General features: G+C 62.6%; 403 protein-coding genes, 1 tRNA gene, 3 pseudogenes and 1 riboswitch (2 of these 408 cut by a window edge). Of the genes and pseudogenes, 218 read left to right on the top strand and 189 right to left on the bottom strand.

The genetic code is table 11. The features are described from left to right. Positions 1-458, top strand: the end of a protein-coding gene (locus FHR27_RS03765; protein ID WP_257026805.1) for a TonB-dependent siderophore receptor. The gene continues 1,918 nt to the left of window position 1, outside the view; only the last 458 of its 2,376 coding nucleotides appear in the window; its start codon lies off the left edge, out of view; the stop codon is at positions 456-458. A gap of 7 nt (positions 459-465) precedes the next feature. Here FHR27_RS03765 and FHR27_RS03760 read toward each other — a convergent pair whose 3' ends face one another. Genes FHR27_RS03760 through FHR27_RS03750 form a run of 3 tightly spaced genes read right to left on the bottom strand, consistent with a single transcriptional unit; the run spans position 466 to position 3,190 of the window. Then, positions 466-1,329 carry a rhomboid family intramembrane serine protease gene (locus tag FHR27_RS03760; RefSeq protein ID WP_042552835.1) on the bottom strand — a complete coding sequence of 288 codons (864 nt, stop codon included), beginning with the start codon at positions 1,327-1,329 and terminating at the stop codon, positions 466-468. Further along, positions 1,326-2,300 carry a metallophosphoesterase gene (locus tag FHR27_RS03755; RefSeq protein ID WP_042552834.1) on the bottom strand — a complete coding sequence of 325 codons (975 nt, stop codon included), beginning with the start codon at positions 2,298-2,300 and terminating at the stop codon, positions 1,326-1,328. The genes FHR27_RS03760 and FHR27_RS03755 overlap by 4 nt, the downstream gene beginning before the upstream one ends. Continuing rightward, a complete protein-coding gene (locus FHR27_RS03750) occupies positions 2,300-3,190 on the bottom strand; it encodes an NAD(+) kinase (RefSeq protein WP_042552833.1) in 891 nt (296 codons plus the stop codon). The genes FHR27_RS03755 and FHR27_RS03750 overlap by 1 nt, the downstream gene beginning before the upstream one ends. A gap of 244 nt (positions 3,191-3,434) precedes the next feature. Between FHR27_RS03750 and FHR27_RS03745 the strand changes: the two genes are divergently transcribed. Beyond that, on the top strand, positions 3,435-4,367 hold the full coding sequence (locus tag FHR27_RS03745) for a DUF1853 family protein (RefSeq protein ID WP_042552832.1): 933 nt from the start codon (positions 3,435-3,437) through the stop codon (positions 4,365-4,367). Positions 4,368-4,371: 4 nt separating this feature from the next. On the opposite strand, the gene FHR27_RS03740 is transcribed toward FHR27_RS03745, so the two are convergent. The 3 genes from FHR27_RS03740 to FHR27_RS03730 all read right to left on the bottom strand — a co-directional run bounded on the left by FHR27_RS03740 (position 4,372) and on the right by FHR27_RS03730 (position 8,871). Then, complete coding sequence (locus FHR27_RS03740) at positions 4,372-5,307, bottom strand: 1-aminocyclopropane-1-carboxylate deaminase/D-cysteine desulfhydrase (protein ID WP_179537822.1); 936 nt, start codon at positions 5,305-5,307, stop codon at positions 4,372-4,374. A 54-nt stretch (positions 5,308-5,361) separates the two neighbouring features. Next, the gene (locus FHR27_RS03735; RefSeq protein WP_179537821.1) at positions 5,362-6,648 is read right to left on the bottom strand and encodes a chromosome partitioning protein ParA; all 1,287 of its coding nucleotides are present in this window, start codon (positions 6,646-6,648) and stop codon (positions 5,362-5,364) included. 186 nt (positions 6,649-6,834) lie between these two features. After that, positions 6,835-8,871 carry an oxidoreductase gene (locus FHR27_RS03730; protein ID WP_373565112.1) on the bottom strand — a complete coding sequence of 679 codons (2,037 nt, stop codon included), beginning with the start codon at positions 8,869-8,871 and terminating at the stop codon, positions 6,835-6,837. Between the two features lie 195 nt (positions 8,872-9,066). Here FHR27_RS03730 and FHR27_RS03725 point away from each other — a divergent pair, with 195 nt between their 5' ends. The 9 genes from FHR27_RS03725 (at position 9,067) to FHR27_RS03685 (ending at position 16,450) form a co-directional block, all read left to right on the top strand. Continuing rightward, the gene (locus tag FHR27_RS03725) at positions 9,067-10,128 is read left to right on the top strand and encodes an AraC family transcriptional regulator (protein WP_042552828.1); all 1,062 of its coding nucleotides are present in this window, start codon (positions 9,067-9,069) and stop codon (positions 10,126-10,128) included. A 199-nt stretch (positions 10,129-10,327) separates the two neighbouring features. Next, a complete protein-coding gene (locus FHR27_RS03720; protein WP_042552827.1) occupies positions 10,328-11,515 on the top strand; it encodes a PepSY-associated TM helix domain-containing protein in 1,188 nt (395 codons plus the stop codon). Further along, positions 11,512-12,054: a hypothetical protein gene (locus FHR27_RS03715; protein WP_042552826.1), complete on the top strand. Its 543-nt coding sequence runs from the start codon at positions 11,512-11,514 to the stop codon at positions 12,052-12,054. Before FHR27_RS03720 ends, FHR27_RS03715 begins: the two co-directional genes overlap by 4 nt. After that, the gene (locus tag FHR27_RS03710; RefSeq protein WP_042552825.1) at positions 12,054-12,380 is read left to right on the top strand and encodes a hypothetical protein; all 327 of its coding nucleotides are present in this window, start codon (positions 12,054-12,056) and stop codon (positions 12,378-12,380) included. The genes FHR27_RS03715 and FHR27_RS03710 overlap by 1 nt, the downstream gene beginning before the upstream one ends. Beyond that, on the top strand, positions 12,377-12,943 hold the full coding sequence (locus FHR27_RS03705) for a DUF6162 family protein (RefSeq protein ID WP_179537819.1): 567 nt from the start codon (positions 12,377-12,379) through the stop codon (positions 12,941-12,943). The genes FHR27_RS03710 and FHR27_RS03705 overlap by 4 nt, the downstream gene beginning before the upstream one ends. A gap of 36 nt (positions 12,944-12,979) precedes the next feature. Next, positions 12,980-13,915, top strand: a complete 936-nt coding sequence (locus FHR27_RS03700; protein ID WP_042552823.1) for a metal ABC transporter substrate-binding protein — start codon at positions 12,980-12,982, stop codon at positions 13,913-13,915. Further along, positions 13,912-14,667: a metal ABC transporter ATP-binding protein gene (locus tag FHR27_RS03695; protein WP_179537818.1), complete on the top strand. Its 756-nt coding sequence runs from the start codon at positions 13,912-13,914 to the stop codon at positions 14,665-14,667. Before FHR27_RS03700 ends, FHR27_RS03695 begins: the two co-directional genes overlap by 4 nt. Beyond that, positions 14,667-15,566: a metal ABC transporter permease gene (locus FHR27_RS03690; RefSeq protein WP_042552896.1), complete on the top strand. Its 900-nt coding sequence runs from the start codon at positions 14,667-14,669 to the stop codon at positions 15,564-15,566. The genes FHR27_RS03695 and FHR27_RS03690 overlap by 1 nt, the downstream gene beginning before the upstream one ends. Continuing rightward, positions 15,563-16,450 (top strand): metal ABC transporter solute-binding protein, Zn/Mn family, encoded by an 888-nt coding sequence (locus tag FHR27_RS03685; RefSeq protein ID WP_179537816.1) that lies wholly within the window; start codon positions 15,563-15,565, stop codon positions 16,448-16,450. Before FHR27_RS03690 ends, FHR27_RS03685 begins: the two co-directional genes overlap by 4 nt. 303 nt (positions 16,451-16,753) lie before the next feature. Here FHR27_RS03685 and epsC read toward each other — a convergent pair whose 3' ends face one another. Together epsC and FHR27_RS03675 are read right to left on the bottom strand one after the other, a co-directional pair. After that, complete coding sequence (epsC, locus tag FHR27_RS03680) at positions 16,754-17,716, bottom strand: serine O-acetyltransferase EpsC (protein ID WP_179537815.1); 963 nt, start codon at positions 17,714-17,716, stop codon at positions 16,754-16,756. Between the two features lie 409 nt (positions 17,717-18,125). Further along, positions 18,126-19,124 carry an SMP-30/gluconolactonase/LRE family protein gene (locus FHR27_RS03675; protein ID WP_082045734.1) on the bottom strand — a complete coding sequence of 333 codons (999 nt, stop codon included), beginning with the start codon at positions 19,122-19,124 and terminating at the stop codon, positions 18,126-18,128. A 347-nt stretch (positions 19,125-19,471) separates the two neighbouring features. On the opposite strand from FHR27_RS03675, the gene FHR27_RS03670 reads away from it, so the two are divergent. The 3 genes from FHR27_RS03670 (at position 19,472) to FHR27_RS03660 (ending at position 23,244) form a co-directional block, all read left to right on the top strand. Continuing rightward, positions 19,472-20,374: a LysR family transcriptional regulator gene (locus FHR27_RS03670; protein ID WP_179537814.1), complete on the top strand. Its 903-nt coding sequence runs from the start codon at positions 19,472-19,474 to the stop codon at positions 20,372-20,374. A 186-nt stretch (positions 20,375-20,560) separates the two neighbouring features. Further along, positions 20,561-21,988, top strand: a complete 1,428-nt coding sequence (locus FHR27_RS03665) for an LLM class flavin-dependent oxidoreductase (protein ID WP_042552818.1) — start codon at positions 20,561-20,563, stop codon at positions 21,986-21,988. A 17-nt stretch (positions 21,989-22,005) separates the two neighbouring features. Next, on the top strand, positions 22,006-23,244 hold the full coding sequence (locus FHR27_RS03660; RefSeq protein ID WP_042552817.1) for an acyl-CoA dehydrogenase family protein: 1,239 nt from the start codon (positions 22,006-22,008) through the stop codon (positions 23,242-23,244). A gap of 11 nt (positions 23,245-23,255) precedes the next feature. Here FHR27_RS03660 and treS read toward each other — a convergent pair whose 3' ends face one another. From treS to FHR27_RS03645, 3 genes are all read right to left on the bottom strand, one after another. Further along, on the bottom strand, positions 23,256-25,316 hold the full coding sequence (treS, locus tag FHR27_RS03655; protein ID WP_373565139.1) for a maltose alpha-D-glucosyltransferase: 2,061 nt from the start codon (positions 25,314-25,316) through the stop codon (positions 23,256-23,258). 288 nt (positions 25,317-25,604) lie between these two features. After that, complete coding sequence (locus tag FHR27_RS03650) at positions 25,605-25,979, bottom strand: c-type cytochrome (RefSeq protein ID WP_179537812.1); 375 nt, start codon at positions 25,977-25,979, stop codon at positions 25,605-25,607. Positions 25,980-26,341: 362 nt separating this feature from the next. After that, entirely contained in the window at positions 26,342-27,229 is an 888-nt protein-coding gene (locus tag FHR27_RS03645) for an NAD(P)/FAD-dependent oxidoreductase (RefSeq protein ID WP_179537811.1), read from the bottom strand. 135 nt (positions 27,230-27,364) lie between these two features. Between FHR27_RS03645 and FHR27_RS03640 the strand changes: the two genes are divergently transcribed. Further along, positions 27,365-27,814, top strand: a complete 450-nt coding sequence (locus FHR27_RS03640) for an Rrf2 family transcriptional regulator (RefSeq protein ID WP_042552813.1) — start codon at positions 27,365-27,367, stop codon at positions 27,812-27,814. A 111-nt stretch (positions 27,815-27,925) separates the two neighbouring features. Here the strand turns inward: FHR27_RS03640 and FHR27_RS03635 are convergent, their stop codons facing one another. Both FHR27_RS03635 and FHR27_RS03630 read right to left on the bottom strand, forming a co-directional pair. Continuing rightward, positions 27,926-28,327: a hypothetical protein gene (locus FHR27_RS03635; protein WP_179537810.1), complete on the bottom strand. Its 402-nt coding sequence runs from the start codon at positions 28,325-28,327 to the stop codon at positions 27,926-27,928. Positions 28,328-28,397: 70 nt separating this feature from the next. Continuing rightward, complete coding sequence (locus FHR27_RS03630; RefSeq protein WP_042552812.1) at positions 28,398-30,035, bottom strand: methyl-accepting chemotaxis protein; 1,638 nt, start codon at positions 30,033-30,035, stop codon at positions 28,398-28,400. A 333-nt stretch (positions 30,036-30,368) separates the two neighbouring features. Between FHR27_RS03630 and pgm the strand changes: the two genes are divergently transcribed. Then, entirely contained in the window at positions 30,369-32,033 is a 1,665-nt protein-coding gene (pgm, locus tag FHR27_RS03625) for a phosphoglucomutase (alpha-D-glucose-1,6-bisphosphate-dependent) (RefSeq protein ID WP_179537809.1), read from the top strand. Positions 32,034-32,150: 117 nt separating this feature from the next. Here pgm and FHR27_RS03620 read toward each other — a convergent pair whose 3' ends face one another. Next, positions 32,151-32,501, bottom strand: a complete 351-nt coding sequence (locus FHR27_RS03620; protein WP_052493755.1) for a hypothetical protein — start codon at positions 32,499-32,501, stop codon at positions 32,151-32,153. A gap of 246 nt (positions 32,502-32,747) precedes the next feature. On the opposite strand from FHR27_RS03620, the gene FHR27_RS03615 reads away from it, so the two are divergent. Genes FHR27_RS03615 through FHR27_RS03605 form a run of 3 tightly spaced genes read left to right on the top strand, consistent with a single transcriptional unit; the run spans position 32,748 to position 34,128 of the window. Continuing rightward, the gene (locus FHR27_RS03615) at positions 32,748-33,305 is read left to right on the top strand and encodes a cysteine hydrolase family protein (protein WP_179537808.1); all 558 of its coding nucleotides are present in this window, start codon (positions 32,748-32,750) and stop codon (positions 33,303-33,305) included. Positions 33,306-33,361: 56 nt separating this feature from the next. Beyond that, entirely contained in the window at positions 33,362-33,706 is a 345-nt protein-coding gene (locus FHR27_RS03610; RefSeq protein WP_179537807.1) for a hypothetical protein, read from the top strand. Positions 33,707-33,741: 35 nt separating this feature from the next. After that, positions 33,742-34,128, top strand: a complete 387-nt coding sequence (locus FHR27_RS03605; RefSeq protein WP_179537806.1) for a hypothetical protein — start codon at positions 33,742-33,744, stop codon at positions 34,126-34,128. A 42-nt stretch (positions 34,129-34,170) separates the two neighbouring features. Here the strand turns inward: FHR27_RS03605 and FHR27_RS03600 are convergent, their stop codons facing one another. Both FHR27_RS03600 and FHR27_RS03595 read right to left on the bottom strand, forming a co-directional pair. After that, positions 34,171-35,445 (bottom strand): glucarate dehydratase family protein, encoded by a 1,275-nt coding sequence (locus tag FHR27_RS03600; protein ID WP_179537805.1) that lies wholly within the window; start codon positions 35,443-35,445, stop codon positions 34,171-34,173. Between the two features lie 61 nt (positions 35,446-35,506). Further along, positions 35,507-36,862, bottom strand: a complete 1,356-nt coding sequence (locus tag FHR27_RS03595) for an MFS transporter (protein ID WP_042552808.1) — start codon at positions 36,860-36,862, stop codon at positions 35,507-35,509. Between the two features lie 107 nt (positions 36,863-36,969). Here FHR27_RS03595 and FHR27_RS03590 point away from each other — a divergent pair, with 107 nt between their 5' ends. Then, positions 36,970-37,875 (top strand): LysR substrate-binding domain-containing protein, encoded by a 906-nt coding sequence (locus FHR27_RS03590; RefSeq protein WP_042552807.1) that lies wholly within the window; start codon positions 36,970-36,972, stop codon positions 37,873-37,875. A gap of 81 nt (positions 37,876-37,956) precedes the next feature. Here the strand turns inward: FHR27_RS03590 and FHR27_RS03585 are convergent, their stop codons facing one another. Continuing rightward, positions 37,957-38,382 carry a VOC family protein gene (locus tag FHR27_RS03585; protein ID WP_042552806.1) on the bottom strand — a complete coding sequence of 142 codons (426 nt, stop codon included), beginning with the start codon at positions 38,380-38,382 and terminating at the stop codon, positions 37,957-37,959. Between the two features lie 113 nt (positions 38,383-38,495). Here FHR27_RS03585 and FHR27_RS03580 point away from each other — a divergent pair, with 113 nt between their 5' ends. Further along, on the top strand, positions 38,496-39,368 hold the full coding sequence (locus FHR27_RS03580) for a LysR family transcriptional regulator (RefSeq protein WP_179540020.1): 873 nt from the start codon (positions 38,496-38,498) through the stop codon (positions 39,366-39,368). Positions 39,369-39,453: 85 nt separating this feature from the next. Here FHR27_RS03580 and FHR27_RS03575 read toward each other — a convergent pair whose 3' ends face one another. Continuing rightward, positions 39,454-40,122 carry a TIGR04211 family SH3 domain-containing protein gene (locus FHR27_RS03575; protein ID WP_179537804.1) on the bottom strand — a complete coding sequence of 223 codons (669 nt, stop codon included), beginning with the start codon at positions 40,120-40,122 and terminating at the stop codon, positions 39,454-39,456. Between the two features lie 301 nt (positions 40,123-40,423). Between FHR27_RS03575 and FHR27_RS03570 the strand changes: the two genes are divergently transcribed. The 3 genes from FHR27_RS03570 (at position 40,424) to FHR27_RS03560 (ending at position 43,872) form a co-directional block, all read left to right on the top strand. After that, entirely contained in the window at positions 40,424-41,452 is a 1,029-nt protein-coding gene (locus tag FHR27_RS03570) for a LacI family DNA-binding transcriptional regulator (protein WP_179537803.1), read from the top strand. 227 nt (positions 41,453-41,679) lie between these two features. Next, on the top strand, positions 41,680-42,663 hold the full coding sequence (locus tag FHR27_RS03565) for a 2-hydroxyacid dehydrogenase (protein WP_179537802.1): 984 nt from the start codon (positions 41,680-41,682) through the stop codon (positions 42,661-42,663). Positions 42,664-42,672: 9 nt separating this feature from the next. Beyond that, positions 42,673-43,872, top strand: a complete 1,200-nt coding sequence (locus FHR27_RS03560; protein WP_179537801.1) for a mandelate racemase/muconate lactonizing enzyme family protein — start codon at positions 42,673-42,675, stop codon at positions 43,870-43,872. An 8-nt stretch (positions 43,873-43,880) separates the two neighbouring features. Here the strand turns inward: FHR27_RS03560 and FHR27_RS03555 are convergent, their stop codons facing one another. The 16 genes from FHR27_RS03555 to FHR27_RS03480 form a co-directional block, all read right to left on the bottom strand. Then, on the bottom strand, positions 43,881-45,095 hold the full coding sequence (locus FHR27_RS03555; protein ID WP_179537800.1) for an MFS transporter: 1,215 nt from the start codon (positions 45,093-45,095) through the stop codon (positions 43,881-43,883). A 158-nt stretch (positions 45,096-45,253) separates the two neighbouring features. After that, positions 45,254-45,769: a GNAT family N-acetyltransferase gene (locus FHR27_RS03550; protein ID WP_042552799.1), complete on the bottom strand. Its 516-nt coding sequence runs from the start codon at positions 45,767-45,769 to the stop codon at positions 45,254-45,256. Between the two features lie 122 nt (positions 45,770-45,891). Beyond that, positions 45,892-46,884: an ABC transporter permease gene (locus tag FHR27_RS03545; RefSeq protein ID WP_042552798.1), complete on the bottom strand. Its 993-nt coding sequence runs from the start codon at positions 46,882-46,884 to the stop codon at positions 45,892-45,894. Between the two features lies 1 nt (position 46,885). Beyond that, complete coding sequence (locus FHR27_RS03540) at positions 46,886-47,878, bottom strand: ABC transporter permease (protein WP_179537799.1); 993 nt, start codon at positions 47,876-47,878, stop codon at positions 46,886-46,888. After that, positions 47,862-49,430, bottom strand: coding sequence for a sugar ABC transporter ATP-binding protein (locus FHR27_RS03535; protein WP_179537798.1), 1,569 nt, complete (start codon positions 49,428-49,430; stop codon positions 47,862-47,864). The genes FHR27_RS03540 and FHR27_RS03535 overlap by 17 nt, the downstream gene beginning before the upstream one ends. Positions 49,431-49,461: 31 nt before the next feature. Next, entirely contained in the window at positions 49,462-50,448 is a 987-nt protein-coding gene (locus tag FHR27_RS03530; RefSeq protein ID WP_042552795.1) for a sugar ABC transporter substrate-binding protein, read from the bottom strand. 47 nt (positions 50,449-50,495) lie between these two features. Then, positions 50,496-50,855 carry a hypothetical protein gene (locus FHR27_RS03525; RefSeq protein ID WP_042552794.1) on the bottom strand — a complete coding sequence of 120 codons (360 nt, stop codon included), beginning with the start codon at positions 50,853-50,855 and terminating at the stop codon, positions 50,496-50,498. A 10-nt stretch (positions 50,856-50,865) separates the two neighbouring features. Further along, positions 50,866-52,098, bottom strand: coding sequence for an SfnB family sulfur acquisition oxidoreductase (locus FHR27_RS03520; RefSeq protein WP_042552793.1), 1,233 nt, complete (start codon positions 52,096-52,098; stop codon positions 50,866-50,868). A 198-nt stretch (positions 52,099-52,296) separates the two neighbouring features. Beyond that, the gene (locus tag FHR27_RS03515; protein WP_179537797.1) at positions 52,297-53,073 is read right to left on the bottom strand and encodes an ABC transporter ATP-binding protein; all 777 of its coding nucleotides are present in this window, start codon (positions 53,071-53,073) and stop codon (positions 52,297-52,299) included. A 73-nt stretch (positions 53,074-53,146) separates the two neighbouring features. Then, positions 53,147-54,481 (bottom strand): ABC transporter substrate-binding protein, encoded by a 1,335-nt coding sequence (locus FHR27_RS03510; RefSeq protein WP_179537796.1) that lies wholly within the window; start codon positions 54,479-54,481, stop codon positions 53,147-53,149. A 77-nt stretch (positions 54,482-54,558) separates the two neighbouring features. Then, complete coding sequence (locus tag FHR27_RS03505; protein ID WP_179537795.1) at positions 54,559-55,899, bottom strand: ABC transporter substrate-binding protein; 1,341 nt, start codon at positions 55,897-55,899, stop codon at positions 54,559-54,561. Between the two features lie 80 nt (positions 55,900-55,979). Further along, positions 55,980-57,044, bottom strand: coding sequence for a branched-chain amino acid ABC transporter permease (locus FHR27_RS03500; protein ID WP_042552789.1), 1,065 nt, complete (start codon positions 57,042-57,044; stop codon positions 55,980-55,982). Positions 57,045-57,048: 4 nt separating this feature from the next. Then, entirely contained in the window at positions 57,049-57,930 is an 882-nt protein-coding gene (locus FHR27_RS03495) for a branched-chain amino acid ABC transporter permease (protein WP_042552788.1), read from the bottom strand. Further along, complete coding sequence (locus FHR27_RS03490; protein WP_179537794.1) at positions 57,930-58,709, bottom strand: ABC transporter ATP-binding protein; 780 nt, start codon at positions 58,707-58,709, stop codon at positions 57,930-57,932. Before FHR27_RS03490 ends, FHR27_RS03495 begins: the two co-directional genes overlap by 1 nt. After that, positions 58,706-59,665, bottom strand: coding sequence for an AMP-binding protein (locus FHR27_RS03485; protein WP_042552786.1), 960 nt, complete (start codon positions 59,663-59,665; stop codon positions 58,706-58,708). Before FHR27_RS03485 ends, FHR27_RS03490 begins: the two co-directional genes overlap by 4 nt. A gap of 16 nt (positions 59,666-59,681) precedes the next feature. Further along, positions 59,682-61,085, bottom strand: coding sequence for an LLM class flavin-dependent oxidoreductase (locus FHR27_RS03480; RefSeq protein WP_042552785.1), 1,404 nt, complete (start codon positions 61,083-61,085; stop codon positions 59,682-59,684). 350 nt (positions 61,086-61,435) lie between these two features. Between FHR27_RS03480 and minC the strand changes: the two genes are divergently transcribed. The 5 genes from minC (at position 61,436) to FHR27_RS03455 (ending at position 64,850) form a co-directional block, all read left to right on the top strand. Beyond that, complete coding sequence (gene minC, locus FHR27_RS03475) at positions 61,436-62,167, top strand: septum site-determining protein MinC (RefSeq protein ID WP_179537793.1); 732 nt, start codon at positions 61,436-61,438, stop codon at positions 62,165-62,167. Positions 62,168-62,390: 223 nt separating this feature from the next. Further along, positions 62,391-63,206: a septum site-determining protein MinD gene (minD, locus tag FHR27_RS03470; protein WP_042552783.1), complete on the top strand. Its 816-nt coding sequence runs from the start codon at positions 62,391-62,393 to the stop codon at positions 63,204-63,206. Next, entirely contained in the window at positions 63,203-63,457 is a 255-nt protein-coding gene (gene minE, locus FHR27_RS03465) for a cell division topological specificity factor MinE (RefSeq protein ID WP_042552782.1), read from the top strand. Before minD ends, minE begins: the two co-directional genes overlap by 4 nt. Before the next feature lie 185 nt (positions 63,458-63,642). Continuing rightward, positions 63,643-64,278 carry an RluA family pseudouridine synthase gene (locus FHR27_RS03460; RefSeq protein WP_042552781.1) on the top strand — a complete coding sequence of 212 codons (636 nt, stop codon included), beginning with the start codon at positions 63,643-63,645 and terminating at the stop codon, positions 64,276-64,278. Then, positions 64,278-64,850: a class I SAM-dependent methyltransferase gene (locus FHR27_RS03455; protein WP_179537792.1), complete on the top strand. Its 573-nt coding sequence runs from the start codon at positions 64,278-64,280 to the stop codon at positions 64,848-64,850. Before FHR27_RS03460 ends, FHR27_RS03455 begins: the two co-directional genes overlap by 1 nt. Before the next feature lie 80 nt (positions 64,851-64,930). Here FHR27_RS03455 and FHR27_RS03450 read toward each other — a convergent pair whose 3' ends face one another. The 3 genes from FHR27_RS03450 to FHR27_RS03440 are packed head-to-tail and all read right to left on the bottom strand — an operon-like array spanning position 64,931 to position 69,135. Next, a complete protein-coding gene (locus tag FHR27_RS03450; RefSeq protein WP_042552779.1) occupies positions 64,931-65,830 on the bottom strand; it encodes a TauD/TfdA dioxygenase family protein in 900 nt (299 codons plus the stop codon). A gap of 54 nt (positions 65,831-65,884) precedes the next feature. Next, positions 65,885-66,784 (bottom strand): TauD/TfdA dioxygenase family protein, encoded by a 900-nt coding sequence (locus FHR27_RS03445; RefSeq protein WP_179537791.1) that lies wholly within the window; start codon positions 66,782-66,784, stop codon positions 65,885-65,887. Between the two features lie 20 nt (positions 66,785-66,804). Then, positions 66,805-69,135 (bottom strand): TonB-dependent receptor, encoded by a 2,331-nt coding sequence (locus tag FHR27_RS03440; RefSeq protein ID WP_179540019.1) that lies wholly within the window; start codon positions 69,133-69,135, stop codon positions 66,805-66,807. Positions 69,136-69,510: 375 nt separating this feature from the next. On the opposite strand from FHR27_RS03440, the gene FHR27_RS03435 reads away from it, so the two are divergent. Continuing rightward, the gene (locus FHR27_RS03435; protein WP_179537790.1) at positions 69,511-70,434 is read left to right on the top strand and encodes a LysR family transcriptional regulator; all 924 of its coding nucleotides are present in this window, start codon (positions 69,511-69,513) and stop codon (positions 70,432-70,434) included. 73 nt (positions 70,435-70,507) lie between these two features. On the opposite strand, the gene FHR27_RS03430 is transcribed toward FHR27_RS03435, so the two are convergent. Then, entirely contained in the window at positions 70,508-71,566 is a 1,059-nt protein-coding gene (locus tag FHR27_RS03430) for an ABC transporter substrate-binding protein (protein WP_179537789.1), read from the bottom strand. A gap of 381 nt (positions 71,567-71,947) precedes the next feature. Here FHR27_RS03430 and FHR27_RS03425 point away from each other — a divergent pair, with 381 nt between their 5' ends. The 13 genes from FHR27_RS03425 (at position 71,948) to FHR27_RS03365 (ending at position 89,045) form a co-directional block, all read left to right on the top strand. Further along, on the top strand, positions 71,948-74,098 hold the full coding sequence (locus FHR27_RS03425) for a TonB-dependent siderophore receptor (protein ID WP_179537788.1): 2,151 nt from the start codon (positions 71,948-71,950) through the stop codon (positions 74,096-74,098). A 198-nt stretch (positions 74,099-74,296) separates the two neighbouring features. Next, positions 74,297-75,130 (top strand): 5'-nucleotidase, lipoprotein e(P4) family, encoded by an 834-nt coding sequence (locus FHR27_RS03420; RefSeq protein ID WP_179537787.1) that lies wholly within the window; start codon positions 74,297-74,299, stop codon positions 75,128-75,130. 546 nt (positions 75,131-75,676) lie between these two features. Further along, positions 75,677-75,850, top strand: a complete 174-nt coding sequence (locus tag FHR27_RS03415) for a hypothetical protein (protein ID WP_156152666.1) — start codon at positions 75,677-75,679, stop codon at positions 75,848-75,850. 26 nt (positions 75,851-75,876) lie between these two features. Next, positions 75,877-78,792 (top strand): ribonucleoside-diphosphate reductase subunit alpha, encoded by a 2,916-nt coding sequence (locus tag FHR27_RS03410; protein WP_042552773.1) that lies wholly within the window; start codon positions 75,877-75,879, stop codon positions 78,790-78,792. Between the two features lie 316 nt (positions 78,793-79,108). Beyond that, on the top strand, positions 79,109-80,362 hold the full coding sequence (locus FHR27_RS03405; RefSeq protein ID WP_042552772.1) for a ribonucleotide-diphosphate reductase subunit beta: 1,254 nt from the start codon (positions 79,109-79,111) through the stop codon (positions 80,360-80,362). Positions 80,363-80,470: 108 nt separating this feature from the next. Then, positions 80,471-81,448 carry an SIR2 family protein gene (locus FHR27_RS03400; RefSeq protein WP_179537786.1) on the top strand — a complete coding sequence of 326 codons (978 nt, stop codon included), beginning with the start codon at positions 80,471-80,473 and terminating at the stop codon, positions 81,446-81,448. A 146-nt stretch (positions 81,449-81,594) separates the two neighbouring features. Further along, the gene (locus FHR27_RS03395) at positions 81,595-83,355 is read left to right on the top strand and encodes a hypothetical protein (RefSeq protein ID WP_179537785.1); all 1,761 of its coding nucleotides are present in this window, start codon (positions 81,595-81,597) and stop codon (positions 83,353-83,355) included. A gap of 286 nt (positions 83,356-83,641) precedes the next feature. Beyond that, positions 83,642-85,042 (top strand): AAA family ATPase, encoded by a 1,401-nt coding sequence (locus FHR27_RS03390; RefSeq protein WP_218878443.1) that lies wholly within the window; start codon positions 83,642-83,644, stop codon positions 85,040-85,042. Further along, positions 85,029-85,658 (top strand): HNH endonuclease, encoded by a 630-nt coding sequence (locus FHR27_RS03385; RefSeq protein ID WP_179537784.1) that lies wholly within the window; start codon positions 85,029-85,031, stop codon positions 85,656-85,658. The genes FHR27_RS03390 and FHR27_RS03385 overlap by 14 nt, the downstream gene beginning before the upstream one ends. An 897-nt stretch (positions 85,659-86,555) precedes the next feature. Next, complete coding sequence (locus FHR27_RS03380; protein ID WP_179537783.1) at positions 86,556-87,020, top strand: BRO-N domain-containing protein; 465 nt, start codon at positions 86,556-86,558, stop codon at positions 87,018-87,020. 219 nt (positions 87,021-87,239) lie between these two features. After that, positions 87,240-87,617, top strand: a complete 378-nt coding sequence (locus FHR27_RS03375; RefSeq protein WP_179537782.1) for a PAAR domain-containing protein — start codon at positions 87,240-87,242, stop codon at positions 87,615-87,617. Positions 87,618-87,921: 304 nt separating this feature from the next. Then, positions 87,922-88,356 carry a hypothetical protein gene (locus tag FHR27_RS03370; protein ID WP_179537781.1) on the top strand — a complete coding sequence of 145 codons (435 nt, stop codon included), beginning with the start codon at positions 87,922-87,924 and terminating at the stop codon, positions 88,354-88,356. A gap of 164 nt (positions 88,357-88,520) precedes the next feature. Next, positions 88,521-89,045 carry an REP-associated tyrosine transposase gene (locus FHR27_RS03365; RefSeq protein WP_179537780.1) on the top strand — a complete coding sequence of 175 codons (525 nt, stop codon included), beginning with the start codon at positions 88,521-88,523 and terminating at the stop codon, positions 89,043-89,045. A gap of 119 nt (positions 89,046-89,164) precedes the next feature. Here FHR27_RS03365 and FHR27_RS03360 read toward each other — a convergent pair whose 3' ends face one another. Beyond that, the gene (locus FHR27_RS03360) at positions 89,165-89,350 is read right to left on the bottom strand and encodes a DUF1289 domain-containing protein (RefSeq protein ID WP_042552770.1); all 186 of its coding nucleotides are present in this window, start codon (positions 89,348-89,350) and stop codon (positions 89,165-89,167) included. Then, positions 89,334-89,669 carry a hypothetical protein gene (locus FHR27_RS03355; RefSeq protein ID WP_179540017.1) on the bottom strand — a complete coding sequence of 112 codons (336 nt, stop codon included), beginning with the start codon at positions 89,667-89,669 and terminating at the stop codon, positions 89,334-89,336. Before FHR27_RS03355 ends, FHR27_RS03360 begins: the two co-directional genes overlap by 17 nt. 150 nt (positions 89,670-89,819) lie before the next feature. On the opposite strand from FHR27_RS03355, the gene FHR27_RS03350 reads away from it, so the two are divergent. After that, entirely contained in the window at positions 89,820-90,512 is a 693-nt protein-coding gene (locus FHR27_RS03350) for a GNAT family N-acetyltransferase (RefSeq protein WP_179537779.1), read from the top strand. A 178-nt stretch (positions 90,513-90,690) separates the two neighbouring features. Next, positions 90,691-91,209 (top strand): hypothetical protein, encoded by a 519-nt coding sequence (locus FHR27_RS03345; protein WP_179537778.1) that lies wholly within the window; start codon positions 90,691-90,693, stop codon positions 91,207-91,209. A gap of 47 nt (positions 91,210-91,256) precedes the next feature. Here FHR27_RS03345 and FHR27_RS03340 read toward each other — a convergent pair whose 3' ends face one another. After that, the gene (locus FHR27_RS03340; RefSeq protein WP_179537777.1) at positions 91,257-93,356 is read right to left on the bottom strand and encodes a TonB-dependent receptor; all 2,100 of its coding nucleotides are present in this window, start codon (positions 93,354-93,356) and stop codon (positions 91,257-91,259) included. Positions 93,357-93,606: 250 nt separating this feature from the next. Here FHR27_RS03340 and FHR27_RS03335 point away from each other — a divergent pair, with 250 nt between their 5' ends. Then, positions 93,607-94,635 (top strand): hypothetical protein, encoded by a 1,029-nt coding sequence (locus FHR27_RS03335; protein ID WP_179537776.1) that lies wholly within the window; start codon positions 93,607-93,609, stop codon positions 94,633-94,635. A 135-nt stretch (positions 94,636-94,770) separates the two neighbouring features. Here FHR27_RS03335 and FHR27_RS03330 read toward each other — a convergent pair whose 3' ends face one another. Then, complete coding sequence (locus FHR27_RS03330; RefSeq protein WP_179537775.1) at positions 94,771-95,514, bottom strand: class I SAM-dependent DNA methyltransferase; 744 nt, start codon at positions 95,512-95,514, stop codon at positions 94,771-94,773. Positions 95,515-95,673: 159 nt separating this feature from the next. On the opposite strand from FHR27_RS03330, the gene FHR27_RS03325 reads away from it, so the two are divergent. From FHR27_RS03325 to FHR27_RS03315, 3 genes are all read left to right on the top strand, one after another. Beyond that, positions 95,674-96,207 (top strand): REP-associated tyrosine transposase, encoded by a 534-nt coding sequence (locus FHR27_RS03325; RefSeq protein WP_042552763.1) that lies wholly within the window; start codon positions 95,674-95,676, stop codon positions 96,205-96,207. 238 nt (positions 96,208-96,445) lie between these two features. Further along, positions 96,446-97,108 carry an ion channel gene (locus tag FHR27_RS03320; RefSeq protein ID WP_042552762.1) on the top strand — a complete coding sequence of 221 codons (663 nt, stop codon included), beginning with the start codon at positions 96,446-96,448 and terminating at the stop codon, positions 97,106-97,108. A 261-nt stretch (positions 97,109-97,369) separates the two neighbouring features. Next, positions 97,370-98,545, top strand: coding sequence for a GGDEF domain-containing protein (locus FHR27_RS03315; protein ID WP_042552761.1), 1,176 nt, complete (start codon positions 97,370-97,372; stop codon positions 98,543-98,545). 26 nt (positions 98,546-98,571) lie between these two features. On the opposite strand, the gene FHR27_RS03310 is transcribed toward FHR27_RS03315, so the two are convergent. Both FHR27_RS03310 and FHR27_RS03305 read right to left on the bottom strand, forming a co-directional pair. Further along, entirely contained in the window at positions 98,572-99,369 is a 798-nt protein-coding gene (locus FHR27_RS03310; RefSeq protein WP_179537774.1) for an SDR family NAD(P)-dependent oxidoreductase, read from the bottom strand. Between the two features lie 202 nt (positions 99,370-99,571). Continuing rightward, positions 99,572-100,234 (bottom strand): DUF2076 domain-containing protein, encoded by a 663-nt coding sequence (locus FHR27_RS03305; RefSeq protein WP_179537773.1) that lies wholly within the window; start codon positions 100,232-100,234, stop codon positions 99,572-99,574. A gap of 233 nt (positions 100,235-100,467) precedes the next feature. Between FHR27_RS03305 and FHR27_RS03300 the strand changes: the two genes are divergently transcribed. The 4 genes from FHR27_RS03300 (at position 100,468) to FHR27_RS03285 (ending at position 103,803) form a co-directional block, all read left to right on the top strand. Beyond that, on the top strand, positions 100,468-100,815 hold the full coding sequence (locus FHR27_RS03300; RefSeq protein WP_042552888.1) for a cupin domain-containing protein: 348 nt from the start codon (positions 100,468-100,470) through the stop codon (positions 100,813-100,815). Positions 100,816-100,954: 139 nt separating this feature from the next. Beyond that, on the top strand, positions 100,955-101,677 hold the full coding sequence (locus FHR27_RS03295) for a hypothetical protein (protein WP_156152665.1): 723 nt from the start codon (positions 100,955-100,957) through the stop codon (positions 101,675-101,677). A gap of 119 nt (positions 101,678-101,796) precedes the next feature. Next, entirely contained in the window at positions 101,797-102,849 is a 1,053-nt protein-coding gene (locus tag FHR27_RS03290; protein ID WP_179537772.1) for a GGDEF domain-containing protein, read from the top strand. A 132-nt stretch (positions 102,850-102,981) separates the two neighbouring features. Then, positions 102,982-103,803 (top strand): HDOD domain-containing protein, encoded by an 822-nt coding sequence (locus FHR27_RS03285; RefSeq protein WP_042552756.1) that lies wholly within the window; start codon positions 102,982-102,984, stop codon positions 103,801-103,803. Between the two features lie 794 nt (positions 103,804-104,597). Here FHR27_RS03285 and FHR27_RS03280 read toward each other — a convergent pair. The 4 genes from FHR27_RS03280 to FHR27_RS03270 form a co-directional block, all read right to left on the bottom strand. Further along, the gene (locus tag FHR27_RS03280) at positions 104,598-105,404 is read right to left on the bottom strand and encodes an IS3 family transposase (protein WP_264650106.1); all 807 of its coding nucleotides are present in this window, start codon (positions 105,402-105,404) and stop codon (positions 104,598-104,600) included. Between the two features lie 26 nt (positions 105,405-105,430). Next, positions 105,431-105,733: a transposase gene (locus tag FHR27_RS26805; RefSeq protein ID WP_257026799.1), complete on the bottom strand. Its 303-nt coding sequence runs from the start codon at positions 105,731-105,733 to the stop codon at positions 105,431-105,433. A gap of 1,070 nt (positions 105,734-106,803) precedes the next feature. Next, positions 106,804-107,445: a UPF0149 family protein gene (locus FHR27_RS03275; RefSeq protein ID WP_179537771.1), complete on the bottom strand. Its 642-nt coding sequence runs from the start codon at positions 107,443-107,445 to the stop codon at positions 106,804-106,806. 81 nt (positions 107,446-107,526) lie between these two features. After that, a complete protein-coding gene (locus FHR27_RS03270; protein ID WP_197076963.1) occupies positions 107,527-108,408 on the bottom strand; it encodes a LysR family transcriptional regulator in 882 nt (293 codons plus the stop codon). A gap of 187 nt (positions 108,409-108,595) precedes the next feature. Here FHR27_RS03270 and FHR27_RS03265 point away from each other — a divergent pair, with 187 nt between their 5' ends. Both FHR27_RS03265 and FHR27_RS03260 read left to right on the top strand, forming a co-directional pair. Beyond that, positions 108,596-109,579: an MBL fold metallo-hydrolase gene (locus tag FHR27_RS03265; RefSeq protein ID WP_179537770.1), complete on the top strand. Its 984-nt coding sequence runs from the start codon at positions 108,596-108,598 to the stop codon at positions 109,577-109,579. A 190-nt stretch (positions 109,580-109,769) separates the two neighbouring features. Then, positions 109,770-111,773, top strand: coding sequence for a peptidase U32 family protein (locus tag FHR27_RS03260; RefSeq protein ID WP_179537769.1), 2,004 nt, complete (start codon positions 109,770-109,772; stop codon positions 111,771-111,773). Between the two features lie 19 nt (positions 111,774-111,792). Here FHR27_RS03260 and FHR27_RS03255 read toward each other — a convergent pair whose 3' ends face one another. Further along, positions 111,793-112,692, bottom strand: coding sequence for a DMT family transporter (locus tag FHR27_RS03255; RefSeq protein WP_179537768.1), 900 nt, complete (start codon positions 112,690-112,692; stop codon positions 111,793-111,795). Positions 112,693-112,823: 131 nt separating this feature from the next. Between FHR27_RS03255 and FHR27_RS03250 the strand changes: the two genes are divergently transcribed. Next, complete coding sequence (locus FHR27_RS03250; RefSeq protein ID WP_042552749.1) at positions 112,824-113,261, top strand: Lrp/AsnC family transcriptional regulator; 438 nt, start codon at positions 112,824-112,826, stop codon at positions 113,259-113,261. Between the two features lie 55 nt (positions 113,262-113,316). Here FHR27_RS03250 and FHR27_RS27415 read toward each other — a convergent pair whose 3' ends face one another. Beyond that, entirely contained in the window at positions 113,317-114,630 is a 1,314-nt protein-coding gene (locus tag FHR27_RS27415; RefSeq protein WP_042552748.1) for a methyl-accepting chemotaxis protein, read from the bottom strand. Between the two features lie 296 nt (positions 114,631-114,926). Here FHR27_RS27415 and FHR27_RS03235 point away from each other — a divergent pair, with 296 nt between their 5' ends. Then, a complete protein-coding gene (locus FHR27_RS03235) occupies positions 114,927-115,352 on the top strand; it encodes a thiol-disulfide oxidoreductase DCC family protein (RefSeq protein ID WP_042552747.1) in 426 nt (141 codons plus the stop codon). Next, the gene (locus FHR27_RS03230) at positions 115,345-115,701 is read left to right on the top strand and encodes a DoxX-like family protein (protein ID WP_042552746.1); all 357 of its coding nucleotides are present in this window, start codon (positions 115,345-115,347) and stop codon (positions 115,699-115,701) included. Before FHR27_RS03235 ends, FHR27_RS03230 begins: the two co-directional genes overlap by 8 nt. 6 nt (positions 115,702-115,707) lie before the next feature. Here FHR27_RS03230 and FHR27_RS03225 read toward each other — a convergent pair whose 3' ends face one another. The 3 genes from FHR27_RS03225 to FHR27_RS03215 all read right to left on the bottom strand — a co-directional run bounded on the left by FHR27_RS03225 (position 115,708) and on the right by FHR27_RS03215 (position 119,017). Further along, positions 115,708-116,292 (bottom strand): eCIS core domain-containing protein, encoded by a 585-nt coding sequence (locus FHR27_RS03225; RefSeq protein ID WP_042552745.1) that lies wholly within the window; start codon positions 116,290-116,292, stop codon positions 115,708-115,710. 286 nt (positions 116,293-116,578) lie between these two features. Beyond that, a complete protein-coding gene (gene hglS / locus FHR27_RS03220) occupies positions 116,579-117,976 on the bottom strand; it encodes a 2-oxoadipate dioxygenase/decarboxylase HglS (protein WP_179537766.1) in 1,398 nt (465 codons plus the stop codon). Positions 117,977-118,108: 132 nt separating this feature from the next. Then, on the bottom strand, positions 118,109-119,017 hold the full coding sequence (locus FHR27_RS03215) for a LysR substrate-binding domain-containing protein (RefSeq protein WP_042552887.1): 909 nt from the start codon (positions 119,015-119,017) through the stop codon (positions 118,109-118,111). 197 nt (positions 119,018-119,214) lie between these two features. Here FHR27_RS03215 and amaB point away from each other — a divergent pair, with 197 nt between their 5' ends. The 3 genes from amaB (at position 119,215) to FHR27_RS03200 (ending at position 122,807) form a co-directional block, all read left to right on the top strand. Then, positions 119,215-120,705 carry an L-piperidine-6-carboxylate dehydrogenase gene (gene amaB / locus FHR27_RS03210; protein WP_179537765.1) on the top strand — a complete coding sequence of 497 codons (1,491 nt, stop codon included), beginning with the start codon at positions 119,215-119,217 and terminating at the stop codon, positions 120,703-120,705. A 13-nt stretch (positions 120,706-120,718) separates the two neighbouring features. After that, positions 120,719-122,005: an L-pipecolate oxidase gene (gene amaA, locus FHR27_RS03205; RefSeq protein WP_179537764.1), complete on the top strand. Its 1,287-nt coding sequence runs from the start codon at positions 120,719-120,721 to the stop codon at positions 122,003-122,005. Positions 122,006-122,261: 256 nt separating this feature from the next. Beyond that, entirely contained in the window at positions 122,262-122,807 is a 546-nt protein-coding gene (locus FHR27_RS03200) for a GNAT family N-acetyltransferase (RefSeq protein ID WP_042552741.1), read from the top strand. Between the two features lie 16 nt (positions 122,808-122,823). Here FHR27_RS03200 and FHR27_RS03195 read toward each other — a convergent pair whose 3' ends face one another. Continuing rightward, positions 122,824-124,014, bottom strand: coding sequence for a sugar transporter (locus tag FHR27_RS03195; protein WP_042552740.1), 1,191 nt, complete (start codon positions 124,012-124,014; stop codon positions 122,824-122,826). Between the two features lie 455 nt (positions 124,015-124,469). Next, positions 124,470-125,186 carry a UTRA domain-containing protein gene (locus tag FHR27_RS03190; protein WP_042552739.1) on the bottom strand — a complete coding sequence of 239 codons (717 nt, stop codon included), beginning with the start codon at positions 125,184-125,186 and terminating at the stop codon, positions 124,470-124,472. A 314-nt stretch (positions 125,187-125,500) separates the two neighbouring features. On the opposite strand from FHR27_RS03190, the gene FHR27_RS03185 reads away from it, so the two are divergent. The 6 genes from FHR27_RS03185 (at position 125,501) to FHR27_RS03160 (ending at position 131,162) form a co-directional block, all read left to right on the top strand. After that, positions 125,501-126,559, top strand: coding sequence for an ABC transporter substrate-binding protein (locus tag FHR27_RS03185; protein WP_179537763.1), 1,059 nt, complete (start codon positions 125,501-125,503; stop codon positions 126,557-126,559). A 121-nt stretch (positions 126,560-126,680) separates the two neighbouring features. Continuing rightward, complete coding sequence (locus FHR27_RS03180; protein ID WP_042552737.1) at positions 126,681-127,487, top strand: alkaline phosphatase family protein; 807 nt, start codon at positions 126,681-126,683, stop codon at positions 127,485-127,487. Then, complete coding sequence (locus FHR27_RS03175) at positions 127,484-128,332, top strand: ABC transporter permease (protein WP_179537762.1); 849 nt, start codon at positions 127,484-127,486, stop codon at positions 128,330-128,332. Before FHR27_RS03180 ends, FHR27_RS03175 begins: the two co-directional genes overlap by 4 nt. A gap of 139 nt (positions 128,333-128,471) precedes the next feature. Continuing rightward, the gene (locus FHR27_RS03170; protein ID WP_042552735.1) at positions 128,472-129,260 is read left to right on the top strand and encodes an ABC transporter permease; all 789 of its coding nucleotides are present in this window, start codon (positions 128,472-128,474) and stop codon (positions 129,258-129,260) included. Further along, positions 129,257-130,243, top strand: a complete 987-nt coding sequence (locus FHR27_RS03165; protein WP_179537761.1) for an ABC transporter ATP-binding protein — start codon at positions 129,257-129,259, stop codon at positions 130,241-130,243. The genes FHR27_RS03170 and FHR27_RS03165 overlap by 4 nt, the downstream gene beginning before the upstream one ends. Positions 130,244-130,508: 265 nt before the next feature. Beyond that, positions 130,509-131,162, top strand: a complete 654-nt coding sequence (locus tag FHR27_RS03160; RefSeq protein ID WP_042552733.1) for an HAD family hydrolase — start codon at positions 130,509-130,511, stop codon at positions 131,160-131,162. A 228-nt stretch (positions 131,163-131,390) separates the two neighbouring features. Here the strand turns inward: FHR27_RS03160 and rbsD are convergent, their stop codons facing one another. The 6 genes from rbsD to FHR27_RS03130 are packed head-to-tail and all read right to left on the bottom strand — an operon-like array spanning position 131,391 to position 137,248. Continuing rightward, a complete protein-coding gene (gene rbsD, locus FHR27_RS03155; protein WP_042552732.1) occupies positions 131,391-131,795 on the bottom strand; it encodes a D-ribose pyranase in 405 nt (134 codons plus the stop codon). After that, a complete protein-coding gene (rbsK, locus tag FHR27_RS03150) occupies positions 131,792-132,700 on the bottom strand; it encodes a ribokinase (protein ID WP_042552731.1) in 909 nt (302 codons plus the stop codon). Before rbsK ends, rbsD begins: the two co-directional genes overlap by 4 nt. 44 nt (positions 132,701-132,744) lie before the next feature. Then, positions 132,745-133,743: a LacI family DNA-binding transcriptional regulator gene (locus FHR27_RS03145; RefSeq protein WP_042552730.1), complete on the bottom strand. Its 999-nt coding sequence runs from the start codon at positions 133,741-133,743 to the stop codon at positions 132,745-132,747. 6 nt (positions 133,744-133,749) lie between these two features. Continuing rightward, the gene (locus tag FHR27_RS03140) at positions 133,750-134,730 is read right to left on the bottom strand and encodes an ABC transporter permease (protein WP_042552729.1); all 981 of its coding nucleotides are present in this window, start codon (positions 134,728-134,730) and stop codon (positions 133,750-133,752) included. Next, on the bottom strand, positions 134,727-136,295 hold the full coding sequence (locus tag FHR27_RS03135; RefSeq protein ID WP_444964373.1) for a sugar ABC transporter ATP-binding protein: 1,569 nt from the start codon (positions 136,293-136,295) through the stop codon (positions 134,727-134,729). Before FHR27_RS03135 ends, FHR27_RS03140 begins: the two co-directional genes overlap by 4 nt. Next, entirely contained in the window at positions 136,292-137,248 is a 957-nt protein-coding gene (locus FHR27_RS03130; RefSeq protein WP_042552728.1) for a sugar ABC transporter substrate-binding protein, read from the bottom strand. Before FHR27_RS03130 ends, FHR27_RS03135 begins: the two co-directional genes overlap by 4 nt. Positions 137,249-137,501: 253 nt before the next feature. Here FHR27_RS03130 and FHR27_RS03125 point away from each other — a divergent pair, with 253 nt between their 5' ends. Both FHR27_RS03125 and FHR27_RS03120 read left to right on the top strand, forming a co-directional pair. Beyond that, positions 137,502-137,804 carry a hypothetical protein gene (locus tag FHR27_RS03125; RefSeq protein WP_179537760.1) on the top strand — a complete coding sequence of 101 codons (303 nt, stop codon included), beginning with the start codon at positions 137,502-137,504 and terminating at the stop codon, positions 137,802-137,804. 202 nt (positions 137,805-138,006) lie between these two features. Then, positions 138,007-138,258 (top strand): hypothetical protein, encoded by a 252-nt coding sequence (locus FHR27_RS03120; protein WP_179537759.1) that lies wholly within the window; start codon positions 138,007-138,009, stop codon positions 138,256-138,258. 18 nt (positions 138,259-138,276) lie between these two features. Here FHR27_RS03120 and FHR27_RS03115 read toward each other — a convergent pair whose 3' ends face one another. The 3 genes from FHR27_RS03115 to FHR27_RS03105 form a co-directional block, all read right to left on the bottom strand. Beyond that, positions 138,277-138,678, bottom strand: a complete 402-nt coding sequence (locus FHR27_RS03115) for a hypothetical protein (RefSeq protein WP_179537758.1) — start codon at positions 138,676-138,678, stop codon at positions 138,277-138,279. After that, a complete protein-coding gene (pdxY, locus tag FHR27_RS03110; protein ID WP_179537757.1) occupies positions 138,675-139,553 on the bottom strand; it encodes a pyridoxal kinase PdxY in 879 nt (292 codons plus the stop codon). Before pdxY ends, FHR27_RS03115 begins: the two co-directional genes overlap by 4 nt. A 130-nt stretch (positions 139,554-139,683) precedes the next feature. Continuing rightward, positions 139,684-140,082, bottom strand: a complete 399-nt coding sequence (locus FHR27_RS03105; RefSeq protein WP_179537756.1) for a nuclear transport factor 2 family protein — start codon at positions 140,080-140,082, stop codon at positions 139,684-139,686. Positions 140,083-140,269: 187 nt separating this feature from the next. On the opposite strand from FHR27_RS03105, the gene FHR27_RS03100 reads away from it, so the two are divergent. The 7 genes from FHR27_RS03100 (at position 140,270) to FHR27_RS03070 (ending at position 148,875) form a co-directional block, all read left to right on the top strand. Next, the gene (locus FHR27_RS03100; RefSeq protein WP_179537755.1) at positions 140,270-141,454 is read left to right on the top strand and encodes an ABC transporter substrate-binding protein; all 1,185 of its coding nucleotides are present in this window, start codon (positions 140,270-140,272) and stop codon (positions 141,452-141,454) included. 47 nt (positions 141,455-141,501) lie between these two features. Further along, on the top strand, positions 141,502-142,371 hold the full coding sequence (locus FHR27_RS03095) for a branched-chain amino acid ABC transporter permease (protein ID WP_179537754.1): 870 nt from the start codon (positions 141,502-141,504) through the stop codon (positions 142,369-142,371). Then, a complete protein-coding gene (locus FHR27_RS03090) occupies positions 142,368-144,863 on the top strand; it encodes a branched-chain amino acid ABC transporter ATP-binding protein/permease (RefSeq protein ID WP_179537753.1) in 2,496 nt (831 codons plus the stop codon). Before FHR27_RS03095 ends, FHR27_RS03090 begins: the two co-directional genes overlap by 4 nt. Continuing rightward, the gene (locus FHR27_RS03085) at positions 144,860-146,077 is read left to right on the top strand and encodes an amidohydrolase family protein (protein WP_179537752.1); all 1,218 of its coding nucleotides are present in this window, start codon (positions 144,860-144,862) and stop codon (positions 146,075-146,077) included. The genes FHR27_RS03090 and FHR27_RS03085 overlap by 4 nt, the downstream gene beginning before the upstream one ends. Before the next feature lie 181 nt (positions 146,078-146,258). Further along, complete coding sequence (locus FHR27_RS03080; protein ID WP_179537751.1) at positions 146,259-147,281, top strand: ABC transporter substrate-binding protein; 1,023 nt, start codon at positions 146,259-146,261, stop codon at positions 147,279-147,281. An 11-nt stretch (positions 147,282-147,292) separates the two neighbouring features. Continuing rightward, complete coding sequence (locus FHR27_RS03075) at positions 147,293-148,057, top strand: ABC transporter permease (protein ID WP_042552718.1); 765 nt, start codon at positions 147,293-147,295, stop codon at positions 148,055-148,057. Beyond that, positions 148,054-148,875: an ABC transporter ATP-binding protein gene (locus tag FHR27_RS03070; protein WP_179537750.1), complete on the top strand. Its 822-nt coding sequence runs from the start codon at positions 148,054-148,056 to the stop codon at positions 148,873-148,875. Before FHR27_RS03075 ends, FHR27_RS03070 begins: the two co-directional genes overlap by 4 nt. Before the next feature lie 70 nt (positions 148,876-148,945). On the opposite strand, the gene FHR27_RS03065 is transcribed toward FHR27_RS03070, so the two are convergent. Further along, the gene (locus tag FHR27_RS03065) at positions 148,946-149,641 is read right to left on the bottom strand and encodes a GntR family transcriptional regulator (RefSeq protein WP_179537749.1); all 696 of its coding nucleotides are present in this window, start codon (positions 149,639-149,641) and stop codon (positions 148,946-148,948) included. Positions 149,642-150,056: 415 nt separating this feature from the next. Between FHR27_RS03065 and FHR27_RS03060 the strand changes: the two genes are divergently transcribed. From FHR27_RS03060 to FHR27_RS03050, 3 genes are read left to right on the top strand one after another with little or no spacing between them, the layout of a single operon-like run. After that, positions 150,057-150,539: a L,D-transpeptidase family protein gene (locus FHR27_RS03060; protein ID WP_042552715.1), complete on the top strand. Its 483-nt coding sequence runs from the start codon at positions 150,057-150,059 to the stop codon at positions 150,537-150,539. Between the two features lie 24 nt (positions 150,540-150,563). After that, positions 150,564-151,880, top strand: a complete 1,317-nt coding sequence (locus FHR27_RS03055) for a PQQ-binding-like beta-propeller repeat protein (protein WP_179537748.1) — start codon at positions 150,564-150,566, stop codon at positions 151,878-151,880. A 47-nt stretch (positions 151,881-151,927) separates the two neighbouring features. Continuing rightward, complete coding sequence (locus FHR27_RS03050) at positions 151,928-152,446, top strand: O-acetyl-ADP-ribose deacetylase (RefSeq protein WP_179537747.1); 519 nt, start codon at positions 151,928-151,930, stop codon at positions 152,444-152,446. A 14-nt stretch (positions 152,447-152,460) separates the two neighbouring features. Here FHR27_RS03050 and FHR27_RS03045 read toward each other — a convergent pair whose 3' ends face one another. Next, on the bottom strand, positions 152,461-153,663 hold the full coding sequence (locus FHR27_RS03045) for an MFS transporter (RefSeq protein WP_179537746.1): 1,203 nt from the start codon (positions 153,661-153,663) through the stop codon (positions 152,461-152,463). Between the two features lie 168 nt (positions 153,664-153,831). On the opposite strand from FHR27_RS03045, the gene FHR27_RS03040 reads away from it, so the two are divergent. Next, positions 153,832-154,722, top strand: a complete 891-nt coding sequence (locus tag FHR27_RS03040) for a LysR family transcriptional regulator (protein ID WP_042552711.1) — start codon at positions 153,832-153,834, stop codon at positions 154,720-154,722. A 561-nt stretch (positions 154,723-155,283) separates the two neighbouring features. Here FHR27_RS03040 and FHR27_RS03035 read toward each other — a convergent pair. Then, positions 155,284-155,826, bottom strand: a complete 543-nt coding sequence (locus FHR27_RS03035) for a GNAT family N-acetyltransferase (RefSeq protein WP_179537745.1) — start codon at positions 155,824-155,826, stop codon at positions 155,284-155,286. A gap of 105 nt (positions 155,827-155,931) precedes the next feature. On the opposite strand from FHR27_RS03035, the gene FHR27_RS03030 reads away from it, so the two are divergent. Genes FHR27_RS03030 through zapE form a run of 3 tightly spaced genes read left to right on the top strand, consistent with a single transcriptional unit; the run spans position 155,932 to position 157,624 of the window. Next, positions 155,932-156,306 carry a hypothetical protein gene (locus tag FHR27_RS03030; protein WP_179537744.1) on the top strand — a complete coding sequence of 125 codons (375 nt, stop codon included), beginning with the start codon at positions 155,932-155,934 and terminating at the stop codon, positions 156,304-156,306. After that, positions 156,303-156,500 (top strand): helix-turn-helix transcriptional regulator, encoded by a 198-nt coding sequence (locus FHR27_RS03025; RefSeq protein WP_179537743.1) that lies wholly within the window; start codon positions 156,303-156,305, stop codon positions 156,498-156,500. Before FHR27_RS03030 ends, FHR27_RS03025 begins: the two co-directional genes overlap by 4 nt. Positions 156,501-156,502: 2 nt before the next feature. Next, complete coding sequence (gene zapE, locus FHR27_RS03020; RefSeq protein ID WP_179537742.1) at positions 156,503-157,624, top strand: cell division protein ZapE; 1,122 nt, start codon at positions 156,503-156,505, stop codon at positions 157,622-157,624. Between the two features lie 125 nt (positions 157,625-157,749). Here the strand turns inward: zapE and FHR27_RS03015 are convergent, their stop codons facing one another. The 3 genes from FHR27_RS03015 to FHR27_RS03005 all read right to left on the bottom strand — a co-directional run bounded on the left by FHR27_RS03015 (position 157,750) and on the right by FHR27_RS03005 (position 160,234). Next, a complete protein-coding gene (locus FHR27_RS03015) occupies positions 157,750-158,937 on the bottom strand; it encodes a patatin-like phospholipase family protein (protein WP_179537741.1) in 1,188 nt (395 codons plus the stop codon). Positions 158,938-158,961: 24 nt separating this feature from the next. Further along, entirely contained in the window at positions 158,962-159,882 is a 921-nt protein-coding gene (locus FHR27_RS03010) for a lipid A biosynthesis lauroyl acyltransferase (RefSeq protein ID WP_179537740.1), read from the bottom strand. Between the two features lie 70 nt (positions 159,883-159,952). Further along, complete coding sequence (locus FHR27_RS03005; protein WP_179537739.1) at positions 159,953-160,234, bottom strand: DUF2218 domain-containing protein; 282 nt, start codon at positions 160,232-160,234, stop codon at positions 159,953-159,955. Positions 160,235-160,418: 184 nt separating this feature from the next. Between FHR27_RS03005 and FHR27_RS03000 the strand changes: the two genes are divergently transcribed. Next, the gene (locus FHR27_RS03000) at positions 160,419-161,600 is read left to right on the top strand and encodes an acetyl-CoA C-acetyltransferase (protein ID WP_179537738.1); all 1,182 of its coding nucleotides are present in this window, start codon (positions 160,419-160,421) and stop codon (positions 161,598-161,600) included. 83 nt (positions 161,601-161,683) lie between these two features. Beyond that, complete coding sequence (locus FHR27_RS02995; RefSeq protein ID WP_179537737.1) at positions 161,684-161,977, top strand: hypothetical protein; 294 nt, start codon at positions 161,684-161,686, stop codon at positions 161,975-161,977. A gap of 47 nt (positions 161,978-162,024) precedes the next feature. On the opposite strand, the gene FHR27_RS02990 is transcribed toward FHR27_RS02995, so the two are convergent. Next, positions 162,025-162,630: a TetR/AcrR family transcriptional regulator gene (locus FHR27_RS02990; protein WP_179537736.1), complete on the bottom strand. Its 606-nt coding sequence runs from the start codon at positions 162,628-162,630 to the stop codon at positions 162,025-162,027. A 109-nt stretch (positions 162,631-162,739) separates the two neighbouring features. On the opposite strand from FHR27_RS02990, the gene FHR27_RS02985 reads away from it, so the two are divergent. Then, positions 162,740-163,942 (top strand): MFS transporter, encoded by a 1,203-nt coding sequence (locus FHR27_RS02985; protein WP_179537735.1) that lies wholly within the window; start codon positions 162,740-162,742, stop codon positions 163,940-163,942. Positions 163,943-163,975: 33 nt separating this feature from the next. Then, the gene (bdcA, locus tag FHR27_RS02980) at positions 163,976-164,689 is read left to right on the top strand and encodes an SDR family oxidoreductase (protein WP_179537734.1); all 714 of its coding nucleotides are present in this window, start codon (positions 163,976-163,978) and stop codon (positions 164,687-164,689) included. A gap of 43 nt (positions 164,690-164,732) precedes the next feature. Here the strand turns inward: bdcA and FHR27_RS02975 are convergent, their stop codons facing one another. From FHR27_RS02975 to FHR27_RS02905, 15 genes are all read right to left on the bottom strand, one after another. Beyond that, the gene (locus FHR27_RS02975; protein WP_179537733.1) at positions 164,733-165,164 is read right to left on the bottom strand and encodes a YkvA family protein; all 432 of its coding nucleotides are present in this window, start codon (positions 165,162-165,164) and stop codon (positions 164,733-164,735) included. 345 nt (positions 165,165-165,509) lie between these two features. Next, entirely contained in the window at positions 165,510-166,247 is a 738-nt protein-coding gene (locus FHR27_RS02970) for an FKBP-type peptidyl-prolyl cis-trans isomerase (protein ID WP_179537732.1), read from the bottom strand. A gap of 260 nt (positions 166,248-166,507) precedes the next feature. Beyond that, entirely contained in the window at positions 166,508-167,410 is a 903-nt protein-coding gene (locus tag FHR27_RS02965) for a hydroxymethylglutaryl-CoA lyase (protein WP_179537731.1), read from the bottom strand. After that, a complete protein-coding gene (locus tag FHR27_RS02960; RefSeq protein WP_179537730.1) occupies positions 167,407-169,314 on the bottom strand; it encodes an acetyl/propionyl/methylcrotonyl-CoA carboxylase subunit alpha in 1,908 nt (635 codons plus the stop codon). The genes FHR27_RS02965 and FHR27_RS02960 overlap by 4 nt, the downstream gene beginning before the upstream one ends. Further along, positions 169,311-170,108, bottom strand: a complete 798-nt coding sequence (locus FHR27_RS02955; protein ID WP_179537729.1) for a gamma-carboxygeranoyl-CoA hydratase — start codon at positions 170,106-170,108, stop codon at positions 169,311-169,313. The genes FHR27_RS02960 and FHR27_RS02955 overlap by 4 nt, the downstream gene beginning before the upstream one ends. A gap of 19 nt (positions 170,109-170,127) precedes the next feature. Further along, positions 170,128-171,735: a carboxyl transferase domain-containing protein gene (locus tag FHR27_RS02950; RefSeq protein ID WP_042552693.1), complete on the bottom strand. Its 1,608-nt coding sequence runs from the start codon at positions 171,733-171,735 to the stop codon at positions 170,128-170,130. A gap of 34 nt (positions 171,736-171,769) precedes the next feature. Beyond that, on the bottom strand, positions 171,770-172,948 hold the full coding sequence (locus FHR27_RS02945) for an isovaleryl-CoA dehydrogenase (RefSeq protein WP_197076967.1): 1,179 nt from the start codon (positions 172,946-172,948) through the stop codon (positions 171,770-171,772). Between the two features lie 64 nt (positions 172,949-173,012). Continuing rightward, positions 173,013-173,399: a MerR family transcriptional regulator gene (locus tag FHR27_RS02940; protein WP_042552691.1), complete on the bottom strand. Its 387-nt coding sequence runs from the start codon at positions 173,397-173,399 to the stop codon at positions 173,013-173,015. A gap of 137 nt (positions 173,400-173,536) precedes the next feature. Then, positions 173,537-173,974: a phosphotransferase system, HPr-related protein gene (locus FHR27_RS02935; protein ID WP_179537728.1), complete on the bottom strand. Its 438-nt coding sequence runs from the start codon at positions 173,972-173,974 to the stop codon at positions 173,537-173,539. An 83-nt stretch (positions 173,975-174,057) separates the two neighbouring features. Further along, entirely contained in the window at positions 174,058-174,384 is a 327-nt protein-coding gene (locus FHR27_RS02930) for a thioredoxin family protein (protein WP_042552689.1), read from the bottom strand. 70 nt (positions 174,385-174,454) lie between these two features. Continuing rightward, on the bottom strand, positions 174,455-174,766 hold the full coding sequence (locus FHR27_RS02925; RefSeq protein WP_042552688.1) for a YgaP-like transmembrane domain: 312 nt from the start codon (positions 174,764-174,766) through the stop codon (positions 174,455-174,457). 88 nt (positions 174,767-174,854) lie between these two features. Next, positions 174,855-176,018: a DUF1624 domain-containing protein gene (locus FHR27_RS02920; protein ID WP_179537727.1), complete on the bottom strand. Its 1,164-nt coding sequence runs from the start codon at positions 176,016-176,018 to the stop codon at positions 174,855-174,857. A 172-nt stretch (positions 176,019-176,190) separates the two neighbouring features. Continuing rightward, a complete protein-coding gene (locus FHR27_RS02915; protein WP_179537726.1) occupies positions 176,191-177,495 on the bottom strand; it encodes a CitMHS family transporter in 1,305 nt (434 codons plus the stop codon). Positions 177,496-177,644: 149 nt separating this feature from the next. Continuing rightward, positions 177,645-178,730 carry a 4-oxalomesaconate tautomerase gene (locus tag FHR27_RS02910; RefSeq protein ID WP_179537725.1) on the bottom strand — a complete coding sequence of 362 codons (1,086 nt, stop codon included), beginning with the start codon at positions 178,728-178,730 and terminating at the stop codon, positions 177,645-177,647. A 168-nt stretch (positions 178,731-178,898) separates the two neighbouring features. Beyond that, positions 178,899-179,819: a LysR family transcriptional regulator gene (locus tag FHR27_RS02905; RefSeq protein WP_042552684.1), complete on the bottom strand. Its 921-nt coding sequence runs from the start codon at positions 179,817-179,819 to the stop codon at positions 178,899-178,901. Between the two features lie 222 nt (positions 179,820-180,041). Here FHR27_RS02905 and FHR27_RS02900 point away from each other — a divergent pair, with 222 nt between their 5' ends. The 8 genes from FHR27_RS02900 to rfbC all read left to right on the top strand — a co-directional run bounded on the left by FHR27_RS02900 (position 180,042) and on the right by rfbC (position 188,857). Beyond that, on the top strand, positions 180,042-181,124 hold the full coding sequence (locus FHR27_RS02900) for a 4-oxalomesaconate tautomerase (protein WP_179537724.1): 1,083 nt from the start codon (positions 180,042-180,044) through the stop codon (positions 181,122-181,124). A gap of 29 nt (positions 181,125-181,153) precedes the next feature. Then, the gene (locus FHR27_RS02895; protein WP_179537723.1) at positions 181,154-182,413 is read left to right on the top strand and encodes an OprD family porin; all 1,260 of its coding nucleotides are present in this window, start codon (positions 181,154-181,156) and stop codon (positions 182,411-182,413) included. Between the two features lie 50 nt (positions 182,414-182,463). Then, a complete protein-coding gene (locus tag FHR27_RS02890) occupies positions 182,464-183,444 on the top strand; it encodes a Bug family tripartite tricarboxylate transporter substrate binding protein (RefSeq protein ID WP_179537722.1) in 981 nt (326 codons plus the stop codon). A gap of 322 nt (positions 183,445-183,766) precedes the next feature. Further along, the gene (locus tag FHR27_RS02885) at positions 183,767-184,741 is read left to right on the top strand and encodes a D-2-hydroxyacid dehydrogenase family protein (protein WP_179537721.1); all 975 of its coding nucleotides are present in this window, start codon (positions 183,767-183,769) and stop codon (positions 184,739-184,741) included. A 299-nt stretch (positions 184,742-185,040) separates the two neighbouring features. After that, complete coding sequence (locus FHR27_RS02880; RefSeq protein ID WP_179537720.1) at positions 185,041-186,087, top strand: NAD-dependent epimerase/dehydratase family protein; 1,047 nt, start codon at positions 185,041-185,043, stop codon at positions 186,085-186,087. A gap of 73 nt (positions 186,088-186,160) precedes the next feature. Then, positions 186,161-186,937 (top strand): glucose-1-phosphate cytidylyltransferase, encoded by a 777-nt coding sequence (gene rfbF, locus FHR27_RS02875; protein ID WP_179537719.1) that lies wholly within the window; start codon positions 186,161-186,163, stop codon positions 186,935-186,937. Positions 186,938-186,950: 13 nt separating this feature from the next. Further along, positions 186,951-188,312: an NAD(P)H-dependent oxidoreductase gene (locus tag FHR27_RS02870; RefSeq protein WP_179537718.1), complete on the top strand. Its 1,362-nt coding sequence runs from the start codon at positions 186,951-186,953 to the stop codon at positions 188,310-188,312. Then, positions 188,309-188,857, top strand: a complete 549-nt coding sequence (gene rfbC, locus FHR27_RS02865) for a dTDP-4-dehydrorhamnose 3,5-epimerase (protein ID WP_042556828.1) — start codon at positions 188,309-188,311, stop codon at positions 188,855-188,857. The genes FHR27_RS02870 and rfbC overlap by 4 nt, the downstream gene beginning before the upstream one ends. Here the strand turns inward: rfbC and FHR27_RS02860 are convergent. Continuing rightward, positions 188,851-189,891: a glycosyltransferase family 2 protein gene (locus tag FHR27_RS02860; protein WP_042556829.1), complete on the bottom strand. Its 1,041-nt coding sequence runs from the start codon at positions 189,889-189,891 to the stop codon at positions 188,851-188,853. The two genes, rfbC and FHR27_RS02860, sit on opposite strands and share 7 nt — an antisense overlap. Before the next feature lie 409 nt (positions 189,892-190,300). Here FHR27_RS02860 and rfaH point away from each other — a divergent pair, with 409 nt between their 5' ends. The 17 genes from rfaH to FHR27_RS02775 all read left to right on the top strand — a co-directional run bounded on the left by rfaH (position 190,301) and on the right by FHR27_RS02775 (position 209,723). After that, entirely contained in the window at positions 190,301-190,813 is a 513-nt protein-coding gene (gene rfaH, locus FHR27_RS02855; RefSeq protein ID WP_179537717.1) for a transcription/translation regulatory transformer protein RfaH, read from the top strand. A gap of 415 nt (positions 190,814-191,228) precedes the next feature. Next, positions 191,229-192,389 (top strand): outer membrane beta-barrel protein, encoded by a 1,161-nt coding sequence (locus FHR27_RS02850; RefSeq protein WP_042556831.1) that lies wholly within the window; start codon positions 191,229-191,231, stop codon positions 192,387-192,389. Positions 192,390-192,522: 133 nt separating this feature from the next. Beyond that, positions 192,523-193,062 carry a polysaccharide biosynthesis/export family protein gene (locus FHR27_RS02845; RefSeq protein ID WP_042556832.1) on the top strand — a complete coding sequence of 180 codons (540 nt, stop codon included), beginning with the start codon at positions 192,523-192,525 and terminating at the stop codon, positions 193,060-193,062. Between the two features lie 2 nt (positions 193,063-193,064). Beyond that, positions 193,065-195,296: a GumC family protein gene (locus FHR27_RS02840; protein ID WP_042556833.1), complete on the top strand. Its 2,232-nt coding sequence runs from the start codon at positions 193,065-193,067 to the stop codon at positions 195,294-195,296. Between the two features lie 42 nt (positions 195,297-195,338). Further along, positions 195,339-196,064, top strand: coding sequence for a tyrosine-protein phosphatase (locus tag FHR27_RS02835; protein WP_042556834.1), 726 nt, complete (start codon positions 195,339-195,341; stop codon positions 196,062-196,064). Between the two features lie 246 nt (positions 196,065-196,310). Beyond that, positions 196,311-197,702, top strand: coding sequence for an undecaprenyl-phosphate glucose phosphotransferase (locus tag FHR27_RS02830; RefSeq protein WP_042556835.1), 1,392 nt, complete (start codon positions 196,311-196,313; stop codon positions 197,700-197,702). A 56-nt stretch (positions 197,703-197,758) separates the two neighbouring features. Next, positions 197,759-199,105 (top strand): UDP-glucose dehydrogenase family protein, encoded by a 1,347-nt coding sequence (locus FHR27_RS02825; RefSeq protein WP_042556836.1) that lies wholly within the window; start codon positions 197,759-197,761, stop codon positions 199,103-199,105. A gap of 70 nt (positions 199,106-199,175) precedes the next feature. Next, positions 199,176-200,489 (top strand): lipopolysaccharide biosynthesis protein, encoded by a 1,314-nt coding sequence (locus FHR27_RS02820; protein ID WP_231570256.1) that lies wholly within the window; start codon positions 199,176-199,178, stop codon positions 200,487-200,489. Positions 200,490-200,519: 30 nt separating this feature from the next. Next, positions 200,520-201,674 (top strand): glycosyl transferase family 2, encoded by a 1,155-nt coding sequence (locus tag FHR27_RS02815; RefSeq protein ID WP_042556837.1) that lies wholly within the window; start codon positions 200,520-200,522, stop codon positions 201,672-201,674. A 60-nt stretch (positions 201,675-201,734) separates the two neighbouring features. After that, entirely contained in the window at positions 201,735-202,859 is a 1,125-nt protein-coding gene (gmd, locus tag FHR27_RS02810) for a GDP-mannose 4,6-dehydratase (RefSeq protein WP_042556838.1), read from the top strand. A gap of 2 nt (positions 202,860-202,861) precedes the next feature. Beyond that, positions 202,862-203,839, top strand: a complete 978-nt coding sequence (gene fcl / locus FHR27_RS02805) for a GDP-L-fucose synthase (RefSeq protein WP_179537716.1) — start codon at positions 202,862-202,864, stop codon at positions 203,837-203,839. After that, positions 203,839-204,300 (top strand): GDP-mannose mannosyl hydrolase, encoded by a 462-nt coding sequence (locus FHR27_RS02800; RefSeq protein ID WP_042556840.1) that lies wholly within the window; start codon positions 203,839-203,841, stop codon positions 204,298-204,300. The genes fcl and FHR27_RS02800 overlap by 1 nt, the downstream gene beginning before the upstream one ends. A gap of 69 nt (positions 204,301-204,369) precedes the next feature. Then, a complete protein-coding gene (locus FHR27_RS02795) occupies positions 204,370-205,653 on the top strand; it encodes a hypothetical protein (RefSeq protein WP_042556841.1) in 1,284 nt (427 codons plus the stop codon). Continuing rightward, positions 205,616-206,380, top strand: a complete 765-nt coding sequence (locus FHR27_RS02790; RefSeq protein ID WP_042556842.1) for a glycosyltransferase — start codon at positions 205,616-205,618, stop codon at positions 206,378-206,380. Before FHR27_RS02795 ends, FHR27_RS02790 begins: the two co-directional genes overlap by 38 nt. Positions 206,381-206,442: 62 nt before the next feature. Then, entirely contained in the window at positions 206,443-207,195 is a 753-nt protein-coding gene (locus FHR27_RS02785) for a WecB/TagA/CpsF family glycosyltransferase (RefSeq protein WP_042556854.1), read from the top strand. Beyond that, the gene (locus FHR27_RS02780) at positions 207,192-208,622 is read left to right on the top strand and encodes a mannose-1-phosphate guanylyltransferase/mannose-6-phosphate isomerase (RefSeq protein WP_042556843.1); all 1,431 of its coding nucleotides are present in this window, start codon (positions 207,192-207,194) and stop codon (positions 208,620-208,622) included. The genes FHR27_RS02785 and FHR27_RS02780 overlap by 4 nt, the downstream gene beginning before the upstream one ends. 303 nt (positions 208,623-208,925) lie before the next feature. Continuing rightward, positions 208,926-209,723 (top strand): WecB/TagA/CpsF family glycosyltransferase, encoded by a 798-nt coding sequence (locus FHR27_RS02775; RefSeq protein WP_042556844.1) that lies wholly within the window; start codon positions 208,926-208,928, stop codon positions 209,721-209,723. 125 nt (positions 209,724-209,848) lie between these two features. Here the strand turns inward: FHR27_RS02775 and FHR27_RS02770 are convergent, their stop codons facing one another. From FHR27_RS02770 to FHR27_RS02740, 7 genes are all read right to left on the bottom strand, one after another. Beyond that, the gene (locus tag FHR27_RS02770) at positions 209,849-211,042 is read right to left on the bottom strand and encodes a polysaccharide pyruvyl transferase family protein (protein ID WP_042556845.1); all 1,194 of its coding nucleotides are present in this window, start codon (positions 211,040-211,042) and stop codon (positions 209,849-209,851) included. Position 211,043: 1 nt separating this feature from the next. Then, complete coding sequence (locus FHR27_RS02765) at positions 211,044-212,360, bottom strand: flippase (protein WP_042556846.1); 1,317 nt, start codon at positions 212,358-212,360, stop codon at positions 211,044-211,046. Beyond that, positions 212,357-213,463 carry a nitroreductase family protein gene (locus FHR27_RS02760; RefSeq protein ID WP_179537715.1) on the bottom strand — a complete coding sequence of 369 codons (1,107 nt, stop codon included), beginning with the start codon at positions 213,461-213,463 and terminating at the stop codon, positions 212,357-212,359. The genes FHR27_RS02765 and FHR27_RS02760 overlap by 4 nt, the downstream gene beginning before the upstream one ends. 498 nt (positions 213,464-213,961) lie before the next feature. After that, the gene (locus FHR27_RS02755) at positions 213,962-215,464 is read right to left on the bottom strand and encodes an ATP-binding protein (protein WP_179537714.1); all 1,503 of its coding nucleotides are present in this window, start codon (positions 215,462-215,464) and stop codon (positions 213,962-213,964) included. 329 nt (positions 215,465-215,793) lie between these two features. Then, positions 215,794-216,156, bottom strand: a complete 363-nt coding sequence (locus FHR27_RS02750; RefSeq protein ID WP_042556847.1) for a response regulator — start codon at positions 216,154-216,156, stop codon at positions 215,794-215,796. Positions 216,157-216,171: 15 nt separating this feature from the next. Beyond that, positions 216,172-217,614, bottom strand: a complete 1,443-nt coding sequence (locus FHR27_RS02745; RefSeq protein ID WP_042556848.1) for an ATPase domain-containing protein — start codon at positions 217,612-217,614, stop codon at positions 216,172-216,174. Positions 217,615-217,722: 108 nt separating this feature from the next. Next, on the bottom strand, positions 217,723-218,883 hold the full coding sequence (locus FHR27_RS02740) for a two-component system sensor histidine kinase NtrB (RefSeq protein WP_179540014.1): 1,161 nt from the start codon (positions 218,881-218,883) through the stop codon (positions 217,723-217,725). Positions 218,884-219,035: 152 nt separating this feature from the next. Between FHR27_RS02740 and FHR27_RS02735 the strand changes: the two genes are divergently transcribed. The 3 genes from FHR27_RS02735 to FHR27_RS02725 all read left to right on the top strand — a co-directional run bounded on the left by FHR27_RS02735 (position 219,036) and on the right by FHR27_RS02725 (position 223,723). Then, positions 219,036-220,676 (top strand): VRR-NUC domain-containing protein, encoded by a 1,641-nt coding sequence (locus tag FHR27_RS02735; RefSeq protein WP_179537713.1) that lies wholly within the window; start codon positions 219,036-219,038, stop codon positions 220,674-220,676. After that, on the top strand, positions 220,673-223,042 hold the full coding sequence (locus tag FHR27_RS02730; protein ID WP_257026797.1) for an ATP-dependent DNA helicase: 2,370 nt from the start codon (positions 220,673-220,675) through the stop codon (positions 223,040-223,042). Before FHR27_RS02735 ends, FHR27_RS02730 begins: the two co-directional genes overlap by 4 nt. A 162-nt stretch (positions 223,043-223,204) precedes the next feature. Further along, positions 223,205-223,723: a hypothetical protein gene (locus FHR27_RS02725; protein ID WP_179537712.1), complete on the top strand. Its 519-nt coding sequence runs from the start codon at positions 223,205-223,207 to the stop codon at positions 223,721-223,723. Here FHR27_RS02725 and FHR27_RS02720 read toward each other — a convergent pair whose 3' ends face one another. Further along, positions 223,724-224,854, bottom strand: coding sequence for a M14 family metallopeptidase (locus tag FHR27_RS02720; protein WP_042556852.1), 1,131 nt, complete (start codon positions 224,852-224,854; stop codon positions 223,724-223,726). 139 nt (positions 224,855-224,993) lie between these two features. Between FHR27_RS02720 and FHR27_RS02715 the strand changes: the two genes are divergently transcribed. After that, on the top strand, positions 224,994-225,392 hold the full coding sequence (locus tag FHR27_RS02715; protein ID WP_179537711.1) for a hypothetical protein: 399 nt from the start codon (positions 224,994-224,996) through the stop codon (positions 225,390-225,392). Positions 225,393-225,936: 544 nt separating this feature from the next. Here FHR27_RS02715 and ahpF read toward each other — a convergent pair. Together ahpF and ahpC are read right to left on the bottom strand one after the other, a co-directional pair. Next, positions 225,937-227,490, bottom strand: a complete 1,554-nt coding sequence (gene ahpF / locus FHR27_RS02710; RefSeq protein WP_042552239.1) for an alkyl hydroperoxide reductase subunit F — start codon at positions 227,488-227,490, stop codon at positions 225,937-225,939. A 245-nt stretch (positions 227,491-227,735) separates the two neighbouring features. Then, positions 227,736-228,299, bottom strand: coding sequence for an alkyl hydroperoxide reductase subunit C (ahpC, locus tag FHR27_RS02705; protein WP_042552238.1), 564 nt, complete (start codon positions 228,297-228,299; stop codon positions 227,736-227,738). A gap of 181 nt (positions 228,300-228,480) precedes the next feature. On the opposite strand from ahpC, the gene FHR27_RS02700 reads away from it, so the two are divergent. Together FHR27_RS02700 and FHR27_RS02695 are read left to right on the top strand one after the other, a co-directional pair. Next, the gene (locus FHR27_RS02700) at positions 228,481-229,281 is read left to right on the top strand and encodes a substrate-binding periplasmic protein (RefSeq protein ID WP_257026795.1); all 801 of its coding nucleotides are present in this window, start codon (positions 228,481-228,483) and stop codon (positions 229,279-229,281) included. A gap of 89 nt (positions 229,282-229,370) precedes the next feature. After that, positions 229,371-230,567, top strand: coding sequence for an MFS transporter (locus FHR27_RS02695; protein WP_179537710.1), 1,197 nt, complete (start codon positions 229,371-229,373; stop codon positions 230,565-230,567). Here FHR27_RS02695 and FHR27_RS02690 read toward each other — a convergent pair. The 3 genes from FHR27_RS02690 to FHR27_RS02680 all read right to left on the bottom strand — a co-directional run bounded on the left by FHR27_RS02690 (position 230,564) and on the right by FHR27_RS02680 (position 233,232). Beyond that, positions 230,564-231,862: an FAD-dependent oxidoreductase gene (locus tag FHR27_RS02690; RefSeq protein ID WP_179537709.1), complete on the bottom strand. Its 1,299-nt coding sequence runs from the start codon at positions 231,860-231,862 to the stop codon at positions 230,564-230,566. The genes FHR27_RS02695 and FHR27_RS02690 overlap by 4 nt on opposite strands. A 34-nt stretch (positions 231,863-231,896) precedes the next feature. Then, positions 231,897-232,325, bottom strand: a complete 429-nt coding sequence (locus tag FHR27_RS02685) for a 3-isopropylmalate dehydratase (RefSeq protein WP_179537708.1) — start codon at positions 232,323-232,325, stop codon at positions 231,897-231,899. 106 nt (positions 232,326-232,431) lie between these two features. After that, positions 232,432-233,232: an AraC family transcriptional regulator gene (locus FHR27_RS02680; RefSeq protein ID WP_042552234.1), complete on the bottom strand. Its 801-nt coding sequence runs from the start codon at positions 233,230-233,232 to the stop codon at positions 232,432-232,434. Between the two features lie 99 nt (positions 233,233-233,331). Between FHR27_RS02680 and FHR27_RS02675 the strand changes: the two genes are divergently transcribed. Next, positions 233,332-234,261: a DMT family transporter gene (locus tag FHR27_RS02675; protein ID WP_042552233.1), complete on the top strand. Its 930-nt coding sequence runs from the start codon at positions 233,332-233,334 to the stop codon at positions 234,259-234,261. A 206-nt stretch (positions 234,262-234,467) separates the two neighbouring features. On the opposite strand, the gene FHR27_RS02670 is transcribed toward FHR27_RS02675, so the two are convergent. Next, positions 234,468-234,908: an HIT family protein gene (locus FHR27_RS02670; RefSeq protein ID WP_042552232.1), complete on the bottom strand. Its 441-nt coding sequence runs from the start codon at positions 234,906-234,908 to the stop codon at positions 234,468-234,470. 73 nt (positions 234,909-234,981) lie between these two features. Beyond that, on the bottom strand, positions 234,982-236,265 hold the full coding sequence (locus FHR27_RS02665) for an MFS transporter (RefSeq protein WP_042552231.1): 1,284 nt from the start codon (positions 236,263-236,265) through the stop codon (positions 234,982-234,984). A gap of 245 nt (positions 236,266-236,510) precedes the next feature. Here FHR27_RS02665 and FHR27_RS02660 point away from each other — a divergent pair, with 245 nt between their 5' ends. From FHR27_RS02660 to FHR27_RS27410, 10 genes are all read left to right on the top strand, one after another. After that, positions 236,511-237,308 (top strand): undecaprenyl-diphosphate phosphatase, encoded by a 798-nt coding sequence (locus FHR27_RS02660; protein ID WP_042552230.1) that lies wholly within the window; start codon positions 236,511-236,513, stop codon positions 237,306-237,308. Between the two features lie 188 nt (positions 237,309-237,496). Then, the gene (locus tag FHR27_RS02655; protein WP_179537707.1) at positions 237,497-238,504 is read left to right on the top strand and encodes an AraC family transcriptional regulator; all 1,008 of its coding nucleotides are present in this window, start codon (positions 237,497-237,499) and stop codon (positions 238,502-238,504) included. 128 nt (positions 238,505-238,632) lie between these two features. Next, positions 238,633-239,661, top strand: a complete 1,029-nt coding sequence (locus FHR27_RS02650; protein WP_179537706.1) for a histone deacetylase family protein — start codon at positions 238,633-238,635, stop codon at positions 239,659-239,661. Positions 239,662-239,701: 40 nt separating this feature from the next. Then, positions 239,702-240,802 (top strand): polyamine ABC transporter substrate-binding protein, encoded by a 1,101-nt coding sequence (locus FHR27_RS02645; RefSeq protein WP_042552227.1) that lies wholly within the window; start codon positions 239,702-239,704, stop codon positions 240,800-240,802. Between the two features lie 381 nt (positions 240,803-241,183). After that, complete coding sequence (locus FHR27_RS02640; RefSeq protein ID WP_306456065.1) at positions 241,184-242,089, top strand: metal ABC transporter substrate-binding protein; 906 nt, start codon at positions 241,184-241,186, stop codon at positions 242,087-242,089. Further along, positions 242,089-242,973 (top strand): manganese/iron ABC transporter ATP-binding protein, encoded by an 885-nt coding sequence (locus FHR27_RS02635; protein ID WP_042552225.1) that lies wholly within the window; start codon positions 242,089-242,091, stop codon positions 242,971-242,973. Before FHR27_RS02640 ends, FHR27_RS02635 begins: the two co-directional genes overlap by 1 nt. Continuing rightward, positions 242,973-243,827 carry a metal ABC transporter permease gene (locus FHR27_RS02630; RefSeq protein WP_179537704.1) on the top strand — a complete coding sequence of 285 codons (855 nt, stop codon included), beginning with the start codon at positions 242,973-242,975 and terminating at the stop codon, positions 243,825-243,827. The genes FHR27_RS02635 and FHR27_RS02630 overlap by 1 nt, the downstream gene beginning before the upstream one ends. Positions 243,828-243,829: 2 nt before the next feature. Further along, positions 243,830-244,660, top strand: coding sequence for a metal ABC transporter permease (locus tag FHR27_RS02625; RefSeq protein WP_179537703.1), 831 nt, complete (start codon positions 243,830-243,832; stop codon positions 244,658-244,660). Between the two features lie 36 nt (positions 244,661-244,696). Next, a complete protein-coding gene (locus FHR27_RS02620) occupies positions 244,697-245,464 on the top strand; it encodes a hypothetical protein (RefSeq protein WP_156152646.1) in 768 nt (255 codons plus the stop codon). Positions 245,465-245,660: 196 nt separating this feature from the next. Continuing rightward, positions 245,661-247,604: a methyl-accepting chemotaxis protein gene (locus FHR27_RS27410; protein WP_042552222.1), complete on the top strand. Its 1,944-nt coding sequence runs from the start codon at positions 245,661-245,663 to the stop codon at positions 247,602-247,604. 72 nt (positions 247,605-247,676) lie between these two features. Here FHR27_RS27410 and FHR27_RS02610 read toward each other — a convergent pair whose 3' ends face one another. Further along, complete coding sequence (locus FHR27_RS02610) at positions 247,677-248,075, bottom strand: DUF1090 domain-containing protein (RefSeq protein WP_042552221.1); 399 nt, start codon at positions 248,073-248,075, stop codon at positions 247,677-247,679. Positions 248,076-248,347: 272 nt separating this feature from the next. Between FHR27_RS02610 and FHR27_RS02605 the strand changes: the two genes are divergently transcribed. Continuing rightward, positions 248,348-249,454: a Gfo/Idh/MocA family protein gene (locus FHR27_RS02605; RefSeq protein WP_042552220.1), complete on the top strand. Its 1,107-nt coding sequence runs from the start codon at positions 248,348-248,350 to the stop codon at positions 249,452-249,454. A gap of 67 nt (positions 249,455-249,521) precedes the next feature. Here the strand turns inward: FHR27_RS02605 and fabV are convergent, their stop codons facing one another. Beyond that, entirely contained in the window at positions 249,522-250,730 is a 1,209-nt protein-coding gene (gene fabV / locus FHR27_RS02600) for an enoyl-ACP reductase FabV (RefSeq protein ID WP_042552219.1), read from the bottom strand. Positions 250,731-251,017: 287 nt separating this feature from the next. Here fabV and FHR27_RS02595 point away from each other — a divergent pair, with 287 nt between their 5' ends. The 4 genes from FHR27_RS02595 (at position 251,018) to FHR27_RS02580 (ending at position 253,975) form a co-directional block, all read left to right on the top strand. Next, positions 251,018-252,463 carry a SulP family inorganic anion transporter gene (locus FHR27_RS02595; protein ID WP_042552218.1) on the top strand — a complete coding sequence of 482 codons (1,446 nt, stop codon included), beginning with the start codon at positions 251,018-251,020 and terminating at the stop codon, positions 252,461-252,463. Positions 252,464-252,530: 67 nt separating this feature from the next. Next, positions 252,531-252,878 (top strand): hypothetical protein, encoded by a 348-nt coding sequence (locus FHR27_RS02590; RefSeq protein WP_179537702.1) that lies wholly within the window; start codon positions 252,531-252,533, stop codon positions 252,876-252,878. A gap of 128 nt (positions 252,879-253,006) precedes the next feature. Then, positions 253,007-253,261, top strand: coding sequence for a hypothetical protein (locus FHR27_RS02585; protein ID WP_042552216.1), 255 nt, complete (start codon positions 253,007-253,009; stop codon positions 253,259-253,261). A gap of 57 nt (positions 253,262-253,318) precedes the next feature. After that, entirely contained in the window at positions 253,319-253,975 is a 657-nt protein-coding gene (locus FHR27_RS02580; RefSeq protein ID WP_179537701.1) for a hypothetical protein, read from the top strand. 519 nt (positions 253,976-254,494) lie between these two features. Here the strand turns inward: FHR27_RS02580 and FHR27_RS02575 are convergent. Then, positions 254,495-254,875 (bottom strand): winged helix-turn-helix transcriptional regulator, encoded by a 381-nt coding sequence (locus FHR27_RS02575; RefSeq protein WP_042552215.1) that lies wholly within the window; start codon positions 254,873-254,875, stop codon positions 254,495-254,497. Positions 254,876-254,960: 85 nt separating this feature from the next. Between FHR27_RS02575 and FHR27_RS02570 the strand changes: the two genes are divergently transcribed. From FHR27_RS02570 to FHR27_RS02560, 5 genes are all read left to right on the top strand, one after another. Further along, on the top strand, positions 254,961-256,022 hold the full coding sequence (locus FHR27_RS02570; RefSeq protein WP_179537700.1) for an SDR family oxidoreductase: 1,062 nt from the start codon (positions 254,961-254,963) through the stop codon (positions 256,020-256,022). A 130-nt stretch (positions 256,023-256,152) separates the two neighbouring features. After that, positions 256,153-256,281 carry a hypothetical protein gene (locus tag FHR27_RS26800; protein ID WP_257026794.1) on the top strand — a complete coding sequence of 43 codons (129 nt, stop codon included), beginning with the start codon at positions 256,153-256,155 and terminating at the stop codon, positions 256,279-256,281. 130 nt (positions 256,282-256,411) lie between these two features. Continuing rightward, positions 256,412-256,540: a hypothetical protein gene (locus FHR27_RS26795; RefSeq protein ID WP_257026793.1), complete on the top strand. Its 129-nt coding sequence runs from the start codon at positions 256,412-256,414 to the stop codon at positions 256,538-256,540. A gap of 212 nt (positions 256,541-256,752) precedes the next feature. Further along, entirely contained in the window at positions 256,753-257,211 is a 459-nt protein-coding gene (locus FHR27_RS02565) for a GNAT family N-acetyltransferase (protein WP_042552213.1), read from the top strand. Between the two features lie 283 nt (positions 257,212-257,494). Continuing rightward, complete coding sequence (locus FHR27_RS02560) at positions 257,495-258,961, top strand: alanine/glycine:cation symporter family protein (RefSeq protein WP_179537699.1); 1,467 nt, start codon at positions 257,495-257,497, stop codon at positions 258,959-258,961. 99 nt (positions 258,962-259,060) lie between these two features. Here the strand turns inward: FHR27_RS02560 and FHR27_RS02555 are convergent, their stop codons facing one another. Both FHR27_RS02555 and FHR27_RS02550 read right to left on the bottom strand, forming a co-directional pair. After that, the gene (locus FHR27_RS02555; RefSeq protein ID WP_257026792.1) at positions 259,061-259,585 is read right to left on the bottom strand and encodes a LysE family translocator; all 525 of its coding nucleotides are present in this window, start codon (positions 259,583-259,585) and stop codon (positions 259,061-259,063) included. A 182-nt stretch (positions 259,586-259,767) separates the two neighbouring features. Continuing rightward, a complete protein-coding gene (locus tag FHR27_RS02550) occupies positions 259,768-261,576 on the bottom strand; it encodes a sensor domain-containing phosphodiesterase (RefSeq protein ID WP_042552210.1) in 1,809 nt (602 codons plus the stop codon). A gap of 263 nt (positions 261,577-261,839) precedes the next feature. Between FHR27_RS02550 and FHR27_RS02545 the strand changes: the two genes are divergently transcribed. The 6 genes from FHR27_RS02545 to FHR27_RS02520 all read left to right on the top strand — a co-directional run bounded on the left by FHR27_RS02545 (position 261,840) and on the right by FHR27_RS02520 (position 267,845). Continuing rightward, the gene (locus FHR27_RS02545; protein WP_042552209.1) at positions 261,840-262,625 is read left to right on the top strand and encodes a substrate-binding periplasmic protein; all 786 of its coding nucleotides are present in this window, start codon (positions 261,840-261,842) and stop codon (positions 262,623-262,625) included. Positions 262,626-262,812: 187 nt separating this feature from the next. Beyond that, entirely contained in the window at positions 262,813-265,356 is a 2,544-nt protein-coding gene (locus FHR27_RS02540) for a PAS domain-containing protein (protein WP_179537698.1), read from the top strand. Between the two features lie 519 nt (positions 265,357-265,875). Then, complete coding sequence (locus FHR27_RS02535; RefSeq protein WP_042552207.1) at positions 265,876-266,052, top strand: general stress protein; 177 nt, start codon at positions 265,876-265,878, stop codon at positions 266,050-266,052. A gap of 209 nt (positions 266,053-266,261) precedes the next feature. Further along, positions 266,262-266,483 carry a hypothetical protein gene (locus tag FHR27_RS02530; RefSeq protein WP_179537697.1) on the top strand — a complete coding sequence of 74 codons (222 nt, stop codon included), beginning with the start codon at positions 266,262-266,264 and terminating at the stop codon, positions 266,481-266,483. Positions 266,484-266,764: 281 nt separating this feature from the next. Next, on the top strand, positions 266,765-267,166 hold the full coding sequence (locus FHR27_RS02525; RefSeq protein WP_179537696.1) for a DoxX family protein: 402 nt from the start codon (positions 266,765-266,767) through the stop codon (positions 267,164-267,166). Positions 267,167-267,458: 292 nt separating this feature from the next. Continuing rightward, the gene (locus FHR27_RS02520) at positions 267,459-267,845 is read left to right on the top strand and encodes an NUDIX hydrolase (protein ID WP_042552204.1); all 387 of its coding nucleotides are present in this window, start codon (positions 267,459-267,461) and stop codon (positions 267,843-267,845) included. A 30-nt stretch (positions 267,846-267,875) separates the two neighbouring features. Here the strand turns inward: FHR27_RS02520 and FHR27_RS02515 are convergent, their stop codons facing one another. The 5 genes from FHR27_RS02515 to FHR27_RS02495 all read right to left on the bottom strand — a co-directional run bounded on the left by FHR27_RS02515 (position 267,876) and on the right by FHR27_RS02495 (position 274,162). Beyond that, complete coding sequence (locus FHR27_RS02515; RefSeq protein ID WP_179537695.1) at positions 267,876-268,802, bottom strand: DMT family transporter; 927 nt, start codon at positions 268,800-268,802, stop codon at positions 267,876-267,878. A gap of 6 nt (positions 268,803-268,808) precedes the next feature. Then, the gene (locus FHR27_RS02510; RefSeq protein ID WP_042552202.1) at positions 268,809-269,624 is read right to left on the bottom strand and encodes an alpha/beta fold hydrolase; all 816 of its coding nucleotides are present in this window, start codon (positions 269,622-269,624) and stop codon (positions 268,809-268,811) included. 92 nt (positions 269,625-269,716) lie between these two features. Beyond that, entirely contained in the window at positions 269,717-270,604 is an 888-nt protein-coding gene (locus tag FHR27_RS02505) for a LysR family transcriptional regulator (RefSeq protein ID WP_179537694.1), read from the bottom strand. 75 nt (positions 270,605-270,679) lie between these two features. Next, on the bottom strand, positions 270,680-273,142 hold the full coding sequence (locus FHR27_RS02500; protein WP_179537693.1) for a PAS domain-containing hybrid sensor histidine kinase/response regulator: 2,463 nt from the start codon (positions 273,140-273,142) through the stop codon (positions 270,680-270,682). 129 nt (positions 273,143-273,271) lie between these two features. Then, the gene (locus tag FHR27_RS02495) at positions 273,272-274,162 is read right to left on the bottom strand and encodes a LysR family transcriptional regulator (protein WP_179537692.1); all 891 of its coding nucleotides are present in this window, start codon (positions 274,160-274,162) and stop codon (positions 273,272-273,274) included. 107 nt (positions 274,163-274,269) lie between these two features. Between FHR27_RS02495 and FHR27_RS02490 the strand changes: the two genes are divergently transcribed. Beyond that, positions 274,270-275,190, top strand: a complete 921-nt coding sequence (locus tag FHR27_RS02490) for an NAD(P)-dependent oxidoreductase (RefSeq protein WP_179537691.1) — start codon at positions 274,270-274,272, stop codon at positions 275,188-275,190. Positions 275,191-275,214: 24 nt separating this feature from the next. Continuing rightward, positions 275,215-276,000, top strand: a complete 786-nt coding sequence (locus tag FHR27_RS02485; protein WP_179537690.1) for a 2-keto-4-pentenoate hydratase — start codon at positions 275,215-275,217, stop codon at positions 275,998-276,000. A gap of 37 nt (positions 276,001-276,037) precedes the next feature. Here FHR27_RS02485 and FHR27_RS02480 read toward each other — a convergent pair whose 3' ends face one another. The 6 genes from FHR27_RS02480 to FHR27_RS02455 are packed head-to-tail and all read right to left on the bottom strand — an operon-like array spanning position 276,038 to position 281,465. After that, positions 276,038-277,981 carry a response regulator gene (locus FHR27_RS02480; RefSeq protein ID WP_179537689.1) on the bottom strand — a complete coding sequence of 648 codons (1,944 nt, stop codon included), beginning with the start codon at positions 277,979-277,981 and terminating at the stop codon, positions 276,038-276,040. After that, a complete protein-coding gene (locus tag FHR27_RS02475; RefSeq protein WP_042552196.1) occupies positions 277,971-278,846 on the bottom strand; it encodes a sensor histidine kinase in 876 nt (291 codons plus the stop codon). Before FHR27_RS02475 ends, FHR27_RS02480 begins: the two co-directional genes overlap by 11 nt. Further along, on the bottom strand, positions 278,839-279,849 hold the full coding sequence (locus tag FHR27_RS02470) for an ATP-binding protein (protein WP_179540012.1): 1,011 nt from the start codon (positions 279,847-279,849) through the stop codon (positions 278,839-278,841). The genes FHR27_RS02475 and FHR27_RS02470 overlap by 8 nt, the downstream gene beginning before the upstream one ends. Continuing rightward, positions 279,846-280,250 carry an anti-sigma regulatory factor gene (locus FHR27_RS02465; RefSeq protein WP_042552195.1) on the bottom strand — a complete coding sequence of 135 codons (405 nt, stop codon included), beginning with the start codon at positions 280,248-280,250 and terminating at the stop codon, positions 279,846-279,848. Before FHR27_RS02465 ends, FHR27_RS02470 begins: the two co-directional genes overlap by 4 nt. Beyond that, positions 280,247-280,609 (bottom strand): STAS domain-containing protein, encoded by a 363-nt coding sequence (locus FHR27_RS02460; RefSeq protein ID WP_042552194.1) that lies wholly within the window; start codon positions 280,607-280,609, stop codon positions 280,247-280,249. Before FHR27_RS02460 ends, FHR27_RS02465 begins: the two co-directional genes overlap by 4 nt. 4 nt (positions 280,610-280,613) lie before the next feature. Next, positions 280,614-281,465: an STAS domain-containing protein gene (locus tag FHR27_RS02455; protein WP_179537688.1), complete on the bottom strand. Its 852-nt coding sequence runs from the start codon at positions 281,463-281,465 to the stop codon at positions 280,614-280,616. A 344-nt stretch (positions 281,466-281,809) separates the two neighbouring features. Between FHR27_RS02455 and FHR27_RS27405 the strand changes: the two genes are divergently transcribed. Next, a complete protein-coding gene (locus tag FHR27_RS27405) occupies positions 281,810-283,456 on the top strand; it encodes a methyl-accepting chemotaxis protein (protein WP_042552192.1) in 1,647 nt (548 codons plus the stop codon). A 49-nt stretch (positions 283,457-283,505) separates the two neighbouring features. Here the strand turns inward: FHR27_RS27405 and FHR27_RS02445 are convergent, their stop codons facing one another. The 3 genes from FHR27_RS02445 to FHR27_RS02435 form a co-directional block, all read right to left on the bottom strand. Then, positions 283,506-284,177, bottom strand: coding sequence for a cytochrome c oxidase assembly protein (locus FHR27_RS02445; protein ID WP_179537687.1), 672 nt, complete (start codon positions 284,175-284,177; stop codon positions 283,506-283,508). Continuing rightward, positions 284,178-284,777 carry an SCO family protein gene (locus tag FHR27_RS02440; RefSeq protein ID WP_179537686.1) on the bottom strand — a complete coding sequence of 200 codons (600 nt, stop codon included), beginning with the start codon at positions 284,775-284,777 and terminating at the stop codon, positions 284,178-284,180. A gap of 118 nt (positions 284,778-284,895) precedes the next feature. After that, positions 284,896-285,444 carry a RipA family octameric membrane protein gene (locus tag FHR27_RS02435; RefSeq protein WP_156152644.1) on the bottom strand — a complete coding sequence of 183 codons (549 nt, stop codon included), beginning with the start codon at positions 285,442-285,444 and terminating at the stop codon, positions 284,896-284,898. A 312-nt stretch (positions 285,445-285,756) separates the two neighbouring features. Here FHR27_RS02435 and estP point away from each other — a divergent pair, with 312 nt between their 5' ends. Beyond that, positions 285,757-287,601 carry an esterase EstP gene (estP, locus tag FHR27_RS02430; protein ID WP_179537685.1) on the top strand — a complete coding sequence of 615 codons (1,845 nt, stop codon included), beginning with the start codon at positions 285,757-285,759 and terminating at the stop codon, positions 287,599-287,601. A 132-nt stretch (positions 287,602-287,733) separates the two neighbouring features. On the opposite strand, the gene FHR27_RS02425 is transcribed toward estP, so the two are convergent. The 5 genes from FHR27_RS02425 to FHR27_RS02405 all read right to left on the bottom strand — a co-directional run bounded on the left by FHR27_RS02425 (position 287,734) and on the right by FHR27_RS02405 (position 293,960). After that, the gene (locus FHR27_RS02425; protein WP_042552187.1) at positions 287,734-288,900 is read right to left on the bottom strand and encodes a zinc-dependent alcohol dehydrogenase; all 1,167 of its coding nucleotides are present in this window, start codon (positions 288,898-288,900) and stop codon (positions 287,734-287,736) included. 108 nt (positions 288,901-289,008) lie between these two features. Further along, positions 289,009-290,031, bottom strand: coding sequence for a FecCD family ABC transporter permease (locus tag FHR27_RS02420; RefSeq protein ID WP_179537684.1), 1,023 nt, complete (start codon positions 290,029-290,031; stop codon positions 289,009-289,011). Next, the gene (locus FHR27_RS02415) at positions 290,031-290,993 is read right to left on the bottom strand and encodes an ABC transporter substrate-binding protein (RefSeq protein WP_179537683.1); all 963 of its coding nucleotides are present in this window, start codon (positions 290,991-290,993) and stop codon (positions 290,031-290,033) included. Before FHR27_RS02415 ends, FHR27_RS02420 begins: the two co-directional genes overlap by 1 nt. Then, positions 290,990-291,772 (bottom strand): ABC transporter ATP-binding protein, encoded by a 783-nt coding sequence (locus tag FHR27_RS02410; RefSeq protein WP_042552184.1) that lies wholly within the window; start codon positions 291,770-291,772, stop codon positions 290,990-290,992. Before FHR27_RS02410 ends, FHR27_RS02415 begins: the two co-directional genes overlap by 4 nt. A gap of 49 nt (positions 291,773-291,821) precedes the next feature. Beyond that, positions 291,822-293,960, bottom strand: coding sequence for a TonB-dependent receptor (locus tag FHR27_RS02405; RefSeq protein ID WP_179537682.1), 2,139 nt, complete (start codon positions 293,958-293,960; stop codon positions 291,822-291,824). 110 nt (positions 293,961-294,070) lie between these two features. Further along, positions 294,071-294,275: riboswitch (cobalamin riboswitch) on the bottom strand. Positions 294,276-294,389: 114 nt separating this feature from the next. On the opposite strand from FHR27_RS02405, the gene FHR27_RS02400 reads away from it, so the two are divergent. The 3 genes from FHR27_RS02400 to FHR27_RS02390 all read left to right on the top strand — a co-directional run bounded on the left by FHR27_RS02400 (position 294,390) and on the right by FHR27_RS02390 (position 299,083). Then, entirely contained in the window at positions 294,390-295,433 is a 1,044-nt protein-coding gene (locus FHR27_RS02400; protein ID WP_179537681.1) for a LacI family DNA-binding transcriptional regulator, read from the top strand. Between the two features lie 293 nt (positions 295,434-295,726). Then, positions 295,727-296,887, top strand: a complete 1,161-nt coding sequence (locus FHR27_RS02395; RefSeq protein WP_042552182.1) for an L-talarate/galactarate dehydratase — start codon at positions 295,727-295,729, stop codon at positions 296,885-296,887. A gap of 396 nt (positions 296,888-297,283) precedes the next feature. Further along, positions 297,284-299,083: a methyl-accepting chemotaxis protein gene (locus FHR27_RS02390; RefSeq protein ID WP_042552181.1), complete on the top strand. Its 1,800-nt coding sequence runs from the start codon at positions 297,284-297,286 to the stop codon at positions 299,081-299,083. A gap of 5 nt (positions 299,084-299,088) precedes the next feature. Here FHR27_RS02390 and FHR27_RS02385 read toward each other — a convergent pair whose 3' ends face one another. Together FHR27_RS02385 and FHR27_RS02380 are read right to left on the bottom strand one after the other, a co-directional pair. Continuing rightward, the gene (locus FHR27_RS02385; RefSeq protein WP_042552180.1) at positions 299,089-299,355 is read right to left on the bottom strand and encodes a DUF1652 domain-containing protein; all 267 of its coding nucleotides are present in this window, start codon (positions 299,353-299,355) and stop codon (positions 299,089-299,091) included. A 71-nt stretch (positions 299,356-299,426) separates the two neighbouring features. Next, positions 299,427-299,777, bottom strand: coding sequence for a hypothetical protein (locus tag FHR27_RS02380; protein ID WP_042552179.1), 351 nt, complete (start codon positions 299,775-299,777; stop codon positions 299,427-299,429). Between the two features lie 461 nt (positions 299,778-300,238). Here FHR27_RS02380 and FHR27_RS02375 point away from each other — a divergent pair, with 461 nt between their 5' ends. Further along, a complete protein-coding gene (locus FHR27_RS02375) occupies positions 300,239-300,463 on the top strand; it encodes a PLD nuclease N-terminal domain-containing protein (RefSeq protein WP_082045704.1) in 225 nt (74 codons plus the stop codon). Positions 300,464-300,556: 93 nt separating this feature from the next. Continuing rightward, the gene (locus FHR27_RS02370; RefSeq protein WP_082045702.1) at positions 300,557-300,823 is read left to right on the top strand and encodes a DUF1652 domain-containing protein; all 267 of its coding nucleotides are present in this window, start codon (positions 300,557-300,559) and stop codon (positions 300,821-300,823) included. Here FHR27_RS02370 and FHR27_RS02365 read toward each other — a convergent pair. Continuing rightward, a complete protein-coding gene (locus FHR27_RS02365) occupies positions 300,817-301,272 on the bottom strand; it encodes a hypothetical protein (protein ID WP_042552176.1) in 456 nt (151 codons plus the stop codon). The two genes, FHR27_RS02370 and FHR27_RS02365, sit on opposite strands and share 7 nt — an antisense overlap. A gap of 196 nt (positions 301,273-301,468) precedes the next feature. Between FHR27_RS02365 and FHR27_RS02360 the strand changes: the two genes are divergently transcribed. Beyond that, entirely contained in the window at positions 301,469-301,693 is a 225-nt protein-coding gene (locus FHR27_RS02360) for a hypothetical protein (protein WP_042552175.1), read from the top strand. Between the two features lie 89 nt (positions 301,694-301,782). On the opposite strand, the gene FHR27_RS02355 is transcribed toward FHR27_RS02360, so the two are convergent. Then, the gene (locus tag FHR27_RS02355; protein WP_179537680.1) at positions 301,783-304,140 is read right to left on the bottom strand and encodes an FdhF/YdeP family oxidoreductase; all 2,358 of its coding nucleotides are present in this window, start codon (positions 304,138-304,140) and stop codon (positions 301,783-301,785) included. A 208-nt stretch (positions 304,141-304,348) separates the two neighbouring features. Then, positions 304,349-304,981, bottom strand: a complete 633-nt coding sequence (gene ycaC / locus FHR27_RS02350; protein ID WP_042552173.1) for an isochorismate family cysteine hydrolase YcaC — start codon at positions 304,979-304,981, stop codon at positions 304,349-304,351. Between the two features lie 160 nt (positions 304,982-305,141). Here ycaC and FHR27_RS02345 point away from each other — a divergent pair, with 160 nt between their 5' ends. Continuing rightward, positions 305,142-306,047, top strand: coding sequence for a LysR substrate-binding domain-containing protein (locus tag FHR27_RS02345; protein ID WP_179537679.1), 906 nt, complete (start codon positions 305,142-305,144; stop codon positions 306,045-306,047). A gap of 60 nt (positions 306,048-306,107) precedes the next feature. On the opposite strand, the gene FHR27_RS02340 is transcribed toward FHR27_RS02345, so the two are convergent. The 6 genes from FHR27_RS02340 to FHR27_RS02315 all read right to left on the bottom strand — a co-directional run bounded on the left by FHR27_RS02340 (position 306,108) and on the right by FHR27_RS02315 (position 313,621). After that, complete coding sequence (locus FHR27_RS02340; protein ID WP_179537678.1) at positions 306,108-306,467, bottom strand: hypothetical protein; 360 nt, start codon at positions 306,465-306,467, stop codon at positions 306,108-306,110. Then, a complete protein-coding gene (locus FHR27_RS02335) occupies positions 306,454-306,927 on the bottom strand; it encodes a hypothetical protein (RefSeq protein ID WP_042552170.1) in 474 nt (157 codons plus the stop codon). Before FHR27_RS02335 ends, FHR27_RS02340 begins: the two co-directional genes overlap by 14 nt. 310 nt (positions 306,928-307,237) lie before the next feature. Further along, positions 307,238-308,116 carry a serine hydrolase domain-containing protein gene (locus FHR27_RS02330; protein WP_179537677.1) on the bottom strand — a complete coding sequence of 293 codons (879 nt, stop codon included), beginning with the start codon at positions 308,114-308,116 and terminating at the stop codon, positions 307,238-307,240. A 179-nt stretch (positions 308,117-308,295) separates the two neighbouring features. Next, the gene (hrpA, locus tag FHR27_RS02325) at positions 308,296-312,342 is read right to left on the bottom strand and encodes an ATP-dependent RNA helicase HrpA (protein ID WP_179537676.1); all 4,047 of its coding nucleotides are present in this window, start codon (positions 312,340-312,342) and stop codon (positions 308,296-308,298) included. Between the two features lie 324 nt (positions 312,343-312,666). Further along, positions 312,667-313,053 (bottom strand): hypothetical protein, encoded by a 387-nt coding sequence (locus tag FHR27_RS02320; protein WP_042552167.1) that lies wholly within the window; start codon positions 313,051-313,053, stop codon positions 312,667-312,669. 118 nt (positions 313,054-313,171) lie between these two features. Next, complete coding sequence (locus tag FHR27_RS02315) at positions 313,172-313,621, bottom strand: hypothetical protein (protein ID WP_156152642.1); 450 nt, start codon at positions 313,619-313,621, stop codon at positions 313,172-313,174. Between the two features lie 716 nt (positions 313,622-314,337). Between FHR27_RS02315 and FHR27_RS02310 the strand changes: the two genes are divergently transcribed. Continuing rightward, positions 314,338-314,613, top strand: a complete 276-nt coding sequence (locus FHR27_RS02310) for a hypothetical protein (RefSeq protein ID WP_218878440.1) — start codon at positions 314,338-314,340, stop codon at positions 314,611-314,613. A gap of 304 nt (positions 314,614-314,917) precedes the next feature. Here the strand turns inward: FHR27_RS02310 and FHR27_RS02305 are convergent, their stop codons facing one another. Beyond that, a complete protein-coding gene (locus FHR27_RS02305; RefSeq protein ID WP_179537675.1) occupies positions 314,918-316,084 on the bottom strand; it encodes an MFS transporter in 1,167 nt (388 codons plus the stop codon). A gap of 94 nt (positions 316,085-316,178) precedes the next feature. On the opposite strand from FHR27_RS02305, the gene FHR27_RS02300 reads away from it, so the two are divergent. Continuing rightward, positions 316,179-317,072 carry a LysR family transcriptional regulator gene (locus FHR27_RS02300; RefSeq protein ID WP_042552165.1) on the top strand — a complete coding sequence of 298 codons (894 nt, stop codon included), beginning with the start codon at positions 316,179-316,181 and terminating at the stop codon, positions 317,070-317,072. 950 nt (positions 317,073-318,022) lie between these two features. Here the strand turns inward: FHR27_RS02300 and FHR27_RS02295 are convergent. Further along, positions 318,023-318,319: a hypothetical protein gene (locus tag FHR27_RS02295; RefSeq protein WP_179537674.1), complete on the bottom strand. Its 297-nt coding sequence runs from the start codon at positions 318,317-318,319 to the stop codon at positions 318,023-318,025. A gap of 14 nt (positions 318,320-318,333) precedes the next feature. Continuing rightward, complete coding sequence (locus FHR27_RS02290) at positions 318,334-318,831, bottom strand: MarR family winged helix-turn-helix transcriptional regulator (protein WP_042552163.1); 498 nt, start codon at positions 318,829-318,831, stop codon at positions 318,334-318,336. Positions 318,832-318,914: 83 nt separating this feature from the next. Here FHR27_RS02290 and FHR27_RS02285 point away from each other — a divergent pair, with 83 nt between their 5' ends. Together FHR27_RS02285 and FHR27_RS02280 are read left to right on the top strand one after the other, a co-directional pair. Continuing rightward, positions 318,915-319,817: a DMT family transporter gene (locus FHR27_RS02285; protein WP_179537673.1), complete on the top strand. Its 903-nt coding sequence runs from the start codon at positions 318,915-318,917 to the stop codon at positions 319,815-319,817. After that, on the top strand, positions 319,814-320,980 hold the full coding sequence (locus FHR27_RS02280) for a cyanate transporter (protein ID WP_179537672.1): 1,167 nt from the start codon (positions 319,814-319,816) through the stop codon (positions 320,978-320,980). The genes FHR27_RS02285 and FHR27_RS02280 overlap by 4 nt, the downstream gene beginning before the upstream one ends. 5 nt (positions 320,981-320,985) lie before the next feature. Here the strand turns inward: FHR27_RS02280 and mnmH are convergent, their stop codons facing one another. Both mnmH and selD read right to left on the bottom strand, forming a co-directional pair. After that, positions 320,986-322,080: a tRNA 2-selenouridine(34) synthase MnmH gene (mnmH, locus tag FHR27_RS02275; RefSeq protein ID WP_042552160.1), complete on the bottom strand. Its 1,095-nt coding sequence runs from the start codon at positions 322,078-322,080 to the stop codon at positions 320,986-320,988. Then, complete coding sequence (selD, locus tag FHR27_RS02270; protein WP_179537671.1) at positions 322,080-323,114, bottom strand: selenide, water dikinase SelD; 1,035 nt, start codon at positions 323,112-323,114, stop codon at positions 322,080-322,082. Before selD ends, mnmH begins: the two co-directional genes overlap by 1 nt. Positions 323,115-323,313: 199 nt before the next feature. On the opposite strand from selD, the gene FHR27_RS02265 reads away from it, so the two are divergent. The 6 genes from FHR27_RS02265 to uvsE all read left to right on the top strand — a co-directional run bounded on the left by FHR27_RS02265 (position 323,314) and on the right by uvsE (position 329,137). Further along, on the top strand, positions 323,314-324,618 hold the full coding sequence (locus FHR27_RS02265) for an Nramp family divalent metal transporter (RefSeq protein ID WP_042552159.1): 1,305 nt from the start codon (positions 323,314-323,316) through the stop codon (positions 324,616-324,618). Between the two features lie 189 nt (positions 324,619-324,807). Beyond that, entirely contained in the window at positions 324,808-325,659 is an 852-nt protein-coding gene (locus tag FHR27_RS02260; protein ID WP_179537670.1) for a putative selenate ABC transporter substrate-binding protein, read from the top strand. Continuing rightward, the gene (locus FHR27_RS02255; protein ID WP_042552157.1) at positions 325,656-326,459 is read left to right on the top strand and encodes a phosphonate ABC transporter ATP-binding protein; all 804 of its coding nucleotides are present in this window, start codon (positions 325,656-325,658) and stop codon (positions 326,457-326,459) included. The genes FHR27_RS02260 and FHR27_RS02255 overlap by 4 nt, the downstream gene beginning before the upstream one ends. Beyond that, complete coding sequence (locus FHR27_RS02250; protein ID WP_042552156.1) at positions 326,453-327,280, top strand: PhnE/PtxC family ABC transporter permease; 828 nt, start codon at positions 326,453-326,455, stop codon at positions 327,278-327,280. The genes FHR27_RS02255 and FHR27_RS02250 overlap by 7 nt, the downstream gene beginning before the upstream one ends. Next, the gene (gene phnE, locus FHR27_RS02245) at positions 327,277-328,044 is read left to right on the top strand and encodes a phosphonate ABC transporter, permease protein PhnE (RefSeq protein WP_042552155.1); all 768 of its coding nucleotides are present in this window, start codon (positions 327,277-327,279) and stop codon (positions 328,042-328,044) included. Before FHR27_RS02250 ends, phnE begins: the two co-directional genes overlap by 4 nt. Positions 328,045-328,111: 67 nt before the next feature. Further along, entirely contained in the window at positions 328,112-329,137 is a 1,026-nt protein-coding gene (gene uvsE / locus FHR27_RS02240; protein WP_042552154.1) for a UV DNA damage repair endonuclease UvsE, read from the top strand. Between the two features lie 159 nt (positions 329,138-329,296). Here uvsE and fadD1 read toward each other — a convergent pair whose 3' ends face one another. Continuing rightward, entirely contained in the window at positions 329,297-330,985 is a 1,689-nt protein-coding gene (gene fadD1 / locus FHR27_RS02235; RefSeq protein WP_179537669.1) for a long-chain-fatty-acid--CoA ligase FadD1, read from the bottom strand. A 412-nt stretch (positions 330,986-331,397) separates the two neighbouring features. Beyond that, complete coding sequence (fadD2, locus tag FHR27_RS02230) at positions 331,398-333,086, bottom strand: long-chain-fatty-acid--CoA ligase FadD2 (RefSeq protein WP_179537668.1); 1,689 nt, start codon at positions 333,084-333,086, stop codon at positions 331,398-331,400. Between the two features lie 146 nt (positions 333,087-333,232). Here fadD2 and FHR27_RS02225 point away from each other — a divergent pair, with 146 nt between their 5' ends. The 6 genes from FHR27_RS02225 to codA all read left to right on the top strand — a co-directional run bounded on the left by FHR27_RS02225 (position 333,233) and on the right by codA (position 339,391). Then, positions 333,233-334,195: an alpha/beta hydrolase gene (locus FHR27_RS02225; protein ID WP_042552151.1), complete on the top strand. Its 963-nt coding sequence runs from the start codon at positions 333,233-333,235 to the stop codon at positions 334,193-334,195. Further along, complete coding sequence (locus FHR27_RS02220) at positions 334,192-334,662, top strand: MaoC family dehydratase (RefSeq protein ID WP_179537667.1); 471 nt, start codon at positions 334,192-334,194, stop codon at positions 334,660-334,662. Before FHR27_RS02225 ends, FHR27_RS02220 begins: the two co-directional genes overlap by 4 nt. 228 nt (positions 334,663-334,890) lie before the next feature. Continuing rightward, positions 334,891-335,397, top strand: a complete 507-nt coding sequence (locus FHR27_RS02215) for a DUF1993 domain-containing protein (RefSeq protein WP_042552149.1) — start codon at positions 334,891-334,893, stop codon at positions 335,395-335,397. A gap of 252 nt (positions 335,398-335,649) precedes the next feature. Beyond that, positions 335,650-336,921 carry a cytosine permease gene (gene codB, locus FHR27_RS02210; protein ID WP_179537666.1) on the top strand — a complete coding sequence of 424 codons (1,272 nt, stop codon included), beginning with the start codon at positions 335,650-335,652 and terminating at the stop codon, positions 336,919-336,921. After that, entirely contained in the window at positions 336,918-338,159 is a 1,242-nt protein-coding gene (locus FHR27_RS02205) for a PucR family transcriptional regulator (RefSeq protein WP_179537665.1), read from the top strand. The genes codB and FHR27_RS02205 overlap by 4 nt, the downstream gene beginning before the upstream one ends. Beyond that, positions 338,156-339,391: a cytosine deaminase gene (gene codA / locus FHR27_RS02200; protein ID WP_179537664.1), complete on the top strand. Its 1,236-nt coding sequence runs from the start codon at positions 338,156-338,158 to the stop codon at positions 339,389-339,391. The genes FHR27_RS02205 and codA overlap by 4 nt, the downstream gene beginning before the upstream one ends. 679 nt (positions 339,392-340,070) lie before the next feature. Here codA and FHR27_RS02195 read toward each other — a convergent pair. The 7 genes from FHR27_RS02195 to FHR27_RS02170 all read right to left on the bottom strand — a co-directional run bounded on the left by FHR27_RS02195 (position 340,071) and on the right by FHR27_RS02170 (position 344,742). Next, positions 340,071-340,922 (bottom strand): efflux RND transporter periplasmic adaptor subunit, encoded by an 852-nt coding sequence (locus FHR27_RS02195; RefSeq protein WP_042552145.1) that lies wholly within the window; start codon positions 340,920-340,922, stop codon positions 340,071-340,073. Between the two features lie 11 nt (positions 340,923-340,933). Next, positions 340,934-341,137: a DUF1656 domain-containing protein gene (locus FHR27_RS02190; protein WP_042552144.1), complete on the bottom strand. Its 204-nt coding sequence runs from the start codon at positions 341,135-341,137 to the stop codon at positions 340,934-340,936. Continuing rightward, positions 341,124-343,109, bottom strand: coding sequence for an FUSC family protein (locus tag FHR27_RS02185; protein WP_179537663.1), 1,986 nt, complete (start codon positions 343,107-343,109; stop codon positions 341,124-341,126). Before FHR27_RS02185 ends, FHR27_RS02190 begins: the two co-directional genes overlap by 14 nt. A gap of 222 nt (positions 343,110-343,331) precedes the next feature. Then, the gene (gene ccoM / locus FHR27_RS27080; protein WP_042552142.1) at positions 343,332-343,448 is read right to left on the bottom strand and encodes a cytochrome c oxidase subunit CcoM; all 117 of its coding nucleotides are present in this window, start codon (positions 343,446-343,448) and stop codon (positions 343,332-343,334) included. A gap of 216 nt (positions 343,449-343,664) precedes the next feature. Further along, positions 343,665-343,826: a hypothetical protein gene (locus tag FHR27_RS02180; protein ID WP_179537662.1), complete on the bottom strand. Its 162-nt coding sequence runs from the start codon at positions 343,824-343,826 to the stop codon at positions 343,665-343,667. After that, complete coding sequence (locus FHR27_RS02175) at positions 343,823-344,449, bottom strand: alpha-ketoglutarate-dependent dioxygenase AlkB family protein (RefSeq protein WP_257026791.1); 627 nt, start codon at positions 344,447-344,449, stop codon at positions 343,823-343,825. Before FHR27_RS02175 ends, FHR27_RS02180 begins: the two co-directional genes overlap by 4 nt. Next, positions 344,446-344,742: a hypothetical protein gene (locus tag FHR27_RS02170; protein ID WP_042552141.1), complete on the bottom strand. Its 297-nt coding sequence runs from the start codon at positions 344,740-344,742 to the stop codon at positions 344,446-344,448. The genes FHR27_RS02175 and FHR27_RS02170 overlap by 4 nt, the downstream gene beginning before the upstream one ends. 175 nt (positions 344,743-344,917) lie before the next feature. On the opposite strand from FHR27_RS02170, the gene rapA reads away from it, so the two are divergent. Beyond that, the gene (gene rapA, locus FHR27_RS02165; RefSeq protein ID WP_179537661.1) at positions 344,918-347,761 is read left to right on the top strand and encodes an RNA polymerase-associated protein RapA; all 2,844 of its coding nucleotides are present in this window, start codon (positions 344,918-344,920) and stop codon (positions 347,759-347,761) included. Positions 347,762-348,155: 394 nt separating this feature from the next. On the opposite strand, the gene FHR27_RS02160 is transcribed toward rapA, so the two are convergent. Further along, positions 348,156-348,977 (bottom strand): aldo/keto reductase, encoded by an 822-nt coding sequence (locus FHR27_RS02160; RefSeq protein WP_179540010.1) that lies wholly within the window; start codon positions 348,975-348,977, stop codon positions 348,156-348,158. A gap of 200 nt (positions 348,978-349,177) precedes the next feature. Between FHR27_RS02160 and FHR27_RS02155 the strand changes: the two genes are divergently transcribed. Beyond that, on the top strand, positions 349,178-352,288 hold the full coding sequence (locus FHR27_RS02155) for a transglycosylase domain-containing protein (protein ID WP_179537660.1): 3,111 nt from the start codon (positions 349,178-349,180) through the stop codon (positions 352,286-352,288). A 1,121-nt stretch (positions 352,289-353,409) separates the two neighbouring features. Here the strand turns inward: FHR27_RS02155 and FHR27_RS02150 are convergent. From FHR27_RS02150 to FHR27_RS02120, 7 genes are all read right to left on the bottom strand, one after another. Further along, positions 353,410-353,874, bottom strand: a complete 465-nt coding sequence (locus FHR27_RS02150; RefSeq protein WP_179537659.1) for a nuclear transport factor 2 family protein — start codon at positions 353,872-353,874, stop codon at positions 353,410-353,412. Between the two features lie 68 nt (positions 353,875-353,942). Then, positions 353,943-356,009 carry a 2Fe-2S iron-sulfur cluster-binding protein gene (locus FHR27_RS02145; RefSeq protein ID WP_179537658.1) on the bottom strand — a complete coding sequence of 689 codons (2,067 nt, stop codon included), beginning with the start codon at positions 356,007-356,009 and terminating at the stop codon, positions 353,943-353,945. Positions 356,010-356,047: 38 nt separating this feature from the next. Continuing rightward, the gene (locus FHR27_RS02140) at positions 356,048-356,665 is read right to left on the bottom strand and encodes a glutathione S-transferase family protein (protein WP_042552135.1); all 618 of its coding nucleotides are present in this window, start codon (positions 356,663-356,665) and stop codon (positions 356,048-356,050) included. 161 nt (positions 356,666-356,826) lie between these two features. After that, the gene (locus FHR27_RS02135) at positions 356,827-357,156 is read right to left on the bottom strand and encodes an AzlD domain-containing protein (RefSeq protein WP_179537657.1); all 330 of its coding nucleotides are present in this window, start codon (positions 357,154-357,156) and stop codon (positions 356,827-356,829) included. Continuing rightward, positions 357,156-357,866, bottom strand: coding sequence for an AzlC family ABC transporter permease (locus FHR27_RS02130; protein ID WP_179537656.1), 711 nt, complete (start codon positions 357,864-357,866; stop codon positions 357,156-357,158). The genes FHR27_RS02135 and FHR27_RS02130 overlap by 1 nt, the downstream gene beginning before the upstream one ends. A gap of 226 nt (positions 357,867-358,092) precedes the next feature. Further along, positions 358,093-358,923 (bottom strand): AraC family transcriptional regulator, encoded by an 831-nt coding sequence (locus FHR27_RS02125; protein WP_179537655.1) that lies wholly within the window; start codon positions 358,921-358,923, stop codon positions 358,093-358,095. Positions 358,924-358,929: 6 nt separating this feature from the next. Further along, positions 358,930-359,499 carry a GNAT family N-acetyltransferase gene (locus FHR27_RS02120; RefSeq protein WP_042552131.1) on the bottom strand — a complete coding sequence of 190 codons (570 nt, stop codon included), beginning with the start codon at positions 359,497-359,499 and terminating at the stop codon, positions 358,930-358,932. Positions 359,500-359,746: 247 nt separating this feature from the next. Here FHR27_RS02120 and FHR27_RS02115 point away from each other — a divergent pair, with 247 nt between their 5' ends. Together FHR27_RS02115 and FHR27_RS02110 are read left to right on the top strand one after the other, a co-directional pair. Continuing rightward, positions 359,747-363,223, top strand: coding sequence for a hybrid sensor histidine kinase/response regulator (locus FHR27_RS02115; protein ID WP_042552130.1), 3,477 nt, complete (start codon positions 359,747-359,749; stop codon positions 363,221-363,223). 1,414 nt (positions 363,224-364,637) lie between these two features. Continuing rightward, positions 364,638-364,979: an FKBP-type peptidyl-prolyl cis-trans isomerase gene (locus tag FHR27_RS02110; protein ID WP_042552128.1), complete on the top strand. Its 342-nt coding sequence runs from the start codon at positions 364,638-364,640 to the stop codon at positions 364,977-364,979. 26 nt (positions 364,980-365,005) lie between these two features. Here FHR27_RS02110 and FHR27_RS02105 read toward each other — a convergent pair whose 3' ends face one another. The 3 genes from FHR27_RS02105 to FHR27_RS02095 form a co-directional block, all read right to left on the bottom strand. Further along, complete coding sequence (locus FHR27_RS02105; protein WP_179537654.1) at positions 365,006-366,799, bottom strand: glycosyl hydrolase family 28 protein; 1,794 nt, start codon at positions 366,797-366,799, stop codon at positions 365,006-365,008. Between the two features lie 225 nt (positions 366,800-367,024). Then, on the bottom strand, positions 367,025-368,512 hold the full coding sequence (gene rmuC, locus FHR27_RS02100; protein ID WP_042552126.1) for a DNA recombination protein RmuC: 1,488 nt from the start codon (positions 368,510-368,512) through the stop codon (positions 367,025-367,027). A gap of 57 nt (positions 368,513-368,569) precedes the next feature. Then, positions 368,570-368,968, bottom strand: a complete 399-nt coding sequence (locus FHR27_RS02095; protein WP_179537653.1) for a tetratricopeptide repeat protein — start codon at positions 368,966-368,968, stop codon at positions 368,570-368,572. A gap of 528 nt (positions 368,969-369,496) precedes the next feature. Between FHR27_RS02095 and FHR27_RS02090 the strand changes: the two genes are divergently transcribed. The 5 genes and pseudogenes from FHR27_RS02090 to FHR27_RS02070 all read left to right on the top strand — a co-directional run. Then, the gene (locus FHR27_RS02090; protein WP_179537652.1) at positions 369,497-372,097 is read left to right on the top strand and encodes a YdbH domain-containing protein; all 2,601 of its coding nucleotides are present in this window, start codon (positions 369,497-369,499) and stop codon (positions 372,095-372,097) included. A 14-nt stretch (positions 372,098-372,111) separates the two neighbouring features. After that, on the top strand, positions 372,112-372,303 hold the full coding sequence (locus FHR27_RS02085; RefSeq protein WP_042553186.1) for a YnbE family lipoprotein: 192 nt from the start codon (positions 372,112-372,114) through the stop codon (positions 372,301-372,303). Between the two features lie 10 nt (positions 372,304-372,313). Beyond that, entirely contained in the window at positions 372,314-372,658 is a 345-nt protein-coding gene (locus FHR27_RS02080) for a YdbL family protein (RefSeq protein ID WP_042553185.1), read from the top strand. A 149-nt stretch (positions 372,659-372,807) separates the two neighbouring features. Continuing rightward, entirely contained in the window at positions 372,808-373,041 is a 234-nt protein-coding gene (locus FHR27_RS02075; RefSeq protein WP_179537651.1) for a zinc ribbon domain-containing protein, read from the top strand. A gap of 264 nt (positions 373,042-373,305) precedes the next feature. Continuing rightward, positions 373,306-373,544 (top strand): annotated as a pseudogene (locus tag FHR27_RS02070) (transposase); the annotation flags it as partial. 60 nt (positions 373,545-373,604) lie between these two features. Here the strand turns inward: FHR27_RS02070 and FHR27_RS02065 are convergent. The 6 genes and pseudogenes from FHR27_RS02065 to FHR27_RS02040 form a co-directional block, all read right to left on the bottom strand. Continuing rightward, on the bottom strand, positions 373,605-374,189 hold the full coding sequence (locus tag FHR27_RS02065; RefSeq protein WP_179537650.1) for a hypothetical protein: 585 nt from the start codon (positions 374,187-374,189) through the stop codon (positions 373,605-373,607). A 137-nt stretch (positions 374,190-374,326) separates the two neighbouring features. After that, the gene (locus FHR27_RS02060) at positions 374,327-374,779 is read right to left on the bottom strand and encodes a contact-dependent growth inhibition system immunity protein (RefSeq protein ID WP_179537649.1); all 453 of its coding nucleotides are present in this window, start codon (positions 374,777-374,779) and stop codon (positions 374,327-374,329) included. Further along, positions 374,776-377,244: pseudogene (locus tag FHR27_RS02055) on the bottom strand (hemagglutinin repeat-containing protein); the annotation flags it as partial. The pseudogene FHR27_RS02055 and the gene FHR27_RS02060, both read right to left, overlap by 4 nt. 270 nt (positions 377,245-377,514) lie before the next feature. Continuing rightward, entirely contained in the window at positions 377,515-378,129 is a 615-nt protein-coding gene (locus FHR27_RS02050) for a GAD-like domain-containing protein (protein ID WP_179537647.1), read from the bottom strand. Continuing rightward, a complete protein-coding gene (locus FHR27_RS02045) occupies positions 378,126-391,004 on the bottom strand; it encodes a hemagglutinin repeat-containing protein (protein ID WP_179537646.1) in 12,879 nt (4,292 codons plus the stop codon). Before FHR27_RS02045 ends, FHR27_RS02050 begins: the two co-directional genes overlap by 4 nt. Positions 391,005-391,040: 36 nt before the next feature. Then, positions 391,041-392,738 carry a ShlB/FhaC/HecB family hemolysin secretion/activation protein gene (locus FHR27_RS02040; protein WP_373565111.1) on the bottom strand — a complete coding sequence of 566 codons (1,698 nt, stop codon included), beginning with the start codon at positions 392,736-392,738 and terminating at the stop codon, positions 391,041-391,043. A gap of 326 nt (positions 392,739-393,064) precedes the next feature. Between FHR27_RS02040 and FHR27_RS02035 the strand changes: the two genes are divergently transcribed. After that, positions 393,065-393,691: a LysE family translocator gene (locus FHR27_RS02035; RefSeq protein WP_179537645.1), complete on the top strand. Its 627-nt coding sequence runs from the start codon at positions 393,065-393,067 to the stop codon at positions 393,689-393,691. A 60-nt stretch (positions 393,692-393,751) separates the two neighbouring features. Here the strand turns inward: FHR27_RS02035 and FHR27_RS27400 are convergent, their stop codons facing one another. From FHR27_RS27400 to FHR27_RS02020, 3 genes are all read right to left on the bottom strand, one after another. After that, entirely contained in the window at positions 393,752-395,374 is a 1,623-nt protein-coding gene (locus FHR27_RS27400; protein ID WP_042552115.1) for a methyl-accepting chemotaxis protein, read from the bottom strand. Between the two features lie 208 nt (positions 395,375-395,582). Then, positions 395,583-396,134, bottom strand: a complete 552-nt coding sequence (locus FHR27_RS02025) for a DUF4124 domain-containing protein (RefSeq protein WP_179537644.1) — start codon at positions 396,132-396,134, stop codon at positions 395,583-395,585. A 240-nt stretch (positions 396,135-396,374) separates the two neighbouring features. Beyond that, positions 396,375-396,677 (bottom strand): DNA-binding protein, encoded by a 303-nt coding sequence (locus tag FHR27_RS02020; protein WP_257026789.1) that lies wholly within the window; start codon positions 396,675-396,677, stop codon positions 396,375-396,377. Between the two features lie 90 nt (positions 396,678-396,767). Here FHR27_RS02020 and FHR27_RS02015 point away from each other — a divergent pair, with 90 nt between their 5' ends. From FHR27_RS02015 to FHR27_RS27395, 7 genes are all read left to right on the top strand, one after another. Then, positions 396,768-396,983 (top strand): hypothetical protein, encoded by a 216-nt coding sequence (locus FHR27_RS02015; protein ID WP_042552109.1) that lies wholly within the window; start codon positions 396,768-396,770, stop codon positions 396,981-396,983. Between the two features lie 104 nt (positions 396,984-397,087). Next, a complete protein-coding gene (locus tag FHR27_RS02010; RefSeq protein WP_156152640.1) occupies positions 397,088-397,291 on the top strand; it encodes a hypothetical protein in 204 nt (67 codons plus the stop codon). Beyond that, complete coding sequence (locus FHR27_RS02005; RefSeq protein ID WP_179537643.1) at positions 397,275-397,469, top strand: hypothetical protein; 195 nt, start codon at positions 397,275-397,277, stop codon at positions 397,467-397,469. The genes FHR27_RS02010 and FHR27_RS02005 overlap by 17 nt, the downstream gene beginning before the upstream one ends. 262 nt (positions 397,470-397,731) lie before the next feature. After that, positions 397,732-397,992: a hypothetical protein gene (locus tag FHR27_RS02000; RefSeq protein WP_179537642.1), complete on the top strand. Its 261-nt coding sequence runs from the start codon at positions 397,732-397,734 to the stop codon at positions 397,990-397,992. Positions 397,993-398,177: 185 nt separating this feature from the next. Continuing rightward, positions 398,178-399,044, top strand: coding sequence for a hypothetical protein (locus tag FHR27_RS01995; RefSeq protein ID WP_042552106.1), 867 nt, complete (start codon positions 398,178-398,180; stop codon positions 399,042-399,044). Positions 399,045-399,046: 2 nt separating this feature from the next. Continuing rightward, on the top strand, positions 399,047-400,054 hold the full coding sequence (locus tag FHR27_RS01990; protein ID WP_179537641.1) for a GGDEF domain-containing protein: 1,008 nt from the start codon (positions 399,047-399,049) through the stop codon (positions 400,052-400,054). A 222-nt stretch (positions 400,055-400,276) separates the two neighbouring features. Beyond that, positions 400,277-401,584, top strand: coding sequence for a PAS domain-containing methyl-accepting chemotaxis protein (locus tag FHR27_RS27395; protein ID WP_179537640.1), 1,308 nt, complete (start codon positions 400,277-400,279; stop codon positions 401,582-401,584). Positions 401,585-401,721: 137 nt separating this feature from the next. Here FHR27_RS27395 and FHR27_RS01980 read toward each other — a convergent pair whose 3' ends face one another. Continuing rightward, the gene (locus FHR27_RS01980) at positions 401,722-402,252 is read right to left on the bottom strand and encodes a hypothetical protein (protein WP_179537639.1); all 531 of its coding nucleotides are present in this window, start codon (positions 402,250-402,252) and stop codon (positions 401,722-401,724) included. Positions 402,253-402,552: 300 nt separating this feature from the next. On the opposite strand from FHR27_RS01980, the gene FHR27_RS01975 reads away from it, so the two are divergent. Continuing rightward, on the top strand, positions 402,553-403,020 hold the full coding sequence (locus FHR27_RS01975; protein WP_179537638.1) for a hypothetical protein: 468 nt from the start codon (positions 402,553-402,555) through the stop codon (positions 403,018-403,020). A 53-nt stretch (positions 403,021-403,073) separates the two neighbouring features. On the opposite strand, the gene FHR27_RS01970 is transcribed toward FHR27_RS01975, so the two are convergent. After that, entirely contained in the window at positions 403,074-403,349 is a 276-nt protein-coding gene (locus FHR27_RS01970; protein ID WP_179537637.1) for a hypothetical protein, read from the bottom strand. A 124-nt stretch (positions 403,350-403,473) separates the two neighbouring features. Between FHR27_RS01970 and FHR27_RS01965 the strand changes: the two genes are divergently transcribed. The 4 genes from FHR27_RS01965 (at position 403,474) to FHR27_RS01950 (ending at position 408,504) form a co-directional block, all read left to right on the top strand. After that, positions 403,474-404,190: a hypothetical protein gene (locus FHR27_RS01965; RefSeq protein WP_179537636.1), complete on the top strand. Its 717-nt coding sequence runs from the start codon at positions 403,474-403,476 to the stop codon at positions 404,188-404,190. A 546-nt stretch (positions 404,191-404,736) separates the two neighbouring features. Then, positions 404,737-407,283 carry an HWE histidine kinase domain-containing protein gene (locus tag FHR27_RS01960; protein WP_179537635.1) on the top strand — a complete coding sequence of 849 codons (2,547 nt, stop codon included), beginning with the start codon at positions 404,737-404,739 and terminating at the stop codon, positions 407,281-407,283. A gap of 141 nt (positions 407,284-407,424) precedes the next feature. Then, positions 407,425-407,910, top strand: a complete 486-nt coding sequence (locus FHR27_RS01955) for a hypothetical protein (RefSeq protein ID WP_179537634.1) — start codon at positions 407,425-407,427, stop codon at positions 407,908-407,910. A gap of 150 nt (positions 407,911-408,060) precedes the next feature. Further along, positions 408,061-408,504: an EF-hand domain-containing protein gene (locus FHR27_RS01950; RefSeq protein ID WP_179537633.1), complete on the top strand. Its 444-nt coding sequence runs from the start codon at positions 408,061-408,063 to the stop codon at positions 408,502-408,504. 68 nt (positions 408,505-408,572) lie between these two features. Here FHR27_RS01950 and FHR27_RS01945 read toward each other — a convergent pair whose 3' ends face one another. Continuing rightward, positions 408,573-408,968 carry a winged helix-turn-helix transcriptional regulator gene (locus FHR27_RS01945; protein ID WP_042552121.1) on the bottom strand — a complete coding sequence of 132 codons (396 nt, stop codon included), beginning with the start codon at positions 408,966-408,968 and terminating at the stop codon, positions 408,573-408,575. 94 nt (positions 408,969-409,062) lie between these two features. Here FHR27_RS01945 and FHR27_RS01940 point away from each other — a divergent pair, with 94 nt between their 5' ends. Beyond that, a complete protein-coding gene (locus FHR27_RS01940; RefSeq protein ID WP_179537632.1) occupies positions 409,063-409,983 on the top strand; it encodes an aromatic alcohol reductase in 921 nt (306 codons plus the stop codon). Between the two features lie 127 nt (positions 409,984-410,110). Here the strand turns inward: FHR27_RS01940 and FHR27_RS01935 are convergent, their stop codons facing one another. Then, on the bottom strand, positions 410,111-410,728 hold the full coding sequence (locus FHR27_RS01935) for a nitroreductase family protein (RefSeq protein WP_179537631.1): 618 nt from the start codon (positions 410,726-410,728) through the stop codon (positions 410,111-410,113). An 85-nt stretch (positions 410,729-410,813) separates the two neighbouring features. Then, positions 410,814-411,602, bottom strand: a complete 789-nt coding sequence (locus FHR27_RS01930) for an SDR family NAD(P)-dependent oxidoreductase (RefSeq protein WP_179537630.1) — start codon at positions 411,600-411,602, stop codon at positions 410,814-410,816. Positions 411,603-411,743: 141 nt separating this feature from the next. On the opposite strand from FHR27_RS01930, the gene FHR27_RS01925 reads away from it, so the two are divergent. Further along, complete coding sequence (locus FHR27_RS01925) at positions 411,744-412,628, top strand: LysR family transcriptional regulator (RefSeq protein WP_179537629.1); 885 nt, start codon at positions 411,744-411,746, stop codon at positions 412,626-412,628. 77 nt (positions 412,629-412,705) lie between these two features. On the opposite strand, the gene FHR27_RS27390 is transcribed toward FHR27_RS01925, so the two are convergent. Next, on the bottom strand, positions 412,706-414,730 hold the full coding sequence (locus FHR27_RS27390; protein ID WP_179537628.1) for a methyl-accepting chemotaxis protein: 2,025 nt from the start codon (positions 414,728-414,730) through the stop codon (positions 412,706-412,708). 599 nt (positions 414,731-415,329) lie between these two features. On the opposite strand from FHR27_RS27390, the gene yghU reads away from it, so the two are divergent. Beyond that, entirely contained in the window at positions 415,330-416,175 is an 846-nt protein-coding gene (gene yghU / locus FHR27_RS01915) for a glutathione-dependent disulfide-bond oxidoreductase (RefSeq protein ID WP_179537627.1), read from the top strand. A 33-nt stretch (positions 416,176-416,208) separates the two neighbouring features. Here yghU and FHR27_RS01910 read toward each other — a convergent pair whose 3' ends face one another. Continuing rightward, a complete protein-coding gene (locus FHR27_RS01910) occupies positions 416,209-419,871 on the bottom strand; it encodes a transporter substrate-binding domain-containing protein (RefSeq protein ID WP_179537626.1) in 3,663 nt (1,220 codons plus the stop codon). Further along, complete coding sequence (locus tag FHR27_RS01905) at positions 419,868-420,494, bottom strand: response regulator transcription factor (RefSeq protein WP_179537625.1); 627 nt, start codon at positions 420,492-420,494, stop codon at positions 419,868-419,870. Before FHR27_RS01905 ends, FHR27_RS01910 begins: the two co-directional genes overlap by 4 nt. 218 nt (positions 420,495-420,712) lie before the next feature. Here FHR27_RS01905 and FHR27_RS01900 point away from each other — a divergent pair, with 218 nt between their 5' ends. The 10 genes from FHR27_RS01900 (at position 420,713) to FHR27_RS01855 (ending at position 432,975) form a co-directional block, all read left to right on the top strand. Then, positions 420,713-421,909: an EAL domain-containing response regulator gene (locus tag FHR27_RS01900; protein WP_042552087.1), complete on the top strand. Its 1,197-nt coding sequence runs from the start codon at positions 420,713-420,715 to the stop codon at positions 421,907-421,909. 441 nt (positions 421,910-422,350) lie between these two features. After that, entirely contained in the window at positions 422,351-423,088 is a 738-nt protein-coding gene (locus tag FHR27_RS01895; RefSeq protein WP_179537624.1) for a molecular chaperone, read from the top strand. Positions 423,089-423,132: 44 nt separating this feature from the next. Beyond that, positions 423,133-423,636, top strand: coding sequence for a CS1 type fimbrial major subunit (locus FHR27_RS01890; protein WP_179537623.1), 504 nt, complete (start codon positions 423,133-423,135; stop codon positions 423,634-423,636). 91 nt (positions 423,637-423,727) lie between these two features. Then, complete coding sequence (locus FHR27_RS01885) at positions 423,728-426,253, top strand: TcfC E-set like domain-containing protein (RefSeq protein WP_179537622.1); 2,526 nt, start codon at positions 423,728-423,730, stop codon at positions 426,251-426,253. Between the two features lie 50 nt (positions 426,254-426,303). Further along, positions 426,304-427,497 carry a hypothetical protein gene (locus tag FHR27_RS01880; RefSeq protein ID WP_197076946.1) on the top strand — a complete coding sequence of 398 codons (1,194 nt, stop codon included), beginning with the start codon at positions 426,304-426,306 and terminating at the stop codon, positions 427,495-427,497. 448 nt (positions 427,498-427,945) lie between these two features. Next, the gene (locus tag FHR27_RS01875) at positions 427,946-428,926 is read left to right on the top strand and encodes a Bug family tripartite tricarboxylate transporter substrate binding protein (protein ID WP_042552084.1); all 981 of its coding nucleotides are present in this window, start codon (positions 427,946-427,948) and stop codon (positions 428,924-428,926) included. Between the two features lie 118 nt (positions 428,927-429,044). Continuing rightward, entirely contained in the window at positions 429,045-429,503 is a 459-nt protein-coding gene (locus FHR27_RS01870; RefSeq protein ID WP_179537620.1) for a tripartite tricarboxylate transporter TctB family protein, read from the top strand. A gap of 3 nt (positions 429,504-429,506) precedes the next feature. Then, a complete protein-coding gene (locus FHR27_RS01865; protein WP_179537619.1) occupies positions 429,507-431,021 on the top strand; it encodes a tripartite tricarboxylate transporter permease in 1,515 nt (504 codons plus the stop codon). 585 nt (positions 431,022-431,606) lie between these two features. Next, positions 431,607-432,668 (top strand): serine hydrolase domain-containing protein, encoded by a 1,062-nt coding sequence (locus FHR27_RS01860; RefSeq protein WP_179537618.1) that lies wholly within the window; start codon positions 431,607-431,609, stop codon positions 432,666-432,668. 139 nt (positions 432,669-432,807) lie between these two features. After that, positions 432,808-432,975: a hypothetical protein gene (locus tag FHR27_RS01855; protein WP_257026787.1), complete on the top strand. Its 168-nt coding sequence runs from the start codon at positions 432,808-432,810 to the stop codon at positions 432,973-432,975. A 278-nt stretch (positions 432,976-433,253) separates the two neighbouring features. Here FHR27_RS01855 and FHR27_RS01850 read toward each other — a convergent pair. Continuing rightward, positions 433,254-433,343, bottom strand: a tRNA-Ser gene (locus tag FHR27_RS01850). Between the two features lie 292 nt (positions 433,344-433,635). Here FHR27_RS01850 and imuA point away from each other — a divergent pair. Genes imuA through FHR27_RS01835 form a run of 3 tightly spaced genes read left to right on the top strand, consistent with a single transcriptional unit; the run spans position 433,636 to position 438,747 of the window. Continuing rightward, positions 433,636-434,256 carry a translesion DNA synthesis-associated protein ImuA gene (gene imuA / locus FHR27_RS01845; protein WP_179537617.1) on the top strand — a complete coding sequence of 207 codons (621 nt, stop codon included), beginning with the start codon at positions 433,636-433,638 and terminating at the stop codon, positions 434,254-434,256. 1 nt (position 434,257) lies between these two features. Further along, positions 434,258-435,670: a Y-family DNA polymerase gene (locus tag FHR27_RS01840; RefSeq protein ID WP_179537616.1), complete on the top strand. Its 1,413-nt coding sequence runs from the start codon at positions 434,258-434,260 to the stop codon at positions 435,668-435,670. Beyond that, positions 435,667-438,747: an error-prone DNA polymerase gene (locus FHR27_RS01835; protein ID WP_179537615.1), complete on the top strand. Its 3,081-nt coding sequence runs from the start codon at positions 435,667-435,669 to the stop codon at positions 438,745-438,747. Before FHR27_RS01840 ends, FHR27_RS01835 begins: the two co-directional genes overlap by 4 nt. A 626-nt stretch (positions 438,748-439,373) precedes the next feature. Here the strand turns inward: FHR27_RS01835 and FHR27_RS01830 are convergent. From FHR27_RS01830 to FHR27_RS01805, 6 genes are all read right to left on the bottom strand, one after another. Continuing rightward, positions 439,374-439,829 (bottom strand): GNAT family N-acetyltransferase, encoded by a 456-nt coding sequence (locus FHR27_RS01830; protein ID WP_179537614.1) that lies wholly within the window; start codon positions 439,827-439,829, stop codon positions 439,374-439,376. An 83-nt stretch (positions 439,830-439,912) separates the two neighbouring features. After that, a complete protein-coding gene (locus FHR27_RS01825) occupies positions 439,913-440,341 on the bottom strand; it encodes a group I truncated hemoglobin (protein ID WP_179537613.1) in 429 nt (142 codons plus the stop codon). A 2-nt stretch (positions 440,342-440,343) separates the two neighbouring features. After that, positions 440,344-441,204 carry a DUF3034 family protein gene (locus FHR27_RS01820; protein WP_179537612.1) on the bottom strand — a complete coding sequence of 287 codons (861 nt, stop codon included), beginning with the start codon at positions 441,202-441,204 and terminating at the stop codon, positions 440,344-440,346. Positions 441,205-441,206: 2 nt separating this feature from the next. Beyond that, positions 441,207-443,513 (bottom strand): bifunctional diguanylate cyclase/phosphodiesterase, encoded by a 2,307-nt coding sequence (locus FHR27_RS01815; RefSeq protein WP_179537611.1) that lies wholly within the window; start codon positions 443,511-443,513, stop codon positions 441,207-441,209. Then, on the bottom strand, positions 443,500-444,180 hold the full coding sequence (locus FHR27_RS01810; RefSeq protein WP_179537610.1) for a methylamine utilization protein: 681 nt from the start codon (positions 444,178-444,180) through the stop codon (positions 443,500-443,502). Before FHR27_RS01810 ends, FHR27_RS01815 begins: the two co-directional genes overlap by 14 nt. A gap of 190 nt (positions 444,181-444,370) precedes the next feature. Then, positions 444,371-445,123, bottom strand: coding sequence for an AraC family transcriptional regulator (locus FHR27_RS01805; RefSeq protein ID WP_042555008.1), 753 nt, complete (start codon positions 445,121-445,123; stop codon positions 444,371-444,373). A 214-nt stretch (positions 445,124-445,337) separates the two neighbouring features. Here FHR27_RS01805 and lon point away from each other — a divergent pair, with 214 nt between their 5' ends. The 4 genes and pseudogenes from lon to mdoH all read left to right on the top strand — a co-directional run. Then, positions 445,338-447,725 carry an endopeptidase La gene (gene lon / locus FHR27_RS01800; protein WP_179537609.1) on the top strand — a complete coding sequence of 796 codons (2,388 nt, stop codon included), beginning with the start codon at positions 445,338-445,340 and terminating at the stop codon, positions 447,723-447,725. 1,867 nt (positions 447,726-449,592) lie between these two features. After that, positions 449,593-450,849, top strand: a complete 1,257-nt coding sequence (locus tag FHR27_RS01795; protein ID WP_179537608.1) for an acyltransferase family protein — start codon at positions 449,593-449,595, stop codon at positions 450,847-450,849. A gap of 277 nt (positions 450,850-451,126) precedes the next feature. Beyond that, positions 451,127-452,671 carry a glucan biosynthesis protein G gene (locus FHR27_RS01790; protein ID WP_042556488.1) on the top strand — a complete coding sequence of 515 codons (1,545 nt, stop codon included), beginning with the start codon at positions 451,127-451,129 and terminating at the stop codon, positions 452,669-452,671. After that, positions 452,668-455,163 (top strand): annotated as a pseudogene (gene mdoH / locus FHR27_RS01785) (glucans biosynthesis glucosyltransferase MdoH); the annotation flags it as partial. The gene FHR27_RS01790 and the pseudogene mdoH, both read left to right, overlap by 4 nt. A gap of 70 nt (positions 455,164-455,233) precedes the next feature. On the opposite strand, the gene FHR27_RS01780 reads toward mdoH, so the two are convergent. From FHR27_RS01780 to FHR27_RS01770, 3 genes are all read right to left on the bottom strand, one after another. After that, a complete protein-coding gene (locus tag FHR27_RS01780; protein WP_179537606.1) occupies positions 455,234-456,025 on the bottom strand; it encodes a hydroxypyruvate isomerase family protein in 792 nt (263 codons plus the stop codon). Between the two features lie 118 nt (positions 456,026-456,143). Further along, the gene (locus FHR27_RS01775; protein ID WP_179537605.1) at positions 456,144-456,512 is read right to left on the bottom strand and encodes a DUF5064 family protein; all 369 of its coding nucleotides are present in this window, start codon (positions 456,510-456,512) and stop codon (positions 456,144-456,146) included. Positions 456,513-456,717: 205 nt separating this feature from the next. Further along, positions 456,718-457,023 carry a DUF2288 domain-containing protein gene (locus FHR27_RS01770; protein WP_042556479.1) on the bottom strand — a complete coding sequence of 102 codons (306 nt, stop codon included), beginning with the start codon at positions 457,021-457,023 and terminating at the stop codon, positions 456,718-456,720. 295 nt (positions 457,024-457,318) lie between these two features. On the opposite strand from FHR27_RS01770, the gene FHR27_RS01765 reads away from it, so the two are divergent. From FHR27_RS01765 to livG, 4 genes are all read left to right on the top strand, one after another. Then, complete coding sequence (locus FHR27_RS01765) at positions 457,319-458,440, top strand: branched-chain amino acid ABC transporter substrate-binding protein (RefSeq protein ID WP_042556480.1); 1,122 nt, start codon at positions 457,319-457,321, stop codon at positions 458,438-458,440. Positions 458,441-458,558: 118 nt separating this feature from the next. Further along, entirely contained in the window at positions 458,559-459,482 is a 924-nt protein-coding gene (gene livH, locus FHR27_RS01760; protein ID WP_042556481.1) for a high-affinity branched-chain amino acid ABC transporter permease LivH, read from the top strand. Further along, entirely contained in the window at positions 459,479-460,738 is a 1,260-nt protein-coding gene (locus tag FHR27_RS01755) for a high-affinity branched-chain amino acid ABC transporter permease LivM (protein WP_042556482.1), read from the top strand. Before livH ends, FHR27_RS01755 begins: the two co-directional genes overlap by 4 nt. After that, positions 460,735-461,373, top strand: partial view of a high-affinity branched-chain amino acid ABC transporter ATP-binding protein LivG gene (gene livG, locus FHR27_RS01750; RefSeq protein WP_042556483.1) — the 5' portion only. The gene runs 129 nt beyond the window's last position; only the first 639 of its 768 coding nucleotides appear in the window; its start codon is at positions 460,735-460,737; its stop codon lies beyond the right edge, outside the window. The genes FHR27_RS01755 and livG overlap by 4 nt, the downstream gene beginning before the upstream one ends.

The raw sequence follows: 461,373 nt of genomic DNA, 5'->3' as shown, positions 1-461,373 counted from the left end.
TCGTGCAATACGGGAAAACCCGCTCCAAAGGCCTGGAACTGGAGGCCAAGACAGAGGCGAGCGACAACCTCAGCCTCACCGCCTCCTACGCCTATACCGACTCCCACGTGATCCAGGACAGCAGCGCCAGCAATGTCGGCAAACGCATCGAAGGCGTGCCTTACCACAGTGCCAGTCTGTGGGCGAGCTATCGCCTGAGCGCCCTCGGTCTGCCGCAGCTACGACTCGCAGCTGGCGCACGCTATACCGGCACCACACGCACCACACCAACGGTCTATGAAGGCAAGATCCCCGCTTACACGCTGTTCGATGCGCTGATCAGCTATGAAATCGACGACCACTGGGAAGTGGCCGCCAAGGCCCAGAACCTGGGCAACGAGAAGTACCTGTTCTGCAACACGACCTGTCGTTATGGCGATGAACGCAGCCTGATCGGCTCGCTAAGCTATCGCTGGTAAGCGCACATCAGCGGCGTCGCCGGGCCAGCAGACCGCCAATCAGCCCGGTGACGCACCCCGCGACCAGCCCACCGACATGGGCGGCATTGGCGATGGCGCCGAACTGCAGCAGCTCGAATACACCGGTCATGCAGATCAGCAGCCAGATCAGCATGCTCACCAGCACGCCCCGTGGCAGCTTGTAAGCCGCATTCGGGGCCAGCCACTGGAACAGCCAGCAGTGCCCGAGCAGACCATAAAGCACGCCTGACAACCCGCCGAACAGCGCCGGGCCGCCATACAGGTATTGCGCGACGTTGGCTGCCAGGCCGAACCACAGGGTCAGGAGCAGCAGCATGAGCGCGCCCTGGCGTGCCTCGATACGTCGGCCCAGCTCCCAGTACCACAAACTGTTCATGGCCAGGTGCAGCACGCCGAAATGCAGCAGCATCGGCGTGAACACACGCCACCACTGGCCGCTGTCGACGACCTGGGCGAAGGAAGCGAAGTAGATGTACTGACCTTCGATCTGGAAGTCGACGAAGCTCAGCCAGCGCACGACATCGTAATCTTCACCGCCCCAGGTCAGCAGCGCGACCAGCAAGGTCAGGGCCAGCACGACCAACGTCAGCGGGCTGCGCCGGGCCTGATCGAGAAAGCCAGGTAGCTTGCGCGCTGGCTGAACCTGCACGGGTTGCACACTGGGATCGCCCTGGGGCACTCGGGCGTATAGCTCGCGCACCTGACTGGCGATATGTTCATCGGGTACCCAGAGCACCTGCTCATTGGACTGCTCGGCGACCCGGTGGGCGACACCCAGGTTGCGCAACAGGGTGATGAAAGGTGTCAGGTCCTCATCGAGCGGTGCACGCAAGGCGATCACCGGGCTCATCGCGGCGCCTCCGGTTTCTCGACATCGACCCAGACGAACTTGCGCGGGTCCAGACGGGTTTCCTGATCAAGGCGGTAGGCCACCAGCTTGCCGTACATCACGGCGCTGTAATCCAGGCAGGCCAGGTTCGGGCGGATCGGTTCAGGGGTGCCGCTGCGCCAGTAATGGCCGACGAACAGCAAGGGTTGATCGGGCCCGTACTTGAGCAACTCGGTCTTCTGCAGCTCGCTGAGCGGCATCTGCGCGACCAGATCCGGCAAGGCATCGGGCTGGAACTGCACATCGCCGTATGTCTGCGGGTTGTCTTCCCAGAACTTGGTGCGGAAGAACGAGCGGGTGAAGCCGTCACCACTGGTCATGGTCAAGCCGTCGGGCAGGCGCATGTCGGTGCCGCGCAGCAGCCGATCGAGCACGGTGCAGGCATAGCTGCCAGGCACGGCAGAGGCCTGCAGAAAATGCTCATCGATACAGCCATCCGGAAACTGCCGGCGCAGCGGTGCGATCATGCCCTCGTCCCAGCAGGCGTGCACCACGCGAAAATGACCGGCATCGAGAAACAGCGGCAGCTCGTAGAACCAGGCCAGCACATCGCGCCACTCGTCAGGGTATGGCTCGAACTGCTTGAGGGTTTCGCCGATCAGCCGCCCGTGCCGCGGGGTACGCTCACGCACGTAGTCGCGGCCGCTGCCCGGCAGTGCCGGCGTCATCCAGCCAAGGGCGTTGAACTCGTGATTGCCCATGATGCACAGCGCCTCACCGGCCCGCACCATGTCGTGCACCAGGTGCACGGCCTCGCGAATGCGCGGGCCTCGATCGATCAGGTCGCCGAGGAACACCGCCATACGTTGCGGATGGCGCCAGACCCCGTTCTGACGGCGATAACCCAGGCGCTCGAGCAGGTGCACCAGAGTATTGGCGCAGCCATGGATATCACCGATCAGGTCGTAGCCGCGAGACGGGTCGAGCTGCATCAGTCGCCTCCGCCGCCGAGTCGGCTACCCCATCCCAGCTTGGTTCGGCAGATCTCGTAGTAGTTGTGATCCAGCGGGTGGATCAAGCACAGCTTCTGGGACTTCTTGCGTACCGTGATGGTGTCGCCGGGCGCGCAGGTGAAGTGGTTCTGGCCGTCACAGGACACCTGCGGGTAGAGCTGCAGATCCTTGGAGACGACGATCTTCAGCTCACTGTTGCCATCCACCACGATCGGCCGGCTGGACAGCGTGTGCGGGTACATCGGCACGATGACGATGGCGTCCAGCTTGGGGTGCATGATCGGCCCACCAGCCGACAGGGCGTAGGCAGTGGAGCCGGTCGGCGTGGCGACGATCAGACCATCGGCCTTCTGGCTGCAGACGAACTGGCCGTCGATGTAGAGCTCGAACTCGATCATCCGGTTGGACTTGCCCGGGTGCAGCACCACGTCGTTGAGCGCGTCGCCCTGGCCGATCGCCTCGGAATGACGGCGCACTTCGGTTTCGAGCAGAAAGCGGTTCTCGGTGAGGTAGTTGCCTTCCAGCACCTCGGCGACCTTGGACTCCAGTTCATCCGGGCGGATATCGGTGAGAAACCCCAGATTGCCGCGGTTGATGCCGAGCACCGGCACCTTGTGCCGGGCCAGGGCGCGGCCTGCGCCGAGCATGCTGCCGTCGCCACCGACCACGATCACCAGGTCGCAGAACTCGCCCAGGTGCTTGCGGGCGGATGTCTGCAGACCATGGCCAGGCAGAACCTCGGCGATGGTGTCCTCGAGAATCACGTGCAGCTGGCGCTCGAGCAAGAACTTCTTCAGGCGGCGAATGGTGTCGAGCACCTGGGTACTGCCCAGGCGACCGATGATGCCGATATTACGAAACTGCTCCATGGGGCTCCTGCGACGCTCTGGTTCTGATGGCCCGATTATGGGTGAAACACTGCCTCAGGGCACCTCAAAAAACCACCTGCGCTGCCATCGCCCTGTCAAGAACTGGCTCAAACTGCTCACTCACCGCTCCTAAGCTGCGCTTTTTCGCCTGTTTTTGCCTTGCGCTGACCGCCTCGTCCAATTTTTCGAGATGCCCTGCAACAGCCCCCCGCACCGATCGGGGAAAAGTCCCTATGCTGCACAGATGAACGCCTTCGACACCCTCGCCGATCTCCCCCAGCGCCTGAATCAGCCAGCGGTGCGCGACCTGGCCTGGACGCTGCTTTCTGCGCCCCTGCTGGCCCACCCACACCCGACGCAGCGTCATCCGCTGACGGATGGCAAATGGGCTGCCGAGCCGGGCCTGCTGGCGGACTGGCTGCTGCGCCAGGATGAAGAGCCTGCTGCGCTGCAGACCTGGTTGTCGCGTAGCTCGGTACGCCGCCTGGGCCTCTATTACGAGCGCCTGTGGCAGTTCGCCCTGGAGGCCGCCCCAGGCATCGAGGTACTGGCCGCCAACCTGCCGATTCGCCAGCAAGGCCACACCCTGGGCGAGCTGGATCTGCTGCTGCGCGATGCCAGCGGCGTGCATCATCTGGAACTGGCCATCAAGCTGTATCTGGGCAAGGCGTCGCAACAAAGAGCGCAATGGATCGGCCCCGGCAGCCATGATCGTCTGGATATCAAGCTCGAGCATCTCGCCAGCCATCAACTGCCACTCTCGGCTCAGCCCGTGGCACGCCCTGCTCTGGATGCGCTGACCAGCGAGCCCATCGAGGCGGCCATGTGGATCGGCGGGTACCTGTTCTACCCCCATGGCCACCCCTGCCCTGCACCACCAGACGCTCACCCGCAGCACCTGCGCGGCAAGTGGCTGCACCGGCGCGACTGGCAGGCCTTCCAGGTGGAGGATGCAGCGGCCTGTTGGCAGCCGCTGCCGCGCCACGCCTGGCTGGCCCCGGCCAGGCTGCCGGTGCAGGAAGGCTGGTCGTTCGCTCGCCTGCAAAACTGGCTTGGCGAGCTGCCCACGGATGCCGAAGCGCAGTTGCTGGTGGATCTGCGCCCCGGCGTCGACGGCCACCTGCACGAGCACCAACGCCTGTTTCTGGTCGCCGATGATTGGCCACGGCTGGCTTAGCTGATCATGGCGCCGGGATCAGGGCGGCGCGGCGCCCCTGCAACCCACCGGTATGCACGAAGATCAGCCGCGTGCCGGCCTCGATCTCGCCACCTTCGATGGCCTCACGCAGGCTCATCAGCGCCTTGGCGGTATACAGGGGTTCGAGAGGCAGACCGCTCTGCGCCTCGCACTGCGCCATGAAATCCAGCAAGTCGGCATCCTGCCGCGCGAAACCGCCTCGGCAGGCAGCGAACAGCCGATAGCCCGCATCGGCCATCCCGGCCTGCGCCAGCAGGGCCTGCACCTGCGCCGGCACGCCATGATCGCGGGGCACTGCCAGTGCACCATGCACGACCCGCTGCGCGCCCTCTCCAATCACCAGCCCGGCCAGGGTGGTGCCAGTGCCCGCAGCCAGCCACCAGCCGTGATAATCGGGCCAACCCAGCGCTGGCAACTGCGCAGCCACCAGCGCGGGCAACTGCGCACAGCCCATGGCACCCGGCAAACCGCCGCCGCCCTCGGGCACCGCGCAAAAGCCGGGATAACGCGCATGCCAGTCCAGCCAGAAATCCGCACGGTGTCGATCACGGTAACCGCCGTAGCCCAACCAGTGCAGCTGCATGCCGAAGCGCTGCAGATCCACGACGGTTGGCGTGCTCTGTGGCTGCCCCCGCAGCAGGCCGACGGTGGCGAAGGAGAAACGCTGGCCAGCGGCGGCCAGTGCATGCAGATGATTGGAGTGCGCACCACCCAGGCTGATGATGCCGCGTGCGCCCTGCCTGGCAGCGGCGTGCAGATGTGGCCGGAGCTTGAACCACTTGTTGCCGCTGATCAGCGGGTCGATCAGATCCAGCCGCAATACCGCCAGCTCGACCCCTGCCAACCAGTCGAACGACAGGCGCTGCAGCGGCGCATGGGGGCGCCAGGCGCTGACGGCCGTTAGGGAAAGTGACGCCATGAACGCACGCGAGAGGCCTGGTGAAAGGGCCTGCGATTGTATCCCAGATCGGCCTCAGCCCACTGTGCGCAGGCGGGCCGCCTTGTGCGCCATGCAGCAGTTGGAGTCGCCAACCACGAAACGCCCCGGCGTCTCGATGCGCTCCACGGCAACGTCGCAACGCTGGCCATCGGCATGCAGGCCTTCGCAACGCGGGCGCTGATAGTGCTCCAGCCACTGGCGGTACAAGGCTTCGGAAACGAAGCATTTGCTCGCGGCATAGGCCAGCGGACTGGCCAGATAACGTTCGACATCCTGCAACGGTACGGTGACGTGACCGGCGCCCGGGTGAAACACCACGAACACCACACCCTGCCCGGCCAGACGTTCCAGCACCTGATGGGCGCCACGCTGCGATGCATCGGCTTCACGGCGCCGGGCCTGCTCCTCAGCGCTGGCCTGGGTCGCGAGTATCCGCGCACGCAGCTCGTCGTCGAACTGTTCGCGGAGAATGTCACGCTCGGTACGTGCATGACGCTCGGCGCCACGCAGGCGGACCGCCATTTCGTCGCGCTCGCTCTGCTGAATGGCCAACTGTTCGGTGAGCTGCGACTTGAGACTGTGATTCAGCGTTTCCTGCTGCCGCACGGCCTGGCGCAGCGCCTGAATCTGCCCCTGCAGATCGGTAACCCGGGCCTCGGCCTGAGCCGCGACACGCGCCATCTCCGCCTGATGCTCCTGGCCGAGACTGGCGAGCCGCTCACGCTGCTGCTTGACCAGTTGCGCGGCCTTCTGCCGATAGTCATGGGACAGCCGCTCGGCCAGTTTTTCGGCCAGATCCCGGGATGGATCCACGGCGTACCATTGATCCTCGGAAGCCACCTGCAAGCGCTCGGGCGCTACGCTATTGGCTTCTTCTTCCTGAAGTACGATGCCCAGGCTGTTGAGCTTGACGGTGTCACGCAGCAAGGCCAGATCATTCTTGCCGGTGACCAGACTGGGATCCCACAGGTGCATCTGGTGCCAGGAAACCGGGCACTGGCTGCGGCAGGCCAGGCGAATGGGCCCGGCACCCAGGTCAGGGCCACGGCCAGCGCGCTCGGCCAGTTGCTGCAAGGGAATGTTCCAGCCGCTGTCGGGCGCGCCGCTTTCGTCGAAATCCAGATAGAAGAACACTGCGGAGCGAATCTGCAGGCGCGCATTGACCACCACGTAGGTGACACGAACCTGCTGATCGGCGAACACCGGCATCTTCACCAGGCCATCGAGCAACGTCTCGAACTCGGTGTAGAACATCTGCTTACCGATGCTGCCGTCTTCAGCGAAGAACATCACGGCCTCGACCAGTTGCGGCTTGCTCATCGATGCTCTCCAGACGAATGAGGGTTCTCGGTTCCATGTCGGCTGCAACGCCAGAGCGGCAGCCAGACAAGTCTAGGCGAGAACACCGGAACCACTGTGTGAACCGGTTGGCAGTCATTCAGCTGCGGGACGAATGGCAACCCAGAACCGTGAAGTGTTCGGTAGAACCTGCCGAAAAGTGGCGTCTCAGAGCGCCGCGGCCAGACGCGAGCCCTGATCGATGGCGCGCTTGGCATCCAGCTCGGCCGCCACATCCGCACCGCCGACCAGGTGCACCGCCTGCCCGGCAGCCACGAGCTCATCCTGCAGTTCGCGCAACGGATCCTGACCGGCGCAGAGAATCACCGTATCCACCGGCAACAGCTGCGGTTCGCCATCGGCGATGCGGATGTGCAGCCCCTCATCGTCGATCTTCAGGTACTCGACGGCATTGAGCATCTGCACCCGCTTGTTCTTCAACCCGGCACGGTGGATCCAGCCGGTGGTCTTGCCGAGGCCGTCACCGACCTTGCTCTTCTTGCGCTGCAGCAGAAATACCTGACGCGCCGCGGGCTCGATCTCGGCCTGAACACCGGCGACGCCACCACGGGCACGCAGGGCCGGGTCGATGCCCCATTCCTTCCAGAACGCCTCACGATCCAGGCTGGTGGCGACGCCCGCGTGGGTGATGAACTCGCTGACGTCGAAGCCGATGCCGCCGGCGCCGATCACCGCGACCGTCTGGCCGACCGGCTGACGTTGCAGGATGGCGTCCAGATAGCTGATCACCTTGGCGTGCCCGATGCCGTCGATCGCCGGAGTACGCGGCACGATACCGGTGGCAAGGATGACCTCGTCGAAGCCAGCAGCCAGCAGGTCCCCCGCGCTGACCCGGGTATTGAGGCGCAGATCGACGCCTGTGGTTTCCAGCTTGCGTTTGAAGTAGCGCAGGGTTTCAAAGAACTCCTCCTTGCCGGGCACTCGCTTGGCGACGTTGAACTGGCCACCGATTTCCCCCGCCGCATCGAACAGGGTGACGCGATGGCCACGCTCGGCAGCCACCGTGGCGGCAGCCAGGCCGGCAGGGCCGGCACCGACCACGGCAATGGTTTTCACCGCTGCGCTCGGCAGGTAGTTCAGCTCGGTTTCGTGACAGGCGCGCGGGTTGACCAGGCAACTGGTCAGCTTGCCACCGAAGGTGTGGTCGAGGCACGCCTGGTTGCAGCCGATGCAGGTATTGATTTCGTCGCCCCGGCCAGCGGCCGCCTTGTTGACGAACTCCGGGTCGGCGAGAAACGGCCGGGCCATGGACACCATGTCCGCATCGCCCTCGGCCAGCACCCGCTCCGCCACTTCCGGGGTGTTGATGCGGTTGGTGGTGATCAGCGGAATGCTCACCTCGCCACGCAGCTTGGCAGTGACCTTGGTGAACGCCGCCCGCGGCACCTTGGTGGCGATGGTGGGAATGCGCGCTTCGTGCCAGCCGATGCCGGTGTTTATCAGGGTCGCCCCTGCCGCCTCGATGGCCTTGGCGAGCACGACCACTTCCTGCCAGTCGCTGCCGCCCTCCACCAGGTCGAGCATCGACAGTCGATAGATGATGATGAAGTCGCTGCCGACCGCTTCGCGCACCCGGCGCACGATCTCCACGGGCAGGCGCATGCGATTCTCGAAACGACCGCCCCAGCGGTCGGTACGCTGGTTGGTGTGGGAGGCGAGGAACTGATTGATGAAGTACCCCTCCGAGCCCATGATCTCGACACCGTCGTAACCGGCCTGGCGCGCCAGCAGCGCACAGCTGACGAAATCGGCGATCTGCTTCTCGATGCCCTCTTCATCCAGCTCGCGGGGCTTGAATGGGTTGATCGGCGCCTGAATGGCGCTCGGCGCAACCTGCTTGGGGCTGTAGGCGTAACGACCGGCGTGGAGAATCTGCATGCAGATCAGGCCGTCGGCGGCATGCACCGCTGCGGTGACGATACGATGCTTGTCGGCTTCTTCCGGGGTGCTCAGCTTGGCCGCGCCCGCGTAGACCCCGCCCTCCTCGTTCGGCGCGATGCCGCCGGTGACCATCAGCCCGACGCCACCGCGAGCCCGCTCGGCGAAATAGGCCGCCATGCGCTCGAAGCCGCCTGGCTTCTCCTCCAGCCCGGTGTGCATGGAGCCCATCAGGGTGCGATTCTTCAGGGTGACGAAACCCAGATCCAGCGGAGCGAGCAAATGCGGGTAAGCGGTCATGGTCATGGATCCATCGGCGGTGATCACGGGATGCCGCAGCCTTCGTGGGCAGCGGTCTGTATGGGACAGACGATAGTGAAGCCATGACCCCGCCTCAATGATCATAAATGACAACTTACTGATCCTGAATGACAGTGAGGCTGGCGAGGTATCGCCGGCCGGGATACCCTACCTGCCCGTCCATCAGTATCGACAGAGCCCATGAACCCCGCACGTATTCGCCTGGGCGATCTCTCCGTCGGCTTTCTCTACAGCCTGGCCGACGCCGTGCGCCACCTCGGGCATGAGCCACACCCCTTGCTGGAACACTATGGTTTCGATGCCCCGCGCCTGGCCGAGCCACAGGCCAGGCTGTCGATTCCGCGCTACATGCACCTGGGGCACAGCGCCATCGAACTGACCGGCGAGCCGGCGCTGGGCCTGCTGATGGGCCGTTTCGCCCGTCTGCAGCAATTGGGCCTCGCCGGTATCACCGCCGCCCAGGCACCCACGGTGCGTGAGGCGGCGCGCACGCTGACCCGCTTCGAACTGCTGTATGCCTCCAACTACCGTGGTCGCTCGAGCCTCCAGGAAGACAGCCAGGGCGCCTGGCTGCGCTTTCACTCGATAGGCCCTTACAACGCCTACAACCGTTTCGTGGTCGATTCGGTACTGGCTGGCTGGCTGCAGCAGTTGGGCACGCTCGTGGGAACCGAATTGCAGGCCGAGGCGCTGCATCTGGAATGCTCGCCGCCTGCCTACGCCGAACGCTACGAATGCGAAGTTCGCTGCCTGCCCACCTTCGATGCTGCCTTCAATGGCCTGCGCCTCGACCAGCCGACCCTGAACCTGCGCAACCCCCAGCACTGCCCCGGCACCTGGCAGGAACTGCTGCAACTCTGTGAGCAGCAACTGCAGCGCCTGACCCGCACCCACAGCCTGCGTGAGCGGGTCAGCCAACTGCTCGGCCCGCGTCTGCATGGCCGCGAACCGGACATGGACGACATCGCCCGGCAGTTGCAGCTGCCGAGCTGGACCCTGCGCCGGCGCCTGGCCGAGGAAGGCACGCGGTTCAGCAGCATCGTCAATGAAACCCGCCGGGATCTGGCCACCGCCTACGTACGCGATACCGAACTGACGTTCGGAGAGATCGCCTACCTGCTCGGATTCGCCTCGGCGGAAGCCTTTCAGCGCGCCTTCAAACGCTGGCTGCAGCAGACGCCCGGCGAGCTGCGTCGCACCCATCGGCTGGGCATGGCCAAACTGTCTGAATCTTTGAAATAATTATTTTCATTTGCGCCTGCGGGTTTTACGCTTCTCATCCGTCTTAATAGGTAACCGACCCACAAAGCGCGCGATAATCACGCCCGCCACGGATTTCCACCCTCGCAGGCCGCAAGGCAGGCGGGGTTTCGTTCGTTAATAAAGAGCCCGCTCGCCGAGCCGCCCGGCGTTCGAGGCCTCCCAACAAGACTGATATTCAATGTCCAAGAAGTCGCGCTCCAAAATCTGGTTCCTGGTCCACAGCTGGCTCGCTCTGCCCATCTGGTTCTTCGTGCTGATCGTCTGCGTCACCGGCACCCTGGCAGTGGTCAGTCAGGAGATCGTCTGGCTGGCCAACCCTGACGTGCGCGCCACCAAACCGTCGGACGACGCCGAGCTGCTGACCTTCGGAGAGGTACTGGCGGCCATCAACAAGGCCGAGCCGCAGACCATCGTGCAGACCATCAGCCGGCCGGACGAATCCCATTTCGCCCTCACCGCCCGGGTGGCCTACCCGGATGGCAGCACGCCGACGCTGTACGTCAACCCGTACACCGGGGACATCCAGGGCGTCAGCCCGCAGTTCGATTTCCGCCAGTTCACCCGCGCCCTGCACGGCTGGTGGCTGGTGCCGTTCACCAATGGGTTCAGTTGGGGCTGGTACCTGGTGTCGATGATGGGCATCCCCATGCTGCTGTCACTGATCACCGGCCTGGTGGTCTACAAGAAATTCTGGAAAGGCTTCTTCAAGCCACGCCTGCGTTTCAACCAGGGCGCGCGGATCTTCTGGGGCGACTTCCACCGCCTGAGTGGTATCTGGTCGATCTGGTTCATCGCCGTGGTGTCGATCACCGGCATCTGGTTCCTGATCCAGGCGATCCTGTTCGATAACCAGATTTCCATCTCGACCGAAGGTGTGCCTGCCATCGTGGCGCGCGAAGACGTGCCGATCGTCCGGCCCGGCGAGCCGATTCCGATGATCGGCGTGGACGAAGCCGCGCGCATCGCCATCAGCAAGGTGCCGAGCCTGGACGTCAGTTTCACGCGGCTGCCGAGCAATGCCTACGATCATATTTCCGTCAGCGGGCGCGGCTGGTATCCGCTGATGTTCCAGAGCGCATCGATCAACCCCTATACCGGTGAAGTGGCGCAACAGCGCCTGCTGGAAGATCGCTCCAAACTGGAGTTCGTCACCGAATCCATGCGTCCGCTGCACACCGGTGACTTCGGCGGCATCTGGGTCAAGATGATCTGGTTCTTCTTCGGCCTGGTGCTCAGCATGATGGTGCTCAGCGGCCTGCTGATCTGGACCAAACGTACCGCACAGGCCACCGCCAAGGTGATCAAGCGGCCGGCCCGCAGCCGCGCCGCCGATACCGCCAGCGACAACACGGAGGTCAAGGCATGAGCAAGGCCGTCGCCGCACGCCCCGCCTCACCATTGAGCCGCCTCTGGTACAAGTGGCGCTTCCACATCAACATTCTGCTGGTGATCATTCCGCTGGCCTTCATGCCCAAGTACTTCGCCGATGTCGCGCTGTTCACCGGCACCAGCGGCCTGGGCGAACGCATGATCGGTGACGTGGCGGTCGGCCCCTGGTCGATCCGCCTGGCCGAATTTCGTGCGGGCCCTCCGGAGCTCGATGGCCCGGCCGGTTACATGAAATCCTTCAATGGCGCGCTGTGTGCCGAATGCGCCAGCCAGGTCAAGGCCACCTACCTGCGCATCGGCAAGCCACGCAGCCTGCGTGCAGCCGGTGGCATCTTCTTCGGCACCGCCCACCGCATGGGTGCCACCGTGCCGCTGCCGGCTCGCACCAAGCCCGATGCCGAACTGTGGATCACCATGGAGGGCTGGGACGGTTCCGTACACCAGGCCGCCGTGCCCCTCGAGCAGGCATCCCCGTCCACCGTCGCCTGGCTGAAGAAACAACAAGGAGGCAAGTAATGATCAATTCCAAATCCCTGCGTCTGGCCGCAGGCATCGCCCTGCTGTCGCTCAGCGGTGCTGCCCTGGCGCACAATCCGATGTGCCAGTGCGAAGACATCGACGCCGAACACATCCGCTGCACCGGTGGTTTTTCCGACGGCAGCGGTGCAGCCGGCGTGACCCTCGACGTGATCGGCTATGACGAAAGCATTCTGGTGCCCGGCAAGCTGGCCGAAGACTCGACCATCACCTTCAAGCGCCCCGAAGGCGAGTTCTACGTGCTGTTCGATGCGGGCCCCGGCCATATCGTGGAAATCGACCACACGGAAATCGAGGCCCCATGACGGTTCAGGTCGTACGCCCCGCCGGTGCCGGTCACGAAACCCTCTACGTACTGCTGCTGTGCCTGGCCATCCTGCTGGCGGCCGGCTCGGTCGTGGCCTGGCATGGCGAGACGGAAAGCGAAACCAGCATCGAGAGCCATCAGATCGATGCGCGTCGTGACCTCACCGCCGCTGAACAGGGCATCTACGCTGACCTGCGCGTGGCCTCCGACGAGATCCGCATCCGCCGTGACGAAGAGCAGACGCTGCTCAGCCCCGCTGAGCTGGCAGACGAAGGCTTTCCGCCGTTCGGAGCCGATGCCAGCGCGACCAGCCGTGGCAGCCACCAGTGGCAATTGCTGCCCGCTGACCAGGCTGCCTATTTCGGTGCCAGCCAGGCACTGGACGTGGCCGGCTCGATGCTCATGCTGATCGACGCCGAGCATGAACAGGCCGACGTCTGGCTCAACCGCAACAGCGCCAGCGCGCCTTCCAGTCTGGACGCGCAAAGCCTGATCACTGCCGGCTGGCAGCAGATCGCCTCCCAGTACGACGCAGGTGTGACCCGGCAACATCGCCACTGATCACCTCCGATCCACCCGACAGAAGACCGCCCGCCAATGCCCATTTTCCGTCTGTTTCGCGCACGTCCCCTGCTGTCACGCCTGGCCATCGGCCTGTTCGCCCTGCTGTTCATCGGCGCCGCCAGTGCCGCCGACGCCAAGCGCCTGCGTATCGGCATTACCCTGCACCCCTATTACAGCTACGTGAGCAACATCGTCGGCGACAAGGCCGAGGTGGTGCCGCTGATTCCGGCCGGCTTCAACCCCCATGCCTACGAGCCGCGCTCGGAAGACATCAAGCGCATCGGCTCGCTGGACGTGGTAGTGCTCAACGGCGTCGGCCATGACGACTTCGCCGACCGCATGATCGCCGCCAGCGAGAAGCCGGATATCGAAGTCATCGAAGCCAACGCCAACGTACCGCTGCTGGCCGCGACCGGCATCGCCGCACGGGGCGCCGGCAAGGTGGTCAACCCGCACACCTTCCTGTCGATCAGCGCCTCCATCGCGCAGATCAACAATATCGCCCGGGAACTGGGCAAGCTCGATCCGGCCAACGCCAAGACCTACACGCAAAACGCCCGCGCCTACGGCAAACGCCTGCGCAAGCTGCGTGCCGACGCCCTCGCCCAACTGACCGAGGCGCCGAACGCCGATCTGCGCGTAGCCACCGTGCACGCGGCCTACGACTATCTGCTGCGTGAATTCGGCCTGGAAGTCACTGCGGTGGTAGAACCGGCCCACGGCATCGAGCCGAGCCCCAGCCAGTTGAAGAAGACCATCGACCAGTTGCGTGAACTGGACGTCAAAGTGATCTTCTCCGAGCTGGACTTCCCGTCCACCTATGTCGACACCATTCAGCGCGAGTCGGGCGTCAAGCTCTATCCGCTGTCGCACATTTCCTACGGCGAATACAGCGCCGAGAAGTACGAAAAGGAAATGACCAGCAACATGAACACCGTGGTACGTGCCATTCAGGAAGCCGGCAAATGAGCGTGGCGGAAAACCTGAGCGTGACGGCCATTGGCCCGACCATCGATTTTCAGCAGGTCAGCCTGGTGCTGGGCCGCACGCAGATCCTCGAGAATGTCAGTTTCCAGGTCAAACCGGGCAGCGTGCATGCCCTGGTTGGCCCCAACGGCGGCGGCAAGAGCTCGCTGATCAAGACCCTGCTCGGCCAGATGCCCCACCAGGGCACGCTCAGCCTGCAGTGGCCCGACGCCGTCGGCACCATCGGCTACGTGCCCCAGGCGCTGGAGTTCGACCGTGGCCTGCCGATGACCGTGGACGATTTCATGGCTGCCATGTGCCAGCGTCGCCCGGCCTTCCTCGGCCTGTCGAAGCACTACACCGGAGCCATCGATGACGCCCTGGCCCGCGTCGGCATGCTGGAAAAGCGCAAGCGGCGCATGGGCGCGCTGTCCGGTGGTGAACGTCAGCGCGTGCTGCTCGCCCAGGGGCTGATCCCCACACCGCAGTTGCTGGTCCTCGACGAGCCGATGTCGGCACTGGACGAAGCCGGCATCCAGGTTTTCGAACGCCTGCTCGGTGACTGGCGTCGCGCCGGCATCAGCGTGCTGTGGATCGAGCACGATCTGGAAGCGGTCAAGCGCCTGGCCGACCGCGTCACCGGCCTCAGCCGCCGCGTGCTGTTCGATGCACCACCTGCCGAAGCCCTGACCCCGGAGCGCCTGCTCAGCCTGTTCTCCACCCATGCACGTGCCGCGGGGACCTCGCAACCATGATCGACTACGAACAGTTCCGCCTGATGATTCAGGGCTGGGCGTCCTCCGGTTATCTGCCCGAAGCGCTGGCTTACGGTTTCGTCATCAATGCGCTGCTCGCCGGTTTGCTGATCGGCCCGGTATTGGGCGGCCTCGGCACCCTGGTGGTGGTCAAGCGTTTCGCCTTCTTTTCCGAAGCGGTCGGCCACGCGGCACTCACCGGCGTGGCCATCGGCATCCTGCTCGGCGAACCCTACACCGGCCCTTACGGTGCCCTGTTCGGCTACGCCCTGCTGTTCGGCATCCTGCTCAACTACCTGCGCAATCGCACCGGCCTGGCCCCGGATACGCTGATCGGCGTGTTCCTCTCCGTCTCCCTGGCCATGGGCGCCAGCCTGCTGCTGATTCTCGCCGGGCGCATCAACGTGCACATTCTCGAGAACGTGCTGTTCGGTTCGGTGCTGACGGTAAACGGTACCGACCTGCTGGTCCTGCTGGTGGTCGGCGCGCTGGTGATGGGCCTGGCCCTGCCGCTGTACAACCGCATCATGCTCGCCAGCTTCAACCCGCAGCTGGCGGCCGTGCGCGGCGTGGCCGTGAAGAGCCTGGATTATCTGTTCGTGATCCTGGTGACGCTGATCACCGTGGCCGCGGTCAAGGTCATCGGCGCGATTCTGGTCGGTGCCCTGCTGGTGATTCCAGCCGCAGCGGCGCGTCTGCTCAGCCAGTCGCTGAAAGGCTTCTTCTGGCTGTCGGTGCTGATCGCCACCATCAGCACCCTGGTCGGCATTCTCATGCCCATCGTGCTGGATCTGCCGATCCCCTCCGGTGCCGCGATCATTCTGGTCGCCGGTTTCACCTTCGCCCTCGCCGCCATCGCGCGCGGCGTCGTACCAAGCCTGAAAGGGAACCTGGGATGACCCATAGACTTCACCAACTCGGCCTCGCCCTGCTCCTCAGCCTGCCCGGCCTCGCCCTGGCCAAGGACGTCAGCGTTCTGGTCTCGCAACCCGTCACCTTCGGCCTCGCCACCGATCTGCTGGAAGGCACCGCGGTGCGCATCGAACGCGCCGCACCGGCCAACCTGCCGGCCAGTCGTCAGGTGTCGTACTTCGCCGGCCGTGGCGCCACCAACCTGCAAAAGGTCGCGGCCGACGCCGATGCGGCCATCGCCCTGCGCTCGTTGTGGTCGGAAGACCCGCTCTACCCCATGGCCCGCCGCAGCAATATCCGCATCGTCGAAATCGATGCAGCACGGCCAGTGGACGGCGCCCTGCCGGGCATCGCCACCCAGGCCGAGAGCGCTGGCGAAAACGACCTGGCCAGCTACCCATGGCTGGCGATCAACAACATGGGCCGCATGGCCGACGTGATGGCCGCCGATCTGGTGCGCCTGGCACCGGATGCCAAGGGCAAGGTCGAGCAGAACCTGGCGACGCTCAAGCAGCGTCTGCTCAAACTCAATGCCCACAGCGAAGCCGAACTGGCCAAGGCCGACAACCTGTCGGTCTACAGCCTGAGCAGTCGTCTGGATTATCTGGTCAGCGGCCTCAACCTGGATCTGGTCAGCAGCGACAGCCGTGATGACCGTGACTGGGATGCAGAATCACTGAAAGCGCTGACCAGCGCCCTGAAGGAAGACGATGTGGCGCTGGTACTGCACCATCGCAAGCCGTCGCAGCCGGTGGCGGACGCGGTCAAGGCCGCCGGCATTCCCCTGCTGGTGCTGGAGACCGAAAGCGATGATCCGCTGGCCGAGCTGGAAGGCAATGTCGGTAGCCTGGTGAAGGCCCTGACGCAGTAAGCATGGCGATGCGTACCGGCCGTTGACGAAAAGGCCCGATGCATAGGCATCGGGCCTTTTCTTTTGATTCTGGCTCGTGGGCTGAACGGATTGCCGTTCGAGTCTCCACGGCGCCCGGACCGGGCGGTTACAGCTCGGTCGCGTCTTCGGCGAACTCGGGTACGTCCTGTTCCAGGGCACGGGACTCGAGCAGCTCTTCCTGATAATCGTCCATCTCTCTTCTCCTTTCCTTTCTCTTTGGTCTCGCACCGAGTCTACGAAGTTTCGGTGACTATCCTGTGACACGGATCAAGCCATCGCAGTTCAGCATTCACGTTGCTGAGCGCTGGCCTGAGATACATTACTCCCTGGCTCGACACTGCGGGTGAGCCAGACGTTACCGCCGATTACCGAGCCCTTGCCGATGGTGATACGGCCAAGAATGGTGGCACCGGCATAGATCACCACATCGTCTTCGACGATCGGGTGGCGCGGCTGCCCCTTGTGCAGCAAGCCGCTCTCGTCGCTGGTGAAACGCTTGGCGCCGAGGGTCACGGCCTGATAGATGCGCACGTTGTCGCCGATGATCGCCGTTTCGCCGATCACCACGCCGGTGCCGTGATCGATGAAGAAGCCGTGGCCGATCTGTGCGCCAGGGTGGATGTCGATACCGGTGGCACCGTGGGCGGTCTCGGCACCGATGCGCGCCAGCAGCGGCAGGCCGGCGCGGTAAAGATGGTGAGCCAGACGGTGATAGATCACGGCCAGCACGCCGGGGTAGCAGAGCAGCACCTCGTCGACGCTGCGCGCCGCCGGATCGCCGCTGTAGGCCGCGACCACATCGCGATCGAGCAGGCGGCGCAGCGCCGGCAGTGCCGCAGCGAACTCGCGGACGATATGCACGGCCCGAGCCTCCACGCTGCCGACCTCGTCGCCACGCTGGCGGGCGTCGTAACGCAGCTCGAGGCGTACCTGGGCCAACAGGCTGTTCAAGGCGTGATCCAGGGTATGCCCGACGTAGTAGTCCTCGCTCTCTTCGCGCAGATCCGCCGGCCCCAGACGCATGGGGAACAGCACGCCACACAGCTCGGTGAGAATCGCTGCCACGGCCTGCCGCGAAGGCAGCTCACGGCCACCCTGCTCCGGGTCGCGGCCTGCCCGGTTGCGCCAGTCGGCGCGGGCCGAACGCAGGCCCTCGACGATCTGCTCCAGCTCCCAGTTGGTCGAGCGACTCTGCTTCTCTGTATCGGCCCCACCGGCAACGGCGGTGGCGAACGTGCTGTTCATGGAATTCCTCGGGTAAAAAGAGCGGCGCAAGAGGCTCACTCGGTTATTCGTTCAAGCGGTATAGCGGCGCCCGACAGCACCTCGAAGGTTCGAAGGCACAGCCCCGGCATGCGTGCCCCGACGATAGGGCGGCAGTGCCATGGGCTCCAAATATCCATTGATTCTTTCGATATGCGAAAAACACATATACGGACTCGCCGACGCCAGCCATGGAAAAGTCAGGCCCGTGGCTATTGCGACAACGCGGGAGCATTGCTGTTTTGGGAAAAACGCGGCGCAGCGGGTTGCGAGCGAGCCTGACCGGCTGGCCGAGTCACCTCGGCCACTGGCGACGGGGCCGGCAGACATGGCTGCCGGCCCCACAGGCATTCACCGCATCAGGGCGGGAAAGCGAAGGGAAACACGCAGATCAACGACCCGCGCCGCCGACCTTGGAGGCGATACGCAGCACCTGATTGGCGGCGGTGATGTACAACCAGTGCTGATCGTCCGTGCTGCAGAACGTCAGGTTGCCCGTGTCGCTGGAGGCCACACGGATCATGCCAAGCCTTTCACCCTGAGGGGAAAACACCTGCAGCCCCTCCTTGCTGCTGCTCCAGACGTTGCCGTTCTCGTCCACCTTGATGCCATCGGGAATCCCCGGCGAGATTTCCGCGAAGACACGAGCACCGCTCAAGGCATTGTCCTTCACGTCGTAGACGACGATATGGTGAGCGAGGGATTCGTCGTTGAAGTCATGGGCCTGCTGGGAATCGGCTATATACAGACGATCGCCGTCGGGTGAGAACGCCAGGCCATTGGGTGCATGCACCTCAGGCGTGGCCATGCGCGTCAGGCTGTTGGTCAGCGGGTCATAACGGTAGACGTACTCGCCATCCTGCTCCTGAGTCCCGCCATAGCCTTCCTTCTCGTTGAACAGTCCGAAGGTGGGGTCACTGAACCAGATACCGCCATCGGCCGCGACCACCACATCGTTGGGGCTGTTCAGGCGTTTGCCCTGATACCTGTCGACCAGTACCCGCCAGCGGCCACCCGCCTCGCGGCGTACGATCGCGCGCTGGCCGTGGGATGCCGCGATGACCCGGCCGTCATGATCGAGTGCGTGGCCGTTCTGGAAGTCGGACTTGGCCAGCCATGTCTGTACGTCCTGCCCTTCTTTCCAGCTCATCACGCTGTTCCGTTTCACATCGCTCCAGATCAACCGACCATCGGCCAGGCAAACCGGCCCCTCCGCCCACACGGCATCGGTGGTGATCGACTCGACACGCGGATTCGCTGCAATCAGCTCATTGAAGCTCGGGCTGTCGGCGATGAGTTCGACACGTGGATCCTGCTCGGGGGCGGCCGTGCAGCCGATCAGTGGGCCGAGCAACAGAGCCAGGGTCGAGCAGCGTGTCAGTCTTGCCATGTCCTTCATGGTTTCTCCTTTGAATGTGCGGTAAAGGCGCGGATTGGGCGCAGGCATCATGCATACGACTGCGGCGGGGGGCGAGTGTCACCCCTCTGCTCTGCCAAGTTTCTGGTCACGGAGCAGACATCTCGCCAGAGGTGTCGGAAGGGATCGCTCGAGGGTTGCGAGGGGGAATGGCGCTTGCCAGACGAGTGATGCCGCCACTGACCGCTCATGGCCAGCGCCCGCTGCCTGACAGCCCTTGTCCCGGTGCGGGAGCCCTGCGCGAGGGCGAGTCTAGGCAAGGCGTGGCGATATGTAACATACTTATTTCATTAACTTGCGATACGAAATAGATATCACCCATGATCGATCTGCGTCAGTTCCGCCAGTACGTCGCCGTCGCCGAAACCCTCAACTTCCGCAGTGCCGCCGAGCGCTTGAACATGGCGCAGCCACCGTTGAGCACGGCGATCCGCCGCCTGGAAGAAGAGCTGGGGGTCACCCTGCTGGAGCGCGACAACCGGGTCTCGCGGCTGACCGCGGCGGGCGAGGTGTTTCTCCTCGAAGCGCGACGTACGCTGGAACAGGCCGATCGCGCCTGCGCAGCCGCGCGGCTGGCAGCTGCCGGGCTGAGTGGTTCGCTACGTCTGAGTTTCGTCGACAGCACCGTGAACGGCCTGTTGCCGCGGTTGCTGCGGGACTTCAAGGTACGCCACCCGCAGGTCGACCTGCATTTGCAGGAAGCCACACCGCCCGAGCAAATGGAGGCGCTCAGGCAGGATCGCACCGACATCGGCATCCTCGTGTTGCCGATCGCCGACGCCGGGGACATCCAACTGGAACCGCTGCTGAGCGATCGCATGGTGGCGGTCCTGCCCGCCGAGCACCGCCTGGCCAGGCGCAAACGCCTGGCCCTTGCGGAACTCGCCGACGAACCCTGGGTGCTGTTCGCTCACCATCACGGGCCGGGCATGCACGCGCGGATCCTGCTGGCCTGCGCCCAGGCCGGCTTCGTGCCCCGGGTGGTGCAACAGCCGCGGCAGATGCAGACCACGGCCGGGCTGGTCGCAGGCCAGGTGGGGGTCGCCCTGATGCCTCGGCTTTACGCCAACAGGCACCACGGTGGCCTGGTGCAGTGCGAGATCAGCGGCCCGGGCAGCCCGATCCCCTACGAACTGGCCATCGCCTATCGGCAGCTGTCGCCCAGCGCTCGGGCTCTGCGCGATCTGGCCTTGCAGATCGTACGAAGCGATAGCGACGACTGATCGGCACCAGCAGCAACGACTGTTCGCTGGGACTCATTTGCCTGACAAAGTGTTGCCTGACCAACATTCGCGGCCATCCAAGACACGCTGAAGCCGCTATCGCGCGGGGTTCTGCGCCCCGGCACAAAGTCTGCAAACACCTCTGGGACCCGCCATCCGGCACTCAATCAGGGGAGTCAGACGACTATGCCATCTCGCATCATTCTCAATGCATTCGACATGACCTGCGTCAGTCACCAGGCCGCTGGCACATGGCGACATCCACAGAGCCAGGCATGGCGCTACAACGACCTGGACTACTGGGTCGACCTGGCCAAACTGCTCGAACGCGGGTACTTCGATTCACTGTTCATCGCCGATGTGGTGGGCGTCTACGACATCTACCGGGGCTCGGTGGAAACCTCGCTGATCGATGCCGATCAGGTGCCGGTCAACGACCCGTTCTTTCAGGTACCAGCCATGGCAGCCGCGACCAGGCATCTCGGTTTCGGCGTGACCTCGGCACTCACCTACGAGCTGCCCTACGCCCTGGCGCGCAAATTCTCGACCCTCGATCACCTGACCAAGGGCCGGGTGGCCTGGAACGTGGTGACCTCCTACCTGAACAGCGCGGCGGTCAACCTGGGCCTCAAGCAGCAGATCTCCCATGACGAGCGCTACGACATCGCCGATGAGTTCCTCGATGTCACCTACAAGCTCTGGGAGGGCTCCTGGGACGAGGGCGCGGTGCTGCGCGATCGCGAGCGAGGGATCTTCACCGACCCGAGCAAGGTGCATCCCATCGGCCACAAGGGCAAATACTTCGAGGTGCCGGGTATCCACCTCTCGGAACCCTCGCCACAGCGCACTCCGGTGATCTTCCAGGCCGGCGCCTCCAGCCGCGGCCGGGCCTTCGCCGCCAAGCATGCCGAAGGGGTCTTCATCAGCCCGGCCACGGTCGAGCAGGCTCGCGAGGTGGCCGACGACATCCGCGACCGCGCCGAACAGGCGGGCCGTTCGCGGGACGCCCTGAAGATCTTCGCCCTGCTCACGGTGATCACCGCAGAAAGCGATGCCGCCGCCGAAGCCAAGTACCAGGACTACCTGAGTTATGCCAATGGCGAGGGCATGCTGTCCTTCTATGGTGGCTGGACCGGGGTCGACTTCTCCGAATACGACCCGGATCAACCGCTGGAGGCCATCGACAACGACAGCATTCGCTCGGTGCTCGAATTGCTCGCCACCGCCGACCCGAACCGCAAATGGACACCGCGCGACATCGTCGAACACCGCAGCATCGGCGGCCTCGGCCCGGTGCTGATCGGCGGCCCTCAACGGGTAGCCGATGAGCTCGAACGCTGGGTCGATGTCGGTGGCATCGACGGCTTCAACCTCGCCTATGCCATCACGCCCGGCACCTTCGAAGACTTCATCGAGTTCATCGTCCCCGAACTGCAACGCCGCGGCCGGGTGCGCAGCGCCTACGGCGCCAGCACCCTGCGTGAAAACCTGCTCGACAGCGATTCGCCCCATGCCGCAGCGGACCATCCGGCGGCCCGCTATCGCGGCGCATTCAGCGAGGGTGCCAACACCACCGACCACACCAAGCCCTCTCCTTTCGCCACGCTGACCTGACCCAGAGGAATCCCACCATGACCAGCCTCCAGCCCGTCAAACCGCTGCCCCAGGAAACCGACTACGAACAACTCGCGCAGCGCTTCCGGCCGATCTTCGCGCGTATCGCCGAAGGTGCCGTGGAACGTGAGCGCAATCGCAGCCTGCCCCATGAACAGATCCGCTGGCTCAAGGCTGCCGGTTTCGGCGCCGTTCGCGTGGCACAGGAACATGGCGGTGGCGGTGCCTCGCTGCCACAGCTGTTCCAGTTGCTGATCGAGCTGGCGGCGGCCGACTCGAACATTCCCCAGGCGCTGCGCGGTCATTTCGCCTTCGTCGAGGACCGTCTCAATGCCCACGCCAGCTCGCCACAGGACACCTGGTTTCAACGCTTCGTGGCTGGCGACCTGGTGGGATGCGCCTGGACGGAAATCGGTGCCGTGAAGATCGGCGAAGTGCTCACACGGGTCTCCCGCCAGGGCGACAAATGGGTGGTCAACGGCACCAAGTACTACAGCACCGGCAGCATCTTTTCCGACTGGATCGACCTCTTCGCCCAACGTGACGATAGCGGAGCGGATGTGATCGCAGCCATCCGCACTCAGCAGCCTGGGGTGACCCTGAGCGACGACTGGGATGGTTTCGGTCAGCGCACCACGGGCAGCGGCACGACGGTGTTCGACAACGCCGTGGTCGAGGAACAGAACATCATCGACTTCGCCACCCGTTTCAAATACCAGACCGCCTTCTACCAGTTGGTACTCAATGCAGTGCTGGTCGGCTCGGGGCGCGCTGCGGTCAACGACTTCGCCAGGCAGGTCGGCCAGCGCACGCGCATCTACAGCCACGGCAACGGCCCCTCGGCCGATCAGGACCCGCAGATCCAGCAGGTGGTCGGCAAGGCTTCGGCCCAGGTGTACAGCGCCGAAGCCGCGACACTGCGGGCAGCGCATGCCGCGCAACGCGCTTACCTGGCACGTCTGAATGGAGACCTGCAGCAGGAGCGCGACGCCAATATCGACGCCGAACTGGAGTCGGCCCAGGCCCAGGTGGCGGTCGCGGAGCTGGTGCTCGACGCCACCAGCAAGCTGTTCAACGCCCTCGGCGCCTCGGCGACCAGCCTCACCCGGCAACTCGACCGCCACTGGCGCAACGCCCGCACCGCGGCCTCGCACAACCCGCTGATCTACAAGGAGCGGATCATCGGCGACTGGGAAATCAACGGCACCGAGCCCCCTTACGTCTGGCAGATCGGTGGCGGTGCCAAGCAGGCCTGAGCCTGCCCACCTCAGATGCCGTGGGCCATGCTCACCACCCGCAGTGCCAGGCCTTCATAGGGCGCCAGCTCGATGTGCAGCTCGCCCTCGGCGTTCAGGTCACCGACCAGGCGTTCGTGGATGATGTCCACCACGGGCCCTGGCTCGACATCGGTCAGGGTCACTACCTCGGTCAGTGGCTCGGCACCGAAATTCAGGGCCGTGACCTGGGTACCACGCCCGGCCGGCAACTCGTGGACCATGATCAGCAGGGCCGGATGACTGGTGAGTGGCACCGCGACCTGCTTGCTGGAAGCCACGCCGTAGGAGCGACGCGCTGCGAACATGCGCCGTGCTTGGGAAGCGAACGACTCGGGGTCCTTCAACTGCTCGCTCAGGCTGCCATAGAGGTTGCGCGCCTTGGGCAGGCCCTCGGCAGACAGCAGCGCTTGCGGGTCGAGATCGACCAAGTCGTAGCCGCCGCGGTTGATCCAGCGGGTGTCGCCGTCAGCGATCAGTTCGCTGACCTGATCCACTTCCAGCGGCAAGGCCCCCACCAGGTCCCAGCCCGACAGGGCGACCACGCCCGGCTGCATGGCGTTGTACATCAGCAACAACAGGTGCACCTGGCGAATCTTCGCCACATCCGCTTCGCTGATGGCGTTCAGGTCACTGATACCCAGGGCCGCGGTAATGATGCTGACCGTGGTGCAGGCCACGCCATTGGTGACGAACTTGAGGTTGTAGGGTGCGTTGGCGCCGGCCAGGTGCTCGTACATTTCGGCGCGGATCTGCTCGCGCAATATGTTGCCCGGCAGGCTCTGCCCGCGGAACACGTAGGTGTCGTTGGCATGCAGGGTCCAGAAATGCACCAGCTCCAGGGTCAGTTCGTCATGGTTCTGCAGGGCATGGATCAGTGAGGCGGGGTCGATGCCGAAGTCGTGCATCTGGTGCAGCATCAGCCGCAGGAACTCCACGTCACCGGTAAGCAGGGCATGCTGATAGGCCGGCCGGGTGATGAAGTCATAGGACAGATCGGCACCGCCCTGGGACATCGCGGCGATGTCGTCCAGCGTCAGGTTCAGCTCCTGAAAACTGAAGGCACCGGCCTTGCGGATCATGCCGCCAAGCAACTGGTTACCGGTCTGCGACAGCGGATGGCTCTCCGACCACGCATTGCCCTGGCTGCGCCGCTCGACGCCGAGAAAGCCGTTGGCGTCCAGGCGCAACACCCGTGAACCGATCACGTCGATGGCATGCAGGGCTTCGCCAGTGACCAGTTGCTGGGCCGCGAAGGTGGGGTCCAGCCAGTTCAGCGACGGCTGACCTTCCTTGAAGTAATGCAGATACACCCAACGGCGCACCTTGCCATCCACCCCTTCCACTTCGGCGGTGGCACTCCAGTCGGTCTCCTTGACGCCTGGCTCGAAGAAGATCACCCGCTGCAGTTGCCCGACGATGTAGTGCTTGTCGCGCAAGGCGTCGACCACCGTCGGCGGCAGGTTCACCGCGTCACGGCCGGCCGGGACATCGGGCAGCATCGCCCAGTCGGCCTCCTGGATCTCGACCATGTGGAAGAGGCCCGGATAGTCGCCATAGGCCATTTCCGCCAGACGGAAATCAGCGCCCTTGCCGGTGTGCGAAGGGATGGAGTCATCGATGGTCACCGCATTGTGTGCGGCAGCCACGCGGCTGAGGTGAATGAGCTGCTCCTCGGTACCGTAGCGCGGATCGACCTGCAGGCTGATCCGGTCGAAATTGCCGTCCACGGTGGGCGTGTAGGTACGCCCGTGGAGGCCTCCGGAGCGGCGCATCGGCCCGGTATGGATGCCCTGCACGCCCAGTTCCGAGAGCGCGGCCCACAGGCGTTCGTCGCCCAGGGCCTGGAGAACGGAACCCTCAGGCGTGGTGATGATGGCGGCCGGGTAGACGGCGATCCACACCGAAGCCACCGCCGTGACGCTGCGCGGCCGCGCCAAAGCATAGGGATGCTGCCAGAGCCTGGGCTGGCCAGCGTATAGCCGGGCTCGCTGTTTCGCGGTGTGGAGCATGGACTGCTCGACCAGCCAATTCACCTGTTCTTCATCACGCATAGCCATCGCACATCCGGGTCGGGAAGAAGATCGCAGGCCGTTGCAGGCCGTGTGAAAACGTCGCGGGCGAAGGTCAGGCAAGGCAAAAACCGGCGAAAAGCGCAGTTCACGTGCTGCAAATGAGCATGTTGACTGGGCTGGCATTCCAGCTGGTTTTAACGCCGCATGACCGAGCGCAGTGGTTTTCAAACAGCCTGGTTGGCCTGCACTTCTGTTTCAGAGCCGGTGGGCTGGGCTTTGTTCAGTCTGAATGGCGAGATGGCCGGGCCGGCGAGGATTGCAGCAGCCTCATTGCGCCGGCTGGGTTTGCAGATAAAGCAGCAGGCTGTCGATCTTGTCCTGATCGCCGATGCCCCAGAAGCGCATCTTGTTGCCGGGCACCACCGCCTCGGAGTCCTTGATGAAGGCACTCAGGGTCTCGGGGCTCCAGACCACGGCGGAGTCCTTCATGGCTGGCGAATAGCGGTAGTCGGTTGTGGAGCCCGCGGTTCGCCCAATGATGCCATTGAGCTGCGGGCCGAACGCGGCTCGGGCTCCCTGCCCGACCTTGTGGCAATTGCCACAATTGCGCTTGAACAGCGCATCCCCCGTGGCCACGTCTGCCTCGGCGTGAGCCAGGCCCGCAGCCAACAGCGTCAGCAGTAGCAGCAACGGGCGGATCATTGGCTCACCTGCACGGGCAGCCAGGCACGAGGGGTATCAGGGAAAGCCAATAGTGGCGTTGTCGGCAAAAGGCTCATCGATGACCTGCATGGAAAGGAACGACGCAGCTGGCAGCGTCACGGGCGCTAGCAGAGCGGTACCACTCTACCCTGCGACATAACCGATTGCATTGATCTGCGCCTGGTTGTCGAACACCCTCACGACGCTCTCTAAAACCCTCCGCCATCCGTTCGTGAGTACCTCTTGCCGCTGATCGGAGCCTGGGGACCGAGGATGGTGGCCTTGCCGTGCAAGCGCCACGCCCATGGAGTTCGCGCTGAGGGCGACTCGTGGCCTGACCCGGGGGCACAGCGTGGCGGCTATCAGCGGAACATCAGCGAAGCGTGCGCGCCGGTACCCGCTCGCGCACCAGAGCCTACCGCCAGGGCCACCGAGCCCGCAGGCAGAGCTGCATCGCCGCAGGCGAACACGCCGGGAACGCTGGTTTCCTGGATCTCCGACACCTGTATGTAGGAGCCGGTGTGCCCGGCCGTGAGCTGACAGCCAAGCTGGTCGACCAGCGTGCTGTCCAGATGCGTGCGGGTCAGGGTGAACAGACCATCCAGCGCGACCTCGCGGCCGTCCCCCAGGTGCACGTTCGCCCGCTCGCCACTGATCGCCCGCACCGGCTCAGGCTCCACGACCACACCGCGATTGGCCAACTGACCCCATTGCTCGGCACTGGGCACGAAAGCCCCGTTGGTGAACAGCGTGGTGTGGCCCCAGTCCGGCAGCATCAGGGCATGGTGCATGGACAGCTCGGAAGCGGCCAGCACGCCGATACGCCCTTGATCCAGCTCGTAGCCGTGGCAATACGGGCAATGAAAGATGCTTCGCCCCCAGCGTTCGACAAGACCAGGGATGGTTGGCAGCTCATCACGCACGCCGCCCGCGAGAATCAGGCGACGAGCAGGCAAGCGTGCGCCGCTTCGCACCCCGACCACGAAGCCTTCGCCTTCGCGCTGCACGCTGGTGGCACTGTCAGTCAGCCAGTCGGCTGTCGGGTAATCCATGAACTCGGCACGACCATCGGCGGCGATCTCCGCCGGTGGCCGACCGTCCTGCCCGAGAAAACCGTGGGAATGTTCGGCAAAGCGATTGCGTCGCTTGCCAGCGTCGATCACCAATACGCGGCGACGCGCCCTTACCAGTTGCAGGCCGGCGGACAATCCCGCGTAACTACCTCCGACGATGATCACGTCATGGCTCATGAATTAACTCCCGTGTGTCGACCTCGGCTCTCCCGCGGCCATCACGAAACATCATGAGTTACATGAAGGATTCGGGTCAATACTCGTAACATGGTTCATTACGTAACGGGCCACCGCCCCGGCCAGGAGAATTCAATGAGGAACGACACCCGACTCTCGCGCATGCTGCACGTGTTGATCCATATGGATCGCCACCAGCAGCGCACCACGTCGGAAACCATCGCCAGGATGCTCGAGACCAATCCCGTGGTGGTACGTCGCACCATGGGTCTGCTGCGCGAAAAGGGTTACGTGACCTCGGACAAGGGCCACAACGGTGGCTGGGCACTGGCCAAGCCGCTGCAGCAGATCACCCTGCTGGACATCCACCAGGCGCTGGGAGCGCAGTCGATCTTCAGCATCGGCCTGGCCACCGACCACCCTCAATGCCTGGTCGAGCAGGCGGTCAACGATGCCCTCAGCCAAGCCTTCGACGAGGCCCAGGCGTTGCTGCTGCAGCGCCTGGGCGCGATCAGCGTGGCCGATCTCGCCAATGACTTCGAACACCGCTACCAGTCGTTGCCGGCATCCCGGAAAACGCTATGAGCACAGGGAGTTGATCACGGGATGGGTCAGTCGCCCGTTTGGCGGTCGCGATCACCTTCTGCCTCGCGAGGCTTCTCGCAGTAACGGCTCGAGCTGAAACGTCAACAGCCCCTACAGATCGCGAAACAGGTCGTGGGCGTTGAGCAGTGCGTAGGCGATTTCCGGGCGCCGCTCCAGAGCCCGGCGGATGGCCGCAGGAATGGCCTGACGGGTCTTGCGGCACAGACCCGGGAAGGTCGTTACCTCGATGGCGATACCGCGCATGCTGCGTACTTCGTTGAAGCCCGGGGCAACGTCAACGCGAATGCCCAGCTGCTCGAACATGCGCTGCTGCATGCGCTGGAGGTCTTCCAGGCTGGCGAGATTCTCCAGGCGCTCGAGCAGACGCTTTTCCTCAGCCCTGGTCAGCATCAGGATGCGCTGGTCGCCACTGGTGGTTTCCAGCAGTCGTTCACGCTCGCAGTCGCAAGCGCCAGGCGGACAGGGATGGCGGATTGGCGTCGATAGGCTCATGGCCTGCATCATAGCCAGGCTGGCGGCTCATTGGCCATGGCCCCCGAGCCGCCATCCCGAACCTGCCGGATCAGGCGCTCAGCCTGAAACGTCCGACCAGCGTATTCAACCCCTGAGCCAGTCGCGCCAGTTCGTTGCACGCCGCGGATGTCTGATCGGCGCCCGAAGCGCTCTGGATCGACAGGTCGCGGATGCTCACCAGGTTACGGTCGACTTCACGAGCCACATGGGCCTGCTGCTCCGAAGCGGTGGCGATCTGCAGGTTGCGCTCGTTGATCATGCCGATGGCATCGACGATCTGCCCCAGGGCGTTGCGCGCCTCATCGGCGACCTGCAGGGTGTTGGTCGCCTCCTGGCTGCTGTTGCGCATGGCCAGCACGGCCTTTTCGGTGCCGGCCTGGATCGCGGCGATCATCTGTTCGATTTCCTGGGTGGAGGCCGAGGTGCGATGAGCCAGGCCGCGGACCTCGTCCGCCACCACGGCGAAACCACGGCCATGGTCACCGGCTCGGGCGGCCTCGATGGCTGCGTTGAGCGCCAGCAGGTTGGTTTGCTCGGCGACGTTACGAATCACGTCGAGCACCTTGCTGATATCGCGCGCCTGGTTGGCAAGCCCCTGGACCTGATCGGACGCCTCCACCACGTTGCCCGACAGCTGCCGGATCGCCGCCACGGTGCGCGCCACATGCTGGTTGCCGGCATTCGCCGAGAGCGTCGAATCACGCGCCGCGTCGGAAGCACCACTGGCATTGCGCGACACCTCCTCTACCGCCGCACTCATCTGCGTCACGGCAGTGGCGGCCTGGTCGATCTCGGCGTTCTGATTCTGCAGGCCACGGGTGCTCTCCTCGGTCACCGAGGCCATTTCCTCGGCGGCCGCAGCCAGTTGCGTGGAGGACTCACTGATCTGGCGAATGGCATCGTTGAGGTTCTTGCGCATGGTCGCCTGGGCGGCCAGCAGACGCCCTGCCTCGTCCTTGCCACTGACCTGCACGGAACGGGTCAGGTCACCGGAGGCGATGGTCTCGGCACTCAGCAGCGCTTCATTGATCGGTGCGGCGATGGAACGTGTCAGCAGGGTCGCCAGCAACACCGTCAGCAGCACGGCGATGGAGATGGTTACCAGCACCCCGGTGCGGCCATGATCGTAGGTCTTGCTGGCGGTGATCCCGGCCTGCTTGGCACCCTGCATGTTATAGGCGGTCAGCTCGTCGAGCCGTTGCTGCAGCGCGGTGCCGTCATTGCGCACCTGGCCGTTGGCCAGGTCCAGGGCCTGGGGCACCTGCTTCTGATGCAGCAGGTCGATGATCTGCTGCTGACCGGTCAGATAGGTTTGCGTGCTGGTGCGCACATTGTCGAAAAGGCTTCGTTCGGCAGGGCTCGAGACCAGTTTTTCACCATACTGCTGCAGGGCCTGCTGCAGAGCGGTGCGATAGTTCTGCGCAGCACTTTCGTCGATCGACTTCTGCCCGGCGCTCTCGCCAACGGCAAGCAGCCGCAGGGTTTCCAGGCGAATGTTGAGCAGATCCTTCTGCATCTCGCCGGTGGCCTGAATGCTCACCATCCAGTTGGCTTCGATGTCCTGCTCGGCCTCGTACAGGTCACCCAGTTTGAACAGCGAGAACGCCCCCAGCACGACGACCAGCAAGGTAATGAGGGCGAAACAGAAAGCGGCACGGGGGGCGATATTGAAATCACGAAGGTTCATGGCGGCACCGAATGACTAGAGCGTATTAACCAACCACTCCCTGTCGGCCCAGCGGGACACGCCACCCATTTTTTGGAGGGGCGCAACTAGACAATAGCAAAGTGACAGTATTGCGCTCATGAACAATATCTATTGCCGACAGACGGAACGTTCAGGGTGCGCAAGCCCCTCGAACGCCATGCCAGCGAAGGCACTGGCGCTTTATTCTGCAGTCTTTATCATCCGCGACCACGAGTATGGGGAACTCCAGGCCACCGCTGCGGTGTCGAACCCCCGAGTCCGATGTCCGGTGCGCTGCCACCTGGCCCCTCCATCCCATCAAAGGAACGATTGATGAGCATCCACAGCAATGCGGGACGCCTTCCCGACGAGCACAGCCTGGCCAATCTGCCGCGCCTGGTATCACGCTACTACAGCGAACGTCCGGACCCGAGCGACCCCGCACAGCAGGTGGCGTTCGGCACCTCCGGCCACCGCGGCTCTTCCCTGAAGAACAGCTTCAACGAATGGCACATCCTCGCCGTGACCCAGGCGATCTGCGATTACCGTCGCGGCCAGGGCATCGACGGCCCGCTGTTCATCGGCATGGACACCCATGCGCTGTCCGAGCCGGCGTTCGTCTCGGCACTGGAAGTCCTGGCCGCCAACCGCATCGAAACCCGTATCGATGCCGGCTGCAGCGAAACCGCTGGCGAACCCGGTTACACGCCGACCCCGGCGATCTCCAAGGCGATCCTCGACTACAATCGCGGGCGCAGCAGCGGCCTGGCCGACGGTATCGTCATCACCCCGTCGCACAACCCGCCTGCCGACGGTGGCTTCAAGTACAACGCGACCAACGGGGGCCCGGCTGACACCGGCGTCACCAAGTGGATTCAAGAGCGTGCCAACGAACTGCTCGTGGCTGGCCTCAAGGGCGTACAGCGCATCGACTACGCCAGCGCTCTGAAAGCACCGACCACCCAGCGTTACGACTTCATCGAGCATTACGTCGGCGATCTCGAGCAGGTACTCGATCTGCAGGCGATTCGCGGCTCAGGTCTGAAGTTCGCGGTCGATCCGCTGGGCGGCGCAGGCGTGCACTACTGGACACGCATCGCGGAACGCTACGGCCTGCCGCTCGAGGTGCTATCGACGCGCATCGATCCGACCTTCCGCTTCATGCGCGTCGACTGGGACGGCAAGATCCGCATGGATTGCAGCTCGCCCCATGCCATGGCCGGCCTGATCGAGAACAAGGACCGATTCGACGTGTCCTTCGCCTGCGACACCGACCACGACCGCCACGGCATCGTCGCCCGCTCGGTGGGTCTGCTCAACCCCAATCACTACTTGGCCGTGGCCATCGAATACCTGTTCACCCACCGTCCGCAGTGGGCTGCCCAGGCGGCCATCGGCAAGACCCTGGTGTCTTCCTCGATGATCGACCGGGTCGCCAAGGGCATCGACCGCGAAGTGGTCGAGGTGCCGGTGGGCTTCAAGTGGTTCGTCGATGGGCTGATCGAGGGCCGCTTCGGCTTTGGTGGTGAAGAGTCCGCGGGGGCTTCGTTCCTGCGCAAGGACGGCAGCGCCTGGTCCACCGACAAGGACGGCATCATCCTCGGCCTGCTGGCAGCGGAGATCACCGCGGTAACGGGCAAGGACCCTGGCGAGCGCTATCAGGCGCTGACCGAGCGTTTCGGCGCCCCCGTCTACCAGCGCATCGACGCCCCCGCCGACCGCGAACAGAAGGCTCGCCTCGGCAAACTGTCCGCCTCTCAGGTGACCGCCAGCGAGCTGGCTGGCCAGCCGATCACCGCGATTCTCACCGAGGCACCGGGCAACGGCGCGGCCATCGGTGGGCTGAAGGTGGTCACCGACAACGGCTGGTTCGCCGCTCGCCCCTCCGGTACCGAAGACGTTTACAAGATCTACGCCGAAAGCTTCGAGGGCGATGCCCATCTGCAACGCATTCAGGAAGAAGCCAAGGCATTGGTAGACAGCGTGCTGGCCGGCTGAGCGGCTGCGGCCGGCGCCCTATCCGGGGCGCTGGCTGCTTGTCGCAGCACTTCACACGCCCCGTTGCAGACGTGAAAAACCCCGCCTAAGCGGGGTTCGGGTGGTCACACTCTGCAGTTATGCAGTGGCGCGATAGCCGCCGTCGCGAGTACGACGAGCCCACATCATCTTGGCTGCAGTCGGGTTGATCGGCGCGCCGGTGAAGGTCGGCAGGGTACGGTCGATCCACTGAGCGCCCTGCCCCTTCCAGTTGATCTCGCCGCTGATCAGCTTGCTGTCGCGCATGATTTCATGCAGCAGCGCCTGCACGCGGGTTTCGCAGAATACGGTCTGGCGATCGATCGCCTTCACGAACACCACTTCATCGTCCTTGCGCAACGTCATCAGCAACATCCCATCGGGGCGCTTCTTGAAATCGACTACATGGTCCGGGAGATTTTCGATCAGCTGCTGGATGGCGTATTGCATGGCTCGTACCCTCTATGTGGTGTTTCTTTATGAGAGGGATATTGCAGAGTGCATGCCAGCTTCTGATAAAAAATAAGCTATTGATTTATAACGACTATTTTTATTTAAAAAGTAATTGAACTATGCATCCTGCACGGTGACCATGTTTCTGTCGTGCAAGATGCAATATCGGGATCATTGGTCCATACGCTATAGATGAGCCATCTGCGCAAAAGTGCCCAAACGCCCGAAAGCGAGGTTTCACCCATGCCGCTACCGGCTCTGATCATCATCGATATGCAACGCGGCATGCTCGAGGCGGCCGCCGGCCAGCGCAACAATCCCGAAGCGCCGGCGCGCGTGGCAGAACTTCTGCTGGCCTGGCGAGAGGCGCACGCGCCAATCGTGCACGTTCGCCACATATCCAGGTCCCCCGGCTCACCCTTCGCGCCTGGGCAATTTGGCGTCGAGTTTCAGCCTGCGTTGCATCCTTTACCTGGCGAGCACGTGGTCGAGAAGAACGTGCCGGATGCCTTTATCAATTCGGGATTGGAGCGCTGGCTGCGGGTGAGGGATATCAGGTCGCCGGTGATCGTCGGTGTCAGCACCAACAACTCCGTGGAAGCAAGCGCACGCACGGCGGGTAATCTGGGTTTCAGCACCTACGTGGTGGCCGATGGCTGCTTTACCTTTGCCAAGACCGACTATAACGGTGTGCTGCGCAGCGCCGATGACGTGCATGCCATGGCGCTGGCCAACCTGCACGGCGAATACGCGCAGGTGATCAGTTGCCGTGAAGCGCGAGAGCTGCTCATCGAGCCCTGACACCGAAACGCACCGTGCAATACCCCCCGACTGCAGAGCACCCACAAGGACCGATCATGCTCAAGACAACCCGTACGACCCTGCTATTCACTTCCGTGTTTGTCACCACCATCCTGCCTGCTCAGGAGCTGCCGCGCCCGTCACCGGAGCAAGCGACCCAGGCAATTCTGGAGATGATGCAACTTGTTGATGAGCTCGGCGGGCAGGCCAGCGTAAAGCTGGGTACCTGCATCCCCGCAGTCGAGGCCGAACACGAGGGGCAGATCGCCTGCACCGTAGCAGTGGTAATGGGCGCCGGCAGCAGTGAGACACAGGCGGATTTTTACCGCCAGGGACAGAAATGGGTCGCACAACCCAGCGTCTCCCAGGACGAACTGCCGTTCCCGGATCCTGCCCTTTGAAACCTACAGTCATTTCATTGATAGCGGGGTTGGCCATGTCGGCATCTGCAGCGGAACACGTTCAAGAGGGCCAGGTCTGGCACTACCAGACGCGAGCAGGGGAAGAGTCTTCGCAGCTTTATATCGTGCAGATCGATCGGCACGAGAAGCTCGGGCCGATCTACCACATTGCCCTAGACGGCCTGAAACTCAGGAATCCAAATATTGAAGGTGGCCTGCAGACCGACCTGCCTCACCTTCCCATTGGCGAGGCCGCATTGCAGAGCAGCGTGACCCAGCTGATCAGCTCGGGCGCACCCATGCCTGATGTTTCCGAGGGTTACGGGCACTGGAAAGCCGCGTTCGACGCGGGCGAAGGCGGCATTTTCACCATCCCGGTCGGGCAGGCCGTGGGCTACATAGAAGAAATCGTGAATCAGTAGCAGAGCCGCATGGCTTCATTGCAGAAGCCATGCGCCGTCACGTCAGAAGCGCGGCTTGAGCGCTTTCCAGCTCGGGTCGTACTTCTGCATCTGGGTCACGTCGTTACGTGAACGAATGTCGCAGGTCAGGTACTGGTCATTGAGCTTGGCCAGTTGATCGTAATCCAGCTCGACGCCCAGGCCGGGTGTGCGGGTGACCTTCACGCAGCCATCGGCGATCGGCAGCTTGCCGCCCTTGATCACTTCCTCATCCGGCTCCTGCCAGGGGTAATGGGTATCGCAGGCGTAGGACAGGTTCGGAACGGCGGCGGCCACGTGGGTCATGGCCATCAGGCTGATCCCCAGGTGCGAGTTGGAGTGCATGGACACGCCCAGACCGAAGGTGTCGCACATGCGCGCGAGGATCTGCGTATCACGCAGGCCGCCCCAATAGTGGTGATCGGCGAGCACGATCTGCACGCTGTTCAGCGCCACGCTGCGGCGGAACTCGTCGAAATCGGTGACCACCATGTTGGTCGCCAGGGGAATGCCGGTGCGCTTGTGCACCTCGGCCATGCCTTCCAGTCCGGGGCACGGGTCTTCGTAATACTGCAGGTCATCGCCCATCAGCTCGGCCATGCGCAGTGAGGTTTCCACCGACCAGTTGCCGTTGGGGTCGATACGCAGTGGCGTGCCGGGGAACGCCTGACGCAGCGCCTTGATGCAAGCGACCTCGTGTTCCGGGCCGAGCAAGGTACCCGCCTTGAGCTTGATGCTCTTGAAGCCGTTCTCCTCGATCATGGTGCGTGCCTGGGCAACGATCTGCTCGGGGCTGATGCCCTCCCCCCAGCGGTCCGGCTTGTAGGGCGAACCCACATGCTCGGCGTACTTGAGGAACAGGTAGGCGCTGAACGGCACCTCGTCGCGCACCGCGCCACCCAGCAGATCGACCAGAGGCATGCCCAAAGAACGGGCCTGCAAATCGAGAAAGGCCACTTCGAAGGCCGAATAGGCGTTCGCCACCTGCTTGCTCGGGTGCGAGCCAGGGGCCAGTTCGGCGCCAGCAGTGCCTGGCTTCAAAGCGGCGACAGTTTTCACCACACGGGCACGCAAGCCGTTGAGGTCGAACGGATCGAGCCCGACCAGCGACTCCTGCATGGCCTGCAACACGCTGAGCACCGGCGCATCGCCATAGCTTTCACCGAGACCGATGTAGCCGTTGTCGCTTTCCACTTCGATGATCGAACGCAGGGCATAGGGTTCATGGATACCGCTGGCGTTGAGCAGCGGTGCGTCACGGAACGCAATCGGCGTTACGCGTACGTGTTTGATCCTCATGATTGGAACTCCTTGAATCTTGCAGGATTACTGCGCCGGTCGGGCCGACGCAGGCGTTGTCTCAGGCTGGCGACGCCGCCGGTTTGGGGCTCACACCGTTGCCGCTGCCTTTGGCGCTTTTGCTGGTCTTGGTCATGAACACCAGGATGCCGGCGATCAGCGAAACCACGGCCAGACCGATCAGGCCGCCTTCGATGGAGCCGGTGTGCTCTTCGAGGTAACCGAAGGTGGCCGGGGCCACGAAGCCGCCCAGGCTGCCCACCGAGTTGATCAGGGCGATCACCGCTGCAGCGATACGCGCATCCAGGTAGGCCTGGGGAATCGGCCAGAACAGTGAAGACGCCGCCTTGAAGCCAATGGCCGCGAAGCAGATGGCGATGAAGGAGAAGATCGGCCCGCCGGTGGTGGACATGAACAGCCCGAACGCGGCGATCACGAAAGCGGCCGAGGCCCATGCCTGCTGCCATTTGTAGCGCGCAGCCAGGCTGGCGAAGGCGTACATGGCGGCCACCGAGATGATCCACGGCACCGAGTTGAACAGGCCAACCTGCATATCATCCAGCCCGCCCATGGAGCGGATGATGCTCGGCAGCCAGAAGGTGCAGCCGTAAATGGTCAGCGAGATCGAGAAGTACAGGAAGCAGAACAGCATGATCTGCGGGTCGCGCAGCAGCTTGAACACCGAGTGCTTGACCGCGCCGGTCTCCCCTGCTGCCAATTGGCGCTGGCGCTGCTCTTCATCGATGCAGTCGGTCAGCGCCTGGCTTTCCTCACGGGTCAGCCATTTGGCGTCCTTGGGCAGCGAATCCAGCCAGAACCACACGAAACCGCACAGCACGACCGAGAACATGCCCTCGATGAAGAACATCCACTGCCAGCCCTTCATGCCCAGACCATCGATCTGCAAGAGCAGGCCGGACAGCGGGCCGGAGATGATCGACGCGATGGCCGAGCCACTGAGGAAGATGGCCATGGCCTTGCCACGCTCACCGGCGGGCAGCCATTTGGTGAAGTAATACACCACGCCCGGGAAGAAGCCGGCCTCGGCGACGCCGAGCAGGAAGCGCAGGATGTAGAACCAGGTTTCGTTGGGCACGAAAGCCATCGCGGTGGCGACGATGCCCCAGGTGAACATGATGCGGGTCAGCCACACCTTGGCACCGTAGCGCTGCAGGAGCATGTTCGACGGCACTTCGAACAGCGCGTAGCCGATGAAGAACAGGCCGGCACCCAGGCCGTAGGCCGCGGCACCGATACCCAGATCGGTTTCCAGGTGGCTGCGGACGAAGCCGATGTTCACCCGGTCGATGTAGTTGACGATGAACATGACCACGAACAGCGGCAAGACGTGGCGTTTCACTTTCGAGACCGCGCGGGCGACAACCTGCGGGTCGGCTGAACTCTGGACGTTATTCAATTGGGGCGACTCCCGATCATTGTTTTTGTGGGATACGCCGATCATGTACGCGGGCATTGATCCCGTCTAATCTAGATTGGTATTGGATTGATACCCGGATTAAATCAATGTTCGAGCTCGCTCAACTGCGCTGCTTCACCACCGTCGCCACCGAACTCAACTTTCGCCGTGCCGCCGAACGGCTGAACATGACCCAGCCACCGCTGAGCCGGCAGATCCAGTTGCTCGAGCACAGCCTCGGGGTCGAGCTGTTTACCCGCAGCACGCGCAGCGTCGCGCTCACCGCCGCTGGCCGGGCGTTTTTCATCGAAGCCCAGCATCTCCTCGAACGTGCCCATCAGGCTGCCGCCTCGGCACGGCGCTTCGCGGCAGGCGATATCGGTTCGGTGAGCATCAGTTTCGTCGGCAGCGCGGTGTACGAATTCCTGCCCAAGGTGATCGCCGAGGCGCGGCTCAATCAACCCCAGGTGAAGATCTCCCTGAGCGAGATGAATACCCACCAGCAGCACGAAGCCCTACGCACCCGCCGTATCGACCTGGGTATCGTGCGCCAGCCATTGCTGCAACCAGGTTACGAAAACGAGTGCCTGGTGCGTGAGCCGTTCGTGCTGGCCATCCCGAGTCAGCATCCATTGGCCAACACGGCCCGCGTCAGGGTCGAGGACCTCGATGGTGCCCCGTTTCTGATGTATTCCCATGCCGCCTATCCACCCTTCAACGAACTGCTCACCGGCATGTTCCGCTCGGCCGGAGTGGCTCCGGAATACGTGCAGTGGCTGGGGTCGTCGCTGACCATTCTGGCGCTGGTCAACGCCGGCATGGGCCTGGCCCTGGTGCCGCGCTGCGCCACCAACGTGGTGTTCAAGGACGTGACCTTTCGCGAGATCGACCTGGGCGACGGCATTCAGAGCGAGCTGCACCTGACCTGGCGCAGCAACAACGACAACCCGGCCTGCATGATGCTGCTGGAAGCCATTCGGGCGGCGGTGGCTGCCGAGATGAACGGAGGCTGAGCGCTTTCTTGAGCCTGCGGTTGCGCCAAGCGCAGCCCGGGCCACGGACCCGGGCTGCGCTTGGTGGCCAGCTCTGGATGCTTACTTGGCGAACAGCAGACTCATGTCCTTGAACGCCTTGAACTCCAGCGCGTTGCCGCACGGGTCGAAGAGGAACATGGTGGCCTGCTCGCCGACCTGGCCCTTGAAGCGTACGTAGGGTTCGATCACGAACTGGGTTTCGCGGGCACGCAGACGGTCCGCCAGCGCTTCCCACTCCTCCCAGCCGAGGATGATGCCGAAGTGCGGGACCGGTACGTTGTGACCGTCCACGGCGTTGGTGTGCGCGGACTCCTGGGACGCGGTCTTGGGGTGCTCGTGGATCACCAACTGGTGGCCGTAGAAATCGAAGTCCACCCAATGATCCGAAGAGCGGCCTTCTGGCAGCCCGAACACGTCGCCGTAAAAGGTGCGTGCGGCGGGCAGGTCATAAACGGGAATAGCGAGGTGAAAAGGGGAAAGGCTCACGGTTGGTCATCCTCTGGCATGTTTTTCTGGTGACCATGTTGACGCTTGCCGCTGTGCCTGGAAAGCGGATATCTTTTGATTCGAGCTCAAATAATTTCGATCAATGGACCGATATGCTGCGCGAATTGAAAACCTTTTTGACTGTCGTTCGTTGCGGTACTTTCGCTGCAGCGGGCAAGCAGGTGGGCCTTACCCAATCGGCGGTCAGCGCGCAGATCAAGAACCTGGAGGACGCGGTCGGGCTGTCGCTCTTCGATCGCACCGGGCGCACCGCCACACTCAATCAGGCAGGCGCCCGTGCCGTGCCATTGGCGGAAAAGATCCTGGAACAGTTCAGCCTGATGGGCACCCCCGAGCGGATCGAGGATTACCGTGGCGAGCTGCGCATCGGCGCCATCAGCACCGTGCAGTCGTGCCGGATGCCGGCGATTCTGTTGAAGTTGCGCGACAAGGCCCCCGGCATCGAAGCCAAGCTGGTTCCTGGAGTTTCGCTGGATCTGCTCAACCAGGTAGACAGCGGCGAAATCGATCTGGCCATCATCATCCGCCCGCCGTTCCAACTGCCCAAGGAGCTTGAGCTGGAGCTGGTCGAAAGCGAACAGTTCGTGCTGATCGCCCCCTTGGGGACGACGATCAAGGACCCACTGAAGATGCTGACCGAGCATGCTTTCGTCCGCTACGACCGCAGTTCCTTCGGCGGCAGGCTGGTCACCCAGTTCATCCGCAAGCACAGGATCCAGCCCCGTCAGGTGCTGGAGCTGGATGAGCTGGACGCGATCGTGAAAATGGTCGAAAGCGGCCTGGGCATCTCACTCATTCCGCGGGCGGGCCTGTGGGTCGAGAACCCGGCGAAGGTGCAGATCGTTCCCCTCGAAGACAAGGCGTTCCACCGGGATCTGGTGCTGATTTCCCGCTATGGTTCCCGGCAATCCCCAGCCCAGAAACTGTTCCGGGCGTGTGTCTTGGGCCTGACCGACGGCAGCTAGCCCGACCTGCTTCGGCGTCGGCCGCCGCACAACGCAGCGGCATCGAGGCCTTCGACTCACGCCGCAACCTGTCGTCAGGCCGCCATCACACCCACTGATCGTTGCGCTTGCGACGAACCCGGAACATGGTCGGCAGGATCAGGCCAGCCAGCAGGCCGGCACCGGCGATGCTGCCGCCGTAGATCATGTAGCGCATCAGCACTTCCTTCTGCTCGCTGCCCAGCTGAGCCTGGGCTTCACGCAGCTCCGAACGCGCCTGACTCAACTCGATATCCAGCGCGCTGCGGCTGGCCTCGAGCTCGTCGATCAGGGTCTTGCGCGAATCCAGGGTCTCCTGCATGCCTTGCACGCGGGTTTTCCAGGTGTCGTTGATGCCTTCGAGCTCGGTGCTCAACTCGGTCACCTTCTGCTCGAGCGCCGGCAGCCGCTCGGCCTGGCCGGGCACCTCTTGCAGGTCACGGTTGGCGATCCATACGGCATCGCCGTTCTCGCCGCGAACCTGGCTGTAATCGCCCTGGGTGCGCAGCAGTTGCACACGCATGCCGGAACTCAGGGTGCCGACAATGCGGTAGCCATCGGTCGGGCCACTGCGCACGTAGGTGTTCAGACTGTCGCTGACCCAGCGCACGTCATCGCTGGTCTGTTGTGCGTGGGCCGGTGCCGCGATCAGCAGCAGACCGGACAGCAGTGAAGCCCCGAGCACGCGAAGTGGCGGCAGGGAAAAGGATGCGGAAAACGGGCGGGCTAGGGACATAAAAACGATCTTCACTCGGCGGTGGAACACAATGCGACGCAGCGCGCTAACGTCGGCCAGATGAATTGTTGTGGGGCTCGGCAGGGTCGCGTAACTGGCGCAACGCCATGCCTCTCGCCCGGTTTGGCCGACTGCTGAAAGACCGCGGTGAATCGGGCAGGTTCCTCAACACCCGGTAGATCGGCCAACGCAGTAGGCTCGGCATGCGCTGCCGGTTGCCGGGGCTGGCAAAAGGCAATCACGGCATGACCAGGGCGCGCTGGCACTGTTAGGATGCCCCCTCAATCGACGTGGAAGTGTTATGGCGGTCAAGGGAGCAGGAAACAGTGGCAGGTCGACGCAAGGGGTAACCCTGATCGATGTGGCCAAGGCAGCGGGTGTGGCGCCGATGACCGTGTCACGGGCACTCAACAACCCCGATCACGTCAAGAAGGCGACCTTGCTCAAGGTGCGCAAAGCCATCGAGGACACCGGTTACGTGCGCAATCTGGTGGCCGGCGCCCTGGCCAGCAATCGCAGCCATCTGGTCGCAGTGATCGTCCCCATCCTCACCAACCCGATCTTCTCCGACACCTTCCAGGCCATCGCCGACCGCCTGAGCCAATCCGGCTATCAGGTGCTGCTGGGTATGTCCGGCTACCAACCCGATCAGGAGCAGGAACTGCTCGAAGTGATCCTCAGTCGCCGGCCGGACGGCATCATCCTCACCGGTACCCTGCACACCGAAGCCAGCCGCCGCCGACTGCGCGCCGTGGGGGTTCCCGTGGTGGAAACCTGGGACCTGACCAGCGACCCCATCGACATGCTGGTGGGCTTCTGCCATGAAGATATCGGCCGCGATGTAGCCCGCCATCTGCTGGGCAAGGGCTACGCCGACTTTGCCACCCTGGGGGTCAACGATCCACGTGGCCAACGACGGCTCAATGCCTTCGTCGAAGAGCTGCAGGCCAATGGCATACACGAGGTGACGGGCGAACGCATCGAGGGCGTACCGACGCTGGAGCATGGCCGCAGCGGTCTGCGCAAACTGCTCGCCAACCCGGCACGGCCGCTGGTGGTGGTCTGCAGCTCGGACACCCTCGCCCACGGCGTGCTGACCGAAGCGCTGGCACAGGGCATCCGTGTGCCCGATGAAGTGGCGGTGATGGGGTTTGGCGACATGAACTTCGCTGCCCATACCCACCCCGCGCTGTCGACCGTGAAGATCGATGGCAAGGTCATGGGCGATGCCGCCGCCAGCGCCCTGCTCGATCGCTTGCTGGGTAACGGTGATGAGATCGTGCAGCGCGATATCGGCTATCGACTGATAGACCGGCAAAGCACTCGCTAACTCGACGCATCCCTGCAAACCCTCGTTGCAGAGGGCTTGCCGCCCGTTGAAGCCTGGCTAACGGAGAAAATCCACTTGTCAGCCTCGTCCGTCATGCACTACGGTGATTCGCAAAATGGTTGCGCTACCATAAAATCGATCAGGCGCATCCACGAACGAGAACCGTCATTCGCGAGCGTCCAGATGGACGCTCGCACAGGCATGACCGCGATACAGGAGAAGCACGCATGAAGATCGTCATGGTCGGCGAAGCCGCCATCCACCGCGATGAAATCGCCGCCGAACTGGGCTTCGAGGCCGACTACCTGGCCTTGCCGCGGGAAGCTCACGAATCGCCGGAGTGGGACGAGCAGATCGACGGTGCCGATGTGCTCGTCGCCATGCGCTTCAAACGCCCGAACAAGGCCGAAGTACCGCGCTTTCGCCTGCTCCATGTCCCAGGTGCGGGCCTGGATGGCATCGATTTTTCGCTGATGCCCGAAGGCAGTGTGGCCTGCAACGTGTTCGAGCATGAAATCCCCATGGCCGAATATGCCCTGGCGAGCATGCTCGAACATGAAGTGGGCCTGGCCGCCGCCCGTGCCAGCTTCGACAGCGAGCGTTTCGCATCCGCCTACCTGGGCCGCAAGCCACGCGGCGAGCTGTATGGCAAAACCGTCCTGATCGTTGGTTTCGGGCGCATCGGCCAGGCCGTGGCGGTACGTGCCCAGGCCTTCGGGCTGAAGGTCATCGCCCTCTCCTCCCGCGCCCTCAACGGCCAGTTGAAGGGCCCGTGCCATGAGGCGTACACACCATCGCAGATCAACGAAATCCTGCCCCGCGCCGACTACGTGGTGTTGTCGTGCCCGCTCGATGATGAAACCCGGGGCTCGTTCGGCGCAGATCAGTTCCAGGCCATGAAAGACCACGCCGTGCTGATCAATATCGCTCGCGCTGCGGTGGTCGACGAAGACGCGCTCTATCAGGCCCTGCTCGACAGGCAGATCGCCAAGGCGTTTCTCGATGTCTGGTACGCCTATCCGGCAGGCAGCAGCGACAGCGTGGCGCCGGCCCGACACCGCTTCGAGGAGCTGCCCAACGCCTTCTGCACGCCGCACATCTCCGGCTGGACCCATGGCCTGTTCGAACGCCGCTACGCCTTCATCGCCGCCAATATCAGGCGTCTGAAAAGTGGCGAGAAGCTGCATAACGTCGTCTACGGCGAGGCTTGAGGACAGTTCATGAAAATTACCAGAATCGACACCACCCGCCTGAAGAGCCTGCCCAACCTGATCTGGGTCGAGGTGCATACCGACGAAGGCCAGGTCGGTCTCGGCGAGACCTTTCGCGGCTCGGAGGCCGTGGAGGCCTACATCCACTCGATCTCCGCCGGCATGCTGCTGGGCAAGGACCCGTTGCAGATCGAACGGCACAGCAAGACCCTGCTGCGCGGCTACCTCGGTTTCAATGGTTCCGGCGTGGAAACCCGCGCGGCCTCGGCGCTGGATATCGCCCTCTGGGATATCTTCGGCCAGGCGGTGAACCAGCCCATCTACCAGCTGCTCGGCGGTCTCGCCCACGACAGCATGCGGGCCTACAACACCTGCGCCGGTGGCAATTTCAACACCGGCGGCGAACAGCGCCGCACCATCGCCAAGGGCGAGACCAGGGTCAGTGAACGCTACGACGACCAGGTCGCCTTCATCGAATGCCCCGACGAGCTGGCCCAGAGCCTGATCGAAGACGGCTTCAGCGCCATGAAGATCTGGCCCTTCGATGCCTTCGCCATGGCCAGCGGCGGCCAGTACATCAGCTCGGCGGATATCAGGAAGGGCCTCGAACCTTTCGAAAAAATCCGCAAGGCAGTCGGTGACCGCATCGAGCTGATGTGCGAATTCCACTCGTTGTGGAACACCACCACGGCGCTAGCCATCGCCCGTGAACTGAAGGACTACAACATCTTCTGGTCCGAAGACCCTATCAAGATGGACTCCGTGCAGGGCCTCGCCGATTACCGTCGCCTCAGTGGCCTGCCGGTGTGCGGCAGCGAAACCCTGGCGACGCGCAGTTCGTTCCGCGACCTGCTGGCCGCCGATGCGCTGGACTACGTGATGCTGGATCTGTCCTGGTGCGGCGGCATCAGCGAAGCCAAGAAAGTCGCCGCCCTGGCCGAGGCCTACCAGAAACCCATCGCCCCCCACGACTGCACCGGGCCCGTGGTGCTGATGGCCTCGCTGCACCTGGGGCTGTCCAGCCCCAACGCGATCTTCCAGGAAGTGGTGCGCGCCTACCTGGCCGGTTTCTATCAGGACCTGGTGACCACCCTGCCCGTCGTGCAGAACGGCTTCATCCTGCCGCCGACCGGCGCCGGCCTGGGCACCGCACTGAACCCGCGCCTGCATGATCGGGCGGACTGCTTGGTACGTACCTCGCAGCTCTGAGCATCCCGTTACTTGCCGGACAGCACCCGCTGCTCCGGCTCAACCTGGCGCCCATTGCACAGCGCCACCAGCAGCGCCAGGGCCGGGAACGCGCCACCGATCAGCGCGGCGCCCTGCCAGCCGAAGCTTTCGTAGATGGGGCTGGCGATCGCCGAACCCGTGGCGCCACCAATGAAGATGCTGGTCATGTACAGCGCATTGAGCCGCGCCCGGCTGTTCTGCTCCAGGGCATACACCTCGCGCTGGCCCAGCACCATGTTCAGTTGCACGGCGAAATCCAGCAGCACGGCACACAGCACCAGGCCGATCACTCCGGCCAGCGGGCTGGCCAGAGTCAGCGCGAAAGACAGCGGCGCGAGCGTCAAGGCCACCAGGGTTGCACGACGGGTATGGCCGGCATCGGCCAGGCGACCCGCGAGCGGCGCGGCGATCGCCCCGATGGCGCCGACCAGCGCGAACAGCGCCACCTGGCTCTGGCTGAAGCCGTAATGGCGCACCAGTTCGAGGGGAGCCAGCGTCCAGAACAGGCTGAACGAAGCGAACATCAGGCCCTGATACAACGCCCGCTGACGCAGCGTCGAATAGCGCCGCAACAGGCCGAACAGCGACAGCAGCAGTTGACCGTAATGGCCATGGTTGTCCGGCGCATGACGGGGAATGGTGGTGGCGATCACCACCACGATGCCCAGCATCATCGCTGCCGCGCAAAAGTACACAGCACGCCAGCCGAAGTATTCGGCGATCAGGCTGGCGACCGGGCGCGCCAGCAGAATACCCAGCAGCAGCCCGGCCATGATGTTGCCCACCACGCGACCACGGGTGGCCTCAGGCGCCAGATGGGCAGCCAGGGGAATCAGCATCTGCACCGACACCGAACTCAGGCCGACCAGCAGCGACAGGCCGAGAAACAGGCCCGGCGATGACGACAAGCCAGCGGCCAGCAGGCAGACCATCGCGGCCAGGGTGGTCAGCAGCATCAGCCGGCGGTTCTCCAGCAGGTCGGCCAGCGGCACCAGAAACAGCAGGCCTACCGCGTAACCGACCTGGGTCAGGGAAACGATCAGGCTGGCCTTGTGCATCGACAGGCCCACCGAGGGAGCGATCAGTTCGATGATCGGCTGGGCGTAATAGAGATTGGCGACGATGGCGCCGCAACAGAAGGCGAACAGCAGCACCAGCGCGGGCGGCAGGCTGTGGTGTTCGCGTGAAGTGGATGCGTTCATGGTTACCTCGGGGGTGAATCGGCGTGCACCGCGCGAATCGTCGGCCTATGGAACAGATGGGATGCCCGGCAATGCCATGGCCTCGGGCCGATGACATCGGATCACGCACCGGCAAGGCGACGCTCGCCCATCGAACAAGCTCGCGACGGGCGGTGACTCTAGCTCAACGCGGGCAATACACATTGCATATGCGTCGTCTGCCAGAGCGGATCTGCTTCCACATCCACCACAGCGAAGCCCTGCCGCTCCCAGAAGCGGATAGCCCCCGGCAGGAAGGGATGGGTATGCAGATAAAGTACCTGCACGCCGGCGGCAGCGGCGTGCTCGCGCAGCCGCTCGTACAGCGCCTTGGCCAGACCGCAACGGCGCAAGTGCGGAGCCACGAACAGACGCACGATTTCCACGGTCCGGCGCCCGACATAATCGAGCTGCGCGAAACGATGGTCATAGGGCAGATAGCCAATGGCTGCGACCACTTCGCCCGCACTGCGCGCCAGCCAGAAACGACCGTCCTGCCCATTCAGGTAGACCCGCTCGAAGTGCTGCAGATCTGCCGGCAGCACCCTTGCATCGAGCATGGGAAAGATTTCCGCGCGGGCGGCCATGACGAAATCGATTACCGCGCCAATGTCGTGCGGACCGACTTCGGCGATCTCCAACGGTGATACCTGCATGGGGTTCCTTCAACGGCTCAGGCAACATCTTCCAGCTTCGCAGCCGGCAAAGCCGCCCCGAATGGGCGGGCAACATAGCCCGCTCGGCGTGACCACGCAACGGTCACCCGCCGCGGGTCACCTCAGCGCGCCTGAACCAGGCGGCGGCTGATGAAGCTGAACACCAGCACCAGCAGAATCAGCGCACCGGTCGCGACCTGCTGCCAGTAGAAATTCCAGCCAATCAGCAACAGGCCATTGGCCGTGACGTTGAGGAACAGAACCCCCAGCAGCGTGCCAGCGATATTCGCCCGCCCCCGGCGGTTCAGCGTGGTTCCGATGAACACCGCGCCAATGGCATTCATCAGAAAGGCATTGCCGGACATCGGTACGTAGGCGTTCACCGACATCGTCAGCACGATGCCAGCCACCGCACTGGCGAATGCACTGGCGATGAACACCAGCGCAGCGACGCGCGACAGGCACAGCCCCGAGTAGCGAGCGACCAGAGGCTGAGTACCCAACGCCAGAACCTCACGACCAAAGCGCCCGCGCGCCAGCAGCACGCCATACACCAGGGCCAGCAACGCCACCAGGAGCAGCGGCAAGGGAATCCCCAGCAAGGGATCGACGAGAGCACCAGGTCGCACGGCGGCCGCCAGGTAAATCGGTTGTCCGCCCTCCGACAGCAGTTGCTGCACGCTGGTGCCGATGAACAACGTGCCCAGCGTGGCCAGAAACGGGGAAATGCCCAGCCCCGCGATCAGTCCGGCATTGAACAGGCCGGTAAGGCTGCCGGCCAGCAGTGCCCCCAGCACCGCGACGCTGAATCCGTGACCGGCATTGAGCAGAACCACGAAGGCCAGTGCCGAAAAATCCAGCGCCGTGCCCACCGACAGATCGATGCCCCCGGCCGCGATGGCATAGGTCATGCCCACCGCGACGATGGCCAGCAACACGAAGTTGTTCAGCAGCAGGCTGGTCAGATTGCCCGAACTGAGGAAGCCCGGCGCCTTCACGGCAAAGAACGTCAGCACCGCCAGGAAGGCTATCGGCAACAACAGGCGCACCAGCAATGCGACCAACGACGGAGCGCCACGCCCCAGGCGCTCGCCCCTGACAATCGAATCGCTCATCTCAGGCCTCCCGACCGCGCAGCAGGCTGGATGCCGCGACCACCGCCAGGATCAGCACGCCCTGCACGCCATTGACCCAGAAACTGGAAATATTCAATAGCTGGAAGCCGTTGATCAGGCAGCCCACCAACAGCGTGGCCAACAGGGTTCCGGAGATGCTCGGCTGCAGCCGGCGCGAGAAGATCACGCCCAGAAACGCAATGGCGACCACCGGTAGCAGCATGTCTGCGGAGCCGGTGGTACTGCCACTGAACCAGGCCGAGGAACAGAACGCCGCCAGGCTGCCGCACAGGCCGCTGATCAGATAGCTGCCGAGCACATAGCGGGGGACCGCGATCCCTGCAGCGGTGGCTGCCTCCGGGTACTCCCCCACCGCATAAAGCCGCAGACCGAAGGGCGTGTACTGCACCAGCACCAGCAGGATCGCCGCCACCACCGTCAACACCCAGGCCAGCGCCGGAACGCCCAGCGGCTCGGCAAAGCTCAACCAGTCGAGCAGCGCGGATTCGGTCGGCAACACGGTGTTCTCTGTAAGCACCAGCTCCAGCCCGGCGATCAGGTTCATGCTCGCCAGCGTCGCCAGCAAGGCAGGCAAGCGCAGCCCTACCACCAGGGCACCGTTGAGCAGGCCGATGGCCAGCCCGCAGGCCAGCGTCAACGCAACGGCGCTCGCAGCACCATAGCCCGCATTGTTGAGGGTCGCGTAGACCGCTGCGCAGAGGCCGAGGTTGGCCGCCAGGGATAGGTCCAGCCCACCGGATACGACATTGGAACCACCGCCGATGACCACCACCGTGAGGCCGAAGGCAAGAATGCCGAGAATCGCCGACTGGGTGAGGACGTTGAGCAGGTTGCCCAGCGACAGAAAGTTCGGCGCGCTGATGGCAAGCCCCAGCAGAATGGCGGCGAACGCCAACGATGCGCCGCTGCGCAACAGGCTGACAGCGAAGCGTCGCGGCAGCGCGGGTGTCGAGACGTCAGATAGCGATGGCATGGGGCGACAATTCCTGTACGGGCTCGGTGATGCGCTCGGCGCCGGTGGCCACGGCGAGCAGGCGGTCGCTGTCGGCTTCACCGGCAGCGAAGGTCGCGGCGAGCGCGCCGCGGTGCATGACGTGAATGCGGTCGCACAGCCCCAGCAGCTCGGGAAGATCGGACGACAGGATCAATACCCCGGCGCCCTCGCTCACCAGTTCGCCGATAAGCCGGTAGATCTCCACCTTGGCACCGATGTCGATGCCCACGCTGGGCTCGTCGAGCAGATAGAGGCTGGACTGGCGTGCGAACCACTTGGCCAGCGCCACCTTCTGCTGATTGCCACCACTTAGCTGGCGCAGCGCGCTCTGCGTGCCAGCGGCCTTGATCCGCAGGCGGCCGATCAGCGCCTCGCTGGTCCGACGCTCGACACGCCGACGCAGCAGCCCGAACCAACTGAAGCGGCCCAGGCTGGCCAGGGTGATGTTCTCCTGCACGCTCAGGTCCAGCGCGATGCCTTGCCTGCGACGCTCCTCGGGCAGCAGGGCGATACCGTTGCGCACGGCCTGGGAAGTACCGTGCAGACGCTGCACACGGCCATCGATGCGTACCTCGCCGCGCTCAGGGGGCAGCAGACCGAACAGGCCCCTGAGCAGCTCCTTGGCCCCGGAGCCGACCAGGCCGGTAAGGCCGACGATCTCGCCGCGGCGTACCTGCAGGTCGATGTCCTTGTAAGCTGCGCCACGACCAAGCCCGCGTACTTCCAGCAATGCCTTGCCCGGCGTGGTGCACGCTTTGGGATAGAGCTCGCCGACCTCGCGATTGACCATCAGCCGGGCGATGCTGTCGGGCGTGGCGCTGCGTGGATCGACCTCGGCCACGTCACGGCCATTGCGCAACACCGTGACCCGGTCGCACAGCGCCTCGATTTCCTGCAGATAGTGAGAGATGTAGATGATCGTAAGCCCCTCGCGGCGCAGCCGTTCGACGATGCGCAGCAACCGTTCCACCTCGCGCTGCACCAGGGCGACGCTCGGTTCGTCGAACACCAGCACACGCGGTTTGCTGATCAGCGCCCGGGTAATCTGCACCAGTTGCTGCTCGGCATTGCCCAGCTCGCCGATCAGTGCGCTACCGGGGAGACGCAGGTCGAAATAATGGCGCAGCAGACGCTCGGCTTCATGCTGCTGCGCGCGGCGGTCGAGCAGTGGCCCGCGGCGCAGCTCCTGGCCGAAGAACAGCGCCTCGCCGACGCTGAAGCTAGCGGGTAGCAGGCGTTCCTGATGGATGAACTGCACACCCAGGCGCTCGACCTGACGAGGGCTGAAATGGCTGTAAACCTGGCCATTGACGAGCAGGCTGCCCGCATCGGGTCGATGGATGCCAGCCAGGACCTTGATCAGGGTCGACTTGCCAGCGCCATTCTCCCCGACCAGCCCGTGCACGGTGCCACTGGCCACGCGCAGACTGGCACCATCGAGGGCGCGGGTTGCGCCGAACTGCTTGACGATGCCCCGCAGCTCCAGAGCGATGTCACCTTCAGGCTGCGGACGGGGTTCGAGCGCGCTCATCAAAGCCCTCCCACACGGCAAAGGAGCCGGCTCACTGATCGCCCCGCAGTTGCCGCACCTGATCGAGGTTGGCGTGGGTCGTCAGCAGCGTCGGCACATGGGTTTCCTTGGGCAGGTCACGCTGCCCGGCCAGGTAACGCGCCACGTTCTGCACCGCCGTCCTGCCGATCAGCTCCGGCTGCTGCGCGACCACTGCGCCGACCGGCGAAGCGTCGCGAGCGAGCAGTTCCAGCACTTCGGGCGTGCCGTCGACGCCGTAAGTCTTGATTTCCGTGCGTCCGGCGTCGATCAGTGCCTGGCTGGCGCCAAGCTGAGGGATATCCCAGGCCGACCAGATCGCGGCGATTTCGCCCTTCGGGTACTTGTTGAGCAAGGCGGCTATCTGCGCACGGGCGTCCTGCACGGTATTGGGGATCACATCGCGCAACTCGGGCTGCAGGATCTTCAGGTTCGGGTGGGCGGCCAGCACCTTCTGCAGCTCGTCATAACGGATGGCGCATACCGGGACGCCATAGAAGCCATTGAACACCAGGATATTGCCCTTGCCACCTGCGTCGCTGGCCAGCTGCTCGGCCAGGACCCGGCCACTGGTGACATTGTCCGACGTGGTGTTGTTGATACTGTGCTGCGACGGCGCATCGATGGTGAACAGCGGTATGCCAGCCTTGCTGATGCGCTTGAGCCAGGGGTCGATCACGCTGAGGGTACCGAGGGTCTGGATCACCGCGTCGGGCTTCTGGGTGACCACGGTCTGCAGCTGGGTCACTAGATTCTTGTCGTTGCGCCCTGCATCCAGGGTAATCGGCGTCCCCCCCAGGCGCTTGATCTCATCGACCTGCGCCTGGAACGCCTTGACGTCGAAATAGTGACTGGTGCCGGTCATGCTGATGGCGATGCGTTTGCCAGCCAGCGAGGGCACATCAGCGGTTTGCGCGTAGGCTGCCTGCGCCAGCACAGCCGCCAGCGGCAGGATCAGGGTCAGCGCACGTCTGGCGCGCTGCAGTAGGGTCGTGTTCATGTCGGTCCTTGTGTTCGCCAGCGGCGGCCGCAGCCGCCGCGAAGGGATCATTCAAACGAAGTGCCGTTGAGGTAGTGATCGCCGAGCTGCCGACGTTGCTGGTGCAGCGGCGCCTCATCGTCTGCCACCGTGGGCCGTGGCAAGGTCTGCCCGCTCAGTTCCACCTGCAGGTCACTGGCCAGACGGGCCGCCTCGGCTGCCGCCAGACGCGCCTCGACCCGGGCGGATGCCGAGCGCCCGGCACGTGCCAGCAACGCATCGGCGGCGTCGATATGGATCTGCACCTGGCCGACGCTGGCGATTACCAGAGCATCATCCGTGCGAGCGTCCGCGCGCAGCTGTTCGACCAGTGCGCTGAGTGCGTTACGGGCGAAAACCAGATCACCCAGTGTGTGTGAGTCGGACATGGGCGTTTCCTCAGTTCCAGGAGTGACGTTGTGGCTTGATGCCGTTGAGGCGCAGGTTGCCGACCAGGTGATACTTCCAGCGCACCGGATCATGCAGCGTGTGGGTTCGCGCGTTGCGCCAGAAACGATCCAGCCCCTGGCTGGAGGAAACCGAACGCGTACCGCCCAGTTCGAACAGCCTGCTGGAGGCTGCCAGGGCGATTTCGGTGGACAGCACCTTGGCCTGACCGACCACCAGAGATGCCTCGGCCACGCTGTCCTCGCTGGGCTCGGCGACGGCGTGGTCCACCGCCCTGGCTGACTTCTGCAAAATCGCCTCGGCGGCACTCAGGCGCCAGGCCAGGTCGCCGATCAGCGCCTGGCTCAGCGGGTCCTGCCAGCCATGTTGCAGGCCGCTGTCGACCCAGGGCCTTGCCTGCCTGGCGACCTTCAGCAGTTCGGCGAAGGCGCCCCGGGCGATACCGGTGTCCACCGCAGCCTGGATGATCTGCGACACGGGGCCATCGGCGGTAGGTTGGTCGTAGGCCTTCCAGGCCGGGATCACTTCGCTGCGGGGTACGCGGACCTTGTCGAGCAGCACCTGGCCACTGGCGGTACTGCGCTGGCCGAAGCCGTCCCAACTGTCGATCACGCTCAGCCCCTCGGCATCGCGGGGCAGGAAGGCGATGAAGGGCCGATTGTCTTCATCCACCCCGACCGCTGGCACGATATGGGCGAACAGCGCACCGGTGCAGTAGGCCTTTTCTCCTTCGATCACCACACTGTCGCCCTCGAAGCGCACCTGGGTTTCGAACGCGGTGACGTTCTTGCTCCTGGCTTCGGAGAAGGCGTTACCGAAGCGATAGCCCTGCAGGACCTTGGCGAAGAAGCGTTGTTTCTGTTCTTCGCTGGCGGTGAGCGACAGGTTGTTGATCACCCCGAAGTGGTTCTGCGGCAACTGGCCAAGGGACGCGTCAGCCGCTGAAATCAACGCGATCACCTCGACCAGCGTGGCGTAGGACACGCCGGCACCGCCGTAGGCCCTGGGCACCGTGATCGCCCACAGGCCACTCTGGGAAAACCGATCGAGCTCCGCCCAGGGCAGGCGACGATCGCGATCACGCGCTGCGGCTTCGACGGCGAATGCCTCGGCCAGCTCCCGCGCGACCTCGATGGCTTCGGCATCGCTGCGGATTAGGTGGGCCGCCCGCTCTGGCGCCGAACGGGCCTGCGGGGGGAACGGAGAAAGCGTGGTCTGGCTCATGCTGCTCACCTCTTGCAATCGGGTTGCAGGAGGCTTTGCATAGCGCGTACCAGAAAATAATATTCAGCGAATTCAAAAGGTTAAGCTAAAAACCGCGACTTCTTGATTCGCCGCACCCTGACAATCTGTAGAAGCACTGTTGGCCAACCAACAGTGTCATCCCGGTCGGCTGCCCCGTAACCACCGGCTTGCACAGGGTCAGCCCGCCTTGCCGCCCAGATAAAAATGCTGAAGGTCATCGCGGCTGGCCAACTGCTCGGCATTGCCCTCACCCACCACACGACCGTTTTCCAGGATGTACCCGTAGCTGGCATGGCGCAGGGCGACGTTGATGTTCTGCTCGGCGACCAGAAAGCTGACGCCTTCGCGGGCATTGAGCTGGCTGACGATCTCGAAGATCTCCTCGACGATGATCGGCGCCAGCCCCATGGAAGGTTCATCGAGCAGCACCAGACTGGGTCTGGTCATCAATGCCCGGCCGATGGCGAGCATCTGCTGCTCGCCCCCCGACGTGAGCCCGGCCTGGGTCTTGCGCTTGGTCTTCAGGCGCGGAAACCAGGCATAGATGCGCTCCAGCTCCGCCTCCAGCTCCCTGCGTCCGGGGTTACGCAGAAAGCCGCCGGTACGCAGGTTGTCCTCGATGCTCAGGTGAGCGAAGACATGGCGCCCTTCGAGCACATGAACCACACCTTGGCGGGCCAGCAGATTGGCCGCGATGCCGGCGGTGCTGCCACCACGCAAACGGATGTTGCCGCGGCTGACCCGCGCCCGGTCGGCCTGGACCAGCCCGGAGATGGCCTTGAGCGTGGTGCTCTTGCCGGCCCCATTGGCCCCGAGCAATGCGACGATACCGCCCTGCTCGACACGCAGCGACACCCCATCGACGGCGAGGATGGCGCCGTCATAGATCACTTCGATATCGTCGACGACGAGCAATTCGCTCGACTGCACGACGGGTCCACGTGCCTGGTTCATTGCCATTCCCCCGAGGCGCCGCAGCGCCTCCCTGTGATCAGGTTTCGCTGGCCGGGCGCCAGCTGCGCGAACCTCATTGCTGCGCCGTGCAGTCACGTGCGGTGACCTTCTTCTCCTGCGCGTATTCGGCCGCCTTGGCATCGATCAGCGGGCGCAGGATCTGACGGTCTGCCTGTACCCAGTCGGTCAGCAGGTTCCATTGCTTGCCATCCCACTGCTGTACCTTGGCCGCACCTCCCCCTTCATGGTCGCTGCACGACAGCTTGAGCGGCTGCATCAGACCGAGAAAGCCGATCTCCTTGAGCCGCGCATCATCGAGGTCGAGGTGCTCCAGCCCCCAGCGACCTTCCTCGCCATTGAGCGGGCGCTTGCCGAACCTGGTCTGGCCGGTACGGATCGCTTCCACGGCGATGGCGGCATTCACCAGACCGGAGTTGTAGTACACGCTGCCGAAGCTCTTCGGATCCTTGAGATCGCTCTTGCCCTTGTCGAGGATGTGCTCCTTGATCCGCTGATGGATGTCGAACGTCGCACCGCCCGGATACGGGGTCAGCGCCAGATAGCCCTTGCCGGCTTCGCCCGCCGGCAAGACGTCTTCGTTGGAGCTGGCCCAGATGTCACCGACGATGCGCTCGACCGGAAAGCCGAAGCGCGCGGCAGTCTTGATCGCCACCGGTGTGGATACGCCCCAGGTGCGCAGGAATACCCAGTCCGGCTTGAGCTGACGCACCTGCCGCCACTGCGAAGCCTGCTCGTTACCCGGGTCGGCAACCGGAATCTGGATGTTCTCGAACCCGTACTTTTCCGCCAGCAGCTTGAGCGGCCCCTGGGTCTCCCGGCCATAGGCCGAGTCGTGGTAGACGGTCGCGATCTTCTTGCCCCTGAGCTTGTCCAGCCCACCCTCGCGCTCGGCGACGTAATTGATGAACGCCGACGCCTCGCTGTAGAAGGTCAGCATCACCGGGAAGTTGTAGGGGAACACGCGGCCATCGGTGGCCTCGGTACGGCCGTAGCCGAGCGTGATCAGCGGAATCCTGTCGGCTTCGGCCTTGTCGGCCAGGGCATAGGCCGCTGGTGCACCATTGGGCTGGTAGACCGCCACGGGAGCACCGTTGAGACCATTCTTGAAGCGCTCGTAGCATTCGATGCCCTTCTCCGCCGTCCACTCGGTCTCGCACTCCTGCCAGACCAGCTTGACGCCGTTTATGCCACCTTCCACCTCGTTGATGTAGCGCAGGTAATCGATCATTCCGGCCCACACCGGAATACCGCTCGAGGCGTAGGCACCCACCCGGTAGGTAGCCAGCGGGAAGAACTGCTCATCGGGCGCGGCCTGCGCGGGCACCGCCAGATGAACGCCGAGAATCAGCAGGGCCGAGGCCAGGGTACGCTGCAAGGAATGCTGCATGGGATTCACTTCCGTGGACGAAATTTGGGGGTTCGCCCTGTCCCGTTTTCGGGTCGAGGAACTCGCTTGTCGATGGATCACTGTTCGCTGCTGCAGTCCCGCGGGGTGATGCCCTTCTCCTGGGCATACGCGGCCGACTTGGCCTCGATCAGCGGGCGCAGGGTGTCGCGATCGGCCTGTAGCCAGTCGGTCACCAGCACCCACTTGTCACCGTCCCATTGCTGCACGCGCGCCGCACCACCGCCTTCATGGTCGGAGCAGGACAGTTTCAGGGGAGGTAGCAGCCCTTCGAAGCCGATGGCTTTCAGGCGTGCCGCGTCGATATCCAGGTGCTCGAAGGCCCAGCGCCCCTCTTCGCCATTGAGCGGGCGGTTGCCGAACTTCTTCTGCCCGGTGCGCAGTGCCTCCACGGCGATGGCCGCGTTGATCAGGCCAATGTTGTAATACACCTTGCCGAAGTAGCGCTGATCCTTGAGATCGCTCTTGCCGGTATCGAGGATGTGCTTGCTGAGGCGCTTGTGGATCTCGAACTGGTCGCCGCCGGGGAATGGCGCAAGGGCCTGATAGCCCTTGGCGGCCGGCCCGGCAGGAATCACGTCGGCCTCGGAACCGGCCCATACGTCACCGATGATGCGCTCGACCGGAATGCCGAAACGCGCGGCGGTCTTGATCCCTACCGGGGTAGACACGCCCCAGGTGCGCAGGAACACCCAGTCCGGCTTGATCTGCCTCACCTGACGCCATTGCGCGGACTGCTCGTTGCCAGGATCGGCGACCGGAATCTGAATGTTCTCGAAGCCATACTTCTCGGCCAGCAGTTTCATCGGCGCCTGGGTTTCCCGGCCATAGGCGGAGTCGTGATAGACGGTGGCGATCTTCTTGCCCTTGAGCTTGTCCAGCCCGCCCTCGCGCTCGGCGATGTAGTTGATACCCACCGACGCCTGGCCGTAGTAGTTGAGCAACAGCGGGAAGGCATAGGGGAACACCCGCCCGTCGGTGGACTCCGTGCGCCCGCCGCCGCCGTCGATGAGCGGAATGCGGTCAGCCGCGGCCTTTTCCATCAGGGCATAGGAGCCAGGCGTGCTGTGGGTGAAGAAGAACGCCGTCGGCGCACCATCGAGGCCGCCCTTGTAACGCTCGTAGCACTCGACGATCCGGTCCACGCTCCACTCGGTCTCGCACTCCTGCCAGACCAGCTTGACGCCATTGACGCCACCTTCCACCTCGTTGATGTACCGGAAGTAGTCGATCTCGCCAGCCCACCAGGGAATGCCGCTGGAGGCATAGGCGCCGACCCGGTAGGTGGCCATGGGGATGAACTGTTCGTCGGCGGCCGCCTGAGCCAGCGTCGGCAGCCAGGCCTGGGCAGCCAGGGCGAAGGCAGCGCCCAGCAACGTGCGGTGCAGAGGTTTGCGCATGGTGCTCACTTTTCTTTTCTCGATAGTGGTGTCGGTTGCCCCTCCCGTGATCGGGTCAAGGTGTTGGCGATAAGACGGTTTCAGAAACGCAGCGGCCAGGTCCTGAGGCGCTCGCCGAGATTGCTCAGCAGGCGCACCAGGCCTTCAGGCTCCTTGATCAGGAACCAGATGATCAGTGCGCCGAAAAGAATCTTCTGCAGGTTCTGCAACTGCCCGGCATCGACGTGGCCGCCGAACAACCATTGCCCGGTGTGGCTGAGCAGGATCGGGGTCAGGCTGATGAACGCCGCACCGATGAAGTTGCCCGCGATGCTGCCCATGCCACCGATGATGATGATGAACAGCAGCTGGAACGAGCGGTTGATATCGAAACTGCCGGCACTCGCGGTCCCCAGGTAGGCGAATGCCCAGAGTGCACCGGCGATGCCCAGGTAGAAGGAGCTGACGGCGAAAGCCAGACGCTTGTAGCGATTCACCGGAATACCGATCACCGAAGCGGCGGTGTCCATGTCGCGGATGGCCATCCAGTTACGTCCCACCTGGCTGCGCACCAGATTCACCGCCACCCAGGTCAGCAACACCACGCAGCTCAGGGTCAGCAGATAGCGACCGACCGGTGAGCCGAGGCTGTAGCCGAACAGCTCCAGGCGCGGTGCGCTGATGGTTCCCGAGGAGGCATAGTTGTAGAACCATGGGAACTTGGCGAACACCCACTCGATGAAGAACTGCGCAGCCAGCGTGGTGACCATCAGGTAAAAACCCTTGATCCGCGAACTGGGGATACCGAACACCAGCCCCACCACGCCGGCGATCAGGCCACCGCCCATCAGCGCCAGGGGCAACGGAATTCCCGGCACCCGCAGCAGCAGCCCGTAAGTGGCGAAGGCCCCCACGGCCATGAAGCCGGCCGCCCCTACCGAGGTCTGTCCGGTATAGCCGGTCAGCAGGTTCAGCCCCAGCCCGGCCAGTGACAGCACCAGAAAGGGAATCAGGATCGCGTTGAGCCAGTAGTCGCTGCCAGTCAGCGGTACGCCGATGAAGGCCAGCGCCAGCAGTGCCGTCAGAGCCAGCGGCCAGCGCCGTCGGGTCAGCGCCAGAGGTGCGTTGTCATAGGTCGCGGCCAGGGGGGAAGTGGTCAGGGTCATGGCATCAGACTCGTTCGATGGCGCGGTCGCCGAACAGGCCCGCAGGACGGATGTAGAGGAAGACCAGCGCGAGGAAATAGGCGAACCACGGTGTGATGCCACCACCGATCAACGGGCCGATGTAGGCCTCGGCGAGGTTCTCCGCGGCACCGACGATCAGCCCGCCGACGATGGCGCCACCAATCGAGGTGAAGCCGCCGATGATCAGCACCGGCAGTGCCTTGAGCACCACCAGCGACAGCGAGAACTGCACGCCCTGTCGAGCGCCCCAGAGCAGCCCGGCAACCAGCCCCACCACGCCGGCGACGGCCCAGACGATCTGCCAGATGCGGTTCAGGTTGATGCCGACCGACAATGCCGCACGGGTGTCATCGGCCACCGCACGCAGGGCGATGCCGATGCGGGTCTTGTTGAACAGCAGGGCCAGTACCGCGACCAGCGCCACGGATACCCCGGCAGCGATCAGGTCGAACTGACTGATCATGATCTCGCCGAGGAACAGCGGCACATCCTCGATCCCCAGATCCAGCGCCCGCACCTGGGCGCCCATCAGCCCCTGGGCCAGCCCCTCGATCACGAACGACAGGCCCAGCGTCGCCATGAACAGCGTGATCTGCGAGCGATTGACCAACGGCCGCAGCACCAGCCGCTCGATCAGCAGCGCGGCGATGATCATCACGACCACCGTGAGCGCCAGTGCCACGATGAAGGGCAGGCCCTGATCGTGCAGGCTGACGAAGGTCAGCGCGGCGAACAGCAGCATGGCGCCCTGGGCGAAGTTGAACACGCCACTGGCCTTGTAGATCAGCACGAAGCCGATGGCCACCAGGGAGTACATGGTGCCGGCCAGCAGCCCGCCGATCAGGGTTTCCAGAAAGAAGCTCATCAGTGGGTCACTCCCAGGTATGCCGCGATCACCTCCGGGTTGGCCTGCACCTCGGCCGGCGTGCCGTCGCCGACCTTGCGGCCGTAGTCCAGCACCACCACATGGCTGGACAAGCCCATGACCACCTTGATGTCGTGTTCGATGAGAATCACCGTGGTGCCCAGGTCACGATTGATGTCGGCGATGAAGCGACTCATTTCCTGTTTCTCCTGCGCATTCATCCCGGCCATGGGCTCGTCGAGCAGCAACAGGGTGGGCTGGGCGATCAATGCCCGGCCGAGCTCGACACGCTTCTGCAAGCCGTAAGCCAGGCTGCCTACAGCGACATCACGCCAGGGCTGCAGCTCGAGAAACTCGAGAATGCTTTCCGCCCGCTGGTCGAACTCGCGAGCTTCGCGACGCGCTCGGGGCAGCGTCAGGGCCTGCTCGAGGAAAAAGCTGCGCTGGAAACGCGACAGGCCGGTCAGCAGGTTGTCGCGCACACTCATCTTCTTGAACAGCGCGTTGTTCTGAAAGGTGCGGCCAATGCCCAGTCGCGCAGCGCCGAGCGGCTGGATACGCCCCAGGCGCTCGGCGTTGAACAGCAGTTCTCCGGCGTCCGCCCGATAGACTCCATTGAGAATGTTCAGCAGTGAGCTCTTGCCGGCCCCATTGGGGCCGATCAGCGCGCAGATCTCGCCACGCCGTACGCGGAACGACAGATCTGAGATCGCCTTGACCCCCAGGAATGACAGGGAGACATTGCGTACATCGAGAATGGCCGAGCAAGTGCTGCTCATGCGGCACGCTCCAGGTATTCACGGATCCACAGCGCAGCCGGGGCATCGTTGGGCAACCCCGGGGCACCCTGAACGATGCGTTGCAAGCGCTGAAAGCCAAGCAACTGGCGCACACGTGTCTTGATCCAGCGCCGCACACCACGGCGTGGATCGTGCAGCGTCCAGTCGCACAGGCGCCGGCGCCAGCTGCCGACGGGCGCCAGGCGAGCCTCGATCTCCACGGCCAGGGTCCGCAGACGTGGCGGCGACAGCAACAGGGTCTGCGGGGCGATCTCGCGACGATCCCGGGCTGCCGACTCGCTGCTCTCCGGGAAGGCCAGCCCCTGCCCGCCTTGCAGCCAGTGCAGTAGCAACAGATGCAGCCCGTCGCCCCACTCGCTGCCCTCGTCACACCACAGTGCCGCTTCGCGGTCTGCCTGGCGCCAGCTCAAACGGTCCTGCGAGGGTTGGCCTTCGATCAGTTCTGCCAGCGCCACCACCTGCAAGACGCCTTTGCTCACGCTCACCGGCTGAGCGCAGAACAGCATCAGTGGACGGCGCTCGTCGGCCAGGGCTTCGAGCCAGGCAGCCGCCTGATCACGCCGTTGCACGAAGGCGAAACCCGCCCTGCCCGCCAGCAACTGACGACGCAGCGTCTCGCCACGGCTGTATCGGGAAATCAGCTGGACATGCCCGCCGAGCCTCTTCGCCGCCAGGGCCAGTAACAGCAGGGTCGGCTCATAAGCGCCGCTGAGCGCCAGCCGTGATCCCGCCGTGAAGCCCTGCTGAGTCAGCAACGCCGCCTTGCGCTCCACCTCACGTGACACATCGATCCAGCGCCAGGCCTTCCATTGGCCTCGGCGTCGATGACGCAGGGCGATGCCCAGCGGCTGCTGCGCCGCCCAGCGCTGCACCAGGGCAAGTGCCTCGTCGGGCACCTGATCGACAGGCACGGGGTTCAGTTGGTGTACGCTCATGTGCACTCCTCGCCGATCAGGCCGATGCCGCCTTGGCGGTACGCGCAGACAGCGCCTGCAGGTCCCGATAGGCAGCGGCCGGGTGGCTTTCCGGCAGGCGCGGCCCCTCGCCGAAGAGTTTTTCCCGCAGGGTGCCCGGCGCGTACTCGGTCTTGTAGACGCCACGCTTCTGCAGCTCCGGGACCAGCCACTCGACCACATCGCTGAACGTCTCGTGGGCCAGCGCATAGGCGAAGTTGAAACCGTCCACGTCGGTTTCCTCGACCCAGGCTTGCAGTTCATCGGCCACGGTTTGCGCACTGCCGACGATGAGAGGCCCGAAACCGCCGATTCCGACCCAGTCGGCCAGTTCCTGTACCGTCCACTGCTTGCCCGGGTCCGCGGTGGAGAACGTCTCCACCGCGGACTGGATGGCGTTGGTATGAATATGCTTGAGCACCTGATCGGGTCGGTACTGGGCGAAGTCGATTCCGGTCCAGCCCGAGATCAGCGCCAGGGCACCCTCGTAGCTGCTGTAGCTCTTGAGCTCCTGCCATTTGGCTTTGGCCTTGGCGTCGGTCTCGTCGACGATCACCGTCTGCAGGTTGAAGATCAGCACCTTGCGCGGATCACGTCCGGCTTCCGCAGCGCGGCGACGAATATCGGCCACGGTCTTCTTCAGCGTCACCTTGGACGGCGCCGCGACGAACACGCACTCGGCATGGCCCGCCGCGAACGCCTTGCCGCGGTTCGACGCCCCAGCCTGATAGAGCAGCGGCGTGCGCTGTGGCGAGGGCTCGCACAGATGAATGCCAGGCACCTGAAAATGCTTGCCGTGGTGGCCGATCTCATGAATCTTGCTCGGGTCGCTGAAAATGCCGCGTGCCCGGTCCCGCACCACGGCATCCTCCTCCCAGCTGCCTTCGAACAGTTTGTAGAGCACCTCCAGGTACTCCTCGGCATAGTCGTAACGCGCATCGTGGTCGCTCAGGGCCTTCTGCCCGAGATTGCGCGCCCCGCTGTCCAGATAGGAAGTGACGATGTTCCAGCCGATGCGCCCCTTGGTCAGATGATCGAGAGTCGACAGACGTCGGGCGAACGGGTACGGATGTTCGAAGGTCAACGAGGCGGTGAGACCGAAGCCCAGGTGCTCGGTGACCAGCGCCATTGGCGTGATCAGCGCCAGCGGGTCGTTGACCGGCACCTGGGTGGCCTGACGAATGGCGGCGTCGCCGTTGCCACCCAATACGTCATAGATGCCGATCACGTCGGCGATGAAGATGCCATCGAATTTGCCGCGCTCCAGCAGCTTGGCCAGATCGGTCCAGTAGGACAGATCCTTGTACTGCCAGGCGCGATCGCGAGGGTGAGCCCACAGCCCGGGCGACTGGTGACCGACACAGTTCATTTCGAACGCATTCAAACGAATTTCTCGTGGCATGGATCCTCCGGTACGCAGTGATTCGCGGCGCCTCGGCGCAGCCTCTACAACCTCTGAATCACAAACCATGCCATTCGATAAACCGTTACCAATCAATGACTTGAAACACCATCGAGCGATCGCCCCTGTACCGCGCCATGCAGGCTGCTGATCAGCTGTTCGTTGGAGAACAGTTGCACCGCCCTGCCCTGCGAGCCCTTGGCGCGGTACCCTGCAAGCGTGGGAACAGCGCTGCACGACCCTGGGCTCAGGCCGCACCGGTGGCGACACCCGAGGCTTTTTACGCTTGAGCCCGGCAGCCGTTCTCGTTATAAGTCCCGCTACTTTTCCAAGGCCGTATCAGGCAGACCATGAGCCAAGCTGATCTCCTCGACCAAGACCCCGTGTTCCAGCTCAAAGGCAGCATGCTGGCCATCACCGTGATGGAACTGGCGCACAACGACCTCGCACGCCTCGACCTGCAACTGGCGGAAAAAGTCGCCCAGGCCCCGAACTTCTTCAGCAATACCCCGCTGGTGCTGGCTCTCGACAAATTGCCCAGGGATGAAGGCACTCTCGATCTCGGCGAACTGATGGCCCTGTGCCGCAAGCACGGCCTGCGCACACTGGCCGTGCGCGCCAGCCGCGAAGAGGACATCGCCGCCGCCAATGCGCTGGATCTGCCCGTGCTGCCACCCTCCGGCGCCCGCGAGCGGGTCATCGACCCTGCACCCAAGCCCGTCGAGCCGCCCAAGCCTGTCGAGCCGGAAGTCAAGCCGACCCGCGTGGTCACCACACCGGTGCGCGGCGGCCAGCAGATCTATGCCCAGGGCTGCGATCTGGTAGTGCTGGCCCCGGTCAGTGCCGGCGCGGAACTTCTCGCAGATGGCAACATCCATGTTTACGCCCCGATGCGCGGCCGGGCTCTGGCCGGGGTCAAGGGCAATCGTCAGGCGCGGATTTTCTGTCAGCAGATGGGTGCCGAACTGCTCTCCATCGCCGGCCAGTACAAGGTCGCCGAGGACCTACGCCGTGACCCGAACTGGGGGCGTGCAGTACAGGTCGGCCTGTCGGGGGATGTGTTGAACATAACCCGTCTTTAACGGATACTGCCGCCACTTTTAACGGACACAAAGGGCACCTGGAAGCCTTCAGGCGGACTGTCAAAACAATCACCAGCACATGGCCATTTGGCATCGTTCGGCGCCCGAAGCAGACCGCTTTTCCTGCCGACCGAGCCGCACCAGAGCCCGCTACCGATTTTTTCGACAGACCGCCAGTCGCTGGCAGGTTCCTGCTTTTTATTCATTTTTGGGGTGAATCACCTTGGCCAAGATCCTCGTAGTCACATCCGGCAAAGGTGGCGTCGGTAAAACCACCACCAGCGCTGCCATCGGTACCGGCCTCGCCCTGCGCGGCCACAAGACCGTCATCGTCGACTTCGACGTCGGCCTGCGTAACCTCGACCTGATCATGGGCTGCGAACGCCGCGTGGTGTATGACTTCGTCAACGTCGTCAATGGCGAAGCCACCCTCACCCAGGCCCTGATCAAGGACAAGCGCCTCGAGAACCTCTACGTGCTGGCCGCCAGCCAGACCCGTGACAAGGACGCCCTGACTCAGGAAGGCGTCGAGAAGGTCATCAACGAACTGCGCGAAAACTTCGAATACGTGGTCTGCGACTCGCCGGCCGGTATCGAGAAAGGCGCTCACCTGGCCATGTACTTCGCTGACGAAGCCATCGTGGTGACCAACCCGGAAGTGTCCTCGGTACGTGACTCCGACCGCATGCTGGGCCTGCTGGCCAGCAAATCCCGTCGCGCCGAACAGGGCGGTGACCCGATCAAGGAACACCTGCTGCTGACCCGCTACAACCCGGAGCGCGTGACCCGTGGGGAAATGCTCGGCGTGGAAGACGTCGAGGAAATCCTCGCCATCCGCCTGCTCGGCGTGATTCCGGAGTCCCAGGCCGTGCTCAAGGCGTCCAACCAGGGCGTGCCGGTCATTCTCGATGACCAGAGCGATGCCGGCCAGGCTTACAGCGATGCCGTGGATCGTCTGCTCGGCAAGGAAGTGGCACACCGTTTCCTTGATGTGAAGAAGCAGGGCTTCCTGCAACGTCTATTTGGAGGTCGCGAATGAATATTTTTGACTTCTTGCGTTCGCGCAAGAAGGAAGCCACTGCCTCCATCGCCAAAGAGCGCCTGCAGATCATCGTTGCCCACGAACGTGGCCAGCGCACTCAACCGGACTACCTGCCTGCCCTGCAGCAGGAACTGGTCGAAGTGATCCGCAAGTACGTTGCCATCGACTCCGATCAGGTTCAGGTCGCACTGGAAAATCAGGGCAGCTGTTCGATTCTGGAGTTGAACATCACCCTCCCTGATCGTTGATCCGCATACCGTAGGGTGGGTTAGCAGCGCCTGGTAGTGATCGTCACTTCACAACCAGAGTCAGTGCGCTGCGTAACCCACCAAGCGATGCCGGAGACGGCATCGCCCGTATGCGTTAAACAGCTTCACGAATGGCGGCCTCGATGGCCGCTTTTCGTTTTTACCGCCCAACCGAAAGAACGCCCATGCCGCTCAGCCAAATCGAAATCGTCCATCAGGATGCTGCTCTGCTGGTGATCAACAAGCCCACCCTGCTGCTCTCGGTGCCCGGCCGCGCCGAAGACAACAAGGATTGCCTGGTCACCCGCCTGCAGGAAAACGGCTACCCCGAAGCGCGCATCGTGCACCGCCTCGACTGGGAAACCTCCGGCCTGATCGTCCTCGCCCGAGATGCCGACAGCCACCGCGAGCTGTCCCGACAGTTCCACGACCGCGAAACGGAAAAAGCCTACACCGCCCTCTGCTGGGGCTCGCCGGACGGCGAAAGCGGCAGCATCGACCTGCCACTGCGCTACGACCCGCCGACCAAGCCGCGCCACGTGGTCGACCACGAACAGGGTAAGCACGCCCTGACCTTCTGGCGCGTACTCGAGCGCCATGCCGAGCACAGCCGCGTCGAACTGACTCCGATCACCGGCCGCTCACATCAGTTGCGCGTACACATGCTGTCCATCGGTCATCCGCTGCTCGGTGACGGTCTCTACGCCCACGAGCAGGCCCTGGCCGCCTACCCGCGCCTGTGCCTGCACGCCAGCATGCTCAGCCTGACCCACCCGCAGAGCGGCGAACGCCTGCGCTTCGAGTGCCCGGCGCCGTTCTGATGAACGCCCGACGCTTCTACGAAAACACCCGCAATACGCCAGCGCTGCCATCGCTGCTCCTGGCCCTGGATCACTGGCGCGATGCTCCCGGCCAAGCCATCGACCTGGGCTGCGGCGCTGGCCGCGACACGCTGGAGCTGCTGCGTCGCGGCTGGCAGGTACAGGCCATCGACGCAGAACCGCTGGCATTCGAGCACCTGAACGCGCTGGTGCCACCGGAACATCAGGCCGCGCTGCAGACCCGCTGCAGTACATTCCAGAGCGTCGAGCTGATGCCAGCCGAGCTGATCAACGCCAGCTTCTCACTGCCTTTTTGCCCACCGGGAGCGTTCCCCGAACTGTGGCAGCGTATCGAGCGAGCCCTCGAGCCAGGTGGCCTGTTCGCTGGCCACTTCTTCGGTGAGCGCGACGACTGGGCAACGGACGGCCTGACTATCCATACCCGCCACGAAGTCGAAGACCTGTTCACAGGCTGGCAGATCATCGACCTGCAGGAAATCGACCGCCAGGGCCAGACCGCCGTCGGCAGCAGCAAGCACTGGCACCTGTTCGCGGTGGTGGCCAGGCGCTGATTGCGCTCGTAAATCCGCTCCTGGGCATCACTGTGCTCGACGCCAGATTACGCCTGACGTCCCGGGCAACGTGCCGCCATTCAGAACGGTCGGCTTCCCGCCAGGCTGATGCGTTGCAGGCGCCTGCGCTGCTCGGCAGGGAATGCGTTGCGTGCATGCAGGGTGGCCTGGTTGTCCCAATAGACGATATCGCCCACGCTCCAGCGATGGCTGTAAGACAGTTCAGGCCTGGCCAGGTGCTCGCGCAGTCGCGCGATCAGTGCCTGGCCACGCTCGGGTGCCACGCCAACCAGCTCCACCTCCGTACGCGCGCCGAGATAGAGCAGGCGCTTGCCGCTCTCGGGGTGGGTGCGCACCAGGGGGTGCTCGGTGCCCTGGATCGGTTCGATGTCCGGCGTGCGGTAGGCAATCGAACCCATGCGGCCATAGTCACCGTTGCGAATGCGCACGAATGGGTTGTAGTTGATGAGCCGTAACCCCTCGATCTCGGCCTTGGTCTGCTCGTCCAGCGTGCTGTAGGCCAGGGCCAGGTTGGTCCATACCGTTTCTCCGCCGTGCTGCGGCACCTCCTGGGCATACAGCAACGAGCCGCTCGAGGGCGTGGGCGTCCAGTGATGATCCGAGTGGGCCGACAGCTCGCTATGGCCGAGTTCGCCGTCGTCGGTGTTGGCCACCTTGACGATATCCGGCGCCTTGCCGTCCGCGCCCGACGACAGCACCAGAAAGTCAGGATGGGGCTGGAATACCGAACCGAACCAGGAAGTGAAACGCAGGAACTGCGCCTCATCGAGTTGCTGGTCGCGGAAGATCAGAATGTGGTGGTCACGTAGCGCCTGCTTGAGTTGCAGGATCTGCGCCGGGCTCGGTGACTGCCGTGCATCGAGGCCATGGACGATCGCGCCCAGCGGAGCCTGCTGGGGCTCGATGCGAAAGTCATCATGGCTCGCTGTCTGCTGCAGCGGGTGGGCGGTCTGGGTCATGGTGGTGCGCCTCGTGAAGATGGGTTGCCCTGCCACCTCGGTGGCAGGCGCGGATCAGGATTTGCTGATGGTTCTGCTGCGCTGGCCACTGATGCTCACCGGCACGTCACCGGCCAGCGTTACGCGGCGCACCACGCGAGGCTGGTCACCGTAGTCGTTGACGGCATAGTGCTGGGTCGCGCGGTTGTCCCAGATGGCGACGTCACCCGCGCGCCAGCGCCAGCGAACGGTGTTTTCCAGGCGTGTCACGTAGCCCTGAAACACCTCGAACAGACGCTGCGAATCGCTCTGCGAGAGCCCCTTGATCCGCTTGACGAAATGGCCGAGCAGCAAGCTGCGCTCACCGCTTTCAGGGTGCACGCGTACCAGCGGGTGCTCGGTCTCGTAGACCGTGGAGGCGAAGACCTTGCGGTACTGCTCCAGGCGCACCGGGTCGGCATCCGGGCGTTTCGCCGCATAGTCGAAATCGTTGCTGTGCACTGCCCACAGCGTGTCGGCCAGCGCGCGCAGCGCCTCGGGAAGATCCTCGTAGGCGGCACTGGTATTGGCCCATACGGTATCGCCACCGGCAGCCGGCACTACCACCGCGCGCAGGATCGAAGCCTTGGGGTAGGCATCGACGAAGGTCACATCGGTGTGCCAGGTGTTGGCTCTGGTGCCGTGGGCGCTATCGAGTTCCAGCAGGTAGCGGCTGCCGTCACGCACCGGCACGGTGGGATGGGCGACAGGTTCGCCGATGCGCTTGGCGAACGCTTCCTGCTCGGCGTCATCCAGCGCCTGATCGCGGAAGAACAGCACCTTGTGGCGCAGCAACGCCCGTTCGATGGCCGCCACGCTGGCTTCGTCGAGGTTCGCGGACAACTGCACTCCACGCACTTCGGCACCGATGCGGCCAGCGACGGGAAACAGATCCAGCTCTGCAGGCGGGGTTGATACGGCGACAGCTTGAGTCATGACGTGCTCCTTGAGGGCGCTTAGAAGTCGTAACGCAGGGTCAGGCCTGCCGTACGTGGCTGGCCAACCGACGCGGTGTAGGAACCGTTGGTGAAGGCGAATGCGGTGAGGTAGTAGTCCTGATCCGTGACGTTGCGCATCCACAGCGAGGTATCGAGTTCGCCGTCGCCCAGGTCGACACGCACCCCAGCGGAGAGATTGAGCAGGCCGTAACCGTCGATCTTCGACAGATCGGAGTTGTCCAGGGTGCCTTCGGCCTCGGAGCGGTAGGCGTAACCGGCGGTCACGTATGGCCGCAGGCCGCTGTCCAGTTGCCAGAGATACTCACCATTGAGGTTGCCGATCCAGCGCGAAGCGCCAACCACCCGTTCGCCGGTGAGGTCGCAGACCGCTGCAGCGTTGACCGTGCTGACTTCGCCTGGGCAGGGCGCATTCTTGAAGCTCAGGTAGGTGACGTCGTTGAACGAACCGTTAAAGTTCAGGGTAAGCCCCCGAATTGGCCGATAGCTGGTTTCCAATTCCAGACCACGCGAGCGCACACTGCCGGCGTTGGCCATTACCGAGGTGGCCGTCAGCGAGCCCGGCGGCGTGGTCAGCGTGGTGGCCTGGTAGCCATGAATGCCCGTCCAGAACAGGTTGGCATTGAACTGCAGGCGGCCGCCGAGCAGCGTGCTCTTGAAGCCAAGTTCGGCATCGTTGGCGCGTTCCGGCCCGACCACCAGGGAATCACTGCCAAGGCCCGCCTGGGGTGCGACCAGATTGACCCCGCCGGATTTTTCACCATGGGCCAGCGAGGCATAAGCGAGCAGGTTGTCGCTGGCCCGGTAGCTGAGGCTGATCAGGCCAGACGGCGCCGCGTTGTGCAGGCCGAACTCACCGGTATCCAGCCCGCCCATCTGGCGCTGGCGAATGGCATCCACGGCCGGCGCCAGGTTGGCGCCGCCCTGCGGGTCGAAGCGGTGCAGGCGCGCTTGCTTCTCTTCGTAGGTACCGCGAACACCGATGGTCAGGTCCAGACGCTCGGTCAGGTGCCAGTTGCCCTGAGCGAACAGCGCGAAGCTGTCGGTGACGATCTTGCCGTTGGTCTGCGTGGTGACATCGTTGAACACCCCACGATTGACGCCCGTCAGGAACAGGTCGGCCTGCGGACCGTAACGTTGCACCGTCTTGTTGCCCAGGTTCTGGCGGAACATATAGGCGCCAAGCACGTAGTCGAAGCGTTCGCCAGTCGGCGAGGCCAATCGGATTTCCTGGGAGAACTGCCGGTCATGCACCTCCACCCCGCCATGGCGAACCGCGGATTGATCGGTGAGGTCGGTGTCGTTGAGCGGGCTGAAATGCCAGTAGCGGTAGCCGCTGATGGAGGTCAGCGTATAGCCGCCGTCGAGCTGCCAGTTGGCCTCCAGCGAGGTGCCGCCCTGCCAGACGTTGACCGCCTGCTCGGAATCGATATTCACCTCGCGCTTCTTGATGTCGTACTGCGGGTTGGCGCCGATCAGCGCAGCGCGCTCGCGGAAACGGTCGGACACCCCGTACAGCGCCCACACGCCATTGGTGGATTTTTCCTGGTTGTAATCGGTGATCCAGCGCAGGCTGAAATCCTCGTTCGGCTCGAACAGCAGCTGTCCGCGCAGGCCTTCCCGCTCGCCCCCCAGAAAGGTGCGGCTGTCATGCTGGTTGTCGATGTAGCCGTCTTCTCGAGTTCGGTAGAACGACAGACGCCCGGCCAGGGTATCGGTGAGGCCACCGGAGACGCTGCCCTTGCCCTGGAAGTAGCCGCGCTCGCCACCCGAGATTTCGAAGCTGCGCTCCGGCGTGAACGTCGGTTTGCGGGTCGTGATGTTGATCACTCCCGCCGTGGTGTTCTTGCCGAACAGCGTACCCTGCGGCCCGCGCAGCAACTCCAGTTGCTCGACGTCGAGCAGGTCGAACACCGCCATGCCGGGGCGCCCCAGGTAGATGTTGTCCAGATAGATGCCGGCGCTGCCCTCGAGCCCGTCACTGGCCGGGTTGTTGCCGATGCCGCGTACCGCGACGCTGGACTGGCGGGCGTGGATGTAGGCGACGTTGACGCTGGGCAGTACCTGCTGCAGTTCCTGCACGCGATAGACCTTCTGCGACTCCAGCATGGCGCCGCTGAGCGTGGTGATCGGCGTGGGTACGTCCTGAGCGTCCTCTTCGCGACGGCGCGCCGTGACCGTCACCTTCTGCAGGGCGGCATCATCTTGCGCAACGCTGGCTTGCGCCGCGGCGCTCTGCGCATGCAGCGAGCCGCTGGCGGCCAACCCGGCCACGGCCAGAAACAGAGTCAGGGCGTAATCGGCAGAGGCGATGCGTGGCACGATGGCCATGCGCCCGGCAAGGCGGCGCCGGATGAAGGGAGGGGTCGAACTCATCAATCGTGATCCTTGATCATGGTGCGCGGAAAGCAGGCCGCACGAAGCCGTGCCACATGAATACGTGGCCCTATGGAAAGGCAGGTTCTAAGGGAGGTGACGGGTGAACCCGATCAACCAGGGCGACAACGCCACGCAGGGGCCGGGCTCGAGGCCGAGACATCGACATTCATGGGCAGATCCTTGCACTCGCTCAGCAGGCTAATATTCAATCTAGTTCTATTTAAATAATAAAATTGCGTTTGACGGAATAAGAGTCTGCATTTAAAACCACCGGCCATGGCACTCGCAAATGCCTAAAACCTATTTTTCAAATGCCGGGAATGCATCATGGATCTGCGCCAGCTTCGCTACTTCATCGCCCTGACAGAGCACCGCAGTTTCGTTCGCGCAGCGGAAGCCATGAGCATCACGCAACCGGCCTTCAGCCGCAGCATTCAAGGGCTGGAACACGAGTTCGGCTGCCAGCTGGTGGATCGCGGCAGCAAGGATTTAAGGCCCACGCCCGAGGGGCAGGTGGTGCTGCAGCATGCTCTCTCCCTGGTGCAGGGCGCGAGCAACCTCGCCAATGAAGTTAGCCAGATGAGCAAGCTCGATGCCGGTGAGCTGCACTTCGGCTCGGGCCCAGTGCCTGCGGCAAAACTGGTGCCGGACAGCCTGATGCAGTTCATGGCTCGCTATCCGGGCATTCGCCCGCGGCTACTGGTCAATAACTGGGAAAGCCTGGGGCGCAGCCTGAGCCGCAACGAGATCGAATTCTTCATCGCCGACATCCGCCCGTTTCACGCCGATCCGAACTTCCAGGCCTACGCCCTCACACCTCGCCCGACGGTGTTCTTCTGCCGGGCCACGCACCCGCTGGTAGCCAAGGAAAGCCTGTCGACCAACGACCTGTTCGAGTACCCGCTGGCAGCCGTGCGCATCCCCATGGGCACGCGCAAGGCCTTGGCCAACCTGAGCGGCAAGGCCAGCTTCGAACAGCACATCGAGTGTGAGCATTTCCCGCTGCTGGAGCAGATAGTGCGCAACACCGACGCCATTGGCGTCGGCCCGCTGGAGGCGCTGCACGAGAGCCTGGCGCGCGGCGAGCTGGTGCGCCTGGCGTTGCGCAACCTGCCACAGAGCATGACGCTGCAAGCTCATTGCGGCATCGTCACACGTACGGGGTACCGACTCTCGCCGGCGGCACGGGCAATGATCGACCTGATCAAACAGTGCGATCAGGACCTGGCCGCAGCGGCAGCAGCGGCCTGAGCGTCAGAGCAGCAGAAGGAACGCCTGCAAGCCGCCCTTCAGGCTGAGCAACGGACGGACGAGAGGATGGCGTTCAGCGACGGGCGGCGACCGCAGGTGCCGCGTTCAGCGCCGTGTCCAGGAAGCGTGGGTCGGCCCACTCGGCGACCTTGAAACCCTTGCGGATCAGACGCTGCTCGACAGCCAGATCGACCCCGGCCTGCAACCTGGCCAGGAATTCGGCATCCAGGCGCGGGTCGAACATCCGCTGCACGTCGCTGGCGTCGAGATCGCTCTGCAGCAGGGTGCGCGGGTAACCGGACAAATCGGCGACCAGCTCCACGTAAGCCTGCTTGTTGGCCTCATCACGCAGCCATCGCACCGCCTGCTGCTGGGCCTCAATCAGGCGCTGGACGACTTCAGGGTGGCGATCGACGAAGCCACCGGCGCCTACCAGCATCGCCTGTACACTGCCGGCACCGCCCAGATCGTCGGTGCTCAAAGGCAGCTCGGCCAGGCCACGCTGCTGCAGAGAGATCAGATTGGCGCCGCCCCAGGTGGCGTCGATCTGCTTGGCCGCCAAGGCGGCCGACGACGCATTGCCGTCCAGGTTGATCACCTGCAGGTCACGCTCGCGCAGGCCCTGACTGGCCAGTGCCTGAGCGAAGGACAACTGGTAGGCCGTACCCCGGAAGATCGCCACTCGTTTGCCGCGCAGATCAGCCAGGCTCTTCACCGCAGAACCAGGCACCACGCCCAGATACAGACGAATATCGCGGGCGGTCGCACTCAGTAGTCGGGTATCGAGCCCACTGGCCTTGCCAACGATGGATGCCATGTCGCCCAGATACGCTAGATCCACCTGGCCGTTGGCCAGCGCCTCGTTGACCACTGGCCCGGCGCCCTTGAAGAAACTCCACTGTATGGAAATGCCATCCGCCGCGAACTCTTTCTCCAGAACCTGCTGACTGCGCAGCACATCGACGATGCCACCGCCACCGTGCTTGCCACTGGCGCTGAGATCCGGAACGGCGATGCGGATCTCCTTGAGCGGCGGTTCCGCCAGCACGGCCGTGCAGGCAGTCAGAGCCAGCAGCCCGGTAAATAGGGACGCAAGTACCCTGCGCAAACCAGTATCGAACCTGTGTTTCATGTAATGACGCTCCTGAACCATCGAGACCGCGACCGCCCGAGGCCACGGCTACAGCCATGAAGGCACAGGCTCCTATGCTTGCTTAAATAATAAAAAAGCAGCCGTTATGAACATTGGGAAATAAGCCACCAACGATGGGCCATCCGCCGCAGATACCTTGCACGCATAAAAAATATGATGCGAAGGCATTGGCCAACGCCTTGGCATCCATGTGCAATGGCCGGCTAACTCCCCTCGCCCGTCCTTTCGCTTCTCGAACGTGGCAAGTGCTCGGCCGATAAGCGACAATGCCGCCCCGCCAAGCGATGGCCGCCCTGTGCCGACAAAAATCGCCCGCGTACCGGATAGCCAATCGCCGACCTCCGCACCCAAGGAACTTGCATGGCCCTGCCTCGCCCGCGTTTTGCCCCGACCCTGCTCGCCATTGCGCTGAGCCCGACGCTGTCATGGGCTGCCGACTCGGTGGTCGCCCTCGACGCCACCACCATCGAAGATCAGGCCGGTGACAGCTATCAAGCACGCGGCGCCACGGTCGGAGGCTTCACGGAGACGCCGCTGCTCGATACCCCCGCATCGGTTTCGGTGGTCACCCGGCAGTTGCTCGACGACCAGCAGGCGCGCCTGCTCAGCGATGTGCTGAAGAACGATGCGTCGGTGGGCGAAGCCTATGCCCCGATCGGTTACTACGAGAACTTCGTGGTGCGCGGTTTCTCGCTGAATGCCGCCAACAGCTACCGGGTCAATGGTCGCAGCGTGGTCGGCGAACAGAACGTGGCACTGGAGAACAAGCAGCAGGTCGAGTTGCTCAAGGGGTTGTCCGGCCTGCAGAGCGGCGTGGTCGAGCCCGGCGGGCTGGTCAACTACGTGACCAAGCGTACCGAGCAAGTGCGCTCGCTGAGCGTGGCCAGCAATCAGGATGGCGAGCGCTATATCGCCGCCGACCTCGGTCACTGGTTTGGCAACGAGCAGGAGCTGGGCCTGCGCCTCAACCTGGCCCACGAGGACATTCGCTCCTTCGTCGAGCATGCCGACGGCAAGCGCGACTTCATCTCCCTGGCGCTGGACTGGAACCTGTCGCCCAACGCCACGCTGCAACTCGACGCCGAATACCAGACCCGCGAGCAGCGCTCGGTCGCCGGGTATCAATTGCTTGGCGGCACTCAGGTGCCGAGCGGCGTCGACCCGGATAAACGCCTGGGCCATCAGAGCTGGTCGAAGCCGGTAGGTATCGACTCACTGAACCTGGGCGGGCGTTTCGAATATCGCTTCGACGACAACTGGAAAGCCGCCATCGATGCCTCGCGCAGCCAGGTGGTGATCGACGACTACAGCAGCTTTCCATATGGCTGCAGCCCGGACTCCGGGTGCAACGACTGGCTTGCACACTTCAGCCCGGAAGGCGGCTACGACATCTACGACTACCGCAGCCCGGACGACACCCGCCGCCATGACGAACTGCAGGCCACGCTATCGGGCGCCTTCACTACGGGCACGATCGGCCACGAACTGACCGTAGGCAGCAGTGCACTGCGTCGCACGGTGGATCGTCGCAGTTCGGTAAACGTGCCAATCGGCACCGGCAACATCAATGAAGACGTTGCCGACTTCGCCCCGACCGACGTCCCGCTCAACCCCAAGAATCGCCGACTCGACAGCCGCCAGTACGGCCTGTTCTTCAGCGACCGCATCAGCTTCGACGAGCACTGGCAGGTGCTGCTCGGCGGGCGTCAGGTGCGTCTGGACGAAGAAGCCTTCACCAGCAGCGGCATCAGTGACCGCCGCACCCGGCGCAGCGAATTGCTGCCCAATGCCGCGCTGCTCTACAAGCCGCAGGCCGACACCACCTTGTATGTGAGCTACAGCAAGGGCCTGTCCCTGGGCGGCGAAGCGCCGTGGTTCACCACCAACGATGGCGAAATTCTCGCGCCGACCATTTCCCGCCAGCTGGAAGCAGGCTTCAAACGTGACTGGCAGGGCCTGAGCCTGGGCGCAGCGCTGTTCCGTATCGACCAGGCGCTGCAATACAGCCGCCCCAACGACGATGGCACCCTGACCTACGTGCAGCAGGGCAAGCAGCGCAATATCGGCCTGGAGCTCTCCGCCAGCGGACAGGCCGCCCGCGATCTGCAACTGTCGGCCAGCGCTGCGGTGATTCGCGCCCGAGCGATCGACAGCGGCACCGAAGCCTATGAAGGCCATCAGGCGGTCAACGTACCGCGCGTGCGCGCCAGCCTGTCGGCCGATTACCGGATCCCCGGCGTCCAGGGCCTGTCGCTGCTCGGCGGCCTGCAGTACAGCGGCAGCAAGTACGCCAACCCGAGCGGCACGGTGAAGGTCGCCGACTACACGGTATTCAACCTCGGCAGCCGTTACACCACGCGTATAGAAGGCTATGAAACGGTATTGCGCCTGACCGTCGACAACCTGTTCGACAAACGCTACTGGCGCGACACCGGCGCCTACCAGGGCGATGGCTACCTGTTCCCGGGCGACCCACGCACCGCACGCCTGTCCGCCACCGTGAGTTTCTGACGCAACGTTTAACCTGTGGGAATGGGCCATGCCCGTGATTTCGCGGGCGTGGCCCGCTCCCACAATGAACCGCTGAGAGCCGTAGGGTGGGCTTCAGCCCACCAATATGGCGCGCAACGCGCAAATGTGGCCGTCCGCTACCGACGTTTTGCGGCCGTTTCATCTGAACCAGTGTCGGAAACACAAGGAGCATCCCAAATGCGTGGCACGCCATCGTTATTGACCTTCTGCTTGCTGGCAAGCCTGCTGACTGGCTGCCAGCAAACACCCAAACCGCATGATCAGCTCGACGCGGTACTGTGGACGCAAACCTCCATCGAGCACGAGCTGCTCTATCGCCAGGTCTACGCCGCCGCGACCCGTCAGTTGCAACCTGCGCTGGCCGATCCGCACTGGGATGCCCTGGCACAACCGCCGCGCAACCTGGCGGGCCTGCCGCCCGCGCTGATCGTCGATATCGACGAAACGCTGCTCGACAACACGCCCGTGAATGCCAAGTCGGTAGTCGATGGCGGCCCTTATGACTACGCCGAATGGTATCGCTGGGTGGCCAAGGCCGAAGCCCGCGCCCTGCCCGGCTCGGTAGCCTTCCTGCAGGCGGCTGCCAAGCTTGGCATCAGCGCCTATTACCTGACCAATCGCGAGCCCGGCCAGGAAGCCGACACCCTGCGCAACTTGCGCCAGGCGGGTTTCCCCATCGCGGACGAAGGGCAAATCCTCACTGCGGGAACCGCCATCGGCGGTTGCCAGAGCGCCGGGTCGGACAAGACCTGTCGCCGCCAGTGGGTCGGCGAGCGCGCTCGGGTTCTGCTGCTGGTAGGCGACAGCTACGGCGACTTCATCGCCGCGCCCAATCGCCTGGGCGAACAACGCCAGAGCGTAGCGCCCTATCAGGCCTGGTTCGGCCAGCGCTGGTTCCTGTTGCCCAACCCAACCTATGGCGGCTGGTACACCGCACCCTATGGAGATCGCGATGAACTGCCGGACGCGCAGAAACGCGCCCTGAAACACAGGGCGCTGATCCTGCCCTGAAAGCGATCGGATCCATGCATACCGTCGGTGGGGCGCGTGCCGAGGGCGAGCTGCGGCGCATTTGCATATTGCAGGCCAACGTTCACGAATAAACCCTACATATTGTGTTTATGTGACGAAGTGAATTTCCCTCGCCGGCCCCGGAAAAAAAACTGCCTGCGGCAATCGGGCCGCCAACTCTGCCATCGCCAGTATTCATGGGCTTTTGCGCCACTTACCCCGCATTAACCCACAGATTTATCCACAGGTCTTAGGGGTTGCCTTAGCTCCCCCATCGCACTATCTTGTATCCCCAGCTCGCCAAACACCTACATGTTGGGTTTTTGGCCAAAATGGACCCAAGCATAGATGCCCTGAAAAAGTCCATGCCCAGAGTCGTTTCGGTGCACTGAACGGTCACCGGCCATCGCACTCCGGCAAGCAGATACACAGCGTCACCGAACGACCCAGGTCGGTCGGCCCATACAGAACACCGCTCGCCACGCTTGCACCGGCAACACTACATCTAGTGACCGCGCGCAGCAGGAAGCACAGGTTAAGCCAGGGATGAAGCGTTCCGGCATCGAAACAGTACCGACTGCCGCTGTGCATGAAGCCAGCCAGTCCATCAACGCCTTTTTGCAACACCCTGCTGCCAGCCTTGTGCAGGCCTCAGGCTTTGTCGATTGGAATGAAAGCCAGGTACCACGTAACGATCAGCGGCAGAACGCTCACCTCTGAAAATTTCATTGATCATGGAGACCTTCATGCATACCGACACCACCCGCGAGAACCCTCAGGCCCAGGCGCCTCAGGGTGAAGACGCCAACCAGGCACTGGCTGCGACCGCACCAGGCCAACTGCGTGTGATCAAGCGTAACGGCACCGTCGTGCCGTACACCGGTGACAAGATCACCGTCGCCATCACCAAGGCGTTTCTCGCAGTGGAAGGTGGCAATGCCGCCGCCTCCTCGCGTATCCATGACACCGTTGCCCGTCTGACCGAGCAGGTCACCGCGACCTTCAAGCGTCGCATGCCGTCGGGCGGCACCATCCACATCGAAGAGATCCAGGATCAGGTCGAACTGGCCCTGATGCGTTCCGGCGAACAGAAAGTCGCCCGTGATTACGTGATCTACCGCGAAGGCCAGGCCAACAAGCGCAAGACCACCGACGCCGCCGATGGCATCGCTCAGCCGCACCCGAGCATCCGCGTGACCCTGGCTGACGGCAGCCTGGCACCGCTGGACATGGGTCGCCTCAACACCATCGTCACCGAAGCCTGTGAAGGCCTGCTGGAAGTCGACGGCGCGCTGATCCAGAAGGAAACCCTGAAGAACCTGTACGACGGCGTTGCCCAGAAAGATGTCAACACCGCCCTGGTGATGACCTCCCGCACCCTGGTCGAGCGTGAGCCGAACTACAGCTACGTCACCGCCCGCCTGCTGATGGACAACATCCGCGCCGAAGGCCTGAGCTTCCTCAACGTCGCCGCCAGCGCCACTCACCACGAGATGGCCGAGCTGTACGCCAAGGCCCTGCCCGCCTACGTCGAAGCTGGCGTCGAGTTCGAACTGCTCGATCCGAAACTGAAAACCTACGACCTGGAAAAACTGGGCAAGGCGATCAACCACGAGCGTGACCAGCAGTTCACCTACCTGGGCCTGCAGACCCTGTACGACCGTTACTTCATCCACAAGGACGGCATCCGTTTCGAACTGCCCCAGGTGTTCTTCATGCGCGTGGCCATGGGCCTGGCCATCGAAGAGCCGAAGAACCGCGAAGACCGCGCAATCGAGTTCTACAACCTGCTGTCGTCGTTCGACTACATGGCCTCCACGCCGACCCTGTTCAACGCCGGTACCCTGCGCCCGCAGCTGTCCAGCTGCTACCTGACCACCGTGCCTGACGACCTGGGCGGCATCTACGACGCCATCCGCGACAACGCCCTGCTGAGCAAATTCGCCGGCGGCCTGGGCAACGACTGGACTCCGGTTCGCTCGCTGGGCGCCTACATCAAGGGCACCAACGGCAAATCCCAGGGCGTCGTGCCGTTCCTCAAAGTGGTCAACGACACCGCCGTGGCGGTCAACCAGGGCGGCAAGCGCAAAGGCGCCGTGTGTGCCTACCTGGAAACCTGGCACATGGACATCGAAGAGTTCATCGAGCTGCGCAAGAACACCGGTGATGACCGTCGCCGTACCCACGACATGAACACCGCCAACTGGATCCCGGATCTGTTCATGAAGCGCGTCTTCGACGACGGCCAGTGGACCCTGTTCTCGCCAAGCGAAGTGCCGGATCTGCACGACCTGACCGGCAAGGCCTTCGAAGAGCGCTACGAGTACTACGAAGCCCTGACCGAGTACCCGGGCAAGATCAAACTGTTCAAGACCATCCAGGCCAAAGACCTGTGGCGCAAGATGCTCTCGATGCTGTTCGAGACCGGCCACCCGTGGCTGACCTTCAAGGACCCATGCAACCTGCGCAGCCCGCAGCAGCACGTGGGCGTGGTACACAGCTCCAACCTGTGCACCGAGATCACCCTGAACACCAACAAGGACGAGATCGCCGTCTGCAACCTGGGCTCGATCAACCTGCCGAACCACATCACTGACGGCAAGCTGGATACCGCCAAGCTGGCGCGCACCGTGAAGACCGCCGTGCGCATGCTCGATAACGTCATCGACATCAACTACTACTCGGTGCCGCAAGCGCGCAACTCCAACTTCAAGCACCGTCCGGTCGGTCTCGGCATCATGGGCTTCCAGGACGCGCTGTACCTGCAGCACATCCCGTACGGCTCCGACGCCGCCGTCGACTTCGCCGACAAGTCCATGGAAGCGGTCAGCTACTACGCCATCCAGGCTTCCTGTGACCTGGCCGACGAGCGTGGCGCCTACGAAACCTTCCAGGGTTCGCTGTGGAGCAAGGGCGTTCTGCCGCTGGATTCCCAGCAGATCCTCATCGAGGCCCGTGGCCAGAAGTACATCGACGTCGACCTGAACGAAACCCTGGACTGGGCACCGGTGCGTGCTCGCGTGCAGAAAGGCATTCGTAACTCGAACATCATGGCCATCGCGCCGACCGCGACCATCGCCAACATCACCGGCGTGTCGCAGTCCATCGAGCCGACCTACCAGAACCTGTACGTGAAATCGAACCTGTCGGGCGAATTCACCGTGATCAACCCCTACCTGGTTCGCGACCTCAAGGCGCGCGGCCTTTGGGACTCGGTCATGATCAACGACCTCAAGTACTACGACGGCTCTGTGCAGCAGATCGAGCGCATCCCGCAAGAACTGAAAGACCTGTACGCCACCGCCTTCGAAGTCGACACCAAGTGGATCGTCGATGCCGCCAGCCGTCGCCAGAAGTGGATCGACCAGGCGCAATCGCTGAACCTGTACATCGCTGGCGCCTCGGGCAAGAAGCTCGACGTGACCTACCGCATGGCCTGGTACCGTGGTCTGAAAACCACCTACTACCTCCGTGCCCTGGCCGCGACCAGCACCGAGAAATCGACCATCAACACCGGCAAGCTCAACGCCGTGTCCAGTGGTGGCGACCAGGGCCTCAGCGCAGCACCTGCTGCCGCGCCGGCCACCCAGGCCTCCCCTGGCCCGGCTCCGGTTCCGAAGGCGTGCGCCATCGACGAGCCGGATTGCGAAGCCTGCCAGTAAGAGTTTGTTCACGGCCTTGCGAGCTAGAGCGATACAAGGCAAAAACAAGCGAGGAAGCGGAGTTTACGAGTAGTAAATGAGCAGTCCGAGCTTGTTTTTAACGCAGTAGCGCCGACGCGCAACAGGTCGTGGACGGACTCTTAAAGGTACCCGCCGGGTTGCAGCCTTCACTGCAACCCGGCACCGATAACGCGAAGCCAGGCGCAGCCCTGGCAATAATCAGCCGTAGCGCTCTGCGTGCACCGCGAGCCACCGACGATTAGCCACTATCCACACAGGCCGGCTCTCACGCCGACCCTCTAGCAGGAGCCAACCCATGCTGAGCTGGGATGAATTCGACAAGGAAGACGGCGCTGAAGCTGCCGCTCCGAAACAGACCGCCGCACAAGCCAGTGCCGACATGAGCCTGGAAAGGCTCAACCAGGTCGGCGACGCCGCCGCCCTCGAAGCCCGTGCCATCGACGCCAATGACTCCGACGCCATCGCCCGTGCCAAGAAAGCCCTGAACGACCTCGACATCCAGGAAGGCCTGGACGAGCTCGAAGGCACCTCCGCACGCGTGGAAGTCGGCGACAAGCAGATGATCAACGCCCGTGCTGACCTCAACCAGCTCGTACCTTTCAAGTACGACTGGGCCTGGCAGAAGTATCTGGATGGTTGCGCCAACCACTGGATGCCGCAGGAAGTGAACATGAACGCCGACATCGCCCTGTGGAAATCCACAGACGGTCTCAGCGAAGACGAGCGCCGCATCGTCATGCGCAACCTCGGCTTCTTCTCCACCGCCGACAGCCTGGTTGCCAACAACCTGGTACTGGCCGTGTACCGCCTGATCACCAACCCCGAGTGCCGCCAGTACATCCTGCGCCAGGCCTTCGAGGAAGCGATCCACACCCACGCCTACCAGTACTGCATCGAATCGCTGGGCATGGATGAAGGCGAGATCTTCAACATGTACCACGAGATCCCGAGCGTCGCGAAGAAAGCCTCCTGGGGCCTCAAGTACACCCGCTCGATCTCCGATCCCAAGTTCGAAACCGGCACCCCGGAAACCGATCGCCAGTTCCTCAAGAACCTGATCGCCTACTACTGCGTACTGGAAGGCATCTTCTTCTACTGCGGCTTCACCCAGATCCTCTCCATGGGCCGCCGCAACAAGATGACCGGCACCGCCGAGCAGTTCCAGTACATCCTGCGCGACGAATCCATGCACCTGAACTTCGGTATCGACGTGATCAACCAGATCAAGATCGAGAACCCGAGCCTGTGGGACGCGCAGATGAAAGACGAAGCGACCCAGATGATTCTGCAGGGCGCCCAGCTGGAAATCGAATACGCCCGCGACACCATGCCCCGCGGCGTGCTCGGCATGAACGCCGCGATGATGGAGGACTACCTCAAATTCATCGCCAACCGCCGCCTGACCCAGATCGGCCTGAAAGAAGAATACCCAGGCGCCAGCAACCCGTTTCCCTGGATGAGCGAGATCATGGACCTGAAGAAGGAGAAAAACTTCTTCGAGACCCGCGTGATCGAGTATCAGACGGGTGGGGCGTTGAGCTGGGATTGATGTCAGTTTGAAATCACGTTAGATTCACCCAACACCTGCCATGGATGTTGGGGTTGAAGCTTAATAAAAAGCCCCGCCTAGTGCGGGGCTTTTTTATTAGAGTAAAAAATGAATATTCCTTTCGACCTTAAAGAATCAATCCAAAACAATACACTCGTATTATTTATTGGCTCGGGATTTTCTACTAGCGCAGGACTTCCAACTTGGTCGGCGCTGGTAAAGAAATTCCTCAACGATAATAAAGAAAGAATACCAAACGCACACATTTATGATCAAAGCTTAGATGCCCGTATTCTCTCTCCACTTGAAGTACTAGAAAAACTTAAAGAAAGTTATAAAAAACAAATATATGAGAGCTTTGAAAAAGAACTCAGCAAAAACATAAATAGCGACACACACAAAAAGCTCTCAAAAATATCAAGCAGAATAATCACCACCAACTATGACAAGCTAATCGAGCACCATTCAGAAAAAATTGAAGTCATCGACAATAGCAGCAACTACAACCTATCAAAAATAGACTCACAACATGAATTCATTTTAAAAATACATGGCGATGTATCTCGCATCGATAGCTGTGTCGTATTCAAAGAAGACTATGAACAACTATATTCAGGAAATACTTTAGGAAAATTTCAACTGGAGAAAATATTTTCATCCTTCAGCTGCCTTTTTATTGGATTCAGCTTTAACGATCCATATGTAGAAGAATTATTCAAAAAAATATCCAAACTATATTCAGGATTTGGACATCCACATTTCTGGGCAACAACGTCAGAGCAAGAGTTCGACGGAATAAACAAGATAAAGCTTACAAACCATAAGGAGCTAGACAATTTAATAGAAAAGTTACTTGAGATAAAACATGAGCCTCAGCCATCTAAGAACCCAGCCGCAGAAATTGCAACAGAATATACGACCGAAAACACAGCTGATAGCCTTGAGCTTAAAAGTGAGGGGACAGATATACCGCCAAATATAGATTACTGGGTTGGACGTGACTCGGAACTTCGATCACTTGCAATTGATGATAGTTTCAAGGTCTTTTTATCACAGGCATCGGAGGAGAAGGTAAATCATCTCTAGCGGCATATTATAGCGAGCAGAATAGAAGCTCTGGAAAATACGAACTTATTGACTGGAGAGACTTCAAAGAACAAGAGCACAATTTTGACCTAAAAATTATAAACATAATAGAAAGAATCACCAACAACAGCATCCCTCATGAAAGCTTGCTCGGACTCGAAACAGACACATTAATAAATATTTTTTTTAGAGAACTAAAAAACAAGAGCTGCCTATTTGTCTTTGACAATGTCGACTCTTATATAGACCTTGAAAAATTTAGCCCAATAGGACACATTGGAAAACTTGTAGAACTTGCACTAAAGAACCGACACAACTCAAAATTCATATTTACTTGCCGGCCTTTCATTCATTATGCGGGCGTTGACTTCCTACAACTAAGGCTGTCTGGCTTATCAAAAGAAGATGTTTTGAAGCTATTTACCTCTTCCAAACTACCAATAAATGGAGCGCGTGTAGAGGAGATTGCAGAAAGAGCACATAAATTCACTGACGGCCATGCACTCTGGATATCTTTAATGCTAGCCCAAGCTAAGAGGGGGCTTCGCGAAGTTGAGGAGTTCTTAGCCAAGATTGAAAAAAAACAGATTACCGCACCATCTGAAAGCTCTTTTTTATCAGAGCGAATACTTAGAGAAATTTGGGATAGCCTTAATGGCAAACAAAAGATACTACTACGAACACTAGCTGAAGCGGTAACTTCCGAAACAGAAGAGGAGATATCAAAAATTGTAGGTAGCGAACTAAATTACAACCAATTTTCCAAATCATTGAGAACACTGAAAGACCTCCACCTAATCGTAGTAAAAGGCGAAGAATCTTACCTAGAGCTACACCCACTCGTAAAAGAATTTATCAAAACAAACTTCCCGTCGCACGAACAAAAGAAGTATATTTCTTTATTTATTAGCTACTATGATCGGGTCATCGTTCTGCTAAAACCGAGACTCAATCAAATTTTGAGCCTTAGTGAGTTCAAGTCATGGTCAAATAAAATTGAGCTACAAATAAACAATAAAGAATATAACGACGCAATAGCCCTATTACTCGAAATACACGATTCAATTATTAGATCAGGGTACATAGAGGAATTCGTACGACTATCGTGCTTGCTACTAGGAGGCTTACAATGGCACAAAAGAAGCACAAGCCAAATCAAAAATCTTCCTAGATTCACAAATGAATCCATCACATCAATTATTGATTATGGCGATTACAACTCGGCAACCGAGTATTTAGAAAAATACAAATCAACTATTGCGGGGAAGAACAGCGAATATATACTATACCTTTCTCTCTACACACACTTGCATTGGTATAACGAAAAGATTAGCGACTCAATAAAATATGGAGAAGAAGCACAGCACTTAGTATTAAGCAGCGGTGATAACGACATTTGGTCCGCAAAACATCGACTGCACCTTGCCTATAGGGATTCAAAAACACCAAAAAACCTTGATTTATCTTTAAGCTTTTTCCTATCAGGATATGAGCTCGATGAAATCGTATCTCCAAATAAGTTCAACGTTGAGATCCCATATACCTTATATGGCAACGTAGGTAGATGCCTTCAGTACCTAGAAAAGACTGAAGACGCTTTAAACTGTTACGCTAAATCAGCAGAACTAATGTTAAAAGATAATGGCGCTGACGAAGAACTTAATAGAGGATATGCATTTAGCTGGATAGCGGACGCTTTGAAAAATTCTGGCAATGACGACCACTTATATTTTCTTCTATATGCCCATCAAAGCTGGAAGAAAGTAGCGCCGCCCCTAGCCAATAGGATAGAAGAAACAATAAATTCACTTCCTAAAACGCCAACTATCACATCAATACAATCAACAAGCAGCTGGGGTATAGAGCGATACTGTATAGACTGGTGTAAGAAAAGAATTAGTTATTGACCGCCTTTCGGTTGATCCCACGCGGATCGCGGGGCAATCATCTATTACAGCAAGGGGGATGGGTAACGCGAAGCTTACCCACCAGAGGAAAAAGGTGACTGATTTATTTTCTCCATAGCACTTTCCCACTGGCTTCCCCTTACAGCGTGTCACTTGTGTTGCGCACAGCGCACCATTCACGGCCAGTACTATTTAGTTCAACACTAACATCCAATAATGTCCGTAGGAAATTTCGCTGCGCTGAGGGAGTTGTATTTTGTTTAGATTGATACATGTCCTTAAACCCATGAATCAAGAGTTTTTTGCACCTTCGACAGGAGGCACAACACCTTTCAAGAGCGTGATTGTCGGCGGGAACGCTACAGGAAAAACTCGCTTTATCGTGTCGTTGATTGAATCATTCCGCTTGCTCTCTGAGGCGAGGAGCCAACACGGAAAATTCAGTACCGTTAAGAAAAAAGGGGCCATTACTGACCAACTGCAGTTCAAATACTACATCAACGGTGATTTAGTCGAGTGCATCGCTGGTGACTTCGGCGTAGGTTTCACCATCGATGGGGAGGAAGCCTCTGCATTTGATCTACCGTTACCGTCGCGAGTCTTGGCCATCAGCTCCACCGTCAATGATAAATTTCCCTTTGCTGACTCGGACGAGGACGACTTTTATCGATACTGTGGTGTACGCGAAACGTCCAACGCGTCTTGGACTGCAACGCTTTCACGTCGCACAATCGAGAACCTCCTCAACATCCCACTGCGACACCACCACCACTCGCTTGCGGAACTATTTAAATACTTAGGCATTTCGCCCACAATTGAAGTGACCTTTAATGTAAACAACCTTAAAGAATTTCACGAGCTAGTGGCGGATCCTGGCCTCTTGGTTTTGGCAGTCCATAGCTACTCAAGCAAAAGTTCCAGACTACAAGTTCAAATGTTTCGCAACTTCAGCTATGAAGATGCTGCCCGAGCATGTAGTGGCTTAACCAACAAGATGTTTTCCGGTCGTAAAAATAGCATCACAATAGACCTCAATGACACCCTAGCCGACCACAGCGAACTTTACTTCGGAATTAACGTATTTCGCCGCATTGGGATGATTTCAGATGTCGACCTGAACATACAGAAGCTTCATACAAAAAGATCTTTCGGATTCGGCCACTCCAGCTCCGGGGAAGCCCAACTGCTCTACACATTTTCCAGCCTTATCCGACATGCAAAACCCAACTGCCTAATTTTTATTGATGAGCCAGAACTTAGCCTGCACCCGAGTTGGCAAATAAAGTATGTAGCACTGCTGAAACGCGCACTAGGCTCATTTCCTGGCAGTCATGTAATCATCGCCACGCACTCACACTTCATCATATCAGATCTTGAACAGGAAACCAGTTCACTTCACGTATTCGAAAGCAAAGACGAACAGCTATGCGTCAAAAACATTGAGTACTCAACATACGCTTGGAGTGCCGACCACATTCTGTATGATGTTTTTGATGTAAGATCCGTGGGAAACCTAGCATTCGAAAGCGACCTTGCCGAAGCATTGAGATTAATTTCAAGCGAGCCTAAAGACCACAACCGACTGATACAATTAAAGAAAAAGTTTGAACGCTTAGTATTTAACGAATCAGACCCCCTTCATAGGGTCATCAAGAACATTGCGGAGCTGGTCGATGCCAATCAGTGAATGGTATTTAAACATCACAGAATTGCCAGTATTCGAAAAGTCGACGGTTGACTACCTTAATGGATTGAAGCCACATAAGGCTAGGCAATGGGACTTGCAGACCAATCAAATGAAAGCCTATAAAGCCAGCCTCATTGAGCAGCTACTAAAAATTCAGAGCAGTAGATGTGTATACTGTGGTACAGGGTTGATGCGACAGCTCGTAGACCGAGAGCATTTCGCGCACAAGGATCAAAAAGGTGGCTGGCCAGAGTTCATGTTCATCACCGAGAACCTTTTTGCAGCTTGTGGCTACTGCAACCGAATGTTAAAAGGCACCAAACCGATGATAAAGCACTACAATAAAAACTACAGCGATTGTGAATTTCATCTAATCCACCCTTATTTCGATATACCCTCAAAAGAGATCGCCTTTGTTACACGCGGCGGTAGCGATGCTATTTTTGTAGAGAAAATAACCCAAAAAGGAGAAGAAACGATTGCATTTTTCGAGCTGGCCTCCACTATCGCTACTGCCAAGCGTGCAGGGTACATAACTGAAATGGCTATTTATAATCAGTTATCGGCAGACAATGCCGCTGAAGTTAAAGAAATCTCATACTACAAGCCCACCTAGGGATGATCTGAAATAGGCCGTCATTTCTGGTCGATTTGATCGTCCCACGCTCTTCGTGGGAATGTATCCCCGGACACTCCAGCGTCCAAGCTGCCGATTTGCAAGCTATAGGCAACGCAGAATGTAGTGGTCTACTAACCCCGGACACCGGAAAAAGGGGACATATTTATTTTCTCCGTCGCCCTCTTCTACCGTTTTCGTCCTTACGGCGAGTCACTTTCTCTTTGCTCGCGCAAAAGAGAAAGTAACCAAAGAGAAAGCGCGCCCGGCATCCGGGTTTCGCTATGCTCAACTCCCCTCGCTCCGGTGCTGTTCCGAGGATCGTCGCTAAGGGGCATCCATGCCAAACGACCCTCTCCACAGCACCTCCACTCGGCCCACTGACGGGATTCGGAGACCGAGTCGCCTAGTCTGAACGATGCAGGTAAATCAAAAGCAAGTAGCCCGGACACCCCACAATGGTGGATGAAAAGAGCGTCATCCACCCTACGCGAGGCGGGAATCGTGGCGTAGGGTGGACAACGCGAAGCTTGTCCACCGTTCAGGACGACCAAATCCAGCGGGAAGCCCGGGCGCACTCTGCAATGGTGGATAAAAAATCCATCCCCTACGCGGCGCCCGCACGAGCCGTTGTCCTTGACCGGTTCCGTCCACATCCCTACCCTACTAAGCGGCGCCTAAGAAACGCTTTTCACACAGCGGCCCGCCCGCATCCGACATTCGCGGCTTTTTTGTGCCTACGGCCTGCCCGTGCGCACAAGAAAAACACCTCTGATATGTCGGGAGTGGGCTAATACAAGACCCGAAAGGGGAATACGTCCGGCCCTCTGTGTGGGGTTTCTTAACTCCCGGCACCCAGCCCTAAGAAAGCTGATCAATCACACAGAGGTAATGGATATGCCTACCCACACTCCAAGCTCCAACACCCGACCGGAGACTACCGGCGAAATCCTGATTCCCCAGACCTTCACCCGCCATCGCCGACAACTGCGTGCGCTGCTGATCGAGCAGCAGTGCTGGTTCTGCGCTCGCGATCTTGGCCGGCTGATCGGCCAGCCTCATCTGGAGGAGCGCGCCACGCGCACGCTCGACGCGGACCAGTTGCTTGATGTGGTGGTGCTCAACGCCCATGGCCAACCGGAGGCTGCTCGGCTGGTCAGCGAATCCGGCGTCTATGCTGCACTGATCCACTATTACCATCCGGAGAACCGCTGCATCCGCCGCTGGATCACCGCCGATTTGGTGCCGACCCTGCGCGATGGCCAGCATGACGATGAGCGCCGCCCACGACGCGAAAACCGACGGGGATTATCGCTGCTGCATTGGCACGGCGATGTCTGGATGCCCTATCGGCCTGGCTAGCAAGCAGCCCGCACACCACTAATAAAGGTGGATGAAAAAGCGTCATCCACCCTACACACTGAACGCAGAGCGTCTCCAACGACGTTCCCACGCAGAGCGCGGGCACGATTAACAACTGTGATTAAGTGCGCATTGCGGCCGAATCAAGCTCATGTGCGCAAGACATTGCGCATAGATTAGAAGGTAAGATCAGGAGCAGCTATATATGGAGATTCAATCATGAGCGGGAAACCGGCAGCTCGCCAATCAGATCCTACGTCTTGCCCTATTCAGGGCCATGGCACCATCCCTGTTACAACAGGCTCACCTAACGTACTTTTCGATGGCTTACCTGCTGCCAGGATGGGAGATACCACTGCATGTGGCGGTTCAATCGCCGGAGCGGTTTCCAGTACGGTATTCATTAACGGAATGTCTGCTGCAACCGTGGGAAGCACTAGCAATCATGGCGGCGTTATCGTTGCTGGATCGGGCTCTATTCTCATAGGCGACACAGTAGTTCCGGCTACATTCGACTCTCCAACGGCTCTAGGCTCCCTCACATCAATGATGAAGGTGGTCAGCGCTGTAATTCCGGTATCACTCATGAGTGAGTAACCTGACCGTACCCTCTCTAAATCTTCCGCAGTCAGTTGTCCCCGCAAATCCGCTGAGTATCGCCAAAACCATCTTAGAAAACTTTAAGAACAAACAGGTTTCAAGCCGTGTTTTTAATGACCCAGCCAACCCTATCGGCACCCTGTCTGACCCATTCGAGAAGAGCAAGATAATCGATCAGTTGCAGGCCAGAGTGGCGGAGGCTCATGGTCAACAGCCCACATCCACTAGTACAGTATCGGCCTATCCAAATTAGCAAGAGACAAGTCTATGTGGCCCCGTAGCCTTCTTCTACGCACTGCTAATGGATCGCCCGGATCTGTATAAGCAGTCAATTACCGAGCTATGGGAAACAGGAGAAACAACTATCGGGCAGTTGCGCATAAAACCTAGCCACGGTTGCCGCAACCCCACCAATCTCAGTCGCAACGCCGAAGGTGATCGTATTTCCGCTATTGACTGGATATCACTGGCAAGCCTGCGAGGCAGTGAAAACGCCCTCTTTGCCTATGATTCTCCTAGCGATCAGGTAGCGGGAATCGCCATGCCAAGCAAATTGAAATCTTGGTTTTCTCAGGCAGGGGCAACGGTTCTGTTCGATAACATCCAATATCGATGGCATATCAACCGACAGCAACTGTTGGAGCTGATGAGTCATTTGATCGTTCCCACGCTTCGCGTGGGAATGCAGCCCTCGACGCTCTGCGTCGACAACCAGCAAACTCGACACTTCAGCTAATCCCTAGCTAGGATCAGAAGGCAGCAAGTAGCCCGGAAACCCCGCAATGGTGGATGAAAAGAGCGTCATCCACCCTACGCGAGGCGGAAATCGGGGCGTAGGGTGGACAACGCGAAGCTTGTCCACCATGGTTCAGGCAACACACTGCTCAAGGATGAGCCGCCATGCCCGATTACCGCCGCGCCCGTGTTCCCGGCGCCACTTACTTCTTTACCGTCAACCTACGCGACCGCACCAGCGATCTACTGATCCGAGAGATCGACCTGCTGCGTGAGACCGTGCGGGCCACACGCTCGCGACATCCGTTCCATATCGATGCCTGGGTTGTACTGCCCGAGCATATGCATTGCCTATGGACGTTGCCGCCTGGAGACGCCAACTTCGCCTTGCGCTGGAAAGTAATCAAATTCGCCTTCGCCAAGCGCTTGCCGATCACCGAAACACTTAAAGCCAACCAGAAACGTCGGGGCGAGCGCGGTATCTGGCAACGGCGTTACTGGGAGCACTTGATTCGTGATGAGCTGGATTACCAGCGACACTTCGACTACATCCACGTCAATCCGATAAAACATGGACATGTCGAACACCTGTTGGATTGGCCCTATTCAAGCTTCCATAGAGCAGTGGCAATGGGCGTTTATCCCAAAGACTGGTGTGCCGAAGTGGATGGTGGCGATTACGGCGAGTAAGTAACCCGGACAACACCCATGGTGGATGAAAAGAGCGTCATCCACCCTACGCACTGCACGCGGAGCGTCCCCAACGACGTGCCCACGCAGAGCGTGGGAGCGAGCATTCTCCGCCCGCTTTATTTGCCTTTCTTCTTGGCAATCGCCTTCATCCGCGTCGCCGCCTTCTGCACGGTGGCCATTTTCTCGGGGCGTTTCATGCCGCGCCATTTACGGATTTCTTCTCGGGTGCGGCCGCAGCTCACGCACATTTCACTGTTGAGCTGGCACAGCGACACGCAGGGATTTTCAATGTCCTTGGCCACGTTTGCCCCTTGCCGGCTGCTCGACCGAAAACGTCACGTGGTCGGCGGTGCGTGTCACGCTGATACCTACCTCCTCGAAAGCAGCCAGGGTCAGCGCCAGCATTCTCGCCTTGTCCGCACAGGCGAGTGCCTTTGCCTTGTTGGCCTCGGTATCGAACATCCACGTCACGCTCAGGCTCTGCGGAAAGCGCTCGTAGTCCACGTCATGGGTGAGCCACTGGAAGCCGACGATCTCGCTCTTTGCCGTTTCGCAGGCATCTGTCAGCGTGCGAATCAGCTCGCGCTCGATGCCTGCATATTTTCGTTTCGAGGCTGCCATAAGGCCCTTCTGGGTTGGTGTTCGTTGCGGCGCCATGTTACCCGAGGTACGCGCCATGAGATGAACAGCTCGTACCCTCTCCCTTACACAACGTCAGCGGCCACACGCGTTACAATGCCGCCCGCCGTTTTATAAAGAGCCTGCCTGTCGATGTTCACCCTTACCCACCTCAATGCCACGCCGCCCGAGTCCCTCAAAGCCCAGGTGCTGCAGATGGTGGTGGACTATTTCAGTGACATCAGCCCGGTGCCGCTGACGCCCAGCAACCCGCTCTATCAGCTGTATCAATACGTGATCGGCTACGAAGTGCATCTGTACCTGCAGGCCATGGACGGCGAGGCGCACAGCCCCACGCAATTGCTGCTGGCCCTGGATGATCAGGATCCTGCCGTGGTGCTGGGTTTCGCGCTGTACCTGCCCAGCCAGGACGACGCCGAAGCCTGCACCCTCGCCTATATGGCCGTAGCGGCCAGCCATCGCCGGCGCGGTGTTGCCCGCGCCATGTTGCAACGCATCATCGAGCGCCATCCGCATATGGAGCTGGCCTGCGTGGCCGGCAAGGTGCCGACCTTCGAGGCCATGGGCTTTCAGGTGCTGGCCGCACAAGGGCCGCAGGTGCTGATGAACACCCGCGACCAGCGCTCCGATGGCCTGGTGGCGGTGCAGGATCTGGCGCCGGTGTTTCAGTCCACCGAGGTGCGGCAGATCCACGCCTACTTGCTCAAACAAAACGGCAAGAAGGCCATGAGCGAAGCCGAGAAACAGCGCGACTATCACCTGGATCAGCTGACCCATCAGGCTCGTCAGCTGGTTGCCGAAAAGCTCACTCCGACCATTCATTGATCGCGCAGCCAGGCAGATACCGATTTGCGTGACGGATCACGCAGCCCATCTGGCAGATGCCATACCCTGCCGTGATGGCCGGCTACCATTTGCAGGGCGCCGGCGCTGAGCCTTTCAACGCGTAGCGCCCGTGCCCCGAAACGGCCTGTAGTCAGACCTCTGGAAGAGAATGACGCTTATGGACATCCGCTTTCTGACCTTCCCCGATTTTCACAACGTGTACTTCTACCGCTCCATCACCCTGGCCATTCTTCTGGTAATCGGTGGCGTGGTGCTGTTCAAGGCGCCAGCCACGCGGCTGCCTGAACTACTGCTGGTCAGCGGTTGTTTGTTGCTGATGGGATGGCGGTTTGCGCTGGAATGGTGGCGGTTGAACAAGGCCGGGGCGGCCTCCATTCATAACGACGAGCTGATCGTCTCCAGCGAAAGTGGCCACCGGCAGATTCCGCTGAGCAGCGTGCGCTCTGTGACTTCGAAACACAGCCTGTTCATGGTACGGCGCTATCGCTCGTGGTCTGAGCACCTGGCGTTCGTGGAGTTCACGCTGCACAACGGCGAGCGCTTTTACACACTGGCGGAAAGTGCGGTGTTCGAATCACCAGCGGCCAAGCACAGCCTGGCAGCGATACAGGCCGCCGTGCTGGCTGCCAAGGTAAAAAGCGCAGCGGCTGAAAGCGCTGTGGCATCGGCGAAGTAGCCAACGCCACAGAGAGTGGAGCATGCCGGGCGACATGCTGCGAGGCTTCAGAAACTGTAGGTGCCTGTGACCACCAGGTTGCGCGGCTCGCCGACGCGGATCTGCCCGGCGCTGGTGGCGGAGCTGTAGTAGGTGCGGTCGGTGAGGTTGTTCAGCGCGGCGCGCAGGTCCCAGTCCTTTTGGCGCAAGCCAACCAGGGCATCCCAGCGGCCGTAGCCGGGCAGCACCGTGGTGTTCTGGTTATCGGCAAAGCGACTGCCCACCAGGGTCAGGCCGGTTTCGGCGTACCAGCCCTGCTCCGGCTTCCAGGTCAGGAACAGGCTGCCGTTGCGTTTGGCAACATTGCTGACGCGGTTGCCTGCCAAGCCGTTGTTGTCCTTGACGATGGTGGCGTCCTGCAGGCCGATGCCGCCGCGGACGTACCAGTTGCCCGCCAGTTGGCCAGTGGCAGTGAGTTCGATGCCACGCGAACGCTGCAGGCCGCTGAGGATGAACAGCCCCGGATTGTTCGGGTCGCTGGTACGGCGGTTGTAGAGTTCCAGCTCGTAGACCGCGAAGGTGGTGCTCAGGCGGTCGCCGAGCCAGTCGCTCTTCACGCCGATTTCCTTCTGGCGGGTCTGCTCCGGATCCAGGTCATTGGTATTGCCCGTGGCGTTCGGGGTGATGCCGATCTGCCCGCCGCCGACCGGCGAGTAGCTCTTGCTCCACGAGGCGTAGAAGGAGTGATCCTGCAGCGGCGTCCAGACCAGGCCGACGCGCGGGCTGATGCTGTTGTCGTCGCGGCCATCCGGGATATCGGTCAGCTTGTTGGTGGTATCCACCTCGAAGCGGTCATAGCGCAGGCCTGCCAGCAGTTGCCATTGATCGTTCAGGCGCAGTTGATCCTGCACGTAGATGGCGCGACTTTCGACTTCGGTGTGGTTGTTGCTCGAGGCCGTCATGGGGCCGGTGTGGCTCTGGTTGCGGTCCGGGTTGTAGAGGTCCAGCGTCGGCACTGCCTGGCCGCCCCGGTTGACAGCGAGCGAGGTGTAAAGCTTCGGATCGCGCCGTTGGCTGCCGATCTCGACGCCAGTCAACAAGCGGTGTTCGAGGCCAAAGGTGTCGACGGTGCCTTCGGCTTCCAGGTTGTTGAAGATATTGCGGGTGCGCAGATCCTGTTGAAAGCGCGTACGACTCACCCGGTTGGTGACGGCATTGGCGCCAGTGAGGTAGGTATTGTCGAAGTCGCTGTCGAGCTTGAACACGCTCAGGGTCTGGCGCAGTTGCCAGCTGTCGTTCAGCTCGTAGGTGAGTTTGGAGCGCAGCGATTGGGCCTTGTCGTCGATGTAATCGCGGTCATCGCCGTAGGTGGTCTCGCGCTTCACATCGGCCGGGCGGCCGTTCACGCCAGGAATACCACGATCCGGGGTACGGTCGAAGCGGCTGTACTCGTACTGCGCCAGCCAGTTGAGCTGGGGCGTCAGCTGCCAGCTGATGGACGGCGCGAACAGTTGGCGGTGGCTGGAAACGTCGTCGCGAAAGCTGTTGGCGTCCTGATTGCCCATGTTCAGGCGCAGGCTGATGTTCTCGGTCGCATCCGCACTCAGGTCAGCGTACAGGCTGCGCATGTCTTCGCTGCCGCCCTGGGCCTCGATGCTGGAACGGCGCCCGGCTTCAGGCACCTTGCTGACACGGTTGACGATGCCGCCCTGGCTGCCGCGCCCGTAGAGCACCGCAGCCGGGCCCTTGAGCACATCGATGCGCTCGATGTTGTGCAGGTCGCGCACGTACTGGCTGTCATCACGCACACCATCGAGATAAAAGTCGTTGCTGGCCTCGAAGCCACGAATACGCAGCCCGTCGAAGCGTGTATCCGCCCCGCTGCTGACGTTGGGAATGCCGCTGAGGGCGGTACCCAGGTCGTTGGTGCCGTAATCGAGCACATTGGCGGTTTTCACTGAGTCGATGGCTTGCGGAACATAACGAATCGGCGTCGTGGTGCGCGTCGCAGTGCTGACTTCTTTGACGCGGGGGCTATCGGCTTGCGCGTCGACATCCGCGTTGACCGACGTTTCCGGCAGCACGGTTGGAGCCGCGTGGGTGAAGCCGGCGGTGAAAAGGAAGGAAAAGCCAAGCGCAACAGAGTTGAGACGCGGAAAGGCAGGCATGAAGGAGGCGCATCCAAGAAGGGAAAGTTATTTTTGGGGCGCGAATGATAATGCTTAATATTTACTTACGAAATAGCGTCGCATTCATATTTACATACGGCGCTCGCAGATTTTCCTGCCCGCCTGCCAAGGGATGACGGATAACGGGAAACACACCTAGAAATACATTCCAAACTTTCTCGTTGCGGCCCTAGTCATCTGGAGTACGAGCGATTGGCTCGTACTGCCATTGAATTAAAGGGCTGCCATCATGATTCGCGACGATCGTAGTGCTCCAAACGGCTACACCAATCCTGTCTACCACGACACTGCCGCAGTAGCGCCGCTGCTCAAACGTATTTCCTGGAGTGCGGTTCTGGCCGGCGTAGTGCTGGCCATGATGGTTTCCCTGCTGCTCAGCGTGCTCGGCACGGCCATCGGCAGCGCCAGCATCGACCCGCTGCAGGAAGCCGACCCGGTATCGGGCGTGGGTACCGGCGCCGCCATCTGGGTGGTCGTCAGCTCGGTGATTTCCCTGTTCATCGGTGGTTGGGCCGCTGGCCGCCTCGCACAGCGCGAAGGTGCCTTCCATGGCTTGCTGGTGTGGGCGAGCGTTTCGCTGATCACCGTTTACCTGGTCTCCAGCGCGGTGACTGGCGTGGTACGTGGCGGCCTCAACCTGGCCGGCAGCGGTGTATCTGCACTGGGCAGCGGTATCGCTCAGGTGGCGCCAGCATTGGGCGGCAAGATCCAGGACGAGCTACGCGAGCAAGGTATCGACTTCAACCTGGACGATATCCAGGGTGAACTCGAACAGGCCATGCGCCAGACCGGCAAGCCCGAGCTGAACCCGGACAACCTCGATCAGCAAGCTCAGGCCACCCAGGAGGATGCCCAGCAGACTGCCCAGCGCAGCGCTGAAAACCCGCAACAGGCAACCGAGCAACTGGGTGGCCTGCTGGACCGCATCAAGGCCAAGGGCGACCAGGCCTGGGACGCTGCCGACCGTGAAGCGCTGGTCAATCTGATCAAGGCGCGTGGCAACAAGACCGACGCCGAGGCCAACCAGATCGTCGACCAGGCCCAGGCCAGTTATCGCGAGGCATATGCCAAGTATCAGGAACTCAAAGCCCAGGCCGAGCAGAAAGCCCGTGAAGCGGCTGAAGTGGCGGCCAAGCGTGTATCCCAAGGCGCCTGGATTTTGCTCATCACCCTGGTGATCTCGGGCCTGGTCGCTGCAGGTGCCGGGGTGCTGGGTCGTCGTACTCAGCCGCCAGCCAAGGTAGTCGCTGCCGTCTGAGCCGCTTGCCGTAACGGCTGAATACTGGCTGATAAACATGCCCGCACTGGCCTCAGGCCACGCGGGCATTTTTGTTTGAGGCAACGAACTGCCCAGGCGCCGGGTGATCGACCCTTGCAGGTTACCGGCTGTTGGTCAGCGTTTCACGCAGGCGAACAGTGCGTTACCGGAGGCCTGATCCCAGGGCAGGATCTTTTCGTAGTCATGCTCGAGCACGTGTACCTCGAAGTAGGGCTCAAGGAGCGCCTGCAACTCGGCGAACGTCACCGCGACCATGGGATGTTCGTCGTGCCAGATCAGGTGCTCATGCGCGGTGGTCTTTTCGATGCTCAGCCTCAACGACTGCTTCTCGCCCTCACCGGCGTAATGCCAACCCGAGCTGAAGGTGAACAGGCCTTCGTCGTCGTTGACGCTGTGTGCCGCGAACAGGCTGTTGTCGATTTTGCTCTTGTCGACGACGTTGAAGCAGAATAGCCCGTTTGGCTGGAGCGCGGCATGCACGCTGGCGATGCAGGCCTGGAGCCTGTCGATGCCACCGCTGTAGTGAATGGAGTAGAGAAAGCAGGTAATCAGATCGAGCCGCTCATTGACCCTGAAGTCGCACATGTCCTGCACGGCGAACTGCGCCTCGGGGCAACGCGCGGCGGCTTTGTCCAGCATGGGCTGGTTGATGTCGAGCCCGCTGCTGCGATAGCCGGCATCGAGAAAGTGGCGAACATGGGGCCCGGTGCCGCAGGCCAGATCGAGGTGCCGATTGCCCCCGTTGCCGAACAGCTGCTGCAGCCGCTGAATGCAGTGGCTTTGCGCCTTGTAGTCGATGTCGGCGCACATCAGATCGTAATGATCGGACAGGTCGGTATAGAGGGCGTTGGCGGACATGGCGACCTGATGATGTGCGAGGGCTTTGCGCGGTGGCGCATCATAGCCGAAGTACCGCTGCGCGCTCGCCTCTATCGATGGGCGCGGCGCAGACTGGATAAGGCCGCCTCCATCTACCATGCTGTAGTGAACGAACACCACGCTCAAGGATGAGCCGCCATGTCGCTCTATCGCCGTGCCCGCGTTGCCGGGGCTTCGTATTTCCTTACCCTCACCCTGCTCGACCGCCGCAGTGATCTGCTGACCCGGCATATCGATCTGCTGCGGGAAACGGTACGGGCCACCAAGGACCGCCACCCCTTCCATATCGACGCCTGGGTCGTGCTGCCCGAGCACATGCATTGCGTCTGGACGCTACCCGAAGGCGACAGCGAGGTCGCCCTGCGCTGGAAGGCCATCAGGTTCGCTTTCTCGCAAGGCCTGGACAAGACCGAACCGCGCCGCCTGCACCAGTTGATCCGCGGCGAGCGTGGCCTCTGGCAACGGCGCTATTGGCGGCAACGGATCGCCGATGACCTCGACTACCAGCGCCACCTCGACTACATCCACTTCGACCCCGTCAGGCATGGCTACGTGAGCCAGGCACGGGAGTGGCCGTATTCGAGTTTTCATCGCGCGGTGCGCGATGGCCTTTACCCGGCCGACTGGACAGGTAGTGGATGCACCGATGATGAGCAGAACTGGGGAGAGTGATCGGCTCGAATGGTCGCGCTCTGCCCCTAGCCCGGTGTTCGAGGTGCCGCAGCGATGCGGCTGCGCGACCGCGCTGACGGGCGATGCGAAGCGTCTCAGCAGGCTTACCTACCCGGCGTGCAGGTAAGCTCCCGAATACCTTGAACGGCAGCATACGCCGGGCTCGCGATCCATTAGACTGCCCGGCAAAATAGCCCCGTGCCCTCCCTCCCGCACCCCCTCGCTCCGGTTCAATTCAATGCCCAAGGCCCACACGTACCTGATCCGCTACCCTTCTGCCAGCCTGCTGTTCGTGCAATTGCTGGGCATCGTGCTCTACCCCTTCATGGAGCGGCTGTCGGAAGGCCGTGCCATCGTGGGTGCCTTTGGCATCATCGTGCTGGCGATGTCGTTGCGCATGGTGCGCAGCAGCCCGACCATCCAGTGGATCGCGTTCACGCAAGCCGCCTGCATCCTGGCCCTGACCGTAGCCGTGGAGTTCGAATACAACACCGCGCTGGCGATTCTGCTCGCGGCCCTGGAGTCGAGCTTCTACTTCTATGCCGCTGGCGGCCTGATCGCCTACATGATGGAGGATCAGCGAGCGAGCACCGATGAGCTGTTCGCGGTCGGCGCCACCTTCACCCTGCTGGCCTGGGCCTTCGCCCACGCCTTTTCCGTGTGCCAGTTGCTCAGCCCTGGCAGTTTCACGGCGGCGATCAACCCGGAAGCGGAACGCACCTGGGTGGAGCTGCTGTTCCTGAGCTTCACCACCCTGTCGGGGGTCGGCCTGAGCGATATCCTGCCGTTGAGGCCATTCGCCCGGGCGCTGGTGATGCTCGAGCAGTTCGCGGGGGTCATGTACATCGGTCTGGTGGTGACCCGTCTGGTCAGCCTGACGGTACGGCCCAAGCCGCAATGAGCGAGCCCACCAGTGGAAAACGCCATGCAGTCTGCCAGACTGCATGAAGCCGGGCAGGCAGCGCGATCAAGTGGCAGAGAGACAAGGCTGAGAGAAGCCTGCCATCCATCCGTTTCTTTACGTTGCCCTGCCTGAAATCGACAACCGAACGCTTACAATCGCGACCGCAAAACCGTAGCCCTGTGCACGATCTGCAACGGCTCAAGCCCCCGCGATGCCCCCAACACTTCCACCCTACAAACAGGCAGGCCCGACCAGAACATGGCGTTCGATCCCTTAACCATGTTGACGATCACCATCGCCCTCGCCCTGGCGGCGGCGCTGTATCTGGCGATCGAGTGGCAGACCGTTCGTGAACCCTCCCTGCTCTTCTGGAGCGCCGGTTTCGCCCTGATCAGCGTGGGCTCGACCCTGGCCCTGTTGCGCAGCAGTGGCCTGCTGCTGGTGGGTATCTGGTTCGCCAACGGGCTGCTGATCACCGCACACTGGCTGTTTCTGGTGGGCGTGGCGCGTTTTACCGAAACGCGCCTGTCCCGGGCCTGGTACCTGATGGTGGTGGTCTGGTTCGCCATGCTGCTCCTGCCGGAGGGCCCGCTGTGGTCGAAGGTGATGCTGCTGGTCAACTCGCTGCTGGTCGCGCTGACGGCGCTCTGGGCCAGTTGGCTGCTAAGGCCTCAGGGCAAATCGCTGGGTGCCGGTGCCGCGCAGTTGCGCTATGTGCTGCTGGGCCACGGCCTGTTCTACGTCGCCAAGACCATACCGGTGCTGGTGCCGGGCACGCTGATCGATCTGGCGGCCTTCCGTGGCGAGATCATTCAGATTTCGCTGGTCGAAGGCGTGATGGCGCTCATGCTGATCGCCCTGTCGATGACCGGGACGGTACGTTACCGTCGCGAGAAACGCATCGAGCGGCTGGCCGCGCGCGACCCGCTGACCGCCATGTACAACCGCCGCGCCCTGGAAGCACGAGCGCCCAGGCTGCTCAACGAGGTATCGCCCAGGAGCCCCGGCGCGCTGCTGCTGATCGATATCGACAACTTCAAGCTGGTCAACGACCTGCACGGGCATAGTGCGGGCGACCGCCTGCTGGTGGCACTGGGCGAGATGATTCGTCTGGTGCTGCCCGAGGGGTCACTGGCAGCCCGTCTGGGGGGCGACGAATTCGTGATTCTGCTGCGCGATGCGTCCCACGAACGCATCGTCAGCCTGGGCGACGGGCTGCGCGAGCGCTTCCATGGCGTAGCCGCGCAAACCTTCGCCACCCCTGAAGCGGTAACCCTGAGCATCGGCGCCAGCCTGTTCGATCAACCGCCGGCCAGCCTGGCGGCGCTGATCGAACAGGGGGACGTGGCGCTCTATCAATCCAAACGCGGCGGGCGCAACAGCATTCGCCTGGTGGACCGCACCCTGCTGGGCAGCCCTGCTTCGGCCACCTGAGCCGCAGAACGCGGGTACGTCCGGGCTCAGTTCTGCACGGCCTGGACGGAGCCGCCATCGACCCGCAGGTTGCTGCCATTGATGAACGACCCCCGCTCGGATACCAGCAAGGCAATGGCTGCCGCCACTTCGTCAGCCTGACCGCGGCGTTTCTGGACGATACCGGGGCGTTCCTCCTCGAGAAAGCTCGCCACGGCCTCGTCGAAGGAAACGCCCTGCTCCTCGGCCCGCTGCCGCATCATGCCATCGGTCATGTTGGTTTCGATGAAGGCTGGGGCCACGGTATTGCACAACACGCCGTGGGCCGCTTCCTTGTAGGACAGGTTCTTGATGAAGGCGCCGAGTGCGGCCTTGGATACGTTATAGACGGCTTCCTCCCAGTAGGGCTGCACGGCATTCTCCGAGGTGATGCACACCAGCCGCCCCCAACCGCGCGAGCGCATCGCCGGAACGGTGGCCCGTGCGACGCGCACGGCGGAGAAGAAATCGGTGGCCCAGGCCTCCTCGTAGTCGCTGTCGGGCAGCGCCAGTGGGTCGCCCTTGGCGCCGGTGACCCCGGCGGCATGCACCACGATATCGATTTGCCCAAAGCGTGCTTCGCCAGCCTTTACCAGCGCGTCGACCTCTTGCTGACGGGTCATGTCGGCAGCGACCCTCAGCACTTCACCGGGTAGGTCGGCGCAGGCCTTGTCCAGGGCGGCCTGATCCTTGTCGGTCAGCAGCAGGTGTACGCCTTCCTCGACAAGCAGTTTCGCCGTCGCCAGGCCGATGCCCCCGGCAGCGCCGCTGATGAGCGCAACGCGCCCCTTGATGTGCAAATCCATAGAGACCTCATTGACGTGCGAAAGATGGTGGGCGCAGCCGCCTGGTCACCATCGAGCCTGCGCTCGGTGGTACTGCGCTGGCGGCTGAACGCGCTCGCCCAATCGTGAGCAACCTGTCGATGGACTCGACCCGCACGTGCAAGATTCACAGTAAATGACGACTTGCGCCCGGCGCCCGTTGCACCGGGGCTGCCTGGATTGCCTAACTGAAGGTGTCGCCGTCGTCGAAGAAATCCGAGCTGTCGAAGGCATCGGTGTCGATGTCCTCGGTACCCGCGTAAGGGGCCTCGCCCAGATCGCTGGCGAAACTGTCCTGGGCAGGTAGGTCCTCGCGGATGACCTCGACGATCTCCTGCGGCTGGTCGTGGTGGAACATGCTGGTCAGCAGATCCGCCACCATCACCCCGCCCGCCACGCCCGCGGCCGTCTGCAAGGCGCCACGCATGAAGCCACCACCCTGGGCCACCGCTGCGCCTGCCTGTGCACTGGCAGGCGGTACGGCGGATGCTGCAGCGCTCTGAGAGAATCGGGTTTCACCCCAGCCAGCGGGACGCTGGGCAGGCTGCGGCGTGGAACTTTGCTGGCTGCCGCCGAACAGGCCGGCGAGAAAGCCGCCGTTGCCCGAGCGCTGTCGTTGTTGCTCGGTGGCTTGGGCCTCGAGTTCACGAACGCGCTGATCCAGGCGTTTGATCGCGGCTTCCTGAATCAGAATCGCCTGGGCCATGTAATAGGCAGCAGCAGGCTGGCGGGCCAGATGTGTCTTGATCTGCGCTTCGGCCTCGGTATCGCGCAATCCCCCCTGGTGCTCGGCCTCCTGCAAGCGGGAAAACAGGCCATCGATCAGGGTTTGCTCTTCGGAATTCATGGGCGCCTCGATTGAGCGATGAAGGGTAAGACATCCCTGTGCGGCTTGCTGATGCGGCGCCTGGCGCCACCTCTCAATGAGAGATAGGACTGAAAGGGAAAATTACAAGTTCCGGGCCGGCGGCAGTAAAGATGCCTATAGCGCGGATGGGCACAGCGGTGTCGAGCCTGGACAATTGGCCGCTGCCGCACGGCTCTATGCTGGGTGACCTCTACCGCCACCAGGAGCCACTCATGGCCAACCAACCGATCACCGTACTGCGCGATACCCAACCGATGCCCGTCGTCGATGCCTGCAAATGGGAACGCATCGAAGGCGAACCGCATACCGTCAACCTCAACGCCTACACCTCCGATGACGGCAGCAAGATCATGGGTACCTGGATCTGCACACCCGGCAAATGGCGGGTGGACTACGTGAAGTGGGAGTACTGCCACTTCCAGGAAGGCTACTGCATCATCACCCCGGACGGCATGGCGCCGATCCACCTCAGGGCCGGGGATATCTTCGTGGTCGAGCCCGGCATGAAAGGCACCTGGGAGGTGGTAGAGACGGTGCGCAAGTATTTCGTGTTTGCCTGAAAACGGTGCCCTGAGCGATGCCACACAACGCTCGATCTGTACATACGCTGGTATCTCGGCATGCGATCAGGGCCGCGTCGAATCCTCGCGCGCAACCATGGTCGTACGCCTTACATCAAGGTTTCGTCATCAGGTTCACATGCACAACTCTTCATTGGCTTGCCTCCTTGCGCTGGGCATTTCCCTGTTCAGCCTCACCAGCGCGGCGGCAACTACCAGAGCCGAGGCCTTTTACGAACAGGGGATGGAGGCGCTGAACCAGCTGCAACGCTCGATCAACGAACAGAGCGGTGACACCGAGGAGCTCGACCGCCACCTCGATGACTTCGGCACCAATATCGATCGCGCTGCGCAGCTCGGCCACCCGGCTGCCAGGCTGTTTCAGGCGCAGGAGCGCCTGAAGAGGCGGTCACAGGATCCCCTCGTGGCACTGGAGGACCGACGCCAGGGCTGCGCTTCGCTGGATGCCTTGGCCAGAACGGGCTTCGTGGCCGCAGCCGTGCTGAACGCTCAGGCGTGCGACACCGCCTACAAGCGTTTCGAGTTCAACAGCCCTGAACATCTGGCAGTGATCGATGCTGTCGAGCGGTCACTGTTGCAGGAAGATCCCGCCATGGCCTATTACCCGCTGCCGATGAGAGCCAGCCAGTGCTTCGCCGTCGATCCGGCTCAGGTCAATACGTTGAGTCATGAGCAGTTTCGCGCCGAGGCCGAATACATCCTCGGCAACAGCCGGGCTCCGGAAAGCCGTGAGGCCATCGAACGCAACCTCGAATGGCTGGAGGCGGCCTTCGAGCATGGCTGCACGGCCTCGCTGGATATGCGTCCCGTGCTGCGCCAGCAGTTGGCGAAGCACCCCTAGTGGCACGATGCCTTCTTCGTGCAAAATCGTCTGCAATCTGCTGCGTGAGCTGGCAAGGGCTGCAATAGTCAGAACGCGCCGCTACGCTTGTTACCCATGATCGTCTGCAGAACTCATAGATGCCCAAACCGCTCGACCACAGTGACCAAACGCGACGCGTCATGCTCAAGGCACTGCTGTGGGTAACGATGTGCTTCGGCGTGCTGTTCTCGATTTTCAACGCAACCCGTGGGCTATGGCTGCTGGCAGGCATGGAGCTGGCCTACACGCTGGTGTCGTTGTACATGCTGCTGATCATCGACCGCACCCAGCGCCTGCGAGCATTGACCATCATCTATCTGGTCCCGTTTCTGACGGTGATGATGTTCACCCTGGCCAACCCGCATACGTCGGTGGGCATCTTCGCCTGGATCCAGACCATCCCCATCATTCTCTACCTGCTGCTCGGCCTGCGCCTGGGGCTGATAGGTTCGCTGGTGTTCGTGAGCCTGGGGCTGTACCTGTACACCCTGCATTACGCCGACAAGGACCCGATGGACAATATGGGCTTCCTGCTCGACATCGGCCTGGCAACGCTTGCCATCACCATCTTTTCCCACACTTACGAACAGACCCGGGCAATCACCGAGAGGCGGCTGATCGAGCTGATCAGCACCGATAACCTCACCGGCCTGGCCAACCGCTCGAAACTCGCCGAAGTGTTTCATCGCGAGCGCAACCATGCCCATCGCAACCACACCCCGCTGGCTCTGGTGTACCTGGACATCGACCACTTCAAGCAGATCAATGACCGCTTCGGCCACGAGGCCGGTGATCAGGCGCTCCAGCACTTCGCCGCCGTGCTATCGCAGCGGCTGCGCGCCACCGACCTGCTCTGCCGCCTGGGCGGCGAAGAGTTCGCGGCGCTGTTACCCAATACCAGTGCACAGCAGGCTGCGGTGATTGCCGAAGAACTGCGTGAACGCCTGGCCAGCACCCCGATGGAACTCAATGACGCGCCTTTGCAGATGACCCTCAGCGCCGGCGTAGCCAGCCTCGGTGCGGATGGCGACCGCCTGGACGAACTGATGAACGCAGCGGATCGGCGCACCTATGCGGCGAAGCGTGCGGGGCGAAATCAGGTGGTTGCCGATGAGCTGCAAGTTTGCGCCGGACACCAGGCTACGTCTTGAAAACACGTGCGTTTTTCAGCCTGTGCGGCCCCGCCCTGTTGCGAAAAAGGCGGATCTGCGCCTGGCAGCGGCCGCTAGCGCGACTATGCTGAAACTCCATATCGTCCCCCGGAATCTGCCCAGGAGCATCATATGGATATCACCAGTCTCTTCGCCGAACTGCACAGCCTGCCCAGCGTTCCCAAGGTCGCCCAGGATCTGATCCAGCAATTCGACAACCCCGCCACCAGCCTGGAAAGCGTGGCGCGCAATATCGAGCGTGACCCGGTGATCGCCGCCAAGGTGCTGCGCCTGGCCAACTCGGCGCGCTTTCGTGGCTCGCGGGAGGCCAACAGCGTGGAAGATGCGGCCATGCGCCTGGGCTTCAACACGCTGCGCACCCTGGTGCTGGCTTCGGCCATGACCGGCGCCTTCAAGGTCGACACGGGATTCGACCTGAAGAGTTTCTGGATCCGCAGCTTCCGCGTCGCCAGCATCGCCCGCACGCTGGCCAAGCAGCTCAAGCTCGACGCCGATGCGGCCTTCACCTGCGGGATGATGCACAACATCGGCGAGCTGCTGATCCAGAGCGGTGCGCCGGACTTCGCCCGCCGCCTGAACCGTCACCCGCACCGCGAAGCCGCTGCCCAGGCTGCCGAGGAAACGTTGCAACTGGGCTTCGGCTACCCGGAAGTCGGCGCCGAGCTGGCACGCCGCTGGCAGTTGCCGGCCCTGATCCAGAACGCCATCGCCTACCAGGGCAAACCCGCCCAGGCACCGGACGGCAGCCAGTACGCGCGCCTGGTCGCGCAGGCCATTCACGTCGAGGAAAGCCTCGAAGCCCACGGCCTGACGGACGAAGCCCGCCAGGATCTGGAAGGCCCGCTGTTCGAAGAGGTGGATCTGGGCAAGCTGTTCGACGCCTTGCCAGCCGTACTGGAAGCCGACAAGGCGTTCGGAGAGCTGCTCGCGTAGGCGCGCATTTGCGGGCAATACGATCGCGGCCATATCGCAACACATCGCCGCATCCGCGTTGCCCGTGTAGGAGCCCGCTTGCGGGCGATACGTTAGTGACAATCCAGCAGAATCGGCAGTGACGCCACCATTCGCCGGCAAGCCGGCTCCTACGGTCCGGTACCCCGATAACATCGCCGCATCCGCGCTGCCAGTGTAGGAGCCCGCTTGCGGGCGATGCGTTAGTGACCATCCAGCAGAATCGGCAGTGACGCCACCATTCGCCGCGGGGTCGCGGTTCCTACGAAGCCCAGTGGGTTATCAACTCGGCAGGAGCCCCGACCTCGGGGCGAATCGATTGCGGCCGTCAGGCAAACTGCCGGTTCGCTTACCAATCGCCGGCAAGCCGGCTCCTACGGTCCGGTATCCCGATAACATCGCCGCATCCGCGCTGCCCGTGTAGGAGCCCGCTTGCGGGCGATGCGTTAGTGGCCATCTATCAGAATCGGCAGTGACGCCGCCATTAGCCGGCAAGCCGGCTCCTACGGTCGGGTACCCCGATAACATCGCCGCATCCGCGTTGCCCGTGTAGGAGCCCGCTTGCGGGCGATGCGTGGGTGGCCATCCAGCAGAATCGGCAGTGACGCCGCCATTCGCCGCGGGGTCGCGGTTCCTACGAAGCCCAGTGGGTTATCAACTCGGCAGGAGCCCCGACCTCGGGGCGAATCGATTGCGGCCGTCAGGCAAACTGCCGGTTCGCTTACCAATCGCCGGCAAGCTGAACTGGTCAAGTAATTCTGGACACCGTTTATGGTTTAGGCCGCCAGCTTCTCTGCAGCCACGGGTGATCGGTAGCCGTTATAACTGTGAGGCCTGATGGTGTTGTAGCGCGTGATGTAAATCTGCACATCCACCCGGGCCTCATGCTCTGTTTCATAACCTCCATCGGGCACCCATTCCGACTTCAGGCTGCCAAAGAAACGTTCCATTGGAGCATTGTCCCAACACTCGCCTTTGCGACTCATGCTCTGCTGAAGACCATGCCGGCTCAGCTCATCCCTGAATCGATGGCTGGTGTACTGGCAGCCTTGATCGGAGTGGAACAGCACATTTGTCGGGTGCCCCCGCAGTTCAATGGCCATTCGCAACGCCTCGCAGGCTAACGCCGCATCCGAAATCAACGAGAACGACCAGCCCACGACACGCCGGGCAAACAGGTCTAGAACCACCGCCATGTAAAGCCACCGTTTCCCAATCTTGATGTAGGTGACATCCCCACACCACACCGTGTCAGGAGTCTTTACATCGAACCGGCGCTTGAGGACATGCGGTGCCGTTAACGCCTCTACTCCTGAGGACTTGTACTTGTGCCGGCGACGTTGCCGACTGGCGATACCGGCTTCAAGCATCAGTCCACTCGCCTTGAAACGGCCCACCCGGTGGCCGTCGGCCTGCAGCAACTTGGCCAACGTGCGAGCACCAGCCGATCCTCTCGTGGCTCGGTGATGCCTGACCAGCTTGGCCTTGAGCTGCTCGCGCTCAGGGCAAGGTCGGCCTTTGCGTTGACGCCAGTTGTAAAAGCCGCTGCGACTGACGGCCAGTACACGGCAACATTCATTGATGTCGTACTGCTCGCCCAGCTTTTCGATTAACGCGAAGGTTCCTTGGCGTCCGCAAGCAGGAGAGCACTGGCCTTTTTTAGGATTTCGATGTCCCGGTCTTTTTGCTTGAGCAAGGCATGTAACCGCTGAATTTCTCGCTGATCAGAGGTTATCGCCTTGGCTCCAACCGGCGTGATGCCTTCACGCTCCTGGCGCAACTGACTGACCCAGCGGCGAAGTGCGGTGGGCCCGATATCCAGATTGGCGCAGACCTGGGGCACTGATTGCCCTTCGTCCAGCACCATGCTGGCCGCCTTGATCTTGAAATCGTTCGAGTAGGAGTTACGCATAACAAAACACCCCCTGTTGTGGACGCCATCATAGCGCCCGATTGAGGTGTCCAGATTTATTAAGCCAGTTCAAGCCGGCTCCTACGGTCGGGTACCCCGATAACATCGCCGCATCCGCGTTGCCCGTGTAGGAGCCCGCTTGCGGGCGATGCGTGGGTGGCCATCCAGCAGAATCGGCAGTGACGCCGCCATTCGCCGCGGGGTCGCGGTTCCTACGAAGCCCAGTGGGTTATCAACTCGGCAGGAGCCCCGACCTCGGGGCGAATCGATTGCGGCCGTCAGGCAAACTGCCGGTTCGCTTACCAATCGCCGGCAAGCCGGCTCCTACGGTCGGGTACCTCGATAACATCGCCGCATCCGCGTTGCCCGTGTAGGAGCCCGCTTGCGGGCGATGCGTGGGTGGCCATCCAGCAGAATCGGCAGTGACGCCGCCATTCGCCGCCGGGTCGCGGTTCCTACGAGGCCGAGTGAGTCATCAACCCGGTAGGAGCCCGGCCCCCGGGGCGAATCGATTGCAGCCATTCGGCAAACTGCCGGTTTGCTTACCAATCGCCGGCAAGCCGGCTCCTACGGTCGGGTACCCCGATAACATCGCCGCATCCGCGCTGCCCGTGTAGGAGCCCGCTTGCGGGCGATGCGTTAGTGGTCATCCAGCAGAATCGGCAGTGACGCCGCCATTCGCCGCGGGGTCGCGGTTCCTACGAGGCCCAGTGGATCATCAACTCGGTAGGAGCCCCGCCCCCGGGGCGAATCGATTGCGGCCGTCAGGCAATCTGCCGGTTCGCTTACCAATCGCCGGCAAGCCGGCTCCTACGGTCCGGTACCCCGATAACATCGCCGCATCCGCGCTGCCCGTGTAGGAGCCCGCTTGCGGGCGATGCGTTAGTGGTCATCCAGCAGAATCGACAGTGACGCCGCCATTCGCCGCGGGGTCGCGGCTCCTGGGTCATCAACTCGGTAGGAGCCCCGCCCCCGGGGCGAATCGATTGCGGCCATTCGGCAAACTGCCGGTTTGCTTACCAATCGCCGGCAAGCCGGCGCCTATGCAGATGATGCCCGGGGCGAGCTCACTACATGCAGCATTGCTTGTATTTCTTGCCGCTGCCGCAGGTGCATGGGTCGTTACGGCCAACCTTGGTTTCGTCCCGACGTACCGGCAGCAACGGTTCGAGATGTTCCTGCCAGTAGGCGTAGATCGCCACCGCAGCTGGTTCGAGGGTGGCGACGGAGGCATCGTACTCATAGTCTGACATGGCATTGAGCGCTTCCGAGCCGCTCTCTGCACCGTGCAGAATGATTACCGCCAACGAGGCTTCCAGCGCCTCGGGCAACCCGTCATCCAGCCAACCGGCAGTATTCGCGCCATGCAGGTAACCCGCACACCACTCAGAAACGATGAGCTTTTCACCCTTGCCGTTGTTGTCGGCCAGGAAGATCGCCTCGTAATCGTCCGGCTCTTCGCCAAGCATGTAAGCCGCTTCGCTCATCAGTTCGATGGCCAGCTTCCTGAAGGTTTCCGCCTCCTTGTCGCTTGGCCAGCGGGGCAGTTTGTCGGCCCAGATGGCCGGATACCAGACACCCGGGTCGATCTGCCGCGGCCCGGAGACGATCCCGGCAAAGAAACCATCCAGCTCGCTGGCGGACAGAACGGAATCATCGTTGCCGTACTTGAGCAGCAACTGGTCGAGCTTTTCGAGCCCCTTGTTATCCATCGAAAACGCTCCCCGGCAAAAAAGGCCGCTAATGTCCCACAGTTAGCCATCGCCCAAAAGCCTTGCCGGCAATTGTGCCGATCAATGCCCTGCCGTGATGGCTTCGATGAAGCGCTCACGCAGCCAGATCGACCCCGGATCATGGTGCGCCCTCGGGTGCCAGGCCATCGAAAACTGGAACTGAGGAATATCGAATGGCAGGTCGACCACTTCGAGCAGGGAATCGTAACGAGCCAGCAAGCGGCTTGGCATGGTTGCCACCTGATCACTGTGCGCCAGTACCAAGGCGACCTGGTTGTAGCTGGGCACGGCCATGGCGACGTGGCGTACACGCCCCAGATCCGCTAGAACATCGTCGATGGCGGTATGAAAATGCGCCCGTTGCGACACGATCACATGCTGCAGCTGGCAGTACTCAGCCAGGGTCGGCACCACCTTGCCACGCGGGTGGCCAATGCGCTGGGCCATCAGGAAGTGATCGCTCTTGAGGAAGCGAATCTTCAATACATCCGGAATCCTGGCCGCATCACCGAGAAACAGATCGACTTCACCGCGCGCCATGCGCTCGACCAAACCTTCTTCGCTCGCCGGTATCGAGGCAATGCGCAGTCCCGGGTTTTGCAACGCTGCGGCCTGAGCCATTACCGAGAGCCCGGCGATGGTGAATACGTTGTCGTTGGCAGCGATGACGAAGGTTCGCCGCGAGGTTGCGGGGACGAACTCGCTGTCGCTCACCACCGCCTCACGCAGGCCTGCCAGCGCCTGGCCAAGCGGCCCGCGCAGCTCCAGCGCTCGCGGGGTCGGCACCATACCGCGCCCGTTGCTGGATGGCATCAGCAGTGCATCGCCGAACAACATACGCAGCCGCGAAAGCTGCCCGGACAGGGTCGACTGGCTGATATTCAGACGCCGGGCGGCGCGGGTGACATTCTGCTCTTCCAGCAGCACGTCAAGCGAGATCAACAGGGGAAGCTCAGAGCGTCTGATATCCAAATCACCAATACCTCGTATGGAATCTGCCCACTCACACCCCTGAGCCTGGCGGCGTTAGCTTAGCAGCACCAGAGAAAACAACCTATATTGGCTTACAGGCATCCTTAATACCGATACCTGATCGAGCCCGAGCGAACCAATCGACAACGGAGCATTCATGTCTCGCACGCCCCTCGCCCTCCTCCTCAGCGCCCTGACCCTTGCCACTGCCGGCGCGCTCCCCGCCCATGCTGCACAACCGGCGCTGGCAGCGAGCGCAACAACCGAGCAGGCCACCCAGGCCGGTTACTACCGCTTCAATGTCGGTGAGCTGCAGGTCACGGCACTGAGCGACGGTTCGGTTCCGGTGGACAGCCATGCGCTGCTCAAGGGACTGTCCACCGAGCAGATCGACAAACTGCTCGCGCGCGGCTTCCAGACCAATCCGGTGGAAACCTCGATCAACGCCTTTCTGATCGACACTGGCAAGCGTCTGGTGCTCGTCGATACTGGCGCAGGCACTCTTTTCGGCGCCCACACCGGCGGCAAGCTGCTAGGCAGCCTCTCGCGGATCGGCGTGAAGCCGGAGCAGATCGATGACATTCTCATCACCCACCTGCACAGCGACCACAGCGGTGGCCTAGTTCAGGGCGGGCAGATCGTGTTCCCCAATGCCGTGGTGCATGTGGCCAAGAGCGATATCGACTATTTCCTGGCCGCCGACCGCCAAAACGGCGTACCCGGTTATGACAAGTCCTACTTCAAGATCGCCAGCGACAGCATCTCGCCCTACCTGGCATCGGGTCAGGTGAAAACCTTCGAGGGCAGCAGTGAAGTGCTGCCAGGAATCACCACGATCCCGGCTCCAGGCCATACGCCTGGGCACAGCAACTTCCGCCTGAAGAATGGGGAAGACAGCATCACCTTTATCGGCGACCTGGTGCATGTCTATGCCGTGCAGATGCCCAACCCTAAGGTCACCATCGATTTCGACCTCGACCAACCGAGTGCCTCCGCCCAGCGCAAGAACCGCTTCGATGCCTTCGTCGCACAGCGCGAGCGCATTGCCGCTGCTCACCTGCCTTATCCCGGCATCGGCCATCTACGCCAGGACGGCCAGGGCTATGCCTTCGTACCGGTGGATTATCGTTTCCGGCCATAGTGCTCCTAGCTTTCCAGGGCAGGACGGCACCTGAACGACTTGCGAGGGCGGCAGAGTTGTGCAGGCTCGGCGCCTGCTGGCAGGGCTGGCCGCCGGCTACAGGCAACCAACCGGCGGCTCGGGGTGCCCTCCGCCCCGCAGGCCGGTACAATGCGCACCTCGACCGTGCTCAGCCCTATAAAGAAAAAACATGTCCTTGCCCAAGAACCACCTGGAACTGCTCAGCCCTGCCCGTGATGTCAGCATCGCCCGCGAGGCCATCCTGCATGGCGCCGACGCCATCTACATCGGCGGCCCGAGCTTCGGCGCGCGGCACAACGCGTGCAACGAGGTCAGCGATATCGCCGGGCTCGTGGAGTTCGCCCGCCGCTATCACGCCCGGGTGTTCACCACCATCAACACCATCCTGCATGACGATGAGCTGGAGCCAGCACGCACGCTGATCCACCAGCTCTACGACGCGGGCGTGGATGCATTGATCGTGCAGGACCTGGGCGTGCTGGATCTGGACATTCCGCCGATCGAGCTGCACGCCAGCACGCAGACGGACATCCGTACCCTGGGCAGGGCCAAGTTCCTCGATCAGGCCGGTTTCTCGCAACTGGTCCTGGCCCGCGAGCTGAACCTGCAGGAAATCCGCGCCATCGCCGATGAAACCGATGCAGCCATCGAATTCTTCATCCATGGCGCGCTGTGCGTGGCCTTCTCCGGGCAGTGCAACATTTCCCACGCCCAGAACGGCCGCAGCGCCAACCGCGGCGACTGCTCCCAGGCCTGTCGCCTGCCCTACACCCTGAAGGACGATCAGGGTCGCGTGGTAGCCTTCGAGAAGCATCTGCTGTCGATGAAGGACAACAACCAGAGCGCCAACCTGCGCGCGCTGGTCGAAGCTGGCGTGCGTTCGTTCAAGATCGAAGGCCGCTACAAGGACATGGGCTACGTGAAGAACATCACTGCCTACTACCGCCAGCGTCTCGACGACATCCTCGAAGACCGCCCGGATCTCGCCCGTGCCTCGAGCGGCCGCACGGCGCATTTCTTCCTGCCCGACCCGGACAAGACCTTCCACCGCGGCAGCACCGACTACTTCGTCACCGACCGCAAGGTCGATATCGGCGCCTTCGATTCGCCGACCTTCACCGGGCTTTCCGTTGGCCACGTCGAGAAAGTGAACAAGCGCGACCTGATCGCCGTTACCTTTGAACCGCTGTCCAACGGTGACGGCCTCAATGTGCTGGTCAAACGCGAAGTGGTGGGCTTTCGCACCAATATTGCCGAGTTGAAAGAAGAGTTCGAAGAAGACGGCGAGAAGCGCTGGCGCTATCGCGTCGAGCCCAACGAGATGCCGGCGGGCATGTTCCGCCTGCGCCCCAACCATCCACTGAGCCGTAACCTCGACCACAACTGGCAGCAGGCACTGCTCAAGACCTCCGCAGAGCGCCGCATCGGTATCCAGTGGAAAGCAGAACTGCGCGAAGAACGCCTGACCCTGACCGCAACCAGCGAGGAAGGCCTGAGCGCCTCTGCCAGCCTGGACGGCCCGTTTGGTGCGGCCAACAAACCGGAGCAGGCCCTCGAAGGGCTGCGTGATCTGCTCACCCAACTGGGCACCACCATCTACCATGCCCAAGGCGTCGAACTGGATGCGCCCCAGGCGTTCTTCGTACCGAACTCGCAGCTCAAGAGCCTGCGCCGCGAGGCCATCGACGCGCTGACCGAAGCCCGCATCGCCGCCCACCCGCGGGGCGGGCGCAAGGCCGAAAGCACACCGCCTCCGGTTTACCCGGAGTCGCACCTGTCGTTCCTGGCCAACGTCTACAACCACAAGGCTCGCGAGTTCTACCATCGCCACGGCGTGCAGTTGATCGACGCAGCCTACGAGGCCCACGAGGAACTGGGTGAAGTGCCGGTGATGATCACCAAGCACTGCCTGCGCTTCTCCTTCAACCTGTGCCCGAAACAGGCCAAGGGCGTCACCGGCGTGAAGACCAAGGTCGCACCGATGCAACTGGTACACGGCGATGAAGTGCTGACCCTGAAATTCGACTGCAAGCCTTGCGAGATGCACGTGATAGGCAAGATGAAGGGCCATATCCTCGACCTGCCACTACCCGGCAGCGCCGCGGCTCAGGTGGTCGGCCACATCACCCCGGAAGACCTGATGAAGACCGCACGCCAGCGCGGACCGCACTGAGCGAGGTGAGGCGTCGGCTCTATTGGCCGACGCGGCGCCATCCCTCAATGCGCAGCCCCCACCCCTGCTGCATACCCGCGGCGGCCAGCAGGATCGCCGCGACACCCAGCCACTGCAGCATGCTCAGTCGATGGTCGAACGCGATCCAGTCGACGGCGATCGCGGCGACCGGGTAGATGAAGGACAGCGCACCGGTCAACGCCGTGGGCAGTTTCTGAATGGCACCGTACAGCAGCACGTACATGCCGCCCGTGTGCACCACACCCAGGGTGATCAGAATCGACCAGACCTGCTCACCATGCGCAAGGCTGGAAAGGTCGACCAGCGGCGCCAGCACCAGTACGCCGACGCTGACCTGAATCAACGCGATCAGATGCGGCGGTACGCCCGTCAGCTTCTTGATGATCAACGCTGCAATCGCATAGAGAAACGCTGCGCCAAGCGCCAGGCCGATGCCCAGCAGATAGTCGCCGCCCCCCTGCTCCTGGCTGCCATGGGCACCGACGATGGCGAGCATGCCCAGGAAAGACACCGACAACCATGCCAACTTCTGCAGGGTGAGTTTCTCACCGAGAAAGATCGCCGCCAGGCCGACCAGCATGAAGGGCTGTACGTTGTACACCGCGGTGCCGATGGCGATCGAGGCGCGCGAATAGGAGGCGAACAGCAGGAGCCAGTTGCCGACGATGGCCAGGCCACTGGCAACCGCCAGCAACAGGGTGACGCGGGTCAGCAGGCCGGGGCGCAGCAAGCCCATGCAGGCGCAGACCAGCAGCAAGGTCACGGCGGCGAACACGCAGCGCCAGAACACCACGTCGATCACCGGCAGGCCAGACAGCATGACCAGCCAGCCGATGGTGCCGGAAATGAGCATGGCAGCAATCATTTCCAGCGAGCCTCGATTCACTTGCTTGTCCATCAGGGAGCTCCTTTTGCAGTGCGCAAAGTATGGCAAGCGCACCGGGTGCCACTCCATGGCGAAAGAAAGGCAGAAACCCCATCCAGCCTTTACTATCATGGCACTTAGAGAAAAAAGCCTAAGGTTCGACCATGACCGACGAAATCGACCATCTGCTGATCGTTGCGCTGACCGAAGACTCCCGGCGCTCGCTCAAGGCCCTGGCACAGATCAGCGGCCTGTCATCGCCAAGCGTTGCCGAGCGCCTGCGCAAGCTCGAAGAACGAGGCGTACTGAAGGGCTATGGTGTGGATATCGATCCCCGTGCCTTTGGTTACCAGCTACAGGCAATCGTGCGGATCCGCCCGCTGCCGGGGCAGTTGCATGAGGTGGAGCGGCAGATCGAGGCGACCCCGCAGTTCACCGAATGCGACAAGGTCACCGGGGAAGACTGCTTCATCGCAAAGCTTCACGTTCGCTCGATGGAGCAGTTGGACGAGATACTCGACCGCATCAACATCCATGCGGTGACCAACACCGCCATCGTCAAGAAGACCACGGTGAAGCGTCGCCTGCCGCCGATGTCGTGATAGCCATCGGCGGCACAGCGGCCGTCTTTCTCCAGCGCACTCCCTGGTTGACGGGCTACTTCAACTGGCTGGCGAAACGTTCGACCGCAGCCAGCACCTGCTTGGCGCCCTGGCGGATTTCGACGATCACGTCACCGGCCTCGTTGGCAAGCTCCAGACCCGCTTCGGCCTGGGTGCGGCTGCTGGCCATGTCACGCACGGCGGCATCCACCAGTTTCTGGTTTTCCTGAACCACGCCGACGATTTCCTCGGTGGCGTTGCTGGTGCGGCTGGCCAACTGCCGAACTTCATCGGCGACCACGGCGAAACCACGGCCCTGCTCACCGGCCCGCGCTGCCTCGATAGCGGCATTGAGCGCCAGCAGGTTGGTCTGCTGGGCGATGCTGCCGATGGTCTGCACCATGGTGCTGATCAGCACTGACTGCTTGCCCAGCGCTTCGATACCCTGGGACGCGGAGGTCATCTGCTCGGAAATCCGCTGCATGGTCTGCACCGTGTCGGTGACCACCTGGGCGCCGCGCTGGGCGGTGGTGTCGGTCTGCTGGGAAATTCCGTAGGCGATACCGGCGGCGTCGTTGACCTCTTCCTCACGATTCACCTGGTCGGTGATCACCGTGGCGAACTTGACCACCTTGTAGAGCTTGTCCTGGGTGTCGTGTACCGGGTTGTAGGTCGCCTCCAGCCAGACCACCCGGCCGTGGCTGTCGATGCGTTTGAAACGGCCAGCGACGAACTCGCCACGGTTGAGGCGCTCCCAGAACTGCTTGTACTGCGGAGTATGGGTTTCCTGAGGATCGCAGAACAGGCTGTGGTGCTTGCCCTTGATACGCTCCAGGCCATACCCCATGGCCTGCAGGAACTGATCGTTGGCGGTCAGCACGTTGCCACCGAGGTCGAACTCGATCACTGCGGTGGAGCGCAGCAAGGCGTTGATGAAATCCTCGTTCTCACGTGCCCGGTTCATGCTCTCGGTAATTTCCGAGCCGAAACACTGGACCCGTCGTACCACGCCGCTCTCGTCCAGCACCGGTTGCCAGCAGGCCTGAATCCACACCAGCGCGCCATCGGCACGCAGAAAACGGTAGCGATCACTTACCGATTTGCCGGTTCGCACCGCCTCGCGCAGGTTCTTGAAGCACGGCAAGGCCTTCACGTAGGCCGGCACGATATCGGTCATCGGCCGACCGCCCAGTTGTTCGGCGCTGTAGCCGACGAAACGGGTGAAGTTGGCGTTGCAATCGATGATTCGATACTCGGGATCGACCGTCAGCATGATCATCTCGGTCTGGATACCCTGATAAAGCTGCCGCAGCAATGACAGTTCGGCATCCTTGGTCTGCAATTCTTTTTTCAAGCGACTACCGAACATGCTCTTTCTCCATAAGCAATAAGCAATCTTGTCGAAGGTCATCGGCCGCTCGGGCATTTAATTGAGCGAACTTGGTAAACGACGCGAGCGCGTGCTGCGCCTGCCATCAAGCATAGAGGCCAGGTGCGCGGCCATGATGATTTCGAAGCAAATAATGACGCGCTGCCAGCCGGCGCAGAACGGGGGACGAATTGACATGTTTTTTTCCGCCGCAGGTGCCACGCGCCCATCAATACCTCGGTCACCGAGGCCGCGGTTGCGCTACTCTGGGCACATCATCGACACGGAGCTTACGCATGGCTTACCCACCCTATTTGCAGGCCGGTGATCGGGTCGTGCTGTTCGATGGCGTATGCAAATTGTGCAATGGCTGGAGTCGCTTCCTGATCCGCCATGACCGTGCAGGCAAGCTCAAGCTGTGCAGCGTGCAATCCCCGCAAGGCCAGGCGATCCTGGCCTGGTTCGGCATGCCGCTGGACCATTTCGACACGCTGCTCTATGTCGAGGGTGATCGGGCGTTGAAGCGCAGCGACGCCATTCTGGCGATCCTTCGGCAGTTGCCGGCTCCATGGCGCTGGGCGACGGTGCTAGGTGTCATACCGCGGAGCGTGCGCGACTGGGCTTACGATCCCATCGCTCGTAATCGCTACCGCCTGTTCGGGCGTCACGATCATTGCCAGATGCCCCGTCCCGAAGACCGCGAGCGCTTCCTGCATGACTGATGCCTTGTTGGCGCGCCTGACCCTGGGGGTGATCTTCATCTACCACGGCCTGGTACCGAAGCTGCTGTTTCTCAGCCCCACCGAACTGCGCATGCTCGACGCCCATGGCCTGCCTCACGCCGTGGCTGCGCTGGCAGGAGTCGCCGAGATCCTGCTGGGGCTGGCGATCCTGCTACTGCGTCGCCAGCGCTGGCCGCTGTGGTTGGCTCTGGCAGCGCTGATCCTGTTGCTGGTGGATGTGGCGATCTTCGTTCCGGCGCTGCTGGCGGATGCGTTCAACCCGGTGACCGTCAACCTGGCGGCCAGCGTGTTGTGCGTGATAGCACTGCGAGCCAAGCGCGCCGAGTAGGCGCGACTAGTTGCCGCCCCGCTCGCGCAACAGACGTGCAATTTCCGCCTGACGCCGATAGGCGGGTGCCTCGACCGCATTGAAATCGCGACTGTAGCGCGCGGCGAAGCCGGCGGTGCCCCACTCCCGATACTGCTGCACATGCAGCAGCTCGTGGGCCCACAGCGCGGCGTCCTGCCCGGCCATCTGCGCATCGCGAAACACGATGATATCGATCAGGGTGACGGCCTTGATGTCGGGGTTCTGCATCACGTTGCGCGCGGCGCTCAGCTCATCGAGGTCGCCTACCTTGTAGCGCACGGCGTCGAGCAATTCGGCGGCATAGAACGGCAGCAACTGGCGACGGATTTCAGCCGGAATCGGCAACGTGCCCTGGCGCGCCGCCGATTCGCGCGAGCGCAGGATCCAGCTTTCCAGTGCAGCCGCACTGATCTGCCCCGCTTGTTCCTGCATGGGACCCAGCACGCCGTTCGGGTCGGGTACGCAGATGCAACCGCCCAGGCAGACCTGGGTTTCACCGGGTGCACAGGCCAGCGCGGGGGATACCTGGAAAACCGCTAGAAGGACGAACGCCAGACCGCGTTTGAACATGGATCGCTCTCGATTACGCAAAGAGGCGACCTTGGCGTCAGCGGCGCAGAATGTCCAGCCTCTTGGAGACTGTTCCCAATCTCCATTCCGGGCGTTATCTACTTTGACTGCGACGTGGCGAAAGCGGACGGCCGACCGCCACTTGTGGTAACAGGCCATGCCCGTGATTTCGCGGGCATGGACTGGGCGTCCCCGCCCGCTCCCACAGGTACTGCATCGATGGCCGCTTTTGCCTTGTAGTTACCCGTACGCATGCCCAGAAAGATCGTGAACAGGCTCTTAGGTGTCAGCTCAGTGAGTCCAGGCCCAAAGCCTTGACGCAAGCCTGTAGCGAGCGACGCTGGGTGTCGGCGTACAGACTCAGTTCGTCCTGCACGCTGGCGCCCAGGGCTGCCTGGAAGTCCGCCTGGTTCGAGTCGACGGTGTAGTCGGTCTGCGCGCCTTCCCCGAGGTTGGACTGAAAGATCCCCGCCGCGCTGACCGGCAGAAAGTCTTCGTAAACCAGCGGCTCGAAGCGCACATGACCAGCTTCGATCAGGGCATCCAGTTGCTGCGGGCGATCCGCCAGCTGCGCCGCGGCGATACCTGCGGGCGTGGCGAAGTAGCGGAAGTAGGCCAGGCCATCGCGGCGCATGGCCTCATGATCGTCAGGGAAGGCCTGGAAGTGTTCGGCCATCAGCGCGTCGTAGCGCTCGGCATTGGCTTCGCTCGGCGTTTCGCCCAGGGCCTCGCGGGCGCTGTCGAGCAGGCGGTCGTAGAGTTCGCGACCTTTGGGCGTCAGTGCCGCGCCGCGCTGTTCGATCTCGCCGAAACGGGCGGTATGGCTACCCTGCGGGCCATCCTGGCCGACGAAGGCCACCGCCTCCTGCAGCGCCTTGAAGCTGGTCTGGCGCAGCAGGATCGGACAGTTGCGCCGCGGCGGCCCTTCGATCACCGCCTTGGCAGTGATGCCGTGGCGCGGCATGCCAGCCTGAATCGCGTCGATATCCAGGGTGCGCGGTGTCAGGTGATTGATGTGTGGCCCCTTGAACGCCACCACATCGGCGATCAGACGATGCTGGTCATGCAACCGCCGATACTGCTCGGCACTGACCGTCGCCTGGGTGTGCCAGCGGAACGTCTCCAGTGCCTCGCCGACGAACTCGTCCGCCTCGCCAGCCAGCAGGCCGCCAGCGGCCTCGCACTGCTCGATCAGCTCGATGGCACGCGGGGTGAAGATGCGTCGCCTGGCCAGCAATTCGGCGGCCATGCCGCGCAATCCGGCATCTTCGATCAGCTCCAGACGCAGCAGCGAAGTGAACACCCGGAACGGGCTGGCCTGCAGCGACGCTTCATGGGTGGCGCGAAACGCCGTCGAGTGCACCGGCACCCCTGCCGGGGCCAGGTCGTAATAGCCCACCGGCTGCATGCCCATCACCGCGAACAACCGGCGAATGGTCGACAGTTCATCGGCGGTGCCGAGGCGAATGGCACCGTGGCGCTCCACGTCCAACCGCTCGATCTCGCCGGTAACGCGCAGATGCTCGGCAACCTCGGGCTGGCCCTGCATGACCTGCGCATTGGTCTGCGCCACCAGCTCCAGTAGCTTGCCGTAGAGCGGTACTTCGCTCCGGTACAGATCGGACATGGCACGGGAAAACTGCGCACGGATACTGTCCGGGCTGACGAACGCGGAGGTGTGCATGGTGAGTGGTTTCTCCCTCGAATCAGAGCCGGCGGCCGGCTGCCACCTGATCAGGATTCTGCGCAGCCCGCCCCAGCCTGGCAACCGACATCTCGTCAGCTTTTCATTCCGTCAGGGAATGCTGCACCACGATCATCGGCGCTTGGCGCTTTCCACCCCGGCCCTGTCCAGCACCCACTCGACCAGCGCCCGGACCTTCGGCAACTCCAGCGACTGCTCGGCGCAGGCGATGTAGTGCGCACCGTCGCTGACCTTCAGGTGCTGCCAGGGGATCACCAGCTTGCCTTCGGCCAGCTCGTCCTCGACCAGAAAACGCGGTACCAGAGCCACCCCACAACCGTCCTGGGCAGCGCGTATGCACATATAGAAGGTGTCGAAACGCGGGCCGTGGTAGCTGTACTCGGTATCGATGCCCTGCTCGTCGAACCACTGGTGCCAGGCCTCCGGCCGTGAAGCGCATTGCAGCAATACCAGAGAGGTCAGGTCCCCGGCGCTGGTGAACGCTGCGGTTGGCAGGATCGACGGCGCGCAGACCGCGATCACGTCCTCGCCGAACAGCTCGGTGCATACCGCGCCGGGCCAGGTGCCGTTGCCGTAGAAGAACGCCACGTCGGCCTTGGCCTGGACCAGATCGAAGGGCTCCAGCTCATTGCGGATATCCAGATGAATGTTCGGGTGCGCCCTGGAAAACCCCTTGAGGTTGGGGATCAGCCAGCGCACCCCGAAGGTGGGCTGGGTGGATACCCGCAGCACCTCGGTCTCGCCGCCGTAGGAAAGGATGTAGCGGCTGGAGATATCGACCTGGGTGAGGATCTTGTCGACCTCGGCCAGGTACAGCTCGCCCGCGGGGGTCAGTTGCAGGCGCCGGCGAATGCGATGGAAGAGCAGATGCTGGAGCATCTCCTCGAGTTGCGCGACCTGCTTGCTGACCGCGCTCTGGGTCAGGTGCAGCTCCTCGGCGGCACGGGTGAAGCTCATGTGCCGGGCTGCCGACTCGAAACACTGCAGGGCGGCCATGGTGGGAAGCAGGCGTTTGGACATGAACACTCCGAGAGCTCGTGCAGCGATGGTTCATTCTCCGAGGGAATGATGTGGTGCGTAAAGGTCGTTTGTTCGAAAAAAACATTCGGGTCGATACTGCGTGAAGTCACTGCAAACGACGCCCCTATTCAGAGCCTGCCGATGATCGGGCACCCAGCACGCCAGATCGTCACCAGGCTGCAACGCAGGAGAGAACGATGGTTGGTCAACTGCTAGAACGCCTCGGTGTACAACCACACACCTTTCAGGGCGGCGAACATGCCGTTTACACGCCGATCGACGGCAGCCAGATCGCCGGCGTACGCCTGGAAAGCGCCGAAGCGGTGCGCGCCAAGATCGCCACCGGCCACCAGGCGTTTCTGGCCTGGCGTGACGTGCCAGCCCCCCGGCGTGGCGAGCTGGTGCGCATCTTCGGCGAGGTGCTGCGCGAGCATAAGGCCGAGCTGGGCGAGCTGGTGTCCATCGAGGCCGGCAAGATCACCCAGGAAGGCCTTGGCGAAGTGCAGGAGATGATCGACATCTGCGACTTCGCCGTCGGCCTGTCGCGCCAGCTGTACGGCCTGACCATCGCCTCCGAACGTCCCGGCCACCATATGCGTGAAACCTGGCACCCACTGGGTGTGGTCGGGGTGATCAGCGCCTTCAATTTCCCGGTCGCGGTCTGGGCCTGGAATACCACCCTGGCGCTGGTAGCCGGTAATGCGGTGATCTGGAAGCCCTCGGAAAAGACTCCGCTGACTGCCCTCGCCTCCCAGGCGCTGTTCGACAAGGCGCTGAAGCGGTTCGGCGACGCGCCGCAAGGCCTGGCACAGTTGATCATCGGCGACCGTGAGGCGGGCGAGGCGCTGGTCGACGATGCTCGCGTGCCACTGATCAGCGCCACCGGCAGCACGCGCATGGGCCGCGAGGTCGGGCCGCGAGTGGCAGCGCGCTTCGGTCGCAGCATCCTCGAACTGGGCGGCAACAACGCGATGATCCTGGCGCCCAGCGCCGATCTCGACCTCGCCGTGCGCGGCATTCTGTTCAGCGCCGTCGGCACCGCCGGGCAGCGCTGCACCACGCTGCGTCGTCTGATCGCCCACCGCTCGATCAAGGACGAGGTGGTCACCCGCCTCAAGGCGGCCTACGGCAAGGTGCGCATCGGCGACCCGCGCCAGGACAATCTGGTCGGCCCGCTGATGGACAAACAGGCCTTCGACGCCATGCAGAGCGCACTGGCCCGCGCCCGCGACGAAGGCGGCACGGTATTCGGCGGCGAGCGCCAGTTGCAGGATCGTTACCCGGATGCCTACTACGTCAGCCCGGCCATCGTCGAGATGCCCGGCCAGACCGACGTCGTACGCCATGAAACCTTCGCGCCCATCCTCTACGTGCTGAGCTACGACGAGTTCGAGGATGCCCTGCACCTGAACAATGACGTGCCCCAGGGCCTGTCGTCGTGCATCTTCACCCTCGACGTGCGCGAAGCCGAGCGCTTCCAGAGTGCTTCGGGCAGCGACTGCGGCATCGCCAACGTGAATATCGGCACCAGCGGTGCGGAAATCGGCGGCGCCTTCGGTGGCGAAAAGGAAACCGGTGGCGGTCGCGAATCCGGCTCCGACGCCTGGAAGGCCTACATGCGCCGGCAGACCAACACCGTCAATTACTCGCGCCAGCTACCCCTGGCCCAGGGCATCGTTTTCGACTGAGCGAGGTCGCGCCATGCGTCAATTGCAGCATGCCTGTCTGTGGGAAACGCTCACGCCGCGCGAATCATTGTCCGGGCCGCTGAATGGCGATGCGCAGGCAGATGTCTGCATCATCGGCGCCGGCATCACCGGGCTGTCGGCCGCCTTGCACCTGCTCGAACAGGGGCGCACGGTCTGCGTGCTCGACGCCCATGAAGTGGGCCACGGCGGCTCGGGGCGCAACGTCGGCCTGGTGAATGCCGGTACCTGGATCAAGCCCGATGATGTCGAGGCGACCCTGGGCCAGCGCCACGGCAGCCGCCTCAACGAGGTGCTCGGCCAGGCACCCGCTGCGGTGTTCGCGCAGATCCGGCGCCTCGGCATCGACTGCCAGGCACGCAACGACGGCACCCTGCACATGGCGCACAACGCCGCCGGCCTGGCCGACCTCAAGGATCGCGAAGCGCAGTGGCGGCGGCGCGGTGCCGATGTCGAACTGCTTACGGGAGCAGCCTGTGCCGACTACTGCGGCACCGACAGGATCACCGGCGCCCTGCTCGACCGCCGGGCCGGCACCATCAACCCCATGGCCTACACCATGGGCCTGGCCAGGGCGGTCATGCGCCTCGGCGGCCGCATCCACCAACACTCGCCGGTCAAGGCACTGACCCGCAGTGCTGATGCCTGGCAGGTGCGCAGCGGCCAGGGCGCGGTGAACGCACAGAAGGTGATCATCTCCACGGGCGCCTACACCGAGGGCGAATGGACGCAGCTGCAGCGTCACTACTTCCGCGGCTATTACTACCAGGTCGCCTCGGTACCGCTGCAGGGCGCCGCAGCCGATCAGGTGCTGCGCCACGGCCAGGGCTCCTGGGACACGCGCACGGTGCTCAGCAGCATCCGCCGCGACGCCGATGGCCGCCTGCTGCTGGGCAGCATGGGGCGCGCCAACAACAAGCCGGACTGGTTCATCCGCGGCTGGGCCGACCGCATCCAGCAGCACTACTTCCCGGAGTTGGGCAAGGTCGAGTGGCAACTGCACTGGACCGGCTGCATCGACTTCACCCCCGATCACCTGATGCGCCTGTTCGAGCCTGCTCACGGGCTGATCGCGGTCACCGGCTACAACGGCCGCGGCAACACCACGGGCACGGTGGTCGGCAAGGCCCTGGCCCAGTTCCTGTTGAGCGACGACAGCGCAGCGCTGCCCATCCCTTTCTCACCCATGCAGGCACTGCGCGGCGCAGAGCTGCGCAGCAGCATGTACGAGACCGGTTTCTCGCTGTATCACGCCGGCCAGTGCCTGAGGGTCATTCTCTGAGCCACCTCGAAGCGGCGGTCCAATAGCCCCATCATGGTCAGCCACCCTGCACGAGCTGGGCAGGCATTGCAGGCCTGAGGCCCAATCGCCGGCGAGCCGGCTCCTGCAGGATCCGGGTTATCGCCAGTGCGTAGGAGCTGGCTTGCCGGCGATGAGAACTTGCCGTGCCCAGGCGTTGCGGCGTGAAAAGCAGGCATGACAACCGCTGCATCCATCGGCACTATCATTGGCTCATCGACAGCAATGGAATGCCTGCATGCCCCTTCCCACCCTGAGCACCCCTCGCCTGCTTCTGCAGCCTCTGCAACTGGCGGACGCCGAGCAGATTCAGCCGCTGTTCGCCCACTGGGAAGTGGTGCGCTACCTCAATAGCCGCGTGCCATGGCCCTACCCGCCCGATGGCGCGTTGACCTACCTGCGTGACGTCGCCCTGCCTGCGATGGCCAGCGGCGGCGAATGGCACTGGACGTTGCGCCCGGTCAAGGATGCCGAGCGGGTGATCGGCGTCATCAGTCTGATGGATGCGCCAGACAACAACCGGGGGTTCTGGATCGCCCCGGCCTGGCAGCGCCAGGGCCTGATGAGCGAAGCCTGTGCGGCGGTCAATCGCTACTGGTTCGAGGTGTTGGAGCGGCCGCTGATGCGTGTGCCCAAGGCCGTGGCCAACAGGGCCTCGCAACGCCTTTCGGAACGCGAGGGGATGTGCCTGGTGGAAACCGGCGAGAGCGATTACGTCTCTGGCCGGCTGCCTTCGCAGATCTGGGAAATCAGCCGTGAAGAATGGCGGCGGCAACAGAGCTGATCTGCTGCCCAACAGGCTAGAGAGGTTGCGGCTTGAGCGGCCTGGAGAAGTGATAGGTGGTCACGCAGCACAGCAGCAAACCGCCGATACCGAGCATACCGCCAACGATACCGACATTGGCCACGCCCAGCTGGCTGCTCACCAGGCTGCCGAGCAAGGCGCCGCCGCCGATGCCGATATTGAAGATGCCGGAAAACAGCGCCATGGCCACATCGGTGGCGTCCGACGCCAGGTTCAGCACCTTGGCCTGCAGGGCCAGGCCGAAGCACATCATGGCGATGCCCCAGACCACGCTGAGGGTCGCCAGGTAGGCGTGCTCGCGGGCCACTGGCAGCAGGAACAGCATGCACAGGCTCAGCACGCTGATCGCCGCGATCACGAAACCGCGCGGGTAGCGTGCGCTGTAGCGGCTGAACAGGATGGAGCCGATGATGCCCGCACAGCCGAACAACAGCAGCAGCACGGTGATCATGTCGCCAGCGATGCCCGCAACCTCCAGGGCGAACGGCTCGATGTAGGTATACGCGGTGAAGTGGGCGGTGATCACCAGCGCGGTGAGCACGTACACGGTGACCAGTGCCGGGCGCTTGAACAGCACCGGCAGGCTGCGCAGCGAGCCGGAGTTCTGGCTGGGCAGCAGCGGCAGGTTCTTCATCAGGCACAGCACCACCACGCCCGCCACCACGGCGATCACGGTAAAGGTCGTGCGCCAGCCCAGCACCTCGCCGATCACGCGGCCCAGAGGAATGCCCAGCACCATGGCCAGCGCGCTACCGGTCGCCAGCAGGCCGAGGGCTTGCGCCTGCTTGCCTTCGGGTGCCACGCGGACCGCCAGGGACGCGGTAATCGCCCAGAACAGCGCGTGCGCCAGGGCGATCCCGATACGGCTGACCATCAGCACGCTGAAGCTCCAGGCGATGCCCGACAGGACGTGGCTGGCGATGAACAGCATGAACACGAAAGCCAGCAGCTTGCGCCGCTCGATATTACGCGTCAGCAGCATCAGCGGCAGCGACGCCAGAGCCACCACCCAGGCATAGATGGTCAGCATCAGGCCGACACTCGCGGTGGTCATGTCGAAGCTGTGGCCGATCTGGCTCAGCAAACCCACCGGCACGAATTCGGTGGTGTTGAAGATGAAGGCGCCCAGCGCCAGTGCAATCACGCTCAGCCAGCTACCGCTATGCGCCTGCTCGGGTGTGTTCATTCGGGTGATATCCGCCCTTGGGGAACGCTTCAGCTACAACGGCCTTTCGCCCGCGGCCCGAATGGCAGCGAGCGGCTGTAGGAAGAGAACGAAAAAATGGAGCCCCCATACACGACGAACACGCACACGGCAGCTCGCACTCCGGGGCGATGAACGCGGGGAGTGGCGGATGCGGAGAGCGGAAAATTATAGGTATGGGGATGGCCTGCGACGGCGATTCTACGCTCGGCCAGGCACCTCGACAATACGCTCGGGAAGGCGTTGTAAGGGCGGGCGATGGCTGCTCTTCAGAACGAGCATCGATTGCCGTTTACGAACGTGGAAAGAGGTAGTTTCAAGGCAGAAGCGGACATCGATGCAGTACCTGTGGGAACGGGCCATGCCCGTGATTTTTTCGCGGGCATGGCCCGCTCCCACAAGTAGAGGCCTACGAACGCGTCCTCCACTTACCAGCCCTAATCCGGCACTTCCACGCTGATATGAATCGCATCATGGCGCCAGTACTCGAGGTCGCAATCGATAAGGCGGCCGCGCTGGTCGCGGTTGACCCGGACGATGCGCAACGCCGGACTGCCGGGCGCTACCTTCAGCGCCGCGGCGGCGTCGGCATGCAGTGCGGTGGGCACCATGTCGAAACGTACCCGGCCGTAGTGCACGTCGTACTCGCTGGCATACAGCTCGGTCAGCGACCGGGTCAGGTCGTAGTCGAGGATGCCGGGAAAATAGTCGGGGTTCAGGTAATGCTCGACATACAGCACCAGACGCCCGTCGATGCGCCGCGCCCGGCGGATCTGGTAGACGCTGGACAGCCCGGACAAGCCCAGCAACTGGCAGACCTGCGAGTGGGCCGGCATCAACCGCGCACTCAATACTTCGGTGGCGGGCACCCTGCCCTGCTCGGCGACCATGGCATGAAAGTGGGTGCGCACCAGCGGATTGTAGGCGACCCGCGCTGGCGAGACGAACCAGCCGCGGCGCTCTTCGCGGTACACCACGCCCTGGGCTTCCAGTTGCCCCAGCGCCTCACGCAGGGTGATCCGGGTGGTGTCGAACAATTCGCTCAGGCGGCGCTCGGCCGGCAGTTTGGCACCGGCAGGCAGCAGGCCATGCTCGATCTGTTCCTGCAACGCCCGGCAAATGGTGGTGACGGCCCGTGGCGTATCGTCGCGCATCACGCTGATTCCTTTTGGACTAGACCAGCCCCATTACGGGGCAGGTAACAGCCATCGACTGGCTGCAATGCTCGCCTGCAAGCCTAGGCAAAGCGGATGACCGGCAGATGACAGGCTGCTTTCAAGCACGCCCCATGCCAGTGACAAGCCCGCCAATTCAAAGGCTTAACCTGGTCTACGCTTGCTGAGCGGGGCCTCGTCGCGAGCCCCGGATGTGCGCGGCGGCCATGCCGACACAAAACTGTCATTGGCACCGCCTACATTGGCTTGGGTCTTGCTGATCTAGACCAACCCTCAACGCAAAGGAGTTTCCAATGAAACAACTGCTACTGGCATCGCTGATGGGCAGCGCCATCGCTCTGGCCTCCCAGGCCATGGCCGCCGAGACGGATATAACTGCACTGGAACAGGCCGCACGCAAAGAAGGCGCCGTGAACAGCGTCGGCATGCCGGACAGTTGGGCCAACTGGAAGGACACCTGGCAGGACCTGAGCGACAAGTATGGCCTCAAGCACATGGACACCGACATGAGCTCGGCCCAGGAAATCGCCAAGTTCGCCGCCGAAAAAGACAACGCCAGCGCCGATATCGGTGACGTGGGCGCCGCCTTCGGCCCGATCGCCGTGCAGCAGGGCGTGACTCAGCCCTACAAACCGACCACCTGGAGCCAGATTCCTGAGTGGGCCAAGGACGCCGACGGCCACTGGATGCTCGCCTACACCGGCTCCATCGCCTTCATCATCAACAAGCAACTGGTCAAGGACGCCCCGAAAAGCTGGGCCGACCTGAAAACCGGCAAGTACCGCGTGGCCATCGGCGACGTCAGCGCCGCCGCCCAGGCCGTCAACGGCGTGCTGGCTGCGGCCATCGCCAACGGTGGCGACGAGAAGAACATCCAGCCGGGTCTGGACTACTTCGCCGAGATCGCCGAACAGGGGCGCCTGTCGCTGGCCAACCCGACCATCCAGACCCTGGAAAAAGGCGAAGTGGAAGTCGGCATCGTCTGGGACTTCAACGGCCTGAGCTACCGCGACCAGATCGACCCGAACCGCTTCGAAGTGCTGATTCCTTCCGATGGCTCGGTGATCTCCGGTTACACCACCATCATCAACAAGTACGCCAAGAACCCCAACGCCGCCAAGCTGGCCCGCGAGTACATCCTCAGCGACGCCGGGCAGATCAACCTGGCCAAGGGCAACGCCCGCCCGATCCGCGCCGAGCACCTGACCCTGCCGGCTGAAGTGCAGGCCAAGCTGCTGCCCAACGAGCAGTACGCCAAGGTCAAGCCGATCAAGGACACCGCCGCCTGGGAAACGACCTCGAAAACCCTGCCGCAGCTGTGGCAGGAAAACGTGATCATCAATATGGAGTAAGCGAGGCCGCAGCACGTAGGGTGGACCGGGGCGCGTAGCTGACGCTTTATCCGTCCACCATTTTGATATCCCAGTGGTGGTTGAAAGAAGCGTCATCCACCCTACTCCTCCAGGATTACCCATGCCGTCCAAGGTCATCCTCGTCATTCTCGACGGCCTCAATTACGAGGTCGCTCGGCATGCGCTCGGCCATCTGCAGGCGTATCGCGCCGCTGGCCGTGCTGCGCTGTACAAACTCGAGTGCGAGCTGCCTTCGCTGTCCAGGCCGCTCTACGAGTGCATTCTCACTGGCGTGACACCGATCGACAGCGGCATCGTGCACAACAACGTGGTGCGCCTGAGCCATCAACGCAGCGTGTTCCACTACGCCCGCGCCGCCGGGCTGAGCACTGCAGCTGCCGCCTATCACTGGATGAGCGAGCTGTACAACCGTGCGCCCTTCGTGGCGGCCCGTGACCGCCATACCCGTGATAGCGAGCTGCCGATCCAGCACGGACATTTCTATTACGTCGACCACTACCCGGACTCGCACCTGTTCGACGATGCCGAGAGCCTGCGCCTCGCGCATGCGCCGGACTTTCTGCTGGTGCACCCGATGAACATCGACGACGCCGGCCACAAGCACGGCCTCGACAGCAGCCAGTACCGCAACGCGGCGCGGGTCGCCGACATCCTGCTGGCCGGCTACCTGCAGACCTGGCTGGACGCAGGCTATCAGGTGCTGGTGACCGCCGACCACGGCATGAACGATGACCGCTCGCACAATGGTCTGCTGGCCGAGGAGCGTGAAGTGCCGCTGTTCGTGCTCGGCGATGCCTTCAGCCTCGACGAGACCGCGACCCCGACGCAACTGGAGCTTTGCGGCACCCTCTGCGAGCTGCTCGGCGTGCCCCATGACAAACCTTCGTGCCCGGAGTTGTTGAAATGAGCACCACCCGCAAACCACGGGGCAAATGGCTGGCACTGCTGTGCCTGCTGCCCTTCACGGTGTTCTTCATCGCCTTTCAGATCGCCCCGCTGGTATGGGTGGCGCTCAACAGCCTGAACACGCCGGATGGCTGGGGCCTGGGCAATTTCGAGAAGGCGTTTTCCTCGAAGTTCTACATGCAGGCGGTCAAGCACAGCCTGCAGATCGCTTTCTGGTCGAGCCTGTTCGGCATGCTCATCGCCATCATCGGCAGCTACTCGCTGCGCCAGGTGGATTCGAAACTGCGTGACTTCGTCATCGCCTTTTCCAACATGACCAGCAACTTCGCCGGGGTACCGCTGGCCTTCGCCTTCATCATCCTGCTCGGTTTCAACGGTGCGCTGACCCTGCTGCTGATCCAGGCCGGACTGATCGAGAGCTTCAACCTGTACTCGAAGAATGGCCTGATCGTGCTCTACACCTACTTCCAGATCCCCCTCGGCGTGCTGCTGCTCTACCCCGCCTTCGACGCCCTGCGCCAGGACTGGCGCGAGTCGGCAGCCCTGCTCGGCGCTGGTACCTGGGACTTCTGGCGGCATATCGGCCTGCCGGTGCTGACGCCGGCGCTGCTCGGCACTTTCGTGATTCTCCTGGCCAATGCCCTGGGTGCCTATGCCACGGTGTACTACCTGACCACCGGCAACTTCAACGTGCTGCCGATCCGCATCGCCGCGATGATTTCCGGGGACATTTCCCTCGATCCGAACATGGCCAGCGCCCTGGCGATGATCCTCGTCGGCCTGATGGCAGCGATAACCCTCGTCCACCAGTTGCTGCTGCGAAGGAGCTACCATGTCCCGCGCTAACAGGCCGCTTAAAAACGTAGGCGAGGCCGCCGATGCGAGGCAAAAACAGGCGAAAAAGCGGAGTTTACTAAAAGTAAATGAGCATTTTGAGCCTGGTTTTAACGAAGCAGCGGCAACGCAGGTAGTTTTTAAACCGCCTGTGAAAGTGCCTGCTGCCAGCCTCTACCACCGCGTGGTGGTCTGGGTGCTGTTCCTGATCCTGCTGCTGCCGCTGGCCGGCACCCTGCTCTACTCGCTGTCCACCAGCTGGTCGGCAACCATCCTGCCGGACGGCCTGACGTTCAAGTGGTACCTGGAGCTCTGGGGAGAGCCGCGCTTCCTCAAGGCGTTCGGCCAATCGCTGCTGGTCTGCTTCGGCGCCCTGGCACTCTCGGTGCTGTTGATCCTGCCACTGCTGTTCGTCGTGCACTACCACTTCCCCAAGCTCGATGCGCTGATGAACGTGCTGATCCTGCTGCCGTTCGCCGTGCCGCCGGTGGTTTCCGCCGTGGGCCTGCTGCAGCTCTACGGCTCCGGGCCGCTAGCGATGGTCGGTACGCCGTGGATCCTGATCGGCTGCTACTTCACCATCGCCCTGCCGTTCATGTACCGGGCCATCACCAACAACCTGCAGGCGATCAACCTGCGTGACCTGATGGACGCCGCCCATCTGCTCGGCGCCAGCACCTGGAAAGCCGCCTTTCTGGTGGTGCTGCCCAACCTGCGCAAAGGTTTGATGGTGTCGCTGTTCCTGTCCTTCAGCTTCCTGTTCGGTGAGTTCGTGTTCGCCAACCTGCTGGTCGGCACACGCTATGAAACCCTGCAGGTCTACCTCAACAACATGAAGAACAGCAGTGGCCACTTCAACAGCGCCCTGGTGATCTCCTACTTCTTTTTCGTCCTGGTGTTCACCTGGGCGGCCAATCGACTGAACAGGGACAAGGCATGAGCTTCCTGAGCATCCAGAACCTGCACAAAAGCTACGGCGGCACCTCGATCTTCAGCGACATCAACGCCGAGATCGAGCAAGGCGAATTCGTCACCCTGCTGGGCCCATCGGGCTGCGGCAAATCCACCCTGCTGCGCTGCATCGCCGGCCTCACCGAGGTCAACGGTGGCAAGATCCTGCTTGGCGGTGAAGACCTGGTGCCCCTGGCGCCACAGAAGCGCGGCATCGGCATGGTGTTCCAGAGCTACGCGCTGTTCCCCAACATGACCGCCGCGCAGAACGTCGCTTTCGGCCTGCGCATGCAGAAGATCGGCAAGGACGAATCCGCCGGGCGCGTGCAGGAAGCCCTGGCCATGGTCGAGCTTGGCGACTATGCCGACCGCTACCCGCATCAGCTCTCCGGTGGCCAGTGCCAGCGCGTCGCCCTGGCCCGCTCGCTGGTCACCCGCCCACGCCTGCTGCTGCTCGACGAGCCGCTGTCGGCGCTCGACGCACGCATCCGCAAACACCTGCGCGAGCAGATCCGCAGCATCCAGCAGGAGCTTGGTCTGACCACGATTTTCGTCACTCACGATCAGGAAGAGGCGCTGGTGATGAGCGACCGTATCTTCCTGATGAACGCCGGGCGCATCGTCCAGAGCGGCGACGCGGAAACCCTCTACACCGCTCCCGCCAACGCCTTCGCGGCCGGCTTCATCGGCAACTACAACCTGCTCGACGCGGCCACCGCCAGCCGCCTGCTCGGCTATCCGGTCAGCAGCCAGGTGGCCATCCGCCCGGAAGCCATCGTGCTCGGCCAGGGCACCATCGCAGCGCGGATTCGCAGTCACAGCCTGCTCGGTAATATCATTCGCTACCGGGTGGAAGCCGAAGGCGTGGAGCTGCTGGTCGACGTGCTCAATCGCAGCGCCGACGACCTGCATGCCGACGGCCATCCGGTCTCATTGGATATCGCGGCGAATGCCGTAAAAGAGGTGGGATAGGGTCTGTTCACCTTTCAGCACAAGCCGCGTTGCAGCGAGAACTTTCACCCGGTTAGGCGCAAGACGCAGGCAATGGCTGAACCAGCTTCACATCGTGTCACGACAGCGGGTGAAACTTCCCGCGCAACCCCTTGGGACGGGCCTATTTTTTCGCGATACTGCGTTTCTCGCTGACTCATTTGGCCCACCAAACTTCGCAGCTTGCGCCTTGCCTCGCAAAAGAATAGGCGCCGGCGCGGTCGTACTGAAAGGAAAACAGACCCTCATGGCCCTGGCAATTTTCGATCTCGACGAAACCCTGATCAATGGCGACTGTGCCAGCTTGTGGAGCGAGCACATGGCAACGCTCGGCTGGGTCGACGGAGAAAGCTTCATCGCGAAGGATCATCAGCTGATGGCGCTGTACGCCGAAGGCAAACTGGCGATGGAGGACTACATGACCTTCAGCCTGTCGCCGCTGGTGGGGCGCACGCCGGAAGAAGTCGCCTTCGTCGTCGAGCCCTTCGTGGAAGACGTGATCGAACCGATCTTCTTCAGCGACGCCACCCGCTGCCTGGCCAACCACCGCGCGGCCGGCGACCGCATCCTGATCATCTCCGCCTCGGCGCACTTTCTAGTCAGCGCCATCGCCGAACGGCTCAAGGTCGAGGAAGTGCTGGCCATCGACCTGCACGAGGAGTACGGCCACTACAGTGGCAAGACCGTGGGCGTGCTGACCTACCGTGAAGGCAAGGTCACCCGCCTGCATGCCTGGCTGGAAGAACACGGCGAAAGCCTGGAAGGCGCCTACTTCTACTCCGACTCACGCAACGACCTGCCGCTGTTGCAACGGGTCGACAAGCCCCACGCGGTGAACCCCGATCCGGCACTGCGCGAGCATGCCGAGCGCGAAGGCTGGCCGATCCTGAGCTGGTCTTGAAGTCGCTTGGAAGCTGCTCATGATCTTTCGAAGCAGCTTCCAGCCATCCCAGATGAATAGCCGCAATAAGGCGCTAGCGGACCTTCGATTTGGTGGGCTAAAGCCCACCCTACAGCCGCGCATCTAGCCGTAGGGTGGGCTTTAGCCCACCAATTGTCCCCCGACTACGAACGGCTGCTATCGCCTCGAAGTAGCCCCTGCAGCGTGTCAGAAAAGGCCGTGAGCAGCCTAGAACGTGACACCCGCGATCAGCGCAATGTTGCTGTAGGGCCGGCACTCACCCGTACGGATCTGCACCCGAGCCCTGGCACAGGCGACCTTGAGCTCGTCGTGGCTGACCAATTGGCGCTCGCCCAGCTCGCCTTGGGCGGTCAGAGACTCGATGGCCTCAAGCGCCAGTGGCGCCACGTCCAGGGTTTCCCGGGCCAGCAGATGGCCCTGCACCTGCATCTCGCTGAGCACCACCCGCAGGGTGGTGACGAAGTCCGGCACTCCGGCGGTCAGGGCCAGGTCGATGCACGGGGTGCCCGGCGGCACCGGCATGCCGGCATCGCCGATGACGATGATGTCGCCATGGCCGAGCCGGGCGATGGCGGCGGAAAGCGCAGCGTTGAGCAGGGGCGTCTTCTTCATGCAGGCAACTCGTGACGGTAAGGAATCGAGGGTTGTGCGCCGGGCCGGGTGACGGCCAGTGCAGCGGCTTGCTGGCCCAGGCCGATGGCCGCTTCCAGCGACTGCCCGGCAGCCAGGGCGGCGGCGAAACCACCGACGAAGGTATCGCCAGCGGCCGTGGTATCCACGGCCACCACCGGGGCCACGGCGAAATGCGCGTGCCGCTCGCCATCGGCGTAGAGCACGCCCTGGGCGCCCAGGGTGATCAGCACACGGCGAGCACCGGCCTGCAGCAGCCGTTGCGCAGCGTGCAGGGCCGACTCGGGCGAGTCCACCGGCAGGCCGGTGAGTGCCGCGGCCTCGCTTTCATTGGGGATCAGATAATCGGCCAGCCCGTACCAGTGGGCTGGCAGCGGCCCACTGGCGGGAGCCGGATTGAGGATCACCGTGCAGCCGGCCTCGCGGCCACGGATCATGGCCGCCTCGACGGTGGTTTGCGGCACTTCCAGTTGCACCACCAGCACCTGGGCGGCGGCGAGCAGCGCCGCCTGCGCATCGAGGTGAGCAGGCGTCAGGGCACCGTTGCCACCTGCGACGATGACAATGGCGTTCTGGCCCGCGTCATCCACCAGAATCGAGGCGATCCCCGTCGGCACGCCCTCGATCTCGCTGACCGCCGTGCAATCGATACCTTCCACGAGCAGCGCGGTACGCAAGCGTGCGCCGTAGGCATCGGCACCGACGCAGCCGATCATCGCCACCTGCGCGCCGAGGCGTGCCGCAGCGACCGCCTGGTTGGCGCCCTTGCCGCCCGCAGCCGTGGCGAAGTCATGCCCGGTCAGGGTTTCCCCACCACGCGGCAGGCGCGGCGCACGCACGATCAGGTCCATGTTCAAACTGCCCACTACCACCAGATTGCCTTGCATCTGTTCCCGCTCCTCAGGACGCCGCTGCGCCCACTGGATAATCTTCAGCCGCCAGCGACGGCGGTGGACTCGCGCACCATCAGGGTCGGTTCGAGCAGCCATTGTTCGGCATCGAGTTCCGGGGTACGCACCCGCTGCAGCAAGCGCTCGGCAGCGCGCTCGCCGAGCTGGCCGATGTGCTGGCCGACGGTGGTCAGGGCCGGATGCAAGTAGCGACTCACTTCGATGTCGTCGAACCCCACCAGTGACAGCTCCTGGGGCACCCGCACACCACGCTCCGCGGCAGCGCGCAGCACGCCGAGGGCGATCATGTCGTTACCGGCGAAAATTGCCGTCGGCCGTGTCTCACCGCTCAGCAGGCCAAGCGCCGTGGCGTGCCCCGCCGGGCTGGTGAAGGCGCAGTGGGTTGGCTCGGCAGCTGGCAAGCCTGCCTCGACCAGCGCCCGTTGATAGCCCGCCACCCGCAACTGCGCCACCTGGGTATCCACGGGCCCGGCGATGCAGGCGATGCGCCGATGGCCGAGTTCGAGCAGATGCCGGGTCGCCAGATAGCCGCCCTGCTCATGGTCGATCTGCAGGCGATCCGCACTGACCCCGTCCAGGGACCGGTCGACCAGCATCAACGGCAGCTTTACCGCTGCCAGGGCCTGGGCGAAGGCCGCGTCGCGGGTCACGGTGGCGACGATCAGGCCATCGATACGGCGCTCCAGCAACACCCGCAGGTAACGCAACTGCTTGGCACCGTCGTCATCGGAATTGCACAGGATCACGCTGTAGCCGTTGCGCTCGGCGTGATCCTCGATGCCCCGCGCCAACTCGGCGAAATAGGGGTTGCTGGCATTCGGTACCAGCAGCCCAAGGGTACCGGTGGCACGGACTCTCAGCGATCGTGCCACGCCACTGGGCACATAGCCCAGCTCGGCGATCGCCGCCTGCACCTTGTCGCGTGCGCTGTCGCTGACCGGGCGCGTGCCGTTCACCACGTGGGAAACCGTGGTGTAGGAAATACCGGCGCGTGCGGCGACGTCCTTGATGGTAGCCATGAACGATCAGGCCCTACGCTTGGCGCGATAGCTGCGGTAGGTGTCGAGGATCACCGCCACCACGATCACCGCACCGGTGATGATCCGTTTGGTTGGCTCGCTGGCGCCGATCTGCGCCAGCCCTGCGGCCAGTACGGAAATGATCAGCACACCGAAAAAGGTGCTGATCACCGAACCACGGCCGCCCATCAGGCTGGTGCCACCGATCACCACGGCTGCGATCACTTGCAGCTCCAGGCCGGAACCGGCATTCGGGTCGGCCGCCTCCAGGCGCGAAATCTGGAACAGTGCCGCCAGCCCGGCGAGCAGGCCCATCAGCGCGAACACCGAGACCTTGTAGGGTTTGGGGTTGATGCCGGCCAGGCGCACCGCCTCTTCGTTGGTGCCGATGGCCACCAGATAGCGGCCGAACACGCTGCGCGTCAGCAGCAGGTGCGCCGCGAGGATCACCAGCAGCGCGATGACGAACGACGGCGAGATACCTGCAGCGAACGGCGTCGACAGCCAGGCGTAGGCGTCGCCGATGTAAGCGGTGCGCGAGTCGGTGAGCTGGTAGGCCAGGCCGCGGGCCATTTCCAGCACGCCGAGAGAGACGATGAACGACGGAATGCCCCAGGCCACGGTGATGAGCCCGGTCACGCTGCCGGCCAGCGCCGCGCAGGCCATGCCCAGCAGCGCGGCGGGCACGATGCCCCAGCCGAAGCCGAGCGTCGCCACGCTGACCACGGCCGCCGCCAGCGCCAGTACCGAACCCACCGAGAGGTCGATGCCGCCGATGATCAGGATCAGCGTCATGCCCACCGCCAGCACCATCAGATCGGGGATCTGGTTGGCCAGGGTGGTGAAGGTGGCGTAGGAAAGAAAATGGCTGCTCAGCGAGGAAAACAGCACGATCATCGCCAGCAGCGCGCCAGCCAGACCCAGGTAGGTGCCCAGGCCCTGATGGGTACCACTGCGCTTGGTGGGCGTGGCGGATGGAGTGGTCATTGGCAAAGCTCCTGTAACGGGGGGGCGACCTCGCCGAGCATGGCTTCGCGGCTGCGGTAGCCGGCGAACGCGGCAGCCAGCAGGCGATCCTGACTCCAGTCATCGCGGTCGAACGTTTCGATGAGGCGGCCGGCAGACAGCACGCCGATACGGTCGCAGATCAGCATCAGCTCGCGCAGGTCACTGGACACCACCACGAGCGCCTTGCCCTGTCGCGCCAGTTCGCCGAGCAGGCCGTAGATCTCGAACTTGGCACCGACATCAATGCCGCGGGTTGGCTCGTCGAACAGCAGCACGCGACAGTCGCGCTCCAGCCAGCGGCCGATGACCACCTTCTGCTGGTTGCCACCGGACAGCTCGACCACGGCCTGATCGGGCCCGTTGCAACGGATGCGCATGGCATCGATTTGCCGCTGCGCCAGCGCCCGCTCGGCAGCCGGGCGCATCACGCCATGCCTGGAAACGGCCGGCATGTTGCCCAGCGCCAGGTTGGCGGCAATCGGCTGGCCGAGCAGCAGCCCTTCTCCCTTGCGGTCTTCGGTGATCAGCGCGATACCGTGACGCACCGCTTCGGCAGGCGAGCGGACACGCACCGGAGCCGGCGGGTTGCCTAGCGAAACCTGGCCGCTGTCGGCGCGGTCGGCACCATAGATCAGCCGCAGCAACTCGGTGCGGCCGGCACCGATCAAGCCGGAAATACCGTAGATCTCCCCTGCCCGCACGCTGAAGGAAACGTCGTCGACCTTGCCGCGGCGGCTGAGATTGGTCACCTGCAACAGCGGCGCGCCGATATGTCGTTCACCCAGGTCGATGGCTTCGCCGACCTCGCGGCCGACCATCAGGGTGACCAGTTCATCGCTGCTGTAACGGTCGATGGGTTCCACTGCCACCAGCTGACCGTCGCGCAGCACGGCGACGCGCTGCGCCACCTTCGCCAATTCTTCGAGGCGGTGAGAGATGTACACGATGGCCACACCCGCGGCGCGCAGACGCTGGATCTGCTCGAACAGCAGATCCACCTCGCGGGCGGTGAGCATCGCCGTCGGCTCGTCGAGGATCAGCACCCGGCAATCGCCGATCAGGTTGCGGGCGATCTCGACCATCTGCTGATGGCCGACGCCCAGCGCAGCTACCGGTGTATCCGGGTCCACCGCTTCCAGGCCGACCTGAGCCATGGCCTGACGCGCCATCTCGCGCAGGCGACCACGGGAAATCCAGCCGCCACGGCTGGGCAGATTGTCGAGAAACAGGTTCTCGGCCACGGTCAGGGTCGGCAGCAGATTGAGCTCCTGCAACACCATGCGCACGCCAAGGCGCTCGGCCTCGCGGCGACTGGCAGGCGCGTAGGGCTGGCCCAGGAAAGTCAGCGAGCCGGTAGTCGGCTGCTCCAACCCACAGAAAATCTTCGAAAGCGTGCTCTTGCCGGCGCCGTTCTCACCGGTCAGCGCCAGCACTTCACCGGCGCGCAACTCCAGCTCGACCCCACCCAGCACCGGCTGGGCGTAGGTCTTGCCGATATTGCTGGCGGCGAGAACAGTCTCGCCGGCCACTACCGCCGTGGTCACGGCTTGGTCACGAGTTCGACCGGGGTTTCGATCACACCGTCTTTGGCGTCGGTGGCTTCGCCCTTGACCAGCTTGAGCGCCGCCTCGATGCCGAACACCGCCTGGCGAGCGGCGAACTGATCGGCAGTGGCGAGCACGCGGCCATCCTTGAGCATCGGTTTGATGGCGTTGATGTTGTCGTAACCGACCACCTGCACCTGATCTTTCTTGCCGGCAGCGCGCACGGCGGATACCGCGCCGAGCGCCATGCTGTCGTTGCCGGCCAGCAGCGCCTTCAGATCCGGGTATTCGTTGAGCATGGCGGAGGCCACGGCGTTGCCACGGTCGATCTCCCAGTTGCCCGACTGCACGCCGACGATCTTCATGCCGGCTGCTTCCATCGCATCCTTGAAGCCCGCGGTACGTTGCTGAGCATTGGTGGTGGTGGAAACGCCTTCGATGATGCCGACCTCATCACCCGCCTTGAGTTTGTTCTGGGCCAGGTACTCACCGACCAGGCGTGCACCCTTGCGGTTGTCCGGGCCCACGAACGGCACGTCCAGGCCCTTGCTCTTCACCACCTCGGGGTCGAGTCGGTTATCGATATTGACGATCTTGATGCCAGCATCACTGGCCTTCTTGATCACCGGCACCAGGGCCTTGGAGTCGGCTGGCGCGATCACCAGCGCATCGACCTTGGCAACGATCATCTGCTCGACGATACGAATCTGCGCAGAGGTATCGGTCTCGTCCTTGATGCCGTTGGCGATCAACTCGAACTGGTCCGGGTGTTCTTTCTGATAGTCCTTGGCGCCGTCTTCCATGGTGCGGAAGAACTCGTTGGCGAGGGACTTCATGACCAGCGCGACCCGAGGCGTCTCACCTTCGGCGGCATGGGCAGTGGAGAAGCTGACGAGCGCGGCGGCACCGAGAGCGATGGCGGCGCAGAGACGGGCAGGACGGAAACCGGACATGGGCGAACTCCGTGGTTATTGTCATTTTTATAGGTACGCAAACGTTTGCGTGATGATGAAATTATGGAAAGACCCGCTTTTTGTCAAATATTCCACATGCCCATTCATCGTCCTCACTGCAGAAATATCATGACAAACGCGCCACTCGCCGGCAAAGCGCTGAGGTTTTCAGCGTTATCGAAATGATCTCGAGTATTGCACCAGCAAGACCGGGTGCTTCATGATCACCAGCGAACATTTCAAAGGAGCTCGAATGGACATCGGAGCCTGGTCCTACAAGGAAAAATTCTTATCGGCATTCTGGCTGGCCTGCGCAGGTGCCCTTCTAGTGAATCTGGTCCTCGCCGAAGCCGAAATGGACCTGGTAGATCGACTCCAGCATGCCAGTCTTCTAAGCCTGGCTCTTGGCGCGATGGCCAGCCCCAGATTCTTCCTGACGCCGTTGAAGACGCAATTTCGATTGCGCAGCGCGCCCTCGAAACCGCTCGTAGTGGGTCTGCTGGCGTTTTTCTTCTTCCAGTTGCTGGCAACCTTCTCGAGGCTGGCAGGTAGCTGAATTCGGTAAGAAGGCGCCACGAGGGACGATCGGTCGGACAATCCTTATCATCAGATTCGCTAGAAGTTCAGCACTGGTCTTATGGCCCCAGCAACGGCGGAGTGCGCAACCTGCGTCTCATCGACTGCAAAATGGTCGAGATAAGCATCGAGCGCCAACCCTGAGCCGATCATTCGACACACTCACTCCAAGGACGAAACCTGTGAAATACACTCTCTATCTGCTACCTGCGGCTCTTCTCTCTGGCTGCATGACGCTTTCCGGCGTCTACGAGCTGTCGCTGCAGGACAAGGACGGCAAGCCGCTGCGCCAGAACATGACCATGGTCGCCGAAGGCAGCGGCATCTACACGATGCGCAACGCGATGTGTTCGGCTCACCCCGGCGCCACCGTCATCATCAAGGATGTCGAGAGCGGCGCCGAGCTGAAAAGCGAAAGCCCCTACCGGTGCTGACGCGCCCGCCACGAGCGGTCATTCGATGCTGATGCGGTACTCCACTGCTCGTCGTTCCTGCTGATTGGGGAACGACGAGAACTTCACCGAGTCCTCACCCGCCTTGTCGCCCGCCAGATAGACGAAACGATCCACGCTCGCCACGTCACCCTCGACCTGATACTCGCGCTTGAAGCGGCCGAGTTTCGGCGTACTGCTGCCCAGTTTTTCTACCGGCATCCAGACTTCGCTGCGTGTCTTGCGGCCCTCTGCCGTCAGGTGATCGAGGATCACGCAGCGCTCGCCGGTCTTGACCCGCACCGGAATCACGTAGTTGCCATGGGCGTCATCGCGAAAGGCCGCTGCCGTGTCGACCTCGCAGGCGACCGTGATGCCGCTCGCCAGCATCACCCCCACCATGCAAAGGCAGCGCCGGATCATTTGACCACCACTTCAGTCGCCTGGTAACGCTGCTGCGGTTCGACGATCTGTTCCTGGGCAACCACCAGCGGCAGATCACGGGATCCCTCGGCGGTTTTCTGCACCAGGGCGTACAGCGTGGCAGTGGCCAGTTCCAGCGCCTGGGGCAGCGCATGCCCGGACAGCAGACGGGCCAGCAGCGTCGCCGAGAACACATCGCCCATGCCGTTGGGCAGCGGATGCAGCGCCAGGCGCGGGGTGCTCACCAGCCAGGCGCCTTGACCATTGACCGCCAGGGTACAGAGCTGGTCGGCTGGAATGTCCGGCGTGGCCAAACTGGTGATCACCACCACATCGGGCCCGCGACCGCGCAGTTGGCGTGCGGTGCGCACGGCCTCGTCGACGCTGTCGAGTTTGCTGCCGGTCAGCAGCTCGAACTCGAACTGGTTGGGGGTGATGATGTTGGCGCAGGGAATCGCCAGGTTGCGCAGAAAATCCGGGATCGCCGCGTTGACGAATACCCCTCGCCCAACATCGCCCATCACCGGATCGCAGAGGTAGCGCACGCCCGGGTTATCCCGGCGAATCTCGTCCACAGCTTCGAGGATCACCGCACCGATCGCCGCATCGCCCAGATAGCCGGAAAGCACCGCCGAGACCCGCGACAGCACGCCGCGATCACGCAGGCCTGCGAGCACGTCACGGATATGCTCGGCATCGAAGACCTGGCCGCGGAACTGCCCGTAGCCGGTGTGGTTGGAGAACTGCACCGTGTGTACCGGCAACACTTCGAAACCCAGGCGCTGCAACGGAAACACGGCGGCGTCGTTGCCGACATGGCCCAGGGCGACATGGGACTGGATCGAGAGAACCAAAGGGGGTGTGGAGGCGCTCATGGAAAATGGATTCCTGTGTCGGGGCGGCGCTAGCCAATGGCGGCATTATTCGCCAATTCCCCCTGAGGATTCCACGACCTGACGCGAAAGCGGTCGTGACAGGCCGGCATGTCGACCTGTCACTGCGCGGTCAGGCCTTGGCGATTTCCGGTGTCAGCAGCCACTCGGCGCTGTCGTTCCAGACGTCCATGCGGGTGATCTTGCCGTCGCGGACTTCGAAACGATCCAGATAGCGGTTACCGGAAAAACTGCTGCCGTCCGGCCACTCGCCATACAGCGTGCCGTTGGAATAGACGACGGTATGGTCGTCGCGCTCGGTCCAGTCGAACTGACCGAGGGCCTTTTTCACCCAGGCGTAGCGCGAGCCGTTGAATGCGGTGATGTCCTGGGGCGTAGGCATGTGGCGCCCGCCAGTGAAGGTGATGCGCACGTCGTCACTCATGTAGGTGGCTGCCTTGACCGGATCCGGAGCCATGGATGCCGCTAGAAAATCGCTAACAATCTGCACGGCCTCGTTGATTTCACTCATACCTGCTCTCCCAATTCGTTGATCGTGCCGAGGCACCGTTCGTGCCTGCATGTGGTGCGGCATGCACGCTATTCGTGCACGCTGGCGATGGCTATTCCGGGAAAACCGCGGAATGGCCAGTTTGCGCGTTATGGCACCAGGCTTGCTAGCAAATTATATACGAATGCTAGCAATCAGGAGAAAGCTCATGCGCAAACTGTTATCCCCACTCCGCCGCCTGTTGCCCTGCGCAGCGGCTGTTGCCAGCCTTGGCATGGTGCTGAGCGCCGCGGCGCACGCCGAGGAGCCGATCAAGGTCGGCCTGGTTGCCGCCTTGTCCGGGCAGTCGGCGAAGTCCGGCGAGGCGCTTACCCGCGGGCTCACCGTGGCCATCGATGAGATCAACGCCAAGGGCGGCATCCTCGGTCGCCCGGTGCAGCTGATCCGTCGTGACGATGAAAGCAACCCGGCCAAAGGCATGCTGGCCGCCCGCGAACTGGCGCAGCGGGAAAAAGTCAGCGTGCTGTTCGGTGGCCTCGATACACCGGTTTCCCTGGCCATCGTGCCACTGGCCAATCAGTTGAAAGTGCCGTTCATGGGCATCTGGGCCGCTGGCACCAAGATCACCGAGAACGGTGCCAAGGACAATTACGTATTCCGCGTGTCGGCGGTAGACGAGCTGGTCGACGAGGCGCTGGTCGAGCACGGCATCAAGAAGGGCATGAAGAAGCCCGGGATGATCCTGATCAACAATCCCTGGGGCGAATCCAATGAAATCGGCTTCAAGGATGCCCTGGCCAAACGAGGCATGGACTACGCCGGCATCGAACGCATCGAAGACAGTGATCTCGACGTGGTGCCGCAGCTCACCCGCCTGAAGAATGCCGGCACCGACACCCTGCTGATGGTCGGCAACGTCGGCCCCTCGGCCCAGGTGGTCAAGTCCCTCGATCGCATGGGCTGGGATGTGCCGGTGGTTTCCCACTGGGGCCCGGCAGGCGGCCGCTTCAGCGAACTGGCCGGCCCCAACGCCAGCCGCGTGCACTTCATCCAGACCTACGTGTTCACCGAGAACAACAGCGCCAAGGGCGACAGCGTGCTGGCTGCCCTCAAGCAGCGCTTCCCGGAGATCAAGAGCCTGGCTGACGTGACCCCGGCAGTGGGAATCGCCAACGCCTACGACGCCATGCACCTGGCCGCCGCCGCCATCGAGAAGGCCGGCGACACCCAGGGCACCAAGGTGCGCGATGGCTTCTATGCGATCGACAGCTACCAGGGGCTGATCAAGGACTACACCCAGCCCTTCACCCCGACCAAGCACGACGCCCTGGGGCCGGACGACTACGTCTTCACCCATTTCGTCGACGGCCGCATCGTTCCACTCGCCCCTTGAAGCCGTGAACGGACGGGCCCTGGCGGCCCGCCCGGAGGATTATCGTCATGATCACCGCCGCCATCATCACCGGGCTCGGACTGGGCAGCATGTATGCATTGCTGGCCTTGGGTTTCCATATCACCTACGTGGTTTCGCGTACGGTCAATTTCGCCCAGGGCAGCGCCATGATGGTTGGTGCCGTACTTGGCTACAGCTTCACCATCACCTGGGGCTGGCCACTGTGGCTGGCGGTTCCGGCGACCCTGACGCTGTGCGCCGTCTATGGGCTGATCATCGAGCGCTTTCTGGTGCGCCCCTTCCATTCGCGCGGCTCCGAAGCCTGGCTGATGGCGACGGTGGCAGCGGGCATCCTGGTCGACAACCTGGCCCTGTTCACCTTCGGCAAGGAGCCACGGCAGTTCACTTCGGCGCTGGCCAATCAGTACCTGGAGCTGTTCGGCAACAACGTCGGCGTGCTGCAACTGCTGATCCCCGTGGTAGGTGGCGGCATCGCCCTGGCGCTGTTTCTGGTGCGCCGCTACACGCGTCTGGGCAAGGTGCTGGAGGCCTGCGTACAGAATCCCAAGGCGGCGATGCTGATGGGTATTCGGGTCAATCGCGTGGTGGCCGTGGCCTTTGCCGTGTCGACCGTGTTCGCCGCCATAGCCGGCCTGTTGATCGCGCCGCTGTTCAGCGTGAATGCCGAGATGGGCATGTTGTTCGGCCTCAAGGCCTTCGCCGTGGCGATTCTTGGCGGTATCGCCAGCGCTGGCGGGGTATTCGCCGCCGGCCTGCTATTCGGTCTGGTAGAGGCGCTGGTGACCATCTATTTCGGTTCGGCCTTCACCCAGTTGTTCACCTTCGCCCTGGTCATTCTGGCCCTGGCGCTGCGCCCCAATGGCCTGTTCGGCAGCAAGACCCTGGTGAAAGTATGACCCTGAAGAATTCGCTGTTCGCCCCCGTTTCCCTCGCCCTGCTGACGCTGGCCTGCATCGCGGCGGCGCTGCTGCTCGACAGCTACTCGCTGCTGGTCTTCACCTTCTGCGCGCTGGCCGTGGTAGTTGGCGTGGGCCTGAACATCCTGATCGGCCTGAGCGGGCAGATCTCCTTCGGCCATATCGCCTTCTACGCCATCGGCGCCTACGTCTCGGCGCTGCTGACCATGGCCGGCCTGCCCCTGGGCCTGGCGATGATCGCCGCTGGCCTGGCCTGTGGCGCCATTGGCGCGCTGCTGGCGATCCCGGCTCTGCGCGTCAGCGGCCCGTACCTGGCGATGATCACCATTGCCTTTGCCCTGGTGGTGCACCACGGGCTGATCGAATGGCGCTCGCTGACCGGCGGAGCCAACGGCCTGATGGGCATCCCCATGCCGGAAATCGGCAGCCTCGACCCGAGCGTGAGCATGGCGCTGATCGCCACCGGCCTGATGATCGCCGCCCTGGCGCTGTTCCAGCGCCTGCGCCACAGCGGCTGGGGCATGGCCATGCGCGCGGTGAAATCCACCGAAATCGCTGCCCGCTCGCTCGGTTTCAACCCGGTGCAGACCAAGACCCTGGCCTTCGCCCTGTCCGCCCTGCTCACCGGCCTGGCCGGTTCGCTGGTGGCGCCACTGATGATGTTCATCAACCCGGCCTCCTTCCCCTTCTCGCAGTCGATCCTGTTCGTGCTGGCGGTGATCGTCGGCGGCAGCGGCACTCTGTTCGGCCCACTGCTCGGCGCCCTGTTGATCGTGCTGCTGCCGGAAATGCTTTCGGATTTCGCCGAATACCGCCTGCTGATCTTCTCCGTGCTGCTGCTCAGCGTGCTCTGGGCTGCACCACGGGGCCTGCTCGGCACCCTGGCCGGCCTGTGGCTGCGGCCCGCCCACCAAGCCGCCCCGGCGACCTTCGACCATGCGCAGTTGAGTGCGTTCTTCCAGCAAGACGTCGCCGCCCGCCAAGGCCTGCAGGTCAAGGACATCGGCATTCGCTTCGGCGGCGTCCAGGCGGCACGGAACGTCAGCCTGCAGGCTCCACCGGGCAGCATCACCAGCATCATCGGCCCCAATGGCGCGGGCAAGACCACGGTGCTGAACATGATCAGCGGCTTCTACGCACCGGACAGCGGCAGCATCGACCTGGGTCGCCCACTGGCGGGTCTGCCCGCCTGGAAAATCGCCCGTGCCGGCATCGCCCGCACCTACCAGACCACCCAGCTGTTCGGCGAGCTGTCGGTGCTGGAGAACCTGCTGGTGGCCATGCAACAGGGGCGCCTCGGTCTGCCCTTCAGTTGTGCCAGCGATACCCGACGCCAGCTGGCGCTGCAGTTGCTGACCCTGGTCGGCTACCAGGGCTCGGTGAACACCCCGGCCGATGACCTGGCCCACGTCGACCGGCGCCTGGTGGAAATCGCCCGCGCCCTGGCCACCCGGCCCAGCGTACTGCTGCTCGACGAGCCGGCAGCCGGGCTCAGCCGCAGCGACACCGACCGCCTGGCCAGCCTGTTCAGAACCCTCGCCGGGTTCGGCATCGCGGTCATTCTGGTCGAGCACGACATGGGGCTGGTGATGGCCGTGTCCGAACGTCTGCTGGTGCTCGACGCCGGCAAGCCCATCGCCTGGGGCGTACCGGATGAAGTGCGCAAGGACGAACGGGTCATCGCCGCCTATCTGGGCGGCACCAGCTACCAGGCCACGCCACGGGCCGAAGCCTGGGACGGCTCGCGCGATGCTCGTCTGTACATCAAGGATCTGATCATCGACTACGGCGCCGCGCCGGTGGTCGACAGGGTCAATATCGTGGTCAACCCTGGCGAGCTGATCGCCATTCTGGGCGCCAACGGCGCCGGCAAATCGAGCATCCTGCAGTGCCTGGCCGGGCTGCATAAAGCCAGTGGCGGCAGCATCCTGCTCGACAACGAGAGCATCGAACACGCCGATGCCAGCACCATCGCCGCCCGGGGCCTGGCCCTGGTGCCGGAGGGTCGGCAGGTGTTCGGCCAGCTCAGCGTGCGTGACAACCTGCTGCTCGGCGCTTACTCACGCAAGGAGGCCTTCGATGCCGACGCGGAAATAGAAGCCATCCTGCGCCGCTTCCCACGCCTGCGCGACCGTATCGACAGCCCAGCCGGCCTGCTCTCGGGCGGCGAACAGCAGATGGTGGCAGTGGGTCGCGGGCTGATGGCCAAACCGAAGATCCTGCTGCTCGACGAGCCTTCCCTGGGCCTGTCGCCGGCCATGATCGGCGAGCTGTACGACGCCCTGGCCGCCCTGCGCGACGAAGGCGTGACCCTGCTGCTGGTCGACCAGATGGCCAACCTCGCCCTGCAGGTGGCAGACCGCGCCTACGTGCTGGAGACCGGGCGCATCGTCAAATCCGGCAGTGCCGAAGCGTTGCGCGGCGACCCGGAACTGGAAGCGGCCTACCTCGGCGAAGGAGCCGCGGCATGACTGCGCTGACCATCATCAACGCCCGCCTCGGCGATGGCACCCAGGCGCTGCAGACCCTGTACGTGAAGGATGGCCGCTTCGTCAGTGCGCCCAGTGCCACCGCCGAGACCCTAGACCTGAATGGCAAGCTGCTACTCCCCGGCCTGGTGGAGACCCATATCCACCTGGACAAGGCCTGCATCATGCAGCGCTGCCAACTCAGCGAAGGCACCCTGGCCGAGGCCATCGCCCAGACCCGCTCGGCCAAGGCCGATTTCACCGAGGCGGACGTCTACCAGCGCGGCGCCCAGGTGCTCGACAAGGCCATCGCCCAAGGCACCACGCACATGCGCACCCACGTCGAGATCGACCCGCAGATCGGCCTGATCGGCTTCAACGCGGTGCGCCGCCTGCAGGCGGATTACGCCTGGGCCATCAGCCTGGAAATCTGCGTGTTCCCCCAGGAAGGCCTGCTCAACAACCCCGGTACCGAAGGCCTGCTGTGCGAGGCGCTGGCCCAGGGCGCCGAGGTGCTTGGCGGTTGCCCCTACACCGATGCCGACCCTGGCGCGCAGATTCGCCGGCTGTTCGAACTGGCGGTGGAGTTCGACCGTGACCTGGACTTCCATCTGGACTTCGACCTGAACCCCGAAGGCATGACCATCGGCGAGGTGATCCGCTGCACTCACCAGCACGGCTGGGCTGGCCGGGTGACCATCGGCCATGTGACCAAGCTGTCGGCATTGCCCAGGGACACTCTGCTGGCGGTTGCCGAATCCCTGGCCGAGGCCGGTGTGCAGGTCACCTGCCTGCCGAGTACCGACCTGTTCCTCACCGGCCGCGAGCACTTTCACAACCGGCCCCGGGGCCTGGCGCCCCTGCAGCACCTGCACGCCTGTGGCGTGACCTGCTCGCTATCGACCAACAACATCGGCAACCCTTTCACCCCCTACGGAGACGCGTCGCTGGTGCGTCAGGCCAACCTGTTCGCCAACGTCGCCCAACTGGCTACCGAGGCCGAGTTGCTGCGTTGCCTGAGCTGGGTGTCGAGTGAGTCGGCACGCCTGTTGCGCCTTCCCGACTATGGCCTGACGCCGGGCTGCCGCGCCGACTTCATCGTCTTCGATGCGCCCTCACCGGCCGCAGTGGTGGCCGAGATCAGCCCGCCGCTGATGGGCTACAAGGCCGGCCGCAAGACCTTCGAACGCGCACAACCACGCCTGCTCAGGCCGTGACAGCCCACATCACCGCAAGCGCCAACCTGGGGCCTGTTCATCGACGCTGCGCGGATATCGCCCCAGCCAATCGTCAAAGGAACATGTAACTAATTGAATTTTATAAATTTATAAACCTGGAACGGCACGTGCTTGCAGCTATGCACGCGCCACCTTGCCAATCCGAGAACAGGGAAAACCGATGAAAGACGTCAAACCTGAAAACCTTCCGCTCAATCTGGATCGTCGCCAATTGATGAAGTGGCTGGCCGTGACGGGGAGCGCCATGACGCTCGGCAGCCTGCTTCCCGCAGGCGCGTTTGCCGCCGATGACGAGGAAATCCGTATCGGCTATTGGCCCATCGTTGGCGGCCTGCCGCTGTATGTCGCCCTGGAGCAAGGTTTTTTCAAGGAAGCAGGGCTGAACGTCAAAGGCGTCAAGTTCTCCAGCCCTCAGCAAATCGTCGAGGGCATGATAACTGGCCGGATCCACGGCTGTGCGAACGGCACCGCGACCGGCGCCCTCGGTCTGGGGGCGATCACCATGCCGGGGCTGTTCAAGATCATCTGCTCCAACCCGTCGAACCATCGACTGGTTCTGGATGAGTTTCTGGTTCCGCTCAATAGCACTGCGCAGAGCATCAGCGATCTGCAAGGCAAGAAAATCGCCTGCGGTCCGGGCATCCAGAACGTCACCATGGCGAAGATCATTCTGGAAAAGAACGGCTTCAGCGATCCCTCGGTCATCGAACTGCCAGTCGGCCAGCACGCGCCAGCCCTGGCGGCCGGCCAGATCGACGGGGTCTATACCCTGGAGCCGACCGGCACCGTGGGGCGCATGAAGAACCTGTCGCGCACGCTGGAAACCGGCGTCATCTCCAAATACGTGCTCGGTAATGCCGACGCCCCCTGGTTCGGTGGCGCAGCCGCGCTGAACAGCAGCTTCATCGAGAGCAAGCCGCAACAGACCAAAGCCTTCATCGCCGCCTACCAGAAGGCCGTGGCGTTCATCGCCTCGCAGCCGGAGCAGGCACGCAAGAACATCGTCGGCTACACCAGCATCGAATCGGATCTGGTGAACGAGGTACCGCTGCCCGGCTTCGTCATGTATTCCGACCTGAAAGGCGACAACTTGCAGTGGTTCCAGAAGTTCTATGACGTGTTCACAGAGCGGAAAATCTTCAGCAAACCAATCGACGTGGCTGCGCTGATCTATCAGGGTTGAGGAGAATCGTCATGACGTCACACTGGTCTTCTCGCCTGCTGCCGCTGATCGGCCCACTGCTGCTGTTTCTGTTGTGGCAGCTTGCCGTCAGTGCTCAATGGCTGAATCCGGTTCTGCTACCCTCGCCGCTCGAGACCCTGGGCTTCATGTTCCAGTCGTTCGCCGAGCCATCCATGCGTACCGACATCGCCTCGACGCTGTACCGAACCCTGGCCGCGTTCGCTTTCGCGGCTGCGGTGGGGGTGCCGTTGGGAGTCATTCTGGGCAGTAGCGAAAAGGTCTACCGCAGCCTGGAATTTTTGATCGACTTCTTCCGCTCGACGCCCTCCTCGGCGCTGATCCCGTTGTTCATGTTGATTTTCGGCATCAGCGATGCGAACAAGATCGCTATCGCCGCATTCGCCGCCGTGCTGGTGATTCTGTTCAACAGCGCCTACGGCGTGATGAACGCCAAGAAAACCCGGCTGATGGCCGCCAAGGTAATGGGCATTTCGCGCTGGCACATCTTCAAGGACATCCTGCTGATGGAAAGCCTCGCGCAAACCTTCGTCGGCTTGCGTACCGGGGTGTCCATCGCCCTGGTGATCGTGATCGTCGCGGAAATGTTCATCGGCTCGGAAAACGGCCTGGGGCACCGGATCATCGATGCGCAACAGGTATTCAACATCAAAGACATGTACGCCTCGATCCTGATCACCGGCGCCCTCGGCTATCTGCTGAACCTGGCGTTCCTGCTGATCGAGAAAAAAACCGTCCACTGGAGTAGCCAGGCATGACGCACGCTCTTTCCCTCGCCCCAGCCCTCGACAAGCCACAGGTACCCGGTGCGGCACCGCGTGCCGACACCCATGTCACCATTCGCGGCCTGAGCAAAGCCTTTGCCGGCCAGCCGTTGTATACAGATCTGGATCTCGATCTGCCGCGCGGCAAGATCGTCTCGACCTTCGGGCCCAACGGCTGCGGCAAGTCGACACTGATGAACATGATCGCCGGGCTGATGCCGATGGATAAAGGCGAGATTCTGTTCGATGGCAAGACGCTCGCCCAGACCAAGATCGGCTACGTGTTCCAGAACTACCGCGATGCGCTCTTTCCGTGGATGAGTGCCCGCGCCAACATCGCCTACCCCTTGGTGCGTCAGGGCATGAGCAAGGCCGATGTGAACGCACGTGTCGATGAGCTGACGCGGATGTTCGATATCCGCTTCGATCTGAATCGTTATCCGTACGAGCTTTCAGGTGGCCAGCAACAGACCGTGTGCATCATGCGGGCGCTGGCGCCGCGCCCGGAAGTGATGTTCCTCGACGAGCCGTTTTCCGCGCTGGACTTCGAGATGACCTTGTTCATCCGCGACAAATTGCAGGAGGTGCAGTTGGCGACCGGGGTCACCATGCTGATCGTTTCTCACGACCTGGAAGACGCGGTATTTCTGGCCGATGAGATCCTGCTGCTGACCCGGCGCCCCACCCAGATTGCCGAAATCGTCCCATTCGATCTGCCCCGACCACGGGGCGCGGAGATCATGAGCCATCCGGAGTTCGTGCGGGTCAAGGCTCATACGCTGGAGGTGTTCAGGCGGGAAATGGCGCTCTGAGTCGCAACCCATCGCGCAACGGCGAAGGCGCCGATCTGCCGCATTCATGGCAGATTCATGAGGTGCCGCGTTACAGCCCTGCGAGGGCCTGACGCAGATTGACCTCGGGCTCGGCCTGATCGTCCAGATCCAGCTGGTCTTCGAGCTCGCCCAGGTGATCGAGCATCACCGCAGCTGCCCGCTCATGCTCGCCGTTCTCCAGGGCGGTGATGATTTGCTGATGCTCGTCCGATGCGCAGGACGGTACGTCATTGCGCTGGTAGAGCGCGACGATCAGCGAACTGCGCACCATCAGATTGGCGAGGATCTCGCTGAGCACCGAATTGCCGCTGATCTCGCCGAGCATCAGGTGAAACTCGCTCAGCTCGCGAACGATGGCGCGGCGGTCGGTAGCGCTGGTGGCCTTGCGCTCATTGCTCATGTGCGTGGCCACCCGCTGACGCTGCTTGTGCATGATCGCCGGCGTGATGCTTTCGACGATGGCGCGCTCGATGGCGCGCCGTGCAGCGAAGACTTCGCGGGCTTCCTTGGCGCTGGGTTGAGCGACCATCGCGCCGCGGTTCGGCTCGATGGTGACGACGCGCTGCAAGGCCAGGCGCTGCAGCGCCACCTGAACATGATTGCGGTTGGCCTGCAGGGTCTCGACGATCTGCGCTTCGATCAGGCGCGTCCCGGGCGGTAAGCGATGCTGGGCGATGGCCTTGAACAGGACATCGACGATGCGCTGCACTTCGGCTTGCTTGCTGGTTACGGTCTTCGCAGCCATCCTGTCCTCTGATCCAACCTCGACGAGCCCTGATGGCCCGTCGCGAGCGCTTCCACTGACGCATTATCCGCCAGCCACATGGGTGGGGTAAATACGCCATGGCGACCTGATTCGCTAGCGCTGTGCAAATTGCCACCGGCTTGTGAGAAAGACGGGTAACGCCTGGCCCGAATGGGCCGCTGGAGTGCTCAAGGCGTAATGTTGCTAGCGATAGGCGAACCCCATGCTAACAACAAGACCTGCAGTGCCAAGGCATCCGCCTGGAACGAATGCCTGCCGCTACGCTCTACCTTGGCGCGAACGCGATGCAGTTGGCGCCTTGCAGATTCCTGGCCAGCTAGACTGCTGACTGGATTGGCGCGCAAAGCCCTCCGGCAACGCGAGAATGACCCTCCCCCATTCACCACAGGCCCTCATGAAAGCTGTTCTGCTTCTCTGTCTGCTGCTGTGCGGCGGCACCGTTCTCGCTACGCCCAAGGCCGATGCCGTGCGCGTCGACAAGAGCGCACGCACCCTGCAACTGATCGCCGAGGGCAAGCCTTTCGCGACGTTCGATGTGGTATTCGGCGCCAATCCCGATGGCCACAAACAGCAGGAAGGCGATGAGCGCACCCCGGAAGGACGCTATACCCTGGATTACAAGAAAGCCGATTCGGGTTACTACAAGGCCATTCACGTGTCCTACCCAAACGCTGCGGACGTAGCCAACGCCCGCTCCCGGGGAGTGGACCCAGGTGGCCTGATCATGATCCACGGCCAACGCAACGGCTGGGGCTGGTGGTCATGGCTGACCCAGCGCTTCGACTGGACCAATGGCTGCATCGCCGTTGACGATGCCTCGATGGAAACCATCTGGCAGGCCGTCGAGCCCGGCACACCGATTGAAATTCTGCCCTGAGCTTGGCCGCCGAAGGAGCGCTTTATGACGACGCTAACTCCCCAACAGCAATGGCAAGCCGCCGTGCTCGACTATGCCCGACAGGTCAATCGCTATGTCGAACAGGGTCTCAGCCAAGGCTGGGACGGCCTGAAGGAACCGCAACTGGCAGCGACCGAGCACCTGCTGCCGGCCCTGCTGGAGGCGTTGCAGGCCGCCAACGAGACGAATGCGGATGACGCCAGCCACGCCAACTTCCGTACCGACTGGCCACCGGCCCATCTGCCACTGGTGCCCCTGCTGGATGCCCAGGCCCAGGCGATAAGCGCCCTCGCCCTGCTCGACGACGGCAGCCTTCTGGCCCGCGTCGGCAGCGCCTACGAGCGTGGACGCCTGGTGCATATTCACGGCAACCAGTGGCACGACGTGATCGGCATCGACTTTTTCGGACGCTGCCCGGCACGCCGTTATTTCGCCTTTGCCAGGGCATCGGGCATCAGCGTGCACGATGGCTGGGCCGGCCCGCAGGTCGCCCAGTTCGCCTGGCCCACGGGGCTGGAAGGCTTGCCTGAGGGTGCCGGACTCGAGGCGCTGGAACACCCTCCAACGCCGACCGCGCTGATTCCCTTTCCGGATGGTCAGCGTGTGCTGCTGGTCAGTTCGGATGGCATCTTCGTGCTCGCCAGTGAGGCAACCACGCGCCTGCTGCCGCGCCCGGCGGATATCTGCGACGACCTGCACAAAGGCACCCCCGCCGACGACATCGTTCTGGGGCTGTCCATGGAGCACGGCGCCGTATCAGCGGATGGCCGCTGGATCGCGGTGGGCGAGCAATGTGGCAGTCATCTGGTGTTCGACAGCGCCCTGCAGCAGGTCGCCGAAGTAGGCCCGGCAGGCGAGTATCCGCATTTCGCCCTGTTCAATCGCCGCAGTGACCGCCTGATACTCAATGCCTGCCATTTCTACAACGGCGCGACCCTGAGCGTCGCCGTGGCGGACCTGCCCGGCATGCAGACCGACTTCTACAGCGACGATGAACGCACCCCGGTCGTGCAGGACGGTGCGCGGGTGTACGCCGGTGTCTCCCGTGGCGATACCTTCATCGTCGGAGATGCCTACGGCTATCTGCGGGCCTTCGACGAACAGGGCAACGAGCGCTGGCAGCATTTCATCGGCTCGACCATCTGTGCCATGGATCTGTCGGACGACGGCAATACCCTGGCCGTGTCCAGCTATGCCGGTTTCGTCTGCCTGATCGATCTGGACGCCGGTCGCCCGGCCTGGCAGATCGGTACCGGCGAGCATCAGGAACGGCAGCGCTGGCTGTTCTGGAAAGGCCAGAGCAAACCGCTGCTCTGGTGAGCCACGCCCCGTCACCAACGTTCGAACCTCGATCAGGAGACCCGGCCATGCCCGCCACCCTCACCGCTCTGCAGGGCGACATCACCAGACTGGACGTGGATGCCATCGTCAACGCGGCCAACTCCTCGCTGCTCGGGGGCGGTGGCGTCGATGGGGCGATCCATCGCGCCGCTGGCAGCGAGCTGCTGCACGAGTGTCGGCTACTCGGTGGCTGCAAGACCGGTGAAGCCAAACTGACCAGGGGTTACCGCCTGCCCGCCCGCTTCATCATCCACACGGTCGGCCCGGTCTGGCGCTCCGGCAGTCAGGGCGAGGCGCAGTTGCTCGCGTCCTGCTACCGCAATGCCCTGCGCCTGGCCGCGCAGCAGCGACTGAGCAGCATCGCGTTCCCCAGCATCAGTACCGGCATATACGGCTACCCGATCGAGCAGGCGGCGCGGATCGCCGTCACCACGCTGCGGACCGAACTGGCCAGCCATCCAGATATCGCTCAGGTGGTGTTCTGCTGCTTTTCGGCCGGTGATCTGGCGGTGTATGAGCGGGCTCTTGCAGAGCCGAACGCCTGAGCATCCTCGTGGGCCTAACCGGCGCGAGCGAAGCCGTGCACTCGGGCCATGAAGATGACCAGCCATGCCAGCAATCCCAGACCCGCGGCGCCCCATGGCAGTGCTGCGGCGCCCAGGCTCTGCAGGAACAAGCCACCGCATAAGCCGCCCCCGGCAATGCCGAGGTTCCAGGCGGTCACGCACATCGATTGCGCGATATCGGCGTCCTTGCCCGCTGCGCGAATCGAGGCGGTCTGAAACAGCGTGGGTACACCGCCGAATGCCAGCCCCCAGGCGGCCACACCGGTATACACCAGCAACGCAGATGAACCGCTGACCGCCAGCATCACGCAAGCCAGCGCCAGCAAGGCCGCACTCGACAGGCTCAGCAAGCGCAACCAGCGGTCGATCAGCATGCCGGTCAGCCAGATGCCCAGCAGCGCTGCCAGACCGAACGCCAGCAGCACCCGATCGACTTCCGCGCGCATGCCGAGGGGAGCCAGGAATGCGGCGATATAGGTGTAGAACAGGTTGTGAGCCAGCACGTAGATGAGGATGGCGAGCAGTACCGGACGGACGCCGGGCAGGCGCAATACCCGCGCAATCGGCAGCGGACCGGCACTGCGCTGCCCGGCAAAGTCCGGCAGGATGATGCGCCCCCAGACCAGCAGAATCAGGGTCAGCAAGCTCATCAGCATGAAGGTGTAGCGCCAGCCGATCGCATTGCCGAGAAAGGTGCCTGCCGGTATGCCGAGCGATAGCGCCAGCGGCGTGCCGACCATGGCCACCGCGATGGCCCGCCCCTGAAGATGAGGCGCCACCATACGCGCCGCGTACCCGGCGACCAGCGCCCACAGCAGACCAGCGAACACCCCGGCGAAAAACCGCACCACCAGGGTCAGGGGGTAATGGCTGGACAGCGCAGTGACCAGATTGACTACGGCGAACCCGCCGATGGCGATCAGCAACAGCGGTCGCCGCCGCCAGCTACGCGTCAGCATCACCAGCGGTATGGCCGCCAGCAGTGAGCCGAGCGCGTAGAGCGTGACCATCTGCCCGACCATGGCCTGGCTGACGCCCAGGTCCGCGCTCAGTTGCGGTAACAGTCCTGCTGGCAATGCCTCGGTAAGGATGGTGATGAAGCCAGCGCCCGCCAGCACCAGCAAGCCGTTCAGCGGCAAACGCTCGCGCTCGTTGGCCACCTGGCTTGCAGGCAGCAGATGTTCGTCTGTGTACATGGAAAGCGCCTGTAGAAGGGCTTGGCGCAGCGGAAAGCGGCCAATCGACCCGAGCAGCAGGTTAGGCAGCGGCGTTCTCGAGAAAAACAGGCTAAGGTTCGCAACTTAGCGGACATTTCTGTCCTCAATCCAATGCCCTTGCAGTCTGGGCCCGTGATGGAGTCCCGGATGGACAACCTCAGCGGTATCGGCGTGTTCGTACAGGTGGCCAACACCCGCAGCTTCACCGAAAGCGGCCGCCTGCTTGGCATCTCCTCTTCGGCAGTCGGCAAGAGCATCGCGCGACTGGAGCAGCGGCTGGGCATCCGCCTGCTGCACCGCAGCACCCGCAGCATGACGCTGACCGCCGAGGGTCAGCGCTTTCTCGAGCGCTGCCGGCGCGTGCTGTGCGAGCTGGAAGCCGCGCAACTGGAGCTCAGCAGCGCCGCCCTGGGGCCCAGCGGGCGCCTGCGCATCAGCATGCCGCGTGTGGGTGAACTGGTGATGCCGGTGCTGATCGACTTCATGCAGCGCTATCCGCAGATCGAACTGGATATCGACCTCTCCAACCGCATGGTGGACGTCTTCGAGGAAGGCTTCGATGCGGTGATCCGCACCGGCCCCATGCAGGACTCGCGGCTGACCGCCCGGCAGCTCGGCAGCTTTGCCCAGCAACTGGTGGCCAGCCCGGATTATCTGCACAGCCACGGCACGCCCCAGCAACCGGCGGACCTGCTCGAACATGCCTGCCTGATGTACCGCTTCCACGCCAGCGGCAAGCTTGATCGCTGGCCGCTGCGCGGCGCCAATGCGGAGTTGGAAGGTGCGCTCAGGCAGCGGGTGATCTGCAACACCCTCGACAGCCTGCTGCGGGTTACCCGCTCAGGCCTGGGAATCGCCTGCTTGCCGGACTTCCTGATCGCCGAAGACATTGCCGCTGGCCGCCTGCGGCCGGTGCTCGCCGATCACATGGAGCATGGTGGCGCGTTCTGGATGCTCTGGCCCAACAGCAAATATGCGCTGCCCAAGCTGCGTGTGTTCATCGATCATATGAGCACCACGCTATTCAGCAAGCCCTGAACGTGGCGAGTGGGTGACTGAAACGGAGGCTCGTCATGGCCAGCGAATAGTGACCACTGGTGGGCTGAAGCCCACCCTACTCCCCAGAGGCATGAACCGTAAAATGGTTACCACTGGTGGGCTGAAGCCCACCCTACTCCCCAGAGGCATGAACCGTAAAATGGTGACCGCTGGTGGGCTGAAGCCCACCCTACTCCCCAGAGGCATGAACCGTAAAATGGTGACCGCTGGTGGGCTGAAGCCCACCCTACTCCCGGGGCATGAACCGTAAAATGGTGACCGCTGGTGGGCTGAAGCCCACCCTACTCCCGGGGCATGAACCGTAGAATGGTGACCGCTGGTGGGCTGAAGCCCACCCTACTCCCGGGGCATGAACCGTAGAATGGTGACCGCTGGTGGGCTGAAGCCCACCCTACTCCCGGGGCATGAACCGTAAAATGGTGACCGCTGGTGGGCTGAAGCCCACCCTACTCGGGGGCATGAACCGTAGGGTGGGCTTTAGCCCACCAAAACCATTTAACCCGACGGTGGCTGGACGTTCCAGGCATGCGGTTCGGAGCTTCAGCCCAGCAAAGGCTTCTTCAGTACAAGGCGCATTCTTTGCGGCTGATCGCGGTGCCCGGCCGGTAGCTGGCAGACCGGCAAGTCGTCGACCCAGACGAAGCCGTATAGCCGATAAAGGGCCAGGGCTGCCTGATTGGACTTGAACACGTTCAATTCGATGCAGCGCATGCCCTGCTCGCGGCAATGCTCGATGACCTTTTCCAGCAAGCGCCGGCCCAACCCCTGGCGTCGCCAGCTGGCATGCACCTGCATGCCAAGGATGCCTACGGTCGCATCGCCCTCGGGCCGGCAGTAGCTGTCCGGGTAGGCTTCGGCGGTAGCGACGATGCGTCCTGCATGCTCGATCACATAGACCGCCCAGCCGTTGTCGGCCGCCCGCTCCAGCGCACGGGCGATGACGGCTTTGGGCGGTGCCTGGGGGCGAGTCGAGTACAGCCCTTCCGCTGCCACCTGGCTGAACAGCTCATGAAAGGCGTCGAGGTCGTCCATGCGGATCTTGCGCGGCTGCATGCCTGGGTCATCCTGAAAATCGTCGCCCATGCTAATCCAGAGCGCATCCGCGTAACCAGAGCAATGTAAAGCTAACTTGACTAACGAAAGGTCTCCCTCTAATGTAAAGCACACTTTCCATAGAAGGGATGCGTCATGAGCCAGAACCGTTTTCTCGTCCACTTCGCCCTGGCAATGGTTGCCTATGTAATCGCGGTGATCGTCAGCAGCCTGTTGCTCGGCACGGTTGCGCACGGCGCGCTGCGTACCCTGTGCGCGCTGATTCCCATTGCCCCGCTGATCGCCGTCGCCATCACGGTGATTCGCCAGGTTCGTCAGCTCGATGAACTGGCCCGCGCCATCCATCTGGAAGCGTTGGCCATGGCCTTCGTGGGTACAGCCCTGATCACCTTCAGCTACGGCTTTCTGGAGACTGCCGGCTTCCCGCGCCTGTCGATGTTCTTCGTGTGGCCAGTACTGGCCTGCCTGTGGGCACTGGGTTCGGTGATCGCCTGGAGACGCTACCGGTGATCAACCATGTACGTGAACGGCGCACCGAACGAGGCTGGTCACAGGCTGACCTCGGCGCGCAACTGGGCGTCTCGCGGCAGACCATCAACGCCATCGAGACCGGCCGCTATGACCCCAGCCTGCCCCTCGCCTTCAAGATCGCCCGGCTGTTCGAGTCACGCATCGAAGACCTGTTCCAGGCAGCCGAGGAGTGAGCATGCCGACAGCGGAACACTCGCCCCTGCAGCGTTATCTGCATGCCGTCGAGCACCAGGGCTTCGCTGCCGACGCTGCCCAGTTGCAGGCCGCGCACCTGCTCCAGGCCTGCCATGAAGCCCTGCACGCAGCATCAGCGCGAACGCCACCAGGGGTCTATCTGTGGGGCCCGGTGGGGCGTGGCAAGACCTGGCTGATGGACAGTTTCTACCACTCGCTGCAGGTTCCAGCTCGGCGTCAGCACTTCCACCATTTCATGCGCTGGGTGCACCGGCGCCTGTTCGAATTGACGGGCACCGCCGAGCCCCTCGCGATGCTGGCTCGCGAGCTGGGTACGGAGATTCGTGTGCTGTGCTTCGATGAGCTGTTCGTCAGCGACATCGGCGACGCGATCCTGCTCGGTCGCCTGTTCGGCTCGCTGTTCGATGAAGGCGTGGTACTGGTTGCCACGTCCAACCAGCCACCGGATCAGTTGTACGCCGGTGGCCACAATCGCGAGCGCTTTCTCCCAGCGATAGCCGCGCTGCAAAGACACATGCAGGTGGTCGCCGTGGATGGCAACCAGGATCATCGTCAGCACCCAGGCCAGCACTGCCAGCGCTACTGGGTTCGCGAGCCGGGCCAGCCCAGCGCCCTGCCCGCGCTGTTCGATTCGCTGAGTGGCGGCGAAACCGCCAGCCACGAAGCGTTGGCCCTCAACCACCGATTGATTGGCGCACAACGTCACAGCGACAAGGTGCTGCATTGCAGCTTCGATCAACTTTGCGTGGAGCCTCTCTGCGCCCAGGATTTCATCCTGCTGTGCGACCGTTTCACGGCCATCCTGCTCGGAGACGTGCCGGCCCTCAGTGCGCAGCAACGCCCCTCGAAGATCGCCCGCGGCACCGAAGATGCCGCCGAGCGGGTGGTGGCCGGTGACCGTCATCTGCCCGCCCTGTCGATCCACGACAACGCCGTGCGGCGCTTCATCGCCCTGGTGGACGAGTGCTACGACCGCCGCGTGCCGCTGTATCTGGAAGCCGAAGTGGCGCTTGAAGCGCTGTACACCGAAGGCTATCTGTCCTTCGCCTTCCGCCGCACCCTGAGCCGGCTGCAGGAAATGCAGATGCAGCGCTTCGGGTGACCGCGGGTGCGCCAGATACTGACTTGGTAGGTTGCAGGCTGGGCCGGGCGGCGATCCGCCTTACCCCACCCGGTCGCTAGCTCCCAGGCCCCAGCATGGGAGTTCGGGCCAGGGTGCTCCGTGCCCTATCCCTGCGCGGCCGTTGGCTCGATGCCGAGGAAAGTACACAGCTCGGCCTTCTTGGCCATGGCGTCCTGGTAGCCCAGCTCGATCAGTTCGCTGCAGTAGCCGGGTTCGAACAGCAGGTAGCTCAGCACCCCACCACCGCCATCGCGGGTCGCGCCGGGGCCGCGCAGGAACAGGCGCAACGCGGCAGGCATTTCGCGGCGATGGCGGGCGGCGATCACGTCCAGGGGCTGACTGGGGGAGATCACCAGCACCTCGACCGGCGTCAGGCCATAGGTGCGGCTGCGCTGCTCGGCAGGCACCAGCCGGCCCAGCTGATTGAGGCGTGCCAGCAGCTCGATGTCGCTCTCGACGTTATCGATGAAGGTGCTGTTGAGCATGTGCCCGGCGATCTGCGCCAGGCTCGGCATGCTGCCGGCCGGCCGTGGAGCCGCGGCGCCGGCGCTGTTCTGATCGCCTACCGGATTGCCGCTCACCCCCACCACCAGCACCCGGGTGGCGCCAAGGTGCAGCGCCGGGCTGATCGGCGCCATCTGCCGCACGGCGCCATCACCGAAATACTCGCGGTTGATCTTCACGGGCTCGAAGATCAACGGAATGGCGGTACTAGCCAGCAGATGGGGCAGCGCCAGACGGGTCGGTACGCCGACACGACGATGGCGGAACCAGGGATCGATAGCCGCCCGCCCCTGATAGAAGGTCACCGCCTGGGCCGACTCGTAACCGAAGGCGGTGACGGCCACCGCACGCAATTGCCGATGACGTATCGCGGCCGCGATCCCCGAAAAATCCAGCTCGCGTTCGAGCAAACCGGCCAGCGGCGAACTGTCGAGCAGCGCCACCGGCACCTGCTTGCCGAGACCAAGCATGCTGTGGCCGACGAAACGGCTGGCCTGGCGCAGTACGCCGGGCCAGTCGCTACGGTATACCTGATCGGTGTGGAAGCTGCGCCATACGGTGCTCAGTCGACGCACCGCCTCGCGAAAATGCAGGGCTCCGCAGGCCAGGCTGACGGCATTGATGGCGCCGGCGGACGTACCGACGATCACCGGAAACGGGTTGCCCGATGAATCGGGCAGCAGATCGGCGATCGCCGACAGCACGCCGACCTGATAGGCCGCGCGGGCGCCACCGCCGGAAAGGATGAGGCCAGTGGTGGACGGTTCGCTGCGGGCATCCTGCGTCATCGGGTCGATTCCAATTCGAGGTTGTCAGTAGAGCTTGGGCTCGCCTGGTGGACGGGTCTTGAAACGGCGGTGCGCCCACAGATACTGCGCAGGACAGGTGGCGATGGCCTCCTCGACCCAGGCGTTGACGCGCAGGCAATCGGCCAACTCGGTCTCGCCGGGAAAGTCGGCGAGCGGCGGGTGAATGGTCAGGCGATAGCCCTGGCCATCGGGCAGGCGCTGCTGAGTGAACGGCAGCACGATGGCGCGTCCCAGGCGGGCGAACTTGGTGGTCGCGGTGACCGTCGCGGCCTGCACGCCGAACAGCGGCGCGAACAGGCTCTGCTTGGGGCCGTAATCCTGATCCGGCGCATACCAGATCGCCCGGCCGCCACGCAGCACCTTGATCATGGCGCGCACGTCTTCACGCTCGATGGCGGTGGCATCCAGGTTGTGACGCTCACGCCCGCGTCGCTGCACGAAGTCGAACAGCGGATTGCGATGCTCACGGTACATGCCGTCGATGGTATGCACCTGGCCCAGCAAGGCAGCGCCGATCTCCAGGGTGGTGAAATGTATCGCCATGAGGATCACGCCCTGCCCTTGGGCCTGGGCCTGCTGCAGGTGTTCGATGCCTTCGATGTGCGCCAGCCGCGCGAGCTTCTCCCGCGGCCACCACCAGCTCATGGCCATCTCGAAAAAGGCGATACCGGTGGAGGCGAAATTTTCCTTCAGCAGTCGCTCGCGCTCGGCGGCGGACATCTGTGGAAAGCACAGTTGCAGGTTACGCGTGGCGATACGCCGCCGGGAACCGGCCACCCGGTACATCAACCAGCCCAGGCCACGGCCCAGACGCAGCAAGGCGCCATAGGGCAGTTGCACGATCAGCCATAACAGCCCAAGCCCCAGCCACAACGGCCAGAAGCGTGGGTGAAGGAAGGAGCGACGAAATACGGGACGATCCATTGACGATCCTGAACAGCGTTCAAAGCCGCTTAGTCTAACAGCTCGCTCGGCGATGGTGCCCCACTGCCATTCAACGCCGCCAGCTGATCTGCAGCGTTTCTCCGGCGACCATGCGCTGCATGTGATCGGCCACCACGGGCTCCAGCTGCTCCAGCATGGCCGCGTCCGGTGCCTCGATGAGCACCTCCAGGCCGCCCTCCACCACCGTCAGGGTGCAACGCGCCGGGTCGAAGAAGATCTCGCCACGGGTTTCGTCGACGCTCACCTGAAACTTGTGGCTCCAGTGCCGACACAAACGGGTCACGCAGCGCACGGCATGTTCGGTGGTAACCGTCGCACGGGATTCGGGCATGGCAGGGCTCCTGATCGATAGGCTGTTGGCGAGGCGGGAAATCTAGCATGCCGCCTCGCTGCTCGGCATGCGGCATTGTTGATCCATACGATCGAAAAGCCTGGACTTGCATGCCGGTCGACCCGGCGTCAGGATCGTACCCAGCCAATAACAATACCCGCCCCGTCACGGCCAGGAGAACCCCATGCAAGATGTCGTCATCGTCGCCGCCACCCGTACCGCCATTGGCAGTTTCCAGGGGGCGCTGGCGGATGTTCCGGCCACCGAACTGGGCGCGGCGGTGATCCGTCGCCTGCTCGAGCAGACCGGTCTGGATGGCAATCAGGTCGATGAGGTGATCCTCGGCCACGTGCTCACCGCTGGCGCCGGGCAGAACACCGCCCGCCAGGCGGCCATCACTGCCGGCCTACCCCATGCCGTACCGGCCCTGACTCTCAACAAGGTCTGCGGCTCCGGCCTCAAGGCGCTGCATCTCGGTGCCCAGGCGATTCGCTGCGGCGATGCCGAAGTGATCATTGCCGGGGGCATGGAAAACATGAGCCTGGCGCCCTATGTGCTGCCCAAGGCACGCACCGGACTGCGCATGGGCCATGGCCAACTGATCGACAGCATGATCAGCGACGGCCTCTGGGATGCCTTCAACGATTACCACATGGGCATCACCGCCGAGAACCTGGTGGACAGCTACGCCATCAGCCGTGAGGCCCAGGATGCCTTCGCGGCAGCCTCCCAGCAGAAAGCCGTGGCAGCCATCGCGTCCGGGCGTTTCGCCGACGAGATCACGCCGATCCTGATTCCCCAGCGCAAGGGCGAGCCCATCGCCTTCGCCACCGACGAGCAGCCCCGCGCGGGCACCACGGCAGAAACCCTGGCCAAGCTGAAACCGGCCTTCAAGAAAGACGGCAGCGTCACCGCCGGCAATGCCTCGAGCCTCAACGACGGCGCAGCTGCGGTGCTGCTGATGAGCGCAAGCAAAGCGCAGAGTCTGGGGCTGCCGGTGCTGGCGCGAATAAAGGCGTACGCCAACGCCGGCGTCGACCCGGCGATCATGGGCATCGGCCCGGTATCGGCCACCCGCCGCAGCCTGGACAAGGCCGGCTGGTCTCTCGATCAGCTCGACCTGATCGAAGCCAACGAAGCCTTCGCCGCCCAGGCCCTGTCGGTCGGCCAGGAGTTGGGCTGGGATGCTGCAAAGGTCAACGTCAACGGCGGTGCCATCGCCCTCGGCCACCCGATCGGCGCTTCCGGTTGCCGCGTGCTGGTCACCCTGCTGCACGAGATGCTCAAGCGTGACGCCAGGAAAGGCCTGGCCACCCTGTGCATCGGCGGCGGTCAGGGCGTGGCGCTGCTGCTCGAGCGGGATTGAACGGCGAGGCCCGTCTACTGCCGGGCCTGCCATTTCGGGGCCAGTTCGCGATACGATCAGGCTCCATCCCAACGAAGCTCCCCATGAACGATCTCCCAACCCTCCACTATCTGTTCGCCGAATGCCGCAAAACCTGCCCGCAGCGCCCAGAAGTCACGGCCATCGTGCTCTTCGCCCTGCTCTGCGAGGATGACGACGTGGTGTACCTGGAAATCCGCTACACCGACTACGCCAGCGGCCAGTTCGAAGGTGATCACCTCTGGCTGTCGCTGGAGGAAGCGATGCATTCCGCCCTGGAGGATCACGGCATTGCAGAGGATGACTGGCGAGCGCTGTCGGCCCGAGAGATCGCCCGCATAGACCGCACCATCGAGTAGCGGCTCAGGTTGATGGCCGCTGCCGCAGGACGCGGCGAGGCCTGCGGCTAGCGGCGGCAGCCGTCCCACAGCTTCATGATCTGCCCGACTGCGGCATCCAGCGCCGCGTGCTCGATGCCGTCGCGGGCCAGGGTGGACAGCCCCAGCAGGAAGCTGTCGAACACCGACGTCAGTGCCTGTACGTCGGTATCGGCCGCCAGCTCACCTTCGCTGATTGCCCGCTCGATACAGGCACGTATTCCCTTGCGCGTGCGATCGCGGACTTCGCTCAGCACCGTGGTCCCCTGCTCCGGGGTGCAGACGCCGATCACCCCGAGGGCCACCATGCAGCCTCGCGGATGCCCCGTCTCGCATTGCATGCTGGCCGAGCGGCGCAGCGTCAGCTCGACGGCGTCGCGCGGCGAAAGGCCGCCATCGAAGAGGCTCTCGGTCACCCGACCGTGAGTGCTCATGTAGTGCTCCACGACCTCATCGAACAACGCCTCCTTGGAACCGAAGGCTGCATAGAAACTGGGTGCTGAGATTCCACCACCGATCCCGGCCTTGAGCTGGCTCAGGGATGTAGCCTGATAGCCATGCTCCCAGAACAGGTGCATCGCCTGAACGATTGCCGTATCGCGGTCGAATGTGCGTGGGCGTCCCATCTGTGCCATGTCCGTCCTCCCTCCTGATGACATAAATACTAGTCGATACAAAAGTCGTTGACCATGGCTCTGCGTCGCCTTACATTTGTACCAATCGATACATATATTAGACGCACCCATGACCGACTCCGCGAAAACCGATTCACTTCCCGTTTCAGCGCTACTGGCACTGGCGATGACGGGCTTCATCTGCATCCTCACCGAAACCCTGCCGGCTGGCCTGCTCCCGGAAATCAGCGCCGGGCTCGACGTTTCCCCCGCACTGGCAGGGCAACTGGTCACGCTCTATGCCCTGGGCTCGCTGCTGGCCGCGATCCCGCTGACCATCGCCACCCAGGGCTGGCGGCGGCGCAACGTCCTGCTGCTGTCGATAGTCGGTTTTCTGCTGTTCAACTCGATCACCGCCTGGTCGTCGAACTATGTCCTGACGCTGGTCGCCCGCTTCTTCGCCGGTATGGCGGCGGGTCTGGCGTGGAGCCTGATCGCCGGTTATGCCCGGCGCATGGTCGCTCCGCATCAGCAGGGCCGAGCCCTGGCGCTGGCCATGGTGGGCACCCCAATCGCCCTTTCCCTGGGCGTGCCGATCGGCACCTGGCTCGGCGGTATGGTGGGTTGGCGCACCGCCTTCGGGCTGATGTCCCTGCTCAGCGTCGGGCTGATCGTCTGGGTGCTCGCCAAGGTGCCGGACTACCCCGGGCAATCGCGAACCCAGCGCATTGCCTTGCGTTCGGTGCTACTGACGCCAGGCGTACGCCCCGTCCTCGCCGTGGTGCTGACCTGGATGCTCGCCCACAACATGCTCTACACCTACATCGCCCCCTTCGTCGCCCCCGCCGGGCTGGGCAATCAGATCGATGTCGTCCTGCTGACCTTTGGTGTCGCCGCCCTGGCGGGCATCTGGATTACCGGTCGCCTGGTCGATCGCCATCTGCGCCAGGCGGTGCTCACCAGCCTTGCCACCTTCGCCCTGGTCGCCCTGCTGTTCGGCCTGCACGCCGATTCGGTCGCCGTGCTGTACGCCGGTGTGTTCGTCTGGGGGCTGACCTTCGGGGGTGCGGCCACCCTGCTGCAAACGGCACTGGCAGACGCCGCCGGCCCTGGCGCCGACGTGGCGATGTCGATGAACGTGGTGATCTGGAACAGCGCCATCGCCGGTGCGGGGCTGACCGGCGGCGTGCTGCTCGGCCAGTTCGGCGTCGGCGCCTTCCCTTGGGTGATGCTGGCCCTGCTGCTGATCGCCCTGTGGATCGCTTCGGCGGCCAGCCGCCACGGTTTCCCGTCCGGGCAACGACGCAGCGACGTAATCGTCGCCGGACACTGATCACCCACCTTCGCCAATCAGGAGATAACCACCATGTCCCATTCAGATCGCAAATCCGTTCTGGTCCTCGGCGGCAGCCGCGGTATCGGTGCCGCCATCGTGCGCCGCTTCGCCAGCGATGGCGCGCAGGTAACCTTCACTTACGCCAACTCGGCGGCACCGGCACGGCAGTTGGCAGAAGAAACGAGTAGCCGCGCCGTGCAAGTGGACAGCGCTGATCGTGCCGCCCTGACTACCCTGATCGACAGCCTCGGCGCCATCGACGTGCTGGTGGTCAACGCCGGCGTGTTCGTCGCGGGTGACCCGCTGGGGCTGGATGCCGATAGCATCGACCAGCTCTTCACCATCAATATCAACGCGCCCTACCATGCAGCGGTCAGTGCGGCACGGCAGATGCCAGCCGGCGGCCGGATCATCCTGATCGGCTCGAACATCGCCGACCGCGCAGCGATGCCGGGCATGGCCGCCTATGGCGCCAGCAAGGCGGCATTGAGTGGCATGGTCAAGGGACTGGCAAGGGATTTCGGCGCGCGTGGCATCACCGTCAACGTCGTGCAACCAGGCCCGACCGATACCGAGATGAACCCGGCCGACGGCCCGCTGAACGAGCTGATGCACAGTTTCATGGCGATCAAGCGGCACGCCCGCAGCGCTGAGATCGCCAGCATGGTGGCCTGGCTGGCGGGTTCCGAAGCCGGGCTGGTGACCGGAACGGCGCTGACCATCGACGGTGGTTTCTCGGCCTGACGGTCACTGGCGCCATTCGGTGCCTGTTCGGGTGACTGCTCGCTCAGGTCACCCGCTCGGCCACCGGCAGCTTGGCGATGGCGTCGCGGGTTTCACGGTCCTGGGCATCGCGCCAGGTACGAAAGGCGTCCAGTTCGCTGCCCCAGGTTTTCATGACCCAGGCGAGCACGGCCAGATCGTCCACCAGGCCCAGGCCGGGAATGAAGTCCGGGATGGCGTCCAGCGGCGACACGAAGTACAGCAGGCCGGCCACGATGGCGAGCAGCGCCTGCGGGTTGATCGCCCGATAGCTGCCCCGCCACCAGGCCACGCACAGTTCCTGCAGCAGGCTCAGATCGCCTCTCAGCGAGGACAGGCTGCGGCCGCCACCGCTGCTCTTGCGTGTCACTGCCAGCAGCAATGCCGGCAAGCGACCGCGCTTCAGGAAACGCTGCGCGATGGGCAGGTAACGGGCAAAATTCCACGGTGCTTTCATGACCACTCCTCGTCAGCCCGCGTGTTCGCTGGGCTGTCTGTGGTTATCCACCATAGCTGTGGATAACCTTGTGAACAGTTATGGGATTAGCTTACCAAACGCCCTTGCCATGCGGCCTTGCCACAGATCGGACATTTTTTATCCAGCGGATAAAATCCTGCTAAATCAATTAGTTAAAAAAATCAAAAGATTTCGTAAAAAACCTGACCAAGTAAATAAGAACCTTTGTCGCAGTGTGCATAACCGTAACGCGGTGGTTGCATTCAGAGCGCTTTGCGGCTAGGCAAAAGCTCCAGAAACGACAACGCCCCGTAGAACGGGGCGTTGTTTCGAAACGAACAGCGCTTACTGAGCCGGAGCGGCCTCAGGTGCTGCTTGTTCCTGAGCGGCCTGATCCTTGATCGCGATCAGTTCCAGATCGAACACCAGTACCGAGTTGGCCGGAATGGCGGGGCTCGGGCTCTGGGCGCCGTAAGCGAGTTCGGCAGGGATGTACAGCTTGTACTTCTCGCCAACGTGCATCAGTTGCAGGCCTTCGACCCAACCCGGGATCACGCCGCCAACCGGCAGGTCGATCGGGGTGCCACGCTCGACGGAGCTGTCGAATACGGTGCCGTCGGTGAGCTTGCCTTCGTAGTGAACGGTGACCACGTCATCAGCCTTGGGCTGAGGGCCGTCGGCCTTCTTGACCACTTCATACTGCAGACCCGAGGCGGTAGTGGTGACGCCGTCACGCTTGCCGTTCTCTTCCAGGAACTTCTTGCCGGCCTGGGCCGCTTCTTCGTTGGCTTTGGTCATGCGCTCTTCGGCACGCTTTTGCAGCGACGAGAAGGCTTCGATCAGCTCTTCGTCTTTCAGGCGCTGCTCTTTCTTGCCGATGGCGTCCTCGATACCTTGAGCGACAGCATTCGGATCCAGATCGTCCATGCCTTCCTGAGCCAGGCTTTTGCCCATGTTCAGGCCGATACCGTAGGAAGCCTTCTGAGCCGGGGTTTCCAGTTTCACTTCGCTGGTTTGCGAATCACAACCGGCGAGCACCAGGCCCACCAGGGCGATCGCTGCTGCCAAACGATGCTGTTTCATGCTGATTCCTTGTCCGCTGCGCCCTAGGGCAATCGAGTGAAGGCGCGAGCTTAGGGGGTGTGGGTGTGTCAACGCAAGCCGCGTTGCTGTGAATTGTCCAGGCAGATCACGCATGCTCTGCGGGAAATGGCGAGATGAAGCAGAAAGCTGACCGGATCGCTCAGTTCGCCGCGCCGATTTGCCAAGGCAGCCGCGTAACTGACTAGCCGGTATGAGTTTTTTTGCACGAAGAAGTTCAGTGGTGACCGGGCGAGCGGGCATCACCGAAGCGCTGCCCGCGCTCTCGCCACCCGTGAAGCCGACTCGCGTCCCAGCACCTTGCTGATATGCGACCCGGCGTCGATCAAACGCGCCAGATCGACGCCGGTTTCGATGCCCAACCCCTGCAACAGGTAGAGCACGTCCTCACTGGCGACGTTACCGGTCGCGCCCCTGGCGTAAGGGCAGCCGCCCAGCCCGGCGACCGAACTGTCGAACACCGCGATGCCCTCCAGCAGGCTGGCGTAGATATTGGCCAGCGCCTGGCCGTAGGTATCGTGGTAGTGCCCGGCCAACCGCTCCCGTGGCACGTCACGGCCTACCACCTCGATCAGTTGCCGCACGCCGCCAGCGGTACCGACGCCGATGGTGTCGCCCAGGGAGATTTCATGGCAGCCCATGGCATGCAGCTCCCGGCAGACGGCGGCGACCTGATGGGGCGAGACAGCGCCGTCATAAGGACAGCCCAGCACGCAGGAGACGTAGCCGCGCACGCGGATACCGCGCTGCTGGGCCATCTCCAGCACCGGCTGAAAGCGCAACAGGCTGTCGGCGATCGAGCAGTTGATGTTGCGCTGCGAGAAGGATTCCGACGCGGCTGCGAACACGGCGACTTCCTTCACACCGGCATCGATTGCCGCCTGCAGCCCTTTCAGATTGGGAGTCAACGCCGCGTAAGTGACACCGGGGTGCCGCTCGATACCAGCAAACACCTCGGTGCTGCCGGCCATCTGCGGCACCCATTTGGGCGATACGAAACTGCCGACTTCTATGTAGGCCAGCCCGGCGGCACTCAGGTCATTCACCAGACGCACCTTGTCGGTCACGCGGATCGGCTGCTTCTCGTTCTGCAGACCGTCACGTGGGCCGACTTCCACCAGGCGCACGTAACGGGGCAGGCTCATGGCTGCGTCTCCAATTCGACCAGCACCGCGCCTTCGCCGATCAGCTCGCCCTCGGCGCAGTGGATCGCCTTGATCGTGCCCGCCTGCGGCGCCCGGATACTGTGTTCCATCTTCATGGCCTCCAGCACCACCAGTGCGGCACCGGCCTCCACCTGCTGCCCCGGCTCGACCAACACGCGAACGATGCTGCCGTTCATTGGCGCGGTGAGCCCACCTTGATGTGCGTTGCCCGCCCCGGCAGCGGCGATCGGGTCGAAGCGGCGCACGGCCAGCCACTCCACGCCCCAGCGCAGATAGAGGGTGTCGCCCTGGCGCACGACCTGCGACTGGCGTACCGCGCTGGCGGGGCGCGTCTGAAGCACCAGGCTGTGGCTGGCGTCGCCGCACACCAGCGCCATACTCACCTCAGCGGGCAAACCACTCCGCCAGGCACTGCGTGACGCCCAGGGCGAGTACGGATCGTCCTGCCGCTGCCGCTCGCCATCGGTGGCTAGGAATGCCGCGCCAGCCTGCAGCCAGAACGCCTCCGGCAGCTCCGTGACCGGTGGCAGCAGCTGCGCCTGGTGACGGTCGATGAAGCCGGTGTCCAGCTGTGCGGCAGCGAACGCCGGGTTGGCCAGAATTCGCTGCAGGAACGCCAGATTGGTCTTGAAACCGCCGACCACGGTCTCTCCCAGCATGGCCAGAAGGCGCTGACGGGCCTCCTCACGGTTCTCGCCCCAGGCGATCAGCTTGGCCAGCATCGGATCATAGAACGGCGACACGTCATCGCCCTGCTCCACCCCGCTGTCGACCCGACGCCCCGGCCCGGCTGCCGGCTCGCGGTACAGGTCGAGGTGGCCACTGGCGGGCAGGAAGCCGCCTTCAGGATCTTCGGCGTACAGACGCACTTCGATGGCATGACCGACGAGGGGCACCTGATCCTGACGAATCGGCAGCGGCTCACCGCGCGCCACGCGAACCTGCCAGGCCACCAGGTCGAGATTGGTGATCGCCTCGGTCACCGGGTGCTCGACCTGCAAACGGGTATTCATCTCCATGAAGAAGAACTCGCCCCGGGCATCGAGGAGAAACTCCACGGTTCCGGCGCCGACATAGCCGATGGCCTGGGCAGCGCGCACCGCGGACTCTCCCATCGCACGCCGCAGCTCCGGCGACAGGCCCGGCGCCGGGGCTTCTTCGACCACTTTCTGATGACGGCGCTGGATCGAACAGTCACGCTCGTTGAGGTACAGGCAGTTGCCGTGCTGATCGGCGAAGACCTGGATCTCCACGTGGCGCGGCTGCAACAGGTATTTCTCCACCAGCATGCGCCCGTCGCCGAACGCCGACTGCGCTTCACGCTGCGCCGACGCCAGGGCTTCAGCCAGTTGGCTTTCGCTCTCGACCACCTTCATGCCCTTGCCACCACCACCGGCAGTCGCCTTGAGCAGCACCGGATAACCGATCCCTGCGGCTGCGCTGCGGAAGGTTTGCAGATCCTGAGCCTCGCCGTGGTAACCCGGTACCAGCGGCACGCCGGCCGCCTCCATCAGCGCCTTGGCCGCGGACTTGCTGCCCATGGCATCGATGGCACTGGCGGGAGGACCGAGAAAGATCAGCCCGGCCGCCTCGAGTTTGCGGGCAAAGGTGGCGTTTTCGGAGAGGAATCCATAACCGGGATGAATGGCCTGGGCGCCGCTGGCCTGCGCAGCCTCGATGATCCTGTCCATCAGCAGGTAGCTGTCGCCTGGTTTGGCGCCGCCGAGATCGATGGCGATATCCGCCTCGCGCACGTGCCGGGCACTGCGGTCGATGGTGCTGTGGACAGCCACCGTGGTCAGTCCGAGGGCCTTGGCGGTGCGCATCACCCGGCAGGCGATCTCGCCGCGGTTGGCGATCAGAAGGGTATCGATGGTTTTCATGGCTGTGCCTGCCAGGCGGAGGGACGTTTCTGCAGAAAGGCAGCGAGGCCTTCCTGCCCTTCTTCGCTGACGCGAATACCGGCGATCACGCTTTCGGTACGCTGGCGCAGGGCGTCGCTGAGTACACCGCTACCGACGCCGTGCAGCAACGCCTTGCTCTCGCGCATGGCCTGCGGGCTGTTGAGCAGCAGATTGGCAATCCACTGCTCGACCTCGCCCTCCAGCTCGGCCGCGGGATAGCACTCGGCGAGCAGCCCCAGTTCCCGCGCTCGCTCACCACTGAAGCGCTCGGCACTGAGCGCGTAGCGTCGGGTGGCGCGCTCGCCGATGGCCTGTACCACGTAGGGGCTGATCACCGCGGGAACCAGGCCGATGCGCACCTCGGACAGGCTGAACGATGCCTCGCTGGCACCGATGGCGATGTCGCAGCAGGCCGTCAGCCCGACCGCACCGCCGAACGCGGCGCCCTGCACCACTGCCAATGTCGGGCACGGCAAGTGGTAGAGCAGGCTCATCAACTCGCCGAGTTGGTGGGCGTCTCGCAGGTTGCTGGCGTAGTCGAGCTGCGCCGAAGCCTGCATCCAGGCCAGATCGGCACCGGCGCAGAAGTGCCGCCCTTGGCCGCGCAGGACGAGAAACCGCAGGCTGTCGTCAGCCGCGACCTGGCGCAATGCCTGGATCAGCTCCTCGATCATCTCGGCGTTGAAGGCGTTGTGCTTGTCCGGGCGGTTCAGCCACAGGGTGGCGACCCCGCGCGGGTCGGTGTGCAATTGGAGGGTGCTGAAATCGGTCATCGGTATGTCCTCGGCCAGGCTACATGCGGAACACGCCGAAGCGTGTCGGCTCAATGGGCGCGTTGAGGCTGGCGGAAATCGCCAGGGCCAGCACCTCGCGGGTCTGTGCCGGGTCGATCACGCCATCGTCCCAGAGTCGCGCACTGGAATAGAAGGCGTGGGCCTGGCGCTCGTACTGCTCGACGATAGGCTGCTTGAGGCGCTGCTCGTCCTCGGCGGAAAACACCTGGCCGGCGCGCTGCGCCTGCTCGTGCTTGACCTGCACCAGCACCCCGGCAGCCTGCTGCGCGCCCATCACGCCAATGCGCGCGTTGGGCCACATCCACAGAAAGCGCGGATCGAAGGCTCGCCCGCACATGCCGTAGTTGCCCGCACCGAAGCTGCCGCCGATGATCACCGTGAACTTGGGCACACGGGCGCAGGCCACCGCGGTGACCAGCTTGGCGCCGTGCTTGGCGATACCGCCCTCTTCGTATTTCTTGCCGACCATGAAGCCGGTGATGTTCTGCAGGAACAGCAACGGGATGCCGCGCTGGCAGGCCAGCTCGATGAAGTGCGCGCCCTTCTGCGCGGCTTCCGCGAAGAGGATGCCGTTGTTGGCCAGGATGGCGACCGGATAACCATTGAGGTGCGCGAAACCGCAGACCAGAGTGGTACCGAACAGCGCCTTGAACTCGTCGAGCTGCGAGTCATCGACGATCCGCGCGATCACCTCCCGCACATCGAACGGCTGCTTGGAATCGGCGGGAATGATGCCGTACAGCTCATCGGCACAGTAACGCGGCGCGATGGGCTGGCGCGCCTGCACGTCACCGAGCTTGCGCCAGTTGAGGTTGGCGATGCAGCGGCGCGCCAGGGCCAAGGCGTGCCGGTCGTTTTCCGCATAGTGATCGGCCACGCCACTGGTCTTGCAGTGCACGTCGGCGCCACCAAGCTCCTCGGCGCTGACCACTTCGCCGGTGGCGGCCTTCACCAGCGGCGGGCCGGCGAGAAAGATGGTCGCCTGCTCGCGCACCATGATGGTCTCGTCGCTCATCGCCGGCACGTAGGCGCCGCCGGCGGTGCACGAGCCCATCACCACGGCGATCTGAGGGATGCCCTGGGCGCTCATGGTGGCCTGGTTGAAGAAGATCCGGCCGAAGTGCTCGCGATCGGGAAACACCTCGTCCTGACGCGGCAGGTTGGCACCACCGGAATCCACCAGGTAGATGCACGGCAGGCGGTTCTGACTGGCGATGGCCTGGGCGCGCAGGTGTTTCTTCACGGTCAGCGGATAATAACTACCGCCCTTCACCGTGGCGTCGTTGGCGATGATCATGCATTCGACGCCTTCGACACGGCCAATTCCGGCGATCACCCCGGCGGCGGCAACCTCTTCGTCGTAGACCTGATAAGCGGCGAGCTGACCGATTTCCAGAAACGGCGAGCCCGGATCGAGCAGCCAGTCGATGCGCTCGCGAGGCAGCAGCTTGCCGCGCGAGCGGTGCCGTTCCTGCGCCTTGGCACCTCCGCCTTCGCGGGTACGGGCGAGCACGCCGTGCAACTCATCGACCTGGGCCAGCATCGCTTCTCGGTTGACGGCGTACTCGGGGGAACGGGTGTTCAGTTTTGTACACACAATGGCCATGACATTGGCTCCGACTGGCAGCGTGGGACTCTGATCACGCCGTTTCGTTGAACAGCTCGCGACCGATCAGCATGCGGCGAATTTCACTGGTGCCGGCGCCGATCTCGTAGAGTTTGGCGTCGCGCCACAGACGCCCGACCGGATACTCGTTGATGTAGCCATTGCCGCCGAGAATCTGGATCGCCTCACCGGCCAGCCAGGTGGCTTTTTCCGCTGCATAGAGGATGACCCCGGCGCAGTCCTTGCGGACCTGACGCACATGGCCGCTGCCCAGGGCGTCGAGCTGCCGGCCGACCGCGTAGAGGTACGCGCGGCAGGCCTGCTGGGTGGTGTACATGTCGGCCAGCTTGCCCTGGATCAGCTGGAACTCGCCGATGCTCTGGCCGAACTGCTTGCGGTCGTGGATGTAGGGCACCACCACGTCCATCGCCGCCTGCATCAGCCCCAGCGGGCCGCCAGAAAGCACCGCACGCTCGTAATCCAGGCCGCTCATCAGCACTCGTGCGCCTTCACCGACGCCGCCCAGTACGTTCTCCTGCGCCACTTCGACATCCTGGAATACCAGCTCGCCGGTGTGCGAACCGCGCATGCCGAGCTTGTCGAGCTTCTGGGCGACGCTGAAGCCTGGCGCGCCCTTCTCGACGATGAACGCGGTCATGCCCTTGGCGCCCGCGCTCGAGTCGGTCTTTGCATAGACCACCAGCACGTCGCAATCCGGGCCGTTGGTGATCCACATCTTGGTGCCGTTGAGCAGGTAACGGTCGCCCTTGCGATCGGCGCGCATCTTCATCGACACCACGTCGGATCCGGCATTGGGCTCGCTCATGGCCAGTGCCCCAATGTGTTCACCACTGATCAGCCTCGGCAGAAAGCGGCGCTTCTGGGCCTCGCTGCCATTGCGGTTGATCTGGTTCACGCACAGGTTGGAATGGGCGCCATAGGACAGGCCGATACCGCCCGCTGCCCGGGAGATTTCCTCCATGGCGATCATGTGCGCCAGGTAGCCCATGCCGGCGCCACCGTATTCCTCGCTGACGGTCAGGCCGAGCAGGCCCATGTCCCCGAACTTGCGCCACAGGTCCATGGGGAACTGGTCACTGCGATCGGCTTCGGCAGCCCGTGGGGCGATTTCCTTGGCGGCAAAACCGGCGACCGCGTCGCGAAGCATGTCGATTTCCTCGCCGAGGAAGAAATTCAGACCTGGCAGCGTGATGCTCATGTAACGACTCTCCATTGTTGTAGTTGTTGGATGCGCTAAACGATGGGGCAGCGGCAGATCAAGAAGCGGCGGGCATCTCCTGCATGGCGGTCAGGCAGCGCTGTTCGGCGGTGTCCAGCTCACGTTGCATCTGCTGGATGTCGAGCAACTGGCGGGCGAGATGCTCGCGGCGCTCGGCGATCTTTTCCAGGAAATGGTCGAGCTGCTTGCGATTGCCGCCAGCGGGGTCATAGAGGTCGATCAATTCCTTGCACTCGGCGAGGGAAAAACCGATGCGCTTGCCACGCAGGATGAGCATCAGCGTCACCCGATCGCGGGCGCTGTAGATACGCTCCTGCCCCTTGCGCTCAGGCATGAGCATGCCCTGCTCTTCATAGAAACGAATGGTACGGGTGGTGACGCCGAGTTCGTGGGCCAGCTGGGAAATGCTGTAGGAATGACTCATGGTGCGAGCGACCTGCGCAGATTACCTTTACGTAAACGTAAGCCTGTAATCACACAGCTGTCAAATTGACGAGAAAGCCGCAGCGCATTGTGTGGGGTACGTGCATGGCCGTTGCGGCCATGCACGTCAACGAGGCATCAGGTGTTCGGCTTGCCGTCCCAAGGCTCGCCATCCAGCGGACGCTTTCTGGCCAGTTCGGCTTCGTCTAGCCCTGAACCGCCGCCGATATCGCCTTCGCCGACGACGCTCAGATCGCGGTCAGCGGGCTCGTCACCGCCACGCTCCCGCGGCGAGCGTGCGCCGGTATCGTCGATCAGGTTCTCGGGGCTCAGATCGTCGAGGCTGACACCGTCTTCATGACGGCCCTCTTTCAGCGTTTCACCGCCACTCTGCCCTGCGTCGCGCACGCGCTCATCCGGGTATTCGTGCTGCACCTCGTCCGCTGGACGGCGGTCGCCGATGCGCCCCTCGCGCTCATCCTTGCTATCGCTGAAATCCAGTTGCTCGATCGAGCCCATGCGATCCTCGGTATCGTCGATCTCACGAGGGGTGGCTGGCTGCTTGGGTGTGCTCATGACGTTCTCCAGTATGGGTCTGTTCGGTTGACTCGACCCCTACCGGGAAAATTCAGGGAAAGTGACGGGTTGCGGTGTGCAGTTCAGCCCTCCCCCACCAACTGTTCAAGGGCTTCTTCCAGCGGGCTGACGCTGGTGGGGCGAATCAGTCGGGTGACCTCCACGCCGTCGCGCAAGAACACCAGGGTCGGCCACAGCTTGACGTTGAAGGCGCGCCCCAGTGGTCGACCGCTGCCGTCCTCGATCTTCAGGTGGGTGACTTCGGGATAGTCCGGCATCACCTTGGCCAGCAACGGCTGCGCCGCCTGGCAATGGCCGCACCAGTCGGTGCCGAATTCGATGAGGGTCATACCAGGCTTGGCCCGTACTTCGGCGGCTGTCGGCGCCGTGCTGCTGTATTCGCTGCTCATGCTATATCTCCGCTCGTGAGCCAAACGCAACCGGCCCGCGCATGGCGGGCCGATTCGTGTTCTCAGCGTATCAGACGCCGTCAGTGACTTTCTTGACGACGGGCTTTACCCGCTCAGCGATTTCGCTTTCCAGCCGGGTGACGGTTTCTGCGATGCGATCCACGTCGGGGCGCATGGAACGGGCGTCTTCCACGAAGCCTTTGAGTCGGCAATGGCCGCTCAGGCCACGGGCAACCAGCAGGCCACCGAACGCTGCGCGAGCAAGGCCGAGTACACCGCCGCGCTTCAGGCCGCCACGGGCCATGGCGATACCACTGCCGATGGAAAGCGCACGCTCCCAACCCTGCACGTTACTGCCGCCTTGCTTATCGAATGTGGACATATCGCTAGCTCCAGTCTGTCTGTGATTCAGAACGGACAGGCCGCAAGTAGCCGATGTTCGACCACTCCGACAAGCGGATGAGCGGCATTCAGAGATAACGCAGCCAGGTCAGGTCGCGGCGACGGGCCTTGAGTGCCGCGAACCAGCGCACCGGAGGAAACAGCACCACGGCGAGCAGAATCGAGCAGAGCCACACCGGACCGATCGAGTCGAAACCGAAGTAATCGCCCTGGTTGGTGCCCCAGATGGCCACCGCCGCCAGGTACAGCAGCTTGAGCACGTAGAGGTGCAGCAGGTAGAAGAACATCGGCGCGCCACCGTAAACGGTCAGCACCTTCAGCCAGCGGTTGCCTTGGGCCCGCTCGAAGGCCAGCAACAGCAGCAGCCCCAGCCCCAGGGTCAGCGACAGGAAGGCCAGCGACGGTGGGTACTTGGTGATATTGAGAATGCTCATCAGGGTTTCCAGCCAGTTGCTGCCCATGATCCAGCTCTTCTCGCCGTAGCCGTTGCCTGCACGAACCACGATGAACACCAGCAGGGAAGCTAATCCCCAACCGAGCAACAGGCGCTGCCGGCCGGCGGCGTCTGCAGCACGGCCGAACCACGAACCAGCGGCATAACCCAGGGCGATCACGCCGATCCACGGCAACAGCGGATACGAGGTGCGCAGACGCAGGTTTTCGGAGACCTGCAGCCAGCCGCGATCATGCAGGATGGCCCATGGCACGTGCATCGCCGAATCGGCCGCGAAGTGCAGGTCATCGAGCAGGTTGTGACCGCATACCAGCACCAGCCCCAGCACGATCAGCACGCCGCGCGGCAGCCATACCAGCAGCGACAGTGCCAGCATGCTCAGGCCGATGGCCCAGATCACCTGCAGGTAGATCACCGTCGGCGGCACCTGAAAGGTCCAGGCGAAGTTGACCAGCGTGAATTCCAGTACGACCAGAAACAGCCCGCGCTTGAACAGGAAAGCGCTGACCGCGGCCCGGCCATTGGCCTTCTCGCCATACAGGAATGCCGACAGGCCGGTCAGGAAGATGAATACCGGCGCGCAGAGGTGAGCCAGGGTGCGACTGAAGAACAGAGAAGGCTCGGTACTGCTCACATCCATGGGGTCGAGTACCTGTCGGTGCAGGAAAAACGTCTCGCGCACATGGTCGAGCAGCATGAACAGGATGACGAGCCCGCGCAGGGCGTCGATGGAAGTAAGGCGTGAGGTAACGGGATGGGTGGTGGCGGCAGTGGTCATAGCATATCCAGGACAGGAAGCCGGGCAGACAGAGGGTCTACCGGGCACAGCGAATGGTTATGATATAACAAACCTTAACTACCAGCCCAGCCCCATCGTCCATACGAGCATCAACCCTCTCCCACCAGCAGCTGGCGGCTGGGAACACCCGTCCCAGCGCGCCTTCATGCACTCAGACCAGAAATGAAATGGCCCCGGTCAATACCGCCACCAGGGTGATTCCCAGCGACAGCAGCACGGCCCACTTCACCGTGGATTTCTGAAAGTCGCCGATGTCCTTGTCCACCATGCCGACCAGCAACAGGGTCGAAGCCACCAAGGGGCTCATCAGGTGAACCGGCTGCCCGAGGATCGAAGCGCGGGCGATTTCCACCGGGTCGATGCCATAGGCCGCTGCAGCCTTGGCGAGAATGGGTACCACACCGAAATAGTAGGCATCGTTCGACAGCACGAAGGTCAACGGCATGCTGGTAAATGCCACCACCAGCGGGAACAGGTGGCCCCAGGACGGCGGGATCATGTTGACGATGCTTTGCGCCAGGGCGTCGACCATCTTGGTGCCCGAGAAGATCCCCGCGAACACGCCGGCCGCGAAGACCAGCAGCACCACCGTCATGGCATTTCCCGAGTGGGAAAGTATCCGTTCCTTCTGAATGTCGAGCTGCGGGTAATTGATCATCAGGGCGACCACGAAACCGATCAAAAAAAGCACGGCGGCATGCGCGACGCCCATCACCAGCGCCGTCATCACGGCGATCACCAGAAACAGGTTCACCCAGACGAAGCGAGGACGCTTGTAGGGCTGGTCGCCGAGAATCTCCTCGATATAGCAGTTGCCGCCGCCGGTCTGCAGTTCGGTGTTGCCGATGCGGCTGCGCTCCTTGCGGCCAAGCACGTAGGCGATCAGCACCACGAAGGCAGCGCCGGCCACCATGGTCGGCAGCAAGGGAATGAAGTATTCGGAGGCATCGAGACCCAGTGCGGCGATGGCGCGCGTCGCCGGTCCGCCCCAGGGCGTCATGCCACTCATGATACTGAGCGACAGCATGGAAACCGTGGCGAGCACCATGGGGTTCATGCCGATGCGCCGGTACAGCGGCAACATCGCCGCGCAGGTGATCATGTAGGTGGTGGTGCCATCGCCGTCCAGGGCAACGGTCAGGGACAGCAGCGCCGTGCCCACGGCGATCTTCACGGGATCTCCGTTGACCTTGCGCAGGATCTTGCGAATCAGCGGATCGAACAGCCCCGTGTCGATCATCAGCCCGAAGAACAGGATCGCGAACAGCAGCAATGCCGCCGAGGGCGCGACCATCTTCAGGCCGTCGAGAATCATCTTGCCGGTCGAATCGCCGAAGCCTCCTGCGACGGCGAAAACGATCGGAATGAAGGTGAGCGCCACGATGGGCGACATGCGCTTCGACATGATCATGTAGGTGAACACGACCACCATCGCCAACCCGAGTAAAGCGAGCATAGAGTTCTCTCTTTTTGTTTTTGGAGACGAGCATCTCGTGGCGATCCGCGACAAGCGGATTTGCCCAAGTTACATGCTTCGTTTGCTGCAGTGACGGCTCTCTGCGTAGAACCTTTGCCAGGAGACCAGTGCCTCACTGGACGGCAATGTCACCCGGCCAGCAGGCGCTCCTCCGGAGCGTGCACCTCACCGGAAAACAGCCGCCTGGCGGTGCGTACCACGGACGCGCGAATGGTCTCGCCCTGCTCGCCCACGTAAGCCAGCGCCACCTCGATCGAACCGCTTGGATGTTCGATGCGTACCTGAGTCATGCGCTCTTCGCTGGCATCGAGACCGAGCATTTGCGCCGCCACGGTTCCCTGACTGACGCACGCGGTGGCCAGACCGATGGAGCCGGTGATGGCCAATGCGCGGTGGCAGTTGTGGGGCATGAAATACCTGACCTGAATCGTTCCGCCGGATGAGGCCGGTGCCAGCAGCACCGGTTTCGGAATGACTTTCTGGCTGACATCACCCAGCCCCATGGCCAGGCCCGCCTGCAGACGAATGGCGTCGAGCCGGGCGAGAAAGTCGAGGTCGGCATCGAGCTCGGCAGGTGACTCGCGGCCGGTCTTGCCCAGGCTGGCGGCATCGATCAGCACCATCGGCATGGCCATGTCGATGCAGGTGGTTTCGACGCCATCGAAGCGGTCGCGGGTATTGCCAGTGGGAAACAGCTTGCCGGTCTTGCTGCCGGCAGCATCCAGAAAGGTCAGCTCGATAGGCGCGGCGACACCTGGTACGCCATCGATGCGGGTCGCGCCCGCATAGGTGACTGCACCGCCCGGCGTCTGCACCTTGGAACTGACGAAAGTGCCGGTATTGAGATTCCTGATGCGCACCTCAGTGGTAGCGGGCCCCGCCTTGACCAGGCCCTGCTCGACCGCGAACGGCCCCACGGCGCAGAGCATGTTGCCGCAATTGGGCGCCGTGTCGACCCGCCGCTGGGAGACCATGACCTGCACGAACAGGTAGTCGACGTCTGCATCCGGGTGGCTGGACGGGCTGACGATGGCGACCTTGCTGGTCTGCGGGCTGCCACCGCCTATGCCGTCGATCTCCAGCTCATGCCCTGCGCCCATGACCGACAGCAGGACTTCATTTCTCTCCTCTACCGACTCAGGCAAGTCGCTGGCGAGAAAAACCGGGCCTTTGGAGGTGCCTCCGCGCATGAGCACACAGGGAATTCGCTGCATGATTCTTACTCTTGTACTGATCAATCAGGCCGATTGATGTCTTGAGCAAAAGAGTTACACGCACCGACAATTCCATCAAATGCAAAGATTTAAGCGATTGATGCGTTTGACGCATCATTAAGCATGGCATTTCCGGATGGCTGAAAAACGCAACATCGCCGTGTGAGGTTACGCCGGCTTGTCACCGCCCAACGCGGTATAGCCCGGCCACTGTCGCAGCAAGGTATCGACGAATTGCTCCGCAGCCGGCGACAGCGACGAGCCATGGCGCCGTACCAGGCCCAGGGTGCGGCTGATCACCGGGTCCACCAGGGGGCGCTGCACCAGCGTAGGGTGATCTTCGGCAGGCATCGCCAGGCTGGGCATGGCGGCGATGCCCAGGCCTGCCTCGACCATCCCCAGAGACGTGGACAGGTGCTGAACCTCGTAGAACCAGCTGGGCCGCCAGTCGAGGTGGGCCAGGCCATGGTCGAGCAGCACGCGGTTGCCGCTCAAGCGCCCCACGCCGATCAGGCGGTAATCACTCAATTCCCGCCACGCCACCTGAGGCTGCTCCGCCAGGGGATGGTCACGTCGACAGGCAAGCACGAAGGGCTCGTTGACCAGCGGGGTGAAATCGATCTCCGCGTTCTGCCCGCTGAGCATGTTGATGCCGAAATCCGCCTCGCCGCGCAGCACGGCTTCGAGGCCTTCATGGGCGCTCAGGTCGAGGATACGGATGCGAATTTTCGGGTACTGCCGATTGAACTCACGGATCACCGTGGGCAGAAAGTAGAACGCCGCAGTCGGAATGCACGCCAGAGTGACCTGCCCGGACTGACGCTCGGCCAGTTCACGGATGCCCAGAATCGAACGTTCGAAATCATCCAGCAAGCGCCGAGCCTTGGGCAGGAAGTCACGGCCCACGGCGGTCAGGCTGACCCGCCGCGTGGTGCGATCGAGCAGCTGGGTGCCCAAGCCCTCCTCCAGCTTCTGCATGCGTCGGGTGAGCGCCGGCTGGGACAGATGAATGGCGTTGGCCGCCTCGTGAAAATTGCCGAACTCAGCAATTTTGACGAAGGCACGAAGATCCTGAAGCTCGTAATTCATGCATAAAACCTATCAATGACGACTTTTATTATGGGAGGCAGATTAGTCCATTAATCAGAACGCGGCGACCACCCGTGAAAATGCCCCGTCCGAAGCCTCTAGCCAGCGCATTAATGCACTAAAAGCATTAGTTCTTGAAATATATGCAATTTACAAAACAAAACACACTCACCACCATTTAAGGAAAGCAACAATAAGCGAATTTATTGCACTGGAGACATCATGCAAGCCATTCCCTGCGTCCTGATGCGCGGCGGCACTTCTCGTGGTCCGGTTTTTCTGGCCAATCACCTGCCTTCAGATATTGCCCAACGAGACGAGCTGCTGCTCAAAGTCATGGGCTCGGGTCACGAGCTGGAGATAGACGGTATCGGCGGCGGCAATCCGCAGACCAGCAAGGTCGCCATCGTGAGCACCTCCCCTCACCCGGATGCCGATGTCGACTACCTGTTCGTGCAAGTCATGGTCGCCCAGCGCCGGGTCGACACGGCCCCCAACTGCGGCAACATGCTCTGCGCCGTCGGCCCATTCGCCATCGAACACGGCCTGGTCAACGCCTGCGCACCAGTGACCCGGGTACGCATTCGCAACCTCAACACCAACACGTTGATCGACTCGGAAGTGCAGACGCCCAAGGGCAAGGTTCGCTACGAGGGAGAAACCAGCATCGATGGTGTTCCCGGCAGCGCTGCGCCAATCAAGCTGACCTTTCTCGATGCCGCAGGGGCGAAGACCGGAACACTGTTGCCTACCGGCAATGTTCGCGACCGCTTCGACGGCGTCGACACCACCTGCATCGACATGGCCATGCCCATGGTCATCATGCACGCCGAAGCGCTGGGCAAGACAGGCCACGAGACAGCTGCACAACTGGACGCCGACAGCGCGTTGCTGGAGCGCCTGGAACGCATCCGCCTGCAGGCAGGAAAGGCCATGGGCCTCGGTGACGTCAGCCAGATGGTGATCCCCAAACCCGTGCTACTCGCCCCGCCACGCAACGGCGGCACGCTGTCGACCCGCTATTTCATGCCCCACAGCTGCCATCGATCCATCGCCGCTACCGGCGCCATCGGCCTGGCCAGTGCCTGTGCCCTGCCGGGAAGCGTCGCGTTCGACATTGCCCCGATAACCGGTGCGGCCCTGGTACGCCTGGAACATCCGGGCGGGCAGATAGAAGTATCACTCGAGCCTGGCGAAGACAGCCAGCCGCACCACATGCAGGCCTCCCTGATACGCACCGCGCGGCGCCTTTTCGCCGGCGATGTCTACGTGCCGCTGACGGCAAGAGGCACACAGAAAAACTGACGTCACCCGCGCCCCGAGAGAGAACAATAATGACAAGAAAGAATCTGCTCTATGTATCCCTCGCCCCCGCTTTCCTGACAGGCCTGCCGTTGGCGGTGGGCAACGCTCAGGCGGCCGGATTCATCGAAGACAGCAAGGCCAACCTGGAACTGTGCAACTTCTACCTCAATCGCGACTTTCGTGACGGCCCAGGGCAGAACAAGCGTGAGGAATGGGCCCAGGGTTTCATCCTCGACATGGAATCCGGCTACACCCCGGGCACCGTCGGTTTTGGCGTGGACGCCCTGGCCATGCTTGGCCTCAAGCTCGACTCATCCCCGGATCGCTCGGGTACCGACCTGCTGCCACGCAACGGCGATCGGCGCGCCGAGGACGACTACAGCAAGCTTGGCCTGACCGCCAAGGTGCGTTTCGCCGACAGCGTCCTCAAGGCAGGCACCCTGCTGCCGAAGATGCCGACCCTGCAGTTCAGCAACAGCCGCCTGCTGCCTCAGACCTTCGAGGGCTGGCAGCTGCAGAGCAAGGACATCGACCGACTGACGGCCTCGTTCGGCGAAATATCACGGGTGGTGCAGCGCGATGTCTCGGGCTCCAGCAAGCTGGCACTGAACAACAAGAACGGTCGCTTCGGCGCCAGCCCGAGCAGTGATCATCTGCGCTTCGCCAGCCTCGACTATGCCCTGACGCCGACCACTCAGGTGAGTTACCACCAGGGGGAGCTGAGGGACATCTACCGCCAGCACTTCCTCGGCCTGCAGCACACCCTGGCTCTGGGCCCGGGCAAGCTGAAAAGCGACCTGCGCTACTTCAACAACAGCGAGACAGGTCAGGCACGCGTCGGTGATATCGACAACCAGGTATTCAACGCCATGTTCACCTACAGCCTGGCTGGCCACGCGCTGGGCGTGGCCTACCAGCGCATGCATGGTGACGACGGCTTCGCCTATGTCGACGGCGCAACGCCTTACCTGACCAATTTTCTGCAGATCAACGACTTTGCCGGGCCCGATGAGCGCTCCTGGCAGGTTCGCTATGACTATGACTTCAGCAAAGTGGGCATCTCCGGCCTGACCTTCATGACGCGCTACGTGCGCGGTAACGGCATCGACCTGGCGAATGGCGACAGCGGCAGCGAGTGGGAACGCAACACCGACCTGGCCTATGAATTCGCCGAAGGACCGCTGAAGAACCTCAAAGTCACCTGGCGCAATGCCGCCTACCGCGCCAATTTCACCCGCGGCATGGATGAAAACCGCCTGATCGTGAGTTACGCCCTGCCGATCTGGTGAGACGGCGCCAGGTGAAAAACCTGCCAATAAATCCAATACAGGTAAACACCATGAAAGCTTTCAAGAACTGCCTTCTTCTCCCCCTCGCCGGTGCACTGCTGCTGACCACCCTGCAGGCCAGCGCCGACCAGCCGCACCGGCCAGAATGCATCGCGCCAAGCAAACCGGGCGGCGGCTTCGACCTCACCTGCAAGCTTGCCCAGGCGGGCCTGAAAGACAATGCCGTGCTCAAGGCGCCGATGCGCGTCACCTACATGCCAGGCGGTATCGGCGCGGTCGCCTACAACTCGGTGGCCGCCAATCGGCGTAACGAGCCAGGCACGCTGATCGCATTTTCCGGTGCTTCGCTGTTGAACCTGGCCTTGGGCAAGTACGGCCAGTTCGACGAAAACGCCGTGCAGTGGCTGACCACCATCGGTACCGATTACGGCACCCTGGCAGTGCGTGACGACTCGCCCTACAAGAACCTCGACGATGTCGTGCAGGCGCTCAAGAAAGACCCGAAGAGCGTCGTCGTAGGCGGTGGCGGCAGCATCGGCGGCCAGGGCTGGATGAAGATCGCGCTACTCGCCAAGGCAGCAGGCATCGACCCCAGCGAACTGCGCTATGCGGCCTTCGAAGGCGGCTCCGAGCACTACATGGCGCTGATGGGCAAACACGTCGATCTGGTCACCGGCAGCGCCAGCGAGATCGCCTCCCAGAAGGGCAACGACATCCGCACCCTGGCGGTATTCAGCGAAGAGCGTCTGCCCGGTGACCTGGCTTCCATTCCCACCGCCCGCGAACAGGGCTACGAGATCCAGTGGCCATTGATCCGCGGCTACTTCCTCGGCCCGGACGTTCCCGAAGAACACGTGCAATGGTGGCGCGAGGCCTTCGCCAAACTGGAGTCGTCCCCCGAGTTCGAGCGCTACATGGTCGACCGTGACGTACTGCCGATGTATGTCGCCGGTGCGGACCTGCAAGCCCTGGTACACAAGCAGGTGCAGCAGTACCGCGAGCTGGGCCGCGAATTCGGGCTGGTCGAATAACCTCCTTCCGGGGGGCGCCGTTAGGCTCTCCCCATGCCCCCAATGCAAGACCGTATCTTCGCGGGCGTCTGCTTGGTCTCGCCCCACCATTGGCGACCTGATGGAAAAGAACCTGCACCGCGCCCTGTCGCTCTCCAACGAAGACCTGAGCATCCTGTGGAACGGCTCGATCAGCCGGCCGTATGGGCACTGCTGGCATTGATGATAGCCTTGCCCAACTGGCGTATCTGGCGGGCTCGCCGCAGGGCAGCGGCCCAGAGCGTCGGCTGATACATTACCGAATCAGGCTCCCCATGGAGCCTGAACCGCCTGGGAGCCTGCCATGCATATCGTCATTCCGGATGACTACCAGAACGTCATCCTCACCCTCGATTGTTTCGCCACCTTGAAAGGCCATCAGGTCAGCATTTATCACGATGCCGTCGACGACATTCGACTGCTGGCCGAGCGCTTCGCCGATGCCGATGCACTGGTGCTGACCCGAGAGCGCACGCGCATCGACGACGCACTGCTCGCCCATTTACCGAAGCTCAAATTGATCAGCCAGACCGGCAAGGTATCCAGCCATATCGATGTGGATGCCTGTACCCGTCATGGTGTGGCGGTGATGGAGGGGCGCGGCTCACCCATCGCACCGGCCGAACTCACCTGGGCACTGATCATCAATGCCAGGCGGCAGTTGTTCCCGGCCATGCAGGGCATGTACGACGGGTTGTGGCAGGTCAACCTCGGGCAACGCCTGGCCGGGCAGACGCTGGGCATCTGGGGCTACGGCAAGATCGGCCAGCGCCTGGCCCGTTATGCCCAGGCGTTCGAGATGCCCGTAATGGTCTGGGGCAGCGATGCGTCGCGCCAGGCCGCGGTCGCCGATGGACACCGTGCGGCGCCATCACGGGAAGCGTTCTTCGCCGAATCCGACGTGTTGACCCTGCACCTGCGTCTCGCCGAGAGCACTCGGCATCTGGTCACCGCCAAAGATCTGTCACTCATGAAAACCAACGCATTGCTGGTCAATACCAGCCGAGCGGAACTGATCGCCCCCGGCGCCCTACTCGAGGCACTGAACCTTGGCAGGCCGGGCGCTGCAGCGCTGGATGTGTTCGAGCAGGAACCCATCTTCGACCCTGCGCACCCGCTTTTGAATCACCCTGCCGTGCTCTGCACGCCGCACCTCGGTTATGTGGAGCGAGCAGGTTACGAGCTGTATTTCGGCGATGCCTTCGCCAATGCCCGGGCGTTTTTCAACGGAGAAGAATGCGTACTGGCCAATCCCGAGGTACGACCGCCAAGGGAATGACAGAAATTCTTCAACATTGTGAAATACGCCACAAAGCCCGCGCCAGAGGGTTCAACGCGTCGATTCGCGCGGGCTCCAGCGGTGCTGGAATCGTTTCGAGCAGGAACTGACCGAGCCTTCTCGACCACAAAAACCTGACCATAAAAACAGAAAATAAATATTAATCATTAAAAATCAAACATTTATAGACACTAAAACCACTCATCAGATAAACGAGCATTTTTCTGACGCAGGAATACTATCAGCCGAACGATGGATACCGCCCCAACCCGTGGGCAGTCATTGCAAAGGAAGGCTCGATGAGAATTCTCGTACTGGGAAACATGGGCTATGTGGGCCCCGCAGTCATCCGCGAACTGACCACTCGCCATCCCTCAGCCATCGTGCATGGCTTCGATAACGCCTATTTCGCCCATTGCCTTACCCATGCTCAGGTACTGCCCGAGCAGCGCCTGGCGCAGCAGCTGTTCGGCGATGTGCGGGACCTCTCGCCGCAGATGCTGGAAGGCTACGATGCCGTGGTGCAGCTGGCGGCCGTTTCCAACGACCCCATGGGTGATCGTTTTGCCGGCGTGACCGAAACGATCAATCAGCACGCCACCGTCGCCATCGCCAAGGCAGCCGCACGTGCCGGGGTACGCAACTTCGTTTTCGCCTCCAGTTGCAGCGTGTACGGCGTGGCCCAGGGCAGCCCGCGCACGGAGAGCGATCCCGTCTCCCCCATGACCGCTTACGCCCGCTCCAAGATCGGCAGTGAAGACGCGCTCTCCGACATCGCTGGCGACATGGTTATCACCAGCCTGCGCTTCGCCACGGCCTGCGGCATGTCCGACCGACTGCGCCTGGACCTGGTACTCAATGACTTCGTCGCCGGCGCGCTCAGCGAAGGCCGTATCACGGTGCTCAGCGATGGCTCGCCATGGCGCCCGCTGATCGATGTCGCCGACATGGCGCGGGCCATCGACTGGGCCATCCAGCGCAACGCCGACAACGGCGGGCGCGTTTTGCGGGTGAATACCGGCAGTGACGAGCGCAACCATCAGGTCCGCGACCTCGCTGCAGCGGTAGCCAATGCCCTGCCCGGCACCGAGGTCAGCATCAATACCGAAGCCCCCGTCGACAGCCGCTCCTATCAGGTCGATTTCAGCCTGTTCGCCAGCCTTGCTCCCGCTCATCAGCCACAGATGACCTTATCGAAGTCGATCAGCGGGCTGGTAGAGGGCCTCAAGGGCATGAACTTCAGCGACAGCCAGTTCCGCACCTCGCCGCTCGTGCGCCTGCGGGTTCTGCAAGGCCATATCGCCAGTGGCCGCCTGAGCGAGGACCTGCGCTGGCAATCACGCTAGGCATAGCGGCCACATAGCCAGAGCACGCATGACTCATTGATACAGCGTCCATTCACCACGGGGGAACACCATCATGAAGGTTGCAATCTTTGCGGGTGGCTTCGGCACCCGCCTGAGCGAAGAGACGGCGATCCGTCCCAAGCCAATGGTCGAGATCGGTGGCCGACCGATCATCTGGCACATCATGAAGATGTACGCGCACCACGGCTTCAATGATTTCGTGGTACTCGGTGGCTACAAGGTCGATTACATCCGCGACTACTTCCTGAACTACCGCGCCCAACGCACCGATTACACCATCGATCTGAAGACCGGCAACATCGACTGGCTGGAGAGCGTCAGCGAAGACTGGCGCGTCACCGTGCTCGATACCGGCGCCGACTCGATGACCGGCGGGCGCCTCAAACGTGCCATGCCACTGCTGTGCAACGAGCCGTTCTGCCTGACCTACGGCGATGGCGTCAGCGATGTGAACATCGGCGAACTGGTCAAGACGCACAAGGCCTCCAAACGCTGGTGCACCCTTACCGCCGTGACCCAGCCCGGGCGTTACGGCGCACTGCGTCTGAACGAGGACCTCAATCGCGTCGAAGCCTTCCGCGAGAAAGGCGCTGCCGATGGCGGCCTGATCAACGGCGGCTTCTTCGTCTGCCAACCGGAAGTCTTCGAGCTGATCGACGACGACCAGACCACCTGGGAAAACGAACCCATGGATCGCCTGGTCGAGCGCGACATGCTTGGCAGCTACCACCATCAGGGCTACTGGCAGAGCATGGACTCGCTGCGCGACAAGATCACCCTGGAAACCGCCTGGGCCAGTGGCGCGCCGTGGAAACAGTGGAACGACTGAAGGAGCAGCATCGATGATCATCGTTGACACGGCCCTGGCCAAACGCGAAGCCGAAGGCCGCCCCATTCGCGTGGGCATGATCGGCGCCGGCTTCCAGGGCAGCGGCATCGCCCTGCAGATCCTCACGGCGACCACCGGCATGCGCCTGTGCGCCGTGGCCAATCGCACTGTCGGCGGTGCGGTCGGCGTGTACGACCAGGCCGGCATAGAGCCGCTGCAGTGCAACACGCAAGCCGAGCTGGAGCGAGCCATCGCCAGTGGCACACCAGCCGTCACCGAAGATGCTCTGGCCCTCGCTCGTGCCGAAGGATTGGATGCGATCATCGAAGTCACCGGCTCCATCGAATACGCAGCGGGCGCGGTGCTCGCCGCACTGCAAGCCGGCAAGCACGTGGTGCAAATGAACGCCGAGCTGGACGGCACCATCGGCCCGATCCTCAAGCACAAGGCCGACCAGGCTGGGGTCATCTACACCTTTTCCGATGGCGATCAGCCAGGCGTGCAGATGAATCTCTACCGCTTCGTGGCGGGGCTAGGCATCAAGCCGGTGCTGTGCGGCAACATCAAAGGCTTGCACGATCCGTATCGCAACCCGACCACGCAGCAGGAGTTCGCGCGTCGCTGGGGGCAAAAAGCGGCGATGGTCGCGTCTTTCGCCGATGGCACCAAGATTTCCTTCGAGCAGGCCATCGTGGCCAACGCCACCGGCATGCGCGTAGCTCGCCGCGGCATGCTCGGCCCGGACTTTTCCGGCGGCAATCCGGGCGCACCACTGGTGCCCATCGAGGACACCATTTGCGCGTTCGAAGCGCACTTGAATGCAAACGAACCCGGCCTGGTCGATTACGTCGTGGGCGCCCGCCCGGGCCCCGGCGTGTTCGTCATCGGTACGCTGGAAAATCCGCGGCAGCGCCATTACCTGGAGCTCTACAAGCTCGGCAAGGGCCCCTATTACAGCTTTTATACGCCTTACCACCTGTGCCACTTCGAGGTGCCCAACTCGGTCGCCCGCGCGGTGCTGTTCGGCGATCCGGTCCTGACGCCCAGTGGCGGGCCAAGCGTGGGGGTGATCACGGTGGCCAAGAAGGATCTGCGGCCAGGCGACAGCATTGACGACTTCGGCGGTTACGAGACCTACGGCATGGCCGAGAACATCGCCGCCATCCGCGATGAAAACCTGCTGCCCATCGGCCTGGCACTCGGCTGCACGCTGAAGCGCGCAGTGGCCAAGGACAGCGCGCTGACCTTCGACGACGTGCAATTTCCGAGCGGGCGACTCGTCGACCGCCTTTACGCCGAGCAGGAATGCCTGTTCGCAGCAGACGCCGCCAGCACTCGACGCTTTCGCGATTTTCTCGATCAGGAGCAGCCATGATCTTTCACAGCACGACACTCAACGACGCCTGGCTGATCGAACTGCAACCGCGCGGTGACGAACGCGGCTACTTTGCGCGAACCTTCTGTGCGGATGAGTTCGAGCGCCATGGACTGATCAGCCACTTCGTGCAACAGAACACCTCACGCTCGGCACGACGCGGCACCCTGCGCGGCCTGCACTATCAGGTGCAGCCCCATGGCGAAGCCAAGCTGGTGCGCTGCACCCGCGGCGTCATCGTCGACGTGATCGTCGATCTGCGCGAGCAGTCCTCGACCTATCTGCAGCACGAGGCGTTCGAGCTGAGCGCCGACAACCAACGGCAGCTTTACGTGCCGCCAGGCTTCGCTCACTCGTTCCAGACCCTGAGCGATGACGTTGAAGTCAGTTACCTGGTGTCGAGCGCTTATACGCCGACTGCCGAACGCGGTCTGCGCTACAACGACGAGCGCCTGAGCATCGATTGGCCACTGGCAGTGACCACCATTTCGGAAAAGGATGCGGCCTGGCCCCTGCTGGCCGACCGCACCGACCGCCTCTACTGAGCGGGCATCATCTCCGGCTGCAGGAAGCTGGAGGCCGGCTCGATATCCAGCGACATCACCGGTAACGTCATCTCGAATGCCGGAACCACGGCTCGGCGAATCTGCACCCGCAGGCTGTCCAGCGGTGCATCGGCGGACTCGACCCGCGGCGAGAACGCCAGGGCTTCCAGCAACCCCTGCAGAACGATGCGGGCTTTGTAGAATTCACCGCCGCGCAACAATCTGAACATTCCCCACAGCCGGTGGCTCAAGGTCGTCAGCAACCGGCGACGATTGGCGTACTTGCGGGTGATGAACAACTCGTTGCGCACGAAGTGGCGGTGATAGCGGATCCGCGCAGGGCTCTTCTCGGTGCGGATGTTGATCGCCCCACCACCCTCCTGGCGCAGATGCAGCACCTTGCTCGCGCCCACCAGATACCCCGGGGTATTACGAGTGACGCGCAAGGTGAACTCGGTGTCCTCGCCCCAGATGAACATCGAGGAAATCGGCACGCCGAACTCGGTCAGCGTGGCGCGAGGTACCAGAATCGACACGAAGGTCGCCCGGGAAACCGGCACCACGCCCAGATCCACGGTAGCAGGCCAGCACTCGTAATCGATCCGGTTGCGCCGCTGATCCAGCGACGGCGCATTGTTGACCAGCCCCTCCTGGGTGTAGGCACCCGACAACAGGAAGGTGCGCTTGATATTCCGTGCAGCCAGCGATTCATCCGCCTCGATCAGCCGCTGCAGGGCATCGGCACTGGGAATCACATCATCGTCCATCATCCAGATGAAATCGGCGCCACGCTGGTAAGCCATGCGGAACCCGGCATTGAAACCACCGGATGCTCCGACGTTATCCGACAGCACATACAACTCCAGACCGGGCAATGCCAGATCCAGCACCATTTGCTCCGTACCATCATTACTGGCGTTATCGATCACGATAACGCCATCACAGGGTCTTGTTTGCGCGTATACGGCATCCAGGCAACGCTCGAGCAAATCCTTGCGGTTATAAGTAAGAACCACTGCGTATATGTGCGTCATGATTCATCATCCTTAATCAGAGTTGATATCTATTGGCCACCATGGCTCCAATCTTTTTTTCTTCGGCTGATCCGTTATGCAGATGCGTTATCACCGGCTCCGTTCAGGGCATCCGACAACGCGTAACAGGCAAGACGAAACCATCAAAAAACAGGCGCCATAAAATCGATTGCAACTTACCGGGGAACTTTCCTTGATACGGGTAACACGCAACCAATATGCACCTTTCCGGCAACTAAAAATCAAAATGACAGCACAATTACGGCAGCCACTTGTCGGATTTTTCAGCTCATGAAATAACTCGCCACTCGTCGCGCAATTACACCTAATGAAGTGTGGAAGGCCTACTATCGACGCTCTGCCAGAACAGCGATTGATGGCACTTCGCAAGCATGGAAAGCTGAGGCCTATGAGCATCGACGTGAAGTTTTCGGAAGCCGCCTGGTACCTGATCCAGTGCAAGCCCCGACACGACGACAAGGCCTGGGAACACCTGAACAGACAGGGTTTCGAGTGCTTTTGCCCGCGCACCAGAACGCAGGCGACCAGGGCAGGCAAACGCGTCCAAATCACCCAACCACTCTTTCCCGGCTACCTGTTTCTGCATATGCAGGAACAGGGTAACTGGGCAGCTTTGCGCTCGACACGAGGCGTCAGCAGGGTCGTTGCCTTCTGCGGAGTTCCTTGCCGAATAGATGATTCAATTATCGAGCAATTGAAAGCGCGCAGCCTGCAGAGCGTGCAAGCGAAAGCACTGACTGCCGGAGACAGAGTGCATATAAACAGTGGTCCACTGGCCAATATGGATGCGATCTTCCTGGCCATGGACGGCGAACAGCGAGTGATGCTGCTGCTTCGCTTACTTAATCGAGAAAAGCGCGTAAAAGTCCCGCTCTCTCAACTTTCAATTTTACAGGCATGAATATTGCTCAACCTCTTAACATGCCTGTAACGCAAAACTTCTACTATCCGGGCTGAACCCAGAGCCTCAGCCACTGCAACCCATCCGACATCGCATCATTGCCCTCAAGAACGATGGCCTTGGGGCGGTAGCGTATTTTTCAGAACCGAGCACGCCGCCCCCGATTGCAGCACTGGCGGCAGGAGCGAACCATTAAAGCGCATGAAAAGTTCCGTGTTTTTTTATCGAGGCGCCTGTGATGAGTTTCACGGCCAACGGGGAACTTCTTCCCTGAGCCGACAACCAATGACTCATGAAAAATGGCCGCAAGTCAACGCGATAGATGACTGAACAGAGGCTGCCGGGCCATCGTCCCGCAGCGTCGTCACCCGGCCACTCCACTCAAGCGATCGACCCCGGGAAGGGATTTGGCACGATGAAACTCACCAAGATATTGACGGCTTCGCTAGCAGGTACGCTGTCTACGACCAGCTGGGCAACCGACCCGGCGAGCATCGACCTGGCTGGTTTCGAGTTCACGCCTACCCTCGACGTTACCGAGAGCTACGACGACAACTACCGCGGCCTGCGTGACGGCGCCGGTTCTTCCTGGATCACCAGCATCAACCCGAAGTTTCTGCTCAGCGCCGAGACGCGCAACAGCGGTTACCAGCTCGAATACGAATTCGACGACCAGACCTACCACTCTGACGATCGGGCCAGTCATACCGACCATCACCTGCGCTTTCGCAGCATTCTCGAATTCAACTCGCGCAATCGCCTGCGCTGGAACCTCGGCTATCACCGCGTCGAGGAGACCATCGACCTGGCGGATCCCGATGACAATGAAAACGACAAGTACGACCGCACCGTCGCTGGCGCCACCTACAGCTACGGTACGCTCAGCGGGTTGAACCAGCTGGACTTCGGCGTCAACCGCGAGGGTATCCGCTACCGCAACAGCGGCGAACTCAACGCCGACGAAGAACGCGACAGCACCATGTTCAACACCGTGTGGTACCACCGCCTCGGTGGCAGCACGCGATCGCTGGTCGAACTGCGCCACACCGATCATGACTACATCCGCAGCGGCAGCAACCGCGACAGTACCAATGACGCCGCACTGTTCGGCGCCACCTGGGAAGCCACCGCCAAGACCTCCGGCACCCTGCGCCTCGGTGCCGAACGCAAGAACTTCGACAGCAACACGCGTGAGGATTACACCAGCCCGATGTGGGAAGTCGGTGTGGCCTGGGAACCGCGCACCTACTCTGTCGTCAAACTCAACACACGTCGTGCCTTCGACGAAGGCGACGACGGTGCGAGCACGGTTCAGGACACCACCACCCGCCTGAGCTGGGAACACGAATGGTCGGCCTTCATCCGTACGGATCTTGACTACCGCTTCTCCGATCGCGACTACAAGGCGATCGAGCGCAAGGACGAGCGCACCAGTTACGGCCTGGGAGTCACCTACTCCCCGGATCGCTGGGTCGATGTATCACTGGGTTATCGCCACACCGAAAACGATTCGAGCGTGCGGGAGAAATCCTATGACCGGAACATCTATCAGCTGTCGTTGAGTTTGAGCCTCTAGCACCGGGGCCCTCCTCAACAGGGTGACGACCAACGTCACCAACCCTATCAACCTTTTCCCGTTCGCCTCTGCAGGCGAGCGGTGGCGCCCTTTTTTCCGCGCCACAGACGAATCAACCACAAGGAGTAAGCGGATGTCAGTCCACCATCTGTTCAAAGCCTTCTCGCTGCTGCTGATGCTCGCATTCGCAGCGACTGCCCAGGCCAATCCACAGTATCGGCTGAGCTCTGGCGACGTGATCAAGATCAGTGTCTTCGGCGAGCCGGATCTGTCGTTCGAGGAAATCCGCCTCAATGACGCAGGCACTTTCTCCTACCCCTTCCTGGGGTCGATCGAAGCCAGTGACAAGACTGCCGGCGACATCGAACGCATCATCACCGACAGATTGAAGGCCGACGGCTATCTGGTCGATCCCCGCGTCTCCGTGAGCGTGACCACCTACCGCGAGTTCTACATCAGCGGCGAAGTGAAGGCGCCCGGCGGCTATCCGTATCAACCCGGCCTGACCCTGGACCGCGCCATCGCGCTGGCCGGCGGCCTGACCGAACGCGCTTCCACCAAACGCATCACCATCGCGCGCGGTTCAGGCGAAGCCCGAGCTTCGGAAAAGGCCGCGCTCGACACCCTGGTCAAGCCGGGTGACACCATCACCATCGATCAAGGGTTCTTCTGAATATGAACAGTCCTGCACGAACGATCCGACAGTGGCAGCCATCGCCGTCGGAAGCAGATAGCGATTACATCGACCTGCGGCGTATCTGGAACGCCATCTGGATGCGCAAGTGGGCCATCGTGCTGTTCGTGGTCGTGATCACGCTGGTCACCGCCCTCGCCGTGTCCCGTATGACGCCCGTCTACAGAGCGGTATCGACGGTGATGATCGAGACCAAAGGCACCCAACTGGTGTCCTTTCAGCAGGTCTACGACACCACCGGCGCAGTGAACGAATACCTGCAAACCCAGCTCGGCCTGATCAAGAGCCGCGGCGTTGCAGAGAAAGTGGTTCGCGAACTCAACCTCACCGAGCACCCGGACTTCGACCCGCGCCAGCAGCCCAAGCCGCTGATCAACGTCGGTGGGTTCGTGCGTAGCGTGCAGGGCATGCTGTCGGTGACCGGGCTGGTCGATGAGCCCGAGCCGGCCACACCGATGACCGAAGCCGAGCTGCTGGATATCGTCACCAAGATGCTGATGGACCGCACCAGCATCTGGGTAGAAGGCAAGAGCCAACTGGTGAGCATTTCCGTCGAACTGCCGGACCGCCTGACCGCAGCGCAGATCGCCAACTCCCTGGCCAGCAACTACATCGATAGCCAGCTCGAAGCGCAGATGGAAATGTCGCTGTCCGCTACCACCTGGATGAACACTCGCCTGACCGAGCTGCGCAGCTCGCTGCAGGAAGCCGAGAACCGCCTGCAAGCCTATCGCGAGGCCGAAGGCCTGGTCGATGTGAACGGCGTGGCGACCATCAGCAACAACGAACTGTCGCTGACCGGTGACCGCATGATCGACGCCCGTCGCCAGCGCGCCGAAGCCGAAAGCCAGTTCCGTCAGGTCGAGTCCATGGGCTCCACCGACTGGCGCCGTCTGTCCAGCGTGCCTGCCGTGCTGGGCAACCCGCTGATCCAGCAATTCAAGGCGGAAGAAGCCCGCGCTCGCGCCAAGGTCGAAGAGCTGTCGCGCCGTTACGGCGAGCGCCACCCGGCCATGGCCGCTGCCAAGTCCGACCTCAGTGCTGCCTCGGCTAGCCTGCGTGCTCAGGTCGAGCAGGTCGTGGCGAGCATCGAGCGCAACTACCAGCTGGCTGTCGCCAACGAGAACTCCCTGAATGCCTCGTTCAACAAGAACAAGGAACAGATCCAGGACATCTCGCGCAAGGAGTTCAAGGTACGTGAGCTGACCCGCGACGTGGAAAGCAACCGCTCGCTGTACGAAACCTTCATGACCCGTCTGCGCGAAACCGCAGCCACTCAGGACGTCAATTCCAGCAACGCGCGGATCATCGATCAGGCCATCGCGCCCATTCAGGCCGCTGCGCCGAACAAGAAGTTGCTGATCGTCCTGGCTGCCGGCCTGGCGCTGATTTTCGGTATCGCCCTGGCGGTGATCCGCGACATCCTCAACAACACCTTCAAGAGCGCCGACGACGTCGAGAACAAGCTGAACCTGCCGGTGCTCGGCATCGTCCCGCTGATTTCCACCAACACCAAGTACACCGCAGCGCACCTCTTCGAGCATGGTGAGGACGCGCGCTTCTGCGAGTCGATCCGCACCATTCGCACCAGCCTGATGCTGGCCGATACCTCGCGCTCGCAGAAGGTTCTGGTGGTCACCTCCTCGTCGCCTGGCGAGGGCAAGAGCACCCTGGTGGCCAACATGGCATTCGCCCTCAGCCAGCTGCAACGCGTGCTGCTGATCGATGCCGACCTGCGCCGCCCGACCCTGGCCAAGAGCTTCGACTTCCCGGTCGGTACGCCTGGCCTGGCCAACCTGATCACCGGCAGCGCCAAGGTCGAAGACTGCATCCACAACATGGGCAACAACCTGGACATGCTGCCAGCCGGTGCGGTACCGCCGAACCCGCTGGAACTGCTGGCATCGCCACGTTTCGCCAAGTTCCTGGAAATGATCAAGGAGCGCTACGACCACATCATCATCGATTCGCCGCCAAGCCAGGCGGTCAGCGATGCCTCGCTGCTGTCGACCTTCGCCGACTCGGTCATCTACGTGATCAAGTCCGAGGCGACCTCGATCCCGCTGGCACAGCGTGGCGTGGGCCACCTGCTGCAGAGCGGTGCCTCGGTGATGGGTGTGGTACTCAACCAGGTGGACGTGGAAAAAGCGGCCCGCTCCGGCGATTACAGCGGCTACTACGACCACTACGGTTACAGCGACCGCAAGGCCTGATGCAACCATGAAAATCCAGCGCATGACAGCGGGAGGTATCTGATGATCGATCTGCATAACCACTTGCTGCCGGGCATCGACGACGGTCCGGCAGACCTGCCAACCGCGCTGGAAATGGCCCGCATGGCCGTGGCCAACGGCATCAGCCACATCGTCTGCACGCCGCACATCCATGCCGGCCGCTACGAGAACGACAGCGAGAGCATTCGCGCAGCCTGCAACAGCTTCAACGAGGCGCTGCAGGCGGCCGGTATCGACCTCAAGGTCGGCGCGGCCGCAGAAGTTCGTTTCTCTGGCGAGCTGATGACCCGCGTGAAGGACGGCAGCATTCCGTTTCTCGGTCAGTGGGAAGGCAAGAAGGCGCTGCTGCTGGAATTTCCTCACGGGGAAATGCCCTTCGGCGCCGAGCGGCTGACCCAATGGCTGCTGGAAAACGGCGTGGTACCGATCATCGCGCACCCGGAACGCAACAAGGCGCTGATGCACACGCCGAGCAAGCTCAAGCCCTTCATCGAGCAGGGCTGCCTGCTTCAGGTGACCGCCGCGTCTGCCGCTGGTCGCTTTGGTGAACGAGCAATGCACCTGGCTCACGAACTGCTGAGACATCGCGTGGTCAGCATTATGGCGACTGATGCTCACAACCTGGATCACCGCCCCCCCCAATTACAAGAAGGTCTCCTGCAAGCCGCCCGGATCCTGGGCGAGAGAGAGGCCGAACGTCTGGTCATCGACACGCCCTGGCGCATCGCACACCAGCATTTCGCTTAGTTGACTGCCTGATAACGCGTGCCTGTCGGTTCAGGCCGCTGGATTCGTATTTGTTGGAGGTTGGAAAACCATGCGTCGAGAACTCAGCAACAAGACGCACCGCAGCTACCGACTGGCGCGAAAGCGCGGTGAGGCAGTGGGTTCGCCCAGTGGCTCGTCATACGTATCGCATACGAACAGGTCGCCTCTCGTGTCGTTTCCGGGGGCATCACACTTCATCGAAGATTTGCACGAGGATCGCCGCAAATGATTTCCAAACGGATCAATCCTGCCGAAAACCGCAGGGGGCTGACGTTCTGGGGTCAATGGACCTGTGCCATTACTCTGGTCAGCATGCTGCTCTGCTATCTGGTCATCCAGCGTTATGGCGATGTGCCGACCGAGTACCGTCTGCTGATCGTACTCACGGTACTGGGTTCGGTGCCTGCCTATGGTCTGCTGCGCGTTTACCACAAACGCTTCAGCTACCTGACCGGTCTGGCGCATTTGCTGGCAGGGTGGCTGACCCTCCTCGCCGGCCTGCTGTTCGTCGCCTACTTCAGCCAGAGCCTGGAGCGTTTCTCCTTCGAAATCATGCGTGAGTGGGCGCTGCTTGGCTTCCTCGCCCAGGCGATCGCCTTCATACCGCTGCGCTATTTCGCCAGGCTTCATTCGGAAAAGCTGCGCAACGATCGCGTCTCGCTGATCATCGGTTCCGGTGAGAAAGCCCACGAACTGGCCGAGCGCCTGGCTGCCTCCAACCGCGTTCCGCTGATCGGCATGCTCGCGTCGAGCGACGATGCGCACACCCAGGACGGCCGCTTCCCGATTCTCGGCGCCCTGCATCAGCTGCGTGAAGTGACCGAGCAGCATGGCGTACGCCGGGTGTACATCGCCCTGACCCTGGATGAGATCTCGCACATCGAGAAGCTCTACATCGACCTGCTCGACATGAGCGTCGACGTTGTCTGGGTACCGGACTTCGGCAGCATGCCGCTGCTCAACCAGTCGATCTCGCAGATCGAACAGTTGCCAGCCATCTACCTCAACGAAAGCCCGATCAGTTCGCACCCTGCTGCCGTGTTCAGCAAGGAGCTGATGGATCGCACCCTGGCCTTCCTCGCCCTGGTCGCCCTGAGCCCGGTGTTCATTACCGCAGCCATCGCGGTGAAGCTGTCGTCCCCCGGCCCGGTGTTCTTCCTGCAACCGCGCCACGGCTGGAACGGTGGCGTGATCCTGGTGTGGAAATTCCGCTCCATGCGCATGCACGACGACCAGAAGGTCAAGCAGGCGACCCGTGAAGATCCACGCATCACGCCTGTCGGCCGCTTCCTGCGACGCACCTCGATCGACGAACTGCCGCAGCTGCTCAACGTGCTGCGCGGCGAGATGTCCCTGGTTGGTCCACGCCCCCACGCGGTGGCCCACAACAACTACTACAGCGACAAGATTCTTGCCTACATGGCCCGTCATCGCCTCAAGCCGGGTATCACCGGTCTGGCTCAGGTGACCGGTCATCGCGGTGAAACCGAAACCCTGGAAAAGATGCAGCAACGCGTGGAACAGGATCTGGCCTACATCAACAACTGGTCGCTGTGGCTGGACATCAAGATTCTGGTGAAGACGCCCTTCACCCTGTTCTCGCGCGACATTTATTGAACGATGCCCCTTTGGCGTCACGTAACGATTAACGCTCACTCAAGGAATTTTTATCCATGAATATCACTGTCGTTGGAACCGGCTACGTCGGCCTCGTCACCGGCGCCTGTATCGCCGAGATGGGCAACACGGTTGTCTGCGTGGATGTCGATCCGAAGAAGATCGAAAACCTCAAGCGCGGTGTGCTGCCGATCTACGAGCCGGGTCTGGAGACCGTCGTGGAAGAGAACTTCGAGGCCGGTCGCCTGCAGTTCACCACTGCCCTGCCGGAAGCGATGGAGCAGTCGGACATCATCTTCATCGCCGTCGGCACGCCGCCCGGTGAAGACGGTTCCGCCGACCTGCGATACGTGGTGGAGGTGGCCCGCCAGATCGGCAGCCTGATGACTCGCCACACCACCGTGATCAACAAATCCACGGTGCCGGTTGGCACCGCCGACCTGGTTCGCGCCGAGATCCTCGAACAGCTGGAACTGCGCGGCAAGGACATCAGTTTCGACGTGGTCTCCAACCCGGAATTCCTCAAGGAAGGTGCCGCAGTCGACGACTTCATGCACCCGGATCGGATCATCATCGGTACCGACAGCGAGCGTGCTCGCAAGGCCATGAGCGAGCTCTACGCCCCGTTCATCCGCAACAACCCGCGCATCAAGTTCATGGGCGTGCGGGACGCGGAAATGACCAAGTACGCGGCCAACGCCATGCTGGCCACCAAGATCTCGTTCATGAACGAAATCGCCGGCCTCTGCGACCGCCTCGACGTGGACATCGAGAACGTGCGCCTGGGCATCGGCTCGGACCAGCGTATCGGCTACCACTTCATCTACGCCGGCTGTGGCTACGGCGGTTCGTGCTTCCCGAAAGACGTCAAGGCGCTGATCAGCATCGCGCACCAGAACGATTTCGAACCCAAGGTGCTGCAAGCCGTGGAGGCACGCAACGAGCAGCAGAAGCAGTCGCTGTTCAACAAGCTGGCCGCGCACTTCGAGGGTGACATCAAGGGCCGCACCTTCGCTGTCTGGGGGCTGGCGTTCAAGCCGGGTACCGACGACATGCGCGAAGCGCCGAGCGTGGTGCTGATCAACAGCCTGATCAACGCCGGTGCCAAGGTCAAGGCATTCGACCCGATCGCCCGTGAAACCGCCGCGCGCGAGTTCCCCGAGCACTGGTTCAGCGAAGGTCGTCTGCAGATCGTCGACGGCCAGTACGAAGCCGCCATCGATGCCGATGCGCTGGTGCTGGTCACCGAGTGGAAGCCATTCCGCCGTCCTGACTTCAAGGCCCTCAAGAAGCTTCTCAAACAGCCGGTGATCATCGACGGTCGCAACCAGTACGACCTCGACCAGGTAGATCGCGAAGGCTTCGACTACTACGGCATCGGCCGCAAGCAAGTGAACGGCTGAGACCCTCCTGACAATGGACGTCATCGAACCTGAAGTCACAGCCCCCGCCGCCCTCTGGACCCGCTTGAGCGTGTCCGGCAGAGCGGCGCTGCGCAGCCCCGTGCTGCGCAATATCGCGACCGTCGCGTCTGGCACAGCCGGCGCGCAGGTCATCACCCTGGCCCTGATGCCGGTCATCACCCGGATCTACGGCCCGGAAACCTACGGGATACTCGGGGTATTCATGAGCCTGGCGTTCATGCTCATCCCCGTCGCTGCCCTCACCTATCCAGTCGCCATCGTGTTGCCCAAGCGCGATGCCGATGCCCGCGGCCTGATTCGATTGTCGCTGCTGATCGCCTGCGCCTTCGCAGCGCTCGCGGCTGCCGTCATCGCCCTGTTCGGCGAAAGACTGGCCGACCTGGCAGGCGTCACGCAGATCGCACCTTTTCTGATGCTGCTGCCGCTCGTCCTGCTGGCCGGTGCTGCGCTCGAAGTCACCCAGCAATGGCTGATTCGCCAGCAGCGCTATCGCCTCACCGCTGGCGTGGCCGTGCAGCAGGCCATCGCCCATAACGGTCTACGCATCGCTGTCGGCCTGCTGCATGCGAGTCCTGCGGCACTGCTGCTGAGCACCGCTGTCGGCCCGCTGCTGCATACCCTGATGCTCAACTGGGGGCTGCGCCGCAACCCTGGTGCAGTCGCCCAGAGCGAGGCTCCCGCAGTGCAACTGAGCACTCGCGAGCTGGCCTTGCAATACCATGATTTTCCGCTGTTTCGCGCACCGCAGATGCTCATCAACGCGGTGTCGCAGAACCTGCCGACACTGGTCCTCGCGGTGTTCTTCGGCCCGGTGGCAGCCGGCTTCTTCGCCCTCTGCAAACAGGCGCTGAACGTGCCAACGCAACTGGTCGGCAAGTCGGTGGCGGATGTCTATTACCCGCGCATCAGCACGGCAGTACAGGATCACCAGCCGATCGCCGGCATGCTCGCCAAGGCGACGGCGGCATTGGCGCTGGTAGGCCTGCTGCCCTTCGCCCTAGTGTTCTGTTTCGGCCCCCAATTGTTCGCCCTGGTATTCGGTGAGCAGTGGGCGGTGGCGGGTGAATATGCACGCTGGCTGGCCTTGGCCGAGTACATGATTTTCGTCAGCCGCCCCTGCACGGTCGCCGTCCCGGCACTCGCCCTGCAAGGCCGTTTCCTGATTTTCGAGGTGCTCAGCACCGTACTGCGCATCGCGGCCCTGATGGCAGGCGCCCTGTTTCTGGAACAGGCCGAACAGACCGTCATGGCCTTTACCGCGGCCAGCATCCTGATCTACCTGAGCCTGATCGCCAGCGTGCTGCTCGCCGCACGCCACTGGTACGGCAAGGCTGATCGGCAGACGCGCCGCGATCGCCCCTAAACACTTTCATCAGAGACTGGCTTCGATCCTATGACCGCACAATTGCCCACTATCGTCGTCATCGGCTACAACCGGCCGAAGAGCCTCAGTCGCCTGCTCGGCTCACTGATCAAGGCTCGCTATCCGCAAGGCGATGTTCGCCTGGTGATCAGCCTGGACAACTCCGGCAACCCGCAGCCACGTCAGGTCGCCGAAGCCTTCGACTGGCCGCACGGCGAGAAACGCATCATCGCCCATCCCGAGCGCCTCGGCCTACGCCAGCACGTGCTGAGCTGCGGCGACCTGACCGAACAGTACGGCGACGTGATCATTCTCGAAGACGATCTGTTCGTCTCGCCGTTCTTCTACGAGTACACCTCGCGGGCGCTGCAGGCCTATGCCGACGATGCCGGCGTGGCCGGTATCAGCCTGTACAGCGTGCAGTTCAACCAGACCGCCAACCTGCCCTTCACGCCGATCGACGACGGCGACTCTGACGTGCATTTCATTCAGATGGCCGCGTCTTGGGGGCAGGCCTGGTCACGTCGCCACTGGCAGAGCTTCCGCCAGTGGCTGGAAAGCCACGGCACCGACATCAGTCATATCGACGGCATCCCGGCGGATATCCGCGGCTGGCCCGAGTCCTCGTGGCTCAAGCTGTTCACCGCGTACATCATTTCCCGGGATCTGTATTTCGTGTACCCGTTCCGTTCGCTGAGCACCAACTTCGGCGATCCGGGTCAGCATTTCAACATCGCCTCGTCGCGCTTCCAGGTGCCGATCCAGCAACAGCCGATCGACTACCAGTTCGCAAAACGCGAAGAAAGCGTGTCGGTCTACGACGCCTTCTGCGAACTGCTGCCGGCCTGCGTAAAACGCCAGAACCCGGTGCTCGAGCCCTACGATTTCACGGTCAACCTGTATGGCTGCAAGACCTGCAAAAAGGGCCTGCAACTGACCCGTACCGAAGCCCGTGGGTTACACAATTTCAGCCTTTCCATGAAGCCCATGGAACTGAGCATCCTGCATAACATCGAAGGTGAGGGCCTAGCCCTGATCGACTCGGCCGACATAGACGGCGCCAGCCTGTCGCGGCCCAAAACGGAGTACGACATCTACCGTTTCTTTTACAAGTTTCCGTCGGTACGGATCATTCTTTTTGGCGTTATGGAACGCCTCCAGTTGCTGCTCAAGCGTACGTCCTAACGGACCGCGTTCAGCAACCGAACACAGACCCTCTATCAATTGAACATCGCAGGTATCGCAATGGAACAGAAAAAAGCGCTCATCACTGGTATCACGGGTCAAGACGGCTCCTACCTGGCCGAGTTCCTGCTCGAGAAGGGTTACCAGGTGCATGGCATCAAGCGTCGTGCCTCGTCGTTCAACACCCAGCGCGTGGACCACATCTACCAGGATCCGCACGTCGACAACCAGAACTTCATCCTGCACTACGGCGACCTCAACGACTCGTCCAACCTGACCCGCATCATTCAGGAAGTGCAGCCTGACGAGGTCTACAACCTCGGCGCGCAATCCCACGTCGCGGTGAGCTTCGAAGCACCGGAATACACCGCCGACGTCGACGCCATGGGTACCCTGCGCATCCTCGAAGCCATCCGCCTGCTGGGCCTGGAAAAGAAGACCCGTTTCTATCAGGCCTCGACCTCCGAGCTCTACGGCCTGGTGCAGGAAACCCCGCAGAAGGAAACCACTCCCTTCTACCCGCGTTCGCCCTACGCGGTCGCCAAGCTGTACGCCTACTGGATCACCGTCAACTACCGCGAAGCCTATGGCATGTACGCGTGCAACGGCATCCTCTTCAACCACGAGTCGCCACGTCGCGGCGAGACCTTCGTGACCCGCAAGATCACCCGCGGCATGGCCAACATCGCCCAGGGTCTCGAGCCTTGCCTGTACATGGGCAACATCGACTCGCTGCGTGACTGGGGCCATGCCAAGGACTACGTCCGCATGCAGTGGATGATGCTGCAACAGGATCAGCCAGACGACTTCGTGATCGCCACCGGCGTGCAGTACTCGGTACGTGAATTCATCACCTGGTCCGCTGCCGAGCTGGGCGTGCACCTGCGCTTCGAAGGCACGGGCGTGGACGAGCAAGGCATCGTCGAGCGCATCGAAGGCAACAACGCGCCGGCCCTGAAGGTTGGCGATGTAGTGGTACGCATCGACCCGCGCTACTTCCGCCCTGCCGAAGTGGAAACCCTGCTGGGCGACCCTACCAAGGCCAAGACCAAGCTGGGCTGGACGCCGGAAATCACCGTTCAGGAAATGTGCGCCGAGATGGTTCGTGAGGACCTCAAGGTCGCCAAGCGCCACGCGCTGCTGCGTGAGCACGGCCACGATCTGCCGGTATCCGTGGAGAACTGAGGATGACAGCGACTTCTCTCGATCAGCGCATTTTCGTCGCCGGCCATCGCGGGATGGTCGGTTCGGCGATCGTGCGTCACTTGCAGAGCCTGGGGCACCAGAACATCATCACGGCGCCCCGTGAAAGCGTGGACCTGGTCGACGCCGCCAGCGTGCAGCGCTTCTTCGCCGACCAGCGCATCGACCAGGTTTACCTGGCCGCTGCCAAGGTCGGCGGCATCCACGCCAACAACCAGTACCCGGCCGACTTCATCTATCAGAACCTGATGATCGAAGCCAACGTCATCAACGCCGCGCACAATGCCGGCGTGAACCGCCTGCTGTCGCTCGGCAGCTCGTGCATCTACCCCAAGCATGCCGAGCAGCCGATGCGTGAAGAAGCGCTGCTGACGGGCGTACTGGAGCCGACCAACGAGCCCTACGCGATCGCCAAGATCGCCGGGATCAAGCTGTGCGAAAGCTACAACCGCCAGCACGGTCGCGACTACCGCAGCGTGATGCCGACCAACCTGTACGGCCCTCACGACAACTACCACCCGGAAAACAGTCACGTCATCCCTGCCCTGCTGCGCCGCTTCCACGAAGCGACCCTGCGTGGCGACGATGAGGTGGTGATCTGGGGCAGCGGCACGCCGATGCGCGAGTTCCTGCATGTCGACGACATGGCGGCCGCCAGCGTGCACGTGATGAATCTGGATGACGCCACCTACCAGGCGCACACCCAGCCGATGCTCTCGCACATCAACGTCGGCACCGGGCAGGACTGCACCATCCGCGAGTTGGCCGAAACCATCGCTCGGGTCACCGAGTTCCAGGGTCGCCTGACGTTCGACAGCAGCAAGCCCGACGGTACGCCACGCAAGCTGATGGACGTATCGCGCCTGGCCAAGCTCGGCTGGACGGCGAGCATCAATCTGGAAACCGGCCTGCGTGACGCCTACCGCTGGTTCGTCGAACACATCGACGATGTGCGCAGTTGATGTTTCTGCCGACCGAGACCTTCAAGACCGTGGTCGCCAGCACTCCGCTGGTGTCCATCGATCTGCTGGTTCGCAATGCAGAGGGCGAGCTGCTGCTGGGCGAGCGTCTCAACCGCCCCGCCCAGGGCAGCTGGTTCGCTCCAGGTGGGCGCATTCTCAAGAATGAAACCCTGGATGCCGCTTTCGAACGCCTGACCCGGGAAGAACTGGGCCAGGCATTCGAGCGCGACCAGGGCAGGCTGCTCGGCGTCTACGAGCACTTTTACGACGACAGCGTGTTTGGCGAAACACCGGATACCCACTACGTGGTGATCGCCTACGCACTGGAGCTTGGCGCTCGGCAGAGCCTGCAACCGCCAAGCGTGCAACACGGTCGCTACCGCTGGTGGCCGATCGAGCAGATGCGCGATGAACCGCGCATCCACCGCAATACGCGGGACTACCTGCAGGCGTTGTACTAGACCTCTCGCAAGCCACTCAACGCGGCGTCGGCTTGCGAGCCACGACAATTTCGATATGGGAACGCGAGCTTGTTCAAGCAATTCCTGGCATACCGCAACCTGCTGCTGATCCTGTTTGTCCTGAACTCGGCCTGTTTCTTTCTGACCGACGACAAGAAGGCCGGCATCCCCTACCTGCGCGAGCTTTATCTGCTCGGCGTAGTAGGTAGCGCTGCGGCCCTGTTCCTGGTGTGGAAGCGCGTTTACCAGTCCAAGACCAGCCTGTGGATCATCTTCATGGGCCTGGTGCTGCCGGTCACCTCGGCGATCATGGCGGAACTCAACTTCGATCAGCCGTTCATCTATGGCCTGCTCGAAGAACGTCGCAGCTTCGCTTATCTGGTGTTCTTCCCGGCCCTGTTCCTGCTGATCAAGACCGCTCCGACGCAAAAGCACCTGGAGACCTTCTTTCTCTATTCGGGCCTGGCGTGCGCCTTCGTCGGCTACTGCTACTACTTCGGGATCATCCCGGAAAACGCCGGCGTGTCGTTCACCGTGGATGCCAAGGACGCCGGCGAAGTGCTGCTGCGCCCGAACCGCTTCCGTATCGGTTCGAGCTACGTGACCATCTGCGCCTTCATGCTCATGTACAGCATGAAAGAGCGTATCTCGCTGCTCAAGGTAGTCACCCTGCTGTTCTTCGCCTCGTACCTGTGGCTGGTGCTGCAGACCCGTCAGACCATGATCATCTGGTGCCTGGCTGGCCTGTGGATCTTCCGTGACCGCATCGACTCGCTGATCAAGCTCGGTCTGCTGGCGGCCACCATCCTGGTCGCGTCGTACTTCATCTTTCCGGAGTTCTACTACGAGCAGTTCGCCAAGTTCGAAGCCCTGCTCGACGAGGCCACCACCGGCCCCGGCGTGCGCGATACCACCACGGCGATCATCATCGGCGCGGTCGCCGACAACTGGTACATCGGCATGGGCTCGCTGTCACTGCAATGGAAAGGCGGCTTCGGAGCACTCTACAACCCGCACTTCTACCTGTCGGACGTGGGCATCTTCGGCGTGTACTACCGCTACGGATTCCTGACTCCGCTGATCGCCTTGATCTTCTATGCCGGCTACCTGCGCATCATGAAACGCTGCCCGCAAAAGGGCCCGCTGCTCAATGCCTTCCAGCTGGTGTTCTGGTTCCAGATGCTCAACATGTTCCTGTCCAACTCGCTGATGTACGGCGGTGATGTGCTGGGCATCGGCGCCGCCTGTTTCCTGTACTTCTCCCGCGCCTACGCGACGGAGAAATCCCCGACTCGAGAGCTCAGAGGCACACGCCATGACAAACTTCAGTATCGTGACCATCAACTGGAATAATCTGGAAGGCCTCAAACAGACCTACCAGAGTGTGGCTGCCCAGACCTATCGGAATTTCCGCTGGATCGTCGTTGACGGTGCCTCCAACGACGGTGGCGCCGAATGGCTGGCGACCATCGACGAGCCCTACGCCGAGATCACTTCGGAGCGCGACAAGGGCCTCTACGACGCCATGAACAAGGGCCTGATCAAGGGCTCGGCCACCGAGGGCTACACCCTGTTCCTGAACAGCGGTGATTCGTTCTACGACGAGAACGTGTTGCAGAAGGTTGCCGATGCGATCGAGCAGGCGCCCAGCAAGCCGCGTTACGTCTATGGCGACTACTACCTGCAGAACGCCGAAGGCCGCCTCACGCCACAGAACGCCAAGAAGATCGAGCACCTGGTACTGGGCATGCCGTCCAGCCACCAGGCGATGTATTTCGAGAATGAAAGGCTGCGCAACGTGCGCTTCCGTGAGGATTTCAAGCTCTCGGCGGACTACTGCATGATCGTCGAATTCCTGCAGGGCCAGGACCACAAGCGCGACGTGCTGAAGATCGCCTCGCCGCTGTGCATCTTCGACACCACCGGTGTTTCCACCAGCCGTCGCTTCGATGCATTGAAAGAAGATATGCGCATCCGTCGGGAGGTCATGAAACTATCGCCGCTGCACAGTATCTCTTTGTATGTCCTGCACTACGTTCACACTCATAGCAAGTTGTTGAAAGCGGCACTGGGCAAATGAATCACGAGCAACGACAACCGTTGCCCATCCGCAATTCGCGCAAGTGGCGCAAAGAGGTGTTGATGAAAGCCTTTGACATCGAGTTCTACGCTGGCTCCAAGGATCGCCTGGTCGAGGACTTGGTCGAGCACAGCACCGACAGGTACAGCTACGTCGTGACACCCAACGTGAATCACATCGTGCAGCTGGAAACCGACCACGACCTCAAACGCTCTTACGCGGTGGCCCGCCACCGCATCTGCGACAGCCGTGTATTGCTGCCCCTGCTGCGCATGCTCAGAGTTCCCGTGGAAGATGCCATTCCCGGCAGCACGCTCACCGAAGAGCTGATCGACATCGCCGAGCAGCGCGCCTGGAACGTCACCGTGATCGGTTGCGAGGATGAAGACATCCAGCATCTGCGAGCACGCTACCCACACATCACCTTTCACCATCACAACCCACCGATGGGTTTCATCAACAGCGAAGAAGCGATCCAGGCGTGCCTGTCCTTCGTCATCGAACACCCATCCAATCTGGTGGTGCTCTCGGTGGGCTGCCCGCGCCAGGAAATCCTCGCGCAGAAAATCTTCGAAACCGATCAGGCTGTCGGCATCGGTCTGTGCGTGGGTGCCTCGATCAACTTCCTGTCCGGAAGAATTCGTCGCGCTCCGCTGTGGATGCAACGCTACTCGCTGGAGTGGCTGCACCGCGCTTTCACCGAACCTCGTCGACTGGTAGGGCGCTACGCGCACGACGCGTTCCGCATCCTGCCGATCCTGCTCAGGGAATTCAAACTTAGGCAATCACTCTTCATGGGAGGAGCTCCACGATGATTCCTGTCATTCTTTCTGGTGGTAACGGCTCGCGCCTCTGGCCGCTTTCGCGCCAACTCAACCCCAAGCAGTTCCTGCCCATCGCCGACGATTCGTTGTCCATGCTGCAGGCGACCATTCGCCGTCTGGAAGGCTTGCAGGTCAGCCAGCCATGCCTGATCTGCAACGAGGAACATCGCTTCCTCGCCGCCGAACAGCTGCGCGCCCTGGGCATCGAGAACGCCAGCATCCTGCTCGAGCCGGTCGGTCGCAACACCGCGCCGGCGGTCGCCCTGGCGGCTATCAAGGCGCTGGAAAAGGAGCACGACCCGGTACTGCTGGTGCTGGCTGCCGACCATCTGATCAAGGATGTCAGCGCCTTCCACCGCGCCGTCGAAACCGCCCTGCCCTTCGCCCAGGCCGGCAAGCTGGTGACCTTCGGCATCGTGCCGACCCATGCGGAAACCGGCTACGGCTATGTGCAAAAGGGTGCATCGGCTGGTGAAGGTGGCTTCACCGTACAGAGCTTCGTGGAGAAGCCGGACAGCGAGACCGCCGAGCGCTACCTGGCTTCCGGCGAGCACTTCTGGAACAGCGGGATGTTCATGTTCCGTGCCAGCCGTTACCTAGAAGAGCTGCAGCGCTGGCAGCCGGAAATCCTCGACGCCTGCCGCCGTGCTACCGCGCAGAGCGAGCAGGACATGCACTTCGTGCGTATCGGCAAGGAGGCATTCGCCGCCTGCCCGGAAGACTCCATCGACTACGCCGTGATGGAACGAACCGAAGACGCGGTGATGGTGCCACTGGATGCCGGCTGGAGCGATATCGGCTCCTGGTCAGCGCTGTGGGACGTCAGCGACAAGGACGAACAGGGCAACGTGCACAAGGGCGACGTGCTCAGCCACGATAGCCACAACAACTACGTGCATGCCGACTATCGCCTGGTCACTACCGTGGGCGTCGAGAACCTGATCATCGTCGAAACCAAGGACACGATCATGGTCGCCCACAAGGACAAGGCCCAGGAGGTCAAACGTATCGTCGAGCAGCTCAAGCGCGACGAGCGTGGCGAGCATCTCAACAATCGTGAAGTGTATCGCCCGTGGGGCATGTACGACTCCATCGATCACGGTGCGCGCTATCAGGTCAAACGCATCACCGTGAAACCGGGCGCCAAGCTGTCGGTGCAGATGCACCACCACCGTGCCGAGCACTGGATCGTGGTCAGCGGCACCGCGCAGGTGACCAATGGTGACGAGACCTATATGGTCACCGAGAACCAGTCGACCTACATTCCCATCGGCCAGATTCACGCCCTGGAAAACCCGGGCATGATCCCGCTGGAACTGATCGAGGTGCAGTCGGGGACCTACCTCGGCGAGGACGACATCATCCGCTTCTCCGACAACTACGGTCGGGTGAAGGAACTCAAGGTTTCTGCAGCCTGATGGGCTTCCAGCGCCGCGCCGTTGCGGGCGGCGCTGGCTCATCGAAGATAGCAAGTTGTTGAAAAAGGTAAGCGCTGCAGCGACAACGCCGGTAGTTCTTTTCAGCCGCATGCAAGGGCCCGAGTCGAGCCCAGCAGGAGGTGTGATTCGCGACCTTTGGGATCACCAATCACGACTAACAGGGCGACGGATAGCTCCTTCATTTCGCTGAGAAAATGGATATTTACAAGAATAAGCAAAGCGCGAAGCCCACTTGAACAGATACCGGATAACTCCATCACTTTCCGACAACGAGGCTCGCCTGTGAAAACTTCACAACTGAAACTGCACGATCCTTTGATCCATAAACTGAAGTTGTTGGAAGAAGACGACGTGACTCCACTGCTCGACGAACTGAGCACGCCGAAGAAGCCAACGATCCTCGGCTTCCTCAATCAGCACGGCTACAACATCGTCCAGAACGATACGGAAGCACGCCGTCACTTCCTCAAGGTCAATTACCTGCTGCGCGACGGCATCGGTGTAAAACTGGCCTGCTCGCTCAATGGCCTGGCGCCAGGTGCCAACCTCAACGGCACCGATTTCATTCCCAGCCTGATCCGTCACCTGCTCGAGAGCGAACACAGTGACAGCTACCAGCTGTTCGCCATGGGCACCAGCGAGCCCTGGGTCAACCTGGGTGCCAGCGCGCTATTCGGCGACCGTACGTTTCACGCGATCGACGGCTTCCAGCCGACCGAGCGCTACCTCGAATTCGTGCGTGAGCACCTGCAGCCGGAAAAGATCCCCTTGATCGTCATGGGCATGGGCATGCCTCGCCAGGAAGAAGTCGCTGTGAGCCTGCAGCGTGACCTCGGCCGCCCTGCTCTGATGATCTGCGGTGGCGCGATTCTCGACTTCGCGGCGCAGCGCTTCAGTCGTGCGCCGGCGGTAGTTCGCAAGTTCGGTATGGAGTGGGCGTATCGCCTGCTGATGGAGCCGCGTCGCCTGTTCAGCCGTTACATCATCGGCATCCCGCGGTTCTTCTACTACATCATGCGTAATGGTATAGACCGCAAGGTAGCGGTTACCGAGCAAGGCGCCTACGACCGCAAGTCCTGACGCCCTCGCGTTAGAACGGAAAACGCCCCGACTGAGTGATCAGCCGGGGCGTTTTTCGTTGCAGCGCATCAACGTTCGGGGCTTAGGGTGCGGCCCGACGCAGAGCGGGCCGGCCCTTATCGATCCTAGCGCCCCGTGGCCACCGCCAGCGGTTTCTCGCTGCGCACGCCATGGCTCTGCGCGATCAAGGCGAACACCTCATCCCACATGGCCTGAGTGCGGGTCTTGAGTTCTGCGGAATGCGCGTGCAGACGAGTGGAGAGCGCCTGCATCTGAGCCGGATCAGTGAGGTAATCAAGGGCACTGGAAAGCTCCTCGTCGCTCAGGTTGATGTTCAGCACGCCTTCGGCAAACCCGTAGTCGGCGAACAGCATCTGGTACTTGTGGCTCCACCCCGTGGCCAGCGATGGCACACCTTGCGACAGCGAACTGACCAAACCGTGGAAACGGCTACCCAAGGTGCCGCGACAGGCGCCGAGAATGCCCTTGATCGCCAGCGGATCGGTCTCGCGCAGGATCGGCAGCCCACCCACGGCCTGCGACACCTGCTCGGCGACCCGGGCATCGCCCTCGCCTTCGTGAATCAGCAGGAACGGCTTGGCGCCGCGCTCGACCAGCATCTTGGTCGCGCGCTGCAGGAACGGCACATAGCCCTTGGCGACGCTGTCACCGGTCTTGTCGAGCATGCGGCAGTTGGGCACCACACAGACCTGATGAACGTCAGGATCGAAATAGGACGGTAGCGTGCCACTGATTAGATTGGTGAAATCGGGTGCTATCTTGATGTTGTCACGCTCGCCAACGACCTCGGTGAGGTAGTCGTAGGACACCTGTTCGCGGGCGAAAACCAGATCGCAGTTGTCGAGGAACGCCCTGACCGCATCCTTGCTCTTCTGATCGCGGAACGGGCCGAATGCCTGCGGCAGCAGAATCACCTTGCTGCCGTTCTTCTTCCAGCGCTTGCTGGAACGCGCCAGCTCTTCGGACAGGTCCGGGCCCCACTGATCGCTGTAGGCGAAGCCAGCGGCATCGAGCACCACGTTCACTTCCTTGTCGAGCACCACACCGTACTGCTCGCGAATACCGGCCGGCACCAGTGCCGCCAGGTCGCCGAAGGGGATGCCGGCGCGCCACAGCCAGGCTTTCTGATACAGGCCCAGGGATGCACGGTTGACGTAGGGATAAGGGCTCTTGGCACGGCCAGGCTCCATCACCACCTTGGCGCTGGGAAGGTTCTTCTGTACCTGCTGCAGGGCAGCGTGCAGCATCAGTGCAGCCCCCTTGTTGACGAAACCGGCTTTGCGAATCTCGACGTACATATCACGTTCTCCTGAATTCACGAATCAACTGGGGCACGCTAATGAACACGTGCAGGAAAATACTCTTGGTCATCATGATGAACAGCGGCCGTGTCTTGCGTGACAGCAGCAGGCTCACGTAACCGGCGATGGAATAGGAAATCAGCGTCGCCCAGGCCGAGCCGACGACACCATGGCTCTGGATGAGGAAGTAATTGAGCACGATGTTGCTCACGGCTCCCAGGCCCTGGGTGACCAGGGAAAAGATGAAGGCCTCTTCGATGATGATCCACTTGCTGAACAGCGCGCGCATGAACACGAAGGTCGCCGCGAAGATATGGATAGCCAGCACCGGACCGGCATCGGCGTACTGCTCGCCATAGAGCGTCAGGATGATCCAGTCGGAGAGAAAGAACACCACGACCGCCAGGCCGAACGCCATGAAGAACAACACATCCAGCGACACCTGCATGAAACGGTTGTAGCCCGCCGTATCGGTCTTGCTGAGGTCGATCATCTTCGGGAAGACCGACGCCATGAGGATGGTCGGAATCAGGTACCAGGCTTCCGACAGCCGCGAAGCCGCCGAATACACACCCACCGAGTACTCGCCGAGCATGTACTGCAGCATGATCTGATCGACCTTGAGGTAGATCACCGCCGACAGCGAACCGAGGAAGATCAGCAGGCTTTTCTTGAGCAGGGTCTTGCCCAGGGTCCAGGAAAAGTCGAAGCGGAACTCGCGCTTGAGCATCACCGCATAGCAGACCAGGATCGCCGAGGTGACCATCACCACCACCACGTGGGCCAGGGCGATATACACCAAACCGGCACCGGCGATGGCCAGGATCATCTTCAGGCCGTTGCCACCGAGCTGCCCGACGAAGCCGGCCACTGCTGCATACTTGGCCTGAACCCGCGCCTGGAACCAGTCGATGAGCATCTCGAACGGCGTGAAGAACAGCGCCAGAGCGGTGAACAGCAGCACCAGGAAATTCTGGTCGTTGCCGATCAGGTAGGTGCCCATCATGATCGCGAAGGCGATCACCGAGCAGCCCACCTTGATCACGAATACCGTCGAGAGAATCTGGTCTTCGTTATCCGGGTTGCTGCGCAGTTCCTTGACCACCAGGCCGGTCAACCCCAGGTGCACCACGATGCTGAGCAGCCCCAGCAGCGCGAGTGCGTAATTGAGGTAACCGAAATCTTCGGGCCCCAGGTAACGGGCCAGTACCACGGTGGTCGCCAGGCCGATGGCCAGCATCAAGAACTTCTCGGCCAGCATCCAGCCAGAGTTGAGGAGGTACTTCATGCCCTCCTGGACACGCGTGGCACTCATCGGCTGGACGTCTCCAGGTGCCCGTAGCTGCGGGCTTCATCCAGCGACAGCTTCTGCGAGTACGGCACCAGACCGGTGTCCGCCGCATAGCCCAGAGAGATGAACATGACGATGCGCTCGTCCGGGTCGAGCTTGAGCAGCTTGGCCGCCGCTTGCTCGCGCTCGGGAATGTCCGGCCAGTTGATCGAACAGGACGACACGCCCTGCGTCTCCAGCGCGAACATGAAGGACATCGCGGCCAGCGCGCCGTCGATGTAGATCACATGGCGATCACGCACGTGCGGGTAGGCACGCAGACGCCCCACCACGGCAACGATGGCCGGGAAGTTGTGATCGAAACCGGCAACGCCCATCGGCAGACGCGACGCCTGCGCCACGGAAGCGGCGTCATCGAAGATCAGGAAGCGGTACGGCTGACGGTTACAGGCACTCGGCGACTGCACGGCGACTTCCACGGCCTTGTCGATCACCTCGCGCGGAACCGGACGATCCTGATACCAGCGAACCGAGCGGCGCTTCATCGACAGTTGACGCATGGCGGTGTAATCGACGCTCGGCGTGCTCACGTCAGCGGCGAAAGGTACCCGCTCGGTATCGGGATTGCGCAAGCTGCCTGGCGAGCTGACCGGGCGCTCGAGGCGAGCGAATTTCTCGCGGGCCCGGTTGATCACCGGGTGTTCGCCGGTCACGGTGAAGTACTCGGCGAGCACATCGTGAGCCCAGCTGACTTCGTCGCGATCCACGTTGCCGTTGAGCGAGGCGATGTAGCTGTCCACGGTGTCGCCGATGTAGTCCAGGGCGAACACTTCGCGCCGGGGCTGCATGATCAGGCCCTTCTCGATACGGTGCACGGCACGGCGCAGGAAGTAGTTGACCGGCTCGGCACCGGATAGATTTTCCTCGTGCTGCAGGTGCCCGACCACCACGGCATACGCTTCACGATCGAACGCCGACGAGAAGAACGAATAGTGGAAGCGCCGCAGTGTGGCCGACCGTGAAAGCGCACGGATCCAGCCCATGGACAGTTTCTTCTGCAACCCTTTCAGGTTATCGATGCTGTCGCGGGGCAATACCTTCTTGAGGGATTCCTTCAACATTTTCATAGGCTGTGATTACCGTTCAATGGTTAATATCTCCCCCACAATCGCCATAGTGGTACGGCGACATTGAATTGATAGACGCAGGCAGTTATCAGCCCAACCGCAAGCGCCTGCACGCCACCAGAAGCCGATCATGGCTGGCGCATACAGCAAGCATCCCTACCCTGACGCAATCACCGGATCCCCTCTGCCCGCTCACCGGGAGCACGCAGGGAAAATGGCATTGGTACTGCAAACGGATCGACGTCCAGGCCAGCACTTCAAGAGGCTGGAGGTGGCGATATGGGCTACCGCCTTTTCGTTGTCAGGGTTTAGGACTACGGAGCAACGCTTTGATTCCGCGCGGCGATGCTTTCCTGGGAAAAAGTTGCCGAGAGGCCGCCAAGCCTGACAACAGAGCGGTCGAGACGGAGCCTGACAACCGGAAAGTGATGGGCGACAGGCGGCTTCGCCAAGGCAAAGCCGCCATCAACCTTTACGGCTGAAAGCACTGCACCGGGCCTAGCGCCTACCTGGCAAAAGGTCGTGCAGGGTTTCACTCAACTCACGTATGGAGAAGGGCTTGCCGATGGTTCTTACGCCCTGCCCCAGAATGGCCGATTCGGCATTCACCTCAGCGAAGATCAACAACACCGGCAAATCTGGCCGATAGCCGCGAGCGATATCCGCCAGCTCCGAGCCGGTCATCCCTGTGAGGCTTGCATCCGTGACCAACAGATCGAATGAGGCACCCGCGCTCAGCAGGTCGATGGCGGCCTGCGGCTCGGTGGCGTTGACGACTTCATGACCCATCTCGCCAAGCACTTCGCAAACCAGCAGACGCACCGCGGAGTCACTCTCGACCAGCAAAACCCGATGACCCACTTTGCGCACAGGCGCCACCACCGCCTGGTGGTCGACCGCCTCACAAGCGGGCAGAAACAGGCGCACCGTGGTACCAACACCTCGCTCACTGTGGATGGTCGCCTGGCCGCCGCTCTGCCGTGCGAAACCGTGCACCATGGAAAGACCGAGACCGCTGCCCTGGCCAACGGACTTGGTGGTGAAGAACGGATCGAAAACCTTCTCAAGCGTATCGCTGCTCATGCCGGAACCGGTATCCGAAAGCGCGATGACCAGATAGCGCCCTGGCGAAAGGTCAGGCAGCGCCGCCCTATCTCCCTCGGCCAGATCGACCAGTGAAGTATGCAACCTCAACTGCCCGCCACCGGGCATGGCGTCACGGGCGTTGACGGCAAGGTCGAGAATGGCATTTTCCAGCTGCCGGGCATCGGCCAGGACGCGAGCATCGGCGTGCTGATAGTCGCCCTGCAGCGAGATGCCGTCACTGACCGTACGCCGGATGAGTGACTCCAGCGAATCGATCAATGAACTCACCGCCACCGGTCGGGCATCCAGAGGCTGGCGAAGAGAAAAGGTCAGCAATCTCTGAGTCAGAGCGCTCGCTCGGTCCGCGGAAACGCTGGCAGCCTCGATGAAACGTTCGATCCCTTCCAGACGACCGCTCGCCACGCGGCGCTTCATGATGTCGAGCGCGCCGATGATACCGGTGAGCATGTTATTGAAATCATGGGCGATGCCACCGGTCAACGAGCCGACAGCGTCCATCTTCTGACTTTGCAGCAGGGCCAGCTCACCCGCGCTGCGATCGCCGTCCAGAAGCGCGCCACGCGCACGCTCGGTCAAAACGGACAGGCAACTGCAAAGCGAACGCGAGGTGAATGGGCGCTCCAGCAATACGGCACCATAACCATCGACCGCTGTTGGCTGCTGCGCAGGGTTGGCCGCTGCCAGTACGATGACGGGAGTGGACGATTGGAGGATTTGCTCTAACGCATGCCCCTGATCGCGGACCGCCTCTTCGGCGATCAATACGGCACTGATATCGCTGGCCAGGAATTCGCTCAGCCTCCCCAGACCAGGGCAGACCTCGAAGGTGAAGCCCAGAGGTGCGAGCAGTGGCAGCAACAGATCCGACTCATCACTGCAGATCAATATGCGCATGGGGACCATCCGCGGGCAACCAACGTGTGTCGCCGAGAGAAAACTTTTGCAGGTTCCATTCGCGCAAATCCACACGAGCCCACGTCGCGATCGGCGTTATCCAGCAGCGGCAGGAAAACGGCCAGACCGGCGCTCGGCTCCCGGGCGCCATTGGCAACCCGTACTACAACCTCATCCATGGATAACCGCTCTCGACGCAATGGACTGCCGCAGGCTCGACTCGAGAGCCACGGCGCATAACAGCCTTCGACACCGGTGCACGAGCCATGTTCCAGAAAGAGGGGCGTTATAAAAGCGAGGTGATCAGCGCAACTGGGGGGCGATATTGATCAGCTCGGGCCGATCAGTTCCTTGACCTTGGCGATGACCTGATTGATATCGAAGGGCTTGTCGAACACCGCAGCGAAGAGTTCCGGGCTGGCCCGTCCGACACTGCCCTGGGCGCCGCTCATGAGAATGATCGGCAGGTCGCCGGATGCGGGCCGCGCCCGAATTGCACGGGCGAATTCGAGGCCATCCATGATTGGCATCATGAAATCGGTAATGACCAGTTCGGGGCGTTCGCGGTCGAGCACCTCCAACCCCTTGCGGCCGTTGCTCGCCTTCACCACCATGTAGCCTTCGTCTTCCATGGCATAGCCGAGAATATCCGCAATCAGGTATTCATCGTCGACTATCAGGATGGTTGTCATAGTCAATAGGCTCGATCAGGCGTCTTGCGCCGGCACGGCGTTCCCCGACAAGGCGCCTGCCGCATTCTTGAATGCCTTGCTGAGTTCAATACCATGATCGCTGATGACCACTTCCAGGAGGGAGGAATCGTAATAGCTATCCCTCATCTTAAGTATGGAAAGCAGGCGCTTTAGTTCAGCCTCCTTTTCCACGAAACGCATGAGAACCAGATTGTCGACGATGCTCGACAGCTCCGGGGCCGGCGCATTGATCTCGGCAGCGAACAGATCGCGCATTTCCCACGTGGCGAAAACCGTGACGCCCATCGCGCGCAGTTGGCTCATCAGCGCGCTGAAGAACTCGACAAGACGCGCGCTGCTGGTAGCTACACGCGCCATACCGCCGAGGCTGTCGATATGCAGCCGCTTGATGCCTTTGTCTCTGACGGCGTTGATCACCCGCGCGCCAAGGCCGTCGAGCAATCCTTCGGTGGTTGGCTGCCACATGATATGCAGCGCACCGGACTCTTCCATGGCGCGCAGATCGATGCCCAGTGCCGCCGCTTTGAGGCGCAGCCGCTGTGGCGTCTCGTAGAAGCCGAAATGCAGGCCTGGGGCCTCGACAGTGGACTGAGCGAGGAAATTCATGCCCAGAGTGGTCTTGCCGACGCCGGCGGGGCCCATGATCAAGGTGACCGAGGATTCCGACAGGCCTCCACCGATCAGGCTGTCCAGGCTTGGAATGCCACTGGAAATCCGCGCCAACGTCGCGCTGTCGTCCTGACTCGGCTTGCTGTACAGGCTCTCCAGGCGCGGGTGGATCACCAGGCCATCGTCGGTGATCTCGCACTCGTGCAGCCCAGACAGCGCACCGCTGCCTCGGGTCTTGCGCAAGTGAATGCGGCGTACCGAGCGTGCCCCGAACAGCTCTTCGCCCAGTTCGATCACGCCATCGACCATGGTGTGCTCCGGGCTACCGTCATCAAGGCGAGAACTGGTCAGAAACAGCACGGTGCAACCGGCGAAAGCCGCGTGCCCCTGCAACTCGGAAATGAATTTCTTGGTGTCGATCTGATTTTCCGCCTTGGAGCGGGCATTGAGCAGACCATCGACGATCAACAGCGTCGCTTTCTGGCGACTGATTTCACGACGCAACAGCTTGACGACCTCGTCCAGGCCCTCGTTCTCCAGCGTATCGAACGCACTGACGAACTGGATTTCCGCACCGACCTTGGTCGGGTCGAAGAAGGTCATCGTGGAGAGGAACTGAAAGAGCCTTTCGTGGGATTCGGCCAGCAGAGTGGCCACCAGCACGCGGCCACCATCACGCACATGATTGAACGCGATCTGGTTGGCGAGAATGGTCTTGCCCGAACCTGGGCGCCCCTGAACGATATAGGATGCCCCGGCTACCAGTCCGCCCTTGAGCAGCGCGTCCAGTCCATCGATCCCACTTTGAAGGCGTTGTAGCTGTTCCAAGTTCTGGCCTGCCTCAATCGAAGTTACGCAACGGTAACCTAGGCTTTAATGTGCTCTTCCCAGGCGTTAACGCACTGATAGAAAAGGCGATTCGCAATACTAGCATGTTCACGCACGTTCATCTGTCGCTTGCCCGATGGCTGCCGGCAAGTAAAGCGTTACCCTTGCCCCCTGCCCCAGCGTGCTTTCCACATGTACACCGCCACCCGCCTGACGGGCAAAACCGTAGACCTGACTAAGCCCCAGTCCAGTTCCCTTGCCAACGTCCTTGGTGGTGAAAAAAGGTTCGAACAGCCGTGAACGGATCGCCGGGTCGATGCCTACGCCCTCGTCGATCACTGAAATCGACACGAACGCCCCGTGCAAATCGTCCAGCTCCCCTGAAAGCACACGATTCTGTGCCTGTAGCCTGATAACGCCTGTCGCGGACATGGCGTCGCGTGCATTGAGAATCAGATTGAGCAGCGCCATCTCCAACTGGCTGGGGTCCAGCTCGACCTGATGTAATCCTGGCGCGAACTGCATTTCCAGGCTCATCGTCTTCGGCAATGCCTGACTGACGAAGGTGTGTGCCGTGTCGAGTAACTCATCGAGATCGACGAGACGGCTGGGCATCTGCTCGCAACGGGCGAAGGTCAACAGGTTGCGGGTCATCTGCGCGCCACGCTCGCCTGCATCCTGAATGCTCGCCAGCAGGCTGGCCAGTCGTTCCGGACTAGCGGCACGGCTAGCCAGCTTGGCAGCACTGAGAATGATGGTCAGCAGATTGTTGAAGTCGTGCGCCATACCGCCACTCAGCTGGCCCAGAGCCTCCAGCTTCTGCGCCTGGAAGAGCTGTGCGCGCAGACCGTCGTAACGCAAATCCGCCTCGTGGCGCTCAGTGATGTCTCGGGTAATCTTGGCCAGCCCGATGATTTCACCGCGCTCATCGCGAATCGCATCGATGGCCACCAGGGCCCAGAAGCGCGTGCCGTCCTTGCGAACTCGCCAGCCTTCATCCTGGGAGCGCCCATCCTGAAGTGCCCTTTCCATTAGCAGCCTGGGCTTGCCCGCCTGCCGGTCCTCTTCGGTATAGAACAGGGACAGATGCTGGCCGACGGCCTCTGCGGCATCGTAGCCCTTGATGCGAGCAGCACCAGCATTCCAGGAGACGATGCGGCCATGCGTATCGAGCATGAAGATCGCGTAATCGACCACTGCCTGAACCAGCATCTCGTAATGACGCTCAGTCAAGGTGCTTGCGGAGAGAGGGGCTAACTGGCTGTTCATGATGCAGCGTTCACAGCGGCGATGGACGTGCAGTGTAGTCCGCCAGCGGTGGCAAGGGACAGCATGTTGTGCGACCCCGTTCATCTCCTGCGGATTGTCAAACGAGGAGCGGCCTGATATCTGTATATAAAACCAGTATCCAGCTTTAGCTCATGTCAGCGTCGAACGATCCACGTTTCTATTATCTGCACAACTTCCACAAGGCGCTGACCTGGATTGGTGAACGCCATGCCGACCTGCTGAGCGCGAACGAACGTGAGTTCCTGCTCGGCTTCGGTGCGCTCGACGAATCGGCACAGGCCCTGCTGGTGCGCATGATCATGCGCAAAGGCGTGCATTTTCGTGCCAGCAAGCTGAACTATCAGGAGATTGGCTGCTGCCGCCAGGCCGCCACACCGCTGATCGCCAATGGCTGGATAATCGATAATGCCGCGCTGCAGCTGGACCAATTGCTGGCGCTGCTGCGCAAGGACGAAATCGTTATCTGTTTCGCCGGCAACCTCAGTGATCGACGTGCCCGCAAAGAGCACCTGCTGGAACAGCTCAGTGAGCACTTCGATGAGGCACGGGCTTTCGATGCCTGGTGCCCGACTCTCGACGATGCCCTTTACAGCCTGACCATCGATGACCTGAGCGAGCGCCTGCGGTTGATGTTCTTCGGCAACCTGCGTCAGGAATGGTCGGAGTTCGTGCTCGCCGATCTGGGTATATTTCGCTACGAAAGCGTCGATTTTCCGCCCGACTCGCGAGCACTGCGCTGTCGCGAGGATGTCGACGACTACCTCCACCTGCAGCGCTGCCGGGAGGCGTTCGAAGCCGGTGACGCCACGGCGGACCTGCTCGAACGTATAGACACCCGCCGCTACGACAACCCTTATATCGCCGAGCGGCGTGCCAAGTTGCTGTTTCGCATCGGTCAGCATCTGGAACGTTGTGCCGAGTTCGAACTGGCGTTGCAGGTATACGCCAGCAGCCGTTACGGCGCCGCGCGGCAGCGACAGATTCGCGTACTGGAACGCACCCTGCGTTACAGCGAAGCCTTCGAACTGGCAGGCCAGGCCATCGCAGCGCCCAACAGCGATGGCGAACTGCAACTGGCCGAGCGAGCCCTGGTGCGCCTGACCCGGCAATTGGGCATGCCTGCGCAGAAACGCGCCAAGGCGCCAGCACCGCCACGCCTCGATCTGCAACTGCCCAGGCTGCCGTCGCTGGCGGTGGAGCAGCTCGTGCAACTGCACCTGCAGCGCAGCGAGGCCCCCGTGCATTACGTCGAGAACACGCTGATCTGCAGCCTGTTCGGCCTGCTCTGCTGGCCCGCGGTATTCGCCGCCGTACCTGGCGCCTTCTTCCATCCGTTCCAGCACGGCCCGGCCGACCTGCTCACCGCCGACTTCTACCCACGCCGGCGAGAACTGTTCGCTGCGTGCCTGGAGCAACTCGACGATGACCGTTACCGCCACAGCATTCGTCGCACCTACCGCGACAAGTTCGGCATTCAGTCACCTTTCGTGCACTGGGGCGTGCTCAGCGAAGCATTGCTGGACCAGGCCCTCGACTGCCTGCCGGCAGCCCATTTGCGCGCCTGGTTTCGGCGCCTGCTCGGCGATATCCAGGCCAATCGCGCCGGTATGCCCGACCTGATCCAGTTCTGGCCCGAGGAAAAACGCTACCGCATGATCGAGGTGAAAGGCCCGGGTGATCGGCTTCAGGACAACCAGCGCCGCTGGCTGGCGTTCTGTGCCGAGCACGGCATGCCGGTGGACGTCTGCTACGTGCAGTGGGCCGACGCATGAGCTACCGCGTGGCGGTGCGCGCGCTCTGCGAGTTCACCGCCAAATGTGGCGACCTCGACCTGCGTTTCACGCCCTCACCCACTGCCCAGGAGGGCATGGCCGGCCACGCCACGGTAGTCAGCCGACGTGGCGAGCACTACGAAGCGGAAGTCCCGCTGGCAGGTGAATTCCTCTCCCTGCAGGTACGCGGCCGGGCCGACGGGTTCGATCCGCACAGCAACCTGCTCGAAGAAATAAAGACCCACCGTGGCGACATCAGCCGCATTCCCGACAATCACCGCCAACTGCACTGGGCGCAGGCCCGGGTATACGGCTGGCTGCTCTGCCAGAGCCGCGATCTGGCGAAAATCGATCTCGCGGTGGTGTACTTCAACGTCCTCACGCAGAAGGAAAGCGTGTTCCGCGAAACCCGCACGGCTGACGAGCTGCAGGCGTTCTTCGCGCAACTGTGCAGCCGCTTCATCACCTGGGCCGAGCAGGAACAGGCTCATCGCCAGCTACGCGACAGCGCGCTGGCCGAACTGCGCTTCCCCCATGCCGAGTTTCGCCTGGGCCAGCGGCAACTGGCCGAAGCCGTTTACCGGGCGGCCCGCGATGGCCATTGCCTGATGGCCCAGGCCACTACCGGAATCGGCAAGACGCTCGGCACGCTGTTCCCGCAGCTGAAGGCATTCGCGGAAAACGGCCTGGACCGGCTGTTCTTTCTCACCGCGAAAACGCCGGGTCGCCAACTGGCACTGCACGCGCTACACATTCTGCGCGGCGAGACCCTGCCACTACGCGTACTCGAACATGTCGCCAGGGACAAGGCCTGCGAGCACCCCGACAAAGCCTGTCACGGCGAATCCTGCCCGCTGGCCCGTGGTTTCTACGACCGCCTGCCCGCCGCGCGCCAGGCCGCGGTCGAGTGCACCTGGCTGGATCAGGCCGCAGTGCGCGACATCGCCCTCCAGCATCAGGTCTGCCCCTATTACCTGAGCCAGGAGCTGACCCGCTGGGCCGACGTGGTGGTATGCGACTACAACTATTATTTCGACCTCAGTGCCCTGCTCTACAGCCTGACCCTGATCAACGAGTGGCGCGTGACGCTACTGGTCGACGAAGCCCACAACCTGATCGAACGGGCCCGGCGTATGTACAGCGCCGAGCTCGATCAGGGGCGCTTCGAAGCCATGCGCAGCAACGCGCCCAAGGGCCTGAGTGCCGTACTGACACGCATCAGCCGCCACTGGAAGCAGTTGCACAAGGAACTGTCCGAGGACTACCAGACCTATCCGCAACCACCGGACCTGCTGCTTCTTTCCCTGCAGAAGGCGGTCAGCGCGCTTACCGATCACCTGACCGACCAACCCACCGGCAATGATGGCGAACTGCTGCAGTTCTACCTCGACGCCATGGCCTTCTGCCGCCTGGCGGAAGCCTTCGGCCCCCACTCGCTGTTCGACGTCAGTCGCAAGGCGGATCCTCGCGGGCGCAGCCATTCGGTGCTGTGCCTGCGCAATATCGTGCCGGCGCCCTTTCTCGCCCCGCGCTTCGAGAACAGCCACAGCACCACGCTGTTTTCCGCCACCCTGAGCCCGGCCGGCTACTACGCGGATCTGCTCGGCCTCCCGGAAGCGACACCCTGGCTGGATGTCGAGTCGCCGTTCCAGGCCGCGCAGTTGCAGGTTCAGGCGGTGAGCAACCTGTCGACCCGCTATCAGCACCGCGAGCGGTCATTGGCGCCCATCGTCGCCCTGATGGCGCGGCAGTTCGCCGAACGCCCAGGCAATTATCTGGCCTTTTTCAGCAGCTATGCCTACCTGCAGCAAGTGCTGGAACTGTTCGACCACGAGCACCCGCAGATCACCCGCTGGGTACAGGCCCGGCAGATGGACGAAACCGAACGCCAGCAGTTTCTCGAGCGCTTCCGGCCGGGTGGCCAGGGGATCGGCTTCGCGGTGCTGGGCGGGGTTTTCGGCGAAGGCATCGACCTGCCCGGGGACCGTTTGATCGGCGCCTTCATCGCCACTCTGGGGCTGCCGCAGATCAACCCGATCAACGAACAGATCAAGCAGCACATGGCCGAGATGTTCGGCAGTGGCTACGACTACACCTACCTGTTTCCCGGGCTGCAGAAAGTGGTACAGGCCGCTGGCCGGGTCATCCGCACCCCACAGGACAGTGGTGTGGTGCATTTGATGGACGACCGCTTCACCCTGCCCGAAGTACGTGCCCTGCTACCAGGCTGGTGGCAGGTGCAACGCAGCCGTGTACCTCAGGTCCTGGGTGCGCAGGTCAGCCGTCGGTTGCCAGCGCGCGGCGCCCCCGCAGCACTGCCAGCGCCGCCGCCACCACAGCAAGGCCTGTTCGACCTGCCGAGCTGAGCGCCTCGCCACGGGCGGCAGCGGCTTGCCGTGAGCGGCAAGGGAATGCCCAGGGCACCCCGACGTGAGAAATAATTCCTTTGACAATCAATCGACTGGCAGTAACCGAGCGGCTGGCACAGGCCTTGCTGAAGTGATGACTCACAGCCAAGGAGGTCCGCCATGAGCAGCATCGGTTCGCTCACCCATTACGGAACGACAAGCCCCCTGCAGCGCAGCCGTGTCGACGCGCTGGATTTCAAACAAAGCCGTGAGGCTGCATCGCTCGCCAAGCACGAGAAGGCGCAGGAAGCCAGTGCGCCGCCCAGGGGATTCAAGGGCGATCAGGCGGACTCCAGCCAGCAGGCCTACGACGAAGCCTTCGCGCGGATGATGGTCAACCTGTACAGCTCGGCTCAGGACTCGCAACAGGTGTCCGACAGCACAGGTGGCGACAGCTCGACCGGGAAACCGACCGCCGACAGTGCCCTCGCCCAGTTCATGGCCTACATGGACATGTCGCCTACCGAGAAGATGCGCGACAAGATCCTCAAGGAAATCGGCATGAGCGAGGAAGAGCTCGAGAACCTGCCACCTGAGCAACGTGCTGCGGCCGAGAAGGAAATCGCCGAAAAGATGCAGACCCTGCAGGAGTTGCAGGCCGCGCAGGATGAGCAAGACACCCTGCACGAGCATGCCTGATCAGCGCAGCCGATCGACCATCTCCGCCACCACGTCGAGCATCTCACCGGCCAGTTTCATCGAACGCTCGCCGTTCCAGCCCGTCAACGGATCCGGCGTATCGTCGTGATCCTTGAAGGGCATCTCCAGGGTGAACGACAGGCAGTCGAACTCCTGCCCGACCGAGTTGCAGGCCAATGCCGTATTGGCCTGGCCCGGTGCGCTGCGCGGGTATCCGAAGCGCGTCTGGAACTCGGCACCGCGCTCGACCAGACGGCTGCGGAACTCACTCTCCAGCGCTTCCAGTCGCGCGGAGAACCCGGGATTGCCTTCGCAGCCGGCAGTGAACACATGGGGGATTTCTTCGTCTCCGTGGATATCGAGAAACAGATCCACGCCCACCTCACGCATGGCCTGCTGCACGAAGAACACCTCCGGGCTGCGCTCGAGGCTGGCCGACTGCCAGGCACGATTGAGGTCCTGCCCCGCAGCGTTGGTGCGTAGATGGCCACGGAAGGCACCGTCCGGGTTCATGTTCGGCACCAGATAGAGATCGGCCTGCTGCAGAAGAGCATCCAGAATGACGTCGCTGCTGTCCTGCAGACGGCGGACGATGCCCTCCATGAACCACTCGGCCATGTGCTCGCCCGGATGCTGCTGGGCGATGATCCACACCTTGCGGCTCGCTTGCGGGTGGCGATGCACGCGCAGCAGCTCGATATCCCGCCCCTCGATGCTGCGCCCGCAGCCATGCAGCTCGACACCCGGCAAGGCCAGCGCCTGAGCGATCAGGTCACTGTGCCGCTCACGGCTGTAGGGCTCGAAGTAGGCGAACCAGATGTGTTCATGCTCGGGCTCCAGGCCGAAATGCAGAGCGCCATCCTCGAAGCGGCTAGGTACCCGGAACCAGGTGCGCTGATCGTAGGAGGCTACCGCGTTGTAGCCCGTCCAGGCATGGCTATAGGCCGACTGCCCGGCGTTGGTGATGCTGAAATCATGGCGCGCGCCTGGTGTCAGGCCCTCGACCTGGAAATGAAACCACTGGAAATGGTGGCTGTTGAGATCCGGGCGCATGGTCAGCAGCACCTTGTGCGGGTCGCTGGCGTCCTGCACGAGGATGTTGCCGCTGTCGAAATCCGAGCTGATCTTCATGGTTGTTCTCAATGCTGCTTCACGGTCGTACCAGCATCGCAGTTTCCACGCTCGGGGGAAATCGCACGTGGGTGATTGCAGGCCACCGTGGTGCGGCTCACACTGCACACCTCGATTCTTTCTGCTATTCGGAGCCAGCGTGTCCCTAATCGATGATCAACACCGCCAGCGCGTGCTGGATGCCGCCGAGTCACAGGACTGCACGGTCTATCGCCCGGATGAGGACGATAGCGACGCTGAAGAACAGGACATGGGCGATGCCAAGGTCCTGTTCACCGGCCCGTTCGAGCCGCCTCAGGAATGGGACGCTGCCGAGCGTGACGACTATTTCGATGGCAGCGACCCGGCGCTGTTCTTCACCGCGCTGGTGGCCTGCGAAGCCAAGCCGGGCTCGAGGGCCTTCTTCATTCCACAGGCCGGCGATTACCTGGCAATCATGTCCGCTGGCGGCAAGGTGGACATGTACTTCGTCTGCGAGCGGCTCGACGACGAGCAGGGCCCCAGCTTCGTGCTGATTCGCGATGAAGAGACCGACTGAGCGATTCGATCCGGCGGCAGCACTGCATCGCTCGGCCGAATCGCCCGCAAGCGGGCTCCTACGGATAAGCCTCCTACCCTTGTCATGCCTGCCAGCGCCCCGTAGGGGCCGGCTTGCCGGCGATACTCGGTGAGTAGCTCACCTATTGCCCACCAGCGGTTTGCTGCACTACCGGGGTGCTCGCAAGACGGGGGCCTCGTTGACATGAAACCGCCTACGGATGCTGCACCCGCCACAGTCATGCCTGCCAGCGCCCCGTAGGGGCCGGCTTGCCGGCGATACTCGGTGAGCAGCTCACCTATTGCCCACAAGCGGTTTCCTGCACTATCGGGGTGCTCGCAAGACGGGGGCCTCGTTGACATGAAACCGCCTACGGATGCGGCACCCGCCACAGTCGTGCCTGCCAGCGCCCGTAGGAGCCGGCTTGCCGGCGATCGCTTCGGCAGAAGGCTGCCATTCTTGGTTGATTGCCAAGATCCCCGGAAAGCAGAAATGAAAAAGGCGGGCCATCAGGGCCCGCCTTTTGTACGTCTGACTCAGCGCATCAGCTACGGATCAGGTGATCGAAAGCGCTCAGCGAAGCTTTCGCGCCCTCGCCCACGGCGATGACGATCTGCTTGTACGGCACGGTGGTCACGTCACCTGCGGCGAAGATGCCGGGCAGCGAGGTTTCGCCGCGAGCGTCGACGATGATTTCGCCACGGTCCGACAGCTCCACCGAGCCCTTCAGCCACTCGGAGTTAGGCAGCAGACCGATCTGCACGAAGATGCCTTCCAGTGCTACCGAGACGAACTCGTCGGAGTTGCGATCCTTGTAGACCAGGCCGGTGACCTTCTGACCGTCGCCTTTCACTTCGCTGGTCAGGGCGCTGGTGATCACCTTGACGTTGGGCAGGCTGTACAGTTTCTTCTGCAGTACGGCGTCAGCACGCAGCTTGCTGTCATATTCCAGCAGCGTGACTTCGGAGACGATACCAGCCAGGTCGATGGCCGCTTCCACACCGGAGTTGCCACCGCCGACCACCGCCACGCGCTTGCCCTTGAACAGCGGGCCATCGCAATGCGGGCAGTAAGCCACGCCCTTGTTGCGGTACTCCTTCTCGCCCGGCACGTTCATCTCTCTCCAGCGCGCGCCGGTGGACAGAATCACGGTCTTGGCTTTCAGGCTCGCACCGCTCTCGAACTTCACTTCGTGCAGACCGCCGGCGCTGGAGGCCGGAATCAGCGCGCTGGCACGCTGCAGGTTCATGATGTCGACTTCATACTGCTTGACGTGCTCTTCCAGGGCGCGGGCCAGTTTCGGGCCTTCGGTTTCCTGTACCGAGATGAAGTTCTCGATGGCCATGGTGTCGAGCACCTGACCGCCGAAGCGCTCGGCAGCAACGCCGGTGCGGATGCCTTTACGAGCGGCGTAGATGGCTGCCGCGGCACCGGCCGGACCACCACCGATGACCAGCACGTCGAAGGCTTCCTTGCCGTTCAGCTTGGCAGCGTCACGGGCGGAGGCGCCGGTATCGATCTTGGCGAGGATCTGCTCGGCATCCATACGGCCCTGGCCGAAGAGTTCGCCGTTCAGGTAGATGCTCGGTACCGACATGATCTGACGGGACTCGACCTCGTCCTGGAACAGCGCGCCGTCGATGGCGACGTGGCGGATGTTCGGGTTGAGCACGGCCATCAGGTTCAGCGCCTGGACCACGTCCGGGCAGTTCTGGCAGGACAGCGAGAAGTAGGTCTCGAAGTTGAATTCACCTTCGAGGCTGGCGATCTGCTCGATCACGTCGGCAGCCAGCTTCGACGGGTGGCCACCGACTTGCAGCAGGGCCAGCACCAGCGAAGTGAATTCGTGGCCCATCGGCAGGCCGGCGAAACGCAGGCTGATATTGCCATTCGGGCGATTCAGGGCGAACGACGGCACGCGGGCGTCGGTGCCATCGGTCTTCAGGGTGATCTTGTCGGTCAGGCTGACGATGTCGTCGAGCAAGCCTTTAAGCTCCTGAGATTTGTCGCTGTCATCGAGGGACGCGACGATCTCGAACGGCAGGCTGACCTTTTCCAGGTAGGCCTTCAACTGGGTTTTAAGCGTGGCGTCCAACATAAACGAGTCCTCAATGACAAAATTCGGGCAATAAAACGCCCGGACGGGTTACGCCCGGGCGTTCGGGCGCGCTTCCAAAATCAGTTGTTGATTTGATCAGCGCGTAAACGGATTGGGAAACGTAGCGAGCGGTGTTGAGGCAAGGCGAGATCAGGCTCGGGCGAGCAGTTTACGAGCTGTAAATGACGAGCCCGAGCCTGATTTCAACGCAGCATCAGCGACGCGCAGTGGTTTCCCGGCCGTTTTTAGATCTTGCCGACCAAGTCCAGGGAAGGAGCCAGAGTCTGAGCACCTTCTTTCCACTTGGCGGGGCAGACTTCGCCCGGGTGAGCAGCGGTGTACTGGGCGGCTTGCAGCTTGCGCAGGGTCTCGGCCACGTCACGAGCGATCTCGTTGGAGTGGATTTCGACGGTCTTGATCTGGCCTTCCGGGTTGATCACGAAGGTACCGCGCAGTGCCAGACCTTCTTCAGCGATGTGTACGCCGAACGCGTTGGTCAGCTGGTGAGTCGGGTCACCGATCAGCGGGAAGCGAGCCTTGCCAACGGCAGGCGAAGTTTCGTGCCATACCTTGTGCGAGAAGTGGGTGTCGGTGGTGACGATGTACACCTCGGCACCAGCCTTCTGGAAGGCTTCGTAGTTGTTGGCGGCGTCTTCGATTTCGGTCGGGCAGTTGAAGGTGAAGGCTGCCGGCATGAAGATCAGTACCGACCACTTGCCCTTCAGGCTCTCTTCGGTGACTTCGATGAATTTGCCGTTGTGAAATGCATTGACCTTGAACGGCTGGACTTGAGTGTTAATCAAAGACATCAGTGACTCCTTGGAGGGTTGAAAAATTTACAGGAGGGATAGTAGCCCCATATGGACCAAAGAGCCCATTGATTGAAACCATCAATCCAATAAGCTCAGTCAATCGACCCATATAAAAAGCCTTTTAAAACAATAATCTGAAGTTTTCGTCTACCGCAACCGATGATGGAGTCTCAACAGCATGCACCAGCAGCGCACCGGCTCCAGACGGCCTACGCTTTCCGACAACGCCCAATCCTCTCTGGTTCGTGCCATGTGCCCTCGTCTGTGTGCTGCAGTGCTTGCCCTGCTCAGCCTCTGCTGCAGCGCGCAGGAGCGCCCGCTACGCTTCTCGATCACCGAAAGCGGTGTCATGCCTCTGGTCGAGATCCGCAACGGCGAAGCAGTCGGCGGAATCCTCTACGATCTGCCCATGCGGCTGGCGGAAAAAGTCGGCCGCCGTGCCGAGCTGCTGGTATTGCCGCGCCTGCGTGTGCAACGCGCGCTGTTGCACAACGAAATAGACGTGCGCTGCTACGTGAACCCTGCCTGGCTGAGCGAAACCTATCCGCAGTACGTGTGGAGCATTCCCTTCATGGTGCAGCGTGATCTGCTGGTAGGTCGTACCGCCGAGACGGTCACCCCGGAAAAACTGCCCAAACAGTCCATCGGTACGGTGCTGGGGTTCTATTACCCGACCCTGCATCCACTGTTCATGAGCGGCCAACTGCTGCGCGACGACGGCCGCACACAAGGTCTGGTGCTGACCAAGCTCGCAGCCGGACGTTACGATTATGCGATCAGCAACGAACTGGCCCTGCATTGGTACAACCGCCATGTCGACCAGGCCGAGAAGCTCCACCAGGTGCACGAGTTGGCCAGTGACCTGGCCGCCTGCCTGGTCCGCGATGCCCCCGACGTACCCACCATGCAATTGCTGCGCGCCATGGTGCAGATGAAAGAGGACGGCGAGTTCGATGCCATCCTGCAGCGCTACCGCTGAAAGAGGTCGCGGAACAAAGCGGTTCTCTCGACGGCCCATTGCGTGAATAATGCCCCGCCTGATTCGCCGCACGTTATCGAGGTAAACACATGAGTGGCCCAGCCCACGACGCCACGCGCCTGAGCGCGGGGGCGATCCTGCTGATCGAACTGGCCCTGGCGCTTGGCGGTTTTGCCATCGGCACCAGTGAGTTCTCGATCATGGGCTTGATGCCCAATGTCGCCGAGGACCTGGGCGTCAGCGAACCGCAGGTCGGTCACGTGATCAGCAGCTACGCGCTCGGCGTGGTGGTCGGTGCGCCGATCCTGGCGCTGCTCGGCGCACGCCTGCTGCGCAAGACGCTGCTGCTGTTGCTGATGGGCGTCTTCGCAGTCGGCAACCTCGCCAGTGCCCTGGCGCCCGACTACGCTTCGCTGCTGGTCTTCCGCTTCTTCGCCGGCCTGCCCCACGGTGCGTATTTCGGCGTCGCCATGTTGGTCGCCGCGTCCATGGCACCTCCGCACAAGCGCGCCAAGGCGGTAAGCCGGGTGCTGATGGGCCTGAGCGTGGCCATTCTGGTCGGCAACCCGCTGGCCACCTGGCTGGGCCAGAGCGTCAGCTGGCGCTATGCGTTCGCACTGGTCAGCGTGATCGCCCTGCTGACCGTGGCGATGGTCGCGATCTTCCTGCCGGTGGACCGCAACGAGGTGCGCAGCAGCCCGATCAACGAGCTGCGCGCCTTCAATCGCGCGCCCATCTGGCTGGCCCTGGGCATCGGTTCGATCGGCTTCGCCGGAATGTTCTGCGTGTTCAGCTACATGGCGCCGACGCTGCTGGAAGTCACCCAGGTCAACCCGGGAATGATTCCGGTCGCCATGGCGATATTCGGTGTCGGCTGCATCCTCGGCAACATGGCGGGCGGCTGGCTGTTCGACCGCCTGCAATTCAAGTCGGTGGCCTGGATTCTGCTGTGGAGTGCGCTGGTGCTGTTGCTTCTGCCCGCGGCCACCCGTTCGATCTGGACGATACTGCCGGCGATCCTCGCCCTGGGCACCATCGCCGCCCTGTCACCGGCCCTGCAGACCCACCTGATGGACGTCGCCACCGGCGCCCAGACCCTGGCCGCCGCCTCCAACCACGCGGCATTCAACATCGCCAACGCACTGGGCCCGTGGCTCGGCGGCCTGGCGATCAGCGCCGGTTTCGGCTGGACATCGACGGGTTACATCGGCGCGATGACCGCGGTGGGCGGCCTGCTGATTTTCGCTTGGGCGTGGAAGGTACAACAGGCGCGGGGCGCCGCCTAACCGGAAGATGTCGGGGCGACTGGCTGCGCCGCTGACGTGCGCCAGGCGTACAACTCGGCGCCGCCCTTGCCGGACAACAACCACCCGGTACGCGCCCCGACCAGCGTGGAAACGGCATGCTGGCGCCCCATTGGCAGGTGCCGCGCCATGAACAGCGCAGTATCGCGCACGACCGCCAGCCAGGCACTGTCCGACTGGAACAAGGGCGTCAGCAAGCGGCTGGCCTGGCGGTAATAACGAAGATGAGCGCGGCGCAGATCCGCGTAGGCGGCGAAGCGCTCGGGAAAATTCGCCGCCTGCTTCCGGTCCACTGGCCCCAGTGCGCTGGCCAGCGCAACGGCATCGACCAGCGCCATGTTCGCCCCCTGCCCCAGTTGCGGGCTCATGGCGTGGGCACAGTCACCGATTGCCAGCACCCGACCGTCATGCCACCGGGACATGCGCACATCGGCATAGGTGGCGAACATCAAGCGCTGCGCCGAGTCGATCGATTGCAGAAAGGCTTCGGCCGGTTCACCGGCGAGCTGGCGTACCGAATCCTTCCAGGCAGGCAGGCCGGACTGCTGCCACGTACCATGGGTCGCGACAGGCAGACTCCAGAACAGGCTGCTCAGGCGCGTATTGCGGTCGGTGTGGGTAGCGCCGGTCGGCATGATGCCGAACATCTGCGAACAGCCTCGGTACCACTGGCGCAAATCGGTGGAATCGGCGCAATCCGGCGTCGGCACGATGCTCCATAGCGCACCCCAGGGATAGGGCTTGACCCACTGACGGACCTGCATCTGCGCCCGCAACTGCGAGCGGGTACCGTCGGCCAGAATCAACGCCGCGTGGTCGCCGAGTGCGACCTCACCGCCCTGATCATCGGCAGCGATCAGGCTCACATGAGTGGGCGATTGCTGGAAACGGCTGATCGAAACACCCGTGCAGATATTCACGCCAGCCGCGCGCGCCGCGTTGACCAGCGCAGTCATCAGTACACCACGATGGATGCCGAGGCCGAAGGAATCGGCTTGCCAGTGCTGATAGCGGGTGTCGAGAATCACTCTTCCCGCACAGGCGGAGGTGCCGTACAGGCGGCTTACCGGCGCGCCGAGCGCTGCGCATTCATCGAACAGGCCGAGGCTGCGCAAAGCGGCCAACCCGGAAGGCTGCAGGAGAATGCCCGCACCGACCGGCTGCAGGTCGGCGACACGCTCGAAAACGCTGACAGCCCAGCCCTGACGGGCCAGCAGAATGGCACTGGCCAGCCCCGCGGTACCAGCCCCGACGATGGCAATGGGTAAATCTTTCACGGGCACGTCCTGTGCGGGGTTGTTGAGGCGGATTCTACCTCGGCTCGCTGAGCTGGATGTCGAAGCCGCCACGATTCTGGCTGATGATTCGCAAATCTTCACTGCCGCCCGCTTCGACCTTCACCGCTACCTCACGATTGAGGCGACCCTTGCCACACAAGGTTTCGTCCTGCTTGTCGGCGGTGATGCCGAGAATACGGTTGCCTGCAGGTACCTGGAAACGTGCTTCCTCGCCCACCGCGATGCGCGCGGCGATCTTGCGGTCGACCAGCACGGCGACATAACAGCCACCGCCCATCAGCCCCAGGTCACGGGTAACCACGACCTCCCCTCCACCGTTGACCGGCGTCTGGTACGCCAGCAGGCGCTCGGCCGGCACGGCCGTGACCTTATCGGGATCGGCCTGGTACGAAGAGCAACCAACCAGAGCCAGCAGCGGCAGTACGACGAAGATCGAACGCATGGGTTCCCTCCATGGGAATCTCGGTTAAGTGTCGAGTATGACCAGCACACTGCCATGACAGTGCCATAAATCCCGACACGACTCACCGGGATATTTGCGCCACCGTCTATTGCTGTCGCGGCAGGTTGCCCTTGCGGTATTCATCGGGCGACACGCCCATCAGCCGGCGGAACATGCCGATGAACGCCGACGCACTGCTGTAACCCAGATCCAGCGCGATACTTTCCACGGTACGTCCGCGCTCCAACTGCGCCAGCGCCGCGACCACGCGCAGGCGCTGCCGCCATTGCGCGAAGGACATGCCCAGGTCGCGCTGGCAGCGGCGCATCAGGGTGCGCTCCGTGGTATTGGCCTGACTGGCCAATTGCGCCAGCGAGCGAGTGTCCGCTGGGTTGGCCGTCAGCTGCCGCAACACCGGCTCCAGCAGCGCATCGCTGGAACTGGGCAAGTAGCTGCCGACCTTGGGAGCCCGGGCCAACTTGTCGAGCAGCAACTGCAACTGCCGCTCGTTCTCGGCCTGCCGCGCGGCGTCGGGAGGCGATTCGCGCAGGTCGTCGAGCAAGGCACGCACCAGGGGCGTCAGGCTCAGCGCGCAGGGTTCGGCGGGCAGCTCGGCACAATGTTCCGGGGCGACATACATCGAGCAGTGGCAGGCCTCGTGCCGATTGAAGCCGATGTGCTCCAAGTCCGGCGGCAGCCAGATGCCATATTGCGGCGGCGCCAGATAGTGACGCCCGGCGACTTCGATTTCCATGACACCGCTGAAGGCGTAGACGAACTCACCCCAGGCGTGGCGATGACGCGGATAGGTCGCATGCGCCGGCACGCTGGCGGTTCGGAAGAACAGCGGGGCCGGCAAGGCGTCGCTGAACGGGGGGATCTGCAGTCGCGGGGCGTCGATCTTCATCGCTCTGGCGGGTAACCGCTATGCGCTGTCGGGTTTGAACTATATCAGTAGAAATCGCCAGCACCATAATGGTGACCTACTCCACTGGCAGGCTCCGTTATGGACACGCGCAAGAACATCGACGGGCTGGCCGGGGCAATGATGGTCGTGCTGTGCATGATCTGGGGGCTGCAGCAGGTCGTGCTGAAGGCAGCGGCCGATGACGTCGCGCCCATGCTGATGCTCGCTCTGCGCTCGGGGGTGGCCGCCGTGCTGGTGGCATTGCTGATGCTCTGGCGCCGCGACGGCCTGTCGTTGCGCGAAGGCAACTGGCAGCCCGGCCTGATGGTGGGGTGTCTGTTCGCCCTGGAATTCATGCTGGTCGGTGAAGGGCTGCGCCATACCAGTGCCTCGCACATGGTGATCTTTCTCTACACGGCACCTATCTTCGCCGCGCTGGGGCTGCACTGGCGGCTGCCTGCCGAACGCCTGAAACCCCTGCAGTGGCTGGGCATCGGTGTGGCCTTCGTCGGCATCGTGGTGTCTTTCGCAGGGGGCTCGCCGGATCTCGAGACGCGGGATGTCAGCAAGCAGATGTTCGGCGATATCCTTGGCCTGCTTGGCGCCGTGGCCTGGGGCGCGACCACCGTGGTGGTGCGCTGCTCGCGCCTGTCCAGCGCACCGGTCACGCAGACGCTGCTCTATCAGTTGCTCGGTGGCTTCCTGCTGCTGATGCTGGCCTGCGCGCTGACCGGCCAACTGCACTTCAACCCCACGCCGGTGGCCCTGGGCGGCCTGGCGTTCCAGGCGCTGCTGGTGTCGTTCGCAAGCTTTCTGGCCTGGTTCTGGCTGCTGCGCAACTACCTCGCCTCGCGCCTCGGCGTGCTGTCGTTCATGACGCCGATGTTCGGCATCGTGTTCGGCGTATGGCTGCTCGACGAACCGCTGGAAATCAACTTCGTCGCCGGCGCCCTGCTGGTGCTGTGCGGCATCCTGATGGTCAGCGGTTACGAATGGTTGAGCCAGTGGCTGAAGCGACGGCGTTCATAGGAAGGCGTCGAGCAACGCGATGCCCATCGACGCTCGCCACATGGCCCGGTCCATCTACGGTTGGCGGAGCATTGGTGGGCTAACGCCCACCCTGCGGGCTGGCGGGGCGTTGAGCGAAGCGCCGCCCTCCCGCCGAATCGGAGAAGTGGTGGGCTGAAGCCCACCCTACAACGCGAGCACCATCCGCAGGGTGGGCGCCGCGTCGATCAAGCGCTCTGGAAGCGCTTCACCAGCCTGGCTTGCAGTTTCTCCAGCTCGGCCGGATCGGCCTTGCCGCTGCCATGGTTCTGCAAGCCCTGCTCGCTGAAGCGCGGAATCACGTGTACGTGGATGTGATAGACCGTCTGCCCTGCCGGCGCGCCGTTGAACTGGGTGACCTGCACGCCATCGGGCTCGAGCTCATCGACCAGCACCCGGGCGACCTTCTGCACGGCCAGGGTCAGCCTGGTCAGGTTGTCGGCGTCGATCTCGAGGATATTGCGAGCCTCGGCTCGCTTGGGGATCACCAGCGTGTGCCCGAAGGACTGCGGAAACAGGTCGAGGAACACCAGCACATCGTCGTTTTCGTACAGCTTGTAGCAGGGCATCTCGCCGCGAATGATCTTGGCGAAGATGTTCTGCGAATCGTAATCGCCGTAAAGGCTCATGGGCTTCTCCATCGCGTTGTGAACGTGCACGCACCATACCGGCTCGGCCGGCTGGTGCGAAACAATCGAATGCTCAGCGGCCCTTGCGCAGCAGCCCTAACCCGACCACCACGCCGACACCGCACAGGGCGATCAGGTAATAGGCCGGGCCCAGCGGGCTCCACTTCACCAGCAGCGAAACGGCCACCGGAGTCAGGCCACCGAACACCGCATAGGACATGTTGTAGGAGAACGACAGGCCGCTGAAGCGCACTGGCGCCGGGAAAGCATGCACCATCACGAACGGCACCGCGCCGATGGTGCCGACGAACAGGCCGACCAACGCATACAGCGGGAACAGCCAGTGCGGGTTGGCGTGCAGGCCGCTGTAGAACAGCCATACGCTGACCGCCAGCGCACTGCAGCCAACCACCAGCACCCGGCCGGCACCGATGCGGTCGCACAGGGCACCGCTGATGATGCAGCCGATGCTGAGCATGACGATGGCCAGGCTGTTGGCCTTCAGCGAAGTGACCGCATCGAAGCCGTAGAGGGTCTGCAGAAAGGTCGGCGTCATCAGGATCGCCACCACGATGCCGGCCGACAGCAGCCAGGTCAGCAGCGCGGAAATCACCACGCTGCCGCGATGGTCGCGCACCACGGTTTTCAGCGGCAGTTCCTCGGCCAGGGCCTTGCGCTGCTGCATCTCGGTGAACACCGGCGTCTCGTGCAACCACTGGCGCAGGTACATGGCGAACAGACCGAACACACCACCGATCAGGAACGGCACGCGCCAGGCCCAGTCGAGCACTTCCTCGGCGGTGAAGACGCTGTTGATCAGCGTGGCCATCAGCGAGCCGAGCAGGATGCCGGTGGTCAGGCCGCAGGTCAGCGTACCGCAGGCATAACCGATGTGGCGCGCCGGCACGTGCTCGGACACGAACACCCAGGCACCGGGCACTTCACCGCCAATCGCCGCGCCCTGGATCATGCGCATGAGCAGCAACAGCAGCGGCGCGAAGATACCGATCTGTGCGTAGGTCGGCAGCAGACCCATGATCAGCGTAGGCACCGCCATCATCAGGATGCTCAGGGTGAACATGCGCTTGCGTCCGATCAGGTCGCCGAAATGCGCCATGATGATGCCGCCCAGGGGGCGTGCCAGATAGCCAGCGGCGAAGATGCCGAAAGTCTGCAGCATGCGCAGCCAGTCGGGCATGTCCGGCGGGAAGAACAGCTTGCCGACCACGGTGGCGAAGAATACGTAGATGATGAAGTCGTAGAACTCCAGCGCGCCGCCCAGGGCAGACAGGGACAGGGTCTTGTAATCGCTACGGGTCAGGGGCCGGCCAGGTGCCGGCGATGCTGCGCGGTGCATGGGGAGCAATCTCGTGGGGGTCTTCGGGAGGCCTCGACCGGGAGCATCCGAGCGAGGGGGCACACACGATAGCAAATCCGCGGCGTCACGGCAGTGCCACAGGCTGGCCAGCACTGGTCCGGAGACGACCGGCATGGCTAGAATGCAGGCGAATCTCAAGGAATCGAGCTGCAGCGCGGAGAAAAACAGGTCTCACCGGGTCATACCCGCAGTCCGCGTTCGCTCACTCCCTCATAAGGAAACCCATGGACTGGCTCCACCTGCTCATCCTGTCGCTCATCCAGGGCATTACCGAATTCATTCCCGTCTCCTCCTCCGCGCACCTGATTCTGCCCTCGCAGTTGCTGGGCTGGCCCGATCAGGGCCAGGCCTTCGACGTTGCCGTGCACGTCGGCACCCTGATGGCCGTGGTGCTCGCTTTTCGCCAGCAGATCGCGGCAATCGTCAGCGGCTGGCTGGGTCACGTTCTGTACCGCCGCGCCAGCCCGGAAAGCCGCATGGGCTGGATGATCATCCTGGCGACCATCCCGGCCGCACTGGCCGGGCTGATCTTCGAATCGGTGATCGAGCAATACACCCGTTCGATGCTGGTGATCGGCACCACCACCATCGTCTTCGGCCTGGTGCTCTGGTGGGCCGACGTGAAAGGCAGCCGTGATGCCGACATGAGCCGCATGACGTGGCGCCACGCCCTGCTGATCGGCCTGGCACAGATGCTCGCGCTGATTCCTGGCACCTCGCGCTCGGGCATCACCATGACCGCCGCACTGATGCTCGGCTTCGACCGCAAGAGCGCCGCTGGCTTCTCCTTCCTGTTGTCGATTCCGCTGATTCTCGCCGCCGGCAGTCTGAAGACCCTGCACTTGATCGAAGAAGGCAACGGCGCGCACTGGGGCGACATGGCCTGGGGCATCGGCCTGTCGTTCGTGTCGGCGTTTCTGTGCATCAAGCTGTTCCTCGCCGCTCTGGATCGCATCGGCATGCTGCCGTTCGTGATCTACCGCCTGATCCTCGGCACCTTTCTGCTGTTCGTGGCGCTGTAGCCCGGTCGAGCGCAGCGACACCGCCCTGGGTATCGCTGCGCTGCACACCAGGCTACGGGCTGCCTCGGCGTTACCTTCTCCTACATCTGTCGAGCGCAGTTTCCGGTGAAACGCCTGAACAGGCTCAGGAGCGCGCAAGGCACGCTTATTGCGTGATCTTAGGGTCTGCCCCGAGAAGGCGAGTCCCCATGCTGCACGCCCATCTGACCACCCTGCATGCCGTCGTCCTGGCCCTCGATACCCTTTGCCAGAATGGCGATTGCAACGCTCACGAACTCCTGGCTGGCAGCGGCATCGACGCGGCGGACCTGCAGCGTCCGGAGATGCGCATCAGCATCGCCCAGGAACGCCAGGTGTTTCGCAATGCCACCGCCAGGCGTCAGGATCTCGGCCTGCTGCTCGGCAGGCGCATGCATGTATCGTCCTATGGCCTGCTGGGTTTCAGCCTGCTCTCGGCATCGACGCTGGGCGATGCGCTGGAGGTCGCCTTCAGCTTTCCCGCCTTGCTCGGCACCCTCTTCGACCTGCGTCTGCGCCGCGATGGCTCGCAGGCCTGGATCGAGGCCAGCCACTATCGCGATGCGGCGGAACTGGAGACCTTCAACACCGAGTTCTGTCTGGCCTCGCTGAAGTTGATCTGCGAGGACCTGCTCGGTCGCACCCTGCCCCTCGACGCGGCCCGTTTCAGCCATCGAGCGCCGCGCTACCAGCGTCAGTACAGCCGCGACTTCGCTTGTGCAGTGCGCTTCAATGCCGCCGACAACGCCATCGTTTTCGATAGCCAGTGGCTGGATCGACGCCTGCCCCTGGCAGACCCGGTGACTCACCGCGACACCCTGGAACGCTGCCGCCATCTGAACCGCGAGTTCATCTCCCACCTGGCGCTGATTTCCCGCGTACGCCAGTTGCTCGCCAACCACTTGCCGACGGCGCCTGGCCTGGATGGCCTGGCGCGCCAGCTGCGTTGCTCGTCGCGCACCCTGCGCAGGCAGTTGCAAGAAGTCGGCACCAGCTATCAAACCCTGCTCGATGAGCTGCGCTTCGAGCAGGCACGCCACCTGCTGGACCAGGAACGGCTGCCCATCGCACGGATCGCCGAGGCACTCGGCTACAGCGAAACCGCCAGTTTCCGCCACGCCTTCCAGCGCTGGAGCGGCGTATCGCCAAGCCGCTATCGGCGCCCGGTCAGCGCCTAGACCTGCACCGATACGGATCGCTGCTGCGCCATTTCGTGGCCACATCTATCCCCTTTTGGCCATTGCGCTCATTTCGCCAGCGCCAGACTCGGGCCAAGAATGCAGCTGTCCAAGTCGGAGACTCAGCCATGCGTACGATCTACAGCGATGACCATCACCTGCATCATGGCCGCTGCGAAATCATCGACGGGGAGCTCAAGCCCTGCTTCGAAATGCCGTCGCGAGCCGACCATGTGCTCGCCCGCGTGCGCCAGCAGCAACTGGGTGAAGTCATCACCCCCAGCGATTTCGGCCGAGCACCGATCGAACGCATTCATCACCGCGACTACCTGAGCTTTTTCGAAGGCGCCTGGGCACGCTGGGCCGCCATGGGGCGTGACGGTGACCTGATGCCCTTCACTTGGCCGGCCCGCACCCTGCGCAGCGTGGTGCCGGACAACCTGCATGGTCAGCTCGGTTATTACAGTTTCGACGGCGGCGCACCGATCACCGCCGGCACCTGGCAGGCCGCCTGGAGTGCCGCCCAGGTCGCCCTTACCGGGCAGAAGCTGATCAGCGATGGCGCCACTGGCGCCTTCGCCCTCTGTCGCCCACCGGGCCACCACGCGGCCGCTGACCTGATGGGTGGCTACTGCTACCTTAACAATGCCGCCATCGCCGCTCAGGCCTTCCTGGATCAGGGCTGCAAGCGGGTCGCCATTCTCGACGTGGACTACCACCACGGCAATGGCACGCAGTCGATCTTCTACGACCGCAGCGATGTGCTGTTCGTCTCGATCCATGGTCATCCGGCTTTCGAATTCCCGTTCTTCCTCGGTTACCAGGACGAGCACGGCGAAGGCGCCGGTGAAGACTTCAACCTCAATCTGCCGCTGGCTTCCGGCAGCGGATGGGAGCAATGGAGCGCCGCACTGGAGAGTGCCTGCGCACGTATCGACGATTACGCAGCGGACGTGATCGTGGTGTCCCTGGGCGTGGACACGTTCAAGGAAGACCCGATTTCCCAGTTCAAGCTCGACAGCCCCGACTACCTGCGCATGGGCGAACGCATCGCCCGCCTCGGCAAGCCCACTCTGTTCGTGATGGAGGGCGGCTATGCCGTGGAGGAGATCGGCGTCAACGCGGTGAACGTACTGGAAGGTTTCGAAGGCGCCTGAGCCTACTGCCGACACCCCTGAATAACCGGAGCACATAACGATGAAAAATCTCCACCGTTTGTTCGGCGCCACCCTCTGCGGCGCGGCGCTGCTGGTCGGCAATGCCATGGCCGAGACTCGAGAACTGCGGGTCTACAACTGGGCCGACTACATCCTGCCGCAGACCCTCAAGGACTTCGAGCAGAAAAGCGGCGTCAAGCTGACCTGGGACACCTTCGAAACCAACGAGGCGCTGGAAGCCAAACTGCTCACCGGCAACTCGGGCTACGACCTGGTGGTGCCATCGAACATGTTCCTCGACACCCAGATCAAGGCCGGCGTGTTCCAGAAGCTCGACAAGAGCAAGCTGCCCAACTGGAAGAACCTCGACCCCGCACTGCTCAAGCTGCTGGAGACCAACGACCCCGGCAACCAGTACGGCGTGCCGTACATGTACGGCACCGTGCTGATCGGCTTCAACCCGGACAAGGTCAAGGCCGCCCTCGGCGCCGACGCCCCGGTGGACAGCTGGGATCTGGTGTTCAAACCCGAGAACATGGAGAAGCTCAAGCAATGCGGCGTCGCCATGCTCGACGCGCCCAACGAGATCCTGCCGCTGGCGCTGCACTACCTGGGTTTGCCGCCGAACAGCACCAACCCGGCTGACTACGACAAGGCCACCGAGCTGATGATGAGCATCCGCCCGTACGTGACCTATTTCCACTCGGCCAAGTACATGACCGACATCGCCAACGGCGACATCTGCGTGGCCATCGGCTATTCGGGCAGCTTCTACCAGTTCGCCAACCGCGCCAAGGAAGCAGGCAACGGCGTGAAGGTCGAATGGCGCCTGCCGAAGGAAGGCGCACCGATCTGGTTCGACACCTTCGCCATTCCGGTCAGCGCCAAGAACGTCGAGGAAGCTCATGAGTTCCTCAACAACCTTCTCGACCCGAAAGTGATCGCACCGATCAGCGATTTCCTCGGTTACCCGAACCCCAACAAGGCAGGCATGCTGCTGGTGGACAAGGCGATCAGCGACAACGCCGACCTGACCCCGACCGCCGAGGGGCAGAAAACCCTCTACAGCGTCGAACCCCTGCCGCAGAAAGTCGAGCGGGTACGCACCCGTGCCTGGACCAAGATCAAGAGCGGCAGCTGAGCCGCCAAGCCAAGCGCGATCGGACGAGGGGCTTGCATTGGCCCTGAGCCGCAGGGTGAGTGATACCCCACCCTGCGACTGACCACCCGCACAAGCCCGCACAGGTTGCGGGCTTGTGCATTTTCACCCATGCCACGGTCGCCGCGATCACATTGGCGGAACCTGCCAGCGCTGCAACGGCTCACATGCATGCGCTCCAGCAGCTACGCTGAGCACAGCCGTCGTTCGCTGCCATAACGCAACATCGAACGGCATGCATCGAAAACAAATCTCTAATGCCAATAGTTTTCATTAGCGACGATTTATCGCTAGAGTGGCAGCCCTGTCCGGGGGTAATGACCATCCCGGTGATTTGACCGGTCAAGCCATATGAGGATGAAGATGTTCAATCGGATCCGCTCGCGCACCTGTGCCCCCCTGCTCGCCGCCCTCCTTCTGACCCTGCTGCCGCACCTGGCCTCCGCCGAGGGCAAGTTCAAGGTCGTCACCACCTTCACCGTCCTCGCCGACATGGCCCGCGAAGTCGCTGGCGACGCCGCCGTGGTCGAATCGATCACCAAGCCGGGTGCCGAGATCCACAATTACCAGCCGACGCCGGGCGATATCCTCAAGGCCCGCGACGCGCAGTTGATCCTGCGTAACGGCATGAACCTGGAGCTGTGGTTCGAACGTTTTCTGCAGCGCCTGCAGGGCGTGCCCTCCGCGACGCTGAGCGATGGCGTCGAGCCGATCAGCATCGCCGAAGGTCCATACGGCGGCAAACCCAATCCCCACGCCTGGATGTCGCCGGACTCGGCGATGATCTACATCGACAATATCCGTGACGCACTGGTCGAGCACGACGCCGCCAATGCCGAAACCTACAAGGCCAACGCCGAAGCCTACAAGGCACGCATTCAGGCCACCGTAACGCCGATCCGCGAGCGCCTGCAGGCGATCCCGGAGAACCGCCGCTGGCTGGTTTCCAGCGAGGGCGCATTCAGCTACCTGGCCCGCGATTTCGGCCTCAAGGAGCTGTACCTGTGGCCGATCAACGCCGATCAGCAGGGCACCCCGCAACAGGTGCGCAAGGTGATCGATGCAGTGCGCGCCAACAAGATTCCCGCCGTGTTCAGCGAAAGCACCATCTCCGCTTCGCCAGCCCAGCAGGTCGCCCGGGAAACCGGCGCCAAGTACGGCGGCGTGCTGTACGTCGATTCGCTCAGCGAACCGAGCGGCCCGGTACCGACCTACCTCGACCTGCTGCGCGTCACCTCGCAGACCATCGCTGACGGGCTGGCCGAATAATGCCCAACGCCCTGCACGAAGAGGACAGCCTCGACGGCATTCGTGTCGATGACATCAGCGTGACCTACCGCAACGGCCACACCGCCTTGCGCAATGCCAGCTTCGGCAGCCCGGGCGGTAGCATCACCGCCCTGGTGGGCGTCAACGGCAGCGGCAAGTCGACGCTGTTCAAGGCCATCATGGGCTTCGTGACGCTTGCCCATGGCAGCATCAGCGTGCTCGGCATGCCGGTGCGCGATGCCCTGAAACGCAACCTGATCGCCTACGTGCCGCAGAGTGAAGACGTCGACTGGAATTTTCCGGTACTGGTCGAAGACGTGGTGATGATGGGCCGCTTTGGTCACATGGGCATGCTGCGTCGTCCCAAGGCCGCCGACCGCCAGGCGGTTGAAACGGCCCTGGCACGGGTCGGCATGGGCGACCTGCGCAAACGGCAGATCGGCGAGCTGTCCGGCGGACAGAAGAAACGCGTGTTCCTCGCGCGCGCCCTGGCCCAGGATTCGCGGGTCATCTTGCTCGACGAACCCTTCACCGGGGTCGACGTGAAGACCGAGGACGCCATCGTGCGGCTGCTCGGCGAACTGCGCGACGAGGGCCGGGTGATGCTCGTCTCCACCCACAATCTGGGCAGTGTGCCAGAGTTCTGCGACCGCACCGTGCTGCTGGCGCGTACCGTGCTGGCCTACGGGCCGACCCAGCTGGTGTTCACCCGCGAGAATCTCGAGCGCACCTTCGGCGGCGTGCTGCGTCACTTCGAACTGCCGGGCGAAGGCCGTGATGACAAGTCGCCGCTGATCGGCATCATCACCGACGACGAGCGCCCGCTGGTGCTCTACGACGGCAAATCGACCATCCGCGGCCGCGTCGACGAAAAGGACCAATAGTGCACACCCTGCTCGAACCCTTTTCCTACGGCTACATGGTCAATGCCATGTGGGTCTCGACCCTGGTCGGCGTGGTCTGCGCGCTGCTCTCGGTGTACCTGATGCTCAAGGGCTGGTCGCTGATCGGCGACGCCCTGGCGCATTCCATCGTCCCCGGCGTCGCCGGGGCCTACATGCTCGGCCTGCCCTTCGCCCTCGGTGCCTTCGGTGCCGGCACGCTGGCGGCGGGCGCCATGCTGTTCCTCAATCAGCGCAGCAAGCTCAAGGAAGACGTGATCATCGGTTTGATCTTTTCGTCGTTCTTCGGCCTCGGGCTGTTCATGGTGTCGCTGTCCCCCACCTCGGTGAACATCCAGACCATCGTGCTCGGCAACATTCTCGCCATCACGCCGGGCGACACCCTGCAGTTGCTGTTGATCGCCGGCATCACCATGGCCGTGCTGGCAGTGCGCTGGAAGGACTTGATGGTGGTGTTCTTCGACGAGCACCATGCCCGCTCCATCGGCCTCAGCCCGACGCGGCTGAAGGCGATCTTCTTCATCCTGCTGTCCGCCTGCACCGTGGCGGCCATGCAGACCGTCGGCGCCTTTCTGGTCATCGCCATGGTCGTCACCCCGGGCGCCACCGCCTACCTGCTCAGCGACCGTTTCGAGCGGCTGCTGCTGATCGCTGGCTGCATCGGCGGCCTGAGCTGCTTCATCGGCGCCTATGCCAGCTACTTTCTCGATGGCGCCACCGGGGCGATCATCATCGTGCTGCAGACCTGCGTGTTCCTGGTGGCTTTCGTCTTCGCGCCCAAGCATGGCCTGCTCGCCGCCCGCCGCCGGGCCGCCCAGGCACGGCTGGAGATGTGACCATGGAGATACTCCTGCAACCGCTGCAAATCGACTTCATGCAGTACGCCCTGCTGATCGCCGTGCTGGTGGCCATCCCCGCTGCGCTGCTGTCGTGCTTTCTGGTGCTCAAAGGCTGGGCACTGATGGGCGACGCCACCGCCCACGCGGTGTTTCCCGGTGTGGTCATCGCCTATATCGTCGGCCTGCCCTACTCGCTCGGCGCCTTCGTCGCCGGCATGCTGTGCGCGGTCGCCTCGGGCTATCTCAAGGAAAACAGCCGGATCAAGCAGGACACCCTGATGGGCGTGGTGTTCTCCGGCATGTTCGGCTTCGGCCTGCTGCTGTACACGCAGATTCACAGCGACGTGCACCTGGACCACATCCTGTTTGGCGACATGCTCGGCATCGGCTGGGCCGACCTGCTGGAAAGCGGCCTGATCGCCCTGGCCGTCACCGCATTCATCGGTCTGAAATGGCGCGACCTGCTGCTGCACGCCTTCGACCCGGTGCAGGCGCGCACTGTCGGTTTACCGGTGCGCCTGCTGCACTATGGGCTGCTGGCGGTGATGTCGCTGACCATCGTCGGCGCCCTCAAGGCCATCGGCATCGTGCTCACCGTGGCGCTGCTGATCGCCCCTGGCGCCATCGCCTTCCTGCTCACCCGCACCATGGGCGCCATGCTCTTCACCGCCGTGGGCATCGCCGTGGGGGCGGCACTGAGCGGCGTGTACCTGAGCTTCTTCATCGACAGCGCTCCCGGGCCGACCATCGTGGTACTGCTCAGCGCCTTGTTCGTGGTGGTGTTCATCCATGCGAGCAGGCGCGAGCACAGGCGCAGCGCACAGCTGTAGAATCCGCGTCACCTTCGATTTCAGACAAGGAATGTCATGCTCAAGCAGTCCCTGGCACTACTCGCCGGCAGCTTCCTGCTGGTGGCCTGCAGCACCCAGGCACCCACACCCGCCACTAAAACGCCAGACGAACTCGCGAAGGAGTATTTCGTCTTGGCGTCCATGAACGCGGTGCGCACCGTCGGTATCGAGGCGAACCCGGAGTGGCAGGTCGGAAGTTTCGAGATGGTCTACGTCCTGGACCGCCAGAATCAGTTGCTCGATTGCAAGGCGCGCCCCGCCAGCAACGCGAAGAACTCCGGTGGCTTTGCCTACAATCCACAATTGGCTGAGCGGATGAACAGCCTGTGCTGGCAGACCGTTCTGCCGCCCATTCCTGCGCACATGTTCGATGAAGGTGCGAGCACCGAGATAGTTGCCCCCCTCCAGTTCCCCCTGCGCCAGGTGGATGCGGCTCGCCAGGCCAGGAGCACCGCCGTCAATCAGCGAAGCGCATACTTCTGGAGACACCTGTTCGCCGATCAGCCGATCGACAGCATCGGCAAGGCACGCTTGATCGGCATGCTGGATGAACACCGCAACGTGCTTGGCTGCGAGGTGATCATCGAACCTCACCGGCTGAGGCGTCGTGATTTCAAGCAGGACAACAGCCTGCTCGATCATCTGGGGCATGCCTGTGCGACATTGCGCGATGTCCCTCTGGTACCCGGGCAGAAGCCCAACGCTCAGGGTCAGCACGTGTTCATCGTCAATCTCGACTACTCACCGTGGCGGCACAAGGCAGGCGACTCGCACGAGCAGTGACGCCGGCCGTTCGCAAATCCTCCCCCCTCCCTTCATTCCAGGCGAAGAAAAAGTCTTGCCTGGAATACCAAATACCACTCAAGTTAATCCGCCCCCAGCCGATTCAGTGTTCACAGGCCGGCACAAGGCCCGATGCTTTCTCGTTTACTGCCTCTCGCTTCAAAAACAACATCTCTCGCTCGAGCAGGAACAACCCGTGAACATCAAACAGAAACTCACCTGGGCCTTCGCGGCCATCGCCTGTGTGCCCGTCGTGCTGGTCGCGGTCGTGGTGGTGATCAACCTGCGCGCGCAGGCGCAGGACGACTTCCTCGACAGTAGCAGCCGGGAGATCCGTCAGATCGAGAACGCCATGAATCAGTTCCTCGATGCCATCGCGCAGAACGTCGAGTACCTGGCCAAGCATCCCGACATACGCAACGCCGGCGAGTTGAAGGACTACTCCGGTGCCGATGCCGCGCGGATACCGCTGAACGAGAACAATCAGGCGTTTCTGAAGATGTTCGGCGAGTTCGCCGCCAGCCACCCGAGCACCGCCTATCTGTCGATCGGCAAGCCCGACGGCGGCTACGCGTCCTGGCCCGACGACGCCAAGTTGAGCAACTACGACCCGCGCGTACGCCCCTGGTACAAGACCGCCATGGCCTCGCCAGGCAAAACCGTACGCACCTCCGCCTATTACTGGGCACCGGACGACGTGGTGCTGATGGGCACCGTGCGCACCATAGAAAATGACCTGGGCCAACCGGCCGGCGTGCTCGGCCTGGACGTTTCCCTCAAGCAGCTCACCGAACTGGTCAAGCAGATCAAGCTCGGCGAGAGCGGCTACCTGATGCTGCTGGAAAGCAACGGCAACGTGCTGGTCGACCCGCGCGATCCTGCCCATGGTTTCAAGCTGATCAGCGACTTGGGCGACGGCTACAAGGAACTGGCCGGCGTGGAAAACGGGTTGGTGGAGATAGAGTTGGACGGCGTGCCTTACATGGCCAACGTCTGGTCATCGAAAGCCCTCGGCTGGCGCTTCATCGGCCTGATCGAACGCAGCGAGGTGATGGCCAAGGCCACCAGCCTGACCTGGCAGATCGGTGTGATCGCCGCGGTACTGGCCGTACTGTTCGCCATCGTTGGCGCCAGCTTCGCCGGTCTGATCGTCAAACCGATCCGCAGCGTGGCCGGTGGCCTGGAAGGCATTGCCCAGGGCGAAGGCGACCTGACCCGCAACCTCGACGTGCGCGGCAATGACGAAACCGCTCTGCTGGCACGCTGGTTCAACCAGTTCCTCGGCGCCATCCGCACCCTGGTGCAACGCATCGGCAGCGCTTCGGCGGATCTGCAAACCGCCTCGGATGCCAGCACCCGCGTGGCCCGCGACATGAACGACGCCGCCGGCCGTCAGCGCGAGGCCGTGGAGCTGGTGTCCACCGCCTTCAACGAGATGGTCGCCACCGCCAACGAAGTGGCCCGCTCCTGCAGCCATGCCGCCTCCTCGGCCGACTCCGGCCAGCGTCAGGTGCACGATGGTCAGTTGCAGATCGACGAAGCCACCGGCAGCGTCTCGCGGCTGAGCGAGAACCTGCAGAAGTCGGCTCAGGCCATGCAGGTGCTGGAGCAGGACAGCAAGAACATCAATGCCATCCTCGACACCATCCGTTCGATCGCCGAGCAGACCAACCTGCTGGCCCTCAACGCCGCCATCGAGGCCGCGCGTGCCGGTGAACAGGGCCGCGGCTTCGCCGTGGTCGCCGACGAAGTACGCGCACTGGCCAAACGCACCGCGGACTCGACGGGCGAGATCGACAGCCTGCTGGGTGGCCTGGCCAAACGTACCCAGGACGTGACCAAGCAGATGCAGAGCAGCCTGAGCATGTCGCAGCAGAGCGTCGAACGGATTCAGCAGGCTCGCGACAGCTTCGAGCAGATCCGCAGCTCGGTGGACGAGATTCGCGATCAGAACAATCAGATCGCCACGGCGGCCGAAGAACAGCACCACGTGGCCGAAGACATCAACCGGCACATCGCGCAGATCCAGACCGACGCACAACTGGTCGAGGAACTGGCCCATTCGGCACGCAGCGACTCGCAGCGCCTGGAGGCACTGTCCGGCGAGCTGAATGGACTGGTGGGGCGTTTCAGAACCTGACGGCAGGCGCCGGGCAACCCGGCGCCGCATGGTGAAACAGGGAGGACGGCGGCTCGGCCAGCCTCCCTTTTTTCATTCAGCCTGCTGCTTGGGGGCCGGGCTCAGCTCGGTCTCGGCCTGCTGCAGTTCCCCGCGAGCTTCTTCCAGTTTGGCCTGACGCTTGGCTATCTTGCTGGCGTCGCCGCTCAGCTCGGCCTCGCGCAGATCCGCCTCACGCTCGCGCACCTCGTCCCGCGCCTCGCCGACCTTGCCTTCCAGCTCGCGCAGCAACGCCTTGTCGGTGCAATTGGCACGGACGTTTTCCAGTGCCGTGTTCAGCCCTTTGACCTTGCCGTCATGGCCAGCGGTCTTGGCAGCCTGGATCTGTTGCTGGATGTCCGCCACCTTCGCCTCGCAACGTGGATTGGACGCGGTGTCGGCCAGTGCCGGCAGGGCAGCGACGAGCAACAGGCTGGAAATCAGGGCTTTCATTGCAACTCTCCATAAACAACGTAACGGGTGCGCCTTGGATGGCGCCAATACTGACCACAGAATAGTCGGATGATTTCCCGTGTGGTTCAAGCGACGCCGGTGCACCAAGACCGGCAGGCGCTTTTACTGAACTTCACGTGCCGATGCCTGCCGACTCTAGGGTCTGTTGACGTTTGCGCATGAGCACGCCCGAGCCCCTCGGCGCGCCCTGCAACGTCAACAGCCCCAATAAACCGAACAATCCGGTTCGGTGTTGCACAGGAGTCGATGACATGCCCGATGCTCAAGGCAAGGTTCGTTATGCAGTGGTCGCAGGTGGCTGGATTTCTCAGGGCGCATTCATGCCTGGCGTCGGCCAGACCGACAATTCGGTGATCACCGCGCTGGTGACCGGCGACCCGATCAAGGCCGATGAACTGGCCGCGATGTACGACATCAAGAGCTACAGCTACGACGAATTCCCCGCGCTGCTCGCCTCGGGCGAGATCGATGCCATCTACCTGGCCACGCCGAATTTCCGTCACCGCGAGTTCGCCGAGCCCGCCCTGGAAGCCGGTATCCACGTGCTGCTGGAAAAGCCCATGGCAACCAGCGAAGAAGACTGCAAGGCCATCACCGCCGCTGCCGAGCGCTCCGGCGCCAAGCTGATGATCGCCTACCGCCTGCATTTCGAACCCGGCACCGTGGAGATGATCCACCGGATCCGTTCGGGCGATATCGGTGACCCGCGGCTGTTCACCGCCACCTTCACGCAGACCGTCGACCCGGCCAACCACCGTATGCAGAGCGGCTACTGGGCAGGCCCGGTGACCGATATGGGCCCGTACCCGATCAACGCGGTACGCAACCTGTTCGACGACGAGCCCCTGGAAGTGCGTGCCGTGGCCGTCCAGACACCCGGCCGCGAGATCAACACACCGGACACCGTGAGCGTTACCCTGCGCTTCGCAGACGAGCGCCTGGCGGTGTTCACCGTCAGCTACAGCCTGCCCGGCAGCCAGCGCCTGCAAGTGATCGGCAGCGAAGGCGAGTTCGAAGCCTCGCCCTGCTTCGGCTTCGGTGAGGGCGTAGGGATCAGCTACCGTGCCATCATCGGTGACGAGACCAAGGAGCACAGCCATCCGGTGGTCGATCAGTTCGGCGGCCAGACCCAGTACTTCTCCGACTGCATCCTGCAGAACCGCGAGCCGGAGCCCGATGGTGACGAAGGCTGGCGCGACGTGCGCATCCTCGCTGCTATCGAACGCGCTCTGCAGACTGGCCAGCCGCAGCGCCTGGAATCGCTACCCAAGCGCCCAGGCATCAGCGTCGAACAGGCACGTCGCCTGCCCTTGGCGAAAGTGCCTCGCTATGTGAACACCGACGAACCGGTGGGCTGAGCGGCCCAGGCCGCAATGCAAAAAGGGACGCCGAGGCGTCCCTTTTTCACAGCCGCGGAAAGAGCGGTTACAACTGAACCACGTCGAACTCGACGTCGGTAGCCACGTCAGCGTCGTAGTCCACGTCGCTGCGCTCGAAACCGAACAGGTTGAGGAACTGCTTCTTGTAAAGGGCATAGTCGGTCAGTTCGAACAGGTTCTCGGTAGTCACCTGTGGCCACATGGCCTTGCAGGCGTCCTGTACGTCGTCACGCAGCTCCCAATCGTCCAGGCGCAGGCGGGCTTTTTCATCGACCTCAGCCGGGGCGCCGTCGGTGCGGAACAGGCGGTCACGGAACAGGCGGTCGAGCTGGTTCTGGGTGCCTTCGTGGATGCCTTTTTCCTGCATGATCTTGAATACCATCGACAGGTACAGCGGCATCACCGGGATGGCCGAGCTGGCCTGGGTGACTACCGACTTGAGCACGGCCACGTTGGCGCCGCCCTTGACTTCACCGGCCAGTTTCTGGTCCAGGCGCAGGGCGGTTTCGTCCAGATCCTGCTTTGCCTTGCCCAGGGCACCGTGCCAGTAGATAGGCCAGGTGATTTCGGTGCCGATGTAGCTGAAGGCCACTGTACGCGCGCCTTCGGCCAACACGCCGGCGCCAGCCAGGGCGTCGACCCACAGCTGCCAGTCCTGGCCGCCCATGACGGTGACGGTATCGGCGATTTCCTGCTCGCTGGCCGGCTCGATGGCGGCCTCGATGATCACGTCCTTGTTGGTGTCGATGGCGGTCGACTTGTACGGCTGGCCGATGGGCTTGAGCGCCGAACGGATCACTTCACCGCTTTGCGGGAGCTTGCGCACCGGCGAAGCCAGGGAGTAGATCACCAGATCGATCTTGCCGCCCATTTCGTTCTTGATCAGCTCGATGACCTTGGCGCGGGCTTCGTCGGAGAAGGCGTCGCCATTGATCGACTTGCTGTACAGGCCTTCGGCCTTGGCGAACTTGTCGAACGCAGCCGAGTTGTACCAGCCTGCGGTACCGGCCTTGGTTTCAGTGCCCGGCTTCTCGAAGAACACGCCCAGGGTGTCGGCGCCAAAGCCGAAAGCGGCCGTGATGCGCGCGGCCAGGCCGTAACCACTGGAGGCGCCGATAACCAGCACCTTCTTCGGACCGTCGTTACGCACGCCCAGTTTGCGCGTGGCCTCGATCTGCTCGGCCACGTTGCGCTCGCAACCCAGCGGGTGGGTGGTGGTACAGATGAAGCCACGAACTTTAGGGTGAATAATCAACGTGTTTACCTCGTCATCGTTTTTGGGCAGGCGACAGTGTAATGTCGATTGGTCGCCGGAGAAAAAGGAGATTAGACCTATTGGTCGCTCCAAATGCCAGCCAGGCCACATTTCGTCGGCTGGTTGTTTTGCCGCAGGGCCTCGGCGACATGGCCATCCAGATCCCCGGCACTGGCCTTCGCCTCGACGATTCCTTACCATCGGCAACCTTTCAACGCCAAGGCCGCACAGGCCGTGCCACGCTCGGCTCCACGCCGGGCCGTCCGTCTTGCTCGATCAGGTAACCCATGAAAATCGCTCGTCTGCGCGCCGATGTCCTGGCCGGTCTCACGTCATCGTTCGCGCTGGTGCCGGAGTGCATCGCCTTCGCCCTGGTGGCTCAGGTCAACCCGCTGATGGGCCTGTATGGCGCCTTCTTCATCTGCCTGATCACCGCCCTGTTCGGTGGCCGACCCGGGATGATTTCCGGTGCTGCGGGCTCCATGGCGGTGGTCATCGTCGCCCTGGTGGTGCAGCACGGCGTGCAATACCTGCTCGCCACGGTACTGCTCGGCGGGTTGATCATGCTGGCCTTCGGCGCGCTGCGCCTGGGCAAGCTGGTGCGCATGGTGCCGCACCCGGTGATGCTCGGTTTCGTCAACGGCCTGGCCATCGTGATCGCCACCGCGCAACTGGAGCACTTCCAGCATGACGGCCACTGGATAGCCGGCAACGAGCTGTACCTGATGCTCGGTCTGGTGGCGCTGACCATGGCCATCGTCTACATCCTGCCGCGTCTGACCCGCGCCATACCGCCAGCCCTGGCGGCGATCCTCAGCGTCGGCCTGCTCACCTACTTCCTGCAGTTGCCCACCCATACCCTTGGCGACATGGCGCAGATCGCCGGTGGATTGCCCGTGCCGGCATTGCCACAGATTCCCTGGAGCCTGGAGACCCTGTGGATCATCCTCCCCTACGCCGTGCTGATGGCCATGGTCGGCCTGCTGGAAACCCTGCTGACCCTCAACCTCACCGATGAGATCACCGAAAGCCGCGGCCACCCGGATCGCGAGTGCGTGGCCCTGGGCGCGGCCAACATCGCCTCCGGCCTGTGCGGCGGCATGGGCGGTTGCGCGATGATCGGCCAGACCATGATCAACCTCAGCTCCGGCGGCCGCGGTCGGCTCTCGGGCATCGTCGCCGGGGTGATGATCCTGCTCTACGTGCTGTTCCTTTCACCGCTGATCGAACTGATTCCCCTGGCCGCACTGGTCGGCGTGATGTTCGTGGTCGCCCAGCAGACCTTCGCCTGGGCCTCGCTGCGAGTGCTTGGCAAGGTGCCGCTGAACGACGTGCTGGTGATCATCGCGGTGACCGTCATCACCGTGCTCACCGACCTGGCCACCGCCGTGCTCTGCGGTATCGTCATCGCCGCGCTGAACTTCGCCTGGCATCACGCCCGCGAGCTCTACGCCGACAGCCATATCGAAGCCGACGGCAGCAAGCTCTACCTGCCCCACGGCACCCTGTTCTTCGCCTCCACCGCGCCGTTCCTCAACCTGTTCGACGCCGCCAACGACCCCGCCGAGGTGACCCTCGACTGCCGCCACCTGAGTTTCGTCGACTACTCAGCCATCGCCGCCCTGATGACCCTGCGCGAGCGTTACAGCAAGGCCGGCAAACACCTGCGCGTGGTGCACCTTTCGGAACGCTGCAAGCAACTGCTCAAGCGCGCGGGCATGCAGCCGGCGTGACGGCCGGACCGCATGTCCTGTACGCCAGGCATTCATGGCTTCAAATCATCACAGGGAAGACAGACGTATGAAGAAATTGATTGCAGGGATGATCGCCGCCAGCGTTGCCGGCTGTGCTTCGTACTACCAACCGGCTCAGCCTGCACGGGTAATGTGGGAACCCACCAGGCAAGCCAAAACCGATGTCGATACGGCGCTCAAGCAGTGCGACTTCATCGATCAGATGAGTGCAGGTGTGCAAAAGATCCAGGAACAGGCCAAGTGCATGCGCGACCTGGGCTTCGAACCGGATTTTTCCAGCTACAGCCCCCATAACTGCTACGGCAATGCCCCTGCCGGCTGCATCGTCTACTGGCCGCAAGGCATGGTTCGACCGCAGCCCGTGAAAGCCAAGACAGCACCCACTGGAAACTGATCGTTGAGTGACTAAGCATTGGCCGCAGAGCGTCCAGATCAGGCACCAACGCTCGAGCGTGGGCGCCACCAGAATGGTTGGACGTGCCGGGCTCATCTTTGACGTACAGTTTGCTGGTAGGAGTCGACATGACCAAAACACCTGACGGCCCATTGTGCCTGGTTTTCATTCCCGCGTTAGTGACCGTTCTCCACGCGGCAGAAAAGCAAAAAGGTGCTCCGCTCACCGAGCAGGAAGTAATTGATATCCGCAACAATGCGACCTGCGTAAAACTCCCTTTCAGCGCCGCGCTAGATAGCGAGCAAAAAAGAGGCTATCCAGATATCGTCGCAGAGAATTGCTGGGAGGCATGGCAGTCGATGCGCACCCAGCTGTTCAGCTAAGGGCCTGTAAACACTATCAGCTCAACTCGCCCTATTAACCAAGACTTAGGCAAAGACATGAGCTACATTGACTCCATTAAGCATGAACTGGTCGGCTATATTAATGGCCTACCAATCTACCACCCGCTTGAGACCATTAAAGATGGTGCCTGGGGCGAATACGACTTTTCATGCTCACCCGAGAACTTAGTTATTGGCGGTGGTTCCGGCGAGCATCCGGCGTTGGTAGTTCATCACTTGGGCTCACTGGTCGCGAGGTACCTTCTACTATGCATTGAAAAGAACGTGGAGCACTTCAGTGATCGTATCCCAACGCCACCAGAGGAAACGGTAGATCGTCTGAGTGATATCGCCTTTGATACCGGAGAGACTCTAGAGTTTTGCAATTGGTCAATGACACATATCCGAGACTTTGTAGACCTAGCAAAATCCCCACTGCACCAAACACCATTACATGAGACACAAGATCCGGAAGAGTGGATAAAAGAGTCCATAGGAGAATTCGTATATTTCTCCCTCCCCGAGCTCAACCCATTTCATGCTGAAATGATTAGTTTACCAGGCATCAACGACGGGTTTCTTGGCTACTGGATGAAGAACGTGACGTGTCCACCGCCAAACTATATAAAAAGTAAAAAAGAGTCCATAAGAGGCGATGAATTCAAAGAGCATGGTTTTTTTCGGTGGGACTACAATTATCCACCAGAAACATAAGAGCCGCGCCACTCCCGAACTGGGGCAGCACATTATAGCTTTTATCCACTGAGCCCTATGGCGGACATTGATGAGGTTTTAGCAACGGTGTAGGCCAGGCAAAGCGATGCCTTGCGCGAGGTACTGTCCAAAACAGATGTTACAGCACAAGTTCTGATGCCACTTTTACTAGAAGATTGGCTCGACCTACACGAGGATACTGTTTTTGATCTTGGGCTTACCAGAGAGCCAAGTGCTGTAGAGGTCATTATCAAGGCAGCAAATGTACCGCTCCTACATTTGGAGGCTCTGTGAAGTCAAGTGAGTGGACGAGGATTGCCACGATAGCTGCTCCTTTGCGGAGCGTGGGAGCTAGCAAAATTTGATCGTTCCCACGGGAGCGTAGGCGCCATCAGAATCACAGACCCGTAGGAGCGTCGCCCTCGGCGCGAAACGATGGTGGGCACAGCCCGTTATCGGCGTTACCACTACGATTCGCCCCGAGGTCGGGGCTCCTACAACTCGACCATTCCCTCGAAGTCAGCGCCTGCGCGATGACTGCCTGGGTTGCAGCGCATCGAGAGCCGGTGCGTTCTGTCGGGCCCAGTCGTAGATCAGTTCGATGGGCTCGACCAGCCGCTGGCCCAGTTCGGTGAGCGAGTAATCGACAGCCGGCGGCACGCTGTCGTACACCTGCCGGTTCACCAGCCCGCTGGTTTCCAGTTCACGCAGCGTCTGCACCAGCATTTTCTTCGAGATGCCGGGCAGACTGCGGTGCAGCACACCCGCACGGGCGCTGCCGCCGTGGCGGGCGTGCAAGGTGTGCAGGATCATGCTCGTCCACTTGGTGGAAAACAGTTCCAGCACACGCCGCGGCGCGCAGTCCTCGCGCCATTGTTCTTCGGGAGATCCGGTTTGCATCGGGGTGGTTACCTTTTGGTGCCGTCTTGGTTTGAGTCGTCAGCATCGCTATGGTGCCAAGGCTCTATCTTCGAAGGAATCTCTAATGACACATCACGCACTGGTCGTTGGCGCTAGCGGCATCGTTGGCAGCGCCACCTCCCGCCTGCTGGCCGATCAGGGTTGGCAGGTCACCGGTCTGGCCCGTAACCCCAAGGCCGCCGAGAACATCACCCCGCTGGCCGCCGACCTGCTCGACCCGGCCTCGCTGGCAAGCGCACTCGAGGGGCTCAAGCCGAGCCATGTCTACCTGACCACCTGGGCACGCCAGGCCACCGAAGCGGAGAACATCCGCGTCAACTCGGCGATGATCCGCAACGTGCTCGACGCCCTGCGTGCAGCCGGCAGCGTCAAGCATGTCGCGCTGGTCACCGGGCTCAAGCACTACCTCGGCCCATTCGAAGCGTACGGCAAGGGCAGCCTGCCGCAGACGCCGTTCCGCGAGGAACAGGGCCGCCTTGATGTGGAGAATTTCTACTACGCCCAGGAAGATGAAGTGTTCGCCGCCGCCAAGCGCGATGGCTTCACCTGGAGCGTGCACCGCCCGCACACCATCACCGGTGTGGCAGTCGGCAACGCCATGAACATGGCGACCACCCTCGCCGTCTACGCCTCGGTCTGCCGCGAAACCGGTCGCCCGTTCCGCTTCCCCGGCTCGGCCGTGCAGTGGAACAGCCTGACCGACATGACCGACGCCCGCCAGCTGGCCAGGCAACTGCACTGGGCCTCGACCACCCCGGCAGCTGCCAACCAGGCCTTCAACATCGTCAACGGTGACGTGTTCCGCTGGAGCTGGATGTGGCAGCGCATCGCCGAGTGGTTCGGCATCGAAGCCGCCGCTTTCGAAGGCCAGCCTGCACCGCTTGAAGAACAGATGGCCGGTGATGCCGAGATCTGGCATACGCTTGCCGCCAAGCACGGCCTCGCCGAAGCGAAAATCGAGCGACTGATCTCGCCCTGGCACACCGACGCCGACCTTGGCCGACCGATCGAAGTGGTCACCGACATGTCGAAAAGCCGCAAGCTGGGCTTCCTCGACTACCAGGCCAGCGACGACGCCTTCTTCGCTGTATTCGAGCACCTGCGCGACGCCAAGCTGATTCCTTAAGAGCCTGTTGATTGTCTTTGGGCTCTACCTGCGATAGTTCCCACGCTCTGCGTGGGAACTCAGTCTGTGACGCTCTGCGCCACGATTTGCGAGCGCAGAGAACGATGCATGGACGCAGAGCGTCCCACCAATGCATTACCACGCAGAGCGTGGGAACGATCACAAAAGCCGCAAGCTGGGCTTCCTCGACTACCAGGCCAGCGACGACGCCTTCTTCGCCGTATTCGAGCACCTGCGCGACGCCAAGCTGATTCCCTGAGAACCCGTTGGTTATCTTTGGGCTCTACCTGCGATAGTTCCCACGCTCTGCGTGGGAATTCAGTCTGTGGCGCTCCGCGCCACGATTTGCGAGCTCAGAGAACGATGCATGGACGCAGAGCGTCCCACCAATGCATTACCACGCAGAGCGTGGGAACGATCAAAAAAGCCGTAAGCTGGGCTTCCTCGACTATCAGGCCAGCAACGATGCCTCCTTCGCTGTATTCGAGCACCTGCGCGAAGCCAAGCTGATTCCCTGAGCCTGGATCTGCGGGTAGTTTGGGAGCCATCGACTGCACGAGGTAGCACTCGTCACGATGCAACCAACCTACCCAGTAGAGTGCGTACTACGCCGATACGACGCTATCATCCTGCCGATACCCGGACCACGGACGAACCAGCGCGGCTGACGGCCTGTCATGCCGTATTTCCCGAAGTCTCCCAGGCCACTATCAGCAGGCTGATCCAGAACATGATGCGCATACAGCAAGCGACCCCAAACGACGTACCGGCCCTGCTCCCCCTGGTGGCCAGCTACTGGGAGTTCGAGGGCATTACCGGCTTCGATCAGACCCGCGTCGCCATCCAGCTCACTCGCCTGCTATCCACCCCGGAGTTGGGGGCTGGCTGGATTGCACGGGTGGACGGTGCCGCAGTGGGTTATCTACTCGCCGTTCAGGTATTCAGCCTCGAATACCTCGGGCTCACCGCAGAGATCGACGAATTCTTCGTGCTGTCATCACAGCGCGGAAGCGGAGTCGGGGCAGAGCTGCTGACCGTCGCCGAGTCCGAGTTCGCACGCCGGGGCTACACCAATATCGCGCTGCAACTGTCACGGGATAACGAGCCCGCACGCAGGTTCTACCGCAGCCGAGGCTACGCCGACAGAGCGGGTTACGAGTTGCTCGACAAGGTGCTGGTTGCTCAGTAAAGCTCGATTGCAGGCAGAGGCCGCTTCGCCCCACTTTCGTAGGGTGGACAACGCGAAGCTTGTCCACCACCTCATCGCATAAAGCGCTCTCCACAGCGGATACGCCCCTCCCTCGCCGCTTCGTTTACCTGAACCATCGCGCCCTTCCCGGCCCTAAGCAGTACCGCTGCGGGTAAGGGAAAGGGGCTTATCGGCCTGCCGTCAGCGGCATCGGGTTTGGGAATTTGGGCGTATTGGCCTATCCTCGCGCCCTTTCGAATAAGACGACCAAAGGAAGACGCCTGTGTCTGCGTTGCTCGATGCCTTCTCCGGCCTGCTCTGGACTTACCTTGCCATTCCCATGCTGCTGCTCAGCGGCGTCTATCTGACTTACGTGTGCCGTGGCGTGCAGCTGCGGATGATCCCCGAGATGTTTCGGGTCATTCTCGAACGTAACCACGGCGACAAGGAGGCGATCTCCTCCTTCAAGGCTTTCACCATTTCCGCCGCGTCGCGGGTCGGCACCGGCAATATCGCCGGGGTGGCCACGGCGATCGCCCTCGGTGGGCCGGGTGCGGTGTTCTGGATGTGGATGGTAGCCCTGGTAGGCGGCGCGACATCGTTCGTGGAGTCGACCCTGGGGCAGTTGTACAAGTCGGACAAGCAGTACCGCTACCACGGTGGCCCGGCCTACTACATCCAGCGCGCGCTGGGCTGGCGCTGGCTGGCGGTGGTGTTCGCGGTGATGATCAGCATCACGTATGGGCTGGTGTTCAACTCGGTGCAGGCCAACTCCATCGTCGATGCCATGCAGACGTCGTTCGGCGGCGAAGGCGGCAGTCAGACGCTGGCCTGGGGCGTCGGTATCGCGCTCACGCTGCTCACCGGGGTGATCATCTTCGGCGGCGTGCAGACCATTTCCAAGGTCTCGGTGACCGTGGTGCCAGTGATGGCGGTGATGTACCTGGGCATCGGCCTGGTGGTGATCGTCCTCAACATCGGCGACGTGCCAGCCGTATTCGCCGATATCGTCGCCCACGCCTTTGGCTGGCGCGAGATTGCCGGTGGCGGCATCGGCGCGGCGATCATGATGGGCGTGCGCCGTGGCCTGTTCTCCAACGAAGCGGGCATGGGCTCGGTGCCCAATGCCAGCGCCACGGCATCGGTCTCGCACCCGGTCAAACAGGGCCTGGTGCAGACCCTGGGCGTGTACTTCGACACCCTGGTCATCTGCACCATGACGGCGCTGATCATCCTCCTGGCCGACCCGGGCCATGCCTACGGTGATGCCGCCCTGGGTGCCAGCCTGACGCAATGGGCGCTGGCCGAGCAGCTCGGCAGCTGGGCGATTCATTACCTGACCTTCGCCATTCTGCTGTTCGCCTTCACCTCGGTGATCGGCAATTACTACTACGGCGAGTCGAACATCCAGTACATATTCGGCAACAAGCTGTGCCTGAACCTGTTTCGCGTGCTGGTGATGGCCTTCGTGCTGATCGGTTCGGTGGCGAAGGTGTCGGTGGTCTGGGCGATGGCCGATGTGTTCATGCCGTTGCTGGCACTGACCAACCTGGTCGCCATCGTGCCGCTGGCCGGTATCGCTGCCCGTCTGCTCAGCCACTACAACGCACAGCGCCGCAAAGGTGTGGAGCCGGTGTTCCACCGTGACGACATGCCGGACCTGAAGAACGTCGAGTGCTGGGACGGCAGCGATCACATCAGTTGCGCCGAAACCTACAGCCAGCCTGCGGATAAAGCGCTGAAAAATTAGATGTTGCACCAAGCAGGCTGATCATTTGGCCTGGCAATAAAGAACGCCGACCTGAAAGGGTCGGCGTTCTGCTTTCCAGCCCACGTGAACGCGCGCTTGCTACGCCCGAACCGAGAGCAGGCGAACCCCAAGCCCGATAAACAGCGCCCCGCTCAAACGCTTGATCGCTGCGACCCAATACGCAGCACCGAGGCGTTTGCTGAAGCGAAACGCGGTGTAGCAGTACACCGAATGCACGCTGACCACGACCGCGGCGATGGTCAGGTACATGACTGCGAATTGCACCGGCACGGAACGATCCGCCTGCAGAAACTGCGGCAGGAAGGCACAGAGAAAGATCATCGATTTGGGGTTGCTGACCGACACCAGAAACGCCTCGCCGGTGATGCGCCATTTCGCTACGGGGCTGTGGTGCGCGACCGTCAGCGCATGGGTGCCCGCACTGCGGCTGAGCAGTTGGCGTGCCCCCAGGTAGATCAGGTAGCCGGCACCGACGATCTTCAGGGCCAGAAACGCCGTGGGCATGGCAACCAGTAGCGCACCGACGCCCAGGGCAACGCCGGTAGTGACCAGCAATTGGGCCGTCAGGTTGCCGACCAGCGTCGCCCCCATGGCGCAGCGCATTGCGCACCACCAGCAGCACGTTCGGCCCAGGCGTCAGCGTGGTGGCCAGATAGGCCAGGAAGAAGGTGAACCAGAGGTGGAGTGCCATGGCGGGAGCTCGTTATTGGGCGGCGCCTGTCGATGCTATCAGCTTGCACACCTGAAAACCCCACTCCCCTGGGGGGCAATCAAGGCCTCGCGCTTCAAATCACGATTCCCTGCTCGCTGACACGAACACCCGCTTTCGCATTCAGCCAGGCAACCAACGCCGGCGCTTCCAATGGGCGAGAGATAAAGTAGCCCTGGGCCTCCTGGCACCCCCACTCACGCAGGATCTGCAGCGTTTGCTCGGTTTCGATGCCTTCCGCGACCACCCGCTGATCCAGTTCCGTGGCCAGGCTGATCAGTGCGCGAACGATGTTCCAGTCCTTCTGACCGGGGCGCAGGTCATCCATGAACGAACGATCGAGCTTCACCGTGTCGGCCGGGATATCGCGCAGGTAGGACCAGTTGCTGTAGCCGCTGCCGAAGTCGTCGATGGCGATGTCCACACCAATCGCCTTGAGACGTTCGAGCTGCGAAATCACTACCGAGAGATCCCCGACCAGCGCGCTCTCGGTGAATTCCACTTCCAGGCAGGAACCGTTCAGTTCGTGGCGGGCCAGCAGACGGATAATCTCGTCGGCCAGGTGATCGTTATTGAGATCAGCAGCGGAGACATTGATGGCGACCTTGAGATCGAGACCGCTCTGGCGCCAGGTGATGATCTGCGTGATCGCCTGGTTGATGACCCAGAAACTGACAGCGTGGATCAGCACGGTCTTCTCGGCCAAGGGAATGAATTCGGCAGGGCCGATCTCGCCCAGCGTCGGATGCGTCCAGCGCAGCAACGCTTCGACGGACATGCAGGCGCCGCTATGCAGGTCGACACGCGGCTGGTACACCAGGCGCAGTTGGTCGTCGGCGCGCACCGCGTCGGCCAGGTCATTGAGCAAACGGGTACTGCGTTGCTGGGCGACATCCATCTGGTGGTCGTAGTAGGCCCAGCCACGGCCCGAAGTGCGCGCCTCGTCAGCCGCACAGACGATCAGACGCATCCAGTCAGCCGGCAGCTCGTCTGCACTGAGGCGCAGCACGCCCACGCCGATCTGCGGCAGCACCGGTAGGCCCTGGCAGTGAATGGGTTTGCTGAACGCGTCAACCAGTTGCCGGAACACGGCCTCGGCCTGCTCCTGCTGGCTGGCCGGCACGCTGCAGGCAAAACGCAGCGCGCTGATCTTGTAGAGCTCCCAGCCGTGGGGCAGCAAGGCACGCAGGGTGTCCCTGACCGCCAGGGTGAAGTCGGTGAGGAAGCGGAAGCCCAGGGATTTGAGCATGTCGTTCAACTGCGCTGGCGAAACCAGCTCGATGGCCAGGGCCAACGGGCTATCGCCCTTGCTCAGCGCATCGGAGATGTCTTCATCCAGCTTGGCGTGGTTGAACAGCCCGGTGGCGCCATCGGTGAAAGCGGCTATACGCAATTCATTGAGACGACTCATGGCCAGGCGCCCCATTTGCTGCAGCATGGCCATGTCGCCCGCCGACATCGGCTGCCGCGGCTCGGTGTCGATCACGCACAGGTTGCCAAGGATGATGCCGTTATCCAGGGCCAGGGGTACGCCAGCGTAATAGCGAATGCCAGGATCGCCGGTGACCAGCGGATTGCAGCGAAAACGTGGGTCGAGCGTGGCGTCGCACACCTCGACGCTCTCACCGATCGCCACGCTGTAGGCGCAGAACGAATCGCTGCGCGGCGTTTCCTGCAGCTCGGTACCCACGCGGGCGCGGAACCACTGACGCTTGCGGTCGAGAATGGTGATCAGCGAGATGGGCGTCTTGAAGTACATCGCCGCCATCTTCACCACTTCGTCGAGAAATGGGTCGGCGCTCTGTTCGAGGAGGCACGGATGCTCATCGAGCAGTGCCTGCCGGCTCAACTCATTCAACGGAAGGGGTGGGTTGGGCGCCAACATCGTTCTTTCTCTCACTTGTCGCTAAAAACGGGGCCGGGTTCCACGTGACACAGATGACACGGCAGATGATAACGAAATGACATCACCACGAGCAGAGAGTTGCCTCAAAGTTTCTGACCGTTTGGCGGTTAGGAACCATACGCATTGAGCCAACAAGGCATGATCCCTGCAGAATCACCGCATATCGCCGTCCAGTCGACATCAATCCGCCATGCTGCTGGTTTAAACTGGCGCCCTATCAACAGGGATGTCATGAGGTTTCCATGAGACGTTGCCGCGTGCTGCACAGCTACGCTCTGCTGATCGCGCTATGGTGCAGCGCGAGCTCGGCGCAAACCCTGCTGGGTGGCGGCGCACAGTGGCACCCTTACAGCTTTGAAGATGCCGATGGACAGGCCACCGGCATTGCCGTGGACATCGTTCGCAAGGTCATGAAGCAGAGCGGCTTGCAGGTCGAATTCGTGTTCTACCCCGCCAACCGTCTCAATCTGCTGCTCGACGAAGGCCACCTGGATCTCAATTACGCCGACTCACCACAGTGGAATTCGGCGAATGCCAGCGAACGCTTCGTGTATTCGCAGCCCTATCTGCACGTTCGCGAATACCTGTACTTCCTAAAAGACCACCCGGCGCGGCAATTGTCACTCGGTGAATTGCAGGGCCTGCGCATTGGCATCGTGCGGGGCTACACCTACCAGACTCTGGATGCTCCACTCAGAGACAAACGGCTGATGAAAGTGGAAACCTCACGCGAGCCTGCGTTGCTGGATCTGCTGATGCTTGGCCGGGTGGACGCCATTGCAGTGGTAGACGATGTATTCACCGACCTGCTCTCCGCGCGCCATCTCGAGCCTGGACGCTTCGCCCGCGGTGCCAAACTCAGCGAAGCACCCCTGGTGATCAAACTGCAAAGGCAGCACGCCGATCGACTACCTGAGCTCAATACCGCTCTGGAGGGGCTGGTCCGCAGCGGCGAAGTCGAACGCATTCGCCGCAGTTACCTGGTCAACCAGACCGCAAAACCCGCCAAGAAAAGCGCAGACCGATAGTGCCGTGACGCCGAGCGAGGCGCACCTCTCCAGCTCCCCGCAGACGAGCGCCAGGCGGCACTGACACGCCGGGGCGGCATGACGTCACAAACGTCAAAAACCAGTGGAACGTAAATAGCGCTTCACACCTCTTAAAGGCGAGGCCTGAAGCGCCTCGCCCCTCAATTACAGTGCTCGCCTTGATGATATGGATCAGTTGACCAAGACCGCACCCCGAGACAGCGCAATCGAGCGCTTCGACTTCCTGGCCAGCGGCGGGAAAATCGGCGAATTGCTGCAAAGCGGCAATGGCATGAACTCGCCACTCGGCTCTCCTGCCCAGTGGTCGCCGAGCCTCAAGACGCTCATGGCCACCGTACTTCCGGTAAAGGCGCAGATCGCATTGCTGTGGGGGCCCGACTACATCGCCCTGTACAACGATGCCTATGCCCCCACCATTGGCGACAAGCACCCGCGCGCACTGGGCCGGCCGGCCGTGGAAAGCTGGACAGAGCTGTGGGATGACCTCGAGCCTTTGCTGCGCGGGGTGCGCGAAACCGGCGAAACCTTCGCAGCCAAGGACCGCCCCTTCTACATCGAGCGCCACGGCCGTGGCGAAACCGTCTATTTCGACGTGTCCTACTCGGCGGTGCGCGAGGCGGATGGTTCGGTCGGTGGCGTGCTGTGTATCGTCAGTGAGACCACCGAGCGCGTGCAGTTCGAGCGCCGCCAGACGTTTCTGCTCGAACTCGGGCAGGCGTTGCCGTCGATCAACGATCCCGACAGCGTGGAAGCACTCGTCCTGCGCAGGCTCACCGACGAACTGAAGGCTTCGCGGGTATCCTTCGCGCAAAATCAGGGTGATGGCACGACGTTCGCCGTCAAACAGCGCTACCCCACCCAGCACGATGGTGCCTCCGGCGGCGAGCATTACGAAGCATCGGAAATCGATCTTCTACGCTCGGGCCAGCCCCTGCTGCGCCCAGGCGATGAAAATCAGCAAGCTGCGCTGCACGTTCCAGTGGTGCTTCATCACGCGCTCGAAGCCGTACTGGTGATCGAGCACGAGTACGGCCACGGATGCACCGATCACGAAGCGCAACTGGCCGAAGAAACCGCAAAACTGGCCTGGGCCTGGATTACCCGCGCCCAGGCCGAAGCTGCATTGCGCGCCAGCTCGGCACAATTGTCGGCCATGTTCGACCAGGCCAGCGCGGGCATTGCCGTGTGCGACGACGCCTGGGCACTGGTTCGGGTCAATGACCGTTACTGCGAAATCGTCGGCCGCAGCCGCGAAGAATTGCTCGGCCAGGGTCTGTACGACCTCGGCCAGCCAGGTGAAACCTCACGCGTCGCGTCTGCCTGCGAGCGCAGCCTGCGGCGCGGGCAGCAGTTCGAGAGCACCCGTCCGCACAATCGTCCCGACGGCACGACCGTGTGGACACAGAACCACATCACACCGCTGCTGGACGAGCAGCGTCACGTCACCGGGACCATCTGCGTCTGTGTGGATATCAGTGAGCGCATGCGAGCCGAAGCGGAGCTGCGCGCCTTGAACGAGGGCCTGGAAGACCATGTAGCCGATATGGTTGCGCAACGTGAAGCGGCCATCGCACAGCTCCACGAAGCGCACAAGATGGAACTGGTCGGCCAGCTTACCGGCGGCTTCGCTCACGACTTCAACAACCTGCTGACGCCCATCATGGCGTCCCTGGAGCTGATTCGTCGTCGGGTGCCGGACGAGCGCGCCAGCAAACTGGTGGATGGCGCCCTGCAGGCAGCCGATCGTGCGCGCATTCTGGTGGAGCGGCTGCTTACCTTCGCGCGCCGACAAACGCTCAAGCCCCAGGCGGTCAGCCTAGCAACGGTGATCGGCGAAATGCGCGACCTGATCCAACGCTCGCTCGGACCGACTACCGAGGTGTGCATCGATATTCCTGCCGAGATGCCGACCGTCTTCATCGACCCGCATCAACTGGAACTGGCCATTCTCAACCTGACGGTCAATGCCCGCGACGCCATGCTCGACGGCGGCCGGCTGAAAATAACCGCCGAGCTCGACGCACTGGCCGACGGCACCGTGGAGAGCCTGAGTGCCGGCCAGTACGTGCATTTGCGGGTGGAAGACAGCGGCAGCGGGATGGACGAGGAAACCCTGCGCCGCTGCATCGAGCCCTTCTACTCCACCAAGGATGTCGGCAAGGGCACAGGCCTTGGCCTGCCCATGGTACAGGGCCTGCTCGTACAGTCAGGAGGCGGATTCGATATCGTCTCGCAGGTGGGCCAGGGCACGCGCGTGAGCCTGTGGTTGCCAATCGCCGATACACCGGCCACCCGCGACACCAGTTCGACCGAGGAAGACGCGCCAAGGGCGCCACGCCCCACCCACGTTCTGCTGGTGGATGACGAGAACCTGGTGCGCGACACCACCAGCCTGCACCTGCATGATCTCGGCTACGAGGTGACGGAGACCTGTTCGGCTGCCGCAGCGCTGAAACTGATAGAGGGCGGGTTGAAACCTGACGTGCTGGTGACCGATCACGTCATGGCGAACAAGACAGGCGCACAGCTCGCTCAGGAACTGAGACAGAGCATGCCTGACCTGCCTGTGTTGATCATCACCGGTTACGCCAGCCTGACTCCGACGCAGATCAGCGACTTCGAGGTGCTGGCCAAACCCTTCCGCCGTCGCGACATCGCCATCCGCCTGGCGCAGCTCGTCAATGCCAAAGGTGCCTCCCCCCCTGATTGATCGAACCTGACCGAAAACGGTATCGGCGCTTGCTGGCTTTGCGGACGGCCCATGCGCTGCAACCGCTGGACGGGCCTGCCCTTTCGCAACCTGACGCAAGGGCAGTGGGAGCGAGCGACTATTGGCACCCTGCCTGTCGTTTACTTACACCCGGGCGCATCCGAAACAGTGCACGACCACGCAAATAAGTTGGCGCTGTTTTTTTGTCCATCGAATAAAAAAGCTGTAAAAAACCAGACAAGAGTCTCAATACCGGCGTCAAAAAATCGAACTTTTCTACACCCGTATTTTTCCTCCATGAAAACAGTCTTCCCCGCGTGAAGAGGCACACTTCAAAGCCCCCTCCAGCGGGTTTAGTCAGTGCGGTAGAGCACTTAGCCGACTGCAAGAAGTCAATACTTCAGCACGACTATACCGTCCGTCTTATATAAAAGATTTCGCTAGAACGAAGCGCTGGAAAGTTGCTTAGTACACGGGAGGGCGAACCCCTCGTACACCCACTCATCAGGAGATACAAAAATGGCTAACAGCAATCCTGGAAACTTTGCCAATGACCGCGCCAAAGCGTCAGAGGCAGGCCGTAAGGGCGGTCAGCAAAGTGGCGGCAACTTTGCCAATGATCGTGAGAAGGCAGCGGAAGCAGGCCGCAAAGGTGGCCAGAACAGCCATGGCGGCGGTGGTAAACGCTCCTCCTAGTTGAGGGCGGCAACGGCCCACCACATGCGGGCCTAGCCTCTGGAGCCGATTCGCCCCAGGCCAACCCAAAGCCTGCCATTCTGGCTTGACCGGCCATGGTGTCAGCTGCCGTATCGCCACGCGCACTACCGAGTCAACGTGCAAGTTTCATATACAGGCCACTCGGCCTGAACAATCCCTATCGCTCCCGTAACCGAAGAATAAACAAAATGATCAAGACACTCTGCTTGGACGCAATCTACGCACTTTACAACTTCTTCAACCCGATCGTTGAACAACGACCAACTGAATCACCCTTCCTGCTGACAATCGAGCTCACCAATCCACTGACAATGGAATCGCTCACCATCACCGGCACCCCCTGCTTTGAAAACAAAGATGCTCTGGAAATCCGCGAAGTCGATACATCACTCGAAATACGCGCCATGTAAGCCGCCCCTCTATTTTCCAGCTTCATGGTTTCAAGCAAACCATGAAGCGTTGAAAGCCTGCCGTTCTGCATAAACAACAGCGTTGTTCTGGACATCATCGCTCATGAAAAACAATACCTACTTATTCGTACGTAAAATGGTTTCATATAACGCATCGACAGAGCCACCAGACAACCGGTCAATCGCAAGGAAGGCGAGTCCGTAGAGAACGCGCACAGCCATACAAGACGCCGACCACCGCGCAGCTCAGAGTGACAGCTCCTTTTGCGTGGAGGTTCACGATGCTCCCTACTCCGATCAAGGTACGCAGCGATTGGGCTCTGCTCTTTCTGCGGGTCTCTGGCAGCCTGCTATTGCTGGCAGTACACGGCCTGCCGAAGCTGACGAACATGCAGGCAGAACTCGGCTCGATCGAAGACCCGCTGGGCCTCGGACCGGTCATCACCCTTGCCCTGGCGCTATTCGCCGAGGTCGTGTGCCCGCTGCTGATCATCTTCGGTCCCTTCACCCGACTCGCCAGCCTGCCGATCCTCGCGGTGCTGCTGGTCTCCCTGGCACTGGTACATCCCCAATGGAGCCTGGCCGAGGGCCAGTTCGCCTGGCTGCTGGCAATCGTCTTCACCACACTGGCGATCGGTGGTCCGGGTCGCTTTGCCCTGGGCAGGCACCTGCCCTTCCAGTGACGCGGCGTCCTGCCCGCGGTCTTCACTGCTGGGCTGGCCGTGCGGCCGCCTCGCTGCTCTTGTTGCTCTTACTGCTCACCGCAATGGCTGCAGCGCACAATTCTCGACACTGGCAGGCACCGAGCGTGATGCACTCGACGCGCCTGTGACGACATTTCTGAAATCATCGTCGCAGCTGTCTGCCATGCGGTTATTCCACGCATGCAATTAAAGAGTAGGCTGCATAAACAGTCCGAACTTTCTGGCGTTTCGACGCCCTGTATGAACACCGCACACGAAGTCTGGAATACCCATGATCAAATCCGCCAAACATCGCGCTACCGTCATCTGCCAGCAACACGGCAAGGTTCTGCTGGTGCGCAAGGCCGAAGAAAAATGGACACTGCCGGGCGGCAAGATCGAAGCGAACGAGCGGCCGGCGGAAGCGGCGCTTCGCGAGCTGTTCGAAGAAACCGGGCTGGATAGCCAGGCGCTGGAGTTCCTCGCCCTGCACGAGTTCGACAGCCGCCCCCACCATGTCTTCCGCGTAACGGTGCCAGAAGCACTGGACGCCAGGCCGCAGAACGAGATCGCCGACTGCCGCTGGTTCTCATCGGTCGACCTGGACAAGGACGTCAAGAAACCCTCGCGCAAACTGCTCGAACTGTATTTCGCCGAAGGCCGCCCGCAGCAGGCTTGATCACCTGCGTTCAGCAAGCGCTGCCGGCGATTACCTGGCGGCCTGAGACGACTTGAGCTGGGACACGCCGAACAGCACCAGGGCCAAACCCGCTAGCTGGTAGAGCGAAATCGCCTCGCTCAACACCGCCCAGGACACCAGCACCGTCAGCAAAGGCCCCAGATTGCCGATCGCCGCGGTCTGCGTCGCACCGAGGCGCTGAATGGCCAGCGCCATCCAGTAGATTGGCAGGACCGTCGATAGCAGCGCCATCAGCGCCGCATAGCCCCATATCGCCACCGGCAGTTCGGCCAGCGCGGCCGCGTCGGAACTGATGCTGAAATGCACCAGCACCATCACCGCCGAGGTGCTGCCAGCCAGCGCGGCCAGGCGCATGGAACCCAGACGACCGACCATCAGGCCAGCGCCCAGGTAATACAGTGCGTAGGTCACGGCACTGGCGAACACCCAGGCCACGCCCTTGATGACCTCCACACTGAAGCCAACCGTGCCAATATCATGGATGAACGCAACGCCCAGCCCTGCATAACAGATGGCCGATGCCAGCAACGTGCGGCGGGTCGGGCGCTCCCGCAGGGCGATCATCTGGAACAGCAGAACGAGCGTCGGGTAGGTGAAGAGAATCAACCGTTCGAGCCCGGCACTGATGTACTCCAGGCCATAGAAGTCGAACAGGCTGGACAGGTAGTAGCCGACCAGCCCCAGCCACAGGACCCGCAGCGTGTCCTGAACCGTGAGTGCGCTACGCCCTTCCCGGCGGCTCAACCAGCCGAGCAGCAAGAACAGCGGCAGTGAAAGGCCCATGCGCATGGCCAACAGGCCGAGCGCATCGACGCTGCCTGCCGCGTAGGACAATTTCACGAAGATCGCCTTGAGGCTGAACCCCGCTGCTGCCAGGACGGCGAACAGGCTGCCGTTGGCCAGGCTGCGGGAATAGAAGCTGTACAGTGGGTTCATCGTCGCTCAATCGGCAGCAAGGCCTTGCAGATGGGCAATCCGCGCCCACATCACCTGCGGGTTGGAGTACATCGGGAAGTGCCCGCAATCGGGGATCTGCGCCAGCACCACGCCGTGGCGCTGGATATGCGCCAGGTACGACAACGAGGCGTTCTGGTCGCCGTACATGAACATCTTCGGCAGCGGCAAGCCAAGGAATTTATCCATCAGTTGCCCCTGATCAGACAGCTCGACCATCGATTCGAAGATCCCCCGCACCGCCCCGGCCCGTACCTTGTGGCGCAGGCTGGCGGCATACAGCGCGCTGGCGTAAGCCGGGGCACGGCGGGTGCGTTCGATGAAGTCGGTGAAGAAACCTTCGGCATCCTCGTGCGGGTAATCGTGAATCTGCCGGCTGAGAAAGCAGTCTTCCGGCGCGATGTTGCCCTCGATATCGACGAAGCTCAGCACCCGCTGTGGATACCGATGCGCCAGCATCAACCCCGTCAGCCCACCCATGGAATGCCCCACCAGATGGAAACGCTCGATAGCGAAATGCTCGAGCATCGCCACAGCGCTCTGCACCAGCAAGGGAATCGACAGTCGCGACAGGTCCGAGCAGGTACTTTCACCGCAACCCGGTGCATCGTAGGCAAGCAGCGCGTGCCCATTGAAACGCGGCTGAAGCACGATATCGGCGTAGTCCTCCTTGGTGGAGCCGAAGCCGTGCAGAAAGACGATGGGCGCTTTTTCACCGCTGCGGTGAAGAGCAGCGACACCCAGGTCGACGCCGTCGATGCTCAAGGGCACCTGGGCCTGAGTGAGGGGATGGAACGTGGACAAGAGAGGACTCCGCTGATGGACGCAGGCGCCACTGTGTCTCGGCGTCAGCCATCTGTAAATTCCGAAGCCGGTAAGCCAGCCATAGCCGCAACCTATGGCTGGATTTGCTCCAGCAAGGCATCCACCAGAGGGTTGCTGCGCACCCGACTCCACACCACCGCGGTGGTGACCACGCTGAGCTTGGGCGTCAGCGGCTTCAGCACCACGTTGTCGGGCACCAGCTTGCGGGTCGATGCGGGAACCAGCGCCAGCCCCTGACCACAACTGACGAAGGCGATCTGCGACGCCACCGAACGCACCTCGTGCAACACCCGAGGGTTGAGGCCATTGGCCTTGCAGGCGCCGATCAGGTGATCGAAGTAGCTGGGGCTGACCTGCCGGGACGACATCACCAGCGGCTCGTCCGCCAGACTGGCGAAGCTCAGCCGCTGTCGTGCGGCAAGCGGATGATCACGAGGCACGGCAACCGCCAGGCGTTCTTCGGTCAGCGGCAGACAACGGATAGAGGCGCCCAGATTGCCCTCCAGGCGCGCGAAGGCCAGATCGATATCACCGGCTTCGAGGGCGGGGATGGCTTCGGCACTGTCGATTTCCCTGACGGCCACGGTGATCTGTGGATGATCGAGCTTGAAGCGCTCGATCAAGGGCGGCAGCACGTCGGTCATCGCCGCGGTGATGGCGCCGATGGTCAGCACCCCAGCCTGGCCGGATACCGCTTCGAGCACCGCCAGTTCGAGGCGTTCGAGCTGATCGGCGAACTTGCGTACCGCCGGCAGAATGGCTGCACCGGCCGGCGTCAGCGTGACACCCCGGCGCGAGCGCTCGAACAACTTGACCTTCAGTGCGTGTTCGAGCGTCTGGATCTGCTCGGTCAAGGGTGGCTGGGACATGCCCAGGCGCTTGGCGGCGTGGCTGAAGCTCTGCTCCTCGGCGACCGCCTGGAACAGCCAGAGGTGCCTGATCAGGCGAAAGTTGATCATTGCCCTTCCATAGCTAAAACGTATAGGTATCTGGTTATCGACCAATATACCTATGGAAGGAACGTGCAGGTAGCCTCAGCCCAACCTGTCGCCCGCGATCATCTCGTGGATGCGGTTGGCCACCGCCTCCATGGTGAAGGGCTTGGTCAGCAGGCGCATGCCGGGGGCCAGGTGGCCGTTGCCGATCACCGAGTTCTCCGCATAGCCGGTGATGAACAGCACCTTGAGCTCCGGCCGCTCGACGCGCGCCAGGTCAGCCAGTTGCCGACCGTTCATGCCACCGGGCAGGCCGACATCCGTCACCAGCAGATCGATGCGCACATCGGATTGCAGAATCTTCAGGCCCGCAGCACCGTCGCCGGCTTCGAGCGTGGTGTAGCCCAGCTCCTCGAGCACCTCGATGACCAGCATGCGGATGGCCGGCTCGTCATCGACCACCATGACGGTTTCCCGCGAGTCGGTGCGCGGGCTGCTCGACTGGCTGGTAGGCTCGGTCTCTTCTTCGTCGCTGTCGTAGTAACGCGGCAGGTACAGGCACATGGTGGTGCCCTGGCCGACTTCGGAATAGATGCACACCTGCCCGCCGGACTGGCGTACGAAACCGTACACCATCGACAGCCCGAGGCCGGTGCCCTCGCCCATCGGCTTGGTGGTGAAGAATGGCTCGAAGGCGCGTTCGATCACGTCTTCGCTCATACCGGTACCGGTATCGGTGACGCACAGCGACAGGTACTGGCCCGGCGGCACGTTGCGCCCACGGGAGGCGTACTCGTCGATCCACTTGTTGCCGGTTTCGATGGTCAGGCGGCCGCCATTGGGCATGGCATCACGGGCGTTGAGGCACAGGTTGAGCAACGCGTTTTCCAACTGCGGCCCGTCGATGAAGCTCGACCACAGGCCCGCGGCCAGCGCCACTTCGGTGGTGATGTGCGGCCCCACGCTGCGCCGTATCAGTTCCTCCATGCCGACCACCAGACGATTGACGTTGGTCGGTTTGGGGTCGAGTGTCTGCCGGCGCGAGAAAGCCAGCAGCCGGTGGGTCAGCGCCGAGGCACGCCGTGAGGCACTCTGCGCGGCGCTGACGTAGCGCTCGACATCGCTCAGGCGGCCCTGGCTGAGGCGCATCTGCAGCAATTCCAGGGAACCACTGATACTGGTCAGCAGGTTGTTGAAGTCGTGGGCGATGCCGCCGGTCAACTGCCCGACCGCCTCCATCTTCTGCGACTGGCGCAGTGCATCTTCCACCACGCTCAGGCGCTCTTGCTCGCGCAGGCGCTCGGTGATGTCGTAGACGAACTGGTAGGCGCCGATCTGGCGGCCATCGCTGTCGTTCAAACGGCTGAAATGCATTTCGTAATGGCGGGTACCTTCTGCGGCCTCGACGGGCACCACCACATCGAACTCTTCACCGGCCAGCGCACGCTCCCAGGGCGCGAGCACGGCAGCCAGGTTCTCGGGCTGATCGGCGAGGTTGTCCTTCATGCTGTCGCCGATCTGCGGGCAAACGCCGAAGACCTGCTCGAACTCGCGCATGCCCGAGCCGTTGATGGCGATCCAGCGGTAATCGAAGCCCATGATGAAGATCAGTGCATCGGCGCCATCCACCACCCCGGCCAGCACCCGACGCGCCTCGTTGGCATCGCGCACACGCAGCTCCAGGGTTTCGTTGAGCTGGCGCAGCGAGGCCTCGGCCTGCTTGCGCTGGGTGATGTCCTGAAACAGCACCGCAACCTGTTTGCGACTGGCAGGCCCGACACGAAAGGCGCTGATTTCCAGGTGGCGGCCCGTGGCGATCAGCTCCTGCTCGAAGCGAATCGACTCGCCGGTGTGCAGCACATGGCCGTAGCGTGCGACCCAGCTGTCCGCCTCTTCGCCGACCATCTCGCGCAATTTCTGGCCGACCACGTTGCGGATACCCGCGTGTTCGGCATAGGCCGGGTTGGCCTCGATATGGATGTAATCGCTGAGCGGCCCATGGGGACCATCGAAGAACTCGATGACGCAGAAGCCTTCATCCATGGTGTTGAACAGAAATTCATAGCGCTCGCGCTCCTGAGCGAACGCGTTCTCGACACGACGCTGCTCGGCGATGTCGATTTCCTGGACGAAGATGCCATCGACCTGCCCATGGACATCGAACTGCGGCAGGTAGAGGAAGTCCAGTTGATAGCCGTCTTTACCGGGCATCTGGAAATTCCGTGCCCGCACCGGGCGACCGCGCCGGTAGGCCTCCTCCATCAGTTCGATGAAACGTCGCTCGATGCGCCCGGCGAGCACCTCACGTACCGGCCTGCCGGTCACATCGCCCAGGCCCAGCACCCGCTGATAAGCCGGATTGATGTGTTCGAAGCGCAGCTGCTCGCCTCGCAGCACGGCCATCGCCGCAGGCGCCTGCTCGAAGATCTTCTGAAACTGCATCTCGCGGTCCGCAGCCAGGCCTTCGCCTCGCGATGCAGCCAACCTGGCTTTCAGTTGAGCGTTTTCGTCTTCGAGTGCTTGCAGCCGCTGCCGAAGCGCTTCGGCGTCATCAGATATCACGATAGGAACCGAGCAGGCAGGGAAATGGGAGCAGAGCGAAGCGCCATTGAATCCTGTCTCGCTACTTTTTGCCACTCCTGCAAGCGGTTTCCCCGGCAGACGCAACGGCGCCACCTGTCGGCCATCCGCTCAGCCTGCCGCACGGCCGAAAAAGCCTGCATGCTGGGCGAACTCGACGAAGCGCCGGTTGGCCAGCGACAGGTATTCGTTGGCTCGCCAGCACAACCTGAAACTCATGCCCAGCGGCGGCTCGAAGGGCACACCGACGATACCGGGTTCGCCCTGCTGCACCGAGCGCAACAGGGTGGAAATGCCCAGCCCATCCAGGGTCGCCCGGGTCACCAAGGACACGAAGTTGCTTTGCAGGGCGATGCGGTAGGTGACCCCGCCCTCGGCGCAAAAGGCATCGAGCAGGTGGCGCTGCAGGAAGCTCTGGTCGAACACCACCATATCCGCGTCCTGCAGACGCCCTGCCGGCAGTCGTGCCTCACCGGCCAGGGGATGCTGCTGGTTCATGCACAGCACCATTTCGTCAGTGCCGAGCAGCACCGATTCCCAGGCGCTGCTCACCCGCCGAGATTCGAGCAGGGCGAGGTCGATCTGCCGCGCTTCGAGCAGCCGGCCGATCTCGTCGGCACTGCCTTCGAACACGCTCATGACGATGCCCGGATACGCCTGACGAAAGGCGCTGAGCAGCTCCGGCATGTAATGGATGCCGAACATCGGCGGCACCCCGAGGCGTATCTCGCCGCGCTGCAGATCGGCCATGTCGCCCAACTCCTGGCGCGCCATATCCAGTTCGAGCAGCGCCTTGGCGACACGCTCCAGAAACACCTGGCCTTCGGCAGTGACGGTGATCTGTCGGGCGGCGCGGTTGAAAAGCACCACGCCCAGCTCCTCTTCGAGGCGCGTCACGGCCATGCTCAGCGCTGGCTGGGCGATGTGCATCGCCTCGGCCGCTCGGGTGAAGCTGCCCAGCCGGGCGATTTCCACACAACACCTCAACGCTCTCAGATTCACGGCAAAACCCATAACAATTTGTGATGAAAAGCATCATAACAATATATTTCTCATGATGACCCCACGCACCTAGCATGGCCCCAACCCATCGGTCAGGAGCTCCCGCCATGCCTATCGCCTTTATCGGTCTCGGACAGATGGGTCGGCCGATGGCCATCAATCTGCTCCACGACCACCCCGGCCTGCTGGTCAGCTCAGTCAGTGGCCGCGCCTACCCCGAGTTGACCGGTCTGGGTGCCGAAGCCACCGAGGATCGGCGGCGCCTGGCAGGCTGCGACAAGGTGTTCTTGTCGCTACCCAATGCCGCGGTGATCAGAGAGCTGCTGTTCGCCGCAGACGGCCTCGCGCAGTGGATGCGCCCGGGAAGCATCGTCATCGACACCAGCACCGTCGACTATCAGCAGACCCTGGAGATCGAAAGCGAACTGGCGACGCGTGGCATCCACTTCATGGATGCACCGGTGTCCGGCATGCCGTCACGGGCCGCCGACGGCACCCTGACGATCATGTGTGGCGGCAATGCAGCAGTGTTCGCGGATGTGCAGCCGTACCTGCAGAGCATGGCCACGACCATACTGCACATGGGCGCAGCGGGTAGCGGCCAACTGACCAAACTGATCAACCAGCTGCTCTACGACATCAATTGCGCGGCGCTGGCGGAAGTTCTGCCGATGGCGGTCAAGCTCGGCCTGGATGCGGAGAAGGTCAGCGCCGTGGTCAACAACGGCACCGGGCGCAGCCATGCGTCCAGCTATTTTCTGCCGCACATACTCGCTGGCCGCTTCGACAGCGCCTACCCGCTCGATCACGCCTACAAGGACCTCACCAGTGCAGCACGCCTGAGCGCCGATCTGGGCATTCCCCTGCCGCTGCTCTCGGCCGCCACGGCGATCTACCAGACGGCCTTGCTGCAAGGCCATGGCAGCGACGACAAGGGCGCCATGATCAAGGTCTACGAGCGGCTGCTGGGCGTGGAGTTTCGCGCCGCGCCGCCAGCCAGCCTGCCAGCGCCTGTCCATCCCCACTGATCCGTTCATTCACCAGGAACCACCATGCAAGACGATGCCTTCGACCCTGCGGCTACCGCCGCGCTCCTCCTGAAAACCTGGCGCGCCGCAACGCTGCTCGACAGCCTGCCCGTCGCGCTGCGCCCGCATACCCTGCAACAGGGTTACGCCGCGCAGGACTGCCTGTTCAAGGCAGCCGGCGGTAGCCGAGCCGGCTGGAAGCTGGGCGTCGGCAGCCCTGCCGCGATGCGCGCTGCACAACTGTCGCGACCGTTGGTGGGCCAACTGGAAGCCGCCCGCTGCCGCCCCAGCGGCACACGACTACAACTTCCGGCAAGTGGGCCACTGACCATCGAATGCGAAATCGCGTTCGTGCTCGCCCGGGATATCGAGCCGCTGCCGGGCCGTGGCGTGCAGCCCGATGACATCCGCCACACCTGTCTGACCTTCGAAGTGGTGCGCTCACGCTTCATCGACCGCAAAAGCGTCGGCTGGCCAAGCTTCACGGCGGACAACGTCGGCTTCGAAGCGCTGATCATCGGCCCGCCCGCCTGCACAGGCCTCGACCTGCAGGTGCTGCGCGAACTCGCGCAAACGACCGTGGTGCACCTGAACGGCGAGCCCCGAGCGCGCACGCTGCACGGCGATGCCGCCACCGATCCGCTGAACTCACTGGCCGCCCTCTACGCCCACGCCGCCGAACAGGGCGAGACGCTGCGCGCCGGCGACATCGTGTCCACCGGCGCGCTGTGCGAACCCTTCGATATAAGCGGCAGCGGCCATGAACTGACGGTGCGTTATCTAGGCCGGGAGCTTTGTTTTTTCTGTTGACGAGGACAGACGAGACCAACGCCACCCCGGCCGAGCCTCAGCCTTCAGGCAGCGAGCGACGCACCTTGTCGAGCAGCTCGTTCATCTTGAACGGCTTGGTCAGCAGTTCCATGCCGCTGTCGAGGAACACCTGGCGGTTGATGGCGTTCTCGGCATAACCGGTCATGAACAGGATCGGCAGATCGGGACGCAGCTTGCGCCCCGCCTCGGCCAGCTCACGACCGTTCATGCGCGGCAGGCCGACATCGGTCAGCAGCAGGTCGATCACTGCGCCGCTCTGCAGATGGGCCAACGCAGTCTCCACGTCTTCGGCTTGAGTACAGCGATAACCCGCCTCCTCCAGCACTTCGCAGACGAAGGCCCGTACCGTGGCCACATCCTCGACAACCAGTACCCGCTCGCCAGCGCCGCGATGCTCGACCTGTTCGGCATCGCTCTCGATGACCACCGGCTCGCTGCTGGCCGGCAGCATGATGGTGACTTCGGTACCTCGCCGAGTGGCGCTGCGAATGCTCGCGTTGCCGCCAGACTGGCGGGCGAAACCATAGATGGTCGACAGCCCCAGCCCGGTGCCTTGGCCCACCGGTTTGGTGGTGAAGAAGGGATCGAACACCTTGTCGATCAGGGCATGGTCGATACCGCTGCCGTCGTCGCGCACCGACAGCGCCACGTAAACGCCATCGGCCAGGTTCGGGTCGCCACTGGAGTGAGCGGTGTAGGTATTGACCCAGATATTGCCGCCATTGGGCAGTGCATCCCGGGCATTGATCACCAGGTTGAGCACGGCGTTTTCCAGCTGACTGGGGTCGACCAGGGCGATGGCCGGCTTGCCGGTCAGTTCCAGGGTCAGGGTGATCTGCTCGCCGATGGTACGCACCAGCAGCTCTTCCAGCGAACGCACACGCTCGTTGACGTCGACGGCGCGATTGTCGAGCGGCTGCTTGCGGGCGAACGCCAGCAACCGATGGGTCAGCGCAGCAGCGCTCATCGCCGAATTCAGCGCAGCCTCGGTATACAGCTGCACGCGGTCGAGGCGCTGCTCGGCGACCCGTTTCTGAATCAGCTCCAGGCTGGTGATGATGCCGGTGAGCATGTTGTTGAAGTCATGGGCAATACCACCAGTGAGGTTGCCCAGGGCCTCCATCTTCTGCACTTGCAGCAACTGCGCTTCGGTGCGGGCGCGCTCGGCGACTTCGCGGGCCAGCCTGCTGGTGGCGTCGTCCAGTTGTGCCAGGTGCAGACGTTCGCGGCGACGGTGCTCGGTAACGTCTTCGACGAACACCAGGCTCAGTTCCGGGGTGCGGTAAGGCGACACCTGCCACTCGGTTTCCCGGGTTTCGCCCTGCACCTGCATGTTCAGCGAGCCCTTCCAGCGCTCGCCAGCCTTGAGACGCAGGCGCAGCTCGTCGAGCAGCGAAGCCTGGCCATCGGCAAAACACTGGCTGAGCAGTTGGGTATCCGGCTCGTCCTGAATCAGCTGAGCGAAGGCGTGGTTGCACTCATGCACCTTGAGGTCCGAATCGAGGACGGCAATCGGCGCTGAAACGTTGACGAAAATCTCCCGAAAACGTGCCTCGCTTTCCCGCAACGCATGTTCGGTATCGCGTACCCGCAGCAGAGTGCGCAGGGTCGCCAGCAGCACGTCGGGATCGACCGGATGCACCAGATAGGCGTCGGCCCCGGCCTCCAGACCGGTAATGATGTCGCCCGTCTGGATCGACGCCGCCGAGACGTGGATCACCGGCAGCAGCGCCGTACCCGCCTCGGCACGCAGGATGCGGACGATATCGAAGCCGCTCATGTCCGGCAGGTTGACGTCGAGGATCAGCGCATCCGGCGACTCGCCACGAATCAGCGCCAGCCCGTCGGTGCCCGTGCCGGCCTCCAGCACCTGATACCCGTGTTTCTCCAGGCGCCGGCGCAGGGCATAGCGGGTGGCGACGTTGTCATCGACGATCAGCAGGCGGGTATCAGGCTTCATCGACAGACTCCGCTGCGATCGCCAGGGGAATGCTCACGAAGAACACCGACCCGACGCCCGGCTCGCTTTCCACCCCAACCTCGCCTCCCAGCAACGCCGCAAAGCGCTTGCACAGGGAAAGCCCCAGGCCGGTGCCGCGCAGACGCTTCTGCAGCGGCGAGTCGACCTGGGAAAAGTCCTCGAACAGCGCGCCGTGCAGCTCGGGGGCAATGCCGATGCCGGTGTCGCTGACCGCGAAACGCACCCGATCGGTACCTTCCAGGCGGGCGGACACCCGCACTTCACCACGGGTGGTGAACTTCAGGGAGTTGGCGATGAAGTTACGCAGGATCTGCGCAAGCTTCTTGTCATCGGTGTACAGCCGCGGCAAGCCCACCGGCTCCTCGAAAATCAGGTCCACGGCGCTGGCGTCGACGATTGGCCGGAACATGCCGCGCAAGGCCGAGAACAGGTCCAGCATGTCGAACCAGGCCGGCGAGATGCTGATGCGCCCGGCCTCGATCTTGGCCAGGTCGAGCAGGTCATCGACCATGTCGCTGAGCTCGCGTGCCGCCGTGCTGACGAAGGCTACCTGGCGATGCTGCTCGGCGCTTAGCGGGCCATCGAGTTCATCGGTCAGCAGGCTGGTAATGCTCAGGATCGAGCCCAGCGGCGTACGGAACTCATGGCTCATGTAAGACAGGAAGCGGCTCTTCAGGTCCGATGCCTGGCGCAACTCGTCGGCCTGATTGTCGAGTTCGGCATACAGGGCGAGGACGCCCTGGTTGGTTTCATCGAGTTCTTCGCGCAGCGCCGCACTTTCACCTTGCAGACGGGCGATCAGTGCGGCCTGCTCGGCATGGGTCAGGTCAGTTGGCTCAACCATGAGCGGGCTCCAGGGCAATGACCACGACCGTGACATCGTCACGGCCACGGCAGAAATCTCGGTGCAGCACGGCGGCGATCACCGCCGGATGGCAGTGCACCAGGCCGGGGTAGTCCTTCAAATTCCAGCGCGACTGCAGGCCGTCACTGTGCAGAATCAGCAGCTGGCCATTGACCTCGTCGTAGTCAAAAGGCTGCGCCTTGCGGTATTGGCCACCGACGATGCCCGGATGCGATGCCAGGCCGCGGGACTTCTCGGCGTTGATCAACGCGGCGCTGATATTGCCGACCCCGACGAAGCGCAGGGTACCGCTGTCGAGCCGTGCCTGGGCGATGGCCACCGCGCCACCGCGGGTGCCGTTCATAGCGTGATGCAGCTCCTCGAGCAGCATGACCGGCTCACTGAACGGGCTCAGAGCGAAGGCGCGCTCGCCTGCCAGCGCGGCACGCTCGGCTTCTTCACCATGGCCAAGCCCGTCGATTACCAGCGCGCTGAGGGTGCGGCCCTGGGCTGCGAGGTGCCAGACATCACCGCAGGCCGGGTCGTCGTGCAGCGAATGCTGGCTGATCCCGAAGCGCCAGTCCGGCTGTTTGTCCGTGCGTGCGTAAACGCGTGCGAGCAACACCGCACCGCGGGCATCGGCGTACACGTCGAACACCTCGGCCTGCCGCGACACCGCGCCCAGCCCGATGCCCTGGGTACCGCCGGTGGAATAACCGTCGGCCAGGCAGGCATTCAGATCGAACCCCTGGGCGCGATCCACGGCAAGCACCTCGATGCCAGCGCCGCTCGGGCGTGGCACGACCCGCAGGTGCAGCTCACCGCGCCCGGCATGCTTGAGCAGGTTGCTTGCCAGTTCGGTGGTCACCAGGGCGACACGGCCCGCATCGGTGTCGTCGAAGCCCTGCTGCTCGGCCAGTTTCTGGGCGGTACGCCGGGCATGACCGACCTGGCTGCTGTCGTCGATGGGCAGCACCAGGGTCATGCTGCCGCTGATCGTCATGTCCATCGGGTGATCGTGATTCGCGTGCCTTCACCGGGTGCGGTGTCCAGCTCGAATTCGTCGACCAGACGCTTGGCGCCCGTCAGGCCGAGCCCCAGGCCATTGCCGGACGTCCAGCCATCGGTCATGGCGAGCTTGAGGTCGGGAATGCCGGGGCCTTCGTCGCGAAAGGTCAGGCGCAGCCCGATACGCGCGCTGTCTTCGAGCACCTGCCAGTCCATGTCACCGCCGCCGCCATAGACCATGGTGTTGCGCGCCAGCTCGCTGACCGCCGTGACCAGCTTGGTCAGGTCGATCAGCCGCATGCCGCACTCGGTGGCCAGCTTGCGTGTGGTCTGGCGCGCCAGGACCACGTCCTGCTCGATGTTGATCGGTTGGGTACCGCTGCTGCGTACGATCATTGCCGAGCTACTCGTTCCCGCAGCAGCTTCATCCCGCGATCGACGTTCAATGCGGTGCTGACGCCCGGCAGGGTCATGCCCAGTTCCACCAGGGTGATCGCCACGGCGGGCTGCATGCCGACCAGCATGGTCTCGGCGTCCATGATCTTCGACAGCCCGGAGATGGTGCCGATCATCCGGCCGATGAACGAATCGACCATGTCCAGCGCGGAGATGTCGATCAACACACCGCGGGCCGAGGTCTTGCTGATCAGCTCGGAAAGATCGTCCTGCAGGGTCAGCGCGAGCTGGTCATGCATGTCGACCTGAATGGTCACCAGCAGGAACTCGCCCATCCGCAAAATCGGAATGCGTTCCATGGCTTCAGACCGCTTTGCTGAGGGTGACGCCAAGACGGCTCAGAGCCAGCTTCAGGGCATCGGCCAGGTTGGCTTTGGTCACCACGCCTTGCAGGTCGAGGCCCAGGTGCACGATGGTCTGCGCGATCTGCGGGCGCACGCCACTGATGATGCAGTCGGCGCCCATCAGGCGAATGGCGGTCACGGTCTTGAGCAGGTGCTGGGCGACCAGGGTGTCGACGGTCGGCACGCCGGTGATGTCGATGATGGCGATTTCCGAACCGGTATCGACGATCCGCTGCAGCAGCGACTCCATCACCACCTGCGTGCGTTGCGAGTCCAGGGTGCCGATCATCGGCAGTGCCAGGACGCCATCCCACAGCTTGACCACCGGCGTGGACAGTTCCAGCAACTCTTCCTGCTGACGCTTGATCACCGATTCGCGGGATTTCTGGAACGTGCGGATGGTATGCAGGCCCAGATTGTCGAACAGCTCGGAGACTTCCCACTGCTGCTGCGCCAGTTCTTCGGGCTGGTCACGGTACTGGCGCTGCAGCAAGGCGAACAGCGGGCCCTTCAGGGCGAAGATGAAACTGGCGGCCTGGTGGGAGTCATGGCCCAGCAGCGCGCGGCTGGACGACAGGCGCTCGAGGAACTGGCGCACGTCTTCCCAGCTGGCGGCCGCGATGTTGGCAGCACCGCCGTTCTCCAGCCCGACGATGGTCAGTTGCAGAAACTCCGCGGTCTGCTGCTGCAGATCCTGCTCCTTGAGGTTGCGAGTCGAACCGCTCGCCTCCAGGCCCCTGATCCACTCATCGAGCAGTTGTGCCTGATTGTTCTTGATCGCCTCGATGGTGCCGAGCTGCAGTGCTGCCATGTGCCATTAACTCCTGAACGAATACGGATCGATACCGAACTGACCGCTGTTAGACAGTGACAGGAGGGGTTCGGGATAGTTGGAGATAGTTTTGCGCCACGCATAGTACGAGCAAATCATCCCCATAAAGAAGGGGTAAATAGGTCCAGAATGACATCATTGTCCGACGCACTGAGAATCGCTTCGCATTCCTTTTCGAGCAAGGCCGACAAGGCAGTGGCGACAGGCTCTGGCAGGGCCATTGCGGGCGTTCGGCGGCCCGCCGAACGGTATGCATGTCATGGCAGCATGAAATCATTCGTGCCCGTATACTGACGCCACTCCAATGACATGGAACATCACCCATGCGCCTCGACACACTGACACTCAAGACCCGCCTGATCATCGCAGTGGCCATCCCCTGCATCGCGCTGATTCTGGTCGCCGTGACCAGCCTCAACAGCATGTCCAACATGCAGAAGGAGGCCAGCGCGCTCTATCTCAATACCTCAGCCCCCATGCGCGCGATGGCCGAAGCCGCCTCGCGGATTCCGCGCATGCGCGTGGGTATCGACATGATGCTGCTGCAGGACACCGCCCTGCGTGACGAGCGAGGGGTCAAGACCCGTGTGCAGGAAGCCCTCAACGAGGACATCCCCGGCATGCGCACGGCCATGCGCAACGCCGTCGAGGCGCAAGTCAACCCGGAGCGCAAGGCCCAGGCGCAGCGCTTGCTCGACCAGTTCGAGGCCATGGTCAGCGGTGAGCTCACGCCCATGCTGCAGGCCCTGGACGGCGGCGACATGGCCAGGGCGCAGCAGATCTACCGTGATCAGTACGCGAAGAGCTACGGGGTGATGCGCCAGGGCGCCAACGAACTGCTCGACACCCTGCTGCAACAAGCCGAACAGCAGAACCAGCGCAGTACCGACAACTATGAGCAAGGCCGCGTGCAGCAGCTGACGATCATCGTGCTCGGCCTGCTGGTGTCGTTCATCGCCTCCTGGCTGATCGTCGCCAACCTGCGCCGCCGCGTATCCATTCTGCAGACCAGCCTGGGCAACGCCGCCGACAACCTGGCGCTGAACGCACGCATCGAACTGAGCGGCAGCGATGAGCTGAGCGACATCGCGCAGAGCTTCAACCGCTTTCTGGCCAGGGTGCACGGCATCATGCAGCAACTGGCCGGCAACTCGCGGGAGCTGTCGGGCATGGCCCGCGAAGTCGCCGAACGCGCCCAACTGACGCAAAGCAACTGCACCGCGCAGAGCGACCGTACGGTGCAGGTGGCCACCGCCATCCACGAACTGGGCTCGACGGTCAACGAAATCGCCGGTAACGCCGAGAATGCCGCCAAGGTGGCCCGCGAGGCGACCGAGCATGCCAATGGCGGTCGTGAAGTGGTGGACCAGGCCAACCGACAGATCGATGCGCTCAGCGGCGAACTGGAGCAGGCATCCAAGGTCATTGGCGCGCTGGCCGGGCAGATCGACGCGATCAGCTCTACCCTGGGCACCATTCGCAGCATCTCCGAGCAGACCAACCTGCTGGCCCTCAATGCCGCCATCGAGGCTGCCCGCGCTGGTGAGCAGGGCCGCGGCTTCGCGGTGGTGGCCGATGAGGTGCGTACCCTGGCCAGCCGCTCGGGCGCCTCGACCGAAGAGATCCAGAAGGTCATCGACCGCCTGCAGAGCGAATCCCGCTCGGCTGTAGAGGCCATGGCCAAGGGGCGTCAGCAGAGCGAGCGGGTGGTCGAATACGCCGCCAAGGCATCTGAAGCGCTGGCGCAGATCAACGGCCACATCAGCCAGATCAGCGATCAGAACATTCAGGTCGCCACCGCCACCGAGGAGCAGTCCTGCGTGGTCGAAGAGATCAATCGCAACGTCGAGCAGATCAACCAGTTCACTCAGGAAACCACGGTGATCGCCGACCAGCTCAACACTGCCAGCGGCAACCTGCAGAGCCTGTCCCGGCAACTGGATGATCTGGTGGGCAACTTCAAGCTGTAATCACGCCGCTACGCAGCACCGCCAGTGCATGCCTGGCGGTGCTCTGCGTTCAACCCGAGGGGCGCGCGTCATTCTCCCCGCCCGCAGTGCTCAGCAGGCGTGCCCCCAACGCCACGGCGCCGCCCAGATACACCACACCACTCCAGGCAGCCATCAGGATGCCGCCGAAGCGCTGATCGTCCAGTTGCGCGAAGCCGAACGCGCCCAGGCAGAGCTCGGCGGGATAGATCAGCTTGGGCGCCATGATCAGCATCACGCCGAGCATGGTCATGTGCGCGAAGGTCAGAAAGAAGCCGAACATCGCCGCGGCCACCCCGCGCCGCGACTGGCTGGCGAACCCCATCGACCACACCCCCACCCCCACGGCCAGGAAGCTCGCCTGCTGGGCGACGAACGCCCAGACATTGATGGCCGCCGCTTCATGCAGCAACGGCGCATGCCAGCCCCACACCACCAGCATCTCGGCGAAGAACACCAGAAAGGTCCAGACGCCGACAGGGCGAAGGCTGTCCACACGCAGCCCCGAGCGCGCCAGGCCAATGGCCAGCAGCGGTGCGGCGAGCGCCACCACCCCGAGGTGCAGCAGCATATGGGCGGAGAAGGCCGTGCGGCTCATGGCGGGCAGCGGCCCTAGCCAGCAGGCGGCGAGCACCACGAAACCGAGCAACAGCGGCCAGTTGCGCGCCCGCCTGTTCTCTTGCTCACGCAGGGTGGCGGTCATTTAACGCTGGCCGATGGCGCTGGAGATTTCCTGCACCATCGCCTCGGCTGTCATTCGCGGGGAGAACAGCTCGGCTAACGCTCCATCCGGCGCCATCAGGTAAATCGAGCCGGTGTGATCGAGCATGTAGGTATCGCCCATCGGTACCTTCTCGACGTACACACTGTAGGCATCGGCGACCCGGCGGATCTGTTCGGCACTGCCGGTCAGGCCGAGGATGCGTTCATCGAAGAACGCGGTATAGGCCGCCAGCACCTCCGGCGTGTCGCGCTCGGGATCCAGGCTGATGAACAGCGGCTGAACCTGGCTGGCCTGCTCGCCCAGACCATCGAGCACCCTGGCCATGTGTACCAGGGTGGTCGGGCAGATATCGGCACAGCGGGTGAAACCAAAGAACACCAGCAGCCACTGGCCACTGAACGTCCGTTCACTGACTGCCTGGCCATGCTGATCCTGCAACTGGAAAGGCCCGCCAACCCGAGCGCCCTCGCCGACCGCCGCCGCTACCGGGGTACGGGCTGGCCACAGCTGATAGGACAGCGGCAACGCGGCGAGCAGCAGCCCGATGGCGACGGCACTGGCGACCCAGGTACGATTCACGCTGCGCTGCCCTCCTCCAGTATCCACGTACGGCGAGCCCGAACGCGTTCCTCGAGCTAATGACCGCAAGCCAGCCAGGGCGTGCAGGCAAATGAATGTTACCGGGAGCTGCGAACCTCTAGAGCTTGGCGGTGGACGACAGTTGCAGCCACAGCGAGAACAGCCCCAGGACCATCCAGAAGATGGTGAACAGCCAGGGTGAACGCAGCGAGAACCTCAGGGATTTGTAGTAACGCTCGTCACTGGACTCGTGCTCGCTGAACAACGGCGACTCGTCGTAGGCATGACCGAACTTCGGCTCGCTGCGCAGGAGTTGTTCCTGCTTGAAGTGCCAGTGGCCGATGATCGCCGATGACGCCTTGATGCCAGGCCAGGCGTTCAGCGAGCTGATGATCCCGAGGAGTGCCAGCAGGGCCGGCACCACCAGAGTGAACAGGTCGCCCCAGGACGGATTCGCATTGGCCATGGACGAGGCATAGGCGATGACCAGAAACGACTGGGCAGCCAGGTAGGCGTTGGTTCGATCGGCCAGCAGGTTGGTTTCGTATTGAATTTCCCGACGGTAGAAGTCCAGACGCTCCTTGGGCGTGCCGAACATCAGGGAATCGGATACGTCGGTGGCTTCGGCTTCAGGAGTGGGACCTACGGAGGAGATGATTCTGGACACAGCGGTTACCACTACATCATTGCGCATTGAAAAAGCGGCTGATCCTGCTCGGATCGACCGTGGCTCATCAGAGGTGGGAGCCGGGCCCTCGGGTATCGGTTCGAGAATGAGGACGAGTGGTCAGCTGGCAGACTCACACGCCTACCGTCGTCAGGAAGCTGTCGCTATGGCGCATGGCGTCGATGGCACGACCAACGGGTCCGTAAGGCGGTCGACGGCACCTAAAGTGCGGCCTCTCGATCAGGCTGTGCTTTCCATCGAACACTGGCTACATTTGTCGAGCGGTTCACTCCAATAATAAAAGGACTTGCCATGAAACGCTTACTCACGCCACTGGCGGCGGCCTGCCTGCTGGCCAGCGCATCTTCCCTCTCCGCCGCGCCGTATAGCGCCCTCTATGTCTTTGGTGACAGCCTCAGCGATGCCGGGTGGTTTGCCGATGCCAATGGTCCCGCCGGTGCCACCACTCGCTTCACCAATCGCACCGGCCCGACTTACCAGAATGGCAGCGGCGAAGCATTCGGAGAGGTATCGCCCATGCTGCTGGGCAATGCACTCGGGTTGTCGGGCCCCGGTCTGGGCTCGGCGAACACCGTGGACGGCGGCAACAACTGGGCGGTCGGCGGTTTTCGAACCGATCAGATCCTCAATGCCATCACCGGGCCCGGCGGCTATCTGCAGTCCACCGGCGGCCGAGCCGACCCCAACGCCTTGTACTACCTGACGGGCGGCGGCAACGACTTCCTGCAGGGCCAGGTCGTCAGTGGGCCCAGCGCCCAGGCCGCAGCGGGGCGTCTGGTGGATAGCGCCGAGGCGCTGCAACAGGCGGGTGCGCGCTACATCATGGTGTGGGTGCTGCCGGACCTCGGCTTGACGCCGAACTTTTTCGGCAGCCCGCTGCAGGGGCAGGTCAGCGCATTGGGCGCAGCCTTCAACACCGAGCTGGTCAGTCAATTGGCGACGCTGGACGCCAATGTGATTCCGTTGAACATGCCGCTCTACCTCTCCGAAGTGGTCAATGACCCTGGCCGCTACGGCCTGGTCGCCGATCGCGCCACGGTAATTGGCACCTGCTTCGCGGGTTGCAGCAACCCCAACCCGATCTTCGGGCTCAATGGCAGCACACCGGACCCGACGAAACTGCTGTTCAACGACGGGGTTCACCCGACGATTGCCGGCCAGCGCCTGATCGCCGACTACGCCTACTCGTTGCTGGCCGCCCCCTGGGAAGTCACCCTGTTGCCGGAAATGGCCCTGGGTACCCTGCGTGGCCATCAGGATCAGCTACGCGCCCAATGGCTGGCGGATTGGGACGCCTGGCAGGCGGTCGGTCAGTGGCGCGCTTTCGTCAATGGCGGTGGCCAACGGCTGGAATATGACCGCGAGGGTGGCAATGCCGATGGCAATGGCTACAGCCTCAACTTCGGCGGCAGCTATCGCCTCGATGACGCCTGGCGCGTCGGCCTGGCGGCCGGGCTGCATGAACAGAATCTCGAGGCTGGCGCAGCGGATTCCGATTACAACCTGCGCAGCTACATCGGCACGGCGTTCGCTCAATACCAGCACGATCGCTGGTGGGGCGACATCTCGGCCAGCGCCGGACGCCTGGAATACGACGACCTGAAACGCAAGTTCGCTGCCGGCCCGGCCACCAACTCGGAGAAGGGCGACACCGATGGTACGCTCTGGGCCGTCAGCGGCCGCTTCGGTTACGACATCGCCCAGCCGGGCAGCCAGTGGCACCTGAGCCCCTTCATCAGCGCCGACTACGTGCATATCGATGTGGACGGGTACAGCGAGAAAAGCCAGGGCTCCACTGCGCTGAGCTTCGACGACCAGACGCGCAAGTCCAGGCGCCTGGGTGCTGGTCTGCAAGGGCTTTACGACCTGAGCCCGCAGACCCGGGTGTTCGGCGAGCTGGCAGTGGAGCGCGAATACGAGGATGACCCCGCCGAGCTGCGCATGTCGCTGAACAGCCTGCCGGGGATCGGCTTCGAACTGCCCGGCCATCGCCCGGATGACCGCAGCCTGCGCGGCCACTTCGGTGTCAGCCAGCGCCTCGGCGACGGTCTGTCACTGCGCGGCAGTTACAGCTACCGCCACGCCGATGACGAGCTGCAACATGGCTTGAATCTGTCGGTGTCGCTGGACATCTGACCTGGCAGTGGCTATTTCGCCACTCCTGATAGGAGCCCCGCGGCGACGGGTGACCATCACACGGCACATGCGATGGTCACCCGTGTATCGCGTCGAAGGCGACGCGCCTTGCACCCTCCCCTCGATACCCGCCTACGGGCGAAGAATGACCTTGCGGCAGTCCTCGTCCTTCTTGTCGAACAGCCGATAGCCCTCGGCCGCGTCGGACAGGTTCAGGCGATGGCTGATGATGATCTCCGGGTTCAGCGCGCCACTCTGAATACGCTCCAGCAGATCCGGCAGCAGGCTGTGAACATGGGTCTGGCCCATCTTGAAGGTCAGCCCCTTGTCGAACGCGTCGCCGAACAGGAAGCCATGGATGAAGCCGGCATATACGCCCGGCACGCTAACCGTGCCGCCGCGCCGTACGGCGGCGATGCATTGGCGCAACGCCTTGCCGCTGCTGCCTTCCAGCTTGAGCTGGGTCAGCAGGGTTTCGGTGGTGCTGCCCTTGGCTTCGAAACCGACCGCATCGATCGCCGCGTCGACACCGCGGTACCCCTCGGTCTGCTCGATGATGGCCTCGGCCGGATCGTCGATCTTGTCGAAATTGATCGGGATCACCCCATAGGTCGACTGCGCGTAGGCCAGACGATAAGCGTGATGATCGACCATGAAGATCTGCTTGGCGCCGAGCATCCGCGCACACGCAGCAGCCATCAGACCAACCGGCCCGGCCCCATAGATGGCCACGCTGCTGCCTTCGCCGATACCGGCATTGATCACCGCCTGGTAGCCAGTGGGCAGGATGTCGGAGAGGAACAGCACGCGCTCGTCATCGAGCTCGTCGGGGATCTTGAACGGCCCGGCATTGGCTTTCGGCACCCGCACCAGCTCGGCCTGCCCTCCGGGGATGCCGCCATACAGGTGGCTGAAACCGAACAGCGCAGCACCCGAGGGAATCTGCTTCTTGTTGATGATCGCGCCACGCCCGGTATTGGTGGTTTCGCAGGCGGCCTGCAGGTTCATGTCGCAGAAGAAGCAACTGCCGCAGGCGATTACGAAGGGCACCACCACCCGGTCGCCCTTGCTCACCGCCGTCACCGCACTGCCGACCTCCTCGACGATGCCCATGAACTCGTGGCCGAATACGTCGCCATGCTTCACCTGAGGAATCTTGCCGCGATACAGGTGCAGATCCGATCCGCAGATGGCCGTGGCGGTGACACGCAGGATGATGTCATCCGGCTCTTGAATGACGGGGTCCGCCACGTTGTCGACGCGGACGTCGTTGCTGCCGTGATAGGTCAATGCGCGCATGGTGAACTCCGGGGCGTGAGGTAAGTATCCAGATAGATACCGAGAAGCCCCCTCGCCCTTAAGTTCATGCATGAGGATAAGCGGGGTTGGCTGGCCCACTTAGCGCGCTCAATGCCGGCGCTTGAGCAGCACGATGAAGAACAACCCGCCCAGTGCGGCGGTGGCGATACCGATGGGCAGGTCTTCCGGGGCGATCAGCGTGCGCGCGGCAACGTCCACCCAGACCAGGAACAACGCCCCAAGCAAGCCACTGACCGGGATCAGCCGGCGATGCTCGGCGCCGACCAGCGCACGGGCCATGTGCGGCACCATGAGGCCGACGAAACCGATGGCACCGGACAGCGACACCAGCACGCCGGTCAGCAGCGAGGTGCAGACGAACACCTGCAGGCGCAGCCGCTTGCCGCTGAAGCCCAGGCTCACGGCGGTCTGCTCGCCGCTCATCAATGCATTCAACCCGCGCGACAGCACCAGCAACGCCGCGCAACCGAGGGCCACGCAGATCGCCGGTAGCCAGATCACCTCCCAGCGCGCGGCGCCCAGACCGCCGAGCATCCAGAACACCACCGACGCCGCCGCATGGTGGTCGCCGGTGTACAGCAACAGATTGACCAGCGCCATCAGCACGAAGGACACCGCCACGCCGGCCAGCAGCAGCCGATCGCTTTCCAGGCGACCGCTGCGCCTCGCCACCGCCAAGACCAGCAACATGCTGCCCGCCGCACCGATGAACGCGGCCAGCGGCAGGCTGAACACACCGAGGAACTCCCCCAGGTAAAGCACCACCAGCACCGCGCCAAGCGCTGCGCCGGAACTGACACCGAGCAGATGCGGGTCGGCCAGCGGGTTGCGGGTCACCGCCTGCAGCGCAGTGCCGACCAGCGCCAGCCCGGCGCCGACCAGCGCGCCGAGCAATACCCGCGGCGCACGGATCAGCCAGACGATGGGCTCCTGGCTACGGCTCCATTCGGCGCCCAGCTCCAGGCCCAGCTGCTTGCCGAGGATCCCCCAGACGGTGGCCAGCGGCACCGCTGCCGGGCCGAAGCCCAATGCCATCACACAGGAAAACGCCAGGGCAACGCACAGGCCGATGACCAGCGTTCGATAGGCCGCTGCACTGCGGATCGGCATCAGCGGCTCTCCGACTGCGGATGCAGAGCGGCGGCGAGTTTCTCGATGGCCGTGGCATTCTCCACCGATGGCGTGACCTCCAGGTAGGAGAGCACCACGAAACGCCGCTCGCGGATCGCCGTCACCGCCTGCAATGCCGGGTTGCCGAGCAGGAAGTCACGCTTCTGCTGCCAGGAACGCGGGCCGTAGTCGACGATCACGATCACTTCGGGGTCGCGCTCCACCACGCTCTCCCAGTTCACCTGGGTCCAGCTGGCCGTGACATCGTCCATTACGTTGTGCCCGCCTGCCGTTTCGATCAGTGCCTGGGGCATGCCCATGCGCCCGGACGTGGTCGGACGGTCTTCGCCGCTGTCGTAGAGAAACACTCGTGGAGCCGTGCCGTCCTGCCTGATGCTGGAGCGTACCGCTTCGATGCGCTCGCGCAGTTGCCCGACCAGTGCCTCGGCCCGTGGCTGCACCGAAAAGATCCGCCCAAGGTTGAGCAGGTCGCGGTACAGGTCATCGAGGCTGGCGCCCTGCTGTTTCATCACCCAGGAACAGGATTCGCTGAGTTCATAGACCGCGATGCCGAATGGCTGCAGGGTCGTTGGGGTGACCGCACCACCGACTCGCATGCCGTAGTTCCAGCCGGCGAAGAACAGATCCGCGTCGGCCTCCAGCAAGGTTTCCACGGAGGGATAGCGGCTGGCCAGTTCGGGCACATCGCCAAGCGAATCCCTGAAGGCCGGGTCGAGGGTTTTCCAGCCGCTGATGCCCGTGTAGCCGACCATCCGTTCGCGCAGGCCGAGGGTGATCAGCATGCTGGTCATGTTGATGTCGTGGCTGACCACGCGCTGCGGCGCCTGCTCGAAGGTCACGTCACGGTCACAGCTGCGTACCGTGAGTGGATAGTCGCTGGCTACAGCCGGCAGTGCGAGCAGCGCCAGCGACAGGCCGCAAAGGTGTCTGAAGATGTTCATTGGGTAATCCAGGTGATCCGTGGGTAGGCATGCAGCGGATGGCTGTCGACCAGCGCCTGCACGGCGAATACGCGCTGCAACAGCTCGGCGCTCAGCACCTCGCTGGGTGTGCCACTGGCGACCAGGCGGCCAGCGGCCACGACATAGAGGCGGTCGCAGAAAGCCGCCGCCAGGTTCAGGTCATGAAAGCTGGCCAGGGTGCTCAGGCCAAGGCTGCGCAGGTGCTGCAGCAGCTCCAGCTGATAACGCGGGTCGAGGTGGTTGGTGGGCTCGTCGAGAATCAGCAGGCCGGGCTGCTGGACCAGCGCCCGGGCCAGCAGCACCCGTTGCTTCTCGCCGCCGGAGAGGGTGGCGAATGCTTCACTCGCCTGCGCACTCAGGCCGACCTGCTGCAGTGCCTGGGCTACCAGTGCGGTGTCCTCGGCGCTGTCGCCGGCGAACAGCCCCTGGTGCGGCGTGCGCCCCATGGCGACCACATCGGTGACGCTGAGGCCGAACTCCTGGGGAAACTCCTGCAGCACCACGGCAATGCGTTGCGCACTCCAGCGCGGGCTCTGCCGCCAGAGGTTCTCACCGTCGAGATGCAGGCTGCCGCTCGCCGGCTCGCTGGAGCGGTAGGCGCAGCGCAACAGGCTGGTCTTGCCACTGCCATTGGGGCCGATGAGGCCGACGAACTCGCCCTCGCCGATATGCAGATCGATGTCCTGCAACAGCCAGCGTGGCGCAGCGCGCCGACTCTCGACGGCCCATGACAGCTTTTCGATACGTAGCGTCGACATGCCAGACTCCTTCTTGTGGGCGCACCGGGATGGCCCGGTGCGCCAGCGTTTAGAAGCTGTAGTCAGCGGTAACGAAGAACGAACGCGGTTGGCCCAGGTACCATTGTTCGCCATCACTGCTGCTGGTGGTGGCGTACTGGCGGTCGAACAGGTTGTTCAACTCCAGCCCCAGGCGTACCTCCGGCAATACCTGCCAGGCGACGTTGGCATCTACCACGGTATACCCAGGAATCTCCACGGTATTGGCCGTATCGGCATAGCGCGTATCGACATAGCGGGCGCCGATACCGGCCTCCACCTGTTCGTTCAACGCCTTGCTCAACCAGAGGTTGGCGGTACGGCGCGGCACATCGGTCGGGCGATTGCCACTGCGGTCACCACCGGCTTCGGTGAGGTCGTCGTACTCGGCACGCACCAGTGCGGCGTTGGCAGAGACCTGCCAGCCCTGCCCCAGCGCCAGCTCCAGCGTGGCTTCCAGACCATCGGAAGATTGCTGGCCGATCTGCTCGGTCGGTGCCGCTGGCGTGGCACGGCTGAGCAGCTTCTCCTTGACGATGTGATAGGCGGCCAGTGTCCACTCGCCACGTCCCTCCCAGAATGCGTGCTTGAGGCCGAACTCGGTCTGGCGCGCCTCGCTCAGGTCGAACTGCTGCTGGGTCGGGCTCAGCGTGAGCAGGTTGCTCACGCCCTCGGTGCTGGTGGCGTACTGCCCATAGAGCGACAGTTCCGGGGTCAGTTCGAAGACCAGCCCGGCGCGCCAGTTATCGCCGCTCAAGCTGCGATCGACACGCGAGTCATCGTCTAACGCGGTGCGATCGATATGCACCTGATCACGGCGCACGCCGGTGACCAGAGACAGGCGCTCGGTGAGCTGGGTACGGTTCTCGGCGAACAACGAGAACTGCCTGGCCTGGTTGAGCTCCCGCGGCCGGTAGCGATCATTGCTCAGATACGAGCCGCCGCCGGACTGTGCCAGCGTTACGACATCGCCAAGGCTGTTGTCGAAATCGTGATGGCGGGCGAAACGGATGCGGTTGTAATCGACACCCACGACGCTGCGGCTGTCGAGCCCGAACAGCGGATGGTCGAGGGTGAAGCTCTGGCGATCACCCACCTGTTCCTGAGTGTGCTTGATGCGCCAGAAATCGCCACGCTCGACCAGATCACCCGGCTGCCAGCGATAGGCCTCGGCATTGCGCCAGTAGCGCTGGGTCTTGATGTAGTAGAGCTGGTTGCTGGCACTGAGGGTGTCGCTGATCTGCCAGTCGGTGACCAGACGGGTGATCTGGTCGTGGTACTGAATATCGGCGTCAGCGACGTTGTAGTTGCGCTCACGCAGGCTCTCGCGAAAACGGCCATCGACCAGCGGCGTGCCCAGGTAGCGCATCGGCTGCTGATCGGCATGATCGTGGGACAGGGTGAAGCTCAGGTCGTCACTGGCGTCCCAGCGCAACGCCGCGCTGAGTGCCAGGCTCTCGGAATCGCCACGGTCGACCCAGCCGTTGCTGGCCTGCTGGTTGAGGGTGAAGCGGTAACTCAAGGCGTCGTTCAGCGAGCCACCGCTGTCCAGCGCAGCCTGGCGACGATCATCGCTGCCATACCCCAAGCGCAGTTGATTGCGGACCTCACCCGTGAAGGGCTTCTTCGGGATGACGTTGATCACCGCACCGGTCGCGCCCTCGCCATAGAGCACCGAAGCCGGGCCACGCAGCACGTCGAGACGCTCCACCGACCAGGTATCGACCGGAAAAGTCACGGTGCCAGCGCCGATGTACTGGCGGGTACCGTCGTACAGCTGCATGGTCGAGGCATGCCCGGAAAAACCGCGAGCCGACAGCGCGGTGCCACCGTTGCCGGGCGTACCGATCGTGGTGATGCCCGGTGTGCGGGTCACGGCGTCCTGTACGGTGAGGTTATTGCGGCCACGCACTTGCGCACCGCTGAGGCTGCTGGTGCTTGCCGGCGTTTTCAGTGGGGTGAGCCCCAGGCGCGAACCGGAGGTGGTTGGCGTGTGCAGATCAGGCGGCTGCGACGACTCGTCGGCTGTGCCGGTGATCGCCGTCGACGGCAAGGCCAAGGGCTCGTCCGACTCGGCGGCCTGCACGGGCATGGCGAACAGCACGCAGGGCACCAGGCCCACGCGCAGGGATTTGCCCGACAGGGCATAGAACAGAGAAGATCGGGACATGTCGTTCCACTCGAAACAGGAATGAATGAATCCCGGAGGGAACAACGCATAGGGAATCGCAGGCGTACGAAGCCCACGGAAACCGGCCTGCGCCCGCCCACCGCGGGTTTGCCAAACTGAAGTTTCGGGCCGGTCTCCGGGCTCGCGAGGGTCATGAAGCATTCACCTTCCCATGCCGTGGCACAGTGGTCATTCGAATGCTTCGCTCGCATACCGTTGCGGGGGCAGCGCCGGACTGATCATGTTCATGACGAACCGGCTTCCCGTTTCACCCCATGCACGGCGGCATGGGACACCTGAAACTGGCGCGCATCTGACCATCCAAGCGTCGAGCCGTCAATCATCGCCATGCAGTTGCCGCGATCCGTGCACCAAGGCATCGCCTGCTGGGATAACATCGCCCGACTCGGGTTGGCCAGGAAACACAGGATGCAGCGAGACGATGATCGAGCGACCGGCAGGCGCTCCTCTAGTGCCCCAAGCAAGCCGCCGACGCTGGCGGACGTGGCCAAGGTCGCCGGGGTTTCGCCGATCACCGTGTCGCGTACGCTCAACCAGCCGGAGATCGTCCGCCCCGAACTGCGCGAAAAGGTCTTTCGAGCCGTGCACAAGACCGGCTACGTGCCGGCCATGCTCACTGGCGTGGCCGAACAGCGCAGCCGGCTGATTTCCCTGCTGGTGCCCACGGTTGCCAACTCGATCTTCTCGGACACGGTGCAGGCACTGATCGACACCCTCACCGAAGCCGGCCACGAGACGCTGATCGGCCTGACCAACTACAGCGCCGAACGCGAAGAGCAGTTGCTCGACGCCATCCTGCGGCGCCGTCCCGATGGCATCGTGCTGACCGGCACCCTGCACACCAAGGCCAGCCGCACACGCCTGTCGCGTTCGGGCATTCCCATCGTCGAGTCCTGGGATCTCGCGCCGCGGCCGCTGGACATGCTGGTGGGTTTCTCCCACGAGGCGGTCGGAGTGGCCACCGCGCGCTACCTGACGGGCAAGGGCTATCGACGTTTCGCCGTGGTGACCCTGGATGACCCCCGCGGCCACCGCCGCTGCGAAAGCCTGATCGGCGAACTGGCGAGCCAGGGCATTGCCGAGGTGCCTCGCGTGGTGTTGCCGCCACCGGCCACGGTGAACCTCGGGCGCGAAGGCCTGCAGCGCCTGCTGGCCGGTGGCGAGCGCCCCGATGTGGTGGTGTGCAGTTCCGATACCCTGGCCCACGGCATACTCGAGGAAGCCACCGAGCTGGGCATTCGCGTGCCGCAGGATCTGGCCGTGATGGGCTTTGGTGATCTGAGCAGCGCCGCGCACCTGCACCCCGCCCTCTCCACCGTGTGCATCAACGGCGCGGACATCGGCGTGCAGGCCGCCCGCGCGCTGGTGCAACGCCTCGATCACCCCCATGAAGAGCCGGTGAAAGTACGCATCGATACCGGCTTTAGCATTGTTGAACGGCAAAGTGCGTGAGAGTCGACTCACATATCCAGCACCTAATTCACTCGGCTTTGGCTGTTTAGTGGCGAAAGCGGACCTTCGATTTGGTGGGCTAAAGCCCACCCTACAGCCGCGCATCTAACCGTAGGGTGGGCTTCAGCCCACCAATTGGCGCCCGACTACGAACGGCCGCTATCGCCTTGAAGCAGCCCTGAAGCTCTGCCCATTCCCTTGAATGATTACCTAATCAGCTTAACGTCCGGATTCACGTCAGTGATTTGAACCACCTGGCGGCACCAACAAAAACGTCAAGCGAGGTAATCAATGTGAGCGAACAACCCCTTTCCCAAGGCTGTGCAGACCAGGATCAGATCGCCTGGATTCGTATCGCTTCAGTTTTCCTGCCCCTGGCCAACCCGATCAGCGACGCCAAGGTGCTGACCGGACGGCAAAAGCCGATGACCGAGATCGCCATGCTGTTCGTGGAGATCGAAAGCAAGGATGGCCATCGCGGCCTTGGCTTCAGTTATTCGAAACGCGCGGGCGGCCCCGGCCAGTTCGCCCATGCCCAAGAAATCGCCCCGGCACTGATCGGCGAAAACCCCAGCGATATCCAGAAGCTCTGGACCAAGCTGTGCTGGGCCGGCGCTTCGGTCGGCCGCAGCGGTCTGTCGACCCAGGCCATCGGGGCCTTCGACGTCGCCCTGTGGGACATGAAGGCCAAGCGTGCCGGTCTGTCTCTGGCACGCCTGCTGGGCGCTCAGCGCGACTCGGTGCGCTGCTACAACACCTCCGGCGGCTTCCTGCACACGCCCCTCGACCAGTTGATGAAGAACACCGACCTGAGCCGTGAAAAAGGCATCGGTGGCATCAAGCTCAAGGTCGGCCAACCCAACTCGGCCATCGATATCGAGCGCGTCAGCACCGTACGCCGCCACCTGGGCGACGACTTCCCGCTGATGGTCGACGCCAACCAGCAATGGGATCGCCCGACCGCCCAACGCATGTGTCGCCAGTTCGAAGCCTACAACCTGGTGTGGATCGAAGAGCCGCTGGACTGCTATGACGCCGAAGGCCACGCGGCCCTGGCGGCGGCTTTCGATACGCCGATCGCCACCGGAGAGATGCTCACCAGCGTCGCCGAGCACGCCGAGTTCATCAAGACCCGTGGCGCCGACTACCTGATGCCGGACGCGCCTCGAGTTGGCGGTATCAGCCCATTCCTGAAAATCGCCTCGATGGCCGAACAGGCGGGCTTGATGCTGGCCCCGCATTTCGCCATGGAGCTGCACGTGCACCTTGCCGCGACCTACCCCACCGAGCCCTGGGTCGAGCACTTCGAATGGCTGGAGCCGCTGTTCAACGAGCGCCTGGAAACCCGCGACGGACGCATGCTGGTCCCGACCCGCCCGGGTCTCGGCCTGTCGCTCAGCGACCGGGTCGCCGGCTGGACCGCCCAGGAAGTGGAGATCGGCCAGCGCCGCTAACCCACCCGACGCCGTCACGGCCATGAAGGGTGGAGCGGAGCACGTCGCTGACGCTGTCTTCATCCACCGCTACGGTCAGCTGTATGTAGGGTGGATGACGCTCTTTTCATCCACCACTGCGTTTGGCGATTGGTGGATGGGTCGGGCCGCGCAGGCAAGCGTCGGCTACGCGCCCCGGCCCACCCTTGCAATGCAATCGCCAATCAGCAGCTACAATCGTCGATGGTGGCACTTTAACTGCCTGAGTCGGGGCACTAAACTGCGCGCCCTTCGCGCGGACAACTCCCTTGGATTAAGCGCGTAACGTCGCCGAAAGCTGCGCTGGCCATTAAAGCTTCCGCGCTGCCGGTCGAATAAAAGGAAACCCAAGGATATTTCTTAGCCAGGAGCTGCGGCATGCAGTCGTTGAAGTCGCTGTACGATTCGATCGAGATGCACTTTTTCGATACCTTGACCAAGAAGCTGTCCAGCCTTTTTCTGCTGGTGGTGGTCAGTGGCCTGCTGTTCTGGGTGGCCATCAGCCTGCGTGCCGACATCCTTCAGCAACTGCATGCCGCGCAGATCGATGCCGCCTTGCTGAGCCGCGTCGAAGCCAAGCTCGACACTCTGGGCAACGCACTGTTGCTCAGTGCGCTGTTCACCCTGGGCATGGTCAGCTTCATGGTCTGGTACTTCCGCCACCTGATCGTGCGCCCGGTCGACAACATGACCCGCGCCCTGGAAGAGATCGCCAACGGCGAAGGTGACCTGTCCCGCGATCTGCCCCTGCTGACCCACGATGAAATCCGCACCCTGGCCAGTACCTGCAACCGCTTTCTGGCCAAGCAACGCGAGATCATCAGCAACGTGCAGGCACTCACCGTGCAGATCGCCGTGGAGTCCGCCCGCTCGTTGAAGAACATCAGCGATTCCAGCGAGAGCGCCACCCACCAGGCGCGCTTCGCCAATGAAGTGATGAGCGAGAGCAACAGCGCCGTCGGCCGCATCGAAGAAGTGTCGCAACAGACCCAGGCGATCTCCGGCACCACCGCACAGAACCTCAGCATGGCGCGCGACTCCTACGCCGAACTGCTGGAGGTGACCGGCAACATCGGCGCCATCTCCAATAGCCTCAACGAATTCGGCACCCTGGTTTCCGCCCTCAACGAGCGCTCGTCGAACATCAAGTCCATCGTCGGGCTGATCCAGCAGATCTCCTCGCAGACCAACCTGCTGGCCCTCAACGCGGCCATCGAAGCCGCCCGCGCCGGAGAAAGCGGCCGTGGTTTCGCCGTGGTGGCCGACGAGGTACGCACCCTGGCGCAGAACGTCAGCCGCGCCACTGGCGACATCTCGCAGAACATCGACGCCATGCTCAAGGAAGTGGGTTCGACCCACGAGCAGACCGCACTGATCAGCACCAGTGCCCGGGAAACCCAGGTGGTGGTCGAACGCGCCACTGGCCATTTCGAAAGCATGATCGTCGACTTCGAATCCACCAACGGCAAGCTCGCGGAAATCGCCGAGCACATCCAGCAGGTGGCCGATGCCAACACCGGCATCAACGAGCGGGTCACGCAGATCCATGCCGACAGCCAGGCCATCGACGAGCGCATGCAGCGCTCCGCCACCGCCACCCGTGATCTGTCCGGGGTGGCCGAGCGGGTGCAGACCTTGCTGGGTCGTTTCGTGCTGGGCCAGGGTGAGCTGGATGCTGCCATCACCCGCGCCAGCCAGTGCCGCGACATCCTGCAGGTTCGCCTGGCCGCGCTGCAGCGCGAAGGCGTCAACCTGTTCGACCAGAACTACCGGTTGATTGCCAACACCGACCCCAAGCAGTACATGACCGGCTACACCGAGCGCTTCGCGCAGATCTGCCAGGAAGAGATCGACAAGCTGACCAAGGGTACGGCCGGCGGCATCGTCACCTTCATCGTCGACAGCAAGGGCTACTGCCCGGTGAACAACAGCTGGGTATCGAAAGCGCCGACCGGCAATCGCGCCGTCGACCTGCCGGTGTGCCGCAACAAGCGCATGTTCTCCGACCCGGTGGGCCTGCGCGCCGCGACCAACACCCAGCGCTTCCTGCTACAGACCTACCTGCGCGACACCGGCGAGATCATGACCGAGATCGACGTGCCGTTCATCTTCGACGGCCGCCATTGGGGCAACATGCGCATGGGCTTCGATGCGTCGCGGCTGCTGGGCAAATCCTGAAGCCGCTAGCGGCCGGCTGAGCGCGCGTCGCGCGCCTGTTGCTCAGCATCTCGTTCGTGCAGCTCCTTACGCAGTTGCATGACGAACCGGGACAGATCACGGGATGTCGACAGGCTGCTGCGCGGCACGCCGATGATCCTCACCAGTACCTCACCGCTCGCCGGCTCGCTGATCTGCACCACCAGCGAATCATCGTGACTGACGCTGCAGCGGCAGATCTTGGGTAGAAACGCCGTTTCGATGATCCGCCGCAATTCGAGTACTGACATCATCGTGCAGCCTCCCTTCAGCCATCAAGCAGATGCAAAAAGCCCCGCATCAACGGGGCCATTCCAGCGCGCTGTCAGGCGGTGGGTCGCAGGCTATCGAGGTTGCGGCGCGACCACATCATCTTCGCAGCGGTCGGGTTCACTGGCGCGCCAGTGAAGGTCGGCAGCTTGCGCGACACCCAATGGGCCCCCGTGCCCTTCCAGTTGACCTCGCCACTGACCAGCTTGCGATCGCGCAGTATCTCGCGCTGCAGGGCATGCACGCCCGCCTCGCTGATCACCGACTGCTTGTCGACCGCCTTGACGAAGACATTCTCGCCGTCCTTGCTGATGGTCAGCAGGTACATGCCATCCGGGCGCGGTTTGATGGAGACCTGATGGTCAGGCAGGGCAGTGATCAACTGGTTGATGGCAGAGACGGTCATCGAGAATTCCTTATTGGCAGAAGTGGCGCACTTATCAATTCTTTGCAAATGAATAAGTGCATCACCCGTGCCAACTTTCTCGACGCTGCAATGCCCCGGTTTCCGCGGACTTCGCTTCAGCCCTGATTAATCGGCCAGTGCAAAATGCATGAACGGCAAACTTATCGGCAGGCATCATGCACGCATGGGCGAAGGCGATTGATATCAAGATGCGATTATATACTTGTATATAATCACTATTCCTGTCACCGACCATCCCTTCATACGAACTTAATATCCGGGTGCACTTCGTACCCTTATATAGCGGTGAATGAATCGCGCTATATCCATAAAGATGGCAATGCGATCTCGCATGCTGGGGGACGACTGCCATCAAGCCGCCTGCAAGCCAGCCTACCCGCTACGCAGCCCCGAGGAGCCCTGCTCATAAGGCCTCCGCCCTCTCAAACAGGAGCTCTACCATGAACGATCCCTCGCTGTATTTCTGGCTGGGCGCATTTGTCGTGATCGCTTTCATCGATCTGGTGGCGATCATGAACTTGTGGCGCAGCGATAAGAGCCTCAACACTCGGCTGATATGGGCCGTGGCGATAATAGCGCTCCCATTATTCGGGATAATCGCCTGGGGATATGCCGGGCCACGCGGCATGCCGAAACCACCCTCTTCACCCGAACACAGTAAATAGCCGGTTACTTGAACGGAATTGACACTATCTTTTAAGCCGACATTATAACGCCACCCTTCAGGCTTGACGTCGAGAGCGATTATTGTGGCAACAATGAGATTTCTGGACGCGATGGCCCTGTTGTACAACTATTTCTCGCCAATTATTGTACAAGCGTCCCTGGACTCTCCCACGCGCATGAGCGTCACTCTCGAAGAGCCCGACTCATCCACCGCCATTCATGTCAGTGACATTCCCTGCAAAACGTCACTGACACCCATGGAAGTGTTCGCGATCATTCAACTGATCGAAGACCGGGTTCGCGCCGAAACCCCGGCTATCTTCGAACGCCACCGCATGAACACTATCCTGCGTCAGTAACCGCCAGCGTCAGTCCGCGAGCGCGTATCTGGCTGCGCCTGCTGGATCGCCTCGAGCAATACCACCAGCTCCGCCGCCGACGGAATCGTCCGCCCTCCCAGGTCATCATGCACCGTCGCCTGCACACTGCTGGTCTTCAGGCCGAAGCGGTTCAGGGCATCGGTCAGCGCCTGGTCATCGAGCCCTTGCTGCGCGAGCATCCGCAACAGGCTGTCCCATACGTCGCGTAGATCCGCCTGCCGATCACGGCCGTCCGGCCAGGGATGACCAACCCGAGGTTCCGGGTGCATTTCCGCCACGGTCACCTCGCCCTCGTAAGCACGTACCGTACCGCCCGCCTCGGCCACCCTGGCATCACGCGACGCGCGGTGCCAGGCAGCCTGTGCGAGCACCGGTGAGCGGGTTGCACACAGCAGTTCGTCGTCGAGATAAATCCTGAATTCGCCCATGTTTGTTCTCCAGCATCGTGGTTGTCGAACGTCCTTTCATTCGATCCGGGTCAGCACCAGAGATTCCGAGTTTCTGCACCCGGGAGGCCGTGAAACGGCCATTTGGAAGCATCCGGATACAGACGGGAATTGTCCGAACTCACCCGTCGGATCGGCCTCCTAACTGTAGAGCCCATTCGCCAACGAGGAGAACGACATGAGCAACACACCGATCGATCAGACCCCACCGAACGCTCCGGCCAAGGATGTGCAAGGCGACGACGTCAACGTGGTGAAGAAGGAGATTCAAAGGCCAGGAGAGAAAACCGAAGCTATCGACCGCGTCATCACCCCGACCTCGATCAAGACCAAGGAACAGGAAGCGCAGAAGATCCGGGAGAAGTCCCAGGAAGCCGAGCGCAAGATTCGTCAGCAGGACTGATGCCGCACCGCGCGGGCCGATCGCTCTGGCGGTCGGTCGCGCAGTACCTCAGCGGCGTGGCACAGCTAGGCGCCGTGCCCGAACAGCGGCTAACGCTGCGAGGCAATCACTGCCGAATGCTGTGGCAGGGTGTCACCTGGCGCCACCGCATCGCTGAGACGCAGCGTCACCGGTATCGACTTGGCCGCCGGGACCTTGCTGCGCTCGGCATGATGCCAGAGCGGCAACAGCGGGTTGCACTCCGGGTAGTAGGCCGCGCAGCAACCCTGGGGAATGTCGTAGGCGAGTATCTGCAGCGGCCCGACCCGCCGCTCGATTTCCGGCTGTACCGCGGTGGTCACGTCCACCCAGTCGCCGGCTGCCAGCCCAAGGCGGACGATGTCGTCGGTGTTCATGAAGATCACCGAGCGGGTGCCATACACGCCGCGGAAGCGGTCGTCGTAACCGTAGATGGTGGTATTGAACTGGTCGTTGCTGCGGATCGTCATCAATTGCAGCACGTCACGCCGCACATAGGGTGCCTGCACGTCATCATCGACGCTCAACCGCCGCGGGGTAACGAATTGCGCCTTGCCGCTCGCGGTGGCCCACTCACGCTGCGCCGCGCCCAAGGGCCGGTGAAAACCGCCCGGCTCCCACATGCGCTGATTGAAGTCGCGGAAGATCTCCGGGTAGATCGTGGCGATCGCCTGGCGGATCAGGGAGTAGTCCCGGCGCCAGCCGTCCCAGTCGATGGCGACCTGCGGTGACAAGGTACTGAGCGCCAGGCCGGCGATGATCGCGGGCTCGGAGCGCAGGTGCTCGCTGGCTGGCGCGCTGCTGCCGTGCCAGCCATGGATGCAACCGGTGCTGTCCTCGGTGCTGTGGCTCTGCTCGACGCCGTCCTGCCGATCGGCTTCGATGCGCCCCAGGCACGGCAGCAGCCAGGCCTGCTCACCCGGCAACAGATGGGAATGGTTGAGTTTGGTGGCCACCTGTACGTTGAGCTTGAGGCGCTGCCAGGCCGGCTCCATCCGAGCGGTATCGGGCACCGCCCGAATGAAGTTGCCCCCCAGGCTGACGAAGCCGCGCACCCGCCCGTCGAGCATGGCGCTGCAGGCGTCGACGGTGCACAGCCCGACCTTCTCAGGCACGCTGAATTTGAAGTGTTGCTCGATGAGGTCGACCGGCACCTTGGCCGGGTCTTCGGCGATACCCACGGTGCGCTGGCCCTGCACGTTGGAGTGCCCACGCACCGGGCAGATACCCGCCCCAGGCTTGCCGATATTGCCGCGCAGCAACAGCAGGTTGACCAGCATCTGCACATTCTGCACGCCCTGACGATGCTGGGTCAGGCCCATGCCATACACGATCATCACCCGCTGCGCCTGGGCATAGGTCAGCGCCGTCGCTTCCATGGCGCCACGGCTGAGCCCGGTGATGGACTCCAGTTCGGCCCAATTCTGCTCGCGCACATAACCGATGAAGTCCTCGACGCCTCTGGTGTGGGTAGCGATGAATGCGTCGTCCAGCAGGCCAGGCTCACCGCGCTGCAGGGCCGCGTCGTGCAGATCCAGCAGCGCCTTGGCCACGCCGGTGACCGCAGCGGTGTCGCCACCGATCGCCACCTGATGGTACTGGGTGCTGATCTGCGTCGAGTTCGGCCCGAGCATCTCGCCTGGTGACTGAGGGTTGACGAAGCGCTGCAGGCCACGCTCCTTGAGCGGATTGAAGGTGATGATCGGCACGTCGCGCTGCCGCGCCTCCTGCAACTGATGAAGCATGCGCGGGCTGTTGCTGCCGACGTTCTGGCCAAAGAACAGCAGGCAGTCGGTGTGCTCGAAATCATTGAGGGTCACGGTGCCGACCGGTACGCCGATGCTTTCCTGCAGGCCCACCGACGTGCTCTCGTGGCACATGTTGGAACTGTCCGGCAGGTTGTTGGTGCCATAAGCCCTGGCGAACAGCTGATACATGAACGAGGCCTCCAGCGAGGCGCGCCCGGAGGCGTAGAACACCACCTCGTCCGGTTCCATCGTTCGCAGGGTGGCGCCGATTTCCTGGTAGGCGGCTTCCCAGCTGGTTTCCTCGTAGCGGTCGGTACTGGCGTCGTAGCGCATCGGATGGGTCAGCCGGCCATGCTGTTCGAGCGCGTAGGCCGACCAGTTGCGCAGTTCGGCCACGCGGTGCCGGGCGAAGAATTCCGGGCCGGTGCGTTTCGCGGTCAGCTCCCAGGCCGTGGCCTTGGCACCGTTCTCGCAGAACTCCATGGGGTGGGTGTCACCGGGCTTGGCCCAGGCACAACTCACACAGGCGAACCCCGAGGGTTTGTTCTGCTTGAGCAACGCCGCGCCGATCTTCACCACCGCCTGTTCACGCAGCACGATACGCGCCACGGACTTGGCCGACCCCCAGCCACCGGCTGCGTCGGTATAGGGTCGATAGCGGGTCTTCGGATCAGTCAGCATTACCCTCTCCAGCACGTTGGTGGTACTGGTACGACGAAGGCACCTGCTGAAAGGTTCGGGTTAATGGCCCTACGGTCAGAGGGGGCGTTTATGACCTCATGTGTCCCGGCCGATCAGGCGCAGCGGCGCTTTGCCGATGGCGGGGCGCTGCATGCCAATGAGAAAAAGGCACCTGCGCGGAGGTGCCTTCATGCTCGCCGAATGGCCTTTACTTGTTGCCGGTCAGGGCCGCGTAGCTGGTCATCAGGTTGCGGTAGTCCGGGATGTGGTCGGAGCAGATCTTCGCCAGCCCTTCCACATCGTTGCGCCAGTCGCGGTGCAGCTCGCAGGCCACGCCGAACCAGTTCATCAGCTGAGCGCCGGCGTTGGACATGCGGTTCCAGGCGGCGTCACGGGTGATCGAGTTGAAGGTACCGGAAGCGTCCGTCACCACGAAGACATCGAAGCCCTCCTCCAGCGCCGACAGCGCCGGGAACGCCACGCACACCTCGGTCACCACACCGGCGATGATCAGCTGCTTCTTGCCGGTGGCCTTGATCGCCTTGACGAAATCTTCGTTGTCCCAGGCGTTGATCTGGCCAGGGCGAGCGATGTACGGCGCATCCGGGAACAGCGCCTTCAGCTCGGGTACCAACGGGCCGTTGGGGCCGGTTTCGAAGCTGGTGGTGAGGATGGTCGGCAGGTTGAAGAACTTGGCCAGGTCGGCCAGCGCGAGCACGTTGTTCTTGAACTTGTCCGGCTCGATGTCGCGCACCAGCGAGAGCAGGCCAGCCTGGTGATCGACCAGCAGAACGACGGCGTTGTCTTTGTCGAGGCGGTTGTAGGTGAAGGAAGTGGTCATGGCGCGATCCTCTATTTTCAGTGGGCTGCCGAGTCGTTCGGCTGGATTCGTTTGGTGTCGTGCAGTTGTCGCTGCATGTGGTAAAGATTAAATTCGACACCCTTGATGCACCAGACAGCAAAATTCGCCCACAGCGTTCCATTTTCAGAACGGTATACTGATGGAAGATCTCAACACCCTCTACTACTTCACCCAAGTGGTGGAGCACGGCGGCTTCGCCCCCGCGGGCCGCGCTCTGGGCATACCCAAGTCCAAGCTCAGCCGACGCATCGCCCTGCTCGAGGAGCGCCTCGGCGTGCGCCTGCTGCACCGTACCAGCCGCCATTGTTCGCTCACGGAAATCGGCCAGGAGTACTACCAGCGTTGCGTGGCCATGCGGGTGGAGGCCGAGGGTGCCGCCGAAGTGATCGAACGCAACCTCAGCGAGCCTCGCGGCCTGGTGCGCCTGGCGTGCCCGACCACCCTGCTCAACTCCTGGGTCGGGCCGATGCTGACCCGTTTCATGCAGCGCTACCCGGCCGTTGAGCTGTTCATCGAGAGCACCAACCGGCGCGTCGACCTGCTCCACGAAGGCTTCGACATCGCCCTGCGGGTGCGCTTCCCGCCGCTGGAAAACACCGACATGGTGATGAAGGTACTGGGCAACAGCCGACAATGCCTGGTCGGCCGCCCGGACTTCCTCAAGCAGTTGCCGAAGAACTTTCAGCCCGCCGATCTGGGCCAGCTCCCGAGCCTGCACTGGGGTGGCTCGCAGCGTGAATACCAGTGGGAATTGTTCGGCCCGGATGAGGGAAAGCTGCTGATCCCCCATCGCCCGCGCATGGTCACCGACGACCTGATCGCCCTGCGCCACGGTGCCCTGGCCGGCGTCGGCATTGCCCACGTCCCGCGGGTCGCGGTGCGCGAGGACCTGGATGCCGGCACCCTGGTGGAAATGCTGCCGGGCTGGGAACCGAAGTGCGGCATCGTCCACGCCATCTTCCCCTCGCGCCGCGGCCTACTGCCCTCGGTGCGCACGCTGATCGACTTCCTTGCCGAAGAGTTCCGAGAAAGCGATATGGCCTGATCCGCACGACGCTCCGCGCCCCAGGCGCCCAGGCAAAGCGCCCAAAGACCAGACTCTCCGCTAAACGACGGGATGGAGCCGAGAGGCCGCGAGACCGAACACCGCCGCCAGGCCGATCAGCAGCACCAGGTTGAGCAGGATCCGCCGCCCTCTGGAAAGACCGGCAAACTCCTTGGCAACGCTCGCGACGAAGACGGCAGCCACCACCGCCATCGCTGGCATGGAAACCAGCCAGTCGGCGAGCCGGCTGTTCATCAGCAGTTCGCTGTCGGGATAAAGCCCCTGACTGATGGCCATGTAATCGGTTCTGGCATCCACCAGGCCCCAGTACGCCGCCACGGTAATCAGCTGAAGCACCAGCAGGATCAGGTTGCACAGTGTCTTCAGACGAGGGAATCGACCCGGGTCACGGCTGTGCACAGAGCGCGCTCCCGTTCTGGGTCTTGCCCATCATGTCCTTGATCACGCCACGAATCTTGGTGTCCGCCAACTGCCCGCCTTTGGACTCGACCTTGATCCGGCTGAGCGAGAAGGTGGATTCGTTGTTCGCGTCATAGATCGTGAAATTCACGTCCACGGTGCCACTGAAGGCCAGCGTCCCCTTCAGTTCCACCTCACCCAGCTTGCCGACCAGTGAAGAGCGACTGCACAGCCAGGCGTGCTTGGTCGTGTCGATCTTCATCCACGCCGTTTCGATATGCCCGGCGATCAGCGTACCGCTGTTGCCACCGATCTCGGGACCGGAGGCGATACCGAACGTCTGCGGCTGGTCGCTGCTCGAACGTCTTAGCTGGATATACACACCACTGAACAGGCTGAAACCAATGCTGGTCTTGGGCAGAGCTGCGCCAATACCGCTGGCCAATATCTTCATTTCCATCACATGCTCCTTATGTGCACACAGGTCGGTGGCGATGTCGCTGAACAAGCATGACGAAGCAACACGCAATCCACCGTGAATGACCACGCACAACAGAAATAAATCCCCAACGCCTGCAGAAGAACGCCTTGCCCGAGCAACCCCAGGGTGGATCGTGCCTCATCGATCCAGCACGGCGGATGTAAAGAGCGACATCCGCCCTACGACGGCCGATCGCTGGTCATCGACGATGGCCCAGCCGTAGGGTGGACAACGCTTTCATTGTCCACCTTTGCGGCACCGCGCTGGCGGATGGGTCAAGCGTCAGTCGTCAGCCACCAAGCGAGGCGACCAGTTCTGCTTCCACATCGCCTTCGCGGGCGTCTTTCTGAAACACCGCGCAGGTCGCCGTACCGGCATCCGTGGTGCAGCGGTAAACCGCGATCACGCTGCCCGGCCCTACCCCGGTGTGGCCGGTTAGCAGGATGCCGCCCTCGATATCGCCCCGCATCAACCCCAGGGCATAGCCGGCGACCGTCCAGGGGCGCCCTGCAATCGGGCCACCCAGCACGCGCCGCTCCTGCATCTGCGCCAACAGCTCGGCAGGCAGCAGGCTGCCACCCAGCAAGCGGTCCAGCAGCAAGGCGGCGGCGGACACGCTGCCCACCAGCAAGCCGTGATAAACCCAGCCGGGATGGTAAGCGGCAGAGCTGCCCATATCGACGCCGCGCAAGTCCGCCGGGGTCCGCGCCAGGCGAACCTCGGGCACGCCAAGTGGCTGCAACACCCGCTGCTCGATGGCGCTCCCGAGCGAGGTGCCGCTGCGCTGCTCGATCAACCGGGTGACGTACAGGTAGCCGACATTGGAATACCCCCAGCCAACCCCAGGCTGATAACGCAGACGCGTTGCATCGAGGCGCTCGAGCATTTCGCTGGCGGGCCAGGGCTCGTCGCCACGGGCAACGGCGGCGTGGTAGTCGGCAAGCTCACCGTAATCGGCCAGGCCAGCTTCGTGTTTCAGCAGTTGCCGCAACGTGAAGGGGCCGCCCAGCACGACCTCGTCGAGCGACACCAACCCATCACGCACCAGGGTCAGGGCGGTCGCCGCCAGCACGGTTTTGGTGAAACTCCACCAGGGCACCAACGGCTCCGGCAACCCCGAGGTAGCGAGCTGACCGTTTACGACCCGCTCGCATGAAAAACCAGACATCGCGCTCCGCCGCCTGAAAGGCGTTTGATTGTCTTGCGGTTAGAACTCTCATCGGTCCAGGCGGCAGCTGGCGATGGCTCCCCTGCTCAGCCGCTAGCGTGGAGCGGGCAGAGACGCAGAATCGCGCGCATGGCGCGCATGGCGCGCTCCCACAACAGCGGCCCAGGCTACCAGGGAGATCAGCCTTCCACCTGACTCCACTGCTTGCTCAGGCGCTTGTCCGACACGGCCATCTTCGTCCCCAACTGCTGGGCGAACAGCGACACTCGGTATTCCTCGAGCATCCATCGGTACAGCACCAGATTGGCGTCACGCTTGCCCTCTTGCAGGTGCTTGCCGAGGCGCGCCTGGTACTGCTCCCAGTAACCGGCCAGCTCGCCACTCCACACCCGGTCACGTTGCAGTTGCGCGGCGATCTTGTCGAAGCGCTGTTCGATGGCCTTGAGATAGCGCGGCACCTCCTTGAGCCATTCGCTAGGGGTTTCGCGGACGAAACCGGGATAGACCAGATTGCCCAGCTGCGCCTTGATGTCGTTGAGCGCCACCGCCTGGGCCAGGTCGATCTTGCCCTTGAAGCGCTTCTGCAGGCCGTGCCACAGCTTGAGCACGTCCAGGGTCAGGCGGGCCAGCCGCTCGGCGTGGTCGGCCCAGGCACCGCGTTTTTTCTCGGCCAGCGCGGCCAGCGCGGCGCCGTCACGGGGCAGTGGCTGCTCGCCTTCGAGAATGCAGCTGTCGAGGCTGGCCAGCAGAATGTCTTCGACCAGCCCATCGACCCGGCCCAGCTCGCGGTGCAGCAGACCCAGCTCGGTCAGCCCCGGCAACTTGCCGCGCAGGAACTTGGCCGGCTCGGCCAACTGTTGCAGCAACAGACGCTGCAGGGCACGGCGATGCTGGAATTCGGCTTCGGCCTGGGTCGGGAAGCGCCCTTCCTTGACCACACCGCCCTCTTCCACCAGCGCCGGGAACACGGTCATGGACAGCCCGGCGACCTTCTGTTGAGTCTTCTCGGCGACCTGGGCGAAGCCCTTGGCCTCCACCGGTTTCTGCACCTTGTCGGCTTGCGGGATGGCCAGCGCGGCCTGGCTGGCCTCGGCGAAGCGTGCGGTCAGCTCGGCCAGGTCGCGGCCTTCGCCAAGCGGCTTGCCGTGGGTATCGACCACTTCGATGTTCATCTTCAGGTGATGTTCGAGTTGCCGGGTTGCCTCGACCCAGGCCTGCTCGTCGATACGCGCACCGGTCATGCGTTGCAGTTCGCGAGCCAGGCTTTCCGGCAGGCTGCCCTGGCCGAAGGTGAGCTTGCTCAGTGCTGCGCCGACGAAATCCGGCACCGGTACGAAGTTCTTGCGCAGCGCCTTTGGCAGGCCGCGCACCAGGTCGATGGCCTTGGCCTCGATCAGCCCCGGCACCAGCCACTCCAGGCGCTCGCCCGGCAGTTGCGGCAACAGCGGCGCCGGCACGCGCAGGGTCACGCCGTCACGCGGGTGGTTGGGTTCGAAGTGGTAGGTCAGCGGCAACTGCAGCTCACCGATATGCAGGGTATCGGGATACTGGGCGGCGGTGACCTCCAGCGCCTCGCGGGCCAGCACGTCTTCCTCGCGCATCATCAGCAACTGCGGATCTTTGCCGCTCTCGCGCTTGTACCAGCTCTCGAAGGTCGCCGCCTGGTAGATGTCCTGGGGAATGCGCGCCTCGTAATAGGCGAACAAGGTTTCCTCGTCGGCGAGAATGTCGCGACGGCGAGCCTTGGCCTCCAGCTCGTCGAGCCTTTCCAGCAACACACGGTTGGCGTTCAGGCACTTGGCGCGGCTGTTGATTTCGCCACGCACCAGGCCTTCACGAATGAACAGCTCGCGGGACGCCTGCGGGTCGATGGGCCCGTAATGCACGGGGCGGCGACCGACCACGATCAGGCCGTACAGGGTGACCTGCTCGTACGCCACCACCTGGCCGCGCTTCTTCTCCCAGTGCGGCTCGAAGTGGTTCTTCTTGATCAGGTGACCGGCCAGGGGCTCGATCCAGTCCGGCTCGATCTTGGCCACCTGGCGAGCGAACAGCTTGGTGGTCTCTACCAACTCGGCGGCCATGATCCAGTTGGGTTTCTTGCGGCCGATCACCGACGACGGATGCACCCAGAAGCGACGCTGGCGGGCGCCGAGGAAATCGCCCTCCTCGGCTTTCTGGCCGATCTGGCTGAGCAGGCCGCTGAGAATCGCCTTGTGCACGGCCGCATAGCCCTTGGCACGCTGCGCCGCTTCACTGGCCTCGGCCTGCTCACGGAGGATCACATTGACCTTGGTGTCGGTGGTAGGCGCTGCCTGCACGGCCTTTTCCGCTGAACCTGCTGGCGCTGAATCGCCCGCAAGCGGGCTCCTACGGGAAGCGTTGTCGCCCAGTTGCAGGTCCCTCGCCAGCAACACCAACTGGCGATGGGAGTCGCGCCACTCGCGCAGGCGCATGTAGTTGAGGAAGTTCTTCTTGCACCAGCTGCGCAGCGGGTTGGAACCCAGCTCCTGGCGTTTCTCCTCGAAGCCGCGCCACAGGTTGATCAGCGCGGCGAAGTCGGAATCCACATCCTTCCATTGCGCATGGGCCTGGTCGGCCGCCTGCTGGCGATCCATCGGCCGCTCGCGCGGGTCCTGCACCGACAGCGCGCTGGCGACGATCAGCAGCTCCTGCAGGCTGCCGAGCTTGGCGGCCTCCAGCACCATGCGGCCGAGGCGCGGGTCGATGGGCAGGCGCGCCAGCTGGCGACCCAGCGGGGTCAGCTGCCCTTCGCGATTGACCGCAGACAACTCCTGCAGCAGGTTGAAACCATCGCTGATGGCCTTGCCATCCGGCGGCTCGATGAAGGGGAAATCCTCGATACTGCCCAGGCGCAGGTGCAGCATCTGCAAGATCACCGCCGCCAGGTTGGTACGCAGAATTTCCGGGTCGGTGAATTCCGGCCGGCCGAGAAAATCCTCCTCGCTGTACAGGCGCACGCAGATGCCCGGTTCGACCCGGCCGCAACGGCCCTTGCGCTGGTTGGCGCTGGCCTGGGAAACCGCCTCGATGGGCAGGCGCTGCACCTTGGCGCGGTAGCTGTAACGGCTGATGCGCGCCGTGCCGCTGTCGATCACGTAACGAATGCCCGGCACCGTCAGCGAGGTTTCCGCGACGTTGGTGGCCAGCACGATCTTGCGCCCGGCCATGGGCGCGAAGATCTTCTGCTGCTCGGCAGGCGTCAGCCGCGCATACAGCGGCAGCACTTCGGTAAAGCGCAGGTTGGCCTTGCGCAGCACCTCGGCGGCATCGCGAATCTCGCGCTCGCCCGGCAGGAAAATCAGCACATCCCCCGGGCGCTTGCCCTCGGCACTCTCATGGGCGGCGATCTCGTCCAGCGCGGCGAGAATGCCCTGATCGACGGTGAGGTCGTCGAGCAGGCGCTCGCCCTCCTCGTCCACTTCGGCCGCCAGCGGCCGGTACCAGGTTTCCACCGGATAGGTACGGCCGGAGACTTCGACGATGGGCGCATCATTGAAGTGTTTACTGAAGCGATCCAGATCGATGGTCGCCGAGGTGATGATCACCTTGAGGTCGGGCCGACGCGGCAGCAGGGTCTTCAGGTAACCGAGCAGAAAGTCGATGTTGAGGCTGCGTTCGTGGGCCTCGTCGACGATCAGCGTGTCGTACTTTTCCAGATAGCGATCGTGCTGGGTTTCGGCGAGCAGAATGCCGTCGGTCATCAGCTTGATCAGCGAACTGTCCTTGCTCTGATCCTCGAAGCGCACCTGATAACCGACCAGCTCACCCAACGGCGTACCGATCTCCTCGGCCACCCGCGTCGCCACACTGCGCGCCGCCAGCCGCCGCGGCTGGGTATGGCCGATCAGGCCGTGCTGGCCACGGCCGATCTCCAGGCAGATCTTCGGCAACTGGGTGGTCTTGCCCGAACCGGTCTCACCGGCGATCACCAGCACCTGATGCTTGGCCAGCGCCGCCTTGATCTCGTCGCGCTTGGCCGCGATCGGCAACGCATCGTCGTAACGCATCACCGGCACACTCAAGCGCCGCGCCTCGACCTTCGCGCACGACGCCTGAAAACGCTCCAGCCACTGCGCCTGCTTGGCCTCGTCGGGCCTCTTCTGCAGCTCATGCAACTGCCGACGCAAACGATGGCGGTCGGCAATCATGGCGTGGTCGAGGTTGTTCTGCAGGGCAGCGATATCGAAGGGGACGTCGGTCATCAGGCTCGGGCGGTCGCGGAAAAGGTGGGATTGTCGCAGATTCCGGGGTCAGGCGTGCAGGGTGGCCGGTCGATGGAAAGCGGGGAACGAGGACGTTGGCGAGCGGTGGCCTTCGATCAGAAGCGGTAAGCTTGCCTAATAAATAAATCCGCCCCTTTTCGATTCAACGAGATATCTCCTCACGCTCTGCCATCGTAAGCGCAAGACTTGAGCGTTTACAGAACTGCTTGAGTTCACGGCGCAACTTCAGGACTGCAATGGACTCGAGAGCGTGCTTGGTCGATAGCGTTCATGCGCGCGCCAGACACCTAAGAACAGAGTTATCTACTCAGTATGTTCAAGAAATGCCAGAATCTTTTTTGGCTTGTTAGTGGCAGAAACTGCTTCATATATTGCTTCATAGAAATCCCCTTCCACCAAGAACGCAGCTGCACTGTAGCAGCGAGCCTTTGCGAAGCAATATAGATGATCAGGATCGCATAGGTCTTGAAGCTCAAAATATCGCTCATCGAACTCCTGAGCTAATGCCTGCAAGCGGCTGCCCTGCATCTGCTCAATCATCATGTCCATATGCTGCCTATCAAGGCCAAGGTCCTTTGCCACCCACAATACGGCCTTAGAAACGGAAAGTGAGCGCTCAGATACCGGCATGACATCCAGTGCTTTTTCAAATGCTGGGTCGATTGTGCTTAGCCGGGAACTCACAGCCATCTGTTGAAGCCCTCTGTAAATTCTCTCACTGCCACACATGACGTTGGAGTAGCTGGTTACAAACAGCGTTTACGTAAAGCAATCAACCGCAGCTCGCACCAACGCCGTACTAGACATTCTAATTTGTGGAGAGCTCTTGGCACACCCATACAGAAAAATCAGCCACTTCAGGATTTCCCGACGTTGAGAGAACTTCAAAAAAACCTAGCTCCTTGACCAGCTCTGCCCGGAGTTTTAGAGCCCAATCTTGAGACAATTGAAACTTCGAGCACTTGGCAAATCCCAGAATGATGTCGAGGATTTCAATCTTCAAATTATCGGGCGCTTGATTGAGAGCGGTCATCAAGAAGGGTAGCGCAGGCAAAGCAGCAGATGAAACGAATGCATGCTGATGGCACAACCCACACCAGAGCTGATGAGATGCCCGCTTTGCGATGGAAAAATCCGATGAGAAAAGGCGTTCGATGTCAGAAGGAACATCAGACGCCGTGCCATAAGCAGTAAAGAACTCTTCCCAAGAAATTGCCCCTAACTCACGGCGAATAGCGCTTGTGTCGTACGTGGCCATGCGGAAACCAATGTTTGGTAAAAAGAACGGATTTTAGGACGCCCCGGTGAGCGCAGCCAACGCTTCGACACGCTAGAGCTGGCGAATTTGCCATAGGTAACTTTAGCTGCTCAAGAATGAGGGCTACTGAGCTCGAGGCGTTCGTATTTGGGTCTTATGGTGTGCAGCTTCATCTACCAGCACTGAGAACCAAAATCTATCAGCACTTATCTCGAGCGGTAGCTTCTGTCGGAAAGCCGTCACGTTTTCAGCAATCCGCGAGGATATCAGAACACTTACCTCCCTAACGCGACTCAGGGTCGGAAGCTGCCCGCATCTGGGCACCATATGCCGGTTCTGAACGAGGGTAATTGGCTCCAAAGCCACCCGCTTGCCCTTCAACATTTGCCACGCTAACCTGCGCACGTCGCTGCAAATTCAGCGACCGGGTTTGGCGACTCGAAGACCACACGGCGCACAAGCGCCCACCATCCGAAAGCAGGCGCTTTTTTCATGCCTGTAACTTCGTGTTATGGCGGCTGTGCGTGGGGCACCTTCGGGTGCGCCGGGTTCCGTGTGTCCCGGTTCGCCAACCCGCGTACAGCTGCCACCCATAATCGTTTGGCGACGGTTGTTGGCAGTTCTTCAACACACGGAGTTTTAAACCATGAAGCACACATACGCCCTCAATCCGTCTGCACTCTGCCCCGTTGATTATGAGAACGGAGGCCAGCGCCATGACTGACCTCCTCCCACTCTCCAGCAACCCAACCACGACAGCGGTGATACTGATCGATGGCAGTTGCTCCTACATGGACCTGCAGGAAAGCGTCGAACAACGCCTCAGAGCGGTGCGCGGTCTGCTGCATAGTCTCGCCGCCATGAACATTACCCAGGCAGACGCTCTGGACGTGCAACACATAAGCGAAGCCGCGTATCTGCTTAGCGCAGATGCCTGGGATCTGGTCCGGGCCGCTCACAAGGCCGCAGTGCGGGAAGCGCGTCAGGGGTAAGGATTGGAGCGAGCAGGCAGTTGCCCTGCCCGCTCCATACTGGCGTCTGTCATTGCCAAGCGTTCAGGCGAGTCTGGGGCAAAGCGATAATTGGGGAGTAACGATCGAGGCAGTGGTGTGATCGTTGAAATAGGTCGACTGGCCGCGGCTACGGATGTTGGAGACTTGACTCACGGGTTCGCCAATTGCGGTCTGCGCGCGCTGCTGCAACGTATTTACATCCGGTTTGACGCTCTGACAGCCCACTACGGCTGGCGCAAGCAACGCCATTGAACCGGACTCCACAGGATTGATCTCCCCTCTCTCAAGCCACCGCAGCGGCTACGGCCTTGGAGCGCCAGGCAAAGCCCATCACCATCAATAGCCCCAGCGCCGCCATCGCAGCCCCCGCCAGGGAAATCGCCGGATAGCCCAGCCCTGCGTTGATCACCGCGCCGCCCAGCGCCGCACCAATCGCGTTGCCGAAGTTGAAGGCACCGATATTAACCGCCGAGGCCAGGTTGGGGGCGCCCTTGGCGGCCTCCATCACGCGCATCTGCAGCGGCGGCACGATGGCGAAGCTGGCGATGCCCCAGATCAGGATGGCCACGGCGGCCGGCAGCGGCCAGCGCATCAACACGGTGAACGCCAGCAAGACGATAATCAGCACGCTCAGCGAAACGATCAGGGTGCGGTCGATGGAGCGGTCGGCGGCCTTGCCACCCCACATGTTGCCCAGCGTGAGACCCACGCCATAGAGCACCAGCATGGCGGTGATAAAGGCGGTGGACGCGTGGGTCTCGCTGCTGAGGATCGGCGCGATATAGGTGAATACGGTGAACATCGCGCTCGAGCCGACTACGGTCAGAGCCAACGCCCCCAGCACCGGGCCACGGCCCAGCGCGCGAACTTCGGCCATTACACCGACGCTTTTCGGCGCCGGCAGGTTGGGCAAGGCGAACCACAATGCGGCCATGGCTACCACGCCGAGGCCGGTGATCCCCCAGAATGCGGTGCGCCAACCGAACACTTCGCCAAACCAGGCAGCCAGCGGTACGCCACCGATGGTCGCCAGGGTCAGGCCCATGAACATGGCCGCCACCGCGCCGGCACGTTTTTCCGGGGCGACCACGCTGGCGGCGACGATGGAGCCGACGCCAAAAAACGCGCCATGGTTCAGTGAGGTGACCACCCGGGCGACCATCAGGCTGTAGTAATCGGTCGCCAGGGCGGACATCAGGTTACCCAGGGTGAAGATCGCCATGAGGCCGATCAGCAGATAGCGCCGGGGAATTCTGCCGGTGGTCAGGGTCATCAGCGGCGCGCCGAGCAGTACGCCCAGGGCGTATGCACTGACCAGCAGGCCTGCGGCAGGAATGGATACGCCAAGATCCGCAGCGATGCTCGGCAACATGCCCATGGGGGCGAACTCGGTAACGCCGATGCCGAAGGCACCAATGGCGAGTGCTACGAGGGGTGGATTGATCTGCATGAGAGGCTCCTTATCTATGCTGCGAATGCTACGATCAAGCCTTTTCATGCGGTAGATGGCATTTCTGGAAAGCACCTTTGCTTACGGAGCACAAATGGACTTCAACGGTCGGTCAGGTGAAATGGGCGTGTTCGTCACGGTGGCGCAGGAAGGCAGCCTGTCGGCCGCCGCGCGTGCATTGGGGCTGACACCCTCGGCGGTCAGTCGGATCATCGCGCGTACCGAACAGCGTCTTGGCACTCGCTTGCTGCTACGCACCACCCGGGCGATCACCTTCACCACCGAGGGCGAGGCTTACCTGCGCGGCGCCCGGCGTATCCTGGCGGACATGGCCGAGGTCGAAGACGCCATCGCCGACCAGGGCGTACCCAGGGGCCGCTTGCGGGTCAGCGCCGCCCTTGGCCATGGGCGGCTGGCCATCGTTCCCCTGGTGGCGGCCTTCAGCGCGCGTTACCCGAACATCACCGTCGACCTGACCCTGGGTGACGAAGTGGTCGACATTCTTGGCGGCCAGGCGGACGTGGCGGTGCGCTTTGGCCATCTGCCCGACAGCCCGCTGACCGCGCGCAAGATCGGCGACACCGGCCAGGTGGTGGTGGCCTCGCCCGAGTATCTGCAGCGCCACGGCACGCCCCAGGAGCCGGAAGATTTGTTGAAGCACAACTGCCTGCGCTTCAACTTCCGCCGCGCCGAACCCAACTGGCCGTTCGTGCGCGAGGGAAACGAGTTTTTCATGAAGGTCAGCGGCAACATCGAATGCAGCAGCGGTGAAGCGCTGGCACAACTCGCACGGGTAGGTGCCGGCATCGCCCGCATTGGCGAGTTCAGCGTGAGCGAGGATCTGCAGCGCGGTGACCTGATACCGCTGCTGGAAGCCTGGAACCCGGGCGACCGGGAACCTATTCACGCGGTGTTCGTGGGCGGCTCGGCAATGCCGGCGCGAGTGCGGCTGTTCGTGGATTTTCTGGTCGAGCATCACCGGCTGTAGGCGCAGAACTGACCGTACGGGAGCGGGCGGAGCGATCTGGCTGATGGCTGCAACACCTTTGGGCGCGCGCCATGCGCGCGAAATCACGGGCATGGCCCGTTCCCACAAAGCGTATGGTGGATCGCGTTCTAGTGATGCATCGCCGCCACCAACCAATGGTGGACGGATAAAGCGTCGTCCACCCTACGATTGATGGCTGCAGCGCCTATGTGGGAGCGCGCCATGCGCGCGAAATCACGGGCATGGCCCGTTCCCACAGACCGTACGGTGGATCGCGTTCTAGTGATCCAGCGCCGCAACGGTTCAATGGTGGACGGATAAAGCGTCGTCCACCCTACGACTGGCGGTTGCACCACCCTTGTGGGAGCGCGCCATGCGCGCGAAATCACGGGCATGGCCCGTGCCCACAGGCCGTACTGTGGATCGCGTTCTAGTGATGCATCGCCGCCACCACCCTATGGTGGACGGATAAAGCGTCGTCCACCCTACGACTGGCGGTTGCACCTCCCTTGTGGGAGCGCGCCATGCGCGCGAAATCACGGGCATGGCCCGTTCCCACAGACCATACGCTGGATCGCGCTCTAATGATCCAGCGCCGCAACGGTTCAATGGTGGACGGATAAAGCGTCGTCCACCCTACGGCTGATGGCTGCAGCACCTTTGTGGGAGCGCGCCATGCGCGCGAAATCACGGGCATGGCCCGTTCCCACAGGCCATACGCTGGATCGCGCTCTAATGATCCAGCGCCGCAACGGTTCAATGGTGGACGGATAAAGCGTCGTCCACCCTACGGCTGATGGCTGCAGCACCTTTGTGGGAGCGCGCCATGCGCGCGAAATCACGGGCATGGCCCGTTCCCACAAAGCGTATGGTGGATCGCGTTCTAGTGATCCAGCGCCGCAATCGTTCAATGGTGGACGGATAAAGCGTCGTCCACCCTACGTGCTGCATCAGTGATTCACATAGAGCAGAAACAGCAGGTACAACCCGAAGCCTGTGAGTGGCAGCAAATGCCACAGGTTGGACAGCCATGGCGCCGAGTTCAGATAGCCGACCACCAATAGGCCGGCAGTGAACAATGAGATGCAGGGAAGCAGAAGCATCAGGCTCGCCAGCAGGCGATCCTGGAAGGGTGTCAGTTCGCTGTTGTTGGCGAGCGCCGCGGCGGAAAAGACCACGATCAGGCCCTGCAGGCCTGCGAAGAACAACTGGCCAATCACGCCGATGATCAATGCCGTGAGCGACATGGGCTCGCTTCCTTTCATTCAACCGGTTGCAGGTTGCCCAGCAGTTTGCCAGTGAGTGCATGCAGCTGCTGTTTTTCCTCGTCACTGAGGGCAGCCAGAACGCGCTGCAGGTTATCGACGTGGGCACCGAGCATGCTGTCGATCAGTTCAAAACCTGCCGGCGTCAGCGCCACTAGAATGCCGCGACGGTCACTGGGGTGGCGGCGGCGTTCGATCAGCCCGGCCTTTTCCAGGCGGTCGATGCGGCTGGTCATGCCGCCCGAGGAAATCATCGCACTCTCGTACAGCGCTGTGGGCATCAGCGCGTAGGGTTCGCCTGATCGGCGCAGGGTGGCGAGCAGGTCGAACTCACCGGCCTGCAGGCCGTGCGCGGCGAAGAACGGCAGCAGGTGATCACGGCTGATCACCTGGGACAGTTCACCCAGCCGACCGATCACCGCCATGGAGAACCCGTCCAGATCCGGGCGTTGCTGTTGCCACTGCGCGGCGGCCAGTTGTGCACGATCTTGCATGTCGCCCTCGATTTATCTTGCCATCAAGATACTTTTCAAAAAGAATGTTGCCATCTTAACGTATTCATCGGATGAGGCCAGCCATGTCACCTGCCAATTCACGCCCCCTGCTGGCACTCGTGCTGCTACTCGCCATCGGTGCACTGATGGGGCTGACCAGCAATCTGGTGAAATTGGCCAGTGCGGCGGGCTGGGCACCGGTGGCCTATCTGTTGTGGAGCCTGCTGGGTGGTGGCCTGCTGTTGCTGGTGTTCACCCGCCTGCGTGGCGAAGCGCCCGGCCTGAGCCCTCGCCTGCAACGCTACCACCTGGCCTCGGGCCTGCTCAGCATCGCCCTGCCCAATGGCCTGCAGTTCAGTTCGATTCCCCAGGTCGGTGCCGGCTTCGCCTCCATGTGCCTGGCGTTTCCGCCGCTGATCACCTACCTGCTGGCTCTGGCGCTGCGCATGGAGCCGCTGAGCCGCGTGCGCCTACTGGGTATCTGCATTGGCCTGGGTGGCAGCCTGTTGCTGGCTTTGGACAAGCTGCACAGTGGCGATAGTCCGCTGCTGTGGATAGTCGCCGCGCTGGCCGTGCCGGTGTTTCTGGGCCTGGGCAATATCTACCGTTCGCGCTACTGGCCAACGGGTGCCAGCCCCCTGTCGCTGGCGCCCGGCATGTTGCTCGGCGGCGCCCTGCTCCTGCTGCCGCTGGCACTGTTCGACGTCAGGCTCGCCCCCACCCTGGACAGCGGCCTGGCGATCACCCTGCTGCTGGTGCAGATGGCATTGTTCGCCATCGTCTACGCGCTGTATTTCGTGCTGCAGAAGCTCGCTGGCGCGGTGTATCTCAGCCAGATCGGCTCGGTGGCGGCAATGCTGGGCGCGGCCATGGCGGTGACGCTGCTGGACGAGCGCGGCAGCCTGAACATGCTGCTGGCGGCGCTGTGCATCGTCGGTGGCGTGCTGCTGGTGGCCTGGCGTGGTGCCCAGGAGAACAAACGATGAAACGCCAGTCGCTGCTGCTGATTGCTATCGTGCTGCTCGGCCTCAACTTGCGCCCGGTACTGGCGGCGGTGGGCCCGCTGCTCGACCGCATCCAGCTCGACAGCGGCCTGGGCCATATTGGTGCCAGCCTGCTGACCAGCCTGCCCATCGTCATCATGGGCCTCGGTGCACTGGCGGCCAGCACCCTGCGCCGCTACTTCGGCGAGCGCACTGGCATCTTCCTCGGCGTGCTGCTGATCGCCCTGGCCTGCCTGGCACGCGGGCTGCTGCCCGAGGCGACGCCACTGATCGTCAGCGCGTTGCTGGCCGGTGCCGGTATCGCCTTCGTGCAGGCGTTGTTGCCCGGGTTGATCAAGGCGCGCTTCGCCGCGGACAGCGGCCGCCTGATCGGTTTCTACAGTTGCGCGATCATGGGCGGTGCGGCCTTCGGTGCGGCGCTCACCCCCTTGTTGGCGCAATGGCTGGGGTGGTCCTGGGCACTGGCGGCCTGGGCACTGCCTGCCCTGGCAGCCGCCGCGTTGTGGTGGCGCGCCGCACCGGGCGAAGCGCCTGCGACAACGGCCGACCTGCCGCATCTGGATCTCTGGCGCTCGCCACGCGCCTGGCTGCTGCTGAGTTTCTTCGGGGTGGGCACCGCTGGCTACACCCTGGTACTGGCCTGGTTGCCGCCCTACTACACCGCCCTGGGGTGGAGCGCCCAATCCAGCGGCCTGCTGCTGGCTGCACTGACACTCTGCGAGGTGACCGCCGGGCTACTGGCATCGAGCCTGCTGGCGCGCTTCGCGGACCGCCGCATTCTGCTCGGCGTGGTGCTGGCATCACTGCTGGCGGGGCTGCTTGGTTTGCTGATCGCGCCGCTGCAGTGGGTCGTGCCGATCTGCATCCTCGTGGGCATCGGCATCGGCGCGCTGTTCCCGCTGTCACTGGTGGTGGCCCAGGATCATCTCGACGACCCACGCCAGACCGGCGATCTGCTGGCCTTCGTGCAGGGCGGCGGCTACCTGATCGCCGCTTGCGCCCCACTGCTGGCGGGCCTGCTGCGCCAGTACACCGACGACCTGCGCCTGAGCTGGCTGGCCATGGCCGTCGCCACTCTGGCGCTGATGGTCATGGCCGCGCGGTTCAAGCCGGGTAGCGGGCACTTCCGCACGCGAACCGGCTGAGGTGGTCAGGCGTGTCGGTCACGCAGATACGCAGTGACCGATGCTTCGTCGCCGGCGAACTCGATTCGCTCGGCCTTGCTGTCACGCTGATAGGCGTACATCGGGTCGTAATATTCGCGCAGCAGGCCTTCGATCCAGCCGCGGTGCAGGTCAACCTTGCCGCTGCGCTGCTGCTCGGCCAGCGCGGCCTGCATGATCGCCAGAAGACGCTGGTGACGCTCGCCCCCCAGACGTTTGTGGATGTTGTTCAAGCTCTGCAAAAGGCGCTCGGCGAACATGTCGAAGCCCTGCTGCGCTCCGTGCACGCGAATGAACTCGGCGCAAAGATCGACCACGTAATCGCGCTGAATGCGCTCGACACGGTTGTCGAAACAGTCCTCTAGCCAGACCAGCGGATAACCCTGCATGCCCTGGTACAGCCCCAGCGGCACATTGCAGCTGCCGACGATACGGCCTTCGTCCTCGACCACGAATTGCTCGATACCCGCTGCGCGCTTTCTGAGGATGTCGACGGCCAGAGCGTTCTCGAAATCGATCTGCGCAGGCTGAGCGGTGGCGCGCTTGCCGAAGCTGGAGCCACGATGATTGGCATGGCCTTCCAGATCCAGCGCATTGGGCAATTGCACCAGCACGTCGGTCTTGCCGGTGCCAGTCATGCCGCCAAGCATGACGAACTGGCATTGCGCCACCGCCTGCTCGAGGGTTTCCAGCAGAAAGGTGCGCATGGCCTTGTAGCCACCCACCACCCGCGGATAATCGATGCCGGCTTCTTTGAGCCATTGCTGGACGATCTGCGAGCGCAGCCCGCCGCGGAAGCAGTACAGGTAACCCTGCGGGTTGGCCCGCGCGAACGCTGCCCAGGCCTCGACACGCTCGGCCTTGGTCTGGCCGCCAACCAGTTGGTGGCCCAGCTTGATGGCGGCTTCTTGGCCGTGCTGCTTGTAGCAGGTGCCGACTTTCTGCCGCTCCAGATCGGTCATCAGAGGCAGGTTGAGCACACCGGGAAAGGCACCTTTGACGAACTCCACCGGCGCACGGGTATCCATCATCGGTACATCGGTGAGAAACAGCTCGCGGTAGTTGTGGGCGTCGTCACGCATCAGAACACCTCTACCGCGTGACGCTGTCGCTCGACCAGCACACCGATGGGCGCCAGCTCCAGCCCCAGCTCAGCGGCGAGCGCAAGGAACTCGGCACCGCTCTGCTCGCTGACGGCGATCAACAGACCGCCGCTGGTCTGCGGATCACAGAGCAGGTCGCGCTGCTCGTCACTGAGCGCCTCGATACGCTCGCCATAACTGTCGAAGTTGCGCAGCGTGCCGCCCGGTACACAGCCCTCGGCAAGGTAGTGCTCGACGCCCGGCAGGCGCGGCACGGCGGCGTAGTCCAGGCGCGCGCTGAGCCCCGATCCGTCCGCCATTTCCACCAGGTGGCCGAGCAGGCCGAAACCGGTCACGTCGGTCATCGCGGTGACGCCTTCGAGCTTGCCGAAACGGCTGCCCGGCTTGTTCAGGGTGCACATCCAGTCACGGGCCAGGCCGACGTCCTCGGCGCGTAGCTTGGCCCTTTTCTCGGCCGTGGTGAGGATGCCGATACCCAATGGCTTGGTCAGATACAGGGTGTCGCCGACCTGGGCGGTGTCGTTGCGCTTCATGTGGAGCTTGTTCACCACACCGGTCACCGCTAGCCCGAAGATCGGCTCCGGCGCATCGATGGAATGCCCACCGGCCAGCGGGATGCCGGCGGCATCGCAGACGGCGCGACCACCGCGGATCACTTCACATGCGACCTCCGGTGGCAGCAGGTTGACCGGCCAGCCGAGAATGGCGATGGCCATCAGCGGGTCGCCGCCCATGGCGTAGACATCACTGATGGCGTTGGTGGCCGCGATGCGGCCGAAGTCGAACGGGTCGTCGACGATCGGCATGAAGAAATCGGTGGTCGAGACCACGCCTCGCTCTTCGTCCAGCGCATACACCGCGGCGTCATCACGGGAGGCATTGCCCACCCATAGATTGGGGTCGAGATTCTGGGCGCCGCTGCCTGCGAGGATCACCTCCAGTACCTTGGGGGAAATCTTGCAGCCGCAACCGGCACCATGGCTGTACTGGGTCAGGCGGATCGGCTCACTCATGAAGATACCTCGCACGTGAAGAGGGGCGAATTCTACCAGCCCGGGGGCGCCGTCGCGGAGCAAAGGAACGAGTCGAGCCGCTCCTGGCCTCTTGCAGGCTGCCGCCCGGCGCGCTTTGCAAGCCACTGCAGTGAGCAACGCCTCACCGACTGTCTATGCTCCAGATACATGCCGAAGCGCCTGCATACTGGAGGATGACATGACCGACAACAAAAATGAGACGCGCGCACCTTCGCTGGAAGAACCAAACGATGCGACCCCGCCAAGCAGCACGGCGGCCCGCTGGAAGCTCATCGGCCCCGGCATCGTGGTGGCGGTTACCGGCGTAGGCGCCGGCGACCTCGTGGCGACCCTGATCGCAGGCTCCCGCTTCGGCTATGCACTGCTGTGGGCAGCCATCGTGGGCTGCATCGTGAAGATTGCCCTCGCAGAAGGCTCGGCACGCTACCACCTGGCGACCGGATCAACGATTCTCGAAGGCTGGCGCTCGCTGGGCAAATGGACGTACTGGTACTTCGGTATCTACATAGTGATCTGGGGCTTCGTTTACGGCGGCACGGCGATGAGCGCCACGGCGCTGCCTCTGGCCGCCTTGTTCCCGGACGTGATGCCATTCTGGATGTGGGGAGCGTTATCGGGAATCGCGGGCGCAGTATTCGTCCTGTTCAACCGCTACAGCGCTTTCGAAACGGTCATGAAGCTGTTCATCGGCATCATGTTCGTGGTCGTCGTCGGTCTCGCCATTCTGGTCATGCCGAACCTCGGCCAGGCGCTGACCGGACTGATGCCGACCATTCCCGAAGGCTCGGCGATCTACACGCTCGGCCTCATCGGCGGCGTTGGCGGCACCATTACCATGGCGTCCTACGGCTACTGGGTACAAGCCAAGGGTTGGCGTACGCCGGCCTGGATGGGCATGATGCGGCTGGACAACCGCGTAGCCTACATAGCGACCGGTATCTTCGTGATTTCGATGCTGATCGTGGGCGCCGAGCTGCTTTATACCGCACAGGTCACCCTCGCCGGCGGTGACCGCGGCCTGCTCGACCTGGATGAAATCCTGCGTGAGCGCTTCGGCAGCGTGGTGTCCATCCTGTTCCTCGTCGGCTTCGCCGCGACCACCTTCTCCTCGATCCTGGGTGTGTGGCATGGTGTGTCGCTACTGTTCGCCGACTTCGTACGCCAGGTTCAGGGCGGCGAGCAGGCCAAGGGTGCGCAGCAGGACCTGGAAAGAACTCCTGCCTTCCGCTTCTACGTGCTATGGCTGACCTTCCCGCCGATGATACTGCTCACTCTGGGCCGGCCATTCGGCCTTGTGATCGCCTACGGCGCCTTCGGCGCGTTCTTCATGCCGTTCCTGGCACTCACGCTGATCTGGCTGCTCAACTCGAAACGGGTCCCGATGGAGTGGCGATCGGGCTGGCTGTCCAACGGCCTGCTGGGCATCGCCGCCGCACTGTTCGTGGTGCTCTGTCTGAACGAACTGATCCGACTGATCGGCTAAGCCCGCGAGGTCGCCCCTGCGGCGCTCGCCGCGGGCGGCGACTGCCCCTATACTTGCCTCGCGCGTGTCGCGTACAGGCAGCCCCTACGTCCATCCAGCCCCAGCGGAGCGGTTCCAGCGCATTACCGCACAGGCAAGCACGCCGCACACACCCTCTCGTTTTTTCCGCTATTGAACCGGAGAAGTCCCATGCTCAAGCGCACCCTGGCGCTCGCCGCCGGCCTCGCCCTGTCCGTTTCCGCCCTGACCAGCTTCGCAGCCGAAACTCTGCGCGTTTCGGCCATTCCCGATGAGGCGCCGACCGAACTGCTGCGCAAGTTCAAGCCGCTGGGTGCCTATCTGGAGCAGCAATTGGGCATGAAGGTAGAGTTCGTCCCGGTGGCGGACTACCCCGCAGTGGTCGAAGCGCTGGCCACTGATCGCCTCGACCTGGCCTGGCTGGGCGGCTTCACCTTCGTGCAGGTGCATCTGAAGACCGGCAATGCGATCCCGCTGGTACAGCGCGAGCAGGATGCCCAGTTCACCAGCAAATTCATTACCGCGGACCCGAGCGTGAAGTCTCTGGCTGACCTGAAGGGCAAGACCTTTGCCTTTGGCTCGGTATCGTCCACCTCGGGCAGCCTGATGCCGCGTTACTTCATGCTTCAGGACGGCATCAAGCCAGAAGCCTTTTTCAGCCGAGTCGCCTATTCAGGTGCCCATGACGCCACTGCCGCCTGGGTGCAGGCTGGCAAGGTCGATGCCGGTGTACTCAATGCCAGCGTGTGGGACAAGCTGGTCAACAGTGGCAAGGTCGACGCCAACAAGGTCAAGGTGTTCGCCACCACGCCGACCTATTTCGACTACAACTGGACGGTACGCGGCACCCTCGACCCGGCGCTGGCCGAGAAGATCAAGCAGGCCTTCCTGGCACTCGATCCGGCCAACCCGGAGCACAAGGCAATTCTCGACCTGCAGGCGGCGAGCCGCTTCATCGACACCAAACCCGAGAACTACAAAGGCATCGAAGAAGCTGCCCGCGCGGCCGACCTGCTGAAATGACCCTGCGGCTGTCCGGCATCGGCCTCACGCACGGCAACGGTGTTCAGGCATTGCACGATCTGCACCTGAACATCGAGCGCGGCGAGCAGGTGGCCATCATAGGTCCGTCCGGTGCCGGTAAGTCCAGCCTGCTCAACCTGCTGGCTACCGCGCTGGCACCTAGCACGGGCGAAGTGCAGGTGCTCGGCGAGCATCCCTGGCGGCTGTCCAGTGGCCAGCGACAACGCCTGCGCGCACGTATCGGGCTGATTCATCAGGCCCCGCCACTGCCCTCGCGTCAGCGGGTGCTCACGGCAGTACTGGCCGGCAAGCTAGGCCAGTGGGGTCTGTTCAAGAGTCTGCTCAATCTGCTGCACCCGCTGGATATTCCAGGCGCCCGTGCCGAGCTGGCCAAGCTGGATCTGGCCGATAAGCTGTTCGCGCGCTGCGGTCAGCTGTCTGGCGGCCAGTTGCAGCGGGTCGGTATTGCCCGGGCGCTGTATCAGGCACCAGCGCTGCTGCTTGCCGACGAACCGGTGTCGGCGATGGATCCACGCTTGGCCGAACACACCCTGTCCCTCCTGTGCAGCCACGCACGGACCCGTCAGGTGACGTTGGTAGCCAGCCTGCATTCGGTCGAACTGGCCCTGGCACATTTCCCGCGGGTGCTTGGCATCCGCGATGGGCAGGTGGTCTTTGACCTGAGTACCGCCGAGGTCGACAGGCAGCGCCTGGATGCCTTGTATGCCAACGATCAGCTCGCCCCGCCAGCCCGCCCGTACAGCGAGCCGTCCACCAGCGCCTGGGCGCCACGATGCTGAGAGGTGATCGACGCGATCCCGCAGCACGTTCACGCCTGCTCCTGAGCCTGCTGGCCATTGCTCTGCTATGGCCGGGCATCAAGCTGGCCGAGCTGGATCTGTCGGTATTGCTGCAGCCGGAGAGCACCCAGTCGATGGGTAATTTTATCGAGGGTTTCTGGCCGCCGGCACACGATGCCGACTTCCTCACGTTGCTGGTGCAAGCCACCCTGCAGACGCTGGCCATTGCCACTGCTGGTATGGCTCTGGCGTTGTTGCTGGCGGTGCCGGCGAGCCTGCTGGCCAGTCGCGCCCTGTCGCTGTCGGCGGCGTCGCGTGGTGGCCTGCCCAGCCTGCTCGGTCAGGGGCTGCGCTGGCCAGTACGCGGCTTGTTGATCATTCTGCGCAGCGTTCCGGAAATTGTCTGGGCATTGCTGTTCGTGCGCGCGGTCGGCCTGGGCCCTACCGCAGGCGTGCTGGCCATCGCGATCACCTACGCGGGCATGCTCGGCAAGGTGTATGCGGAAATATTCGAATCGGTGGATCAACGGCCGATGCATGCCCTGCTGCAATCGGGCAGCGGGCGCCTCGCGGCATTCGCCTACGGGGTGTTACCCAATGCGGCAGCCGAGTTGACCTCTTATACGGTGTACCGCTGGGAATGCGCCGTGCGTGCTTCGGTGGTAATGGGCTTCGTCGGTGCGGGAGGCCTCGGCCAGCAGATCGATCTGTCCATGCGCATGTTCGCCGGTGCTGAAGTCGCCAGCATGCTGCTGACCTTCCTGATGCTGGTGCTGCTGGCCGACCAGCTCAGCCGCCTGCTGCGCGGCAGATTCGCATGAGGCGCCTGGGCAATGGCTTGCTGCTGCTGACCATCACCGCCGCGGTGATCGGCTCCTTCCTCTATCTTGGCCTGGATCTGCTCGGCCTGTTCAGCGGCGACAGCCTGGCGCAGATGGGTAGCTACGTGCTGCGCTTCATGAGCCCGGACCTGAGTAGCGAGCACGTGCAGGCCACCGTCCGAGGCGCCAGGGAAACCTTGGCCATGTCGGCACTCGGCACCCTGCTCGCCGCCGTACTGGGGCTGTCCCTCGCCCTGCCCGCGGCCGGTCGCCTGGGTTGGCTGCTGCAAAGCGTCACGCGCTTGCTACTCAACGCGCTGCGGGCCATTCCGGAGCTGGTCTGGGCCGTTCTGATGGTTCTGGCCGCTGGCCTGGGGCCCAACGCCGGCACCCTGGCCCTGGCCCTGCACACCACCGGTGTGCTCGGCAGGCTATTCGCTGAAGCACTGGAAAACACGCCACCGGAACCGGCGGCCGCTATCCGCCTACAGGGCGCAGGGGCCTGGATGGCATTCTGTTATGGGACCCTGCCCTCCCTATGGCCACAGTTGTTGGCGTACACCCTGTATCGCTGGGAAAACAACATCCGTATGGCTGCGGTCATGGGCTTCGTCGGCGCAGGCGGATTAGGCCAGATGCTGTACGTCAGCCTCAGTCTGTTCCAGGAGGCCCAGGCCAGCACCGTGATCCTAGCCATGGTGCTGCTGGTACTCGCCGTCGATGCCTTCAGTGGCTGGACGCGACAACGCTGGGTGCGCAACTAATCTGTGAGTCACACGCTGTCGTCAGTGTCCGATGCCGAACAGCGCTTTTTCATTTCCGAGGTTCCACATGTCGTCACCCCGCGTCGGCTTCGCCTGCCAATACCGCCACCCTGATCGCAGCTTGCCGGCCGGCGAGTTGAAAATCATCGAGGCGGCGTTCAACCCGCGCACCACCACCCTGCGCTGGATGGACAGCGTCGCCCAGGCGGCCGCGCACGCCAAGCTGGTCGAGATCGTCGAGCACAACCTGCAGGCTCAACTGCGTCTGCTCGCCTATGTCGCGAGCCTGCCGAAGCCGTTGCAGATGCTGCGCCTGAGCAGCGACCTGCTGCCGTTCTACAGCCACCCGAAGGTCAGCGCCTTCTATCAGGACCCGACCATCCAGCGGCGCCTGATCGAAGGCTTCGCGGCGATAGGCGATGCCGCCCGCGCGGCGAATATTCGTCTGTCCATGCACCCTGGCCAGTACTGCGTGCTCGGCTCCGACCGCCCGGATGTGGTCGAGAACAGCATCGCCGAGTTCGAGTACCACGCCGACATGATCCGCATGATGGGCTACGGCCGTCAGTTTCAGGATTTCAAATGCAACCTGCACATCGCCGGCAAGCTGGGTGGTGAAGGTACTCGCGCCGTCTGGGCGCGCCTGTCTCAGGAAGCGCGCCACTGCATCACCTTCGAGAACGACGAGAAGACCTACGGCGTCGACGCCTGCCTGGCCCTGGCCGATCTGGCGCCGGTGGTGCTGGACGTGCACCACTGCTGGATCCATGAGGACGACTACATCGACCCGCACGCTGACCGTGTGGCGCGCATCATCGACAGCTGGCGCGGCGTACGGCCGACCATGCACCTCTCGCAGCCACACGAAAGCCTGCAGGAGCTGGGGCTCAGCGCCGAGCGCAAGCTGGAAATGCCCGAGGTGCTGAAGGTCGTGCCGAAGCGCGAGCTCTATGGCCACAGCGCGCGCATGTGGAACCAGTGGACGAACGAGTACGTCCTGCAATTCCTCGACCGCTTCGACATCATGTTCGAGTCCAAGGACAAGAACGTGGCGACCCTGGAGTTTTACGAGCGGTATCTGAAAGCCGAGTAACCGGAGTGTGCTTGCTTAGCCTGGATCGAGCGTAGCGACACCCGGAAATTTGCCCTGGGTGTCGCTTCGCTCAACGCCAAGCGACGAGTGTCGAGGAAGCGCCGCCCGCACAACGCGAAAGGCCCTGCAGTGCAGGGCCTTTCGTGACAGCGCGCAGGGCTACTTCTTGCCGAGTTTCTTCAGTTCTTCGTCACGCAGTTCGCGGCGCAGGATCTTGCCGACGTTGGTGGTCGGCAGGCTCTCGCGGAACTCGACCTGCTTGGGTCGTTTGTAGCCGGTGAGGTTGTCGTGCATGTGCTGCAGGACTTGCTCCTTGGTCAGGGTCATGCCCGGCTTGACCACCACGAACACCTTGATCGACTCGCCGGAGCGCTCGTCCGGTACGCCGATGGCGGCACACTGCAGCACGCCTGGCAGGGTCACCAGCACTTCTTCCAGCTCGTTCGGGTAGACGTTGAAGCCGGACACCAGAATCATGTCCTTCTTGCGGTCGACGATGCGGATGTAGCCATCGGGCTGGATGATGCCGATGTCACCGGTCTTGAACCAGCCATTGGCGTCGATCACTTCGTCAGTGGCTTCCTGGCGCTGCCAGTAGCCCTTCATCACCTGCGGGCCCTTGATGCACAGCTCGCCGGTTTCCCCCAGCGCCAGATCGTTGCCCTGATCGTCGATCACCTTGAACAGGGTCGACGGTGCCGGAATGCCGATGGTGCCCAGCTGGATATTGGTAATCGGGTTCACCGACGCTACCGGGCTGGTTTCCGTCAGGCCGTAACCTTCGCAGATGGCGCAGCCGGTCACCTGTTTCCAGCGCTCGGCAGCCGCTTGCTGCAGCGCCATACCGCCGGACAGGGTGACCTTTAGCCTGGAGAAGTCGAGCTTCTGGAAACCTTCGTTGTTGCTCAGCGCCACGAACAGGGTATTGAGGCCAACGAAGCCGCTGAACTTGAACTTGGACAGGTCCTTGATCATGGTCGGCAGATCACGCGGGTTGGTGATCAGCAGGTTGTGGTTGCCACAGTGCATCATCGCCATGCAGTGAAAGGTGAAGGCGTAGATGTGGTACAGCGGCAGCGGCGCCACCAGGATCTCGTTGCCTTCGTTGAGGTTGGAGCCCATCAGCTCGCGGCACTGCAGCATGTTGGCGATCAGGTTGCGGTGGGTGAGCATCGCCCCCTTGGCCACGCCGGTGGTGCCGCCGGTGTATTGCAGCACGGCGACTTCGTGGGCGGCGGGGTTGGCTTCGCTGACGGCTTTGCCACGGCCCTGACTCAGGGCGTCGGTGAGTTTGATGGCGGCAGGCAGGCTGTAGGCCGGCACCATCTTCTTCACGTACTTGACCACGGCGTTGACCAGCAGGCGCTTGAGTGGCGACAGCATGTCGCCGACCTCGGTGATGATCACCGTCTTCACGCCGGTCTTGGGGACTACCTGCTCGGCCAGATGGGCCATGTTGGCCAGGCAGATCAGCGCCTTGGCGCCGGAATCCTTGAACTGGTGTTCCATCTCACGGGCGGTGTACAGCGGGTTGGTGTTGACCACCACCAGCCCGGCACGCAGCGCGCCGAAAACCACTACCGGGTATTGCAGAACGTTGGGCAGTTGCACGGCGATGCGGTCGCCGGGCTGCAGATCCGTGTGCTGCTGCAGATAGGCAGCGAAGTGACCGGAGAGCTCGAACAGCTCGCCGTAGGTCAGGGTCTTGCCCAGATTGGTGAAAGCGGGCTTGTCGGCGAAACGCTGGCAGGACTGCTTCAGCACCGCCTGAACGTTGGGGTACTGGTCGGGATCGATCTCGGCCGCGATCCCCTCGGGATACTTGTCCGTCCAGAAGTTTTCGGTCATGGACACCCACTCCTAAGCAACTGCTTGTCTTCACCGCGTATGCGGTTGTTTGTTGTATGTATGCCTGCCTGTTCGCCCCTGTGAGGCGCGAAGCGGGCCGAGAGTAGCAGAGTTGCCAGATACCGACCAGAGCTCGAAAAGGCCGGACAGTACTGAAAGTGACCATAATAAAACAAACGGTCACAAAACTTTTTTCACTCGGGATCGATTGGCAGAAATCATCGAACGGCAGGCAACGCCCATGATAGACGCCTGCAGCTTTTCCTGCCGGACCAGATTGGCAATCGCAGATGTACGTCAAAGAGAAGTGACCGCTGCAGCTCATCGGCCTCGCTCGCGCTGCCTGGGGCGAGCGAAGGACACCCGGGTCGGGCTCCCGGATGTCATCGCGCAGTCGGGGTTTCAGGAGCCCTTATGGATTGTCGCGCAGCTCGCGCCGCAGGATCTTGCCCACGTTGGTCATCGGCAGCGCGTCCCGGAAGACGATATGCCGCGGTACCTTGTAGCCGGTGAAGTTGTCCTTGCAGTAAGCCTTGAGCTCCTCGGCCGTCAGGCTCTCGTCGCGCTTGACCACGAACAGCTTGACCGCCTCACCGGATTTTTCATCGGGTACGCCAATCGCCGCGCAGCTGGCCACTTTGCTGTGGGCCATCACCACGTCCTCGATCTCGTTGGGGTACACGTTGAAGCCGGAGACGATGATCATGTCCTTCTTGCGGTCGACGATGCTCACGTAGCCGCCTTCATCGATCACCGCGATATCGCCGGACTTGAACCAGCCCTCGCGGTCCAGCACCTCGGCGGTGGCCTCCGGCCGATTCCAGTAGCCCTTCATTACCTGCGGCCCCTTGATGCACAGCTCGCCCCGCTCGCCCAGCGGCAGCTCGTTGCCGTCGTCGTCGATGACCTTGAAGGCCGTGGCCGGCACCGGAATGCCCACCGTGCCAAGCCGTGCATGCTCGCCATAGGGGTTGGCACTGGCGATCGGCGAGGTTTCGGTAAGCCCGTAGCCCTCGACCACCGCGCAGCCGGTCAGGCTCTGCCAGCGCTCGGCAGTGGCCTTGACCAGCGCGGTGCCGCCGGAATTGGTGACCTTGAGGTGGCTGAAGTCGAGCGTCTTGAAGTCAGGGTGATCCATCAGCGCCACGAACAGGGTGTTGAGCCCCAGCAGCGCGGAGAAGTCCCATTTGCGCAGCTCCTTGATGAAACCCGGAATGTCCCGTGGGTTGGTGATCAGCACGTTGTGATTGCCGTTGACCATCATGCACATGCAATTAACCGTGAAGGCATAGATGTGATAGAGCGGCAGCGGCGCGATCATCACTTCCTGGCCACGCTTCATCAGCGCAGTGCCGTCAGGCCCGTGCTGGGACATGCAGGCATCGGCCTGCAGCATGTTGGCGATCAGGTTGCCGTGGGTGAGCATGGTGCCCTTGGCCACCCCGGTGGTACCGCCGGTGTATTGCAGTACGGCTATATCGTCATGGGTGGCGGTGACCGGGCGAACCGAGAGGCTGGCACCCTCGCGAAGCACCCGTTTGAACGACAGCGCCTGGGGCAGATGGTAGTCGGGCACCATCTTCTTGACCTTCTTCACCACGGTGTTGACCAGCCAGCCCTTGAGCGTGGGCAGCAGGTCGCCCATGCGCGCTTCGATCAGGTACTCGATCTCGCTGTCGGGTAGCACCTCCTGCACCAGCTTGCCGAACATGTTCAGGTACACCAGCGCACGCACGCCGGCATCCTTGAACTGGTGGCGCATCTCCCGGGCGGTATACAACGGGTTGGTGTTGACCACGATCAGCCCGGCGCGCATCGCCCCGAATACGGCGATGGGGTACTGCAGCACGTTGGGCATCTGCACGGCGATGCGATCCCCCGGCTCGAGGTCGGTGTGCTGCTGCAGGTAGGCGGCGAAGGCACCGGAAAGCCGGTCCAGCTCGCCATAGCTCAGGGTTCTGCCCAGGTTGCTGAAGGCGGGCCGGTCCGCGAAGGCCCTGCAGGAGCGCTCGAACACCTCGAGCACCGACCCGTAGGCGTTCATGTCGATATCGTTGGGCACGCCAGCGGCGCGTTTGTCGTTCCAGAAATCAGGCTGCATTGTTGTTGTCCTCATTTCCCTGAATATCATTGAGCCTCAGAGAACTTAGCAGCCGACCAGCTACTCGCAAACCTACAATCAATACCGTGAATTTCAGCACCTGCACGGTCTACAATGCACGCCACCCGCAGGCTCAAGGAATTGCCATGCAGCACCACACCTTCTGGCTCGACAGCAGTGATGGCGTACCTCTGTACGTCAACCACTGGCGTGCCGAAGGCGCGCCCAGGGCGGTGGTGATGCTCGCCCATGGCATGGCCGAGCACAGCGGCCGTTATGCCCGTTTTGGCCAGGCACTGGTCGCGGCCGGTTTCGAACTCTACGCCCACGATCAGCGCGGCCATGGGCAGACGGCGCAGCATGGCAGCCTGGGTCACTACGCGGATCAGGATGGCTGGGCACGGGTGGTCGGCGATCTCTCGACGCTCAATCACCATATTCGTCAGCAGTGCCCGCAGACGCCCATCTTCCTGTTCGGCCACAGCATGGGCAGCTACATCGCCATGGCTTATCTGATGCACCAGAGCAGCGGTGTGCAGGGGGCGATTCTCAGTGGCTCCAACTACCAGCCATTGCGCCTCTACACGTCTGCCACGCTGATTGCCCGCTTCGAGCGTTGGCGCCAGGGCAAGAACGGCCGCAGTGCGCTGATCCACTGGCTGTCGTTCGGCGCCTTCAACAAGGCCTGCAAACCTGCCCGTACCGCTTTCGACTGGCTCAGCCGTGACCCGGCAGAGGTCGACCGCTACATTGCCGACCCGCTGTGCGGATTCCGTTGCAGCAACCAGTTGTGGCTCGATCTGCTCGAGGGCCTGCAGCGGATCACGCCGAGCGCCAACCTGAAACAGATCGACCCGAGGCTGCCGCTGCTGATCATCGGCGGTGACCACGACCCGGTCAGCCAGGGCCAGCGCCTGCAAGACCTGGCCGACGCCCTGAGCCGCTCGGGGCATGCCCGTACCACACTCAAACGCTACCCCCAGGCCCGCCACGAGCTGCTCAACGAGCTCAATCGTGACGAGGTCACCCGCGACCTGATCGACTGGCTGGAACAAACGCTCGAGCAGCCCCAGCAGCGACCCTTACATCCTCAGGAACCCACTCCATGACACAGAGCAGCAACACCCCTTACGAAGATCTCGACGTCGGCCAGACCGCCACTTACAGCAAGACCGTTGAAGAGCGCGACATCCTGCTGTTCGCCGCCGTTTCCGGCGACCACAACCCGGTGCATCTGGATGCCGAATACGCAGCCACCACCCTGTTCAAGGAGCGCATCGCCCACGGCATGTTCAGTGGCGCGCTGATCAGCGCCGCGGTGGCCTGCACCCTGCCCGGCCCTGGCACCATCTACGTCAGCCAGCAGATGACCTTTCAGAAGCCGGTGAAACTGGGCGACATTCTCACCGTGCGCCTGGAAATTCTCGAAAAGCGCCCCAAATTTCGCGTGCTGATCGCCACCCGCGTGTTCAACCAGAACGATGAACTGGTGGTCGATGGCGAGGCTGAAATCATTGCGCCACGCAAAGCGCTTACTGTAGAGCTGGCGACCCTGCCGCCGATCACTATTGGCTAGCAGGCTGTTGAAACTACCTGCGTTGCCATCGCAGCGTTAAAAACAGGCGCAAAATGCTCATGTACTAATCGTACGGTCGAGCGCGACCCCGGTCGCTTTTTCGCCTGTTTGTGCGGGGCCGCCATCGGTATTGCGCTGGCGGCCTCGCTTACGTTTTTCAAGCGCCTGCTTGTTCATATCCTGCGCAGGTCAGCCGATCTGCGCCCACGCATCTCTCTGGAGCACACCATGTCCCTGTCCATGCACAGCATCTCGATTCCGGTCTTCACCCGCCAACTGAACAACCTGTCGACCATCCTGGGTATCGCTGCGGCCAACGCCGAAACCCGCAAGATCGAGCAAGGCGTCTTTCTCAACGCACGTCTGGCCCCTGATATGTTCCCGCTCAGCCGCCAGGTGCAGATCGCCTGCGATACCGCGAAAAGCGGTGCGGCCCTGCTGGCCGGTGTAGAAGCCCCGAGCCACGCCGATGACGAAACCAGCATCGCCGAATTGCAGGCGCGCATCGCCAAGGTGCTGGAGTTCGTGGGAAGCATCAGCGCCGCGCAGCTCGACGGCAGCGAAGACCGCACCGTAACCCTCAAACGTCGTGACAAGGAGACCCATTTCCAGGGTCAGGCCTTCCTGCTCGATCACGTACTGCCGAACTTCTACTTCCACCTGACCACCACCTACGCGATCCTGCGCCACAACGGTGTCGATATCGGCAAGCGCGACTTCCTCGGCACCCGCTGAGCGAGTCGTATCGAAGCGCCCTGGCAAAGCGCTTTGCGTACGGACCGGTGACCGTCTTGGTGCATGGCCCTTTCGCCACGCACCAAGCCGAGTCAAAACTGTTTACACCTCACAAATAAAATCCTCATAAACGCCCGAAAAGCGCTTTTCCTTGTGCAACCCGCACAACCGGCACTGTACGACCCGCCAAACCGATTGGTTGGCACGTCGCCTGCTATAGCCATGCCTTCTCTCACTCCGTGGAGCCAGGCAATGACGCACACCACCACCGACAGCGACTACCCTCTGAGCGAGGTTCCAGCAGGCGCCCGCAAGGGTCTGTTCTCCACCTCGATCATGCTGTTCTCGTTCACCTTCTTCACCGCCACCATGTTCGCTGGCGGCAAGATCGGCATGGCCTTCGATTTCACCACCCTGATCTGGGCAGCCGTCATCGGCAACCTGCTGCTCGGCACCTATGCCGCGATACTGGGCCTGATCGCCTGCCGCAGCGGCCTGAACTCGGTGCTGATGGGCCGTTTCTGCTTCGGCGAGGCGGGCAGCAAACTGTCCGACGTGCTGCTGGGCTTCACCCAGATCGGCTGGTACGCCTGGGGCACCGCGACGGTCGCCATCGTGCTGGTGAAGATTCTCGGTCTATCGGAAAGCCTGATCATCCCGCTGATGGTGCTGTTCGGCTTCGCCTTCTGCATCACCGCGTTCATCGGCTACAAGGGCCTGGACATCCTCTCGCGGATCTCGGTGCCGGCCATGCTCGCCCTGCTGCTCTGCTCGCTGTGGATCGCCACCGACGACATCGGCGGCCTGAGTGCGCTGATGGCCATCGAGCCGACCCAGAGCATGACCCTGAGCGTGGCCATCACCATGGTCTTCGGCACCTTCGTCAGCGGCGCCACCCAGGCCACCAACTGGACACGCTTCGCCCGCACCGGGCGTATCGCGGTGATCGCCAGCATGGTCGGGTTCTTTCTCGGCAATGGCCTGATGATCGTTGCCGGTGCCTATGGCGCCATCGTCTACCAGCAACCGGACGTCGTAGAAGTGCTGGTCCTGCAGGGGCTGTCGATGGCGGCGGTGGTGATGCTGTTCCTCAACCTGTGGACCACCCAGGACAACACCATCTACAACTTCGCCGCAGCCGGCTGCAACCTGCTGCGCACCGGGCGCCGCAAAACGGTGACCGTGGTCGGCGCCGGGATCGGCACGCTGCTGGCCATCGGCGGCATGTACGAGATGCTGATCCCTTTTCTGATCCTGCTCGGCTCGATCATCCCGCCGATTGGCGGCGTGATCATGGCGGACTACTTCTACGGCCATAAAGGCAAGTACCCATTGCTCGCCGAGACCCGCCTGCCGGCGTTCAACTGGGTCGGCCTGGGCGCCTATGCCGTCGGTTCGCTGTGCGCCTACTTCTCGCCCTGGGTCGCGCCGCTGGTCGGCATCGCCGTCGCCGCGTTGGTGTACGTCAGCCTGTTCGAGGCGAAGAAACTGCTCGCCGCCCGCGCTCAGGTCGCTCGCGCATGAGCCTGAGCGTCGCCGATGTACTCGCCCTGCCCGGCCTGCATGACCTGCGCCTGCGCGCGGGCCAGACAGCACTGGGCAACCCGGTGCGTTGGCCTTACGTAGCGGAGAATGCGGAGATCGCCGACTGGGTGATGGGCGGCGAACTGGTTTTCGTCACCGGGATCAACCACCCCCGCGATGAGGCCAACCTGCTGCTTCTGGTACGCCAGGCAGTCGAGCGGGCTACGGCCGGCCTGGTGATTCTTACCGGTGCCGAGTACATCCAGAGCATCCCGGCAACGGTGGTGGCCGAAGCCGATCGCCTCGGCTTGCCACTGCTGGAGCAGCCCTACCAGTTGAAGATGGTGGTGGTGACCCAGGCCATCGGTACCGCGCTGGTCCAGCAACAGATGCTCGGCAGCTCGCGTCAGCACGTACTGGAGCAATTGCTGGAAGGTGACTATCAATCCCTGGAGATCCTGCTGCAGCGCGCCGCGAGCCTCGACCTGCCGCTGGGCGTGCCACGCCAGATCGCGCTGCTGCGCCTGCAGAACGGCGAGCGCCTGTTCGACGGCGAGGCTGCCGACAGCGGTGAACGCCTGCTGCGCGACAACCGCCAGTGCCTGCAGCAACGCCTGGAACAGTGCCTGCAGCGCCTCGGCGACGCCCTGCCGCTGATCAGCCAGGGCGAGCACTGGATCGCCCTGCTGCCCTGCACCAGCAGCCAGGACGAGCAACGCAACCGCAAGCTGCTGACCGAGCTGCTCGGCGAACTGGACGAACGTCTGCAGCCGCAACACGCGGTTCTCGGCCTCAGCAGTGGCAGCCATCCCCCCGAGCGCTTCGCCCGGGCCCTCGGTCAGGCGCGCCAGGCACTGGTCGCCGCCCAGGCCTTCCCGGAGCGGCTGGGGCTGTGCAGCTTCAACGAGCTGGGCGTGATCGAACTGCTCGCCGCGATCCGCGACCGCAGCCTGCTGGAACGCTTCGTCGAGCGTACGCTGGGGCCACTGATCGCCGATGATTCACGCCACGAGCCGGTGCTCATGCCAACGCTCGAAGCCTGGTTCTTCGAGAACGCCAACCTGGCCCTGGCCGCACAACGCCTGGGCGTGCACCGCAACACCCTGAGCTACCGTGTACAGCGTATCGAAGCGCTGACTGGCTGCTCGTTCGATGATCCGCACGACCGGCTGAATATCAGCATCGCCCTGCTGATTCGCCGCCTGTCGTCTCATAGCCTGCCAAGGAGTACCCCATGAACATCGTCAACGCCCGCCTGCGTGGCCGCGAAGGTCTTTTCCACATCGCGCTGGACGGCTCACAGATTGCCGCCATCACCGCACAGCCGGCTGCAGTCAATGCGACCGAAGGCGACCTCGACGCAGCCAGCAACCTGGTGATCGCCCCTTTCATCGAACCGCATATCCACCTGGACGCGACCCTGACCGCCGGTGAGCCGAGCTGGAACATGAGCGGCACGTTGTTCGAAGGCATCGAACGCTGGGCCGAGCGCAAGGCCCTGGTCACCCACGAGGACACCAAGACCCGCGCCAAGAAGACCATCGACATGCTGGTCGACCACGGCATCCAGCACGTGCGCACCCACGTCGACGTCACCGACCCGACCCTGGCCGCGCTGAAAGCGATGGTCGAAGTGCGCGAGGAAACCCGCCACTTGATCGACCTGCAGATCGTCGCCTTTCCCCAGGAGGGCATCGAGTCCTACGCCAATGGCCGCGCGCTCATGGAGCAGGCCGTGGAGCTGGGCGCCGACGTGGTCGGTGGCATCCCGCATTTTGAGAACACCCGCGACCAGGGCGTGTCGTCGATCAAGTTCCTGATGGACCTGGCCGAGCGCACCGGCTGCCTGGTGGATGTGCACTGCGACGAGACCGATGACCCGCAATCGCGCTTTCTCGAAGTGCTGGCCGAAGAAGCCCGCGTGCGCGGCATGGGCGCGCGCGTCACCGCCAGCCACACCACCGCCATGGGCTCCTACGACAACGCTTACTGTTCCAAACTGTTCCGCCTGCTGAAGATGTCAGGGATCAACTTCATCTCCTGCCCCACCGAAAGCATTCATCTGCAGGGCCGCTTCGATACCTACCCGAAACGCCGTGGCCTGACCCGCGTGGCCGAGATCGACCGCGCCGGCATGAACGTGTGCTTCGGCCAGGACTCCATCGTCGACCCTTGGTACCCGCTGGGTAACGGCAACATCCTGCGCATCCTCGAAGCCGGCCTGCATATCTGCCACATGCTCGGCTACGAAGACCTCAAGCGCAGCCTGGACCTGATCACCGACAACAGCGCCCGCACCCTGCACCTGGGTGAGCGCTACGGCATCGAAGTGGGTCGCCCGGCCAACCTGCTGATTCTTTCGGCCCCCGACGATTACGAGATGATTCGCACCCAGGGCCATGCCCTGGTATCGGTACGCCACGGCGAAGTGCTGATGCGCAGAACCCCGGCGAGCCTGCAGCGCGGTTGAGCATCGCACGCGTACCGGATCGCCAGACGCTGCATTCGCAGGAGCCCCGACCCCGGGGCGAATCGTGGGCAAAACTCGATATCGGTGCTGCCCGAACTACTCGCCGCGGGGCGCGGCTACACGAATGCTGCATCTCCCACCGACCGTAGGAGCGTCGCCCCCGGCGCGAAAACGATTGCGGCCGCTCCGCAAGACCGCAGCGCTACCGCCATTCGCCGCGAGGTCGCGGCTCCTACGCAAATGCGCCATTTCCGCCGACCGTAGGAGCGTCGCCCCCGGCGCGAAAGCGATTGCGGCCATTTCACAACACCGCAGCGCTACCGCCATTCGCCGCGGGGTCGCGGCTCCTAAGCAAATGCGGCATTTCCGCCGACCGTAGGAGCGTCGCCCCCGGCGCGAAAACGATGGTGGCCGCTCTGCAACACCGCAGCGCTACCGCCGTTCGCCGCGGGGTCGCGGCTCCTACGCAAATGCGGCATTTCCCGCCGACCGTAGGAGCGTCGCCCCCGTCGCGAAAACGATTGCGGCCATTTCACAACACCGCAGCGCTCCCGCCATTCGCCGCGAGGTCGCGGCTCCTACGCAAATGCGGCATTTCCCGCCGACCGTAGGAGCGTCGCCCCCGGCGCGAAAACGATTGCGGCCGCTCTGTAACACTCCAGTCGGGCTACGGAAGCGGTCATTCCACCCGCACGCTGGCGGTCATGCCGGCACTCAACTGGACGTTTTCGGGCATGCCGTCGAGCTTGATGCGTACCGGGATGCGCTGGGCCAGGCGCACCCAATTGAAGGTTGGTTCGACATTGGCCAGCAACTGGCCGTCCGGGCTGGCGTTGCGGTCGGTGATGCCGCGGCTGATGCTTTCCACTTCACCACGGATCTCCTGTTCGCCGCCCATCAACCAGACCTCGACCGGCGCACCGACCTGAATGCGCGGCAACTTGGTTTCCTCGAAATACGCCTGCACGTAGAACGAGTTGGTATCCACCAGCGCCATCACCGACTGGCCCGCCGTCACGTAGTTGCCCTGCGCCAGCACCAGGTTGGTGACCTGACCGTCACGGGGCGCGCGCACTTCACTGCGCGCCAGGTTGAGCTGGGCGATACGCAGGTCGGCCTGGGCCTCGCGGAATTCGCTGCGCGCCATCTCGGCGTTGATCTGCGCGTTCTCGCGCAGTTCCGCGCTGATCGCCTGGGAGCCCAGGCGCGCGCGCCGGGAGGCTTCGTGTTCACGCAGGCTGAGCTGCTGCTTGCGGATATCCACCACGGCCTGAGCCTTTTCCACCGCGGCCTGGTAGCGGTCACGGTCGATGCTCATCAGCAGATCGCCCGCCTTCACCTGCTGGTTGTCGCGCACCTCGAGCTCGACCACCCAGCCCGATACGTCCGGCGCGATGGTCACCACGTCGGCACGTACCCGGGCATCGCGGGTCCACGGCGAATACATGTAGTGCTGCCAGATCCAGGAGCCGGCGAGAACCGCCGCAACCACCATGGCCAGGGTAATGCCGACGCGAATCGTCGAACGCATGTCGTTTCTCCTCAAGTTCCCAGAACGGCGATGATTGCCGCCAGGACACAGACGAACAGGGCGCAATCGAACAGGGCTTCGTGCCAGATCCATTGCGCCAATCCCACGCGCTGCAGCCCCATGCGCAATACGCCGGTGAGCAGCAACGCCAATACCGCATAGGCCGCCATGGGGCTCAGCAATACGCCGCCCAGCGACCATTCATGCAAGCCCATGGGCTTCTCCTCTCAGGTGGCACCAGTGGCGCCAGCCGCTTCGCAATTGCAGCAGTGCAGCCTCGGCCAAGCGTTTATCGACACTGGGCGCACAGGCGCGCAGGGCATCCTGCAGATCCGCCACGGGGCCGTTCAGGTCATCCTCGCGGCCCGGTGCAGGGCCGCGCTCCAGCACATCATCGAGACGCCGCAGAAAACGGCGCTGGGAGCGGGCCAGTTCGGGATCGGCGTTGGCCAGGCAGGCGCGCAGGTGCAGCAGTTCGTCCCCCAGATCGAGACCGGCCACGCCGTCGTCCCAGCGGCTGCGCGCCTGATCCGGCCGCGCCGGATAATGCCGGGCGAGCTGCAGCAAGCGGTCGGCCATGCGCCCACCGAACCAGTTTTCCGCACGGCCCAGCTCGCGCCGGGTCAGGCGGCCGAGATCCACCAGAATCGCATGCATCAGGCGCCTGCCATGCCACACCGGATTGCGCAGCACCACCAGGCGGAACGCCAGCACGGCGATGCCGACGCCCAAGAGCATGCCCGGCGCCTCGTTGAGAAAGAACTCGACGTTGTAACCGACACCCGGTGCGGGCAGGCAAAGCACGATGAAGTGCAGGCAGAACGCTGTCGATGTGGCTGCCATCGGCGGCTTCGCCATTCCCAGTACACCAAAGAACAAAGGCACGCCGAGCACCAGGCAGAGCATGACGAACCCGTCGATCTGCGGCATCAGGATCTGCCCGACGAAGAACGCCACCGGCAGCGCATAAAGGATGCCGCGCAGGAACATCATGCCGATCTGCGGCGCCGCTTCGAGCCGGGCGAACAGGCTGCAGACCACGCAGGCCAGCAGCATGGCACCGGTGGCATGGGTCCAGGCGGTGGCCAGCCAGAAGCTCGCCAGCGTGAGAAACGCGAGGGCGCTGCGCGAGCCATACACCAGGGCACTCTGCCAATCGTAATGCCAGGACAGCGCACGCGGTGCATCGGCAGGCGCCCTGCCCTGTTCGACGGCGAGCAGGGCCCGGCTGGCCTCCTCGATGCGCAGCAGCAACACCGCCATGCGCTCCAGGCACAGTTGCTGGCCGCTGTTCAATTCATCGTCCTGCGCGGCCTGGCGCAGGCGTTCTATCAGTACCGGCAGATCGCCCTGGGCCTGCTGCAAGCGCTCGTCCACCTCTTGCAGCCACGGGGCGACTGCTTCGGCTTCGCTGCTACTCAACTGCCGCCATTGCCGTGCCACACCACGGGCCAAGCGCAGCACGCCAAGCAGGTCGCGACTGAGCACGCGCAGGGCAATGGCGCGCTGGCGGCCGCGCTCCCCTTCGAACCAGGCGTGCTCACGCTGGGCGTCCACGGCGACGATACGGGCCAGCGCTTCCAGCAGCCCCTGACGTGCCTCTGCCTCGCCGGTCAACGCCTGACGCGCGGCCTTGATGCCGGTCTGCCAGGCATCTCGCGCTTGCTGCGCCAGCTGGCGCTCGACCCGCTGCGGCCACAGCAAGGCGCTGCTGAGCGTGGCGCAGACGATGCCCAGGCAGATCTCCGTGGAACGGGCAATGGCCTCGTCGAAGATCACATGAGGCTTGCCGATGGCCGGCAGGCCGATGATCGCCACCGTGTAGCCGGCGAGCACGAAGGCATAGGACCAGGCGCTGCGCAGCATGGTCGAAGCTGCCGTGCACATCCCCAGCCACAACGCGAAGGCGAGCAGGAACAGCAGTGGGGTCTGGGCGAACAGCGCCATCATCACCACCGCCATGAAGGTCCCGACCAGGGTGCCGAGCAGGCGCGCCAGGCCCTTCTGCACCACCATGCCGGACAATGGCTGAGCGACGATGAAGGCGGTCATCAATGCCCACTGCGGCTGTTCCAGCCCCAAACGCAACGCGAGCCAGAGCGCCAGACCGCCACCGAGCAGGGTCTTGATCGCGAACTGAATGGCTTGCGGGCTTGGCGCGATGAACGCCAGCAGGGAATCACGCACGATGGTTACCTGACACGCTGGTTACCTGAAAAGCGGCACTTGTCTGAACATAGCCGTAGCGAAACGGTTCCGCCTCCGTGCAGAAAGGCAAATTATTAGCTAGCTAACTATATGCTGTCCAGAGGGCTATCTCGCTTTCACCTGCGCTCGCCTGAAAAAATGCGCACGAAAAAAAGGGCGACCGAAGTCGCCCCAATGCCTTGCGTGCTCGTGAATCCGTATTCAGCGCGGCTTTTTCTTGCTGGCGTCTCTCCAGATGAAATACGTGAACCCGGCGCAGAACAGGACCATCAGTCCCACGGTGCCGATACCGGCGAGAACCACCACGTCGACGAACATGTTGCCTCCTGCATCCGTTGCTCGGGTATGGGGCTACGTTAACAGCGCAGCGCCTGAGGCCATTGATCCAGATCAAGGGCAGCGCTGCGCCGGCTGCAAACGGCTGGAAGCAGGTGATCTGGGTCAACGGGAGGCTGCGCGCAGCCACGAGCGGGATGCGCGACGGGAAATCAGCAGAGCAAGGCAGGCGACAGCCGCATGCGGCGCGGCGAACCGTCAGCGCTTCTTCGGCTTGCCCTTGGACTTCTTCTTGCCTTTGGGCATCGGCAGAGCCTGCTCGAAGGCATTGCGCATCTCTTCGAGCTTTTTGTCGCGCAGGTCATGGATGCGCTTGTCGCGCTCGGCGGTGAAGTCGATCAGTTTCACATCGTTGCTCATAGCGGCGCCCGGATCAGACGAAACGTAAGGTTCAGGCGTGGCGCGCACGGCTTGCGCGTTTTCGCCACCTGATGCTGCCAATGATGCTGGGTCTGGCCGCCCATGACCAGTAGCGAGCCATGCGCCAGCGTAAGCGAATGTTCGATGCGGTTGTGGCCCTTGCGGCGCAGGTCGAAGCGGCGCTCGCCTCCCAGGCTCAGGGACACCACCAACGGCTCATCGCCCAGCTCGCGCTCGCCATCGCTGTGCCAGCCCATGGAATCCTGACCGTCGCGGTAATAGTTGAGCAGCGCACCGTTGAGCGGGCAGCCCAGCATCTCCACCAGACGCTGGCGAATCTCGGCGAGCAGCGGTGTCCAGGGCAGCGGCTGATGGGTCATGCCGGAGTAGCGATAACGCGCGTCGGTGTCGCCGTACCAGGCGGTCAGCCGCGGCACCGGATGACGACGGCCATAGAGCACGACCTCGGGCTGCTGCCAGGGCGTCTCGCTGACCAGTCGCTCGAGCCAGTGATCCGCCGTAGCGCGGTCGAGCCAGGCAGGCAGATAGCGCAGGTCGGCATCCGCCAGGTTCAGATCCGGGCTGTCGAACAGATCAGCCGGGGTGGGATCGATGCCGCTCAAACCTCGACATCCACCCACAGCCCCTGACGAGGCAATTGCTCGATGGCAGGCTCGTCGGCTTCATCGACATCGCCTTCGGCAAGCTCCGCCGCGCTGTAACCACGCCGTTGGCGACGACGCTGTTCTTCACGCAAGCGCTCCTCCACTTCCTGGGGGTGACGCTTGTCGAGACCGACCGCATCCTCCTGGGCCGCCTCGGCGGTGGGGGTTACCGGGGCGATTTCCGGGCGCGGCTTGACCACGTCCTGCTGGGCAGTGACTGGAACCAGGCTGTGGGGAATCGGTGGCAACATGGATGAACTCCCTTTGGAGTCTTGTCGGCAGTCGCATGGGCGACTTTAGCGTACGGTGGCTACACTTTCGACCGGGCATCCGTCAGTAAGTGCCAAATCCACAGCATGCACCTTTGGCCGAGGCCCGGCGTTTCCGGTACCATAGCCGGCTTTTTCACAGGTGGAGACAGGCAGCATGGCGGAGTATCAACCGGGGCAACGCTGGATCAGCGACAGCGAAGCGGAACTGGGCTTGGGAACCATCCTCATGCAGGACGGCCGCATGCTCACCGTGCTCTACCCGGCCACGGGAGAAACCCGCCAGTACGCAACCCGCAATGCGCCACTGACCCGCGTGCGTTTCTCTCCGGGCGACGAGATCACCCACTTCGAAGGCTGGAAGCTGACCGTGCGCGAAGTCGACGATGTCGACGGCCTGCTGGTCTACCACGGTCTCGACGCGCAGAACCAGAACGTCACGCTGCCGGAAACCCAGCTGTCCAACTTCATTCAGTTCCGCCTCGCCAGCGACCGCCTGTTCGCCGGGCAGATCGATCCGCTGCCTTGGTTCTCGCTGCGCTACCGCACCCTGGAGTTCACCAGCAAGCAGGTGCAATCCTCGCTGTGGGGCCTGGGCGGCGTACGTGCACAACCCATCGCCCATCAGTTGCACATCGCCCGTGAAGTCGCCGACCGCATCGCCCCGCGCGTTCTGCTGGCCGACGAAGTGGGCCTGGGCAAGACCATCGAGGCCGGCCTGGTGATCCATCGCCAGCTGCTCTCCGGGCGCGCCAACCGCGTGCTGATTCTGGTACCGGAAAACCTGCAGCACCAGTGGCTGGTGGAAATGCGCCGACGCTTCAATCTGGAAGTGGCGCTGTTCGACGCCGAACGCTTCATCGAGAGCGATGCCAGCAACCCGTTCGAAGACGCGCAATTGGCACTGGTCGCGCTGGAGTGGCTGTGCGAGGACGAAAAGGCCCAGGACGCGCTGTTCGCCGCCGGCTGGGACCTGATGGTGGTCGACGAAGCTCACCACCTGGTCTGGCATCCGGAAAAGGCCAGCCGCGAATACAGCCTGGTCGAGCAACTGGCCGAAGTGATCCCTGGTGTGCTGCTGCTCACCGCCACCCCGGAACAGCTTGGCCAGGACAGCCACTTCGCACGTCTGCGTCTGCTCGACCCGAACCGTTTCCATGACCTGGCCGCGTTCCGCGCCGAAAGCGCCAACTACCAGCCGGTCGCCGAAGCCGTACAGGAGCTGCTCGACAAGGGTCGCCTGTCCGACGAGGCCCACAAGACCATCCAGGGTTTCCTGGGTGCCGAGGGTGAAGCCCTGCTCGCCGCGGTCGCCGACGGTGACAGCGAAGCCAGCGCCCGCCTCACCCGCGAGCTGCTCGACCGCCATGGCACCGGCCGCCTGCTGTTCCGCAACACCCGTGCTGCGGTGCAGGGTTTCCCCGAGCGCGAACTGCACGCCTACCCGCTGCCGAGCCCCGACGAATACATGGAGCTGCCGCTGGGCGAGCATGCCGAGCTGTACCCGGAAGTCAGCTACCAGGGCCAGGCGGAGATCGAGGACGAGCAGCGCTGGTGGCGCTTCGACCCGCGTGTCGAGTGGCTGATCGACACCCTGAAGATGCTCAAGAAATTCAAGGTACTGGTCATCTGCGCTCACGCCGAGACCGCCATGGATCTGGAAGACGCCCTGCGCGTGCGCTCCGGCATTCCGGCCACGGTGTTTCACGAGGGCATGAGCATCCTCGAGCGTGACCGCGCCGCCGCCTATTTCGCCGATGAAGAATTCGGCGCCCAGGTGCTGATCTGTTCGGAAATCGGCAGTGAAGGCCGCAACTTCCAGTTCGCTCACCACCTGGTGCTGTTCGATCTGCCGGCGCATCCGGATCTGCTCGAGCAGCGTATCGGCCGTCTCGACCGTATCGGCCAGAAGCACAAGATCCAGCTGCACGTGCCGTACATGGAAAACAGCCCGCAGGAACGTCTGTTCCAGTGGTATCACCAGGCGCTGAACGCCTTCCTGGCTACCTGCCCGACGGGTAACGCCCTGCAGCATCAGTTCGGCAGCCGCCTGCTGCCGATGCTGGAAAACGCCGACGATGGTCAGTGGCAAGCGCTGATCGACGAAGCCACTGCCGAGCGCCAGCGCCTGGAAAGCGAACTGCACGCCGGTCGCGACCGCCTGCTGGAGCTCAACTCTGGCGGTGCCGGTGAAGGCGAAGCGCTGGTCGACGCGATCCTCGAGCAGGACGACCAGTTCGCCCTGCCGATGTACATGGAGCAGCTGTTCGACGCTTTCGGCATCGACAGCGAGGATCACTCGGACAATGCCCTGATCCTGCGCCCCAGCGAGAAGATGCTCGATGCCAGCTTCCCGCTCGGCGACGACGAAGGCGTGACCATCACCTACGACCGTGACCTGGCGCTGTCGCGCGAGGACATGCAGTTCCTCACCTGGGAACACCCCATGGTGCAGGGCGGCATGGATCTGGTGCGCTCCGGCTCGATGGGCAACACCTCGGTGGCGCTGATCAAGAACAAGGCGCTCAAGCCCGGCACCGTGCTGCTGGAGCTGCTCTACGTCAGCGAAGTGGTCGCACCACGCAGCCTGCAACTGGGTCGCTACCTGCCGCCAGCGGCGCTGCGCTGCCTGCTCGATGGCAATGGCAACGATCTGGCCAGCAAGGTCTCCTTCGAAACCCTCAACGACCAGTTGGAAAGCGTGCCCCGGGCCAGCGCCAACAAGTTCGTACAGGCGCAGCGTGATGCGCTCAACCCGCAGATCGCTGCCGGTGAAGCGAAGATCCAGCCACGCCATGTCGAACGCGTCAGCGAGGCCAAACGTCGCCTGGCCGCCGAGCTGGACGAGGAACTGGCCCGCCTGACCGCCCTGCAAGCAGTCAACCCGAGCGTCCGCGACAGCGAACTGACAGCGCTGCGTGAACAACGCGAACAGGGCCTGGCCATGCTCGACAAGGCCGCCCTGCGCCTGGAAGCGATTCGAGTGCTGGTCGCCGGTTGAGCCAATACGCTCGCCCTTCTTGCGCAGGGCGGGCGTGCCTTCGGTGCAGCGCGAAGAGCGCCAACATCGCGGCTGTCTTGCCGCATGGGTTGGCGCTGCCAGCGCCATTCGCCGCGGGGCGCGGCTCCTACGGGATCAACGAACACCGCTGATCGAGTAGGGGCGTCGCACCGGCGCGAATCGGTTGCGGCCCTGTCGCACATCTGGCGGCGCCTGCGCCATTCGCCGCAGTGGCGCGGCTACCGGGTCAACGAACACCGCTGATCGAGTAGGAGCGTCGCCCCGGCGCGAATCGGTTACGGCCTTGCCGGGCAATCGGGACTCTACGCCGAACCCTTGATGGGTATTGCTTCGCTCAATACCATCCTACGGCCGTCTTGCGTCCCAACCATCCCTACACCATCTGTAACCGCTGCTTGCGCGCCGGCGCTGGGTAGGCGCTGTCGATCGCCTGCAAATCGGCTTCGCTGAGCTGCAGGTCGGCAGCGGCGGCATTTTCGGCCAGATGCAGCGGGTCACCGGCCTTGGGAATCACCAGCACATTCGGCTGACGAAGGGCCCAGGCCAGTGCCACCTGCGCGGCACTCACCCCATGCTGCTGTGCGACCTGCCCCATGGCTCGATTGGCCAGCAGCGCCCCACCCTGCCCCAGCGGACAGTAAGCCATCAATGGCATGCCCTGGCGTTGCTGCCACGGCAACAGGTCGAACTCCACGCCGCGCTCTTGCGGGTTGTAGAGCACCTGGTTGGTGGCACAGGCTGGATCACCGAGTTCTTCCAGATCATCGAGATCGAAGTTGGACACGCCCCAGCGGCCGATCTTGCCCTGCTCGCGCAGCCGTTCGAAGGCCTCGACCGTTTCCGCCAGCGGATACTGCCCGCGCCAGTGCAGCAGATACAGGTCGAGATGATCGGTACCCAGGCGCTTCAGGCTGCGTTCGCAGGCCGCCGTCACACCCGCGCGGCTGGCGTTGTGCGGGTAGACCTTGCTGACCAGAAACACCTGATCGCGGCGACCCGCGATGGCCTCGCCGACCACCTCCTCCGCACAGCCCTCGCCGTACATCTCGGCCGTGTCGATGAGGCGCAGGCCACGCTCGAGCCCCTCGCGCAACGCCGCCACCTCGGCCCGCCGCTGCCCCGGATTCTCGCCCATCCGCCAGGTACCCTGACCTATCACCGGTACCTGAGCGCCGGCCAATTCGAGTGTTCGCATCATGCTTCCTCCTGCTGATTGCATCCTGACCCGCCTGCCACCCGTGGGTTCAGATTCTGCGCCAAGGATCATGCCCGGCGTAGAGCGCCCGCCTGCAATCGTCGTTCACGTTCCGACACGAGTTTTCTGCTCAGTGGACAGGGCACGCCGCCACCCAGCGACTACGCTAGTGATAAAGGACAAGCCAGGGCCAACTCACTATGGGCGCACTATGGCGATCCGACCCAGCACCGCCTGTAAGCGAGCGCAAAGCCGCTACCGCGGTGCAGCTCGAACCTCGGCGGCAGTCCCACCCTGTGCGCTGGGCAGTCGGCGTCATCCTGATGCTTCTGCTGGTGATCGGCGCGGCTCTGCTGATCTATGAACTGCGCACCGCCTACTTCCAGTCCAGCGAACTGAGCCGCTACGCCGCGCAGCTGACCTATCAGGTCGAAAACGGCCCCAGCGACGCGATCATTTACCCGGGTGCCGGTCCTTTCGATCAACGCATGGGTTACAGCCACCTACCTACTTTCATCGAGCGCCTGCAGAGCCGAGGCTTCGAGGTGTTGCAGCAGAGTCACTTCTCTGCGGCGCTGATGGCTTACGCCGAACGCGGCTTGTTCCCGCCCTTCGCGGAAAAGGCGCAGACCGGGGTCAATATCGAAGACTGCCGTGGCTCGCCCTTCTACACCGTGCGCAATCCCCGACAACGCTACCCGAGCTTCACCGCCATTCCGCCACTGGTGGTCGGCAGCCTGCTGTTCATCGAAGACCGCAAGCTGTTGGCCAGCGAGCCCGCCGAAGCGAACCCGGCGGTGGACTGGCCGCGTTTCAGCAAGGCGGCGCTCTCGCAGATTGGCAAATACGTCGGCATGCAGGACCAGTCCGCGGGCGGCAGCACCCTGGCCACGCAACTGGAGAAGTACCGGCATTCGCCAGATGGCATCACCCATGCGCCCGCGGAGAAACTGCGGCAGATGGTATCGGCCAGCGTGCGCGCCTATCAGGGCGGCCCACAAACCCTCGAAGCCCGGCAGAACATCGTGCGTGACTACCTCAACAGCGTACCGCTATCGGCTGCACCGGGGCACGGCGAGGTACACGGCCTGGCCGACGGCTTGCGCATCTGGTACGGCGCCGACTTCGCCACCACCAACCGCCTGCTCGACCCGCAGCGCTCCAGCGACGCCAGCCTGGCCGAACGGGGCTTGGCACTGCGTCAGGTGCTGTCGCTGATGATCGCCCAGCGGCGGCCCTCGTACTACCTGTCGAAGGGCCGTGACGAGCTCGCCGAGCTGACCGACAGCCACCTGCGCCTGCTGGCCAGCGGCGGCGTGCTCGACGACGACCTGCGCGATGCCGCTCTGGCCCAGAAGGTGACCTACCGCGACTGGCAGACCGACCCCAACCTGCAACGGGTCGATAGCGACAAGGGCATCAGCATGGCCCGGGCGCGGCTGGCCAGCCTGCTCAACCTGTCCTACTACCAGCTCGACCGCCTCGATCTGGATGCCCGTTCCAGCCTCAACTCGGACCTGCAGCAGCAGGTCAGCCTGTACCTCGAACGACTCGCCGACCCGGCATTCGCCGAAAGCGTCGGGCTGTTCGGCGACCGCCTGCTGTCGCCCAGCAAGACCGCCGACGTGCGCTACAGCTTCACCCTGTTCGAGCGCACACCCAATGGCAATCAGGTTCGAGTACAAACCGACAACACCCACCAGCCGTTCGATATCAACGAAGGCAGCAAGCTGGAACTGGGCTCCACCGCCAAATTGCGGGTAATGGCCACCTACCTGGAAGTGATCGCCGAACTGCATGCACGGCACGCCGGCATGAGCGCTGCACAACTGCGCGCTCAGGATATCGCCGACCAGGATCTGCTCAGCCGCTGGGCCATCGACTACCTGCTGCGCAACCCGGGGGCAGACCTTACCAGCATGCTCGACGCGGCACTGGAGCGGCGTTACTCGGCCAGCCCGGCGGAGCGCTTCTTTACCGGCGGTGGCCTGCATACCTTCGGCAACTTCCGCCGCGAGGACAACGGCCGGCTGCCAACCCTGCGCGAGTCACTGCGCGAATCGATCAACCTGCCGTTCATCCGCCTGATGCGCGATCTGGTGCGCTACAGCACCTATCAGGCACCGGGCAACAGCGCCGAGTTGCTCAAGGACGACAAGGACCCAAGGCGCCAGGAGTACCTGAGCCGCTTCGCCGACCGCGAGGGCACCACCTTTCTGTTGCGCTTCTGGCGCAAGTACCAGGGCCAGTCCGCCCAGGAGCGGCTGGACACCTTCATCGGTGGCCTGCGCCTCACCGATACGCGCCTGGCGGCCGTGCACCGCTATCTGATGCCGGGTGTCGATCAGGCCACGTTCGGTAGCTTCATCAAGGCCCACCTGCCAGGCAGCCCACCAAGCGAAAAGCGCATCGCCGATCTGTATACCCGCTATGGGCCGGGTGCCTTCAGCCTGCCGGACCAGGGCTACATCGCCCGGGTACATCCGCTGGAACTGTGGCTGCTCGCCTACCTGATCGATCATCCACAGGCGGCTTTCGATGACGCCGTGGCCGCCAGCCGCGACGAACGCCAGGAGGTCTACGGCTGGCTGTTCAAGAGCCGCCACAAGAGCGCTCGGGACAGCCGCATCCGCATCATGCTGGAAGTCGAAGCCTTCCTGGATATCCATCAGCGCTGGCAGAACCTGGGCTACCCCTTCGAGTATCTGGTGCCGTCCCTGGCCACCGCCATCGGCAGCTCGGGTGACCGGCCAGCGGCATTGGCCGAGCTGATCGGCATCATCCAGAACGACGGCGTGCGCCTGCCCACGGTGCGTATCGACAGCCTGCACTTCGCCGCCAACACACCCTACGAAACGCGCCTGGGCCATGTGCTGGAATCTGGCCGCCGGGTAATGGCGCCGGAGGTCGCCGCAGCGCTGCGCGAGGCGCTTTCCCAGGTGGTCGATGGCGGCACGGCACGGCGCCTGCAAGGCACCTTCACCCTGGCCGACGGCAGCCCGCTGATCCTCGGCGGCAAGACCGGCACCGGCGACAACCGCCTGACCAGCGTGGGCCGCGGTGGCCAGGTGATCAGCTCACGGGTACAGAACCGCACCGCCACCTTCGTGTTCTTTCTCGGCCCGGATCACTTCGGCACCCTCACCGCCTTCGTGCCCGGTCGTGCAGCGGAAAGCTTCCGCTTCACCTCGGCGCTACCCGTGCAGGTGCTCAAGGGCATGCAGCCGATTCTCGCCCCCTACCTGCAAACTGCCGCCCGCACCCTCTGCGCCCCACCTCCCCAACAACAGACGGCGCAATTGATACGCTAGAGCGTGATCGTCATGCACGAGAGCCGTAGGGTGGGCTTCAGCCCACCAATCGCCCACCCCAAAAGGGATCCGACACCCACTGCCAAGTGCACGGCAGCCACCACCCAGTCAGGATTCGATTCGGCTGGTGGGCTGAAGCCCACCCTACGGGACTTCGCGGGCAATCCAGCCAGCGTGAACATTGTGGGAGCGCGCCATGCGCGCGAAATCACGGGCATGGCCCGTTCCCACAGGTAGGGCATCGGCGCGCCTACAGAGCCTGCTTGCAGCCGTAGAGTGGGCTTCAGCCCACCAATTGCCCGCCCCCAACAGAGATCCGACCCCCACTGCCAAGAGCACGGCAGCCACCACCCAGTCAGGATTCGATTCAGCTGGTGGGCTGAAGCCCACCCTACGGGACTTCGCGGGCAATCCAGCCAGCGTGAACATTGTGGGAGCGCGCCATGCGCGCGAAATCACGGGCATGGCCCGTTCCCACAGGTAGGGCATCGGCGCGCCTACAGAGCCTGCTTGCAGCCGTAGGGTGGGCTTCAGCCCACCATTGCCCGCCCCCAACAGAGATCCGACACCCACTGCCAAGGGCACGGCAGCCACCACCCAGTCAGGATTCGATTCGGCTGGTGGGCTGAAGCCCACCCTACGGGACTTCGCGGGCAATCCAGCCAGCGTGAACATTGTGAGCGCGCGCCGTGCGCGCGAATCACGGGCATGGCCCGTTCCCACAGGTAGGGCATCGGCGCGCCTACAGAGCCTGCTTGCAGCCGTAGGGTGGGCTTCAGCCCACCAATTGCCCGCCCCCAATAGAGATCCGACCCCCACTGCCAAGAGCACGGCAGCCACCACCCAGTCAGGATTCGATTCGGCTGGTGGGCTGAAGCCCGCCCTACGGGACTTCGCGGGCAATCCAGCCAGCGTGAACATTGTGGGAGCGCGCCATGCGCGCGAAATCACGGGCATGGCCCGTTCCCACAGGTAGGGCATCGGCGCGCCTACTGAGCCTGCTTGCAGCCGTAGGGTGGGCTTCAGCCCACAAAAGTCGAATGCCCGCCTCCGCCTTGAAGTGATCCATGTCCGTATCGGCCGCGAACTTCACATACTCACAAACGCTCTTGGCCGGGTTCTCAGAAACCTAAATCACTGAGGCTCGGGTGATCGTCCGGGCGGCGGCCCAGTGGCCAATGAAACCTGCGGTCGGCTTCGGCGATTGGCTGTTCGTTGATGCTGGCATGGCGTGCGCGCATCAGGCCGTCCTCGGCGAACTCCCAGTTCTCGTTACCATAGGCGCGGAACCACTGCCCACTGTCGTCGTGATACTCATAGGCGTAGCGCACGGCAATGCGGTTGCCGGTAAAAGCCCACAGTTCCTTGATCAGCCGATAGTCGAGCTCACGGTTCCACTTGCGGGTCAGAAAGGCTTCGGCCTCGGCGCGATTGGTAACGAACTCGACGCGGTTGCGCCAGCGCGTGTCGAGGATATAAGCCAGTGCCACCTTGGCCGGGTCGCGGCTGTTCCAGCCGTCTTCGGCCAGACGTACTTTTTCGATGGCGGATCGTTCGTCGAACGGAGGAAGCGGTGGACGGGACATGGCGGAACTCCTTGCTGTGGATTGGGATGTGCACGCTTCACGCCTGACCATCAGGCTGGCCGGTTCGCTCAGAGCGCCAGTTCAATACGCTCGTCACCGGCATGTTGCGGCTGCGCCGGAACCGCGCAGCAGATCAATACCTCGTTGTCGTCGAGCTTGGCGGTGGGCTCCTTCAGGTAACTCACTGCACCTTTGAGCAATCGGGTACGGCAGGTACCGCAGGAGCCTTCGCGGCAGCTGAATTCAGGCTCCAGGCCACGGGCCTCGGCCAGTTCCAGCAGCGTGCCCGATTCCGGTGTCCAGCGCGCTTCCTTCAGCGACTCGCTGAACAGCACCGGCACCGGTCCGGTCGCTGGCGGCACGACCACCGCAGCGGCAGTTGGCTGATCGGGGCGACGCACCAGAGACGCCGGCCCGAAGCCTTCGGCATGGATGCGCCGGTCGGCGATGCTGTACCCGCGCAGGCCATCGTACAGGCCCTGGGTGAACGCCGGCGGCCCGCACAGGTAGAAGGCGTAGTCTTCGAAGGCCAGAAAGCGGCTCAGCAGCGCCATGTCGATGCGCCCTGCAGCGTCATAGTCGACCCCTGGCTCGGCGCCCTGAGTATCGCCAAGCACCCGCACCAGCCTGACCGCGCCCTGGGCGGCGGCGACCAGATCAGCGAGTTCGCGGTCGAAGGCGCGCTCGGCTTTCGAGCGGGCGGCGTAGAACAGGGTGACCGGCCTGACCCGTTGCCGGCGCCAGCCTTCGTAGACCACATGGTGCAGCATCGCCAGCATCGGCGTGATGCCAATACCACCGGCCAGCAATACCAGCGGCCGCTCCTCCTGCGGATCCAGCGTGAAGGCACCGGCCGGGGCGCGGGCTTCGATCAGATCGCCTTCATGCAACCGATCATGAAGGAACTGCGATACCCGTCCCTCACGTTTGACGCTGATCCGGTAGATGCCAGCGGACGGCGCGACCGACAGGGTGTAGGTGCGAATCAGCGGCTTTTCGCCCTCGCCAAGCTGCAGCCGAATTGGCAGGTGCTGGCCGGCCAGGTGCGGCAGCAGCCCCGCGCCATCGACCGGTTCCAGATGCAGAGAGCGGATCGACTGACTTTCCTCGACGATGCGCGAGACCTTCATGGCTCGCCATTGAGTGGCGTACTGGGCGGCGTGCAGCCGGCTCGCGGCCTGCAGCCAGTTACCGGTCATCAGCGAGCTATCCGCCCAGCCATCGGGACGAAGTGCCCAGCGCAGGGCCAGGCCACCCGGGCGGCGCACGATACGCCGTGGGCGGAACGTCCACAGCCGCTCGGCGCCCTGGAAGGCGGCGATCTCCGGTGAGTCGAAGATGATCTCGGCCTCACCGCTCATCTGCAGCACATCGCCCGTGGCAAAATCCACGAACAGCAGACCAGCCTTGCCGTTGAGCACGATGTTGCCAAGGGTGGAGAAGAACAGATTGCCATTGAAATCGGGGATGGTCAGGGTGCCCCCCTCGTCCACGCGGACGAAGCCCGAGTTGCCACCACGGTGGGACACATCGACCTGCCGGCGTCCCTGAACATCGGCATAGGAGGCGACGAAGAACGCGTCGGCCTGGGCGATCAACTCACGCGCAGCAGCGTCCAGCGCAGCGAGTTCCTCGACTTCCCCCGCAAACGGCACAGCCGGATCACGGGCGAAGGTGAAGTCGCGCTGCTGTATGTAGCGCGGGCAGTTGCCGAAACTCTGCTCCACCTCGACGCGCAAGCCTTGTGCCCCAGCGGCCACCACGCCGTTCATGCGGTTGCGCCGGCGAGTGTGCAGTTCGATCCCCAGCAGCCCGAGTGCGGCCCCCTCGTGCATGCCCTGCCCGACAGGATCATCGGGATGCGGGCGCGCGGCGAGATCCAAGGTGCTGGGCGTCGGCGACGCCATGAAACCTGCTCGGCCTTCGAGAATGCCAGCCCAGGCGTCGCCCTTGGCATCCACGCTGCCCAGCACGATGAAAGGCAGTTGGGCATAGAACTCACGGTGCTGATCAGGCATGAAGTCACGCACCACGCGCCGGCCGACCGCATCCATCCGCTCGGCGACACCGAGTTTTTCCTGGATGAGCTTCTCGCCCTGATGCCAGACGGGCGACGGGTTCGAGGTGTCGTTCATGTGCGTATCTCCCGATGTCCGAAAGGCGACGTGGCAGCTCAAGCGTTGGCGGTCAGCCCGGCCGGGGTCTGCGGGATGGCGACGAAGCCGGGCAGCGCCTCGATACGCGCCAGGAAGGCATTCACCTGCACGTAGGAGGACAGGTCGACGTTGCCTTCCGGGGCGCGGGCGAGATAGCTGTAGAGCGCCACGTCAGCGATGGTCGGATGATCGGCAGCCAGCCACTGGCGACCTGTCAGATGGCGCTCCAGGCGGGCGAGCAGCACATGGGCGCGAGCAATCACTTCATCGGCGTTGAAGTCGTAGCCGAATACGGTGATCAGGCGCGCCGCAGCAGGTCCGTAGGCCAGTTCGCCGGCCGCGACCGACAACCAGCGTTGCACCGCAGCCGCACCCGCGGCGTCTTCCGGCAGCCAGTCGGTACGGCCGGTTTTCTTGGCGAGGTAGACGAGAATGGCGTTCGAATCGGCGATGACGACTCCATCGTCCTCCAGCACCGGCACCTGGCCAAACGGGTTGAGCGCGAGGAACTCAGGCTGTTTGTTGGCTCCGCCGGCCAGGTCGACCTCGACCAGTTCGGGCTTGAGGCCAAGCAGCGAAGCGAACAGAACGGCGCGGTGGGCATGGCCTGACAGTGTAACGTGGTGAATTTTCATGGTTCGGCTCCTGATGGACGGTGGGCCGGGAGATGTCCCGATCCATACGACCAGCTTGCTACCGAATCAAAATTCGAGGAATAGGCGCTTTCGACACTACTTTATTGCGAAAAACGGAATAGTCGTACTGCGCCTCACCGCTGCCCGACGCCGGGAAATGTTCAGATCGGCAACTGCCCCATCGCCCAGCGCAACAGAAAAAAGATCACCAGCCCGCCGCCAATGGTCGCCAGCAAATGGCGGGTCAACACGGCGATCATGATGGTCGCCAAGCCGGCCAGCAGGTAAGCGTTGTCCCAGTTAAGCGCCCAGTTGCGCCCGTCGGGCAGCAACATGGCGGGTACCACGATGGCCGTGAGCACCGCGGTCGGCACGTAATGCAGGGCCTGGCGCACTGCCTGGGGAAAACGCAGGTTGGGAAAGGCGAACAGGCTGTAGCGCGTGGCGAAGGTGATCGCCAGCATGCCGAAGATCAGGATCCAGTTTTCCATCAGCACATCTCCTCCTGCTGGGGCGCCTGGCCGCGTTCGAGCAACACGCCCACCACGATGCCGGCGCAGGCAGCGGCCATCAGCCCGAGCTTGTAAGGCAGGTCATGAAAGATCAACGCGACCACTGCGGCCACCAGCGCGGCAGCGACCTGCGGGCGGTTGCGCAGCATCGGCACGACGATGCCGACGAAGGTGGCGATCATGGCGAAATCCAGGCCCCAGGCAGCGAGGTTGGGCACGGCCTGGCCAAACAGCAGGCCGATCAGCGTGCAGCCGACCCAGTTGCCATACATGGCCAGGCCGGCCCCCAGGAAATACCAATGCTTGTCGGGCGAGTCGTCGCTTCGCGCATAACGCTGCTGCACCACCGCGAAGGCTTCGTCGGTCAGCCAAAAGGCCAGCGGCATACGCCAGCGCTTGGGCAGATGGCGAACGAAAGGCTGCAGGGTGGCGCTGTACAGCGCGTGGCGCAGATTCACCACCAGGGTGGTCAGCCACAGCACGGCCAGGGTGGCACCGCCGCCCAGCAGGCTGATGGCGATGAACTGCGCGGACCCAGCGAACACCAGCACCGACATGCCGACGGTCTGCCAGGCGTTCAGCCCGGCGGCACCGGCCAGGCTGCCGTAGATGATGCCGAACGGCATGGCACCGAGCAGCATCGGCAACATATCGCGCAGGCCCTGCAGGAACTCTTGGTATCGAGACATCGGCTTATCGCTTGACTGAAAAGACCGCCGGCGGGCGATCAGGATCGAGTGAGGCTAGCCCGCCCTACTCCTGCTGTCTTGAACAATCTTGCGCAGTTCTCGTGATACCAGGGCATCTGTGGGAGCGAGCGGGGACGCCTGGTCCATGCCCGCGATTTTTCGCGCGCATGGCGCGCTCCCACCAGTGCAATTCGCAGGGAAAGCTGCGGTATCACTCAACCACAGGTTACAGGGCGCGGCGGCAGGCGTTGCGGTACTCGCCGGGGGCCACGCCATACACCTGCTTGAACTGCCGCGTCAGGTGGCTCTGGTCAGCGAAGCCTAGTTGCAGGGCAACGCTCAACGGCGCGCAGCCATCACGCAGTAGCGCCCGTGCCTGTTCCAGCCGCCGCTGTTGCAGCCAGGCATGGGGCGGCAGGCCGGTAGCGCGGCGAAATACCCGGGCGAAATGAAAGGGCGAGAGGTTCACCGCAGCCGCCAATGTCTCCAGTGACGGCGGCTCGCCAAGGCGCGCCGCGAGCAGCTCCTTGGCGAGGATGACAGCACGCGGCTCCTGCCCCGGTGGCGGCGCCTGAGTAACACCCGCATGCCGCTGGAACAGCATCAGCAGCGTTTCCCGCCATGCCGTCTGCTGCTGCAGCGCACTGGCATCGCTGTCGAGCAGACGGTGCAACTGAGCGAATGCCTGATGCAGCGGCACGTCCTGCAACACACTGGCGGCGAAAGAAGGCAGGCCGCGCTGGGCCAGCCCCAGTTCCTCGAGCACGCCGTTCACCTGGGCAGGAGCCGGATAGAACGCCCGATAGAACCAGCCCTGCTCATGGGCCGCCGAGCCGGTGTGCACCTCATCCGGGTTGATCAATACCATGCTGCCGACAGGAGCCAGATGATCGGCACCGCGATGGCGAAAACGCTGCGCGCCGTGTTCGATTACGGTGAACACGAAGCCTTCGTGGACATGCGGGGTGAAGCGCTGCTTGATATAGCGCGCCTGCAACAGTTCGACTCCGGCCAGCGCCGAGCTTTCCCAGAAGCGGGTGCGTTCGCTGGAGTCCATGGGGGATCAGACGCCGAAGCGTGCCTCCAGGCCGGCCTTGACCACCGGCCATTCCTGGTCGGTGATGCTGTACATCACGGTATCGTCGAGCCGCCCGTCAGCCAGACGGCGATGGTTGCGCAACAGCCCTTCGCGGATAGCGCCGAGCTTTTCGATGGCGCGCTGGGAACGCAAGTTGCTGCCAGCGGTTTTCAGCTGCACACGGACCATCTGCCAGCTTTCGAAGGCGTGGCGCAGCATCAGGTACTTGATCATGCTGTTGAGCCCGGTGCCATGCTGGCTGGCATCCAGCCAGGTCCAGCCGATTTCCACGGCCGGCAGGGTTGGCGCGAAATCGGCGAAACGGGTGGTGCCGACCAACTGATCGCCCAGGCGGATCACGAACGGCAGCGCCCGATCCTCACGCTGATCGTGCAGGGCCTGGCGATACCAGTCCAGGCGCTGGGTACCGCTCATGTAGACCAGCTCCTGGCGATTGGCCTCGGCCAAAGTCACCAGCGCCGGAATATCCCCATCGAGCAACGGCTCGATGCGCAGGGCACCACGTTGCAGGGTGATCAACTGCGGCTTGAACATCGACTCTCTCCACGAACAACGGTGCCAGGCCCATCAGTCTCGCACCGAATATAAGACCTGTCTGCCCTGAACGACCTCACCACAGGGTGCCGCAGCGACGTCGCCGTTGCATGTGCGACCTTGGTCGCGCCTGACGTTGCGGCACTTTACTGCGACACTACTGCGCTATGTTGTGTGCCTGAAGGCACCGCCGGGCGTGCCAAGATACGACCCGAGTAAGCGTCCCCAAGTTTTCCGCGGAGTGTGCATGTCGCTGTCCAGTTGGCTTATCGCTGCAGTCGCCCTGCTCTACATGGCCGTTCTGTTCGCCATCGCCTTCTACGGTGACCGTCGGCGCAAACCGCTGCCGCCCCGGGTACGTGCCTGGGTCTACAGCCTGTCGCTGGCCGTGTACTGCACCAGCTGGACCTTCTTCGGCGCCGTCGGCCAGGCCGCCGAGCAGTTGTGGTCGTTCCTGCCGATCTACCTCGGACCGATGCTGCTTCTGCTGTTCGCTCCCTGGGTGATCGAGAAGATGGTGCTGATCAGCAAACAGGAAAACATCACCTCGATCGCCGACTTCATCGCTGCCCGCTATGGCAAGTCGCAGTCGCTGGCCATCGTCGTCGCGTTGATCTGCCTGGTTGGCGTGCTGCCCTACATCGCCCTGCAACTCAAGGGCATCGTGCTCGGCGTCAACCTGCTGATCGGCTCGGAAACCGATGCCGACGGCACGCGCGCGCAAGACACCGCGCTGATCGTCTCGGTGATCCTGGCGCTGTTCACCATCCTGTTCGGCACCCGCAACCTCGACGTCACCGAGCACCACCGTGGCATGGTGCTGGCCATTGCCTTCGAGTCGCTGATCAAGCTGCTGGCCTTCTTCGCTGTCGGTGCCTTCGTCACCTATGGGCTGTACAACGGCTTCGGCGATCTGCTCGGCCAGGCCCAGCGCAACACCGAACTGGAAGATTACTGGGCGGTGGCGGTGAACTGGCCGGCGATGCTGGTACAGACCTGCATGGCGATGATCGCCATCGTCTGCCTGCCCCGTCAGTTCCACGTCACAGTGGTGGAAAACACCGACCCGCGAGACCTGCGCCTGGCCCGCTGGGTGTTTCCGCTGTACCTGCTGCTCGCCGGCCTGTTCGTCATTCCCATCGCCCTGGCCGGGCAGATGCTGCTGCCAGCCGGGGTCAGCCCGGATTCGTTCGTGATCAGCCTGCCCCTCGCCGAGGCTCATCCGGCCCTGGCCCTGCTGGCCTTCATCGGCGGTGCCTCGGCGGCCACCGGCATGGTGATCGTCGCGTCGGTGGCGCTGTCGACGATGATTTCCAACGACATGCTGCTGCCCTGGCTGCTGCACCGCAAAAGCACCGAGCGGCCGTTCGAAGCCTTCCGCCACTGGATGCTCACCGCGCGCCGGGTCAGCATCGTGCTGATCCTGCTGCTGGCCTACGTGTGCTATCGCCTGCTCGGCACCAACGCCAGCCTGGCCACCATCGGGCAGATCTCGTTCGCCGCCATCGGCCAGCTGGCACCGGCCATGTTCGGCGCCCTGGTGTGGAAGCAGGCCAACCGCCGTGGTGTGTTCGCCGGCCTGATCACCGGCGCGGCACTGTGGGTCTACACCCTGGTGCTACCGGTGCTGGCCCGCGGCCTCGGCTGGCCGCTGGATATCTTCCCCGGCCTGCGCACCCTGCTGTACGCGCCAATCGGCTTCGAAGTGGATGCCCTGACCCGCGGCGTGGTGCTGTCGCTGGCCGGCAACCTGACGCTGTTCGCCTGGGTATCGTTCTTCTCGCGCACCCGGGTTTCCGAGCACTGGCAGGCCGGGCGCTTCGTCAACCACGACTTCGGCAGCAAACAGGGCGGCCGCACCATGCTCGCGGTACAGGTCAACGACCTGTTGCTGCTCGCTGGCCGCTTCGTCGGCGCAGAACGCGCGCAGCACAGTTTCAGCCGCTTCGCCGCTCGCCAGGGCAAGACCTTCAACTCGGCGCAACCGGCCAACAGCGAATGGATCGCCCACACCGAACGCCTGCTGGCGGGCGTGCTCGGTGCTTCATCGACACGCGCGGTGGTTAAAGCGGCCATCGAAGGCCGCGACATGCAGGTCGAGGACGTGGTGCGCATCGTCGACGAAGCCAGCGAGGTGCTGCAGTTCAACCGCGCGCTGCTGCAAGGCGCCATCGAAAACATCAGCCAGGGCATCAGCGTGGTCGATCAGTCCTTGTGCCTGGTGGCCTGGAACCATCGCTACCTGGAAATCTTCGAGTACCCGGAGGGGCTGATCTGCGTAGGGCGCCCAATCGCCGAGATCATCCGCTTCAATGCCGAACGCGGCATGCTCGGCAGCACCGATGTCGAGGAAAGCGTCGCCAAGCGCCTGTACTGGATGCGCCAGGGCACCGCGCACAGCTACGAACGGGTATTCCCCAACGGCCGGGTCATCGAACTGATCGGCAACCCGATGCCCGGCGGCGGCTTCGTCATGAGCTTCACCGACATCACCGAATTCCGCGAGGCCGAGCGTGCCCTCAAGGCGGCCAACGAGGGCCTCGAGCAGCGCGTTGCCGAGCGCACCTTCGAGCTGTCGCAGTTGAACAGGGCGCTGACCGCCGCCACCGGTGTCGCCGAAGCGGCCAACGCCTCGAAAACCCGTTTTCTCGCGGCAGTCAGCCATGACCTGATGCAACCACTCAACGCTGCCCGCCTGTTCTCCGCGGCCCTCTCCCACCAGGAAGAGGCGCTGCCCCGGGAAGCTCAGGAACTGGTGCGCCACCTCGACAGTTCGCTGCGCTCCGCCGAAGACCTGATCAGCGACCTGCTGGACATCTCGCGCCTGGAAAATGGCCGCATCACCCCGGACCGCAACGCCTTCGTGCTCAACACGCTGTTCGATACCCTGGGCGCCGAATTCAAGGTGCTGGCGACGGAGTACGGCGTCGACTTCCATCGGCAAGGCAGCACCTTGCGCGTGGACAGCGACATCAAGCTGCTACGCCGGGTGCTGCAGAACTTCCTCACCAACGCCTTCCGCTATGCCAAAGGCCGGGTGCTGCTGGGCGTGCGCCGCCAGGGTGGGCACCTGCGCCTGGAAGTCTGGGACCGCGGGCCGGGCATTCCCGAGGACAAGCGCCAGACCATCTTCGAAGAATTCAAACGCCTGGACAGCCACCAGACCCGCGCCGAAAAAGGCCTGGGTCTTGGGCTGGCCATCGCGGACGGACTGTGCCGGGTGCTCGAGCACAGCCTCGAAGTGCGCTCCTGGCCAGGCAAGGGCAGCGTGTTCAGCGTCACCGTGCCCATCGCCCGCAACCAGACGCCCGCCCTGCAACGCACGCGCCCCGAAGGCAACGGCCAGTTGCTGACCGGCACCCAGGTGCTGTGCATCGACAACGAGGAAAGCATCCTCACCGGCATGCACAGCCTGCTGTCGCGCTGGGGCTGCCAGGTGTGGTCGGCGCGCAACCGCGCTGAGTGCGAACAGCTGCTGGCAGACGAAGTGCGCCCACACCTGGCGCTGGTCGACTACCACCTCGACGAAGGTGACACCGGCACCGAACTGATGGCCTGGCTGCGCACCCGCCTCGGTGAGCCGGTTCCCGGCGTGGTGATCAGCGCCGACGGCCGCCCCGAACTGATCGCTCAGGTGCACGCCGCAGGCCTGGACTTCCTGCCCAAACCCGTCAAGCCAGCGGCCCTGCGCGCACTGATCAGCCGTCATCTGCCGCTGCTGTAAGCCACAAGCGGCCAATCATGATCACAAAAACGGTGTCGACGGACCGGACCACGCAAGTGAAGCGCCGCCGCCCCACAATCGTGGGAGCGCGCCATGCGCGCGAATCGCGGGCACGGCCCGCTCCCACGAATTGCTGGCGCCCGCGCAGGTGAAGCGTCGCCATCCCACGACGGTGGGAGCGCGCCATGCGCGCGAATCGCGGGCACGGCCCGCTCCCACAAATTGCTGGCGCCCACGCAGAGCACGAGAACCGTAGGGTGGACAACGCTGTTTTTGTCCACCATTGCGATCACAAAGCGGTAGGACCGGACCACGCAAGTGAAGCATCGCCCACCCACAATCGTGGGAGCGCGCCATGCGCGCGAATCGCGGGCACGGCCCGCTCCCACAAATTGCTGGCGCCCACGCAGGTGAAGCGTCGCCATCCCACGACGGTGGGAGCGCGCCATGCGCGCGAATCGCGGGCACGGCCCGCTCCCACAAATTGCTGGCGCCCGCGCAGGTGAAGCATCGCCCACCCACAATCGTGGGAGCGCGCCATGCGCGCGAATCGCGGGCACGGCCCGCTCCCACGAATTGCTGGCGCCCGCGCAGGTGAAGCGTCGCCATCCCACGACGGTGGGAGCGCGCCATGCGCGCGAATCGCGGGCATGGCCCGCTCCCACAAATTGCTGGCGCCCACGCAGGTGAAGCGTCGCCATCCCACGACGGTGGGAGCGCGCCATGCGCGCGAATCGCGGGCACGGCCCGCTCCCACAAATTGCTGGCGCCCGCGCAGAGCACGAGAACCGTAGGGTGGACAACGCTGTTTTTGTCCACCATCGCGATCACAAAGCGGTGCTGACGGACCACCCACGCAGGTGAAGCATCGCCGACCCACGACCGTGGGAGCGCGCCATGCGCGCGAATCGCGGGCATGGCCCGCTCCCACAAATTGCTGGCGCCCGCGCAGAGCACGAGAACCGTAGGGTGGACAACGCTGTTTTTGTCCACCATTGCGATCACAAAGCGGTAGGACCGGACCGGACCACGCAAGTGAAGCATCGCCCACCCACGACCGTGGGAGCGCGCCATGCGCGCGAATCGCGGGCACGGCCCGCTCCCACAAATTGCTGGCGCCCACGCAGAGCACGAGAACCGTAGGGTGGACAACGCTGTTCTTGTCCACCATTGCAACCGTAAAGCGGTGCTGACGGGCCGCCCTCGCAGGTGAAGCGCCGCCGCCCCACGACCGTGGGAGCGCGCCATGCGCGCGAATCGCCGGCGCGGCCGGCTCCCCGTTGAGACCGGGCGGTGATCCGTTTCAGCCCGCCAATGGGCCACGTCAGCAAGCCATCTGCTGCCGTGTGCGGTTGTTGCAAAGCATCGCGTTTCCTGCGAAAACGCGGCCCTCGGGAATATTGGAATGACGGCAATGAGCGAAGATTTACGTATCGAGGACCTCCACCCAGGCGATGGCAAGGCAGTGGTCAAGGGCGCGCTGATCACCACCCACTACCGCGGCTGGCTGGAAGACGGCACTGAGTTCGACTCGTCTTACTCCCGCGGCAAGCCCTTCCAGTGCGTAATTGGCACCGGACGAGTGATCAAGGGCTGGGATCAGGGGCTGATGGGCATGCAGGTCGGCGGCAAACGTCGCCTGTCGGTGCCCGCGCACCTGGCCTACGGCGAGCGCTCGATGGGCGCGCATATCACGCCCAATTCGAACCTGCGCTTCGAAATCGAGCTGCTGGAAGTGCTGACGCGGGACGACTGAGCCACCCCGCGTCCGCGACCGGCTATCTACTGCTTTGGCTGCGGCTCGACGCGGTCGAAGCTGAGCCCTTCGCTGCCCTTGATGTTCCAGGGGTCGCCCTCGCTACCAACGATGCTGACGTCGGTGAAGCGCGAATTGCGCAGGCCATCGATCTGCGCCCCGGCCTTGCCCTTGAAGCGTACCTGCTCGAAGGCGACGTTCTCGTGGAAAGCGTCGTGGGCGCTGTCACCCTTGACCTGAATTGCCGCACCGGCAGCATCTTCCACCGTCACGTTGGCCACGCGAATGTCGCGAAACTGGCCGGGAACGGCCGAACGCTTGTAGTCGAGGATGGCGTTGGGATCGTGGTAATCGAGGGTCATGATCACCCCCTGCTTGACGGTATTGCGGATCGCCGAATCGCGAAAGGTGACATTGCGCGCACCGCCGCCCATGAAGTTGGTGCTCTTCATGCGCAGGCCGGTATCGGTGCCATCGGACACGTTGTCTTCGGCGAGGATGTTCTGGATCCAGCCGCCGGTGTGACTACCGGCGACCACCATGCCGTGCCCGCGACGGAAGTAGTTGTTGAAGATCCAGGCATCTTCCTGAGGCGGCTGCCTGGTCGCGTCGGCGCCGGTGCCCGAGGCGAAGTTGACGCAGTCGTCGCCGGTGTCGAAGAAGTTGTTGAAGACCATGGCGCCCTTGCTGTTGGCGAACTCGATGCCATCGCCATTGTTGGCGTCGTAGGTCTTGTGCACGGTGCCGGCCATCACCACGTTCTCGGTCTCCAGGTTCATGATCCCGTGGTAGGCCGGATTGAGCACGGTGAAGCCGCCATAGAACACGTTGGTGACATTGCGCAGGGTCATCAGTGACGAGCGCATCTGCCCGTAAGCGTCCTTGACGATGATGCCCCGCGCCACCGCCTTCTCGACCTGGTCCTTGGCCAGAATGCCGTCTTCCATGTAGCGGGTGTTGTCACTGGCGCGGTAGAACGGCAGCGCATTGCCCAGCTCATCACGGCTGTCGTCGTTGCGCTTCCAGCCGTTGCCGTCGATGGTGCCCTTGCCGACGATGCGGATGTTCTCGAACGACTGATGCTGACGCGGATCGCGCGACAGTGCGTTGATCAGCGAGGCCGGCCGCACCATGGTCGAATAGGGATACTGGATATAGCCCTCCAGCGGGTAATCCTCGCTGCGCTCCGAACCCAGCAGCGTCGCGCCCTCGGCGATCTCCAGGGTCATGTTGCTTTTCAGGTACAGCGCGCCGGTCTTGAACACGCCAGCCGGGATCAGCACCTTGCAGTTCAGGGAACAGGCATCGATGGTCTTCTGGATGGCGACGGTATTGAGCGTCTTGCCGTCGCCCTTGGCACCCTGGTCCTCGACGTTGAAGACCTCAGGCTGCGCCGTGGTGCGTTGCAGCAGCACCGGACTGTCACCGGACTCGCGGCCTTCGGCATCCACCGAGCGCACGGTGAAACGATACTCGGTCTCGGGCTTCAGGCCAGCCACGGTGTAATTGTGGATGGAAATACGGTGATGGAAGTTTTCCGTATCGGCCTGGTAGAACCGATCGATATACGGTTTGGCTGGCGAATGCTGGTCATTGTTGGCGTTGGCGCCACCCAGGCGCTTGCCGTCCATATACACGTGATAGTCGACGATACCGGCGGCGTTCTCCGGCTTCTCCCAGACCAGAATGATCTGCCTGTCGTCATAGGCCAGGGTCGGCACCTGAACCTTGCGTGGCGCCTCCAGAGCCAGGGCCGAGGCACTAAATAGCAGCGCTAGCGGTACGACAACATACTTTTTTTGACGCAGCGAACCTTGCATCACAGATGCAAATGAGCTCTCGATGAGCGGCATATTCTTGTCCTTGTTATGGCCAATCCATTGAATCAGCTGAACTTAATCAAAGCATCGGGCAGGCTTTATATTCAGCCAGACGAAATCATCACACCCCAAAGAGGTATGACAACCGACAAGATAGCCAAAATTTCGGTCACGTCCAGCCAGGACGTGAAATCACCCCCGACCATACTCGAGGCAGCGTGAGGCTCAGTCGTCCCCTGAGTCATCCAGAGGCAGGCCGGCGGCTCGTTCGAGCAGCTCGGGAGGTAGGCTCTTGCTGGCTCGGGCACCGAGCAGCTTGAGGTTCTCGGCGCGGCTTATCAGGTTGCCGCGACCGTCGACCAGCTTGTTGCGCGCCCCGGAGTACGCCTTGTCGAGCTGCTGCAGGCGCATGCCAACCTCATCCAGATCCTGGATGAAAGCCACGAACTTGTCGTACAGCGCTCCGGCCCGCTCGGCGATTTCCCGGGCGTTCTGGCTTTGCCGCTCCTGACGCCAGAGGCTGTCGATGACCCGCAGGGTCGCCAGCAGCGTGGTCGGGCTGACGATCACGATGTGCTGATCGAAAGCCTCCTGAAACAGGCCCGGGTCTGCCTGAAGGGCTGCTGCGAACGCCGCCTCGATGGGCACGAAGAGCAATACGAAATCCAGGCTGTGCAGCCCGTCGAGGTGCTGGTAATCCTTGAGCGACAGCCCCTTCAGATGGCTGCGCAGGGACAGCACGTGCTGCTTCAGGGCCAGTTGCCGGGTCGCTTCGTCGGTAGCCGACACGCACTGTTGATAGGCCGTGAGGCTGACCTTGGCATCGACCACCACCTGCTTCTCGCCCGGCAGCTGGATCAGCACGTCCGGCTGGAAGCGCTCGCCATCGGCACTCTTCAAGCTGACCTGGGTGTGATACTCGCGGCCCTTTTGCAGGCCGGCATGCTCCAGCACTCTCTCGAGCACCAGCTCACCCCAGTTGCCCTGGGTTTTCTGGCCCTTGAGGGCCTGGGTGAGGTTCATCGCCTCTTCGCTCAGGCGCTGATTGAGCCCCTGCAGGCGCTCCAGCTCCTTGCCCAGGGAAAAGCGCTCGCGCGCCTCCTGCTGATAACTCTCCTCGACCCGCTTCTCGAAGGACTGGATACGTTCCTTGAGCGGATCGAGCAGCTGGCCGAGGCGCTGCTGGCTGGTTTCCGAGAAACGCTGCTCGCGCTCGTCGAAGATCTTGCCGGCCAGCTCGGCGAACTGGGCACGCAAGGCATCACGGGCCCCCTGCAGGTCCTCGAGACGCTGCTGATGATTTTCCTGCTGCTCGTGCAGCTCGGCAGCCAGGCCGGCCCGTTCGCTATCCAGACGACGCAGCTCGACCTCCTGCTGATCACGCAGCGCCTGCCCGCCCTTGATCTGCTCACGGGCCAGTTGCAGGTCGTTCTGCAACAAGTGGGTTTCCCGGCGCAGAGCGGCCAGCTCGGCCTGCTGGTCCGCCTTGATCTCGAGAATCTCGGCCAGCTCCTCACGGCAACCGTCGAGTTGCGCACTCAAGCCTGCCTGGGCCAGTTGCGCGGCATTCATACGCTCTTGCGCCAGGCCAGCCTGCAAACGCATCTCCTCGGCCTCCCGCGACAGGGCGACGGCGCGTAGCAACAGGGGAACGGCACAGACCAGGGCGCCGACCAGAAAGGCCGGCAGCAGCGAAACGAGATCAGAGGGCATACAGACATCCAGGCGAGACTGCCGGGCAGTATACCTGCGCGGGCGGCTCCACTGCGGCTACAAGCGCCGGAGCAGGTCCCGCGCCTCGCCCTGCCCCTGCAGCGCCGCCAGCTCCAACCAGTGGCGGGCCTGATGCGGCTCCAGAGTGCGAGGCTGGCAATAGAGGCGGCCCAGCTCGAGCTGGGCGGCGCCGTCGCCAGCACGCGCCGCCTGGCGCAGCAGTTCCACGCCGATACGACGGTCGCGGGTATTGTCGCAGTCGCGGCAGAGCATTTGGCCAAGGCGGCTCTGAGCCTGCACCACGCCCTGGCGGGCAGGCTGCTTGAGCAGGCGACCGGCAATCCGTTTCACGCTGGGGGCATGCCCCAGCCGCGGGCTGTCCAACAGCCAAGCGGCAACGCGAACAGGTACCTGGGCACGGACGGGAAGCGTATCGAGGGGTAAAGCGCGGGGCATAAAAGACGTAAAACGGGCTGCGGAACAGGCGCGCCACTCTACTCTTTTTAATTCACAGGTAAACCCCGCCCTACTCTCCTCTGGGCTGCTTGTGACAATCCACAGAAGCTGTGGATAACTTTGTGCGTAAGGTGGGAGAAATGCCCCCCAACGCCGATGGTATGGGGCCCCGAGTCAAACTGGTCATTTTTTCGCCACATCAAAAAAGTTCATATTTTTCATGCACTTAAAAAGTCTCCTACGACAATTGGAGGTTTTGTGCAAGCGCCAATATGCTGCTTGACAAGCTGCATCGCGATTGTGCACAAGTCCGTCGACAGGCCTGCGAAAACGCCCTTTTAGAGGGCGCAAGCCAGGCTTCACAGGCCCTGCGGCCAGACAGACGGAGCGCCTGACTGCCGCACCAATAAAGCCCATGTCATGCTCCCGACATAAAACCGTGGGCGGTATAACCGGCCAAACCGGGTTTGGCAGGCCATGGCGCTTCGGGTTACCGTCACGACATTCTTCCGTCGATGGATAACGCCCATGCTCAGCCGCCGCACCAGGCTGCGACTGTCCATTGTTTTCACGCTGCTCGTGCTGTTCGTTGCCGCCGTTTATCTGGGCGGCAGCTACCTGCTGCAGCGCAATGGTGTCGAGAAACTCGATTGGCATGGCCTATCACTCTCCAGCTCAGGCCTGAACGTAAAGGACCTGCAACTGACACAACGCAGCAGCGCAGGCACTCTCGAGCTGCACAGTGAGGGGCTGCAACTGGCCTGGCGCGATTTCGGCTTCAGCATGCCGTTCTGGCAGCACCTCGACATCGGCAGCCTGACGCTCACCTGGCTAGCCGCAATTGAAGAGCTCGAGCCAGACACGCCGCCAACTGACCTCGACCTGCAACGACTGGCTGCCCCACTGGCCCTGTTACCACGCAGCCTGAGGATTGAGCGACTAGCCGCCACCCTGCCCTGCGCCCGCGGACAATGCACCGCCACAGGCAACCTGAAGCTGCTGCGTGGCGAGGATGACCACTTGGCCGTTCAGCTCGATCTCCACCATCAGACGCAGGTAATCAACGGCTCGCTCACCCTGCGACCGCGCAACGACGCAATCGACCTGCAGCTGACCCTGGCCGTCGATCAACAACCGCAAGTGACCGTGAAGAGCAGCCTCGAACAGGCAGGTGACGGCCTGAACTGGAACGGCCAGCTCGATGCGACGCAACTCACCCAGGCAGCCGCCTTGCAAAGTTGGCTGAGCGCCTGGAGCGTGCCGGAGGGCACCCAGTGGCCCGGCGCGCCGGGAGAGGTCAGCCTGCAAGGCTCGTGGCAACTGACGCTGCCGTCGCGGGTAATGGATGTGGACAACCTGCTGGCTGCCAGCGGCGAGGTCGACGTGCAGGGCACTCTACCCCAACCCTGGCCTTTTCCCGGGCTTGGCCAGCTACGGGGGCAGCTGGCCCTGACGGCGCACAATCAGGGGCAAAACTGGATCGCAACGCGCGTGGAAGCGGACCTGCAGCTCACCGAGCCGAATGCCGACTGGCTGAGTGCGCTACCACCGGAGCTGCGCAGCGAATCCCTGCGCGTACAGGTGCAGCCTGACACGCCACTCGACGGCCTGCGCAACGATCTGACCGGGCGCAGCCTGCCCCTTAAACTGACGCTGGCTTTGCGTGGCGCGACCCGCCTGGACCTGCAGGGCCGCCTGGCACTGGCGAGCTCCGCACCCTGGGCCGTGCAGTTCGCCGAAACGCGCCTGACCACACGCACCGCCAGGGTGAACCAGGCTGGCTGGCAGGCCGGCGAGCTGAGCAGCGACCTCAAGCTGGCGGGCCATGCAGATGCTACTGCGGTGGGCCTGAGCATTGGCCAAGGCTCCCGGCTTCAGGCTGCAACCCTCAAAGGTGCCGACCTGAACGCACAGAAGCTGCAGATCGACCTCGGCGGTAGCGCCCTCGACCTCAAACTGCAGGACGGCGCCCTGCAGACCTGGCAGTTCGAGGGCCCGCTGAACCTCAGCACCGCACGCCTGGAACAGGCCAACCTCAAGCCACAGGGCTGGCGCTTGCAGAGCCAGCTAGCGGCGGCGGATATGGTCGGCAACCTGCGCGGCAAGCTGAGCAACGACAGCGAACTGCAACTGGACCTGGATGCAAGCCTCGACGCCAAACAGAACCTGCAGCTCAAGGCGACCCTCGGCGAACTGTTCCTGCGCTCCGGCAACCCGCTGGCCAAAACCCTGGTGCAGTGGCCCGAGTTGCTCGACCTCAACAGCGGTCGCCTGAATGCCGTCGCGAACCTGGCCCTGAGCGCTGGCAGCAACGCCCCGAGCGTTGACCTGAGCATCACCGGCAAAGGCCTGGGCGGCATCTACGACCGCTCCGAACTCAGCGGCCTGGACACCAGCCTGCACGTCAAGCTGGCGCGCCAGCGCTTCGACCTGTACCTCCAGCAGCTGAAAATCCAGCAGGCCAATCCCGGCCTGCCGATCGGCCCGATCGAGGCCCGTATTCGCTACGGCGCGCCACTGGCCAGTGCAGCCAAGGGCACGCTGGAGGTGAACCTGGCGCAAGCCGCGCTGATGGGCGGGCAGGTCACCCTGACACCAGGGCGATGGGATCTCGCGGCCAGTAATCAATTGTTTCCCATCCAGATCCGCGGCCTGGAACTCCAGCAGCTTTTCACTCTCTACCCGGCAGAGGGCCTGGCCGGTAGCGGCACGCTGGATGGTGACCTGCCTGTGCGCCTGGGCCAGAACGGCATCGAGGTGGAAAAAGGCCATATCGCCGCCCGCCAACCCGGTGGACGCCTGCAGTTCAGCTCGGAGAAGATCAAGGCCCTGGGCCGCAGCAACCCGGCGATGCAGTTGGTGACGCAGTCCCTGGAGGACTTCAACTTCACCACCCTGAACAGCTCGGTCGACTATGATCAGCACGGCAAACTGCGCCTGGCCATGCGCCTGGAAGGCCAGAACCCGGCCATCGAGAATGGCCGGCCGATTCACTTCAACATCAACCTGGAGGAGGACATCCCCAACCTGCTCGCCAGCCTGCAGCTGACCGATCGGGTCAACGAGATCATCACGCGGCGCGTGCAGCAGCGAATGCTGCAACGCAATACCGCACCCAAGGAGCCTTGACGAGGAGAAGCGCCATGCGCTTGCGTAGTTGCATCACCGCCCTGCTGCTGGGGCTACTGAGCGTAGCCTGTACCCCGACGGTACAACTGGCGATGCCCAACGAGCCGATCAACATCAACCTGAATGTGAAGATCGAGCACGAGATCTATATCAAGGTGGATAAGGCACTGGACAGCATGTTCAGTGAATCCAGCGGACTGTTCTGAGGAAACCCAAATGAGCCTGATCAAACCCTTCGCCGGCCTGTTGCTGCTGCTCAGCCTGAGCCTGCCCGCTCACGCCATCAGCCTCAACGAGGCGATGTCCGCCCTAGGCGATGCCAAGGCCAGCGGCCAGCTCGGCGAGCTGCCCAGTGGTTACCTCGGCGTGGTCAAATCCGGCGGCCAGGCCGACGAGATCGCCAAGCTGATCAACGCCGCCCGCCGCGCCGAGTACCAGAAGCTCGCCCAGCAGAACGGCATCCAGCTCAGCGACGTGGAAACCATCGCCGGCCAGAAGGCCATCGACAAGACCCCGGCTGGGCAGTACATCCAGCAGCAGGGCCAGTGGCGCCGCAAGTAACCGCCAGGCGCGCCCGCAGCATGCTGCGGGCGCGTTGCGAAACCTCCACGAAAACGCTACAGCCCCCGCCATCTCTGCCCTGCAGCGGAACTCGTCTGCGCCTGCCCAGTCTCACGTTCGCTATCGCCATTGATCAGAGAACGACCGACATGAGCCTTATCGACTGCCCCGAGTGCCAAAACCGTATCTCCGACAAGGCTCACGCCTGCCCGCAATGCGGCAACCCGATGAGCCAGCCGGCTGGCAAACGCTGGCTCTCGGAAAAGAACGTCGGTCAGGTCGCCGGGGCCACCACGGCGTGGCTCACCGCCCCCTGGATCGCCCGTATGGTTTTCGGCGTGGTGGCGATGATCTGCATCACCGTGATCATAGTGGCACGCTGAGCCGGCGTCAGCAGCCACGCAGAGTCCGCGTGACACCCTTGGCAGCGCGTTCGATGGCCGCCTCATCACAGGGTGCGAAGCCGATCACCGGCCCTGGCGGCTGAGGCTTCACGCAATAACGCTACAAGGGCATCACCTCGATGCCCTCCTCGGCCAACAGCACCTGAGCATTCTGTTCGCTACCTGCATGCAGGCGGCACACTGAATCGCCCCTAGTTTCGTAGACACCTCCAAGCCTCATAATGAGGCCCATTAAGAGGTGCCATGAGCAACCAGCGTTACCCCGAAGAATTCAAAATCGAAGCAGTCAAGCAATGACCGAGCGTGGCCTTCCTGTAGCCGAGGTGGCAGCGCGGTTAGGTATGTCGGTGCACAGCCTGTATGCCTGGATCAAACGCTACAACAAGCCCCGGGAAAAGCGGCAGCAATAGGACGATCAGCAGATCGAACTGCGTCGTCTGCGTGCTGAACTCAAGCGAGTGACCGAAGAGCGAGACATCCTAAGTTACCCTTCTGCTGCGCCGTGTGTAGTAATCAATGACTCTGACCCCATCAATAGCACTTTATACAAATCGAAGTTTCCAATAGTCATTACCAGCAATCATCCAGTATCGCTGGCGAGTAGGAATCAAAAAGCTAAAATCAAAGCATTGAGCAACCCAGCCCGAATAAACAAGACTTTCATGAGCACGAACATCATCCATGTGCATAAAAATTTTTCTATCAAAGTTTATATAGAACTTAGGAAGTCGAGAGCTAACGACATTAGCCTGTTTAAATAGGCAAGAGGTCAGCCCCTCTCCAGTTAAGAAATAGTGCTCAATTTCTTCAAAAAGCTCATTACCCAACACCATAAAGGCTTTTAAATCAGCTAAAGAAAGGACTTTTTCGCATGAGTCGTTCAAATACTGCGGAAAATTTTCAGCGGTCATCCTCAGAATACCACCTCTAAAAAGCCTGCAAGACTGCTCATATTGCTCTTGAGTTATCTCACCATCTTCAAGATAGGCGCGATAGTCTTTTTCCGCATCAAGAGAAAAATTGTATCTCTCATCTACAACCCAATAACATTCCCCAGAATGCACAAAAAAACAAATACTTTTCTCCCCATTCCAAAGATCATCAAGAACCGATTGACTAATAGTCATTTTTTGAATTCCTTAAGAAATTCATCCTGTGTATAAACACGAGCGTTAGTCGAGTTCTTTTCGAGTAACGACCCCCACATTTTTGGTAGTTCGAGAGGAAGAAAAAGGGGACAGATTTATTCAGCCGTTGCCATAGACTAAAAATAAATCTGTCCCCTTTTCCGTTTACCATTAAGCGCTGCCAGCAGTTTCCTCTCTAGCGCCTGAGCATATTCGACATATTCGACAGCGCGAGGCTCCGCAGCAATAAGCTCTTTATCTCGCTGCAGAATATTCAACATTTTTTGCGTCAGCTGTAAATTCTTCGCCCAGACTGCCTCCGATAATTTTGAGGTTCCTTTTAGCAACTCGGCGTCATCCAGAAATCCTACCAGCACTTCCTTATCCAACTCGCGAACCACGACAGGCAATAATTCCGACGTATACATATCTTGCCTGACCGATCTGCAAAGGTCGCCGATCTCAAGCTCGTTTATCGGAGTGTCCAGAATCGACCTGTGCCATGACTCCAGCGCAGACTCATCAGAATCAGGCTCAACTTCCCACTTAAACCCATTACTCTCATCTATTTGACGAAATGTCTTTTTCATATACCCGCACCATTTAGAGAGTCAGAAATACGTTTTAAAGTATCCAAAGCTGCCTGTCGGGCCGCTTGCGCCTCTGGATTACTTACATTTTTAAGCGTTTCTGCATGGTTGGTAAGCCCTCTTATCCGCTCCTGCATTTCGTTCAAATGATCATAGTAACCACTGCCATTCTTCCGAGGAACTGGATCTCCAGCCATGTCTTTCAATGTACCTTCGATATCATGATCTTTGAAGTTTTTTATTATATTATCAATTCTAGCAACCGCTTTCTGCTCTCCCTGACTCAACTTAGTCGCAGAGCTTCCAGCCTCTTTTGCACCGTTTCCACTATACATATTCCCCGGGTTCAGCTGGTGCTCCGGAGTCTTATAGCTAGTGTCACCTCGCTGTGTATCCAGCTGACTTCCGCCTGTATGCGGCACGGTAACCACCGAACCGCCAGCATTATACCCCCCACTCGATGCATTCTCTAAACCAGATGAATCAGCACCAGGATTAACTAGCACACCATATTTAGGATCAAGTTGATGTATAGGAAATGCTACTGCAGTCCCAGCGACAAGCCACCATATTTGGGTCGAAACTACAACTTTATCTTTAGCCGCTACTCCCGCCTGGGTGACAGACTCCATTACATTGTTAGCCAACTGCTCCATATTATTCATGGATGCCGGGTTCGATGCAGCCATCGAAAGATATATAGCCAATCCACCTAAGACAGCAACGCCAACAGCCGCGTAATTGCTCTGCCCTGGATTACCTTGAGCGAATACATTAAGGCGATACACAAACCAAAAGGCTGCTTCAGGGTCACGTGCCGCAATATCAGCAACATGACCTGCAATAACCTCTCTTTGGGCTTCAGTTGCTTGACCAGGTATCTGATTGACAAAGTGACGTGCCGTTGCCAGTCGTTTCTCGGAGTTCCGATGACCTAAAACTCTGAGTACTTCATGCTTAACGACTGCTTGTTGTACATCTGAGAGCCCCTTGCCATTTGCAACGACGCCCGCTGCAATGAAAACCTTTGCAAGACCACTCAGTGCCTCTTCGCTACTATCACCATAATTTTCAGCTGCTTTAACCCAGCGCTCAAAAGTCTGTATAGGGTTCGCCACCGCCTCTACAGACGACTTGGTCACATACAGATCCGTACTTTCCTCATCGTCTCGCGTGATCTCGTACGCCTTGCTCACATCACGATTGAGGCCCTCTGTGGAGTCCTGCCCGGTCTGTACATCCCCGCGCACGACAATCTCGCCCTCGCCGACGGTAGCCCGCACGATTTGCTGGCGATCTTTCTCGTACTCGTAACCCTCGACGCTCCAGCCGGTCTTGCCTTTTTCGCCCTTGCCTTCCTGGCTTTTGTCCTGCTGGGTATCTTTCGCGCCGTTCTTGCCGTACGAACCGCCGACATTCAGGTAATAGCTGTGCTCCTTGTCGTGACCGGCGATATCGCTGAAGCCCAGGGTGCCGGTGTCCAATTTGAGGTTGCCGGTGTTCGAGGCCAGCACTGCGCCATCGAGCTGCGTGTGCTCTTCGGTGCGAATGTCCAAACGATCACGCGCAACGATACGGGTCTGATTTTCCACCCACTCGGTAGAGCCCCTGGTCTGACCGTAGCCGACCGAAGCACTGAAGCCTGCTCCCGGGCCGAACGTGGCGGTGGCGCTGACATCGAACTCCCGACCCTTGACCTTGCCCGTATCGGGTAGCGAGGTCACGGTCAGGTCACGACCCACACGGCCAGTGACTTCGTCGCCACTCAGTTGTGAACCACTGATGGCGGTATCTCGACCACTGGTGAAGTTCAGGCGATCGCCGGCATACAGGTAGGCTTCCTGTTGACGCTGACCTTCGCGCTCAAGGTCGCCCTTGCCGACGTTGACGCTGACATACACACCAACGCCTTCGGAGCCGAAGGTGAAGCCAATTTCGCCGCCACCGCTGCGACGGCTGCTTTCGCTGTCACTGGCATTCTGTGCGGAGCCGATGTTGAGGTCGTTACCGGCCTTGAGGTCGATATCGCGCCCTGCCTGAACCTGCGTACCGATCAGGTTGAGGTCATTGCGGGCGTTGAGATTGACGTCACGTTCGGCATTGAGCACCGCGCCACTGGAGGTTCCCTGGCTGCCCTCTTCACCCGCTACGCCACGACTGCCGCCGATACCAACCTTGAAGCCACCACTGGTGCCACCGACAATCCCACCTTTACCCTGGCTCTGCTGGCTGTCATAGCGTTGCTCGCCACGGGCGACATCAAGCACGATGTCCCGGCCGCTTACATTGATGTCACGCCCGGAATGGAACTGAGCGCCACGTACCTGAACGTCATTACCTGCTTCCAACGTCGAAGCGCGATTTCCAACCACAGTCTGGCTGACGCTCTGGCGTTGGCTGGTACTACCGAAGTGCGCATCGAACGTCGGCCCAGCCAGGAACTGGCTGACGGAGTCCAAAGCCTTGAAATATCAATGACTCTGACCCTATCGATTTTGCCCGGGTAGCAAGACACTGACGCAACTCATCAGACCGCTCAGACGCTTGCTGTGGGTTGTGGGGAGTGTTTGGAGAATGCCTATGTAAGAATCGTACGGCCTGCATGAGTCTCGGGAGTTGGTTGGTTTGGCGACTACCAAACTGCCGGCTCATGCAGGCATCTTCAAGCTATCTAATTGATCTGAGTGGATATTTTGTGGGGGTTCCTCAGAATCTGTCCCTTTTCCCCGTTAGGATCACCTCCGCAACTGATCAAGAATCGTCAAATGCACATCCATATTCAGCTTTACCATATGTTCAAGATCAGCCTTTCCGCCAATACACAGCGCAGGCTCGAACGCGTACATTTCATTCTCACCCACCGGTCCCAGTTTCATTAGCGCGCGCCTGAACAACGGCTTGCCATGATTATCTTCAAAATCGAGGCTTTCCCGACTAATGGACCCGAGAAAAATACCTAAGGCTCGATCCGGTTGGGGGTTGGGTTTCTGAAGCTGACTCTTAAGAGCAACGATACCGCCAGCTAAGCTCGATATCGTGATCTTGCGCTGATAGCGTTCACCCCAGGCATATAGTGAGCCGAACGCATCCCTAGCGATAACATGGTAATTATCGATCTCGTCCAGACCGCTTCCTTGCAACCAACTATCAAGCGTGGCCTTATAAGAATCAGGGTTTACGATCCAGAACAGTCCATCCGCATAAGAACACCAGCCCTCCTCACGCCAGTAACCAAGCAGGGAGCCGGGCAATATCGAACGATATTTTTCGACACTAGAACTGGGCACCTGTCGATGCGAATTTGCCTCACCCAAATTATCAATAAATGACTGAAAAAATTCGTCTCTCACTTTTCAGCTCCTCGAAGCAACTCAAGCCTGATGTTCATCTGCGCTTGACCATATCCATTGGCTATAGCTTTAGACACCTGTTCATCCAATGCCTTCAAGCGGCTCGGCCAACTACCTCCAATTGAGGAGTTGACCAGCGAATCGCCCATTCTGACAGGTTCAGGACTGAACCAACCACCAGCGACCATATCAGGGTCATGCAATGCAGCTAGATCAGATCGAATCTTTTTGGCTCTGATAGCTGCTTCAGCAGATGCGGTCTTGAAGTCCTTTCCCTTGGCCATCAAGGACTCGGTAATGCTTTCCCTGACGCTATTCTCGAAATCTTTACCGAATTTTTGTTGTGCGGCAACAGCATCCGGATTACGACCTACCTTTTCATAAGCATCCCGGGCGCTTTTAAAATCGTCAACAGTCATGCGATTGATGGCATCCTGCTGCGACTGCAACTGCTTGTTGTATTCTTTTATGAACGACTTCTGCTGTTCGGGCGACATCGCGTTAAATTTATCACTATTATACGGATTGAATGCCTTAACCGTGAGCTCGTCCATTTTCGGCACAGCGATGGATGGATCTTTTGATGCATCCTTCACAGGCTTGGATGAATCTTTCGATAGATCCTTCACAGGCTTATCCGGTAACGGATAATCAACCTCCTTCTGGGCCTGCGTTTGGGTAATAGTTCTGGCTGGGGAAACGTCCGATGAAGTACGCCCTACGACAACTTTACCTTCTGCTTTTCTTCCAAACCCACCAACACTCCCCATCGCAACATCTAATAGAAATTCAGAGCCAATGACGAAGGCGACACCATCATTGACTTCTTCACCAGCTGCATGCCGTTCTTTATTTTTCTGATGTTCTCGGGCCAAATCTTCCAACTGAGCCGGAAGTAGCTGATCAGCAATTTTTAGAGCGAGGTCACCTTTTACCTTTTCAATCTGATCACCAAATAGACTGGCGATTAATTGATTGCCGGCCAAGCCCACAGCCGCCTTTGCCGGCCCCATCAGGGCTTGTACCCCCAGCATCAGCAATTGCGCTTGTTCCAGTTCCAAACCCGACACATATTTGTTCAGCTTGTAAGATTGAAGCAGAAGCTTTTCGCCCGCAGTCAGCGGGACAGTATCATCTGAACGTGGAACTTTCTCACCGTATTCATTAACTACATTAGTCGACTGCGAGCCTAAACCAGTCGAAGGAGATCTACACCCACCGCTCGCCTGACATTTAGCTTGCTCATAATTAAAGTCCCCATAAACCTCTGCAAACTTTGCTAGAACTATAAGATCGTTTTCACCAAAATTATTGATGACGTCGGAGTTTAGTCCATTGCGCACTATATTCTTAGCAACTGCCAGGGCCTGCTCGTCTCCTAACTGCGCACGCAGTGCTGGGGAAACCTTATCCAGAGAAACTTGTTGTGCTTGTATTTCTCGCCAACTTTGCTGAGCAAACTTACCAACACCAGCAACTAAACCGACTGCGTCATCCAATGCATCTAGGCTTCTTTCAGGATATGCCTGAGCATCTTTCTTCCATTGGTTTAACGTCTCAATCGGACTTACCACCGCCTCCACAGACGACTTGGTCACATACAGATCCGTACGTTCCTCATCATCCCGCGTGATCTCGTAAGCGCTGCTTACATCACGATTGAGACCAACGGTCGAATCGCTTCCTGTCCCCGCATCCCCTCGCACGACAATTTCGCCCTCGCCGACGGTAGCCCGCACGATCTGCTGGCGATCTTTCTCGTACTCGTAGCCTTCGACGCTCCAGCCCGTCTTGCCCTTCTCGCCCTTGCCCTCCTGGCTTTTGTCCTGCTGGGTATCTTTGGAGTCGTTCTTGCCGTACGAACCGCCAACGTTTAGGTAGTAGCTGTGCTCTTTGTCGTGCCCCGCGATATCGCTGAAGCCTAAAGTGCCGGTATCCAATTTGAGGTTGCCAGTGTTCGAGGCGATCACTGCGCCATCGATCTGCGTGTACTCTTCGGTGCGGATGTCTAGACGATCACGCGCAACAATCCGGGTTTGATTTTCCACCCACTCGGTAGAGCCGCTGGTCTGCCCATAGCCGACCGAAGCACTGAAGCCAGCTCCAGGGCCAAACGTAGCGGTAGCGCTGACATCGAATTCCCGACCTTTGACTTTCCCGGTATCAGGGAGCGAGGTCACGGTCAGATCACGCCCTACACGGCCAGTGACTTCGTCACCACTCAACTGTGCACCACTGATGGCGGTATCTCGACCACTGGTGAAGTTCAGGCGATCGCCGGCATACAGGTAGGCTTCCTGCTGGCGCTGACCTTCACGCTCAAGGTCGCCCTTGCCGACGTTGACGCTGACATACACACCAACGCCTTCGGAGCCGAAGGTGAAGCCAATTTCGCCGCCACCGCTGCGGCGGCTGCTTTCGCTGTCACTGGCATTCTGTGCAGCGCCGATGTTGAGGTCGTTACCGGCCTTGAGGTCGATATCGCGCCCTGCCTGAACCTGCGTACCGATCAGGTTCAGGTCATTACGGGCGTTGAGATTGACATCGCGTTCGGCATTGAGCACCGCGCCACTGGCGGTTCCCTGGCTGCCCTCTTCACCCGCTACGCCACGGCTGCCACCAATGCCAACCTTGAAGCCACCACTGGTGCCGCCAACAATTCCGCCTTTACCCTGGCTTTGCTGGCTGTCATAGCGTTGCTCGCCACGGGCGACATCAAGCACGATGTCCCGGCCGCTTACATTGATGTCACGCCCGGACTGGAACTGAGCGCCACGTACCTGAACGTCATTACCTGCTTCCAGGTTGATGTCGTTACCCGCGTCCAACGTCGAATCGCGATTTCCAACCACGGTCTGGCTGACGCTCTGGCGTTGGCTGGTATTACCGAAGTGCGCATCGAACGTTGGCCCAGCCAGGAACTGGCTGACGGAGTCCACCGCCTTGAGCGTGCTCGATGCCTGGCTGACAGTGTTCTCACCCTTGCCGGCGCCGCTTACCGCATTCTTGGTTCGCTCGAAATTGTGGTTAACCGTGACGCCTACGCCGCTACGGTTCTGGCTCTGCTCCCTTTCGATGCTCGACTGTTCGCGAGCCGCATCGACGACGATGTCGCGCCCGGCCTTCATGTTCAGGTCGTAGCCGGCCTGCATGTCCGAGCCTTGCTGCCGGATATCGCGGCCAGCACGTACATCGAGGTCCAAACCGGCGTTGATCTGGCTGGCTGCCGCAGTCTGTTCGCTGGTACGAGTCTTGTCCTTGAGCGACTCGGCTCCGGCAAAGGCACTAACACCATTGCCATCGGAGCTCAGTTGCAAGCCAACGGTCTTGGTGTTCTTCCACGAGGTGATCTGTTCGCTGCTGCTCCCTGCGACGACGTTTACGTCACGTCCAGCATCAAGCAGCACGTTACGACCCGCACTGACGCCACTGCCCACCACGTTGATATCGCGCTCGGCGATCAGTGAGGCATCACGCTCGGCGTTGACCTGGCTGCCCACATTAGTGGAGCTGATGATTTCCTGGCCGCTCTTCTTGGCGTTAGAAATTGTGATACCGCCAAGCCCAGCTGCATTACTGGCGGAAAGATCGAACTTCTTCTTGTACGACTCGCTACGGCTATAGGCCTCGTCATTCGCCGAAACCAGGTTGATATCGCCCGTTTCCTTCACCAACCCGGCGCGCAGCTCGACGTCGTTACCGGCATCGGTGGTACTGGCGCGTAGACGAATGTCGTTGCCTGCCGCGATGACAACGTCGTTGCCTGCTTCCAGTTCGCTGGCGACCTGGGTGGCGCTGGTCTGCAGCTGGCTCTTGCCGCTCTTCGACAGGCCAAGGAAACCGGATTTGGTTTTCTTGGCGTAGGACCCGTGCTCTTCGACACCGGACAGCACGGCCACATCGCCGGTGCCGCCGACCAGCAGGTCGTTACCAGCGCTGAGTTGGCTGCAGATGACGGTGACGTCGCGGCCACCCTCGAGATTCAGGGCGCCACTGGCAGCCTTGCTGGTGTTGATCGTCAGGTCGTTGCCCGCCTCGATCACCGAGGCGATGTTGGTGCTGTCGTAGCTTTCGCTCTGGCGGCTCTTGCTGCGGCCGAACGAGCCTTTGCTCTTCTTGAAGTAGTAGGAGGCGCTTTCATCCTTGGCCGACAGGATATCGATGTCCTGGCCGGCATCGATGTCGACGTCGTTGCCAGCCTGTACGCGGCTGGCGATCACGCTCAGGTCATTGCCCGCTCCCAGGCTGATGTCACGACCGGCCTGGATCTCGCTCGACTGCTGGGTGATCTGGTCGCGGCTCTGGGTGACTTTCTTGCCCCTCGACAGGAAGTGGCTCTCGTCAGCGGCGCTGGAGAGCATCAGGTCACGTTCGGCGCCAAGCTCGAGATCACGGCCTGCCGTCACGCGGCTGGCCACCACGCCCAGGTCGCGCCCGGCGGCGATATCCAGGTCACGACCCGCGCTCACCTCAGCGCCCACCTGGGTTACCCGTTCATTGACGAACCAGTTGCCGCGGGTCTGGTACTGCCCCTCCTGCACGGAGGCGACGGTGACGTCGCGGCCGGCCTGAATGGCCAGGTCGCCGCGGCTGTCGAGAACGCTGCCGAGGTTGCTCACGTCGCGCCCAGCCGCCAGGCTGAGGCTCTCGCTGGCTTCGATGCGGGCGGCGCTGTCGACATGGGTCTGCCCCCAGCGCTGGGAGCCGACGCTGGCGGCATGTTGAGTGACGCTGCGCTCGTTGACGATGTCGCCTTCGCGGGCGATCAGGCTGACATCGCGCCCGGCGATGATGCCGCCCTGGGCGTTGCGGATGCTCTCGGTCGCCAGCAGTTGCAGGCGCTCGTTGGCCTGCATGAGGCCACTATTGGCGATGTTCCGACCTTGTACATCCAATGCACCGCTGGCTCGCAGGGTGCCCTGGTTGCTCAGGTCGCCACCGCCGATCAACGCCACGTCACGGCCCTGGATCAACGCGCCGTTGGGGGCCAGGCGGCCTTCGGCCTGGGCCAGGTAGAGCACCGGCACCAGGACCTTTTCGCCGAGGACCTCCTGCTCTTCCATCCACACGATGTCGTGGGTCAGGGCAGCCACCTGCTGAGCGCTCAGGCTGACGCCAAGGCCCAGGTTCAGTGCGTCCTTGCTGGCGATGGCGTTGTTCATCAGGTAGCGGAACATCGCCTCGTCGCTGGTCAACCCGGCCAGGTAGCGCTGGCCGGTACGGGCGACGATGGCTTCACGGATCAGGCGCTGTTCGTAGAGGCCATCGCCCAGGCGTTTCTGGGCCTGATCGGGGTCGTAACCCAGTTGGCCAAGCATGTAGTCGGAGCTGAGGAAGCGGCTCAGCTCGGTCAGTGCCGGGTTGGTCTCTATCAGGTATTTGTGAGGCCGGGCGACAGGGTTCACGATGACGCCCTGGGCCTGGGAAACCGGATTACCGGCACCGTCCTGAGCGGCGGATGCGCTGACGGTCACCTGGGTGCCGGGCTGAATAACCAGTGACGGTCTATCGACTGCAACCGGCTGGCCAAGGCCAGCCTGGAGCTGACCGCTTTGATCGCCCCGCACATCCTCTATCCGTACAGCGCCGGAGCCTTCACGCTGTGCCTGCTCGAGGCTGGTGCCGGCCAATGCCCACTGCTGGGCAGCGACTGCCTCACGCACCTGGCTGTCGCTGCCGCTCTGGCCGCTGAGGCGAAACAATCCATTCTGGCCAGTCGGCAGGCTGAAGCCAGGCAGGCTCAGCGGATTTACCTGTTGCTGGGCGAGGTCTGCAGGGAGTTGCGGGTTGAGGCGAATGACTGTGGTCGAGCCGCTGCCACCACTGCTGGTATCACCTGCTCGCGAGGTGCCAGGAGCGATGCTCTGCCCATTGCGGCGAACGCCGTTCTCGATGACGTTCGCGCTCTGCACGGTGACATTGCCACCGGCCTGGATGACCGCTCCGGCGGCAACACCGGTCGAGGTGACGGTATCGACCGAATTGACAAGGCTGTAGGTGCTGAAGATGGCGGGAACCGGGTATTGAGCTCCGGGGTTGTAATAGCGATTTGGCGTCCTGGTAACTTGGCGGTCTGGCCTCAGATAGATATCCGGTTCGCGGGCCTGCCTAATGACATAAGTGTGCTCGTATATCGCGTTATTTCGGTTGTATTGGTAAATATCACCATTTGCGCTGATGAGACTTTCGAAAACAGCTCGCCGCTCGGAATCGACCGGATTACGGTACTGGCGATAGCGATTCACGCTTTCCGTGGCAGAGCCAAGGTTCGATACCTGATCGCCAACGAGCAAGATATTGCCGGCAGCGGAAATCGTGCTGTGGCTGTTCTCGATCGTGCTGCCAGTGAGTTTGAGGTTGCCGCCAGCCTGGATCAGGGAGGCCGGTGAGTCGGAGGAGACGGTTCGCTCTATTTGCTCGTTGAGGAAGTAATAGAAATCGAAATGGCGTCCCTTACAATCAAGACATTCGTAGGTGATGCTCCCCGACACGAGCCGTTCGGATACGGCAAAGGCATCCTTGCGGTTGATGATCGCCAGGGCGTTGACGGCAAGGTCCCCGGCGCTCTCAACGGTACTGGATACGTTTTCGAAACGGCTGGACTGCTCGCCCGCCTGATCACCCGCGATCAGCAACGTTCCCAGGCTATACACATCCGCGTAACGGTTGATGAAGGTGTCGACATACAGCGCCATGTCGTCGCCGCTGAACAGCAGCCCCTTCTCGTTGATCAGGCTCGGTGTACTCAGGGTCAGGCGCTGGGCACTGCCCAGGGTACCGGCGTTGTTCACGCTGGCGGCACTGAGGGTAAGGTTGTCGGCGGCGGTCAGGCGGCCCTGGTTGAGCAGTGCACCACCGAGCATGAAGCTGGCCGCACCAGCGGCGGTGATGCTGGCGGTTTCACTGAGGCTCAGGCTCGCGGCCGCGAGGTCCAGGGCACCCTGGCTGGTGACCCGGCCGTTGCCGCTGTAGGCACCACTGAGAGTCAGGCTGAGGGGGCCATCGCTGGCGATCAGGCCATGGTTGATCCAGTTGCCCCCCTTGCCGGTCAGCGAACCGGTGGCCAGCAGTTGCCCATTGGCCGTCTGCTCGAAGGTGCCGATATCCAGCGTCAGATGCCCGGCCTGGAGGATACTGTCGTTGCTCCAGCTCTCGGCCTTGAGGGTCAGGCCGCCCTGGGTAACGAAGCTGCCGCCCGCGGCGGCGACCTGCGCCAGGGCGACACCGAACTCACCACCGCCAGCGTGCAGCAGCTTGCCATTGTGGTTGAGCAGACTGCCGAGGTTGAGGGTCAGGTCGCGGTTGGCGGTTTCCAGGGTGCCGCCGCGGTTGTCCAGCAGCGCGCCCAGGGTGAAGAAGGTGGTGCCGGTACTGCCCAGGGCACGCAGCTGGCCGCCCTGGTTGTTCAGGCTGCCGCCCTGCACGTGCAGCGTGCCACGGCTTTCGATGATGCCTTGCTGGTTATCGAGTAAGGCGTCGGTAGCCTGTTCCAGGGTGATAGTGGCAGCCCCGAGGGTGCCACCCTGGTTGTTCAGGTCGCCGCCACGCAGCAGCAGGTCACCCTGGGCATGCAGGGTGCCGCTCTGGTTGTCGAAGGCGCTGGCCTGCAAGGTCGCCGCGCCGTTCAGGGCATGAATGCGCCCGGCAGTGTTGTCGAGGTTGCCAGCGACCTGCAGGTCGATGTGCTGCCCCTGAATCAGACCGCCCTGCCCGATGGCGCCGTTGCGCAGCCAGGCGGAAAGACGGGTGCGCACCCAGCCTTCAAGGCTGGCCAGGGTACCCTGGCGGTTGTCGAGGCTGGCAGCGGTAAGGTCGACAGCGCCGCTACGGCTCTGCAGAGTGCCAGCCTGGTTGTTCAGGGCGCCGCCGATGTTCAGCAGCAGATCGCCCTGCCCCTGAATGGCTCCGCCGCTGTTGTCGAGGCTGGCGGCGTTCAGATTCACCTGAGCGTCACGGCTGTAGATCAGCCCATCGGCGCTGTTGTTCAGCGCCTGGGCGACACCGAGCTCCAGCGCCCCATTGGCGGCCAGGGTCGCGCTGCCACTGTTGTCCAGCTCGCTGACGACGAGCTTGGCGGTGCTCTGGCTGGCCAGCGTGCCGCCCTGGTTGTTCAGGGTATCGGTCGTAATGTTCAGGGGACCGGCGCTGGCCAGTTGCCCGGCAGCATTGCTCAGGGTGCCGTCGACGTTGAGCGTGGCTGCACCGCTGGCAGCGATGCGGCCATGGCTATTGTCCAGGGCCTTGCTGCTCAGGGTCAGGTCTTGCTGCGCCTGCAACAAGCCGCCCGCGTTGGCGACGCTAGTGGCGTCGATGACCAGGCGCTCTCCGGCGTCGATCTGCCCGGCGCGGTTGTCCAGTTGCCGGGTGATCTGCAGGCGCTGGCCCGCACCACTGGAAAGAATGCCCCGGTCACTGTTGTCCAGGCTCTCGGCCTGAATATCGAGACGGTCGGCAGCCACCAGAGCGCCTTCACCACTGTTGAGCAGTGCACCGGCGAGCGCTACGGCGAGGCCGCCATCGCGGCTGGACAGCGTGCCGCGCTGGCGGTTGTCTAGGGAGCTGCCACTCAGTTGCAGGCCCTGCCAACCGGAGAGCAGGCCGCCGCGATTGTCGCCTTGGCCCAGGCTCAGGCGCAGCCACTGCCGACTGATCAGGCGACCATTGCGGTTGTCCAGGCTGGCGGCGGCCAGGTCCAGCACGCCGAGGCTGGAGATTTCCCCTGCGGCGTTATCGACGGCTCGCAGGTTGCTCAGGGTCAGCGGGCCGTTGCTGCTGATCAGGCCCTGACGGTTATCCAGGTCCCCCTGGCGCAGGTCGAGGCTGATAAAGCTTTCGCCGATCAAGGCGCCCTGTTGCTGAGTCAGGCGGTCGAGGGTCAGTTGCAGGTCGCCCTTGGCCGAGACTTCCCCTCCCTGGCTGGAGTCCAGCGAAGCGGCGTCGAGCGTGAGGGTGCCCTGGCTGTTGATCAGCCCGCCGTCGCGGTTGTCCAGCGCACCGTTGCTGCGCAGCTCAAGGGCCTTGCTGGCCAACAGAGTGCCGTCGGTATTGGTGAGCGTGCCGCTGTTCAGGCGCAGATCGCCGGCACTCTGAATGAGGCCCTTGCTGGCGTTGCTCAGGTTGCCGGTAAGGTCGATGACGAGGTCGCCGCGGGCGAAGAGTGTGCCCGCGTCGTTACTCAGCTCCTTGGCACGCAGGTCGATGCCTCGGGCACTGATCAACCCTGCCAGGTTGGTCAGCACGCCCTGAATCCGCAACGTCAGGTTCTGCTCGGAGAGCAGTCGACCATTGGCGTTGTCCAGGCGCGTCGCCAGCAGATTGAAACCCTGGCCACTGGAAATCTCGCCACCACGGTTACTCACCGCCCCCAGATTGTTCAGCAACAGTTGGCCGGGGGCATGCAGCAAGCCGGCGTCATTGTTCAGGTCGCCACCATCAAGGTCGAGGGTGAGGCTGGTCTGGCTGAACAGTTCACCACCCTGCTGCGCCAGACCGCTGGCCTGCACGGACAGCGGGCCACTGGCGGCGATACGCCCCTGGGCGTTGCCGATCTGATCGGCCTGCAGGTCCAGATTGGCGTTACCCGTCAGGCGACCGCCGTCATTGTCGAAACGCCCGGTGATGACGCTCAGATGCTCCACCGCGGAGATCTGGCCATGGCGGTTGTCCAGGCCGGCGCTACGCAGCAGCAACCCGGCATCGGTGAGCAGACGCCCCTGCTGATTGAGCAGTGCGCCCTGGCTGGTGACCTGCAACGCACCCGCGCTGGAAAGGCTCCCCGCGCTGTTGTCGAGCGTGGCGGCGGTGACGTTCAGCGTGCCTTCGCTACTGATTGTTCCCGCGTTGTTGATCAGTTGGCCATCGTGGGCCAGGTCACCGGTACGAGCAGCGAGTTCGATCAGCACGCGAGTATCGCTGGCGAGGGTACCGCCGGAATTGTTCAGGTGAGCAGCGCCGAGCTGAAGCTGATCACGCCCGAAGATCAGCCCTTCGTCGCGATTGATCAGGCGCGCAGCCGCCAGGTTCAGGTGCGCCGCCAGCAGGCGGCCACCGTCACTGTTGTCGAGCGTCGTGACGTTCAGACCGGCACTGCCACGGCTGGATATTTCCCCGCCACGGTTGTCGATGTCGCCAGCCGTCACGCTCAGTGGACCATTGGCCGCGACCCGGCCTTTCTGGTTGTCCAGCCGCTGCGCCAGCAGATTCAGATCGCCTTCGGCCAGCAGTTCGCCGCCCTGGTTGGCCAGTGTGCCGCTCACCCCGACATCGAGTCGGCCCTGGCTACGCAGCAGGCCGTCAGCGCCATTGTCCAGCGCCGCGGCGCTGACCTCGACCTGACGACCGGCCAGGCTCCCGCCTCGATTGTCCAGGCTGCCAGAAACGCTGACGCGCAGGTCCTGCTCGCTGATGAGCTTGCCGCTGCGGTTGTCCAGGCTGCTCGCTGCCAGGTCGAAGCCCTGGCGACTGGAGATTTCACCACCTCGGTTGCTCACGACACCAAGGCCATCGAGCCGCAATGCACCCGGTGCGTTGATGAAGCCAGCGTCGTTGTCGAGAGCGCCGCCCTGCAGGTCAAGGGCCAGGCTGGTCTTGCTGAACAGCTCGCCACCCTGTTGCTGCAGACCGTTGGCCGTCAGTTCAAGCGGCCCGGTAGCGGCGATACGGCCCTTGCGGTTGGCGATCTGCGCAGCGTGCAGCGCGAGCGTGGAGCCAGCCGAGATCAGCCCCTGATCGTTGCTCAGGTCGCCACTGCGCAGGTGCAGAGCCGCATCACCGAGCACCCGCCCCTCCTGATTGCTTAACGCCCCCAGCAGGGTCAGGTTCAAGTCCCGAACGCTGGAAACATCGCCCCGGCGATTGTCCAGGCGCGCCGCAGCGACGTTCAGCGTACCCTCGCTGCCCAACAAACCATCGGTATTGATCAGCCCGCCGTCGAGCTCGCCCCGCGCCGCGAGCTCGACACGCAAATCTTCACCCGCGGAAAGTGAGCCGCCGCTGTTGTCCAGCCAGGCGCCGGCCACATGCGTATTGCCCTGCCCGTGAATCAGGCCCTGATTACGATTGAGCAGGCGCTGTGTGGTGAGCACCAGGTGCGCACCGATCACCTTGCCCTGGTCGCTGTTGTCCAGGCCCTGTGCGGCTATCGTTACCCTGGCGCGGCTGGAAACCGTCCCGCCGCGGTTGTCGATATCGTCGAGCACCAGCTGCAGATCAGCATTGGCTGCGATGCGACCAGCACGGTTTTGCAGGCGCTCCCCCGTCAACGCGAGCGAAGTTTCGGCCAGCAGCTTGCCGCCCTGATTGTCCAGAGAAGCCGCCGCCACCTGCACACCTTGGCGACTGGAAATCTCGCCTGCCGTATTGTCGACCTTGGCGGCGCTGTCTATACGCAGCGCCTGCCCGGCATTGACCAGCCCCGCACGGTTGTCCAGATTGCCACCGGCAAGGTCGACACTCAGGCCTGCCCCGCTGCTGAGCACACCGCCCTGCTGGGCCAGCCCGGTCGCGTTGACCCCCAGCGCCTGGCCGGCAGCGATACGTCCCTGAGCATTGTCGACCTGGCCACTGCGCAGCGCGAGGTTGCCATCGGCGACGATGCGCCCCTTGTGGTTGTCGAGTTGGGTGCTGTCGATCCGGGCATTGCCTTCGGCCAGCAACTGACCGTCACGGTTATCCAGCAAGCCCTCGGCAGCGACCCGCAGATCATGGCTGGCGACCACGCTACCCGCGTTACGGATCCGCTCGCCTGCCAGAGCAACGTTGCCCGCTCGATTGCGGCTGTCGTCGGCATTCACACCGGCTTCGACATGGCCCTCGTTGAGCAACCGAGCGCCGCCAGTCAGCGCCACCCGATCGCGAGCAGCCAGGCTGCCGCGGTTCACCAGGCTGTCCCTGGCCTGAACCTCGAGCTGAGTCCCGGCGTACACCTGCCCCTGGGTTTCAACGCTCTCGGCGCGTGCCGCGATCTGCCCGCTGGCCGCCGCCGTGTTGAGCGTCAGTAGCCCATTGGCATCGATCTGAATATCCCCGGCACTGGCCGCCATGTCGCCGGCCAGCTTCACACCCACGCCCGCCTCGGTACCCACCAGACGAATCGCCCCGGCGTACATGCCGCCCAGGGCCGAGCTGTCGATGGCCAGTTGTGGTTTATCGCTGCCGTCATCGGCCTTGGCGATGGCCTGCAGGGTGGCGGCATCCACGTCGTTGCGGCCGGTGATGACGTTCAGGCGCTTGGCATGAAGCTCGGCGTTGAGCTTGGCGCTGCGGGTGATCAGGTCGAACTGGTCGACGTTGCTGGCGTTGAGGCCTGCACCTTCGATGGCGATGTCGCCGCCATTGACGTCGAAGCTGCGCAGTTGGCCGTTTTCGATCACCGGCGCACCGGTGCTCAGGGTCGCCCGCGGGGTGTTGATGAAGCCGCAGCCGTCGCAGGTGATGCCATGGGGGTTGGCGACGATGACGTTCGCCGCCTGCCCGGCCACTTCCGTGTAGCCCTTGAGCTGGCTGCGGTTGCTGCCCGTCACTTCGTTGAGGATGACCCCTGCTGCACGCCCCTGCAGATTGGAGCCGCCCAGGTTCGGGTTGCCAATGATGATGCCGCCCTGCTGGGTGCTCTGCAGCCGCTCGGTGGCGTTGTTGAGGATCAGCCCTTGCTGGCCGACGTTGTAGTCGGTGAACTTGTTGTGCGACAGCCCGCTGCCGTTGGGCGTGGCGATGTTGACGATCGGCACGCCATTGGCGGCCTGCCCCAGGCTGGTGTTGCCGCCCGCCTGCGCGTCCACCGTCAGTTGCGCGGCAGTGGCGGCGATGGGATTGAGGAACATCACACCCGCCAGAATCAGGGCGATGTTTTGAAACAATGGGCTGCGAACGTCCATGTCAGGGTGCTCCGAGGCGTAAGCGAATCAGAAAAATCAGAAGAACAGGTCGACGCGGAAATGCACCGGGCGCTCGCGCTCGGCGATCACATCGGGGCGTTCCAGGGAATGGGCGAAGGTCACGGCGGCGGCCAGGTGCTCGCCACGGGCGCTGAACTCCACGGCGTTGCCGCTCATGCGGCCGCTGGCGAAGGCGTTGTGCTCGCCGCGCTGGATCACGCCGACGTCGTAGGCCAGCGCCATGCCGTATTGCTGCACGAAGGGTTGCAGCGGCGCCCAGGTGACGGGGCGGGTCCAGCGCAACTGGTTGCGCCAGTAACCGCCGCTGTCGCCGGACAGGGTCTGGTCCTTGAAGCCACGTACCGAGTTGAGCCCGCCGATGCTGATGCGCTGCGAGCTGAACAGCACGTCTTCGCTCTTCTGGCCGGTGGCCAGGCTGTCGAAACTGAAGCGCTCGCCCCACAGGCTGAAGGGCTGCAGGTAGCTGAGGGTCAGGCTGTATTTGTTGTAGCGCGCCACCGGGTCGGAGCCACGGGGGGTGCCGTTGTTCTGGGCATCCAGGGCACCGATGCCCCGCTGCCAACCCGCGTCCAGGTTGACGAACGCCGTGCCGACGCGGCGGCCATGGTTGAAGCCCAGTTGCCACTCGGTCAGCCGGTTACTCGATTGTTCGATGCGGTTGCCGAGGATGAAGTTGTTGGTGCGCACATGGCTGAGGCCGGTGCTCACGGCGGTCTTGCTGACGCTGTCGCGGTGCAGCACGCGCTCGGCACGCAACGCATGTTGCTTGCTGTCGCCATCGGTTTCGAACGGGAAGCCGTCCCCTTGCGCCAGGGTGCGGTAGTAGCTCTGGCTGTAGCTGTAGTCGAAGCGCCACCAGCCATAGGGGATGTTGTAGGACAGGCTCTGGGCGTGGGAATGACGGTAGCTGTCGCTGACCGCATCGCGGCTGGCGCGCAGGCTCAACTGGTCGGCCAGGCCCAATGGGCTGTCCCATACCAGGCCCAGGCCCCACTGCTGCTCACCGGTGCTCAACTGCCCCTCGTTATGGCGGTTGATGTTGGCGTGCCAGGGCTTGCTGCGCTCGCCTTTCAAACCCACCCGGCTGCCACCCACCTGCTCGCCTGGCACCAGCTCCAGCTGGGCCGGGCGCGACGGCAGGCGGTTGAGGTTTTCCACCAGCTGTTCGAGCTCGCGCAGGTTGAGGATCTCGCCCGTCTCGCCGGGAAAGCTCATGGCCAGTTCGCGGTCGCTGGCCAGCGCGGAGCTGTCCAGGCCTTCGAGGCGGCCTTCGACCACCACCACGTTGAGGGTCCGAGCCGACAGATCCTGCTGCGGCAGGTAAGCCCGGGTGGTCACGTAGCCACGGTCGATGTAGTGGTCGGTGATCGCCTTGAGCAGGCCGTTGAGCTGGCTGACGCCCAGGCAATCGTCGGCGAACGGCGCCAGGATTTCGGCCTTGTCGGCAGCGGACAGCGAGGTGGCGCCGCTGATCTCGATCTGCTTGATGGCGAAGCAGCGTTCATCGCCGGGCGGCGCCTCGGCAGGCGCTTCCACCGTGCGCCCGGGCAACTGCTGCAACTCTTGCAAGCGCTGTTGCTGCTCCTGCAGCAGGCGCTCCTGGCGGTCGCGGATCAGGTCCTGAGTCAGGGGCGAAGGCAGGTTCGCAGGCGGCGTCTGGGCGAGCGCCATGAACGGCACGGCGGCGAAAAACAACGGGAAATACGAGCGCATGACATCCATACCTGGAAAATAAGTTCATCCTTGAGGCGAGGCATTTTGCCACCACCTTTGCCATCAACCTGAGACCTGTTGCACACCTTCCAACCCGGCCATGTGTCGTGATTCACAACCTCAGCGAACGTGGCCTGGTTGACCGGCCGTCCATACTCCGATGGACGTGGTCGTTTTTTAGCCTAGCAAGAAAGCCAATTTATTGACTAGCCGCGGCCAGTGGCTATCAGGTGACGGGGCGGGCATCGTTGACGATTTCCTTCAATACCGCCCCATCGCGTGCCCCACAAACTTCCGGCATCTTTTCTCGCGAAGCGATGCCCGCCATGCAGCAGTTCCTGATCATTGCCGCCGCCCACTTCCTGGCGCTGCTTTCCCCCGGCCCGGATTTCTTCCTGGTGGCCCGTACGTCGCTGTCCGCCGGTTGGCGGGTCGCCAGTGGCGCGTGCCTGGGCATCGCGCTGGCCAACGCGGTGTTCATCGTCGCGGCGTTTACCGGAGTGTCGGCCCTGCAGCCAGGCAGCGCAGCCTTCATCGTGCTGCAGTTGGTTGGCTGCCTGTATCTGCTCTACCTCGGCGTGCTGTTCATTCGCCACGCGGGCAGTAGCGTGCTGCAGGCAGCGCAAGGCACCGCAGCGGCCAGGCCAATCAACTGGATGCAGGCGGCCGGCATGGGTTTTCTGTCGGGCATCCTCAACCCCAAGAACGCGCTGTTCTACGTCAGCCTGGCGAGCATGCTCGGCAACGCGCACGGCAGCGCCGGCTGGAAGCTGTTCTATGGTGCGTGGATGTTCGCCGTGGTGCTCGGCTGGGACCTGCTGGTGGCACTGGCGATTGGCAACGGGCGCGTGTTGCAGCGTTTCCAGCGCGCGCTGCCGCTGCTCGAACGGCTCTCGGGGCTGGTCTTGATCGCCCTGGCACTGGGAATGCTGGGCCTGTTGCTGATCGGCTGATGGCACCCGGGCAAGCGCTCACCGCACACCCGATGGCAGGCATGCGGCGAGGAGCGGCGGTCAGTCCCGGAGGCGCGCGGCCAGGGTCGACAGGTCGCCGGACAGCCCCTGCATGGCGCGGCTTGCCGACTCGCTGCGCTGCAGGTCGGCCTCGTTGCTCTGGGCGATGGAAACGATCTCCGCCAGGTTGCGGGCGATGTCTTCGGCGACCGAGGTCTGCTCCTCGGCAGCGGTAGCGATCTGCCGGTTCATGTCACGGATCGCCTCCACCGCCTGGGTGATGCTGTGCAAACGCTCGCCGGCCATGCCGACCTGAGCACGGCCCGCAGCGCTCTGCTGCGCACCGGCATTGATGGCCGCAGTGGCTTCCTTCGAAGCGCTCTGCACATTGGCGATCAATTGGTGGATTTCGCTGATCGAGCTCGCGGTGCGGACCGACAGATTGCGCACTTCGTCGGCCACCACCGCGAAGCCTCTGCCCGCATCACCGGCCCGGGCGGCTTCGATGGCCGCGTTGAGGGCCAGCAGGTTGGTCTGATCGGCGATGCCGCGGATCACATCCAGCACACTGCCGATGCGCTCGCTGTCGCTTTCCAGGCGGGTGATCACCTCAGAAGTACGGGTGATCTCACTGTGCATCTGCTCGATGGTGGCGATGGTGCTGGCCATGGTCGCCTCGCCTTCCCCGGCAGCCTGATCGGCTTCGTCAGCGGCACGGGCCGCCGCAGCGGAATGCCGCGCCACTTCATCAGCCGTCGCACTCATCTCATGCATGGCCGTGGCGACCTGATCGGTACGCGAAAACTGCTCGCGAATGCCGTGGCCGATATGCCCGGCCACGCTGCTCAGGTCGTGGGTGGCAGCATCCAGCTCGCTGGTCCCGCGACGCAGTTGCTGGGACAGCGCCTGCATGAACTCGCGCAGGCGATTGGCGGCCTGGGCCAGGTGCCCTACTTCATCCTCACGGCCTTCGCTCAGGCGCTCACCGAACTGCCCACGGCTGAGCAGATCGAGCTGCCCGGTGGCCTGCAGCAGTGGTGTGGTGATGCGCCGGTTAACCAGCCAGGCACTGAACAGCGCCAGCAGTATTCCCAGCCCAAGCATCGCCAGGCTGCCGAACAGCACGCTGCGCCGGGCTATCTCGCTCAGTTGCGTGGCGCTCGCCTGGCTGCGCTCGTGCAGCTCGTCGACCAGCAACGACAACTGCTCGGTGGTCGCCCGGTCGATGCCCTTCACTGCCGCGTCGCCGGCCTGAGCGGAAAACCCGGCCGCGGCAAAGGCCTCATACCCACGACGATAGGCCTGGCCCATTTCGGCATGTGCACGGCGCAGTTCGCTCAATCGCTGGCGCAGCTCGGCGCTGCCTGCGGTTTCGATCAGGTGACCAATCTGCGCCTGTACGCGCCCCTCTTCTTCCTGAAACTGCTGCCAGTAACGGTTGCGCTGAGTCTGGTCAGCGCCGCGCAGCAAGACGTTCTTCCATTCCTGCACCTGAATCTTGAACGCCAGGTTGGCGGCATCCACCTGACGCGCCTCTTCGAGAGGGCCACCGAGCAGCGCCTGATAGCCATCCAGTTGCCGCGACAACAGCGCGAAACCCGCCAGCGCAATCAACAACATCAACACCAGACCACCGCCAATCAGCAACACCAATTGGGCACGCAGCGAACGACCAAGGCTCATGGAAAACTCGAACAGGAGGGGGAAGTGCGATGATTTTATGAAGGCTGTGTTACGGATATGTTGCAGTGCGGTAACCGGCGGTCAGGCGCACGGCACTGCGCAGAAAATCACCCAGCCGCCGATGCCCTCCGACTGTTCGCGAGCGCGATGAAGAATGTACGCGCGTCTTGGCAAGCAGCGCCCAATACGGCGCCGGCGTAGCTGAACGTCAGCGCTTGTTCATCTTCTTCCTGGCCTCTTCCATGCCCTCCTCCATCGCCGCGGCGGCCAGGCCCGAGCAGACCATCACGCCGGCCCCGCGGGACAGGCATTCGTAGCGCTGCTGGTCCTCACCCGAACTGGTGACGCAGTTCTGCATGCTGATCCGCTCCTCGATGCCGGCGAAGTTCTTCTGCCCTTCCGCGTACTCGGCGGCAGTGATTCGCCCGGCTTCCTTGCGCTCCAGGGCCATCTCCTTGAGGTTCTCGATATCGATGGCCGTCCAGCGCATGGCGCTCTTGCACATCTCTCGCTTCGAGACCTTGGCTGGAGCGGCGTCAGCACCAGCACCGCGGGCCGGCAATGCAGGGGCCGCCGCTCGGCCATCGCCCACATACCCATGGTTGATGTTCACAGGCTCGGCATGCCGCTCAGAGGCAGGGGGCTGGCTGCCGAAATGCTTCTGCCCATTCTCATCCACCCAGGTGTACACCTGGCTCAGCGCCTGCGCGGAAAGGATGCTACACAGCAGGAACAACGGAAGCGTCTTGCGACCGAGCATGAGTCATAAATCCTTCTACGAGGCGCGGGTTGCGCAGCGGGCAATCTAGAGCCGGGGGGTTGGTTTGCCAAGTTACCGAACGAGAAAAGCCACGTGTTTTCGGTTCGGGCCTTTCGCGGTGTGATGGGGGTAGAAATTTGCGCGGGATTCTCGATGCGAAATCGTCCCATCAGCTCGCACTCCAATACCCGCCATGGCAAATCAATCGGCCGCGTCACGCTGCTGCCACACCTTCGATGATTAAGGCGTGTCCTGATCATCCTTGTCCGGGTCAGCCTTGTTGCACTCAGGGCTGATCTGCCCTTTGTCCGGCATGGCTTCACCGGTCATGAGCCACCATCGATATTGCGGATACATCTTCCCCAGATGCTCCACCTCATCAGCACCAATGCGAGCCTTGCCGCGCTTGATGCTCTGCCAGCGCACGTAGTCCTTGCTGTTCACTTCAGCCAGCTCTTTGAGGCTGGTTGCGTTCAACAATTGATGCGCTCTATTGGCCATACCTTGAGCCATTGAGAAATACCATTTATGGAATATTGCCATAATTAACCTCTATGGATAATATCCATATGGACTTAATCCATGAGGCAAGTTCGCTGCTTCGAATATTGACATGAATAGGCACGGAACGACATGGGACTGGAAGAGCTGGACGCCTCCAAGTTGATAGGCCCGCAACAGGACGTTGAAACCATCGAAACCTGGGCAGATCGCAATGGCATCACTTACGACACCGCCCGCAGCTGGGCCATGCGCGGTGTACTCCCTACGGTAAAACTCGGTAAACGGCGCCTGGTGAACAGCGCGATGCTAAGGCGCTGGCTGCTCGGGCAGGAGTGGTCATCATGAGCGGCGGGCAGGGACCCGCGTCTGGCCTTTACCGTGGTCTAGGTTTGCTCTGCCTGTTGGTCAAAAGCCGCAGCGGCAAGGCGCGCGCCCTTCCCGTGCATACCATGCACCCGGTCCCGCCGCGTGCCGCCCTGAGAGGGCAATGGGCGTTGCGCTGCTACCCCTACCTGCTGATGCGCGAAACCCATGCCCGGCCCGCTGCGGCCGAGGTACTGGATCGCTGCGCCCGCCAGCGCCGCGGCAACGCACTGCGCCGTGCCCTGGGGTATGTTCGAGCAGGCCATGCCAGCCATGCGCACGGGGTCTGAGCGCCGGCTGGCGAAGGTGCTCGGTAACTGGGCCTGCCCGCTGGTGATCGGCATCGCCTTGGGTTCGGTCTTCAGTATTCTGCTGGCTGGCGAAGCCATGCTGCGCATGGACCAACAGTTATTCGACGCCATCAATCGAGTGATTCTCTCCTGCCTGAATGCGCAACAGGAGGCCTGATAAGCATCGATATATCCCTATACAAACTGTAGTTATCTGCTGATCAACTTCGATACATCTATCGCCTTTGAAGATCGGGTCGAATAATCTTTCGTAGTTCCCCGTTTCATGCCGGCGTTCAACATGGTAGATGCTGAATCACCCAGAAATGGTTACTCGGGCAGCATGGATATGCCATGAGTGGATGCGTAGCCTGCACTTATTCGAATCCGCGAGTTATTCGCGCGGGTTGCGGATTTTGTCAGGAATCAATCGAGTGCCTATGAACCTTCTTCTTAAATCACTGACGCGTACTTTCCAAGGCATCTACAACGTCAACACCGAGCGGCAGCCCGACCGACTTACCATTGTCTGCGAAGACCTGGATGGAAACGTCATTGCCGTGCGTGTATTCAGTGACGGGCAACTCAGAAACAGGCTCTTGGTCATGCAGGTGATGCTCGATCTCGAAAGAAGCCTGTTGCGCGCACGGGAATCACTTTGCAGCCAACAGAAACCAGCGCCTGATAATCCTTGCGCATGAACAAGCGGCGCCCCACCCGGTTCAGCTTGGCGCGTTTTTTGGGCGCGCGCCCTATTTCTTCAAGGGTAGCAGCGATTTCTGGAACATTTCTGGGTAATCGTGGCGTTACTCCGAAGCCTGTGTATAGTGAGCCCTCAATGATAGCCACATGACATCTATGAATTATCGTGTGGCCTGAGGCCTATATGAAACACGCATGCATTCGGGAACGTGTAGATCGTATCACTAAACAATTACTGAATAGCGATATCGAAGCGGTCATCAACGATCACTACGACCTGATGATGGCCAGGTACAAATTAAACCCTCTGTTCTATAAAACACTTTTCAAGAGCGATCGCTACATGGTGGCGCTGGCCTTGCTGTCGAAGTTCTATTCGACCAAAGGCATGACGCTTTCCGTCGTAAGGTCTTTCTGTGAAGAACGTGGGTATTTGTCAAAGAATACATTGGAGTCCTACTTTTCATTCTTCCTGATCACCAAGCGCATGACCATAATTACCCATCCCAGCAATGGGCGCCTGCGCGTATACGAACCATCGGCTCAGGCTCTGGCCGAAACGAAAGCGATTCTGGACACCCATTTGCTACCCCTGGCGTCATTGAGCATGGAGAATCTGAGGTTTCTCACTACCTCCAACTCGTCATGCAGGTCCGAGCACTTCCTGAGAGGCTTCGCACAGCTTCTCGATGCCAGATGCACGCTGGATATCATCGTCCCGGACGCGCATTGGATGTTGAACAGAGATGGCGGCTACATGTTGGTACTTGCGCTGTACATCGACATGTCGAAGAACCGTAACGAACAGGGTGGTTACAAATCCTCAACCTACGCGGCATTGTCTTCACTGTTATGCGTATCCAGTACGCACCTGATGCGACTGGTTCGAGAGGGCGAAACCAGAGGTTATTTCAAAAATCATAAAAATATCGTCGAAGTAACCCCGAAGTTCGAGTCTTTCGTGCGAACGATGATGGCCTGCACATTTGCCATCACTCTCGTCAGCGTAGAACTGGGTGAGGTTCAAGAGCTTGGCTCCTTTGATGAGTGACTATGATTACCCTGACATTGGATCAGCAACGAACGATCGCGTTGCTGCGCAAAGGAATCGCCACTACTCAGTTACTGGCAATAATGAGTTGGGGGATTGTGCAATTGATTCGTGGCGCGGATTTTTTCTCGGCGTTCACGTTGCTTCCCCTGGTGGCCCTGTTTTTTCTTCTTCTCATGCAGGCGTACGCGAAATCGATAGTTGCGTGGCGTTTCAGCGGCCTGTTGTTCGTTGCCGTATTCGTACTCAGCTATAAATTTTTATTCGACAGGGAGCCCTACCTGCACACCCATTTCTCTCTTGCATTCTCAATCATCTGCGTGACAGGTGAATCGCTTTTGATTCGGAAGAAAATAGACTTCGTGATCGCGGCCATTGCAACCTGGGCCATCGTCTTTCCGTTAACCGAGAATTTGTCAGGCAGTTCAGACCAGACCTACATCGCCGTTCTCTTCGTGAGTTCCATTTCGCTAGGGCTGATCAATAACCGAACTTACTGGCAGTCACTGGAAGACACGCTGGCGGGCGAGGCGCACTACAGAATGATTGCCGAAACGGATTACCTGACCTCGATCTACAACCGGCGTGCCTTGATGGAAAAGCTGAAGACTTTCACGGAAACCAGGCCCGGGGGCTTCTTTCTGATGATTGATGTCGATGACTTCAAAAAGATCAATGACGCCCATGGCCACGATGTGGGCGATCAAGTGCTCTGTGCCATGGCGAGTTGCTTTCGGGCCGTAGAGGGAAGTGCTGTCTACGGGCGCATTGGCGGTGAAGAGTTCGCGGTGGTCATCGATACGCTATCCGAGCAGACCGCCTTGGCCTATGCGCAACGATTGCTGGATGCAGTCAGGCACGGTGAGAGGTCTCCCGTGGGCTTCACCATCAGCGCTGGGCTGGTCCCGTTCGCGAAGGGAGAGCCGCTGTCCGAAATCCTCGTGCGCGGTGACCGATGCCTGTACCGGGCAAAGCACACCGGAAAGAACAGAGTCAGCACCACCTGCTGAGTTTCTTCGCCGCAGGTGCAACCGTTACAGCGACTCTTGCGCGGCCGTACGTTGCGTTCACCCAGTTCAGTTCAAACGAAAACTCACTGCAGGCGCAGACAAACCAACCCCAAGCATCGCGATGGCACTCCAGCCGCGAGAGAAGCTGCAACCTGCATCATGCATATGTGCAGAGCCAGATAGACGCCTGAGTAGGCACTTTCACTCATTTTAGGAGCGAGCATGTTCAATCGACATCTGAAGCATGATCTGACGAAACTGGCTAACGATCTCGAGCAGTTGCAGCAGGCCATGGAGCTTTTGGAACTGCAGTGCCCGACGATCAAGCTCGACGGTGAGTGCAGGGTCATCTCGGTAAGCGATGCACTGTGCGGCTTGATGGGCCTCGCCCGTGAACAGCTGCTGGGAAAAGGCATTTTCGATCTGCTTTGCATTGGCGAACTGGATAAAACCAAATTGAAAGGCCTCGCTGCGGGACCTTACCCGCAAGATGTGCTGCCCTTGCAATGCAACTATCACGGCGCCAGCAGGGCTGGCACCAAGCTGAATATCCGCTGGTTCCATTCGAGAACCGACAATGGGAAGCGAACCATACTGGGCTATGTATTCAGTGATGGCCTGGACATCGAGTCACTCGATGGCCTCGAGCTCTCGGCCGCGCTGACCAAATCCACTGCCGTCATCCAGTTCTCGCTCGATGGCCGCATTCTTTCGGCCAACCAGAACTTTCTCAACTCGATGGGCTATGCCTTCAATGAAATCGAAGGCAAGCATCATCGAATGTTCTGCACGCCCGAAGACATCGCCTCGCCCCATTACACCGAGTTCTGGAACCAACTCAACCGTGGCGAATTCGTCGCCGGGCGATTCAGGCGTATCGACAAGAAGGGCAAGACCGTCTGGCTTGAAGCCACTTACAACCCTATCGTCAATGGCAAAGGCCAGCTCTACAAAGTGGCCAAGTTCGCCAGCGTGGTAACCGATCAGGTCGAGAAAGAGAACGAAGTCAAACATGCCGCCGAGGTCGCCTACGAGGTATCGCAACGCACCGATGTAAGCGCGGAAAACGGCACTGCCGTGGTCGGAGAGGCCGTGGTGGCCATGAAAAAGATCGCCGAGCAGATGCAGTCCGTCACCCAGAGCATGGACGCGCTCGGCTCGCAGTCGGTGTTGATTAGCGCCATCGTGGAAACCATCAGTGGCATCGCCGAACAGACCAACCTGCTCGCACTGAATGCGGCGATCGAAGCCGCGCGGGCGGGCGAGCAAGGGCGCGGTTTTTCCGTCGTCGCGGATGAAATCCGCAAGCTGGCGGCACGAACCAGTTCCGCGACTCAGGAGATCGTCAACGTCGTCGATCAGAATCAGGAGCTGGCCAAGCGCGCGGCCGTGAATATCCAACAGAGCCGCGACCAGGCCGGCAAAGGCCTGGAGTTGGCTGAACAGGCGGGCGTCGCGATCACCAACATTCAGCAAGGCGCAAGGCAAGTGGTCGAGGCCGTCAGCCGTGTGGCACTGGACCTTCGCTAGGAACAGCAGCGCCCTGGGTCATGGGCAGGGCCTTCAGAATGCTCTGAAGGCCCGAACAGGCCACGAATCACCCGGTGGTGATCGTGGTCCTCGCCGCATCGCCATGAGCCTCTACACGAGCGACCGATTCGGCTGGTTCAAGGTCCGCATTGCCAGCGCCCCTCGAGGGTGCGGCTCGGGTTGTCCTCGAGCAGGTAGGTCGCGGTAGCGGCATGGTGAGGCGACTCACCGCCGCCGCCACCCTCCGCGTCGCCATTGAGCTTGACCTCGATCGCCAGTCGATCGCCTTTGAACGTCGTGCCGTGCAGCATGCCGTCGAAGCCACCAGGCGCCTGAATCGCCTCGACACGGTCACCGAGCTTCGCCACGCCCTGCGCATCGGCCGTACTGGCAACGTTGCCCGCTACATGGAGATAGGCATTACCCGCCACCGAGAAGGAACACACCAACTCACCCGGCAGTTTGGCCCCGGTGATGTCCTGCTCGCTCAAGGGCGCCAGCTTGGTCGATGCCCCGCTCTCGACGGATGCCCCCGGCGTGACGGCCTTGGCCTGGGCCGTCTCCTCCTCCGCCGAACACCCCACTTGAAGGGCCAGCGCGGAAAACAGCGCCATGCAGACCATTGCGTTTCGACCCTGCCGGCCAACACCGTGGCGATTCTGAAACATCACGTCCTCCGTCATTCACATCTTCGTCTGGCAAGTAAGCTCAGCAGCGGATAATCAGCACGCGAGCAGCCTGCCTTTCAACCGACCGCATCGATGAAGGGACGTTTCTGCTAAATCTTGGTGAAGCATTGGGATGCGAAAGCGAATACGGAGGGCAGCCACTCCTGCTCAAGTGGTCTAAATTGCCATCGCGCGTCCAGATACACAGCGCAGCACCCTTGCCCGAAGCGAACGCTCCAGAGCAGGTTGCGATAGAGTACGGGTAGGCGCCTCGCAAGCCCAACGGACGAGCATTGACGCATGGCCATACGCAAAATAAAGCTGATCATGCCCTGCCCCTCGGCAGTGGCCTTTGAAGCCTTTCACGACCATCGGGTGCGGATGCACTGGGATAGCCTGCTGTCCCACGCTGCAGTCGAGGACGGTAGCAGCCATCCCTATGTAGGTGCCATCTCCTGTAATCAGGGCCGTGGCTGGAAGCGCCTGTTTGCCATGCGTACGCGCTTCGTCAACTACAAGCCCCCTCACCTAGCGGCCGCGGTGCTGGTGGCTCCTCAAGGCTGCTTCCAGGAGTGGGCTGCCTCGCTGCATCATCGGGACCTCGACAACGACAAGTCCGAACTGACCTACACGTTCAGCTTGCGCCTGCGTCCACAATGGCTGGGGTGGCTGCTGAATCCGATGGTCAACAAGCTCTTCGAGACCGAAACCCGCAGACGCTTTGCCGCAATGGCCACGTACCTGAACGACCGGCATAAAGGCCAGTAGCCGTTCGAGAACAGATAAAGGCCTCAACATGCCTAAGCTGCCAGCAGATCGAATCAGGCCCTGCCATGACCCCAGACAATCAGTGCTGCCCTCGCTGTGGATCGCCACAGCACGTGAGGCCCAAAGACATCCTGATAGGAGCGCTGAGTCCGAACGCGCGCTTCGATGGTGAAGAACGCGCGGGCTATCGACGTACGGATCAGCTTGCCGTCGATGAATGCAATCTCGATTCGCTGAAGCCACCACCACTCGAACAACTGGTCGGTGGCTTGTATTGCGACCGATGCGGGATAGGTTTCGTAAGCGATGAAATTCTCAAGACCCGCCATGACTGAGAGCCGCCTTGAGCCGACCGCAGCGCATATGACGGTCACCCGAACTGCACGGGCGCTCTCCAGTGCCTTACGGCGATAATGCAACGCCTCAACCCGGTTTGCGAAGGACAGCCAATCCGTGAAGACCTACTGCCCGATTTTTTGGCCCAATAGCCCGAACATCGATCACCGCGCTCCTACCGTTGCCCTCGAAGCCCTTTTGCCGAGCGTACCCGGCACCGCATTCGCGCACTTCGATAAAGATGATCAGCCCTGCATGGGAGAAACCATACGCCTCATATGGTGCCCGCCTGTTTCCGACCTGAATGGCTGGAGCGAACAACCCTCGGAAATCGCCTCGAGCTATCTTCTGACAGCCAGGGTAATCAGCCCCGGCTCAGCTGCCATGCGCACAGCGGAGGATGCGAATTTCGCCCTCATCCACACGCAGAGGTATCAACTCGAGATCCTCTCGCGCGAGCGCCTGATCCCCGCACTCGAAGGATTGGCGCAGGGCACCTCTACCTGGAGCTTGCACACGATATGGACCGAAGAAGGAAGCATGCTGGCCTGGGATGAGGTGTCGTGGTGCGGCAAGTCGACCGTGGAAGGGCTGACCTATCTCGTGGCGAACACTCGCAACGAGGCCCATATGGAGCTGCTTCTGGAGCAGACTGGCGAGGAGCTGACCGGGCTCTTTTCATCGCACATGACCCCTGGCGGAACCCACTACGGTCTGGGCAGAAAACGCTTCACCGCTCAGGAACTCCAGGCCGTCAAACACGCCCTGAATATCGCGCGCCCGCTTCACGACACGCAACCTGCGTACCTCACCGGAACCTCAACGACCGGTTGACAGGAGATCGTTGAACGGCCTGCCGGTATGGCTCGCCAGTGGATGGCGGCGGTGCTGCATGCAGCCTGAACGCCGCGGTGGCTGACGAAGCGAACAGACTCGACAGCACGTCGCGTAGAACGGGGTCGAGTGCCTGTCCGTCCATCACCTGCGCCCCCGTTCGTGCAGCCGCCCGTGCAAAGTGCGCAGTGAATGGCTCGGCTGTCTGCTGGTAGTGCCGGGCTGCCACATCCGAGTGATCTGGATTCTCGTACTCGTTCATCGCGCTCGCTTCCTCATGAACAGTACCGACATGGCCAACGCTGTACGGGCCCCGCAAAGGCCATGGCCAGCGACTGTTTCCGGTTCTTTGCCAAGGAGGGTGAGGGTGCAGCCAATCGTCATGAATGTCGTGCAAGCACGCCGAACCTCGGCGATACCGCCCTGAGTTGTCCTGCAGTGACGAACGCTGGATTGCCCTATAAACTGATTTTGCGGTGTTTTTCACCGCTCGATTTCCTTCGGTAGCCACTCAGGCAGCCGGCCTTCCATCAACCGGCAGTGCCAATGACTCTCGAACCTCGCGTTAACCTGACCAACTGTGATCGCGAGGCGATCCAATTTCCGGGCAGCATCCAGCCGCACGGCTGCCTGCTGGCCTGCAACGCATCGGCGAGCATCGTCCTGCGTCATTCCGCCAATGCCCCGGACATGCTCGGTGCGGCAGGCGATCTGAACGACCAGCGACTGGAAGCGGTGGTCGGGGTAGAGGCCGCTCATTCGATACGCAACTCGCTTGCCCGTACCCGGGAAGGCTCGCGCCCGGTGCTGACATTCGGCCTAACGCTGGCGTCGGGCCGGACCTTCGACATCGCGGCGCATCTGTTCAAGGGCACCGCGATCATCGAGTTCGAGCCCTGCGGCGCGAGCATCGCCGAACCGATCGAGCTGGCCCGCACGCTCATCGCGCAAGTCCGCGAGATCGATCGGACCGACAAACTCTTTCGCGATTCGGCACGCATGGTCCGCGCCATGCTTGGCTATGACCGGGTGATGATCTACCAGCTTGGCGCCGACGGTGCCGGCAAGGTGATTGCCGAGTCCAAGCGCAGCGACCTGGAGAGTTTCCTGGGGCAGTATTTCCCGGCCTCGGATATCCCTCAGCAGGCCCGCGCCCTGTACCTGCGCAACCCGATCCGGATCATCTCGGATGTCAGGTTCAAAAGCGTGCCGGTGCTGCCCGCGCTGGACCTGTCGGGCGAGCCGGTGGACCTGTCCTACGCCCATCTGCGCAGTGTCTCGCCGATTCACTGCGAGTACCTGAGCAACATGGGTGTGGGCGCATCGATGTCGATCTCGATCATCATCGATGGGGCGCTCTGGGGCCTGATCGCCTGCCACCATTACGCACCGCGCACGCTGACCATGGGGCAGCGGGTGGCGGCCGAGATGTTCGGCGAATTTCTTTCCATGCATATCGAGACGCTGCGCGCCCGGCAGAAGCTGGAGGCCGTTGCCCAGACCCGTCAGGTGCTCGATACCCTGCTGCTCGATGCCAACAGCGCGACGGACATGGAAGAGTTCTTCCGCTCGCGCATCACGGATTTCAAGGCATTGATCCCCTGCGACGGGATCGGCATGTTGTTGCAGGGCCGCTGGTCCGAGGAGGGGCTGACCCCGCCCAAGCTCGCCGCTCCGGCGTTGCTGAGCTTCATCGAAGGGGTCGCGCAGGGCCGTACCTGGGCCTCCAATCGCCTTTCCATGGCGCACGTGGCTGCCCAGGATTACGCCTCGGACGTCTCGGGCGTGCTGGTCATTCCCATGTCTCAGCACCCAAGGGACTACCTGATCCTGTTCCGCAAGGAAGTGGTCGAAACCCTGGACTGGGCGGGTGACCCGAACAAGACCTACGAGAGCGGATCCTTTGGTGAACGCCTGACGCCTCGCAGGAGCTTCGCCATCTGGAAAGAGACGGTGCATCACCAGTCACTGCCCTGGACCGAGCAGGACCGCCAGTTCGGCGAGGCCATTCGCGTTGCGATCGTCGAGGTCGTGCTGCACAACAGCGAGCTGCTCGCCAACGAGCGGCTGAAGGCGGACGTGCGCCAGCGCATGCTCAACGAGGAGCTGAACCATCGGGTCAAGAATATCCTCGCGCTGATCGGCGCCCTGGTGGCCCACCCCACCGCGGAGGCGCAAACCCTCGGCGGTTATGTAGCGACCTTGAAGGGCCGCATCCAGGCACTGGCGCTGGCACACGATCAGGTCGTGCGTGGCGACGGCGGTGGCAGTCTCGCGGCGCTGCTCAATGCCGAACTGTCGCCTTACCGCACGTCCGCCGATGCGATCGAGCTGCACGGGCCCAATGTGGTGCTCGATGCCCGGGCTTACTCGGTCATGGCACTGGTTCTCCATGAACTGGCGACCAACGCCGCGAAGTACGGCGCGCTGTCTCGCGCGAGCGGCAAGCTGGTGGTCACCTGGTCAGTCGATGCTGGCGGCGCTTGCGATATCGCATGGACAGAAGCCGGCGGCCCGCCCGTCAGAGCACCGGCGCATACCGGCTTCGGCTCCGTGCTGATCGACCGTAGCATCCCGTTCGACCTCGGTGGCACCAGTGCCCTGGAATTTTTGCCTGAGGGCCTCAGGGGCCATTTCAAGATTCCGGCCAAACATCTTTCTCTCGCAGACCCGGCCGAGACCGAGCAACCGGCAGCGCTCATCGCCCTGCCGACCCTGGACCTCAAGGACCTGGCCAACTCCAGCGTGCTGATACTCGAGGACCAGTTGGTGATTGCGGTCGGTCTCGAACAGATCCTGGCCGACGCCGGGGTCGAGGACGTGATCACGGCCAGCTCGGAAGTCGAGGCACTGAGACTGCTCACCAGCCGAAGACCGGATGTGGCAGTGCTGGACATCAATCTGGGCACGGGCACATCGCTGGCCGTCGCCGAGGAACTGCAGCGCCTGCAGATCCCGTTCATCTTCGCGACCGGCTACGGCGACAGCATCGCTCTTCCCGACGAACTGAAAGACGTCTGCATCGTTCGCAAGCCCTACGATGCCGCCTCGATTCTCGTGAACCTGCAAGGCTTGATCGATCGGCCATCGTGATCCTCTGCCCAATCGACGCGCGGGCCACACCGCGAACCGCCATTCGCGCCTGGCAGGTCGATAGCGGCTGCCAGGTGCGCGGGAGACCGAATACAATGGGCGCCCGATTATCCTGGCTGCACGGACAAGGACCTCGCCCCCATGGCCTCCCCTGACAAACAGCAAAAACGCGCCCAGCGGGCCAAAGCCAAGGCCAAGCAGAACCGTATGGGCAAGCCGAAGCCCAATCTCCTGCACCCGGTTCTGGCCAACCCGCTGATCAACGAACCCTTCGATGATGTCGACATCGACCTGAGCACCTTCGATTTCAAGGATATTCAGGAGAACGGTTTCGACCCGGCACATTTCGATGACCTGTTCCAGGCCATGAAACTGGCCGAGGGCATCAGCTTGTTGGCAATGAGCCTGGTGTTCCTGCAATACCCGGTGCTGGAGCTGGTGATCGCCGAGGAAGAGGAAGACCCGGCAACCGACTTCATGATGGGGCTGCTGATCGTCTACCGCGCGATCTTTCACGATGAAGACGAAGACACGGCAGTGCAGTGGATCGGCAGCGATACGTTCCAGGCGGCCTACAACGAAGCCTCGATGATCCTGCAGAAGAGAAATGCCCGCACCAGCACCTGAGCGGCGCAGGCGGCGTGATGCACCGCCAGCCAGGTCGACCCCACCGACTAGCACATGTGAGCTATGGAACATGAGCGCGGCCGCAGCTAGGGTGCCGAGCGAAGCGGCCCACCGTGCCGCCTTCTCATATCGACCTACAGGGAGTTCAACATGCCATCGCTTACCCGCACGCTCGCCAGCGGCCTGCTTCTAGCGCTCGCAGCCAGCAACGTGGCCGCAGCGGGGATCGACGAGATTTTCCGTGAGCAGGACAGCAACGGCGATGGCGCGCTATCCGTCGAGGAAGCTCGAGCCGCGGCGCCAGCGACCTTCCGCAGCATCGATCACGATGGTGACGGTATCGTCACGGCAGAGGATATCGCAGCCTATACGGTCGCCGAGGGTGACCCTGACATGGTCTGGCCTGCCCAGGTGCTGGCGTCGGTGGCACAGGCAACGCTCGAGCTCTGGGATGGCAACCGCGACGGCAAGGTGACCGAGCAGGAGTACGCGCAAGCTGCAGTCGATCTGATGCTGCTCGCCGACACGGACGGCGACCGCCGGGTGACCCGTGAAGAGTTGCAGCGTTTTCGTGGCGAGCCGGTCACGCCTTGAGTGACAGGCGCCCACCTCGATCAGTCAGGCGCAGCAAACACCACCAGCGTCGATAAGCCCCGGCACGCTCACACCTGGTCGAATCGAACACGCGCTGCGCGAAAGTCTTCAGCGTGCTCCAGCAGCCAGGTCCACAGCGGCACCATGCGTACCAGAAAACTCCGCCCCAACGGGGTCAGCTCGTAATCGACACGTGGCGGCACCTCGCCGTGGTCGCAACGGGCGATCAATCCGTCCCGCTCAAGTTGTCGCAGGCTACGGGTCAGCATGCGCTGGGTAATGCCCGCCAGGCGGCGACCGATTTCCGCGTGCCGCAGTTTTCCCTCTACCCCCAGTGTATGGACGATGCCCAGTGACCAGCGATTGCCCGCATGGGTCAGGACTTCGCGCTTGAGCCCGTCGTCCTCGTCACTCAGTGCGTCGCAGGTGGCTTGAGACAGGCGAATCACCTCTTCTTCGGTCATTGCGTTCATGCGGTATCACTCGTGTGCCTTCTTCTGAATGTTCGCCAATGGTGACAGGATAAAAACATCACTGACCATTCACTGCGAGTAACCGATGCAACCACAGTCTCCCGTTAAAACCGACAACATTCTCGTCCTCGGCGCCGGCGAACTCGGCATGGCCGTACTGCGCGAACTGGCCGCCCAGCCGGCAGCGCGGGTAACGGTCATGCTGCGAGCAGCCGCCCTCGACACCACCTCGCCAAGCAAACGCCAGACGCTCGAGGAACTCGACAACCTGGGCATCGAGGTCGTGTCGGCCGATGCCGCAAACGACGCCGAAGAGACGCTCGCCGCCTTGTTCAGTGGTTTCGACACGCTGGTCAGTTGCCTGGGGTTCGCCGCCGGGCCAGGCATACAGCGCAAGCTGGCCAGGGCAGCGCTGATGTCGGATGTGAAGCGTTTTGTACCCTGGCAGTTCGGTGTGGATTACGACGTGATCGGCCGCGGCAGCCCGCAGAATCTGTTCGACGAACAGCTGGACGTGCGCCAACTGCTGCGCAGTCAGTCAAAGGTGCAATGGCTGATCATCTCCACCGGCATGTTCACCAGCTTTCTGTTCGAGCCGGCGTTCGGCGTGGTGGACCTGGATCAGAACACCGTGCGCGCGTTGGGCAGCTGGGAAACTGCCGTGACGGTCACCACGCCGGAAGATATCGGCCGTCTGACCGCTGCCATCCTGTTCGAACCGGAGCGGGTCGATCAGGTCGTCTTCACCGCGGGCGACACCCTCACCTACCGGCAACTGGCGGACACCGTCGATCGGCTACTCGACCGCCAGGTCCAGCGCGTGGAATGGACGCTGCCCGCACTCAAGGCCGAGCTGGCGGCAGCGCCCGACGACTCGTTGCGCAAGTACCGGGCGGTGTTCGCCGAAGGCAAGGGCGTCGCATGGCCAAAGGCGGACAGCTACAACGCACGAGCGAAGATCGATACCGTCGACGTCGCGCAATGGATCGAACGGCATTTGCGCTGATGCGTGATGCTGCGTACTCCAGCCAACTGCCGAGATTCGAACGCAAAACAGCTGCCACCTCACCTGGTGGTTTGGCTGCGGTTCAGGAGGCCGTTCAGCCAGGGCCAGGTTCTCCTTGAGCGGCACGTCAGACCAGGGTCAGCACGTCCTCGACTGGGCGCCGTGGTTTCTGCGGCCAGTTGCCGGGCAACGGGTGCCCTACCGTCAGCAGCATCACGGGTATTTCATCCTCGGCGAGGGAAAACGCCTGCGCCACCGCTTCGGCATCGAAGCCGATCATCGGCGAGGAACCCAGGCCCATCGCCTTGGCTGCATGGATCAAGGTACCCGCGCCGAAGGTGGCGGTGCGTATCGCTTCGTCACGCTGGCGCTGGGGTTGCTCGAAATACAGCCCCTTCGCCGCCGACTCCCAGAGCGGCAGCATGCTCTCGGGCATGAAGCCCGCCTCGACACTGGGCGTCAGCCGGCGCTCGAGGGAGCGATGGTCAGCGAGCTGCCCGCAGAGGATGAAGGTCACTGCAGCCTCGGTAACCTTGGCCTGATCCCAGGCCATAGCGCGCAGACGTGCCTTGGCCTCGGCGCTGCGCACAGCGATGAAGCGCCAGTTCTGCAGATTGAATGCGGTGGGCGCGGTAGTAGCCAGCCGAACCAGTTCCTGGATCTGGGCATCGTCGATGCAGCGCGAGGCGTCGAACAGGTTGATCGTCTGCCGTTCTTCGATTGCCTTGATGATCGATGTATTCATAACAAACTCCGGGCGAGACGGCGCCGCCCCGGATCGGGCAGCGTCGGTTCTTGATTGAAGTGAAGTGGAACGCGCTAGCTTGGCGTCAAACGATGCTGTCGACGACGCCACCATCCACGCGCAACGCCGCGCCAGTGGTGGCCGAAGCCTGCTCGGAGCTGACGTAGATGATCATGTTGGCAACCTCGTCCACGCTGGATGCACGGCGGATGATCGAGGAGCCGCGATGGGCAACGACGAAGTTCGCCGCTACTTTCTCCAGGCTCTCGCCCGAGCTTTCCACCGCTGGTTTGAGCATCTCGGCGACACCTTCCGATAGCGTGGGGCCGGGCAGCACGGAGTTGACCGTAACGCCAGTCCCCGCCAGGCGCTTGGCCAAGCCTCTGGCTATCGCCAGCTGTGCGGTTTTGCTGAAGCCGTAATGGATCATGTCAGCGGGAATGTTCAGGGCCGACTCCGATGAAACGAATACAATGCGGCCCCATTGGCGCTCCACCATCCCGGGCGCGTAGGCCCTGGAAATACGCACGCCTGACATCACGTTGGTTTCGAAGAAACGCTGCCACTCGCTGTCTGGTGTTTCGAAGAAATCCTGCGGGTTGAAGATGCCCAGGTTGTTGACCACCACATCGAAACTCGGATGTTCAGCCAGCAGTTGCTGGCAGGCTTCATCGTGACTCAGGTCGGCGGCGAAGCCTTTGGCGTTGGCCGCCAATGGCCCCAGCCGCTGCAGGGCGGCCTGCACGCTCGCCTCGCTGCGCCCATTGATGACCACCCGCGCACCTGCCGCGAGAAAGCCTTTGGCGGCGGCAAAGCCGATGCCGCTGGTGGACCCGGTGACCAGAACATGGCGACCGCTAAAATCGATATTCATTGCTGAAACTCCTGATCTAGTTGATGGGCTCATGCTGGCGCATTTTTCCCCTCTCGATAACCGGGGCAGACTCAAGATGACTTTTCGAGATACTCGAACTATGGTCTTGCAGCATCTACCTTTCTTCGAGGCTCACAGGGATTGGACACTCTCGATGCACTACGCCTGTTCGTCAGCATCGCCGAAACAGGCAACCTGAGTGCCGCCGCCCGTCGAAACTCGGTAGCCAGCTCGACGGTCACCCTGGCCCTGCAGCAACTGGAGGAGCAGACAGGTACGCCACTGATCATCCGCTCCACACGCAAGCTGACGTTTACCCACGAGGGTGAACAGTTCCTGGCCAACGCCAGGCGACTGCTGATCGACTGGAGCAACTCCATCGACGCCATACGCCCGGAGCGCTCACTGCGGGGGCCAGTACGCATCACCGCAACCAGTGATTTCGGGCGCCTGAAACTGGTTCCCATCATTGACCGGTTCATGGAGCTGCACCCCGATATCCAGGTCACCTTGCTGTTGAGCGATGGAGTGGTCGACTTCATCGAAAACAACCTGGACATAGCCCTACGCAACGGCCCCTTGGTGGACTCGAACCTGGTGTCTCGGGGGCTGATTCGAAGCCAAAGAATCATCTGCGCGACACCTGGCTATTGGCAGTCCAGGGGCAAGCCGGAGCACCCCGAGCAATTGGTCGAGCACAACTGCTTACTGCTGCACCGCACGGGCGTGGCGTTCTCCACCTGGCCCTTCTTGGTCAACGGCAAGACCGCCTCGATCCGCGTCACCGGCAACCGCATCGCCAACGACGGTGGCGTGCTGCGTAGTTGGGCCATGCAGGGCTACGGAATCATGATCAAGAATCGTTGGGAAGTGCATAGGGAGTTGGAAAGCGGCGAGCTGGAAACGGCTCTGGACGACTTCGCCCTGCCCCACGTCGATCTGTACGCCGTGACGGCGACCAGCAACCCAAGCCGCCGAGTGCGGGCAATGGTCGAGTTTCTTGCCGATCAGTTGGCGAACGATTAGCAGCCTGCTGCAAACAGCTGTTTGCACTGAGCAACCGCGGCAGGCCTTGATGCCGCGGAGCCCTAGAACGACCTGGTTTAGATTTTGAAGCGGGAGACCACCGTTCGCAGCTCGCCTGCCAGCTGCGAGAGCTCATCAGCGGTAAGGGCGTTCTCCTCTATCCCCTCGATCAACACGACGCTGCCATTACGGATTTCGGTAATGTTGCGGTTGATGTCCTCCGCTACGGCATGCTGCTGCACGGCTGCGCTGGCAATCTGCGTATTCATGCCGACGATTCGCTCGACCTCATCGTTGATCGCTCCCAGGCTAGTTGATGCCTGATCGGCAGACAGCACACACTCCTGCGCTCTGTTTTTGCCCGTCTTCATTTGCTCCACGGCGGCCGACATCGCGAGCTGCAGCTCCTGGATGATTCGGCGGATCTCTTCGGTCGAGCCCTGCGTACGCGATGCCAGCGTTCGAACCTCATCGGCAACCACGGCAAAGCCACGCCCCTGCTCACCGGCACGGGCTGCTTCAATCGCTGCGTTCAAGGCCAGCAAGTTGGTTTGATCCGCGATGTTGCGGATGACTTCAATGACCCCGCCGATTTCCTGACTGTGCACGGCAAGGGCCGAGACCTTTTGCGCGCTGAGATCGACCTCGCTGGCCAGGGCTTCGATGGTCATGCGGGTGCCCGCCATGACCTCAAGACCGTGGGCCGAAGCCTGACTCGCCTGTCCGGCCGCGCGCGCAGCACCCTCGGTGTTCTGTGCCACGTCGGCAACACTTGCGGTCATCTCGTTGATCGCGGTGGCGACTTGCTCGGTTTCCCCTTGCTGCGCGTTCATCGATTGCTTCGCACGATCGATGGACAGGCCCAGGCGCTGGGCTGCATCCGATACCATCTGCGAGCTTCGCTCGACCTGGGCCAGCGAAGTACCGAACGCCTGCACCATGTGATTGAGGCCCGTGCCCACATCCGCCATTTCATCGTTGCCCCGCACCTGAACACGAGCGGTAAGATCGCCCTGGGCGATGAGACGCGTGGCACTCAACACGTCACCGATGGCTCTGCGCATCGAGCCGTAGATGCCGCAGAAGGCGTATACCAGCAGCAACCCCATGAAGATGAACATACCCAGGATGAAAAGCCTCTCGGCTTCCCGGTCATGAACCCTTCGATCCAGCGCGGCCAGCAGCTCGTCCTGGAGGACGTCCTGAGCCTTGTACAAGTCGGCTACCACGGCATTGCCCTTGGCCGCCAAACCTTGTGTGCCATTCATGGTTTCACGCGTCGAGTCGAGCAGCATGTCGAGGTCGGCACGGAAGCCATCCAGCGCCTGAAGGGAGCTGGATACCGGCGACTGAATCTTGTCGGCTAGCGCGGGCTCTCTACGACGCAACAGGCCAAGGCTCTGCTGGAGATCCTGGCGGATCTGGCTTTCCTGCTTGAGTAGCGCGCTCAGCGAAGCGCGCGTGCCATCGGTCAAGGGCTGCCCCTCACGCAGGCCGCTAGCCAGACCACGAAGCTGGCCGACGACGTTGATCTGTCGTGGCAATCGCAAGGTGCTCTGATCGATCATGAACAGCGATGCATAGTCTTCATCCAGCACCATTCCGGAAGTGGCGCTGACTAGATAGACGAAGTTAAGCGTTTGGGAGAGCTGATCGTTCCAGGCATCGAACATCTGTGCCTGGTCGGCACTGCCTTTGGCCCGCTCGATCAGTTGCTGCACGCCCGAACGCAGGCGCTGTACGCGGTCGCCGGTTTCCAGAGTCGCGTTGAGCTGCCTGTCCGTGATTTCCAGTTTCGAGAACGCATCCTGCAGCTTCGTCTGGTTGGCCGCCAGGTCGGCCTGAGCCGTCTGATCACCGCTCAACAGTCGGTTGGTGAGCGCCCGTTGCAACATCGACAATCGAAGGACGGGGGTGACATCCATTAGATAGCGCTGACCGACCTGCTCGGCACGGATCCCATCGATGCTGTTGTTGAGCTGGTCGAGGACTCGTACGCCAAGCAGAGTCAAAGGAATCAGGACTATCACAGCGAGCAGTACGAATTTTGCCGGGAAACGGAGCCGGCTCGTTATATGTATGGCAGGAGCAAGAATGTTCATAAGGTTCTCAGAGCCCGAACGGGTCGATTTGAATGTTTTTGGGGTGAGAACAATCCGTTTCTCGGGGGTAACGTGGCTTCTGTGGCCACTTTGACGAGCCTCTTGTAAACGGCCGACCGCGAGAAATAGCCAAAAGCCATCACTCTGATATCACTGTGACATCTAACCCATAAATAAAGTTGCAACCAAAGATTGCTGGAGGCAGAACAGGCAAATGCGTAACGCAGCTACCGTGTTAGTGCACATGCCGCCTGGACTCGGTTTGCTTCATAAAAGCGCTCCACCAACGCTGGACGGGAGTCACTCGTCGAGACGTGTCGCGCCCGGCGAACGTAACCAAACATTTCATAAAATCTATCGGCGGCAATGCTCGTAACTTTACAAGCGCTGTAAACCATCACGCCGCCGTGCGAGCCGGGTGCGGCCGGGAAGCGCCTTTCGAGATAGGGTCACAGGCTGATCTGCGATCACCCGGCCCCTGGTAAGAAACATCAGTCGACTCGATGATCCACATGCATGAAACGCATTCGAATGCCGGGCGTAATCCAGATAGCCTTGGCTTCGAATGCATTGTTCATGACGCTAACAGGGAGGAATCGATGACCCAATCTACCTACGTACCGCCAAAGGTCTGGAAGCACCTCGAGGCTTCCGGTGGCCAGTTCTCCAAGATCAACCGGCCTGTTGCCGGCGCGACTCACGACAAGGCGCTGCCGGTCGGCAAGCATCCACTGCAGCTGTATTCGCTTGCCACGCCCAACGGCGTGAAGGTGACCATCCTGCTCGAGGAGCTGCTCGCGCTGGGCCACAGCGGTGCCGAGTACGATGCCTGGCTGATCCGCATCTCCGAGGGCAACCAGTTCTCCAGCGGCTTCGTCGGGGTCAACCCCAACTCGAAGATCCCGGCACTACTCGACCAGAGTGCGGATACCCCTATCCGCGTGTTCGAGTCCGGGTCGATCCTGCTCTATCTCGCGGAAAAATTTGGCGCGTTCCTGCCGAAAGATCCAGCTGGCCGTACCGAAACCCTCAACTGGCTGTTCTGGCAAATGGGCTCGGCGCCCTACCTGGGTGGCGGCTTCGGGCATTTCTATGCCTATGCGCCGGAGAAGTTCGAGTACGCAATCAATCGCTTCACCATGGAAGCCAAACGTCAGCTGGACGTCCTCAACCAGCGACTCGCCGAGAACCGCTACCTGGCGGGCGACACTTACACCATTGCCGATATTGCCGTGTGGCCCTGGTACGGCGAACTGGTGAGGAACAACGTGTATTCCGCAGCCGAGTTCCTTGCCGTTCACGAATACCCGCACCTGCTGCGCTGGGCCGAGGAAATCGCCAACCGCGAAGCAGTCCAGCGCGGCAAACGCGTCAACCGCACCTGGGGCGACGAAGCGCAGCAAGTGCCCGAGCGGCATCAGGCTTCGGATCTGGAAAAAGCCTGACAGGCTGCGGTTTGCGACTGCGCCCTGAAACGATTACAGGGTGCCACCGCTCCCTCTAGCACCTTGTCGCTCAAGCGCTCCGCACAGAGCTTGCATCTCGGCGGCCAGCGCCTGGATGGCCGGCTGCAAGGGTGCTTCGGCGGGCTCCAGTCGACAAGCGTTCTCCAGTGCTTCGCAGCGTTGCACCAGCGGCCGCGCGCTGACGATACGTGCGGCCCCCTTGATGCGATGCGCCAGCTCGGCCAGGGCATCGCGGTCCTCCGTGGCCGCCAGTTCCTGCAGCGTCCGTAGATCTTCGGTGGTGCTCGACCACAACTCGTCGAGCAAACGGCGGGCGAGCGCCGGATCCCCTCCGGTCAAGGTATCCAGAGCGCTCGGGTCGAAGGCTTCGGCGAAGCCCTGCTCCGCCTCTGCAGCACGGTCGATGGCGCGAATCGACGCAAGGCGCTCGCCAAGCGCGACCAGGCTGATCGGCTTGAAAAGGCAGTCATTCATGCCGCTGTCGAGGCAACGCTGGCGCTCGTCCGGCTGAGCATTGGCGGTGTAACCGAGAATGCTGCAGGGCGGCAGACCCTGCGCCTGTTCTTCGCTGCGGATGGCGCGGGCCAACGCGTAGCCGCTCATCACCGGCATGTTGCAGTCGCTGATCAGCAGGTCGAAGTGTCCGCCGCTCCAGGCCGCCAGCCCCGATGCGCCATCACTGGCCTCGCTGACCTCATGCCCGTAGAACGCCAATTGCTGGCAGAGCAGCAGACGGTTGGCGGCATGGTCATCGACCACCAGCACCCGTAGATGACTGCGCGCAGTTGGCACTTCCTCACGGACAGGTTGCGTGTCCAGCGCAGCGGGCTCCAGGGTGGCCAGGTTCAGCTCGACTTCGACCCTGGTGCCCTGGCCCGGTGTACTGCTCAATGTCAGCCTGCCGCCCATCATCTCGCACAGCGAGCGACAGATGACCAACCCCAGGCCTGCGCCGTGGCGGCTGCTCAGACCATTCTGGCGGGCCTGGGCGAACGGCTGGAACAGGCGTGCCTGATCGACGCTGGAAATGCCGATGCCGGTGTCCTCCACGAGCAACTGGACCGCTATGCGCTCCTCGCCAACGGCCTGACCGTGGATGTGCACGCTTACCTGACCAGCGTCGGTGAACTTGATGGCGTTGCTGATCAGGTTGGACAGCACCTGCTTGAAACGCAACGGGTCGATCAGCACCTCGCGGCTCACGCTGGCATCGATATCCAGCAGCAGGCCGATGTTCTTCTGCCGCGCCACGCCATCGAATACCCGGGCGACCGATTCCACCAGCACCCGCAGGTTGGCGCGCTCGGGAGCCAGGCCAAGACGCCCTGACTCGATGCGGGCGATGTCGAGGATGTCGCCGATCAGTGCCAGCATGTCCTTCGCCGATTCATAGGCGACCTCGATGGCCTGGCGATCGAGTTGGCCTTGCTCGGCATGCTTGAGAGCCAATTCCAGCATGCCGAGCACTGCACTCATCGGCGTGCGGATTTCGTGGCTCATGGTGGCGAGGAAGGTGCTCTTGATGCGATTGGCTTCATCGGCCCGCTCTCTGGCACTTTGCAGCTCTTCCAGCATGGCCTGGCGCTCGCTGATGTCCAACCAGCCGCCGATGATGCCCTGCACGTCACCATGGCTGTCCTGGTAGGGCAACAACCAGTGATAGATGGTCAGCATGCGCGTGCCGATGCGCAGCTCGCGGTCCTGGATCAGCGCCAGCCCGTTATCCATGACCCAGCGATAATCATCCAGGTAGGTGTCGCCCTTGTCGGTATCCAGGCCGGCCGGCAGGCTGTCGGCGAGGGTCTTGCCGATCACGGCTTCGCGCTCGACGGCAAAGGCCTGCAGGTAGCTGTCGTTGCAGATCAACATGCGCCCGGCTCGGTCGCGCACATAGATGGGATGAGGCGTTCCGTTGATCAGCACCTCCATGAAACGCAACTGATCGGCCAGGTGCTGCTTGGCCAGCAGGCGCTGCTTGATCTGCCGGCGCAGGTAGAAATTCCATACCAGCGAGACCAGCAGCAGGAGCACGGCGACGGCGACTATCTGATAGATCAGGTCACGGTAGTCTCGCCAGGACTGGGTGGAGACCACGGCATTGGTACGCCAGCGGTTGTTGAGCGCATTGAGCTCGTCTGGCGGAATGTCGAGCAGCACCTTGTCGAGGATGCCTTGCAACTCGGTTTCGCTCCTGCGCACGGCGAAGGCAGCCTGGGAGGGTTTCAAGTCGATAGCGGCGGCAACGCGCAATTGCTCGTCGTACATGCGCCGGATGTAGTAGTTCGCGCTGCTCAGGGCATGTACGGTGGCGTCCGCCACACCGTCGCGGACCAGCGTGAACCCCTCCAGAGCGCTACCGGTCTGCAGCAGTTCGATCTGCGGGTAATTGCGGCGCAACTCGCCAAGCAGCGTGTGCCCCCTCGGGATCGCCAGCTTCCTGCCGTTAAGCGAAGCCAGGCCGTCCAACGCCTGCGCTTGCTTGCGGGTGACCAGAACGAAGGGGTTGACCAGATAAGGGCGACTGAAGCGCAGGTATTCCTCGCGCTCGGCGTCGGGCGTGGAATCAGCCAGCATATCCGCTTTGCCGTCGCGTACCGCCCGCAGCAGTTCGCCGATACCGACCTTGCGCTGAATATCGAACTTCAGCCCGCTGCGCAACTCGATCAGGGCCAGCAGATCGGCGGTGCTGCCGCGATAGTGACCGTCGATGTCGACATAGGACAGCGGTGCCAGGCCACTGTCTACCGCCACCCGCACCACCGGATTGCGCGCCAGCCAGCGCTGCTCGGCCGCACTGAGGCGCAGGCCGCCGGTGTTCAGCGACTGCCCGCCGCTCCAGCGTTTCTGGATGCTCTGACGTTGATCGAGGGGGATCGCTGCCAGAGCGGTATCGACGATCCGCCTGAGCACAAGGTCATCGGGGCGCAGTGCGAAGCCATAACCGATGGCTTCCGGCTGCCCCAGTTGGGCGATGCGCACGCTGTTGGAGTAGTTCTGCTGGATCAGGTACTGCGCCACGTTGGCGTTGCTGAACATGGCGTCGGCCTGGCCGAAGGCTACGGCTGCCATGGCCTGTTCCTCGGCAGCGTAGCGCTCGACGATGGCGCCCGGATAACGTGCCTCGATACGTGACAGCGGCAGGTAGTCGTAGCCCACGGCGAGTTTGCGGCCGGCGAGCGTCTGCGCCGTATGCGACTCGCCGATACGGCTGATCAGCACGGACTGGTCGTCGCAATAGGCGACGCTGAGGGCGACACCCGCCGTTTCCACCTCGAACTGGTTGGAGCTGCCCAGCAGGTCGATCTCCCCTGCGCTGAGGGCCTCCAGAGCCGCGGTTCGGTTGGGGTAACGCCGCACACTGATGCGGGTATCGAGCAGTTGCGCAATCAGGTCCGCGTAGTCGGCCGTCAGTCCTTCGTAGTCGCGACCACTGTCGCTGATGTCGAAGGGTGGGTAGTCCGGCGCCGAAACGCCCAGACGCAGCTCGTGCCTGAGGCGCAGCCAGCGCCAGTCGGCTTCGTCGAGCTGGATATCCTGCACTTCGGCCTGGGAACGCCCGAGCAGTTGCAAGGTCTCCGGCTGTACCTCGGCGGCGAGGGCAACCGCCCCGGCCACCCATAGGCACAAACCGCACAGCGCCCGACCGAGCCAGGTACACGACGCCCCGCTGGTCATGTCAGCCTGTTGCGTTTGGCAAATTCGATGAGTTCCACCAGCGACGTGGCGTTCAGTTTCTGCATCAGGCGTGTCTTGTAGGTGCTGATGGTCTTGTTGCTCAGCAGCATGCTGTCGCCAATCTGCTTGTTGCTCAGGCCGCTGGCCAGCTGTTGCAGCACCATCATTTCGCGGTCCGAGAGGCTGTCGATGCGTTCCTGGTCGTTGGCCAGGGCATCTCGGTGGCGAACCGTCGTCAGGGCGTCCTTGGGAAAGTAGCTATAACCGGCCAGCACCGCTTTCGCTGCGCCGAGCAGTTCGCCCAGGTCTTCCTGCTTGCAGACGAAGCCCGCCGCCCCCGCCTGCAGGCAACGCAGCGCGAACAGGTTGCTGGGCTGGGCACTGAGTACCAGTACGCGCAGTGGCAGGCCAAGCGAATCCAGGCGGGCGATGACTTCCAGACCATCCAGCCGAGGGATGCCGATATCCAGCACCACCAGATCCGGGGCGAACTCACGAGCCAGCTGCAGAGCATCCACGCCATTGTCGGTTTCGCCGACGATCTGGAAACCATCGCGTTCCAGCAGCAGGCGAACTGCCAGGCGGATCACCGGATGGTCGTCGACGATGAGCACTGTTTTCATACGACCTCTCATTTATCCGCCAAGGCCCGAAACTGCCCAGTACACGGGGCGAATGCTCCGTCACCCATGCTGAAAGATAGCGGCACTTTACGCAATGGCAGACGAGCCCTGCGCGCACGACAAAGGATATTTCCTACAGGTCGTTAGGCAGCGTCCTGCTCTGCGCCCGCGCACCCGGCGCCAGACTGGCTCGCCTTATCAACTCGGGAGCCAGGCAGATGCGAGACCTGTGCGTGCTTATTCTGGAAGACCACCCGTTCCAACGCTCGGTCGCGGTCAGTGCCATGACGCAGTTGGGCGTCGGCCACATACTCGACGCCGCCGATGGCAATGCAGGGCTGAGGCTGCTTGGCCAGCACGGCCCGGCCGATATCGTGCTGTGCGATTTGCGCATGCCTGGTATGGACGGCCTGGCGTTCCTGCGCCATGCCAGCCAGGCAGGCCTGGTCAAGGCGGTCATGCTGTATAGCGGAAGCGAGGAGCCTGTGCGTCGCGCCACGCTGCGCATGGTCGAACTGCTCGGCCTCGAGGTGCTCGGCGACCTGGGCAAGCCGCTGCCGCTGGATACCCTGCAGGCGCTGCTCGAACGCTACCGCGCCAGCCAGGCGCAACCGTTTCCCGGGCTACCCGAGGTATGCGAACTGCCGAGCCTGCGCGAGATCGAACGTGGCCTGCGCAATGGCGAATTCCAACCGCACTTCCAACCCAAGTTCATGCTCGACAGCCGGGAGCTGATGGGAGCCGAGGTACTGGCACGCTGGGCCCACCCCGAGCGCGGCCTGCTCTCCCCGGACCGTTTTCTGCCCATGATCGAGAGCTGCGGCCTGCTCGACCAGTTGTTCATCCAGCTGTTCGAACAAGGGCTGCGGCTGCGCAGCGAGTTGGCGAAGCGGCAGTTGCCCCTGGAGCTGGCGTTCAACCTGAACCCTTCGCAACTGAATTCGCCGCAGTTGTACGAGCGGATCGAACGGACCGTGAATCGCTATGGCTCGAGCGCCAAGGGCGTGCACTTCGAGATAACCGAGCAGGGTCTGATCAAGGCGCCGGCAAGCAGCCTGGAAAATCTGTTGCGCTTGAGGCTGATGGGCTGCGGCCTGGCCATCGATGATTTCGGCACCGGGTTTTCTTCGCTGCAACGGCTCCATGACCTGCCGTTCGACCAGATCAAGTTGCCGGGCCATTTCATCAGCGGCCTCGGCACGGATCCCTACAGCGCCGCGATCATCGGCAGCACGCAGGAACTGGCGGACTGGCTGGACATGAGCCTGGTGATCGAGGGCGTGGAAACGGCCGAGCAACGTCGCCACCTGATCGAGCTGGGGTGCAGCATCGGTCAGGGTTACTGGTTCGCCAGGCCCATGAGTGGCCCCGACCTCCTGCACTGGCTGAGCATCTCCGGATACCTGCCCGTCTGATCACGCACCGCGCGTGTGGTGCGCAGCCACCTCGTGCTCAACCGACGCCGTGATAGGAACCACAGAACGGTATTGCATCCTCCCTCCTCACGTTTTACCCCCTGATGACCTGCCTGTTATCGGTGGCCTGCGAGCAGTCATCCGCTGCAGCGCCACCGCACGGCTGGCTCAGCAGCCCCCCGCGGCGATACGCCCCCCTCCCCAACAACCCAACCCCGCAGGGTCGCTTTCCCAGCGCCCCTGCAGCGCACGCGCCTACACCAGGGCCGGGCCAGCCATTCCCGCCGCACGCACGGCAGCCTAGGAAATTTCCTACAGCCCGCCAGGCCGCGCCCGACAGTCGCAGACCCTGCCAGAACGAATAATCACCTCACTTTTTCAGCCCGCCCTGGCCCTGATGGCGACTCGGCAGGTTCACCCATTTACTCACTGGCACAGGCTATGAAACGACTTCTACTCGCAGCGCTGCTCACCCTGCCCTCGCTTGCCCACGCGGGTGCCGACATCAATATCGGTGCCATGTACGACTACCTGGACGGCAGCAAGAGCACGCTGCTCAAACGGGTGCGCAACAGTGGCGATGCCAGTGCGTTCGTGCGGGTGAGCGTTGCAGAGCTGATCTATGACGCCTCCGGCAAGGCCAGGGAAGTGCCGGTCAGCATCGCCAATGGCTCCAGCGTGGAAACCCGCGTTCTGGTCGCCAGCCCGGCACGCCTGATCGTGCCGGCCGGGGGGATGCAGGCGATGCGCATTCTCTACACCGGCGAGCGAGACAAGGAGCGTTATTTCCGCCTGCGTTTCGAGCCCGTGCTGCCGCAGCAGGACGATGGTTTCGGCCTCTCCCAGGCAGAAAGCGACCAGTACCGGGAAAGCCTTTCCGCAGGCGTCAACATCCTCGCCGGTTACGGCAGCCTGCTTTTCGTACGCCCCCAGCACCCCCGCTACGCCACGCAGATCGAGCGCCACGCCGAACGCTTTCTGGTCCGCAACGACGGCAACAGCAGCGTGGTGCTCGACAACTTCAATGACTGCTCCAGCGACGGCAAGCAGTGCGAGGTACCGAGCAAGTATCACGTGCTGCCCAACAGCGTGCGCACGTTCGAGCGCAAGGCCGGCCGCTTGTATTACTTCGACCTGATCGAAGGCGACAAGACCCAGAAGATCGAGCTCAAGCCTTGAGCTCGACCTGGTTTTCACCCACCCCCCACACGAGGTTAAACAGCATGAAAAAATTTCTGATGATCGCCCCACTGGCATTGCTCGGCGCAAGCGCCGGCGTACTCGCCGAGGACGCGGTTCAGCATCAGGTTACCGTCGTCGCGACCGTGCCGACCGAAAACTTCTATGTCGTACCACCGGCCGGCGACAGCTGGATGAACGATGCCCAGGAGCTGTACTGGAACCCGAGCAACGGTGCCCTCAGCAGCGTGCGCAAGCAGCTCGAAGCGAAGAGCACCGTTGGCCCCATCAGTGCCTACCTGAGCGCCCCGGCAGTGATGTCCAGCGGTTCCAACAACATTGACCTGAACGTGAAACTGCGCGGCATCGACCTGAGCACCACTGCCACCGAGGTGGTACCGGCAGCCGTGGCTCGTACCGGCGCGCGCGTGGATGTGGAAATTTCCGCCAAGCCGCTGGCTGCCGGCAGCTATGCCCCGGGCCGCTACCAGGGTGTGGTCGGCATGATCTTCGAGACTACCGCCCCTGAGGCTGCACCAACCAACTGAGGCTCGATGCGCGCTCGCGCATCACTCCCTTACCGCCCCTTCTCGAGCACGGACCCGAGAGGGGCGGTCTTTTCCGAATCTGGGGTGAGTCATGTTCTCGATGTCTTTCCTGACGCGATCCATTCTGCTGTCGCTAGGTTGCGGTGCGGCCACGCTACTGACTGCGCAAGCCGTCGCGGCGACCTCGACGCCAACGTCGGCACTGAGCATCCTGACGCAGGCACAAGGGCTGCCGGCGGACTTCGCTGAAAACCTCTTCGAGGTACCCCTGGCCGTGCGTGTCGACCTCGATGGCCGGCTGCTCGGCGAGGCCATGGTGATGCTCGGACGCGACGACAGCGTGCGCCTTATCGAATTCAACGACACCACGGATAGCCCCTTCACCCCGGCCGAACGGCAACCCTGGGTCGACCTGCTCGGCAACGCTCAGCCATTGGGTGCGTGCCACACATCCTGCCCATCGGGACTGCTGGCCCTGCACTACAGCCTGGCCACTTCGCAGCTGTCGATCCTCACCGCGAAGGCCGAGGCCGACCCGCAACAGCAGCGTTACTACTCACTGCCCGAAGGGGGTAGCAGAGGCCTGATGCTCTACAACCAATTGAATCTTACCGGTGGCCAGCAGCAGGAGACCGCCGGTCGTTACGCCCTGGAAGCGCAAGGCAGCCTCGGCAACTGGACCACCGTCGCAGGCGCGCAAGTACACCGAAGTGCCACCGGCAACGGCGAGGAACCGCTTCGCTACTACGCCCAAAACCTCTATGCGGAACGCCAGGACGCCGGAAATTTCTGGCGCCTGGGCTACTTCACCCCGGACGCCCACGGCGTCATGCGCCAACCGCAGATGCTCGGCAGCAGCCCACAAACCACACTGGGTTTGATGTACGGCAGCAGCGACAGCCTGGCCGTGGACAGCAGCAGCCCCAGCGCCACACCGATTTATGTCACGCCCAACCGTCCTGGTGTGGTCGAGCTCTATCGCAACGGCGTACTGCTCAACAGCCAGCCGGTACAACCGGGCCTGCAGGCTATAGATACGCGCAGCCTGCCAGGTGGCATCTACGAAGTGGAAGTGCGCCTGGTCGAGGATGGCCAGGTCACCTCCAACGAGGCGGCATTCATCTACAAGCCGAACAACTGGCATGACCCGGACCAACCCTGGCGCTACAACCTTTACCTGGGGCGTCAGAGCGACCTGCTGAGCAACTGGGAGAAACGCGACGAGGACGCTCTCACCGCTGGCGTCATCGCCAACTACCTGCTGCATCCGCGCGCCGTACTCGGCCTCTCCGCCCAACGGGTGGACCAGACCTCGCAACTGGGCACCTCCCTCGACTGGAGCGTGCTGGACAACCTGAATCTGTACGGCAACCTGTACAACAGCGGCAGCCAGGGCCACGGCTTCGATCTGCAAGGCATCTACAGCTACACCAGCGGCAGCCTGGTGGTCAGCCACAGCCGCAGCACTCTGGAGCGCGGCGACGGCTCGCGTACCGCACGCAGCTCGGCCGCTGAAATCCGGCAGAGCGCCTTGTCGTTACAGCACCGCGTTACCTACAAGAGCAGCGCGACGTTACGCCTGGCCCATAGCAGCGGCGCCAACCAGGGCACCGGCGTCGATCTGGGCTGGCTGTACAACGGCAGCTTGCTGGGCAGCGATGCCAACTGGAGACTCTCGGTATTCGACCGCCCCGGTACGCTCAGCTCCGGTGAAGCGCGCAACCGGGGTTTCGATGTCACCCTCAGCCTGGCGCTCGGCGGACCAGGCAAACGCATCACCGGCAGCTTCGGCAGCCGCGCCTCGCGGGATGGCGGGCGCGAACAGAACGCTGCGGTGACCTACCAACAGAGCTTCGATGACGGTGCCCTGCGCAGCGTATCCGGCACCCTGAACGCAGACAGTTACGGCACCGGCCTGTCCGGCAGCGCGTACTACCAGGGCGACCTGGCCAGCGGCGACATCTACCTGCAGCGCTCTTCCTACGACGATGCCCTGAGTGGTGGCCTCAACCTCACCAGCACCGTTGCCCTTGGGGCCGGCACTCTGGCGGCAAGCGGCGACAGCCAGTTGTATGCCGCCGGGATGATCGTCGACGTCGAGTCGGACAATGCCGCCATCGCCCTGCGCGCCGATGACATCAACGGCCACAGCAGCGTGCTCAGGCCCGGGCGCAACGTGATCCCGCTCACCGCTTACAAGAGCGGCACGGTGCAGTTCGACTTCGCCGGTAACGACGCCCCTGCCGCCGTCATTCAACCGCAAGCGGTGAGCTACCACCTCAATCAGGGCGGAGTGAGCTACCAGAAGATCCGCGTGATGAACACTGTCACCGTCATGGGCCGTTTGCTGGACGCCCAGGGTCGGCCGCTCAAGGGCGCACTGATCAGCAACCATGCCAGCCGCAGCGTCAGCGAGGCCGATGGCTTCTTCGCCGTGGAGATGAGCGAGTCCACACCGACCCTGGACGTGCAAAGGCAGGGCAAGGCGCTGTGCCAGATCCGCCTCGACAAAGGTGATTACCGACGCGAACAGGACAGCCAGCTGGTTGGAAACCTGGTGTGCGCCGCCAACGACCTGGCAGCCGGCCACTCCGCTACTGAAACCCCGGACAGTTGATGAAGAAGGCTTACACGATGAAATGCCCAACACTATTCGGCAGGTCGTTAGTGCCTGTCGCCATGCTCGGCCTGCTGCTGAGCACCAGCGTCCAGGCCGCCGACGCGACCATCAGTGCGCGCTTCGATCCGAACCTGCAGGATGCCTCGCACAACAGGTTCACCAACACCACGCCCCAGGCAGGCTTCTGCCAGCGCTGGCCGGAGACCTGTACCCAGTACAAATACTTCTCGGTGGGTATCGGCGGCGTGACCTTTAACAAGCGGGCGATCAAATTGGCGTCCGATGTGCGCAACCGCTTCTATGTCAAGGCACCGGATAGCCGGCAGGTCCGTGTGGTGAACGAGGCAGGCGATTCCTTCATGGTCGAATTCCGCATCTCGGCAGTCAGCCAACGTACGGAAAACGACCCGGCACCTCAGCTCGACAACCCTGTCTGGTCAGCCGTGCAAGGAGGCTGTAGCGCTTGGCGTGTCTACGCCCAGACAGGCAATGCGTCGAGCTACGCGCAATACATCTGGCAGGTCAGAAATCCCAGTTCGCCTGGGGGCTGCTATGTCGACGCAACGGCCCAGAGCGCCGGCTTCGCCAAGAACCTGCGCGTCTCCGAACTGGCCGTCGGCTATGAGCTGATCACCCCGACTCCGCTCAGCCTGGCCAATGGTGTCTACAGAGGCCAGGTCACCTATCGCATCGGCAACAATGGTGATTTCGACTTTGGCAACAACATCACCGGTCTGAGCAAAAGCACCATCAGCATCGACTTCGAGCTGACGGTCAAACACCAGGTCAGGATCGAGTTCCCGCCGGGCTCGGACCGTGCAGTGCTGGAGCCGCAAGGCGGTTGGGGCAACTGGGTACACCGCGGCCAGCAACCGACCCGGCTGCAGCGCGACCTGCCATTTCGCCTGTGGTCCGGCGGCCCGTTCAATATGTACCTGAACTGCCAGTACAGCGCCGGCAGCAGTTGCGCGATCCGCAACCAGAACAATCGCCAGGTACCGATCGATGTCGCCGTCACACTGCCCAGCCATGTGGCCCTGGCCAATGGCGGCGCGGTACGCCGGGAAAACCTGCCGGTCGGGCGCGCTGCCGCCAAGCACTTCAGAAGCCTGTCGACCGGCTTCAACCAACCCGCCCAACTGCATTTTGAAGCAACCCAGGCCGCTGTGAAGGAGATGCTCAAACAGCCGGGTAGCACCTATCAGGGCGACGTCACGATCATCTTCGATGCCGAACTCTGAGGGCGTGGCTTTTGCCAAAACCCGGGTTCTGCATGCAAGCCCCCTGGCTTTCGCGCTGGATATCAGGGGGTTTTGAGGGGAGTGCTCGAACGATCCCGGGCACGCCATCAGGCGTCTCAACGGCACAAACATCTTTTCGCTGTGCATGCAGCCATGAAAGCTTTACGAAAGGTTTCTGGCGTATTACTGCTGCAACCGGTGAACCATCGGCGGACGGCTATTAAAAAAAGGCCGCCTAACAATAAAATCAGTGGAGAGCCATCCCATGCTCGTCACCAACCGATGTGCCATTCGTGCCCTTGCCTTTTCCCGCTATGCCATTCCTACACGGCCACCTGCGCCCGGTTTGACCGTGGCCGCTGCCTGACCGCGGCTGCGCGGCATACCCCCATCGCAGCGCTTGCGATGTAGCTAGCTCCTATTACAAAAACAATCAGAGGTGCGTTCCATGAATCCCATGTTTCGTCGTTTGCTCCTGTCCGCCTGCTGCGCGCTGGTGGCTGGACATGCCTTGGCCGAGGAGCCACGCCGTCCCGAGTGCATCGCACCGGCGGCCCCCGGTGGCGGCTTCGACCTGACCTGCAAGCTGGCGCAGAGCGCGCTGGTGCAGGAGAAGCTGCTCTCCTCGCCGATGCGGGTAACCTACATGCCGGGCGGCATCGGCGCCGTGGCGTACAACGCGGTGGTCGCCCAGCGGCCCGCTGATGCGGGCACGATCACGGCCTTCTCCAGCGGCTCGCTGCTGAACCTCGCCCAGGGCAAGTTTGGCCGTTTCGATGAAAACGCGGTCAGGTGGCTGGCCGCTGTCGGCACCAGCTATGGGGCGATCGCGGTTCGTTCCGACTCGCCCTACAAGAACCTCGGCGATCTCATCAACGCACTCAAAACAAACCCGGGGAGTGTGGTCATTGGCGCTGGCGGCACCGTGGGCAGCCAGGACTGGGTGCAGACCGCGCTGATCGCCCAGGCCGGCGGCGTCGATCCCAAGAAGATGCGCTACGTGTCGATGGAAGGTGGCGGCGAGTTGGCGACCGCCCTGCTCGGCGGGCACATTCAGGTGGCGAGCACGGACATTGCCGACTCCGTGCCTCATGTCGAGTCAGGCCACATGCGCATTCTTGCCGTGCTCGCCGACACGCGTCTCGAAGGTCCCATCGTGTCGGACATTCCCACCGCCAAGGAGCAGGGCTACGACGTCACCTGGCCGGTAATCCGCGGCTACTACCTGGGGCCGAAGGTTAGCGATGAGGCCTATGCCTGGTGGAAGAACGCCTTCGACACGCTACTCGCCTCCGAGGACTTCGCCAAGCTGCGTACCGAGCGCCAGCTCTATCCCTTTGCCATGACCGGCGAAGAGCTGGATGCATACGTCAAGAAGCAGGTCGCCGAGTACAAGAACCTGGCCCGCGAGTTCGGCCTGACCCAGTAAGCGCGATCGTACGCCCCCTTGTTCAACGGGCTTGCCCGTGATCACCGGCGATGCCGTTGCCTGGGCAGGCAACACCGCCACGGGGCGCTCTGCGCGCTATATAACGAGGATTCTCCCCATGATCCTGCAACGCATTTTCGCGGTTTCCCTGCTGGTGGTGTGCATGGCTCTGGCCGTCATGGCCTGGCCCTATCAAGCCCCGTTCTCCTATGAGCCGGTGGGGCCGCGAGCCTTTCCGCTGCTGGTGCTCGGCCTGATGGGTGTGGCGCTGCTGTACCTGGCGATTCGCCCCACGCCCGTCACGCGCTCGGAAGACGAGCCGGAGCTGGACAGTGCGACGCTGACCAAGGTGATCGCCTGTTTCGCGCTGCTGCTGGTGTTCGCAGCCGCCTTCGAACCCCTGGGCTTCATTCTCAGCTCAATACTCATCGGCGTGCCCATGGCCAGGCTTTACGGCGGCCGCTGGCTGACCAGCGCCCTGGTGGCGGGAGCCATGAGCGTACTGCTGTACTGGCTGTTCGACCGTGTAATGGATGTCCCCCTTCCCCTTGGCCTGCTGGCCGCGCTGGAGAACTGATCCATGGAAACCTTGAGCTATCTGGGGCACGGCTTCGGTATTGCCCTGACTCCTTACAACCTGATCACCGCCCTGATTGGTACCCTGATCGGGACCGTGGTCGGTCTGCTGCCGGGCCTGGGGCCGATCAACGGTGTGGCCTTGCTGATCCCCATCGCTTTCGCCCTCGGCCTGCCGCCGGAGTCGGCGCTGATCCTGCTGTCGGCGGTGTACCTGGGTTGCGAGTATGGCGGCCGGATCAGCTCGATCCTGCTGAACATCCCCGGTGAAGCATCCACCGTCATGACCGCACTGGACGGCTACCCGATGGCGCGCCAAGGCAAGGCAGGCATCGCCCTGTCGCTGTCGGCCTGGAGCTCCTTCATCGGCGCGCTGCTGGCGACCTGCGGCATGGTGCTGTTCACCCCACTACTCGCCGCCTGGGCTGTGGCCTTCGGGCCCGCCGAATATTTCGTGCTCATGGTCTTCGCTATCGTCTGCCTGGGAGGCATGGCCGGGGATAAGCCGGTGAAGACGTTCGTTGCAGCGCTGATCGGCCTGTTCCTCTCGGCGGTCGGTATCGATGCCAACAGCGGCGTGTATCGTTTCACGGGTGACAGCGTGCACCTGGCCGATGGGATCCAGTTCGTGGTGCTGGTGCTGGGCCTGTTCTCCATCAGCGAGATCCTTCTGCTGCTGGAAAAGACCCACCACGGCCATGTCGCGGTCAAGACGACCGGCCGCATGCTGTTCAATTTCAAGGAAGCGGCCTCGGTGGCCATGGTCAACCTGCGGTGCAGCCTCTCGGGCTTCATCATCGGCGTGCTACCGGGAGCCGGCAACACGCTGGCGAGCGCGGTGGCCTACATGACGGAAAAGCGCATTGCAGGGACCAGCGGCAACTTCGGCAAGGGTGATATCCGTGGCTTGGCAGCGCCGGAAACCGCCATCGGGGCCTCCACGTGCGGCGGCCTGGTACCGATGCTGACCCTCGGCGTACCCGGTTCGGGGACCACAGCGGTGATGCTGGGTGCGCTCACGCTATACAACATCACGCCTGGCCCCCTGCTGTTCGAGCAGCAACCCGACATCGTCTGGGGCCTGATCGCGTCGCTGTTCATCGCCAACGTCATGCTGCTGGTCCTGAACATCCCCATGATCGGCCTGTTCACCCGCATTCTGGCTGTACCCACCTGGGCGCTGGCGCCGGTGATCGCGATCATCACCGGGATCGGCGTCTACGCGGTGCATGCGACCACCTTCGACCTGTTCCTGATGGTCGGCATCGGCATCCTCGGCTACATCATGCGCAAGATGGACTTCCCACTGTCCCCGGTTCTGCTGGGGTTCATCCTTGGCGGCCTGATGGAGCAGAACCTGCGCCGTGCGTTGTCGATCTCCAACGGTGAGCTGGGCATCCTGTTTTCCAGCCCGATCTCCATCGGAACCTGGGTGCTGGTGGCGGTAATGCTCGCCCTGCCGATGTGGCGCGGCTGGCGTCGTCGCGTGCGTCGCGTTCAAGCCACTACGGCGGGCTAACGTACAGGCTTCGTGCCGACATTCGCCCTGAACGCTTTTGCCAAAGACACAAACCCCAGATTTCTGTTCTGAAATCTGGGGTTTTGTGTTTTCGGGTATGGCGGGGCAACAGGGATCTTGAAACCGTTTGGGACGATTTCGTCACGTTTCGACGCACACCGTTGGCGGAGAAAAAACCAAACCCATGGCACCGCTGACGGAGCGGTGCCTGGCCGTTGGCGTGGTTTGATGATCGCGCTTGCGGCGCCTCTGCAACGATGCCCCCCACGAGTAGGTAGGCAACGTCGGATTCCGAGCTGGCCGGACAGGTCACGACGATGGTAGAACCTATGCAACATTCAGCGGCGGTGCTTGAAAGAGGGCCCGCAACAGGCTGTGTGAAAACGTAGCGAGCGAAGGTTAGGCAAGGGCTGGGCGCCCCCGCAAACCGGCGAAACGCAGCGCAGTTGGCCCGCGGGGCGAACGTAGCGAGTCAAAAGCGCAGCTCAAGAGGTGTAAATGAGCATTTTGAGCTGGCTTTTAACGCCGCATAACCGAGCGCAGTAGTTTTCACACAGCCTGGCAAGCCTCGGAGCCAGCCCAGCCATGATCGTATCCACCACCTCCCCATCGAGCCGCGCACGTGCTGTGTTGACGTACGGTGCCCTCGCCTTCGTCCTGATACTGGGCACACCCGTGCATGCCGCGGCCGCACCGCAAACCACCACGCTGGACGGCATTCTCGATCAAGCTGCCGCGCTGGTGCCGCTGGAGACGGTGATGGTTGCCCGCGACGGGCAGATCATCGCCGAGCGCGGCTATCGGGGGCACCGTACCACCGCCGCCACCAATATAAAGTCGGCGTCCAAGCTGGTGATATCGGCGCTGGTCGGCATCGCCATCGACAAGGGCGTTCTCGCGGGCACCGACCAGCGAGTGGCATCGCTGCTGACGGCGGAGTTGCCGGCCGATCCCGATCCACGCCTGCAGCGGCTGACGGTTGGCAACCTCCTCTCGATGCAGGCCGGGCTGGGCTCCACATCCGGCCGGAACTACGGCGCCTGGGTCGGCAGCCGCAACTGGGTAAGAGCGGCCCTTGCGCGCCCCTTCGAGGACGAACCCGGCGGCCGGATGATCTACTCGACAGGCTCCACGCACCTGCTCTCCGCCATACTGACCCGCCAGAGCGGGCGCTCGACGCTACGATTGGCCCGTGATTGGCTCGGGCCTCTGGACGACTTCCAGATCGCCAGTTGGACCCGCGATCCGCAGGGCATCTACATGGGCGGCAACGAGATGGCCATGAGCCCGCGCTCCCTGCTCGCCTTTGGCGAACTCTACCGTCGCGGCGGCGTTACGGCGTCTGGCCAGCGCCTGGTCTCGCAGACATGGATCGATGCCTCCTGGCAGCAGCGCACGCAGTCGCCCTGGACTGGCGACGGGCATGGCTATGCCTGGTTCCTGACCCGTATCGCAGGCGAAGACATCCGCTACGGCTGGGGCTACGGCGGACAGATGCTCTACCTCGTGCCGCGACTTGGCTTGACCGTCGCGATGACCTCGGACGAGCATGCCTCAGCAGCCCACAGCGGCCACCGCAGTGACCTTCATCGTCTGTTGGCCAGCATCATCACGTCCGTTGCACAAGCTCCGCGAACGCCGGGGTAGTGCGTTACACACACAACGGTATAACTGCCATCGTCAAAGAAGCGCTCTTCAACCTAAAACGGGAGCTTGAATGACGTGACAGCTACATGGCTGCGGTCAAGCTGCCCACCTACCGGCCTCTCAGGTAATGCGCGATCTCATGCACGACTACATCCGCCATCAGCAGCAAACCAAGGAAGATGCAGATTTCGTTCGGCGCAAGGTCGCTGCTGCTAGAGCATCGGTCGAAGCCGGTCGAGGCCGATCCAATGCAGACGTAGAAGCCGCATTCGCGGCACGCCGTGCCAAGGTGGTCGCCCGAAGCTGAGCAGGATCGTTACGCTATATGAAGCTACATCGCTGCCGATAATCCTCCCGCAGCAGTAATGTAGCGCCCCTCAGGTCTCTTCCCAACAGGGGTAAATGGGAGCGGGTCGTAGACTGCCACTCCCATGATGTGCGTATAGAGAGGGATAAGGTTTGCGATGAAGGCTACGGTTCGGTCGCTTGCTTCGCTCATGCCGCCATCCTTTTCGACAGAAGATAGACCCTGAAAAGCAAAAGCCCCCGAAACTCTATGAATTTCGGGGGCTTTTGCTTGAGATATGGCGGGAAGATAGGGATTTGAACCCTAGGTACCATCGCTGATACAACGGATTTCGAATCCGTCCCGTTCGGCCACTCCGGCATCTTCCCAGGCGGCGCGCATGATATCAGCAGAAATCGGTTTGGCGAAGCCCGTCGGGCGATTTTTTTCGCTTGGTTTCAATTGCTTGCCTCATTCGCTGGCAGCGAACCGCCCTCCTTCGGGCCGCAGGCCTTGAGTACGGAGCCTTGCAGGCCATTGCGGCATTGTTCGACCTGATGCCGGTAAGCCGTCTGCCTGGGATCGGTCGGGGTGCAGGGTGCTCCACTCGGCGGATACTCCCTTGTTGGAGAAACAAAATACTGTACATTTGAACAGTATTTTTTCTGCTAGCCGATTGCCATGTCTTCTGTCGTAGCCCTCGATCATTTGCTCAACGAGCGCCGTATCTGGCGTGGCCAGAGCGTTGTCGCGCCCAGTGGTCACCAGCCCACCGGTAACGCGGCGCTGGATGCATCGCTGCCCGGTGGTGGCTGGCCGGAAGCGGCGTTGAGCGAGCTGCTGGTTGCGGCACCAGGTATAGGCGAGCTGCGTTTGTTGCTGGCGACGCTGGCGCGTTTGAGCGCTGCCGGTGAGCGGGTGGTGCTGATCGCTCCACCCTACCTGCCCTACCCCGGCGCCTGGCTGGCGGCAGGGGTGGAGCTGAAGCAGTTGACGCTGATCCAGGCGTCTGCCCGGGAGGCCATGTGGGCTGCCGAGCAGTGTCTGCGCTCGGGCAGTTGCGGGGCGGTGGTGCTCTGGCCGCAGCGTGCCGATGATCGGGCCTTGCGTCGCCTGCAGATCGCTGCGGAAACCGGGCAGACCCTGGCCTTCGCCTACCGCCCGCTGCATGAGGCGCAGAACCCTTCGCCGGCGGCCTTGCGCCTGACCATAGAAGCGCAACCGGCTCAGGTGCGCGTGCTCAAGTGCCGTGGCGGACAGCCACCGGCACGCACGTTTCCCCTGAGCGCCTGGGGTCGATGACATGCGCTGGGCCTGCATTCTGCTGCCACAACTGGCCATGGACGGGGTATTGCGTGGCCGCGAAGACGCCGACACGCCGCTGGTGCTGCTCAGCGGCACACCGCAGCGGCGCCTGTTGCAGGCGGTAACCCCATCGGCCCGGGCGCTTGGCCTGCGTCCGGGGCAGACGCTCACGGCTGCGCAATCGCTGAACTGCGCGTTCGCCAGCGCCGAGTACGACCCTGCCGATATCGAGCGCTGGCGCACTTTTCTCGCTGCCTGGGCCTACGGTTTCAGCTCCCAGGTCAGCCTGCACTACCCACGCTGCCTGCTGCTGGAGGTGCAATCCAGTCTGGCCCTGTTCGGTCCCTGGCCGCGCTTCGAGGCGCGCTTGCGCGAGGAGCTGACGGCGCTGGGCTTTCGTCATCGCATCACCCTGGCGCACAACCCGGCTGCAGCGCGCATGCTCGCCAATCTCCACGATGGCCTGGCGGTGACGGACGAACAGGCCCTGCACCAGCAGCTCGCGGCCATGCCTCTGGATCGAATCGGCCTGCCCGTCGAGCTGGTCACGGCCCTCACGCGCATGGGCCTGCGCCAGGTGCGTCAGTTACAGGCGCTGCCCCGTGACAGCCTGGCGCGGCGCTTTCCTGCCGAGTTGCTGAGCCGCCTCGATACCCTGCTGGGCCTGCGCCCACTGGCGCTGGATTATTACCGGCCGCCGGATGTGTTCGACACGCGCCTGGAGCTGCACTTCGAAGCGGAGTCGACCCAGGCCCTGCTGTTTCCGCTGCGTCGCCTGACCGCCGACCTGGCCGCCTACCTGGCGGGCCGGGACTGCGGCGTGCAGCGTTTCGTGGTGCACCTGGAACACCGCGAGGGGGATGCCAGCCTGCTGCCGGTGGGCCTGCTCAGTGCCGAACGGGAAGCGGCGATGCTGCTGGAGTTCACCCGTGGCCGCCTGGAACAGCTGCAACTGCCCTCGCCGGTGCTGGCAATCCGCCTGGTGGCCAGTGATCTGCCGGTGTTCGTGCCGCAGCACCAGGCGCTGTTCGACGAACGCCCGCAGCAGACCCTGGGCTGGGAGCAGTTGCGCGAACGCCTGCGGGCGCGCCTGGGTGACGACGCTGTGCAGGGCCTGAGCGCCCATGCCGATCATCGCCCCGAGAAGGCCTGGCGCACGCAGACCATGAGCAGCGCCGTTACCGGGCAATGCGCGGCCCGGCCCAGCTGGCTGCTGCCGGAACCTCAGGCGCTGCAGGGAGCCGGGCTGCGCGTTCTCAGCGGCCCGGAGCGCATCGAATCCGGCTGGTGGGATGGCGAGGACGTGCGCCGCGACTATTACCTGATCGAGACCCGCAGCGGTCAGCGTGGCTGGGCGTTCCGTGCGGTCGGCGAAGATGGCCCGCTGCAGCTGCATGGCTGGTTCGCATGAACCAGGTGGCCTACGCCGAGCTGCACTGCCTGTCGAATTTCAGTTTTCAGCGCGGTGCCTCCAGCGCCGAAGAGCTGTTCGAGCGCGCCAGGCTGCTTGGTTATCGCGCCCTGGCGATCACCGACGAATGCACCCTGGCCGGCATCGTGCGCGCCTGGCAGGCCGCCAGGAAACATGAGGTGGCGCTGATCGTTGGCAGCGAGATGACGCTGCCAAACGGTGCCCGGCTGGTCCTCCTGGCCGAGAACCTGAGCGGCTACCAGGCGCTGTGCGGGCTCATCACCCGGGCCCGTCGGCGTGCGGAGAAAGGTCATTACCGGCTGCTGGAGGAGGACGTTCCAGCGACGCCGGACGGCTTGCTGGCCATCTGGCTACCACGCCCCGGTGACGACGCCACAGCCGGTGCCTGGCTGCAGGCACGCTTTGCCGAGCGCCTGTGGCTGGGCGTAGCCTTGCACCGTGGCGCCGATGATCGGGCCCACCTGCAGCATTGCCTGGGCCTGGCTGGGCAACTGGGTGTCGCTGCGGTGGCCTGTGGTGACGTGCACATGCACGCCCGTGGCCGCCGTGCCCTGCAGGATTGCATGACGGCGATCCGTCATCACTTGCCGGTGGCCGAAGCCGGCGCGCACCTGTTCGCCAATGGCGAGCGTCACCTGCGCCGCCGCGAGGAGCTGGCCGAGCTGTATCCGCCCAGGTTACTGGCCGAAACCCTGCATATTGCCGAGCGCTGCCGATTCGATCTTGGCGAGCTTGAGTACCACTACCCTCACGAACTGGTGCCCGCCGGTCATGACGCGGCCTCCTGGCTGCGCAAGCTGGTCGAGGATGGTATCCCCGGCCGCTGGCCAGCAGGCCTCAGCGAGGCGATCCGCGGCCGCATCGAGCACGAACTGCAACTGATCGGCGAACTGGGTTACGAGAGCTATTTTCTCACCGTGCACGATATCGTCCGCTTCGCCCGCAAGCAGTCGATCCTCTGCCAGGGCCGCGGTTCGGCAGCCAACTCGGTGGTGTGTTTTGCCCTTGGCATCACCGAGCTGAACCCGATGCACAGCAAACTGCTGTTCGAGCGCTTCCTGTCCCGAGAGCGCAACGAGCCGCCGGATATCGACGTGGACTTCGAGCATGACCGCCGCGAGGAAGTCATCCAGTACGTGTTCCGCCGCTATGGCCGCGAGCGGGCGGCGCTCACGGCGGTGGTCAGTACCTATCACGGTGCCGGGGCGATTCGTGACGTGGCCAAGGCCCTGGGGTTGCCGCCGGATCAGATCAACGCCCTGGCCGCCTGCTGTGGCCGCTGGAGCGACCGTATCCCGGATGCCGAGCGCCTGCGCGAAGCCGGCTTCGACCCGCAGAGCAAGGTGCTGCACCGCGTGCTGGTGCTGGCCGGTGAGCTGATCGGCTTTCCCCGTCACCTCTCGCAGCACCCTGGCGGTTTTGTGATTTCCGAGTACCCGCTGGACACGCTGGTGCCGGTGGAAAACGCCAGCATGGCCGAGCGGACGGTGATCCAGTGGGACAAGGACGACCTCGACGCGGTCGGCCTGCTCAAGGTCGACGTGCTCGCCCTGGGCATGCTCAGCGCCCTGCGCCGCTGCTTCGACCTGCTTGCCGACTACCGCGGCAAACGCTGGACGCTGGCCACGCTGCCCCCGGAGGACAAGGCCACCTACGCGATGATCAGCCGCGCGGACACCGTGGGCGTGTTCCAGATCGAATCCCGCGCGCAGATGGCCATGCTGCCGCGCCTGCGCCCCGCGACCTTCTACGACCTGGTGATCCAGGTGGCCATCGTGCGGCCGGGGCCGATTCAGGGCGACATGGTGCATCCCTACCTGCGCCGGCGTAATCAGGAAGAGCCTGTCACCTACCCCTCCAACGAACTGCAGCCCGTCTTCGAGCGCACTCTGGGTGTGCCGTTGTTCCAGGAGCAAGTGATGGAGCTGGCGATCATCGCCGCCGATTACACCCCGGGTGAAGCGGACGAGCTGCGCCGTTCCATGGCGGCCTGGAAGCGTCATGGAGGCCTGGAGCACCACCGCCAGCGGCTGAGCGAGCGCATGCTCGAGAAGAGCTATCCACTTGAATACATCAACCGCATCTTCGAGCAGATCAAGGGCTTCGGCAGCTATGGCTTTCCCGAGTCCCATGCGGCCAGCTTCGCCTTGCTCACCTACGCCAGCTGCTGGCTCAAATGCCATGAACCGGCGGCGTTCGCCTGTGCGCTGATCAACAGTTGGCCAATGGGTTTCTACAACCCCGATCAGGTGTTGCAGGATGCCCGCCGCCACGGCTTGCGCATCCACCCGGTGGACGTGCGCTACAGCCAGTGGGATTGCACCCTTGAGGCCATCGACAAGGCGCAGCCAGCCATTCGCCTCGGCCTGCGCCTGGTGAAGGGTTTTCGTGAGGACGACGCCCTGCGCCTGGCTGCCGCGCGCCACGTCGCGCCGTTCAGCGATGTGGCCGACCTGTGCCAACGTGCCCGCCTGGACAACACCGCACGGGCGCGGCTGGCCGATGCTGGCGCCCTGCAGGCACTGGTCGGCCATCGCCATCAGGCGCGCTGGGCCATCGCCGGTGTCGAGCCGCAGTTGCCGCTGTTCGCCAGCCTGCCGGCACAGAGGGAAACCGCCATCGAGCTGCCGCGCCCCAGCGTTGGCGAAAACCTGCTGACCGACTACGCGACACTGGGCACCACCCTCGGCCCGCACCCGCTGTCGCTGCTGCGCAGCAAGCTCAGGGCGGCCCGCTGCCGCAGCCAGCGCGAGCTGCAGCAGGTAGAGCCCGGACGCATGGTCAGCGTGGCCGGTCTGGTCATCGGCCGCCAGCGCCCACAGACCGCCAGCGGCGTGACCTTCGTCACCCTGGAAGATGAGTTCGGCATGATCAACGTGCTGGTGCGCCTGGAACTGGCCGAGCGCCAGCGCAAGACACTGCTGCAAGCGCGCTTGCTGCGCATCGATGGGCATCTGGAGGCCGCCAATGGTGTGCAACACGTGATCGCTGGAAGGTTGGTCGACCTGACCGACTGGCTACTGGGGCTGGATGTGCGCAGTCGGGATTTTCATTGAGGTTGGAGTAGATGAAGCCCTTACGGTTGGTGGGCTGAAGCCCACCCTACTCCCAGAGGCATCAACCGTAGGGTGGGGCTTTAGCCCACCAAAGCCGTTCAACGCCAATGGTGGCTGGAGGTTCAAAGCATGCGGTTCGGAGCTTCGGGCTGTGGGCGTTGTGGTGGTGGGCTGAAGCCCACCCTACCCCAGAGGCATCAACCGTAGGGTGGGGCTTTAGCCCACCAAAGCCATTCAACGCCGATGGTGGCTGGAGGTTCAGAGCATGCGGTTCGGAGCTTCGGGCTGTGGCCGTTGTTGTGGTGGGCTGAAGCCCACCCTACTCCCAGGGGCATCAGCCGTAGGGTGGGGCTTTAGCCCACCAAAGCCATTCAACGCCAATGGTGGCTGGAGGTTCAAAGCATGCGGTTCAGCACCTCGGGCTGTGGGCGCTGTTGTGGTGGGCTGAAGCCCACCCTACCCCAGGGCATGACCGTAGGGTGGCGCTTTAGCCCACCAAAGCCATTCAACGCCAGTGGTGGCTGGAGGTTCAGAGCATGCGGTTCGGAGCTTCGGGCTGTAGGTGTTTTGGGTGGTGGCTAAAGCCCACAGCAGAAACGGATCGCCAATTACCGCAGGGCTATCGCTTATGGCTCGCGGCGCATACCGATATGCGGGATGTCGTCTTCCAGATATTCGTCGGTCACTGCGACGAAACCGTAGCGGCCGTAGTAACCCTGCAGATGCGCCTGGGCCGACATAGAGACCGGGACGCCCGGCCATCGCTGGGCGCAGGCCTGCAGCGCCTGCTCCAGCATGCCGTGCCCGAGGCCGGTGCCGCGTGCGCTTGCAGCGGTTACCACACGGCCGATCACCACTTCGCCGTCATTGAGCGCCGGATCGAGCAGGCGCAGATACGCCACCAGTTCATCGCCCTGCCAGCCCAGCAGGTGGCAGGTATCACCGTCCAGGTCACGACCATCGACTTCCAGATAAGGGCAGTTCTGCTCGACCACGAATACCTGGGTGCGCAGCGCCAGGGCCGCGTACAGCTCGGTCTTGCTAAGCTCGGAATGGGGTTTGAGGTGCCAGGTAACGCACATGATCGGCTCACGAAATAGGCTGAGAGAGGGGTGCAGACTCTAAGCCTATTTCATCGTGGATAAAACAGCCGCACCGGGCCCGTTCATTGTTCGATGACCTGCCCCCGCAGAACCGCCAGGCGCGCCAGCAGACGGTTCTGGGTCGGTGTTGGCACGCCTTCGCTTTCCATCGCCACCTGCAGGTTTTCGACCAGGGCATTGAAGTGACTGGGCGTCAGCTTCTGGCCTTTGTGGCTTTCTTCGAGGGTGTCGCCGGTATAGACGCACGGCCCGCCCGCGATCACGCAGAACTTGTCGACCAGCTTGTCGCGCAGGCCGGCGATGTCGACCTTGGCGAAGAAGTGCACGATGCGCTCATCGCGGGCCACGTTGAGCAGCATGCCCTCGACGATGCGGGTGATGCCGGGCTTCTCGCCGAGCTCGCGGTACAGACTGTCGTCCTTGGCAGGCTGCTGTGCGCAACCGACCAGCAACAGCAGCGACAGGACCGCCACGCAGAATGAACGCAGCATGCTCAGAAACTCCCCTGCACGGACAGATAGGCACCGTTCTGGTTATCCAGCGTGGCGATCTCGCCCAGCTGCGCGTAAGCCAGTACCACGGCCAGATGCTTGTTGGGGAAGTAGCCAATGAACAGATCGGCCCAGTCGCTTTCCCCGGCGAAATTGAGGTTGTCCGGTTTCTCCCGATACTCGACGCCCACTGCCCACTGCCGGTTGAGCAGCACCGCCACGGAGCCTTCCTTGAGCACCGAATGGCGGTCGCGGCGGTCACCGCCGAAGCCCAGCAGGCCCAGCTCGTTGGCACGGCTGTAGCGCACGCCACCGTTGAGCAGCAGGTTGTAGCCGAAGGCGCCGCCCAGAATCAGTCGGCTGGCGGTCAGGTAGCCTTCGGTGTCTTCGTCACGCTGGGCACCGACCAGGCTGGGGATGAGGAAGTCTTTCTGGCGCTTGTGCTGAATGCCCAGCGATACCTGGGGTAGCTGGTCATAGATCAGATCGCCGAACAGCCGCACCTTGATACCGAAGATGTCCTGGCTGAGGCTGTTTTCCGGCAGGCTCAGGTTGCGCGCCAGGTTGCCCAGGTCGAGGCGCTGGCGCGCGTAGGAAAGCTCGATGCGATTGTCATAAGCGGCCGCCACACCGGCCACGTCGAGGCGGTAGTCACCGGTTTCCACCCGCGTGGCGAATACGTCAGCGCCCCACTCGCCCTGCTCGCCATAACCGGCCAGCACCGCCCAGGGGGTGATACCGCCACCGGCTGCGCCTTCCAGGCTGCTGGCACCGCCGGTGGCCAGCAGTCGCCCATTACCGGCGACAGCAGCCGTGGTGAGCATTGCGAACAAGAGGCCGCCAGTCAGTTGGAACAAGGACATGGTCAATACACCAGGGAAACGGGAGAAGTTAAGGGCCGCTGCATCCAGGCCTCGAAGGCCCGCGCGGCCAACGGCCGGCTGATCAGATAACCCTGCACGCTGTCGCAATGCCAATGCTCGAGCAGATCCAGGCTGCGCTGCAGCTCGACGCCCTCGGCGACCACCTTGAGCCCCAGGCTGTGGCTCATCTCGATGGTCGAGCGCACGATCACCGCATCTTCGCTGGTGTCGTGCAGATCGCGGATAAAGGTCTGGTCGATCTTCAGTTCCTGCACCGGCATGCGCTTGAGCTGCGCCAAGGAAGAATAGCCGGTACCGAAGTCATCCACCGACAGGCCGATGCCCTTTTCGCGCAAGCCATGCAACACCTGCAGGGCCACGGCCGGGTTGAGCATCACGCCGCTCTCGGTAATTTCGAAGATCAGTTGTGAACCTGGAATCTGGTAATGCGTCAGCAGGCGACCGACCCGCGTCGGCAACTCGGCGTCGATCAGGTCCTCGGTGGAGATATTCAGCGAGAGCTGTACGACCTGCCCACGCTGACGCCACTCCTGCAACTGGCGGATGCCCTCTTCGATCACCCAGGCGGTCAGCATCTGAATGCTGCCGGTGCGCTCTGCCAGCGGAATGAATTCACCCGGCGAAACCATGCCGAATTGCGGGTGCTGCCAGCGCAGCAGCCCCTCGGCCTGGATTCTGCCCGGGTTGCGGATATCCAGCTTGGGTTGGTAATGCAGCAGCAGTTCGTCCTGATGAGCGGCGCGGCGCAGGTCGCGGATCAGTTGCACCTGGCGCTGCTGTGCAACATCGCGGCCACTTTCGTAAAGCTGAATGCGCCCCGCCAGGTGCCCGGCGTCCTGCATGGCGATGGCGGCACGGCGCAGCAACTCTTCCGGGGTAGAGCCATCGGCGGGATAGGCGGCGATACCGATGCGGCAATCCAGGGCGATGTCCAGATTATCGACCCGAAAGGGCTTCATGGAGAGTTGCTGAACCCGGTCGGCGGTAGCCACCGCCCCCTCCATGTCACTTCCTTCGAGGAGCAGCACGAATTCGTCGCCGACCATCCGCGCCAGGCTGTCGGCCGGGCGCAGCGCCGCCTTCAGGCGATTGGCCAATTGCTGCATGACCCGGTCGGTCCCCCCCGCTTCGCAGCTCTCGCTGACCGTGCGGAAGTTGCCGATGCCCAGGTAAAGCAAAGCGATGTGTCGCTGCGCCGAGATGGCACTGCCCAGACGCTCGAGGGCCAGGTTGCGATTGGGCAGGCCGGTCAGAGGATCGTGCAGCGCATTGTGCGCCAGTTGCCGCTCACGCTCGGCGACACCCTGCTGCATGCTTTGAAAGGCCTTGGCCAGGCTGCCCAGTTCGTCCGCACGGTCGAGCGCCAGCGGCACCTCGTAGTCGCCCTGCCCGACTCGCTCCGCCGCACCTGCCAGGCGGCGAATCGGCTGCGACAGGCTGCGCGCCAGCAACAGCGCACCAACCAGTGAGGCCAGCAGCGCGGCTACGGCGATGAAGAGGATCTTTCGATTGAGCGCCGCGACCGAACCGCGGGCCTGCTCCAGGGAACGTTGCAGCAGTGCCTGCACGCGGAAGCCGTCGCCACTGGCGAGCACCAGACGCTGCACCAGGAAGGGCTCGCCACCATGCAGCACCTCGCCGCTGTCACCCTCGAAGGCGATCATCGGCATGTCATCGAGCGTACTCACGCGCACGTCGGGCTGCCCCTCCATGCTACCGGTCAGGGTCAGTTCCAGGTGGGTCAGCTGGTTCAACTCGCGGGCGAAGCCTTCATCGATGGCAAATCCCATCACCAGTCGCGCGATGGGCAACGGCGCACTGACGGTGGCCTGTACCAGCAGGTAGATGCTGCCATCGAAAGGCATCAGGAAACTCTGCCCCTGGCTACCCAGTTGCGTGTTGATCTGCTCGGCCCGCGCCGTCGACAAGGGCGCCAGGGTGCTGGAGGTCAGTTTGCCATCCATGTCGAACATCATCACCACACCGGCATTGATGCGCGCGCCATGGTTGAACAGCGCCGAGCGGATAGTCGCCTCGTCACCACTGGCCACCGCCTCGCGGAAGCCGAAATCGGTGGTCAGTACCTGGACCGCATCCCTGAGCTGCCGTGAGTGCACGTCGAGCAACTGCCCGAACACGCTGGTGCCGACATCCAGTTGCTCGCGTGCCTGGGTGCGAATCGACGCAGTGGTCGCCGCCTGGACGGCGAAATACAGCGCGCCGATCACCACGAGCAGCAGCAGGATCAGAACGCTGGCGATGCGCGCCTGGAAGCTAGTGCGAACCATGTTCCACGGCTTTCTTGAAGGCGTCCCCGAAGGCACTTGGCGGTGCGCCAGGCGGGTCGGTTTCACTCGGTGCCTCGATCGGCAACTGGAAGCGCTGCTGCACGGAGCCAGCCTCCACCTTCAGGGCAGCGCCCTGTTGCGGCAGCATGTCCGGCAAGGCGGAATGCCACAGGGTCACGCGGTAGTCCCCCGCCGGTAGATTGTCGATGGACAGCTTGCCCTGAGCATCGCTGACGGCGAACCAGGGATCATCGGTGATGTACACGTAGCCGACCATCCAGTCGTGGATATTGCAGCCGAGCACCACCAGCCCTGGCTTGTCGAACACGATCGGCGCGCTGGGCGTGCCCTGATACAGGCGCAACTCGAAGCGCTTGGGTGCCGAGAACGAGTAGACGTGATGGCGGATGTCGTCGCGGTTCGGAAAGGTCACCGCCGTGCCGGTGCGAACGGCCAGCACGGTGGGCACGAAGCGCATGTCCTGCTGGTCCATCACCGCCTTGCCCGGTGGTGCAGCGCCATTTGCAGGACCCTGCAGGGTGACGACGGCGTTGGCCAGCGGCGCGCCCTTGGCGTCCACCAGTTCGCCCTGCAGGCTGGCGGCCTGAGCGGCGCCCAGTGCAGCGAACAACGACAGATGCAATACGAAAAGAAAACCTTTGGTCATGATGAACTCGTCCAGAACACGCGCGCCTCTTTGGGCCATAAACACGCCCCCATCTAATAACGGCAGAGCTGCTGGGAAGATTAGTCGGCAATGTAGATAAGTTCACACTTTTCCAGAAGCCAGACAAGGCAAATAGCCATCACAGGAGGGCGGGAGCGTGATAATTGGCTAGGCAGCTGGCTGAGGCGGCTTATTCGCTACCGCGCATGCGCTTGGGCGTAAGCCCCAGATAACGGCGCATGGCTGTGGTCAAGGCGCTCTGGCTGGAGAAGCCGCACTCCTCGGCAATGCGAATCAGCGGCAGGCCACTGCCACGCAATAGCCGCGTGGCGTGGTCGAGCCGCGCCTTGAGCAGGTACTGGTGCGGCGTAAGGCCAACGCTGTCCTTGAACTGGGCATGGAAGTGACTGGGGCTGAGGCAGGCCACGTGGGCCAGCTCGGCAACGCTGATGCGGCGCGCCAGGTTATCGGCGATGTACCCGTCGAGGCGTTGCACGTCCATCGAGCCATGCCCGCGCAGCGATTGCTCGCCGAACACCCGCAGATGCAGTGCGCGCAGCAGCACGCCACCCAGCGAACGGGCCAGCAGCGGATCGCCACCGTAACGCTCCAGCTCGGCGCCGGCGTAGCTCAGCAGGTGCTGGAAATCGGCATCCAGTTGCGGATAGCGCGGCGTGTCGAACAGATGGCCGAGCAGTTGCAGGTCTTCGCTGCTCATGTCCTGCTCGTTGAGGTCGACGATCAGCATGCGATTGTCACCGATGCCGGCGAACTGGTGGTCGGCATCACCCGGCACCAGGCACGCGCGCATCCGGCACACCTCGCCACCCCGCCCGACCACTTCGAACTCGGCACGCCCCGACACCGACATCACCAGTTGATGGTGGTCGTGGGTGTGTTCGTGGGCCTGATCGTCCAGGCGCATGAGGCGGGCGTTGAGCATGATTCGCAACTCGATGGGCGATGCGCGCACTCTACCGCGTTGCATGGAAAAACTGTATGGGCCACGACAGGTGGAATGACCGCCACAGCACGAAACACCCGGCAAGCATTTCGAGAAGCCGCGGGCACGCAGATCGCGGGCTGCCGAGCGAATAAATATTGAAAAAAGCCAGCAGCACCCCATCTAACACTCAACGTGAAAAGACAGGTGCCGCATGAACGAACCGCAAGATATCGAGATCGCTTCGGAGCAGACCAGCCACAGCCTGATGCTGCCCGGCCAGAACCTGCCGGACAAACTCTATGTGATTCCGATTCACAATCGGCCGTTCTTCCCGGCCCAGGTGCTGCCGGTGATCGTCAACGAAGAGCACTGGGCGGAAACCCTGGAGCTGGTCAGCAAGACCGAGCACCGCACTCTGGCCCTGTTCTACGTCGACCAGCCGGTTACCGACCCGCGCCATTTCGACACCTCCAGCCTGCCGGAACACGGCACCGTGGTGCGCATCCACCATGTCAGCAATGACGACGGCAAACTGCAGTTCGTCGCCCAGGGCCTGACCCGCGTGCGCATCCGCGGCTGGCTCAAGCACCATCGCCCGCCGTATCTGGCGGAAGTCGATTACCCACGCAACGCCAATGACTCCCGTGACGAGGTCAAGGCCTATGGCATGGCGCTGATCAACGTGATCAAGGAGTTGCTGCCGCTCAACCCGCTGTACAACGAAGAACTGAAGAACTACCTCAATCGTTTCAGCCCCAATGATCCGTCACCACTGACCGACTTCGCTGCCGCGCTGACCACTGCGCAATCGAAAGTGCTGCAGGAAGTGCTGGATACCGTGCCGATCCTCAAGCGCATGGAAAAAGTCCTGCCCCTGCTGCGCAAGGAAGTGGAAGTGGCGCGCCTGCAGAACGAGCTGTCCGCCGAGGTGAACCGCTCCGTGGGCGAGCACCAGCGTGAGTTCTTCCTCAAGGAACAGCTGAAGATCATCCAGCAGGAACTGGGTATCACCAAGGATGACCGCAGCGCCGATACCGAGCAGTTCAGCCAGCGTCTGGAAGGCAAGACCCTGCCTGACCAGGCTCGCAAGCGCATCGACGACGAGATGAACAAGCTCTCGGTGCTGGAGACTGGCTCGCCGGAATATGCCGTCACACGCAATTACCTAGACTGGGCCACCAGCGTGCCCTGGGGTGTTTTCGGCAAGGACAAGCTCGACCTCAAGCACGCCCGCAAGGTGCTCGACGACCACCACGCCGGCATGGACGACATCAAGGAACGCATCACCGAATTCCTCGCCGTGGGCGCCTTCAAGGGCGAGATCGCCGGCTCCATCGTCCTGCTGGTCGGCCCACCGGGCGTGGGCAAGACCAGTATCGGCAAGTCCATCGCCGAGTCCCTGGGCCGCCCCTTCTATCGTTTCTCGGTGGGCGGCATGCGCGATGAGGCGGAGATCAAGGGTCACCGGCGCACCTATATAGGCGCCCTGCCCGGCAAGCTGGTGCAGGCGCTCAAGGATGTCGAGGTGATGAACCCGGTGATCATGCTCGACGAGATCGACAAGATGGGCAGCAGCTACCAGGGCGACCCGGCCTCGGCCCTGCTGGAAACCCTCGACCCGGAACAGAACGTCGAATTTCTCGACCATTATCTGGACCTGCGCCTGGACCTGTCCAAGGTGCTGTTCGTGTGCACCGCCAACACCCTGGATTCGATCCCCGGCCCGTTGCTCGACCGTATGGAAGTGATTCGCCTGTCCGGCTATATCACCGAAGAAAAGCTGGCCATCGCCAAACGCCACCTGTGGCCCAAGCAACTGGACAAGGCCGGCGTGTCGAGCAAGCAACTGTCGATCAGCGATAGCGCCCTGCGCGCCCTGATCGAGGGTTACGCCCGTGAGGCCGGTGTGCGCCAACTGGAGAAACAGCTCGGCAAGCTGGTGCGCAAGGCCGTGGTGAAGCTGCTCGAAGATCCGCAGAGCAAGGTCAAGATTGCCGCCAAGGATCTCGAAGGTTACCTGGGCATGCCGGTGTTCCGCAGCGAGCAGGTGCTGTCCGGTGTCGGCGTGATCACCGGCCTGGCCTGGACCAGCATGGGCGGCGCCACGCTGCCGATCGAGGCGACGCGCATTCACACCCTGAATCGCGGTTTCAAGCTGACTGGCCAGTTGGGCGAGGTGATGAAAGAGTCGGCGGAGATCGCCTACAGCTACGTCAGCTCCAACCTGAAGACTTACAAGGGCGACCCGACCTTCTTCGACGAGGCCTTCGTGCACATGCACGTCCCCGAAGGCGCCACCCCCAAGGACGGCCCGAGCGCGGGTGTCACCATCGCCAGCGCCCTGCTGTCCCTGGCTCGCAACAAGGCGCCGAAAAAAGGCGTGGCCATGACCGGCGAACTCACCCTCACCGGCCAGGTATTGCCGATCGGTGGGGTACGCGAAAAGGTCATCGCCGCACGCCGGCAGAAGATCTACGAACTGATTCTTCCCGAGGCCAACCGTGGTTCCTACCTGGAGCTGCCGGAATACCTCAAGGAAGGCATCACCGTGCATTTCGCCAAACGCTTCAGCGATGTCGCCAAGGTGCTGTTCGACTGATCGCGCCACGCAACTCAATGTAGGAGCCAGCTTGCTGGCGAAGCGATTTCAACCGCGACACCGTGGGTGAATTCATAACCGCCATCGCGAGCAAGCTCGCTCCTACAGTCGGAATTGTGGGCAATCCAGCAAAGCCTGACATGCCTCCATCCGTAGGAGCCAGCTTGCTGGCGAAGCGATTTCACCCGCGACACCGTGGGTGAATTCATAACCGCCATCGCGAGCAAGCTCGCTCCTACAGTCGGAATTGTGGGCAATCCCGGAAAGCCTGACGTGCCTCCATCCGTAGGAGCCAGCTTGCTGGCGAAGCGATTTCAACCGCGACACCGTGGGTGAATTCATAACAGCCATCGCGAGCAAGCTCGCTCCTACAGTCGGAATTGGGGGCAATCGCGGAAAGCCTGACATGCCTCCATCCGTAGGAGCCAGCTTGCTGGCGAAGCGATTTCACCCGCGACACCGTGGGTGAACTCATAACCGCCATCGCGAGCAAGCTCGCTCCTACAGTCGGAATTGGGGGCAACCCAGCAAAGCCTGACATGCCTCCATCCGTAGGAGCCAGCTTGCTGGCGAGGCGATTTCACCCGCGACACCGTGGGTGCATTCATAACCGCCATCGCGAGCAAGCTCGCTCCTGCAGTCGGAATTGGGGGCAATCCCGAAAAGCCTGACGTGCCTCCATCCGTAGGAGCCAGCTTGCTGGCGAAGCGATTTCACCCGCGACACCGTGGGTAAATTCATAACAGCCATCGCGAGCGAGCTCGCTCCTACAGTCGGAATTGGGGGCAATCCAGCAAAGCCTGGACGTGCCTACATCCGTAGGAGCCAGCTTGCTGGCGAGGCGATTTCACCTGCGACACCGTGGGTGAATTCATAACCGCCATCGCGAGCAAGCTCGCTCCTACAGTCGGCATTGTGGGCAATCCAGCAAAGCCTGACGTGCCTCCATCCGTAGGAGCCAGCTTGCTGGCGAAGCGATTTCACCTGCGACACCGTGGATGAATTCATAACCGCCATCGCGAGCAAGCTCGCTCCTACAGTCGGAATTGGGGGCAATCCAGCAAAGCCTGACGTGCCTCCATCCGTAGGAGCCAGCTTGCCGGCGAAGCGACTTCACCCGCGACACCGTGGGTGCACTCATAACCGCCATCGCGAGCAAGCTCGCTCCTACAGTCGGAATTGGGGGCAATCCAGCAAAGCCTGGACGTGCCTCCATCCGTAGGAGCCAGCTTGCTGGCGAAGCGATTTCACCCGCAACACCGGGGGTGAACTCATAACCGCCATCGCGAGCAAGCTCGCTCCTACAGTCGGAATTGGGGGCAATCCCGGAAAGCCTGACGTGCTTCCATCCGTAGGAGCCAGCTTGCTGGCGAAGCGATTTCACCCGCGACACCGTGGGTGAATTCATAACCGCCATCGCGAGCAAGCTCGCTCCTACAGTCGGAATTGGGGGCAATCCCGGAAAGCCTGACGTGCCTCCATCCGTAGGAGCCAGCTTGCTGGCGAGGCGATTTCAACCGCGACACCGTGGGTGCATTCATAACCGCCATCGCGAGCAAGCTCGCTCCTACAGTCGGAATTGGGGGCAATCCCGGAAAGCCTGGACGTGCCTCCATCCGTAGGAGCCAGCTTGCCGGCGAGGCGATTTCTTGCGCGACACCGGGGTGAATTTCGCCACCACTGTCGCGAGCGAGCTAGTTAATGCGGGGTCGTCTGAACGCTCGCTGGTGGCCGCAACCGGCAATCAGATAGATCGAAATGCGATTGACGCTGTCAGACGCTGACCCGGCTGCCGCAAGGCTGCGCAGCGAAGCTGTCTGCGCAGGCTGATTCGTGCCCGGAAGATGTCGATATAAGGAGAACGGGGATGACCCGAACCGACAAGGAACATTTCATCGGGCTCGAGTGGCTGCGTTTCATACTCGGCCTGTACATCGTGGTCTTCCATACCCTGCACAATTACGCAGAACAGAAGCTGCCGATCATCAAGCAGCTCAGCGGTGTCGGCTTCTTCGCCACCAGTACGTTCTTCGTGCTGTCCGGTTTTCTGCTCGCCCACGTGTACTGCAAGCGCGGTGAGCTGCGTGAGCCGGCGGTGAGTTTCTGGAGCCGGCGTTTCGCCAACCTCTATCCACTGCACATCTTTTCCCTGCTGCTGACCATCACGGTCATCTTCATCATCAGCAACCTGGGCATCCCGCCGGACGAGACCAAGGCCACCATCCGTTTCGTGGTGTACGACACCAACGAAGACATGACCGGGATCTCGCGCACTACCCTCGAGCATTTCATGGGCAACGGCGAACTGGCAGTCAATACGGTGCTGCAACTGTTCATGCTGCAGGCCTGGAACCCGTTCTACCTGACTTTCAACCCGCCACTGTGGTCGATCTCCACGCTGTTCTTCTTCTACCTCACCTTTCCCTTCGTGGCCCCACGCCTGGCGCGCCTGAAGCACAAGGTGCTGTGGCTGGGCGTGCTCACCCTGATCTACATGATTCCGCCGATTTTGGTGATTCTCAATGGTGACTACGGCATGCCGTTCACCGGCATCCTGCACCGCAACCCCCTGGTGCGCCTGCCGGAGTTCCTTGCCGGCATCCTCGCCTACGGCCTGTTCCGTGACATGCGCGACGCTGGCCGCTCGCCGGGCGGCGCAGGTATCGGCCTGATGATCGTCACGGTGCTGACCTGCTTCTTCGGCGCCGCATGGTTGGTCGAGGGCGAGCAGTACTGGTATTACCTGCTGCACAACGGCCTGCTGCTGCCGTCGCAAATGATGCTGATCTACCTGTGCGCCCTGGCGCCATCGCCGACCAGTGAGCCGGTACGCCGCTGGTCGCAACGCCTGGGTGCAGCTTCGCTGCCGCTTTTCGTGTTGCACGTGCCGGCCTTCACCCTGTTCTCACGGTCGGAGAAGGTGCTCAGCGTGGCGTCGACCGAGTGCTTCGCCAACTGGGCGCAATGCGCCGTCCAGGCTGGTGAGCAAACCCTGTCGATCGCCTTCTACCCGCTGTTCCTGCTGCTCACCGTGATCCTCTGCGTCTGGGCCCAGGAGAACGCCGTGGTGCCGACCCGCAAGCAGCTCCTCAAGTTTCTGCCTGTGAAGCGCAGCACAGCCTGAGAACCTGCCCTGCCGCGTTGAAAACAGGCTCGGTTTGCTCAGTTACAGCTCGCAACCTCCGCACCCTCGCCTGTTCTTGCGGGGGCGCCCAGCCCTTGTATGGATCCAGCTCGCGAGGTCGTGAACAGGCTCAGAGCGAAGCGGCGGGAAATTCACAGGAATCATCTGCAACGATAACGGTCGGAAGGAGATGTTCGGCCGACCGTGCCGCTGTTTCTTACTGTTTCTGGAGGGATCCGTGATCCTCAAAACCGTCAAGGCATCTGTCCGTCACAGCATGCTTCCAGCCGCGCTGTGCCTGGCCTGCACCACTTCATTGTTCAGTACTCAGGTACTGGCGTTTTCACTCGATGACGTGGCTTCGGAAGCCAAGGAATTGTTGGACAAGCCTTACGCTGCTCCAGCCGTCAACCTGCCCAGTGAGCTGCGCACCCTGCCGTTCACCGACTACCAGAAGATCAAATCGCTCGAAGACAAGTACGAATGGGCCGACAGCAAAACCCCGTTCAAACTGAGTTTCTATCACCAGGGCATGCACTTCGACAGCCCGGTGAAAATCAACGAAGTGACCGCTACCAGCGTCAAGGAAATCAAGTACGACCCTGCGCGTTTCGATTTCGGTGACCTGAAGGTCGACAAGGATGCCGTCAAGAATCTTGGCTACGCCGGTTTCCGCGTGATGTACCCGATCAACGCCAAGGGCAAGTCCGACGAGATCATGAGCCTGCTCGGCGCCAGCTATTTCCGGGTGATCGGCAAGGATCAGGTGTACGGCGCCTCGGCCCGCGGCCTGGCCATCGACACCGCACTGCCGAGTGGCGAAGAGTTTCCGTATTTCCGCGAGTTCTGGATCGAGCGCCCCAAGCCGGAAGACAAGCATCTGGTGATCTTCGCGCTGCTCGACTCGCCGCGCGCCACCGGTGCCTACCGCTTCATCCTGCGCCCGGGCAAGGACTCGGTGGTCGACGTGCAGTCGCGGGTATTCCTGCGTGACAACGTCAACAAGCTGGGTATCGCCCCGCTCACCAGCATGTTCCTGTACGGCTCCAGTCAACGCTCCAGCAAACCCAACTACCGCCCTGCCCTGCACGACTCCAATGGCCTGGCGATCCATACCGGTAACGACGAGCACATCTGGCGCCCGCTGAACAACCCGCAGAACCTTGCAGTGAGCACCTTCGAAGTGGAGAACCCGAAAGGTTTCGGGCTGCTCCAGCGGGGTCGCGACTTCGCTCAATACGAAGACCTGGAAGACCGCTACGAGCAGCGTCCAAGCGCGTGGATCGAACCCAAGGGCGAATGGGGCAAGGGCAAGGTCGAGCTGGTGGAAATCCCCACCCCGGACGAAACCAACGACAACATCGTGGCGTTCTGGACACCTGACGAGCAGCCCAAACCGGGCGAACCGATGGAGTTCGATTACCGCATGCACTGGACCAAGGACGAACGCGCCCAACTTGGTGCGGAAACCGCCTGGGTCAAGCAGACCATGCGCAGTGCCGGCGAAGTCAAGCAGCCCAATCTGACCCGCAAGCTGGATGGCAGCATCGCCCTGCTGGTGGACTTCGAAGGCCCGGCACTGGCCAAACTCAAGTCCGATGCGGCGGTAACGTCCAACTTCAGCGTCAATGACAACGCCGAGTTGCTGGACAACGGCCTGCAGTACAACCCGTCCACCAAGGGCTGGCGCCTGACGCTGCGCTTCAAGGTCAAGGACCCCAAGAAAGCCGTGGAAATGCGCGCGGCTCTGGTCGAGGGTGACAAGACCCTCAGCGAAACCTGGAGCTATCAACTGCCACCCAATACGGTTACCGCCCCATGAAAACCACCGAGCAGTCCGCCCTGGACGAGTACCTGGACAGCCTGCCGCTGAGTGCAACCGAGCGTGAAGCACTGGCCGACTGCCGTGACTTCACCGAACTGCACGGCCGCCTCGGCGGCGTGCAGGCCGCGAGTGCCGAAGAGGCCGTCCACAAGTCGGCTGCCCGACGTATCGAACTGGGCGCCGGAGAACCACTGGAATCCACCGGCCTGCTGTCGCTGGATGCCGCCGGCCGACCGGTTCTGCGGGCAGCCCCGCCCCTCAACCGCACCAAGATGACACCCGAGCCGTGGCGCACCAACCTGCTGACCCGTGGCTTGCGCGCCCTGTTCGGCAAGAGCAACCCGCCCCGCCCGCCCAAACGCGAACTCGAGCCAGCACGCTGGCGCCGGGTCGGCTCGCTGCGTCGCTACGTGTTGCTGCTGCTGATGCTGGGCCAGACCGCCGTCGCTACCTGGTACATGAACAGCATCCTGCCCTATCAGGGCTGGGCGCTGATCAACCTGCAGGAAGTCATGGAGCAAGGCTGGCAGGAAAGCCTGCTGCAGGTACTGCCCTATGTGGTGCAGGGCAGTATTCTGGCCCTGTTCTCGCTGTTGTTCTGTTGGGTGTCGGCGGGTTTCTGGACGGCGCTGATGGGCTTCTGGGAATTGCTGCGTGGTTATGACCGCTACGGTATTTCCGGCAGCAGTGCCGGTGACGAGCCGATCGATGCCAAGGCGCGTACCGCGATCATCATGCCGATCTGCAACGAGGACGTGCCTCGCGTCTTCGCCGGCCTGCGCGCCACCTACGAGTCGGTGAAGGCCTCCGGCGAGCTCGACCAGTTCGACTTCTTCGTGCTCAGCGATACCGGCGACGCCGACATCGCCGTGGCCGAGCAGCGTGCCTGGCTGGAGCTGTGCCAGGAGACCAAGGGTTTCGGCACTATCTTCTACCGCCGTCGCCGCCGTCGCGTGAAGCGCAAGAGCGGCAACATCGACGACTTCTGCCGTCGCTGGGGCGGCGATTATCGCTACATGATCGTGCTCGATGCCGACAGCGTGATGAGCGGCGAATGCCTGACCAAACTGGTTCGGCTGATGGAAGCCAATCCCCAGGCCGGCATCATCCAGAGCTCGCCCAAGGCGGCGGGCATGAATACCCTGTACGCGCGCCTGCAGCAGTTCGCCACGCGCGCCTACGGTCCGCTGTTCACTGCCGGCCTGCACTACTGGCAGCTGGGTGAATCCCACTACTGGGGCCACAACGCGATCATCCGCATGCAGCCATTCATCGAGCACTGCGCCCTGGCTCCGCTGCCGGGCACAGGCTCGTTCGCCGGCGCGATCATGTCCCACGACTTCGTCGAAGCGTCGCTGATGCGACGTGCAGGCTGGGGGGTGTGGATCGCCTACGACCTGGAAGGCAGCTACGAAGAGTTACCACCGAACCTGATCGACGAGTTGCAGCGCGACCGCCGCTGGTGCCACGGCAACCTGATGAACTTCCGTCTGTTTCTGGTCAAGGGCATGCACCCGGTGCACCGTGCGGTGTTCCTCACCGGGGTGATGTCCTACCTGTCGGCACCGCTGTGGTTCATGTTCCTGCTGCTCTCCACTGCCCTGCTGGCCATTCACACGCTGATGGAGCCGCAGTACTTCCTGGTGCCCGGTCAGTTGTTCCCGGTGTGGCCAAGGTGGAACCCGGAAAAAGCCATCGCACTGTTCTCCACCACTCTGACCCTGCTGTTCCTGCCCAAGCTGCTGGCCGTGATCCTCATCTGGATCAAGGGCGCCAAAGCTTACGGCGGTGCGTTCAAGGCGACCCTGAGCATGCTGCTGGAGATGCTCTTCTCGGTGCTGCTGGCACCGGTGCGCATGCTGTTCCACACCATGTTCGTCAGCGCCGCGTTCCTGGGCTGGTCCGCCACCTGGAATTCACCGCAGCGTGACAACGGCATCACCACCTGGGGCGACGCCGTACGCCGCCATGGCTGGCAAGCCCTGCTGGGCGTGGGCTGGACAGCGGGCGTGGCGTGGCTCGACCCGAACTTCCTGTGGTGGCTGTCGCCGATCGTGGTGTCGCTGATGCTGTCGATTCCGGTGTCGGTGTTCTCCAGCCGCCTGAGCCTGGGGCTGCGCAGCAAGAAGGGCAACCTGTTCCTGATTCCCGAGGAGTCCAACCCGCCTCAGGAGCTGCTCTCCACCTATGCCTATACCCGGCATAATCGCGAGCACGCCATGGAAAACGGTTTCATCGAAGCCGTGCTGCGCCCCTTCCCCAATGCACTGGCATGCGCCATGGCCACGGCTCGTCACGGCAACGCCGCGCTGATCGAACAGGCACGGCAACGTGCCCTCGGTGAAGCACTGGAACGGGGCCCCAAAAAGCTCGACGGCAAGAGCAAGCTGGCATTGCTCAGTGACCCGGTACTGCTCGCTCGCCTGCATGCGCAGTTGTGGCAGCAGGCCGAGCAGCACCCGCTGTGGCGCCACGCTTACAACCAGAGCACGCCCACCCAGGCGGATCGCGGCAACCTGGCGCTCAAGCTGCCCGAGGTTGGCGTAACCGCTCCTCTGGTCAACTGAGCGCAGGCATCCGCCACGCACGCAACCAGCCCAGGCTGGCACGGGTATCGCCCTCTTCGGGGCGGTACTCGGCGCCCAGCCAGCCGCGGTACCCTCCCGTCTCCAGCGCCTGCCGCACCCTAGCGAAATCGACATCCCCACTGCCCGGCGCACCGCGCCCCGGGCAGTCGGCGAATTGCACATGGCCGATTCGGCCAACCAGTGCTTCGACGGCCACCAGCGGATCGATACCCTGTCGCGCCATGTGATAGATATCCAGCTGAGCGCGGAAATTGCCGTGGTCGACCTGCTCCAGCAGTGCTTGCAGGTGTTCCGGCGTGTTGACCAGAAACCCCGGCATGTCGATGGGGTTGATCGCCTCGCTGACCACGCCGATCCCCAGCGTCTGGAACGCCTCTGACGCCTTGCGGATGTTGTTGCTCAAGGTGGTCAGCGCCTGCTCCCGCTCGAGCCCTGCAGCCAGCCGTCCGGACAGGACGTTGATGGACTGCGGTCGAACCATGGCGGCGTAGGTCAGCGCCTCCTGCAACGCTTCGTCGAACGCCGCCTGACGTGCAGGCACCGCCGCCAGCCCGGGCCCGCCAGCCATGAAGTCGCCAGCCGGAAAATTCATCAGCGCCAGCGGCATGCCCGCCCGTGCCAGTTCGTCCTTCAAGCGAAGCGCAGGGACTTCGTAGGGGAACTGGATTTCCACACCCTCGAAACCCGCCGCAGCGGCGGCGACGATACGCTCGAGCAACGGCCGCTCGGTGAACAGCATCGTCAGGTTGGCGGATAGTTTCATGCACGACTCCAGACTGGTGCCAGCCGATGCACCGACCGGCCTCGAAATGAATGAACCAGCTCGCCACATAGCGGCGCTGGCGGCGATGAATCAGATGTGACACCGCAATCGGCAGCGCTTACAGACCATCCTTCTCGAGATGATCGAGATCTACCGGATCGCCACTGTGGGCACCCAGACGCTGGCGGATATCCTCGAACATCCGGTCGAACTCTTCATGCTCGTGACTGATCAGCACCACGCTGGTCGGCAAACCATGCTTGTGAGCCAGGCGGCTGACCACACTGGCGAAGTTGAAGGCGGTGTCACGGTGCAGCTCGAACGACTCGTCGAAAGCCGCTCCAGCGATCTCACCCTTGAGGGACATGTGCAGCATTGGCCCTTCGGCCGCATCCTGACGCACGTCGTAATGCAGGTCGATGGCATAGGTGGGTATCTCACCCACCGCCAGGCTGTTGCCGCGAAATAAATGGCCGGGCTCGAACATAAGTGGTCTCCTGAGCTGAAGGATTGTCGGAAACGTCATCCGCTTCCGGGCTCCTGAGCATAGACACCTGGCCTCAGAGATGATCCCAGCCACCTTGCGAACCAAATCAGTGCATGAAAAGCACCAAAATGAATCACTAAAGCCGCTTTATCCGTCTTCGAGAACACCATTCCAGAGCGATTGAAACGCGCGTTCGAAGTCGACGCTACTTTTCGGCGCGCTCCTGCACCAGAACCCAGGGCGCCACGACCACAGCCCAAAGCGACGGATCACGGGTGAGCAGATCCTCGGCGCGTACATCGTTCAACAGCGCGACGCGCCCCGAATCCAGCCAGGCAGCGACGTCGTCGCGACGATTTTCGGCAACCGCCTCGGCCACCGCGATCAGGTCCTCATCGCTGTCGACCCATAGCAGCGAGCCGCGCGCGAAGAACGGTTGCAGCTCCTGCCAACGGATGGGGGCGGTTTCGCCGAGCAATTTGGCATAGAGGGTGCTTGGTTGTTCGTTCATGGCAGGTTCCATCGTGAAGGGTCGTATTTCTGACGGCCGCCATGATAACGACGGGCGACTGACAGGCAAGCCGTGTCAACCACCCGTCAGTCAGGAATCCGCCGTTTTTCTATACATTTCTTGCAATTACGCGACATTCCTACTCTTCTTCCTCGACTGCCGACTTTCCAAGGCGCAAATCAGCGCTCTACACTGTATCGGTACAGTTGCCGGGGGTATGGCCGGAAAAGTCGACTCCGGTTCTGCTGCTTTGGCTGCCAGAACTACAACAATGAACACAACGAGTGGAGCACTAATGAACAACGCTACTAAGCAGATTTCCAAGCTGTTCGCCGCTATGGCCCTGGCTGGCGCTGCCAGCTACTCGGTCGCCGCAGACACCATCAAGATCGCCATGGCTGGCCCGGTGACCGGTGCTGTTGCCCAGTACGGCGAGATGCAGTTCATCGGTGCCAAGATGGCCATCGAACAGATCAACAAGGCCGGTGGCGTCAACGGTGCTCAGCTCGAAGGCGTGGTCTACGACGACGCCTGCGATCCCAAGCAAGCCGTGGCCGTTGCCAACAAGATCGTCAACGATGGCGCCAAGTTCGTCGTTGGCCACCTGTGCTCCAGCTCCACTCAGCCGGCTTCGGACATTTACGAAGACGAAGGCATTCTGATGATCACTCCGGCCGCTACCAGCCCGGAAATCACCGCCCGTGGCTACGAGCTGATCTTCCGCACCATCGGCCTGGACAGCCTCCAGGGCCCGACCGCTGGCAACTTCATTGCCGACAAGATCAAGCCGAAGAACGTTGCCGTCATCCATGACAAGCAGCAGTACGGTGAAGGCATCGCCAGTGCGGTCAAGCAGACCCTGGAATCCAAAGGCGTGAAAGTCGGCGTGTTCGAAGGCATCAATGCCGGCGACAAGGACTTCTCCTCGCTGATCGCCAAGCTCAAGCAACAGGGCGTTGATTTCGTCTACTACGGCGGCTATCACCCAGAGCTGGGCCTGCTGCTGCGTCAGTCCAAGGAAAAAGGCCTCGACGTTCGCTTCATGGGTCCGGAAGGCGTAGGCAACAAGGAAATCTCGGCCATCGCTGGCCCGGCTTCCGAAGGCATGCTGGTCACCCTGCCGCAATCCTTCGACCAGGATCCGAAGAACAAGGCGCTGGTTGATGCGTTCAAGGCCAAGAACGAAGACCCAACCGGTCCATTCGTGTTCCCGGCCTACGCTGCCGTTCAGGTCATTGCCGGTGGTATCGAGAAAGCCGGCAGCACCGACACCGCCGAAGTAGCGGCCGCCCTGCGCGCCAACACCTTCGACACCCCGACCGGCACCCTTGGCTTCGACGAGAAGGGTGACCTGAAGGACTTCAACTTCGTGGTTTACGAATGGCACCAGGACGGCACCAAGTCCGAAGCCAAGTAAGTCCCCCCGCCTGAGCCTAAAGCCCACTGCACACGCAGTGGGCTTTGTTTATTGAAAGAATTCCGGTTTCGCGCTGCGCCACAAGCGCTGCCGTGCGCGACGACCCAGGAGTTAGGCAATGCCTGATCTTTATCACTACCTGCAACAGCTGCTCAACGGTCTTACCGTCGGCAGTACCTATGCCCTGATCGCCATCGGCTACACGATGGTCTACGGCATCATCGGCATGATCAACTTCGCCCATGGCGAGGTGTACATGATCGGTTCCTACGTCGCCTTCATCGCCATCACGCTGCTGGCCATGATGGGACTCGACAGCCTGCCCCTGATCATGATCTGCGCCTTCGCGGCGAGCATCATCGTCACCAGTGCTTTCGGTTACAGCATCGAACGGGTTGCCTACCGGCCGCTACGCGGCGGTAACCGGCTGATCCCGCTGATTTCCGCGATCGGCATGTCGATCTTCCTGCAGAACGCCGTCATGCTTTCCCAGGACTCGAAAGACAAGGCCATCACCAACCCGCTGCCGGGCAACTTCATCTTTGGTGAAAGTGCCATGAATGGCGTGGTGATCTCTTATATGCAGGTGCTGATCTTCGTGGTCACCTTCCTGACCATGATCGGCCTCACCCTGTTCATCTCCCGCTCCCGCCTGGGCCGCGCCTGCCGCGCCTGTGCCGAGGACCTGAAGATGGCCAACCTGCTGGGTATCAACACCAACAACATCATCGCCCTGACCTTCGTCATCGGCGCCGCACTGGCAGCCGTCGCCGCCGTGCTGCTGGGCATGCAATACGGCGTGATCAACCCGCACCTGGGCTTCCTCGCCGGCATCAAGGCGTTCACTGCCGCAGTACTCGGCGGCATCGGCAGCATCCCGGGGGCCGTGCTTGGCGGCCTGGTGCTGGGCGTTGCCGAAGCCTTCGGCGCCGATATCTTCGGTGACCAGTACAAGGATGTCGTCGCCTTCAGCCTGCTGGTACTCGTACTGCTGTTCCGCCCGACCGGTATCCTCGGCCGTCCGGAGGTTGAAAAGGTATGAGCAAGAACCTCAAGACCGCCCTGTTCAGCAGCATCCTTCTGCTGCTGATCTCCTACCCGATTCTCGGCCTCAAGCTCAGCGTCGTCGGCATCAGCCTGCAGGTGAGCGGCGCCAGCGCCAAGACCCTGTGGACCATCGGCATCGCCGCTGCGCTGCTGTTCGTCTGGCATCTGGTGCTGCGTGATCGCCTGCTCGGCGGTGACAGGCTCAAAGGCGTTCTGCCGGCCGTGCCGCAGAACCTGAAGGACTCGCTGACCCTGCCCAGCGTGCAGCGCTGGATCATGCTGGCGCTGTTCGTGGTGGCGCTGGCCTGGCCGTTCTTCGGCTCCCGCGCGGCGGTGGACATCGCCACGCTGATCCTCATCTACGTGATGCTGGGCATCGGCCTGAACATCGTGGTCGGCCTCGCCGGGCTGCTCGACCTGGGTTACGTCGGCTTCTACGCGGTGGGTGCCTACACCTATGCGCTGCTCGCCGAGTACGCAGGCTTCGGCTTCTGGACGGCATTGCCGATAGCCGGGCTGATGGCCGCTACCTTCGGCTGCTTGCTGGGCTTCCCGGTACTCAGGCTACGCGGCGACTATCTGGCCATCGTGACCCTGGGTTTCGGTGAGATCATCCGCATCATGCTGCGCAACCTCACCGACATCACAGGCGGCCCGAACGGCATCAGCTCGATTCCCAAGCCGGAACTGTTCGGCCTGTCGCTGGATCGTCGCGCACCGGATGGTGGCCAGACCCTGCATGACTTCCTCGGCATCGCCTACAACTCCACCTACAAGGTGATCTTTCTCTACCTGATCGCCCTGCTTCTGGTGCTGTTGGCCATCTTCGTGATCAACCGCCTGATGCGCATGCCGATCGGCCGCGCCTGGGAAGCCTTGCGCGAAGATGAAATCGCCTGCCGTGCCCTGGGCCTCAACCCGACCACGGTCAAGCTCTCGGCCTTCACCATCGGCGCCAGCTTCGCCGGTTTCGCCGGCAGCTTCTTCGCCGCCCGCCAGGGGCTGGTGACGCCGGAGTCGTTCACCTTCATCGAGTCGGCGATGATCCTCGCCATCGTCGTGCTGGGTGGTATGGGCTCGCAGCTCGGCATCATATTCGCGGCCATCGTGATGACCCTGTTGCAGGAGATGCGCGACTTCAACGAGTACCGCATGCTGATATTCGGTCTGACCATGATCGTGATGATGATCTGGCGTCCGCAGGGCCTCATGCCCATGCAGCGCCCACACCTGGAGTTGAAACAACGATGAGCCGCCCGATTCTAGAAGTGAGCGGCCTGTCCATGCGTTTTGGCGGCCTGCTGGCCGTCAACGGGGTCAGCCTCTCGGTCAATGAAAAACAGGTTGTGTCGATGATCGGCCCGAACGGTGCCGGCAAGACCACGGTGTTCAACTGCCTGACCGGTTTCTACAAACCGACCTCGGGCAGCATCCGCCTCAACGGCGAACAGATCGAAGGCCTGCCGGGCCACAAGATCGCTCGCAAGGGTGTGGTGCGTACCTTCCAGAACGTTCGCCTGTTCAAGGAAATGACCGCGGTGGAAAACCTGCTGGTCGCCCAACACCGCCACATCAACACCAACTTCCTGTCCGGGCTGTTCAAGACCCCGGCGTTTCGCCGCAGTGAGCGCGAGGCCATGGATTACGCGGCGCATTGGCTGGAACAGGTCAACCTGACCGAATTCGCCAACCGCACCGCCGGTACCCTGGCCTACGGCCAGCAGCGCCGCCTGGAGATCGCCCGCTGCATGATGACCCGGCCGAGCATCCTCATGCTCGACGAGCCGGCTGCGGGCCTCAACCCACGGGAAACCGACGACCTGAAAGCGCTGATCGGCGTGCTACGTGACGAGCACAACGTGACCGTGCTGCTGATCGAACACGAC

The sequence above is a fragment of the Pseudomonas flavescens genome, from assembly GCF_013408425.1.
In the GTDB taxonomy this organism is placed as follows: domain Bacteria; phylum Pseudomonadota; class Gammaproteobacteria; order Pseudomonadales; family Pseudomonadaceae; genus Aquipseudomonas; species Aquipseudomonas fulva_A.
The sequence above is the reverse complement of the archived record's forward strand: the minus strand, read 5'-3'. Positions and strand labels throughout refer to the sequence as shown.

What these genes read in the sequence shown, in the direction of transcription:
- FHR27_RS03760 (WP_042552835.1), bottom strand. Translation starts at nt 1,329, where the DNA reads ATGAGCCCGGTGATCGCCTTGCGTGCACCGCTCGATGAGGACCTGACA.
- FHR27_RS03755 (WP_042552834.1), bottom strand. Translation starts at nt 2,300, where the DNA reads ATGCAGCTCGACCCGTCTCGCGGCTACGACCTGATCGGTGATATCCAT.
- FHR27_RS03750 (WP_042552833.1), bottom strand. Translation starts at nt 3,190, where the DNA reads ATGGAGCAGTTTCGTAATATCGGCATCATCGGTCGCCTGGGCAGTACC.
- FHR27_RS03745 (WP_042552832.1), top strand. Translation starts at nt 3,435, where the DNA reads ATGAACGCCTTCGACACCCTCGCCGATCTCCCCCAGCGCCTGAATCAG.
- FHR27_RS03740 (WP_179537822.1), bottom strand. Translation starts at nt 5,307, where the DNA reads ATGGCGTCACTTTCCCTAACGGCCGTCAGCGCCTGGCGCCCCCATGCG.
- FHR27_RS03735 (WP_179537821.1), bottom strand. Translation starts at nt 6,648, where the DNA reads ATGAGCAAGCCGCAACTGGTCGAGGCCGTGATGTTCTTCGCTGAAGAC.
- FHR27_RS03730 (WP_373565112.1), bottom strand. Translation starts at nt 8,871, where the DNA reads ATGACCATGACCGCTTACCCGCATTTGCTCGCTCCGCTGGATCTGGGT.
- FHR27_RS03725 (WP_042552828.1), top strand. Translation starts at nt 9,067, where the DNA reads ATGAACCCCGCACGTATTCGCCTGGGCGATCTCTCCGTCGGCTTTCTC.
- FHR27_RS03720 (WP_042552827.1), top strand. Translation starts at nt 10,328, where the DNA reads ATGTCCAAGAAGTCGCGCTCCAAAATCTGGTTCCTGGTCCACAGCTGG.
- FHR27_RS03715 (WP_042552826.1), top strand. Translation starts at nt 11,512, where the DNA reads ATGAGCAAGGCCGTCGCCGCACGCCCCGCCTCACCATTGAGCCGCCTC.
- FHR27_RS03710 (WP_042552825.1), top strand. Translation starts at nt 12,054, where the DNA reads ATGATCAATTCCAAATCCCTGCGTCTGGCCGCAGGCATCGCCCTGCTG.
- FHR27_RS03705 (WP_179537819.1), top strand. Translation starts at nt 12,377, where the DNA reads ATGACGGTTCAGGTCGTACGCCCCGCCGGTGCCGGTCACGAAACCCTC.
- FHR27_RS03700 (WP_042552823.1), top strand. Translation starts at nt 12,980, where the DNA reads ATGCCCATTTTCCGTCTGTTTCGCGCACGTCCCCTGCTGTCACGCCTG.
- FHR27_RS03695 (WP_179537818.1), top strand. Translation starts at nt 13,912, where the DNA reads ATGAGCGTGGCGGAAAACCTGAGCGTGACGGCCATTGGCCCGACCATC.
- FHR27_RS03685 (WP_179537816.1), top strand. Translation starts at nt 15,563, where the DNA reads ATGACCCATAGACTTCACCAACTCGGCCTCGCCCTGCTCCTCAGCCTG.
- epsC (WP_179537815.1), bottom strand. Translation starts at nt 17,716, where the DNA reads ATGAACAGCACGTTCGCCACCGCCGTTGCCGGTGGGGCCGATACAGAG.
- FHR27_RS03675 (WP_082045734.1), bottom strand. Translation starts at nt 19,124, where the DNA reads ATGGCAAGACTGACACGCTGCTCGACCCTGGCTCTGTTGCTCGGCCCA.
- FHR27_RS03670 (WP_179537814.1), top strand. Translation starts at nt 19,472, where the DNA reads ATGATCGATCTGCGTCAGTTCCGCCAGTACGTCGCCGTCGCCGAAACC.
- FHR27_RS03665 (WP_042552818.1), top strand. Translation starts at nt 20,561, where the DNA reads ATGCCATCTCGCATCATTCTCAATGCATTCGACATGACCTGCGTCAGT.
- FHR27_RS03660 (WP_042552817.1), top strand. Translation starts at nt 22,006, where the DNA reads ATGACCAGCCTCCAGCCCGTCAAACCGCTGCCCCAGGAAACCGACTAC.
- treS (WP_373565139.1), bottom strand. Translation starts at nt 25,316, where the DNA reads ATGCGTGATGAAGAACAGGTGAATTGGCTGGTCGAGCAGTCCATGCTC.
- FHR27_RS03650 (WP_179537812.1), bottom strand. Translation starts at nt 25,979, where the DNA reads ATGATCCGCCCGTTGCTGCTACTGCTGACGCTGTTGGCTGCGGGCCTG.
- FHR27_RS03645 (WP_179537811.1), bottom strand. Translation starts at nt 27,229, where the DNA reads ATGAGCCATGACGTGATCATCGTCGGAGGTAGTTACGCGGGATTGTCC.
- FHR27_RS03640 (WP_042552813.1), top strand. Translation starts at nt 27,365, where the DNA reads ATGAGGAACGACACCCGACTCTCGCGCATGCTGCACGTGTTGATCCAT.
- FHR27_RS03635 (WP_179537810.1), bottom strand. Translation starts at nt 28,327, where the DNA reads ATGAGCCTATCGACGCCAATCCGCCATCCCTGTCCGCCTGGCGCTTGC.
- FHR27_RS03630 (WP_042552812.1), bottom strand. Translation starts at nt 30,035, where the DNA reads ATGAACCTTCGTGATTTCAATATCGCCCCCCGTGCCGCTTTCTGTTTC.
- pgm (WP_179537809.1), top strand. Translation starts at nt 30,369, where the DNA reads ATGAGCATCCACAGCAATGCGGGACGCCTTCCCGACGAGCACAGCCTG.
- FHR27_RS03620 (WP_052493755.1), bottom strand. Translation starts at nt 32,501, where the DNA reads ATGCAATACGCCATCCAGCAGCTGATCGAAAATCTCCCGGACCATGTA.
- FHR27_RS03615 (WP_179537808.1), top strand. Translation starts at nt 32,748, where the DNA reads ATGCCGCTACCGGCTCTGATCATCATCGATATGCAACGCGGCATGCTC.
- FHR27_RS03610 (WP_179537807.1), top strand. Translation starts at nt 33,362, where the DNA reads ATGCTCAAGACAACCCGTACGACCCTGCTATTCACTTCCGTGTTTGTC.
- FHR27_RS03605 (WP_179537806.1), top strand. Translation starts at nt 33,742, where the DNA reads ATGTCGGCATCTGCAGCGGAACACGTTCAAGAGGGCCAGGTCTGGCAC.
- FHR27_RS03600 (WP_179537805.1), bottom strand. Translation starts at nt 35,445, where the DNA reads ATGAGGATCAAACACGTACGCGTAACGCCGATTGCGTTCCGTGACGCA.
- FHR27_RS03590 (WP_042552807.1), top strand. Translation starts at nt 36,970, where the DNA reads ATGTTCGAGCTCGCTCAACTGCGCTGCTTCACCACCGTCGCCACCGAA.
- FHR27_RS03580 (WP_179540020.1), top strand. Translation starts at nt 38,496, where the DNA reads ATGCTGCGCGAATTGAAAACCTTTTTGACTGTCGTTCGTTGCGGTACT.
- FHR27_RS03575 (WP_179537804.1), bottom strand. Translation starts at nt 40,122, where the DNA reads ATGTCCCTAGCCCGCCCGTTTTCCGCATCCTTTTCCCTGCCGCCACTT.
- FHR27_RS03570 (WP_179537803.1), top strand. Translation starts at nt 40,424, where the DNA reads ATGGCGGTCAAGGGAGCAGGAAACAGTGGCAGGTCGACGCAAGGGGTA.
- FHR27_RS03565 (WP_179537802.1), top strand. Translation starts at nt 41,680, where the DNA reads ATGAAGATCGTCATGGTCGGCGAAGCCGCCATCCACCGCGATGAAATC.
- FHR27_RS03560 (WP_179537801.1), top strand. Translation starts at nt 42,673, where the DNA reads ATGAAAATTACCAGAATCGACACCACCCGCCTGAAGAGCCTGCCCAAC.
- FHR27_RS03555 (WP_179537800.1), bottom strand. Translation starts at nt 45,095, where the DNA reads ATGAACGCATCCACTTCACGCGAACACCACAGCCTGCCGCCCGCGCTG.
- FHR27_RS03550 (WP_042552799.1), bottom strand. Translation starts at nt 45,769, where the DNA reads ATGCAGGTATCACCGTTGGAGATCGCCGAAGTCGGTCCGCACGACATT.
- FHR27_RS03545 (WP_042552798.1), bottom strand. Translation starts at nt 46,884, where the DNA reads ATGAGCGATTCGATTGTCAGGGGCGAGCGCCTGGGGCGTGGCGCTCCG.
- FHR27_RS03540 (WP_179537799.1), bottom strand. Translation starts at nt 47,878, where the DNA reads ATGCCATCGCTATCTGACGTCTCGACACCCGCGCTGCCGCGACGCTTC.
- FHR27_RS03535 (WP_179537798.1), bottom strand. Translation starts at nt 49,430, where the DNA reads ATGAGCGCGCTCGAACCCCGTCCGCAGCCTGAAGGTGACATCGCTCTG.
- FHR27_RS03530 (WP_042552795.1), bottom strand. Translation starts at nt 50,448, where the DNA reads ATGAACACGACCCTACTGCAGCGCGCCAGACGTGCGCTGACCCTGATC.
- FHR27_RS03525 (WP_042552794.1), bottom strand. Translation starts at nt 50,855, where the DNA reads ATGTCCGACTCACACACACTGGGTGATCTGGTTTTCGCCCGTAACGCA.
- FHR27_RS03520 (WP_042552793.1), bottom strand. Translation starts at nt 52,098, where the DNA reads ATGAGCCAGACCACGCTTTCTCCGTTCCCCCCGCAGGCCCGTTCGGCG.
- FHR27_RS03515 (WP_179537797.1), bottom strand. Translation starts at nt 53,073, where the DNA reads ATGAACCAGGCACGTGGACCCGTCGTGCAGTCGAGCGAATTGCTCGTC.
- FHR27_RS03510 (WP_179537796.1), bottom strand. Translation starts at nt 54,481, where the DNA reads ATGCAGCATTCCTTGCAGCGTACCCTGGCCTCGGCCCTGCTGATTCTC.
- FHR27_RS03505 (WP_179537795.1), bottom strand. Translation starts at nt 55,899, where the DNA reads ATGCGCAAACCTCTGCACCGCACGTTGCTGGGCGCTGCCTTCGCCCTG.
- FHR27_RS03500 (WP_042552789.1), bottom strand. Translation starts at nt 57,044, where the DNA reads ATGACCCTGACCACTTCCCCCCTGGCCGCGACCTATGACAACGCACCT.
- FHR27_RS03495 (WP_042552788.1), bottom strand. Translation starts at nt 57,930, where the DNA reads ATGAGCTTCTTTCTGGAAACCCTGATCGGCGGGCTGCTGGCCGGCACC.
- FHR27_RS03490 (WP_179537794.1), bottom strand. Translation starts at nt 58,709, where the DNA reads ATGAGCAGCACTTGCTCGGCCATTCTCGATGTACGCAATGTCTCCCTG.
- FHR27_RS03485 (WP_042552786.1), bottom strand. Translation starts at nt 59,665, where the DNA reads ATGAGCGTACACCAACTGAACCCCGTGCCTGTCGATCAGGTGCCCGAC.
- FHR27_RS03480 (WP_042552785.1), bottom strand. Translation starts at nt 61,085, where the DNA reads ATGCCACGAGAAATTCGTTTGAATGCGTTCGAAATGAACTGTGTCGGT.
- minC (WP_179537793.1), top strand. Translation starts at nt 61,436, where the DNA reads ATGAGCCAAGCTGATCTCCTCGACCAAGACCCCGTGTTCCAGCTCAAA.
- minE (WP_042552782.1), top strand. Translation starts at nt 63,203, where the DNA reads ATGAATATTTTTGACTTCTTGCGTTCGCGCAAGAAGGAAGCCACTGCC.
- FHR27_RS03460 (WP_042552781.1), top strand. Translation starts at nt 63,643, where the DNA reads ATGCCGCTCAGCCAAATCGAAATCGTCCATCAGGATGCTGCTCTGCTG.
- FHR27_RS03455 (WP_179537792.1), top strand. Translation starts at nt 64,278, where the DNA reads ATGAACGCCCGACGCTTCTACGAAAACACCCGCAATACGCCAGCGCTG.
- FHR27_RS03450 (WP_042552779.1), bottom strand. Translation starts at nt 65,830, where the DNA reads ATGACCCAGACCGCCCACCCGCTGCAGCAGACAGCGAGCCATGATGAC.
- FHR27_RS03445 (WP_179537791.1), bottom strand. Translation starts at nt 66,784, where the DNA reads ATGACTCAAGCTGTCGCCGTATCAACCCCGCCTGCAGAGCTGGATCTG.
- FHR27_RS03440 (WP_179540019.1), bottom strand. Translation starts at nt 69,135, where the DNA reads ATGGCCATCGTGCCACGCATCGCCTCTGCCGATTACGCCCTGACTCTG.
- FHR27_RS03435 (WP_179537790.1), top strand. Translation starts at nt 69,511, where the DNA reads ATGGATCTGCGCCAGCTTCGCTACTTCATCGCCCTGACAGAGCACCGC.
- FHR27_RS03430 (WP_179537789.1), bottom strand. Translation starts at nt 71,566, where the DNA reads ATGAAACACAGGTTCGATACTGGTTTGCGCAGGGTACTTGCGTCCCTA.
- FHR27_RS03425 (WP_179537788.1), top strand. Translation starts at nt 71,948, where the DNA reads ATGGCCCTGCCTCGCCCGCGTTTTGCCCCGACCCTGCTCGCCATTGCG.
- FHR27_RS03420 (WP_179537787.1), top strand. Translation starts at nt 74,297, where the DNA reads ATGCGTGGCACGCCATCGTTATTGACCTTCTGCTTGCTGGCAAGCCTG.
- FHR27_RS03415 (WP_156152666.1), top strand. Translation starts at nt 75,677, where the DNA reads ATGAAGCGTTCCGGCATCGAAACAGTACCGACTGCCGCTGTGCATGAA.
- FHR27_RS03410 (WP_042552773.1), top strand. Translation starts at nt 75,877, where the DNA reads ATGCATACCGACACCACCCGCGAGAACCCTCAGGCCCAGGCGCCTCAG.
- FHR27_RS03405 (WP_042552772.1), top strand. Translation starts at nt 79,109, where the DNA reads ATGCTGAGCTGGGATGAATTCGACAAGGAAGACGGCGCTGAAGCTGCC.
- FHR27_RS03400 (WP_179537786.1), top strand. Translation starts at nt 80,471, where the DNA reads ATGAATATTCCTTTCGACCTTAAAGAATCAATCCAAAACAATACACTC.
- FHR27_RS03390 (WP_218878443.1), top strand. Translation starts at nt 83,642, where the DNA reads ATGAATCAAGAGTTTTTTGCACCTTCGACAGGAGGCACAACACCTTTC.
- FHR27_RS03385 (WP_179537784.1), top strand. Translation starts at nt 85,029, where the DNA reads ATGCCAATCAGTGAATGGTATTTAAACATCACAGAATTGCCAGTATTC.
- FHR27_RS03380 (WP_179537783.1), top strand. Translation starts at nt 86,556, where the DNA reads ATGCCTACCCACACTCCAAGCTCCAACACCCGACCGGAGACTACCGGC.
- FHR27_RS03375 (WP_179537782.1), top strand. Translation starts at nt 87,240, where the DNA reads ATGAGCGGGAAACCGGCAGCTCGCCAATCAGATCCTACGTCTTGCCCT.
- FHR27_RS03370 (WP_179537781.1), top strand. Translation starts at nt 87,922, where the DNA reads ATGGATCGCCCGGATCTGTATAAGCAGTCAATTACCGAGCTATGGGAA.
- FHR27_RS03365 (WP_179537780.1), top strand. Translation starts at nt 88,521, where the DNA reads ATGCCCGATTACCGCCGCGCCCGTGTTCCCGGCGCCACTTACTTCTTT.
- FHR27_RS03355 (WP_179540017.1), bottom strand. Translation starts at nt 89,669, where the DNA reads ATGGCAGCCTCGAAACGAAAATATGCAGGCATCGAGCGCGAGCTGATT.
- FHR27_RS03350 (WP_179537779.1), top strand. Translation starts at nt 89,820, where the DNA reads ATGTTCACCCTTACCCACCTCAATGCCACGCCGCCCGAGTCCCTCAAA.
- FHR27_RS03345 (WP_179537778.1), top strand. Translation starts at nt 90,691, where the DNA reads ATGGACATCCGCTTTCTGACCTTCCCCGATTTTCACAACGTGTACTTC.
- FHR27_RS03340 (WP_179537777.1), bottom strand. Translation starts at nt 93,356, where the DNA reads ATGCCTGCCTTTCCGCGTCTCAACTCTGTTGCGCTTGGCTTTTCCTTC.
- FHR27_RS03335 (WP_179537776.1), top strand. Translation starts at nt 93,607, where the DNA reads ATGATTCGCGACGATCGTAGTGCTCCAAACGGCTACACCAATCCTGTC.
- FHR27_RS03330 (WP_179537775.1), bottom strand. Translation starts at nt 95,514, where the DNA reads ATGTCCGCCAACGCCCTCTATACCGACCTGTCCGATCATTACGATCTG.
- FHR27_RS03325 (WP_042552763.1), top strand. Translation starts at nt 95,674, where the DNA reads ATGTCGCTCTATCGCCGTGCCCGCGTTGCCGGGGCTTCGTATTTCCTT.
- FHR27_RS03320 (WP_042552762.1), top strand. Translation starts at nt 96,446, where the DNA reads ATGCCCAAGGCCCACACGTACCTGATCCGCTACCCTTCTGCCAGCCTG.
- FHR27_RS03315 (WP_042552761.1), top strand. Translation starts at nt 97,370, where the DNA reads ATGGCGTTCGATCCCTTAACCATGTTGACGATCACCATCGCCCTCGCC.
- FHR27_RS03310 (WP_179537774.1), bottom strand. Translation starts at nt 99,369, where the DNA reads ATGGATTTGCACATCAAGGGGCGCGTTGCGCTCATCAGCGGCGCTGCC.
- FHR27_RS03305 (WP_179537773.1), bottom strand. Translation starts at nt 100,234, where the DNA reads ATGAATTCCGAAGAGCAAACCCTGATCGATGGCCTGTTTTCCCGCTTG.
- FHR27_RS03300 (WP_042552888.1), top strand. Translation starts at nt 100,468, where the DNA reads ATGGCCAACCAACCGATCACCGTACTGCGCGATACCCAACCGATGCCC.
- FHR27_RS03295 (WP_156152665.1), top strand. Translation starts at nt 100,955, where the DNA reads ATGCACAACTCTTCATTGGCTTGCCTCCTTGCGCTGGGCATTTCCCTG.
- FHR27_RS03290 (WP_179537772.1), top strand. Translation starts at nt 101,797, where the DNA reads ATGCCCAAACCGCTCGACCACAGTGACCAAACGCGACGCGTCATGCTC.
- FHR27_RS03285 (WP_042552756.1), top strand. Translation starts at nt 102,982, where the DNA reads ATGGATATCACCAGTCTCTTCGCCGAACTGCACAGCCTGCCCAGCGTT.
- FHR27_RS26805 (WP_257026799.1), bottom strand. Translation starts at nt 105,733, where the DNA reads ATGCGTAACTCCTACTCGAACGATTTCAAGATCAAGGCGGCCAGCATG.
- FHR27_RS03275 (WP_179537771.1), bottom strand. Translation starts at nt 107,445, where the DNA reads ATGGATAACAAGGGGCTCGAAAAGCTCGACCAGTTGCTGCTCAAGTAC.
- FHR27_RS03265 (WP_179537770.1), top strand. Translation starts at nt 108,596, where the DNA reads ATGTCTCGCACGCCCCTCGCCCTCCTCCTCAGCGCCCTGACCCTTGCC.
- FHR27_RS03260 (WP_179537769.1), top strand. Translation starts at nt 109,770, where the DNA reads ATGTCCTTGCCCAAGAACCACCTGGAACTGCTCAGCCCTGCCCGTGAT.
- FHR27_RS03255 (WP_179537768.1), bottom strand. Translation starts at nt 112,692, where the DNA reads ATGGACAAGCAAGTGAATCGAGGCTCGCTGGAAATGATTGCTGCCATG.
- FHR27_RS03250 (WP_042552749.1), top strand. Translation starts at nt 112,824, where the DNA reads ATGACCGACGAAATCGACCATCTGCTGATCGTTGCGCTGACCGAAGAC.
- FHR27_RS27415 (WP_042552748.1), bottom strand. Translation starts at nt 114,630, where the DNA reads ATGTTCGGTAGTCGCTTGAAAAAAGAATTGCAGACCAAGGATGCCGAA.
- FHR27_RS03235 (WP_042552747.1), top strand. Translation starts at nt 114,927, where the DNA reads ATGGCTTACCCACCCTATTTGCAGGCCGGTGATCGGGTCGTGCTGTTC.
- FHR27_RS03230 (WP_042552746.1), top strand. Translation starts at nt 115,345, where the DNA reads ATGACTGATGCCTTGTTGGCGCGCCTGACCCTGGGGGTGATCTTCATC.
- FHR27_RS03225 (WP_042552745.1), bottom strand. Translation starts at nt 116,292, where the DNA reads ATGTTCAAACGCGGTCTGGCGTTCGTCCTTCTAGCGGTTTTCCAGGTA.
- hglS (WP_179537766.1), bottom strand. Translation starts at nt 117,976, where the DNA reads ATGCACACCTCCGCGTTCGTCAGCCCGGACAGTATCCGTGCGCAGTTT.
- FHR27_RS03215 (WP_042552887.1), bottom strand. Translation starts at nt 119,017, where the DNA reads ATGTCCAAACGCCTGCTTCCCACCATGGCCGCCCTGCAGTGTTTCGAG.
- amaB (WP_179537765.1), top strand. Translation starts at nt 119,215, where the DNA reads ATGGTTGGTCAACTGCTAGAACGCCTCGGTGTACAACCACACACCTTT.
- amaA (WP_179537764.1), top strand. Translation starts at nt 120,719, where the DNA reads ATGCGTCAATTGCAGCATGCCTGTCTGTGGGAAACGCTCACGCCGCGC.
- FHR27_RS03200 (WP_042552741.1), top strand. Translation starts at nt 122,262, where the DNA reads ATGCCCCTTCCCACCCTGAGCACCCCTCGCCTGCTTCTGCAGCCTCTG.
- FHR27_RS03195 (WP_042552740.1), bottom strand. Translation starts at nt 124,014, where the DNA reads ATGAACACACCCGAGCAGGCGCATAGCGGTAGCTGGCTGAGCGTGATT.
- FHR27_RS03190 (WP_042552739.1), bottom strand. Translation starts at nt 125,186, where the DNA reads ATGCGCGACGATACGCCACGGGCCGTCACCACCATTTGCCGGGCGTTG.
- FHR27_RS03185 (WP_179537763.1), top strand. Translation starts at nt 125,501, where the DNA reads ATGAAACAACTGCTACTGGCATCGCTGATGGGCAGCGCCATCGCTCTG.
- FHR27_RS03180 (WP_042552737.1), top strand. Translation starts at nt 126,681, where the DNA reads ATGCCGTCCAAGGTCATCCTCGTCATTCTCGACGGCCTCAATTACGAG.
- FHR27_RS03175 (WP_179537762.1), top strand. Translation starts at nt 127,484, where the DNA reads ATGAGCACCACCCGCAAACCACGGGGCAAATGGCTGGCACTGCTGTGC.
- FHR27_RS03165 (WP_179537761.1), top strand. Translation starts at nt 129,257, where the DNA reads ATGAGCTTCCTGAGCATCCAGAACCTGCACAAAAGCTACGGCGGCACC.
- FHR27_RS03160 (WP_042552733.1), top strand. Translation starts at nt 130,509, where the DNA reads ATGGCCCTGGCAATTTTCGATCTCGACGAAACCCTGATCAATGGCGAC.
- rbsD (WP_042552732.1), bottom strand. Translation starts at nt 131,795, where the DNA reads ATGAAGAAGACGCCCCTGCTCAACGCTGCGCTTTCCGCCGCCATCGCC.
- rbsK (WP_042552731.1), bottom strand. Translation starts at nt 132,700, where the DNA reads ATGCAAGGCAATCTGGTGGTAGTGGGCAGTTTGAACATGGACCTGATC.
- FHR27_RS03145 (WP_042552730.1), bottom strand. Translation starts at nt 133,743, where the DNA reads ATGGCTACCATCAAGGACGTCGCCGCACGCGCCGGTATTTCCTACACC.
- FHR27_RS03140 (WP_042552729.1), bottom strand. Translation starts at nt 134,730, where the DNA reads ATGACCACTCCATCCGCCACGCCCACCAAGCGCAGTGGTACCCATCAG.
- FHR27_RS03130 (WP_042552728.1), bottom strand. Translation starts at nt 137,248, where the DNA reads ATGTCCGGTTTCCGTCCTGCCCGTCTCTGCGCCGCCATCGCTCTCGGT.
- FHR27_RS03125 (WP_179537760.1), top strand. Translation starts at nt 137,502, where the DNA reads ATGGACATCGGAGCCTGGTCCTACAAGGAAAAATTCTTATCGGCATTC.
- FHR27_RS03115 (WP_179537758.1), bottom strand. Translation starts at nt 138,678, where the DNA reads ATGATCCGGCGCTGCCTTTGCATGGTGGGGGTGATGCTGGCGAGCGGC.
- pdxY (WP_179537757.1), bottom strand. Translation starts at nt 139,553, where the DNA reads ATGAGCGCCTCCACACCCCCTTTGGTTCTCTCGATCCAGTCCCATGTC.
- FHR27_RS03105 (WP_179537756.1), bottom strand. Translation starts at nt 140,082, where the DNA reads ATGAGTGAAATCAACGAGGCCGTGCAGATTGTTAGCGATTTTCTAGCG.
- FHR27_RS03100 (WP_179537755.1), top strand. Translation starts at nt 140,270, where the DNA reads ATGCGCAAACTGTTATCCCCACTCCGCCGCCTGTTGCCCTGCGCAGCG.
- FHR27_RS03095 (WP_179537754.1), top strand. Translation starts at nt 141,502, where the DNA reads ATGATCACCGCCGCCATCATCACCGGGCTCGGACTGGGCAGCATGTAT.
- FHR27_RS03090 (WP_179537753.1), top strand. Translation starts at nt 142,368, where the DNA reads ATGACCCTGAAGAATTCGCTGTTCGCCCCCGTTTCCCTCGCCCTGCTG.
- FHR27_RS03085 (WP_179537752.1), top strand. Translation starts at nt 144,860, where the DNA reads ATGACTGCGCTGACCATCATCAACGCCCGCCTCGGCGATGGCACCCAG.
- FHR27_RS03080 (WP_179537751.1), top strand. Translation starts at nt 146,259, where the DNA reads ATGAAAGACGTCAAACCTGAAAACCTTCCGCTCAATCTGGATCGTCGC.
- FHR27_RS03075 (WP_042552718.1), top strand. Translation starts at nt 147,293, where the DNA reads ATGACGTCACACTGGTCTTCTCGCCTGCTGCCGCTGATCGGCCCACTG.
- FHR27_RS03070 (WP_179537750.1), top strand. Translation starts at nt 148,054, where the DNA reads ATGACGCACGCTCTTTCCCTCGCCCCAGCCCTCGACAAGCCACAGGTA.
- FHR27_RS03065 (WP_179537749.1), bottom strand. Translation starts at nt 149,641, where the DNA reads ATGGCTGCGAAGACCGTAACCAGCAAGCAAGCCGAAGTGCAGCGCATC.
- FHR27_RS03060 (WP_042552715.1), top strand. Translation starts at nt 150,057, where the DNA reads ATGAAAGCTGTTCTGCTTCTCTGTCTGCTGCTGTGCGGCGGCACCGTT.
- FHR27_RS03055 (WP_179537748.1), top strand. Translation starts at nt 150,564, where the DNA reads ATGACGACGCTAACTCCCCAACAGCAATGGCAAGCCGCCGTGCTCGAC.
- FHR27_RS03050 (WP_179537747.1), top strand. Translation starts at nt 151,928, where the DNA reads ATGCCCGCCACCCTCACCGCTCTGCAGGGCGACATCACCAGACTGGAC.
- FHR27_RS03045 (WP_179537746.1), bottom strand. Translation starts at nt 153,663, where the DNA reads ATGTACACAGACGAACATCTGCTGCCTGCAAGCCAGGTGGCCAACGAG.
- FHR27_RS03040 (WP_042552711.1), top strand. Translation starts at nt 153,832, where the DNA reads ATGGACAACCTCAGCGGTATCGGCGTGTTCGTACAGGTGGCCAACACC.
- FHR27_RS03035 (WP_179537745.1), bottom strand. Translation starts at nt 155,826, where the DNA reads ATGGGCGACGATTTTCAGGATGACCCAGGCATGCAGCCGCGCAAGATC.
- FHR27_RS03030 (WP_179537744.1), top strand. Translation starts at nt 155,932, where the DNA reads ATGAGCCAGAACCGTTTTCTCGTCCACTTCGCCCTGGCAATGGTTGCC.
- zapE (WP_179537742.1), top strand. Translation starts at nt 156,503, where the DNA reads ATGCCGACAGCGGAACACTCGCCCCTGCAGCGTTATCTGCATGCCGTC.
- FHR27_RS03015 (WP_179537741.1), bottom strand. Translation starts at nt 158,937, where the DNA reads ATGACGCAGGATGCCCGCAGCGAACCGTCCACCACTGGCCTCATCCTT.
- FHR27_RS03010 (WP_179537740.1), bottom strand. Translation starts at nt 159,882, where the DNA reads ATGGATCGTCCCGTATTTCGTCGCTCCTTCCTTCACCCACGCTTCTGG.
- FHR27_RS03005 (WP_179537739.1), bottom strand. Translation starts at nt 160,234, where the DNA reads ATGCCCGAATCCCGTGCGACGGTTACCACCGAACATGCCGTGCGCTGC.
- FHR27_RS03000 (WP_179537738.1), top strand. Translation starts at nt 160,419, where the DNA reads ATGCAAGATGTCGTCATCGTCGCCGCCACCCGTACCGCCATTGGCAGT.
- FHR27_RS02995 (WP_179537737.1), top strand. Translation starts at nt 161,684, where the DNA reads ATGAACGATCTCCCAACCCTCCACTATCTGTTCGCCGAATGCCGCAAA.
- FHR27_RS02990 (WP_179537736.1), bottom strand. Translation starts at nt 162,630, where the DNA reads ATGGCACAGATGGGACGCCCACGCACATTCGACCGCGATACGGCAATC.
- FHR27_RS02985 (WP_179537735.1), top strand. Translation starts at nt 162,740, where the DNA reads ATGACCGACTCCGCGAAAACCGATTCACTTCCCGTTTCAGCGCTACTG.
- bdcA (WP_179537734.1), top strand. Translation starts at nt 163,976, where the DNA reads ATGTCCCATTCAGATCGCAAATCCGTTCTGGTCCTCGGCGGCAGCCGC.
- FHR27_RS02975 (WP_179537733.1), bottom strand. Translation starts at nt 165,164, where the DNA reads ATGAAAGCACCGTGGAATTTTGCCCGTTACCTGCCCATCGCGCAGCGT.
- FHR27_RS02970 (WP_179537732.1), bottom strand. Translation starts at nt 166,247, where the DNA reads ATGAAACAGCATCGTTTGGCAGCAGCGATCGCCCTGGTGGGCCTGGTG.
- FHR27_RS02965 (WP_179537731.1), bottom strand. Translation starts at nt 167,410, where the DNA reads ATGAGCCTGCCCCGTTACGTGCGCCTGGTGGAAGTCGGCCCACGTGAC.
- FHR27_RS02960 (WP_179537730.1), bottom strand. Translation starts at nt 169,314, where the DNA reads ATGAAAACCATCGATACCCTTCTGATCGCCAACCGCGGCGAGATCGCC.
- FHR27_RS02955 (WP_179537729.1), bottom strand. Translation starts at nt 170,108, where the DNA reads ATGACCGATTTCAGCACCCTCCAATTGCACACCGACCCGCGCGGGGTC.
- FHR27_RS02950 (WP_042552693.1), bottom strand. Translation starts at nt 171,735, where the DNA reads ATGGCCATTGTGTGTACAAAACTGAACACCCGTTCCCCCGAGTACGCC.
- FHR27_RS02940 (WP_042552691.1), bottom strand. Translation starts at nt 173,399, where the DNA reads ATGAGTCATTCCTACAGCATTTCCCAGCTGGCCCACGAACTCGGCGTC.
- FHR27_RS02935 (WP_179537728.1), bottom strand. Translation starts at nt 173,974, where the DNA reads ATGAGCACACCCAAGCAGCCAGCCACCCCTCGTGAGATCGACGATACC.
- FHR27_RS02930 (WP_042552689.1), bottom strand. Translation starts at nt 174,384, where the DNA reads ATGAGCAGCGAATACAGCAGCACGGCGCCGACAGCCGCCGAAGTACGG.
- FHR27_RS02925 (WP_042552688.1), bottom strand. Translation starts at nt 174,766, where the DNA reads ATGTCCACATTCGATAAGCAAGGCGGCAGTAACGTGCAGGGTTGGGAG.
- FHR27_RS02920 (WP_179537727.1), bottom strand. Translation starts at nt 176,018, where the DNA reads ATGACCACTGCCGCCACCACCCATCCCGTTACCTCACGCCTTACTTCC.
- FHR27_RS02915 (WP_179537726.1), bottom strand. Translation starts at nt 177,495, where the DNA reads ATGCTCGCTTTACTCGGGTTGGCGATGGTGGTCGTGTTCACCTACATG.
- FHR27_RS02910 (WP_179537725.1), bottom strand. Translation starts at nt 178,730, where the DNA reads ATGCAGCGAATTCCCTGTGTGCTCATGCGCGGAGGCACCTCCAAAGGC.
- FHR27_RS02905 (WP_042552684.1), bottom strand. Translation starts at nt 179,819, where the DNA reads ATGAATTACGAGCTTCAGGATCTTCGTGCCTTCGTCAAAATTGCTGAG.
- FHR27_RS02900 (WP_179537724.1), top strand. Translation starts at nt 180,042, where the DNA reads ATGCAAGCCATTCCCTGCGTCCTGATGCGCGGCGGCACTTCTCGTGGT.
- FHR27_RS02895 (WP_179537723.1), top strand. Translation starts at nt 181,154, where the DNA reads ATGACAAGAAAGAATCTGCTCTATGTATCCCTCGCCCCCGCTTTCCTG.
- FHR27_RS02890 (WP_179537722.1), top strand. Translation starts at nt 182,464, where the DNA reads ATGAAAGCTTTCAAGAACTGCCTTCTTCTCCCCCTCGCCGGTGCACTG.
- FHR27_RS02885 (WP_179537721.1), top strand. Translation starts at nt 183,767, where the DNA reads ATGCATATCGTCATTCCGGATGACTACCAGAACGTCATCCTCACCCTC.
- FHR27_RS02880 (WP_179537720.1), top strand. Translation starts at nt 185,041, where the DNA reads ATGAGAATTCTCGTACTGGGAAACATGGGCTATGTGGGCCCCGCAGTC.
- rfbF (WP_179537719.1), top strand. Translation starts at nt 186,161, where the DNA reads ATGAAGGTTGCAATCTTTGCGGGTGGCTTCGGCACCCGCCTGAGCGAA.
- FHR27_RS02870 (WP_179537718.1), top strand. Translation starts at nt 186,951, where the DNA reads ATGATCATCGTTGACACGGCCCTGGCCAAACGCGAAGCCGAAGGCCGC.
- rfbC (WP_042556828.1), top strand. Translation starts at nt 188,309, where the DNA reads ATGATCTTTCACAGCACGACACTCAACGACGCCTGGCTGATCGAACTG.
- FHR27_RS02860 (WP_042556829.1), bottom strand. Translation starts at nt 189,891, where the DNA reads ATGACGCACATATACGCAGTGGTTCTTACTTATAACCGCAAGGATTTG.
- rfaH (WP_179537717.1), top strand. Translation starts at nt 190,301, where the DNA reads ATGAGCATCGACGTGAAGTTTTCGGAAGCCGCCTGGTACCTGATCCAG.
- FHR27_RS02850 (WP_042556831.1), top strand. Translation starts at nt 191,229, where the DNA reads ATGAAACTCACCAAGATATTGACGGCTTCGCTAGCAGGTACGCTGTCT.
- FHR27_RS02845 (WP_042556832.1), top strand. Translation starts at nt 192,523, where the DNA reads ATGTCAGTCCACCATCTGTTCAAAGCCTTCTCGCTGCTGCTGATGCTC.
- FHR27_RS02840 (WP_042556833.1), top strand. Translation starts at nt 193,065, where the DNA reads ATGAACAGTCCTGCACGAACGATCCGACAGTGGCAGCCATCGCCGTCG.
- FHR27_RS02835 (WP_042556834.1), top strand. Translation starts at nt 195,339, where the DNA reads ATGATCGATCTGCATAACCACTTGCTGCCGGGCATCGACGACGGTCCG.
- FHR27_RS02830 (WP_042556835.1), top strand. Translation starts at nt 196,311, where the DNA reads ATGATTTCCAAACGGATCAATCCTGCCGAAAACCGCAGGGGGCTGACG.
- FHR27_RS02825 (WP_042556836.1), top strand. Translation starts at nt 197,759, where the DNA reads ATGAATATCACTGTCGTTGGAACCGGCTACGTCGGCCTCGTCACCGGC.
- FHR27_RS02815 (WP_042556837.1), top strand. Translation starts at nt 200,520, where the DNA reads ATGACCGCACAATTGCCCACTATCGTCGTCATCGGCTACAACCGGCCG.
- gmd (WP_042556838.1), top strand. Translation starts at nt 201,735, where the DNA reads ATGGAACAGAAAAAAGCGCTCATCACTGGTATCACGGGTCAAGACGGC.
- fcl (WP_179537716.1), top strand. Translation starts at nt 202,862, where the DNA reads ATGACAGCGACTTCTCTCGATCAGCGCATTTTCGTCGCCGGCCATCGC.
- FHR27_RS02800 (WP_042556840.1), top strand. Translation starts at nt 203,839, where the DNA reads ATGTTTCTGCCGACCGAGACCTTCAAGACCGTGGTCGCCAGCACTCCG.
- FHR27_RS02790 (WP_042556842.1), top strand. Translation starts at nt 205,616, where the DNA reads ATGACAAACTTCAGTATCGTGACCATCAACTGGAATAATCTGGAAGGC.
- FHR27_RS02785 (WP_042556854.1), top strand. Translation starts at nt 206,443, where the DNA reads ATGAAAGCCTTTGACATCGAGTTCTACGCTGGCTCCAAGGATCGCCTG.
- FHR27_RS02780 (WP_042556843.1), top strand. Translation starts at nt 207,192, where the DNA reads ATGATTCCTGTCATTCTTTCTGGTGGTAACGGCTCGCGCCTCTGGCCG.
- FHR27_RS02770 (WP_042556845.1), bottom strand. Translation starts at nt 211,042, where the DNA reads ATGTACGTCGAGATTCGCAAAGCCGGTTTCGTCAACAAGGGGGCTGCA.
- FHR27_RS02765 (WP_042556846.1), bottom strand. Translation starts at nt 212,360, where the DNA reads ATGAGTGCCACGCGTGTCCAGGAGGGCATGAAGTACCTCCTCAACTCT.
- FHR27_RS02760 (WP_179537715.1), bottom strand. Translation starts at nt 213,463, where the DNA reads ATGAAAATGTTGAAGGAATCCCTCAAGAAGGTATTGCCCCGCGACAGC.
- FHR27_RS02755 (WP_179537714.1), bottom strand. Translation starts at nt 215,464, where the DNA reads ATGCGCATATTGATCTGCAGTGATGAGTCGGATCTGTTGCTGCCACTG.
- FHR27_RS02750 (WP_042556847.1), bottom strand. Translation starts at nt 216,156, where the DNA reads ATGACAACCATCCTGATAGTCGACGATGAATACCTGATTGCGGATATT.
- FHR27_RS02740 (WP_179540014.1), bottom strand. Translation starts at nt 218,883, where the DNA reads ATGAACAGCCAGTTAGCCCCTCTCTCCGCAAGCACCTTGACTGAGCGT.
- FHR27_RS02735 (WP_179537713.1), top strand. Translation starts at nt 219,036, where the DNA reads ATGTCAGCGTCGAACGATCCACGTTTCTATTATCTGCACAACTTCCAC.
- FHR27_RS02730 (WP_257026797.1), top strand. Translation starts at nt 220,673, where the DNA reads ATGAGCTACCGCGTGGCGGTGCGCGCGCTCTGCGAGTTCACCGCCAAA.
- FHR27_RS02725 (WP_179537712.1), top strand. Translation starts at nt 223,205, where the DNA reads ATGAGCAGCATCGGTTCGCTCACCCATTACGGAACGACAAGCCCCCTG.
- FHR27_RS02720 (WP_042556852.1), bottom strand. Translation starts at nt 224,854, where the DNA reads ATGAAGATCAGCTCGGATTTCGACAGCGGCAACATCCTCGTGCAGGAC.
- ahpF (WP_042552239.1), bottom strand. Translation starts at nt 227,490, where the DNA reads ATGTTGGACGCCACGCTTAAAACCCAGTTGAAGGCCTACCTGGAAAAG.
- ahpC (WP_042552238.1), bottom strand. Translation starts at nt 228,299, where the DNA reads ATGTCTTTGATTAACACTCAAGTCCAGCCGTTCAAGGTCAATGCATTT.
- FHR27_RS02700 (WP_257026795.1), top strand. Translation starts at nt 228,481, where the DNA reads ATGCACCAGCAGCGCACCGGCTCCAGACGGCCTACGCTTTCCGACAAC.
- FHR27_RS02695 (WP_179537710.1), top strand. Translation starts at nt 229,371, where the DNA reads ATGAGTGGCCCAGCCCACGACGCCACGCGCCTGAGCGCGGGGGCGATC.
- FHR27_RS02685 (WP_179537708.1), bottom strand. Translation starts at nt 232,325, where the DNA reads ATGCGTTCGATCTTCGTCGTACTGCCGCTGCTGGCTCTGGTTGGTTGC.
- FHR27_RS02680 (WP_042552234.1), bottom strand. Translation starts at nt 233,232, where the DNA reads ATGAAGATCGACGCCCCGCGACTGCAGATCCCCCCGTTCAGCGACGCC.
- FHR27_RS02675 (WP_042552233.1), top strand. Translation starts at nt 233,332, where the DNA reads ATGGACACGCGCAAGAACATCGACGGGCTGGCCGGGGCAATGATGGTC.
- FHR27_RS02670 (WP_042552232.1), bottom strand. Translation starts at nt 234,908, where the DNA reads ATGAGCCTTTACGGCGATTACGATTCGCAGAACATCTTCGCCAAGATC.
- FHR27_RS02665 (WP_042552231.1), bottom strand. Translation starts at nt 236,265, where the DNA reads ATGCACCGCGCAGCATCGCCGGCACCTGGCCGGCCCCTGACCCGTAGC.
- FHR27_RS02660 (WP_042552230.1), top strand. Translation starts at nt 236,511, where the DNA reads ATGGACTGGCTCCACCTGCTCATCCTGTCGCTCATCCAGGGCATTACC.
- FHR27_RS02655 (WP_179537707.1), top strand. Translation starts at nt 237,497, where the DNA reads ATGCTGCACGCCCATCTGACCACCCTGCATGCCGTCGTCCTGGCCCTC.
- FHR27_RS02650 (WP_179537706.1), top strand. Translation starts at nt 238,633, where the DNA reads ATGCGTACGATCTACAGCGATGACCATCACCTGCATCATGGCCGCTGC.
- FHR27_RS02645 (WP_042552227.1), top strand. Translation starts at nt 239,702, where the DNA reads ATGAAAAATCTCCACCGTTTGTTCGGCGCCACCCTCTGCGGCGCGGCG.
- FHR27_RS02640 (WP_306456065.1), top strand. Translation starts at nt 241,184, where the DNA reads ATGTTCAATCGGATCCGCTCGCGCACCTGTGCCCCCCTGCTCGCCGCC.
- FHR27_RS02635 (WP_042552225.1), top strand. Translation starts at nt 242,089, where the DNA reads ATGCCCAACGCCCTGCACGAAGAGGACAGCCTCGACGGCATTCGTGTC.
- FHR27_RS02625 (WP_179537703.1), top strand. Translation starts at nt 243,830, where the DNA reads ATGGAGATACTCCTGCAACCGCTGCAAATCGACTTCATGCAGTACGCC.
- FHR27_RS02620 (WP_156152646.1), top strand. Translation starts at nt 244,697, where the DNA reads ATGCTCAAGCAGTCCCTGGCACTACTCGCCGGCAGCTTCCTGCTGGTG.
- FHR27_RS02610 (WP_042552221.1), bottom strand. Translation starts at nt 248,075, where the DNA reads ATGAAAGCCCTGATTTCCAGCCTGTTGCTCGTCGCTGCCCTGCCGGCA.
- FHR27_RS02605 (WP_042552220.1), top strand. Translation starts at nt 248,348, where the DNA reads ATGCCCGATGCTCAAGGCAAGGTTCGTTATGCAGTGGTCGCAGGTGGC.
- FHR27_RS02595 (WP_042552218.1), top strand. Translation starts at nt 251,018, where the DNA reads ATGAAAATCGCTCGTCTGCGCGCCGATGTCCTGGCCGGTCTCACGTCA.
- FHR27_RS02590 (WP_179537702.1), top strand. Translation starts at nt 252,531, where the DNA reads ATGAAGAAATTGATTGCAGGGATGATCGCCGCCAGCGTTGCCGGCTGT.
- FHR27_RS02585 (WP_042552216.1), top strand. Translation starts at nt 253,007, where the DNA reads ATGACCAAAACACCTGACGGCCCATTGTGCCTGGTTTTCATTCCCGCG.
- FHR27_RS02580 (WP_179537701.1), top strand. Translation starts at nt 253,319, where the DNA reads ATGAGCTACATTGACTCCATTAAGCATGAACTGGTCGGCTATATTAAT.
- FHR27_RS02575 (WP_042552215.1), bottom strand. Translation starts at nt 254,875, where the DNA reads ATGCAAACCGGATCTCCCGAAGAACAATGGCGCGAGGACTGCGCGCCG.
- FHR27_RS02570 (WP_179537700.1), top strand. Translation starts at nt 254,961, where the DNA reads ATGACACATCACGCACTGGTCGTTGGCGCTAGCGGCATCGTTGGCAGC.
- FHR27_RS26800 (WP_257026794.1), top strand. Translation starts at nt 256,153, where the DNA reads ATGCATTACCACGCAGAGCGTGGGAACGATCACAAAAGCCGCAAGCTG.
- FHR27_RS26795 (WP_257026793.1), top strand. Translation starts at nt 256,412, where the DNA reads ATGCATTACCACGCAGAGCGTGGGAACGATCAAAAAAGCCGTAAGCTG.
- FHR27_RS02565 (WP_042552213.1), top strand. Translation starts at nt 256,753, where the DNA reads ATGATGCGCATACAGCAAGCGACCCCAAACGACGTACCGGCCCTGCTC.
- FHR27_RS02555 (WP_257026792.1), bottom strand. Translation starts at nt 259,585, where the DNA reads ATGCGCTGCGCCATGGGGGCGACGCTGGTCGGCAACCTGACGGCCCAA.
- FHR27_RS02550 (WP_042552210.1), bottom strand. Translation starts at nt 261,576, where the DNA reads ATGTTGGCGCCCAACCCACCCCTTCCGTTGAATGAGTTGAGCCGGCAG.
- FHR27_RS02545 (WP_042552209.1), top strand. Translation starts at nt 261,840, where the DNA reads ATGAGACGTTGCCGCGTGCTGCACAGCTACGCTCTGCTGATCGCGCTA.
- FHR27_RS02540 (WP_179537698.1), top strand. Translation starts at nt 262,813, where the DNA reads ATGGATCAGTTGACCAAGACCGCACCCCGAGACAGCGCAATCGAGCGC.
- FHR27_RS02535 (WP_042552207.1), top strand. Translation starts at nt 265,876, where the DNA reads ATGGCTAACAGCAATCCTGGAAACTTTGCCAATGACCGCGCCAAAGCG.
- FHR27_RS02530 (WP_179537697.1), top strand. Translation starts at nt 266,262, where the DNA reads ATGATCAAGACACTCTGCTTGGACGCAATCTACGCACTTTACAACTTC.
- FHR27_RS02525 (WP_179537696.1), top strand. Translation starts at nt 266,765, where the DNA reads ATGCTCCCTACTCCGATCAAGGTACGCAGCGATTGGGCTCTGCTCTTT.
- FHR27_RS02520 (WP_042552204.1), top strand. Translation starts at nt 267,459, where the DNA reads ATGATCAAATCCGCCAAACATCGCGCTACCGTCATCTGCCAGCAACAC.
- FHR27_RS02515 (WP_179537695.1), bottom strand. Translation starts at nt 268,802, where the DNA reads ATGAACCCACTGTACAGCTTCTATTCCCGCAGCCTGGCCAACGGCAGC.
- FHR27_RS02505 (WP_179537694.1), bottom strand. Translation starts at nt 270,604, where the DNA reads ATGATCAACTTTCGCCTGATCAGGCACCTCTGGCTGTTCCAGGCGGTC.
- FHR27_RS02490 (WP_179537691.1), top strand. Translation starts at nt 274,270, where the DNA reads ATGCCTATCGCCTTTATCGGTCTCGGACAGATGGGTCGGCCGATGGCC.
- FHR27_RS02485 (WP_179537690.1), top strand. Translation starts at nt 275,215, where the DNA reads ATGCAAGACGATGCCTTCGACCCTGCGGCTACCGCCGCGCTCCTCCTG.
- FHR27_RS02480 (WP_179537689.1), bottom strand. Translation starts at nt 277,981, where the DNA reads ATGAAGCCTGATACCCGCCTGCTGATCGTCGATGACAACGTCGCCACC.
- FHR27_RS02475 (WP_042552196.1), bottom strand. Translation starts at nt 278,846, where the DNA reads ATGGTTGAGCCAACTGACCTGACCCATGCCGAGCAGGCCGCACTGATC.
- FHR27_RS02470 (WP_179540012.1), bottom strand. Translation starts at nt 279,849, where the DNA reads ATGACGATCAGCGGCAGCATGACCCTGGTGCTGCCCATCGACGACAGC.
- FHR27_RS02465 (WP_042552195.1), bottom strand. Translation starts at nt 280,250, where the DNA reads ATGATCGTACGCAGCAGCGGTACCCAACCGATCAACATCGAGCAGGAC.
- FHR27_RS02460 (WP_042552194.1), bottom strand. Translation starts at nt 280,609, where the DNA reads ATGGAACGCATTCCGATTTTGCGGATGGGCGAGTTCCTGCTGGTGACC.
- FHR27_RS02455 (WP_179537688.1), bottom strand. Translation starts at nt 281,465, where the DNA reads ATGGCAGCACTGCAGCTCGGCACCATCGAGGCGATCAAGAACAATCAG.
- FHR27_RS27405 (WP_042552192.1), top strand. Translation starts at nt 281,810, where the DNA reads ATGCGCCTCGACACACTGACACTCAAGACCCGCCTGATCATCGCAGTG.
- FHR27_RS02445 (WP_179537687.1), bottom strand. Translation starts at nt 284,177, where the DNA reads ATGACCGCCACCCTGCGTGAGCAAGAGAACAGGCGGGCGCGCAACTGG.
- estP (WP_179537685.1), top strand. Translation starts at nt 285,757, where the DNA reads ATGAAACGCTTACTCACGCCACTGGCGGCGGCCTGCCTGCTGGCCAGC.
- FHR27_RS02425 (WP_042552187.1), bottom strand. Translation starts at nt 288,900, where the DNA reads ATGCGCGCATTGACCTATCACGGCAGCAACGACGTCCGCGTCGACAAC.
- FHR27_RS02420 (WP_179537684.1), bottom strand. Translation starts at nt 290,031, where the DNA reads ATGCCGATCCGCAGTGCAGCGGCCTATCGAACGCTGGTCATCGGCCTG.
- FHR27_RS02415 (WP_179537683.1), bottom strand. Translation starts at nt 290,993, where the DNA reads ATGAACATCTTCAGACACCTTTGCGGCCTGTCGCTGGCGCTGCTCGCA.
- FHR27_RS02410 (WP_042552184.1), bottom strand. Translation starts at nt 291,772, where the DNA reads ATGTCGACGCTACGTATCGAAAAGCTGTCATGGGCCGTCGAGAGTCGG.
- FHR27_RS02405 (WP_179537682.1), bottom strand. Translation starts at nt 293,960, where the DNA reads ATGTCCCGATCTTCTCTGTTCTATGCCCTGTCGGGCAAATCCCTGCGC.
- FHR27_RS02400 (WP_179537681.1), top strand. Translation starts at nt 294,390, where the DNA reads ATGCAGCGAGACGATGATCGAGCGACCGGCAGGCGCTCCTCTAGTGCC.
- FHR27_RS02390 (WP_042552181.1), top strand. Translation starts at nt 297,284, where the DNA reads ATGCAGTCGTTGAAGTCGCTGTACGATTCGATCGAGATGCACTTTTTC.
- FHR27_RS02385 (WP_042552180.1), bottom strand. Translation starts at nt 299,355, where the DNA reads ATGATGTCAGTACTCGAATTGCGGCGGATCATCGAAACGGCGTTTCTA.
- FHR27_RS02380 (WP_042552179.1), bottom strand. Translation starts at nt 299,777, where the DNA reads ATGACCGTCTCTGCCATCAACCAGTTGATCACTGCCCTGCCTGACCAT.
- FHR27_RS02375 (WP_082045704.1), top strand. Translation starts at nt 300,239, where the DNA reads ATGAACGATCCCTCGCTGTATTTCTGGCTGGGCGCATTTGTCGTGATC.
- FHR27_RS02370 (WP_082045702.1), top strand. Translation starts at nt 300,557, where the DNA reads ATGAGATTTCTGGACGCGATGGCCCTGTTGTACAACTATTTCTCGCCA.
- FHR27_RS02365 (WP_042552176.1), bottom strand. Translation starts at nt 301,272, where the DNA reads ATGGGCGAATTCAGGATTTATCTCGACGACGAACTGCTGTGTGCAACC.
- FHR27_RS02360 (WP_042552175.1), top strand. Translation starts at nt 301,469, where the DNA reads ATGAGCAACACACCGATCGATCAGACCCCACCGAACGCTCCGGCCAAG.
- FHR27_RS02355 (WP_179537680.1), bottom strand. Translation starts at nt 304,140, where the DNA reads ATGCTGACTGATCCGAAGACCCGCTATCGACCCTATACCGACGCAGCC.
- ycaC (WP_042552173.1), bottom strand. Translation starts at nt 304,981, where the DNA reads ATGACCACTTCCTTCACCTACAACCGCCTCGACAAAGACAACGCCGTC.
- FHR27_RS02345 (WP_179537679.1), top strand. Translation starts at nt 305,142, where the DNA reads ATGGAAGATCTCAACACCCTCTACTACTTCACCCAAGTGGTGGAGCAC.
- FHR27_RS02335 (WP_042552170.1), bottom strand. Translation starts at nt 306,927, where the DNA reads ATGGAAATGAAGATATTGGCCAGCGGTATTGGCGCAGCTCTGCCCAAG.
- FHR27_RS02330 (WP_179537677.1), bottom strand. Translation starts at nt 308,116, where the DNA reads ATGTCTGGTTTTTCATGCGAGCGGGTCGTAAACGGTCAGCTCGCTACC.
- hrpA (WP_179537676.1), bottom strand. Translation starts at nt 312,342, where the DNA reads ATGACCGACGTCCCCTTCGATATCGCTGCCCTGCAGAACAACCTCGAC.
- FHR27_RS02320 (WP_042552167.1), bottom strand. Translation starts at nt 313,053, where the DNA reads ATGGCTGTGAGTTCCCGGCTAAGCACAATCGACCCAGCATTTGAAAAA.
- FHR27_RS02315 (WP_156152642.1), bottom strand. Translation starts at nt 313,621, where the DNA reads ATGGCCACGTACGACACAAGCGCTATTCGCCGTGAGTTAGGGGCAATT.
- FHR27_RS02310 (WP_218878440.1), top strand. Translation starts at nt 314,338, where the DNA reads ATGACTGACCTCCTCCCACTCTCCAGCAACCCAACCACGACAGCGGTG.
- FHR27_RS02305 (WP_179537675.1), bottom strand. Translation starts at nt 316,084, where the DNA reads ATGCAGATCAATCCACCCCTCGTAGCACTCGCCATTGGTGCCTTCGGC.
- FHR27_RS02300 (WP_042552165.1), top strand. Translation starts at nt 316,179, where the DNA reads ATGGACTTCAACGGTCGGTCAGGTGAAATGGGCGTGTTCGTCACGGTG.
- FHR27_RS02295 (WP_179537674.1), bottom strand. Translation starts at nt 318,319, where the DNA reads ATGTCGCTCACGGCATTGATCATCGGCGTGATTGGCCAGTTGTTCTTC.
- FHR27_RS02290 (WP_042552163.1), bottom strand. Translation starts at nt 318,831, where the DNA reads ATGCAAGATCGTGCACAACTGGCCGCCGCGCAGTGGCAACAGCAACGC.
- FHR27_RS02285 (WP_179537673.1), top strand. Translation starts at nt 318,915, where the DNA reads ATGTCACCTGCCAATTCACGCCCCCTGCTGGCACTCGTGCTGCTACTC.
- FHR27_RS02280 (WP_179537672.1), top strand. Translation starts at nt 319,814, where the DNA reads ATGAAACGCCAGTCGCTGCTGCTGATTGCTATCGTGCTGCTCGGCCTC.
- mnmH (WP_042552160.1), bottom strand. Translation starts at nt 322,080, where the DNA reads ATGCGTGACGACGCCCACAACTACCGCGAGCTGTTTCTCACCGATGTA.
- selD (WP_179537671.1), bottom strand. Translation starts at nt 323,114, where the DNA reads ATGAGTGAGCCGATCCGCCTGACCCAGTACAGCCATGGTGCCGGTTGC.
- FHR27_RS02265 (WP_042552159.1), top strand. Translation starts at nt 323,314, where the DNA reads ATGACCGACAACAAAAATGAGACGCGCGCACCTTCGCTGGAAGAACCA.
- FHR27_RS02260 (WP_179537670.1), top strand. Translation starts at nt 324,808, where the DNA reads ATGCTCAAGCGCACCCTGGCGCTCGCCGCCGGCCTCGCCCTGTCCGTT.
- FHR27_RS02255 (WP_042552157.1), top strand. Translation starts at nt 325,656, where the DNA reads ATGACCCTGCGGCTGTCCGGCATCGGCCTCACGCACGGCAACGGTGTT.
- FHR27_RS02250 (WP_042552156.1), top strand. Translation starts at nt 326,453, where the DNA reads ATGCTGAGAGGTGATCGACGCGATCCCGCAGCACGTTCACGCCTGCTC.
- phnE (WP_042552155.1), top strand. Translation starts at nt 327,277, where the DNA reads ATGAGGCGCCTGGGCAATGGCTTGCTGCTGCTGACCATCACCGCCGCG.
- uvsE (WP_042552154.1), top strand. Translation starts at nt 328,112, where the DNA reads ATGTCGTCACCCCGCGTCGGCTTCGCCTGCCAATACCGCCACCCTGAT.
- fadD1 (WP_179537669.1), bottom strand. Translation starts at nt 330,985, where the DNA reads ATGACCGAAAACTTCTGGACGGACAAGTATCCCGAGGGGATCGCGGCC.
- fadD2 (WP_179537668.1), bottom strand. Translation starts at nt 333,086, where the DNA reads ATGCAGCCTGATTTCTGGAACGACAAACGCGCCGCTGGCGTGCCCAAC.
- FHR27_RS02225 (WP_042552151.1), top strand. Translation starts at nt 333,233, where the DNA reads ATGCAGCACCACACCTTCTGGCTCGACAGCAGTGATGGCGTACCTCTG.
- FHR27_RS02220 (WP_179537667.1), top strand. Translation starts at nt 334,192, where the DNA reads ATGACACAGAGCAGCAACACCCCTTACGAAGATCTCGACGTCGGCCAG.
- FHR27_RS02215 (WP_042552149.1), top strand. Translation starts at nt 334,891, where the DNA reads ATGTCCCTGTCCATGCACAGCATCTCGATTCCGGTCTTCACCCGCCAA.
- codB (WP_179537666.1), top strand. Translation starts at nt 335,650, where the DNA reads ATGACGCACACCACCACCGACAGCGACTACCCTCTGAGCGAGGTTCCA.
- FHR27_RS02205 (WP_179537665.1), top strand. Translation starts at nt 336,918, where the DNA reads ATGAGCCTGAGCGTCGCCGATGTACTCGCCCTGCCCGGCCTGCATGAC.
- codA (WP_179537664.1), top strand. Translation starts at nt 338,156, where the DNA reads ATGAACATCGTCAACGCCCGCCTGCGTGGCCGCGAAGGTCTTTTCCAC.
- FHR27_RS02195 (WP_042552145.1), bottom strand. Translation starts at nt 340,922, where the DNA reads ATGCGTTCGACGATTCGCGTCGGCATTACCCTGGCCATGGTGGTTGCG.
- FHR27_RS02190 (WP_042552144.1), bottom strand. Translation starts at nt 341,137, where the DNA reads ATGGGCTTGCATGAATGGTCGCTGGGCGGCGTATTGCTGAGCCCCATG.
- ccoM (WP_042552142.1), bottom strand. Translation starts at nt 343,448, where the DNA reads ATGTTCGTCGACGTGGTGGTTCTCGCCGGTATCGGCACCGTGGGACTG.
- FHR27_RS02180 (WP_179537662.1), bottom strand. Translation starts at nt 343,826, where the DNA reads ATGAGCAACGATGTGAAACTGATCGACTTCACCGCCGAGCGCGACAAG.
- FHR27_RS02170 (WP_042552141.1), bottom strand. Translation starts at nt 344,742, where the DNA reads ATGTTGCCACCGATTCCCCACAGCCTGGTTCCAGTCACTGCCCAGCAG.
- rapA (WP_179537661.1), top strand. Translation starts at nt 344,918, where the DNA reads ATGGCGGAGTATCAACCGGGGCAACGCTGGATCAGCGACAGCGAAGCG.
- FHR27_RS02160 (WP_179540010.1), bottom strand. Translation starts at nt 348,977, where the DNA reads ATGCGAACACTCGAATTGGCCGGCGCTCAGGTACCGGTGATAGGTCAG.
- FHR27_RS02155 (WP_179537660.1), top strand. Translation starts at nt 349,178, where the DNA reads ATGGGCGCACTATGGCGATCCGACCCAGCACCGCCTGTAAGCGAGCGC.
- FHR27_RS02150 (WP_179537659.1), bottom strand. Translation starts at nt 353,874, where the DNA reads ATGTCCCGTCCACCGCTTCCTCCGTTCGACGAACGATCCGCCATCGAA.
- FHR27_RS02145 (WP_179537658.1), bottom strand. Translation starts at nt 356,009, where the DNA reads ATGAACGACACCTCGAACCCGTCGCCCGTCTGGCATCAGGGCGAGAAG.
- FHR27_RS02140 (WP_042552135.1), bottom strand. Translation starts at nt 356,665, where the DNA reads ATGAAAATTCACCACGTTACACTGTCAGGCCATGCCCACCGCGCCGTT.
- FHR27_RS02135 (WP_179537657.1), bottom strand. Translation starts at nt 357,156, where the DNA reads ATGGAAAACTGGATCCTGATCTTCGGCATGCTGGCGATCACCTTCGCC.
- FHR27_RS02130 (WP_179537656.1), bottom strand. Translation starts at nt 357,866, where the DNA reads ATGTCTCGATACCAAGAGTTCCTGCAGGGCCTGCGCGATATGTTGCCG.
- FHR27_RS02125 (WP_179537655.1), bottom strand. Translation starts at nt 358,923, where the DNA reads ATGGACTCCAGCGAACGCACCCGCTTCTGGGAAAGCTCGGCGCTGGCC.
- FHR27_RS02120 (WP_042552131.1), bottom strand. Translation starts at nt 359,499, where the DNA reads ATGTTCAAGCCGCAGTTGATCACCCTGCAACGTGGTGCCCTGCGCATC.
- FHR27_RS02115 (WP_042552130.1), top strand. Translation starts at nt 359,747, where the DNA reads ATGTCGCTGTCCAGTTGGCTTATCGCTGCAGTCGCCCTGCTCTACATG.
- FHR27_RS02110 (WP_042552128.1), top strand. Translation starts at nt 364,638, where the DNA reads ATGAGCGAAGATTTACGTATCGAGGACCTCCACCCAGGCGATGGCAAG.
- FHR27_RS02105 (WP_179537654.1), bottom strand. Translation starts at nt 366,799, where the DNA reads ATGCAAGGTTCGCTGCGTCAAAAAAAGTATGTTGTCGTACCGCTAGCG.
- rmuC (WP_042552126.1), bottom strand. Translation starts at nt 368,512, where the DNA reads ATGCCCTCTGATCTCGTTTCGCTGCTGCCGGCCTTTCTGGTCGGCGCC.
- FHR27_RS02095 (WP_179537653.1), bottom strand. Translation starts at nt 368,968, where the DNA reads ATGCCCCGCGCTTTACCCCTCGATACGCTTCCCGTCCGTGCCCAGGTA.
- FHR27_RS02090 (WP_179537652.1), top strand. Translation starts at nt 369,497, where the DNA reads ATGCTCAGCCGCCGCACCAGGCTGCGACTGTCCATTGTTTTCACGCTG.
- FHR27_RS02085 (WP_042553186.1), top strand. Translation starts at nt 372,112, where the DNA reads ATGCGCTTGCGTAGTTGCATCACCGCCCTGCTGCTGGGGCTACTGAGC.
- FHR27_RS02080 (WP_042553185.1), top strand. Translation starts at nt 372,314, where the DNA reads ATGAGCCTGATCAAACCCTTCGCCGGCCTGTTGCTGCTGCTCAGCCTG.
- FHR27_RS02075 (WP_179537651.1), top strand. Translation starts at nt 372,808, where the DNA reads ATGAGCCTTATCGACTGCCCCGAGTGCCAAAACCGTATCTCCGACAAG.
- FHR27_RS02065 (WP_179537650.1), bottom strand. Translation starts at nt 374,189, where the DNA reads ATGACTATTAGTCAATCGGTTCTTGATGATCTTTGGAATGGGGAGAAA.
- FHR27_RS02060 (WP_179537649.1), bottom strand. Translation starts at nt 374,779, where the DNA reads ATGAAAAAGACATTTCGTCAAATAGATGAGAGTAATGGGTTTAAGTGG.
- FHR27_RS02045 (WP_179537646.1), bottom strand. Translation starts at nt 391,004, where the DNA reads ATGGACGTTCGCAGCCCATTGTTTCAAAACATCGCCCTGATTCTGGCG.
- FHR27_RS02040 (WP_373565111.1), bottom strand. Translation starts at nt 392,738, where the DNA reads ATGCGCTCGTATTTCCCGTTGTTTTTCGCCGCCGTGCCGTTCATGGCG.
- FHR27_RS02035 (WP_179537645.1), top strand. Translation starts at nt 393,065, where the DNA reads ATGCAGCAGTTCCTGATCATTGCCGCCGCCCACTTCCTGGCGCTGCTT.
- FHR27_RS27400 (WP_042552115.1), bottom strand. Translation starts at nt 395,374, where the DNA reads ATGAGCCTTGGTCGTTCGCTGCGTGCCCAATTGGTGTTGCTGATTGGC.
- FHR27_RS02025 (WP_179537644.1), bottom strand. Translation starts at nt 396,134, where the DNA reads ATGCTCGGTCGCAAGACGCTTCCGTTGTTCCTGCTGTGTAGCATCCTT.
- FHR27_RS02020 (WP_257026789.1), bottom strand. Translation starts at nt 396,677, where the DNA reads ATGGCAATATTCCATAAATGGTATTTCTCAATGGCTCAAGGTATGGCC.
- FHR27_RS02015 (WP_042552109.1), top strand. Translation starts at nt 396,768, where the DNA reads ATGGGACTGGAAGAGCTGGACGCCTCCAAGTTGATAGGCCCGCAACAG.
- FHR27_RS02010 (WP_156152640.1), top strand. Translation starts at nt 397,088, where the DNA reads ATGCACCCGGTCCCGCCGCGTGCCGCCCTGAGAGGGCAATGGGCGTTG.
- FHR27_RS02005 (WP_179537643.1), top strand. Translation starts at nt 397,275, where the DNA reads ATGCGCACGGGGTCTGAGCGCCGGCTGGCGAAGGTGCTCGGTAACTGG.
- FHR27_RS02000 (WP_179537642.1), top strand. Translation starts at nt 397,732, where the DNA reads ATGAACCTTCTTCTTAAATCACTGACGCGTACTTTCCAAGGCATCTAC.
- FHR27_RS01995 (WP_042552106.1), top strand. Translation starts at nt 398,178, where the DNA reads ATGAAACACGCATGCATTCGGGAACGTGTAGATCGTATCACTAAACAA.
- FHR27_RS01990 (WP_179537641.1), top strand. Translation starts at nt 399,047, where the DNA reads ATGATTACCCTGACATTGGATCAGCAACGAACGATCGCGTTGCTGCGC.
- FHR27_RS27395 (WP_179537640.1), top strand. Translation starts at nt 400,277, where the DNA reads ATGTTCAATCGACATCTGAAGCATGATCTGACGAAACTGGCTAACGAT.
- FHR27_RS01980 (WP_179537639.1), bottom strand. Translation starts at nt 402,252, where the DNA reads ATGTTTCAGAATCGCCACGGTGTTGGCCGGCAGGGTCGAAACGCAATG.
- FHR27_RS01975 (WP_179537638.1), top strand. Translation starts at nt 402,553, where the DNA reads ATGGCCATACGCAAAATAAAGCTGATCATGCCCTGCCCCTCGGCAGTG.
- FHR27_RS01970 (WP_179537637.1), bottom strand. Translation starts at nt 403,349, where the DNA reads ATGGCGGGTCTTGAGAATTTCATCGCTTACGAAACCTATCCCGCATCG.
- FHR27_RS01960 (WP_179537635.1), top strand. Translation starts at nt 404,737, where the DNA reads ATGACTCTCGAACCTCGCGTTAACCTGACCAACTGTGATCGCGAGGCG.
- FHR27_RS01955 (WP_179537634.1), top strand. Translation starts at nt 407,425, where the DNA reads ATGGCCTCCCCTGACAAACAGCAAAAACGCGCCCAGCGGGCCAAAGCC.
- FHR27_RS01950 (WP_179537633.1), top strand. Translation starts at nt 408,061, where the DNA reads ATGCCATCGCTTACCCGCACGCTCGCCAGCGGCCTGCTTCTAGCGCTC.
- FHR27_RS01945 (WP_042552121.1), bottom strand. Translation starts at nt 408,968, where the DNA reads ATGACCGAAGAAGAGGTGATTCGCCTGTCTCAAGCCACCTGCGACGCA.
- FHR27_RS01940 (WP_179537632.1), top strand. Translation starts at nt 409,063, where the DNA reads ATGCAACCACAGTCTCCCGTTAAAACCGACAACATTCTCGTCCTCGGC.
- FHR27_RS01935 (WP_179537631.1), bottom strand. Translation starts at nt 410,728, where the DNA reads ATGAATACATCGATCATCAAGGCAATCGAAGAACGGCAGACGATCAAC.
- FHR27_RS01930 (WP_179537630.1), bottom strand. Translation starts at nt 411,602, where the DNA reads ATGAATATCGATTTTAGCGGTCGCCATGTTCTGGTCACCGGGTCCACC.
- FHR27_RS27390 (WP_179537628.1), bottom strand. Translation starts at nt 414,730, where the DNA reads ATGAACATTCTTGCTCCTGCCATACATATAACGAGCCGGCTCCGTTTC.
- yghU (WP_179537627.1), top strand. Translation starts at nt 415,330, where the DNA reads ATGACCCAATCTACCTACGTACCGCCAAAGGTCTGGAAGCACCTCGAG.
- FHR27_RS01910 (WP_179537626.1), bottom strand. Translation starts at nt 419,871, where the DNA reads ATGACCAGCGGGGCGTCGTGTACCTGGCTCGGTCGGGCGCTGTGCGGT.
- FHR27_RS01905 (WP_179537625.1), bottom strand. Translation starts at nt 420,494, where the DNA reads ATGAAAACAGTGCTCATCGTCGACGACCATCCGGTGATCCGCCTGGCA.
- FHR27_RS01900 (WP_042552087.1), top strand. Translation starts at nt 420,713, where the DNA reads ATGCGAGACCTGTGCGTGCTTATTCTGGAAGACCACCCGTTCCAACGC.
- FHR27_RS01895 (WP_179537624.1), top strand. Translation starts at nt 422,351, where the DNA reads ATGAAACGACTTCTACTCGCAGCGCTGCTCACCCTGCCCTCGCTTGCC.
- FHR27_RS01890 (WP_179537623.1), top strand. Translation starts at nt 423,133, where the DNA reads ATGAAAAAATTTCTGATGATCGCCCCACTGGCATTGCTCGGCGCAAGC.
- FHR27_RS01885 (WP_179537622.1), top strand. Translation starts at nt 423,728, where the DNA reads ATGTTCTCGATGTCTTTCCTGACGCGATCCATTCTGCTGTCGCTAGGT.
- FHR27_RS01875 (WP_042552084.1), top strand. Translation starts at nt 427,946, where the DNA reads ATGAATCCCATGTTTCGTCGTTTGCTCCTGTCCGCCTGCTGCGCGCTG.
- FHR27_RS01870 (WP_179537620.1), top strand. Translation starts at nt 429,045, where the DNA reads ATGATCCTGCAACGCATTTTCGCGGTTTCCCTGCTGGTGGTGTGCATG.
- FHR27_RS01865 (WP_179537619.1), top strand. Translation starts at nt 429,507, where the DNA reads ATGGAAACCTTGAGCTATCTGGGGCACGGCTTCGGTATTGCCCTGACT.
- FHR27_RS01860 (WP_179537618.1), top strand. Translation starts at nt 431,607, where the DNA reads ATGATCGTATCCACCACCTCCCCATCGAGCCGCGCACGTGCTGTGTTG.
- FHR27_RS01855 (WP_257026787.1), top strand. Translation starts at nt 432,808, where the DNA reads ATGCACGACTACATCCGCCATCAGCAGCAAACCAAGGAAGATGCAGAT.
- imuA (WP_179537617.1), top strand. Translation starts at nt 433,636, where the DNA reads ATGTCTTCTGTCGTAGCCCTCGATCATTTGCTCAACGAGCGCCGTATC.
- FHR27_RS01840 (WP_179537616.1), top strand. Translation starts at nt 434,258, where the DNA reads ATGCGCTGGGCCTGCATTCTGCTGCCACAACTGGCCATGGACGGGGTA.
- FHR27_RS01835 (WP_179537615.1), top strand. Translation starts at nt 435,667, where the DNA reads ATGAACCAGGTGGCCTACGCCGAGCTGCACTGCCTGTCGAATTTCAGT.
- FHR27_RS01830 (WP_179537614.1), bottom strand. Translation starts at nt 439,829, where the DNA reads ATGTGCGTTACCTGGCACCTCAAACCCCATTCCGAGCTTAGCAAGACC.
- FHR27_RS01825 (WP_179537613.1), bottom strand. Translation starts at nt 440,341, where the DNA reads ATGCTGCGTTCATTCTGCGTGGCGGTCCTGTCGCTGCTGTTGCTGGTC.
- FHR27_RS01820 (WP_179537612.1), bottom strand. Translation starts at nt 441,204, where the DNA reads ATGTCCTTGTTCCAACTGACTGGCGGCCTCTTGTTCGCAATGCTCACC.
- FHR27_RS01815 (WP_179537611.1), bottom strand. Translation starts at nt 443,513, where the DNA reads ATGGTTCGCACTAGCTTCCAGGCGCGCATCGCCAGCGTTCTGATCCTG.
- FHR27_RS01810 (WP_179537610.1), bottom strand. Translation starts at nt 444,180, where the DNA reads ATGACCAAAGGTTTTCTTTTCGTATTGCATCTGTCGTTGTTCGCTGCA.
- FHR27_RS01805 (WP_042555008.1), bottom strand. Translation starts at nt 445,123, where the DNA reads ATGCTCAACGCCCGCCTCATGCGCCTGGACGATCAGGCCCACGAACAC.
- lon (WP_179537609.1), top strand. Translation starts at nt 445,338, where the DNA reads ATGAACGAACCGCAAGATATCGAGATCGCTTCGGAGCAGACCAGCCAC.
- FHR27_RS01795 (WP_179537608.1), top strand. Translation starts at nt 449,593, where the DNA reads ATGACCCGAACCGACAAGGAACATTTCATCGGGCTCGAGTGGCTGCGT.
- FHR27_RS01790 (WP_042556488.1), top strand. Translation starts at nt 451,127, where the DNA reads ATGCTTCCAGCCGCGCTGTGCCTGGCCTGCACCACTTCATTGTTCAGT.
- FHR27_RS01780 (WP_179537606.1), bottom strand. Translation starts at nt 456,025, where the DNA reads ATGAAACTATCCGCCAACCTGACGATGCTGTTCACCGAGCGGCCGTTG.
- FHR27_RS01775 (WP_179537605.1), bottom strand. Translation starts at nt 456,512, where the DNA reads ATGTTCGAGCCCGGCCATTTATTTCGCGGCAACAGCCTGGCGGTGGGT.
- FHR27_RS01770 (WP_042556479.1), bottom strand. Translation starts at nt 457,023, where the DNA reads ATGAACGAACAACCAAGCACCCTCTATGCCAAATTGCTCGGCGAAACC.
- FHR27_RS01765 (WP_042556480.1), top strand. Translation starts at nt 457,319, where the DNA reads ATGAACAACGCTACTAAGCAGATTTCCAAGCTGTTCGCCGCTATGGCC.
- livH (WP_042556481.1), top strand. Translation starts at nt 458,559, where the DNA reads ATGCCTGATCTTTATCACTACCTGCAACAGCTGCTCAACGGTCTTACC.
- FHR27_RS01755 (WP_042556482.1), top strand. Translation starts at nt 459,479, where the DNA reads ATGAGCAAGAACCTCAAGACCGCCCTGTTCAGCAGCATCCTTCTGCTG.